442 protein-coding genes, 3 tRNA genes, 1 other RNA gene, 2 pseudogenes, 2 riboswitches and 1 other annotated feature (1 of these 451 only partly in view) are annotated in these 461,373 nt (G+C 26.1%); of the genes and pseudogenes, 333 read left to right on the plus strand and 115 right to left on the minus strand.

All coding sequences use genetic code 4. The features are described 5' to 3' along the window. Positions 1–503: the 3' portion of a Cof-type HAD-IIB family hydrolase gene (locus tag AACL10_RS00815; protein WP_338985347.1), read on the plus strand. It extends 316 nt beyond the left edge of the window; only the last 503 of its 819 coding nucleotides appear in the window; the start codon falls outside the window, past its left edge; the stop codon is at positions 501–503. A 2-nt stretch (positions 504–505) separates the two neighbouring features. Further along, positions 506–2,092, plus strand: a complete 1,587-nt coding sequence (gene gpmI, locus AACL10_RS00820) for a 2,3-bisphosphoglycerate-independent phosphoglycerate mutase (RefSeq protein WP_338985348.1) — start codon at positions 506–508, stop codon at positions 2,090–2,092. Positions 2,093–2,111: 19 nt separating this feature from the next. Here the strand turns inward: gpmI and AACL10_RS00825 are convergent, their stop codons facing one another. Further along, on the minus strand, positions 2,112–3,314 hold the full coding sequence (locus tag AACL10_RS00825; RefSeq protein WP_338985349.1) for a hypothetical protein: 1,203 nt from the start codon (positions 3,312–3,314) through the stop codon (positions 2,112–2,114). Positions 3,315–3,384: 70 nt separating this feature from the next. After that, positions 3,385–4,365 (minus strand): NAD(P)/FAD-dependent oxidoreductase, encoded by a 981-nt coding sequence (locus AACL10_RS00830; RefSeq protein WP_338985350.1) that lies wholly within the window; start codon positions 4,363–4,365, stop codon positions 3,385–3,387. A 66-nt stretch (positions 4,366–4,431) separates the two neighbouring features. Here AACL10_RS00830 and tsaE point away from each other — a divergent pair, with 66 nt between their 5' ends. From tsaE to proS, 8 genes are all read left to right on the plus strand, one after another. Continuing rightward, positions 4,432–4,848, plus strand: coding sequence for a tRNA (adenosine(37)-N6)-threonylcarbamoyltransferase complex ATPase subunit type 1 TsaE (tsaE, locus tag AACL10_RS00835; protein WP_338985351.1), 417 nt, complete (start codon positions 4,432–4,434; stop codon positions 4,846–4,848). A gap of 1 nt (position 4,849) precedes the next feature. Continuing rightward, positions 4,850–5,416, plus strand: a complete 567-nt coding sequence (tsaB, locus tag AACL10_RS00840) for a tRNA (adenosine(37)-N6)-threonylcarbamoyltransferase complex dimerization subunit type 1 TsaB (protein WP_338985352.1) — start codon at positions 4,850–4,852, stop codon at positions 5,414–5,416. Positions 5,417–5,431: 15 nt separating this feature from the next. Beyond that, positions 5,432–5,905 carry a hypothetical protein gene (locus tag AACL10_RS00845; RefSeq protein WP_338985353.1) on the plus strand — a complete coding sequence of 158 codons (474 nt, stop codon included), beginning with the start codon at positions 5,432–5,434 and terminating at the stop codon, positions 5,903–5,905. Positions 5,906–5,991: 86 nt separating this feature from the next. Continuing rightward, positions 5,992–6,225, plus strand: a complete 234-nt coding sequence (locus AACL10_RS00850) for a hypothetical protein (RefSeq protein WP_338985354.1) — start codon at positions 5,992–5,994, stop codon at positions 6,223–6,225. Between the two features lie 112 nt (positions 6,226–6,337). Next, complete coding sequence (locus AACL10_RS00855; protein WP_422398154.1) at positions 6,338–8,389, plus strand: PTS transporter subunit EIIC; 2,052 nt, start codon at positions 6,338–6,340, stop codon at positions 8,387–8,389. A 100-nt stretch (positions 8,390–8,489) separates the two neighbouring features. Further along, positions 8,490–8,580, plus strand: a tRNA-Ser gene (locus AACL10_RS00860). Between the two features lie 103 nt (positions 8,581–8,683). Beyond that, on the plus strand, positions 8,684–9,268 hold the full coding sequence (locus AACL10_RS00865) for a hypothetical protein (protein WP_338985356.1): 585 nt from the start codon (positions 8,684–8,686) through the stop codon (positions 9,266–9,268). A 3-nt stretch (positions 9,269–9,271) separates the two neighbouring features. After that, positions 9,272–10,696 (plus strand): proline--tRNA ligase, encoded by a 1,425-nt coding sequence (gene proS / locus AACL10_RS00870; protein WP_338985357.1) that lies wholly within the window; start codon positions 9,272–9,274, stop codon positions 10,694–10,696. A gap of 25 nt (positions 10,697–10,721) precedes the next feature. On the opposite strand, the gene AACL10_RS00875 is transcribed toward proS, so the two are convergent. Next, on the minus strand, positions 10,722–11,813 hold the full coding sequence (locus AACL10_RS00875) for a Fic family protein (RefSeq protein WP_338985358.1): 1,092 nt from the start codon (positions 11,811–11,813) through the stop codon (positions 10,722–10,724). A gap of 218 nt (positions 11,814–12,031) precedes the next feature. On the opposite strand from AACL10_RS00875, the gene AACL10_RS00880 reads away from it, so the two are divergent. The 36 genes from AACL10_RS00880 to AACL10_RS01055 all read left to right on the plus strand — a co-directional run bounded on the left by AACL10_RS00880 (position 12,032) and on the right by AACL10_RS01055 (position 47,737). Further along, a complete protein-coding gene (locus AACL10_RS00880; RefSeq protein ID WP_338985359.1) occupies positions 12,032–12,565 on the plus strand; it encodes a DUF402 domain-containing protein in 534 nt (177 codons plus the stop codon). 77 nt (positions 12,566–12,642) lie between these two features. Continuing rightward, entirely contained in the window at positions 12,643–14,445 is a 1,803-nt protein-coding gene (lepA, locus tag AACL10_RS00885) for a translation elongation factor 4 (protein ID WP_338985360.1), read from the plus strand. A 1-nt stretch (position 14,446) separates the two neighbouring features. Next, on the plus strand, positions 14,447–14,872 hold the full coding sequence (locus AACL10_RS00890) for a GNAT family N-acetyltransferase (protein WP_338985361.1): 426 nt from the start codon (positions 14,447–14,449) through the stop codon (positions 14,870–14,872). Positions 14,873–14,943: 71 nt separating this feature from the next. Beyond that, on the plus strand, positions 14,944–15,882 hold the full coding sequence (locus tag AACL10_RS00895; protein ID WP_338985362.1) for a hypothetical protein: 939 nt from the start codon (positions 14,944–14,946) through the stop codon (positions 15,880–15,882). A gap of 63 nt (positions 15,883–15,945) precedes the next feature. After that, complete coding sequence (locus AACL10_RS00900; RefSeq protein WP_338985363.1) at positions 15,946–16,821, plus strand: hypothetical protein; 876 nt, start codon at positions 15,946–15,948, stop codon at positions 16,819–16,821. Continuing rightward, entirely contained in the window at positions 16,769–17,473 is a 705-nt protein-coding gene (locus AACL10_RS00905; protein ID WP_338985364.1) for a M48 family metallopeptidase, read from the plus strand. The genes AACL10_RS00900 and AACL10_RS00905 overlap by 53 nt, the downstream gene beginning before the upstream one ends. A gap of 57 nt (positions 17,474–17,530) precedes the next feature. Further along, positions 17,531–18,487, plus strand: a complete 957-nt coding sequence (locus AACL10_RS00910; protein ID WP_338985365.1) for a DnaJ domain-containing protein — start codon at positions 17,531–17,533, stop codon at positions 18,485–18,487. 18 nt (positions 18,488–18,505) lie between these two features. Further along, on the plus strand, positions 18,506–19,201 hold the full coding sequence (locus AACL10_RS00915) for a hypothetical protein (RefSeq protein ID WP_338985366.1): 696 nt from the start codon (positions 18,506–18,508) through the stop codon (positions 19,199–19,201). Further along, positions 19,201–20,013 carry a hypothetical protein gene (locus AACL10_RS00920; RefSeq protein WP_338985367.1) on the plus strand — a complete coding sequence of 271 codons (813 nt, stop codon included), beginning with the start codon at positions 19,201–19,203 and terminating at the stop codon, positions 20,011–20,013. The genes AACL10_RS00915 and AACL10_RS00920 overlap by 1 nt, the downstream gene beginning before the upstream one ends. Before the next feature lie 17 nt (positions 20,014–20,030). After that, positions 20,031–20,477, plus strand: coding sequence for a hypothetical protein (locus tag AACL10_RS00925; protein ID WP_338985368.1), 447 nt, complete (start codon positions 20,031–20,033; stop codon positions 20,475–20,477). 120 nt (positions 20,478–20,597) lie between these two features. After that, positions 20,598–22,424, plus strand: coding sequence for a translational GTPase TypA (typA, locus tag AACL10_RS00930; protein ID WP_422398155.1), 1,827 nt, complete (start codon positions 20,598–20,600; stop codon positions 22,422–22,424). A 114-nt stretch (positions 22,425–22,538) separates the two neighbouring features. Further along, complete coding sequence (eno, locus tag AACL10_RS00935) at positions 22,539–23,891, plus strand: phosphopyruvate hydratase (protein WP_338985370.1); 1,353 nt, start codon at positions 22,539–22,541, stop codon at positions 23,889–23,891. 58 nt (positions 23,892–23,949) lie between these two features. Beyond that, a complete protein-coding gene (locus AACL10_RS00940) occupies positions 23,950–24,834 on the plus strand; it encodes a phosphatase PAP2 family protein (RefSeq protein WP_338985371.1) in 885 nt (294 codons plus the stop codon). Beyond that, complete coding sequence (gene ruvX, locus AACL10_RS00945) at positions 24,827–25,249, plus strand: Holliday junction resolvase RuvX (RefSeq protein ID WP_338985372.1); 423 nt, start codon at positions 24,827–24,829, stop codon at positions 25,247–25,249. The genes AACL10_RS00940 and ruvX overlap by 8 nt, the downstream gene beginning before the upstream one ends. Before the next feature lie 36 nt (positions 25,250–25,285). Beyond that, positions 25,286–25,855, plus strand: a complete 570-nt coding sequence (hpt, locus tag AACL10_RS00950) for a hypoxanthine phosphoribosyltransferase (protein WP_338985373.1) — start codon at positions 25,286–25,288, stop codon at positions 25,853–25,855. Positions 25,856–25,929: 74 nt separating this feature from the next. After that, a complete protein-coding gene (pfkA, locus tag AACL10_RS00955; protein ID WP_338985374.1) occupies positions 25,930–26,898 on the plus strand; it encodes a 6-phosphofructokinase in 969 nt (322 codons plus the stop codon). 21 nt (positions 26,899–26,919) lie between these two features. After that, positions 26,920–28,374: a pyruvate kinase gene (gene pyk / locus AACL10_RS00960; protein WP_338985375.1), complete on the plus strand. Its 1,455-nt coding sequence runs from the start codon at positions 26,920–26,922 to the stop codon at positions 28,372–28,374. Between the two features lie 104 nt (positions 28,375–28,478). Then, positions 28,479–29,915 (plus strand): pyruvate kinase, encoded by a 1,437-nt coding sequence (pyk, locus tag AACL10_RS00965; RefSeq protein ID WP_338985376.1) that lies wholly within the window; start codon positions 28,479–28,481, stop codon positions 29,913–29,915. 112 nt (positions 29,916–30,027) lie between these two features. Then, a complete protein-coding gene (gene thrS / locus AACL10_RS00970) occupies positions 30,028–31,971 on the plus strand; it encodes a threonine--tRNA ligase (protein WP_338985377.1) in 1,944 nt (647 codons plus the stop codon). A gap of 25 nt (positions 31,972–31,996) precedes the next feature. Continuing rightward, the gene (locus AACL10_RS00975; protein WP_338985378.1) at positions 31,997–33,085 is read left to right on the plus strand and encodes a formate/nitrite transporter family protein; all 1,089 of its coding nucleotides are present in this window, start codon (positions 31,997–31,999) and stop codon (positions 33,083–33,085) included. 287 nt (positions 33,086–33,372) lie between these two features. Continuing rightward, a complete protein-coding gene (locus tag AACL10_RS00980) occupies positions 33,373–34,884 on the plus strand; it encodes a hypothetical protein (protein WP_338985379.1) in 1,512 nt (503 codons plus the stop codon). 55 nt (positions 34,885–34,939) lie between these two features. Further along, positions 34,940–36,754 (plus strand): ABC transporter ATP-binding protein, encoded by a 1,815-nt coding sequence (locus AACL10_RS00985; RefSeq protein ID WP_338985380.1) that lies wholly within the window; start codon positions 34,940–34,942, stop codon positions 36,752–36,754. 9 nt (positions 36,755–36,763) lie between these two features. Further along, the gene (locus tag AACL10_RS00990) at positions 36,764–37,081 is read left to right on the plus strand and encodes a PTS lactose/cellobiose transporter subunit IIA (protein WP_338985381.1); all 318 of its coding nucleotides are present in this window, start codon (positions 36,764–36,766) and stop codon (positions 37,079–37,081) included. A 20-nt stretch (positions 37,082–37,101) separates the two neighbouring features. Further along, positions 37,102–38,058, plus strand: coding sequence for an ROK family protein (locus AACL10_RS00995; RefSeq protein ID WP_338985382.1), 957 nt, complete (start codon positions 37,102–37,104; stop codon positions 38,056–38,058). Between the two features lie 93 nt (positions 38,059–38,151). Beyond that, positions 38,152–39,144, plus strand: a complete 993-nt coding sequence (locus tag AACL10_RS01000) for a hypothetical protein (RefSeq protein ID WP_338985383.1) — start codon at positions 38,152–38,154, stop codon at positions 39,142–39,144. 1 nt (position 39,145) lies between these two features. Next, the gene (locus AACL10_RS01005; RefSeq protein ID WP_338985384.1) at positions 39,146–41,353 is read left to right on the plus strand and encodes a PTS transporter subunit EIIC; all 2,208 of its coding nucleotides are present in this window, start codon (positions 39,146–39,148) and stop codon (positions 41,351–41,353) included. 21 nt (positions 41,354–41,374) lie between these two features. Next, positions 41,375–41,671: a PTS sugar transporter subunit IIB gene (locus AACL10_RS01010; RefSeq protein ID WP_338985385.1), complete on the plus strand. Its 297-nt coding sequence runs from the start codon at positions 41,375–41,377 to the stop codon at positions 41,669–41,671. Between the two features lie 58 nt (positions 41,672–41,729). Continuing rightward, positions 41,730–42,833, plus strand: coding sequence for a MupG family TIM beta-alpha barrel fold protein (locus AACL10_RS01015; protein ID WP_338985386.1), 1,104 nt, complete (start codon positions 41,730–41,732; stop codon positions 42,831–42,833). A gap of 2 nt (positions 42,834–42,835) precedes the next feature. After that, on the plus strand, positions 42,836–43,111 hold the full coding sequence (locus AACL10_RS01020; RefSeq protein WP_338985387.1) for a hypothetical protein: 276 nt from the start codon (positions 42,836–42,838) through the stop codon (positions 43,109–43,111). A gap of 128 nt (positions 43,112–43,239) precedes the next feature. Then, complete coding sequence (locus tag AACL10_RS01025) at positions 43,240–45,087, plus strand: PTS transporter subunit EIIC (RefSeq protein ID WP_338985388.1); 1,848 nt, start codon at positions 43,240–43,242, stop codon at positions 45,085–45,087. Positions 45,088–45,135: 48 nt separating this feature from the next. Beyond that, positions 45,136–45,345 carry a hypothetical protein gene (locus AACL10_RS01030; RefSeq protein ID WP_338985389.1) on the plus strand — a complete coding sequence of 70 codons (210 nt, stop codon included), beginning with the start codon at positions 45,136–45,138 and terminating at the stop codon, positions 45,343–45,345. An 8-nt stretch (positions 45,346–45,353) separates the two neighbouring features. After that, positions 45,354–46,031 carry a hypothetical protein gene (locus AACL10_RS01035; RefSeq protein ID WP_338985390.1) on the plus strand — a complete coding sequence of 226 codons (678 nt, stop codon included), beginning with the start codon at positions 45,354–45,356 and terminating at the stop codon, positions 46,029–46,031. A 188-nt stretch (positions 46,032–46,219) separates the two neighbouring features. Then, positions 46,220–46,750, plus strand: coding sequence for a translation initiation factor IF-3 (infC, locus tag AACL10_RS01040; protein WP_338985391.1), 531 nt, complete (start codon positions 46,220–46,222; stop codon positions 46,748–46,750). Between the two features lie 19 nt (positions 46,751–46,769). Beyond that, entirely contained in the window at positions 46,770–46,964 is a 195-nt protein-coding gene (rpmI, locus tag AACL10_RS01045) for a 50S ribosomal protein L35 (RefSeq protein WP_101780500.1), read from the plus strand. Between the two features lie 18 nt (positions 46,965–46,982). Next, positions 46,983–47,348 (plus strand): 50S ribosomal protein L20, encoded by a 366-nt coding sequence (rplT, locus tag AACL10_RS01050; protein ID WP_101780501.1) that lies wholly within the window; start codon positions 46,983–46,985, stop codon positions 47,346–47,348. A 68-nt stretch (positions 47,349–47,416) separates the two neighbouring features. Then, the gene (locus tag AACL10_RS01055; protein ID WP_338985392.1) at positions 47,417–47,737 is read left to right on the plus strand and encodes a hypothetical protein; all 321 of its coding nucleotides are present in this window, start codon (positions 47,417–47,419) and stop codon (positions 47,735–47,737) included. A 26-nt stretch (positions 47,738–47,763) separates the two neighbouring features. Here AACL10_RS01055 and trpS read toward each other — a convergent pair whose 3' ends face one another. Then, complete coding sequence (trpS, locus tag AACL10_RS01060) at positions 47,764–48,777, minus strand: tryptophan--tRNA ligase (RefSeq protein WP_338985393.1); 1,014 nt, start codon at positions 48,775–48,777, stop codon at positions 47,764–47,766. Positions 48,778–48,874: 97 nt separating this feature from the next. Here trpS and AACL10_RS01065 point away from each other — a divergent pair, with 97 nt between their 5' ends. Both AACL10_RS01065 and AACL10_RS01070 read left to right on the plus strand, forming a co-directional pair. Next, entirely contained in the window at positions 48,875–49,675 is an 801-nt protein-coding gene (locus AACL10_RS01065; RefSeq protein ID WP_338985394.1) for a hypothetical protein, read from the plus strand. Then, positions 49,675–50,034 carry a hypothetical protein gene (locus AACL10_RS01070; protein WP_338985395.1) on the plus strand — a complete coding sequence of 120 codons (360 nt, stop codon included), beginning with the start codon at positions 49,675–49,677 and terminating at the stop codon, positions 50,032–50,034. The genes AACL10_RS01065 and AACL10_RS01070 overlap by 1 nt, the downstream gene beginning before the upstream one ends. Positions 50,035–50,041: 7 nt before the next feature. Here the strand turns inward: AACL10_RS01070 and AACL10_RS01075 are convergent, their stop codons facing one another. Next, complete coding sequence (locus AACL10_RS01075; protein ID WP_338985396.1) at positions 50,042–50,344, minus strand: rhodanese-like domain-containing protein; 303 nt, start codon at positions 50,342–50,344, stop codon at positions 50,042–50,044. Between the two features lie 181 nt (positions 50,345–50,525). Here AACL10_RS01075 and AACL10_RS01080 point away from each other — a divergent pair, with 181 nt between their 5' ends. The 20 genes and pseudogenes from AACL10_RS01080 to AACL10_RS01175 all read left to right on the plus strand — a co-directional run bounded on the left by AACL10_RS01080 (position 50,526) and on the right by AACL10_RS01175 (position 71,521). Further along, complete coding sequence (locus tag AACL10_RS01080) at positions 50,526–52,241, plus strand: ribonuclease J (RefSeq protein WP_338985397.1); 1,716 nt, start codon at positions 50,526–50,528, stop codon at positions 52,239–52,241. Between the two features lie 91 nt (positions 52,242–52,332). Then, entirely contained in the window at positions 52,333–55,278 is a 2,946-nt protein-coding gene (locus AACL10_RS01085) for a DNA translocase FtsK (protein ID WP_338985398.1), read from the plus strand. Between the two features lie 58 nt (positions 55,279–55,336). After that, positions 55,337–57,103 carry an excinuclease ABC subunit UvrC gene (gene uvrC / locus AACL10_RS01090; RefSeq protein WP_338985399.1) on the plus strand — a complete coding sequence of 589 codons (1,767 nt, stop codon included), beginning with the start codon at positions 55,337–55,339 and terminating at the stop codon, positions 57,101–57,103. A gap of 63 nt (positions 57,104–57,166) precedes the next feature. Further along, a complete protein-coding gene (gene greA, locus AACL10_RS01095) occupies positions 57,167–57,640 on the plus strand; it encodes a transcription elongation factor GreA (RefSeq protein WP_338985400.1) in 474 nt (157 codons plus the stop codon). A 48-nt stretch (positions 57,641–57,688) separates the two neighbouring features. Then, positions 57,689–58,567 (plus strand): 16S rRNA (cytidine(1402)-2'-O)-methyltransferase, encoded by an 879-nt coding sequence (rsmI, locus tag AACL10_RS01100; protein WP_338985401.1) that lies wholly within the window; start codon positions 57,689–57,691, stop codon positions 58,565–58,567. A gap of 49 nt (positions 58,568–58,616) precedes the next feature. Next, positions 58,617–58,901 (plus strand): hypothetical protein, encoded by a 285-nt coding sequence (locus AACL10_RS01105; protein ID WP_338985402.1) that lies wholly within the window; start codon positions 58,617–58,619, stop codon positions 58,899–58,901. Positions 58,902–58,980: 79 nt separating this feature from the next. Next, positions 58,981–59,059: a sequence feature (ribosomal protein L21 leader region), on the plus strand. 7 nt (positions 59,060–59,066) lie between these two features. Then, positions 59,067–59,360: pseudogene (rplU, locus tag AACL10_RS01110) on the plus strand (50S ribosomal protein L21); the annotation flags it as partial. Between the two features lie 147 nt (positions 59,361–59,507). Then, positions 59,508–59,819: a ribosomal-processing cysteine protease Prp gene (locus AACL10_RS01115; protein WP_338985403.1), complete on the plus strand. Its 312-nt coding sequence runs from the start codon at positions 59,508–59,510 to the stop codon at positions 59,817–59,819. 1 nt (position 59,820) lies between these two features. Beyond that, positions 59,821–60,111: a 50S ribosomal protein L27 gene (gene rpmA, locus AACL10_RS01120; protein WP_101780515.1), complete on the plus strand. Its 291-nt coding sequence runs from the start codon at positions 59,821–59,823 to the stop codon at positions 60,109–60,111. A 50-nt stretch (positions 60,112–60,161) separates the two neighbouring features. Continuing rightward, positions 60,162–61,016: a J domain-containing protein gene (locus tag AACL10_RS01125; RefSeq protein WP_338985405.1), complete on the plus strand. Its 855-nt coding sequence runs from the start codon at positions 60,162–60,164 to the stop codon at positions 61,014–61,016. An 11-nt stretch (positions 61,017–61,027) separates the two neighbouring features. Next, positions 61,028–62,380 (plus strand): Sapep family Mn(2+)-dependent dipeptidase, encoded by a 1,353-nt coding sequence (locus tag AACL10_RS01130; protein ID WP_338985407.1) that lies wholly within the window; start codon positions 61,028–61,030, stop codon positions 62,378–62,380. Positions 62,381–62,575: 195 nt separating this feature from the next. Then, complete coding sequence (gene rpsB / locus AACL10_RS01135; RefSeq protein ID WP_338985408.1) at positions 62,576–63,415, plus strand: 30S ribosomal protein S2; 840 nt, start codon at positions 62,576–62,578, stop codon at positions 63,413–63,415. 11 nt (positions 63,416–63,426) lie between these two features. Continuing rightward, a complete protein-coding gene (tsf, locus tag AACL10_RS01140) occupies positions 63,427–64,302 on the plus strand; it encodes a translation elongation factor Ts (RefSeq protein ID WP_338985409.1) in 876 nt (291 codons plus the stop codon). Position 64,303: 1 nt separating this feature from the next. Further along, positions 64,304–64,999 carry a hypothetical protein gene (locus AACL10_RS01145; protein ID WP_338985410.1) on the plus strand — a complete coding sequence of 232 codons (696 nt, stop codon included), beginning with the start codon at positions 64,304–64,306 and terminating at the stop codon, positions 64,997–64,999. A 53-nt stretch (positions 65,000–65,052) separates the two neighbouring features. Beyond that, positions 65,053–65,147, plus strand: a riboswitch (TPP riboswitch). A gap of 27 nt (positions 65,148–65,174) precedes the next feature. After that, a complete protein-coding gene (locus tag AACL10_RS01150; protein ID WP_338985411.1) occupies positions 65,175–66,128 on the plus strand; it encodes an energy-coupled thiamine transporter ThiT in 954 nt (317 codons plus the stop codon). A gap of 62 nt (positions 66,129–66,190) precedes the next feature. Then, the gene (pyrH, locus tag AACL10_RS01155) at positions 66,191–66,904 is read left to right on the plus strand and encodes a UMP kinase (protein ID WP_338985412.1); all 714 of its coding nucleotides are present in this window, start codon (positions 66,191–66,193) and stop codon (positions 66,902–66,904) included. Between the two features lie 15 nt (positions 66,905–66,919). Then, complete coding sequence (gene frr, locus AACL10_RS01160) at positions 66,920–67,468, plus strand: ribosome recycling factor (RefSeq protein ID WP_338985413.1); 549 nt, start codon at positions 66,920–66,922, stop codon at positions 67,466–67,468. A gap of 101 nt (positions 67,469–67,569) precedes the next feature. Continuing rightward, the gene (locus AACL10_RS01165) at positions 67,570–69,138 is read left to right on the plus strand and encodes a hypothetical protein (protein ID WP_338985414.1); all 1,569 of its coding nucleotides are present in this window, start codon (positions 67,570–67,572) and stop codon (positions 69,136–69,138) included. Between the two features lie 165 nt (positions 69,139–69,303). Further along, the gene (locus AACL10_RS01170) at positions 69,304–70,701 is read left to right on the plus strand and encodes a hypothetical protein (protein WP_338985415.1); all 1,398 of its coding nucleotides are present in this window, start codon (positions 69,304–69,306) and stop codon (positions 70,699–70,701) included. After that, the gene (locus AACL10_RS01175; RefSeq protein WP_338985416.1) at positions 70,694–71,521 is read left to right on the plus strand and encodes a hypothetical protein; all 828 of its coding nucleotides are present in this window, start codon (positions 70,694–70,696) and stop codon (positions 71,519–71,521) included. The genes AACL10_RS01170 and AACL10_RS01175 overlap by 8 nt, the downstream gene beginning before the upstream one ends. Before the next feature lie 9 nt (positions 71,522–71,530). On the opposite strand, the gene ispG is transcribed toward AACL10_RS01175, so the two are convergent. Beyond that, positions 71,531–72,604 (minus strand): flavodoxin-dependent (E)-4-hydroxy-3-methylbut-2-enyl-diphosphate synthase, encoded by a 1,074-nt coding sequence (ispG, locus tag AACL10_RS01180; protein ID WP_338985417.1) that lies wholly within the window; start codon positions 72,602–72,604, stop codon positions 71,531–71,533. Positions 72,605–72,735: 131 nt separating this feature from the next. Between ispG and AACL10_RS01185 the strand changes: the two genes are divergently transcribed. From AACL10_RS01185 to AACL10_RS01210, 6 genes are all read left to right on the plus strand, one after another. Next, positions 72,736–73,581, plus strand: coding sequence for a hypothetical protein (locus AACL10_RS01185; protein ID WP_338985418.1), 846 nt, complete (start codon positions 72,736–72,738; stop codon positions 73,579–73,581). A 17-nt stretch (positions 73,582–73,598) separates the two neighbouring features. Next, entirely contained in the window at positions 73,599–74,339 is a 741-nt protein-coding gene (locus AACL10_RS01190) for a segregation and condensation protein A (RefSeq protein WP_338985419.1), read from the plus strand. Positions 74,340–74,355: 16 nt separating this feature from the next. Continuing rightward, the gene (scpB, locus tag AACL10_RS01195) at positions 74,356–74,916 is read left to right on the plus strand and encodes an SMC-Scp complex subunit ScpB (protein WP_338985420.1); all 561 of its coding nucleotides are present in this window, start codon (positions 74,356–74,358) and stop codon (positions 74,914–74,916) included. After that, on the plus strand, positions 74,916–75,665 hold the full coding sequence (locus AACL10_RS01200; protein ID WP_338985421.1) for a pseudouridine synthase: 750 nt from the start codon (positions 74,916–74,918) through the stop codon (positions 75,663–75,665). The genes scpB and AACL10_RS01200 overlap by 1 nt, the downstream gene beginning before the upstream one ends. Before the next feature lie 4 nt (positions 75,666–75,669). Further along, positions 75,670–76,287 (plus strand): deoxynucleoside kinase, encoded by a 618-nt coding sequence (locus AACL10_RS01205; protein WP_338985422.1) that lies wholly within the window; start codon positions 75,670–75,672, stop codon positions 76,285–76,287. Between the two features lie 85 nt (positions 76,288–76,372). Then, complete coding sequence (locus tag AACL10_RS01210) at positions 76,373–77,089, plus strand: YebC/PmpR family DNA-binding transcriptional regulator (protein ID WP_338985423.1); 717 nt, start codon at positions 76,373–76,375, stop codon at positions 77,087–77,089. A gap of 29 nt (positions 77,090–77,118) precedes the next feature. On the opposite strand, the gene AACL10_RS01215 is transcribed toward AACL10_RS01210, so the two are convergent. Beyond that, positions 77,119–79,020 carry a M13 family metallopeptidase gene (locus tag AACL10_RS01215; RefSeq protein ID WP_338985425.1) on the minus strand — a complete coding sequence of 634 codons (1,902 nt, stop codon included), beginning with the start codon at positions 79,018–79,020 and terminating at the stop codon, positions 77,119–77,121. Between the two features lie 117 nt (positions 79,021–79,137). Here AACL10_RS01215 and AACL10_RS01220 point away from each other — a divergent pair, with 117 nt between their 5' ends. From AACL10_RS01220 to AACL10_RS01230, 3 genes are read left to right on the plus strand one after another with little or no spacing between them, the layout of a single operon-like run. Beyond that, positions 79,138–80,157 (plus strand): fructose-bisphosphatase class II family protein, encoded by a 1,020-nt coding sequence (locus AACL10_RS01220; protein ID WP_338985426.1) that lies wholly within the window; start codon positions 79,138–79,140, stop codon positions 80,155–80,157. 42 nt (positions 80,158–80,199) lie between these two features. Further along, complete coding sequence (locus AACL10_RS01225) at positions 80,200–80,991, plus strand: hypothetical protein (RefSeq protein WP_338985427.1); 792 nt, start codon at positions 80,200–80,202, stop codon at positions 80,989–80,991. A gap of 47 nt (positions 80,992–81,038) precedes the next feature. Then, a complete protein-coding gene (locus tag AACL10_RS01230; protein WP_338985428.1) occupies positions 81,039–81,734 on the plus strand; it encodes an ABC transporter ATP-binding protein in 696 nt (231 codons plus the stop codon). Positions 81,735–82,172: 438 nt separating this feature from the next. Here AACL10_RS01230 and AACL10_RS01235 read toward each other — a convergent pair whose 3' ends face one another. Continuing rightward, complete coding sequence (locus AACL10_RS01235) at positions 82,173–82,358, minus strand: hypothetical protein (protein WP_338985429.1); 186 nt, start codon at positions 82,356–82,358, stop codon at positions 82,173–82,175. A gap of 627 nt (positions 82,359–82,985) precedes the next feature. On the opposite strand from AACL10_RS01235, the gene AACL10_RS01240 reads away from it, so the two are divergent. Genes AACL10_RS01240 through AACL10_RS01250 form a run of 3 tightly spaced genes read left to right on the plus strand, consistent with a single transcriptional unit; the run spans position 82,986 to position 87,193 of the window. Next, a complete protein-coding gene (locus AACL10_RS01240; protein ID WP_338985430.1) occupies positions 82,986–83,498 on the plus strand; it encodes a hypothetical protein in 513 nt (170 codons plus the stop codon). Then, complete coding sequence (locus AACL10_RS01245; protein ID WP_338985431.1) at positions 83,483–84,580, plus strand: hypothetical protein; 1,098 nt, start codon at positions 83,483–83,485, stop codon at positions 84,578–84,580. Before AACL10_RS01240 ends, AACL10_RS01245 begins: the two co-directional genes overlap by 16 nt. After that, positions 84,581–87,193 carry an endo-beta-N-acetylglucosaminidase gene (locus tag AACL10_RS01250; protein ID WP_338985432.1) on the plus strand — a complete coding sequence of 871 codons (2,613 nt, stop codon included), beginning with the start codon at positions 84,581–84,583 and terminating at the stop codon, positions 87,191–87,193. It begins immediately after the preceding gene. A gap of 48 nt (positions 87,194–87,241) precedes the next feature. Here AACL10_RS01250 and AACL10_RS01255 read toward each other — a convergent pair whose 3' ends face one another. Both AACL10_RS01255 and AACL10_RS01260 read right to left on the minus strand, forming a co-directional pair. After that, positions 87,242–87,805, minus strand: coding sequence for an inorganic diphosphatase (locus tag AACL10_RS01255; RefSeq protein ID WP_338985433.1), 564 nt, complete (start codon positions 87,803–87,805; stop codon positions 87,242–87,244). A 61-nt stretch (positions 87,806–87,866) separates the two neighbouring features. Next, positions 87,867–88,580, minus strand: a complete 714-nt coding sequence (locus AACL10_RS01260) for an ECF transporter S component (protein WP_338985434.1) — start codon at positions 88,578–88,580, stop codon at positions 87,867–87,869. 90 nt (positions 88,581–88,670) lie between these two features. Then, a riboswitch (FMN riboswitch) is annotated at positions 88,671–88,790 on the minus strand. A 125-nt stretch (positions 88,791–88,915) separates the two neighbouring features. On the opposite strand from AACL10_RS01260, the gene AACL10_RS01265 reads away from it, so the two are divergent. Both AACL10_RS01265 and AACL10_RS01270 read left to right on the plus strand, forming a co-directional pair. After that, a complete protein-coding gene (locus AACL10_RS01265) occupies positions 88,916–89,755 on the plus strand; it encodes an ECF transporter S component (protein WP_338985435.1) in 840 nt (279 codons plus the stop codon). 82 nt (positions 89,756–89,837) lie between these two features. Further along, positions 89,838–90,860, plus strand: a complete 1,023-nt coding sequence (locus AACL10_RS01270; RefSeq protein ID WP_338985436.1) for a rod shape-determining protein — start codon at positions 89,838–89,840, stop codon at positions 90,858–90,860. A 294-nt stretch (positions 90,861–91,154) separates the two neighbouring features. Here the strand turns inward: AACL10_RS01270 and AACL10_RS01275 are convergent, their stop codons facing one another. Further along, positions 91,155–91,337: a ferredoxin gene (locus tag AACL10_RS01275; protein WP_245858727.1), complete on the minus strand. Its 183-nt coding sequence runs from the start codon at positions 91,335–91,337 to the stop codon at positions 91,155–91,157. A 91-nt stretch (positions 91,338–91,428) separates the two neighbouring features. Between AACL10_RS01275 and AACL10_RS01280 the strand changes: the two genes are divergently transcribed. Genes AACL10_RS01280 through AACL10_RS01305 form a run of 6 tightly spaced genes read left to right on the plus strand, consistent with a single transcriptional unit; the run spans position 91,429 to position 96,042 of the window. Beyond that, on the plus strand, positions 91,429–92,106 hold the full coding sequence (locus AACL10_RS01280; protein WP_338985437.1) for a hypothetical protein: 678 nt from the start codon (positions 91,429–91,431) through the stop codon (positions 92,104–92,106). Positions 92,107–92,121: 15 nt separating this feature from the next. Then, positions 92,122–92,784, plus strand: a complete 663-nt coding sequence (gene cmk, locus AACL10_RS01285; protein ID WP_338985438.1) for a (d)CMP kinase — start codon at positions 92,122–92,124, stop codon at positions 92,782–92,784. Positions 92,785–92,814: 30 nt separating this feature from the next. Then, the gene (gene der / locus AACL10_RS01290) at positions 92,815–94,128 is read left to right on the plus strand and encodes a ribosome biogenesis GTPase Der (RefSeq protein ID WP_338985439.1); all 1,314 of its coding nucleotides are present in this window, start codon (positions 92,815–92,817) and stop codon (positions 94,126–94,128) included. A 4-nt stretch (positions 94,129–94,132) separates the two neighbouring features. Next, a complete protein-coding gene (locus AACL10_RS01295; RefSeq protein WP_338985440.1) occupies positions 94,133–95,137 on the plus strand; it encodes an NAD(P)H-dependent glycerol-3-phosphate dehydrogenase in 1,005 nt (334 codons plus the stop codon). Between the two features lie 20 nt (positions 95,138–95,157). Then, positions 95,158–95,433, plus strand: a complete 276-nt coding sequence (locus AACL10_RS01300; protein ID WP_101780553.1) for an HU family DNA-binding protein — start codon at positions 95,158–95,160, stop codon at positions 95,431–95,433. A gap of 57 nt (positions 95,434–95,490) precedes the next feature. Continuing rightward, on the plus strand, positions 95,491–96,042 hold the full coding sequence (locus AACL10_RS01305) for a DnaD family protein (RefSeq protein WP_338985441.1): 552 nt from the start codon (positions 95,491–95,493) through the stop codon (positions 96,040–96,042). On the opposite strand, the gene AACL10_RS01310 is transcribed toward AACL10_RS01305, so the two are convergent. Then, entirely contained in the window at positions 96,014–96,502 is a 489-nt protein-coding gene (locus AACL10_RS01310) for a Holliday junction resolvase RecU (protein WP_338985442.1), read from the minus strand. The two genes, AACL10_RS01305 and AACL10_RS01310, sit on opposite strands and share 29 nt — an antisense overlap. An 83-nt stretch (positions 96,503–96,585) precedes the next feature. Here AACL10_RS01310 and AACL10_RS01315 point away from each other — a divergent pair, with 83 nt between their 5' ends. From AACL10_RS01315 to ffh, 6 genes are all read left to right on the plus strand, one after another. After that, positions 96,586–96,915, plus strand: coding sequence for a DivIVA domain-containing protein (locus tag AACL10_RS01315; RefSeq protein ID WP_338985443.1), 330 nt, complete (start codon positions 96,586–96,588; stop codon positions 96,913–96,915). A 27-nt stretch (positions 96,916–96,942) separates the two neighbouring features. Beyond that, positions 96,943–97,296, plus strand: an RNA gene (gene rnpB, locus AACL10_RS01320) — RNase P RNA component class B. A gap of 34 nt (positions 97,297–97,330) precedes the next feature. Beyond that, entirely contained in the window at positions 97,331–97,783 is a 453-nt protein-coding gene (locus AACL10_RS01325) for a nicotinamide-nucleotide amidohydrolase family protein (protein ID WP_338985444.1), read from the plus strand. A gap of 46 nt (positions 97,784–97,829) precedes the next feature. Continuing rightward, positions 97,830–98,870 (plus strand): recombinase RecA, encoded by a 1,041-nt coding sequence (recA, locus tag AACL10_RS01330; protein ID WP_338985445.1) that lies wholly within the window; start codon positions 97,830–97,832, stop codon positions 98,868–98,870. A gap of 111 nt (positions 98,871–98,981) precedes the next feature. Then, positions 98,982–100,514, plus strand: coding sequence for a ribonuclease Y (rny, locus tag AACL10_RS01335; RefSeq protein ID WP_338985446.1), 1,533 nt, complete (start codon positions 98,982–98,984; stop codon positions 100,512–100,514). Positions 100,515–100,570: 56 nt separating this feature from the next. Then, positions 100,571–101,914: a signal recognition particle protein gene (gene ffh / locus AACL10_RS01340; RefSeq protein ID WP_338985447.1), complete on the plus strand. Its 1,344-nt coding sequence runs from the start codon at positions 100,571–100,573 to the stop codon at positions 101,912–101,914. Positions 101,915–102,055: 141 nt separating this feature from the next. Here the strand turns inward: ffh and AACL10_RS01345 are convergent, their stop codons facing one another. Next, positions 102,056–102,307, minus strand: a complete 252-nt coding sequence (locus AACL10_RS01345) for a hypothetical protein (RefSeq protein ID WP_338985448.1) — start codon at positions 102,305–102,307, stop codon at positions 102,056–102,058. Between the two features lie 150 nt (positions 102,308–102,457). Continuing rightward, complete coding sequence (locus AACL10_RS01350; RefSeq protein WP_338985449.1) at positions 102,458–103,441, minus strand: hypothetical protein; 984 nt, start codon at positions 103,439–103,441, stop codon at positions 102,458–102,460. Between the two features lie 131 nt (positions 103,442–103,572). On the opposite strand from AACL10_RS01350, the gene AACL10_RS01355 reads away from it, so the two are divergent. Beyond that, a complete protein-coding gene (locus tag AACL10_RS01355) occupies positions 103,573–104,289 on the plus strand; it encodes a hypothetical protein (RefSeq protein WP_338985450.1) in 717 nt (238 codons plus the stop codon). A gap of 23 nt (positions 104,290–104,312) precedes the next feature. On the opposite strand, the gene AACL10_RS01360 is transcribed toward AACL10_RS01355, so the two are convergent. Further along, positions 104,313–105,215, minus strand: coding sequence for a hypothetical protein (locus AACL10_RS01360; RefSeq protein ID WP_338985451.1), 903 nt, complete (start codon positions 105,213–105,215; stop codon positions 104,313–104,315). Positions 105,216–105,308: 93 nt separating this feature from the next. On the opposite strand from AACL10_RS01360, the gene AACL10_RS01365 reads away from it, so the two are divergent. From AACL10_RS01365 to AACL10_RS01660, 60 genes are all read left to right on the plus strand, one after another. Next, positions 105,309–105,773, plus strand: coding sequence for a 23S rRNA (pseudouridine(1915)-N(3))-methyltransferase RlmH (locus tag AACL10_RS01365; RefSeq protein ID WP_338985452.1), 465 nt, complete (start codon positions 105,309–105,311; stop codon positions 105,771–105,773). 80 nt (positions 105,774–105,853) lie between these two features. Then, complete coding sequence (ylqF, locus tag AACL10_RS01370) at positions 105,854–106,813, plus strand: ribosome biogenesis GTPase YlqF (RefSeq protein WP_338985453.1); 960 nt, start codon at positions 105,854–105,856, stop codon at positions 106,811–106,813. Continuing rightward, positions 106,807–107,439 carry a ribonuclease HII gene (locus tag AACL10_RS01375; protein ID WP_338985454.1) on the plus strand — a complete coding sequence of 211 codons (633 nt, stop codon included), beginning with the start codon at positions 106,807–106,809 and terminating at the stop codon, positions 107,437–107,439. Before ylqF ends, AACL10_RS01375 begins: the two co-directional genes overlap by 7 nt. After that, complete coding sequence (locus AACL10_RS01380) at positions 107,429–109,108, plus strand: phospho-sugar mutase (RefSeq protein WP_338985455.1); 1,680 nt, start codon at positions 107,429–107,431, stop codon at positions 109,106–109,108. The genes AACL10_RS01375 and AACL10_RS01380 overlap by 11 nt, the downstream gene beginning before the upstream one ends. Before the next feature lie 115 nt (positions 109,109–109,223). Then, a complete protein-coding gene (locus AACL10_RS01385) occupies positions 109,224–110,555 on the plus strand; it encodes a CoA-disulfide reductase (protein ID WP_338985456.1) in 1,332 nt (443 codons plus the stop codon). A gap of 20 nt (positions 110,556–110,575) precedes the next feature. Then, positions 110,576–112,264 (plus strand): dicarboxylate/amino acid:cation symporter, encoded by a 1,689-nt coding sequence (locus AACL10_RS01390; protein WP_338985457.1) that lies wholly within the window; start codon positions 110,576–110,578, stop codon positions 112,262–112,264. Positions 112,265–112,266: 2 nt separating this feature from the next. Beyond that, positions 112,267–112,884, plus strand: coding sequence for a lipoprotein (locus AACL10_RS01395; protein ID WP_338985458.1), 618 nt, complete (start codon positions 112,267–112,269; stop codon positions 112,882–112,884). A 73-nt stretch (positions 112,885–112,957) separates the two neighbouring features. Beyond that, positions 112,958–113,263 (plus strand): single-stranded DNA-binding protein, encoded by a 306-nt coding sequence (locus AACL10_RS01400; RefSeq protein WP_338985459.1) that lies wholly within the window; start codon positions 112,958–112,960, stop codon positions 113,261–113,263. Beyond that, positions 113,263–114,018: a DNA-processing protein DprA gene (locus AACL10_RS01405; protein ID WP_338985460.1), complete on the plus strand. Its 756-nt coding sequence runs from the start codon at positions 113,263–113,265 to the stop codon at positions 114,016–114,018. The genes AACL10_RS01400 and AACL10_RS01405 overlap by 1 nt, the downstream gene beginning before the upstream one ends. Positions 114,019–114,217: 199 nt before the next feature. Further along, positions 114,218–116,218 carry an ABC transporter ATP-binding protein gene (locus AACL10_RS01410; RefSeq protein WP_338985461.1) on the plus strand — a complete coding sequence of 667 codons (2,001 nt, stop codon included), beginning with the start codon at positions 114,218–114,220 and terminating at the stop codon, positions 116,216–116,218. Between the two features lie 88 nt (positions 116,219–116,306). Continuing rightward, positions 116,307–117,974, plus strand: a complete 1,668-nt coding sequence (locus AACL10_RS01415; protein ID WP_338985462.1) for a hypothetical protein — start codon at positions 116,307–116,309, stop codon at positions 117,972–117,974. Between the two features lie 438 nt (positions 117,975–118,412). Then, positions 118,413–119,807, plus strand: coding sequence for a hypothetical protein (locus AACL10_RS01420; RefSeq protein WP_338985463.1), 1,395 nt, complete (start codon positions 118,413–118,415; stop codon positions 119,805–119,807). A 12-nt stretch (positions 119,808–119,819) separates the two neighbouring features. Further along, entirely contained in the window at positions 119,820–121,535 is a 1,716-nt protein-coding gene (locus tag AACL10_RS01425; protein WP_338985464.1) for a hypothetical protein, read from the plus strand. Positions 121,536–121,546: 11 nt separating this feature from the next. After that, positions 121,547–122,287, plus strand: a complete 741-nt coding sequence (locus AACL10_RS01430) for an ABC transporter ATP-binding protein (protein ID WP_338985465.1) — start codon at positions 121,547–121,549, stop codon at positions 122,285–122,287. Between the two features lie 101 nt (positions 122,288–122,388). After that, entirely contained in the window at positions 122,389–123,978 is a 1,590-nt protein-coding gene (locus tag AACL10_RS01435) for an ABC transporter ATP-binding protein/permease (protein WP_338985466.1), read from the plus strand. 65 nt (positions 123,979–124,043) lie between these two features. Further along, positions 124,044–125,360 (plus strand): methylenetetrahydrofolate--tRNA-(uracil(54)-C(5))-methyltransferase (FADH(2)-oxidizing) TrmFO, encoded by a 1,317-nt coding sequence (gene trmFO / locus AACL10_RS01440; RefSeq protein ID WP_338985467.1) that lies wholly within the window; start codon positions 124,044–124,046, stop codon positions 125,358–125,360. A 19-nt stretch (positions 125,361–125,379) separates the two neighbouring features. Further along, positions 125,380–126,978, plus strand: coding sequence for a hypothetical protein (locus tag AACL10_RS01445; protein WP_338985468.1), 1,599 nt, complete (start codon positions 125,380–125,382; stop codon positions 126,976–126,978). A 51-nt stretch (positions 126,979–127,029) separates the two neighbouring features. After that, positions 127,030–127,106, plus strand: a tRNA-Arg gene (locus tag AACL10_RS01450). An 88-nt stretch (positions 127,107–127,194) separates the two neighbouring features. Continuing rightward, positions 127,195–127,962 (plus strand): GNAT family N-acetyltransferase, encoded by a 768-nt coding sequence (locus AACL10_RS01455; RefSeq protein WP_338985469.1) that lies wholly within the window; start codon positions 127,195–127,197, stop codon positions 127,960–127,962. A gap of 10 nt (positions 127,963–127,972) precedes the next feature. Further along, positions 127,973–129,229, plus strand: a complete 1,257-nt coding sequence (locus AACL10_RS01460) for a hypothetical protein (RefSeq protein WP_338985470.1) — start codon at positions 127,973–127,975, stop codon at positions 129,227–129,229. Between the two features lie 84 nt (positions 129,230–129,313). Then, entirely contained in the window at positions 129,314–129,454 is a 141-nt protein-coding gene (locus tag AACL10_RS01465; RefSeq protein WP_338985471.1) for a hypothetical protein, read from the plus strand. 82 nt (positions 129,455–129,536) lie between these two features. Continuing rightward, positions 129,537–129,887, plus strand: coding sequence for a 30S ribosomal protein S16 (gene rpsP, locus AACL10_RS01470; RefSeq protein WP_338985472.1), 351 nt, complete (start codon positions 129,537–129,539; stop codon positions 129,885–129,887). Positions 129,888–129,919: 32 nt separating this feature from the next. Next, positions 129,920–130,150 carry a hypothetical protein gene (locus tag AACL10_RS01475; RefSeq protein ID WP_338985473.1) on the plus strand — a complete coding sequence of 77 codons (231 nt, stop codon included), beginning with the start codon at positions 129,920–129,922 and terminating at the stop codon, positions 130,148–130,150. Beyond that, complete coding sequence (gene rimM / locus AACL10_RS01480; RefSeq protein ID WP_338985475.1) at positions 130,143–130,637, plus strand: ribosome maturation factor RimM; 495 nt, start codon at positions 130,143–130,145, stop codon at positions 130,635–130,637. The genes AACL10_RS01475 and rimM overlap by 8 nt, the downstream gene beginning before the upstream one ends. Further along, complete coding sequence (gene trmD, locus AACL10_RS01485; protein WP_338985476.1) at positions 130,637–131,368, plus strand: tRNA (guanosine(37)-N1)-methyltransferase TrmD; 732 nt, start codon at positions 130,637–130,639, stop codon at positions 131,366–131,368. Before rimM ends, trmD begins: the two co-directional genes overlap by 1 nt. Beyond that, on the plus strand, positions 131,368–131,772 hold the full coding sequence (rplS, locus tag AACL10_RS01490) for a 50S ribosomal protein L19 (RefSeq protein ID WP_422398156.1): 405 nt from the start codon (positions 131,368–131,370) through the stop codon (positions 131,770–131,772). The genes trmD and rplS overlap by 1 nt, the downstream gene beginning before the upstream one ends. Positions 131,773–131,859: 87 nt before the next feature. Continuing rightward, positions 131,860–132,621: a DUF3196 family protein gene (locus AACL10_RS01495; RefSeq protein WP_338985478.1), complete on the plus strand. Its 762-nt coding sequence runs from the start codon at positions 131,860–131,862 to the stop codon at positions 132,619–132,621. 18 nt (positions 132,622–132,639) lie between these two features. Beyond that, entirely contained in the window at positions 132,640–132,987 is a 348-nt protein-coding gene (locus AACL10_RS01500) for a hypothetical protein (RefSeq protein WP_338985479.1), read from the plus strand. A 23-nt stretch (positions 132,988–133,010) separates the two neighbouring features. Next, positions 133,011–134,303 carry a GTPase ObgE gene (gene obgE / locus AACL10_RS01505; protein WP_338985480.1) on the plus strand — a complete coding sequence of 431 codons (1,293 nt, stop codon included), beginning with the start codon at positions 133,011–133,013 and terminating at the stop codon, positions 134,301–134,303. Next, positions 134,299–135,033: an NAD(+) synthase gene (gene nadE, locus AACL10_RS01510; RefSeq protein WP_422398157.1), complete on the plus strand. Its 735-nt coding sequence runs from the start codon at positions 134,299–134,301 to the stop codon at positions 135,031–135,033. The genes obgE and nadE overlap by 5 nt, the downstream gene beginning before the upstream one ends. 81 nt (positions 135,034–135,114) lie before the next feature. Beyond that, positions 135,115–135,606 carry a hypothetical protein gene (locus AACL10_RS01515; protein ID WP_338985482.1) on the plus strand — a complete coding sequence of 164 codons (492 nt, stop codon included), beginning with the start codon at positions 135,115–135,117 and terminating at the stop codon, positions 135,604–135,606. A 112-nt stretch (positions 135,607–135,718) separates the two neighbouring features. Beyond that, entirely contained in the window at positions 135,719–135,991 is a 273-nt protein-coding gene (locus AACL10_RS01520; protein WP_338985483.1) for a TIGR04561 family membrane protein, read from the plus strand. A gap of 36 nt (positions 135,992–136,027) precedes the next feature. Then, positions 136,028–137,563: an MSC_0882 family membrane protein gene (locus AACL10_RS01525; protein WP_338985484.1), complete on the plus strand. Its 1,536-nt coding sequence runs from the start codon at positions 136,028–136,030 to the stop codon at positions 137,561–137,563. After that, a complete protein-coding gene (hemW, locus tag AACL10_RS01530; RefSeq protein WP_338985485.1) occupies positions 137,563–138,657 on the plus strand; it encodes a radical SAM family heme chaperone HemW in 1,095 nt (364 codons plus the stop codon). The genes AACL10_RS01525 and hemW overlap by 1 nt, the downstream gene beginning before the upstream one ends. A gap of 1 nt (position 138,658) precedes the next feature. After that, positions 138,659–139,147: an isochorismatase family protein gene (locus AACL10_RS01535; RefSeq protein WP_338985486.1), complete on the plus strand. Its 489-nt coding sequence runs from the start codon at positions 138,659–138,661 to the stop codon at positions 139,145–139,147. 125 nt (positions 139,148–139,272) lie between these two features. Then, positions 139,273–140,277 carry a lipoprotein gene (locus tag AACL10_RS01540; protein ID WP_338985487.1) on the plus strand — a complete coding sequence of 335 codons (1,005 nt, stop codon included), beginning with the start codon at positions 139,273–139,275 and terminating at the stop codon, positions 140,275–140,277. Between the two features lie 99 nt (positions 140,278–140,376). Next, positions 140,377–141,129 (plus strand): hypothetical protein, encoded by a 753-nt coding sequence (locus tag AACL10_RS01545; protein WP_338985488.1) that lies wholly within the window; start codon positions 140,377–140,379, stop codon positions 141,127–141,129. Between the two features lie 145 nt (positions 141,130–141,274). Beyond that, positions 141,275–143,422 carry an ATP-dependent Clp protease ATP-binding subunit gene (locus tag AACL10_RS01550; RefSeq protein ID WP_338985489.1) on the plus strand — a complete coding sequence of 716 codons (2,148 nt, stop codon included), beginning with the start codon at positions 141,275–141,277 and terminating at the stop codon, positions 143,420–143,422. A gap of 61 nt (positions 143,423–143,483) precedes the next feature. Continuing rightward, positions 143,484–144,503 carry a heat-inducible transcriptional repressor HrcA gene (gene hrcA / locus AACL10_RS01555; protein ID WP_338985490.1) on the plus strand — a complete coding sequence of 340 codons (1,020 nt, stop codon included), beginning with the start codon at positions 143,484–143,486 and terminating at the stop codon, positions 144,501–144,503. Between the two features lie 2 nt (positions 144,504–144,505). Then, on the plus strand, positions 144,506–145,099 hold the full coding sequence (locus AACL10_RS01560) for a nucleotide exchange factor GrpE (RefSeq protein WP_338985491.1): 594 nt from the start codon (positions 144,506–144,508) through the stop codon (positions 145,097–145,099). Positions 145,100–145,128: 29 nt separating this feature from the next. After that, a complete protein-coding gene (gene dnaK / locus AACL10_RS01565; protein WP_338985492.1) occupies positions 145,129–146,931 on the plus strand; it encodes a molecular chaperone DnaK in 1,803 nt (600 codons plus the stop codon). 56 nt (positions 146,932–146,987) lie between these two features. Next, on the plus strand, positions 146,988–148,112 hold the full coding sequence (gene dnaJ, locus AACL10_RS01570) for a molecular chaperone DnaJ (protein WP_338985493.1): 1,125 nt from the start codon (positions 146,988–146,990) through the stop codon (positions 148,110–148,112). An 80-nt stretch (positions 148,113–148,192) separates the two neighbouring features. Beyond that, complete coding sequence (locus tag AACL10_RS01575; RefSeq protein ID WP_338985494.1) at positions 148,193–149,488, plus strand: hypothetical protein; 1,296 nt, start codon at positions 148,193–148,195, stop codon at positions 149,486–149,488. Between the two features lie 11 nt (positions 149,489–149,499). After that, the gene (gene mnmA, locus AACL10_RS01580) at positions 149,500–150,627 is read left to right on the plus strand and encodes a tRNA 2-thiouridine(34) synthase MnmA (RefSeq protein WP_338985495.1); all 1,128 of its coding nucleotides are present in this window, start codon (positions 149,500–149,502) and stop codon (positions 150,625–150,627) included. A 47-nt stretch (positions 150,628–150,674) separates the two neighbouring features. Then, the gene (locus tag AACL10_RS01585; RefSeq protein ID WP_338985496.1) at positions 150,675–151,304 is read left to right on the plus strand and encodes a hypothetical protein; all 630 of its coding nucleotides are present in this window, start codon (positions 150,675–150,677) and stop codon (positions 151,302–151,304) included. Between the two features lie 44 nt (positions 151,305–151,348). Beyond that, complete coding sequence (locus AACL10_RS01590; RefSeq protein ID WP_338985497.1) at positions 151,349–153,436, plus strand: DUF2779 domain-containing protein; 2,088 nt, start codon at positions 151,349–151,351, stop codon at positions 153,434–153,436. Beyond that, positions 153,429–154,379 (plus strand): methionyl-tRNA formyltransferase, encoded by a 951-nt coding sequence (gene fmt, locus AACL10_RS01595; protein WP_338985498.1) that lies wholly within the window; start codon positions 153,429–153,431, stop codon positions 154,377–154,379. Before AACL10_RS01590 ends, fmt begins: the two co-directional genes overlap by 8 nt. Positions 154,380–154,487: 108 nt before the next feature. Beyond that, positions 154,488–155,045, plus strand: a complete 558-nt coding sequence (efp, locus tag AACL10_RS01600; protein WP_338985499.1) for an elongation factor P — start codon at positions 154,488–154,490, stop codon at positions 155,043–155,045. A gap of 26 nt (positions 155,046–155,071) precedes the next feature. After that, positions 155,072–155,362, plus strand: coding sequence for an MMB_0454 family protein (locus tag AACL10_RS01605; protein ID WP_338985500.1), 291 nt, complete (start codon positions 155,072–155,074; stop codon positions 155,360–155,362). 103 nt (positions 155,363–155,465) lie between these two features. Next, entirely contained in the window at positions 155,466–157,331 is a 1,866-nt protein-coding gene (locus AACL10_RS01610; RefSeq protein WP_338985501.1) for a hypothetical protein, read from the plus strand. Between the two features lie 71 nt (positions 157,332–157,402). After that, the gene (locus AACL10_RS01615; protein ID WP_338985502.1) at positions 157,403–158,434 is read left to right on the plus strand and encodes a hypothetical protein; all 1,032 of its coding nucleotides are present in this window, start codon (positions 157,403–157,405) and stop codon (positions 158,432–158,434) included. Between the two features lie 16 nt (positions 158,435–158,450). Continuing rightward, on the plus strand, positions 158,451–159,695 hold the full coding sequence (locus AACL10_RS01620) for a hypothetical protein (RefSeq protein WP_338985504.1): 1,245 nt from the start codon (positions 158,451–158,453) through the stop codon (positions 159,693–159,695). 25 nt (positions 159,696–159,720) lie between these two features. Beyond that, a complete protein-coding gene (locus AACL10_RS01625) occupies positions 159,721–160,677 on the plus strand; it encodes a hypothetical protein (protein ID WP_338985505.1) in 957 nt (318 codons plus the stop codon). A 107-nt stretch (positions 160,678–160,784) separates the two neighbouring features. Continuing rightward, positions 160,785–162,107, plus strand: coding sequence for a hypothetical protein (locus AACL10_RS01630; RefSeq protein WP_338985507.1), 1,323 nt, complete (start codon positions 160,785–160,787; stop codon positions 162,105–162,107). Positions 162,108–162,144: 37 nt separating this feature from the next. Further along, entirely contained in the window at positions 162,145–162,777 is a 633-nt protein-coding gene (locus tag AACL10_RS01635; RefSeq protein ID WP_338985509.1) for a hypothetical protein, read from the plus strand. A 49-nt stretch (positions 162,778–162,826) separates the two neighbouring features. After that, on the plus strand, positions 162,827–164,116 hold the full coding sequence (tig, locus tag AACL10_RS01640) for a trigger factor (RefSeq protein WP_338985511.1): 1,290 nt from the start codon (positions 162,827–162,829) through the stop codon (positions 164,114–164,116). Between the two features lie 98 nt (positions 164,117–164,214). Then, positions 164,215–166,590, plus strand: a complete 2,376-nt coding sequence (lon, locus tag AACL10_RS01645) for an endopeptidase La (RefSeq protein WP_338985512.1) — start codon at positions 164,215–164,217, stop codon at positions 166,588–166,590. An 87-nt stretch (positions 166,591–166,677) separates the two neighbouring features. Continuing rightward, positions 166,678–168,582, plus strand: coding sequence for an ABC transporter ATP-binding protein (locus tag AACL10_RS01650; protein WP_338985513.1), 1,905 nt, complete (start codon positions 166,678–166,680; stop codon positions 168,580–168,582). A gap of 57 nt (positions 168,583–168,639) precedes the next feature. Beyond that, positions 168,640–169,890 carry a replication-associated recombination protein A gene (locus AACL10_RS01655; RefSeq protein WP_338985514.1) on the plus strand — a complete coding sequence of 417 codons (1,251 nt, stop codon included), beginning with the start codon at positions 168,640–168,642 and terminating at the stop codon, positions 169,888–169,890. Between the two features lie 26 nt (positions 169,891–169,916). Next, positions 169,917–170,696 carry a hypothetical protein gene (locus tag AACL10_RS01660; RefSeq protein WP_338985515.1) on the plus strand — a complete coding sequence of 260 codons (780 nt, stop codon included), beginning with the start codon at positions 169,917–169,919 and terminating at the stop codon, positions 170,694–170,696. Positions 170,697–170,728: 32 nt separating this feature from the next. On the opposite strand, the gene AACL10_RS01665 is transcribed toward AACL10_RS01660, so the two are convergent. Further along, complete coding sequence (locus AACL10_RS01665) at positions 170,729–173,209, minus strand: hypothetical protein (RefSeq protein WP_338985516.1); 2,481 nt, start codon at positions 173,207–173,209, stop codon at positions 170,729–170,731. Between the two features lie 115 nt (positions 173,210–173,324). Next, complete coding sequence (locus AACL10_RS01670) at positions 173,325–175,751, minus strand: lipoprotein (RefSeq protein ID WP_338985517.1); 2,427 nt, start codon at positions 175,749–175,751, stop codon at positions 173,325–173,327. A 158-nt stretch (positions 175,752–175,909) separates the two neighbouring features. On the opposite strand from AACL10_RS01670, the gene AACL10_RS01675 reads away from it, so the two are divergent. Beyond that, positions 175,910–181,108 (plus strand): ABC transporter permease, encoded by a 5,199-nt coding sequence (locus tag AACL10_RS01675; protein ID WP_338985518.1) that lies wholly within the window; start codon positions 175,910–175,912, stop codon positions 181,106–181,108. Between the two features lie 111 nt (positions 181,109–181,219). Continuing rightward, the gene (locus tag AACL10_RS01680; protein WP_338985519.1) at positions 181,220–181,747 is read left to right on the plus strand and encodes a hypothetical protein; all 528 of its coding nucleotides are present in this window, start codon (positions 181,220–181,222) and stop codon (positions 181,745–181,747) included. 26 nt (positions 181,748–181,773) lie between these two features. Here AACL10_RS01680 and AACL10_RS01685 read toward each other — a convergent pair whose 3' ends face one another. Next, positions 181,774–182,196, minus strand: a complete 423-nt coding sequence (locus AACL10_RS01685; RefSeq protein ID WP_338985521.1) for a hypothetical protein — start codon at positions 182,194–182,196, stop codon at positions 181,774–181,776. 68 nt (positions 182,197–182,264) lie between these two features. Here AACL10_RS01685 and AACL10_RS01690 point away from each other — a divergent pair, with 68 nt between their 5' ends. The 6 genes from AACL10_RS01690 (at position 182,265) to rbfA (ending at position 187,133) form a co-directional block, all read left to right on the plus strand. Beyond that, positions 182,265–182,840 (plus strand): DJ-1 family glyoxalase III, encoded by a 576-nt coding sequence (locus tag AACL10_RS01690; RefSeq protein WP_338985523.1) that lies wholly within the window; start codon positions 182,265–182,267, stop codon positions 182,838–182,840. 128 nt (positions 182,841–182,968) lie between these two features. After that, entirely contained in the window at positions 182,969–184,312 is a 1,344-nt protein-coding gene (nusA, locus tag AACL10_RS01695; protein ID WP_338985525.1) for a transcription termination factor NusA, read from the plus strand. 8 nt (positions 184,313–184,320) lie between these two features. After that, a complete protein-coding gene (gene rnpM, locus AACL10_RS01700) occupies positions 184,321–184,590 on the plus strand; it encodes an RNase P modulator RnpM (RefSeq protein ID WP_338985528.1) in 270 nt (89 codons plus the stop codon). Further along, positions 184,581–184,889, plus strand: coding sequence for a 50S ribosomal protein L7 (locus tag AACL10_RS01705; protein WP_338985531.1), 309 nt, complete (start codon positions 184,581–184,583; stop codon positions 184,887–184,889). Before rnpM ends, AACL10_RS01705 begins: the two co-directional genes overlap by 10 nt. Positions 184,890–184,905: 16 nt before the next feature. Continuing rightward, positions 184,906–186,786, plus strand: coding sequence for a translation initiation factor IF-2 (gene infB, locus AACL10_RS01710; protein WP_338985534.1), 1,881 nt, complete (start codon positions 184,906–184,908; stop codon positions 186,784–186,786). Positions 186,787–186,788: 2 nt separating this feature from the next. Next, the gene (gene rbfA / locus AACL10_RS01715) at positions 186,789–187,133 is read left to right on the plus strand and encodes a 30S ribosome-binding factor RbfA (RefSeq protein ID WP_338985536.1); all 345 of its coding nucleotides are present in this window, start codon (positions 186,789–186,791) and stop codon (positions 187,131–187,133) included. Positions 187,134–187,169: 36 nt separating this feature from the next. Here rbfA and AACL10_RS01720 read toward each other — a convergent pair whose 3' ends face one another. Beyond that, positions 187,170–187,850, minus strand: a complete 681-nt coding sequence (locus AACL10_RS01720; RefSeq protein ID WP_338985538.1) for a hypothetical protein — start codon at positions 187,848–187,850, stop codon at positions 187,170–187,172. 98 nt (positions 187,851–187,948) lie between these two features. Here AACL10_RS01720 and AACL10_RS01725 point away from each other — a divergent pair, with 98 nt between their 5' ends. Genes AACL10_RS01725 through AACL10_RS01735 form a run of 3 tightly spaced genes read left to right on the plus strand, consistent with a single transcriptional unit; the run spans position 187,949 to position 191,183 of the window. Further along, positions 187,949–188,662 carry a 16S rRNA (uracil(1498)-N(3))-methyltransferase gene (locus AACL10_RS01725; protein WP_338985540.1) on the plus strand — a complete coding sequence of 238 codons (714 nt, stop codon included), beginning with the start codon at positions 187,949–187,951 and terminating at the stop codon, positions 188,660–188,662. 3 nt (positions 188,663–188,665) lie between these two features. Continuing rightward, positions 188,666–189,847 carry a hypothetical protein gene (locus tag AACL10_RS01730; RefSeq protein WP_338985542.1) on the plus strand — a complete coding sequence of 394 codons (1,182 nt, stop codon included), beginning with the start codon at positions 188,666–188,668 and terminating at the stop codon, positions 189,845–189,847. 1 nt (position 189,848) lies between these two features. Further along, entirely contained in the window at positions 189,849–191,183 is a 1,335-nt protein-coding gene (locus AACL10_RS01735; RefSeq protein WP_338985544.1) for a hypothetical protein, read from the plus strand. Between the two features lie 6 nt (positions 191,184–191,189). On the opposite strand, the gene AACL10_RS01740 is transcribed toward AACL10_RS01735, so the two are convergent. Continuing rightward, complete coding sequence (locus AACL10_RS01740) at positions 191,190–191,720, minus strand: hypothetical protein (RefSeq protein ID WP_338985546.1); 531 nt, start codon at positions 191,718–191,720, stop codon at positions 191,190–191,192. A 120-nt stretch (positions 191,721–191,840) separates the two neighbouring features. Between AACL10_RS01740 and truB the strand changes: the two genes are divergently transcribed. The 8 genes from truB (at position 191,841) to AACL10_RS01780 (ending at position 197,445) form a co-directional block, all read left to right on the plus strand. Beyond that, complete coding sequence (gene truB / locus AACL10_RS01745; RefSeq protein ID WP_338985548.1) at positions 191,841–192,761, plus strand: tRNA pseudouridine(55) synthase TruB; 921 nt, start codon at positions 191,841–191,843, stop codon at positions 192,759–192,761. Next, a complete protein-coding gene (locus tag AACL10_RS01750) occupies positions 192,754–193,482 on the plus strand; it encodes an FAD synthetase family protein (protein WP_338985549.1) in 729 nt (242 codons plus the stop codon). Before truB ends, AACL10_RS01750 begins: the two co-directional genes overlap by 8 nt. A gap of 130 nt (positions 193,483–193,612) precedes the next feature. Further along, a complete protein-coding gene (gene rpsO / locus AACL10_RS01755) occupies positions 193,613–193,879 on the plus strand; it encodes a 30S ribosomal protein S15 (protein ID WP_338985550.1) in 267 nt (88 codons plus the stop codon). 147 nt (positions 193,880–194,026) lie between these two features. Continuing rightward, on the plus strand, positions 194,027–194,596 hold the full coding sequence (locus tag AACL10_RS01760) for a hypothetical protein (protein ID WP_338985552.1): 570 nt from the start codon (positions 194,027–194,029) through the stop codon (positions 194,594–194,596). A gap of 196 nt (positions 194,597–194,792) precedes the next feature. After that, on the plus strand, positions 194,793–195,713 hold the full coding sequence (miaA, locus tag AACL10_RS01765) for a tRNA (adenosine(37)-N6)-dimethylallyltransferase MiaA (protein ID WP_338985554.1): 921 nt from the start codon (positions 194,793–194,795) through the stop codon (positions 195,711–195,713). 36 nt (positions 195,714–195,749) lie between these two features. Further along, positions 195,750–196,502 carry a hypothetical protein gene (locus AACL10_RS01770; protein ID WP_338985556.1) on the plus strand — a complete coding sequence of 251 codons (753 nt, stop codon included), beginning with the start codon at positions 195,750–195,752 and terminating at the stop codon, positions 196,500–196,502. 93 nt (positions 196,503–196,595) lie between these two features. Further along, positions 196,596–196,669, plus strand: a tRNA-Gly gene (locus AACL10_RS01775). Between the two features lie 71 nt (positions 196,670–196,740). Further along, positions 196,741–197,445, plus strand: a complete 705-nt coding sequence (locus tag AACL10_RS01780; RefSeq protein WP_338985557.1) for a DxFTY motif-containing membrane protein — start codon at positions 196,741–196,743, stop codon at positions 197,443–197,445. Here AACL10_RS01780 and AACL10_RS01785 read toward each other — a convergent pair. Then, complete coding sequence (locus AACL10_RS01785) at positions 197,442–198,233, minus strand: phosphotransferase family protein (protein ID WP_338985558.1); 792 nt, start codon at positions 198,231–198,233, stop codon at positions 197,442–197,444. The two genes, AACL10_RS01780 and AACL10_RS01785, sit on opposite strands and share 4 nt — an antisense overlap. Before the next feature lie 62 nt (positions 198,234–198,295). Between AACL10_RS01785 and rdgB the strand changes: the two genes are divergently transcribed. The 38 genes from rdgB to AACL10_RS01975 all read left to right on the plus strand — a co-directional run bounded on the left by rdgB (position 198,296) and on the right by AACL10_RS01975 (position 237,655). Beyond that, positions 198,296–198,901 (plus strand): RdgB/HAM1 family non-canonical purine NTP pyrophosphatase, encoded by a 606-nt coding sequence (gene rdgB, locus AACL10_RS01790; RefSeq protein ID WP_338985559.1) that lies wholly within the window; start codon positions 198,296–198,298, stop codon positions 198,899–198,901. A gap of 12 nt (positions 198,902–198,913) precedes the next feature. After that, entirely contained in the window at positions 198,914–199,432 is a 519-nt protein-coding gene (locus AACL10_RS01795; protein WP_338985560.1) for a tRNA (cytidine(34)-2'-O)-methyltransferase, read from the plus strand. Between the two features lie 40 nt (positions 199,433–199,472). Further along, complete coding sequence (locus AACL10_RS01800) at positions 199,473–200,840, plus strand: DEAD/DEAH box helicase (protein WP_338985561.1); 1,368 nt, start codon at positions 199,473–199,475, stop codon at positions 200,838–200,840. Between the two features lie 64 nt (positions 200,841–200,904). Beyond that, positions 200,905–202,449 (plus strand): AAA family ATPase, encoded by a 1,545-nt coding sequence (locus AACL10_RS01805; protein ID WP_338985562.1) that lies wholly within the window; start codon positions 200,905–200,907, stop codon positions 202,447–202,449. Between the two features lie 20 nt (positions 202,450–202,469). Beyond that, the gene (locus AACL10_RS01810; protein WP_338985564.1) at positions 202,470–204,137 is read left to right on the plus strand and encodes a hypothetical protein; all 1,668 of its coding nucleotides are present in this window, start codon (positions 202,470–202,472) and stop codon (positions 204,135–204,137) included. 12 nt (positions 204,138–204,149) lie between these two features. Continuing rightward, complete coding sequence (locus AACL10_RS01815) at positions 204,150–204,512, plus strand: hypothetical protein (RefSeq protein WP_338985566.1); 363 nt, start codon at positions 204,150–204,152, stop codon at positions 204,510–204,512. 96 nt (positions 204,513–204,608) lie between these two features. Next, positions 204,609–205,508: a hypothetical protein gene (locus tag AACL10_RS01820; protein ID WP_338985568.1), complete on the plus strand. Its 900-nt coding sequence runs from the start codon at positions 204,609–204,611 to the stop codon at positions 205,506–205,508. A gap of 20 nt (positions 205,509–205,528) precedes the next feature. Then, on the plus strand, positions 205,529–206,857 hold the full coding sequence (locus AACL10_RS01825) for an SGNH/GDSL hydrolase family protein (RefSeq protein WP_338985570.1): 1,329 nt from the start codon (positions 205,529–205,531) through the stop codon (positions 206,855–206,857). Position 206,858: 1 nt separating this feature from the next. Further along, complete coding sequence (locus AACL10_RS01830) at positions 206,859–208,811, plus strand: lipoprotein (RefSeq protein ID WP_338985571.1); 1,953 nt, start codon at positions 206,859–206,861, stop codon at positions 208,809–208,811. Positions 208,812–208,966: 155 nt separating this feature from the next. Further along, entirely contained in the window at positions 208,967–210,502 is a 1,536-nt protein-coding gene (fib, locus tag AACL10_RS01835; RefSeq protein WP_338985573.1) for a cytoskeletal motor fibril protein Fib, read from the plus strand. A 78-nt stretch (positions 210,503–210,580) separates the two neighbouring features. Next, on the plus strand, positions 210,581–210,970 hold the full coding sequence (locus tag AACL10_RS01840; RefSeq protein WP_338985575.1) for a hypothetical protein: 390 nt from the start codon (positions 210,581–210,583) through the stop codon (positions 210,968–210,970). 78 nt (positions 210,971–211,048) lie between these two features. Then, positions 211,049–212,749 carry a YitT family ABC transporter gene (locus tag AACL10_RS01845; protein ID WP_338985577.1) on the plus strand — a complete coding sequence of 567 codons (1,701 nt, stop codon included), beginning with the start codon at positions 211,049–211,051 and terminating at the stop codon, positions 212,747–212,749. An 85-nt stretch (positions 212,750–212,834) separates the two neighbouring features. Further along, positions 212,835–213,110, plus strand: a complete 276-nt coding sequence (locus AACL10_RS01850) for a post-transcriptional regulator (protein ID WP_338985579.1) — start codon at positions 212,835–212,837, stop codon at positions 213,108–213,110. Between the two features lie 8 nt (positions 213,111–213,118). After that, positions 213,119–216,850 carry a protein translocase SecDF, variant type gene (locus tag AACL10_RS01855; RefSeq protein ID WP_338985581.1) on the plus strand — a complete coding sequence of 1,244 codons (3,732 nt, stop codon included), beginning with the start codon at positions 213,119–213,121 and terminating at the stop codon, positions 216,848–216,850. A gap of 16 nt (positions 216,851–216,866) precedes the next feature. Continuing rightward, entirely contained in the window at positions 216,867–217,379 is a 513-nt protein-coding gene (locus AACL10_RS01860; RefSeq protein WP_338985583.1) for an adenine phosphoribosyltransferase, read from the plus strand. A 149-nt stretch (positions 217,380–217,528) separates the two neighbouring features. Beyond that, on the plus strand, positions 217,529–218,734 hold the full coding sequence (locus AACL10_RS01865) for a Vmc-like lipoprotein signal peptide domain-containing protein (protein ID WP_338985584.1): 1,206 nt from the start codon (positions 217,529–217,531) through the stop codon (positions 218,732–218,734). A 15-nt stretch (positions 218,735–218,749) separates the two neighbouring features. Then, positions 218,750–219,481, plus strand: coding sequence for an ABC transporter ATP-binding protein (locus tag AACL10_RS01870; RefSeq protein WP_338985586.1), 732 nt, complete (start codon positions 218,750–218,752; stop codon positions 219,479–219,481). 17 nt (positions 219,482–219,498) lie between these two features. After that, positions 219,499–221,484, plus strand: coding sequence for a hypothetical protein (locus AACL10_RS01875; RefSeq protein ID WP_338985588.1), 1,986 nt, complete (start codon positions 219,499–219,501; stop codon positions 221,482–221,484). Between the two features lie 155 nt (positions 221,485–221,639). After that, entirely contained in the window at positions 221,640–221,822 is a 183-nt protein-coding gene (locus tag AACL10_RS01880) for a hypothetical protein (protein ID WP_338985589.1), read from the plus strand. Continuing rightward, entirely contained in the window at positions 221,801–221,938 is a 138-nt protein-coding gene (locus tag AACL10_RS01885) for a hypothetical protein (RefSeq protein ID WP_338985590.1), read from the plus strand. Before AACL10_RS01880 ends, AACL10_RS01885 begins: the two co-directional genes overlap by 22 nt. 22 nt (positions 221,939–221,960) lie before the next feature. Beyond that, the gene (locus AACL10_RS01890) at positions 221,961–222,788 is read left to right on the plus strand and encodes a DNA adenine methylase (RefSeq protein ID WP_338985592.1); all 828 of its coding nucleotides are present in this window, start codon (positions 221,961–221,963) and stop codon (positions 222,786–222,788) included. Positions 222,789–222,910: 122 nt separating this feature from the next. Further along, on the plus strand, positions 222,911–223,135 hold the full coding sequence (locus AACL10_RS01895) for a hypothetical protein (RefSeq protein ID WP_338985594.1): 225 nt from the start codon (positions 222,911–222,913) through the stop codon (positions 223,133–223,135). An 18-nt stretch (positions 223,136–223,153) separates the two neighbouring features. After that, the gene (locus AACL10_RS01900) at positions 223,154–223,954 is read left to right on the plus strand and encodes a hypothetical protein (RefSeq protein WP_338985596.1); all 801 of its coding nucleotides are present in this window, start codon (positions 223,154–223,156) and stop codon (positions 223,952–223,954) included. Positions 223,955–224,226: 272 nt separating this feature from the next. Beyond that, complete coding sequence (locus AACL10_RS01905; protein ID WP_338985598.1) at positions 224,227–224,727, plus strand: hypothetical protein; 501 nt, start codon at positions 224,227–224,229, stop codon at positions 224,725–224,727. After that, entirely contained in the window at positions 224,705–225,028 is a 324-nt protein-coding gene (locus AACL10_RS01910; protein WP_338985600.1) for a hypothetical protein, read from the plus strand. The genes AACL10_RS01905 and AACL10_RS01910 overlap by 23 nt, the downstream gene beginning before the upstream one ends. Positions 225,029–225,076: 48 nt before the next feature. Then, a complete protein-coding gene (locus tag AACL10_RS01915; protein WP_338985602.1) occupies positions 225,077–225,385 on the plus strand; it encodes a hypothetical protein in 309 nt (102 codons plus the stop codon). A 2-nt stretch (positions 225,386–225,387) separates the two neighbouring features. Further along, complete coding sequence (locus tag AACL10_RS01920) at positions 225,388–226,227, plus strand: hypothetical protein (RefSeq protein WP_338985604.1); 840 nt, start codon at positions 225,388–225,390, stop codon at positions 226,225–226,227. Continuing rightward, entirely contained in the window at positions 226,220–227,848 is a 1,629-nt protein-coding gene (locus AACL10_RS01925) for a hypothetical protein (protein ID WP_338985605.1), read from the plus strand. Before AACL10_RS01920 ends, AACL10_RS01925 begins: the two co-directional genes overlap by 8 nt. After that, positions 227,848–229,677, plus strand: coding sequence for a hypothetical protein (locus AACL10_RS01930; RefSeq protein WP_338985606.1), 1,830 nt, complete (start codon positions 227,848–227,850; stop codon positions 229,675–229,677). Before AACL10_RS01925 ends, AACL10_RS01930 begins: the two co-directional genes overlap by 1 nt. Then, a complete protein-coding gene (locus AACL10_RS01935) occupies positions 229,670–230,200 on the plus strand; it encodes a hypothetical protein (RefSeq protein ID WP_338985607.1) in 531 nt (176 codons plus the stop codon). The genes AACL10_RS01930 and AACL10_RS01935 overlap by 8 nt, the downstream gene beginning before the upstream one ends. Positions 230,201–230,227: 27 nt before the next feature. After that, positions 230,228–230,659 (plus strand): hypothetical protein, encoded by a 432-nt coding sequence (locus AACL10_RS01940; RefSeq protein WP_338985609.1) that lies wholly within the window; start codon positions 230,228–230,230, stop codon positions 230,657–230,659. A 115-nt stretch (positions 230,660–230,774) separates the two neighbouring features. Next, entirely contained in the window at positions 230,775–231,683 is a 909-nt protein-coding gene (locus AACL10_RS01945) for a hypothetical protein (RefSeq protein ID WP_338985610.1), read from the plus strand. After that, the gene (locus tag AACL10_RS01950) at positions 231,671–232,117 is read left to right on the plus strand and encodes a hypothetical protein (RefSeq protein ID WP_338985611.1); all 447 of its coding nucleotides are present in this window, start codon (positions 231,671–231,673) and stop codon (positions 232,115–232,117) included. Before AACL10_RS01945 ends, AACL10_RS01950 begins: the two co-directional genes overlap by 13 nt. After that, positions 232,107–234,167: a hypothetical protein gene (locus AACL10_RS01955; RefSeq protein WP_338985613.1), complete on the plus strand. Its 2,061-nt coding sequence runs from the start codon at positions 232,107–232,109 to the stop codon at positions 234,165–234,167. The genes AACL10_RS01950 and AACL10_RS01955 overlap by 11 nt, the downstream gene beginning before the upstream one ends. A 23-nt stretch (positions 234,168–234,190) precedes the next feature. Further along, a complete protein-coding gene (locus AACL10_RS01960; RefSeq protein WP_338985615.1) occupies positions 234,191–234,559 on the plus strand; it encodes a hypothetical protein in 369 nt (122 codons plus the stop codon). A gap of 245 nt (positions 234,560–234,804) precedes the next feature. Next, entirely contained in the window at positions 234,805–235,905 is a 1,101-nt protein-coding gene (locus tag AACL10_RS01965; protein ID WP_338985616.1) for a hypothetical protein, read from the plus strand. A 620-nt stretch (positions 235,906–236,525) separates the two neighbouring features. Beyond that, on the plus strand, positions 236,526–236,894 hold the full coding sequence (locus tag AACL10_RS01970) for a transposase (RefSeq protein WP_338985617.1): 369 nt from the start codon (positions 236,526–236,528) through the stop codon (positions 236,892–236,894). 176 nt (positions 236,895–237,070) lie between these two features. After that, positions 237,071–237,655: a DDE-type integrase/transposase/recombinase gene (locus AACL10_RS01975; protein WP_338985618.1), complete on the plus strand. Its 585-nt coding sequence runs from the start codon at positions 237,071–237,073 to the stop codon at positions 237,653–237,655. A 258-nt stretch (positions 237,656–237,913) separates the two neighbouring features. On the opposite strand, the gene AACL10_RS01980 is transcribed toward AACL10_RS01975, so the two are convergent. Next, positions 237,914–238,957: a hypothetical protein gene (locus tag AACL10_RS01980; RefSeq protein ID WP_338985620.1), complete on the minus strand. Its 1,044-nt coding sequence runs from the start codon at positions 238,955–238,957 to the stop codon at positions 237,914–237,916. Further along, positions 238,929–239,339: a hypothetical protein gene (locus tag AACL10_RS01985; RefSeq protein ID WP_338985622.1), complete on the minus strand. Its 411-nt coding sequence runs from the start codon at positions 239,337–239,339 to the stop codon at positions 238,929–238,931. The genes AACL10_RS01980 and AACL10_RS01985 overlap by 29 nt, the downstream gene beginning before the upstream one ends. A gap of 369 nt (positions 239,340–239,708) precedes the next feature. Between AACL10_RS01985 and AACL10_RS01990 the strand changes: the two genes are divergently transcribed. The 22 genes from AACL10_RS01990 to AACL10_RS02095 all read left to right on the plus strand — a co-directional run bounded on the left by AACL10_RS01990 (position 239,709) and on the right by AACL10_RS02095 (position 269,047). Next, positions 239,709–242,600 (plus strand): hypothetical protein, encoded by a 2,892-nt coding sequence (locus tag AACL10_RS01990; RefSeq protein WP_338985623.1) that lies wholly within the window; start codon positions 239,709–239,711, stop codon positions 242,598–242,600. A 237-nt stretch (positions 242,601–242,837) separates the two neighbouring features. Next, positions 242,838–243,740, plus strand: a complete 903-nt coding sequence (locus tag AACL10_RS01995) for a rolling circle replication-associated protein (RefSeq protein ID WP_338985625.1) — start codon at positions 242,838–242,840, stop codon at positions 243,738–243,740. A 365-nt stretch (positions 243,741–244,105) separates the two neighbouring features. Then, on the plus strand, positions 244,106–244,378 hold the full coding sequence (locus AACL10_RS02000) for a hypothetical protein (RefSeq protein ID WP_338985626.1): 273 nt from the start codon (positions 244,106–244,108) through the stop codon (positions 244,376–244,378). A gap of 283 nt (positions 244,379–244,661) precedes the next feature. Further along, positions 244,662–244,805, plus strand: coding sequence for a hypothetical protein (locus AACL10_RS02005; RefSeq protein ID WP_338985627.1), 144 nt, complete (start codon positions 244,662–244,664; stop codon positions 244,803–244,805). 2 nt (positions 244,806–244,807) lie between these two features. Beyond that, a complete protein-coding gene (locus tag AACL10_RS02010; protein ID WP_338985628.1) occupies positions 244,808–245,089 on the plus strand; it encodes a hypothetical protein in 282 nt (93 codons plus the stop codon). Positions 245,090–245,158: 69 nt separating this feature from the next. After that, a complete protein-coding gene (locus tag AACL10_RS02015) occupies positions 245,159–245,362 on the plus strand; it encodes a hypothetical protein (RefSeq protein ID WP_338984962.1) in 204 nt (67 codons plus the stop codon). A 55-nt stretch (positions 245,363–245,417) separates the two neighbouring features. After that, a complete protein-coding gene (locus AACL10_RS02020; protein ID WP_338984960.1) occupies positions 245,418–245,588 on the plus strand; it encodes a hypothetical protein in 171 nt (56 codons plus the stop codon). Positions 245,589–246,029: 441 nt separating this feature from the next. Then, a complete protein-coding gene (locus AACL10_RS02025) occupies positions 246,030–246,449 on the plus strand; it encodes a hypothetical protein (protein ID WP_338984957.1) in 420 nt (139 codons plus the stop codon). Between the two features lie 2 nt (positions 246,450–246,451). Next, complete coding sequence (locus tag AACL10_RS02030) at positions 246,452–247,432, plus strand: hypothetical protein (RefSeq protein WP_338985630.1); 981 nt, start codon at positions 246,452–246,454, stop codon at positions 247,430–247,432. Positions 247,433–247,445: 13 nt separating this feature from the next. Next, complete coding sequence (locus AACL10_RS02035) at positions 247,446–247,787, plus strand: hypothetical protein (RefSeq protein WP_338985632.1); 342 nt, start codon at positions 247,446–247,448, stop codon at positions 247,785–247,787. Positions 247,788–247,790: 3 nt separating this feature from the next. Further along, the gene (locus AACL10_RS02040; protein WP_338985634.1) at positions 247,791–248,024 is read left to right on the plus strand and encodes a hypothetical protein; all 234 of its coding nucleotides are present in this window, start codon (positions 247,791–247,793) and stop codon (positions 248,022–248,024) included. A gap of 9 nt (positions 248,025–248,033) precedes the next feature. Further along, positions 248,034–249,503, plus strand: coding sequence for a hypothetical protein (locus AACL10_RS02045; protein WP_338985636.1), 1,470 nt, complete (start codon positions 248,034–248,036; stop codon positions 249,501–249,503). A 177-nt stretch (positions 249,504–249,680) separates the two neighbouring features. Beyond that, on the plus strand, positions 249,681–249,989 hold the full coding sequence (locus AACL10_RS02050; protein WP_338985638.1) for a lipoprotein: 309 nt from the start codon (positions 249,681–249,683) through the stop codon (positions 249,987–249,989). Positions 249,990–250,863: 874 nt separating this feature from the next. Further along, a complete protein-coding gene (locus AACL10_RS02055; protein WP_338985640.1) occupies positions 250,864–252,942 on the plus strand; it encodes a hypothetical protein in 2,079 nt (692 codons plus the stop codon). A gap of 1 nt (position 252,943) precedes the next feature. After that, positions 252,944–257,449, plus strand: a complete 4,506-nt coding sequence (locus tag AACL10_RS02060; protein ID WP_338985641.1) for an ABC transporter permease — start codon at positions 252,944–252,946, stop codon at positions 257,447–257,449. A 15-nt stretch (positions 257,450–257,464) separates the two neighbouring features. Further along, on the plus strand, positions 257,465–259,516 hold the full coding sequence (locus AACL10_RS02065; RefSeq protein WP_338985643.1) for a hypothetical protein: 2,052 nt from the start codon (positions 257,465–257,467) through the stop codon (positions 259,514–259,516). A 126-nt stretch (positions 259,517–259,642) separates the two neighbouring features. After that, on the plus strand, positions 259,643–261,592 hold the full coding sequence (locus AACL10_RS02070) for an ABC transporter ATP-binding protein/permease (protein WP_338985645.1): 1,950 nt from the start codon (positions 259,643–259,645) through the stop codon (positions 261,590–261,592). A gap of 129 nt (positions 261,593–261,721) precedes the next feature. Beyond that, a complete protein-coding gene (locus AACL10_RS02075) occupies positions 261,722–264,043 on the plus strand; it encodes a RelA/SpoT family protein (RefSeq protein WP_338985646.1) in 2,322 nt (773 codons plus the stop codon). 158 nt (positions 264,044–264,201) lie between these two features. Then, positions 264,202–265,011: a hypothetical protein gene (locus tag AACL10_RS02080; RefSeq protein WP_338985647.1), complete on the plus strand. Its 810-nt coding sequence runs from the start codon at positions 264,202–264,204 to the stop codon at positions 265,009–265,011. A gap of 92 nt (positions 265,012–265,103) precedes the next feature. Continuing rightward, positions 265,104–265,808 (plus strand): DeoR/GlpR family DNA-binding transcription regulator, encoded by a 705-nt coding sequence (locus tag AACL10_RS02085; RefSeq protein WP_338985648.1) that lies wholly within the window; start codon positions 265,104–265,106, stop codon positions 265,806–265,808. Between the two features lie 5 nt (positions 265,809–265,813). Next, complete coding sequence (pfkB, locus tag AACL10_RS02090) at positions 265,814–266,752, plus strand: 1-phosphofructokinase (protein WP_338985650.1); 939 nt, start codon at positions 265,814–265,816, stop codon at positions 266,750–266,752. Positions 266,753–266,761: 9 nt separating this feature from the next. Further along, positions 266,762–269,047: a fructose-specific PTS transporter subunit EIIC gene (locus AACL10_RS02095; protein ID WP_338985652.1), complete on the plus strand. Its 2,286-nt coding sequence runs from the start codon at positions 266,762–266,764 to the stop codon at positions 269,045–269,047. A 12-nt stretch (positions 269,048–269,059) separates the two neighbouring features. Here AACL10_RS02095 and AACL10_RS02100 read toward each other — a convergent pair whose 3' ends face one another. Continuing rightward, positions 269,060–270,445, minus strand: a complete 1,386-nt coding sequence (locus tag AACL10_RS02100) for a hypothetical protein (RefSeq protein ID WP_338985653.1) — start codon at positions 270,443–270,445, stop codon at positions 269,060–269,062. Beyond that, positions 270,432–271,088, minus strand: coding sequence for an aminoglycoside phosphotransferase family protein (locus AACL10_RS02105; protein ID WP_338985654.1), 657 nt, complete (start codon positions 271,086–271,088; stop codon positions 270,432–270,434). The genes AACL10_RS02100 and AACL10_RS02105 overlap by 14 nt, the downstream gene beginning before the upstream one ends. Positions 271,089–271,204: 116 nt before the next feature. On the opposite strand from AACL10_RS02105, the gene hisS reads away from it, so the two are divergent. The 8 genes from hisS to AACL10_RS02145 all read left to right on the plus strand — a co-directional run bounded on the left by hisS (position 271,205) and on the right by AACL10_RS02145 (position 280,279). Beyond that, positions 271,205–272,440, plus strand: coding sequence for a histidine--tRNA ligase (hisS, locus tag AACL10_RS02110; RefSeq protein WP_338985656.1), 1,236 nt, complete (start codon positions 271,205–271,207; stop codon positions 272,438–272,440). A 3-nt stretch (positions 272,441–272,443) separates the two neighbouring features. Further along, entirely contained in the window at positions 272,444–274,162 is a 1,719-nt protein-coding gene (gene aspS, locus AACL10_RS02115) for an aspartate--tRNA ligase (protein WP_338985657.1), read from the plus strand. A gap of 47 nt (positions 274,163–274,209) precedes the next feature. Continuing rightward, entirely contained in the window at positions 274,210–274,653 is a 444-nt protein-coding gene (locus AACL10_RS02120) for a hypothetical protein (RefSeq protein WP_338985658.1), read from the plus strand. Between the two features lie 88 nt (positions 274,654–274,741). Continuing rightward, positions 274,742–275,506, plus strand: a complete 765-nt coding sequence (locus AACL10_RS02125; RefSeq protein WP_338985659.1) for a Pr6Pr family membrane protein — start codon at positions 274,742–274,744, stop codon at positions 275,504–275,506. Positions 275,507–275,623: 117 nt separating this feature from the next. Then, positions 275,624–275,920 (plus strand): hypothetical protein, encoded by a 297-nt coding sequence (locus AACL10_RS02130; RefSeq protein WP_338985660.1) that lies wholly within the window; start codon positions 275,624–275,626, stop codon positions 275,918–275,920. 135 nt (positions 275,921–276,055) lie between these two features. Continuing rightward, positions 276,056–277,825 carry a glycosyl hydrolase family 18 protein gene (locus tag AACL10_RS02135; RefSeq protein WP_338985661.1) on the plus strand — a complete coding sequence of 590 codons (1,770 nt, stop codon included), beginning with the start codon at positions 276,056–276,058 and terminating at the stop codon, positions 277,823–277,825. Between the two features lie 82 nt (positions 277,826–277,907). After that, positions 277,908–278,435: a hypothetical protein gene (locus AACL10_RS02140; RefSeq protein WP_338985663.1), complete on the plus strand. Its 528-nt coding sequence runs from the start codon at positions 277,908–277,910 to the stop codon at positions 278,433–278,435. Between the two features lie 38 nt (positions 278,436–278,473). Further along, complete coding sequence (locus AACL10_RS02145; protein WP_338985665.1) at positions 278,474–280,279, plus strand: M3 family metallopeptidase; 1,806 nt, start codon at positions 278,474–278,476, stop codon at positions 280,277–280,279. Positions 280,280–280,293: 14 nt separating this feature from the next. On the opposite strand, the gene AACL10_RS02150 is transcribed toward AACL10_RS02145, so the two are convergent. Next, positions 280,294–280,989: a hypothetical protein gene (locus AACL10_RS02150; RefSeq protein WP_338985666.1), complete on the minus strand. Its 696-nt coding sequence runs from the start codon at positions 280,987–280,989 to the stop codon at positions 280,294–280,296. A 71-nt stretch (positions 280,990–281,060) separates the two neighbouring features. Between AACL10_RS02150 and AACL10_RS02155 the strand changes: the two genes are divergently transcribed. From AACL10_RS02155 to AACL10_RS02305, 31 genes are all read left to right on the plus strand, one after another. After that, positions 281,061–281,753, plus strand: coding sequence for a hypothetical protein (locus tag AACL10_RS02155; RefSeq protein ID WP_338985667.1), 693 nt, complete (start codon positions 281,061–281,063; stop codon positions 281,751–281,753). A 101-nt stretch (positions 281,754–281,854) separates the two neighbouring features. Next, positions 281,855–284,677 carry a hypothetical protein gene (locus tag AACL10_RS02160; RefSeq protein ID WP_338985668.1) on the plus strand — a complete coding sequence of 941 codons (2,823 nt, stop codon included), beginning with the start codon at positions 281,855–281,857 and terminating at the stop codon, positions 284,675–284,677. Positions 284,678–285,196: 519 nt separating this feature from the next. Further along, on the plus strand, positions 285,197–285,556 hold the full coding sequence (locus tag AACL10_RS02165; protein ID WP_338985669.1) for a hypothetical protein: 360 nt from the start codon (positions 285,197–285,199) through the stop codon (positions 285,554–285,556). After that, on the plus strand, positions 285,549–286,139 hold the full coding sequence (locus AACL10_RS02170) for an AAA family ATPase (RefSeq protein WP_338985670.1): 591 nt from the start codon (positions 285,549–285,551) through the stop codon (positions 286,137–286,139). The genes AACL10_RS02165 and AACL10_RS02170 overlap by 8 nt, the downstream gene beginning before the upstream one ends. A 17-nt stretch (positions 286,140–286,156) precedes the next feature. Continuing rightward, positions 286,157–286,900: a ThiF family adenylyltransferase gene (locus AACL10_RS02175; RefSeq protein WP_338985671.1), complete on the plus strand. Its 744-nt coding sequence runs from the start codon at positions 286,157–286,159 to the stop codon at positions 286,898–286,900. After that, the gene (locus tag AACL10_RS02180) at positions 286,881–287,399 is read left to right on the plus strand and encodes a hypothetical protein (RefSeq protein ID WP_338985672.1); all 519 of its coding nucleotides are present in this window, start codon (positions 286,881–286,883) and stop codon (positions 287,397–287,399) included. Before AACL10_RS02175 ends, AACL10_RS02180 begins: the two co-directional genes overlap by 20 nt. Then, a complete protein-coding gene (locus tag AACL10_RS02185) occupies positions 287,365–287,793 on the plus strand; it encodes a hypothetical protein (RefSeq protein WP_338985673.1) in 429 nt (142 codons plus the stop codon). Before AACL10_RS02180 ends, AACL10_RS02185 begins: the two co-directional genes overlap by 35 nt. Next, positions 287,777–288,436 carry a hypothetical protein gene (locus tag AACL10_RS02190; RefSeq protein WP_338985675.1) on the plus strand — a complete coding sequence of 220 codons (660 nt, stop codon included), beginning with the start codon at positions 287,777–287,779 and terminating at the stop codon, positions 288,434–288,436. Before AACL10_RS02185 ends, AACL10_RS02190 begins: the two co-directional genes overlap by 17 nt. Positions 288,437–289,056: 620 nt before the next feature. Further along, positions 289,057–289,818, plus strand: coding sequence for a ParB/RepB/Spo0J family partition protein (locus AACL10_RS02195; RefSeq protein WP_338985677.1), 762 nt, complete (start codon positions 289,057–289,059; stop codon positions 289,816–289,818). A 2-nt stretch (positions 289,819–289,820) separates the two neighbouring features. Continuing rightward, positions 289,821–290,069, plus strand: coding sequence for a hypothetical protein (locus AACL10_RS02200; RefSeq protein ID WP_338985678.1), 249 nt, complete (start codon positions 289,821–289,823; stop codon positions 290,067–290,069). Positions 290,070–290,108: 39 nt separating this feature from the next. Beyond that, complete coding sequence (locus AACL10_RS02205) at positions 290,109–290,243, plus strand: hypothetical protein (protein ID WP_338985679.1); 135 nt, start codon at positions 290,109–290,111, stop codon at positions 290,241–290,243. Between the two features lie 27 nt (positions 290,244–290,270). Continuing rightward, on the plus strand, positions 290,271–290,516 hold the full coding sequence (locus AACL10_RS02210; RefSeq protein WP_338985680.1) for a hypothetical protein: 246 nt from the start codon (positions 290,271–290,273) through the stop codon (positions 290,514–290,516). A 171-nt stretch (positions 290,517–290,687) separates the two neighbouring features. After that, entirely contained in the window at positions 290,688–291,200 is a 513-nt protein-coding gene (locus AACL10_RS02215; protein ID WP_338985681.1) for a hypothetical protein, read from the plus strand. Between the two features lie 229 nt (positions 291,201–291,429). Next, the gene (locus tag AACL10_RS02220) at positions 291,430–291,942 is read left to right on the plus strand and encodes a hypothetical protein (RefSeq protein WP_338985682.1); all 513 of its coding nucleotides are present in this window, start codon (positions 291,430–291,432) and stop codon (positions 291,940–291,942) included. Between the two features lie 850 nt (positions 291,943–292,792). Further along, positions 292,793–294,115, plus strand: coding sequence for a type IA DNA topoisomerase (locus AACL10_RS02225; protein WP_338985683.1), 1,323 nt, complete (start codon positions 292,793–292,795; stop codon positions 294,113–294,115). Beyond that, positions 294,097–294,738, plus strand: a complete 642-nt coding sequence (locus AACL10_RS02230) for a DNA topoisomerase (RefSeq protein ID WP_338985684.1) — start codon at positions 294,097–294,099, stop codon at positions 294,736–294,738. Before AACL10_RS02225 ends, AACL10_RS02230 begins: the two co-directional genes overlap by 19 nt. 62 nt (positions 294,739–294,800) lie before the next feature. After that, positions 294,801–294,977, plus strand: a complete 177-nt coding sequence (locus AACL10_RS02235; protein ID WP_338985686.1) for a hypothetical protein — start codon at positions 294,801–294,803, stop codon at positions 294,975–294,977. A 105-nt stretch (positions 294,978–295,082) separates the two neighbouring features. Beyond that, complete coding sequence (locus AACL10_RS02240; protein ID WP_338985688.1) at positions 295,083–295,607, plus strand: ferritin-like domain-containing protein; 525 nt, start codon at positions 295,083–295,085, stop codon at positions 295,605–295,607. A 176-nt stretch (positions 295,608–295,783) separates the two neighbouring features. Beyond that, entirely contained in the window at positions 295,784–296,278 is a 495-nt protein-coding gene (locus AACL10_RS02245; RefSeq protein WP_338985690.1) for a hypothetical protein, read from the plus strand. A 2-nt stretch (positions 296,279–296,280) separates the two neighbouring features. Continuing rightward, positions 296,281–296,595: a hypothetical protein gene (locus tag AACL10_RS02250; RefSeq protein WP_338985691.1), complete on the plus strand. Its 315-nt coding sequence runs from the start codon at positions 296,281–296,283 to the stop codon at positions 296,593–296,595. A 125-nt stretch (positions 296,596–296,720) separates the two neighbouring features. After that, on the plus strand, positions 296,721–296,921 hold the full coding sequence (locus AACL10_RS02255) for a hypothetical protein (RefSeq protein ID WP_338985693.1): 201 nt from the start codon (positions 296,721–296,723) through the stop codon (positions 296,919–296,921). A 154-nt stretch (positions 296,922–297,075) separates the two neighbouring features. Continuing rightward, positions 297,076–297,768: a hypothetical protein gene (locus AACL10_RS02260; protein WP_338985694.1), complete on the plus strand. Its 693-nt coding sequence runs from the start codon at positions 297,076–297,078 to the stop codon at positions 297,766–297,768. 60 nt (positions 297,769–297,828) lie between these two features. Continuing rightward, positions 297,829–298,614 carry a hypothetical protein gene (locus tag AACL10_RS02265; RefSeq protein WP_338985695.1) on the plus strand — a complete coding sequence of 262 codons (786 nt, stop codon included), beginning with the start codon at positions 297,829–297,831 and terminating at the stop codon, positions 298,612–298,614. A 949-nt stretch (positions 298,615–299,563) separates the two neighbouring features. Then, positions 299,564–300,355 (plus strand): hypothetical protein, encoded by a 792-nt coding sequence (locus tag AACL10_RS02270; RefSeq protein WP_338985696.1) that lies wholly within the window; start codon positions 299,564–299,566, stop codon positions 300,353–300,355. Positions 300,356–300,614: 259 nt separating this feature from the next. Beyond that, positions 300,615–302,216: a relaxase MobL gene (locus AACL10_RS02275; RefSeq protein WP_338985697.1), complete on the plus strand. Its 1,602-nt coding sequence runs from the start codon at positions 300,615–300,617 to the stop codon at positions 302,214–302,216. After that, positions 302,200–302,445 (plus strand): hypothetical protein, encoded by a 246-nt coding sequence (locus AACL10_RS02280; protein ID WP_338985698.1) that lies wholly within the window; start codon positions 302,200–302,202, stop codon positions 302,443–302,445. Before AACL10_RS02275 ends, AACL10_RS02280 begins: the two co-directional genes overlap by 17 nt. Beyond that, positions 302,438–303,124, plus strand: coding sequence for a hypothetical protein (locus AACL10_RS02285; protein WP_338985699.1), 687 nt, complete (start codon positions 302,438–302,440; stop codon positions 303,122–303,124). The genes AACL10_RS02280 and AACL10_RS02285 overlap by 8 nt, the downstream gene beginning before the upstream one ends. 23 nt (positions 303,125–303,147) lie before the next feature. Next, complete coding sequence (locus AACL10_RS02290; protein WP_338985702.1) at positions 303,148–304,359, plus strand: DUF4238 domain-containing protein; 1,212 nt, start codon at positions 303,148–303,150, stop codon at positions 304,357–304,359. A 130-nt stretch (positions 304,360–304,489) separates the two neighbouring features. Next, on the plus strand, positions 304,490–305,746 hold the full coding sequence (locus AACL10_RS02295) for a hypothetical protein (protein ID WP_338985703.1): 1,257 nt from the start codon (positions 304,490–304,492) through the stop codon (positions 305,744–305,746). Positions 305,747–305,795: 49 nt separating this feature from the next. Next, complete coding sequence (locus AACL10_RS02300; RefSeq protein ID WP_338985704.1) at positions 305,796–307,106, plus strand: hypothetical protein; 1,311 nt, start codon at positions 305,796–305,798, stop codon at positions 307,104–307,106. Positions 307,107–307,131: 25 nt separating this feature from the next. Then, positions 307,132–308,511 (plus strand): hypothetical protein, encoded by a 1,380-nt coding sequence (locus AACL10_RS02305; RefSeq protein WP_338985706.1) that lies wholly within the window; start codon positions 307,132–307,134, stop codon positions 308,509–308,511. 27 nt (positions 308,512–308,538) lie between these two features. On the opposite strand, the gene AACL10_RS02310 is transcribed toward AACL10_RS02305, so the two are convergent. From AACL10_RS02310 to AACL10_RS02320, 3 genes are all read right to left on the minus strand, one after another. Beyond that, positions 308,539–308,715, minus strand: coding sequence for a hypothetical protein (locus tag AACL10_RS02310; protein WP_338985707.1), 177 nt, complete (start codon positions 308,713–308,715; stop codon positions 308,539–308,541). Positions 308,716–308,870: 155 nt separating this feature from the next. After that, a complete protein-coding gene (locus AACL10_RS02315) occupies positions 308,871–309,833 on the minus strand; it encodes a GMP reductase (RefSeq protein ID WP_338985709.1) in 963 nt (320 codons plus the stop codon). Between the two features lie 90 nt (positions 309,834–309,923). Then, positions 309,924–310,526, minus strand: a complete 603-nt coding sequence (locus tag AACL10_RS02320; RefSeq protein ID WP_338985710.1) for an FMN-dependent NADH-azoreductase — start codon at positions 310,524–310,526, stop codon at positions 309,924–309,926. 105 nt (positions 310,527–310,631) lie between these two features. Here AACL10_RS02320 and udk point away from each other — a divergent pair, with 105 nt between their 5' ends. From udk to AACL10_RS02395, 15 genes are all read left to right on the plus strand, one after another. Further along, positions 310,632–311,258 (plus strand): uridine kinase, encoded by a 627-nt coding sequence (udk, locus tag AACL10_RS02325; protein WP_422398158.1) that lies wholly within the window; start codon positions 310,632–310,634, stop codon positions 311,256–311,258. 193 nt (positions 311,259–311,451) lie between these two features. After that, positions 311,452–313,386, plus strand: coding sequence for a DNA topoisomerase IV subunit B (gene parE / locus AACL10_RS02330; protein WP_338985712.1), 1,935 nt, complete (start codon positions 311,452–311,454; stop codon positions 313,384–313,386). A gap of 37 nt (positions 313,387–313,423) precedes the next feature. Then, positions 313,424–314,404: a hypothetical protein gene (locus AACL10_RS02335; protein ID WP_338985713.1), complete on the plus strand. Its 981-nt coding sequence runs from the start codon at positions 313,424–313,426 to the stop codon at positions 314,402–314,404. A 12-nt stretch (positions 314,405–314,416) separates the two neighbouring features. Continuing rightward, positions 314,417–316,990 (plus strand): DNA topoisomerase IV subunit A, encoded by a 2,574-nt coding sequence (gene parC, locus AACL10_RS02340; protein WP_338985714.1) that lies wholly within the window; start codon positions 314,417–314,419, stop codon positions 316,988–316,990. Between the two features lie 62 nt (positions 316,991–317,052). Then, complete coding sequence (locus AACL10_RS02345) at positions 317,053–317,484, plus strand: hypothetical protein (protein ID WP_338984243.1); 432 nt, start codon at positions 317,053–317,055, stop codon at positions 317,482–317,484. After that, entirely contained in the window at positions 317,456–319,663 is a 2,208-nt protein-coding gene (locus AACL10_RS02350) for an AAA family ATPase (RefSeq protein WP_338984244.1), read from the plus strand. Before AACL10_RS02345 ends, AACL10_RS02350 begins: the two co-directional genes overlap by 29 nt. 6 nt (positions 319,664–319,669) lie before the next feature. After that, a complete protein-coding gene (locus tag AACL10_RS02355; protein WP_338984245.1) occupies positions 319,670–320,389 on the plus strand; it encodes a hypothetical protein in 720 nt (239 codons plus the stop codon). 236 nt (positions 320,390–320,625) lie between these two features. Then, positions 320,626–321,807, plus strand: a complete 1,182-nt coding sequence (scm1, locus tag AACL10_RS02360; protein ID WP_338984246.1) for a motility-associated protein Scm1 — start codon at positions 320,626–320,628, stop codon at positions 321,805–321,807. A 71-nt stretch (positions 321,808–321,878) separates the two neighbouring features. Next, positions 321,879–323,021: an N-acetylglucosamine-6-phosphate deacetylase gene (nagA, locus tag AACL10_RS02365; protein WP_338984247.1), complete on the plus strand. Its 1,143-nt coding sequence runs from the start codon at positions 321,879–321,881 to the stop codon at positions 323,019–323,021. Further along, positions 323,011–323,589, plus strand: coding sequence for a hypothetical protein (locus AACL10_RS02370; protein ID WP_338984248.1), 579 nt, complete (start codon positions 323,011–323,013; stop codon positions 323,587–323,589). Before nagA ends, AACL10_RS02370 begins: the two co-directional genes overlap by 11 nt. Continuing rightward, the gene (locus AACL10_RS02375; RefSeq protein ID WP_338984249.1) at positions 323,582–324,562 is read left to right on the plus strand and encodes a Gfo/Idh/MocA family oxidoreductase; all 981 of its coding nucleotides are present in this window, start codon (positions 323,582–323,584) and stop codon (positions 324,560–324,562) included. The genes AACL10_RS02370 and AACL10_RS02375 overlap by 8 nt, the downstream gene beginning before the upstream one ends. A 1-nt stretch (position 324,563) precedes the next feature. Next, positions 324,564–325,226 (plus strand): deoxyribose-phosphate aldolase, encoded by a 663-nt coding sequence (deoC, locus tag AACL10_RS02380; protein WP_338984250.1) that lies wholly within the window; start codon positions 324,564–324,566, stop codon positions 325,224–325,226. Between the two features lie 82 nt (positions 325,227–325,308). Further along, a complete protein-coding gene (locus AACL10_RS02385) occupies positions 325,309–327,159 on the plus strand; it encodes a hypothetical protein (protein WP_338984251.1) in 1,851 nt (616 codons plus the stop codon). A 64-nt stretch (positions 327,160–327,223) separates the two neighbouring features. Next, complete coding sequence (locus tag AACL10_RS02390) at positions 327,224–327,733, plus strand: GNAT family N-acetyltransferase (protein WP_338984252.1); 510 nt, start codon at positions 327,224–327,226, stop codon at positions 327,731–327,733. Positions 327,734–327,796: 63 nt separating this feature from the next. Next, complete coding sequence (locus AACL10_RS02395) at positions 327,797–329,581, plus strand: PTS transporter subunit EIIC (RefSeq protein WP_338984253.1); 1,785 nt, start codon at positions 327,797–327,799, stop codon at positions 329,579–329,581. Positions 329,582–329,590: 9 nt separating this feature from the next. Here the strand turns inward: AACL10_RS02395 and coaBC are convergent, their stop codons facing one another. Next, the gene (gene coaBC, locus AACL10_RS02400; protein WP_338984254.1) at positions 329,591–330,766 is read right to left on the minus strand and encodes a bifunctional phosphopantothenoylcysteine decarboxylase/phosphopantothenate--cysteine ligase CoaBC; all 1,176 of its coding nucleotides are present in this window, start codon (positions 330,764–330,766) and stop codon (positions 329,591–329,593) included. 133 nt (positions 330,767–330,899) lie between these two features. On the opposite strand from coaBC, the gene rpsU reads away from it, so the two are divergent. The 9 genes from rpsU (at position 330,900) to AACL10_RS02445 (ending at position 337,390) form a co-directional block, all read left to right on the plus strand. Then, positions 330,900–331,064, plus strand: coding sequence for a 30S ribosomal protein S21 (gene rpsU / locus AACL10_RS02405; protein ID WP_101780700.1), 165 nt, complete (start codon positions 330,900–330,902; stop codon positions 331,062–331,064). A 94-nt stretch (positions 331,065–331,158) separates the two neighbouring features. Continuing rightward, positions 331,159–331,818, plus strand: coding sequence for a hypothetical protein (locus AACL10_RS02410; protein WP_338984255.1), 660 nt, complete (start codon positions 331,159–331,161; stop codon positions 331,816–331,818). 68 nt (positions 331,819–331,886) lie between these two features. Beyond that, positions 331,887–332,438, plus strand: coding sequence for a hypothetical protein (locus AACL10_RS02415; protein WP_338984256.1), 552 nt, complete (start codon positions 331,887–331,889; stop codon positions 332,436–332,438). After that, positions 332,428–333,366: a Holliday junction branch migration DNA helicase RuvB gene (gene ruvB, locus AACL10_RS02420; protein WP_338984257.1), complete on the plus strand. Its 939-nt coding sequence runs from the start codon at positions 332,428–332,430 to the stop codon at positions 333,364–333,366. The genes AACL10_RS02415 and ruvB overlap by 11 nt, the downstream gene beginning before the upstream one ends. 37 nt (positions 333,367–333,403) lie before the next feature. Further along, positions 333,404–334,252, plus strand: coding sequence for a hypothetical protein (locus AACL10_RS02425; protein WP_338984258.1), 849 nt, complete (start codon positions 333,404–333,406; stop codon positions 334,250–334,252). Between the two features lie 222 nt (positions 334,253–334,474). Beyond that, positions 334,475–335,056: a hypothetical protein gene (locus AACL10_RS02430; RefSeq protein ID WP_338984259.1), complete on the plus strand. Its 582-nt coding sequence runs from the start codon at positions 334,475–334,477 to the stop codon at positions 335,054–335,056. A gap of 66 nt (positions 335,057–335,122) precedes the next feature. Further along, positions 335,123–335,638, plus strand: a complete 516-nt coding sequence (locus tag AACL10_RS02435) for a hypothetical protein (RefSeq protein ID WP_338984260.1) — start codon at positions 335,123–335,125, stop codon at positions 335,636–335,638. A 103-nt stretch (positions 335,639–335,741) separates the two neighbouring features. Continuing rightward, complete coding sequence (locus tag AACL10_RS02440; RefSeq protein WP_338984261.1) at positions 335,742–336,623, plus strand: hypothetical protein; 882 nt, start codon at positions 335,742–335,744, stop codon at positions 336,621–336,623. Beyond that, on the plus strand, positions 336,623–337,390 hold the full coding sequence (locus AACL10_RS02445; RefSeq protein ID WP_338984262.1) for a hypothetical protein: 768 nt from the start codon (positions 336,623–336,625) through the stop codon (positions 337,388–337,390). The genes AACL10_RS02440 and AACL10_RS02445 overlap by 1 nt, the downstream gene beginning before the upstream one ends. An 11-nt stretch (positions 337,391–337,401) precedes the next feature. Here the strand turns inward: AACL10_RS02445 and AACL10_RS02450 are convergent, their stop codons facing one another. Next, positions 337,402–338,235: a hypothetical protein gene (locus tag AACL10_RS02450; RefSeq protein ID WP_338984263.1), complete on the minus strand. Its 834-nt coding sequence runs from the start codon at positions 338,233–338,235 to the stop codon at positions 337,402–337,404. 91 nt (positions 338,236–338,326) lie between these two features. Between AACL10_RS02450 and AACL10_RS02455 the strand changes: the two genes are divergently transcribed. From AACL10_RS02455 to AACL10_RS02510, 12 genes are all read left to right on the plus strand, one after another. After that, entirely contained in the window at positions 338,327–339,262 is a 936-nt protein-coding gene (locus tag AACL10_RS02455; protein ID WP_338984264.1) for a hypothetical protein, read from the plus strand. A gap of 67 nt (positions 339,263–339,329) precedes the next feature. Then, positions 339,330–339,914: a YqeG family HAD IIIA-type phosphatase gene (locus tag AACL10_RS02460; protein WP_338984265.1), complete on the plus strand. Its 585-nt coding sequence runs from the start codon at positions 339,330–339,332 to the stop codon at positions 339,912–339,914. Next, the gene (gene yqeH / locus AACL10_RS02465; protein WP_338984266.1) at positions 339,901–341,196 is read left to right on the plus strand and encodes a ribosome biogenesis GTPase YqeH; all 1,296 of its coding nucleotides are present in this window, start codon (positions 339,901–339,903) and stop codon (positions 341,194–341,196) included. The genes AACL10_RS02460 and yqeH overlap by 14 nt, the downstream gene beginning before the upstream one ends. Before the next feature lie 70 nt (positions 341,197–341,266). Beyond that, on the plus strand, positions 341,267–343,804 hold the full coding sequence (locus AACL10_RS02470) for an endo-beta-N-acetylglucosaminidase (protein WP_338984267.1): 2,538 nt from the start codon (positions 341,267–341,269) through the stop codon (positions 343,802–343,804). Positions 343,805–343,808: 4 nt separating this feature from the next. Further along, positions 343,809–344,501, plus strand: a complete 693-nt coding sequence (locus AACL10_RS02475) for an ABC transporter ATP-binding protein (protein WP_338984268.1) — start codon at positions 343,809–343,811, stop codon at positions 344,499–344,501. Between the two features lies 1 nt (position 344,502). Further along, positions 344,503–345,363: a hypothetical protein gene (locus tag AACL10_RS02480; protein WP_338984269.1), complete on the plus strand. Its 861-nt coding sequence runs from the start codon at positions 344,503–344,505 to the stop codon at positions 345,361–345,363. A gap of 80 nt (positions 345,364–345,443) precedes the next feature. Then, the gene (locus AACL10_RS02485; protein ID WP_338984270.1) at positions 345,444–346,406 is read left to right on the plus strand and encodes an ROK family protein; all 963 of its coding nucleotides are present in this window, start codon (positions 345,444–345,446) and stop codon (positions 346,404–346,406) included. Positions 346,407–346,439: 33 nt separating this feature from the next. Further along, positions 346,440–346,640 (plus strand): DUF896 domain-containing protein, encoded by a 201-nt coding sequence (locus AACL10_RS02490; protein WP_338984271.1) that lies wholly within the window; start codon positions 346,440–346,442, stop codon positions 346,638–346,640. Positions 346,641–346,713: 73 nt separating this feature from the next. Beyond that, positions 346,714–347,556, plus strand: a complete 843-nt coding sequence (locus AACL10_RS02495) for a lipoprotein (RefSeq protein ID WP_338984272.1) — start codon at positions 346,714–346,716, stop codon at positions 347,554–347,556. A 95-nt stretch (positions 347,557–347,651) separates the two neighbouring features. Next, positions 347,652–349,619: a transketolase gene (tkt, locus tag AACL10_RS02500; protein ID WP_338984273.1), complete on the plus strand. Its 1,968-nt coding sequence runs from the start codon at positions 347,652–347,654 to the stop codon at positions 349,617–349,619. 52 nt (positions 349,620–349,671) lie between these two features. Further along, entirely contained in the window at positions 349,672–349,890 is a 219-nt protein-coding gene (locus AACL10_RS02505) for a YneF family protein (RefSeq protein WP_338984274.1), read from the plus strand. Between the two features lie 142 nt (positions 349,891–350,032). Then, a complete protein-coding gene (locus AACL10_RS02510; RefSeq protein ID WP_338984275.1) occupies positions 350,033–350,713 on the plus strand; it encodes an MBL fold metallo-hydrolase in 681 nt (226 codons plus the stop codon). Positions 350,714–350,787: 74 nt separating this feature from the next. On the opposite strand, the gene plsY is transcribed toward AACL10_RS02510, so the two are convergent. After that, positions 350,788–351,660, minus strand: coding sequence for a glycerol-3-phosphate 1-O-acyltransferase PlsY (gene plsY, locus AACL10_RS02515; RefSeq protein WP_338984276.1), 873 nt, complete (start codon positions 351,658–351,660; stop codon positions 350,788–350,790). A 134-nt stretch (positions 351,661–351,794) separates the two neighbouring features. Here plsY and AACL10_RS02520 point away from each other — a divergent pair, with 134 nt between their 5' ends. The 5 genes from AACL10_RS02520 (at position 351,795) to AACL10_RS02540 (ending at position 355,020) form a co-directional block, all read left to right on the plus strand. Beyond that, on the plus strand, positions 351,795–352,478 hold the full coding sequence (locus AACL10_RS02520) for a hypothetical protein (RefSeq protein ID WP_338984277.1): 684 nt from the start codon (positions 351,795–351,797) through the stop codon (positions 352,476–352,478). A 12-nt stretch (positions 352,479–352,490) separates the two neighbouring features. Continuing rightward, positions 352,491–352,784, plus strand: a complete 294-nt coding sequence (locus tag AACL10_RS02525) for a hypothetical protein (RefSeq protein ID WP_338984278.1) — start codon at positions 352,491–352,493, stop codon at positions 352,782–352,784. A gap of 62 nt (positions 352,785–352,846) precedes the next feature. Next, the gene (locus tag AACL10_RS02530) at positions 352,847–353,161 is read left to right on the plus strand and encodes a hypothetical protein (RefSeq protein WP_338984279.1); all 315 of its coding nucleotides are present in this window, start codon (positions 352,847–352,849) and stop codon (positions 353,159–353,161) included. Further along, positions 353,151–354,038: a riboflavin kinase gene (locus AACL10_RS02535; protein WP_338984280.1), complete on the plus strand. Its 888-nt coding sequence runs from the start codon at positions 353,151–353,153 to the stop codon at positions 354,036–354,038. The genes AACL10_RS02530 and AACL10_RS02535 overlap by 11 nt, the downstream gene beginning before the upstream one ends. A 76-nt stretch (positions 354,039–354,114) precedes the next feature. Then, positions 354,115–355,020, plus strand: coding sequence for a deoxyribonuclease IV (locus AACL10_RS02540; RefSeq protein ID WP_338984282.1), 906 nt, complete (start codon positions 354,115–354,117; stop codon positions 355,018–355,020). Positions 355,021–355,044: 24 nt separating this feature from the next. Here AACL10_RS02540 and AACL10_RS02545 read toward each other — a convergent pair whose 3' ends face one another. Then, positions 355,045–355,473 carry a hypothetical protein gene (locus tag AACL10_RS02545; RefSeq protein WP_338984283.1) on the minus strand — a complete coding sequence of 143 codons (429 nt, stop codon included), beginning with the start codon at positions 355,471–355,473 and terminating at the stop codon, positions 355,045–355,047. 64 nt (positions 355,474–355,537) lie between these two features. Between AACL10_RS02545 and AACL10_RS02550 the strand changes: the two genes are divergently transcribed. From AACL10_RS02550 to xseB, 5 genes are read left to right on the plus strand one after another with little or no spacing between them, the layout of a single operon-like run. Beyond that, positions 355,538–356,503: a lipoprotein gene (locus tag AACL10_RS02550; protein ID WP_338984284.1), complete on the plus strand. Its 966-nt coding sequence runs from the start codon at positions 355,538–355,540 to the stop codon at positions 356,501–356,503. Positions 356,504–356,542: 39 nt separating this feature from the next. Then, positions 356,543–356,944, plus strand: coding sequence for a transcription antitermination factor NusB (nusB, locus tag AACL10_RS02555; protein ID WP_338984285.1), 402 nt, complete (start codon positions 356,543–356,545; stop codon positions 356,942–356,944). 20 nt (positions 356,945–356,964) lie between these two features. Continuing rightward, on the plus strand, positions 356,965–358,449 hold the full coding sequence (locus AACL10_RS02560; protein WP_338984286.1) for a hypothetical protein: 1,485 nt from the start codon (positions 356,965–356,967) through the stop codon (positions 358,447–358,449). Between the two features lie 28 nt (positions 358,450–358,477). Continuing rightward, entirely contained in the window at positions 358,478–359,746 is a 1,269-nt protein-coding gene (xseA, locus tag AACL10_RS02565; protein WP_338984288.1) for an exodeoxyribonuclease VII large subunit, read from the plus strand. A gap of 1 nt (position 359,747) precedes the next feature. After that, on the plus strand, positions 359,748–359,951 hold the full coding sequence (gene xseB / locus AACL10_RS02570; protein ID WP_338984290.1) for an exodeoxyribonuclease VII small subunit: 204 nt from the start codon (positions 359,748–359,750) through the stop codon (positions 359,949–359,951). A gap of 30 nt (positions 359,952–359,981) precedes the next feature. Here xseB and AACL10_RS02575 read toward each other — a convergent pair whose 3' ends face one another. Continuing rightward, positions 359,982–360,701, minus strand: a complete 720-nt coding sequence (locus tag AACL10_RS02575; protein ID WP_338984291.1) for a glucosamine-6-phosphate deaminase — start codon at positions 360,699–360,701, stop codon at positions 359,982–359,984. A gap of 161 nt (positions 360,702–360,862) precedes the next feature. Between AACL10_RS02575 and AACL10_RS02580 the strand changes: the two genes are divergently transcribed. From AACL10_RS02580 to AACL10_RS02605, 6 genes are all read left to right on the plus strand, one after another. Next, positions 360,863–362,521, plus strand: coding sequence for a 1-deoxy-D-xylulose-5-phosphate synthase N-terminal domain-containing protein (locus tag AACL10_RS02580; protein WP_338984292.1), 1,659 nt, complete (start codon positions 360,863–360,865; stop codon positions 362,519–362,521). After that, on the plus strand, positions 362,502–363,422 hold the full coding sequence (locus tag AACL10_RS02585; RefSeq protein WP_338984293.1) for a hypothetical protein: 921 nt from the start codon (positions 362,502–362,504) through the stop codon (positions 363,420–363,422). Before AACL10_RS02580 ends, AACL10_RS02585 begins: the two co-directional genes overlap by 20 nt. Positions 363,423–363,436: 14 nt before the next feature. After that, positions 363,437–364,261, plus strand: coding sequence for a TlyA family RNA methyltransferase (locus tag AACL10_RS02590; RefSeq protein WP_338984294.1), 825 nt, complete (start codon positions 363,437–363,439; stop codon positions 364,259–364,261). Beyond that, positions 364,248–365,558 (plus strand): DNA polymerase IV, encoded by a 1,311-nt coding sequence (locus tag AACL10_RS02595; RefSeq protein ID WP_338984295.1) that lies wholly within the window; start codon positions 364,248–364,250, stop codon positions 365,556–365,558. Before AACL10_RS02590 ends, AACL10_RS02595 begins: the two co-directional genes overlap by 14 nt. Before the next feature lie 15 nt (positions 365,559–365,573). Continuing rightward, the gene (locus AACL10_RS02600) at positions 365,574–366,191 is read left to right on the plus strand and encodes a SprT-like domain-containing protein (RefSeq protein WP_338984296.1); all 618 of its coding nucleotides are present in this window, start codon (positions 365,574–365,576) and stop codon (positions 366,189–366,191) included. A 119-nt stretch (positions 366,192–366,310) separates the two neighbouring features. Then, complete coding sequence (locus AACL10_RS02605; RefSeq protein WP_338984297.1) at positions 366,311–367,168, plus strand: hypothetical protein; 858 nt, start codon at positions 366,311–366,313, stop codon at positions 367,166–367,168. Here the strand turns inward: AACL10_RS02605 and AACL10_RS02610 are convergent, their stop codons facing one another. The 10 genes from AACL10_RS02610 to holA all read right to left on the minus strand — a co-directional run bounded on the left by AACL10_RS02610 (position 367,169) and on the right by holA (position 375,338). Then, positions 367,169–367,489: a hypothetical protein gene (locus AACL10_RS02610; protein WP_338984298.1), complete on the minus strand. Its 321-nt coding sequence runs from the start codon at positions 367,487–367,489 to the stop codon at positions 367,169–367,171. Then, positions 367,489–368,247 (minus strand): polysaccharide deacetylase family protein, encoded by a 759-nt coding sequence (locus AACL10_RS02615; protein ID WP_338984299.1) that lies wholly within the window; start codon positions 368,245–368,247, stop codon positions 367,489–367,491. The genes AACL10_RS02610 and AACL10_RS02615 overlap by 1 nt, the downstream gene beginning before the upstream one ends. A gap of 21 nt (positions 368,248–368,268) precedes the next feature. Further along, complete coding sequence (coaE, locus tag AACL10_RS02620) at positions 368,269–368,838, minus strand: dephospho-CoA kinase (RefSeq protein WP_338984300.1); 570 nt, start codon at positions 368,836–368,838, stop codon at positions 368,269–368,271. Between the two features lie 60 nt (positions 368,839–368,898). After that, positions 368,899–370,410, minus strand: coding sequence for a hypothetical protein (locus AACL10_RS02625; protein ID WP_338984301.1), 1,512 nt, complete (start codon positions 370,408–370,410; stop codon positions 368,899–368,901). 102 nt (positions 370,411–370,512) lie between these two features. Further along, entirely contained in the window at positions 370,513–371,556 is a 1,044-nt protein-coding gene (locus tag AACL10_RS02630) for a hypothetical protein (protein WP_338984302.1), read from the minus strand. Between the two features lie 12 nt (positions 371,557–371,568). After that, a complete protein-coding gene (locus AACL10_RS02635) occupies positions 371,569–371,847 on the minus strand; it encodes a hypothetical protein (protein WP_338984304.1) in 279 nt (92 codons plus the stop codon). Positions 371,848–371,938: 91 nt separating this feature from the next. Continuing rightward, positions 371,939–372,250: a hypothetical protein gene (locus tag AACL10_RS02640; RefSeq protein ID WP_338984306.1), complete on the minus strand. Its 312-nt coding sequence runs from the start codon at positions 372,248–372,250 to the stop codon at positions 371,939–371,941. Positions 372,251–372,322: 72 nt separating this feature from the next. Next, on the minus strand, positions 372,323–372,817 hold the full coding sequence (locus AACL10_RS02645) for a methylated-DNA--[protein]-cysteine S-methyltransferase (protein WP_338984307.1): 495 nt from the start codon (positions 372,815–372,817) through the stop codon (positions 372,323–372,325). Positions 372,818–372,912: 95 nt separating this feature from the next. Next, positions 372,913–374,364: a hypothetical protein gene (locus AACL10_RS02650; protein WP_338984308.1), complete on the minus strand. Its 1,452-nt coding sequence runs from the start codon at positions 374,362–374,364 to the stop codon at positions 372,913–372,915. A 20-nt stretch (positions 374,365–374,384) separates the two neighbouring features. Continuing rightward, positions 374,385–375,338, minus strand: coding sequence for a DNA polymerase III subunit delta (holA, locus tag AACL10_RS02655; RefSeq protein WP_338984309.1), 954 nt, complete (start codon positions 375,336–375,338; stop codon positions 374,385–374,387). 129 nt (positions 375,339–375,467) lie between these two features. Here holA and rpsT point away from each other — a divergent pair, with 129 nt between their 5' ends. After that, complete coding sequence (gene rpsT, locus AACL10_RS02660; RefSeq protein ID WP_338984310.1) at positions 375,468–375,710, plus strand: 30S ribosomal protein S20; 243 nt, start codon at positions 375,468–375,470, stop codon at positions 375,708–375,710. 31 nt (positions 375,711–375,741) lie between these two features. Here the strand turns inward: rpsT and AACL10_RS02665 are convergent, their stop codons facing one another. The 12 genes from AACL10_RS02665 to AACL10_RS02720 form a co-directional block, all read right to left on the minus strand. Then, positions 375,742–377,046 (minus strand): MBL fold metallo-hydrolase, encoded by a 1,305-nt coding sequence (locus AACL10_RS02665; RefSeq protein WP_338984311.1) that lies wholly within the window; start codon positions 377,044–377,046, stop codon positions 375,742–375,744. Between the two features lie 727 nt (positions 377,047–377,773). Further along, on the minus strand, positions 377,774–378,307 hold the full coding sequence (locus tag AACL10_RS02670; protein ID WP_338984312.1) for a hypothetical protein: 534 nt from the start codon (positions 378,305–378,307) through the stop codon (positions 377,774–377,776). A gap of 61 nt (positions 378,308–378,368) precedes the next feature. After that, on the minus strand, positions 378,369–379,358 hold the full coding sequence (locus tag AACL10_RS02675; protein ID WP_338984313.1) for a hypothetical protein: 990 nt from the start codon (positions 379,356–379,358) through the stop codon (positions 378,369–378,371). Positions 379,359–379,452: 94 nt separating this feature from the next. Then, on the minus strand, positions 379,453–382,104 hold the full coding sequence (locus AACL10_RS02680; protein WP_338984314.1) for a valine--tRNA ligase: 2,652 nt from the start codon (positions 382,102–382,104) through the stop codon (positions 379,453–379,455). 399 nt (positions 382,105–382,503) lie between these two features. Further along, a complete protein-coding gene (locus AACL10_RS02685) occupies positions 382,504–383,325 on the minus strand; it encodes a hypothetical protein (RefSeq protein WP_338984315.1) in 822 nt (273 codons plus the stop codon). A 90-nt stretch (positions 383,326–383,415) separates the two neighbouring features. Beyond that, positions 383,416–384,309: a hypothetical protein gene (locus AACL10_RS02690; RefSeq protein WP_338984316.1), complete on the minus strand. Its 894-nt coding sequence runs from the start codon at positions 384,307–384,309 to the stop codon at positions 383,416–383,418. Further along, entirely contained in the window at positions 384,281–385,162 is an 882-nt protein-coding gene (locus AACL10_RS02695; protein ID WP_338984317.1) for a Pr6Pr family membrane protein, read from the minus strand. The genes AACL10_RS02690 and AACL10_RS02695 overlap by 29 nt, the downstream gene beginning before the upstream one ends. A 136-nt stretch (positions 385,163–385,298) precedes the next feature. Continuing rightward, positions 385,299–385,604 carry a lipoprotein gene (locus AACL10_RS02700; protein ID WP_338984318.1) on the minus strand — a complete coding sequence of 102 codons (306 nt, stop codon included), beginning with the start codon at positions 385,602–385,604 and terminating at the stop codon, positions 385,299–385,301. Positions 385,605–385,783: 179 nt separating this feature from the next. Beyond that, positions 385,784–387,253 (minus strand): hypothetical protein, encoded by a 1,470-nt coding sequence (locus AACL10_RS02705; protein WP_338984319.1) that lies wholly within the window; start codon positions 387,251–387,253, stop codon positions 385,784–385,786. An 11-nt stretch (positions 387,254–387,264) separates the two neighbouring features. Further along, positions 387,265–387,483, minus strand: coding sequence for a hypothetical protein (locus AACL10_RS02710; protein ID WP_338984320.1), 219 nt, complete (start codon positions 387,481–387,483; stop codon positions 387,265–387,267). 682 nt (positions 387,484–388,165) lie between these two features. Further along, the gene (locus tag AACL10_RS02715) at positions 388,166–389,065 is read right to left on the minus strand and encodes a rolling circle replication-associated protein (protein ID WP_338984322.1); all 900 of its coding nucleotides are present in this window, start codon (positions 389,063–389,065) and stop codon (positions 388,166–388,168) included. A 241-nt stretch (positions 389,066–389,306) separates the two neighbouring features. Then, entirely contained in the window at positions 389,307–389,666 is a 360-nt protein-coding gene (locus AACL10_RS02720) for a hypothetical protein (protein ID WP_338984324.1), read from the minus strand. Positions 389,667–389,829: 163 nt separating this feature from the next. Here AACL10_RS02720 and AACL10_RS02725 point away from each other — a divergent pair, with 163 nt between their 5' ends. Both AACL10_RS02725 and AACL10_RS02730 read left to right on the plus strand, forming a co-directional pair. Further along, positions 389,830–390,264, plus strand: a complete 435-nt coding sequence (locus AACL10_RS02725) for an SRPBCC domain-containing protein (RefSeq protein ID WP_338984326.1) — start codon at positions 389,830–389,832, stop codon at positions 390,262–390,264. Between the two features lie 18 nt (positions 390,265–390,282). Next, positions 390,283–391,104 (plus strand): DegV family protein, encoded by an 822-nt coding sequence (locus AACL10_RS02730; RefSeq protein WP_338984328.1) that lies wholly within the window; start codon positions 390,283–390,285, stop codon positions 391,102–391,104. Positions 391,105–391,136: 32 nt separating this feature from the next. On the opposite strand, the gene AACL10_RS02735 is transcribed toward AACL10_RS02730, so the two are convergent. The 16 genes and pseudogenes from AACL10_RS02735 to AACL10_RS02810 all read right to left on the minus strand — a co-directional run bounded on the left by AACL10_RS02735 (position 391,137) and on the right by AACL10_RS02810 (position 414,855). Beyond that, the gene (locus AACL10_RS02735; protein ID WP_338984330.1) at positions 391,137–391,988 is read right to left on the minus strand and encodes a DUF1295 domain-containing protein; all 852 of its coding nucleotides are present in this window, start codon (positions 391,986–391,988) and stop codon (positions 391,137–391,139) included. A 164-nt stretch (positions 391,989–392,152) separates the two neighbouring features. Further along, a complete protein-coding gene (locus AACL10_RS02740) occupies positions 392,153–394,228 on the minus strand; it encodes an MOLPALP family lipoprotein (protein ID WP_338984331.1) in 2,076 nt (691 codons plus the stop codon). A 25-nt stretch (positions 394,229–394,253) separates the two neighbouring features. Further along, complete coding sequence (locus tag AACL10_RS02745; RefSeq protein WP_338984332.1) at positions 394,254–395,393, minus strand: SGNH/GDSL hydrolase family protein; 1,140 nt, start codon at positions 395,391–395,393, stop codon at positions 394,254–394,256. Beyond that, positions 395,393–396,328: a hypothetical protein gene (locus tag AACL10_RS02750; protein ID WP_338984334.1), complete on the minus strand. Its 936-nt coding sequence runs from the start codon at positions 396,326–396,328 to the stop codon at positions 395,393–395,395. Before AACL10_RS02750 ends, AACL10_RS02745 begins: the two co-directional genes overlap by 1 nt. Before the next feature lie 457 nt (positions 396,329–396,785). Beyond that, positions 396,786–399,698: a cation-translocating P-type ATPase gene (locus AACL10_RS02755; protein ID WP_338984335.1), complete on the minus strand. Its 2,913-nt coding sequence runs from the start codon at positions 399,696–399,698 to the stop codon at positions 396,786–396,788. A 125-nt stretch (positions 399,699–399,823) separates the two neighbouring features. Then, entirely contained in the window at positions 399,824–400,198 is a 375-nt protein-coding gene (locus tag AACL10_RS02760; RefSeq protein ID WP_338984337.1) for a hypothetical protein, read from the minus strand. A gap of 117 nt (positions 400,199–400,315) precedes the next feature. Next, positions 400,316–401,722, minus strand: coding sequence for a glycoside hydrolase family 1 protein (locus AACL10_RS02765; RefSeq protein ID WP_338984339.1), 1,407 nt, complete (start codon positions 401,720–401,722; stop codon positions 400,316–400,318). 110 nt (positions 401,723–401,832) lie between these two features. After that, positions 401,833–403,284, minus strand: a pseudogene (locus tag AACL10_RS02770) (glycoside hydrolase family 1 protein). 17 nt (positions 403,285–403,301) lie between these two features. Then, positions 403,302–405,845: a glucose PTS transporter subunit IIA gene (locus tag AACL10_RS02775; RefSeq protein WP_338984341.1), complete on the minus strand. Its 2,544-nt coding sequence runs from the start codon at positions 405,843–405,845 to the stop codon at positions 403,302–403,304. A gap of 95 nt (positions 405,846–405,940) precedes the next feature. Further along, entirely contained in the window at positions 405,941–406,666 is a 726-nt protein-coding gene (locus AACL10_RS02780) for a hypothetical protein (protein ID WP_338984343.1), read from the minus strand. 84 nt (positions 406,667–406,750) lie between these two features. After that, entirely contained in the window at positions 406,751–407,248 is a 498-nt protein-coding gene (gene nrdG, locus AACL10_RS02785) for an anaerobic ribonucleoside-triphosphate reductase activating protein (RefSeq protein WP_338984345.1), read from the minus strand. Beyond that, the gene (locus tag AACL10_RS02790; protein WP_338984347.1) at positions 407,248–409,371 is read right to left on the minus strand and encodes an anaerobic ribonucleoside triphosphate reductase; all 2,124 of its coding nucleotides are present in this window, start codon (positions 409,369–409,371) and stop codon (positions 407,248–407,250) included. The genes nrdG and AACL10_RS02790 overlap by 1 nt, the downstream gene beginning before the upstream one ends. Positions 409,372–409,692: 321 nt before the next feature. Beyond that, on the minus strand, positions 409,693–410,613 hold the full coding sequence (locus AACL10_RS02795) for a carbohydrate kinase (RefSeq protein WP_338984350.1): 921 nt from the start codon (positions 410,611–410,613) through the stop codon (positions 409,693–409,695). 4 nt (positions 410,614–410,617) lie between these two features. After that, positions 410,618–412,069 carry a glycoside hydrolase family 32 protein gene (locus AACL10_RS02800; RefSeq protein WP_338984352.1) on the minus strand — a complete coding sequence of 484 codons (1,452 nt, stop codon included), beginning with the start codon at positions 412,067–412,069 and terminating at the stop codon, positions 410,618–410,620. A gap of 158 nt (positions 412,070–412,227) precedes the next feature. Further along, positions 412,228–414,132, minus strand: a complete 1,905-nt coding sequence (locus AACL10_RS02805; RefSeq protein ID WP_338984354.1) for a PTS transporter subunit EIIC — start codon at positions 414,130–414,132, stop codon at positions 412,228–412,230. A 24-nt stretch (positions 414,133–414,156) separates the two neighbouring features. Further along, positions 414,157–414,855, minus strand: a complete 699-nt coding sequence (locus AACL10_RS02810) for a GntR family transcriptional regulator (RefSeq protein ID WP_338984356.1) — start codon at positions 414,853–414,855, stop codon at positions 414,157–414,159. Positions 414,856–415,798: 943 nt separating this feature from the next. Here AACL10_RS02810 and AACL10_RS02815 point away from each other — a divergent pair. After that, positions 415,799–416,635: an SDR family oxidoreductase gene (locus tag AACL10_RS02815; protein WP_338984359.1), complete on the plus strand. Its 837-nt coding sequence runs from the start codon at positions 415,799–415,801 to the stop codon at positions 416,633–416,635. Between the two features lie 43 nt (positions 416,636–416,678). Here the strand turns inward: AACL10_RS02815 and AACL10_RS02820 are convergent, their stop codons facing one another. After that, complete coding sequence (locus AACL10_RS02820) at positions 416,679–417,611, minus strand: ABC transporter permease (protein WP_338984361.1); 933 nt, start codon at positions 417,609–417,611, stop codon at positions 416,679–416,681. Continuing rightward, positions 417,611–418,315, minus strand: coding sequence for an ABC transporter ATP-binding protein (locus tag AACL10_RS02825; RefSeq protein ID WP_338984363.1), 705 nt, complete (start codon positions 418,313–418,315; stop codon positions 417,611–417,613). The genes AACL10_RS02820 and AACL10_RS02825 overlap by 1 nt, the downstream gene beginning before the upstream one ends. Positions 418,316–418,442: 127 nt before the next feature. Here AACL10_RS02825 and AACL10_RS02830 point away from each other — a divergent pair, with 127 nt between their 5' ends. Beyond that, the gene (locus AACL10_RS02830; protein ID WP_338984366.1) at positions 418,443–419,273 is read left to right on the plus strand and encodes an SDR family oxidoreductase; all 831 of its coding nucleotides are present in this window, start codon (positions 418,443–418,445) and stop codon (positions 419,271–419,273) included. A 28-nt stretch (positions 419,274–419,301) separates the two neighbouring features. On the opposite strand, the gene AACL10_RS02835 is transcribed toward AACL10_RS02830, so the two are convergent. The 4 genes from AACL10_RS02835 to AACL10_RS02850 form a co-directional block, all read right to left on the minus strand. Further along, the gene (locus AACL10_RS02835; RefSeq protein ID WP_338984369.1) at positions 419,302–419,646 is read right to left on the minus strand and encodes a hypothetical protein; all 345 of its coding nucleotides are present in this window, start codon (positions 419,644–419,646) and stop codon (positions 419,302–419,304) included. Between the two features lie 15 nt (positions 419,647–419,661). After that, a complete protein-coding gene (locus AACL10_RS02840) occupies positions 419,662–420,339 on the minus strand; it encodes a hypothetical protein (RefSeq protein WP_338984372.1) in 678 nt (225 codons plus the stop codon). Between the two features lie 24 nt (positions 420,340–420,363). Continuing rightward, entirely contained in the window at positions 420,364–421,227 is an 864-nt protein-coding gene (locus AACL10_RS02845; protein ID WP_338984375.1) for a Cof-type HAD-IIB family hydrolase, read from the minus strand. A gap of 104 nt (positions 421,228–421,331) precedes the next feature. Then, a complete protein-coding gene (locus AACL10_RS02850) occupies positions 421,332–421,952 on the minus strand; it encodes a hypothetical protein (RefSeq protein WP_338984377.1) in 621 nt (206 codons plus the stop codon). 388 nt (positions 421,953–422,340) lie between these two features. Here AACL10_RS02850 and AACL10_RS02855 point away from each other — a divergent pair, with 388 nt between their 5' ends. After that, on the plus strand, positions 422,341–422,988 hold the full coding sequence (locus AACL10_RS02855; protein ID WP_338984379.1) for a nitroreductase family protein: 648 nt from the start codon (positions 422,341–422,343) through the stop codon (positions 422,986–422,988). Positions 422,989–423,023: 35 nt separating this feature from the next. Here the strand turns inward: AACL10_RS02855 and yihA are convergent, their stop codons facing one another. From yihA to AACL10_RS02950, 19 genes are all read right to left on the minus strand, one after another. Next, positions 423,024–423,614: a ribosome biogenesis GTP-binding protein YihA/YsxC gene (gene yihA, locus AACL10_RS02860; protein WP_338984380.1), complete on the minus strand. Its 591-nt coding sequence runs from the start codon at positions 423,612–423,614 to the stop codon at positions 423,024–423,026. A 28-nt stretch (positions 423,615–423,642) separates the two neighbouring features. Further along, positions 423,643–423,969, minus strand: coding sequence for a hypothetical protein (locus AACL10_RS02865; protein ID WP_338984383.1), 327 nt, complete (start codon positions 423,967–423,969; stop codon positions 423,643–423,645). A gap of 54 nt (positions 423,970–424,023) precedes the next feature. Further along, the gene (locus tag AACL10_RS02870; protein WP_338984385.1) at positions 424,024–424,230 is read right to left on the minus strand and encodes a hypothetical protein; all 207 of its coding nucleotides are present in this window, start codon (positions 424,228–424,230) and stop codon (positions 424,024–424,026) included. Positions 424,231–424,580: 350 nt separating this feature from the next. Then, complete coding sequence (locus AACL10_RS02875) at positions 424,581–425,117, minus strand: hypothetical protein (RefSeq protein WP_338984388.1); 537 nt, start codon at positions 425,115–425,117, stop codon at positions 424,581–424,583. Between the two features lie 145 nt (positions 425,118–425,262). Then, complete coding sequence (locus tag AACL10_RS02880) at positions 425,263–425,700, minus strand: hypothetical protein (RefSeq protein ID WP_338984390.1); 438 nt, start codon at positions 425,698–425,700, stop codon at positions 425,263–425,265. Between the two features lie 50 nt (positions 425,701–425,750). After that, a complete protein-coding gene (locus tag AACL10_RS02885) occupies positions 425,751–426,710 on the minus strand; it encodes a hypothetical protein (RefSeq protein ID WP_338984392.1) in 960 nt (319 codons plus the stop codon). 19 nt (positions 426,711–426,729) lie between these two features. Then, positions 426,730–427,422 carry an ABC transporter ATP-binding protein gene (locus tag AACL10_RS02890; RefSeq protein WP_338984394.1) on the minus strand — a complete coding sequence of 231 codons (693 nt, stop codon included), beginning with the start codon at positions 427,420–427,422 and terminating at the stop codon, positions 426,730–426,732. Position 427,423: 1 nt separating this feature from the next. Beyond that, positions 427,424–428,113, minus strand: coding sequence for a hypothetical protein (locus tag AACL10_RS02895; RefSeq protein ID WP_338984396.1), 690 nt, complete (start codon positions 428,111–428,113; stop codon positions 427,424–427,426). 155 nt (positions 428,114–428,268) lie between these two features. Continuing rightward, positions 428,269–428,826 (minus strand): hypothetical protein, encoded by a 558-nt coding sequence (locus AACL10_RS02900; RefSeq protein ID WP_338984398.1) that lies wholly within the window; start codon positions 428,824–428,826, stop codon positions 428,269–428,271. Between the two features lie 52 nt (positions 428,827–428,878). Next, positions 428,879–429,826 (minus strand): ABC transporter permease subunit, encoded by a 948-nt coding sequence (locus tag AACL10_RS02905; protein WP_338984400.1) that lies wholly within the window; start codon positions 429,824–429,826, stop codon positions 428,879–428,881. Beyond that, the gene (locus AACL10_RS02910; protein WP_338984401.1) at positions 429,819–430,547 is read right to left on the minus strand and encodes an ATP-binding cassette domain-containing protein; all 729 of its coding nucleotides are present in this window, start codon (positions 430,545–430,547) and stop codon (positions 429,819–429,821) included. The genes AACL10_RS02905 and AACL10_RS02910 overlap by 8 nt, the downstream gene beginning before the upstream one ends. Positions 430,548–430,741: 194 nt before the next feature. Next, complete coding sequence (locus tag AACL10_RS02915) at positions 430,742–431,329, minus strand: NAD(P)H-dependent oxidoreductase (RefSeq protein WP_338984403.1); 588 nt, start codon at positions 431,327–431,329, stop codon at positions 430,742–430,744. Between the two features lie 68 nt (positions 431,330–431,397). Then, complete coding sequence (locus AACL10_RS02920) at positions 431,398–432,903, minus strand: hypothetical protein (protein WP_338984405.1); 1,506 nt, start codon at positions 432,901–432,903, stop codon at positions 431,398–431,400. Beyond that, positions 432,833–434,023 (minus strand): hypothetical protein, encoded by a 1,191-nt coding sequence (locus AACL10_RS02925; protein WP_338984407.1) that lies wholly within the window; start codon positions 434,021–434,023, stop codon positions 432,833–432,835. Before AACL10_RS02925 ends, AACL10_RS02920 begins: the two co-directional genes overlap by 71 nt. A 22-nt stretch (positions 434,024–434,045) precedes the next feature. Next, a complete protein-coding gene (locus tag AACL10_RS02930; protein WP_338984409.1) occupies positions 434,046–436,094 on the minus strand; it encodes a hypothetical protein in 2,049 nt (682 codons plus the stop codon). Next, entirely contained in the window at positions 436,082–436,891 is an 810-nt protein-coding gene (locus AACL10_RS02935; RefSeq protein WP_338984411.1) for a hypothetical protein, read from the minus strand. The genes AACL10_RS02930 and AACL10_RS02935 overlap by 13 nt, the downstream gene beginning before the upstream one ends. Positions 436,892–437,107: 216 nt before the next feature. Further along, complete coding sequence (locus AACL10_RS02940) at positions 437,108–437,614, minus strand: hypothetical protein (RefSeq protein ID WP_338984413.1); 507 nt, start codon at positions 437,612–437,614, stop codon at positions 437,108–437,110. A gap of 1,067 nt (positions 437,615–438,681) precedes the next feature. Next, on the minus strand, positions 438,682–439,134 hold the full coding sequence (locus AACL10_RS02945; protein ID WP_338984415.1) for a dual specificity protein phosphatase: 453 nt from the start codon (positions 439,132–439,134) through the stop codon (positions 438,682–438,684). 20 nt (positions 439,135–439,154) lie between these two features. Beyond that, positions 439,155–439,670, minus strand: a complete 516-nt coding sequence (locus tag AACL10_RS02950) for a hypothetical protein (protein ID WP_338984418.1) — start codon at positions 439,668–439,670, stop codon at positions 439,155–439,157. A 507-nt stretch (positions 439,671–440,177) separates the two neighbouring features. Here AACL10_RS02950 and AACL10_RS02955 point away from each other — a divergent pair. After that, entirely contained in the window at positions 440,178–441,173 is a 996-nt protein-coding gene (locus AACL10_RS02955; RefSeq protein ID WP_338984420.1) for an alpha/beta hydrolase, read from the plus strand. A 34-nt stretch (positions 441,174–441,207) separates the two neighbouring features. On the opposite strand, the gene AACL10_RS02960 is transcribed toward AACL10_RS02955, so the two are convergent. From AACL10_RS02960 to AACL10_RS03015, 12 genes are all read right to left on the minus strand, one after another. Further along, positions 441,208–441,672: a hypothetical protein gene (locus tag AACL10_RS02960; RefSeq protein WP_338984422.1), complete on the minus strand. Its 465-nt coding sequence runs from the start codon at positions 441,670–441,672 to the stop codon at positions 441,208–441,210. 213 nt (positions 441,673–441,885) lie between these two features. Further along, the gene (locus AACL10_RS02965) at positions 441,886–442,122 is read right to left on the minus strand and encodes a S1 RNA-binding domain-containing protein (protein ID WP_053946295.1); all 237 of its coding nucleotides are present in this window, start codon (positions 442,120–442,122) and stop codon (positions 441,886–441,888) included. Between the two features lie 602 nt (positions 442,123–442,724). Then, positions 442,725–443,549 (minus strand): hypothetical protein, encoded by an 825-nt coding sequence (locus AACL10_RS02970; RefSeq protein WP_338984425.1) that lies wholly within the window; start codon positions 443,547–443,549, stop codon positions 442,725–442,727. A gap of 237 nt (positions 443,550–443,786) precedes the next feature. Beyond that, positions 443,787–445,667, minus strand: a complete 1,881-nt coding sequence (locus tag AACL10_RS02975; RefSeq protein ID WP_338984427.1) for a DUF2075 domain-containing protein — start codon at positions 445,665–445,667, stop codon at positions 443,787–443,789. Positions 445,668–445,698: 31 nt separating this feature from the next. Further along, positions 445,699–447,393: an ATP-binding protein gene (locus tag AACL10_RS02980; RefSeq protein ID WP_338984429.1), complete on the minus strand. Its 1,695-nt coding sequence runs from the start codon at positions 447,391–447,393 to the stop codon at positions 445,699–445,701. Beyond that, positions 447,386–448,495 (minus strand): SIR2 family protein, encoded by a 1,110-nt coding sequence (locus AACL10_RS02985; protein WP_338984431.1) that lies wholly within the window; start codon positions 448,493–448,495, stop codon positions 447,386–447,388. The genes AACL10_RS02980 and AACL10_RS02985 overlap by 8 nt, the downstream gene beginning before the upstream one ends. Beyond that, positions 448,496–449,560, minus strand: coding sequence for a DUF2130 domain-containing protein (locus AACL10_RS02990; RefSeq protein ID WP_338984433.1), 1,065 nt, complete (start codon positions 449,558–449,560; stop codon positions 448,496–448,498). Positions 449,561–449,855: 295 nt separating this feature from the next. Next, on the minus strand, positions 449,856–450,176 hold the full coding sequence (locus AACL10_RS02995; RefSeq protein ID WP_338984435.1) for a hypothetical protein: 321 nt from the start codon (positions 450,174–450,176) through the stop codon (positions 449,856–449,858). 72 nt (positions 450,177–450,248) lie between these two features. Beyond that, complete coding sequence (locus AACL10_RS03000; RefSeq protein WP_338984437.1) at positions 450,249–451,850, minus strand: hypothetical protein; 1,602 nt, start codon at positions 451,848–451,850, stop codon at positions 450,249–450,251. After that, entirely contained in the window at positions 451,840–452,601 is a 762-nt protein-coding gene (locus AACL10_RS03005; RefSeq protein WP_338984439.1) for an ABC transporter ATP-binding protein, read from the minus strand. Before AACL10_RS03005 ends, AACL10_RS03000 begins: the two co-directional genes overlap by 11 nt. 5 nt (positions 452,602–452,606) lie before the next feature. Next, positions 452,607–453,242: a hypothetical protein gene (locus AACL10_RS03010; protein WP_338984441.1), complete on the minus strand. Its 636-nt coding sequence runs from the start codon at positions 453,240–453,242 to the stop codon at positions 452,607–452,609. A gap of 91 nt (positions 453,243–453,333) precedes the next feature. Then, positions 453,334–454,617 (minus strand): alanine--tRNA ligase-related protein, encoded by a 1,284-nt coding sequence (locus AACL10_RS03015; protein WP_338984443.1) that lies wholly within the window; start codon positions 454,615–454,617, stop codon positions 453,334–453,336. 159 nt (positions 454,618–454,776) lie between these two features. Between AACL10_RS03015 and AACL10_RS03020 the strand changes: the two genes are divergently transcribed. Then, positions 454,777–456,111, plus strand: a complete 1,335-nt coding sequence (locus AACL10_RS03020) for a MutH/Sau3AI family endonuclease (RefSeq protein WP_338984445.1) — start codon at positions 454,777–454,779, stop codon at positions 456,109–456,111. A gap of 57 nt (positions 456,112–456,168) precedes the next feature. Here the strand turns inward: AACL10_RS03020 and AACL10_RS03025 are convergent, their stop codons facing one another. From AACL10_RS03025 to AACL10_RS03050, 6 genes are all read right to left on the minus strand, one after another. Beyond that, entirely contained in the window at positions 456,169–457,050 is an 882-nt protein-coding gene (locus AACL10_RS03025; RefSeq protein WP_338984447.1) for a lipoprotein, read from the minus strand. Positions 457,051–457,229: 179 nt separating this feature from the next. Continuing rightward, complete coding sequence (locus AACL10_RS03030; protein WP_338984449.1) at positions 457,230–457,643, minus strand: hypothetical protein; 414 nt, start codon at positions 457,641–457,643, stop codon at positions 457,230–457,232. Between the two features lie 146 nt (positions 457,644–457,789). Then, positions 457,790–458,308 carry a PQ-loop repeat-containing protein gene (locus tag AACL10_RS03035; protein WP_338984451.1) on the minus strand — a complete coding sequence of 173 codons (519 nt, stop codon included), beginning with the start codon at positions 458,306–458,308 and terminating at the stop codon, positions 457,790–457,792. Between the two features lie 769 nt (positions 458,309–459,077). After that, complete coding sequence (locus tag AACL10_RS03040) at positions 459,078–459,389, minus strand: lipoprotein (protein ID WP_338984453.1); 312 nt, start codon at positions 459,387–459,389, stop codon at positions 459,078–459,080. Between the two features lie 178 nt (positions 459,390–459,567). Next, a complete protein-coding gene (locus AACL10_RS03045; RefSeq protein WP_338984455.1) occupies positions 459,568–461,037 on the minus strand; it encodes a hypothetical protein in 1,470 nt (489 codons plus the stop codon). 11 nt (positions 461,038–461,048) lie between these two features. Beyond that, positions 461,049–461,267 carry a hypothetical protein gene (locus tag AACL10_RS03050; protein ID WP_338984457.1) on the minus strand — a complete coding sequence of 73 codons (219 nt, stop codon included), beginning with the start codon at positions 461,265–461,267 and terminating at the stop codon, positions 461,049–461,051. Between the last annotated feature and the right edge of the window lie 106 nt (positions 461,268–461,373).

Below are 461,373 nucleotides of genomic sequence, written 5' to 3' on the forward strand. Positions count from 1 at the left end.
TCAAAGATGTTGAACTATGAGCATATACAGTTGATGACACATTAAGTTATATAAATAAACCTGTGTCAGAAGCAAAAGTATTAAAGCACGAAACAAACTTCTTTGATTATGAACCAGTAATTTTTACTCCAGACATGGAAATGTTGGATTGTCACAAAATTCTAACAATGAATACAAATACAAAATTTGTAAATAAACTTAGAGAATTAGGTCTTGAAGTTTCTTGAACAGAAGGATCTTCAACTGGAGAAGTTACTAAAAAGGGTATAAATAAAAAATATGCTCTAGAATTTTTATCAAAGAAATTCTCAATTGATAAAGAAGAAATTTTAGCTATGGGTGATGGTGCAAATGATGTTCCTATGTTTGAATACGCAGGATTATCAATAGCTCCAGCTAATTCTCATGATGAAATTAAAGCAAAAGCAAAAGAAGTTTCTGAATATACAAATTTAGAAGGCGCTGTTGCTAAAGCAATTTATAAATATATATTAGGAGAATAAATATGAAAACTAAAAAACCAGTAGTATTGGCTATATTAGATGGTTGAGGACTAGCAGAACCTGGAAAAGGAAATGCTGTTCTTGAAGCTAATATGGAATTTGTTGAAAGTCTTAAAAAAGAATATCCATGAGCTCCTTCACACGCAAGTGGTGAATGAGTGGGATTGCCAGAAGGACAAATGGGAAACTCAGAAGTTGGGCATATCCATTTAGGAGCTGGAAGAATTAAATATGAATCATTATCATTAATAAACAAAGCTATTTCTGATAACAAATTTGATTCAAATGAAGAAATTCAAAAAGCAATTAAAAATTCTTTAGATAAAAATAGTGCTTTCCACATAATGGGATTATTCTCAGATGGTGGTGTTCACTCACATATGAAACATATGTTTGCAACATTTGAAGCAGCAGCAAAAGCTGGAGTTAAAGAAATTTACTTACATTTATTTACTGATGGAAGAGATACAAAACCAACTGTTGCATTAAATTATTTAAAAGAATTAAATGAATTATTTGCAAAATATGGAGTTGGTCAAGTAGGATCAATTTCAGGAAGATTCTTCTCAATGGATAGAGATAAAAGAATGGAAAGAGTTGCTGAAGGTTACAAATCAATGGTTAACAGAAACTGTGAAAACTCATTTACAGATCCAGCAGCTTACATTCAATCACAATATGATTTAGGAAAAGATGACGAAGGAATTCTACCTGCTTATAACTCAAGTTGTGAAAATGGTTATATTAAAGAAAATGATACAGTAGTATTTGCAAACTTTAGACCAGATAGAGCTATTCAAATGGCAAGTACATTTACAAATAATGACTATGCAGCATGAAGCGATGAATCATTTAATGGTTTAACATTCCTAGGAGATAAAATTTATTTCCTATGTATGATGGAATATTCAGATTCTGTTAAATCAAACCACATTGCATTTAAAGCAATCGAAGTTGTAAATGGTTTAGGAGAATGATTAAGTAAAAAAGGTTACAAACAATTAAGAATTGCTGAAACTGAAAAAATTGCTCATGTTACTTTCTTCTTTGATGGTGGAAAAGATTACTTTAAAAATGGTCTTGCAACTCCAGAAGAAATTAAACTTGATGGTGCAGCAATTGATCTAATATCTTCACCCAAAGTTGCTACATATGACTTAAAACCAGAAATGTCAGCTGTTGAAATTACAGATAAATTAGTTGAAAGAATTGCTTCAGAAGAGTTTGATTTAATTGTTTTAAACTATGCAAACTGTGACATGGTTGGGCATACAGGAGTTTTAGAGGCTGCAATTAAAGGTGTAAAAACTTTAGATGAACAATTAAAAAGGGTTTATGAAGCTTGTGAAGCTCACGGAGCTACAATGATTATTACAGCAGACCACGGTAATGCTGAAGTTATGATTGATCAAGAAGGTGGACCAAACAAGAAACATACAAGTCAACCAGTACCAATCATTATTACTGACAAATCAATTAAAATGAGATCAAAAGATGCTGCTATCGCAGATGTAGCACCTACAATTTGTGAAATCTTAGGAGTAGAAATTCCTGAAGAAATGACACAACCATCATTAATTGAAAAATAAGATAAAAAAATACCTTCTATTAAATAGAAGGTATTTTTTTATCTTTATAAATTCTTTCAAGTGTTACTGGTATGAGGATTAAAGATGGCAAAGCATAAAAGTGTAATAAGAAAAATCCTGAAAATAAAGATGTTAGAAATTCCATTGAAGGATTTTTATACCTTCCAGTCAATCTTAGCGAAGTATAAACTATTGACATTATATTTGTTGTAAAAGCAAATATGTATAAAGCGGGATAAACAAAATAATATAATGCAGGTATTTTGTTTGCGAAATTATAATTTTCAAACGAAGTCATTTTATAAAGAATTAAACCTATAAAAACTAAATTTATTGACATTTTAACTATGCTTACTATTTTTTGCTCTAAAACTAAGCTTGGTATTTCTTCTTTTTCTTTTTGATTAACTATCTTTTCTTTTGTAAGTCAGTTATTTAACAAAATCATTAGATACTGACAACAAGTTATCAGCAGCAAACAACCAATCGTTCCAAATATCATTAACTCTAAACCGTTTATTTCTACTAATGGATTAAAGAAAAAATAAGGCGTAGCCAAAACTCCAATACCTAATTCTTTGACTCACTCATAGTTATTTTCAATAAGTCATTGGTTTTCTTTATCGCTTATATTTTGCATATAGTGTTCTGATCCAATTTTGAACATTATTAACATTCTGATTGTTACAAAGCATAAATAAAATATAGGATAAATTCACCCAATTAGTAAGTCCTTTTTATATCAACTTCTAATATCTATTTTTTCTTTTCTCACCGCAACTATGTAATAAGTTATTGCGATAATGTATGTAAATAAATGTGTTGTAACTGTTATAAATCACTTTATAAATGTGTTGTAAACATTTGCATAAGAAACTAATGGGTTTGTATCAATATTTTGATTTGATAAAGTTGCTGAAAGACCTGATCAAAACAAAGCCATAGTTAAAGTAAAATAAGCTAGAAAATTAATTCAAGCTACTTTTCCTGGTTTTCATAAACCTCATTTACCATCTAACGCAACAAATATGAAAAATATAAAGAACATTCAATTGGTTTGAGTTGTTCAAAAAGCCATATCAGCAAAAACCTTATTAGTTGCTCCAAATACATGGTATCTTGGTGCTGGATCCAATTGAGCCATAACAGCACTCAATATTAAAAATCCAAAAAAATAAATAAAAAAAACATATCAAATTGTTATTTTAATCTTTTTATTCATAATATTCCCTTCAATTCAATCAATAAGATTATTATTTATTTAAACAAAAAAAGCAATCAATAAGAGTTTTTTATCAACCGTTATTAACTACTTTTCTATCTTTTATTATTTTCTCTATGTTAACAATTGCTTGCATTGATTCATAAACACTTGAAACTAAATTTCTAATTTTTGTTTCATAGAAACAACAATCTCCTGAAGCATAAATACCTTTAACTGAAGTTTCCATAGTGTGATCTACTTCGAATCTATTAAGTTTATTAATTTTTAAATCTAAATTTTCAAATTTTTCTTTTTCTATTGTTGAACCAAATTGAACTATTACAGAATCAAAATCTAATTCCATTTCCTCGTTTGTTTCAATTCCAACGATTTTTAATTTTTTAGCAACATCGCCATCTTCTTGAGAAATTTCTACAAAGTTATAAGGAGTTAAAAATCTAACATTGTTGTTTTTAGCTTGTTCAATTGAAGCTGGTTTTGCTCTAAATTCTTCTCTTCTGTGAATTATAGAAACTGATTTTGCAATTCCATTTAATTCATTTGCTCAATCTAATGAAGAGTCTCCTCCTCCAAAAATTAAAACGTCTTGATCTTTAAAACTTTTCATATTTGTAACTGAGTAAAAAATATTATCATATAATTTATCAACTAATTGTATTGGTTTGAATAAGCCAATACCATCTGAGAATAATATTCTTCTATATTTAACAACTTCTTTATTTGAAAATTTAACTTCAAATCAGTTTATGTGTTTTTCATCTTCGGGTTCAATTCTTTTTATTTCTAAAACATATGTATTATAAATTAATGAAATGTTTTCATCATCTTTTTTTATTAAATCAAACATCTTATCCATTGCTTCTTGACCTTGTATTTTTGGAATAGCAGGAAAATTATAAATAAATTTTTCTGGGTAGTATGTACTAACTTGTCCACCATAAGTTTCTCTAGCTTCAACTACATCTCCAGTTAATTTTAAATCCGCTGCCATTTTTCAAGCATACATACCAGCTGCTCCGCAGCCTATTATTAAAATATCTTTAACCATAATTGCCTCCAAAATAATGCAAAATCATTATATCATATATACATAAGTGAAAAGGGGTAATGCCAAATGAGATTTGAAATTAAAAATTTACAAGAACTTAGTCAAGTTAGTGAATATTTAAAAAGTAAAGTTAGCAAAAATGTCTGTTTTATACTTGATGGACAAATGGGTGCTGGCAAAACAACTTTTTCAAAAAATCTATTGAATAAAATAGGGTTAGAAGATAATGTAACTTCACCAACATTTACAATAATGAATCAATATAAGTTAAAAGATTTAAATATAAATCATATAGATGCTTACAGATTAACACTAGAAGAAGATGAACAAATGTACTTAGAACAAATGATAGATGCATTTAATATAGTTGAATGAAGTCAAAATCTATCAATAAACTATTTAAATTATTTTAAAGTAATTAAAGTTAACATTGAAATTATTGATGAAAATACAAGAGTATTTAATATTTTGGAGGATAACTAAAATGAATTTATTTTTAGACACAAGTAACAATAAGTTGATCTTTATTCTAGAAAAAGATAATAAAATAGTTGATTCTCTTTTTATAGATAATCAAATAAGAATAAGTGATATTGCACTAGAAGAATTAACAAAATTTTTAAATAAAAATAATTTAACTATACACGAAATAAAATGTCTTTATGCAACTAAAGGTCCGGGTAGCTATACTGGTGTAAGGGTCGCAATAACAATAATCAAAACTTTGAAAACAATAAATAATAGTTTTGAAGTATTTTTAATTTCTTCTTTAGCTTTTCAAGCATCTAATAAAAAATGCATAAGTTTAATAGATGCAAAGGGAAATAAATTTTATATGGGTGTATATGATCAAGGCACAAATATAATAGAAGACCAACTAATACCAGCTGAATATCTTGATGAATTTAAAAATCAATTTAAAGATTTTGAAGAAATTAAAGACTATAATAATGTTGAATTTGAAAAATCATTTCTCAATTTGAAAGAGCACTTTAACGGTGTAGAAAAAATAACTGATATCAATCCTTTATATATAAAACATTTCATTTAGAAAAGAGGTCTTAAAGTGAATGGATCAGACAAAACATTTCTATTACCAACATGGGGCTTAATAATTTTAATATTTATTTTAATAATAGGACTAGCGCTTGCTTTTTGAGGTGCTTTTTCAGCATTTAATTTTCAAAGACCAATTAAAAATAAATTAATAGATATTTTTAAAGATAAAAAAATAATTAATAAAAAAGATTTAAATACTAATTTAAAAGGTATTTTTGCACTTACATTTAAAAATGTTGATATTAATGACTTTTTTGTTCCTATATTTATATTCAAAACAAAAGATTTAAATATAAAAATTAAGGAATTATTAGATGAGATAGAATCCAATAGTCAAAACAATATCGCAAAATACATTAAAGAAAAACAATCTAATATAAATAATATAATTTTTGTGCAACTTGAATCAGAAGATTCAGATGAGAACCTAGAAAAATGAATAGAAATAGCAGATTCAAAAGATAAAGGGTTTAACAAATAAAAAATCTTTTTTTAAAAAATGGAATTTTCTCCAATAATTTGAAAAAAAAAAAAAAATCTTTATAATAATAGGTGTGGAGGATATGTATGGAACAGAATCAAATCATTGGTTTGTCATTGATTATATTAGGGTTGATAATAATGGCAATTTTTAGTTGACTTATTTTTCATTTTAAAAATGGTAAAAAAGCCAGCGCAAACTTCAATTCAAAAAATAGTGAAAGTCAGACAGTTTGAGAATTTACTAAAAAAAATTTTCCAGTTTTTATTGCTTTATTTGGTTTGATAATGTCAATCACTGGTTTCATGATGATGTTCTAGTATTCAAAACTAGAAAGAGAGAAATGAGTTTATGAAAAATATTTCTTCAAAATCTGGAGAAAAAAAAGATAATCGATTCGTAGGCTATTGAAAAAGAGTTGGTCATGGAATAATGCCAACACTTTCAAAGTTAAGTAAGGCATTCTTGCTTCCTATAGCCTTGCTTCCTATAGCTGGTGTTTTTCTTGGTGTTGGATCTGCAATAGCAACCAACTCAGCTGACGCTAGTTTTGGTTATTATTTTGGTAGTGTTTTGAATAAAATGGGTGATGTGTGTTTTGGTAATTTACCTGTATTGTTCTGTATTTCGGTTGCCTTAGCATATACAAAAGATTCAGGAATTGCTGCTTTAACAGCTGTTGTTGGGTTTTTGGTTATGAATGGTATGCAAGCTGCTTTATTACATACACAATCAGTTGGTAATGATAGTGTTTACGCATATGTTGAAAATGCAGCAAATGTAAGAGATGGTTGATATAAGTTATATACACTAGTTGGGAATGATTCAAATGGAAATCCTATTTATGAAATTAAATGGGATGAATTAAATTTTGGATTACAAAATATAACTAAATATGCAAGTGCTTCTTCAATAGAATCAATTGCTAATGGAGAATTCAAATTGATTAACTCAAATTTAGAGTTAATAGATGCAGCAGGGAGTGTTAAATATTCATTACTATGAATTAATAACATACCTAACGGATTAATTACATCAAATATTGGTGTAACATCACTAAATACAGGAGTTTTTGCTGGTATATTTGTTGGTGCTATTGCTGCAAAATGTTACAACAAATTCCACGATACTCAATTGCCTTCAGCAATTAGTTTCTTTTCAGGAACTAAACTAGTTCCTATCGTTACTTTCGTAGCAGTTATTCCTTTATCATTAATATTTATGTTCTTATGACCATATATTGGTATTGGACTTGCAGCATTTGGTAGAATCTCTGGAGAACTACCAAGTGGATTGGATTCATTTATTTATGAAGTTATAGAACGTTCATTAGTTCCTTTTGGACTACACCACGTTTTCTATGCTCCATTATGATGAACAAATGCAGGAGGTTCAATTGCAGAAGCTTTCCAAGCAGCTATTGATAATCCTGAATTACAAAATAAATTTTATGAAGTTTGATCTTCAAATCATAATGCTAAAGAATTACTAGCTGATGCAGGTTTTACAACGGACTTTGATGGTGTTATGAGATTAATTAGTACAAGATATCAAGATTTATGACAATCAATGGGAGACCAAACAATGGCTTATAAAGTTATTGCTAACTCAAAAGTTCTTAACTTTACAGATTTAGAGGTTCTTGGTTTAAATATTGGTAGATTCCAATCAGGTAAATTTGGATTTATGTTATTAGGTTTACCAGCAGCAGGAGTTGCTATGTGACTTAATGTACCTAAAGAAAATAGAAAATCAGTAATGGGTATTTACTTCTCAGCTGCATTCACTTGTTTCCTAACAGGTATTACTGAACCTTTAGAATATACTTTCCTATTCTTAGCTCCTTGATTATTCTATGGAGTGCATATGCCTCTAGCATCTATATCATTCTTATTAGCGGGTCTATTCCAAACTCACGTTTCAATGACTGTTTCTGGAGGATTTATAGATTACATAGTGTTTGGGGTAGTTCCTTTCTTTGGTAATCAAGCAATGAGTGCTAAATCATGTTTTGCAGTTTTAGGAGTGGCATTAGTTATGGCACCAGCATACTTCTTTGCATTCTACTTTGCAGTAAAATACGGAAAAGTAATGGTACCTGGTCGAGATGGTTCTTCAGAAGTTCAATTATCAACAAAAGCTGATTACAAAGCTTCAAAAGGACAAAATTTAGATGGTTCAAAAATTGAAAAATCTAAAGATTCAAATGAAGAAGCTAGAATGGAAAAAGCTAGAAAAATAATTGAATTCTTAGGTGGAGAATCAAATATTGAAGACGTTGATGCTTGCGCCAGTCGTTTAAGATTAACAGTTAAAGACTCTTCTTTAGTTGATAAAGATGGAATCTTATCATTAGGTGGAGCAAACGGAGCTCTTATAAGAGGAAATAACGTACAAGTAGTTTACGGTGGAGAACAAGAAGCCATTAAACCACGTATGATTAAAATCTTAGCAGAACAACGTAAAGACAAACCAAATAAATAATTAAATAATAAAAAAAGTTCTTAAGAACTTTTTTTATTATTTTTTAAGTAAATGTATTGCTATATAGAGCATTTTTTTTGCTATAATGAATTATGTGTATGGATTGATACTCAAGTTGGTGAAGAGGGCACCCTGCTAAGGTGTTAGGCCGGGCAACTGGCGCGAGAGTTCGAGTCTCTCTCAATCCGCCATTCAAGAAATAAAACCAAGATTTTAAAATCTTGGTTTTTTATTTGAATATACGAATAATACCTATAAAATAATTAGTGTAAGACTAACTAAGAGGTGATATTAATGAAAAAAAATGAAATGATAAATGACTTAAGTGAAAATCAACCAAAGAAAGGTTTTTTAAAGAAACTGTTCAGTGGAAAAGAAGGTCAAAAGAAAGTTTTAAGTATAGTTAAATCAAAAAAAATTAATAATTTATACTTTTATACAGATGTAAATAATATCTTATTAATTTTAGAACACGGTATAAGACTTATTAAAGATCAAAAACTTAGAAAAGATGAAGAATATGTTGTTTGAACTTACTTAGAAAATGAAAACTCAGTTGGTTTAGAATTTGATAGTTCTACAAGAGCTCATTTTTGAAAATGAGCTAGCGAATCAAAAGTTGATATTGAAAAAATAACAGTAATAGGAATTGACCCCAATGTTCTTGCTAAACATTCAAAAAATGATTGAGCAATGGATGAAGTTAAAAATATAGTTTATGTTTATGAAACTATACCTTTAGAAGCAATTGACTTTATAATGATTAAAGACAAAGCCAACTTAAAAAGAATCCAAACTTATGTTGAAGCAAATGACATCGATATCGATGTATTTTATGGTGAAACAGGAAATGTTGATACAAAAAAGGAGAGAAAATAGATAATGGCTAATAAAATGGAAAAAATAACATCTAGAGATGTTGATTTTAGTCAATGATATACAGATGTAGTTAAAAATGCAGGATTAATGGATTATGGTCCGGTTAAAGGTACAATGATTTTTAAACCTCACGGTTTTGCAATCTGAGAACAAATCCAAAAATTCTTAGATCAAGAATTTAAAAAATTAGATGTACAAAATGTTTATTTTCCTCTTTTAATTCCTGAAAAATTATTCTTAGCAGAAAAAGAGCACGTAGAAGGTTTTGCACCTGAATTAGCAACTGTTACAAAAGTAGGTAATAAAGAATTAGGTGAAAACTTATTTATTAGACCAACAAGTGAAGTTATAATAGCTGACTTCTTATCTAGAGAAATTAAATCATACAGAGATTTACCTATAAGATATAATCAATGAGCTAATGTTATGAGATGAGAAAAAACAACAAGACCATTTTTAAGAAGTAGTGAATTCTTATGACAAGAAGGTCATACTTTCCATGCTTCAAAACAAGAAGCTAAAGATATGACTTTACAAATATTAGAAGTTTATAGCCGTATTGCAAATGAAGTTTTACTTTTACCAGTTGTTACTGGAAGAAAAACTGAAAAAGAAAAATTTGCAGGAGCTCAAGAAACTTATACTATTGAATCATTAATGTATGATGGTCAATCATTACAGTCTGGTACAAGCCATTATTTTGGTGATAACTTCTCAAAAGCATTCAACATTAAATTTCAAAACAAAGAACAAAAAGAAGAAAATGCATACTCATCAAGTTGAGGTGCGTCAACTAGATTAATAGGGGCAATAATAATGACCCATTCAGATGATTTTGGATTAGTGTTGCCAAGTAAGGTTGCTCCAATTCAAGTATCTATAATTGCAATTAACGATTCTGAAGAAGTTATGAATGTGTCAAACGATCTGAAATCTAAATTATCTTCAGATTACAGAGTTGAATTAGATAAAACTGATAAATCATTTGGATTTAAAATATCTGAAGCCGAAATCAAAGGGGTTCCAATTAGAATTGAAGTTGGACCAAGAGATTTAAAAGATGGTGTTGTAACAATCTCTAGAAGAGACTTAAGAAATAAAGTTCAAGTTAAACTAGAAGAGGTTGAAAGCTACATTCAAAAAGAGATTATCGAACATGATAAAAACTTATACAATAAAGCACTTGAAAACAGAAACAGCAAAACTTTTAAAGCAGATACTTTAGAAGAATATAAAGCAATCATTGAAACAACTCCAGGATTTGTGTTAGTTCCATTTTGTGGAGAAATATCATGTGAAAATGATGTTAAACAAAAAACAGCTACAAACTCAAGATGTATCCCTGAAGGAATTGAACAAGTTAAATCAAAATGTTTTAACTGTAATAAAGATTCTAATATGATGGTTTACTTCGCAAGAGCATATTAAAAAAACACATTTTAAATGTGTTTTTTTATCAATCTTTTCCAACTATTAAATCAACAACTCTACTAAATTCATAGTTTTTTGATTCTGGAATTTTTCTCATATTGTATGTATGAATAAGTTCATCAAATAAAGAAACAAAAGTTGGATCATCTATATGCTCAAAAGCTGGTTTTATTTTGAAATAAACTCTTGAAAAAGTAAATATTGGATAACGAACCATATAGTCCATCATTGCTCTTTTAACTTCTCTGTGTGAACTTTCTTCTTCTTGAAGCATTTCTCTTTTTATTTCAACAAACAAATCATTTGCTGCTTGGAAAGTTTTTATATTTGCATCTAATTGGTAAATTAAAAGATCTAAGAAGAATTTGATTCATTTTTGATAATCATTACTATCATCAAGTTTTGCTAGTTCCTGATAATACAAGAACTGCTCGTGCAATATTGCTTTTGAAATATAAAAATAAGGTTTTGTAGTAAGGTTGTATCTATTTAAAACTATGTTAAATAGGATTCTTCCTGTTCTACCATTTCCATCTGTAAATGGGTGAATCTTTTCAAAATAAGCATGTGTAATTGCTGCTTTTACAATTGATTCCAATAAGTTCGAACAACCTTCAAATTGTGATGAATCATTAATCCAACCAATAAACTCTGTCATATATTCATCCACTCTCATTGGAGGGGGAGGCATATGATTTGCTATTTGAACTTGTTTAACTCTTCAAACTCCTGGATTTGCATTTATAGCATCTATTGACATCATATTTACAAATAGGTTTTTATGAATATTTAAAACCATGTCTTTTGTAAATGTTTTAGAATTTAAAAGTTCTTCATTTGCTATTTTTAAAGCGTTTACATAATTAGATATTTTTTTACTTATTGGTGTATTTGCTGCCAATAGTTCTATATCGTTTGTATCTATACCCTCAATCATATTAGAGTGTCTTGCCTCATATTTTAATAATTGCATACTTAAAAATTGTGTATCAAAAGGAGAATCATTTAAATACTGATTATAAAGTTTAAATTTTTCAAGAATAATTATGGCTTGCTCTTTAAATTCATGAGGATTAAATTTTATATCATAGATTTTGTAAAGTTCTTTTGCCATTTTTAATACCCCCATAAAAGACCATATTTACTATATATTATAGCATATTTTTAGTCCTTTTTTACTCTCAACCATCATGGTGTGCCAGATTAAATTAAATTAACTTAATGTTTTTTTTAGAGATATAATAATAAAGTATACGGATTCACAAATTTAAATGTGATATTGACGTGGTATTTATCAATTACTAAAATGGACAGCTGAAGGGAGGTTTTTGAATGAAATCAAAAACTGGAGATTTAGTTCTTGTTCATGCATATAAACATAGCGGAAAGCTGTATAGATCATGAGAAAAAGTAAGCATTTTTGAAGAAACAGATGATTACTTAATTTTAATTAACGAAGAAGTATTAATTACAGAAGTTAATGGAAGAAAATGAAAAACAAATGAACCAGCCATATGATTCTTTTTTAAAGAAGGCTGATACAACATAATATGTATGTTTAAAGAGCGAGGGATTAATTATTATTGTAATTTAGCTTCACCGTATATTTTTGAAGAGGGTACAGTAAAATACATAGACTATGATTTGGACTTTAAAGTTTTCAATGATTACAGTTATAAAATACTAGATTTAAAAGAATTTAATAGAAATAGAATGTCTTGAAACTATTCTGTTGAAATCGTAGATAAAGTATGAGAAAGTGTTGATGAAATAAAAAAAATGATTAAAAGTAAAACAAAACCTTTTGATCATGAGTTTGTTTCAAATATTTGAGAAGAATATGTAAAATTAAAAAATAAAAACTAGCAATTGCTAGTTTTTATTTACTAATAACAAAGGAATATTGGTTATAATATTTAAAGGAAATGTGGAGACGATTGTTTATGGATAAATCAAAAATAAGAAATTTTAGTATAATCGCCCACATTGATCATGGTAAATCTACTTTGGCAGATAGAATCCTAGAATTAACTGGAAGTGTTGAAAAAAGAGATATGCAAGCTCAACTTCTTGATTCAATGGATATCGAAAGAGAACGTGGAATTACAATAAAATTAAACTCAGTACAATTAAAATACAAAGCAAAAGATGGAGAAGAATATATATTCCACTTAATAGATACTCCAGGTCACGTTGACTTTACTTATGAAGTTTCAAGAAGTTTAGCTGCTTGTGAAGGAGCTCTTTTGGTTGTTGATGCAAGTCAAGGGATTGAAGCACAAACTTTGGCAAACGTATATTTAGCTTTAGATAATGATTTAGAAATAGTGCCAGTAATCAACAAAGTTGATCTACCAGCAGCAGAACCAGATAGAGTTAAAGAAGAAATTGAAAAAGTAATTGGAATTGATTGTTCAAATGCGCCAATGATTAGTGCAAAAACTGGTTTAAATGTTGAAGATGTATTAGAAGCTATTGTAAACTTCATTCCTTCTCCATTAGAAGCAGATGATTCAAAACCATTTAAGGCTTTAATATTTGATTCATATTATGACAAATATAGAGGTGTTATGGTTTCTGTAAGGGTTATGGATGGAACTTTAAAGGTTGGTCAAACAATTAAAATGATGCAATCAGGAGCAACTTACGAAGTAACAGAACTTGGAGTTAAAACACCGTTTGAAGTTAAGAAAAATAGCTTAGAAGCTGGTGAAGTGGGTTGAATTGCAGCTTCTATTAAAACTGTAAGAGACGTACAAGTTGGAGATACAATAACAACAAAAGAAAATAGTGCAAAAGAAGCGTTGCCTGGTTATAAAAAACTTAATCCAATGGTATACTGTGGAATTTATCCAGTAGATACTGCAAGGTATAAAGATTTAAAAGAAGCTTTGGAAAAAATATCTCTAAGTGATGCTAGTTTAGTTTATGAACCAGAAAGTTCACAATCACTTGGGTTTGGTTTCAGATGTGGATTTTTAGGATTATTGCATATGGACGTTATTCAAGAAAGACTTGAAAGAGAATATGACTTAACTTTAATTGCAACAGCACCTTCTGTAGTTTATAAAGTTACTCAAACAAACGATGAAATAATAGAAATTGATAACCCAGCATTTTTACCAGATCCTCAAAAAATTAAATCAATTGAAGAACCATTTGTAAAAGTGACAATCATGACACCCGATCAATATTTGGGTGATTTAATGAGTTTATGTCAAGATAAAAGAGGAAATTACATTGATATTGAATATATTGATGACACAAGAAGAACTCTTGTATATGAAATGCCTTTAAATGAGATTGTTTTTGATTTCTTTAATAAATTAAAATCAATGTCAAAAGGTTATGCTTCATTCGACTATGAATTAATAGGTTACAAAGTTTCTAAACTTGTAAAAATGGATATTTTATTAAATGGAGATATTGTTGATGCTCTATCAACAATAGTCCATAAAGATTTTGCTCAAGGTAGAGGGAAAGTTTTAACTGAAAAATTAAAAGAAATAATACCAAGACAAAACTTTGAAGTTCCTATTCAAGCTGCAATTGGTGGTAAAATCATTGCTCGTGAAACAATCAAAGCTATGAGAAAAAATGTTCTTGCAAAATGTTATGGTGGAGATATTTCTCGTAAGAAAAAACTTTTAGAAAAACAAAAAGAAGGAAAGAAAAGAATGAAAGCCATTGGTTCTGTTGAAGTGCCACAAGAAGCATTCATTGCTGTTCTTAAGTTGGATGATTAATATGCAATTTTTAGTAGATTTTTCGACTGGTAACCCAGTTTTTGAACAAGCCAGTATAATTAGGGTTAAAGTTTTTTGTGAAGAACAAAAATACCCTTTATCAGAAGAAGTGGATGAACTAGATAAATCAAGTTTTCACGTTTTAGGTTTTTATGAAAATGAACCAGTAGCTTGTGCGAGAATACTTAAAAAAGATCAAGAATGATATCTTGGTAGAATAGCTGTTTTAAAAGAATTCAGAGGTAAAGGTTTAGGTTCTGAGCTAGTTAATTATTTGGTTGAATATTCAACAACTAAGTTAAATGCTGAAAAAATATACCTAAGTGCTCAAGAAACAGCAGTTAAATTATATGAAAAAGCAGGTTTTAAAATTATATCTGAACCCTTTTATGATGGTGCTATTAAACACTTCAAAATGGTTAGATAAAAATATTTAAACCTTTTTTTGTTTTAATTTGGTTAATAAAATTATATAATCTATATAAAGGTGGGTTTAAAATGAGACGAGTTAGGGTTTGAAGATTCATAATAATGTCTATAATATCAATATGTCTTATTTTTGTTATACCCTGATTAAACGTTGCACAAACAGTTGATCAAAAATATTTAATATCTTTCTCTTCAGAAGGTTTTGATATAGTAACTTTATTAATTTTAATAAGTGGTATTGCTTATTTAGGTGCTGGTTTTATGGCAAATGGTTTAAAAAATAGACCAGGTAAGGTATTTGGAGTTGTTAATGCCGTTATTGGTTTTGGGGTAATAATTTTATTATCATTCCATACATTTATGAAAGCAGAATATATTGGAATTAAAATGATATATTTCATGCCTTTATTTTCTTTATTAACAGTTGATTTGGTTTTAGCAATAATACATATTTCAATTAAACCAGGTGTTCAACAAGTCCAACAAGTTCAACAAGCACAAGCTGTTGAAGGTCACCAATTTTCAAATAATCAAAATGATTCTTCAAGTGTAAATATTAATACACCACAAACTCAAGATGTTTCTGAATTGAAAAATAAAATTTTAAATATGAAAAGTGGATTGAGTAAATCATATGAAGAAGCTATCGATGAAATCGAAAGAACAGGAGCTTTAAGTGGGCTAGATATGTCTGATTTATTAAAAGATGATAGTGAAAAATCTGAAAATAGAATAATACCTTACTCAGTTGAAGAACAACAATATTATCAACAACCACAACAAAGACAACCAGAACCTCAATATTATCAACCAAATCAACCACAACAAAGACAACCAGAACCATATGAACCAACTCACTTCACTCCAAGAAGAGAACAAAATTCAAATGTTCAAGATCCACTAGCAAATTCTTCTAGTGATTATGAGAGTATCCATTCTTCAAGTCTTTCAAGAAAAGATTATAAATATACTTCAAGAAGAAATGATATTGATGAAAATAAACATTAGAGAATTTAAACATAATATTGTTTAAATTCTTTTTTATATAAAATTAGATTGTTAGGTGAGAATATGAAAAAAGTAAAAGAAAAAAAAGATAAGAAAAAATTAAAAAAACTGAACTTCAGAAACTTTAAAACTGGGTCAGTTATTTTTATGGTTTTATTGTCAATTTTTAGAATAGCTATGATAGTTTTTTGATTAGTTTCACCAGTAATATTAGCAATAGCAATCGGATTTGATGCAGGAATAGAAAATCTAATTAAATATATATGAGCACTTATATTGAATGATGGTAACGTAACAAATGCAACCACAATAACAATAAATGTAGCTGCTCCCTTAATTTGATTTTTAGCTCTTTTAATAACTTTGGGTGGAATTGTTAAACCTTTTTATAATAAAAGACTTTGAAGAGAAAGAGGTTACATGGCTTTTAACTTTATATTTTGATCTGTTCTATTGATTGCAATAATATATGGTATTAAATTCACAATACCTTTTTACCAAAAAGGTGAAGGTACAAGTATTACTCAAGGTGATGCTATATATTTAGCTTGAAGGTCTCTTAATGAAAACTTCAACCCTTTTAGTGGTTGGATGATAGCTTTACAATGTATGCATCTTATACTAATTATTTTTGGTATATTCTCTATATTTGAAGCTCACATGGTTAGAAAAATGAAATTAGATTATAGTGACTTTTTAGTTAGAGAAACTAACCAAAGAAGTTTGGTAAATCAAGTTATTGAAGGAAAAATAGAGTTTGGAGAATTTAATCCAGATGAAGTTGATAAAGAAATAAAAAGAATAAAAAAAGAAACTATAGCAGAAGAAAAAAGAATAAAATTTGAAGCTATGCAAAAAGCAGAAGAAGAAAGAATAAATAGAAAAAATGCTAAAAAAGAACGAAAATCAAAAGGTAAAAAAGGAAGTAAAAATCAATAAAACCTTAAGTTACAAAGGTCAAAAAATTGATTATTTTTTAACTTTAAGAGACCAAAAATACATAAGACTAAAATTAGAAGAAACCGAAATATATGTATCTGCTCCATATCAAGTATATGATTGAGAAATTGAACAATTAATTTACAAAAATATGAATAAAATACAAAGAATAATAGAGTATAAGGAAAAAAATAAAGTTTATTCAATTGAAGAAGGTTTTATAAAAATTAATAATGAAAAAATTAAAGTAAATTTTAAAGAAGAAATTGATCTAAAAGATAAATTAAGTTTTAAAAAATATGAAGAAGATCAAGAAACTGTGCAAAAAATGTACAAAAAAATAGCTTTAAACTACTCTGAATACTTCACTGAAGTTATAGAAAAATACAAAAAAATAATGGAGTTAGATTTTAAAAATTTAACAATTAGAGTTATGAAGGGAAAATGAGGGGTTTGTTACCCTGAAAAATCCAAAATAGTTCTAAATACACGTTTGATCCACTTTCCAAAACAAGCATTAGAATATGTTGTTGTTCATGAATTGAGCCATTTAATCCATAAAAATCATTCAAAAGATTTTTGAAGACATGTTGAAAGATATATGCCAAATTACAAAAACATAAGTGAAATTTTAAAAGTAAATGTTTTATAAAGTATAATAATCATATGGAGAAATAAAAACATGGGATGAAGACGAGAGTTTAAAAAAATGAAAAAAGAGAGTGAAAAGAAATCTAATATTTTTGATTACTCAGATGGAATATCAAGCAATATTATTTGAAACAGATCAATGAACTCAGCCAATCATTGAGTTATTGACACACTCTTATCAGAAATCTCACGTTTCAACAAGGAAATAAAAGAAATACTAAGTATTCAAGAACTTCCTGATCAATTAGGTAATTATTCTTGAAAAATAGAGTCAATTTCTACTAATGAAGATTTTTATTCTTATCCTATGGCAAGTTATTTTAAAGAAACATATAATAGCATTTCAAATAAACTAGGGAGCTATGAAGCTGCCTTAATAGTTGCTAGTTTAAGTAAATTTGCATACTATACAACTGAAAAATTCTGAAAAGTATTCAACTATACTTTTGCAAATAAAAGTATAAATGAAAAACCATTATTAAGAGTTTTTGAAGTTATGCAAAGAACGGCAATAGATTCTATAAATGGAATTATTGATAAATCTTTCTTGCTTATTGATAAAAAACAAATTGATCCATATAAACATCATTTATTAATTGAAGAAATAATTGATTTAGGAGACGATTTCACTTATCACTGATCAAGAATGTTAGATCAAGTTGTTGATTTAACGGTTGAAACATTTGTTTTCCAAAATGAGTATGGTCAAACAAATTCATCAAGTTACTCATCAACATATTCTGATTTCTTTGCAAATGATGATGAAGATGATTTTGATGGTTTCTTTGAAAAAACTAAAACAATGGTATTCAATGATGAAGTTAATGATGCATTCAATTACTTTGGAATATCAAAAATGGCAAAACCAGATGAATTCAAAAAGATTTATAGAAAAATGGCAAAACAATTCCATCCGGATTTAAATCCAGATCCTTCAGCAGCTATTGAAATGAAAAAAATCAATATGTTTAAAGAAATTGTTGAGCAATATTATGATAAATACGACATAGTTTAGAAAAAGAGGTTTATATTTATGCAAAAAAAAGTTTGAGATAATTTATTCGAGTCATCACAAAATCTAATAGCAAATTTTTCAGAGAATCAAGAAAAGCTTCTTTTATCTGTGAAAAGTTTTAGTGATAATCTAGTGGCCTTTTCTGAAGTTTATTTTTCAGACAGAGAAGAGTTTTTTAAATTTCTAAGAACTAAATATAATAATTTTTATTTACAAGCAACTTCAATAGTTTCTAGTGCAGACTCAGTTTCTGTAATAATGCAACTTAATGAAGGTGTAAATGATTATTTAATATTAATAAACTTGTTCAGACAATTATTAGTTACTTTAGATGCTCTTACAAGTGATTACTGATTAAGAGTTGGAGAAAAAGTAAAAGACGCCAAATTTATAAAAATGGTTATTGGTCTTTCAAACGAAGCTAGGTTTGAAAATGACTCTGAGGTGTCAGGGTTTGTTTTAAAAACTTTAGAAAAAAACAGAATTAAAGAAAATGATTTCTTTAAAAACTGTATGAATAAAGAGTTGTGAAGTGAAATAAAGTTATTAGAAGAAAAAATACTTAATAAACCAGATGGAGATTTTGAATACTTTAAAGAATTACTTTCAAAATCAGAGCACCTAGCAGATGATATGGTTATAAATTTATGAGCTGTTTTAGCAATAAATATAAGTTATTTAGAATTTTTAAATGACATAGTGGGTGAAAATTAATGATTATAAAAGAGTATGAAGACTATAGTTTTATACAAAATGATTTAATTAGCAAAGAAATGTTTATATTGTATTCAATATTTGGAGAAGAAAGCAAATTTTTAAAAGCTATTCAACAAGAATGGTTTGAATCAAAAGATATTGAAAAATTTAGAGAATTTATAGAGTATAAATTTGAAGAAATAGAGATTAAACAAAAACCTCAAGTGGATAGAGATAGTTTGAGTTGCTTGTTAAGAATGATGTCTATTTGTGACAGTTTCTATGAGTATGAATTTATTTATGAATCAACAAGAGTTCTTTTCTTGGATAGTAAAAAAGAGACTATAAATAATTTAAAACCATATGAATATGCTTTTAAAGAGTTTATTGATTTAAATTACAACAGTTTTATAGAAGAGCTTGAAACACTAACTATTTCAAATAAATACTTGGCTATTGTAAATGATATTAAAAAAACAATTAACAGAATATTTGAAATAAATGATTTTGGGTTAGTTGTGAAAGAAACTTACAAGGTTAACGATTTAATGAGTGATCTTTTAGATATATTAGAAGATGACGAAGATAATACTTTTGAGTTTGGAACAGATGCAGAAGTTATTTTATATAATTTTGCAATTTATCATTCTACTAAGATATATTTTTCTTTACTATTAAGAGAATACATAATATTAGAAGAAGAAAGAATACAAGGAACAGTGATTGAAGAATTTAAACCTTTAATTGAAGAAGAAGAATTAAGAATGTCTGAAACAAAAATAATATCAGACCAAAGTAAAGAAATTTTTTACAAGACTTTAAAAAATTAAGAATAGGAGTTGAGTTTATGGAACAACATTTAAAATATCCTTTTTGTTGTGCAGAAGACTCAACTTTATTTTCAACTTTATTAGAAAATTACATCAAATTAAGAAAAAAAGAAGAAGGAATAGTAATAATAAACAAAGACTTTAAATTATATAAAGAACTTACAAAAACTAATCTAAAAGTTATTTTGGAAAGTGAAAAAAATAGTATAAGTAAGTGAAACGATAACTTAATTGTTGATCTTGAAAAAAAGCTTTGAAGTATAGCAAGTTTAATGTTTATTTATTATGTATTTTATGTTTTTGAAATAAAAATAGATAAAGAAACTGAGGACAACTTTGAATATCTAAAAGATCAAAGTATTAATCTTCACAATTCTGTTGGTACAGAAAAGATTAAAACGGCATTTAAATTAATTTTTCAAATTATTGAAGATATTTCAAAAATGAAAAGTGTAAATATTTAAAAAGAGCCACTTTGTTTTATATATTGTGGTTCTTTTAATAAATAAATTAACTTATTTGTTGGTATAACATTTAAATATTTGGTATTATCAATAGGTTATTAAATTATTAAGTAGGAGAAAATCATGGATAAAAAAATAATAAATATAGCAGTTATTGCTCACGTTGATGCCGGAAAATCTACATTAGTTGATGCTTTTTTAAGTCAATCAAACGTTTTTAGAGCAAACGAAGAAGTTAAAGAACAAGTTATGGATAGTAATGATCAAGAAAGAGAACGTGGAATTACAATCTACTCAAAAAACTGTGCGATTGAATATAACGGATACAAAATCAACATAGTTGATACTCCTGGCCATGCTGACTTTTCAAGTGAAGTTGAACGTATTATGAAAACTGTTGATACAGTTATCTTATTAGTTGACTCTGCAGAAGGACCAATGCCTCAAACAAGATTCGTTTTATCAAAAGCTTTAGAATTAGGTTTAAGACCAATTTTATTAGTTAACAAAATTGATAAAAAAGACCAAAGAGCATTAGAAGTTGTTGATGAAGTTCTTGAATTATTTATGGAACTTGATGCAAATGATGAACAAATTGAATTCCCTTCATTATTTGGAACAGCTCGTGATGGTATTGTTCAATACTCAATGGAAGAAACAAGTGACAACTTAGTTCCTTTATTTGAAACAATTATTAAACAAGTAGGAAATTACCCAATTGAATTAGCTCAAGAACCAGTTCAATTACAAATTTCATCACTTGCATATGATTCATTTATTGGAAGATTAGGAATCGGAAGACTATTTAAAGGTGTTCTAAAAGAAGGGCAACAAGTTGCTATTTCTAAAAATGATGGAACAGTTACAAAAGGAAAAATTACTGGATTATTTATATATGAAGGACTAAAAAGAGTTGCTGTAAAAGAAGCTCAAGCTGGAGAAATCGTAGTTATTTCAGGAATTAGTGACTTAACAATTGGAGATACTGTTTGTGAACCAGATAAAATTGATGCATTGCCACCAATTGTTATTGAAGAGCCGACAATGAGTATGAACTTCTTAGTTAATACTTCACCATTCGCTGGTAGAGTTGGTAAATATGTTACTACAAGAAATATCAAAGAAAGATTAGACAAAGAGTTAGAAGTTAACGTTGGATTAAGAGTAGAACCTTTATCAGATTCATCTGCTGATGGATTTAAAGTTTTAGGTAGAGGTGAACTTCACTTATCTGTTCTAATTGAAACAATGAGAAGAGAAGGATTTGAATTAGGAATCTCAAGACCTGAAGTTGTTGTTAGAGTTGATGAAAAAGGTAACAAATTAGAACCTATGGAAAAAGTTATTATTGACGTTCCAACAGAATTTTCTGGAACAGTTATTAATAAATTAAACCTAAGAAAAGGTATGATGGCTGACATGGATTCAGATGGTGTAAGAGATAAAGTTACTTACCACATACCAACAAGAGGATTAATCGGATTTAAATCAGAATTTACTAACGATACTCGTGGTGAAGGGGTTATGGTTAAATCAAGTATTGGTTATGAAGAATACAAAGGTAAAATTGAAGGAAGACAAAATGGTACTTTAGTTTCAATGGCTAATGGAGTTACACTTCCTTACGCTTTAAATAACCTTGAAGAAAGAGGAATCTTATTCGTAGGTCCTCAAACAGAAGTTTATGACGGAATGATCGTTGGATTACACTCAAGAGATAACGACTTAAATGTTAACCCAACAACTGGTAAAAAATTAACTAATACTAGATCATCAGGAAATGATGACTCAGTTAAGTTAACACCACCAAGAAAATTCACTCTTGAAGAAGCTTTAGAATTTATCGAATGAGATGAACTAGTAGAGGTTACTCCTGAAGATATCAGATTGAGAAAAAAATGACTTTCAGAAAATGAAAGAAAACAACATAGAAATGACCCACACTAGTAAAAAAATTCCAATATGGAATTTTTTTTTGAAAAAAGTTCCAACTTAATATGAAAAAAATTCTTAATAATATAGAAAAATAAGTTTATTATAGAAGTATAAGGAGAATTTAATATGTCAAAAATAACTAACATTGTTGCACGTGAAGTATTAGACTCACGTGGATTCCCAACAGTTCAAGTTGATGTTACAACTGAATTTGGTGGATTTGGAACTGCTAAAGTTCCTTCAGGAGCTTCAACTGGTTCAAGAGAAGCATTAGAATTAAGAGATGGAGATAAAAGACGTTTCAACGGAAAAGGTGTTTTAAAAGCCGTTTCAAACGTAAACGATAAAATCGCTAACGAAATTATTGGTATGGAAGTAACTGATCAAGTTGCAATTGATACTATGATGTGTAAATTAGATGGTGATGATTTCAAAAAAAACTTAGGAGCAAACGCAATCTTAGGTGTTTCATTAGCTGTTGCTAAAGCTGCTGCAAGTGAATTAGAAATCCCATTATACAGATACATCGGAGGAACAAACGCAAGAAGATTACCTGTTCCTATGTTAAATGTTATTAATGGTGGAGAACATGCTGATTCAGCAATCGACTTCCAAGAATTTATGATTATGCCAGTTGGTGCACCAACTTTCAGCGAATCATTAAGATGAGCTTCAGAAACTTTCCAAGCTTTAAAATCTTTATTACACGATAAAAAAGATATTACAGCTGTTGGTGATGAAGGTGGATTTGCTCCAAACTTTGCATGAGCATACCCAGAAGAAACTATTGAAGCATTTAAAGCAAAAACTCCAGTAGAAGTTGCTTTAGATTTATTAGTAGAAGCTATCGAAAAAGCTGGTTACAAAACTGGTAAAGATGGAATCATGATCGCAATGGATTGTGCTAACTCAGAATTATACATCGATGGAAAATACCACTTCAAAAAAATTGAAAAATTAACAGGAAAAGAATGAGCATTAACAACAGATGAAATGGTTTCATTCTTAGATAAATTAGTTGATACATACCCAATTATCTCAATTGAAGATGGATTAGCTGAATCTGACTGAGATGGATTCCAAAAACAAGTTCAAACAATGGGACACAAAATCCAAATCGTTGGAGATGACTTATTTGTAACAAATCCAAAAATTACTGCAGAAGGAATTGAGAAAAAAGCTGCAAACTCAGTATTAATTAAATTAAACCAAATCGGAACATTAACAGAAACAATTGAAACAATTCAAATGGCTCAAAAAGCTGGATGAACTGCTGTTACTTCACACCGTTCAGGTGAAACTGAAGATGCAACAATCGCTGACTTAGCAGTTGCTTTAAACACAGGACAAATTAAAACTGGATCAATGTCAAGATCTGATAGAATTGCAAAATACAACAGATTATTAGAAATTGAAGCTGAATTAGGTGAAGCTGCAATTTACGATGGTCTAAAATCATTCTACAACTTAACAAAATAATTTTTACTCGAACCACTTTGTGGTTCGTTTTTTATTTATAATTAAATAAGGTGATTACATGTTTGTAAATAAAAAGAAAACTATTTTTAGCATCTTTACTCTAACACTATTTTCTATAGTTTTTTTAATATCTAGTTTCTATGATTTAAAAATAGCTAAATCTATTGATACTAGCTTAAAAGATAATTTATTTTTTAATTTTTTAGATGGTTTTGCTGTATTTTTATTTTTAATACCTCTATTTTGAGTTGGTTTAATATATTTGTCAAAATGACTTATTATAAAAAACACCTTAATCAAATCAATAACGTTTATTGGTTTTTATGTAATTTTTATAGTTTTCTCATTTTTATTGTTATATTTTATTTCTAAAAATAAAGAGGGTGTATCTTTTTTGGGTTACCAATTCGCAACCTTCATATTTTTGACTTTAATTTTATTGGTTATAACAATTATTTGTACTAAAAATATTTTGTTACAAAGAAGTGAGGAGATAGATAATCTTGTAAAGATGGCAAATACAACTTTAATTTTTATGATTATGATTTGATTGATATGTACTGGAATGAAATACATTTTTGGTAGAAATAGACCAGAAAATGTTTTAGGTTTAAATGCTAATTTTCAATTTCCTTTTCAAATAAATTTCAAAAGAACATCAAATAGTACAAGTTTCCCATCTGGTCATACAACTTCTGCTTGTCAATTATTATTTTTAGGATATTTTTGTAATATTAAAAAAACAAATAAAGGTTTGATTTTAAAAAGTACAATATTAACATTAGTAGGTATTCTTGTTATAACTATGGGGATATCTAGATTGGCACTGCAAAGACACTTTTTAACAGATATTCTATTATCTATGTTTATATCTGGATTAAGTTATTATTTTGCACCAATAATATTAGAAAAATTAAGTAGGAGAATTAAGAAAAATGGCTAAATATATAGGTTTAGATTTGGGAAGTAAAACAGTAGGTATAGCAACAAGTGAAGGTTATTTTTCAAACCCAAAAGAAACTATAAGGTTTCAAGAAAATAACTTTGAAGATGGTGTTATTAAATTAAATTCATTTTTAAAAAAAGAAGGATTTGAAAAAATAATTATTGGTTATCCAAAAAATATGGACGGATCAACAGGGCATAGAGTCGAAATGGTTGAAGACTTTATAACAGTTATGATTGATCAAAAAGTAGTAAATGAAGATCAAATAGAGAGAGTTGATGAACGTTTAACTACAAGAATGGCAAAACAAGTTATGATTTCAGCAGATTTAAGTAGAAAAAAACAAAAAGAAAACAAAGATCAAGTGGCTGCCAAATTAATTTTAGAAACATATCTTAACTCAATTAAGTAAGTATATAATTAATTTGTATACAAAGTGGAGGTATCAATGGAAAAACATCCTTTAGTAAAAGAAATTTTATTTTCTAAGGAAGAAATAGACACCAGAACTGCACAATTAGCAGCTGAAATTGATAAGTACTACGAAGGTCAAGATGTTAAGGAAAACACTGTAATCCTTATAGGTCTTTTAAAAGGTTGTGTACCTTTTATGGCAAATTTTATTAAGTATTTTAAACATGAGTGTCAAACAGAATATATGTTTGTTTCATCTTATTTAGGTGGTACAAAAACAACTGGTGAGCCAAAAATTAATTTGGACTTAAACATATCAATTAAAGATAAACACATATTAATAATAGAAGATATTATTGATTCAGGAATAACTTTAGATTATGTTAAAAACTACCTTTCTTTTAAAGGTGCTAAAGAAGTTAAAATAGCAACTCTTTTAGATAAACCTGAAGGAAGAACTGTAAAAATGGATGCAGACTGAAGCGGATTTACAATTAAAAATGAATTCGTAATTGGTTATGGACTGGACTATGATGAAAGATTGAGAAATCTTCCTTATGTTGCAGTTTGTGATGTTGAAAAACTTGATGATTGAAAATGATAATTAATCATCATTTTTTTATTAATTAATTAGATTTTTAAAAAAGTTATATAATCAATACATATGGAGGAAGTTTTATGATTAAAAAAATTGGTGTTTTAACATCAGGTGGTGATGCTCCTGGTATGAACGCAGCTGTTGCTTCAGTTATCAAAACTGCTATTTCAAAAGGCATAGAACCTTATGTAGTTAAAGATGGATACAAAGGTTTAATTAATAATTGAATTGAAAAAGTAGATATTAACTTTGCATCAGATATCATTTCGAAAGGTGGAACAGTAATTGGTTCTGCTAGATTACCTGAATTCAAAGAAGAATCAGTTAGACAAAAAGCTGTAGATAATTTAAAAAATTTAGAAATCGAAGCTTTAGTTGTAATTGGTGGAGATGGAAGTTATCAGGGAGCTGAGAAACTTACAAAAATGGGGATAAACTGTATAGGTCTTCCTGGAACAATTGATAATGATATTGTTTCATCTGACTATACTATTGGTTTTGATACAGCTTTAAACACTGTTATTCAATCTCTAGATCAAATAAGAGACACTATACAATCTCATAATAGATGTATGGTTGTTGAAATAATGGGAAATGGTTGTGGAGATTTAACTTTATATGGTGCTACAGGTAGTGGTGCAGAAGTTTTCTCAACAAAAGAAAGTTTCTTAACAGAAGATCAAATAGTTGAGCAAGTTAAAGAATTACGTAACAAAAACAAAAGAAGTGTTATCGTTGCTGTTGCTGAAAAAAATTATGATGTGAATGAATTGGCCAAAAGAATTGAAAAAGAAACTGGTTATGAAACTAGAGCAACAATTTTAGGCCACATACAAAGAGGTGGTAAACCAACAGGTATGGATAGATATTTAGCAGTTAAAGCTGGTATGTTTGCAGTTGAGCAATTAATTGCAGGAAAAGGTGGATTATATATTGGAATGAGCAACAATGAATTAGTTGCAAGAGATATAGATTCAACTTTAAATATGCCAAAAGTTGATAAAACTGATGAATATGAAAAATTAAGAAATATCAACAAAGCAGTTTAGTAACAATAAGGAGAAAAAATTATGAACAAAGAAATAGAATTTTATGAACCAAGTAAAATAGCAAAAAAAATAAAAAGAACTAAAATAGTAACAACAATCGGACCAAGTACTCATTCAAAAGATGATATAAGAAAATTGTTTGAATCAGGAATGAACGTAGTTAGATTAAACTTCTCACACGGTAAACAAGATGAACAAGCAGAAAAAATTAAATCAGTTATTGAATTAAGAGATGAGTTAGAAAAACCAATCTCAATCATGCTTGATACAAAAGGACCAGAAATTAGAATTGGTAAAGTTTTAGACGGAGCTCAAGAAATTAAAGCTGGTACTGATGTTAGAGTTTATACAAGTCAAGATGAATACTTAAACAGAGAATGTAAAGCAACTGAAATGACAGTTTCATACGATATGAGTATTGATTTAAAACCTGGAGACACTGTTTTAGTGGATGATGGAAAATTAACTTTAAACGTAATAAATGTTGAACCAGGATTAGTAAACTGTAAAGCATTCAATACACATACAGTTAAAACAAACAAAAGAGTTAATTTACCTGGAGTAGATTTCTCATTACCATTCTTAGCGGAAAAAGATATTGAAGATATCAAATTCGGAGCAAAAATGAAAGTTGATTACATTGCAGCATCATTTGTTAACTCAGCAGATAATGTAAATGAAATTAGAGCAATCTTAAAAGAATGTAATGCAGAACATGTTCAAATTATTTCAAAAATTGAATCAAAAATTGGTATTTTCAATATAGATTCAATTATCGAAGCATCAGATGGAATAATGGTAGCTCGTGGAGATCTAGGATTAGAAATCCCTTACTATGAAGTTCCATATTGAGAAAAACAAATGATTAGAAAATGTAGAAAAGCTGGAAAAGTTGTTGTTGTTGCAACACAAATGTTAGAATCAATGACAGACAACCCACAACCTACAAGAGCTGAAGTAACTGACGTTTACTACGCAACTGAATTAGGAGCTGACGCAACTATGTTGAGTGGTGAATCAGCAGCTGGAATTTATCCATTTATTACTACAGAAACAATGGCAACAATAAATAAACGTGCCGAATTAGGATTCTACGGAAAAATATACTATGATAGAGCGTTAGAGGTTGCAAGAAGTTCTTCAACTGGTAAAAGAGCTGAAATTGCTGATGAATTAGCAAACATAACAAGAAATGGTAAATATGAATTTGCATTAGTTCTTTCAAGAACGGGTGAATTACTAAGAACTATTTCAAAATTTAGACCAAACGTTACAATTTTAGGTGTTTGTGAAAAAGAAGAATTATGAACTGGTTTTGGAGCAATGCACTCAATCTTTATGAACAAAGTTGACAGCATAGATAAAGCTTCAGAAGACAACGGAGTTCTTTCTGAAATCGCAAGATCTTGAGGTGCTAAAAAAGGTGAAGAAATTTTAATAGTAAGAAATGAAGATATTAAAGTTTTCACAGTTTAATAAATAACCACAATAAGTGGTTATTTTTTTTTTCTGTAATTATATTTAAGGCAAATTAAATATAAAAATGATATAATTCTCTTGTTATTAACAAGGAGAATTATATGAACAAATTTAACCCAAATGAAAAAATGAAAAGAACCAAAGTTATTACAACTATTGGTCCAAGTGTTCATTCAAAAGAAGCTATCAAAGAATTATTTGATAAAGGAATGACTACAATTCGTTTAAACTTTTCACACGCTGATTTCCAAGAACATGGAGAAAGATTTGAATGAGTTAAAACATTAAGAAAAGAAATTAATAAACCAATTTCAATTTTACTAGACACAAAAGGTCCAGAAATTAGAATTGGTAAAATGAAAGATGGAAAACAAGAAGTAAAAGCTGGTACAGAAGTTACTGTTTATACTAATCCAGAAGATTTCACATCAAGAGAATGTACAGCAACAGAAATGCAAATGTCATATGACATGTCACAAGACGTTAAAGCTGGAGATGTAGTTTTAGTTGATGATGGAAAATTAACAATGCACGTAACAAGTGTTGAAAAATACAAAGTTATGTGTAAAGCATTCAACACTCACTTAGTAAAAACTAACAAAAGAGTTAACTTACCAGGTGTTGAATTTACATTACCATTCTTAGCAGAAAAAGATTACAATGATATTCACTTTGGAATTGAAAACGATATCGATTACATTGCAGCATCATTTGTTAACTCAGCAGATAATGTAAATGAAATTAGAGCAATCTTAAAAGAAAAAAATGCAGAACACATCCAAATTATTTCAAAAATTGAATCACAAGTAGGATGTGACAACATAGATTCAATTATCGCAGCATCAGATGGAATAATGGTAGCTCGTGGAGATCTAGGATTAGAAATCCCTTACTATGATGTACCATACTGAGAAAAACAAATCATTAGAAAATGTAGAGAACAAGGTAAATTAGTTATTGTTGCAACACAAATGTTAGAATCAATGACAGACAACCCACAACCTACAAGAGCTGAAGTAACTGACGTTTACTACGCAACTGAATTAGGAGCTGACGCAACTATGTTAAGTGGTGAATCAGCAAACGGAGATTTCCCATTCATTACTGTTGAAACTATGTCAACAATTAACAAACGTGCAGAAGTTGAATTCTATGAAAAAAACTACTACACAAAACAATTAGAAAAAGCTAAAAACTCAAGTTCAGGAAAAAGAGCTGAAATAGCAAACCAATTAGCTAATACTACATTAGCAGGAAACTACGAATATGCAGTGGTTGTTTCAAGAACTGGTGAATTACTAAGAACTATTTCAAAATTTAGACCAAACGTTACAATCTTAGGTGTTTGTGACAATGAAAAATTATGAACTGGATTTGGAGCAATGCACTCAATCTTTATGAACAAAGTAGATAACTTAGATGCATTCATGGAAGATGAAAAAGCAATCTCAGAAGTTGCTAAATCATGAGGAGCAAAATCAGGTGAAAGAATTTTATTCGTAAGAAACGAAAACATTAAAGAAATCACTGTTGCTTAATAATAAAAAAAACTAAACATTTTATGTTTAGTTTTTTTGTTGCCAATTAACAAAATTAGGTATAATATAAATTGGTATATTTATTATTTTTAATAAAAAGGCGGATACATATATGAAAATAACATTATTGGATGGAAATACACTTAATTTCCAAGATAAAAAGACAGTTCTAGAAATTGCACAAGAAATATCAATTTCATTAGGTAAAAAATGTGTTGGAGCAGTAATAAATGGAAAAGAAGTTGTTCCAAGTAGAGCTACAATAGATAGAGATTGTAAATTAGAAATAATTACAGAAAGACACGATGACTACAACTCTGTAGTTAATTACACTGCTAAAGTTTTAACAAGTTTAGCTATTAAAGAATTGTTCCCAGAAGGTTGTGTATACCCAGAAACTGAAGGTTTTGATAAAACAGAATTCTTTGTTTATTATGATTTTGATGAAAAATTAACATTAGAAGATATTAAAAAAGTTGAAGCTAGAGCAAACCAATATATAACTGAAAAAACAGAATTTCTTTTCCAAGGCCAATCATTCACAGATGAAACTTATGCTGAATTGATGAAAAAAGCTAATGTTAGACCAGAATACATTGACTATATGATAAACGCCAATAAACAAAGATACATAAAATTCCCTGTAGCATCAATGGGTGGGGTTAAGTATTATTCAAGATATGCAACTCTAAATAATACAGGAGATTTATTTAAAATAGAATTAAATGAAATAACTGCTTTCCAAACAGAGGGTGATAAATTCGTTTATAAAATACATGGTTTAACAGCCGTGTCAGAAAAAGCTCTTGAAGAGAAAAAAAGAAAAATTGAAGAAATAAAAGAAAGTGATCACAAGTATATTGCTAAAAACTTAGAAATATATCATTTAGATCCACTTATCGGTCAAGGGTTACCTATTTGATTGCCAAATGGTACAATCTTGAAACAAGAAATTAAAAAATACTTAATGCAAAAAGAGTTTGAATATGACTTTATTCAAATTGAAACTCCAGTAATCGGAACAAGTGAACTTTATAAAACTTCAGGACACTGAGATCATTATCGTGATGATATGTTTGCACCAATGATTCTTCCAAAAGAAGAAATGGTTTTAAAACCAATGAGTTGTCCTCACCATATTTCTGTTTATAAATATAAACAAAGAAGTTATAGAGATTTACCATTAAGATTTGCAGAACACGCTTTACAACATAGATATGAATCTTCAGGAAGTTTAACAGGTCTTGAAAGAGTTAGAGCTATGGAACTAACTGATTCACATATTTTTGTAAGACCAGATCAAGTTAAAGAAGAATTTATAAGATGTTTTAATTTAATAACAGAAGTTTTATCAACTTTTGATATTAAAATTGACTACTTATCTTTATCTCTAAGAGATCCAGAAGATAAAGAAAAATACTTCAATGATGATAAAATGTGAAATCACGCAGAAGCAGAACTTGAAAGTGTATTAAAAGAATTAAATATTGATTATGAAAAAATGATTGGTGAAGCAGCATTTTATGGTCCTAAATTAGATATCCAAGCAAAAACTGCTTTAGGACATGAAATTACAGTTTCAACAATTCAATTAGATTTCTTATTACCTCAAAAATTCGATATAAGCTATATTGGAGAAAATGGAACAACTGAAAGACCTATTATGATTCATAGAGGTTTGGTTGGAACTTATGAAAGATTTATTTCTGTTCTTTTAGAACAAACAAAAGGAGTACTTCCTTTATGATGTACACCTCAACAAGTTGAAATTATACCTGTAAGCATAGAGAAAAAAGAATATGCGCAAAAAGTTAGAGATGAATTAAAATCAAATCTTATTAGATCAAAAGTGGATTTAAGAGATGAAAGATTAAGTTATAAAATCCGTGACGCTCAAGTAAGAAAAATTCCATTTCAATTAGTTCTTGGTGAAAAAGAATCAGAAAATGGAACTGTTACTTATAGAAAATATGGTTCTGAAGAACAAATAACTGTAACTCTTCAAGAGTTTGTCGATATGATAAATAATAAAGTAAAAGAAAAAACATATAATTAAATTTAATTAGGAGATTAAAAAAATTATGAATAAAAACAATAACATCGAAGATGAAATTAAGGCTCTTAAAGAGCAAGACTATGGAGTTTTAGACGCTCAACACTCATTTATGGTTGATGGTGTGTTGGGTGGTTTTAAAGCTGCAATACATAAATTACACTATACATTTATAAAACAAATCTTACTTGGAATAATGAGTGGGGTTATTATTGGTTTTGGATACGTTGCATGTATTATTGCAATGGTATCTTTAAAAGGAACTGGTTTTGAAGCTTTTGGAACAATTCTTTTAGGATTTATTTTCCCTGGATGTATCATAATGATTACATTCCTTGGGGGTGGACTATTTACAAGTCACGTATTTAGTACAATTCCTGTATTTAAAGGTTGTGGAAGTAGAAGGTTATATTTAAAAGGTATCTTTGGGGTTCTTTTAGGTAACTTTGCAGGTACATTTATATTTGTTGCACTATTCTCTGCAGCTGGTGGTTTATGAAGAAATGAAGATTTCTTAACAAAAGTTTATGATATGAGTATTCATAAATTGTATTTAGTTGGTCATGAAATGACTAATGGAGAAAAAATAACAGGTTTTGCAATACTGGCAACAGTTGGTATTGGTATAGCTTCTGGAATTTTATGTAATATGATGGTTTGTTCAACTTTACCATTAGCAAGTACTACTAAAAACTCAGCTGCGGTTATATTGTTAATGATTTTCCCAATTGCTTATTTTGCTATTGGAGGATTCCAACATGGACCTGCAAACACTTTCTTTATGTGAATGTTATTATTCATATTTATTTTTAACCCAGAAATTCACGCTGGATCAGCTAATGCTGAAATTTGACATGTGTTCTTATTTATAGCGATAAGTACTTTGCCAACTTTGATCGGTAACTGATTAGGTGGAGCAATAATACTTCCAGGAACCTTATATTTAATAAATAAAGAATATGCTTCTGTTTTATTTAAAAAAATCAAATTAGAATACTTGGAAGAAAAATCAGGAAGCTTTAAAGAGAGAGCTGAAAAACAAGTTAAAAAATTGAAAAAGAAAATAAAACAAAAACAAGCCGATATTGAAGCGAGAGATGCTGAAAAAAATTCATAATTTATAAATAATAAAAATAACATTTAAATGTGGTTTTTATTATTTTTTTTATATATAATAGGAAAAGATAAATGCACAGGAGTATTTTATGAGATTAATAATCAAGCAAATCAGTAAGGGCAAACGCAAGTAGTTTTCAACTATTGATTTTTTGATTATCAAATACATTAATACTTATCTTTAAAATAAAATAATATATAAATACAAATAATAAAAATATAAACAAACAAAACAAAAGTAATAAAAAATTAAATTATAAAATTAACTAGAATGAGAGAATATTAAAAATGAAAAATGACAATTTAAAAACGAAAAGGAAATTTAAATTTAAAATTCCAACTTCTTTTACAATACTTTTTGCTGTATTGGCAATGATAATGGTGGTTTCTTGAATAATGCATTATGCTGGAGTAGAGACTTCTGGTGGAGAAGCAATAAAGGCTATAGGAATAATTGATTTATTTGTATCTATATTTAAAGGATTTGAAGATAAAGTTGAAATAATTGTATTTGTGCTATCGATTGGTGCATTTATTTATATAGTTATGAAGTCAAAATCACTTGATGCTTTGACTCAAAAAATAGCTTGAAAATTTAAAGACAAAACAATTTGAGCTATTCCAATTATAGTGGTATTTTTAAGTTTTTGTGGATCTGCATATGGAATGGCAGAAGAAGCGTTGGGATTCCATATGATAGTTATCCCATTAATGTTAGTTGCTGGATTTGATGTGTTCACAGCATTAATTACAGTGTTGTTGGGTGGTGGAATTGGTCCGATGTTGGCTACTTTCGATCCCTTCCTAATTTTTACTGCAGCTACTGCAGCAAACGCTGATGATCCAGCGCCAATGGATGGTTTGGCATTCAGGTTATTTGCTTGAGTTCTTGTAACTGCATTTACTTCTGGGTGAATTATGTTTTATGCAAAAGGGGTGAAAAAAAATCTTCAACTATCATATACATTTTCAACTTTAGAAGAAGATAAACAATTCTTTTTAAAAGAACAAGTTAATGAAGTTCCTTTAACCAAAAAAAGAACAGCTATAAGTATTATATTTTTATTTATGTTTTTAATAATGATAGCTTATTTATTCCCTTGAGATGAATTGTTTGACATGAGTGCAATGGAAACTGCAGGTAACTGAGTTAATCAAAATATTTCATTTTTAACTGGGTTAGTTCCTGGTATGGGACATGGTGATATGTATCCTGTAGCTGGATTCTTTTTGATAGGATCTTTAATAGTTACTATTTTAAATTGAGAAAGCGAAGAATCATTTATTGAAGATTTAATGACAGGTTCAAAAGATATGTTAGGTGTTGCATTTATTATTTCGATAGCTGGAGCAATAACATACCTTTTAAAAGAAACTGGTATGCAATCACTTATGCTTGACGGTATTCAAAATTCTAATATAGGTAATATGAACCCATTCTTATTCATAATTATGACTTTCTTATTATTTATTCCTATGTCATTTGCTTTACCATCAACTTCAGGTTTCTCAAGTGCAGTATTCCCGGTTTGAGGACCTTTAGCTAGTTCAATAACTATAGGTTCAACTTCTACAAATATGGTTTCTGGAAGTATTACAGCATTTGCTTATGCTAATGGTATGGCAAATATGGTTTCTCCAGCTTCTGGAATTGTTGTTGGAGCTGCACAAATTGGTAGAACAAGTTATGGTACAATAATGAAAGGTACATGAAAATTCCATTTAAGCTTATTTGCTATAAATATTTCATTACTTTTAATAGGTACTGGTTTAAACTATACTGGTGCTCATATTTTCTAAAAATAAAATTAGAAACAAAACCCTATAAAGGGTTTTGTTTTTTAAGGAGTTAATTATGAAACAGAAGAAATTCAATAGTGACAAAGCCTTTTCTGCTAAAAAGTTTATAGACTCATTTAAAATGATGGGTGAGGGAATCAAAAAGAATCCTTGAACTTTTGCTGGTTATTTATTTTACACAATAATAGATTCTATTTTATATTCTTCAATGACAATAGTTGTTTCTCAAATGACAAAAAATTTAACTAGCCAAGAAGAGTTGGCTAATCAATTTTTATGATTTTCATCTATGAATTGAGTTAGTTGAATGTATGTAGGTTTAGTGTTACTTTTTGCAATTATAGTTTTTGACTACTTAACCAACATTTATGCTGCTTTTTTTGCAAAAAGGGTAGAAATTTATTTAAGAATAAAAGCCTTGAGCAAATTAGTTGAAGTAGATATTAGTTATTACTCAAAAAACCAATTAGGTTTAATAATGTCTAGAGTTATAAATGACAGCCAGGGAGCTGGAGATTCTTTCAATGACTTCTTGCTGAATTTACTTTTCTCTTTTGTTAGTTTAGTCACAATGATAGTGTTTATGTTTACAGTGGATAAAACTCTAACTTTCATTGTTCTTGGTATTTTCCTTTTATTAGTAATTATAATTTGAGTTATATTTGTTTATTATAGAAGAGCAATCATAATATCTGTCGATGTTAAACAATCAATTGATGCAGATATAACAGATCGTTTAATTAACATTAGAGCTATTAAAGCAAATGCTGCAGAAGATAGAGAAACTATAAGAAATAAGAAATTGCATGAGGAATATGATAAAAAACTAAGTAAAGTAATATGATTACAATCACTTTTATCATTCTTTGCTTATACTTTTGCTTGATCATTGCCAATAATAACAATAATAGCAGCTATTGCAATTCATGGTGGAAATACACAAGATACTTCTGAACTCACAAACATATTAGTTGCATTTACTTCTGCTACTAACAATGTTTTATATGCTCTTCTTACACTTCCTATTTGAATGAGGGGTTTAACAAAGCTTTCAAACTGTATCATGAGGTTAAATTATATATATGATTCAAAATCACTTCTAAAATTCATAGATAATCCAGATAAAGTCGGAGATATTGAGAAAATAACTTTTGATAAAGTTACTTTCAATTATCCTGAGTCACCAACTAAGCAAATACTTGCTGAAGTTTCTTTCACATTTGAAAAAAACAAAAGCTACGCTTTTGTTGGAGAAACTGGTGTTGGAAAATCAACTATAGCCAAACTTCTATTAAGATTTTATGATGTAACAACAGGTGAGTTGCTAATAAATAGTAAAAACATTCAAAAAATAGATCATAATGACTATTTAGATAAAGTGGGATATGTTGAACAAGAACCACAAATACTTTATGGAACTGTTATGGATAACTTAAAGTATCCTTGTTTTGATAAAACAGATGAAGAGGCCATAGAAGCTGCTAAAAAAGCAAAAATTCATAATTACATTGAAAAATTACCAAAAGGCTATGATACAATTTTAGGAGAACGAGGTTTTATGTTTAGTGGAGGGCAAAAACAACGTTTAGTAATAGCGCGTCTTTTCTTAAAAGATCCACAATTACTAATTCTCGACGAGGCAACAAGTGCTTTAGACAATGTTGTAGAGAAAGAAATCCAATCTGAATTAGACAAATTAATGATTGGTAGAACCACTGTTATAATCGCTCATAGATTGAGTACGATTAAAAATGTTGACGAAATAATCGTATTAGATAAAAACGGTGTTTCTCAAAAAGGGAGTTTCGAAGATCTTAAAAACAAAGAAGGTCGTTTTAAGAAACTATATACACTAGGTTTAATGAAATAGAGGTAAATTATGAACGAAATTAATTGAGATGAAATATCAATGGAAATGATTTCATGTATAGGTACTTCAAAATCAAATGCTATATTAGCAATAAGAGCTGCTAGAGAAAAAGACTTTGAAAAAGCAAACGAATTACTTCAAGAAGCAGAAGTTGAAATGGCAAAAGCTCATAATCTTCATTTTGATATAGTAGCAAAAGAAGCCAATGGTGAAAAATTAGATTTAAAGTTAATCTTTTTACACGCAGAAGATCAAATGCTTACAACACAAGCAATAATAACTTTGGGTAAAGAGATGATAGAAATGTATAAAATTATTAATAAATAAAATTTGGGAGGATATTATTTATGGCAAAAGCATTCGCAATAGATTTAGGTGCTACTTCAGCGAAGTGTGCATTCTTCGATAACGAAAAGGTTATCAAAACATTCGTATTTGACACAACAAACAAAGAAAGATTATTAGAAAAAATATCAGAACAAACTTTTAAAGTTGCAGCAGAAAACAATATCAATATGGAAGAATTAGACTTTGTTGGTATAGCTGTTTGTGGTATTGTTGATAACACAACAGGAACAGTTGTTTATTCAACAAACTTGGGATGAAAAAATTATCCAACAAGAAACGAATTAGAAACTTTATTTAAAAACAAAAATATAGTTGTTTTAAATGATGCAAAAGCTGCTACATATGGTGAATGAAGTGGTTCTTTAAACAGAGAACCAGAATCAATGGCTTTATTTACTATTGGAACAGGTGTTGGTGGAGGAGCTATTTTCAACAGAAAATTAGTTTTTGGAGACAACACAGGATTACCAAGTGAACCAGGACATGGTGGAGGATTCCAAAGTCAATTCCAATGTGATTGTGGATTAATAGGATGTTTAGATCCTGTTTCATCAGCTACTGGAATTGAGAGAAGATTAAGACAAGTGGGAGCTACTTCTACAGGTCCTTTAGGTAAAGTTTATGCTGAATTAAAAGACAATTTACACATAATTGATATTGCAGATCTTTTCAAAGCAGGAGATCCTGAAATAGTTGAAATATTTAGAGAAAACCTGGAACCTTTAGCAAAATGTATCTCTGTATTAATACACTTCTTTGATTTATCAATGATAGTTATCGGTGGTGGTCCTTCAAATCTAGGAGAACCTTTCTTAGAATTAATTAGAAAAGACTTAGAAAAATATGTTTTACCTGATTTCTACTCAAAAATTAAAATATCAAGTTCTAAACTAGGAGATCTAGTTGGAGCTTGAGGAGTTTACAAATATGGTGTAGACAACATTGTTAATAAATAAAATATAAAGAAAAAAATAAATTATATGATAATTTATTTTTTTTTATTTTTGTAGATTAATTATTATAAAATATATATGAAGGAGATTGTGTGTATGAAGAGATTATTATCATTTATAAGTTCTATATCTTTATTTGGAACTACAGCTTTAACTGCGAGTCAAGTTGTCTCTTGTAATGCAACATGAACCAAAGAGTTTAAAACTATATTAAACAATGATGTTTCAAAATTCACAGGCAAAGACTACTATAATATAAAAAAAGATGTTTGTATAAATGAAACGCAAACAGATTGTGCTGAAGAAGATAAAGTAAATAAATTAATAATTTCAGAGATAAATACAGAAATAACAAATGATAAAGAAGTTTTGAAAGAAATAACAGATGAATCATTAAAAATTTTTGAACAAGCAAGCGAATACTTCGATGCAATTGTTCCTAAATACGATCCAGAAGACGAAGATGGAAATGATTGATATCATTTGGTTACAGATGACGTAGTTGCTTGAGGTAAAAGCTCAACACAATTAGTATATGAACAAGAAAAAGATTTCCTTGATTATTTAGGAGATAACGTAATAAAACCTGAATTTGAGGAAAATGTTGCAAGATTTGCTGTTTTAAGAAATAACTTAAAATACACTGAAGCTTATTATGAATATTTAGCAGAACCAAATGCTATAAATAAAGATGAAGAGTATAAAAATCAAGTTAAAAAAATGAATAACTATTTATCAAATGGTTGATTTGTACCTTTATTTAAAATAGAACATATGGGAAGGGTTGTGAGTCATGGTACTTCTCTTACAAAAATCAAATTTGATCAAAATATTTTAAATTATTTAAGAGTTGCTGAATTAAATGGTGATGATGTATTGGAAAAATATGGAAATTACTGATATTCATCAAAAAATAATGAAGGAATTGAACAAGGTGGTTTTATTGTTTCAGATGATGAACATAATAAAACTAATCAAAATGAAAGAAAAACCATTGCCGCTTCTAAGGTTGCTGAAGAAATTATATTAGAGAAAACAGCAAGAATCTTTGAATATAGATTTGTTATTAATCAAGGGGGTAAAAAGTAGTATGTTAAAATATGAAAAATATCCCGATATTTTTGAATCATATAATTCGATCAAAAATAATAAATCTAAGATTAAAAAAATAAAAGAAGATTTAATAGAAGCTAAAAATGACTTACATAATAGAAAATCTAAATATAAACTTATTAGTGCGACTTTCAATAAAATTAGAAAAGAAAAAGAAAAAGAAGCAACAGCAAATTTTGATTTGGCTTTAGCTGAAGCTAAATATAAAGAAGCTGATATAAATAATCTTTATAAAAATTATCATGAAGAAATTGCTACTTTAAAAAGTGATTATGATAATAAGAAAAATACAAGAATTGAAAAAACCAAATTAGATATTCAAGAAGCCGAACAAAAAGTTAGTGATTTAAAAAATCAACTTAAAGAAACTAAGTCAAAAAGAATAACTGGCAGAGTTGAATTAAAAAAAGCTTGAGCTAAAAAACAATCAGTTATTGAAGCTGAAACTTCTAAACTTAAAGAAGAACTAAATGAACTTACTTTAGAGGTTAAAGAAAATATAGCAAAACATAAAAAAGAATATAAAGAACAAACTAATGAATTAATTGAAAGATGAAAATCTGAACACTTAAGTTTAACTGACATTAGATATATTCTTAGAAAATTAAGAAGAAAAAGAAGAATTAAGCCATTTAAAAATGAAATGGATAAAACAATTTATGAATTATCTTTAAAAATAAATGAATTAAAAATTAACTTTAAAAGAAAAGTTACAATTGAACAAGAAAAAATTAAAGCTAAAAAACTTTTAATTAGATACAACGAAGGTAAGGCTGACCCTATCACTTTAAGAACTTCAGTTGATAAAATTACTTGAGCATCAGGTAAATTATCAAATTGAAAATTTATGGTAGCAATTAAAAATGGTTTCTTCTCATTAATGCCTTTAGTTATTGTTGGAGCTATGTTTATCTTGCTAAACAATATTGTTTTAAGTGCTGCAAATGGTGGTCTTTTCAATATTTTCTACATGTCAGCAGATGGTTTGGCAATATTAGAAAGATTTAAAGCAATTGGAACATTCATTTGAAATGGAACTTATGGTTTCTTTGGATTCCTTTTAGCTGGAGCGATTGCATATCACTTAGCTCCATATTATAAAGTTAACCAATGAGCTGCAGCTATTGTAGGATTTGTATCATTTTTAATTATGAATCCATCATATTATTTAAATCTAAATGTATTTGGTAACTCTGGTATGTTTACTGCTATGGTAATAGGAATTTTATCAACAGTTATTTTTGGTAGGCTTTCAAAAAATGAAAAACTAAAAATTAAAATGCCTGAGTCAGTTCCTGATGGGGTTGCTAAATCATTTAATGTTCTTATTCCTTATGCGATAGTTTGTGTTATTTTTGGTGTAACTGCATTTGCAATTTCTTGAATTGGATCAACAGTTGGAGAAATAACAATTGGAGAGAATAGAGTTACTTTTATTGATATAAACGGATTAATAACTGTAGCTATTCAAAAACCATTAGTTAATGCTGTATCGGGTTTAGGTGGAATGATATCAATTGTTTTCTTATGACAATTATTATGATTCATGGGTATTCATGCAAGTGGTATATTATCACCTATTGTAGAACCTATACAGTTAGATGGTTTAATACAAAACCAGCAAGCTTTAGCTGAGGGTGTACAACCTCAATATGTATTTACAAACCCATTTATGAATAACTTCTTATTTATGGGTGGTACTGGAGGTACTATTGGACTTATTATAGCTATTCTGTTGTTCTCTAAACGTGGAGATTATAGAACAATGGCAAAAGTTACATTAATACCAGCACTATTCTGTATTAATGAACCATTACTATTTGGTTTACCAATAGTTCTAAATCCAATATTATTTATACCATTTGTATTTGGACCTTTATTGGCTGGTATATTTGCTTACTTAGCAACTACAACAGGTATTATGCCTCACTCAAGTGTTGTTGTTCCATGAACAACTCCGCCAATATTGGGTGGAATTCTAACAACCAAGAGTCTAATGGGTGGTGTTGTTGCTGCTGTTAACTTTATAATGTTAATTGGTATTTATTCACCATTTGTAATGCTTGCAAATAAAATCGAACAACGTGAACTTTTAAACAAGTTTGCACAAAATAACAATCAAAATCAACAAAATGTAGTAGAATTAAAAAGTGATTTAATAAATTTAAATACAAAAACTGTTTAATTTACTGGGAGGGAAATAAACATGAAAAAAATACTTTTAGCCTGCAATGCAGGAATGAGTACATCAATTTTAGTTAAAAATATGCAAAACTATGCATTTGAAGAGGATATTGATGTTGAAATTAAAGCAGTTTCAGTTAATGAAGCAAAGCTTAATGGTAAAAACTGAGATATCGTATTATTAGGCCCACAAGTGGCTTATGAAATTGATGAACTTAAAACATATATTGAAGTACCAACTTTTGTGATAGATAAAGATGACTACGCAAAAGCTAGTGGAGAAAAAGTATTACAATTTGCATTAGCAAACTGTAAATAAAAAAATCACTTTAAAAAGTGATTTTTTTATTGTTAAAATTATATTAGTGAGGTAATTTATGAAAAGACAACTAGGAATATCAATATATCCTGAACAATCAAATTTTGAAAAGGATAAAGAATATTTAGACTTAGCAAAATCATTAGGTTATGAGGTGGTTTTCACAAGTGCGTTGCATTTTGTGGGATCAGAAAATGAAAAAGAAAAAGCAGCAATGGTTTTAAAATCAATTAAATATGCAAAAGAAATTGGTTTTTATACAATTCTTGATGTTGAATATAAATCAATGGAACTAATAGGCATTAGTGTAAATGACGTATCTAAATGTAATGAATATGGTATAGATTGTTTGAGACTAGATTCTCCAAGTTTGCCATTCGAAATAGCAAACATAACACACAATAAATTTGGAGTAGATATTCAATTAAATATGTCTAATAATGACAGTTTAATTGATAATGTTATGGATTTCAAACCAATAAAAGAGAGATTAAGTGGTTGCCATAACTTCTATCCTTTAGAATACACTGCGTTACCATTTGATTACTTTAAAGAAGCTAATAAAAGGTATTTAAAACATAATTTACCAACAGCTGCATTTGTTGGAAGTCACTTTGGTGAAATGACAACAGCTGTGGGTTGAAAAGAATTACCGACTTTAGAAGAGCAAAGAAATCTTTCTGTGTCTGAACAAGCCAAATTACTTTTCTATACAAATGAAATTGGTTTAGTTATAATTGGTAATGCCTATGCAACAAAAGATGAATTAATAGAGCTTTCTGAAATAGATAGATATGAAATAACTTTAAATATAAAACCACTTTATGAATTAAGTGAAGATGAAAAAGGAATTTTGGAATTTGAACATTTCAGAAGAGGAGATATTACAGAGTACTTTGTAAGATCTACTTTTTCTAGAGTTGAATTTAAGAATTCATCTATTGAACCAAAAAATACAAAAAAAACTTACAATAAGGGTGATGTTGTAATAATAAATAATAATGACATTAAATATAAGGGTGAATGTCATATTATTGCAAAAGATAACTTTGAAGATAAACAACAGAAATATAATTGAATCGGTACTATAAAAGAAAGCGAAAGAAGACTAATAGAATTTATTGGTCCATGAAATCACTTTAGATTTGGAATCGAGGAATAAATATGTTATTAGTGCAATTAAATAGTGGGATGAGTGAAGCAACTTTTTGAACTTTACTAGCATTTGGCTTGGTGGGTTTACTTTTAGGTATTTTTTCAACAATTTTCTTTATTAATTTTAAAAAAAATAAAAAAGTAGAAAAAGACTCTTTTAAAACAATAACAACGAAATTTAAAATATTTAGATTTTGACAATATTATGGAATATTTACTTTAGCAGCCGTTGGTTACCTAATGGCATTGATTTTCCTGGCAATATGCTTAGGAGAGATAATCTAGTAAAATCGTTTTATAAAAAAAAAAAAAAAAATAATTTTTTCCAATTGATAAAAATATTTATGGAAAAAATTATTTTTTTTATTTAAATAGTATAAAATTATTTTGTAAAAAGAAAGGAAAAAAAATAAATGAATGAAAAAACTGTCCATTTAACTAATGAAAAAAAGTTAAAGACAAAAAGAGTCAAAAAAAATGACGATTCAGGTAGTGGTTCTTGAAGCAAATTTTTAACAATGTTACAAGAACTTGGAAAAACATTGCAATTCCCAATTGCGGTTCTTCCGTTTGCGGCTATTTTGAATAGGTTTGGTGCATTAGGTATTCAATTTTCAACTAATCCAGATACTGGTGAGATAGTTAACCAATTTGGATATTGAATTTCATTGATTATTCAAAAACCTGGTTCAATACCTTTTGATAATCTACCACTGTTATTTGCAATAGGTTGTGCTTTTGGTTTAGCTAAAGATCATAGGGGAGAAGTTGCTCTTGTGGCTGTAATTTTCTATTTATCAATAGCTGCTCTTACTGGAGAGGGAGCATTACCACAAATGATATATGGTAATGTTTTAACATCAAAACAACAAGCAACAAATTGAGTTGATCCTAACGGTTTAAGCCATTGAAAAGAAGGTGGACCAGGTGTTTGATCACAGTTGTTATATGTTATAACAAAAACACAATATAAAGGTGAAAATATTGAAGGTTTAATAAATGGAGAATCATACAATACTGGAGCAACTTATGTTTTAAATATAGGTGTTCTAGGAGGTATTGTTGCAGGTTGTATGTCTGCTTATTTCTACAATAGATTAAAAGATATTAAATTACCTGCTGCTTTATCATTCTTTGGTGGGCGTAGATTTGTACCTATGGTTGCATTAGCGGCTGCAATACCTACAGCTTTTGCTTTTGCAATTTTATGACCTTGAATCCAATTTGGATTAATAAAATTTGGTACTGCGGTTGCTGATCCAACTAATCCAGCCGTTGCCATTCCGGGAACAACTATATATGCAATATTGAATAGATTATTGCTACCATTTGGTTTACACCAAATTATGAATACATTCTTCTGATTCCAAATGCCTGTAGAAGGAATTAGAATTGCTTCAATAACAGGATCACCTTTAGGTGAAGGTGTAAAAGAAATTGTAAATGGAGATATTAATGCTTTTGCTAAAGGTATAAACACATCAGGTTTATTCCAATCTGGTTTCTTCCCAATCATGATGGGTGGTTTACCTATGGCTGCTGTGGCTATGATTATGACTTCAGACAAATCAAATAGAAAAGAAATAGCAGGATTCCTAGGTGGTGTTGCTGGTGTTTCATTCTTATCAGGTATAACTGAACCATTGGAATTCTCATTTGTGTTTATTGCTCCAGTTTTATTGGGAGTTCATGCAGGACTAACAGGTTTATTTATGGCTGTTACAACAGCTATGAGAATACAAATAGGATTTGGATTTAGTGCTGGGTTTATTGATTATGCAATATCATTTGCACAATCATGAGGTATGGCAAATCAATCTGCTAATAGCGGATTTGAATCAGTTATAGCAAACCCTCTATGAATATTAGCCTTAACTGCAGCGGCAGGGGCTACTTACTACTTTGTATTCTACTTTACAATAAAAGGTATGAATTTATCAACTCCAGGTAGAAATGTTGAAGGTGTTGCTAATACAGTTAAAACTACAACAACAAAAGACAAATCTTCAAAAGGAGATAAATATGATGTTATGGCTTCTAAAATAGTTGAAGCTATCGGAAAAGACAATTTTGTAAGTATTGATAATTGTGCAACAAGATTAAGACTTGTTTTAAAAGACAATTCAAAAATTGATGATGCATTAATTAAATCAGCTGGAACATATGGTATAAAACGATTGGGAACTGAAAGTTTACAAATTGTTATTGGACCAGATGTTGAACATGCTGCTAATGCTTTGAAAAAAATTGTTCAAATTTAGTTTAAAATAAAAAAAGAAATGTAAACATTTCTTTTTTTTGGAGGTAATATGGCTTTTAATTTTGATAAAGATACGGATTGAATATTTACTTTTTGCAAAAATTGTTGAGAATTCAAAAAATTTGTATTTTCTAAACCAGTTAACTTTGAAACAAAAGATTCTTATAAAGGTATTTGTGTTAATTGCAAAAAAGAGCAAAGAATTGATTTGAAGGAGGCAAGAGATTATTATGATCATTTAAATGATCATAATAATTAATTTAAGTTATGGATAAATTCCCTTGATGAGTTATATTAATAATTATTTTGGTACTTTTAGTTCTATATTTTGTTATACCTTGAAACAAAATTAATTCTAAACGAAAAGAAAAATCTGATTTGGTAAATGAACCAAAAGAATATATTGACTCTGAAGTTGATAAAAAAGTTAAAGAAGCCAAAGAAAACCCCAATAATAAGCCTTTGTTTGGTATTTATAATTGATTTGGTAAAAAAGAGGCATTGAGATTAAAAACTATTGTATATGTACAACCCGAAGAAGATAGTTGTGAGTTATGTATACCATTTGAAAATAAAATACTTTCTCTTGAGCAATATGATAATCAATATTTAACGATGGGTGAAGCCATTTCAAAAGGTTATCATCACATTGGTTGTAAGCATATAGATATAGATTATTTCCCGGGAACAACAATTATTCCTGACAAAAAAATTAGTGAAGAAGAACAAATCAAAAAACACAATATAGTTTTGGGTTTATACAGACTTGAAAATGATATTAGAAATTTAAAATATGAATATGATAATGTTAAATCAACTGAAGAATTAAACTTAAAAATAAATAAAAAATCTGAAGAAATAGATCTATATTGCAAAAATAATAATATTAAACGCAATATAGAAAGAGAAAATCCAAATATTTCAGATCTTGAGAAATTTAGATAATTATTCAAAAAAAGTTAACATTTTTAAAAAACTATAATATAATAATTAAGGTTTAAAGAAAGAAGCGCACAGCTCACCGTAATTTGTAAAGAAACGGTAAAAACTTATTTATTATTCATATATAAAATAAATAAATTTTAAGTGTGCTCCTAATCTTTTAACGGCACACTTTTTATTTTGGAGGAAAAATGGCAGACAATAGAAATATAAAAACAGATTTTGTAAACAGAGAAATTAGAGCTAAACAAGTTTTAATTATCAATGATGATGGTACAAAAAATGGACCACTTAACAAATTTGAAGCTTTAAAATTAGCAGAAGAAGCAGGTTTAGATCTACTTCAAGTGGGTATGCAAGATAATGCTACAGCTATTGCTAAAATACTTGATTATGGTAAGTTTAAATACGAACAAAAACGTAAACAAAAAGAAAACAAAAAGAATCAAGTTAAAGTTGAAAACAAAGAAATTCGTTTAACGGTAGGAATAGGTGACCATGATATGGACACTAAAGCTAGAAAAGCAAGAGAATTCTTGCTTGCTGGAGACAGAGTTAAGATTTCATTAAAATTCAAAGGAAGAGAAATCACTTTCCAAGAATTTGGTAAAGAAACATTAGATAAATTCTTCACAAGAATTGAAGATGTTGCAAAAATCGAAAAAGAAGCCAAACTAAATACAAGATTCTTAGATATGTATGTAATGCCAAAAAAAGGTTAATTATAGGAGGAGAGAATTTATGCCAAAAATGAAGACAAAAAGCTCTTTAGCAAAAAGAGTTAAGAAAAATGGTGCAGGTAAATTAAAAAGAGGTAAAGCTTATAGATCTCACTTAGCACAAAATAAATCAACAAAACAAAAAAGACATCTGAAAAAAGCAACTTTCGTCTCAGCTGGAGATATGAAACGTCTAAAAGGATTATTACAAAACTAAAATAGGAGGTAGAACAATATGGCAAGAGTAAAATTTGGTAAAGTAACTAGAGCAAGAAGAAAACGTTGAATTAAAAGAGCAAAAGGTTACTACGGAACAAAAAAAGCAAACTATAAAAAGGCTCATGAACAAGTTGTACGTTCTATGGCTTATGCTTTTGTTGGACGTAAACTTAAAAAACGTGATTTCAGAAAATTATGAATTATTCGTATAAATGCAGCTGTTAGACCATTAGGATTAAGTTATTCTAAATTCATGAATGGTTTAAAAATTGCAGGAATCGACATTAACAGAAAAATGTTATCTGAATTAGCAATTCACGAACCTAAACAATTTGAAGCAATCGTTGCTTCATCTAAAAAAGCTTTAGATTCTAAAAAATAATACAAAATGAGCAATAAGCTCATTTTTTTATTTATGTTAAAATCTTTTTGTACTCAAAGGAGAATGAAATGGCTAAAGTATTAGAAAATAATGAGATTGAATTTTCAAAAGAAGATATAAGTTATGCTTGAGAAAACTCACCAACACTTATAAATAAAGAACCTGAAGGTTTTAGAATGTGTTTTATTTGTAAATTCTTTATGATAAAAGAAAACTTTCAAGAAGGTGAATTGGCTTGAGTTTGCGAATTCATTGACTTAAAGAAATTTAGTTTAGAGAAAGAAAACATAATAGCTGTTCATCCTGGATGCAGAGAATTTAGGCATAAAGATGATTGCACAAAAATAATTAAAAAAATAAAAGCAACACAATGAAGTGCTGCTGAATAAAAAAAGATGTTTTAATAACATCTTTTTTATTTTCTCTTATAATTTAGTCCAGTTAGATTTTGAACTTTAGTTAATTTTTTTCTAGCAATTTTACGAGCTTTTTCTGCTCCTTCTTCTAATCATTTTTCAACTAAATCAGATTCGCTTAATTCTTTGAATCTTGCTTGAATCTTTTCTAGTAAATCAACAACAACTTCAGAAACTTCTTCTTTTAAAACGCCATAATCTTTTCCTTCAAAGTGTTCTTCTGTTTCTTCTATTGATATGTTTTTTAATGCTGAATAAATTGTCAGTAAATTACTTACTCCTGGTTTGTTTTCAGGATCAAACTTAATTAAGTTTTCAGAATCAGTTACAGCTGATTTGATTTTCTTTTTAACTTCGTTTATATCGTCTAAAAGTGCTATAAAACTTTTTGGATTAGCAGCTGATTTAGACATTTTCTTAGTTGGATCTTGTAAGTCCATTATTTTAGAACCGATTTTTGGAGTATATTCACCAGGTATTGTAAACATTTCTCCAAATTTATTATTCATTCTTTCTGCAATATTTCTTGTTAACTCTATGTGTTGTTTTTGATCTTTACCTACAGGTACAAATTCTGGATCATATAATAAAATATCTGCAGCCATTAAAACTGGATAAGTTAATAACCCTGTTGGTATAAATTCAGTTCCATTTTCTGATTTAACTTTTGTTGATTTATCTTTGAATTGAGTCATTCTTTGTAATTCCCCAATTGTAGTATTACAAGTAAGAATTCAAGCTAGTTGAGTATGTTCTAAAACTTCACTTTGCACAAAAACTGTTGATTTTTCTGGGTCCATTCCACAAGCAAAATACAAAGTTACCATGTTTTTAATGTTTTTTCTTAACACTTCTTTTTCAATTGGTGTTGTTATTCCGTGTAGATTAGCTACGAAAACAAACATTTCAAATTCATCTTGTAGTGCAACAAAGTTTCTCATTGCTCCTATGTAATTTCCCAATGTCATTTGACCTGTTGTTGTTATCCCAGATAACATTCTTTTTTTATCCATAATTCTTACTCCTTGATTTACATTTAATATTATACAATCTTTATATATTTTTCTTTTAAAAATAAGTAAAATTAATTATAGTTTAGAGGTGAAATTGATGTTTTCATTTAGCATAATTAAAAATGACTATAAAACAACAGAAGAAGTTGTTTCAAGTCTTAAAGAAAAACTTGAATTAAGAGGATGAATTTATAATGAGTTAGATCCAAATTATGTTTTCATATTTGGAGGGGATGGAACCTTTTTAAAGGCGGTTTCAACTTATAAAGATAAAATAAATAATATTGAATTTGTTCCGTTTAAATCAGGAGGAATTGGTTTTTACACTAATAAAAATAGGGTAGAAAAATTAGAAGATACAATCGATTCTATTGAAAAGAAAACATATCAATTAAATGACTTTGAATTATTAGAAGTTAAGACTCAAAAAGAAAACTTAATTGTTGCAAATGAGGTAAAAATTCTAAATGAAAAAAACCCTTTATATGTAGAAGTATATGTAAACGATGAATTTTTGGAAAAATTCCATGGAACTGGTATAGTTGTTTCCACTTCAAATGGAAGTAGTGGATATATGAAGTCTGCTGGTGGAGCTGTTATCTTAGCAAAGGACAGTCAAATTTATCAAATGCAAGAACTTGTTCCGGTCAGTACAAATAAGTTTAGAACATTAAATGCACCATTAATTTTAAATGATCAACACACTTTAAAATTCAGGTTTGAAAAAAGTTCAAAAGAAATAATGATAATAGATACTGTAGAATACCAACTTGATGATTTAGAAATTGAAATAAAACCATCTAAAACTAAAATTAAAGTTGTCAGTGATTCTCAAGCAACAAGTAAAATAGAAATACTAAGAGATATCTTTATAAAGGATAAGGAAGTTATAGAATAATGAATACTATAATATATATAATTTTAGGGATTGCATTCACAATATGTTTTATTTCATTATTTGCTTATTTTTCAATAACTAGAATTGTTAAAAATAAAAAAGATAAATATGGAATAGATAGTGTTGAAAGAACAGAAACTATTTACAATAAGATATTATTGGAACTTGGAACAATAGAAAATATTGATAGTGTTAATGGTGAAAAAATAAAAGTATTATCGATGCAACTTGTTAATATAGATAATTTAAAAAAACTAAAAATAAAAGCTGAATTTATAGAAAAAGAACTAACTCTTATTTCTAAGGAATTTTCAATAAAACTATTCATTAAAAGACTTAAAGATGAATTAAAAAAATAAGATATTACTATCTTATTTTTTTATTGTAGTTATAAATTCCACCCTTTAAAGTTCTTGCATCATAACCCAATTGATTTAAAAAATTAGCAACTTGACCACTTCTATTACCTGCATTACAAACAGTAACGATAGGTTTTTTATCTGGATTAAACTCATCTAAATATTTTTTAAAGTCATCTAAAAATTGATCAATATGAATATTAACTGCTCATTCAAAATGAGGTAGCATTTTAAATTCAGATCTTGTTCTTACATCAAGTGTAAAAAATTTATCCTTATTTTGAGCATACTCTTCCACTGAAATTAACACTAATCCACACCCTCTTTCAAAGATATTTTATTCCTTTATATTGAAAATAAAACAACATTTTTTAATCAAAAACTTTACTTTAACTTTAAATAACTTATAATTAGAGAGTATTTAAATCTGGTTGACGTTTAAGAAAACAAACTAAACAAATAATAAAAACTAAAGAAAAGGAGAAATAAATATGGCAGATATTAAATTTATGGCCCTTGGTGGTCAAGACGAAAGAGGAAAAAATATTTTTGTTATCAGTGTTAATGATAACCTATATATATTTGATGCAGGGATTAAATTCCCTGAAAGAAGTGTTTTAGGAATAGATGTAATAATACCTAACTTCGAATACTTAAAAGCTAATGCTAAAAAAATTAAAGGAATATTCCTTTCAAATCCAAGTTCAAACAACTCTGGCGCAATAAGTTATATTTTAAGAGAGATAGATGTACCGGTTTATTGTAATGAACTTACAACTACAATATTAAAATACAGAAACATGAAATATAGAATCAAAAACAGAGAAAACAACTTCAAAATAATAAATCATAAAGATGTTGTTTCGTTTGGTGATGTTAAAATTGAAGCCTTTAGAACTACAGCTGCTTTCCCAGAATCATTTGGATTTGCAATGCATACTGAAGATGGTGTTATTGTTTATGCTGGAGATTACATAATTGATGGAAATGAGCAATCATATTTTTCAACAGATATGAATCACTTAAACCAAATAGCACAAAAAGGTGTTCTTGCTTTAATTAGTGATGCTGAGTATGCTTCAAGAATCGGTTATACAGTACCAAATCACAGAATTGATAAATTCATAGCAGCTCCTATGAAAGACAAAAAAAGACGTTTAATCTTAGGAATGTTTGAAGAGGACGTATTTAAATTATTTGAAATAATTAAACAAGCTAAAGCAAATGATAGAAAAATAGCTGTATATGGAAAAACAATTACAAAAGTAGTTGAATCAAAAGTAATACAACACAGTTTACAAATATCTGAAAAAGATATTATAAGTATTGAAGAATTTATGAAATCAGAAGACGGAATATTAATGTTAACTGGTGCAGGAGATCTTCTTTACACAAGGCTTGCTAAAATAGCTGCAGGAAATGATGATAAAGTGGAATTTACAGAAAATGATACAATTATATTAGCAACACCTCCAGCAGCTGGAGTTGAAAAAAGACATGCAGAAATCTTAGATGAACTTGCAAGAACTAATGCTAAATTAATTTCATTAAGTGATAAAAATATTTGATCAATGAGAGCTAGTTATGAAGATATTAAATTAATGACTAGAATAATGAAACCCAAATCATTTATACCAATAAAAGGTTTATACAAAGACTTCTTAAGTGCAGAAAGAGCTGCAATTGAAGCTGGGGTTGAAAAGAAAAATATTCAATTAATTAATAATGGGCAAATTTTAAAAATATCTGAAGAAGGTAAATTAATTATCGCATCTGACTCAATTAAAACAGCTGATGTTTATGTTGATGGTATAGGTGTTGGAGATATTGGTGCTGTTGTTTTAAATGAAAGAAAACAATTAGCAACTGATGGAGCTGTAATAATTGGAGCAAATGTTAACAGCAAAACTAAAGACTTAATTTCCTTAATTGATATACAAATGCGTGGAGTTATTTACATTACTGAAGAAAATCCAATTTTCAAATTAATGCAAAAACAAATCATAGATATTTTAGATAAATATAAAAATGAATCTAAAACAAATCCAAATGCATATGATTTAAATGCAATTAAAAAAGAAATAGTTTCAAGAATTAGAACAACTCTAAAACAAGAAACTGGTAAACAACCAATAGTGTTAGTTATTATTAATGAATTAGATGGTTCATTCTTTGAACCAAGACAAAACAAACCAAGAAACTCATAGTAAATATGAGTTTTTTTTATTAATTGGTTAGAAAAAAACCACAAAATATATTAAAATCATATGGTAAGGGCAAAAAAACAAAGGTGAAATCATGAATAATTTCAATGGGCAAAATAATCAAAATGATAATGACCGCACAAGAGCTTTTACTATTCATAAAAAACAAAGAAAAGCTGATTCTGTTTCTTGAATAGTGTGTGCTTTATTATTATTTTTCATAAACTTAATGTCAATAGGGAGAATTACCATAGTTGGTCAATTCATAGATGACATAATTTTTAATTTACCTTTTGGATGATTTAAGTATTTCCTATACTTACTATTCTTCATCATAGACTTTGCCATCTATTTCGGTATTAAATTTAAACCTAAAAAAAGATTTATAGCAATGGTTGTATTAACTTGAATAGTTCTTTGCTGAATAATATCTTCTATATTGTTTATAGTTGCTCACCATGTAAGTCCAGAAACTTTCAAAATAGAAAAAGTTTGATCACCTTCAATATTAAAAGACTCTGTAGCTTCTTATTTAAGTAATTGAAAAGCTAACTCATTATTTACAGAAGGTAATGGAGATATTTGAATTGCAGATCCAAGTACTTACTTTACTTTTTGAGCTGGTGGAGGATTAATTGGAACAGTTCTTTCTGGTATTGCAGCATATACTTCAATTTACTTTGGATTAGTAATAGCAATTTTATTTTTCTCATTAGATATGATTTGAATATTTACTGGAGATGCATTTTATTTCTTAAAACCAAAAGGAAAAAGAACAGGAAGCAGACTTAGAATCCTATCTTTAAAAAATGATAGAATGAATAAAAATGCATTTTCAAAACCTAAAAAGAAAAAAAGAAATGGTACTATTTTTAGCATAATAAATTTAGAAGATGATGAGACATTCGATGAAAGACAAATATTAGCTTCTGTTAAAGAATCTGATATAACAATTGAACTTCCAAGTTTTAATAGACACAATGAAAGAAACATTTATGAAGAAGTTAATACAGACTTCTATAATGATGACTTTGCAAATTTAGAATTGGAAAGTTATAACTATGAACAAAATTATAAGGATGACTATATTCAACAACCAAACCAAGGTATGAATAGAGTTGTGGATTTTAACTTGGATAAAGTTAGAGAAGAAGCTAAATTTAGAGCTGAATCAATAATAAAAGAAGAACCAATTTATACTCCTTTAAGAGATAGAGTGAATGATTACGAATTTGATATTCCTTTACCTAAGGAATCAAAATATGGTCAAATTTCTACTGAACAAGCTAGAGAACAATTAGCAAAAGAAACTAATATAACTCCTTTTGGTGCAAATGGTAAAACTCAAGAATTAGTTAAATCAAAAACTAAAAAAGACAAACATGATGATAGTTTGAATGGTCAAATTACTTTAGATCATTTTATAAGTGAGTCTAAAAAAGAAAAAGAAGAAGAGAAAAAAAGAATTGAAGATTATGGAGATTACACTTCTCCTATGCAAGAAAATCTTGCAAGAAGTATAGTTTATTCTTCAAATGTATATCCTTCAAGAAACAGTTATAATAATTCTCAGACAATTGAAGTTAACACTAATAAAGCTGTTGAAAGAGAACAATTTGTAAATGATGCTTATCAATTACCTTCAATTGATATTCTTAAAGAAAGTTCTATCAATTTAAGAGCTCAAGAAGAAATTAAAATGGCAGCTAAGGAAAAAGCTGAAAGAATTAATGAAACATTTAGACAATTTGGTGTTAAAGCTTCTGTTAAAGATATGAGTATTGGACCAAGTGTTATTAAATTTGAAGTTCACCCTGAACCAGGAACCAAAGTTAACAGTATTACTTCATTAGAAAATGATTTAAAACTAGCATTAGCAAGTCAAAATGTTAGAATTGAAGCTCCAATTCAAGGTAAAGCTGCAGTTGGAATTGAAGTTCCAAATGATAATCCTGAAGTTGTTCCAATGAGAGGTGTTATTGAAAGTACACCAATTGTAAAAATGGGAAACAAACTATTGTTTGCAATTGGTAAAACAGTAACAGGAGATCTTCTATTTGGTGAATTAGATAAAATGCCACACTTACTTGTTGCTGGATCAACAGGTAGTGGAAAATCAGTTATGATAAATGGTATTATTTCATCAATTCTTATGAGAGCAAAACCTCATGAAGTAAAATTCTTGATGATTGACCCTAAAAAAGTTGAATTATCAGTATACTCTTCAATTCCACATTTACTAGCACCTGTTATAAGTGATATGAATATTGCTAACAGTGCTCTTAAAAAAGTTATAAATGAAATGGAAAGAAGATATGCACTATTTACAACTCATGGAGTTAAAAATATAGCAGGATTTAATGCAAAACAAACTTCATCTGCAAGCAAAATTCCTTACTTTGTAATAATTATCGATGAGCTAGCAGACTTAATGATGACTTCAAACAAAAAAGATGTTGAAGAATCAATAATGAGACTTACTCAACTTTCTAGAGCTGCAGGTATTCACTTGATAGTTGCAACTCAAAGACCTTCAACAGATGTTATTACAGGAGTAATTAAATCTAATATACCTGTAAGAATAGCTTTTTCAGTTACATCTGCAATTGATTCAAGAACAATTCTTGATTCAGGAGGAGCTGACAAACTTATCGGTAGAGGGGACTTGTTATATACAATCCCTGGAGGAAATTCACTTGTAAGAGCACAAGGAGCATTTATAAGTGATGAAGAAATTGAAAACTTAGTTAGACATTGTTCTAGTCAACAACAACAAGTATTTGAAGCTGAATTCTTAAAAGAGGATGAAGAAGATTACACTGTGTCTGTGGGTGGTTCAAGAGACTCTATGTTTGATGAAATAAAAAATTATGTAATAAGAAGTCAAAAAGCTTCTACAAGTTTAATTCAAAGAAAGTTCAATATCGGTTACAATAGAGCAGCTAGAATAATTGATGAACTTGAAATGAGTGGTATTATTGGACCACAAAATGGTTCAAAACCAAGAGAAGTTTACATTAAAACTGAAGATATATATTAAAATCAGCAAAATAAAAAGCTGATTTTTTTATGTATATAATAAAGTAGAGGTGAGATTTATGGACAATATAGTTAAAAATTTACCAGAAAAACCTGGATGTTATTTATATAAAAATAAAGACAATAAAATAATCTATGTTGGTAAAGCTAAAAACTTAAAAAAGAGAGTTTCTAGTTATTTTAATAAAGCTCACAACTTTAAAACTACTCAATTAGTAAGAGATATAGTTGATATAGAAACAATAGTTACTGATAATGAAAAAGAATCTTTGATCCTTGAACAAAATTTAATAAAAAAATATAGACCAAGATACAATATCGTTTTAAATGATGATAAAAAATACCCATATATTGCAATAACTAAAGAAAAAGATCCTGTTTATGTATATACAAGAAACTATGATAACAAAAATCAAATATCTTTTGGACCTTTACCAGATGGAACAAGTGCTAGAAATATATTAAAGACATTAGAGAGAATTTATCCTTTAAGAAGATGTAAAGGTAATTTAGGAAAGCCTTGTATTCATTTTCATATTGACCAATGTTCTGGAGCTTGTTTTAAAGATGTTGAAAATAGTTATTATGAAAATCAAATAAACAATGTTAAAAACTTCTTTAATAGAACTAATGATGATTTTAAAAATAAATTAGAAGAAAAAATGTTCATTGCTTCAGACAATCTTCAGTTTGAAGAAGCTCAAAGAATAAAAGATATCATAAGTCACTTAAATTTTTCTGTAACAGAGCAATTTGTTGATTTTAATGACAATTTAAACAGAGATGTTTTTAATTACTATGAAACAGAAGAATATATATCATTTGTAGTTTTATTCTACAGAAGCGGAAAATTAATATTAAAAGATCAAGTTATCATCAAAAATAAATCACAAGACATAGAATCTCTATTTGAGAACTTTATTATGCAAATATATGCAAAGAATATGTTGCCTGACTATATAGTTATTCCTCAAACTCTTGAAAACACAAGTTTACAATTATTATTTAAAGATAAAATAACTTATGGAAATGATGAATCAAGTCTAAAGATTTTAGAGCTTGCTAAAAATAATGCTCAAGAATATATAAGACAAGAAGAATTATATAAAAGTCAAAGATCAATAAGTAAAGAAGAACTATTAGATAAATTACAAAAAACTTTAAAATTACCAAAATACCCTTATCATATAGAAATGTTTGACGTTGCAAATATTTTAGATGAATTTGTAACTGGGGCAATGGTTGTTTTTAAAGGTGGCCAACCAAGTTTTAATGACTTTAGAAAATATAATATCATCATTGAAGAAAAAGGTGATTTTCAAAGAATGCAAAACATGATATACAGAAGATATCAAAAAGATTTGGGACAAGAAATCAATTTACCAGATCTTATAATTATGGATGGCGGTAAAATCCAAGTTCATGCTGCTAAATCACAATTAGAATTATTAGATTTAGACATACCCGTGATTGGATTAGTTAAAAACGATAAACATAAAACAGAATATATTTTAGACACTAATGAACAAGAAATCATATTAGATAAATCTTCTGAAGAATTTAAGTTTTTAGAATTAATTCAAAATAGAGTTCACAACTATGCAATAGCAAGTTTCAGAAAGAAACAAGCTAAATCATTTTCTAAAGATGATCTTTCTTCAATAAAAGGTATTGGAGAAAAGATGATAAAGAAAATTAATGAATTATATCCTTCAAGAATGGATTTTTATAATGCTTCTCAAGAAGAAATTAAAAAAATAGTAAAAAAAGATGAAATAGTTATTGCTGTTAAAGAATTAAAAAATAAAATAGAAAACAAAAAATAGAATAATATACCCATTTTATTAGAAAAAATGTATAATATTCTAGTTAAATAAAAGGGGATTAATATGACAGATAAAGATATTATTTTAACAGCTGAAGGGCTACAAGAATTAAAAGACGAATTAGCACATTTAATTAACAATGTTCGTCCACAAGTTATTGAAGAACTTGTTGAAGCTCGTGCACAAGGGGATCTATCAGAAAATGCTGATTATGATGCTGCAAGAAATAGACAGGCAGAAGTTGAAGCTAGAATTAAAGAAGTTGAAGCTATGCTTTCTAAAGCAAAAATCATTGAGGACACTAACTCAAAAAATAAAGAAGTAAAAATCGGAAGCCAAGTTACATTTACAAGTCAAAAAACTAAAAAAGATATGACTGTAAAAATTGTTGGTGCCATTGAAGCTGACCCATTTGAAAACAAAATCTCAAACGAATCACCATTAGCAAAAGCTATGATGGGAAAAGTTGTAGGAGATTCAGTTGAAGTTAGAGAACTTAAAGAACCTTACAAAATAACAATTAAAGAAATTAAATAATTCGACCTAATAACTTTATTAGGTTTTTTTATACAAGGAGGAACAACTATGTTAAAAATTCAAAGTACTTTCAAAAATGATTTACCAACAATTTATTTAGTTGGAACTCCAATAGGAAATCTAGATGATATCTCAAAAAGAGTAATAGAAACATTTGAAAAAGCAGATGTAATTTATTGTGAAGACACTAGAGTTAGTTTTAAACTATTTGAAAAACTGAAATTAAATAAAAAACTAAAAGCACTACATAAGTTTAACGAATACTCAATAAGTGAAAGTTTTATTGAAGATATAAATAAATATAAAAATATAGCTGTAATAAGTGATGCTGGGGTTCCTTGTATTAGTGATCCGGGAGCAATTGTTATAAAACAGGTTTTAGAATCAAATGTTGAAGTTAACATAACTTCAGTTAACTGCGGACCTGCATATGTTCATGCAATAGCGTCTTCTGGTTTTGTTGCTAGAAGAAATCTATTTTTAGGATTCTTAGATAAGAAAAATATTGAAAAAGATATCAAAAAGATAATGGGTGAACAAAAAAATGAAGAAGTTATAATAACTTTTTATGAATCTGTTCATAGAATTCAAGCAACTTTAAATCAGTTATCACTAATAATTGATAAAGATACTAAAGTTGTTTTAGCAAGAGAGCTTACAAAGTTAAACGAAGAATATCTAAGGGGAAGCATCTCTGAAATATGTGATTATATAAATGAAGACAAATTAACTTTAAAAGGTGAGTTTTGTGTTGTTATTGATTCTGAATTCAAAACAGAAAAAGGATCACAAATTGATATGTTAAAAATAATATCAGAAGTTGAAGAATTAATTAAAGAAAATATAAGTAAAAAAGACGCTATTAAAACTATCTCTAAAAAATATAATGTTAATAAAAATGAATTAACAAAACATTTTTATAAATAACTATATTTTTGCATATTTATAACGATATAAATATCGGGAGGTTTTAAATATGCAAAAACTAGATTTAAATAAAAAAAGAGAAATTGTAGGAGGTAAAGGGATAACTGGAGCCTTATTGAGTGGGGTTGGCAATGTTGCAAAAGGTGCTTCTGATTTATTCACAAACACTTTAGGAGCAATTTCAACAACTGTATTTACAGCAATTTCTCTTGGTAAAAATGATAAATTAGAAACTAAAATTGGTAACTCAACATTTAAAACAGACAACACAAGTTCTAATAAATTAAATATTGAAGCTGATTCAAAAGTTCCTGATGTAGTTAGTTTATTCTAGGTCTTTAAAGACCTTTTTTTATTAAAAAAATAGAAAAAATCTTATTTTTTATATTAATTTAGTATAAAATTATTTAGGTTGCTAGTTTCAACCGCACTTTGTATGTCAGCAAGTAGTTTGAAAAATAACTCACATGCAAGGCGAGTCTAGACTGGAGGAATAAAGATGTTCGCAATTATAAAAACAGGTGGAAAACAAATTAAAGTTTCAAAAGATGACGAAATCTACGTAGAAAAATTAGAAGTTGAAGAAGGTAAAAAAGTTACTTTTGATGAAGTTCTAATGATCGATGGAACAGTAGGATCACCTTTAATCAAGGGGGCAACAGTTACAGGAACTGTTGTTAAACAAGGTAAAGGTAAAAAACTTAGAGTTGTTAGATACCACCCTAAGAAAAACGTTAACAAAGTATATGGTCACAGACAACCTTATACAAAAGTTAAAATTGACGCTATTTCATTAGGTGGATCAAAATCAACAACAGATTCAGCTGAAACAAAAACTACAACAACAGCTCCAAAAGCTGCTGCTGCACCAAAAACTACAACAGCTACAAAAGCTGCTGCACCAAAAGCTACTACAGAACCAAAAACTGAGGAATAGTAAATGGTAAAAGCTAAGATTGTTGAAAAAAACAATAAAATAAATTCATTTGTAATAAATGGACATGCAAATACTGGTGAATATGGCCAAGATCTTGTATGTGCTGCAATTACTGGAATAGTTACTGGAGCATTAAATGCATTAGATATTAAGTTTAATAAAAATGTAAAAATAAATGTTGCAGAAAACGAAATAAAAATAGAGGTCACTAAAGAAGATGATTTACTAAATCATTTGTTAGACTTTATGATTATTCAGTTAGAAACTATTAGGATACAATATCCAAAGAATTTTAAAATAGAAAGGATGATTTAATATGCGTTTCTTATTAGGATTACAATATTTTGCTTCTAAAAAAGGGGTTGGGTCAACTAAAAACGGACGTGACTCAGAATCTAAACGTTTAGGAGCTAAAAAAGCAGATGGGCAATTCGCTAATGCTGGTTCAATTATTTTCAGACAAAGAGGAACAAAAATCCATCCAGGTGCAAATGTTGGACGTGGTGGAGATGATACATTATTCGCTTTAGTATCAGGTATCGTTAAATACCAAAGATTTGGTAAAAACAGAACTAGAGCTGTAGTTATTCCACAAGAATCTAAATAATAACACAAAGCTCCATTAGGAGCTTTTTTTAATAAAATGGGGGTAAAAGGATGTTACTAATATTAATGGGAAGTTTATCTTTTATAACTATTATTTTTTTAACTTTTTCTATATTAAAAAAACTTAAAAATAGTGATAAACAAAATGATAACAAACATATTAAAAAAGATTTAGAAAAATTTAAGATTATATTTCAAAATCAATCAAATAAAAAGGTTTATATAAATGAACTAAAAATACTTGAAAATTTTAATAAATTCCCTTTTATGAGTGAATTTAGAGAAATATATAAACAATATCCAAGTGATAGTTTAATATCTTCTTTAAAACATACACAAGAAAGTTTTTATCAATATTGAGCAAATAAGGAATTTGATTTCTTTATAATTTTCGAGAAGTTATCTAAGCAAAATTTGGTTATTTTTTCATCAGAAAGTTTAATAAAGGTATATAACCAATTTTCTTTTGAAATATTTAATATATATACAAGTACTTTTATTCAAGAGGTTATACCCTCTATAATAGCTAAATACGAAAATAAAAGTTATAAATTATTAGATTCAAATAGAATAAATGATTTTATAGATGAAGAATTTATGAAATTCTGTTCTGAAATAGATAAAATTATTGTAGCTATAGAAACTCAACTTTTATTTGGATCAGAAGGCTCAAATAATTCTTCGAATGGCGAATTCATTGACAGATCAAATGATGAAAAATTAACAAATGCTTATAAAGTGCTTGAAGTTTCTCCTTTTGATTCGGATGAAAAAATAAGAAAATCATACTTAAAGTTAGCTAAAACTTATCATCCAGATAAAAATAAAAAAGAGTTTGCAAAACAAAAAATGGCAGAAATAAATGATGCCTATGATGTTGTTTTGAAGGAAAGAAAGAAAGATTAAGGTAAATTAAAATGAATGTAGAAAAAGAAATATTACTTGGTCAATATTTTGATCAAGCTTTAGAAGAAATAAAAAAAATTGTTGCAATGCCATCATATAGAAGAGATTTAACTTATGGAGCTCCAGTTAATGAAGACACAAAAAATGTTTTAAATCATTGTATAGACTTATTCAAAGGTTTTGGTTTTGAAACATTTATCGCTCCAGATTATAGATATGGATATGCTGATTATGGTACAGGTGAAAAATTATTCGGAATTATTTGTCATTTAGATGTTGTTCCTGCTGGAAACATAGATGAATGAGAAACTAATCCTTTTGAACCTGTTATAAAAGATGGAAAATTAATTGGTAGAGGAACTTTTGATGATAAAGGACCTACTATGATGAATATTTTCGCATTTAAATATTTAATAGATCATGGATTTAAACCAGATTACAAAATTAGATTTATATTTGGTACAAGTGAAGAAACAAATTGAGAATGTATGGAAGCATATGTTAAAAATGAACAATTATGTGATTTAGGATATGTTCCAGATGGACATTTCCCTGTTGTATATGCAGAAAAATGAATTGCAGATGTTGATTTAATTGGTAACTTTGAATCAGAATTTGAACTAAGTGGTGGAGAAGTTTACAACGCTGTAAATGACTTAGTTAAATATAAAGGTCCTAAACAACAAGAAATAGCTTCATGATTAAAAGACAATGGAATTGACTCATATGAAAGTGAAGGATACTTATTTGTTAAAGGTATTTCAGCTCATGGTAGTTTACCATTTAAAGGAGTATCTGCTTCTACTTGATTATTAAAAGCAATAGATGCAAATGGTTTAAAACACCCATTAGCTCAATTTGTAGCTCAATATGGTCACTTAAACTTTGATATGAAAGAAATCTTTGGAGATATTTCAGATGAAACTGGAGATTTAACAGCATGTAATGGTATTGTTAATGTTTCTAAAAATGACTTTAGATTCACAATAAACTTTAGAATTCCTTGCACAAGAGATCCTAAAAAAGATGTTGTTGAAGTTTTAGAAAACTTTGTTAAAGACAAAGGTTTGGAAATGAAACTTGGTTCTATTGAAGATAGAGTTTACTTCCCTAAAGACAGTGATGTAGTTAAAAACATTATGGAAGTATATAAAGAAGTTACTGGGGATTTAAATGCTGAACCAATTGCTATTGGTGGAGGAACATTTGCTAAATCAATGCCAAACATGATTGCGTTTGGGGCTGAATTTGACTTAAATGATTCAACAATGCATGCTTACAATGAATATGTAAAAATAGATGACTTGAAAAAAATGATGGAAATCTATGCAAAATCACTTGTTAAATTAACAAAATTAAAATAATGCTTAAAAGCATTTTTTTTGTTTAAAAGCATAATTAAAAAATGATATACTATACTTGTTTGTATATTTATTTTGGGTATGCAATCACATTTGGGAATTTTAACTCCCAGTGCCTATTAACTTTAATTAAAATAGGTGGAGTTATTTAGAACCATAATGGAAGACTAACGAATTAAAATGAAGGGAGCCTTAAACATGGCAAAAGACTTAACAAGAGAACAGTTATGAGACGCTGGAGCTCAATTTGGACACCAAACTAAACGTTGAAATCCAAAAATGAAACCATATATTTATGGAGCAAAAAACAAAAATCACATTATTGATTTACAACAAACAATTTGAAGATTAGAAGATGTTAAAAAATACGTTACTTCAATTGGACAAAAAAAAGAAAAAATTATTTTTGTAGGAACAAAAAGAAGTGCTAAAAACGCAGTTAAAGAAGCTGCGTTAAGAAGTGGAAACTTCTTTGTTAACTCAAGATGATTAGGTGGAACTTTAACTAACATGAAAACTATTTCATTAAGAATTAAAGCTCTATGAGATATTGAAAACGAAGAAAAAACAGGAAAAATTAACTTAAGACCTAAAAAAGAACAAATTCTAATTAAAAAAGAAAAAGCTAAATTAGAAAAAACTTTAGGTGGAATTAAACAAATGCATAAATTACCTGCAGCAATGTTCGTAGTCGATCCAAAAACTGACGAAATTGCAGTTAAAGAAGCAAGAAAATTAAGAATTCCAGTTATCGCAATCTGTGATACAAACGTTGACCCAGATATGGTAGACTTTGTAATTCCTGCAAATGATGATATTCAAGAATCAGTAAACATTATTACTAACTTCATAGTAGATGTATATGCTGATGCAGCTGGAATCAAAATGCAACCAAGTAATTTAAAAGTTGTTGCACAGAAAAAAGAAGACAGAGAATACAATGGTGAAAGAAGAAACTACACACCAAGAAATAATGATGCAAATGGTGAAAGACCAGCATACAAAAAACCTGCAGTAAAAAAAGAAGAAACTAAATAGGAGAGATCAAAATGGCAGTTACACCACAATTAATTAAAGAATTAAGAGAAATGACTTCTGCTGGAATGATGGACTGTAAAAAAGCTTTAGAAGCTACAGACGGAAACATCGAAGAAGCAGTAGTTTGATTAAGAGAAAACGGATTAGCAAAAGCAGCTAAAAAAGCTGACAGAGTTGCTGCTGAAGGGGTTTCATTTGCTAAAACAAATGGGAAAAGAGCAGTTGTATTTGAAGTAAACTCAGAAACTGATTTCGTTTCAAAAAATGATAAATTTATGGCATTAATCGAAAACATCGGAAATGCTTTATTAGACTCAAGCGCTTCTACTTTAGAAGAAGCTTTAGAAGTTAAATTATCTTCAGGACAAACTATTCAAGAAGCTTGTGTTGAAGCAACAGCAACAATTGGAGAAAAAATTGAATTAAGAAGAATTGCTGCAGTTGAAGGTGGAAAATTATCAATTTATAACCATGCAAACAGCAGAATATCTGTATTATTAGGATTTGAAGGAGATATCAATGACGAAGATGCATACAATGTATGTATGCACGTTGCTGCTATGGCACCTAAATATCTTGCTGAATCAGATGTTCCTCAAGAATTTAAAGATCAAGAAATGCACATTATCAAGGAAACAACTGACTTAACAGGAAAACCTGAAAATGTAGCAGAAGGAATCTTAAAAGGTAAACTAAACAAAAAACTTGCAGAAGTTACTTTACTTGCTCAAGGATTTGTTATGGATGAAAAACAAACAGTTGGAAACTTTATTAAATCAAAAGGTGCAACTTTAAATCAAATGTTTAGATTTGAAGTTGGAGAAGGAATTGAAAAAGTTACAACAGATTTCGCAGCAGAAGTTGCTGCTCAGTTAGCAGGTAACTAATATGAATTCATTATTGGTTTCAGTTAGCAATAATAATTTATTGATATTATCAATAGTATTATTATTGATAATACCTCTTGCTTCAATTTCATCATGATACCTAACTATTAAATTTAAAAAATCTAAATCAGAAGTTAAATTTGCTAATATTGGCTTATTATCTGGTATGTTTGTTTTACAAGGATTATCAATAACAACAGCTGTTTTATCATTACTTTCTTGCTTAGGAATTTTAATTCCAAATGAATCAGATCTTAATGAAACATTGCTAATTGTTTTTATTGTTGTATCAATAGTTTTATCAGCAGCTTGATTCTTAATGGTTATTTTCTTTTCAAATCAAATATGATTCTATATTGATAATGAAGAAGGGAAATTAGTAACTTTAGGAGAAACAATTAAGTTATCAAAAATTACAAAAATAATTGAAGATGACGAAAAAAGTTCAGTTTATGTAAACTATTTAGAGGGTAGAAGAACACTTAAAAAAATTAAATTTAGTAAAAAAACAACTATTGGAATGTATTTTTTAGAAAATGCATCTAAAACTGGTTTTAAATCAGAAAAGGGTACAGAAATGAACTACTTCAAAGAAGAAGTAGCTAAAATTAGAGCAACAGCTTTAGAGACTTCTAAAAAAGAATTATCTAAAGAAGCTAAACCAAAAGAAACAGAAAATAAAAAAGAAGAAAATTAATTTCTAAACACATTTTAAATGTGTTTTTCTTTTATTTAAATATACAATTATTATGAAAAAGGCAGAGGTAACTTAGCAATAAGTTTGAGAAATACTCTTAGAACCTGATCTAGTTAATACTAGCGTAGGAAGTCCTTTAAAAAGACAAGTTCTGCTTTTTTCATGGAGGAAATTCATGAATAAGAAAATATTTATATCAACTATAATAGCAACTTCTTTTAGGAACTTAATATTTTTAGCTTTAATAATTTGAGGTACTTTAAGAATAATAAACTCAGGTGTTCCTGGTGAAAGTGGAACCTTAGAAACACCTTTAGGAAAAATAATAACTATAAGTTTTTGTTTTTCTTTTATATTCATAATTTATCTACTTATAAATATATCTTTATTAATAAATTATTATTATTTTGGTTTTCAACAAAGCAAAATAATAATTTCTCTGTCTATAATCACTTTAAATATAGAACTATTATGTTGTTATTTTATTCAAAATAATAAAAATAAAGAAAGAACTAAATTTAAATTTACTAAAATAAACATTTATGAAATAACAGTTATAGCTGTCTTACTTGCTTTTTACTTTGTAATTGGTTTTGTGACTAGTTTGATACCACCAATGCCATTCTACATAACTTTAAGTTTTAAATACATTCCCTTATTTTTTGGAGCATTTATATTATCTATAGCAGGTTCAGCAATACTTTGTTTCCTGGCTGCAACACTAACTGTGTTTATACCAGGAGCAAGCATCCAATTCTGACAATTTATTTTTGATTATTGATTATCGACATTTATGATTTTTATAGCTGGTTTCTTTTCACCCACAGTAAAATCTAATAATGTTTTTACAAAAATAGCTATATGATTTTCTTTTATAACTTTCCCGATTATAATACTTTATTTTTCAAGAGTAACTTCAGGAGTTGTGTATTGACTTAATCCAAATGTTAACAATGAAATAGGTTTACCTGAATTTGAGTGATCAAATTCAATAGGCTATTCATTTATATATAACTCAATTAACACAATATTTGACTACGTGTTGTTGATAATCTGTGTTCCAACAATGTGTGAAACTTTATGGAGTGTAAAAGATAGATTATCTGTAAATAAACAATTAAATGACTAAAAAAACCCATATTTTTTCCAAAAAATATGGGTTTTTGTTATAATTTATCTAGCGAGGTAAGTATGGCATTAAAATATAAAAGAGTCTTGTTAAAAATATCTGGAGAAGCTTTAAAGGGTAGCGGAGATATTTATGATAAAGATAAATTAGATGAAGTTGCAAAACAAGTTATTGAATTAACGAAACAAGGATTGCAAATCGGTATTGTAATTGGTGGAGGAAATATTTGAAGAGGTAAATTAGCAGATACTCTTGAATTATTTAGAATAGAAGCGGATTACATGGGAATGCTTGCAACAATTATGAATGCTTTAGCATTTGAAGCAACATTAAGAAAATTAGGATTTGATAAAGTTAAGGTTTACTCATCTTTAGAAATCAAAACAGTTACAAGTTCATATAACTATAGAAATGCAAGAGAAAAACTTGATGAAGGTTATGTAACAATATTTGCTGGAGGAACTGGTTATAGTTACTTTACAACAGATACAGGAGCAAGCATTAGAGCTATTGAAATTAAAGCAGATGCTTTATTGATGGCTAAAAACGGAACAAAAGGAGTTTATGATTCAGATCCAAATACAAACTCTGATGCAAAATTCTTAGAAAGTTTAACTCACAACGATTTAGTTGCAGGTAATTTACAAGTTATGGACTCAACTGCAGCTGCTCTTTCAAGAGATGGTAAGTTAAAAATTGTAGTATTTGACATGAATGGTCAAGAAAACATAATCAAAATTGCACACGGTGAATTAGAATGTACTGTGATTGATTAAGAAAGGAAAAATAAAATGGCACACGAAATTATTGAAATGACAGAATTAAGTATGGAAGAAGCTATTGATAGTTTTAAAGATTACTTAACAAAAGTTAGAACTGGTAGAGCAAATGCAAATATGCTAAATAGTGTAATGGTTGATTTCTACGGAACACCAACACCAATTAACCAAACTTCACAAATATCTTCACCAGAACCACAACAATTGGTTATTAAACCATATGACAGAAGTCAAGTTGGAGCAATTATTGCTGGTATCAACAAAGCTGATTTAGGTTTAAATCCAATTGGAGAAGCTGATTTAGTTAGAATTAACATTCCTGCTTTAACTGAAGAAATCAGAAAAGATTTAGTTAAAAAAATGCTAAAAGAACTTGAAGGTTTTAAAGTTAGAGTTAGAAATGCAAGAAGAGATGCAAATGATAAAATTAAAAAAGATGCAACTTCACCTGAAGATGTTAAAAAAGACTTAGAAAATCAAGTTCAAAAATTAACAGATAAATATGTTGAAATGTTAGATCAATTATCAAAAGAAAAAGAAAATGATTTAATGAAAATATAATAAAAACTAGCTTAGCTAGTTTTTTTGTCTTTAAATTAAAAATCTTTAAGTTGTAAAAGATTTATTTATATATATACTAAATATTAGAGAGGTGTAACTTTATGGGCTTTAATATGGGTATGGTGGTTTCTTATAACCAACAAAATTATGTAATAATAGAGATTATTGAAAAAGAAGTAACTGGATGGACTATTAAATTTTTGAAAATCAAAAATTTAATTAACCAAGAAATATTAACAGTGGATTCAAGAAAAGTATCTCAAATCGAAATAAAAGGTAGTGCTGAAAAAAGAAGTAATGATGTTGAAAATCAAGTAACAGATACTAGTTATATTGAATCATTATTCTCAGAAATAGGGGCAACAGAAACTGATGATTTAAGTCTTTTTGACTTGTCTGGAGAAAACACCTTCACTTTAGATGATATTGTTTTTGATGATTACCAAAATGAAGATTTAGAATTACAAGCAGATCTTGAACCATTTGAAAAAATTCAAAATGATGCTACTGTTAATTTAATTCAAAACTTCCAAATACCTGAAACAAAAGTTCATTTAACACCTAGAAGAAGTCCATCTTTTGAAAGTGTTCCACCAATTAGCGAAACATTTAGTGACTTAAACTTAGTTGGAGAAATTCCAACACAAACTTCAGAAATAATACCTACTAGAGTTTTGAATGAAGAGAGAAAACAAGCAGATATTCAAAAACAAGAAGAAATGAAAATAGTTGTTGAACCAACTATCGAAACTAAAGAAGTTAAATTAGAAGAAAAAGATAAAACTATAACTTTTAATGATGAAAATAACGAAATGATTAGAATTGAAAGAACTACTGCATCAGATTTATTTAATCAAATAAATGTTAATTTAAGTGAAAAAAGAATGGCAGAAGAAAGTAATGTTCTTTCAAATCAAACAATCGAAGAAGATTTCACTGAAACTTTAGATAAAGAAATTGTTGAAAAAGAAGTGTCACTTCAAAAACCTCAACAAGATATTACAAGAACTTTAGATGAAAAACACTTTGATACACTTGAAACAGGACCTTTAAACACTAGAAAATTATTTGAAAACTTTAATAGACAACAAAAAATTCAAGATAGTCTTAATGAACAATATAACAATAACAACACAGAAAACACAAATACATTATTTGGTGTAAGTGGTGGATTTGATCAAGACGCCTTGAAAAACTCAAATATTTATAGAAAATTTAAAGTTATGAGTGGATGACTTGTTACATTGTTATTGTTTATGTTCTTAACTCCTATATTTGGATTATTTGCAAAAGCAGCTATTCAATGAGTTGAAAGTCAAACAATAGATTTTGCACTATTATTCACATTTAGTTTAAGCAACGTTGTAGATATAGTTATAATAACAACTTCTATTTTTATGGTTGGAGTATTTATTGTTTACTTAGTTTGTTATTTAATTGCAATAAGTGATAAACAATACAAAAAAATAGCATTCTATAACTTCCAATTACAAAATAAAGTTGAAATAATAGATTCTATTCAAGAATACAATAATGAATCAAGTATTTATTTAATCAAAGTTCATAATGAAATTAAAAAAATGAAAAAAGATATTAAAAAAATAAATCAACAACAAATATCACCTGCTATTTCAAGTTCAAATGAAAAAGCTCGTAAGATTTCACACTAAAAGGTCATTTAAATGACCTTTTATTTTTTATTTGTAATAAAATATATGTTGAGGTGCAAAATGCAATATTGAGATCTAAAAATTCTATTTCCAATACTATTCGTATCATGTATTATTTCCATGGTATTTTTGTGTAGAAAAGAAAAATTACAGAAAATCTCATATATGTGATTGGCACAAATAATTTTATTTTGGGTTGTAGCGGGGTTTATTGGAAATGAACTTAAAAATCATATAAATAATTTAAGTTCAACCACTTTTATACTGGCAAGTATATTTTCAACTTCTTTATTTTTAATAATTTTAAAACCACTAGCTACATTTACTACAAGTTTAATAAAAAATAGAAAAATATGAATACAAGCCAGTTCTGGTTTAATGTTAATTTTAGCAATAATGGTTTTAACTTTAAAATTGCCTTTATGAGCATTAATTATTGTTTCTTTAATTTTCTCTTTATGTTTAGCAAGTTCAACACTATTCTACTTATTCTTAAATGAACAAAGTTTTTACAGAATATATGTTATGCCTTCAGTTTGAATAACTTTCGTATTTATAACATTTTCAACAACATTTGGTATTTATTTAAGTAATTTAAATATTGTTGTTTGAGAAAATGCTACTTCTTCAAAAATGAGTTTGATGGTAATAATGATATTGTTAGCTCTTGGATCAATTGCTTTAAGTATTTTTATAAAAGAAAATAAAAATATGGTTCAAGTTTTTGATCAAGAGATTCTCGAAGCACTACCCAAAAAGAATAATGCTGTATTTTGTTTGATATACTTACTAGGGTTTTTACTTACTGTAACAAGCGCTATTAGTAACTCATTGTTTATGAAAATGTACTTAACACTTAACCTAAGCGATTTAAATTTTGAAAACGATGTAATCAAAACTTGATTAAGAATTAATGACTTTGCATATTTAATACCAAGTATATTTGCATCAGTTATCAGTTATAAATTATTAAGAAAAATATTTGAACAAAAGTATTTAATTTTTATTAATATGTTCGTTTTATTTGCTGCATATACAGCTATGGCTTTTGTACAAAACCCATTTGTATTCATTATTTTAAATCTAATTGCAGGTATTTGTTTTAATCAAATAATATATTCTTTATTTTCAGTATGTTTATTTTGAAATTATAGAGCTAAAAAAAATCCAGTAACAGGTTATTATGGAAGTGCTATGTTCTTAGCTTACTTTTCTGTTGAAGCGATTCAAAATACACTTTCAAGTTTAAAAATTGGAATTTTCAAGGAATTCTCAAATATTGATGAACTATTAGCATTCAAAAATAATTCTTCTGATATATCTGGTATAGTTGAGTCGTTTGATAACATAACTACTTTAATTATGTCTATAAGCTGTGTTGTTGTTCTTGCTTCTATATTAATATTTTATTTCATGAGTCATAAAATATTTGCAGATTACACAAACTATAAATTTGCAACGCAAAATCTTAAAGTACTAATCAAGAAAAGGGTAATATCAAAAACAAAAACTAAATTTAATGTAGAGTCTATTGAAGAAAAAGGAAATGATCTCGATGAATAAGATTTTTAATAAAGATATTGAAGTAAGTTTTGAAATTAATCCTTTTGAAATAAAAAGCATCAAGAAATCAAATGTTGAAATTATTTATCAGCAAGATTCTAATTGAGCCAAATCATGACCGATTTTATTTCCTGTTTGTGGGGTTGTTAATGGTAACTTGGAACACAATGGAAAAGAATTGGGTATCGGAAGACATGGTTTTTTTAAAGATATAAAAAATTGAAATGTAGTTGATAAAACTCAAAATAAAATTAAATTAAATTATATTTCTGAAGAGGGTTTTTATAAAATATATCCTTTTCGTTTCGAATTAAATATAACTTTATTGATTGAAAATGATGATTTCACTATTGATATTGAAGTTATAAATCTTGAAAATGAATCTATGTACTTTTCTTTAGGACATCACCCTGGATTTATTTTTAATGAAAAATCTAAAATAACATTAAGAGAAAAACAATTATTTACTGATAGTTTCTCAGCTGGTTTAGTTGAAAGTCTAGATAAAAATATTGAAATAGAAAGTTTTGGTTTTGATGATTTAGATTTTAGTGAGTCAAAATCTTATTTATCAGATAATTTTTTAGGTGAAAGTATTATTTTAAATAATGGAAATATAGAATTTAGAGTTTCTACAAATAATTTTAAGAATTTAGTTTTTTGAAGAGAAAGTAACGAATGTAGTTTTATTTGTATTGAAAATTGAAATGGTATTCCAGATATGTTGGATAGAAAATCAAAAGAAATAAAAGATAAACCAGAAATCATTTCCTTAAACGCAAAAGAAAAAAGAAGTTACAAATTAAAAATTGAGTTTTAAAAAAAGATGCTATTGCATCTTTTTTCATTCTTCATAATATTCCATTATAAGTTCTTTTAATTCAGGAACCAATTTATCTTGTTCGACAGTTTTAAATATTTTTCCTTTTTTAAATATTATTCCGCCTTTGTTCCCTCCAGCTATACCAATGTCTGCTTGACTAGCTTCTCCTGGACCGTTTACAACACAACCAAGTATTGCAACTTTTAAAGGAAATTGTAACTCTTCAACAAAGTCTTCAACTTCTTTAACAACTTCTCTTAAAGAAAACTCTAATCTTCCACAAGTAGGGCAAGCAATTACTTCAACCATATTATGGAATAAGCCAAGTGAGTTTAATAATCTTTTTGCAACCTTAATCTCTTCAACAGGATCTTCACTTAAACTGATACGTATTGTACTACCAATTCCTTTTTGTAAAAGGTAACCAAGACCAAAGCTAGATTTAATAGCTCCATTAAGTAAACTTCCAGCTTCTGTTATTCCTAAGTGTGCAGGATAATCTCAATTTTCACTTGCTAACTCATATGCTTCAATTGCCATAAGCGGATCTGTTGCTTTTAAAGAATAAATAATGTTTTTGAAATCATATTTTTCTAAAATTTCTATATGCTCTCTAAGTGACTCAACCATTGCTTTTGCAGTTCAACCATATTTTGCAACCATGTTTCTTGGTAAACTACCTGAATTAACACCGATTCTAATTGGTATATTTTTTTCTTTACATTTTTCTACTACAGCTATTGTGTTTTCTTCAATTCCAATATTACCTGGATTTATTCTTATTTTTGCACATCCAGCATCTGCTGCAATTAAAGCAAATTTATAATTAAAATGAATATCTGCAACAATTGGCACTGGTGAATTATCTACTATTTCTTTTAATGCGTTTGCATCATCAATACCAAGTACTGCAACTCTAACTATTTGACAACCTTCTTTATAAAGTGAGTTTATTTGTTTTAAAGTTTTTTTTACATCATGAGTTTTTGAAGTTGTCATTGATTGTATAACAACGTTGTTATTACCACCAATTTCAATATCTTTTACCATAACTTTTCTAGTGTTAATTCTATTTACCATAATTTCACCTTTATCAAATTGTCTTTCATAAAATATTATACCCTTATTTTTATATAACTTTTTTTTACAACTCAAAATAAGGGTATAAAAAGATTTTTATGTATAATCAATATAGTAAGGGGATATTTTATATGTCAGAAAAAACTACTTTAAAAGATATAGTACAAATAAATAAAATACTTGCCTCTAAAGACTATGGGACTATAAAGGAATTTCAAGCATATGTTGATGTAATTCAAGAATATGTTGATGATACTTTCTTTAAAAACGAAGCTATAATTGAAAAATTGGTTGAATATTGTCAAAATAGTGGAAGATATCTTGATATACATTTTAAAATACCAAGTGGAATAGATCTTAAAGTTGAAAATATTCATGATTACATGTCAAATACAAAAAGAGCTATAGAAAAGGCTATGTTCATTGAGGATGACACATTAAATCAATCAATTTTTGTTGAAGTTAAAAGTATATTTAGATACTTTTTAGAAAAAACATACGAACTAGAATCACTAACTGATTATGAAACATTATATGGTATTAATACTGTAGAATTTCATCAACAAAATGAAAGTTTTAAATACTTATATACAATTTTTGATAAACTTACATATATTGCAAGACACTTAAATGATAAGTATTGTAAAAAAGAAGTTACTCCATATAATGGAGAACCTTTAAAGTTTGCAAATGACTTTTTAAAAGATATATCATTTTTAGCAAGCAGTGCATTAGAGTATCAAAAATTAAGTGATGTTGTAGAACAAATCACTTATTCTAAAGCTTGACACTACATAAGAAGATTGAGAAATTCAATAGAACACGATTTTGTAGATCCGGCATTTAAATACAATATTTGCTTTTCTTTAGAGTTATTATTCATAATTATTGGTAGAATAATGCTAGCACTAAATAAATACTTACAATCAGAAATGGAAATAAGAAAAACATTAGATAATTTAAAAAACTCAAATTAACAAAAGAAAGGGTAACTATGAATAAATGAAATGAAATACAATTAAATAACTTCAATGGACCCTTAGATCTTTTACTTCATTTAATTAAAGAAAAAGAAATGAATATTATGGATATTAATCTTTTGGAACTATCTTCTCAATATATTTCTTATATTAAAGAATATGAATCATTAGATATTGAAATAGCAAGTGAATATCTTGTTATGGCAGCTTACTTAATAGAGTTAAAATCAAAACTTCTAATTCCAAAAGAAGAAGTTGAAGTAGATTCTAATTACGAAGAACAAGAAAGAGATGAATTAATCAGAAGATTAATGGAATATCACAAAATAAAAGAAGTTACTAATTTCTTTAAAACTAAACAAGAAGATTTCTTGAAAACTTTCAGTAAAACTAAAAGTATTATAAAAATAGCTAAAATAGATGATGATAAATTACCATTAGCTGAAAATAATATTGATATTGAAAAGTTCTCAAATATATTCTTAAGAGCAATTGAGAAAAATAAATTCAAGCAAATGGAAGTAAATACAATCACTGCTGCTGAGGTTTCTCCCGAAGAAGTTGCAGAAGAAATTAAAGAGTTTTTAAGAAAAAACAACATTCAAGAAATTGAACTTGGAAAACTTATTGAAATAAAAGAATTTTCAGTAAGAATGATGGTTGCTACATTTTTAGCGGTTTTAGACCTAGCTGCTAAAAAATTTATTACACTTTCTCAAAACAATGAAGAAGTTATTGTAAAATATTTAGGTTAGTACATGGAGGCAAATTATGGATAACAATAAAAAAATGGCTATAGCAGAAGGGTTGCTTTTTGTTAATGGTGATGAAGGTACAACTATTGAAGATCTTCAATTTATATTAGGAGATGTTAGTCAAGATGAAATTGAAGTTTTGATTGATGATTTAATTCAAAAATATAATAATGACATGTCTTCTGGTTTAAGTATTCAAAAATTTGCTAAAAATAAATATAGAATGATAACTAAAAAAGAAAATGCTGACTTTTACACAAAACTTGCAAATGTCAAAACAGAATCTAAGTTATCAACTGCAAGTATTGAAACTTTATCAATAATTGCTTATAAAGGACCTATATCAAGAGCTAATGTTGAAGACATTAGAGGTGTTAATTGTGAAACTATTTTTTATAAACTTAAATTAAGAAACTTAATTGAAGAAGCTGGTAAATCCGATGAAGTTGGAAAACCAATGTTGTATAGAGTTACAGAAGATTTCTTAAAATACTTTAATTTAAATAGTTTAGACGAATTGCCGAAATTAAAAGAGGCAATAGAAGAAGAAAAAGATATCTTCAATAGAGGTTCATAATGGAAGAAAGACTACAAAAGATTATAGCCTCAAGAGGGTATTGTTCAAGAAGAAGAGCTGAAGAATTAATTGTTCAAGGAAGAGTTAAAGTTAATGGACAAGTTATAAGAGAACTTGGATCTAAATTTGATTCTAATGTAAAAATAGATATTAATAATAAGAGTTTAGAAGAAGTTAAAGAAAAGGTTTACTACTTATTTAATAAACCAAGACTTGTATTAACTACAATGCATGATCCAAAGGATAGAAAAACAGTAGCGGAGTTCTTTAAGAATTCTAAATTAAGAGTTTATCCTGTTGGAAGATTAGATTATGATGTTTCTGGTGCTCTTATAATGACGAATGATGGAGAATTTGCAAACTTTGTAATGCATCCAAAATATGAATTTAGAAAAACATACCAAGCACTATGTAACGGAAAAGTTCATAAATATCAAATCAAACAACTTGTTGATGGTGTTACTATCGATGATGACTACAAAACAAAAGCAATCCAAGCAAGAATATTAAAATATGATGAAGAATATGATGAATCTGTAATTGAATTAACAATTGCAGAAGGAAGAAAACATCACGTTAAGAAAATGCTTATTGCAGCTGACATATATCTTAAAAAACTTAAAAGAACTCAAATTGAGTTCTTAACACTTGATGAACTACCAATAGGTAAATATAGAGAGCTTAAAGCTCATGAAATTAAACAATTTTATGGAATATATAACTCATTAAAAGTTAAGAAGGGAAAATAATAATATGAGAATAGCTATTTTTGGAACAGTAGGAGCAGGTAAATCTACTGTAAGTGAAGAGATATCAAAAAATTTGGGATATGAAATATTTCCAGAACCTATAGATAATAATCCTTATTTCGATGACTACTATAAAGACATGGAAGCAAATGTATTTAAAATGCAAATATATATGTTAACTGCAAGAAGTCAACAACTAATTGAAGCTAGAACTTTAGAAAACGTTATTTTTGACAGAACAATTTTAGAAGATCCAATCTTTGTTGCTGTTAACCATGATTTAAAAACAATGAATGATACAGATTACAAAACTTATACAGATTTTTATGAGCACGTTGTTATACCAAACCTTGCGCATAGAGCTAAATTTGATTTAGTAATTTATTTAAAAGTTTCAACAGATAAAGCAATTGAAAGAATTAAAGAAAGAGGAAGAAGTCAAGAACTAGATACTCCAAGAGAGTATTGAGAAACTCTTAATAACAAATATGATGATTTCTTCGAAAGGAGAAAACACATGTTTGATTTCTTAGTTGTTGATGCTGAAACTGATAATTTAGAAGAAAAAATGGAAGTTATCATGAATAAAATTTATGATAAAGATCCTAGTTTAAAAAAATAAGCAATTGCTTATTTTTTTATTTTGTCATATTTAAAAATGGTGTAAAATCTTAAAGTAAAGTTTTAACAACAAGGAGACCTAAAAAATGGGAAGAGCACACGAAGTTAGAAAAGCAAGTATGGAAAAAACTGCTGCAATGAAATCAGCGATTTATGGAAGAGCTTCAAAAGAAATTTATATGGCTGCAAAAGCTGGAAGTAAAGATCCTGAAGCAAATTTAGCACTAAGAAGTGCTATTGATAAAGCAAAATCAAAACAAGTTCCTGCTGATGTTATCCAAAGAGCTATTAAAAAAGCTGAAGGTGGAGATGCAGATAACTATACTTCAAATAGATACGAAGGATATGGTCCTGGAAATTCTATGATAATAGTTGATTCACTTACAAATAATGTAAACAGAGCTATTGCAGAAATTAGAGATGCATTTAATAAAAATGGTGGAAAAATCGCAAACAGTGGAGCTGTTTCTCATTCTTTCCAAGCATCAAGTGTATTTGTATTTGAAGGAAAAACTGTTGAAGAAGTATTGGAATTATTAATGGAAACAGATTGTGAAGTAAACGATGTTGTTGAAGAAGATGAATTTACAGTAGTTTATGCTCCATTCCAAGCGTTTAACTCAGTTAAAACAGCTTTAGATAATGCTGGAATAAAAGAATATAAAATGGCAGAAACAACTATGTTAGCTGATGAAATGATGACAATTTCGGATTCAGAAGAAAAAGCTAAGTTTGATAAATTAATGGATAGACTAAATGAATTAGAAGATGTTCAAGATATTTATCACAATGTTGAAGATTAAAAAAAGTACTAAATAAAGTACTTTTTTTATTATCAAATTTTAATTCTATTTTCTTTTTCTAAAAACATTCCATCTCCAGGTTTTGTTTCGTAAACTTCGTGGAATTCATCAATATTAATTAATACTCCATTACATCTAAATTCTTCTGGTGAATGAGGATCTATTAAAAGTCTTGTGTTTTTTAGTTCATCAGTAGATTTTCTCATCCAAACTGTTGCATAGTTTTCAAAGAATAATTTAATATCTTCTGGACATTGTTCTTTACAAATATCTAATGCAGCAGCCACACCACTTAAATCTCCAATATTTTCTCCTAATGTCAATTTACCATTAACATTAGTTCCATTTATTTCGTATTTATTGTATTGTTCAACTAACTTTTCAGTTCTTAAACTATATTTTTTATAGTCTTCTTCTGTTCATCAGTTTTCGAAGTTTCCATTTTTATCAAACTTACTTCCTTCGTCGTCAAAACCATGACTTACTTCGTGACCAATTACAGCTCCAATACCTCCAAGGTTTTTTGCTCTTGGTTCATTGATGTCATAAAATGGTTTTTGCAATATTCCTGCAGGAAAACAAATTTCGTTTGAAGTTGGATTATAATAAGCATTAACTGTTTGAGGATCCATGTATCATTTTGTTTTATCAACAGGTAAGTTTATTTCTTTTAATTCTTTTTCTATAAAATGTTTTGAAAGGTTTTTCATATTTTCATATAAACTTCCACCTTGTTCATAACTTCTTATTTCAATTTTTGAATAATCATCAAACTTATCTGGATAACCAATTTTAACTGTAAATGAGTTTAACTTATCGATTGCTTTTTCTTTTGTTGTTTCACTCATTCAGTCTAATGATTTAATTCTATTTGAATAAATTCTAATTAAATCCTTTACCATTCCTAAAACATCTTCTTTTGCTTCTTGAGAAAAGTGTTTTTTAATATATTCTTGACCTAGTAAGTCTCCCAATCTTGAATTAGTGAATTCCACAGCTCTGTCCATTTCTGGTTTCATTTCCTTTACACCACTAAAAACACTTGAGTAATTAAAGTTTATTTGATATAAATCTAAACTTAAAATTGAAGAATAGGCTACTAGAGTTTTAATTTTTAAAATATCTTTTAAATCTTCTAGTTTCATATTTTTTAACATTTCATTTAGTTTATTTAAGAACTTTGGTTCAGATAAAATTAATATTTCAGCTTTTGAATATCCTGTTTTAGTTAAATATTCTTCTCAATCAATAAAATCACAATGTTTTTTCAAATCACTTATTGTAATAACATTGTAAATATTTTCTGGACTTCTTAATTCTTCTTGTTTTAACATGCTTTGAGAAATTTCTTTTTCAAAGTTATATACAAGCTCAAATAACGAATTTGTTTCGAAGTTTAATTTTGAAGTTTTTGAAATATCTTCTAAATAAACTTTGTAAGCAGCTTTAATTTCGTTGTGACGAGGGTGAGATTCTTCATAGAAATCCCTATCTGACATTCCAAGTCCCATTGAACCAATCATTAAGGCTCTAACGTTACTATTTTTAAAATCAGAATCAATTCCTTTAGAATGAAAATAAGATACATTGTATTGTTCAAAACACTCTATTAGAAAACTTGTAAAGTCTGATTTATCTTTTAAATTATCTATTTTAGAAATTAAATCCTTAATAGGTTCAATTCCTTGTTTATTTCTTTCTTCTTTATTTAAATAGTTCTTAAATAGGTTAACTATTTTTTCTTGATCTGAATTTAAAGTTTCATCACTTGATTTAAATTCTAATATCATTTCTTTAATATCATCAATAGATTTCTTGTGTAACATTTCAAAACTACCTCATGACGGATATCCGCTAGGCAATTCTGTGTTATCTATTCAATCTTTATTCATGTAATCAAAGAAATTATCTTGCGCTCTTATTTTTGACATAAATATATCTCCTTTATACTAAGTAGATTATAAAACTTATAGATAAATAAACAATAGCAAACACTAAAAGAACAAAGTATTTATTTTGTTATAATTAACTTTGTAAGAGGTATTAAAATGAACAGAGATATCGTTTTGTTAAGAACAGTGGAAGTTGCTGCTATAGCTTCATATAAATATATTGGTAAAAAAGACAAAGATTTAGTTGATAAAGCAGCTGTAGAAGCTTTTGAAGTTATGTTGAAAAACGAAAAAGGATTTAAGCTAAAAGTAGTTAATGGTGAAGGTGAACTTGATCAGGCACCAATGCTTTTTGTTGGACAAATACTTGGAGATTTAGAAGACCCAAGTGTGATGACTTATGATGTAAGTGTTGATCCTGTTGAAGGAACTCACCCAGCTGCATATAACTTTGCTGGAAGTATTGCCACAATTGCTTTTTCTAAAGAAAATACAATGTTACAGTTACCTGAAATGTATATGGAGAAATTATTTGTAAGCACTGAGTTTATTAATGATATAGATTTAAGTAAAGGTATAATTGAATCAGTAAAAATGATGCAAAATAAAGCAAACAGAAAAGACTTAAAATGTATAGTTTTAGATAAACCACGTCATCAAGATATAATAAAACAAATGAATGATATGGGAATAATAGTAAGATTGATACAAGACGGAGATGTATTGGCGGCAATAGATGTTGTTAATGGAGATGCTGATTTTGTTTATGGTATTGGTGGGGCTCCTGAAGGCTCATTAATGGCAGCACTTGCTATTTCTTCTGGATGTAAAATGCAATCAAGATTAGTAAAATATGAAGAAATTTGACCAAGCGAAATCGAAACTCAATCAAGAGTTGATAAGGAAAGAGCTTGATTGGAGAAATATAATTTAGATTTCGATTCAATATTAGAAGATCTTGATTTGGTAGCTGATGATAGAGCTAGATTTTTTGCAGCTGGATTGACAGCTGGTGGAAGTTTAAAGCCAGTTGATTATAAGGATGGTAAATTTTATGTAAATGCCTTTATGTCATCTCACGGAATTGTAAGAAACTTCAACTCTGTTTATGATGTTGAGAAAGTTAATGGTCTAAAACCAGAAATTAAATTTTTGTTTGATAAATATAAAAGATAGGTTTTTTAAAGTTATATAATATTCTAAAGAGAAGGTGTTAATGTGGATGATATTACAAAGAAAGTACTTTTAATCTTTTTAGTTTTTTCATTAATTTCATTCATTACAATAAGAATTTATAATTCATATGTTATGAATAAGGTTGTTGTTCACGAAATAAATTCAGCTGATAGTAATATATCTAGCAGCAAAATAGACTCTATAATATCTAAGTTTAAGATATATCTAAGAGCTGAAGATTTACAAATAACTTATGGAGAAACTGAAAATTATTGTAGAGTTAATCAAATGCTTAGTAAGAGAAAAAAACAAATAAATATCCCTAAGTGAATTATGCCAAGTGTTGGTTATGAATTGGATTATATATTAGCAAGTATTTGATTTAATACAAAGCTTTATCAAAAAGATAGTGAAATAAGAAAACTAAATATGATAATCAAGTGAATTCCTATGTTTCTATATATAATTTACTTTTCAACAATGATTATTTCTTTTGTGATCTATTTTTTAAACACAGATGCAATAATAGCTGAAAACCCATCTAATTTTTTAATGTTCATTTTTAGTAAGCCAATATTTGAATTTATATGTATAACAGCATATATAACAATAATGACATTAGTATTTTTTTCTAATCAATTAAAATCAAAATTAGAAGAAAAATATGAAAGAGAAATTTTTCAATTTGTTAAAAATGAATGTGAAAGTTATAAAACAGATATATCTGCTGCAAGGGTATACGCAAGAGAATTTAATAAACTCGATTTTAAAATATTTAAATTTAATGCAAAGACGCAAAATTTAAAATTTTTCGGTCCTTTTACTTTCTTTTAGATTTTTTTCTAGTAAAATTTTTATGTAGTGTGTTAGAGGGAAAAAATATGATTGTATTAGAAAACGTTACAAAAAATTTTAATGGCAATTTAGCTATTAATGAAGTTAGTTTGAGTATTGAAAAGGGAGAGAATTTAGCTATAATTGGAGCCAATGGTAGTGGTAAAACTACTTTGGTAGAGATGATTTGTGGAATTCAAAATCCAACAAGCGGAAAAATAAGTTTTAAAAATGGAATAAATGATATTGTAGGAATTCAATTCCAGGAAGGAAGTTGACCTCCAAAAACTAGACCGATTGATTTATTGGAATTTTTCAAAGGTAAAAAATGAAAAGATGAAGAATATGTAAATAAAATATTCAAAATTTTTGAAATTGAAAGTATTTTAAAAAAAGATATTAATAAACTTTCTGGTGGGCAAAAACAAAGACTTAATTGTTTTTTGGCCATAATTAATAACCCAACCTTAATAGTTATTGATGAATTGATAACTGGTTTAGATCTTAAAATGCAAATTAGATTACTTAAGTATTTTCAAACTTTAAAAGAAAAAAAAGAAGTAACCATGATAATTGTTTCACATATTTCAGATGAAATAGAATCACTTTGTGATAGGGTTGTTGTTTTAAAAGAAGGAAAAATATTTGAAGACAACAGTTTAAAGGAAATAGTAAAAAACTATAAAAACATAAGAAATTATTTAGAAAAATATTTTGATGAGAGCAATGATGAGAATAAATAAAGATGCTTTTATAAATTTTTACAGACTTAATATACTTTTCTTTAAAAATATATTTAAGGACTATAAAATTTATCTAGTTTCTATTTTAATTCCTTTAGTGTTATCTTTTTTACTGTATTGAATGTGAGGAACTGCTAATTCTAGCGCTATATTTGCTCCACAAATGTTTGGTTTCATATCTATAGGTTCTATAATAATACCTTTTTATATTTCTATCTTAACTAATGAGTGAAAATCTACAAATTTTTTAAAGCAAATTAAGTCTTCAAAAATATCTATAATAAGTCTGAATCTATCATTATGTTTAATAAATTCATTCTTTTGTTTATTATCTTCGGTTTTGTGTTTAATTTTAGCGATGATATCACTTAATTTTATTTATGCTTTTCCAATTAAAATAAGTGTTTTTTCAGACATCGATTGATATATATGATTAGATTATTTTTTAATTATATTATTTGGTTCTTTTTTAATACTATTATCTTTTTTTGTTGTATCAAATTTATTTAAAAATAAGTATTTATCTTTATTTGCAAATATTATTTTGATGATAGTATTCTTAGTTGGTGGGGACTGTGTTGTTATACCCAACATAACATCTAAAAATCTTTTTGTAATAATCATTCAATATTTAATACCTATCAAATATTATTTTTGAACCATTTTTATGTTTACATCTTATCAATTCATTGATTCTTATGGTATGGGTAAAATTTTATCAACAAATGATCTAAGCAATCAAAATATTTCTTTTAATAACATAATAGTGCCAATTATAATGATGTTAATTATGGTTGTTTTGTTTTTGTTAATTTTGAAAAAGATATATGTATGGGGGTATAAAAAATAATGGATAATTTGAGTTTTAAAAATAGTTTTATAAGAACTATTGGTTTCACTTTTAAAACAACACTAAAATCAATAAAACTATATATTTTTATGTTACTTATACCAGTATCTTTTTATGTTTTTAGTTATTTATTTATAAGCAATTTTGATTCAAAAATTATAAACCCAGCTATTATGTTATCTAAACTTTTACTACCATCTATTTTTTCTATTATGGTGATAACAACTTTGATGAATGATTGGAATAAATCGATTTTTATTAAGTATGTTAATATTTTTAAATTGAAAAAATTTCATTTAATGCTGGCTGTATTTATTGTTTTCTTCTTTCTTAATTTAGCTTTTTTATTATTATTTATTTCAATAACATCTTTTATAGATATTTTTTTAGTTAATAAGTCTATGATAAATGCATTAAACTTAAAAACCTATTACATTCTTATTGATCAAAAAAATGTAAACTTTTTAATCAATTTTAGAAGAATAGTTGGAGTGATTTTTGTTTTTATATTTTCAAGTTTGATAAACTTTCTTATTGGTTATATGATGAGTCATATTTCAAAAAACTTAATATTAGTTCAAATATTAAATATTTTTCTAATAAGTTTTATATTAATTTTCTCAGATATGTTCATAGATCCAAATGATAGCTTATTTAATAATAATGTAATTTACATATGTTATTTGGTTCCTCAAAAATATTTAACGTGATTGGTCTATTTATTTTATGCTGATATTGGTACTGACAAGTCTTTTATAAATCTTATAATTTTAAATTTAAGAACCAAGTTGTTTGTAGATAATTATGTTTTACCGATTTTGGTGTTATTTGCATATACAATGTTACTTCTGTTTTTAATACCAGGAAATAGAAAATTCCTAATTGAAAGGGTGAAAAAATGAAAAATTTCTTAAAAATAATAGCATCTTTTAATTTGTTTGTTCTTCCTCTTTTTTCTGTTGTTTCTTGTACAACACGAAATAATTTAGAATCTAAAATAAATAAAATAATAAAACACAGAGAAATACCCACAGATTATAGATATTTAAATAATTGAAACGAATTGCTAATTTCTAACTCGCTTTATTTGAATAATTATAATATGGAATATAATTGGGCTGTAAAACTTGAAGCCGAAAAATGATTTATGGAAGAAAATGAGAATTTAAAAAATTATTTAACCCCAAAAGAAACTAAAATTATTGAAGGTGATGATTATAACGATAAAATACTTATTGATTTAGAATTTCCATATTCGAATGATCCAAAGGTTCCTTTCTCTGGTTCAACAGTTATAGCATCAACTTTAATGGAAGAAGAGTTTTTACAGATATATAATTACAAAAATTTAGTAAATTTAGGTTATGAGATAAAAGTTGAATCTTCAAATAAAGATGTAATAAATGTTATTTCTCAACCTGATGAAAATGGTGTTTTTTTCTTCAAGGGTACAAAAGAACAAGGTGATGCAATATTAAAAATTGAAGCAAATCCAAAGAGTCTTAACCAGAATCTACCTACATTAAATAATGAAATAAAAGTATATAACAGAAGTAATAAGGATAATGGTTTCTTGCAATGAAGAACATATCAATATGTAAAATATGTATATTCAAAAACGGATAGTTTTACATTGTTGGTGGCATGTTACCTTGTTCAAATATATTCTCAAATGATGTACAATGCATCTTACAATACAAATCCAAATATAAGTGGAAAAATGCCTCTGTTAGATGAAAAAATGATTGATATGTTATATTGTGCTTCTGAATATAATATGTTTATTAATTATTTAGAATTCTGACCTGCTGCAGATAGTCCAATAGGTGGATATGGTTTTTATTTCTCATTTAATTTCTATGTTCATCCAAGTTATAAAAGTGGAACCGGAAAAGCATTGCAAAGTTCACCATTGGCTGAAATAAACCCTTTATTAAAAGATTTTTCAAAAGAAACTTTTAATTTATACAACGATTTGAAAGGAGAGGAAAAATAAATGAAAAAATTATTAACTTTATTCATGGTAACTGCAGTTACAACCTCTTCTGTAATCACGGTGTCTTCTTGCAGTATTGGAGAAACCTCTACCAGACCATACATATCAAAATTACCAGATTTTGATTGATCGAACGGTTCAACAGGATATGATTTAGATTTTGATCCTCTCAATAAAGAGTTTGTAATCGAAGAAGATAATTTTTTAGACACTAATTCAATTATTCAACCAAATTTCGTTGGTAAATATTTTGATTATGATACTTTGACAACAAATTTTAAAGAAACACCATCATTAAAAAAACAAGCCACTACAGGTGTTCCGATAAATAAAATATATTCATCCGGAAATGATTGAGCTGATTTTGGTGTTACTTCAAAGGCTAGAAAAGGATTGAAAGCAAACACAATTTTAAATTGAAATGATGGTAAAGATATTGATTTAAAGTATGGTTTTGCAAATAAAGAATTAAATCACAGAACTAAAACTGCTCTAAAAGCAGTTTCAACACAAGATGAAAGAATTTCTTTTGCTGATATTAGGGACCACTCTAGAGTAAATGGTTCTTATCAAAATACAAATATCGGAACTAAAAACCCATTTGAAAAATCAGTTTCAAATTTTCAGTATAGAGATTATATTTTTGATTGAGGTCAACACGGAAATATAGCTCCTCCTGCAGCGGATATGATAGATGCTGCGCATACAAACGGTACTCCTATTTATGGGTTGATATTCTTATCTGGTTATGGAGGTCTTCAAAGAGAAGATGTAAAAGATTTCACTCGCAAAAATGCAGATGGAACATATCAGCTTGTAGATATACTAATTGAAATGGCAATAACCTATGGTTTTGATGGATGATTTTTTAATGATGAAGCAAATGGTGGTTGACCCAACGGAACAATAACACCTGCAAATTTTTCTTATGATATAATAAAACAATTTAATGCTAAGAAAAATAAAAGTAATGATCCAAAAGTCAAAAAATTAAACATCGCTTATTATAGAGATAGTGGAACTTTGAAAACACTTAATAACACACCAACTTTTGGTGATTTTGCAAGAATGAGTGAATACAGTGATATTTTACAAACAGATTTCAGAGTTAAACCAAATGAAAACAAAGATTATATAAAAACAAACAATGTTGATAGTAAAAAAGTTCACAGTTTAGTGGAATTGGCAGGAATGTATTCTTTTGTTGGGAATTTCGATTGAAGACAATATATTTATGGTTTAGATGAAAATAATAACGATCCAACCAATCCTATTTATAATAAAGAAATTTACCAATCTGTAACTTCGTTTTCTGGAGCTGGCGGAGGTCAATTTGGAAGTGAGGCTCTTGAAATACTTAACTCAAATAACTCTTTAAAATCAAAAAATTATAAAAGTAAGGTTGAGTCATTTATTTATGCTCAACAAGTAAGTAATTTATATGATAATTATATATTTTCTGGATTGAATGGAGGTCTGTCTGAAAAGGATTCTGGATCAATTTCTCCTTTAGTACAAAATCCAAGAAATATGATCCAAGCAGATCCTAGGATAGATGTTGGTAATCAAAAATTAGAAGATGAAAATGATATTTTCAAAAACTTATATGATTTTAAAAATAATGGAGGTTATGTTTCTACTAGTTTTGGAATCGGAGATGTAGTTCAAGAGTATACAATTATAAATGATGAAAACTTCCAAGATAAAAATAGTATCAAAACTAATTTCTCTCTTGGGAATGGTTCATATTTTTATGAAAGAAATGCAAACGGTAAAATAACAAGTAAGTTAGAAGGTTATCCTTGAACTAACAGAAGATTTACTGATTTAGCACAAACATATAACTTTGATATAAAGAAGGACAAAAAAAACTTACCTATTGACCAAGGCATTAATGGTTTTTATGATTACTATGAACCTTATGTAAAAGGTAATTCTTTATCTATTGGTTCTATTCTTAATATGGATGGTTCTATTTCTGAAGCTAATTGAAAAAGTGGAAGTTATGATTGAAATATTATGGGTTCAAATTTAGAAAAAGGAAATTATTCTTTATCTTTTAATGTTAAAACTTCAAATGAGAATCTAAATATTGAAAATGATTTAAAAATACTTACCACATATACTAAAGATGGTGTTAATGAACAAACAGAATATTACACACCTAAAGTTAAAGAACTTAGTGATGGTTGATATAATATCTCAACAGAAATATCTGCAACTGAAAATAAAAAAATTGCTAAGATGGGAATACAAATAAATCCAAAAATTGATGCAAAATTCAAATTTAATGTTGGTGAGTTTAATATTGAAAAAGAAAAACTCGAAAAAGAAAACACTGTAGTTTCAGATATAAATTCAGAAGCTGTAATTAAAAGAGATGATCAAACTATAAATGTGAGAATGAATTGACGATCAAATCAAAATAAATCAGATTATTATGAAATATACTATAAATATGATGATAAATGATTTAGAGTTGGTGAATCAAGTATAGAATCTTTTTATGTTGCTAACTTAAAATATGAAAGCGATATAGTACAGTTTGGTATTAAACCTGTAAATTCTGGTAATGATAATCAAAAAATACAGACATTTAAATTGAAAATTTAGTATAAAAAAAATCATTCCTTATTGAATGATTTTTTTTATACTACAATATTATCCTTGACCTAAGCCTTTTTCTTTTCACTCAGCCATGATTTCCTCTTTACCACCAGGTTTTGAGTATCTTTCTTTGTATTCAGCATATCTTTCTGTACATTCTTTTAGTTCATGCATAGCTTCTTCTGCTGTTCCTCAACCATTTATTTTAACTTCTTTTTTTTGTAAAGCTTTATATTGTAAGAAGAAGTTTTCGATTTCATCTTTTAAATGTTGTGGTACATCACTTAATGTTTTGTAAGCATCAAATCTTCTATCATCTGCAAAAACACCAAATAATTTAGTGTCAATTTCTCCAGCATCAATCATTTTGATTGAACCTAAAATTCTAACATTAACTCCAACTCCTGGAAGAGTAGGGTAAGTTACAAGACTTATTACATCTAATGGATCTCCATCTCAATCAAGAGTATTAGGTACAAAACCATATTCTCCTGGGTAAAAGTTTGCTCCGTATAATACTCTATCTAAACTAATTTCGTTAGTGTTTATATCGTATTCATATTTATTTGAACTACCCTTTGGTATTTCAACTATCATTTTAATTGTATTGTTTTCCATTAATAAAAATCTCCTCTACAAAGATATTTTATATTAAAAAAAGAAACTACATAAGTAGTTTCTAAAATAAATGTTTATTAATTAAGTAAACTAGTGTTTTAATACTTAAACAAATAATGATAAGATTTGCAGCAAACTTTAATAAAGATACACCAAATGCAATAAAAAGTAAAGAAATTCATGTTGCACTACCTTTATCGCCAATAATTTTACCTGTATCAGGTCAAACGTTCTTATATCATTCGAAAATAAATAAATCATTTAACACTAATGATGTAAAAGCTGACATAAAAGAAGCTACAAAACCACAAACTGCAATAATGGCAATATAGTATTTGATTTGATTATCACTTTCTACTTTAAATAATCAATATTTCTTCAATAAAAAGAAAAATATGGCAAAAAAAGCTAAAAAAGAAACATCAGATAAAGTCATTGCCAACACTCCTATAGGATCACTTCCAAAAGGCAATACAATTCTTAAAGAATTTGCTGCTGCACAAAATATAGATGCATAAATAAAGTTAGAACTTATATAAATAAACATTATTCCCACAAACGATATTTCCATTGTGAAAAAATTAGCGATTGGTATAGCTCCAAATGCATATTTACTAAATATTGTTAAGAATATCTCGACCGCAAACAACATAGAAAGCAGCGATATCTTTTTTATATCTAAGTAGAAAATGTCTTTCATAACCAATCTTCAGTTATATCTATTGATCTCTGCAAAGTCATATTTATGACTTCAAAAACCATAATAATTTTCCATTTAAAAAATCCTTTCAAATAAAAAGGCCCCACTAAATAAGGGGCTTTTATAAAACAAAAAATATAAACTTGAAAAGTTTAATTTATTGCTAGGTATTTTCTCACATCCGGACTGTACCGTCGGTTTCAGAATTCCACTGAATCATGCTCTTTTATAAGCTCATAGACTTTCACTATCGGTAAGGAATTTAACCTTGCCCCGAAAATACTCACATTATTATTATAAACTACTATACATAAAAAACATTTAATTCTAATTTATAAAAATTATAATTTGTATTTATAATTTTTATAAATTGATATATAATATTTTTGACATATAAAGGAGAAAAAAATATGGAAAACAAAAATCACGAAATTCCACATCACGATGATGAAAAAGAGGGTAAAAAAGATCATTATCATGATGAACATCACTTTGATTTTCTAGGTAACCACGATGATATTAACGATGAAGATTTTCATTGAAAAAATAGTTTATTTACAAGCAGACGTAATTTAACATTTAAAATAACTCTATCAGGAGTTTTTCTGGCATTGGCAATTGCAATGTCGGCATTTGAAATGGGTATTGAATTTATTTTAGAAAAAGTTCAATATCAAGGTGTTCCAATTCCATTTAGAATATTTGATTTAATAGTAATAACATTATCTTTATCGGCTTTAGGACCTATTTTCTCAAGTTTAATTGGTTTTATTGCGCCATTTATACATTTAGCAGATGGAATGCATAGCCCTGTAGCGGTTGTTGTTGATTGTACGGGTTATTTCATAGCTGTTTGAGTATTATGATTTTTCTACTACTTTGTGTTTAGAAACTCAAGTATTCATAAACATCCAATTAATAGTGTAGACAAGTTTAAAAGGTGAACACCAATTGTAGCTTTTGTACCTATTATGACAATAATTTACACAGTTATAGTTTTTGGAATGATGTATTTAAATATAACTTTTGAAGAAGCTCATCATTCACATGAAACATTTGCTAATATATCATTATTCCATGGAGATCACGCACATGACCACGACCATGGTGAGTGAGAAGATATAGTTAATAACTTTGGTGTATTTATAGGTATAATTTCTGCAATTGAATTAGCAAGATTTTCAATTTGCTACTCAATATTTGCATCAATTGAACCTCAAGTTAAAAAAATTAACCACTACTATAAGTAAAAATAATTATTCTAATTTTTTCTTGCAATATTTGATAAAATCAATGTATAAGTTTTAAATAGATTGGCGAGGAAAATCGAAAATGGCAGGAAAAAAACCAGTATATGTTTCTATGGATTTAGGAACAGCTTACACTTTAGTATATATTGAAGGTCAAGGAATCGTTTATAACGAACCTTCAATCGTTGCTTACAGAATTAAAGAAAATAAAATCGTAGCAGTAGGAGCAGAAGCTTACAAAATGATCGGTAAAGGTAACAAAAACCTAAGAATCGTTAGACCAATGGTTGATGGAGTTATTACTGATATCAAAGCTACTCAAGCTCAATTAAACTATATCTTTGCAAAATTAAGATTAGAAAAAACTCTAAGAGGATGTGTTATGTTATTAGCTTGTCCTTCAGTTATTACTGAATTAGAAAAATCAGCATTACAAAAAATTGCATTAAACTTAGGTGCAGGACATGTATTTATTGAAGAAGAAGTTAAAATGGCAGCTATTGGAGCTGGAGTAAATATTTATGCTCCAACTGGAAACTTAGTTGTTGATATGGGTGGGGGAACAACAGATGTTGCTGTTATCTCATCAGGAGACATAGTTCTTTCAAAATCAGTTAAAATAGCTGGTAACTACTTAAACGAAGAAATTTTAAAATTTGTTAGAGCACAATACGGAATGGAAATTGGGATCAAAACAGCTGAAACAATTAAAATCAGTATTGGTTCATTAGCAAAACATTCTGATGAAAAATCAATGAAAGTTTACGGACGTGACGTTGTTTCTGGATTACCAAGAGAAATCGAAATTACTCCAGAAGAAATGAGAGAAGTATTAAAAGTTCCTTTATCAAGAATTATTGAATTAGTAGTTCAAGTTCTTGAAGCAACACCAGCTGAATTAGCTGGAGATATCTTCAGAAACGGAGTTATCTTATGTGGTGGAACAGCATTAATTAAAGGTATTGCAAAATACTTTGGTGATACTTTACAATTACCAACAAAAGTTGGAGAAACACCATTGTTAGCAGTTATTAACGGTACAAAAAAATATGAATCAGAAGTTTTTGAACAATTAAGAGCAGCAAAACATGAATTAGATTACTAGAAAAATGCCAAAAGGCATTTTTTTTATTTGGAAATTATTGGAGAAAAATTCTAAAAAAAAATAAAAAAAATGTAACTTTTTTTATGAGTATGCTATAATGAAATTGAAATTACAAGGAATTGTAATTTTACATGTATCAACAATGGGATGTTAACATGTTCAAAAGAAAAGCTGATTATCTTATTTCATTAATTATTAAAATAAAGTTGTTTTTGGGAATTGAATGAGTGGTGCAACATAAAAAATAATTCAGATAAGATAAATAAAAAAATTCTCGCAAGAGAATTTTTTTATTTATTCATCACCAATTTTAACAGCACCAGTTGGACAAACCATTTGGCATTCCACTAATTCAAGATCATTTTCGTTTGCTTCAGCAAAACCGTCATCATCCATGAAGAGAGTACCAGTTTCATCAATTTGTACACAAGCCATGCAACCAATACACATTGATTTATCTATTCAAGTTTTTTTCATAAAAACCATCTCCGTTTCATTAATATAATAACAATAATTTTAAATATTTACATATTTAATTTATAATATATAGGTTAATGGGGTGAAAAAAATGAACCTAACAAGAATGGAAAGAAACAAGCAAATTCATGAAAAAGTGAGAAAAGAAATTGCTTATAAAAAGAATATTCAAGATGAAAAATCTATAATTCATTCTACTTTTGAAAAACTTAAGAAAATAGATCTAGATTTTTTCAAAGAAAAGTTAGCTTTATTTGATGCTAAACACGAATTTGAAAAACCTTATTTAGATAGAGATAAATCTTCAAGTCTTTTCCCAGAAGAAATTAAGTACGAGATGAAATTAGAAATCTCAGAACTTAAAAAACTTGGAAATGCGCCAGTTGTTAAAAAACCAGAACCTGAAATGGAAGAAGAATCTTTAAATTTAAGAAGTGAAAAGTACATTAATTTATATAAAAGTCTTCAAGCAAACGAAAAAAACTTTCAAAGAAACATTGATAAGTTAAAAGAGAAACAAGCAGGACTTAAAAATACACCCCAAGATATATCTATGACAACAGTACAACAAGTTAGAAGTAAAGATAATAGAAGTACTCAACAAATGATATTAGAAGTTAGTGAAAAAAACGAAAAAGGTCAAAATAGAGTACTTAAATCTTGAAAATTATATGAAAAAAAATATGGTTTTAAATGAGCTTTACCAATTTTAATAATATTGGCTCTAGTTATGGTTTTAGCTATAATAATTCCAATTTTCATTGTGTAGAAGGGTATTTATAATATGAAAAACATAAATATTGCAGTAGATGGAACTGCAGGGTCAGGAAAAAGTTCTGTAATGACAAAAATTGCAGATAAACTTCAAATGAATTTTATAGATACAGGTGTGATGTATAGAGCATTTACAAAATTATGTATCGATAATGGAGTTGATTTCTTGTCTGACTCAGATATTGAAAAGCAAATAGAAAAATTTGATTTTCAATATATTAATGAGAACTCAATACTTGTTAATGGTATCGATTATGGAAAAAACATTTTTGATTATGAAGTTGCAGAAAACATTAAATATGTGGCTAAAAATAATAAAGTAAGAGCATTTATGGTTAAAGCACAAAGAAAAATGTCAGAGAGCAAAAATAATATTGTTATTGGAAGAGATATTACAACAGTTGTTTTACCAGAAGCAGAATTAAAAATATATTTTGATTGTTCTGTTGAATCAAGAGCAAAAAGAAGATTTGAACAAAATAATAGAAAAAACGTAACTCCAAATGTTTATGAAGATATTTTAAGACAAATACAACAAAGAGATGATTACGACAAAAAAAGAGATGTAGGGGCTTTAAAGATAGCTCCCGATGCTTGATACTTAGATACAAGTGAATTAAATATGGATCAAGTTATTGAAGTGATTTTGAAAAAAATAGAAGAAATAAGATAATTTTATAAAAAATATAGGAGGTGTAGAATTATGGCAAGAAAAGGAATAGTTGCAGTTGTTGGTAGACCTAATGTTGGTAAATCTACACTTTTTAATAGAATAATTAGAGAAAAAAAAGCTATAGTAGAAGATAAACCTGGTGTTACAAGAGATAGAATGTATGGAAGAGCAGAATGACTTACATTACCTTTTATAGTTGTAGATACTGGAGGAATTACTTTACAAGATAGTCCTTTTTCAAAAGAAATAAGAATGCAAGCTGAAATAGCAATTAAAGAAGCTGATGTTATTGTTTTTGTAATAAACTATAAAGACGGCATTACTCAAGAGGATGAAGCTGTTGCAAAAATACTTTATAAAACTCAAAAACCAGTTATTTTAGCTGTAAATAAATATGACAAAAAAGAACAATTTGATGAATCATTTACATTCATGACATTAGGTTTTGGTGAACCTTGTTTAATTTCTTCGACACACGGTATTGGTGTTGGTGACTTATTAGATAAAGTTATTGAAAGTATGCCTAAATTTGATGACAACAAAGATGATGAAGAACTAAAATTAGCAATAGTTGGTAGACCTAACGTTGGAAAATCAAGTTTAGTAAATGCACTTGTTGGTGAAGAGAGAATGATTGTTTCAGATATTGCAGGAACAACTGTTGATGCAGTTGACAGTAAAATAAAATACAATGGTAACGAATATACAATTATTGATACTGCTGGTATGAGAAAAAAAGGTAAGATTTATGAAAATCTTGAAAAGTACAGTTACCTAAGATCAATTACAAGTATAAATAAAGCTGACATAGTTTTACTTGTTTTAGACTCAAGTGAAAAAGTAGCAGACCATGATACAAATATTGGTGGGGTTGCATTTGAGGAAAATAAACCTATAATAATAATTGGTAATAAATGAGATTTAGTTTCAAATAAAGAAACTAATACTATGAAGAGAAAAGAAGAGGAAATCAAAGCCTACTTCAAGTACTTAAATTACGCAAAGGTATTATTTTTATCAGCAAAAGAAAACAAAAGAGTTAATAAAATATTTGATGTAGTTGATCTTGTTCAAAAAAATATTAAAAAAAGAATTAGAACAAGTTTATTAAATGAAATATTCAATAAAGCTCAATTAATAAATCCAGCACCAAATCATAATGGTGGTAGATTAAAAATATTTTATGCATCACAAGTTGAAGCGTATTTACCAACATTTGTTTTATTTGTAAATAATCCAGAATTTGTACACTTCTCATATAAAAGATTCTTAGAAAACCAAATAAGAGCGCAATTTGATTTTAGTGGAGTGCCAATAACAATAATCTTTAGGGAAAGGAAATAAGAAAATGGCAAAGGAAAAAATAGCAATAATAGGTACAGGAGCATACGGGACTGTTTTAGCTAATGTTTTAGCAGATAATGGTCACGATGTTTTAATGTATGGTATAGAAGAAGGTCAAGTTAATGATATTAACGAAAATCACTTAAATTCTAAGTTTTTTCAAGATTTATTAATTAACTCAAACATAAGAGCTACAACTGATTTTGCTGTAGCAATGGAAAAAGCTAACATTGTAATCTTAAGTGTTCCTACTTTCGCTCTTAACAATGCAATTGAAAATGTAATTAAATACGGAAAACGTGAAATGCACATCATAAACGTAGCTAAAGGTTTAGATGAAGAAAATTTAGATGTTTTAAGTAAAAAAATTAAAAAACAATTCGAAGGAACAGGTGTTATGAAGTCTTATGGGGCTATTTATGGACCATCTGTTGCAGTTGAAGTGATAATGAGAAAACCAACTTGTGTAATGAGTTGTAATGAAGATGAAGAGATAGCTACTTATATGGCAAAAATATTCTCAAATGAATACTTTGTAGTTAAAGTATCAACAGATGTTGTTGGTTGTGAAATTGCAGCTGCTTTAAAAAACACAGTTGCAATAGCAGCGGGTATGTTACATGGATTTTCAGCAGCAGATAACGCAAAAGCATCTTTAATTACTATTGGAAATGCAGAAATCTACAATGTAGCTAAGCATTTTGGAGCAAGAATTGAAACTTTTATGAACTTTGCTACATTAGGAGATCTTATTTTAACTGCTTCATCACTTAAATCAAGAAACTTCTTTTTAGGAGTTCAAATAGCACAAAAAGACGATGCTAAAAAGGTTTTAACTTCACACAAAAACACTGTTGAGGGAGTATTATCTTGTAAATTAGTGTATGAAATGTGTAAAAAATATAAAATAAATGCACCAATGTTTGAAATAATGTATAAAATACTATACAATAATCATAAGCCTAGTGGGTTAGTTAATGACTTTTTCCAACACGCTAAGGTAGTATAGATATAAGGGGTGGATAAACCATGACAAAAAAAGAATTATCTGAAAAATTATCAGCTGAATTTGGTAGCACTAAAGCAGAAGCTGAAAGAATGGTTAACTACGTATTTGACGAAATCTCAAATGCTTTAGTTAAAAAAGAAGAAGTAGCAATCGCAGGATTCGGTAAATTCGTTACTGCTGACAGAGCTGCTCGTGAAGGTGTAAACCCAGCAACTGGAGCAAAAATTAAAATTGCTGCAACTACTGTAGCTAAATTTAAAGTAGCTAAACAATTAAAAGAAGCAGTTGCTAAATAATAACCTATACAGTAAAAAAACTTGCTTTTAGCAAGTTTTCATTTTGCTAAAATATAGATGTTTGAATTATTTAAATCAGGATTAATTAGTAAAAAAGCACTTTTAATTCTTAACTACTCTAAAATTAATATTAATGAGAACCAGTTAGCTATATTATTGATAATTATGGAATTATCAAATGAAGATCAAAAAAACTTTACACCATCTGAAATTGCTCAACACATGATGATTTCTAAAGAAGAAATAGAGAAAGAAATCTCAGAACTTTTAAAAAACAGAATCATTAAATTGGAGCAAAAAGGTAAAAAAACCATTCTAGACCTTACCCCTTTATTCAATAGACTACTTGTTGACTTGGAAGAGTCACATTCAAAACTTAAAAATGATAATAATTATAAGTTTATTGAGAAAATATTTAACTATAAACTTAACGAACAAGAAATTGAACAAATCGATAACTTTATTGAATTAGGTATTTCAAAACCTAAAATAATGTCTATTATTGATCAATATAAATTAAACAATATAAATGATTTATTTAAGAAATTAGAAGAACAATCTAAGAAAACATCAGTAAAAATTACAATGTATAACTGATTAAATGATTAAATATTATATTGAAATCAAAATTAATACCTGAAAAATCTACTTTAAAAAAATTATCTTTAAAGTAATCATAGGGTATTTTTTTATTATTTAATTTATCCAAATCTTTAATGTGTAGGAAATATATCTCATCATATAAATGAAAATAAACTAATAAAAAAGCACAACCTCCATTTTTATTAACTAATTCTAACTTTTCTAATTGATGTTTTTTAATATTGCTTAGATTAAAAAACTCTTTTTCTGTTTCTTTGGCTTCAAATTCCAAATACAATCCATTTCATAAGCCTATATAGTCACAAAAACTGTTTTTATTTAATCTTGCTGTAACAATGTTGTCTTCAATTGAAATAATATTATTGTTAACTGGCATTTTATATATAAAGCCTTTTTGATCATTTAATAAATTAATACTATTGTTTATTATGGTTTCTAAATACATACCTTTATTTTTAATAATCATAATATCACCCAATATATTAATCGTTATATATTTACAAAAATTTATAAAATAAGATACAATAAGACTAAACGGGGGCTAAAAAAATGGCAGATTACATAAAATTATCAAAACAAGATATATTAGATAAAGACTTTGAAGTTGAATATAAAGGTTACAAAGTTGAAGAAGTTGATTCTTTTTTAGATATGATAGCAGAAGACTATAAAATATTTACTGATAGAGAAATCAAAAAAGATGAAAAAATAGCTCTTTTAGAAGAAGAAGTTAAAAGAGTGACTAACGATTTAAACCAAACATTAGCAAACTTAAAACTTACAGAAACACAAATTGAAGAATTAGCTAGAAAAGGACTTAACAGTTCTGATTTAATTAAGCGTATTTCTAATTTAGAAAAAGACACATATAATAAATAATTTGGTATAAAATAATGATTGAGATTGAATCTGAATCAACTGCTATATTTGAAAAATAATATAGAGGAAACTCCACGCTTGCACATTCTGAGATGAATGTAGTGATTGTGCTAGAGGAAAAAATAACTCTAGGTACCAATTTATATTGGTAACGACTTAAGGGTAATCTAAGGGTACTTGTACCTATGATGAGCTTTTTAAAGTGCCACAGAGACGAATAGCTAGAAATAGTGAGATGGAACGCGGTAAACTCCACAAGCAAGAAACTCAAATTTTGGTAGAGGAACTTGAGGGCGAGGAAATGAACAAGTCTTCAGGATCGCTTTTGGCGATAGATAGATAGTTGATGCACGTAAGTGTTACAAAACGTGGGTTATGATGATTTAATTTCACTATATTTTTTAAGGATTTGTATATGGAAAAATTATTTGAATATTTAAAATTAAATAATTTAACAATATCTAGTTGTGAATCATTTACAGGTGGATATTTCTCAAATCAAATTACAAATATTTCTAATGCAAGTAATTACTTTAAAGGTGCATTTGTTTGTTATACAGATGAATTTAAAAGTAATATTTTAGGAATAGATATAGAAATAATTAAAAAATATGGTGCAGTTTCAATAGAAACTCTTGAATTAATGTTAGACAAAACTCAAGAAAAATTAAAAACAGAAGTTGTTTTTGCTTTTACTGGTTTTGCAACTCCGCTTAACGAAAACCCATTAACTGGTTTAAGTTATGTTGGTTTTAAAATAAAAGAAAAAATATATACTTATGAATTTAAAATAAAAGAAGACATAACAAGAGAAGAGTACAAACAAAAATCTTGTGAATTTCTTATAAATAAGTTTTTAAATTTATAATTTTTTTCTCTATTTAGTCGATAAGACTTATAGGAGGAAAAAAATTATGATAGAAAAAACATTACAAAAAAATAAAGAAGAGGTGCTTTTAAATATGAGTAACAACAACATTTATGATGATCCAGCTTTTAAAAGTGTCTTAAAAGATATTGAAAAAACTTTTGGAAAAGGGTCAATCATGCAATTAGGAGACTCAATAAATTCTTCTATTGAAGTTATACCAACTGGTAGTTTCTTATTAGATAGAGCAATTGGTGCTGGAGGATATCCTAAAGGTAGAATAATTGAAATTTATGGTCCTGAATCAAGTGGTAAAACAACACTTTCTTTACATGCTATTTGTGAAGCTCAAAAAAATAATGGAAGAGCTGCTTTTATTGACGCAGAACATGCATTAGATCCTAGATACGCACAAAATATAGGTGTAGATATCAAAAATCTAGTTGTAGCCCAACCAGACTCTGGAGAACAAGCTTTAGATATTTTAGAAATGCTTGTTAAATCAAATACTATAGATATAGTTGTGGTTGACTCGGTTGCAGCACTAGTTCCAAAAGCTGAATTAGAAGGTGAGATGTCAGATCAACAAATTGGTTTACAAGCTAGACTTATGTCAAAAGCTTTAAGAAAATTAAATGGTATTGTATCTAAAACAAATACAACAGTTATTTTTATAAACCAATTAAGAGAAAAGGTTGGAGTTATCTTCGGAAATCCAGAAACTACACCTGGTGGAAGGGCTTTAAGGTTCTACTCTTCGTTAAGATTAGAAGTTAGAAAAGGTGAAACTATTTCTACAAATGGTGAAGCTACTGCCAATAAGGTAAAGATTAAAGTTGTAAAAAATAAAGTAGCACCACCATTTAAAACATGTCAAATAACAATTGCTTACAATAAGGGTGTTGAAAAAGACTTGGAAGTAGTTGAAATGGCAACAATCTACAATGTTTTAACAAAAGCTGGTGTTTGATATTCATATGGTGAAGAAAAAATTGGACAAGGTAAAGAAGCTGTGAGAGAATGATTTACAAAAAATCCAGATAAGTACCAAGAAATACAAGACAAATTAAAAGAATGTATAGAATAAAAAAATCGATTTAATCGATTTTTTTATTTGCCCCTTTATAAGTTCGCTCAAATATTGTAAAATCATAAAGTCGCAAAAGCGACACCACACTTTTCTAGGATTGGAGAATCAATGCTAGTTACAAAATTAGAAGAAAATATATATATTGCGCTTTTAGCTATATTATCATCAATAATTATTGCATCCATTGCAGTCATTATTTATTTAGTTAAATCTCGTCAACGCAAATATATACTAAAAAAAGCAAATGACGAAGCAAAAGAAATAAAAATGAATATAATTGCAGAAGCAAAATCTCAAGAAGCATCTATTAGATTAAACGCAGAAAATGAAGCTAAATATATTCGTGAAGAGATTTCTTTGGAAGAAAAAAATTTAAAAATTAAAAAAGAAAAATTCTATCAGGAATTAGAACTTCTAAGCAAAAAAGAAGAATCAATAATTGAAGATAGAATGAATATAAATAAAACAAAAAAAGAACTTGAAATTGAACGTAAAAAAATTCAAATGTTACTTGAAAATACTGCTTCTTTAAGTGAAGAAGAAGTTAAGGAAGAACTTTTTAATATTGTTGAAAATAAGTATTTATTTGATCTTTCAAATAAAATAAAAACATTTGAAGAAAATCTTAACAAAAACGCTCAGCAAAAAGCTTCAAGAATATTGATTGATGCAATGCAAAGTTGTCATGTAGAAGTTACTACAGAAAAAAATACAACTTTCTTTGAATTGGAAGATGAATCTTGAAAAGGAAAAATAATTGGAAAAGAAGGTAGAAATGCTAAAACTTTTCAATCATATGGTGGGGTTGACATAATAATTGACGACACACCAAACAGAATCACTATCTCATCTTTTAATCCAATTAGAAGAGAAATAGCTTATTTGACTTTACAAGAGCTCTTAAAAACAGCAAGAATTCATCCTTCTACAATAGAAGAACAATTAATAATCCAAGAAGAAAAATTAGAAAAAAGATGTTATGAAATAGGTCTAAATGCTCTTAATTCATTAAATATCGATGATTTACCAGATGAAATAGTAACTATGATTGGTAAGTTGAAATTTAGACATAGTTACGGTCAAAATGCATTACAACACTCTGTTGAAGTTGCTTCCATTTCAAAAAGAATAGCTCAAGAACTTGGGCTAGATGAAAAAATAGCTCTTAAATCTGGTCTTTTACATGACATAGGAAAAGCTGTGGATTTCGAACAAGAAGGAAGTCATGTAACTTTAGGTGTAAGGGTACTTAAAAAATATGGAATAGAAGAAAAAATAATTAATGCAGTTGAATCTCATCATAATGATGTTGAAAAAGAAACTTATTATGCAGAAATTGTAGCCATAGCAGATGCTATGAGTGCTGCAAGACCTGGAGCTAGAAATAATGATTCTGAAGATTACTTCGCAAGAATGAAAGAATTAGAAGATATTTGTTTATCACAAGAAGGGGTTTTAAAAGCATATGTATTAAAATCTGGTAGAGAAATTAGAGTAATGGTAAATCCAAGCATAATTGATGATTATAATATGAAAAAAATATCATATAAATTAAAAGAAGAAATTCAAAAGATCAATAAAACTCCTGGAGATATCTTCATTACTGTAATTCGTGAAAAACGTGAAACTATAAGATTATAAAAACACCAAGCAAATGGTGTTTTTTGTTATAATTATTTGTGATTGGAGTGAAACTTATGGGATTTGGAGATTTTTTAACAGGTAGAATGAAAAAGTCTATCGAAAAGAACTTAAAGAAAAGTACTTTAAATAGTGAAAATGTAAAAGAAGTTTTAAGAGAAATTAGATTAGCTCTTTTAGAAGCTGACGTTAACGTTGATGTTGTAAAGAAGTTTATAACTAATGTTGAGAAAAAAGCAGAAGGAGCATTTATTGAACAAGGTGTTAGAGCTGACCAACAAATGATCAAGATTGTTCATGAACAATTAGTTGAAATTTTAGGTAAAATTAACAAACCTTTAGAAATAGATAAAAAACCATCAATTATAATGATGGTTGGACTACAAGGGGCAGGTAAAACTACTACTGTAGGAAAACTTTCTAACTTAATAGGTAAGAAAAACAAGAAAAAAACATTAATGGTAGGTCTAGATATTTACAGACCAGGAGCCATTGATCAATTAGTTGAATTAGGTCAAAAAAACAACTTAGATGTTTTTGAAAAAGGAAAACAAGATCCAGTTAAAACAGCAAAACAAGCAATCGATTTTGCTCAAGAAAATGGATATGAAGTAATAATACTTGATACTGCTGGTCGTTTACAAATTGATAAAGAATTAATGAAAGAGTTAAATGAAATAAGAAAAGCTGTTTCGCCTCAAGAAATTATTCTTACAGTTGATGGTATGACTGGACAAGATATCATAAACGTTTCACAAGAGTTTAACAGTTTATTAAAATTAACTGGTGTAATTGTTACAAAACTTGATGGTGATGCTCGTGGGGGAGCAACTTTATCAATTACTGATATTACAAAATTACCAATTAAATTCATTGGGGAAGGTGAGGGAATTGGTGCTCTTGCAGAATTCCATCCAAAAAGAATGGCTGACAGAATCCTTGGTATGGGTGATGTTGAAACATTATTTGAAAAAGCAGCAGATGTTATTGATCAAAGAACTATGGAAAAAACCATGAAAAGAATGTTTGCTGGTCAATTCGATTTAGAAGATTTAAAAAACCAAATGGAACAAGTAGCTAAAATGGGAAATTTAGGAGGTATTATGAAAATGGTGCCTGGAATGAATGGAAAAATTAGTGAAACTCAAATCAATCAAGCTCAAGAAAAACTTTGAGTTGCAAATATATTAATGGACTCTATGACTTTAAAAGAAAGAAGAGAGCCAAGATTATTAAAAGCAATTACTAGAAAACAAAGAATTTTAAAAGGTTCTGGTAGAAGTGAAAAAGAATATAATGAACTTTTAAATCAATTTGATAAAGGTAAAAAACAAGTTCTTGAAATGTCAAAAGCATTAAAATCAGGAAGAATGCCTAATATGGGTGGAATGAAGTTTTAATCAAATAAAAAAACCAGTTTAATTAAACTGGTTTTTTTGCTCATTATTAAAATTTATTATTACATCCCTTTTGGTAATTGCGTTTTCAAATTCGGCTTCAATCACTAATGTGAACACACCTTTTTGACTTAAAACATTATTTTAGTCTCTAATTGTAACGGTAAAAAAATCATTCTCTCCGCAATATAACCAATTATGAGAAACCTTTGCGCTTCCTGATAAAAAATTGTAGTTTTTTTCTTGAGTAATTTTAAATTCCTCCTTAGATTTTGAATATGGTAGTAGCTCATTTATTAGGATTGAATCTTGTCTAACAGGGTTTTCAAATTCAAAATCATATGGGCCTGGTTTAGGAGATTCTATAACTGGAACTTTGATTTGTGTCTTTGACATAGTAACATTACCAATTACATCTAATTTCACATAAGACTTTGTAATTTCTTTTGTTAATGATAAAACAATTTATTCCCCACATTAACCACTCTTATGCTTATTATATAATTCAATAAAAAAAGTCTTTTGATAAAGACTTATTATTTTATGTTATTTTTTAATTTCTATATAATTTATTTTTGTTGTTATTTTTGAGTGTACATTAGCTTGATTTGCTCCACTTCTGTATTTTCCAGCAATATTAGTTGATCTTACTTGTATTGAATTTTGTTGCTGGTTATATATTGTATCAATTGCATAAAATGCCCATATTTTGTTTTGTGTATAATTTATTTGATATTTTTTTATTACGCCATTTTCAAACAATGATTCATCAGTGTTATTATATATGTCTTGAGCTTTAGAATCTGATATTGTGTCTGGATATGTAAGTTCATTATGGTTGACTAATTTACCAAGATCAACTGTCTTAGTTTCGTTTAAGGTATTTTGAATCTCTCCATGACCATGTTTTGCATCATCTTCATGTTTAAAATTATAATTTATATTCAAATATGAATAATTTTCAATCAATTCTTGATCGTTTTTCACACCATAATTATCAAGTTTTATATTTATAATTTCCCCATTTTTCGCCATTCATCTACTTCTTTTATCAACTATTGTATCAACAATAACATCATTTGATTCGCCATTTACTTTAATTGTTTCTGGTCTTTGTATATCTGGCTCATTTATAAGTGTAATATCAAACTTAAAAACCCCTGAATACATTATGTTTGATGGAATCGCAACTGCCCTAGATTTATAAGTTAGTCTCTCTCCTTCATTTGGTTTTACATAATTCATACTTTGGAACTTTCAATTATCTTCTTCAAATCACATTGAAAAGATAATATCTTCAACATACTCATTGTCTTCGTTAGCTATTAATAATTCTGTGAAAACAAGATCTCTTATTACTTCAAAATTTTCTTCTTCCTTTGATAAGTTAACCACGGCAGGATTAACTTTTATCGAGTTTACATTAATTTTATGCATTTCAATATTTTTTAAGTTAGTAACATTTGTTATAACTTGTACTTGACCTGAAGCTGTAATAATACTTAATGCACCAATAAGTGTTTTTAACATAATTTCCTTCTTTCTTTTAGAATTATTTCTATTTTTTATATATTTTAATAGAAATAATTCCTACTTTTATTTTATAATAATATTAATAATAAAAATAATATTTTATTATCTATTTTAAGGAAAAAAACAAAATGAAAAAAACAATATGAATGATTTTTATAGTTATTTTAACTATAACTTTATCTTTTGTTTATGGGTGTGGAAGCAGGAATTTGGAATTTGTAAAACTTTCTTCTGGATCTGTGACTTTAGATTTAAAAAATGAAGAAACATCTTCGTCTGTAATAAAAATAATGAATATTAATTCCGTATTGTCAGTAAAAATAATATACAAAGATGATGCTGATGAATACATTGATGTAAATATCAGTAATGAAGAGATTAGAATAAAGGCAATAAAGGAAACTAAACATGCAGAATTTGAGGTTGTAGGAGAAAGGTCTTTGGGCAGTGCAAAGGTTAATGTTAGTGTAGTTCATTCCCCGCCGGATGGACCATATGATTTTCATTTAGAAAATTATACTTTTACAAATCCTGAAAGTGAGGCCTATATAAGATATTCATTAAAAACGGGCGTAATACAAAATAATGGTTGAAATAGTCTATTAGGAAAAATGAGTTTTAGATATGAATGAATATGATGTAATTCGGGTAGTTACTCAATAAACTATTGTCAACAAAATATACCGATCTCTGCTCATGAGAATTCTAATAATACAAACATTGATATTAAAATATTGGATAAAAACAAAATACTTCTAATGGAGGGTCAATCTGCGTTTGAATTCTTTGTGAGTTTCGAAAATGGAAAAGAAGAAAGAGAAGGTATAGTCCAATTTATAAATTAAAAAAACTAGTTATATAACTAGTTTTATTTTTTTGCTTCAATTTTCTTGATGTCTTTTTCTTGTTGAGAAATGGCTTGTAATCTTCTGTTTGCTTCTTCGATAGTTTTTTGAGTAACTTCCATTTCAATTCTGCGTTTTTCAGCTTCCTTGATTTTTTTTCATACTCCAGCTTTCATTGAATCTGACATTAATAATACAGATACAACAGCTACGTTAAACAGATCACCAATAACTTTTTCTACATGTTTTTTTTCTTTTGCAGATAAGTTTTCTGATTTGTATTTCTCTAGAACTTCAACTTCTTTAAAGTAATTAGTTGCAAAGTCTGTTCCAAATTTTTGGAATACTAAAGCATTACCTTCGTGAACGAATAATAGAATGTTTTTAAATAAGTTAAGTTTTAATTCTATTTCATCGTTTCCAGCAGCTCTAAATTGTCCGATAACATTGTTTAATCTGTCATCGTGGTATTGATCAACTAATTCTTCAACAACTATTCTTGTTGGTTGACCAACTAATTTTAAGATTGGTTTTTTAGTTGCAGTTTCTGAATCTACAAATTTGTAGTTCATTGCATTAATGTATTTTTTAATACGTAAAGGTAAGATGTACATATCGTATGCGATATATTCACTGTATCTTCATTTTCTAGCAACTATTTGTGAAATTATATTGTAAACCATTTCTAAAATAGTTAAGTTTAATGTTCTTTCATTTAATTTAAATTCTAATTTGTTCAATCTTAATAATTGGTAATATTCAAAACCATAGTATTCAAGAGCAATCATATTAAAGTAAGTTTGAACAGTTGAGTTGTTCATAATTGCAGAATATGAAAATTGAATATCTGGAACTAATGCATCAATTATATTTTCAAATTGAGGTCTAAAGTCCAAAATAGATTGAAATTGTTTTTTTTCAGCCATAATATCTCCTCCAAAATCATATAGATATTTTATCATATATTTTTTTGAATAAATATGATAAGTGTATAATATTAGTGGTTTTTAGGAGAAAATATGAAAATAAAATTAATATGCTTTAATAAAGTGAATAAAGAGTTTAAAGAAGTTTATCAATCATATATTGATAAACTTAAAAACCACTGTGATTTAGAAATTATAGAAATAAATGAGTTTGATCACGGCGATATGAAGTCTAATATGGTTAAAAATGAACAAAATATTGAAATGAAACTAAAAGAAATAAAAGACTTTGAAGTATTTTTGTTAGATATAAACTCAAAACAATATACATCTGAACAAATAGCACAAACTCTTGTAGAAAATCAAAACTATAAAGGAGGTAAAGCTTGCTTTATAATTGGGCCCAGTGATGGTTTTAGTCAAGAATTTAGAAAATTACATCAAAATAAAATTAGTTTTGGTTTAATCACATTGCCTTATAACCTAGTAAGAATAGTGCTATTAGAACAAATTTATAGAGGTTTCAAGATTTCTAAAAACCAAAAGTACCATAAATAAAGGTTAATATCAAATTTTAAAAAAATAGACTTTTTTAAAATTAATCTATAAAATGATACTATCGCTAAGGAGGTAATCCTATGTTTGACGAAAAATCAACTTTTAATTGATTTCCAGGTCATATGAACAAAAGTATTAAAGAAATTGAAGAAAAAGTTTCAATAGTTGATTTAGTTATTGAAATTGTAGATGCAAGAGCACCTTTTTCAACTCAAAATCCGTTACTTAGAAAAATACTTAACAAAAGACCAAGACTTATTATCATGACTAAGTTTGACTTATCTGATAAGGAAATCACAAACCAATGAACTGAATATTTTAAAAACTCTGGACATAGAACTTTTATTGTTAAAGATAAACAAACAGATATTTACAATGATGTTTTAAAACTTATCAATGAAATGACAAGAGAAAGCCAATTAAAACAAAAAAGTAGAGGTATAGAAAACCCACAACTAAATGTTTTAGTTGTAGGTATACCAAACGTTGGTAAATCAACTGTCATATCTAAACTTTCAAAAGGTAAAAGTTTGAAAATTGGAAATAAACCCGGAGTAACAAGAGGAATGCAAAGAATAGTTATGACAAATAACATAACTTTAATTGACACACCTGGAATTTTACCTGCAAAATTCGAAAATGAAACAGTTGCATGTAATTGTGCAGCTACAAATTCAATTAGATTAGATGTTGTTCCAAAAGAAAGAATGGCAACAAAATTAATGAGATATATTTATAACTCATATCCTTCATTGATTGAAAACACTTACAAAATTAATAAAAACGTATTGAGACCTATAAATTATGACGATACATTTACTATTTTTGAAGAAATAGCTAAAAGAAATAAATTTACAATATTAGATGAAATAGCTGATGTTGAAAGAGCAATTGAATTATTTATTCACGATATTATAAATAATAATCTTGGAAAAATATCATTCGAAAAACCAATTGAAATTAAAGAAATTTCAAAACAGGCAATTGAAGAAGATGACTTGGACTCAACTGTAGTAAGTGATTTAACAGTAGAATGATAGAAAATTTAAGATACTTATTTGATCAAAATATTAGAAAAGAACACAATGTTGTTTTAATTGCTGGAAGTGATGAGGTTGGAAGAGGTGCTATGGCAGGACCGATAGTTGTAGCTTCAGTTATACTTAAACCTGATTACAACAATCCTAAAATAAAGGATTCTAAATTATTAAATGAAAAACAAAGAGAAGAGTTATTTGAAGAAATAAAACAAAACTGTATAGATTACAGTATTTGTGAATATGACTCAAAGTTTGTAGATGAAAACAATCCTAAAAAAACAAGTCAAATAGGAATGATTGATTCTATAAAGGATTTGAAAGTTAAACCAGATATTTGCTTAATTGATGGAGAAAATATAGAATTAAGTGGGTACAAATGTTTACAAGTAATAAAGGGTGATAACCTAAGTATCACTATAGGTACTGCAAGTATACTTGCAAAAGTTTATAGAGATAGAATTATGAACAATTACCATCTGGAATATCCGCAATATAACTTTATTAAACATAAAGGTTATTGCACAAAAGGTCACCAAGAAAGAGTTAAAGAATTTGGTGTTTTGGATATTCATAGGTTTTCTTATAAACCTATTAAATTTCTAAAGGAGAAACAAAATGAACTTTAATAAAAGTAATGAAGTGTATCAAGAGTGAGTTAATTCAACTCATTTAGACGAAAGTTTAAAACAAGAATTATTAAATGCAAGTGATGAAGAATTAAATGCTGCATTTAATATTCAATTAGAATTTGGAACAGCAGGAATAAGAGGAATCTTAGGGGCTGGTCCAGGAAGATTTAACTTATATACAATTAAAAAAGTAACTATAAGTTATGCGAAACTTTTAATGTCAAAATATGGAGATGAATTGAATAGAGGAGTTGTTATTGGACATGACAACAGAAAATATTCAAAAGAATTTTCTCAATTGGCAGCAGAGATACTAACAAGCTTTGGTATTAAAGCTTATTTATTCAAAGATAACATTATGAAACCAACACCAGTTGTTTCATATGCTACAAAAGATTTAAATGCAATAGGTGGAATAGTTATAACAGCAAGTCATAACCCGGCTATATATAATGGATACAAAATCTATGATGAATTTGGTTGTCAATTAATTGATGAAGATACAAAAGTCATAGCTGAATATATGGAAGAAATTCAAGATATATTGAGTTGAAATTATAAAACTGATGAATCAATTTTAGAAGTAGTTCCTCAAAGTGTTTTAGATAACTACAAAGAAATGATCTCAAACTTACAATTCTATAAAAATGAATCAAGAGATGGATTTAAAATGATTTATTCAGCTGTTAATGGAACAGGAACTGAATTTACACCACCTTTATTGAGAAGTTTTGGCTATGATGTAATTGAAGTTGAAGAACATGCTTTTGAAGATTCAACATTTAAAAATGTTGGAAACCCAAACCCTGAGTTTGAACCGGCTTGAAAAATTCCTTTTGAATACGGACAAAAAAATCAAGATGCATCAATAATGATAATTCAAGATCCAGATGCTGACAGAATTGGTTGTGCAATTAATCATAATGGTGAATGAATAAGAATTGATGGAAACCAAACGGGACCTTTATTAATTGAATGAAAATTAAGTCAAATGAAAGAACATAATTTAACTCCAGAAAATCCAGCTATGTATTCAAGCTTTGTTACAAGTGATTTAGGAGATAGAATAGCCAATGAAACTTATGGAGTTAAAGTAATTAAAACTCTAACTGGATTCAAATGAATGGGATCAGAAATCCTAAAAGAACCAGAAAGAAACTTAAACTTTGTATTTGCTTACGAAGAAAGTTATGGTTATGTTCTTGACTCATCAACTAGAGACAAAGATGGTATACAAGCAACAACTATGTTAGTTGAAGCTGCATGATACTATAAAAAACAAGGTAAAACATTAATAGATGTTTTAAATGAGTTATATGAAAAATATGGTTATTACTATACATATACAGAAAATTTAAACTTCAAACCAGAAGAAATTAAATCTAAAGTTGAACCAATTATGAAGAAGCTTAGAGAAGAAGAATTTAACACTTTAGGTGGATTAGAATTGAGTTATGCTGAAGACTATATTGATGGACTATTCAATATGCCAGGTCAAAACCTAATGAAGTTTTACTTTAATGATGGTAGTTGATTTGCAGTAAGACCATCAGGTACTGAACCAAAAGTAAAAATCTACTTTATTTGTGTTGATAAAAACGAACAAGATGCAAAAAATAAATGTGATTTAATCTTTAAAGATTTAAAAGAATTCTTAGAAATTTAATTTAAAAAAATAACACGATGTGTTATTTTTTTATTTTTAAGTTATAAAAAATACTTTTACTACAATATAATTATATTGGCAGTATATTTTTTGCAAATCGAATTGAGGAAAAGAAATGAAAACTTTAATTATAGGTGGTAGTGCAACCGGAATGGGTGTTGCTGCTAAATTAAAAAGAAATGATCCTAATATGGAAATCACAGTAATACAAGATAAGGAATATGTTTCTTTAGGTGCCTGTGGACTTCCTTACTTTGTAGTAAATAACTTTGAAGATAAAAACACTTTAATCGCAAGAAAAAAAGAAGAGTTTGAAAAAACTGGTATCAAAATCATAGCTAATACAAAAGTTTCATCAATTGACTTTGAAAATAAAAAAGCATTTTATGGTGATAAATTTGAAGACTATGAAAACTTAGTGATAGCAGTAGGAGCAAAACCTATAGTGCCAAATATTAAGGGTGTTGAAGGAGAAAATGTCTTTACTCTTACAACATTAGAAGATGGAGTATTGTTAAAAGAAAAAATGAACAATGATAAGACTATAAAAAAAGTTGCTATCATTGGGGCTGGGTTTATTGGTTTAGAAATGACTGAAACTTTAGCTGAATTAAATAAAGAAGTTTATTTAATGGAAATGGAATCAAAAGTTATGAAAAGAACTTTTGATGAAGAGATATCTAATTTAATTGAAGAAAAATTAAGTGAAAAAAATATCAATAAATTATTTGGAGAACAAGTTATTGAAATAAAACTTAAGGACAACAAAGTCGGCTCTATATTGCTAAAGAGTGGAAAAGAAATAGAAGTTGATGCAGTATTGTTATCTGTTGGATTCCAACCAAATACACAATTTTTAAAAGAAAGTATTTTGGAAATGAATGAAAGAGGAACAATTATTGTAAACACAAAAGGTGAAACAAACATTAAAGGTGTTTATTCAGCAGGTGATTGTGCAACTTCTAAAAACTATATCAATCAAGAAGATATTTATTCTCCATTAGCAACAGTTGCAAGTAAATTTTCTAAAGTTATAGCTGATAACATAGCTGGAAAACAAAATGAATTTGTAGGTTCTATACAAAGTGCAATTTTAAGGTTGTTTGACCTAGAAATAGCAAGAACTGGTTTAACAGAACAAATGGCTAAAATGAATAACATAAATGTTAAATCTGTTTTCATAAAAGATAAAGATCATACAAACTACACTCCAAATCAAAAGGACATATATCTGAAATTGATAATCAATGATGATACAAAAGAAATCATCGGAGCGCAAATGGCAGGAAGTAATAATTCTATTTTAAGAATTTATGGATTAGCTGCTTTAATTTGACAAAAGGCAAAAGTAGATAACGCTTTAGAACAAATCGACTTACCATATGCACCACCGTTTTCAAGAAGTGTGGATATTATTCACATAGCTTTATCAAAATTAAATAAATAATAAAAGGGGGAACTAAAAAAATGTTCTTATCAGAAGATCAAGGTCATAATTTGCTTAGAGACTTTCTAGCAATTAGTACATGACAGTCACTTGTGGCAATAACAATATTTATATCATTACAAGTTGGTTTATGATTCTTTTTAAAGAAATATAAATTTGCTTTTATGTACAGAGTTATTTTAGGTATGGGAATTGGTTTGGTATTTGGATTAATATTACAATCAATAATAGGATTTCCTGGTTCTGATGGTTTTGAAGAAATTTCAAAACCATGAAATGAACTTTACTGAATTTATGAATTAAATATATGAGCTTCATTCTTTAAAAATATTTTCATTAACGGAATTTATTTATTAACTGTACCTATTGTATTTATAGCAATATTTAAAATTACTTCTAAACCAGGAGAAACTGGTTTGGGAAGAATTACAGCAAAAGGAATTGCATTATTGTTATTTAACGTAGCTGTAATGTTTACAGTAACATTCTTTATCGGTCTGTTACTAAAAGTTGGTGAAGGTTTTGATTTAACTTCAGATAGTGCTGTTACAAACAAAGATAACGTACCATTACCTCAAATTATTTGAGAATATATTCCAAATAATATTGTTGGAACTTTAGCTAAAAACTCAATAATACCTGTAATGGTAGTTGGGGCTTTAGCTGGAGGGAGTGTAAAAATACTTTCAAAAAGAAAACATGTTGAAATGGAAGCCATTAGAAAAGCTATGAATACAGGATGAGATGTAATGATGTCAATTTTAATGACATTCATGAAAATAATGCCTTTAGCTGTTATGTCTATGATTACTGTTTCAATTACTTCAAGACCAATTGGTGCTTTAGTAATTCTTGGTAAAGTAATTGGTGTTGGATATTTAGGAGTATTTATTGCTCTAGGATTATTAACACTAGAAATTTTCTTGAGTGGAGTAAAAGTTGGTGCTTGATGAAAAAAAGCTTGAAGACCTTTAGTTCAAGGTTTTTCAACCCAATCTTCTAACGCTTCCTTGCCTGTTGCTATGGAAACATTAACAGAAGATATGAAAGTTAATGGAAAATCATCAAATACAATTCAACCAATCTCTACAACAATGGGATTAATTGCTTGTGCTGGAGTTCAATCTGGATTAGCAACAAGTATTTTATGAACTGGAACTTCATCAGGAAGTGCAGTTCATGATATGGGATTATTCACATTTTTCATAATGGCTTTATTTGTAACTGTTGTTGCATCACTTGGTATTGCTGGAGTTCCTGGAACTGCAACAGTTGTTACTGTTGGTGTTCTTGGAGGAATCGGATTTGGTGGATATGCAGGAAGTGTATTGCAAGTAATCGCACCTCTAGATGGACTATTCGATATGGGTAGAACAGGAGCCAATGTAGTTGGTGGTGTAGCTGTTGCAACAATTGTAGGTAAATCAGAAGGATTGATTGAAGAAGACTCGGATCTTTTAAGTGAAAAAGGTAAATTGGTTCAAAAAAATATACTTGAAAATCACAAAATAAAAGATGATCATGTAAATAACTTAAATTCTATTAAGTCTAGTGCTTCAAAAGAATTAAGAAATAAAGAATTAAGTGTTGAGAAAAAATCTGAAATTAATAAAAAATTAAAAGAAGACATTAAAACAGAAAATCAAAATTTTAAAGCTAAAATGATTAGTTTAAAAGAAAGCAAATCAAAAACAAAGGGGGCTAATTAGTTATGAAAAAGATTTTATCTATTTTAGCAACTATAACTTTAACAAGTACAACTTCTAGTTTAGTTGTAGCTTGTACAGATACTGTTAGTTCTCTAAAAACAATTGATTTAGATGATACTAAAAGAGAATTCAATATAGATCAATTTGGAAGAAAAGAAATTAAAATTACAAATAGAAGTAAATTAACAGGACTTAAAATAACAACTTCAGGAAATATTACTGCAACATTGGGTGGAAAAAATAATGATGTTATTACTGTTGAGGCAGGAAAATTTGAAGATTCTACTAAAGATAAAACAACTTTAAAAATCGAAGCTAAAAATGCTTATACAGAAGTTATTTCATTTAGTATTAATCAAAACTCAGGTTGAAAAGAAATTGAAACAGATCCTAAAGAAGAATTAGAATTAAAACAAAATGAAGAACAAGTTATAACAATAAAAAATTATTCTGAATTAAAAAATGTTTTAGTTTCAATTGATAGTACTGAACATGTTACTTATAAACATGAAGGTAACAAAATAAGAGTTTATCGTAAGTCTGAAGGAGAAGCTAAATTAACTATTAAAGCTGATAATGTTGATAACTCAAAAGAATCAAAAACAATAAATATAAAATAATTACTGAAAAGTAATTATTTTTTTATTTTTTTCAAATATTTATCGACATTAATATTTGGGAGGAATATTAAATATGAATAATGTAACAATAATTGGACAAATAGAGGGAAACCCTCAAGTAGTTTTTAATTCTAAAGATGGAGAAAAAAAACTATATAAATTAACATTAAGAGTTCCAAGAAACTATAAAACAAAATCAGGAGAAATCATTGATGATTTTATAAATGTAAAAGTATGATCAAATGTATTAGGTGATGAGTATGAATACTTTGATCAGTCTTATATCGGTGTTGAAGGAAGATTAGTTTCATTTGGTAATTCTGAAAATAACAATTACGGCAATGAATTAGTTGCCAATAAAGTAATGCAAATAAACTAATGGAAAACGTATTATTATATTTTTCTATAAAGTACAAAGGTGATTGAGACAAAATTTATCATGCTTTAGATACTAAAGAGAAAATAACTCATAAAGACTTAGATGAAATATCTTCTAAAATAGATTGTAACTTCATAACTATTTTGAGTCCGTTATATCCTAGTTATTTAAAAAATACTCACAAACCACCATTTGTAATATTTTATAAAGGGGACATTACCTTACTTTCTAAATATCACAAAACAATAGCTTTGGTTGGTGGAAATGAAGTCAATGACTATGGTATTCAAAATATTGATTCTTTAATGCAAGAATTAGACTCTGAAAATGTAATTTTTTCAACTATTGAAAATGAAGGTGTAAATAATGAAGTTTTAGATAACTCTATTAAAAATGAATATAGTTTAATAAAGGTTATCCAAGATAGTATGAAAGATTACTTGAAAAAATCAATTGATCTTCCTGAAAGAAAAAAACTCTTGGCTATAACTGAGGTTTATGAAAGCGATATTAGTTTAAATGATCAAATTAATGACTATTCAAATAGGGCTCTTTGTGGTATTTCTAAGGGAATTGTTTTTGTACAATTTAAAAACAATGATCCTATAAATAAGTTATTTTCTTTTGCAATTAACGAAGGCAAAGAAGTTTTTGCAATACCTGATAGTACTTTCTCTAAAAACGGCACTAATAAACTAATTAAAAATGGTGCTAAGTTAGTTGAAAATGCAAAAGATATATTAAATGAAATTTAATAGTGATATAATGAATTTGTGATAAAGATATCACGCTTGTAAGGCTTAGGCCTAAAAAACTAAGTATAAATTAAACTAATCATTTTATTCCCGACACACAAATGATAAGAGTAATTTTAATTTGAGAGAGATTTTATCTCTCTTTTTTTGTTTTGGGTGTTATAATTTTATGGATATTTAAAAGAAAAATGGTGAAAAAATGGCTGATAAAATTACATTGGAAAATACTCAAGAAGTAAATATCCAAAATCAAAACAAAGATATCAAACCAGAATTCAAAACTAAAAGAAGTGGGAAATCATTCTTTGCAATAATATTCCATTACTTGAAAAGACATCCAATGATAGGTATTTTTTTGGTAGTACTTACATTGGCTTCTTCCGTTACTAGTGTTTTGAGTCCAAAAATTATAGAAAATATTATGAGTATATTAACTGCTCCAACAAGAATTAGTTCAGCAATTGCTGGAGAAACAAAACCTCCTGTAAATTCAGTTGAGGATATTAATAATATTCTTTGAGCAATAACTAGTGGTCCTAAAATAACTGCCCATGGAGATGGTACAGATTGAAAAAATTTTTACTACACAACTAGTTTATTTGGATTTGATCTTCAATGACAAGATTGAATCTATGTTCAATTAGGATTATTTGGTTCATTGGCAATATTTACGTTTGCATCAAACTTTATTGCTGGAATTATGGGTAAAAACATCGAAATTGAATTAAGAAATAAAACTCTTGAAAGACTTGTTAAACAAGACATGAGTTATTATTCAGATAAAAAAATTGGTGAAATTTTAACAAAAATAGTTTCAGACACTCAAATAATCGGTGATCAAGCACAACAAGTACCAGTTACAATGTTGGGTGCTGCTTTTACATTCTTTGGGGCATTAATAATGATGTTTACAATAAATATATATCTAACTGTTGTTGTAATTATAACAATGGCAATTATTGTGACTTCAATATTCTCTACATTTGGAATAGTTAAAAAAGCTGCTTTCAAAACAAGAGACTCAATTACAAATATAAATGGAGATGTTACTGATAGAATTGCTACAGTAAGATTGATTAAAGCTTCTGGAACAGAAAATTATGAAACAGAAAGATTTAAAGAAATACACAAAGATTACTTTAAAAAATCAAGTAGTTTAATTAAGTTACAATCAACAGTTATTACAGTTTTGGTAGCTGGTGTAAGTTCAATACAAATGATTATTGTTATTGCTGCTGCTATCAAATGACACGATAACCCAGGAACATTATCTATTGTATTAACTTCATTTATATCTTCTGTTGGAACAATGGTTGGACCAATTATGCAAGTTGCAAGATTACAAGCTGGATTAATCCAAGCCTCAACTTCTGCAGTAAGAATTAATGAAATACTTGGAGCAAAATCAAAAATTGATCCACATTATAATCCTGAAGAAGGAATACATATTGAAAATATTGACAAAGACATCGTATTTAAAGATGTTGAGTTTAGATATCCAGAAAAACCAGAAAAAGTTATTATTCCTCAATTCTCATTTACATTCGAACATGGAAAATCATATGCGTTTGTTGGTGAAACAGGAGCTGGTAAATCTACAATAGCTAAATTATTATTAAGATTCTATGATCCTTATAAAGGACAAGTTTTAATAAATGAAAAATATGACTTAAAAGATGTAAACTTATCAAGTTACTTAGATAAAGTAGGTTATGTTGAACAAGAACCTCAAATCTTATTTGGAGATGTTTTAGATAACATTAAATATGGTAGATTTGATGCAACTGATGAAGAAGCTATTGAAGCTGCTAAATTAGCTGAACTACATGATTTAGTTATGACTTGACCAGAAGGATATAAAACAATTCTTGGTGAACGTGGATTTATGTTATCTGGTGGTCAAAAACAAAGACTTGTTATTGCAAGAATGTTCTTAAAAGACCCACAATTATTAATCTTAGACGAAGCAACAAGTGCTTTAGATAATATTGTTGAAAAAGAAATTCAAGCAAAATTGGATAGCTTAATGAAAGGTAGAACAACAGTTACTATCGCTCACAGATTAAGTACTATCAAAAATGTTGATCAAATTATAGTACTTGCACCAGAAAAAGGAATAGCTCAAACTGGAACTTTCAATGAATTGAAAAACAAAGAGGGACATTTCAAAAATCTTTATGATGCAGGTCTAATGGGATAAAAAAAGAACTTTATAAGTTCTTTTTTTTTTAAACACTTTTATGCTGAGATAATATATAATTATTATGAAAGAAAAAAAGGGTAAAAAAATGAAGTTTTTAATTAAAGTTATGTCCATAGCTATGCCAATCTCTGTGGTTGGTTCAAATCCAATAATCAACGAAATGGTAGAAATCAATACAAGAATCGTTAAAGATGATTTAAGTAATTTTGATAACAATTCTTATTCTATACATGGTATAGAATATCATAAGGGTTGAGAAGAAGATATTTTCTTACAAATATCTGATTCATTTTCACAAAAAAATCAACATAATGAGGAACAATTATTTATTAATTTACACAATTATGGTAAAGAGTGATTTATTATAAGAGGTAATAATTTTTCTGTTCCAAAAGTTGGTAAATATAATAGATACAAAATAAATATTCAAGCAAATGAAAAAAATCCTTTTTATAAAGGTGCAACAACTTTTGAATTAAAGATATGAAATGATGGTGAAAAATTAGATATATTTGAAGAATATGATGACTTTATAAATAACCAGTATTTTAAAGAAAATTTTTCTTTAAGTAATTCACCTGAAAAAGAAATTAACAACATATTTATTGAAGAATTGGTTAAGTTCATTAATAGAAGTTCTTTTGTAGGTAATGGATATGATGCTGAATTATTAAAAGATGCATGAGAAAATGGAGAATTAATAATAAAAAACAGCTTAGTAACTGATAATGATTTTTATTCAATTTATGAATTTGAACTTTATTCTATAGAAAGTAAGTGATCAAAATTATTGGTTTCTGGTAAAAAACTTGAGTTTGAAAATGTAAAATTAGTAAAAAGACAAAAAACATCATTTTCACATTTACAAGATGTTTTAAATGATAAAAAAATGGAAAACTTTGAAATAAATAATGATAACTATAATGATGATTACATAATCGATAAAAATATAGATATTATTGATGATTATTTCAATAAAAATCCAAATAATACAATTTATAAGGATGTTGGTAATTTTTTATCTACATATAGAAGTCAATATGATATTTCTGTAAGTGAAGAAAAAGAAATTAAAGATAAAAACTACACAAGTACAAAAAATTATTATTTTGTCAAAAGAACATATGAGTTTATACCAAATAAAAATAATAATATTTTTATAAATAATTCCGTTTTATCTATAGATTTCGTTTATAAAATAGATTATAAAGATGAAGTTTATAATTTTAATTCTCTTGAACAAAAACACACCATGACTGCAAAATCAAGTAAAATTGTTAAATATAAAATGACTAGTAAAGTTATGAATATAGATTTTAAAAACATAAAGGAAGTTGATAACTTTGAACAACTAATTTATAGATATTCAGAAGTAAAGTTTGACTTTAAAAGTTCTTATAAAGTTCAAAACAAAAAGATTACTGAGTGTAATTTTATTTATGATGGATTTAAAAATACTTCAACTAAAGGTCACAAAGCAAAATGCAAAGAAGCAAAACAAAATGAATCTTTAAAATTAACTGATTTAAAAGATTCAACCGAAAAAAAACCATACAATTTAAATTTACTACATAAAAACGAAGCTTGATATATTGCAGACTGAAACACTAATTCCTCAACTAAAGCTAAAATTTGATATGAAGGTACTAAAATTTTCTACATAATTGAATCAAACATTTATTTATATAAAAGTGGTAGTGAAATGCAAACTGATTTTGATTTTAAATTAAAATCTTTAACATTAAAAAAATAAATGATACTATACAAATTAACATTTAAAGAATACTTTACAAATATAAAAAATAATATTATGAACCTAATCTTTTTGCTATTAATGGTTTTTTTGAGTATTATTTTATCTATTTTGGAAAATAACAATAATTATGGAGAAAATCTGTTTGCTATTTATCAAATAATTACATTTTCAATGGTTTTATTATTTAATATTATAATTCTGATTAACTATTTATACACAGAGCTTATTTATAAAACAAAAAACAATATTATAAATCAAGAAGTGAGACACAAAATAAAAGTAGTAAAAATTTATACAAGAAAATTGAGTTTAGCTTTTGTGATACTTTTAATAGTTAACTTAAATTACTTGCTTGCAGAAATAATCATTTGATCTTTGACTGCGCCTTTTTATAGTTTTTATGCTCAAATTATAATCTTCAAGTATATATCTATTATGTTTTTGGACATATTAATAATAAGCTTTTTGTCTTCTTTATTTATTCTTGGTCAAGAAATAGTAGCTATTATATTTTGTCTTTTAATTTTTATGAGTTTTTCTTTCAAAAGTATTGCGTCGAATCCGTCGTTCAATTCTGAAATAAAAAATGTTAATTTTCAAAAACAATATGAAAATAAAAAAATAAAAAATTATGATATAGCTTATTCAAATTATAATGTAAGTAAACTTTTAGAATGATCAATAAAAATATATGAATTGAAAGAAAATAATCGTATATTTTCTTCAATGATTGAAAAACCAAAAGAATTTATCGAACTCTTTGATGAAGATTTTGTTTTAGTTTCTTCAAATGGGGATAGATTAGATAAATATAGTGATAACTATGTTAATATCTTTTGATACTTTTTATTAGATTCTAATATATCAACAAATGTGGTAGATTCTTGAAAATGAAATACGTTTGATGAATTTAAAATTCAATTAAGAGATATGAATGATATAGATTTAAATAATCCATATAAATGAATGCTGGATTTACAATTTTTAATAAATAACTTATCTTCATATGAACCGATAGAAGATGATTCATACATTGAAGATCTTGGTTTAAAAACAGGCCCTAAAGGTTACGATGTAAGAAAAATTTATAAATTAATGATAAAAAATTTAAATATTTTATCTAATCAAAAATATGGATCTTCTTCTTTAGAAGATATAGCAGAGATTAGACAAATAATAATGCTTTCTTATGAATTATTTTTAGATGAATTTACTAATAATAAAAATATTCATGGAATAAATTGGGGTTATAGAACATTTTCAGGGCTAGATGAACCAAATAATGCTATAAACGGTTATAAGTGAGGTGCTGAAAGAGAAATATATTCAAACAAAACCTCTATATCATATGGTAATAACGAAATATATTCTGGAATTATGCAAATGATAGCGCTATCAAAAAATATTCCAAATATGAATGAATTTTATGAATGATCAGAATACAATATTTTTTCAAATGAAATTTCAAATAGATATATTAAATCAACTAGGTTAAATTATTACTTTAATCCATACGCATCTATAAACTACATATCCAACTTTGGATTTTATACAAACCCAACTAGTGAAAATATAAACAATAGAAGTAAAGGCGATAAAATAATGGGAAAAGGTTTTCTGGCCAATAATTATATTTATTTCGACTATAAAAATAAAAACAACGCTAGTGTTTTTGATTTGGAAAGAAATGATTGAGAAGATGGAACTTTAAAGGTTGTAAAAAAAGTACAAATAATTAGTCCTTGATTAATTTATTTTGAATGAATTTTAATTGATACAATTGCTTTATTTTTATCTTATCGATTTTTCAAAAAGAAAACAATTATATAAGGAGGACAAAAAATGAGAATATATTTATACAGTTTAAAAGATATTTTTTTAAAAAAAAGCTCTATTTTATGCTCGCTTATTTTTCTATTTATATCAATATTTTTTTCAATCATTGATATTTATTTAGATATAGATAGGTATTCGACCACTCAAATAATAGTTATGATGACCGGTTCTGGTGCTGGATTTTTAAGTGTTTGAGTTTTTCTTGTACTACACTTTTATGAAGAATTCTACAAAAAAAGTGAAAATGGAACTTTAAATTTAGAAATTAGACTTAAAATTAATGCATTTAACATTTTTGCAAGAAGAATCATAACTTCTATGATTTGAATGATTTCTTTATATTTAATAACTATGACTTTTGAAGTTATTATAAGATCTTCACTCACTTTTAACTTTTGGTATTATTATTCGACTATAATTTCAAAGTACTTGACGGGATTGATGATTAATTTTGTCATTATATGCTTATTAACTGTATGTTTTTCTTGGAGAAAAATAGTTTTAGCGATTATTTCTTCTTTTATTTTGTCTGTTTTATATTTGGCAGGAGATTTCGTTGCAAACCCCCTTACTTTGAAAAAAATAGATAATAATGACGATGACTGAACTGATTTTGGAAATTTTGCCTATAACGAACTTAAACTTAACTATAGAATCACCATTTCAGAAATGGCATTGAAATTAAAAGAAACTAACAATACTTTTAGAGATATGTGTGATAATCCAGAAAAATTAATTGAACTATACAACTCCATTAACATTAATTATGGAGGAGTAGAAACAATAGTTGATTGAAAGAAAGATGAAAATGAAAACACAAATATGAGTAAGTTATTCTTCTATATTTGAAAATCAGGTTACAGTATTAATTTAGAAGATATAGATAAGATTTATTATATTAAAGCATCTATTGTTAAAGATAAAAAAATCACAAAAAACCCATTCAATTGAATGGAAGACTCAAAAAAACACTTATATAGTAAATACAATAGATTTGATAATATTATAGAAGCTTATAATTTTATGTTTAAAGAAATTGATGGAATGAAAAAAAGTGATGGAAGTCAATATACCAAAAAAGAAATAAAAGAAATAAAAGAAATTATTAATTTAGCAACTTATTCATTTAATTTTGGTTCGATACTTAAAAACAACTTTATCTACTCTCAATATGAGAATTTAATTACTATCTCAGAATCTGATAGATTATATGCTTATAAAGATGGTGAACAATTAAGTATGGATTATTTTTTAGGTGAATTATTTAATCAAGTCATGGACTGTGTTATGTCTACAAGAATTTTCTCGTTTTCAGAATTAGTACCTAATGCTGAATTTACAATTTATTCTGACAAAATTAGATCTGAATACTCTAGATTAATGAAAATAAATTATTATTTAAATCCTCTTGCAGGTATTTTATATTTGAAAAATTACGGGGTTTCAAGTAAAGATGGATACTCATTTTCTGATAATTTTTCTGGTATGGGGAGCACTTCCTTATCTTATGGTGGAAGAACTAAAGTAGTGCGAATTAAAAATAAAAATATATTAACTGACTCTGATTTTGATATAAATCAAAATGACTTTTATGATAATGTATCTTTTGAAATAGAAGATGTTTTAATTAACAAATGAATAATTTTTATAGAACAGTTGTTGTGAACGGCGTTAATATTTTATATAACATCAATAACTTGAAAAAGAAAATTAATAGTATAGGAGAAAGAAATATGAATTTTAATGTATCTAATGTAACTAAAAAATTTAAAGAGAACGGAATTGAAAATATAAATGTAAATTTCGAATCTAGTGACATTGTTGGTTTTGTTGGCCCTAACGGAGCTGGTAAAACAACTACAATGAAGTCTATATTTGGTGAATATAAATTAGATTCTGGTCAAATAACTTATGGGGGTAAGAAATTTTCTGATTGTGATCCTTCAAAAGTAATATTCTTAACAGATCAAACACAGCTACCACAATTTTATAAAGTTAAAGATTACATATTGTGAACAGGAGCTTTATACAAACTCTCAAAGGAACAAATTCTAGAAAGAAGCGACTTTCTATTAAACTCTTTTAATTTAAGTGAAATAAAAAATAAGAAAATTAAAGAATTATCTTTAGGTATGCAAAAAAAATTAAGCATAGTTTTAGCTTTAATGGCTAAACCTGAAATAATATTTATGGATGAACCTACAGCAAATCTTGATGTTGATGCAAGACAAGAAATTTTAGAGATAATAAGAAATCTAAATGAAAAAGGGGTTGGATTTTTTATTACTACTCACATAATTGATGAACTAGAAGAAATTATAAATAAACTAGTCATTATTCAAGACGGAAGAATTTTATATAACGACTCTTATGATAAAAAAAATAATAAAATATTAGAAATTTATAAGAAAACTACAGTAAAAGAGATAAAACCTATAAATACAAATCTTGAAGATTTGTTCAAAATGAAGTAAAACCTAAAATATTTTTAGGTTTTTTTTTTTTTTTTTATTTAATTTTGTATCATATAATATCAATCATGGTACTTCTTTGTATCTAGAAAGAGAAAAAAATAATGACAAATAACAGTAAAGAAAATCTGATTAATGAAAAGCAGCCATTAATTCAATTACAAAATATAACAAAAACTTATAAAAATAAAAAAGCTTTAGATGACGTTAGCTTGATTATTAATCAAGGGGACAGAATTGGTGTAATTGGTCCAAATGGTGGAGGTAAGTCGACTTTAATTGAAATACTTGGTGGAATAAGAAAGCCAACTAGTGGAAAAGTAATTAGACAAGAAAATATGACTATTGGATTACAATTTCAAGAATCAAAATATCCAATTGGTATAACTGTTTTAGATATGATCAAATACTACTTGGAGACATTTAATATTCCTATGACAGAAAAAGAACTAACTGATATTTTAAGAAAATTTCAAATTGATAATTTTAAAAATAAATTCTTAGAAGGTTTAAGTGGAGGACAACAACAAAGAGTGAATATTCTTTTAAGTTTAATTCATAATCCTGACTTAGTTATCTTTGATGAAATTTCAACAGGACTTGATATTGAAGTTAGAAGTGAAATATTTGATGCGATAAAAGAAAATGTAGTAAATAAAAATAAATCTATGATTTTAGTAACTCACATGATGAGCGAAATAGAAGAATTATGTGATAAATATATTTATATCCATAATGGAAAAATAAAAGAGCAAGGATTGGTTAAGGAACTTGTCACAGAATATGGATCAGTTCATAACTTTACTTGAAAGAAATTTAAAGAAGAAAAGGCTGTTGATTTGCAAAAAGAATTCAAACAAACTGATAGTGAAAATAAAAATAAACTAGATAAAATAATCAATAATGAAAAAAATAAAGGTAAAAACATTCCTTTAATAAAACTTTTACTTAAATATTATTACAAAGGTTTTGCAGTTCCGTTTTTCTTGTTTTTCTTTCCTTTAATACTTTTATTTTTAGAAGGTTTTGTATTTAAAACTATGCCTGATGAAAATGGAGTAGTTGGGGGATTACTACATAATTTAATTGGTTCTTTAGCTATGATGCAAATTATTTCTGTAGGTATTTTTATAATTCCTCAAACAATATTAGAATTTAAAAATAGTGTTCTTATGAAACGAATTGGAGCTACAAATATTAGACCGATTTTCTTTATATTGACAGTAGTTGCTATGGGAATATTTTTCATGATAATTGGCTTTCTTTGAACGCTTCTTTGAGCTGGAATTATGTTTGGTGGTAGTTTGGGTTGAGCCAATGTTTCTCTGCCTGTTCAGATTGGTGAATCTTTACCATTTTTACTATTAACATTAGTTCAATCAATATCTTTAGGTATGCTTTTAGCAGCACTCTTTAAATCAACTACAGCTTATATAGCTGTTTCAAATGTTTTATATATGCCAATAGCGTTTTTGGGAGGTTCATTCTTACCAATTGATTTAATTATGAACAGTTCAGTACTTAAATATGCTACCTATATAAATATATTTAAATATTGTATGGATCCATTTATAAATGCATGAGCAGGAAGATTTGTATTTGACTTAACAACCGGAATATACTTAGGTGTATCAATTGTTATGGTAAGTGCATTTACAACTACAGCTGCATTTAAATTAAAATGAGAATCTTAATAGTTTAAAAATTGCTCAATTGTATTGTGCAATTTTTCTTTTCTTTTTTTTGTTATAATTAAGCAATGGAAAAACTAGTTAATATAATTGGTGCAGGATTAGCAGGTTGCGAAGCTGCTTACCAATTATCAAAAAGAAATATAAAAGTAAAATTGTATGAAAAGAAAACAATCGAAAGGAACCCTGTTCAAAAATTAGATTATTTTGCAGAATTGGTATGTTCAAATACTTTAAGATCTACTGATTTAAAAAATGCAGTAGGTACTTTAAAAGAAGAAATGAGGATGTTTGATTCTTTAATAATTAAAGCAGCTGAATATGCTCAAATTCCAGCTGGAGGAAGTTTAGCGGTCGATAGGGATGAATTTTCAAAATACATCACAGATACAATGAAAAATGATCCTAACATCGAAGTTATTGAACAAGAGTTTGAAAAAATCGATGAAAATCAAATTACTCTAATAGCTTCAGGGCCCTTAACTACTGAAAAACTACAACAAGAAATTGCTTCTCTAATTGGAGAAGATTACTTTTACTTTTTTGATGCAGTAGCACCAATAATAACAAAAGATTCAATTAATATGGATATTGCTTTTAGAAAAAATAGATATGAAAAAGGTGAAACACAAGACTATATAAACTGTCCAATGAACAGAGAACAATATGAGTTATTTTATAATGAACTAGTAAATGCTCAATTAGCTCCAATGCATTTAGAATCTGAAAAAAACTTAAAATACTTTGAAGGTTGTATGCCTGTTGAAGTTATGGCAAAAAGAGGTTTTGATACACTAACATTTGGACCATTAAAACCAGCTGGTTTAAGAAATTTAGATGGAACTAATAATTTTGCTGTTGTTCAATTAAGACAAGATAATGCAGCAGATGATTTATATAATTTTGTTGGTTTTCAAACAAACTTAACTTGACCTGAACAAAAACGTGTATTCAGATTAATACCAGGTCTTGAAAAGGCTAATTTTGTAAGATATGGAGTTATGCATCAAAATAACTTTATTAATTCACCAACTGTTTTAAATGAATTCAACCAATTAAAATCAAATAATAATATATTCTTTGCAGGACAAATAACAGGAGTAGAAGGTTATGTTGAATCAACTTCTTCAGGTATTATTGCTGCAATCAACATTGCAAGAATGATAAATGGAAGTGAATTAAAAAAATTCCCAAAAGACACAGTTATGGGTGGACTTCAAAACTATATTATTTCAACTAATCCTAAAAACTTTCAACCAATGAAAGCTAATTGAAGTATTGTTGAAAATTTAGAAATTAAGTCTAAAATAAAAAAGGAAGAAAAAAAAGAACTTTATTCAAACAGATCTTTAAATTCTATGAAAGATTTTATTAAAACTTTGTAATAATAAATGAAAGGCAAACATGAGAGAAATTGATAAACAGAGTATTTTTTGATTTGGATTACATAATTTAGCTCAAGAAAATGCTCAATTAAAATACTATATAACTACTCAAAAAGAACTTATTTACAACTTATATCCAGTAGTTTATTTAGGGGTAATACAATATTCTCTTTACAGAGGTATAGTGTTGGATGAAATACCTCTAGAAGAAAGCAATTCATATACAGACTATATTTTAGAAAGATATGAAGAAATATATAAGATAAGATATAGATTTGTAAAAGAAAAACCTAAAAAAGCAAATCTAAAAGACGAAGAAACTTATGAGTTATGCGAAGAGATAATATCAAACTTACTTATTACTTACATAAACGAATATTGTTTTAGAACTTATGATATGTGAAAAAACTTAGCACAAGCTTATATAAGAGAATGCGTTATAAATTACGAATATGATATAAATCATGAATCAGATGATGGAAAAATAAAAACTTCAATGTTATATCCTTTCTTTTTTACACTAAGTTTAATAGTTGTACAAGAAAAACAAGGTTTATATCAAAGAATTGAGAAATGTTATCAAAAAGATGTTTTATTAAGAAAATTTAATTCTGGAAGAGAATGAAGAGAAAAAGAATTAGATTATTTAAATGAAACATATGAACTTATAAAAAATGATGAAGAGTGATTGCTTTTCTTAAGTAACTTTTCATCTTCTAAATGAGATAACTTTGATCTAAAAGAAAGATTTAAGGCTTTATTCCAATTAACTAAGTTAACTACTATTCTTATGAAAGATGAAATTAGTGCTGTGACAATGTTAGATGATGGTGAAGAACTTTTTGATCAAGTTAAAAATTACTTACTATTATTTATTAGTGAAGACAAAATTCTAAATGATAAAAATGAACTTAAAAAAGACTATAAAAAATCTAATATAAAAATTCTTTCACCATTTGCAAACCAAAATATTAATATAGAGGTTTTAGCACCTTACATTGAATCAAAAGGAGAAAGATTTACAGAATTTAATAAAGATACTTTAATAAGAACTTCAGAAGTTATTTATACGGTTTTAGCAAAATTGAGATTAATTCTTTTAATTCATGAATATTTACCAAACTTGATTGATTCAAGAATAAATCCAAAGAAAAAATTGTTTGTTGATGTTCTTAATTTATTTGAAGAAGTTAAAGAAGGTAAGTTCAAAAGAAAACTTGACGTTGAAAACCTATTAGAAGCTGACTTTTTAATATCTGAAGAAGATATTAATGAAATATTGGAAATAGATTATACAAATATTGAAGATTTTTATAATAAAAATTGTTTCTACAAAATGGGTAGAATTATGAGTTTGATGCTAGGTATTGAAAATACAACTGCTTCAAAAATGAACTATGATCTTTTTGAATTATTTAGAAATATTATCATCTTAATGGGACCTCACCCATTAGATCACACAGTTCAAACCAATGAAAATATAGAAAAGCTTTATGAAAGCTTTAAACTAATGTGTTTTGATTATGAAAAAATGTTAAAAAATAACTTTGAAAAGTCTTTAGAGTATATTTCTAATTTAGAATTACCTTTAAAGTTATTAAGATGAAAAAAAGACTAAATTTAATAGTAATCTATAAAAAAATTTGCTATTATTATTTTGTCTTATTTTGCCCACGTAGCTCAGTAGGATAGAGCATGCGCCTTCTAAGCGTAGGGTCAGAAGTTCGAATCTTCTCGTGGGCGCCATTAAGAAATTAGGTACTAGTTAAAGCTAGTATTTTTTTTATTATTTTTTAGTACAATACAGTTGTACAATCAAGTTGAGGTAAAGAAAATGACATTAAAATATGATTCAAAAATTTCAGAAAATGAGAAATATGATTTAATTGCAAAAGCTTATTTAAGTTATTTTGCAGATCCTGTTTATGATGAAGTGAAGCAAATCAAATTTGAAAACTATGAAGTTCTAGAATGTAAAAATCATTCTAATGCAATTGTCACAAGCAATTGAAATTATGAGATTAAAAACTTTGAAGACGTTAAAAAATACAATGCAAAATTCTTAGTTAACTTTACAGAAAGAAAATATAATAATCAAAAACTAGATAACTTTCGTTTTAAAGGAAGTTACAAATTCATGTCTTTAAACTTAGAGGGTTATGAAAAATTAGATATTCAAGAAATTGAAAATGCACAGTTTGAAAAATTAACTGATAGAAAAGATTTGGATGATTTTGTCAAAATAGTTGGAGATGTCTTCAGTGAAGAGGGCAGTGACAATAAAAAATTCTATGGAATATTTGATGAATATAATGAATTAAGTGAACTTTTCATAATCAAATATAACCAAAAAATAGTTGGAACTGGTCATCTTATAAATTTTGAAAATAAATTAACAATAGTGGATGATATAACAATGTCTGAAGAGGTTAGGGGAAAAGGTCTTGCAACCTTTCTTATGAAATCTCTTATCAATAGATGTATTGAAATGGGACAAAAGGAAATTTGCTTAATAGCAAGCGAAGATGCTTTTAATATATATAAGAAACTTGGGTTTGAAGAAGAAGGCTTCTGACTTGAACAGTTTAAGTTAAATAGTTAGGAAAATTGATATGAAAAAATTTAGTATACAGTTAGTATTTATAAGTGTTTTATTTTTCTTATACTACTTTTATAGCGCTTGAGTTAATAGTTTTAAAGATGGAAATTCAGATTTAATGTTTGAATTATTTGATCCTTTTAAATTAATTTTATTGGGTATGATATTCACCATAATCTATTCAGCAATAAAAAATTTACTTTTTTCTAGATTTGTTAATCTTAAAGAATATAGAAAAAACTTAAGAAACTATATATTATTTGAATTTGAAAACACAATAAGTTATGTAAATAATTTAAAAGTTATAATAGAAAAAAATGATTCTTTAGGAGCTAAAAACTCCATTAAAAATTTCAAATCTATTGTATATAGTCCAAATTACTTATCTGATTTTATGGAAGTTTTGGCAAATGATATTTTAATGGAAAAAGACATATCTATTTATAAAGATAGTATTGAAATTATTAAACAAAATATTGAAAATAACTTTCATTCAGAAAGAGAAAGAGTACTTAAAAATCAAAAAGGTATAATTGAACTAAAAATGTCTGAATCTTATTTTACAAATACAAGTTGAGATTCAATAAAATATAATTTGGCTTTAAATCATCTTGAAAGCAGTACAGCAAGTAGATGAAAAATATCTAGTTTATACATATCTAAATTTAAAAACTCTTTATTTATTTCGTTTTTAATTACATCATTAATATTTTTATTTGTTGGGATTGGAATGTATTTAAATAAGACTGCATTTAATAATTATGTTTTAGTTGGTTTTATTGGATCAATATTATTAATTTCTATGATTCACTATAATATCTCTATTTTAATATCATCTAAAAAAATGAATATTAAAATTTATTGAAGCCACTTAACTGTTTATTACTTAGTTATAAGTGTTATATTTGCAAATATAATTTTAAACGTGATATTTTTCCCAAATGTTTCTTCTAATAATGTAGAAGGTAGTTCGGCTTGATATAACTCTGAGTTATTAAACTTCTTAAAAAACATTCTTTATATAGTGTTTTCAACAATGTTATTAACATATGTTTTTGGAGGTCTTCTAGAACTTCTTGAAAACAATAAATTTAACTTGAAAAATTCAATTGAGGCATTTTTAATACCTTTATTTGTATTTGTAACTACATTGATCATAAATGTAATTTCAATTCATCAATCTGAAGACTCTCTATACTTTATAAATTTTGCTATTATGACTGTATTTTGAATATTTGTAGGTATTTGAAATAAGTTCTTTGCTAAGTAGTAAAAAATTTTACTAATAGTAAAATTTAATAATTAATAAAATCATTTAAAATAAAGTGTTCATAAACCTTATTATTAAAGGGTTATGAAAAGAAGTATACACACAAAAATTTGTTTTAAATGTAAGTTAAAAATTGAAGAAAGCGACAGATATAAACATTTTGAAGAGCAAGATATATTCTCTAATAAAGTAATATTCTACGCTCATCAAGATTGTTTAAAATAAGTTTGTTAAGTAATTTAACTTGACAAACTTATTTTTTAGTTTAATATTAATAATGTTCTTAAATAGAAAAATAGGAGGAAACATGGTTAAATTAAGATTAAAAAGAGCTGGTAAAAAAAGAGCTGCATTCTACAGAATTGTTGCTTCAGATGCTCGTGTTAAACGTGATGGAGAATACATCGAATTAATCGGGACATACAACCCAATTAATGGTGAAGTGAGCGTTAAAAAAGAAATCGCATTAAAATGATTACAACAAGGTGCTCAACCAACTGATACAGTTAGAAATATTCTTTCAAAAGAAGGTGTTATGACTGATTTACACAATGCTAAATTAGAAAACAAAAAAAACCAACCCAAGAAAGAAAAAGCAGCTAAAAAACCTGCTGCTAAAAAACCTGCTGAAGCTAAAGAAGAAGCAGCTGCAGAATAATTATGCAAGATGTTTTTAAAGCATGAGAGGAAATGTTAGGTGAAATTATTCCTAAAGAGATAAAATATGCTTTTAAGGAAAAAATAGAAACCGATCAAACTTACGAATTCATTTTAGTAATTGAAGAAAAAGACTCAGAGATTTTTAGAAGTAAAAAATCTGAAAACTTAATAGATTCAATAACAAACATTTGCAATTCTGAGATTTCAAATTTTTCTAAAAAAATAGTAATAGATTTAGAGGTATTAGAAATATATGCTTAATAATCTAAAAAAAATAGGAAAAATAGTTGCTACTCACGGTTTAAAAGGTGAAGTCAAATTCAAATTGGAAAGTAATCTTATTCTTTCAAAAGAAATTTTAGGAGAACAAGTATTTCTTGAAGATAATTCTAAAAATCTAGATGTATTTGATGTTAAAAAGTCTTACTTTTTAAATAAAAAACACATACTTGGGTTAGAAGAAGTTACTGATATTAACAAAGCTCAAAAGTTAGTTAATAACTTAGTTTATGTTAAAAAAGATTCTGATTTTATAGAAGAAGAATTTAGTTATGTTGGATTTGAATGTTTTTACAAAAACGATACTTATGGGAGAGTTATCGAAGAAATGTTCAATGGAGCTCACGATTTAATCAAAATAAAAGTTAATGAAAAGGATTTATGAATCCCTTGTGTAGACTTTTATATTGAAGAAGTTGACGAACAAGAAAAGATAATTAAATTAAAAGAGATAGAGGTACTAATGTAATGAAATTTTCAATTATTACGTTATTCCCTAATCTAATTAATTCTTATATATCTGAATCAATTATTAAAAGAGCTATTGATAAAAACAGTATTGAAGTTGAAGTTATTGACTTAAGAGATCACACAAATTTAAAACACAATCAAGTTGATGATTATCAATTTGGTGGTGGAAAAGGTATGGTTTTAATGGTAGAACCAGTAGTAAATGCAATTGAAAGTTGTAAAAAAGAAAATAGTTTGATTGTTTTAACAAGTCCTCAAGGTAAAACTTGAAATCAAAGCTTGGCTAGAAATTATGCTTCTAGCTATGAACACATAATATTAATATGTGGTCATTATGAAGGTTTTGATGAAAGAATCTTGGATTATGTTGACTTAGAAATATCAATTGGAGATTATGTATTAACAGGTGGAGAAATTGCAAGTATAACAATTTTAGATTCAATAACTAGATTATTGGATGGTGTTATTGCAAAAGATTCACATTTAAATGATAGTTTCGAAAATGATTTACTAGATCACCCTGTTTACACTAAACCTTTAGAGTTTAGAGGTAAAACAGTTCCAGAGGTTCTTACAAGTGGACACCATGCAAATGTTGAAAAATATCGCCAAGAAGGCAGATTAAGAAACACTTTCAATAAGAGACCTGATCTTTTAGAAAAAAGTGAATTATCAAAAACAGATAAAGAGTTTATTGAAAACTTAAAAAAAATGAAAGGAGATAATTAATTATGAATATGTTAACAAAAAACACAAAATCTTTAATAGATGAACAATTAAATAACAATCTTCCAAATTTTACATCAGGAGATACTATCAAAGTTAATGTAAAAATTAAAGAGGGAGAAAAATACCGTATCCAAGCATTCGAAGGTGTGGTTATTAAAACTCAAGGAAGTGGAATTTCATACTCAGTTTGTGTAAGAAAAAACTCAAACGGTGTTTTTGTTGAAAGAACTTTCCCGGTTCATTCACCAATTATTGAATCAATTGAAATCATTAAACGTGGACGTGTAAGAAGAGCAAGAATTTACTACATAAGAAAATTATCAGGTAAAGCTGCACGTATTAAAGAAGTTATCAACAATAAATCAAAAGATGCTTCATCAGTTAAAAAAGCAGTTAAAAAATAATTTAAAAAAAATAATGATCTCTCAACATGTTGAGAGATTTTTTATTTTAAACTAATAAATTAATACTTAAAAAAGGTAAAATATACTTTGTTAAGAGGTGAAAATATGAAAAATTATTATGAAGAGCTAATGGAAAAAATAAATGAAGCAGTAAATAATAATAATTTTGAAGAAGCATTTAGAATAGTCAATGAAGAGTTAAATGCTCCATATGTACCTCATGACTTTGAAGAGCAACTTGAAAAAATGCACACTCAATTAATGGAAAAACTTAATTTAAAAGATAATAATTATAGCAATTGAAACACTGATAAAGTATTAGAAATAATGTCTAAAAAAATGGATCAAGATGTTCATTTAATGGCGTTTGATGCTCTAAGGGGTTTAAATGCGAGATTAATAATTGATGAAATTAAAGATTATCTTTTAGATAAAGAAATAAAACCAGAATACAAAACTTTTTTAGTTATGGTTTTAATTGAACAATCTATTGATCAAGAAATAGTTATTGAAAAGAATAATCAAAGTATTTCTATAAATCCATCAAAATTTAAATTAAATGATGCACAAGATATATTGAGAGATATAGAGTTAAAAATAGAACAAGTTGTATATGATGTTAATCCAAGTTTATTTGCAATTTGCCAACATATTGCAAATACATATTTTTACAATAAGTTTCCAATGTTAACTTTTGAAAACTTTACTTTAAATGATTTGGCTATGGCAATCATCACAAAAGCTTCTAATTCGCTTGGTTTAGAATTGGATGAACAGTTAGAATTAAAATTAGATTTTAATAAAGATAATACAATGTTATTATTAAATGAGTTGAATAACATTATTTAGAAGAAGAGGTATTTAATTATGATAAAAACAACTTTTACAGAAGAAGACTTTGTAAAATATAACGACCCAAAAAGCGTTATGATGCAATTGTTTGGTGTTACATGTTCAGTTTGTGGAATTGATGAAATTGATTTTGTTGATGAAAAAGCACCAAAAACATTAGGACAAGTTGCTGAAGAAATTTTAGCAGAGAACCCAGAAATAGATGATGAAGAATTAAATGAAATGATAGAACCACAAATTGATGCGTGACAAGAGTTAGATGATTACAACGCTTCAATAGGTATGCCTACATTTTTATGTTATAACTGTCATGATCAATTAATTGAGGGAGAAATTTCAATCTCAATGAATGGTGAAGAATAATTTTTAAAGGAGTAAAATAGTTCATGAAATTCGTAGATTTAGCACATTTTAATATTAAATCAGGAAAAGGTGGCGATGGAGCTGTCTCTTTTCGTCATGAACTTTATGTAGCTAATGGTGGACCAAATGGTGGAGATGGTGGAAAAGGTGGCGATGTAATTTTCGTTGCTGATGAAGGAAAATCTTCACTATTAGACTTAAAATTACAAAAATTTTATACTGCAGAAGATGGTTACAAAGGTGACATCAAAAATATGCACGGTAAAAACGGTAAAGATACTTATATAAAAGTTCCTGTAGGAACTGTTATATATAATGCAGATACAAACGAACTATTATATGACTTTGTAAATGATGGTCAAGAAGAAATAGTTGCTTTAGGTGGAAAAGGTGGAAGAGGAAATGCAAGATTTGCTAACTCAAGAAACAAAGCACCGACAATCTTTGAAGCTGGAGACCCAGGAAAAGATATAAATATTAAAGCAGAACTTAAAGTTTTAGCTGATGTGGGATTTGTTGGATTACCTAATGCTGGTAAATCAACTCTTTTAAGAACTATATCAAATTCAAAACCACAAGTTGCAGACTATCCATTTACAACTTTAAATCCTCAACTTGGTGTTTCAAGAGATAAGCAAGGAAGAACATTTACTGTTGCTGACTTACCTGGTCTTATTGAAGGAGCTAGTTTAGGTAAGGGTTTAGGACATGAATTTTTAAGACATATTGAGAGATGTAAAATCATTTGTCATGTTATAGATATGTCTGGTAACTACGCAACTGAAGATGTAATTAAAAATTATGAATTAATTAGAAAAGAATTAGTTGAATATAATTATCACTTAGAAAAAAGAGTAGAAATAATTGTTGCAAACAAAATGGATATTGATGAAGCTCAAATAAATGTTTTATATTTTAAAGAAAAGTACAAAGACAAAAAAATAATAGAAGTTTCTGGTTTAAGTAGAATGAATATAGATCAACTTTTATTAGAAATTGGTTCAACTTTAGAGGAAGTAAAAGACATTCCTCTTTGAGAAATAAAAGATGAAAATCCTCAAGATTATAAATTATATACATTTGAAAGTGACTTGAAAGATATTCAAGTTAAAAACCTAGGTAATGGTAGATGAAGAATCGAAGGAGAAGATGTTTATAAGGTTTATCAAAAAACACCTATCTCAACTTACGATAACTTATTACTATTTAACGAAAAACTTAAACAATTGGGTGTTTATGAAGTTCTTAGAGAAAAAGGCGCACAACAAGGAGATATTGTTAAAGTCTTTGATATAGAGTTGGAGTGAATGGATTAATATGGAATTAAAAGAATATTTAGATTATTTAGTTGATTGATTAAGACAAGAAGTTAAAAAAGCAAGTCAAAAGGGTCTTGTTGTTGGTATAAGTGGTGGAATTGATTCAGCTGTTGTTGCAGCTTTAGCAAAAAAAGCTTTCCCAAAAGATTACATAACTGTTTGAATGCCATGTAAATCAAGTGAATTAGATGAAAAATGCAAAATGGAATTAATCAACGATTTAGACCTAAAAAATGTAACTGTTGATTTATCTCAAACATTTGAAGTTATTTCAAAATCACTGAATGATTCAGGAATAGAACAGTCTAAATTAGCTTTAGCAAATACTAAAGCTAGATTAAGAATGTCAACACTATATTCTATGGCGCAAACTCATAACTATTTAGTTTTGGGAACAGATAATGCTGATGAATGACATATTGGATATTTCACTAAATTTGGAGATGGTGGAGTTGACTTACTTCCGATAGTTCACTTATTAAAAAGAGAAGTAAGGCAAGCTGCTAAAATACTTGGAGTACCAGAATCTATTATAAATAGAGCTCCAACTGCAAGTTTATGAGAAGATCAAACTGATGAATCAGAAATTGGATTCAGCTATGATTTAATCGATGATTATATAAGTGGTAAAGAAGTTCCTGATGAAGTAAAACAAAGAGTTGATCACTTACATAAAATATCAGAACATAAAAGAAATGGCGCACCAATGCCTAAAAATATAAGATAAAAGTTTAAATAATTTATTTAAACTTTTTTTTATTAATACACTTTTTTGTTAGATAATTAGAGAAACAAGGAGAAATACAAAATGACAGAAGTACAAGCAAATACAATAAGTGAATTTATAGATAATTTACCTGACCAAACAGCTGATAAAATGTTTGAAGAATTAATAGCTGGGATGAGTTTATACTTTGCAGTAGTTTTATTTGGTGAAGAAATTGAAAAAACTTATGAACCATTAAAATTAGATGGAAAGTCTCTTGAAGAAATAGCAAGAGTAGTTAAAGAAACTGAAATAGGAGAAGAAGAGGTTTATGCTGCATTGATGGGATCATTGCAAGAAGAATCAGATGCTGAATTATTTGCTGAAGATTGTGTACAATCAATTGCTTTTAGTCCAGAATTCCCTGAAGAAGTTTTAGCAAAATTAAATGAATTAGATATAGAAATTAATGACTTTGCAATGAATTTAATTGTTACATTGAAAGATGAATTTATCGATTTCTTTGTAAATGACTTAGATGTTGTTGAATGAAAAAACGATATCATTGATGCATTAGTTGCAAGTTGAGATTAATAAAAAAATTAAACTAGATTAAAAAAAATCTAGTTTTTTTTATAATTATGTTATTATAAATATGATTGTAGATAGGGTAATTTACAGTTGGGCTAAGAATAAAGGTGATTTTATGAACGCATTATTATTCAGTAAAACAGTTTTTGAAGTTATGGGACTAAGAATTCCATTAACTGTTATATTGGTGGTTTTTGCTATCATTGCGTTAGCATCTTTGACAATATATTTCTTAATTCTTTTTAGAAAAAATAGAAAATTCTATTTTGAAAAAGAAGAAGTGTCTGCAAACGAGTTTAAAAGACTTGAAAAATTTGAAGACCAAAGAAACGATTTTGAGCTTGAAATAGCTAAAATCAAAAAAATTCAAAGAGAACGTAAAAAATAATACCTTTTTATGCTCGTAAAAAAGGGGGCTTTTTTTATGAGTGGATTTTTAAATCCTTTTAAAAAAGAAAATTCAACAGAGAACCAAAACCAACAAAATGTTGGAAATTTTGCGTTTAATCAAAACCCTCAACAAAACATGAATTACCATAACGAAACTGCTATGTACCAAAAAAACTTGATCGAAAACAAGAATGAAGGTTACATAAGACCAAGAAATAGAACTTTTGATAATAGTTACTTTGAACAAGCTCAACAAACACCTCAATTCGGTAAAAACGAAATTACTGGAGAAATATTTATGAAAGGTTATGTTTCAAATAATACACCAAACAATAATTCAATGTATTATCAACCACAAATTAATCAACAACCAGTTCAAAGACCTCAAGTTCAACAAATGAATCAACCACAAATGAGACAAAATTCTTATAATAATTATCCAATTCAAAATGAAAACTTAAAACAAGAATATTTAGATTTTGATAATAATGCAAGAATTGATTATGGAAATTACAGAGACGAAAACCAATATAATAGAATGGTTTATCCTCCAAATAATCAAATGAATAACATTCAAGTTAATGAAAACTATAATAATAAACCATTATACGAAAACTACAGTGCACCAAACAACAACATGCAATATGGCTACAATGATTTTTCAAATAATAATCAATTTTACAACCAAAACTCTCCATATGGATATAATCCAGAAATAGATTATGCACCAGTAAGTTCTAATAACTATAACCCTTATGAAAATAAAAGTTATAAAGATAGATACAAAAATGCCAACATGATGCCAAAAGAAATTGGTAAGGAAGTTAGAAGTGAAAAATTAAGAATATTCTTAATGTTCTTAATTGGGGCTACTGGAATAATAACTTCATCTTTAATGTTAGCTATTTACTATAAAGCTGGTGAAAAAGGTACATACATGGGAATTGGAAGACAAGAAGTTATGTATCCTTTCTTTTCAATTTTATTGTTAATAGTTTCAGCTGGTTTCTTTTTCGTAAGTATATCTGATTTTGGATTCTTATATTCAAATGTTAAAAAATATGAAAGAGATTTATATTTTGGAAGAGAATCAGTTCCGTATTTCATAACAAGAAATTATAGAAATTTAATCTCAAGATCTGTTTATTTAAATTGAATATCTTTCAATATATATGTTTTTGGAGCAATAGTTTTAGGAATAATGTATGGTCTTCAAAGTCAATATTTAACAAATAATACAAATATTTATTTCCTATTTTGAAAAATAGGAGAATTAAAATCATTAGAGTCAGAAATTAAAATAAATATAATTATTTTATTTACAACTTTAATCATTCACGTTTTAAATTTAGTTACTACAAGAACTAGAAAAAATAACATCATTGGATATTATGGATATGAAATAATTCCTCAACAAGAAATTAAAGAAATAAGAAAAAAAGCAAATAAAGTTTGTATGATTATTTTCTTTACTGTATTGGCAATTATATTATTCTTAATAGTTATACCTTGATTAATTGTTAGAAAAAAAAGAGGTCTACCACTTAAACCATGAGGATCAACAGTTTAATGGACAGAAAAATTAATAGCTTATATGTTCACATTCCTTTTTGTGAACATATTTGCTTTTATTGTGACTTTGTTAAAGTTAAAAAACCTCAAGATCCAAAAGTAATTGAAAAGTATCTTGATAGGTTAAAAGATGAATTAGATTCATATGGAAATAATTTAGATAACATACAAAGCATTTATATCGGTGGAGGAACTCCAAGTTGTTTGAATGAAGAACAAACAATAGTTATGTGTGAAATGCTTTTAAAATATACTCAAAAAGAAAATTTTGAATATTCAATTGAGTTAAATCCAGAATCAGTTACAAAAGAAAAACTAGAAATTTATAAAAAATATAATATCAACAGAATAAGTATGGGTGTTCAAACTTTTGATAATGATTTATTAAAGAAAATAGGAAGAATCCATAATAATTCAATTGCTATAAATGCTTATAAGTTAATAAGAGAAGTTGGATTTAAAAATGTAAGCATAGATTTGATGTATAACTTATATGATCAAACTAAAGAAAACATCGCTGTAGATTTAAATTACATTAAAGAACTTAAACCAGATCATATTTCATGATATTCACTTATCATGAAAAAAAAATCTGTTTGAGGAAGAAAAAATATGAAGGTTCCAGAAAATGATGAACTATTTGATGAAATAGTAAATCAAGGTTTAAAAGACTTGGGATATATTAGATATGAGATTTCAAATTACGCTTTAGGAGAAAAAAATAAATCTTATCACAATATGACTTATTGAAATAATTCTATATTTGCAGGTGTTGGAATTGGAGCAACAGGTTTTGAACAAATAGAAGGTAAATACTTTTTAACTAAAAATGAAGGTAATATTTTAAATTACACAAAAGAATTTGAAGAATTAACTCAAGAAGATTATTATTTTCAAATAATAATGATGGGATTAAGGCTTGTAGAAGGTATAGATACATCTTTAGAAATAAATAAAGAAATTTATACTTTCTATAAAGAAAAAATTAATCAAAAAATTGATGAAAATTTACTTGAAATAGTAAATAATAAACTTAGATGTACAGAAAGGGGATTTAATATCTTAAACGAGATATTAATAGATTTTTTATAATATGAAAAAAGCTTTAATAGTTGTTGATTATCAATTTGATTTTGCAGATCCAAAAGGAAAGTTATATGTTCCTCAAGGAGAAGTGATTAAAAATGGAATTGAAGATAAAATAAACGAATATAAGAATAATGGTGACTATGTGGTTTTCTCTGGAGACTTTCATCCAATGGAACATGTTTCATTCTCTCAATGAGGAGAACATTGTGTTGTTAACTCAGCAGGATCTGAATTCTATGTAGATAGTTCAAAAGTAGATTTAATTATAAGAAAAGGAACAGAACTTGATTATGATAGTTATTCTGCTTTTTATGTTGCTCAAGATTTAAAAGTTGACTCAGGACTTAATGACTGATTAAAAGAGAGAGAAGTAAATCAATTAGAAATTTGCGGATTAGCTTTAGATGTTTGTGTTAAAGCAACTTATGAAGATGCTGTTGAAAAAGGTTATGAAAGTGTAATAAATTACGAACTTTCAAGAGCAATAAATTAAATACAACCATTTAGGTTGTATTTTTATTATGTTAATGTTTTTGGCGCTTTGCTTTTTTTTTTTTTTTTTGACTATAATGAAAATGTTCAGATACTTATTATTTTTTTTATGGAGAGGAACAAAATATGAAAAAAATATTAAGTTTTTTAGGGACAATAACTTTAGTTTCAATGACTGGTGCTAGTGTTGTCGCGTGTAATAAAACACCAGTTGATGAAGTTATAGATGAGGCTCAAGACCCTATTATAGAGAGCATTGAAAATAAGACAATCAAAGTGGGGAAACAAATTGAATTTAAAATTACTATTAAAAATAGAATTGAAAATGAAAAAATATCTTTTAAGATAGATGATAGTTCACTTTTAAGTTTTGATTATAATGAGGAAACAGAGATAGCAACCTTAAAAGCTATAAAAGCAGGAAGAACAAAAATAATATTAGAATATAAAAATGCAAAGAGTATTTCTTTTGATGTTAATATTTCCGAAGAGGAACAAAAACCTTTACAAAAAATCCAACTTGATGATTTACAAGGTTATTTAGGATACTTGAAAAACTTTAGCGAAAAAACAACAATAAATGATTTAACTGAAATAGATAAAAAAGAACTTTTAAAAAATTTATTGATTTCAAATAACATAAATGATAATTTAGATATTTATATTGCTGATATTGAAATGATTACTTTTAAAACTAAAAATAACATAAATAGATATTTCGGTATAAAGTCTAAGCAAAACTCTGAAATAATAGCGGGTAATAAAGATGACATTTTCTTTAGAACAGAAACATTGAATTTCAATAAATATAATTTATCTACAAAAGGAACAAATATTGAAGACGACCTTCTTTCAGAAAATGAAAAAGAAAATGAAATCGCAGTAAAAAATGCCATATTAAACTTATTCATAAGAGTGAATAAAGAAGAACATCCAATATCAATAAAAGATATTGATATTGAAGCTGGAAGTGCCAAAAATGGATATGAAGTGACAAGTAATTATGAAGTAGTTATTTTTTCAAAAGAAGGACAAGAAAATAACTCTGGAAAATTGACTTTTCAATTTCAAACTTTCTATCTTGGTGGAAAAATTATTGAAGTGGACATAAAAAAACTTTTTAACAAATAAATTATTTAAATAATTAATGACAAACTTTTATTAGTTTGTTTTTTTTTTTTTTTGAATTTTTTTGGTTACTCTTCGATTAATAACTTGGGAGGAAAAAGTATGATAAAACAAATAATAAACAAAGAAGAAAACAATCTTATTTTTTCACAAATTACAAATAATAATGATATTGTGGATTTTAAAGATGTAATATACAATTTTTTAAATCAACCACAAATAAAGATCGAAGCAAAGTATGATGATTTATTCAGTAAAGCAATCAAAAAAAATTGTTTTAAAGAAATAGTTAAAGAACTTGAAAAAGACTTCAAAACAAATTTTACATTATGAAAAATAACAGAGAAAATATGTTATTTAACTAACAAGTTTTTTTCAAGTAAATTTAAAAAAAGCGAGGGTCTTCAATTACTTCAAAAAATTTTTATATTAAAACAAGTTTTTTTAGCACAATTAAGACACAACTCAAATATATGACTCAAACTGGATTCTAATCAAAGTCAAAAAATAAATCATAAGAAAAATGAAAACCCAATAAACTACAAACTTGCTTTAATGTTGTTTGATTTTAATGAAAAAGATGATTTCTTTATAAATCTAAGTGATGATCAAAAACAAATATTAAATCTTGTTTTAAAATCAAATTCTATAGAGGATTTTGTAAATTTAAACTCAGATTTGAAAATAGATATTTTCAAGTATTTACCAATAAATATGATGCTGTTACAAGCTCAAATGATAAAAGGTAATTCTAAACTTAATTTAAAGGAAAAAGCAAAGTTGTCTTATTCGACTTTTATGCAACTATTTTGTTTATTCGTGGAAGAAAATATTTCAAAGAAAAAATTAAATTAGTATTAAACACCATATAAATGGTGTTTTTTTTATATAAAAATTTATAAATTTAGCACTTTACCATTGACATTGCTAAAACAAGATGTATTATATTATTGATTAGCAAATAAGGTTATAGAGTGCTAATACAAAAGGAGGAAATTTTATGGATTTTACACAAAAACCAGATCCTTTAAATGATCCTGAAATCTTAAGTAAATACACAAGAGATTTAACTAAGGACGCTAAAGAAGGAAAAATAGATCCCATCATCGGTAGAGATGATGAAATTATGCGAGTAATTAGAATATTGAGTAGAAAAACTAAAAACAACCCCGTTCTGATAGGTGAACCTGGAGTTGGTAAAACAGCTATAGCTGAAGGTTTAGCTCAGAGAATAAATAAAGGTGATGTACCAAGTGTTTTAAAAGATAAAAGAATTTTAGAACTAGATATGGGTAGTGTTATGGCTGGAGCTAGTTTCTTAGGAGACTATGAAGCCAGAATAAAAGGAATTGTGAATGCAATTCAAAAAGAAGAAGGACAAGTAATATTGTTCATTGACGAGTTACACTTAATTGTTGGTGCTGGAAAAACAGGTAATGGAGGAGGAATGGATGTTTCCAACCTTCTTAAACCAGCTTTAGCAAGAGGTGGAATTAAAGTTATTGGAGCAACAACTTTAAAAGAATATAGAGAGTATATTGAAAAAGATGCTGCTCTTGAGAGAAGATTTCAAAAAGTTGTTGTAAGTGAACCTACTATTGAAGAAACAATATCAATACTTAGAGGTTTAAAAGAGCGTTTTGAAACTTATCATGGAGTTAGAATTCATGATAATGCGCTAGTTGCAGCTGCACAGTTAAGTGACAGATATATATCTGATAGATTTTTACCAGATAAAGCTATTGATCTAGTTGACGAAGCAAGTGCGACAATTAAAACAGAACTTGCTTCTGTTCCAACTGAGTTATATCAAATAGATAGAAAAGTAATGCAATTAGAAATAGAAAAGGCAGCTCTTTCAAAAGAAAAAGACGAAAAATCTCAAGAAAGATTAAAACAAGCCGAAAAAGAGTTGGCATCTTTAAAACAAAAACAAACTGAATTTAATGAAAAATGAAATTCAGAAAAAAAATCATTAGAGAAAATAAATCAGTTTAGATCAACTATTGATTCTTTAAAAATAGAGTTAGAACAAGCACAAGCACAAGCTAACTATCAAAGAGCAGGAGAGATTCAATACTCATTGTTACCCGCTCTAGAAAAACAGTTAGAAACAGCTCTTGATACTAATAAAGAAAAATTAATTTCTGAAGAAGTTACTGAAAGTGAAATTGCTTCAATAGTTTCTAGATGAACTGGAATTGAAATGGAAAATCTAATCGAAAGTGAAAAACAAAAACTTTTAGGATTAAATACACAACTTAAAAAAATGGTTAAAGGTCAAAATCAAGCAATTGAGCTTGTATCTGATGCAATCATTAGAAGCAGAAGTGGAATTAAAGATCCAAACAAACCAATAGGAAGTTTCTTATTCTTAGGACCAACTGGTGTTGGTAAAACAGAGGTTGCAAAATCACTTGCAAGAAACTTATTTGGAAGTGAAAAGAAAATGTTGCGTTTTGATATGTCTGAATACATGGAAAAACATTCAGTTTCCAAACTATTAGGTTCTCCTCCAGGTTATGTAGGTTATGAAGAAGGGGGAAAACTAACTGAAGCAGTTAGAAGAGCTCCTTATTCAATACTTTTATTTGATGAAGTTGAAAAAGCTCACCCAGATGTGTTTAATATTTTCTTACAAATATTAGATGATGGTAGAGTAACTGATTCTCTTGGAAAAACAATAGACTTTAAAAACACAATTATAATTATGACTTCAAATATAGCCTCGGATTACTTGATTTCAACACCATCTGAATTGGTGGATCAAGACGTATTAATGGAAAACTTAAGAAAATTCTTTAGACCAGAATTCTTAAATAGAATTGACAATATAGTTAATTTCAATGCTTTATCAAAAGAAGTTATTAAAGAAGTTATCATTAAAACACTAGATGAATTAAAAGAGAGAGTTCTATTAAATAACGAATACATCTTAAACTTTACAGATTCTTCTATACAAAAGATTTTAGATGAAGGTTATGACCAACTATATGGTGCAAGACCAATAAAAAGATATATTGAAAGAAATATAGAAACATTAATAGCTAGAGCTATTGTTGGTGGAGAAATTGAACCAAAAAGAAACTATGTTATTGATGTAAGTGATGATAAGTTTACAATAACAACTTCAAATAAATTAAATTAGCACTTGATTATTAAGAGTGCTATTGATAAACTAGATATGTATTGTGATGGAGGTGTTTTCATTGTTAAAAGATCGTCAGAGTTTGATTTTAAAATCAATTATTGAAGAATATATCAAAACTGCTTCACCAGTTGGTTCAAAAAGAATTCAAGAAGTTTTAGCAATTGAAGTGTCTTCTGCAACAATTAGAAATGAGTCAGCTCTACTAGAAGAATTAGGTTTTTTAGAAAAAGCTCATACTTCTTCTGGAAGAGTTCCTTCAACAAAAGGTTATAGATACTATGTTGATAATTTAATGGAATCTAATAATATAGATGATATTAAACATCAAATAGATGAAATCTTTAAAAAAAGAGGAGCAACTATTGATGAAATTTTAGATCAAACTTCATCAATATTAAGTGAAATGACTAAATTAGCAACTGTGGTTGCAACATCTGATACAAATGATGAACTTCTATTATCTAAGATTGAATTAGTACCCATATCATCTAAATCTGCAATAGTTATATTTGTTCTTTCAAATGGAACTATTCAAAATAAAACTGTAAATCTTGATTCTGTATCACTAGAAGAATTAAGGTTATCGATAGATTTATTTAATGAGAGGTTAATTAATTCAAAAATATCAGAAATAGAAACTAAATCACAAGCTATGATACCGGTTTTAAAACAACAAGTTAAAAAATATGAGTTTGTTTTACAAACACTGGTTGGAGCTTTAATTCATACAGATTCAAACAAATCAAAAACAAGTGGTGTTAAATATTTATTGGAAAACCCAGAGTTTAATGATCCAAATAAAATAAAAGACATCATTCAGTTTATTGAAAACGCTTCTCCTTTTGCTTGATTTAATTATCAAAGCAAAACAAATAAAACAACTGTGGCTATTGGGTTAGAAACAGGAAATGAAAATGATGATATTGCTGTTATTGGGACTAAATTCCCCACAAAAGGTGGGGGAAAAGGTGCTTTAGCACTGGTTGGTCCAAAAAGAATTGAATACGATAAAGTTTCAAAGCTTTTGGAATGAATTAGCAAAAAAATCGAAGAGAAGTTTTTATTAGAAGGAGAATAATAATGGAAAAAGAAAAAATGAAATCTATTTTGGATTTATTCGATACTCTTAAAAAAGAGTTAAACATTGAACCAAAAAAAGAGAAAGAAAACAAAGAAACTCAGGAAGCTGAAGTTCAAGAATTATCTAATATTGAAAAATTGGAACTTGAATTTGTAGCTTTAACTGAAGAAAATGCAAAATTAGAAGAGGCAAGATTAATAGCTGTTGCTGATAATCAAAACACTGTTAGAAGATTCCAAAATGAAAGTATTTTGGTTAGAAAATATGGTGGAGAAAAACTAGCATCAGAATTGATACCAGCTATCGACATGTTTAGAGGGGTTTTAAAATCAACTCCAGATAATCCAGAAATTAAAAATTATTTAATGGGATTTGAAATGATTATTAATCAAATAGATCAAGCATTAACAAATGCTGGTGTAACAATGGTTAGTGTAAAACCAGGAGATGATTTCAATCCTGAATTACATTCAGCAATTGAACAAATCAAAACAGAAGAATTTGAATCAGGGAAAATTGCTATTGTTGTATCAAATGGTTACAAATTACATGATAGAGTTATAAAACACGCTGCTGTTAAAGTAGCAGAATAATATAGAAAGTATTTAGAGGAGAAAATATTATGGCAAAAGAAAGAATTATAGGAATAGACTTAGGAACTACAAACTCATGTGTTGCTATTATGGAAGGTGGACAACCAATGGTTCTTGAAAACCCAGAGGGTCAAAGAACTACACCATCAGTTGTTGCTTTTAAAAATAGCGATATTATTGTTGGGGGAGCTGCAAAAAGACAATCAGTTACAAACCCTAACACTGCAATCTCAATCAAACGTGATATGGGAACAAACAAAAAAAGAAATTTAGAAGGTAAAGATTACACACCAGAACAAATTTCTGCAGAAATTTTAAGATACTTAAAAAAATATGCTGAAGATAAAATTGGATCAAAAATTACAAAAGCTGTAGTTACAGTTCCAGCTTACTTCAATGACGCACAAAGAAAAGCAACTAAAGATGCAGGAAAAATTGCTGGATTAGAAGTTGAAAGAATTATAAACGAACCAACTGCAGCTGCATTGGCTTACGGAATTGACAAACAAGATAAAGAAATGAAAGTTTTAGTTTATGACTTGGGTGGAGGAACATTTGACGTTTCATTATTAGAATTAGCTGATGGAACATATGATGTTTTAGCAACTTCAGGAGATAACGAATTGGGTGGAGATGACTTCGACCAAAAAATTATGGATTGAATTGGACAAGAAATTAAAAAAGAACACAACATTGACTTATCAAAAGATAAAATGGCTTTACAAAGATTTAAAGATGAAGCTGAAAAAGCAAAAATCAACTTATCAAGTCAAGTTGAAACAGAAATTAACTTACCATTCATCACAATGAATGAAAATGGACCAGTTAACTTCTCAACTAAATTATCAAGAGCAGAATTTGAAAAAATGTCTAAAGATTTAGTTGAAAGAACAAGAAAACCAGTTGAAGATGCTTTAAAAGAAGCAAAATTAAAAGCAACTGAAATTGATCAAGTTCTTTTAGTTGGGGGATCAACAAGAATTCCAGCTGTTCAAGAACTAGTTAAATCATTATTAGGTAAAGAACCAAACAGAACAATCAACCCAGATGAAGTTGTTGCTATGGGAGCAGCTATCCAAGGTGGAGTTTTAGCTGGAGATGTAACTGATGTTTTATTATTAGACGTTACACCATTAACATTAGGTATTGAAACAATGGGTGGGGTTATGACACCATTAATCCAAAGAAATACAACAATTCCTACAGAAAAATCACAAGTATTCTCAACAGCAGTTGATAACCAACCAGCAGTTGATATTAATGTTTTACAAGGTGAAAGACCAATGGCTGGAGATAACAAATCATTAGGACAATTCCAATTATCAGGAATTAAACCAGCTCCAAAAGGAACACCTCAAATTGAAGTTACATTTAAAATTGACGTAAACGGAATCGTATCTGTTACTGCAAAAGATAAAGATACAAACGAAGAAAAAACTATTACAATTTCAAACTCAGGTAGTTTATCAGATGCTGAAATTGAAAAAATGGTAAAAGAAGCTGAGGAAAACCAAGAAGCTGATAACAAAAAACGTAAAAACATTGAATTAAAAAACAAAGCTGAAAGTTATTTAAACATTATTGAATCTTCAATGACAGAAGCTGGTGATTCAATGAATGAAGAACAAAAAAAACAATCAGAAGAAATGGCAAAAGAAATTCGTGAATTAATTGCTAAAGAAGACTATGAAGCTTTAGACAAAAAAATGAATGAATTAGAACAAGCTATGAAAATGGCTTCAGAAATGGCTGCACAACAAGCACAAGCTGGTGCAACTGAAGAAGCTAAAGAAGAACCAAAAGACGAAAACAAAGATGAAGAATCTAAATAGTTTTAAAAAACAACTAGTAATTAGTTGTTTTTTAAAGATAAGAAAAGAGGTGTATTATGGCTAAAAGAGATTTTTATGAAATTCTAGGTGTTGCAAAATCAGCATCAGAAGATGAAATTAAAAAAGCATATCGTAAATTAGCTAAAAAATACCACCCAGATATTTGTAAAGAACCTGATGCTGAAGAGAAGTTCAAAGAAGCAACTGAAGCTGCAGAAGTTCTTTTAGATGCAAATAAACGTCAAACTTATGATCAATTTGGTCATGAAGGGCTAAATGGAATGGGTTCTGGTTTTGGCGGTTTTGGTGGAGGATTTGGAGACTTCTTCTCTAACATGGGAGGAGCAGGAGACTTCTTCTCTGATATATTCTCAAACTTCTTTGGGGGTAGAGGAGGCGGTTCTTCAAGACAAAGATCTTCAAGAGGAAAAGATATTGTTATATCTGTTAGTTTAACTCTTAGAGAATTGCTTTTCGGTGTAGATAAAGAAGTAAGTCTTGATTTAGTTTCTAAATGTGATGATTGTGATGGTATAGGAGCTAAATCTAAATCTGATATTGTTGAGTGTGAAGTTTGTAATGGTCACGGTGTAGTTACCGTTTTACAAGATATGGGTATTGCAAAATTCCAAACACAACAACCTTGTCCAAAATGTAAAGGTCAAGGAAAAGAAAATAAAAATCCATGTAAATCATGTAGAGGTGATGGAGCTGTTATGAAAAAAGAAACAGTGACAATGCCAATACCAAAAGGTTTGGTGCCTGACCAACAAATAGTTTTAAGAAATGCAGGTAACTATTCAATTGATGGTGGAGAACGTGGACATTTATATGCTGATATTCATTTAAAAGCATCTAAAAATGTAAAAATAGTAAATGAATTCGATATCAAATTTAAATTTGATGTAAGTTATCTTGATGCTCTTCTTGCAAATGAAATTTCTGTTAAAACTTTAGATGGAGATATACAAGTTAAAATACCAAGAGGTATTAAAAATGGAGAAATAATTACAGTTAAAAACCACGGTTTATACAAAGGTGTTAAGTCATCTCACAGAGGTAATTTATTACTTGAAGTAAATATTGTAATACCTTCAGAACTTACAAATGAAGAAAAAGAAAAAATTGAAAGCATAAACAAAGATACAGAATTTAAAGTCACAAATAATTTAGAAGAATAACCATTTGGTTATTTTTTTTGCCAAAAGTATTTATTTTGATTTAATCTTATTATTGTATAATCAATAGGTGGAGGTTTAATATGTCTGAAAAAATTAAAGTTTTAAAAATTAATAAAAGCACATTAGATAAACTTGATGAAACTACTGAAGATTTTGGTTCTAATGGTTTTTGATTTGAAGAAGATTTAGATCATTCAGTTTCAATGGATTTTGATAAAACAATTGCTCTAAAAGACAAGAAAACCTCTAAGATTGATTTAGTACAAAATGCTAATTCACATTTTTTTGACCCTAAAGGACCTAAAGATTTAAGTTTTCAAAAATCAGATATAGGAAACAAGACTTTTGAATCAATAAATTTAGTAGATAAAATGATTAAACCAACTGATTCTCTTATAAGAAAAGAAATTATAGATATGAGAAGAATGAGTTATGAAAATGAACAAAGAGATAAAGAGTTCTTATTAAATAAACTTAATGTCGATTTAAAACCAAATAATAATTTTAAAAACTACAATTTAGCTAAAAATGAAGAAATTATTACTGAATCAGAAAAAGTTGAACCGATTAAACAACAAATGGACTTTATTGAATCACAACTTGTTAATCTTGAAAAAAAACTTGATAAAGTTGCTAATTTAAAAACATTTGAAAAACCAGAAACAAATTTTGAACCTATAATTGAAAATGTAAAAGAACAAGTAAAATCAGAAAATAAATTAAATGAAGAAAAAAACGAAGCTAAAACTATTGATGATGAAATAACTCAAGAACCAATAGAAGAAGAAAAAGTTGAACATAAAATTAACTTTTTATTAAAAGATGAAGAAGTTTTAAAAGAAGAATATAAACAAGAACAACAAAAACAACAAAAACAAGAAATTACAAACCAATTAGTTTTAAAAGAAGAAGAGAAAAATGTAATGGTTAAATTTGATAATGAAGATCACAAACAAAATAAAGATAGTGCTGTAATACAAATAAAAAATAATAAAAGAAGTTTATTCCAAGACATGGATACAAAAGAATTAAACTCTTTCTTTGAAGAAGAAAGTAAAAACTATTCTTTACCAGTAATAAACAACAATGACTACACAATTGCCAATACAGTTGATGATTTAGAAAAGGCAATTAATAATTTAGAGTTCGGAAGTAAGAAAATTAGAGAAAAAGAAAAGTTTTTTGACCAAGATGGTGGAACAACGCAATTGGTTGAAAGTTTACAAATTACATCTAGAGGTGGTAAAAAAGCTTCTCTAAATCCAGTTAATTTTGATGCTTTTGAAGATTGATTTAATCAATCTAAAGATGTGAAAAAACTAGCAAAATTAGCTAAAAAAGAAAATAAAAAAATGAATAAAAGTATTAAAAAATAAGGCGATTAAATATGAAAAAAAAGAAAGTTATTGTAGGTCTTAGTGGTGGAGTTGATTCATCAGTTACAGCTGCAATATTATTAGAACAAGGTTACGAAGTTGAAGGACTTTTTATGAGAAATTGAGACAGTAACTTAAATAATGATATTTTAGGTAATAACTTAGAAGGAGATACTTGTCCTCAAGAATTAGACTACTTGGATGCTAAAAAAGTTGCTGAAAAATTGAATATTAAAATACATAGAATAGATTTTATAAAAGAATACTGAGATCACGTTTTTGAATATTTTGTTAATGAATACAAAAAAGGAAGAACACCAAACCCAGATATTTTATGTAACAAATATATCAAATTTGATAAATTTTTAGACTACGCAATAAATGAATTGAATGCAGATTATATAGCGATGGGTCATTATGCTGGTGTTAAATTTAATGATAACTCAGGTGAATTTGAATTAATTAGAGGTTTTGATGAGAATAAAGATCAAAGTTACTTTTTATGTCAATTAAATCAAAAACAACTTTCTAAAACTATGTTTCCTTTACAAAAATATGAAAAAAGCGAAATTAGAGAAATTGCTAAAAAATATGATTTAATTACTGCTGAAAAGAAAGACTCTACTGGTATTTGTTTTATTGGTGAAAGAAATTTCACTAAGTTTTTACAAAACTACATTCCAAATCAACCAGGAGATATAGTTGATATAAAAACAAATAAAAAAATAGCAGAACACATTGGTGTAATGTATTACACAATTGGTCAAAGAAAAGGTTTAAATCTTGGTGGACAAAAAGAACCATATTATGTTGCAAAAAAAGATGTAGATAACAAAATTTTATATGTATCACCATTAAGCGATGAAAGTTATCTAGAATCAACAAAATGCGTGGTTGAAGAATTCAATTTTATTTCTAATTATAAAAACTACTTTAGCTCAAACAAATTTGAATGTGTAGCTAAGTTTAGGTATAGACAAAAAGATGTAAAAGTTGAAGTTGAAGTCATTACAGACAATCAAATAATAATAACTTATAAAGAACCTGTAAGAGCAGTTACAGAAGGGCAAGAAGCGGTTCTTTATCTTCAAGAAGTTTGCCTTGGTGGTGGAGTTATTGACAAAGTTTTAAATAATTAATAAAAATAAGTTAAAATAAATATGATTTAAAGAAAGAGGAATGTTGTATGTTTTTAGGCGCAAGTACAAGCACAATTGTTATTGGAGTAGTTGTTTTAGTTGTTTTAGTATTCGTTATTGTTTCATCAATAACAAGTAAAAAAGCACAAAAAATTGAACAAAAAAAGAGAAAAAAAGTAGTTAAAGAAGAAATTAAAAACTACCTTGCAAAAACACAAAATATCAAAAATATCAAAATTGAATATGAAAAAGTTTATGCAAGAAAAGGACCTGAATACAAATACAGAGACGTATTTGATGTTGTGGTTCAAATTTTTGAACCAAAAACAAATAAATTAGTTTCTACAAATGCTTATGAAGTAGAGGGAATTACAACAAAATCTGGTAAAAATAACTATGTTACTGCATGACAAGTAAATGGTGAAATTGATCTTGAAAATACTCAAAGAAGAATTGCTATAGCTGAGAAAAAAGTTAAACTTACAAAACAAGAAAAAGTTGTTTTAAAACAAGAAGAAAAAACTAAAGCTGTAGAACATAAAATTCAAGTTAAAGAAGAGTTAAAAACTATAAAAGAAGAGAAAAAGCATCAAAAAGAAAACAAAGATGCTAATCTTCAATTAGATAGAGCAATTAAAGCAACAACAATCAAATTTATACCAAGAAGAAATAAATAACATATTTTATATATGTTTTTTTTGTTTAAGAAAGGAAGAATAATATGGCAAATAACATAAGGGTAACAAAAGAGGATTTTAAAAGATACATGTCTGAGTGTCCTAAAATAGCTTGAATATTTCATAGCATTGAAAACTTCAAAAAAACCATAGAGTTAAAGAAAAACGAAATGATTGAAACTCATTACAAAGCATCAATTGAAACTGATGAAGATTGAAACACTTCAGCTGGTTTTAATGCTATTGACCTTTACTCTGATTTGTTAGAAAAAGACGAAACTGAATTAACTCAACCAGAAATAGCTCAAAAAGAAATGTTAATAAAACAAATGGAAGATTTAAACGGATTTGAAATATCAGGTCTTCTAGCAGAAACAATAGTAGATGGTAATGCTGTTGGATATGCTGCTAGAGAATATTTTATTGAAAAACTTTATGAAGAAAATCTTAAAAACAAAACAGATTTTGAATATATAGATTTTCAAGAAAAGGGTTATGTAGAAACAATTGAAGAAACAAAAAAAGCATTAGAAGGAAATAAAGTTAAGTATTTATTCGAGTCTTCATTTGAATATATGGACTCAATGTTAAGAGTTAGATGTGACGTTTTAATTAATCATGGTAACAGACATGTTACTATAGTAGAATTTAAAGCATCAACAAAATCTAAAGCAGTTCACTTTTTTGATGTGCTTTATCAAAAAAAAGTACTTGAAAAAAGTGGTTACTTTGTAGATGATGTAAAAGTTGGACTAATAAACAAGTGTTATGTTAGAGGTGAAGGTATTGATCCTAATAGACCAGATTTCTTTATTGAATATTCAGAAATGGATTTTGAAAAAGAAGTGAAACCTCATTTGGAAAATATTGAATTACCCAAATCAGATGAATCTGATTTAAACTACTCACAATTAATTAGAATAACAGATAAGTTAGAATCAACAAAAAAAGATGTTGGTTTAAATGAAATGATTTTAGGTATGGAAGATTATGGATTTGACTTTGATGAAAAAATATTGGAAATATCAAAATACCTTCAAAATGATTCAGTAATTTTTAATACTGAATGTGAAAAATATCAGTTTGATTACAAAAACAAACATCATAAATTAGAAAAAGCAATTTGTCATCATGTTGTTGATTATTATGATAAAACTAGATTTAATTTATATGAATTGACTAGATTTAAAGCTAAAGCTGCAATAATAAGTTCAAGAGATGAAAATGCAATTTATATTGACAATATTGATGATGTTAATCATTCTAAATTTCAAGGTAAAGGAAAATCTCTTTTTGGAAAAGATGAATTAAGAGTTATAAAAACAGTTAGAAGTTATTTAAAAAATGGATCACTATCTCCTTTAGATATAATTAGAGAAGATGGTGTTAGAAATTTAATGAGTCTTTTAAAAGATTATTATAGATATCCAGTCTATATGTATGATTTTGAAACAGTAAAGTGAGCTGTTCCAAAATATGATAATTCTTGATCATATGAACAAATACCATTTCAGTATTCAATACATGTAATAGACAATCCCAACTATGATTTTAACGATCCTATAAATACAATGAAACACTTAAACTTCATTGCTCAAAAACAAGAAGATCCAAGACCTGAATTTTTAGTTAACTTTATTAGAGATTGTTTTGCATATGGGCCTGGTGTATATGTTGCTTATAATAAATCATTTGAAAGAAGTGTAATTAAAAACTTAATTTATTCATATCCTCAATTAAGAAAACCATTAGAGTATATTTATAACAATACAATTGACTTAATGGAGTTCTTTAAGAAAAAAGAAGACAATTGATTGATTTATCATCCAGACTTTAGAGGATCATATTCAATTAAAAAAACTCAACCAGCTTTAGATAGTACTTTAAGCTATAAAGACTTAAAAATAAATAAAGGTGATAAAGCTAGTCAAACTTTTAGACAATTTTTAGATGATGTTATAAGTCAACAAGAATATGAAGTGATCTTAAAAGAAGATATGCTTAAGTATTGTGATAGAGATACTCTCGCTATGATAGTTGTCTTACAAAGAGTTGTAGATATTGTAAGAGAATATAATCCTAATTTTGAAATGTACATTAGACAAATGTTGGAGGAAGAAGAAAATGCATAAGGTAATATTTTGTGGAACACCTCAAATTTCTGTAGAAATTTTAAAAGGTTTAGAAAATATTGGTGTTGAAATAGTTGGTGTAATAACTCAACCAGATAAACAAGTTGGTAGAAAAAAGGAAATTAAATTTTCTCCTGTGAAAGAATATGCTTTAGCAAAAGGTTATACATTATTTCAACCTTTTAAAATAGGTGAAATCTATGAAGAATTAAAAGAACTTAAAGCTGACTTTATGTTAACTTGTGCCTATGGACAATTCATAACCCAACCAATTTTTGATTTATTTAAAAACTGTGTAAATACTCATGCAAGTATATTGCCAAAGTATCGTGGAGGAAGTCCTATTCAGTTTGCAATTATGAATGGAGAAAAAACTACAGGTATTTCATTAATGAAAATGGTAAAGAAAATGGATGCTGGTGAAGTATATTATCAAGAAGAAATTGAAATCGAAGATAAAGACGATTCAGCGTCATTATTTGAAAAAATGGCTATTTTAGGTAAAAAAATGATTGAAGAAAAACTTTTAGATATATTTGAAGGAAAAATCAAAGGTATTGAACAAGATGAAAGCAAAGTTACTTTTGCATATAATTTAAAAAATGAACAAGAAGTTATTGATTGAAATAAGTCAGCTTATGAAATAAATAATTTTATAAGAGCTTTAAGTCCTCAACCCATTGCTTTTACTTTTATTGGAGAAGAAAGAATCAAAATAAAATTATCTAGAGTTATTAGAGATGATGAAAATATAGTTACAGTAGATAAAATATTTGCAAATGGAGAAGTAATATCTACTGATAAAGAAGGTATTATTGTAAATACTGCTAATGGGTATTTGAAAATACTTGAATTACAAAGAGAGGGTAAGAAAATGGTGAGTGCATCAACATTTAACGATCCTAACTCTTCAATTAAAATGGGAATTAAATTTGGAAAATAAGTCAATCTTTAGGCTTATTTTTATTTTCTAATTATTTGCTCTAAAATCTACTAAAAAGGTATTTTTTTATATATAATTTATTTAGAAATATTAAAGGGAGATTAATTTATGTCAGTAAACGATTTAAGACCTGGAAGTACATTCTTATATGATGGAAACATCTTTGTAGTTTTAGAAAACTCATTTTCTAAAACAGGAAGACAACAAGGAAAGGTTACAGTTAAAGTTAAAAACTTAAGAACTGGAGCTAGAGTTGAAATAACATTTACAGGTGGAGAAAAAGTAGATAAAGCTTTAATTGAAAAGAAAGATATGCAATACCTATATAATGATGGAACAAATTGTGTATTAATGAACACAGAAACTTATGAACAAGTTGAAATCGCTTCATCAAAATTAGAGTGAGAATTAAAATTCATTACAGATGGAATAATGGTTAAAATGACTGAATATGATGGAGAAATCCTTGGTATCACAATTCCAGAAAAAATAGAGTTAACAATAGTTGAAGCAGAACCTGCTGTAAAAGGTGACACAACAAGTGGAACTCAAAAGAAAGCAAAAGTTGAAACTGGGTTAGAAATAACTGTTCCCTTATTTATTAAAGAGGGAGAAAAAGTTTTAATTAACACAACTGATGGTAAATACGCTGGAAGAGCTAACTAAAATAATAGATTAAGAGGTATTTGTTTATGTACATTTCAATTGAAAGAAACTCTAGAGGAACTTTAGAGATCGATGAAAAAATTTTAAGTAAAATAATTGAGTTTGATGTAACATCAAACGCTACAGGTTATAGAGATATAAAAGCATCTGTTAGTATTCACCAAGAAACAAACTTATTCATAGTTGTAAGAGTTTATACTATTGAAAAAGGGATGTTTGCTATGGATGGTATAAAAGTGGCTTCAATTATTAATGATTCAATTTATAAAACATTGAGAATTAAACCAAAAAATATAGCATTTTCATTTATAAAATAGGTACAAAAGACCTATTTTTTTGTATAACCAAGTGCTATAATATGCTTTAAAAATGTGTTGAAATAGTGTATAATCATTTTGTATTTAAATGGAGGAACTAGGTATGGCAGCTGCAAAAACAACAGGAAAAAAAACAACTACAACAGGAAAAAAACCAACTAATGGAAAACCTGGAGTAACTGAATATGTAAATCAAAAATTCGGTCCTAAAGCATTAGCTTTAATTAATAAATATAATCTTCAAACAGATGAAAGTTACAAAAAATTAATCTCATCATTTGAAAGAATTGATTCATTACCAAAAAATGACCCAAGAAAACCTAATTTAGTTGATTTATGAGAAGGAGAATTCAATAGAATTTTCAAACATTTCTGAGAAAACTATGCAAGTGGTCAAAAGAGAAAAGATAATGGAGTTTCAGGTTGAAAAGAAAGACTTGATGTTAAACCTGTTGCTATGTCTCCTGATCAAAAAAGAAAAGACTTAATGACTAAACTATCACCAGGTTCTATTTCTTCAAATAGAAATACTAAAGAAGATATTCTTTCAAGAGCTGGTTATGTTAGTCAAGTTAAAACAGAACAATTTAACTTTACTGCAGTTCCAAGAACTGGACAAAATATTTATGAAATTGAAAATTTATTAAGCGCAGCTGAAGAAAAAGGAATGGGAGAACCAGAAAGCATTTTACAAAATGGTTTTGGAGTCGCTCAAAAAGTAGAAGTTGAAGAAGCTCCAAGAGCATCTAAAGAAACAAAAGTTTCAATGGATGAAGAAACAGAGTTGATGACTTCAAAAGCTATACCAGATCCAAATTTATTAGAATTTATAAATGAAGGAAAAGTTTCAAATGAAACTTCAAATGAAGTTGAAGTTAAAACTGAAAAACAAAATATGAATAATAACAAAGAAGAAACTTTAGGATATGTTGCAAGAGAAAACATGTCAAGAGAAGAATTCAACAGAGCAAATAATATTTACTTTGATGAAAGTCAATTAAACAGTGAAGATGATAATTTAGCAGCCCTAGAATTAGGAACTGAATTCTTCCAACAACATTTAACAGAAGATGTTTTAGGTTCTTCTCATGTAGAAGTTAATGAAGGTCTTGCAAAAAGAGAATATAACGCTAAAGATGAAGCAGTTGCTCCAGAAAAAAGAAATATTCTTTCAAAAGAGGGATTCGAAATCACTTTAAATCCTGAAAAAACTGATTTATCAGGAAAAATTTTATATGATGCAAAAGCTTCATCATCTAAATCAAAACCATATCACGAAGAAAATCCAGTTGGTTACTACCCAATGAATTATGATGCTGCAAAAAGACCAGCAATGCATGATTTAATGGCTGCTCACCAAAGAGAAGGAAAAGCTCTTGATGAAATGACACAAAAAATCGAATTCTTAAGAGAATTAAGAAACGATCGTCGTCACAGAATCAATATGATGAAGATTGAACGTGCTAACAGTTACATTGTTGCTCGTGCAAGAAGATTAGCTGAAGCTCGTGAATTAAAAAGACTTAAAAAACGTGAAGAATTTAATCTAAAAGCAATTGAAAAAGCAGAAAGATTAAGAAGATTACAAGAACGTCAAAAATTAATTGAATTAATGAAAGAACGTCAATTAAAGAGAAACGAAGAAAAACGTGTTGCTACAGTATTGAGATTAGAACGTGAAAGACGTCTTGAAAGAGATGCTAAATACAGAACAGAAATCGCAAGTATTGATGCACAAATTAGACACGAACAAGAAATGATTAAACGTACAGAGCTTAAAATGAAAGCTTACTTTACAAAGGTTCATGATGACCAATTATTTGACAAATCATTAAAAATTGCAAAAGCAACTACTCCAAATTACAAATCAATTGAACAAAAAGCAGAAATGATTCAACAATTAGAAGAACAAAAACGTAAAGATAGAGTAGAAAAAATAAGTAGAAAATTTATAAAAAATATTAAATAGTCAAATCATGGGCAAGAATTTATTTTAAACTTGCCTATTTTTTGTATAATTTTGAAAACGAGGTGTATTTTATGGCAAAGAGTAAAAAAATAATAGACAGAACACCTAGTATGAAGGTTTTAGAAGAAGCTAAACTAGGGATAAATACAATTAACTCTCTTTCTGGGAAAATTGGAACTGCTGCATTAAAAAGTACTAGTGAAAAACCAGAATTACACAAATCAGTTCAAAAAATGCAAGATAGACAGTTGAATCCATTGGATGAAAAAAGAACTGACTCTAGAACAAGACATATTGAAAAAGTTAGAAACAAAACAGAAGTTATTAATGAAAAACTTACTCTTTTAGAAGAAAGAAAAATGGGTTTTGTAAGTAATAAAAAATTGGATTATGAATTGGAATTGGAAAGAAAAAGAGAAGAATCAAAGAAAAAGGTTAAAAAATCTTTATTTCAAAACCAAGATTATGAAAAATTGAACAAACAAGCAGCAAATTTATTTGCTCAAGATGTTGTTGTTAAATCTAAAATAAAGGATTCTAAAGAAAATCTTAAAGGTAGAAATCAAAAAGTAGCTGATCTTAAATCAATGTTTGATACTTCTTCTTCTAGCAAAATATCTTTTAAAACAAACAACACAGTTGTTAACACAAAAAGAATTACTAAAATATTAGGTGATATTTCATTTGGAAGCGAATCAAGTGAATATTTTGCAAAAGCTCAAGAAAAAGAAAATCAAAGAATTTTTTCATCACCTTTAGCTGATTATAAAGTTGAAGATTCTGCAAAAGATTTAGAAATAACTGAAAATAAAGATGATATTCAAGATCAAACAATTGATATTAATGAAACACAAGAATCAATTGACTTAAAAACAATAAATCAAAAAGCTAAAAAATATGAACAAGAAGCTGAAAAGATTAGAAAAGAACTAGATAAATTAAATGATAAAAAAATAGAATCATATAATATATCAAATATTTACAACAAAATTTTAGAAAGCAGCCAAGCTGTTAAAATAAGCAGAACAAAGAAACCTAAAAAAGAAGTTTCAAGTAATGTAGATATTAGTAAAATGCCATCAATAGCATTTGAGAAGAAATAGAAGGGAGAAAATCCTTATGGCTAAAAAAAACAAAGTTAAATCAGAAAAGGATTTTCCTTTACTATCTCCTAAAGTAAAAATTAGAGTAAAAAACCTTATTGAAAAAAGACTTACAAGTCAAACAATAATGTTATTTGCGCAAGAATATGAAACTTACGATTTTGATTTTCGTGAGCAATTAATAGATTATATTAATTATTTAATGGAAATTGAAAGAGAAAAATGAATGAATGATTCAGGTCATTTATACGAAAAACAAAGTGTTCAGTCTTTTTCAAACCTAAAACAAGTAGATTTCTATCAAAGACAAGAGGAAATTAAAAAATTCCAAGAATACTTAACTAAAGATAGAGATTTAGCTACTCAAAAAGCAATTGAAAATTCAAGAAGAGAAACACTTATTAAAAAGCCAGAAGTTAGTGAAACTACAAAAGTAACTAAATCTACAGAAGGTAAGTCAATTGAAAAAAATTCAATTAACAGAATGCTTCTAGAGGCTAAAATGAGAGAAGAAAAAGAAGCTAGAGAAGCAAAATTAAGAGAAGCTAAAAGATTAGAAGAAGAAAGACTTAAAGAATTAGAAAAACAAAAAGCGCTTGAGAAAAAGAAAAAAGAACTTGAAAAACAAAATAAATCAAAAAAAGTTAAAAAAGAAGCTAAAAAGAACTCTAAACCAGTAAAGGCTAAAGTTAAAACTCAAACAGATAGAGATTATGAAAAAGAACAGGCTGAAAAAGAAAAACTTTGAAGAGAATTGTATGGTAAATCAAGACAAGAAACTCTTGATGAAAGAAAAACAGAAAGCCAAACAATAGATGATTTTGTTGAATACGATAAAAAACCTAATTTTGATTCAACTATTGAATTACAACATTCATTTACTATATTGGGTCATGTTTTTTCTATGGAAGAAACAACAGATCCGAAAAATAAATACTTTAGTTTTTGATATGGAATTAAAAAAAGAGCTAAAACTTCAAATGTTTCAATTTGATTAAGTATTTACCCTAACAAACAAAAATCTGTTCTTAGAAAGAGATTAAGATTAGAAGCTAATATGGGTATGTGAGATAAAATTAAATCAATATTTGGAGCAAATCCATCAAAAGAAGTTGCAAAAAAACAAAAACCTAAAAAAGAAGTTAAAAAAGTTAAGGTAAAAGAAGAAAAACCTAAAAAAGAAGTTAAAAAAGTTGAACCAAAAAAACAAAAACCAAAAAAACAAAAACCTAAAAAAGAAGAAACTAAAAAAGATAAATAAAATTAAGGAAAGTGTGAATTAAATTATGTATTATGCAATTGGTGTGGCAGTTTTCATTGTGCTTTTAGCAATAACTTTAACTGTTACTATTTGTATCGTTTTAAAAATCAAAAAACCTAAAAAAATATTAAAACAAGTAACAAATCAGCCATTTTTTATAAATCAAGAGCACAATAAAGAAAAATGATTTGTCTCTAAAGATGGTACTTTTGAGAAAAAGTGAATGGAAGTTCAAGATTATGATTTCAAGATAAGATATTTTGATTATGAAGAAAACTTCTCAAAAGGGTTTTTAAATTCAAAATTCATTAGAACTAAAATTTTCTTGTATGAAATAATGGATATAAAATCAGTAAATAAAACTATTGAAAGAATTCAATTATATACAACTTGTCTTGAAAATATTTGATGAAATAAATATAAGATATTGTTAACAACATCTTTTAATGAAATGCCTCAAATAACTCAAGCACCAGAATACTTTTTCTATAAATACTACTTCAAATTTATTTCTAAACTAAGAAAAATAATGATTAGTTATTTATGTGATTATATTATTCCGAATGTAATAATTACTGAGTTAAATCAAGAAAAATATAAAAAATACAAAATAAACATATCAAACGATCCTAAAAAGAATATATTATTTGCCTTTGAACAAGTTGCTCAAGAAGCAGATGATTTGTCTAACCAAATTCATGAAGAATTTAATATAGAACTTAGTCAAAAAGGATCTGAATGAAAAATTGATTACTCAACTAAAAAAGATCCTTTAAGTTTATTCTTGCCTGAAGAAATTGTTAAAAAGAATATGCTTAGAAAGAAAATAGTTACTTTATCTAAAAAGTATAAAATACCTTTTAATGGTAACATTGAAGAAACAGTTCAAAATCTACAAATATATTTAAATAGTGTAGAACAAGATAAAATTAATTCAATAAAACAACTAGTTACTAACTTTAATGATGAATTAAATGTTTAAAAACCACTTATAAAAAGTGGTTTTTTGTTATTTTATTCAAATAATATCAATAAAGATTCAATTTAGTCCAATAAGATTATATAATAATAGTTATATGGGGGTACTATATGTTATATACAGCAAGTGATGCTATAAACTTAGTTTATAAAATAATAGGTAAAACACTTTCTTTATTAAGTGATGATTTTTCAAAAGATAAAGAAAAACAAAAACAAGTTGCTTTAAATTTAAAGGAATTTTATAGATATTCAATGAAAAAAAGAGTTCACACAGAAAGTGAAATCATAGCTTGTGGAGAAACTTTTAATTGAAACTTTATAACTCCTTCAGAACTTAGTGAGTTAAAACAATTATTTTTAGATAATTGTTTAATATCAACAACAGAAAATCATTACTTAGATCATGAATATGTTGTCCAAGAATTAAACAAAACTTATGATAAAGCGCTAGAAAATACTTTTATAGTTGAAAGAGAACTTATTGATTGAGATAAAACTATTAAAATGGTTGAATCAAGATTTTTAGCATGAATACATGCTAAAAACTTAAAACAAGATAAGGATTTAAAAGAAAAACTGTTATCTATAATGGCTAACTTAAATGAAAAAGAAGAAGTATCTTATTATTCAAAATATAATATATTGATTGAAACTTTAAGAAACTTTAAACAATTCATTGAAGATTACGACAATGGCAAAGTAGCTCCAACACCTGAAAATCATAAATACTATGAAAAATGTATAATTAGTATTGATGGATTAAAATTCATAGACGAAAAGGACTTTATCATTTACTTGGATTATGATCGAATATTAGATCAAATACAAAAATTACCTGATAATGCTGAATTATGAGACTTTAACTTTACTATGGAATTAAATATTAGAATCTTCTTTTCTAATATATTAAGTAACATAATAACTTCTCAAACCATAAGTGTTTGAGGTGCTAAAGCAGAAATGATTAGAAGTAATGGTGGTTGATTAATCTCAAGAGAAAAAGAAGCATTTAAGAATCTATACATTGCCCTTACTCAATCAAGTGAAAAAGTACAAGAATTAATTTCTTTATCAACAAAAAGACTTAACAGAAATTTAATTCAATTAGTTAAGGATTTATTAATAAAATACAAAAATAAAATAGGTGATGACCTATACAATCCTATTATTCTTAATTCATATTTTGAACAAATAGATAAATTAATCAAATACCATGAAGCTGGTATTTCTGATTCTTTCCTATCGCATCCTAATGAAGTTTTAGATGGATTTAATATTAAATCTGCTGATGCTTTATTGGATTTTGAAAATATGTCAAGAATATCAGATGCATTAATTGAATTGGATTCTAATTTAGCTAGTCAATCAAAAGGTGACATGCTTAAAACAGTTGAATTCATTAAAAAAATTAGTGATATTGAAGAATTTTAAATCGTTATAATGACGATTTTTTAATTGGAGGTAAATTATGCAGTGTTGTAAATGTGAAACTCTCTCAAAGAGCTGTATATGTGTAATAATAGAGTGTAATTGTAAAAAAGACTCAGAATGTTGATGTTGCTTATCTCAAAAGTGAGATGAAATAGACAAAACCTTATCTATAACAGCTAATTTTTTAAGTTATTCTGCTCAAATAAGTAAAATGAAAGATGTTCCAAAATTATTTAAAAAAGGTATAAAAAATCTTTTAAATGACATTAAAGGGGCAAATGACAGTTTAGATAACTTTAATAAAACTGATTATATGAAACTTATTGATTCAAATTATGATCCTCTAAAAGTAGCTAATATAATTGAAGAAGATAGCATATCTAAATTAATTTATTTTATAAATAAGTTAGAATTTTATATAGAAATGTCGATTGTATTAATAGAGATGAATAAGACTTTAAATTATGAGATCTCATATTTAGAATTGTTCTCAATTATGGATAATTTAGAAGAGTTAGTACCTTCTTTGGTTAAGGTTTTTGCTTCAATTGAGAAAAGTTTAGATAACTCTGTTGAATATGAAACTTTGAAAGAAAAAATGTACACTTTTGATGTAGATTTAACAAATTTAAGAAGTATGTTAGACATTAAAATACTTAACAATAGGTAATTATTTGTTATAATTAAAAATGTTATGTATAAAAAAGGAGAAAATTTTTATGAAATTTAGTGCAAAAAAACTTGCTGAAAAAGGTCAAGGAACTTGAATAGTTACAATAGATGGTAAAGAATGAGAAGAAGCTGTTAAAAAAGGTAAAAACAAAGCTGCTGCAAGCATTGAAATACCTGGATTTAGAAAAGGTAAAGCACCTAAAGAAAAAATCGAACAATACTTAACTCCAGTTAATTATTTAAATGCAGCTGTTCAATCAGTTATGGAAAAAGCATGAGAATTTGCTAGAGATCAAAAATCTGATATAGAACCATTTACTTCACCTGTTCCTACACCAGTTAAAATAAGTGAAAAAGAATGTGAATTACACTTTATCTTTGATTTAAAACCTGAAATTAAAATTGGAAAATACAAAGGATTAACTGATAAAGACTTAGTAAAAGAAGAAGTTAAAGCTACAAAAGAAGAATTAGAAAAAGCAATCGATCAATATAGAGAAAGATTTGTTATGGAAAAAATCAAAGAAGATGGAGCTAAAATCGCAAAAGGTGATGCAGTTACATTCGACTTTGAAGGATTCATTGATGGTGAAGCATTTAAAGGTGGAAAAGGTTTAGACTTTAAATTAACAATTGGAAGTGGACAAATGATACCTGGATTTGAAGATCAAATGATCGGAAAAACTTTAGGAGAATCATCAATTAATGTTACTTTCCCAGAAGATTACACACCTGAATTAAAAGGTAAATCAGCTGAATTTAAATTAAATGTTAAAGAAATTAAAGAAAGAATTTTACCTTCAAAAGATGATGAATTAGTAAAAGACTTAAACTTACCAGGAATTAAAACTTTCAAAGAATTAGAAGATAGCTTGAAAAAACAAATAGTTGATCAAAAATCAACTCAATCAAAAAATATCTTTGTAAACAAAGTTATTGATTTAATTAGAGCTCAATCAAAAATTGAAATTCCTAAATCAGCAATTAATAAAGAAATTGACACTCTATATAGAGAATTTGAAGCAAAAGTTCAAAGTCAAAAATTAACAATGAAAGATTACAAAAAACAAACAGGATTAAGTGATGAAGATATCAGAAATGAACTGTTTGATGATGCTAAAAAACGTATTGAAAGCTACTTGATTACAGATCAAGTAAGAAACACTGAAAAATTTGAAGTTTCAAAAGAAGAAATTGAAGCAAAATATGAAGCACTAGCAAAAACTTTCGGTGTTGAAACTGATTTCATTAAAAACTCTCTATTACCAGAACCACAAATTAAAGAAGAAATAATAAGAGAAAAAATTGTTGATTTCCTATATTCAAACAATGGTTAAAAAATACAATTTAATTGTATTTTTTTATTTTTTAGCACTTAACACTTGCAAGTGCTAAATATTGTGATATCATAATTTTGTACCTAAGGAGGAATATTATGAATAAAAAATTACCTATGTTAATAACTCGTGGTAGTTACATTTACCCAACTTTTGACCAAGTATTGGAAATTGGAAGGGATAAAACTACTCTTGCTGTTAAAGAATCTGTAGAAAAATATGAAGGGAAAATCTTAATGGTTTCACAAAAAAAACCATTAGAAGATGATCCAAAAATTGAAGATTTATTCACATTCGGTGTATTGGCCGAAGTAAAAATTAAAAAAGAATGAAAAGATGGTACATTAACTGTAAATATAAAATCAATTTCACGTATAGAGGCAAGTGATATTGAATTAAATGAATTTTATATTGCAAACTATGAAGTAAAAGATAGCCTAAAAAGCTCAGATAAAGAAGCATTAGATAAAATTACAAAACATATCAAAGCAATGATAAGTTCACAAGATGAATTCCCAGCAGAAGTTGAAGAAATAATAAACTCAGCTTCAAATGACATTGATCCAAACTTTATTGTTGATAGTGCGGCAAACTTAATGCCATTTATGCCTATTGATAAAAAACAAGCTATGCTTGAAGAGTTAGATCCAGTAAAAAGAATTGAAATAATCAATGACTTTTTAGATGAAAAACGTCAATCAGCTGATATTGAATCATCAATCAGTAAAAAAATTAAATCTAGAGTTGATGAGCAACAAAGAGAATTCTATTTAAGAGAAAAATTAAAAGCTATTAAAGAAGAATTAGGAGATTTAGACGGAGAAGGAGATGACTTGGCAAAATATAGAAAACGCCTTGAAACAGAACCTTTCCCAGAAAATATTAAAAAAAGAATACTTTCAGAATTAGATAAATGTGAAGGTATGCCTGCAGCTTCATCAGAGGCTAACATCACAAGAACATACATTGATTGAATGATGCAAACTCCATGATGACAAAAAACTGAGGAAAAAACAGATCTAAAATTTGCAAAAGATGTTTTAGATAAACACCACTATGGTTTAGATAAAGTTAAAGAAAGAATTATTGAGTACTTAGCTGTTAAACAAAATACTAACAAAGTAAAAGGACAAATCATTACATTGGTAGGTCCTCCAGGAGTTGGTAAAACAAGTTTAGCAAAATCAATTGCTGAATCAATGGGTAGAGAATTTGTAAAAATGGCTTTAGGTGGAGTAAAAGATGAGTCTGAAATTAGAGGACACAGAAAAACTTACATCGGAGCAATGCCTGGTAGAGTAATACAAGGAATGAAAAAAGCAGGAGTTAAAAACCCAGTTTTCTTACTTGATGAAATAGATAAAATGGCAAGTGATTATAGAGGAGATCCAGCTTCAGCGATGTTGGAGGTATTGGACCCTGAACAAAACTCAAAATTCTCAGATCACTACTTAGAAGAAGAATATGATTTAAGTGACGTTGTATTTATTGCAACAGCAAACTATCCTGAAAATATACCAGAAGCTCTATATGACAGAATGGAAATCATTGAACTTTCAAGTTATACTGAAATTGAAAAAATGAAAATTGCAGAAGAATATTTAATACCAAAAGTATTAGATGATCATGCAGTTACAAAAGAGCAAGTAATTTTCACAAAAGAATCAATCAACGAAATTATCAAACACTATACTAGAGAAGCTGGTGTAAGACAATTAGAAAGATGAATTGTTTCAATTGTTAGAAAATATGTTGTTAAAATGTTAAATAAAGAAATCGAAACATTAACAGTTACTCCAGAAGTGGTTAACGAAATGTTAAAAAAACGTATCTTTGAACATACTGAAAAAGAAAATGAAGCTCAAGTTGGTGTTGTTACAGGACTTGCATATACTCAATTTGGTGGAGATATCTTACCTATAGAGGTAAATCACTTCCCAGGTAAAGGTGGACTAGTGTTAACTGGTAAACTTGGAGATGTAATGAAAGAATCTGCAACAATAGCTTACGACTTTGTTAAATCAAATTACAAAGCGTTTGGAATTCCAAAAGAAGTATTTAATGAAAATGATATTCATATTCACGTTCCAGAAGGTGCTGTTTCAAAAGATGGACCAAGTGCTGGGGTAACAATTACTACTGCTATTGTTTCTGCTTTAACAAATAAACCTGTTCCAAGAGAAATTGGTATGACAGGAGAAATCACACTAAGAGGTTTAGTATTCCCAATTGGTGGATTAAGAGAAAAATCAATTTCTGCTCACAGAAGTGGATTGAAAAAAATCTTAATACCATTTAAAAATACAAAAGACATTGAAGATATTCCTGAAGAGGTAAGAAAAGAATTAGAAGTAGTTCCTGTTCAACAATACTCAGAAGTATATGAAAATGTATTTGGTATTAAATTAGATAACTTAGTGAGAGAACTTCCTATATCAACTTCATCAAATGAAGAGACTAAAAAAGCTCATTAATAATTAAAAACAACTCATTTATATGGGTTGTTTTTAATATTTTTGTGATAATATATCAACAATGAAATTAAAAAAAGGAAAATAATAATGGATCAATCATTTAGTGCGACAAATATGCCAATTGGTGATGTTAATGTTGCAACCCCAAAAGAAGAACCTAAAAAATATGTTCCTGATGACAAGGTTTATAAACTTGTTAAAGAAAAACAAAAATTAAAGTTCTCTTGAATTGTATTAATTTATGGGTGAAAATATAAAGCTCTATTCTTAAGTGTTGTTATTGTAGTTACGTTTAGTGCCTTTTTAGTAAGTTTAAATACATTATTTTTAAGAAATGTACTTTCTGCAGCTCAAAATACACCAGAAGCAGCAGAAAAAAATCACAACTTGACAGGTGATCAAACTTTCTGAAATCTTAAATGATATTGATGAATGGCTATAACTGCATCAGATTTAGTTCTACTTTATTTTTGTACTTACATAAGAAACTCGTGTTCAATTATGTTGGCTGTAAATATTGAAGTGGAGTTAAGAAATTTAACTATTAAAAGATTATTGGAACAAGATATTAGCTACTATTCAGATAAAAAAATAGGTAAACTAATGACTAAATTAGTTGGAGATACAAACGTAATTGGAAATGAAATTTCAGGTATGATTGCTTGAGTTATTCAAGCACCATTAGTAATAATAATGGGTACAGCAATGATGTTTGTAATTCACGCTCCATTGGCATTAGTTGCAAGTATTTCTGTTTATCTATTAACTATACTAGTAATTTTATTATCATTACAATACCAAAAAAAGGTTAAAAAAGTTAGAGAAGTAATATCAGATATTAATGGAGATGCTGTTGACAGAATTGGTGCTATTAAATTAGTAAAAGCAACAGGTACTAGAAAATATGAAGAATCAAGATTAGAAACTCTTCATGAACCTTATATTAAAGCTTTTAAACCAATATCTAAAATCGACGGAACTCTTTTAGCAATTTTAATTGCATCAGATGTTGTAATAAACTTAATAATGGTAACTGTGGCAATTGTTTTCTATGGAGATGTAGATAATATGATGACTGAAACTTTACCTGCATTTATTTCTGCAATGGTTGGTTTAACAAGGCCGTTATGACAAATTGCAGCAATTATACCTGGACTTTCAAGAGCTTCAGCATCTTCTGCACAAATTTATGAAACTATCGAAAAAGATCCTATAATGGATGATAATGAAAAAAATGGAATGTTATTTGATGAAAATATTTCAAAAATTGAGTTTAGACAAGTTAAATTTAACTATCCTGAAAAACCAGAAGTTAATATTGTTCCGAATCTAGATTTAGTTTTAGAAAAAGGAAAATCATATGCCTTTGTTGGTGAAACTGGAAGTGGAAAATCAACTATTTCAAAACTACTGTTAAGATTCTATGATCCAACTGAAGGATGTGTTCTTGTCAATGATAAAAACGTTAAGGACTTTAACCTAAAAAGTTATTTAAGTCATGTTGGTTATGTTGAACAAGAACCTTCAATAATATTTGGAGATGTTTATGATAATGTAAGGTATGGTTATTTTCAAGCAACAGAAGAAGAAGTACATGAAGCTTGTAGAAAAGCTCAAATTGATAAAATTATTAATAGTTGACCTTATGGTTATCAAACAGTTCTTGGAGAACGTGGATTATTATTAAGTGGTGGACAAAAACAAAGACTTGTAATTGCAAGAATACTTTTAAGAAATCCAGAATTATTAATTTTAGATGAAGCTACAAGTGCTTTAGATAATATTGTTGAAAAAGAAATTCAAGCTCAATTAAATGAACTTATGAAAGATAAAACATCAGTTATTATTGCTCACAGATTAAGTACAATAAAAGATGTTGATCAAATATTTGTTTTAGCTCCAGGTAAAGGAATTGTTCAACAAGGAACTTATCAAGAGTTAATTAAAGTTCCAGGTAAATTTAAAGATTTACATGATGCTGGAAATGCATAATAAACTAACCTAAAAGGTTAGTTTTTTTATGCTATTATTCAATTAGGAGTTGAAATTATGAATAAACCTTTAAGTTTCCTATTAAGACCAACATCTTTAAAAAACATAATAGGACAATCGCACTTAATTAATAATAAATATGGATTAATAACAAAAATGGTTGAAAACAACTTCCTTGCTAATCTAATTTTTTATGGTCCTCCAGGAGTTGGTAAAACATCAATGGCAGTTTCTATTGCAAATGATTTAAATACCAAATATGAATTTTTTAATGCTTCTAATGATAAAAAAGATAAATTACAAAAACTAATTGAATCTTCAAATCATGAAGAACAACTTGTTTTAATAATTGATGAAATTCATAGAATGAACAGAAACATCCAAGATTATTTACTTGAATATATAGAATCTAAAAAAGTTATAGTTTTTTTAACTACAACTGAAAACCCTTATTTTGTAATAAATCCAGCTATAAGAAGTAGATGCACAATTCTAAAATTAGAGGAAATAAATACTGAAGAAATGAAAGAAGGACTTAAAAGAGTTCTTAAAAACAATGATATTCAACTAGATATAGAAGACAGCGCTTTTGATAATTTATGTGAACTTTCAAATGGAGATTTAAGAGTTGCTTTAAACTCAATTGAGATGTTAATTAACTTATACTCTGATGAAAAAGTTAATAATGAAATTATAAAATCCATTTTTGATCAAGCAGTGACAAAAGGAACTGGAGAAGGTGATGAATATCACGACCTTAAATCAGCTCTTCAAAAATCAATAAGGGGAAGTGATGTTGACGCTTCACTTCATTATTGAGCTAGATTAATGGCTATTGGAGATTATGAAGTTTTAATGAGAAGAATGATCATAATGGCATATGAAGATATTGGTCTTGCGAATCCAGCAATTTCAGTAAGAGTTTATCAAGCTTGTCAAATTTTTAGACAAATAGGAATGCCAGAGGGAAGAATTATACTTGGATTGGCAATTATAGAAATGGCTTTAAGTGAAAAATCTAATTCCTCATATTTAGCTTTAGAAAAAGCGCTTGAAGATGTTCAACAAGGGTTGGCTCCACCCATACCTCCTTACTTAAGAGATAATCATTATAAAAATGCTCATAAACTAGGACATGGAATTGGCTATAAATATGCTCATGACTATGAAAATGATTGAGTTGATCAACAATATTTACCAGATGAAATTAAAGATATCACTTATTTCAAATTTAAACCTCATAGTGCATATGAGAAAAAGTTAATGGAAATCTATATAAAATTTACAAATAAAAATAAGATAAAATAATATAAGTGAAAGAGAGGTATTTTAATATGAAAACAAGTATGCAAATTAAAGAAGAACTTGCAAGTCAAGGTTATATTTGAATGCCTAACTATAAAGATATCTTACAAAAAGTTTGATATAACACTGAAACTTATTTTGATGATGATGAATTAGTTTTATCAGCTCTTTGAGCTAGTTTTAAAAGATATGAAGATGAAATGGTAGGGATAGTTTTTATTACTACCAAAAGAACATTTACTTTAGAAATTCTTGATAATGATTCAAGTACTCAAATTAGATACTTACCATTCGATTCATATTCTTTACAAAAAATTCAATTACAATTTGCTAAAAATAGTGGGGGATTACACTATGTATCGCTTCAAAACGATAGTTTTGGAAATGGGGTAACTTTTGCAACTCCAAACAGAGATGTGGCCCAACACTTTGTAGATACTTTAGCTGGAAGAACTAATGGAGAAATTGAAAGACTTCCAGATTCAGACAATCCATTATTGGCTGAAAATGAAAGAGAACAATTAATTGATGAAGATTTAAATAAAGCTGAAGAAGTTGTTCCTCATAAATTTGAAAAAAAACATGAAGAAATCAAACCCATGAAGGAATTTGATGGGTGAAGAAAAGCGCCTCCTGAGGCAAAAGAAAAAGTAGTTGAAATTAAAGTTGTTCCACCTAAAAAAGTTAAAGTTAAAAAAGAAAAGAAAAATGGATATGGATCAAAATGACAATCAAAAGCTTGATTATGTTGATTCTTGCTTCCAATAGGTATTTTGGGAACTATTCTTGCTGTTATATTTATAATTTAAAAATAAAAAATCGCTTTATTTAGCGATTTTTCTTATTTTCTTTTAATTGATTTTATTTGTCAATCTAAAGCTCCTGCTTCTAATAACAATTTAATTTCATAGTTAAATGTTTTTTTAGTGTTTGGATCTTTATAAGTTGTAGTGTAAGTTATACCAGCTTCATCCATACCTTGATCAATTCCATAATGACTTTCAACTTTTGTTTTAAAATTATTATCTTGAATTAATGGTTTGTATACTGTGTTTGACAAGTTATTTTTTACAGAGTTTACTTCAGCAAAACCTTTAACAATTTGATCTAATAGACTGTCAACTGATTTATCATCAACTATTTTTTCTAAACCTGACAATAAGGAATCTTGTCTAAATTCTCCTAATTGTTTTCCGTTTGCATCAAAGTTTGTTCCTAATGCATACATAGCAGCTTTTGCTCCTGTAATAGAGGTATTTTTTACTCCATCTACTGAAATATATAGACCGTTTAGACCAGAAGTGATCATTAACACTTGAAGTGCAGTGTATTTATTTTCTGCATTTGAACCAGTCCCATTATAAGCGTTTCCATTTTTTGTGAAAATAGAATATTTTGTATCACTTAAAGCTTTCGAAATGTCTTGTAATCCATTTGCCATTCCCTTGGTTTCTTGTTCAAGTTCTTTTAATTTTTGATTATTTGGTGTTGAAGAATTAATTGCATTGTATATAAAGTCTAGTATTTCACTAATAGTTTTTCCTTCATAAACAGGACCTGCAAGTATTGTTTCAAGAGAAATGTTATTTTCCCCTCCGATAACTGTTTTTAAGAAAGTTGATTCTTTACTTCACAAAGCTTTTCAAGATTCCTTTAAAAGTTTATCATTCTTAAATCTGAAAGGCACATTAACTCCGAATGTTTTAATAAAATCGAATAGTGAATCAAGACCGCTTATTGATCTGTTTTCAACAAAGTTGTCAATAGCACCTTTTAAAATGTTACCCACTTGAACAGGCCCCACACCTATACCCAGAACGGTATAATTAATATTTTGTCACTTACCTATACCATAACCAAGTGCAAAAATTAAAGATGAGAGTCCCTCTGAACCTTCATAATATCCACCAAGTCCAAGTAAAAAACCAGTTATTTTTATAGTTCAACCACCAAAACCAGGTTTATCTAAATTAACTATTTTTTCACTACCTGATTCAAATAATAAAGAAAATAACTTAGCTGTATTTAAACCTTCTGAATCTGAATTTAAAGCAATTGATAAATTCTTAAATAATAATTTTGTTTCAAATCTTTTAAAATTATTAGAACCTAATAGTTTTAAATAGTCTATATTTTTATCGCTTTCACTGAAAAGATTTTGGTTATTAGAAGGTTTAAAACCTCCAAAATCAACACTAGTTATCCTTTGTAATAAACCTGTTACTACAAATAAAAGATCTGTTATGACTAAAGTTATGTTTGAAGTGTTAATGTTGTTCAGATTTTCAAAGAAAACACCCATTAATTCTCCAAAATCTTTTTCAAATGTATAATCAACATCTGAATATAAAACATTTACATCTTTTACGATTTTATCTGTTTGTCCAGATAAAGCTGCAAAAACATTATAAAGTCTTCTGTTTGTTGCGTTCATAACTTGTTTGTTAGTCATGTTTTCAACTTTATCCATTGTTAAAACTGAATTTACTAACATATCAAAAGTTGGAATTAATATATCAAAGTGATTCATTAATTCTAATAAACCAATTATTAAGGGAACAAAATTAACACTTGATAATGCTGACATTAAACCGTTTGTAATGTTTGTTTTACCTTCTTTTGAATCATTTAAGAAATTAGCATTTAATAAATTTGAAATTAGACTATAAGCCAAATTTGAACCTGATAAAGCTTTAATTAATATTGCTAATGGAACTGCTGCAGAATCTAATAATTTTGAAATATCTTCCATTGGTCCAACACCACTTGCTGCTGAAGGAGAAAGACCTAATTCTGGTAATAATCCTTGAATTAAACCAGAAAGACTTGGGTGAACACCACCATTTGATTTAATGGCACTAATTATTAAAGTTAGCATACTTCCTAATGAATCTGCTGATCCAACTGGAGATTTAACTTGATCTGTTAAAAATGCACTATCACTATAGCTTGGATTTTCACTTTTGCTTAAATTATTAATTTCATTTCTGTTAATGTTTTGTCCATTAAAGTAATTTTTCATTAATGAACCAACAGTTGTTTCTGAATCAGTTTTAAAACCTGGCATTAAAGTTTTTGCTTTACCAGAATTTATTAATCCTGTTAAGTAATCTGCATCATATGCAAGTTCATTTGCTGCAAGTGTGTCTTGACTAGCATTTTGAATCATAGCACCTCTTAAGGCTGTTGATGATACTTGTGTTAAGTTTTGAATTTTATTTTTTATTGAAGTTTTTATATTGTTAACTGTACTACATGCAGCAACACTTCCTGTTGATGCTGTAATAGATATAATTCCTAAAAAGGAAATTAACTTTTTCATTTTCCCGACTACCCCTTATTCATTCTTAGAAAAATTATATAATAAAACTAAAATGTTTTTAATATATAAAAGAATTTTTTTATATATTAAAGATAAAAAAAGAGCTTAATAGCTCTTAGATTTTTTTTATAGAGTTAACTTTTCAAGAAGATTCATTAACTTCCAATACAATGTTTATTTCATAAGTAAATTTTTCATTTGAGAAGGGGTTTGTATAAACTGTTTTATAAGTTATTGATTGTCTGTCGTTTGGCTTATCAATATTATCTTGTGTTATTAATTTAGTTTTAAAGTTTTTATCTTGGATCAATGGTTTATAAACCTTATTAATAACTTCATCATTAATTTTTTTAATATCGTTAAAACCTCTTGAAATATCATCAAAAGAGTTTCAAATGATTGAATCATCAATAATTTCTTCAAAACCAGCTAAAAATGAAACTTCTCTAAACTTATTCATGTTTTGATTACCATTTGAATCATAATCAGTTCCTAATGCATACATAGCAGCTTTAGTTCCTTTAATATTTAAATTTTCAGGTTTATTTTGATCTTTTGATATTATTAAACCTCTACGTTTAGAAGAAACAATAAAAGCTTGTAATGCATTGTAAGTACCTTTTTCATTGGTGCTTCCTTCTTTAAATTGTACTAATTTACCTTTACTTTGATATCACAAAGTATAGTTAATATTGTCTATTTCACTTGAAATAATTGAAATACCATTTTTTAACTTATCTCCTTTTTGACAAACAGCACCAGATATAGAATTATAGATTAAGTCTAGAATATCTGATATTTTCGTTTTTTCACCTATTTCGGTGTTAAATAAAGAATATAAACTCGTTTGTAGTCCAAATAAATCTTTAAATAAAGTGGAATCTTTATCTCATATTGCATTAAATAATTTTTTTAATTGAAAAGTTGTGTTATCACTCACTTTTAAATCTATTTCAATAAACCCTGATAAAATCTCTAAAACTTTATTTAAACCACTAAAATCAGAGTTATTACCCAATCCATCTGTTATAACTCATCTAAATAAGTTACCAACTTGATCCGGTCCTATAACTTTGGCAACAGATCATTTTTGCCAAATAGCTACTCCTTTACCAATACCATACACCAGAGATGAGTAATTGTTTTTTTCGTTTCCAATAACTGAAGAAGACAATTTAGTAAATAAAGAAAAGGCATTTATTTTTTCGTCTATATTTGTGGGTTTTTTACCTGAGTTGAATAATAGATAAAACAGCTTTTGAGCTTGTTTACCATTATAGTTAGTTGTTGTATTTGTTATTGCTATTAAGTTTTTTAATAATATTTTTGTACTAAATGGGTTTTCTTGCATACTTTTTTTATTTAGTTCTTCTATGAAAGCATTATTATCTTTTTGATCACTAAATAAATTATCATCGTTTTTTGGAGAAAAATCTGTGAAATCAACACTTGACATGTATTTCAATAAAGAACTTATAACAAATAAAATATCCACTATATTTTCTGGTTCGCTTATAATTGAAGTTAATATGGCTGTAAAATTAAGATCATTAAAGTTTGTTCCAAACTTTTGTAAGAAAACTCCTATAATATCTCCTAAATCTTTATCAAAATTTCTTGATAAACCTGTATATAAGGAGTTATTATCTATTATTTTATCGTTCTGCCCAGAAGATCTTGCAAATATATTATTAACTCTTTTTAAAGATGCATTTAATATAGATTGTCCTGTTAACTCTTGTGCTGGCTTATCTAATGTTAAAACAGAGTTTATTAATAAATCAAAAACTTGTTCCATACCATTTGCTTTAAATTCTTTTAAAAAGTTACCTATTCATTTTGTAATTTCTGAAGTATTTTTTTCTTTTATGGCATTTTCAAATTCTGAATTAAACAAGTTTTTCAATAGTGAATAAAAAGAGTTTGATTCTTGTAAGAAAACTAGTGTTTTTGATAAAGGATCACTTATTTTATCAATTAACTTTATAAAAGGTGCTATTTTTTTGCTATCTAGAGACTGAGTTAAATCATCTGAAAGATTTAAACTTGGCAATAATCCCTCTATCAAACCAGAAATGCTGGGGTGTAGACCTCCATTAGTTTTTAAAGCACTTACCAATAATACAAAAGTGCTAGAAAAACTATCAATTGAACTCACTGGAGCTTTAACTTCATTGGTCAAAAAGTTATTATTCATTTGGTTTATTGATTCTCTGTTTAAGTTTTGGTCTTCAAAATAAGTTTCTTTAAGTTGGTTTAAAGTAGAGTGTTTATCTGTTTTAAATTTAGGTATGATATCAGATGCTTTGGAGTTACCTATTAGGTTATTTAAAAAATTAGAATCATATGCAAGTGTCTTATCTTTTCCTTGACTTGCATTTTGAATCATGGTCCCTCTTAATAGTGCAGAAGAAATATCAATTAAATTTTTTACCTTATTTTTTATTGATTGAGACTTATAGTTTACCATACTGCAAGAGGCAACACTAAAAGTGGATGCTGTTAAAGAAACGGCCCCCAAAAAAGTTAATAATTTTTTCATTTTTATCCCCCGATATGTTTTATTATATTTTTTATTTGTGATAAAATTCTTTTGGAATATTAAAGGTTTTTTTCTTTTTCAAATAAAAATGAAAGAGATTGAAAAAAAAAAAAAAAAACTATAATATATGTTTATTTCTAGTCGGGGAATTAAAAGAAATGAAAAAGTCAATATTTTTATATTTAAAACAAGGGATAAAAGGGGTCCTGCGATTTAAAATACAATTTATAGTAATTGTTATTTTAAGTTTTTTAGCAACATTCATTTTGAGTGTTTCTTTGTCGTCAACAAATAGATTAAGTAATGATTATGATCAAACAATGTCAAAAATGGATAAGTTTGATTTTATAAACGAAAAAACAGTAGGTTTAAATTCTTCTGATGAAGTTTCTACATACATTTATTCAAGCATGGATGTAATCAATAACCAGTTTAATTATGTTCACAATAGTGAAGATCCTTCAAATGAAATAACTAATAAAGCAATTGAAGCAAATCACAACTTAGTTCTTTTAGAAGATAACAAAGATTATCCTGATACATTTATATCAAAAACTTTTAGAGATTCTGAAGTTCAACTTAAGTTTTTAAATATGATAAGTGATTTTAACTTTTTTTACAGCATTTTTAGATATGAATATAATGAGTTAACTGAACAAACAAATTGAGATCCTTATTGAGATAATTTAGGAGACCCTGAATGAACTTCTTGAAATTATGTCCAAAACGGTAAATGAGGAGCAAATTCAAATCATGGTTATGACGAAGCTGAAGATGGTTTTGGTACAATAGGTAGATTTTATATTCCTACTTTAGAAAAACTTAAACAAAATTACTTAAATGATTTATTTAATGAGCAAGATACTCCTGCTTATGTAAAAAATACTCTTTTTTGAAAACTAAAAGAAGAAGGTTCGATAGATAAAGAACAATTGGAAAAAACTAAACTTACAGACAATGATGACAGAAATATCTATAGCAGATATTTATATTTCTCATTGGAAGGAATTCTTAGACAATTAATAAGACAATCTATTGAGTATCCTGCTTTCTGAATAAACCAAGCTATTAAGTCTTCAGAATCAAAAGATTTGGACTCTGTTGTTTCGGAATTTAATAAAATAAGTGTAGAAGAAAATATTGGATTTAAATGAGTTTTTAAAGATGATACTGAAAATATAAAAAAATATGCAACTACAATTTTTGCTTGAATTTTTGGTATAGATATAAATAGTGATGTTAATGGATATACAATAGATGAGGAAATCAAAAACAAATTCCTAATTAATGAAGAGAACAAAGCTTGAAAAAATTCTTTAGATTTAAGTGTCTCATATTCAAAAGGAGACTTTCTTAAAAACAAAAGTGAAGTTTTTGCTAAGGGTATGCGTGGAAGTCTTTCTCAAATAACAGCAAATATTAACGAAAAAGGTCTTGTTAAAAATTATGGTAAAACTTTTGGAGCTGATTTTTTAAGACATTATAATGGTAAATCATTAGAAAGAAGTTTAGATTATGCTACTAAGTTTTCATATTTAAACAACTACGATAAAGAATTTAATTACTCTAGCATAAAAACTCTACACGCTTTCTTCTTAAGATATAAAATATTGGCTGATGCTTTTGGTTTTGATTATGATGTTAGGGGTGAAGCCTACTACACAGATAATGTGGAAGAAGTTACTTATAGAATTATTGATATTGATCAAAATACAGATGCTTTAAAAAATTTAACCCTTTATTCAGGTAATATGCCTAGAACAAGAAATGAAATTCTTATCGGTCAACAATTTGCAACATCAAACAAATATAAAATAGGTGAAAATATAAAAATTGGGGGAGGTAACTTTGTAATTTCTGGATTTGCATCAGAACCGCTTTCTTATTACCCAATGGTTGATACAAATAACCCATTACCAAATAGTAAAAAATCAGCAATAGTTTATGCAAATAATTATGTAATGAGTCAAATAGAAAGTCGTGCTTATCAAAAAAATATAACTAAAATATTTTATAATTTTCTAACTACAAAAGAAGGTGAAGAAAAAATAGGTATTCAAAAAACCAAAGAGTACAACTCATATTTATTTTCTAATGTGGAAGACTTTTACAATCACTATAATTTTATAAATAATGGTAGAAACTTTAAAAAGTCTTCAGTGGATGATTATAAGGACTTTGAATCAAGTGTGTTTAAATTAAATTGACAAATAGCTCCATTAATAATTGGTGTTTTTAAAATATTGTCATATATATTTTGTTTAATAATTTTTGCAATAACAATAATTGCAACGGTTGTTGCTGTTAAAAAAACAGTAGAACTTAACTCTGGTGAAATAGGTATATTAAAAGCTATGGGTGCGAGAAACTCTGAGATCTCTTTATCATACATTTCTTATGGTATAGTTGTAATGCTTTTTACAGCCCCGTTGGCATGAATAACGGGGTCTGTAATTCAAGAGTTTATAACAAAGGTATTTTTCCAATTTAGTTCAGGTAAATCAAGTATTTTATATTTTGATGCCTTATCATTGGTCATATCAATATCTGTCTTTGGTTTATTATTATGCTTTATTTCTTTCTTTACTGCTTATAGAGTGGTTAAGAGACCAACAATTGAAATAATGAATAAAAAAGAAAATGTAAAAAGAATTGAATGATTAGATAAAATGAAAAATTATATAATTCGAAATAAGAAATTCTCTAGTCGATTTAGTTTTGAACTTGCTGTTTCTGGTTTTTCAAAAACCATGCTTACTTCTTCTACTGTTTTCTTTGCAGCATTCTTTGTTTCATTTGGTCTTACAATTCCTGGGATTGTCCAAAATGTTGTGGGTAGTTATTATAAAAATGTAAACTATTCTAATTCTTATGAAAATATAGATTTAATAGGTAATGCTCCATTAGCAAAAACAACAATCGCTCCAACAAAATACATTGATAAATATGAAGAAAATCTAATCGATAGTAAAGATATATTTGGAAACGGTATTTCTCAAATATCTAAAAATATTTCTGATTTTGCAGCAAATCCAGATAATTCTGCAATACCACAGTTACTTTTAACAGAGAAAAATGGTTTAATAAGTCCTGAATGAACATATGAAACTATGCTTGGTTATAACTCTATGAATAATTCTTTATTAGCCTCTATATCAAGTATTTTGGGTAATAATATTGCTCAATTATTAGGTAAAGGTATATCTGTTTCGGATATTCAAAAAATGTTAGAATGAAAAATTCACTTTAATGACTATTCTGATTTTGCTTCAAGAAAAAAAGATATAGATGATGTCTCTCAATTATTAACTGATGGTTTACCAGCTATACTTACAAGTTTTATAGAAGGTTCAAGTGTTAGTGAAGGTAATTGAAAAGAACAAATTGTAGATATAATTATTTCACAAACACCACCATACATAAAACAATATGTTACTAGAACAGAAAATAGATTGAATAACTTTCAATTTGGTTGAGAAATAAGTAAATATATACCTGGTGTAGACAACTTCTATACTAAACTTGATATAGAAAATAATGATAAAAGAAAATTTACTATAACAGGTTTAGATCAAACTCAAAACGCTTATAAAATAGATGACTATTTAAGACATACGGTTTTCACAAACGACTATCAAGCTAATATTTTGAAAAAAATATTAAAAGGTGACAACAATATATCCCAAGAGGAACTTGATGATGTCAATAATTTTTATGATAAAAATACAAAAACATTAAACATTCCTGTAATAGCAAATCAACAAACTGACTTTGATTTGGATTCAAAATGAGATATTTTAAATAACCCTTCAATAAATAAAAGTAGACTTGTTATAAGGGACGGTTCTGTTGATATACCAAATGAAGCATGAATGTATAATGATGAAGATTGAATGAAATATAATAAGAACTATAAAAATAATACAAGTGATTATTTTATGGAAATGAGTAACCTTTCAGCTTCAAAATTCACTTATGCACCAATTTTTGATAAAAATAATAATTTGATGGATAACTCTTATGGTTTCTATAACATTGATAGAAAAATCACAAAACAGGGAGAAGAATTAGATTTAACTATTAGACCTTATTATTCATTTGATAATATAAATCTTTTAATACCAAGTGCTTATAAAGGTTCTTTCCAAGAATTAATTTCTAAGGGAAATAAAAATAAAGAAAACCTGTGATATCAAGCAGAAGTTTCAAGTACTGAAGTTCCAGAAGTTACAAAAAAAGCATGATCTAAAATTGATAATAGTTTTGCTGATTCAAGTTATTTCTCTATTAAACCGTATTCAATGTATTTTGATCCTAGAAATAATTACGAAAAAGAAGATCAAAACCTATCTGGAAAGGCCGTTGAAAATATAACTGCAGCAAATGAAACTTTTTTTGGTAGAAATTTAAGGGATTCTAATGGACCAATAGCTTTTGGTACAAAAGAACTAAATTGAATTAATAAAAACCCAAATTTAGATAAGATTCAATTTAAAAAAGTAGGTCAAATAGATGTTTATGGAAGTTCTTTAATAATTGGTGATCAAAGTATTATGAACATTTTGAATGGTTATGATATTTCTAAATACACACCATTTAACTTTATATATGAAGATAAAAGTGTTCCTTCAAAAAGTTATTCAAAAGATGGAGTAACAATTCAAACTTTTGATTATATTGATCCATTAAAATATTTAGAAGAAGATGGAGAAAGTTTTAATAAAGACTTAATATTTGGTGAAACAGATTTTGAAAAAAGCATCAGACCAAGTCAGTGGTACAACGGTGTTCTTTCTAATTCTTCTGAACCGCTTTTTATAACAACTCAAGCTTCTTTCTCAAGAATTATGAAGTCTGGTTTTGAAGCTGTTAATACACCAATGTATGGAGATTCTGGACTAGAGATAAGTTCAACAAAATTATTGGGACAACAAAAAGCAATGATAAATCAAATGTCTGCAATAGTACTTTCTATAGCAACTATTGCAATATCTTTATTGGTCATAATAATAATATTAACAATAACACTTATAAATGATTTATATGTAAATCAGTATAGGAAGTTTATGGTTGTTATGAAATCGTTAGGATATTCTAATAGAAACATTATTCTATATACATTTGGTGTAGTAACTCTTCTTTCAACAATATCTTATATTGTTGGAGTGGTTCTAAATTTCACTGTAATATATATTTTATTCTCTATTATAAGTAAAAATTATGGTTCTATGCCTTTTGGATTCACTTGATGAACTCCTATTATAGCTATAATATTGGTATTTGGTTCTTTCTTTGCATCAATTGCAATTACAACAAGAAAAATAAGAAAAGAATCACCTTCAATTCTTATGAGATAATAAAAATAACTACTATAGTAGTTATTTTTTTATGCCCTCTATATGAATAAACCTTTAAAATTCTTTTAAAAATGTGATATAATTTTATCAAACAATGAAGGAGCTTTAATAATGAGTGAAAAAGTATACCAATTAAATTCTGATCAAATCGGAGTAGTAAATTTCCCAGAACCTTGATTCCTAGCACACTTTGAAGTAGAAGGGGAATTAGAACCAGTTCAAATTTTCTTTCCATCATTAGCTGAAGGAGTGCAAAAATTTGCAACTTTCTTTGAAGAAAAAGTTATAAACCACTGATTATCACAAGGTGCAGAAGGTGAAAGAAAAATTAGAGAGTTAAGAGATTACTTATTAACTACTTGACTAAATCCTGGAGTTGAAACTATGAGAGAAGCTATGTTTCAAACTTATGGTTACCCAGAATTTAGAGAAAAAACTGGAAAAGAATTAATTGAAAATGGTTATGACTTCTTAGGAGTAACTATTGGACACATTTGTTTAAGATTTAATAAAAATCATTTCTACTTCAAGGGACTACACGTTTCAGGAAGAACAGTTGATAAAATGTTAGCAGTTAACTTTTGATCAAAAGTTAAACAAGAAGCTATGAACGATATTGGAACTACAATATTTAAATAATCAAAAAACTCACGTAAGTGAGTTTTTTATTTTAATATTTTAATTAAGTCATTTTGTTTTATATTAAGGAATTTATTCATGTTATTTGCCAATACATAAATTGCAGCGGCTTTTTCGTAATGTTTTGTCATTTTGTTTGGTTTAAAGTTTGAATATGTTTCAATTACTTGATTTTTTATATCACAAAAAACTATATCTACATTTTCTTTAAAACCAAATGAATTAAAGCCTCTAGAGTAAACTAATCTAAATCCGTTTTCTGAAGAGAATTTTTCCTTGAATATAAGAGAACTGAATTTATTAAAAGGACTTCTAACTGTTCTTATATTAATGTCTAAAACATCTTGATTATGAATAAGTTTTGCAGAATAGTCCTCTTTAAAAAGATCTTTACTTTTATTTTTTTTGAATATTTTTGCAAAATTAATTATTTTTCTTATTGAAAGCATTCAAATCACCTAGAAATATTATATCTAAAAAATAGTAGTATAATATTAAAAAGAAAAGAGGAATAAATATGGCAAAAGTCGCTATTTTTGTTGCTAACGGTTTTGAAGATACTGAAGTTGTAGCAACTGTTGATGTTCTAAGAAGAGCAGAGAAGTTATTTGCTGGAAGTTTTCCAGTTGTTGATATCGTTTCAATAAATGATTCTAAACAAGTTAAAGGTGCTTGAAATATACAATTAACAGCAGATAAGTTAATTAATGAAATTAACTTTGCTGATTATGATTGTTTAGTATTACCGGGTGGAAGAGTTGGAGTAGATCATTTAAAAGAAAATGAAACTCTAATGAATGCTGTTGAAAAACACGCAAAAGAAAACAAAGTGGTTGCAGCTATTTGTGCAGCTCCTGAAATACTAGGTAAATTAGGATTAGTTGATGGAATAGAAGTTACTCACTATCCAGGATGTACAGCAGACTTAGATAAGGCTATTAAAAAACCTCAAATGTCAGCTATAGCAGATAAAAATATTATTACAGGTAGTTCAATTGGAGGGGCACTACAATTTGCTTTACAAATAGTAGATCACTTTACTTCAACAGAACAAATGTTAGAATTACACGAAACATTAGTATTTAATTATTAAAAAATTGTATTTTTATTTTTATTAGTTATAATAAAAGAGTCATATTTGTAAAAGAAGGCGCAAGTCTTCTTTTCTATTTGTTAAAACGAAATAGGCAATTATTAAATTAAACAGGAGGAATAGAAGCCATGATAGATGGTGCACAATTATTAGATGCGATTTATGAAATCGTACAAGATAAAAAAATTGATAAAGAAATTATTTTAGAAGGAATTAGAGAAGGTTTTCAAAAAGCTTATGAAAAATTCTTTGATCCAGAAGCTATTGTTAGAGTTGATATTGACCAAAACACAGGTCAAATCAAAGTATTTAAAGAATTAACAGTTGTTCAAAAAATTGAAGATGAATGATTGGAAATTGGTTTAAATCAAGCTAAAGAACAATACGGAGAAAATGTTTCAATCGGAGACAACGTTTATGAACCAGTTGAATTTACAATGGAATTCTCAAAACTAGCAGTAATGCAAGTTGGGCAAATCATTAAACAAAAAATTCGTGAAGGTGAAAAAAATAAAATATACCAAGAATTCTTAACAAAAAACCATGAAATTGTTGGAGGGTTTGTAAAAGATGTAACTGAAACTAGTTATTTAGTTGATGTTGAAGGTTCAATTATTCCAATTTGAAATAAAAAAATGATTCCAGGAGAAGATTTTGATATTGATCAAAGAATTACTTTCTATATTGAAGAAGTTTCAAAAGACAATAAACACTCACAAATTCAAGCTTCAAGAATTCACCCTGAATTCTTAACAAGATTAATGGAAACAGAAGTTCCTGAAATATCAGAAGGAATTGTTGAAGTTAAATCTGTTGCTAGAGAACCAGGACACAGAGCTAAAATTGCTGTTTACTCACACGAAGAGGGAGTAGATCCAATTGGAAGTTGTGTTGGAGCATCAGGAAGCAGAATTAAAAATGTTACTAAAGAGTTAAATGGTGAAAAAATTGATGTAGTTTTATGAAATGAAGATCCAAAAACATTTGTAATGAACTCATTGGCACCAGTTAAAGTTATTAGTATTGATATCGATGAAGAAAACAATGAATGTTTCATCGTTGTACCAAACGAACAATTATCATTAGCTATTGGTAAAAAAGGTATGGCAGCAAGATTAGTTGCAAACTTAGTTAATATGAAAATTAACATTTTCTCATTAGATAGTGCAAAAGAAAAAGAAATTGAAATCAAATGAAATGGAAACATTGATGAAGCTGAGTTAAACAACCCAGAATTCTTAAACAAAGTTAACAAAAGAAGAGAAAAAACAGCAGGAAACTATGTAAAAGAAAACAATCCAGTTAAAAAAGAGGTTGAAGAAGAAATAGTATTTGTTGAAGAAACTTCTTCAATTGATGAAATTCAAGCATCAATTGCAGCATTTGAAAGCTTAAGTGAAGATGACAGTACTTTTGAATTTGAAGAAAGTATCGGTAGTGATGAAGATTACGATTCATACTACCAAGACTAATTTCTAAAATGAACAAAGACGTAAATCTTAGAAAAGATGCTGCATCTGGTAAGATGTATCCAAAAATAGAATTAATCAGAATTGTTAGAAATAAAGATGGTGAAGTTTTTATTGATAATACAAAAAAAGCTAATGGTAGAGGAGCTTATATAAGACCCACACTTGAAGCTGTTCAAAAAGTTAAAAAAACTAGAGTTTTAGAAAGACATTTAAAAACTAGTTTAGACAGCGATTTTTACGAAAAACTTCTAGAAGAGGTAAAATCAAATTGGGACTAGATTTAGATAAATTATTAGGCTCATTAGGAATGATTTCATCTGCTGGAAAACTTATTTATGGTGAAAAACTTTTTGATCAAATAAAACAAAGCAAAATAAAAATAGTATTAACTAGCTCAGATATGGGCCCATCTCAATTGAAAAAAATAAATGATAAAGCTAATTTTTATAATGTAAGAATTATTAATGGTTTATTTGATTCTCAAAGATTAAATAAAGCCATTGGAAGAACCAACGTTAAAAGCGTAGGGGTTAGTGATGAAAATTTTGTAAAGTTACTTTTAAAAAACGTCGAATAAGAGAGGAGATGTAGTTATGGCAAAAAACACAAAAACAGATAACAAAAACAATAACAACAACAATAAAATACAAGCCAAAAACAAATCCAAAGCACATAGTGCTAATTTAAAAAATCAATTAAAACAAACTACTGAAACAGGTTTAATTGATGGTATTTTTGTTTATACAGAACCATTATCAATTGCAGATTTTGCAAAAAAATTAAATAAGGGTCCTGCTGAAATCGTTAAGTGATTCTTCACAAACGGTTCAATGGTAACTCAAAATCAAATTCTTTCAGAGGAACAAATGGGAGAATTATGTATTGAGTTTGGTTATGACTTTAAAAAAGAAACTACAGTTACAAAAGAAAACATTTTTGAAACATTTAATGAAAAAGATGATCCAAAAGATTTAAAAGCAAAACCTCCTATTGTTACAATCATGGGTCACGTTGACCACGGTAAAACTACTTTATTAGACTCTATAAGAAACGCAAACGTTACTGAAGGAGAATTTGGTGGTATTACTCAACATATTGGTGCTTACCAAGCAACAATTAAAGACAACAAAATAACATTTATCGATACTCCAGGTCACGAAGCATTTACAGAAATGAGAGCTAGAGGTAGTGAAGTTACAGATATAGTTATTTTAGTTGTTGCAGCAGATGATGGGGTTATGCCTCAAACAGAAGAAGCTATTGACCATGCTAAAGCTGCAAATGTACCAATTATTGTATTTGTTAATAAAATTGATAAACCAGGAGCAGATCCAAGTAAAGTTAAAATGGAATTAATGAACTATGGAATTGTTGCAGAAGAATATGGTGGAGATATTCCATTTATTGAAGGTTCTGCAAAAGCAAAAACTGGTTTAGATACTTTATTAGAAACTATCTTATTAATATCAGAACTTAGAGATTTAAAAGCAAACCCTAACAAGTTTGCTAGAGGAACAGTTATTGAAGCTAAATTAGACAAAAATAGAGGTCCAATTGCAACAATACTTGTTCAACAAGGTACTTTAAGAATGAGAGATATTGTTATTGCTGGAGGAACATTTGGTACTATCAAAGATTTAGAAAATGAAAATAAAGCTAAATTAAAAGAAGTACTTCCAGGACAACCTGCAGTTGTTATTGGTTTAAATGAAGTTCCAAAAGCTGGAGATAAATTCATTGTTGTTACAGAAGAGAAAATGGCAAGAGATATTGCTAAAGCTCAATTTGAAAAACAACAAAATGAAGCAAGACAAAAAAATCAAACATTTACTTTAGATTCAATTAAAAATAAAATAGAATCTGGTGAATTAAAATCAATTAACATTATTTTAAAAGCAGATACACAAGGTACTGTTGAAGCTGTTAGAAACTCAATGTTAAAAATTAACATTGAAGGTGTAAAAATTAATGTTATTAGAGCTACAGTAGGAGCAATTTCAGTAAGTGATGTTACTCTTGCATTAGCATCAGATGCCTTGATATATGGATTCAATGTTAGACCAACTGCTCAAGTAAGACAAAAAGCAGAAGAAGATGGTGTTGAAATCAGACTTCACAATATTATTTATAAATTAATTGAAGAAATTGCAGAAGCTGCAACTGGTATGTTAGATCCTGTTTTTGAAGAAAAATCACTTGGAGAAGCTGAGGTAAGACAGTTATTTAAGCACTCACAAGTAGGAACTATCGCTGGATGTAGAGTTATGAGTGGAACTATTCCACGTGGTTCAAAAGTACATATCTTGCGTGATGGAATTGTTGTTTATACTGGTGAATTATCATCATTAAAAAACAAAAAAGATGACGTTAAAGAAGCAAAAGAAGGTGCTGAATGTGGACTTACAATTAAAAACTTTAATGATTTAAAAGAAAATGATATTATAGAAGCATACAAGGTAGAAGAGGTGAAATAGTTATGGCAAACGATATTAAAATTGAAAGAAATCAATCAACTATTTTAAGAGAATTAAACTTAATCTTACAAAGAGAATTCCCTGATTGTGAATATTTAAACTCACTTACAATTCACGAAGTAAGACTATCAAACGACATGAGTCATGCTAAAGTATTTTATTCATTTATGGATACAACAGCTGATCAAAAAGATGTTCAAGCTGAAATAAATGAAAACTTAAAAGAAATTAGAATGATCTTAGCAAGTAAAGTTGAAATGAGAAGTGTTCCTGAATTGGCTTTCGAATTCGATAAAGCTTTAGAAAATGCTAACAAAATAGAAGAAATTCTTAAAGAAATTAAATAACAAAAAAACCTGCTATAAGCAGGTTTTTTCTATATTTTATTTATCGAGCAATTTTTCTGTTATTAATTGAATTCTATTTGTAGTGAGTGTGAATAAAACAATTGCTAACATAGAAAAGGGAACAAAAGCTATTAATGTTTTTCACAGTATAAATAAACTGTAAACAGTTCCAAACTCAATTAGAGAGTTTAAACTTGACATAACAGATAGACTTAATGGTCCTAAAATAAATATTATTATTCCAGAAGTTGTTAATAAAAATCCTCTTTTTAAGAAAGAAAAATCTTTACTATAAACTCTAAAAATTTTATCGTATATTAATCAAAATAGTATTACTCAAATTGCCAATCCAATTCCTGATGTAAGCCTAAAAATAGGGCTACCACCTCAGATTAGAAATTGAAGTAAACCGTCTAACAAACCTATTATCATACCCCAGTATACACCGACCACTTGAAAGCTTATAGCAATAAAGAAATATTTTAAGACAAATCCTAAGTTAACACCACTTACAAAAAGTGGTATAACTACGTTTATCATACTTACAGCTGTGGACATACTTAGTAACAAACTGACAAGGGTTATTTTAAGTGTCTCACTTTTAAACCTTGAACGTCTGTTTGTTTTATTTAGTTTGCTGATTTCATAATCGATATCAATTTGATCGAAACCTGTGATCAAATTAAATTCCTGATTATTCTCATCAGTATTTTTCATCGGTTAATTATCCTCCTAAACAAACATATGGTTAGAATTCAATATATATTCACCTCATAGATTATTATATTATAATATATAAAGAATTGGGGTAAATTATGCACAGCTTCTTTTTAAATAAATTAAATGAAAATGCCTTTGAAATTGAAAATGATGATTTTCACCATATTAAAAACGTTATTAAACTAAAAGAAAAAGAACACATTATTTGCGTTTTTGACAATACAAAGTATTTGTGTGAAATTACAAATATTGGTGAAAAATCTTGTTTTGCTCAAATAGTATCCAAAATAGGGGCTTCTCAAAAGAATTATCAAGTAAATTTGATACTTGGTATTATTAGAGAACAAAAGTGAGATTATGTCCTTCAAAAGGCCACAGAGCTTGGTGTTGATGCAATAATACCTGTTGAATTTAAAAGAAATGTTGTAAAAATTGAGATTAAAAAAGAAGAAAACAAGATTAGTAGGTGACTTTCTATTTGTGAAAGTGCATCAAAACAATCAAAAAGATCTTCAATACCTGAAGTTAAAAATGTTATTAGAAATTTAAGTGAACTTGAAAAATATAAAGCTGATTTAAATTTAATATGTTGAGAAGAGGAAAAAAATAACTCAATAAAAAAAGAGTTTAAAAAAGACTTTAAATCTATAAATATAGTTATTGGACCAGAAGGTGGTATTTCAAGTGAAGAAGTATCTAAACTAAATGGTATGTGATATATTAATGTTAGTTTAGGTGATAATATAATGAGAGCAGAAACAGTTCCTTTATTTTTATTGAGCTGTTTAAATTATGAAAAAGAGGGTTAATTTATGGAAAAGAGCTTTAGTAAGTTAATAACAGCTGATTTAGAACAAATAAATAACCAATTAAAAGGTGTTTCTATAGATAAAAACCTTAAAAGTTTTATTGATAAAAATATAGCTTTCATAAAAAGAAAACTGAAAAACATAGTACAAATTAAAACTCATGGTTCTTATGCAACAGGAGAAGTTTATAATTTTGATAAGTTCTTAAATGTTGATCTTTTAGCTCTTAAACATGTTAATAAAAATATGTATAAAACTTATGAAGAAGAAATAGAAACAAATGACCACTTCGGTGATTGTTGAATATGTGAGTTAAATGATGACATATTTAATGTGTTAACTAATGCTTACAAAATTGATGAAGACATTAAAGTTGTTTGAAATCAAAAAAAATATTCTTTACCAGATCAAGAAGAACCAATTGTATTTAATGATTCTTTAAGAATTGATTTTTATAAAGACAATCAATTAGGATTTTCAATAGTTATTAGAACTGCAATTTGTCATAATGAATACCCACCAATTTTATGTAATAAGTCTATGTATAAAAGAACTTTCTCTTTAGAATATTTAAAAAAATTTAGAACTTTAAATAAACTTTTATTAAAAAAATTACAAATACTTTTTTATTACATAAGAATTAAATTTAGAAATGATTTAACAAAAGAAGAGAGAATGATACTTAAGTTAAGTATCATGTCAGATATACAATATGAACTTACAAAGAATAATTTTTTACAACAATGATTAGATTTTTCTTTTGATTATAATTTTTCAAATAAAAAAGTTGTAGATAATATTTTAGAGTCTAAAAATATTTATTATAAAAGGCCAAAGAAAATTACAAAACTTTACAATTCATTCAAATTAAAAAATTTAAATTGAGTATTTTCAAAAACTTATCCAAGTACAAAAGAGTTTTTAGATAAATACTTTGAATACTCACAAAAGTTTATTGAAAATAAAGAAGAATACATTAATGGTAATTTTTATTTCTGATATGACTCAGTTTCTTATTTAAAAAATACAATAAGCTCAACTAGCATTTCAATAAAAAAAGAAAATAAAAAATATGATAACTTAGGAATTCAAATTCATTCAAGAACAATTTATCCAACTGATAAAGAAAACGGATTGTTCTTAATATTTTTACAATACTATACTTTTGAAGTAGAAAGAGATTAAGATGAAATTAAATAGAGATATATGAAAATTTAATAACGTTGTAAAAACTTTAACTATCCAAGATAAAGAAACTACAACAAAAATTAATTATCACTTTAATGAACTTAAAGAACTTTTTTTGAGTGAAGGTTTACATTTAAAAAAAGTTGGGGACTTTTCTTATAACTCTTATAGACAAACAAATAAGGTTTTCAATTTAGATCTTTGTGTTGTTAAATATGTTACTAAGTCAACAATAAAATTTGCAGAGTTTCAAAATTTAATTTTAGAAATATCAAAAAAATATAAAGGTGTTCCAGAAATACATACAGATAAAAATTATTTAAACTTAGTTTTTAATTTCAAAAATACAAAAATAAATTTTAGAATAGTACCAGTAATTGCAAAAAATGTAAATGATGAAGTTTTGTGTAGAATAAACAGGAATGGAATTATTCAAGAAGATTTAGTTTTAAACTTAACAAATGATTTTAAAAAAGCAAACAAGTTAAGCTCGGGTTTATTAATTTCTATAAAAAGAATTTTAAATTACATTATGGATGGAGAATTTAATTATTCATATGACATTGATTATTTAATATTGAGATGATTTTATGAATACACTTCTAAAACATTAGATGAATTTATTTTAGAAAGATATATTAAAAAAGAATTAGATTTAGATGTAAAACAATTTATGGAAGATGAAAATTTAAGAAAATGAATAAAGAAAAATGTAAGTTTTTTCGATCTTATAAGTTTTATATTTTTAAAATTAGAATCAACAAATACATATTATTTCAATCAATTCAATTTTGAATTTGAAGAAATGTTTGATGGAATATCACGTTACTCTTTAAACACAAATTCAAACTTTAAATTACCAGTAGATTATTTATCTGAAATAAAATTGTTCGATACAAATTTAATGGAGCATAAAGTTTATATTCAAAGTAATTTATCAAATGAGAATGGAGTATCTGGTATATCTTGAGAAAAATTTAAAAATGATGAAAACAGATATTTAGTTTCTCCTGTAATTAAAACAGGGGTAGCTAACTTTGCAATGTTTCAAAAATGATTAACTGTAAAATCAAATGAACTTTATATGAACTTAAGTGACTCACTTAAAACTGAAATAAAATCTACAAAGCAAAGAGAAGCTATGAATGAATTAAATGAAATTGCAAATCAATGATTAACAAAATATAATTCAAAATTAAAATACTTGCAACCTTACTTTGATAGAAAGTATTTGTTTTGTTCAACTTATGAAGTAGAGCAATTAGCATCTCTCATAATTCAAACAGTTGATAAAATAGATCCAAAACAATGAATAATAAAAAATGATAATTAGTAATAATTATCATTTTTCTTCTTCTACAGTTTGGTTTTTTAAAATCTCAGTACGTTTTTTAACATAGTCTTTTTCAACTTTACCAATGTGGTGGTATAAGTCACGACTGGCTTTAATTCTCAATTTTTTAAGTTCTTCATCACAGAAAACTCATGTTAATCAAACTATGTGAAAGTGTCTTAAATATTTAATCTCTCTTTCATCATACATTTCATGACTTAAAGCTTGAGCTTCTCTTTGAGCAAAGTCTACTCATTTTTGAGGATTGATATTTTCATTATATGCTTCTTTAGCTAATGCTTGATAAGCTAAAGCTTTTTTTACAATTATATCTTCAAGTGATTGTAATGTATTTGCAATTTCAGCAACAATCGCTTGGTCAAATTCATCATAAGAATTGAATTGGTGTTTTGATAAGTAGAACATTTTAGTACTTAAGTTACTTACTGGATTTCCACCACTACCTAAGTGTTCTTTTTCAGATATGATTTTAAATTCTGTTTCAATCTCTTTGTAAAACTCTGATTTAATACGCATAATGTCACCTAAATTCCTTTAATTGCTTATATTATACCACATTTTTTTTAAAAATTAATAGTGTAGAGCCAAAGGGATATGTGTAATAATAAATATATAGAGTTTTCTGGAGGCGTTTAAATGAATAATAAGTCAGGAATATTTCTGGTAAATAAACCAGAAGGTATAACTTCAAATGATTTGATACAAAAAATCAAGAAAAAGTTTAATGTTAAAAAAATAGGTCATGCAGGAACATTAGATCCTCTTGCAACAGGGTTGATGGTAGTTTTAATAAACCAAGCAACTAAAATCTCAAATTACTTATTGAGTAGTGATAAAAGTTATGTAGTTACAATGAAATTATTTGTTCAAACTGACTCACAAGATATTACAGGAAACATAGTTGAAGAAGAACCTTATAAAAAAATATCAAAAACACTAGTTAAAGAAATAGTTGATAAATATAATGGTTATATTTATGATCAATACCCACCAATATATTCAGCTGTTAAAGTTAATGGTAAAAAATTATATGAATATGCAAGAAAAGAACAAGAAGTTGTTATAGAACCTAGAAAAGTTACAATCAAAGAATGTGAACTTTTAGATTTTAATCAAAAACTAGGAACAATAAAATTAAGAGTTAGATCAAGTAAGGGAACTTATATTAGAAGTTTAGTTTCTGATATAGCTAAAGAACTTGAAACTATAGCAACTGTATCACAACTTGAAAGAACTAGTTCTGGTGGATTTATGTTAGATAAATCAAAAACAATTGAAGATATTCAAGAAGCTGACTTGGTAAGTATGTATGATTCTTTGATGTTAAATGAACATCCACTAGTTGAATATCACAGAGTGAGAGATATAAAACAAGGTAAGGCAATTTCATTAACTGGAATAAACTATCCAATAGTATTTATAATTGATGACAACAAAGAGGTTATAGCAATTTACAAAAGAATTGCTCAAGACTTATATAAATGTCAAAGAGGATTATGAGAAGAAGTTCCTTTAGAGCAATTAACAGAAGCTGAGAGGAATGGATACTATGATTAAAATCGAAACCCTTTTAAAAGAGGAAGAAGATTTTAATTTTAATTTTGAGGGTAATGTAGTTTGTATTGGTTTTTTTGATGGTGTGCATTTGATGCATAAAAAAATAATTGAAGAAACTAAAAAAATTTCTCAACAAGAAAATTTAAATTGATCCATAATAACTTTTAGTGAAAAAGTTTTAGATTTTATTAATGGAACAAAAAATAATTTTCAATTAAAAGAAAAAAAATATTCTTTCTTTGAAGAAAAATTTAATCCTGATTATTTATTTGAAATAAAAGTCAATGAAGATACAATTAAAAAAACTCCTGAACAATTTTGTGAATTTTTAAAAAATAATTTAAAAGTTAAAAAAATAATAGTTGGAAGTGACTTTAGATTTGGTTACAAAGGTGAAGGGGATATTGAGTTTCTAAAAAAATATTTTGGAAAAGAAAACTCAATAATTTTTGAAAGAGATCAAAACGTATCAACAACACTTATAAGGAAAAGTATAACAGAGGGAAATGTTGAAAAAATAAAAAAAATATTAGACTCTGATTTTAAAGTTAACTTAAAAAAAATTGATTTGAATAAATATATAATTAATGACTTTAATACATTATTTGCAAAAAAAATGTATGATGTAAAAATAGAAAATTCTACAAAAACTATTGAAATAGATAACAATATAATCTTTTTTGAAAGTGAAAAAGATGAATTAGAAATGGAATTTTTATAAAAAATAACAAAAAAAGCTTTTTTTTGTTATAATTTTTGAGTATTGATGTTTTTACGTTGATTTGATTTTACCCTGAATCACTTCTTTGTTAAAACAAACTCAATCAAGAATTAAAAGGGGGATTTTAGATATGGTTTCTAAATCACAAATTGAAAGTATCGTAAAAGAATATGGAGATAACGGTAAAGACACTGGTAAAGCAGAAGTAAAAATCGCAATCTTAACTCAAGATATTCAAAACTTAACAGAGCACTTAAACTTACACAAAAAAGATATTACTTCAAGAAGAAGTTTATTAAAAAAAGTTGCTCAAAGAAGACACTTATTAAATTTCTTATTTAAAAAAGATGTTGAAAGATACAAAACAATCATTGAAAAATTAAAAATTAGAAAATAAAAAGTCTTTAGACTTTTTATTTTTTTAACTTAGAGCAATTCCACTAGATAACTTTTAAAAAATAATGTATAATAAAAACATATTTTGGTACAAATAATAAGTTTTTATCAAAATTTAGTATTGTTTATTAGAAAGACGGTGTACTACATGGCAACTGCAACAAAAAAAACTACAGCAAAAAAACCAGATAAAACTGCTGTGAAAAAAGCTGCTGCAAACAAAAAAAGAGCAGAACACATTCAAACTAGAAAAAAAGCTAGTGATCCAAAACCAGAAAAAATTGTTAACAAAACTATCAAATTAAGTGATGGTCAAGAAAAATTCGTTTGAGAAAAAGCTGATCCAGTATCAGCAACAAACGCTTCAATCTATAGACAAGATATAGCTGGAGCTATCATGAAAATTTCTGAATATGGACAAGCTTCAGAATTTGGGTGAGTTTACAGCTTAATTGATCCAGAGGGAGAAACAGATGACGTAAATAACGTTGTTGCTCTACACTGAATGAATGCAAAAGTTAAACGTAAACCAGATGAAAACTGAACAGCTGTTGTAACTGGTGGAAGAGATATCACAGGATTATTCAATCAAAAGAAAGATACAAAAATCGTGGGAAATCAACTATCAAAAACAAGAAAAACAGTTTTATTCCAACCTTCAAAAGTTGAACCTAAAAAAGTTAACGTTCAAATTAGAACTGCAACTGGAAAAAAATAATAAAAAAACTCTACTAGAAGTAGGGTTTTTTTATTATATAATATAAGAGTCCTTCGGGACGCCAAGAATATTTGTTATTCTTTATGTTTGCGTGAGATATTAAAGACCGCTCAATAAATAAGTATTTCCTTTCTCATGCATTTGATAGCGGGTGGGAATATTTTTTTTTGTCTTTTTTTAGGGGGTTGGATTAATTATGAACAAAATAATAGTAATAGTTGGTCCAACTGCAAGCGGTAAGACTGATTTATCGGTAAAAATAGCAAAAGAATTTAATGGAGAGTGTATTAACTCAGATTCTACTCAAATTTTTAAAGGAACAGATATAGCAACTAATAAAATAACTTTAGAAGAAATGCAAGGTGTAAAACATCACTTAATTTCTATAAAAGAAGTAAATGAAACATATTCTGTAGCGGATTTTCAAAAAGAAGCTAGAGAAAAGGTTGCTAAGATATTGGAGCAAGGAAAAATTCCAATTATCGTTGGTGGTACCGGACTTTATACTAATGCCGTATTAATGGATTATAACTTTTCAAGTGATGATCACATTAAAGATTATGAAAAACAATATGAAAATCTCTCAAATGAACAAGTTTGAGATATTTTAAATTCTAAGGATGAGTTAGAAGCTCAAAAAATACATCCTAATAACAGATATAGATTAATTAGAGCTTTAGAAATAATTGAATTAAATGGAGTTCAAAAAAGCGAAATTATTAAAGATAATAAAAAGTATATTTATGACAATTTGCTAATAATTGGATTATTTCCACAAAGAGAACATTTATATAGTAAAATAAATAATAGGGTACTTACTTTGACAGATAGAGGCTTATTTAAAGAAATCGAAGATGCTTGAAAAGCTAACGATTACAATAAAAAAGCTCAATCTTTAAAATGTATAGGAGGTCCAGAAATTATAAAATATCTTGAAAAAGAGATATCTTATGATGAATGTATCGAACTTATGCAGAAAAATAATAGGCACTATGCAAGAAGGCAATTAACTTGATTCAGAAATCAACTAGATAATGTAACTTGATTTGAACATGATTATTCAAATTATGATCAAGTAACAGATGAAATAGTTGAATTCATTAAAAATAATATTTAGTTTTTTAAAATTGAATACAAGTTAGGAGACTTACTTATGTTATCTGTATACGAACGTGTAGAGAACTTAATTAAGGACAATAAGAATACTACTTTTAAATTAATTGGAAAGCAAATCTTAACTGATTGATCAGTTGGGGTTTTTAAAAGTCAAAATGAGATTAGTGAATCTTGTTTTGTATCTTTGGCAACAGTTACACAATTTGCAAAAGCTTGTTTGTGTGAAGGTTACAAAGAGCTTTCTATTAGATTAAGAGTTGAGTATGAAAATGTTATGCAAAATCAATCAAAAACTGTCATCGGAAGTGAAACAGATGAGGCAGGTATGAGATCTGTTATTTGTCATTGAGTAAATGAAAATGACAACTTTTTGTTAGATTTGGCTAATAAAATTAATGAGAAAAGAAAAGTTTGAATTTGTCCATCATATCAGTCAATGTATGCTGCTAAATTTTTAGAAGATGTGCTGACAAATGTTGGAATTCAAGCAAAAATAATTGATATGTCTATTAACCTAGAGGTCGGGAAACATTTAGAGTTTAATGATGAATTAATAGTTATTTTGTTAACGGGCAGAGACACTGAAACAACAGTTATTGCACTAGAATATCTTCTTAAAGCTAAAAATGAGATATTCGTTATTACTACACCAAGCAATATATCAGAACTGCCAGCTATAAAAGAACTTAAACATATGCTTGTGAATTTTCAAGATAATAATTTCTTTTATAAGTATAGATGTTACGCATTAATTACATTGTTCTTTTCATTAAGTGAAAAAATAAAATAAGAATTTATATTAAATCTGAAAAAAAATAAAAAATATTTTAAAAGTATTGACATCCGCAAAGCAATTATATATATTTATTAATGTAATTAATTCGCGGGTGTAGTTTAATGGTAGAACTTCAGCCTTCCAAGCTGACTGTGAGGGTTCGATTCCCTTCACCCGCTCCATTACGAAATTCAAATCCCATAAGGGATTTTTTTTATTTATAATTAGAAATAGATTAAGTAGGGTGAAAAAAATGAAAAACAATTTTTTAACTGATTTTAATAAGTCAAGAACTCCTTTCTTTAAAAGTTTGGGATTTTTAATGATAGAAGCTATTATTCCTGGTTTATTAATTTGATTTACAGTTGGATTTGATTTTAATTGATCTTTAAATAATAGACTAACAAAACCTGCTGTGGGATATGTAAGTCTTATTTGTACTTTCTATTTTATTTATTCACTTTTAATTACATATCTTTTTTATAAACTAAAGTGACACCAGGCAGATCACTTTACATTTTCGATGATGATAACTTTAGTTTTTGTATCAATAATTATGTTTGGTAGTTTCATTCAAAATAAAGGTTTTTGAGTACTTGTTAAGTTTATAAGTATCTTATTGATAGTGGTTTTTTTAACTCCTTTATTTGTACTTTTAACTACATTTATAAGAAATAATGAGTTAAGAAATATTGAAGATCTTGAAAAAACTATTGAAGCACATAAAAAAGGAGAAGTAATACCTACAAAAGCGCTTTTAAAAGCTCAAAGATATCAAAAGTTTCTTATTAAAAAAGAAGCTAGGGAACAAGAATTAATTAAATTTAAATTAGAACTAGATGAAAAAATTAGAAAAGAATTAGAAATTCAAAAATCTAAAGAAGAGTTAAAAAAAGATAAGATAAATCAAAAGTTAGATGCAAAAGAAGATAAGAAAAGAAAAAAACAGAAGGATTAATATATCTTTCTGTTTTTTAGTCTATTAATTTTTTCTTCATATATATTTAAAAAAACCTTTTCTTTTTTATTTTCATACATAAAAATAGCTCATAAACTTCAAAGTAAATCTTGATATTTAATCATTTTGTTCAAAGTATTTAACTCATTTTCTTTTAGTAATTCTGATTCAATGCTTTTGGAAATGAAATAATCAATTAAATCTTCTTTATTATTTAAAGTTTCTGTTATAAAACTTGCTAAATCAAAAAACTTATTGTTTAAAGTTACATAATCATAATCAATTAGTATTACCTTATTATCTTTAAATAATATGTTTCCTGGAACTAAATCATTGTGACTTAAAGTAAGATCTAAAGTTTCAAAGTATAATGCATATTGTTTTATTTCTTCTATGTATTCTTCATAAATTGATATATCTTGTTTAATGTTTTCTTTGAATATATTTAAAAAATTAATATATTCAAAAGTCTTAACTTTTGAATTGCTAATATCAATTTCTTTAATTTGTTTTAAATTAATTACTAAGTTATCTATTATTTCTTTATTTAATTCTAATTCTTCTAATGTTTTAAAATCTTTTAAATATTTATACTCTGATATCAAATTATTATTATCTCAATAAAACTTTTCTGGTTTTAATAAGCAATCTGTTTTTATATCAACTAATTCTTCAAGAAATAGGTACTCATTTTTTTTATCTAAATAGATATCATGAAAACTTATAGATTCTTTTACTAAAATATCTTTTTTTAAAGTAATTTTATTTGTATATCCTTTAAATTTCATTTAATCTACCTCTTAACTTAATATTATTATAATATTAATTAGAACTTAAAGGAGTTAATTAAATGAGTGTATTATGATTTGCATCACAAAATGAAAATAAAATTAAGGAAATAAGAGAAATGATTCCTGAAATGGAGATTAAATCTTTAAATGACTTTGATAGAAATTTAGATATACCAGAAGATGAACCAACTTTTGAAGATAACGCCTTATTTAAAGCAAAAACATTTTCTAATTATGTAGATGGAATAGTTGTTGCAGATGATTCTGGTTTAAGTGTTGTTGAATTAAACAATTTTCCAGGTATTTATTCAGCAAGATGAGCAAAACCAGAAACTAACTGAGATGTAATCAATGATATGTTGTTAGATAAATTAATGGATAATAACTTATTTAATGATGAACAAAGAAAAGCATTCTTTACTTCATCACTTGCATTTGTGGACAAAGAAAAAAATGTAGAAGAAATTTTTACTGGAGTAGTAGACGGAGTAATCATGTACAGTCAAATGGGAAATAACGGTTTTGCATATGATCGTATTTTTAAACCAGATGGTTACAATAAAACATTTGCAGAAATGACAAAAGAAGAGAAAAACAATATTTCTCACAGAAGACTTTCAATTACAAAGTTAAGAGAATATTTAAAACAGAATAATTATTTTTAAGAGGTATTTAATATGAGAAAAATCAATATAGTTTTATATGAACCAGAAATAGCTGATAATGTTGGAGCTATTATGAGAACTTGTGCACTTACAAACGCTAAACTTCACTTAATTGAACCATTTGGATTTGTTTTTGACAAAAGAAACTTTGCAAGAAGTAGTGCAAATAACTTTGAAGGTTGTGAATATGTAAGATATGATGATTGAAATCACTTCATAGAAGAAAACAAAAATCTTAAATTATTTTGCATGACAAGATATGGTAAAAAACCAATTAGTGACTTTAACTTTACACAAATAAATGACGAAGTATTTATTATGTTTGGAAAAGAATCGACAGGAATTCCTAAAGACATATTAAAAAATAATATTGAAAATTGTTTTAGAATACCAATGGTTGCCACTGGAAGAAGCTTAAATATAGCAAATTCAATGGGTATAGCAACATATGAAGTTTTAAGACAATGAAATTACTTAGACTTATTTAAAGTTGAAGTTGAGAAGGGCGAAGACTACCTGGATAGAGATTAATAAGATATAATATTATTTGTATGCAAATAGGAGGTAAAATATGAAATTTTCAGATTTTGGATTTAAAAAATTTATAAATGATGCATTGGAAGAAATAGGTTTTGTTTATCCAACAAAAATACAAGAAAAAGTAATTCCTCTTATCAAAAAACACAAATCAGTTATTGCTCAATCACACACAGGTACTGGAAAGACTCACTCTTTCTTGTTGCCAATTTTAAATAATATTAATTATGATGAAACAAACAAAATACAGTGTTTAATTGTTACTCCAACAAGAGAGTTAGCAAGACAAATTTATGAAAATACAAAAGAACTTTTAAAATTTAACGAAAAAGGTACAGTTGGTTTGTTTGTTGGTGGAGATGACATTGAAAAATCAATTCAAAACGTTAAAACAAAACAACCAACAATAGTTATTGGAACACCAACAAGGCTTAAAAAAATGTATGAAGAAGGAAACTTATTCATTACTACATCAAAATATGTTGTTATCGATGAATGCGACATGATATTCGATTTAGGATTTATTGAAGAAGTCGATTTGATGCTTGCAAAAATGAGCAAAGATGTAAATGTCTCATTGTTTTCAGCAACAATTAACAATGGTTTAAAACCATTTTTACAAAAGTACTTATCTAACTCAATTTTTATTGAAAATATGGATGCCAATCCAACAAATAAAAACATTGAACATGTTTTAATTTGAACTAAAAACAAGGAAAACAAGGACTTATTAAAAATAATAACAAGCTCTTTAAACCCATATGTATGTATGATCTTTTTAAATAAAAAAGATCAAATAAAAGAAATAATAAGTTTATTAAATGAATTTGGAATCAAGAATGTAGGAGAGTTACATGGAGATTTAGATTCAAGACAAAGAACAAATATGCAAAAAAGAATTCAAAATGGTGAATTCAAATGAATAGTTGCATCAGATGTTGCAGCTAGAGGTATAGATATTGATGGAGTAAGTCATATTATTTCAGTAGACTTACCAAAAGACCTTGATTACTATATCCACAGAAGTGGTAGAACAGGTAGAAATAACTATTCTGGTCAAAGTTATGTGTTATTTAACTCAAATAACCAACATCAAATTGATGAACTTAAATCAAAAGGTATTACATTTACAAACTTCAAACTTGTAAATAATCAATTACAAGAAGTAAATACAGTTAAAAAGAAAAAGGAATTTAACGCTGATTTACCTGTTAATGTTGAAACTAAAAAAATCATCGATAAATATAAGGGTAAAAAAGTTAAGCCTGGATACAAAAAACGTAGAAAAGCTGAAATTGATAAAGTTAAAAAAGACATTAGAAGAAAACATATTAAAGAATCTATTGCCAAAATCAAAAAAGATAAATATAAAAAACGTAGAGAAGAATTATTTGAGAATTAACAATAACAACTATTTTAAAAAGATTGTTATTGTTTTATAATTATATGTAAATGAGGGAATTACTATGGATATCACAGAAAGAATTAAAAAATTAATATCAGAAATCTCATATCAAGTTTATGAAAAAGAAACAATCTTTAGACTTGCAATGCTAGCTCTATTAGGGGAAGAATCAATCTTCTTACTAGGTAAACCAGGGATTGCCAAATCATTGATTTCACGTAGGTTAAAATTTGCCATTAAAGGTGGATCTAATTTTGAGTACTTAATGAGTAAGTTCTCAACTCCTGAAGAAATTTATGGACCAATTGACTTAAGATTACTTAAAGAAGGTAAATATGTTAGGGTTGTAGATGGTTATTTACCAGCTTCAAACGTTGGTTTCTTGGATGAGATTTGAAAAGCTGGACCAAGTATCCAAAATACATTACTTACAATTATTAACGAAAAAATCTTTAGAAATGGTGGAACAGACATTAAAGTTCCATTAAAACTTTTAATATCAGCTTCAAACGAACTTCCTGCTGAAGGGGAAGGATTAGAAGCCTTATTTGACCGTTTTATTATTAGATATATTGCTGAAGGATTAAAAAGCGAAGAAAACTTTGAGCAATTACTTGATGGAGAATCATCACTTGATGTTGATGTTGATCCAAGACTTCAAATTTCAATTGAAGAACTAGAAATTTGAAAGAAACAATCAAAACAAGTTAGAATTAGTAGAAAATCATTAGACTTTATACACTACTTTAGAAAAAAAATAGTTAAAGATACTAATGGAGAAGCTTATATTTCAGATAGACGTTGAAAAAAAATCTCTGGTTTAATGAAAACTAGTGCATTTTACAATGGAAGAGCAGAAACTGATATTGTTGACTTATTTGTAATACCTTACTGTATTTGAGATAACGAAGAACAAGAAGAACAATACTTCAAAATCTTCTTTGATGCCTTCTTAGAACAATTTGGATTAGAATGAAGAAATGAAAAGAAAAACTTGATGAACCAAATTGATTCAATCAACTCACAAATTGGACAAATTGAAGCACAATATCTAAGACTTACTCCTTATACAGATCCATTTAAAGGTGCTCTTGGAGGAACTTATTACTTCATTAACTTTACAGATGGTGGAGAAGATTACAAAGTTTGTTTCATATCTGCAGGAGACTGAAATAAAATTAGAAACCTTACAAATGAAGAGTTTGAAATTGACCTACACTTTGGTCCAAACCTAAACAAATATGTAGGAAGTCAAAAAACTTTAGTTAAAGCTTACAAATCAGATCAAATCTTATTTGTAAATGAAAACAAAAAATACTTATTACAAAACGATAATCCAAATGAATTTAATGATCAAATGGCTAGTTTAGCAGATACAATTATTGATTTAGAAAAACAATATAAAGAAGTTTCTGCAAAAATGTTTAAAGAATACAAAAAATACATGAACATGGACTGTATTTTCTTTGAAGACATTTACAATGAGAAAATAGCTGAAGCTTTTGATACTAAAACTAAAAAACAAATCGAAAGAGAAAAAGAATTAGCAAATGTTGATGTATCAAATAGTCCAATTGATAACTTAGAATTCGAAGTTGAAATGTAATTAAAAGAAGGTGAACTATTATGGAATTCGATCTAGAAAAACCAATAAGTGAAATCAAACAAGAAATTGAGAAACTTAGAAGAAAAGATCTTCATAATAGTGAATTTCTAGCCTTCAAAAAAGATCACGAATATGCAGCAGAACAATTAGATGATAAAATCAATAATTTTTATTCTGCTTCAAACCTATCTACTATAAAACAAATAAAACTTCCTGAACCAATAAGAAAAGAAATAGTTTATTACAACTATGTTTCTGATAAATTTGATGAAGTTAGTTTTGCTCAAAATCTAAATTTAATTCAAAACAAACTTGATGAATTCGATTCTCCTTTTTCAACATATATTGATACAATGAGATGAAAAATAGATAATGGTTATTTAGAGTTAAAAGACAGAGACTGACTAACAGAGTTTTTTAGAACATGAACTTTTATGTTAACAAAAAGAATCATTGACTATAGAATGAAAGCTGTTGAAGATTTAAGATATAACTATTTAGTTGAAGTTTATTCAATCATTAAAAACTATGGTAAATATGCAAAAATATATAACACCATGTATGATGTTTTTGGAAAAGTTGCAAATATTGAAGATGAATTAAAAAACCAAAATATAGAATCAATTGCTAGATTTGCTGAATTCTTATATAAAGATCCTTCTATTTTAATGATTGCTGAAATGCTTGGTAGATTAAATGGTGAAGATGACTTAATGGAAATTAACATTACAGAACAAGTTGTAACTTATCCAACACAAGTTAAATTACCTTATAACCCAGAAGAAATAGTTGGATTAACTGTTTCAAAAGATTTAGAAAGATTGCTTCCAATGGAATTTGCCAATCTTTTTGATGAAGATTTGGAAATTATATTTTATAAAAAATTCGTTGAAGGTCAATTACAAACTTTCTTATTTGAATCAAACGAAAATATAATAGAACATGAAATTGAAGAAGTTGAATATGAAGCTCCAATCCCGTTAGAACAAGGTAAATTTATTATTTGTATAGATACATCAAGTTCGATGGAAGGTTCGGGAGAATATATTGCAAAAGCTCTATCTATTGCTGTTGCAAAAGTTGCTCTAAAAGAATACAGAGATTTAGTATTTGTTAACTTTGCAAATCAACATGTAGATGAATTTACAATTCATGGAAGAAATGTGAATATTGAAAAAATGTTAGAATTTTTAGCTAAGTCATTTTATGGTAAAACAAATGCAAAACCAGCATTTGAAAAAGTAATTGAAAAAATGCACTCAGAAGACTTCAAAAGAGCAGACTTATTATTTATATCTGACTTTATGATGGATTCGCTTCCAAACTCTACAAGAGTTAAAATAGCTGATTTAAAAGATAACTACAATAGATTTCATTCTCTTGTTGTGGGTACAATGCCAAACGTTGATACTCAAGAAATATTTGACAATGTTATGTATTACGATCCAAATGATCCTTTTGCAACAAATCAAATAGTTAAATCACTAAATGAAACTTTAAGAGACTTAAGAGAACTTAAAGAAGAAGAAGTGGCTTATCGTGATGAACAAATTAATAAGCTAAACTCAATTAGAGATAAAAAACGTTTTAGAGAAAAACATTTAGATGATCCTAAATCTAAAAAATTAGCAAAACAAAAAGAAAAATTAAAAGAGCTTGAACAAAAGAAACAAGAAGCTCAAGGATAAGGAGAAATAATTATGATAGTTAGAGAAAAATCAAATCTACTTGTTGTTTATTTAGAACAAGGTGATGTTATTGATCAAGAGCTTCAAAACATTGTTAGAGAATATAAACTAATTGATGCAAAAATAACTGGTTATGGTTATTTGGGAAGAATGGAATATGGGGTTCTTTCACAATCAGATCCTTTCTTCTTATCAAAAATATTAAAAGAAGGTTTATTAACAGTTACAAATATTAATGGAATGATTGATAATCGTGAACAAACTATAATGGTTAATTCAGTTGATGACAAATTCGAACGTCACCAAGGAAGGCTAATTAGTGGAGTTGTTATTAATTCGTTTAATATAGTTTTAGAAATATACAAAACAGAGTAAAACTCTGTTTTTCTTTTTTTAAAAAAATAAAAATATTTTATTAAAACTATTTTGAAAGTAGTAAAATATTTTTAACCAAAAGAAAAAGGGGAGAAAATGAAACAACTAAAGAATAAAACCCAAAAGGTAGTATTGATATTAATACTATCTCTTGTAGGATTTTTTTCTTTCTTATCAACAATAATGATAATTCCTGGTATGGGAATTGAATCATTAACTTTCATTAACAGTGTTGAAAAACAACTGAAAAGAATTATGCCTGAGGGGAAATATGTATTTGACCCTGCTCATCCACTATATGAAGAGATGATAAATAACGTAATAAAAAACTCATATAAAGCTGATGCTTTATCTACAATTAATTTTTATGACTCAAATGATTACAATGAACACTATGAAGCTTATATAAAATTTTCAGAAGAGTGATTTGATAAATACTGAGGTCAAAAAGTTGAAAACAAAGAAGAAATAGATCTATATGATGTTGGAATTAATGTAATAGAATTCGATAAAGCTATTGCACAAGAATTCCATTCATTTGGTTTTGTAAACACAGGACTTCAATGAATTTTTAAACCAGGTGGTTTAAGTGAAATCTATTCAAAAGACGTTTATGATTTATCGTTAGAACAACAAACAATTTGAGATCAAGAAGATTATGACTCTCAAATAGAATATAGCGGACCAGGATTAAATGGTATAACTGTAAAAAACTCAATAGGCACAAACATTCTTAACAATAAAGTATGATTTTTGAATACTCAAATTGATTCAATTAAATTCGCAATGAAATTAACTAATCCATTTTTAAACAAAAATCTTGATAAAAAAGAAGAAATCGAATATGTAACAGTCAAAGATTTAAAAGCACCTAACTTTACATCAACTCTGGTATTTTTAAGAGTAGCAACTGTTTTGTGATTTTTAAATATATTAATTATTCCAGCAGGAATAACTTCATTCTTCATCTTGAAAAAAAGATGAACTAATAAATAGTAATAAGAAGGACGGAAAACATGAAAAAATTACTTTCACTAATGGCGGTGGGGGCATTTTCAATATCTACAGTTAGTGCAACTGTATCTTGTATGCCACAAAAACCAGCGTCAAGTAAAAGAAATCCATTGAAAATTGGATTAGATATCGATAAAACAAAAGCTATCGATACAAGTGTCGATCCCACAACTCATAAAGGCTTTACCAATTATTTTATAATTGGTGATTCACTAAGTGATGTTGATGGACTTACAACTTATGTAAAAGATAAGTTTGTAGTATCAACTGGTCTAGATAAAATGCTAGACTTTAATATTGAATTATCTGGAGGGTATGGATTTGATGATGAAAATGGTGTTCACCATAATGCATTTTCAAATGGTCCAACAACAGCTTACAATATTGGAAATAAATTAAACTTTAAAAATTTAAAATCAAGTAACAAATTTTCAAAATTGAATGGTGAAAACGATGTATATGGTAAAAACTATTCAATTGGTGGAGCAACAGCTGCAAAGATAGATCCTTTAGCGGGTGGAGTTTTATTAAATGATGTAAGTATTGAAGAACAATCAAGAGTAATGATTTCTCAACAAAAAATATCTTCAAATGACTTAGTGTTTTTTGAAATTGGAGGAAATGATTTATTCTCAATGATTGGAAGTCAACAAGCAGGAGATGATAAAGCTGTAATTGATTATATGAATGACTCTATCGAAAAACTTAGAAACTCATTATTTACATTATTAAATAATGGTGTTGAAAATGTGTTTTTCATGGGTCCTCCAATTATGGATAACATTCCAAGATATGCTCAATCTAGTCAAGAAGAAAAACAAAAAATAATTGATTTGGGAAAAGAATATGAACTAAAAATAGAAAAAGTAGTTAAAGAAGTGAAAACTTACTATGGAGATAAATTAATTTATTCTCCATTATATGAAGGTGATTATTCATTTCCTGTTTTACAAAAAGGTTATGGAGAACATCTTTTAGAAACTGAAACCATTTCAAACGAAGACGAATATGTAAGCAATGTTGCTTTTAGTGGAAATCCTGAAATTTCAATCGAAATGGACAAAAATAAAATAGAAATGCCATTAAATGAAATTGAAGAAAAACTAGAATTAAAAGAAGTAAAAGAATATTTAAAAGAAAACAATCCTAAAAAAGTACAAGTAAATATCAAAATGCCTAATGCTTTAGAAACTAATGGTTATGAAAATAATGAACAAAGAGATAAATTGATGGAAAAATATTTCTTTACAGACTTTGTTCACCCAACAAAAAAAGTTCACGAGTATGTTTCTACAATAATGTTAGAAGAAATGTTAAAGGGTTTTAAATAATATGAAAAAAATATTAAGCCTACTTGGAGCAACTTTAATAACAGTTTCTCCTGCAACTTTATTAGTTTCTTGTGCAACAAAAGATATGAAACTAAATGAAAATTCAGTAAAAACTCTAGTTGAACAAATTGCTAAGGCAGCTTATTTAAATGAAAATAAAGGTTATGACTATCAATATGAAATGGATGAAATACTTAAAGTTAAAAGAATAAAAGATATTTCAACAGTTTTTGAAAATAACATTGATGAAGATATTACTGCATATTCAAGATTTGGTGAGCTTTACGACAAATATATGGATAAAAATCCATTTGTGAATGGCTATGAACTTGAAGAAGGTTTAAAACCAAAAAGCGCGACATCATTAGAAACTTTATTTGTAACATTACCAAATTTAATTGATATGTTAGCAAGTGGAAAACTTATTAAGTTTCTATTCAACTCTGTTTTGGTATTGCCTCAAATAACTGGTGTTTTAAAAAATCATTATTTAACTGGATATCTAGACAATATACTTTCTAAAGAAAATGCCGATTTATTATCAAAAGCATTTTCAAATGATATTTATGAAGGATTTACAAATCAAGAAACAATCAACTCTGCTTTAATGGGTTTATCAAATTCAATTGATTTCATGTTAAGAAATACAAAAACAATTGAAATACCAAATAAAGAAAACTCAACTGGAGATGCTTTTTTAGCAAGTGTTGAAAAACTTACTAAAAACTTAACAGCTATCAACAAAAAAGAAAAAACTATTAACTTAGATTTAATTGTAGATCTACCAGCTATTGCTGAAATTATAAGATTTGCAAGAACTATGATAGTTTACACAGCTCAAGGAGTATCTAGTTTATCAACTTCAACAGGAAACTATTTCAAAGATATTACTACATTTAGAAAAAATAACTTTGATGTAAAAAATAACAAATTGGACATAATTGCTGCTTTAGATTTAATTGTAGATACTTACAATGATGGAAGTGGTTTAAGAAAAATGCTGTCAGTATTATTTCAAAGTTATGAAAATCCAAAGATTAAAACTATAGGTATAGGGAATTTTGCGACACCAATTTTAGGAGTCCTTTCTGATGAAATAATCTATGAAGAGGGCCTATCTCCATTAATTCAAGCTCTATTTAACAGCATTATTCCTTCCATAAAACTTTCTGATGAAATGAATAAAAAATTAATAACTACTGGTATAAAAGATAACATAAATATCGGAAGTGGTATTTTAGAACTTGTAAATACAATTATTTCAAACAACTCAATAAATGGTTTGTTCAAATGTTTAAATAGTGTTTTTGTTAGATCTCAACTACCAGAAGTTGCTCAAAAAATAGTTAAAGAGTTAATAAATACAAGTGTAGCAAAAGACTCAATTTGAGAAGGACTTTATGGTGGAGAATTCGTTAAGTTAATTCTTAATTCAATGGGAAAAAATGTTGAACAAAACATAAATATAAAGACAATTCTAGAAGGTTCTCGAGTAAATATTTTAGAAACAGAATTATCAATAACTGAAATATTTTCAAAAATTAAAAATACATCAGCTAAAGGTAATTTCTTATTAGATTTTGATAAGTTATCAAATTTAATAAGTGGTTTAAGATCTATTTTAGATTTAAACAATGGAATTAAAGATGAATCATTTAAATACAGTGAATTTGTAGATAATTTATCAGGGATAGTTACAGATTTAGCTGGAATGAATAAATTAACTGATTGATTAACACAACCAAATGGACAAAATGGTTCAATCATTGAAAATTACAATCAAAATCAAGCTAAATTAAAGTTAGATATTTACAATGATGTATATAACTTACAAGCACAAAGTGTAAATAAGTTATCAAATTATGCTTATAAAGCTGTAATTCAAGGAAAAGAAATAACAATTAACTTTTCATTGTCAAAAAAAAGCAAGCTACAAATCAAATCAATAGCTTAAATATATGAAAAAGTGAAGTTTTTAAGTAAATTTCACTTTTATTGAAAAAAAGTAGTGTTTTTTGCAACTTTTTAGTATAATGAAAGTAATCTTTATATTTGCAGGATATTGCAGAGGATAGAGGTAATAGAGAAAAAAACAAGAGGTGACTAGAAATGATCGGTATTATTTCAACAGCTTACTTTACAGTTAAAGACCGTCCAGGAATTAAAACTGTAAGAAAATATTGATGAAGAAATATGGTTATTCAACACGTTAAATACAGAGGGAAATTTTTCGTAATCGCTACAATCGGTTATGGAAAAGCAAATGCTGCTATGGCAATTACTTATTTAATGGAAGAATACCCAGCTTTAGAAACAGTTCTAAACGTAGACTTAGCTTTATCAACAAATGATAAATTTGACACAACTGATACAGTTATGGCTACAAAATTCATCTATAGAGATGCAGACTTAACAGTATTCAAAGATATTAAATATGGACAAATCGTTCATGAACCAGAAGCATACGCTTTCAATACAGAATTTGTAAACCAAGTTAAAAACTTTAAACTAGGTGTTTCAGATGGTATTGTTGGTACTGCTGATATGTTAATTTATAACTCAAAACAATTCAAAGAAATGGTTGACAAATATGGTCAAACAATCGACGTAATTGATACAGAAGCTGGAGCATTAGCTCAAATAGCTAAAAAATCAAGCGTTAACTTTGTTGCGATGAAAGTTATGTATAATAATGCATTATCTCCATGAGATAATGATCCATTACACAAATTTAAAATCTATGAAACAGCTAATACTTTAAAATACTTATTAGCAAGATTATTTAACTTATTATCATCAAGATATGTATTAGACTTTACAAAATCTACAAACGATGAATTAGAAGTTATTAACGAATTATTCGAAATTTTTCATGATGCATGAGCAAAACGTTTCAAAAGAAACGCAACATCATTGATTTCTGGTTTAGGACCATCTTTAATGTTAGTTGACAAAAAAGGAGTTTCTCCTGAAGCAGTTGACATCGTTGAAGTTATGAAAACTAAATTAGACGATGAAGGACCAAGTAAAGTAATCTTAGGGGAAGACGAATGAAAAAATGCTCCTAAAAAATGATTACGTAAATTAATGTTCTTATCAAACATTCATGTAAACGACGATGAATTATTATGAAATAAATCAGCTAAATATGATATTAAAACATCAAAAATTCATTCAATGGAAGATGTATGTAAAGCAGTTTCAAAAGCAATTGCTGACCGTTCACAAGATAAATCATCATATACTTATGATGGAACAACAGTTCTTAAAAAACATTTACTTGTAACAGTTGATGCAGCAATTTCATTCTACATTACAAACAACTTAACACATGAATTCGTTGAAGATCCAAAACATGGTTCAAAATTAGTAGCAAACGAATTTGTAAAACACTTAAACGAACAATTAGCAGAAGTTGAAACTCCTTACGAAAAAGTAGTAGTATTCTTCAAAATTCCAGCAATGGGAGCTGCAAAATTACCAGTTTTCGTGCAAACTAAATCAAGAGCTAACCAACCAGTAGTATTTGGTGGTTACTCAGCAAAAGATCAAAGAACTTACACAGTTGTTGATATTACAAGAAACGATTATGACCCACTAAAAGTTGGATCATTCAAAGTTACAATTCGTTTAAAAAACTTATAGAAAATAAATGAAATCACTCTAGTAGTGATTTTTTTTATTTTTTAGTATATAGTAATCTTGTAAAAGGGGGTTGTTTGTATGTCAAATAAAAAAACAAAATCAAAAGTTGAACTAGATGATAGTATAAGTCTTTTGATAGAAGATTTATTAGAGTTATCTAGCATTGAATTTGATGATGAAAAACAAACCCAAGACGTTGAACAACTTGAAGGAGTTATTGAAGAAACTTTTGACCCAACTAATTTAGCTTCAATTATAAAACATGCAAAAAGAGCTGGAGCAGAAGCTAATGGGGAAAAATGAATTGACCCAGACAAAAAAAGAGAAGATGACATAATTTCAAAAGCAAAAAGCCAAGGTAAATCAGCATATGATTCTGATGTTTTAAGAGAATTAATTTTACAAAGACAAAAGAAAAAAAGAGAAACTGGTGGATTATCAAGTATAATTAGCAAAGTTAAAAAATAATTAAAAAAAGATATTAGTATATGTCTTTTTTTAATTAAACTATTATTAATTGATTCATAAACACGAAGGGATAAAAAAATGGCAACAAATGAATTAGATATGACTGAATTAAGTAATGAAATTTCTGAATCAGTTGATGAAATGATGGATGATGAAACAATTGAATTCCAATCTCTAGAAGAAAAAAAATCAATTAATAAATTAGCAAAAGAAATGAATAAGGGAATCAATATTGATGGAGATCTTTTATTAAACTTTGAAACAAAAGTAATGTCTCAAAGAGAACAAAAACTTTTAGTTAAACAATACTTTAGAACAAAGTTTATTAAAGATTTATTAAAAATAGTTTTAGCTGCCTTTTTAATAGCTTTAACATTTGACTACTTTATTTCTGTTACTGGTAGAGCAGGACTTTTCCCAGCTGGGGTTGGAGCGATAGCTCGTTTCTTTGCAACACTAACATTTCCTGGTAAAGAACAAGTTGATTTACAATCATCTTTCTACTTCGTTTACTATTTAATAATTAATATTCCATTGTTTGTGTTTGGTTATTTAAAATTAGGTAAAAAGTTCACTTTTACCACTTTCTTATTTGTATTATTACAAATTGGATTTGACCAAATTTTCCAAGCATTACCTTATATAAACCCTAAAGAATTTCACTTAATTGTTAACTTTCAATTAATTTCAGGAATGCCAGGAGCATGAAATACTGGGATTTGATTATTTATTTTTGGTGCATTAGGAGGAATCATTTTAGGATTTTCATATTCAATAGTTTATAAAATTGGTTCTTCAACTGGTGGATTAGACTTTCTAACAGTTTATTTATCAAATAAAACAAATAAACCTGTTGGTTCATTGAATAGAAAAGTTAATTTAATTATTTTGGCTTGTGTTATTGTTTTAAATACATTAATTATTCCTTTAGAGTTAATTAACTCTGATATAAAAATTGATGTATTGCAAAATGGAAACTATATGGGAAATAGAGATTTGTTAGAATCTATGTGAAACCATGCAATGAATAATGGAGCTATCATAAATAAAAATGGCAGTCTGCAGTGAGATCCTGTTTTTGCAGCTTGATTTGGTTTAACAGGAACTCCTGATATGTATATAAATATCATGCCAACGGATTTTAACAAAGACCAATACAATTTTTTGGTTGAATTTGTATGTAAAAACGGTTATGGAAATGATTTAAAAAATATTGCTGGTGGTACAGGTCTTATTGCTAAAATCAAAATCCTTTTCGTATTTGGTCCATCATTGTTTGCATCATTTACACTTGTAATGTGTGCTGGGATGTCAACAAATCACTTCTATCCTAAATACACAGTTAGAACTTATATGATTACAACAAATGTACCAAAAGAAATTAACAAAATGTTACTTGATAATGGTTTCCAAAACGATATTTTAACTTGAGATAGCATTAACAGAATTAATGGTAACTACTTACACAGAAGCGTAATTATGGTTGCTATGTCTGTGATGGATTGGGATAAAATTGAAAGAGATGTCTTTATGACAGATCCACAAGCTAAAGTTAATGCAATTAATACCAAATCTGTTAAAGGTTTATTTAATTATGAGATTAAAAAGAATGATGACAGATCAATTATTAGAACAAAAATTGAAACAGATGAGTTAGAAAAAGAAAAAATTAGGCAAATTGCTATAGTTAGAGCTCAAAAAGAAAATGAGAAACTAACTAAAAAACAAAGAAAAAAGAAAGCAAAACCTAAAAAAGAAGAACTTGAGAAAAACTTGTAAAATTTAATATTTTTTCAATAAAACTAGTAAATTTATGTAATTTATTAGTTTTTTTAATTTATAATTATGTAAGTAGTGGTGATTTATGAACGAAAATAACATGAAGGAAATTATTTATGAAATGCTAGATTTGAAGTTAGCAGAAATAAGAAAAGAGTACAGTAAAATAACTTTTAATGACTTGATATCTTATTTAAAAAACGTCATATTTAAAAATAATAAAATAGTAGATTTAAATGATTTATCCTTCTTTATTATGAATATAAAAATTAATAAAGTATTTGAGTATCTAAATTTAAGCGCAATTTTAGATAAAAGTAGTTCAATAGAAAATGATTTAAAAAGCATTTTAGAAAGATAGTGGTTAAGTTGAGTATCAACGAAAAAAATATTAGCAACAAAAAAAAGAAACCAGTTTTCAAAAGTTTTGCTATATTATTGATAATCTGTTCATTAATATTAGGGATAGTTTTCTCTAGTTGAAAATTCTCAGAAAACATTAGGTTGGGTTCAGACTTTAAAGGTTATTACTCAGCTCTTGTTTCAGTTGATAATCTTAATGAAGAAGAAAATGCTAATGGTCAGCCAAACGGAAATGCTAAAGAGGGTGCAAAAGCCTTAGATCAACGTTTAAACCCAATGGGTAATAATCAAATAATAATAGAACAAGCTGGTCAAAACTTTTTAAAAGTTTTATCACCAATAGATGCTTATCAAAATGAAACAATATTTAAAAACCAAATTCAAAGAAATGGTGGAATTGTTTTACTTAATTCAACAGATTTAAATGATGTTCAATTTTCTGGAGATGAAAGAAAAGGTATTAATGAATACTTTACAGGAGCAAAATCTGATTTTGTTCAACAAGGTAATGTTAAAAGTGCTGCAATTAGTTACAAACTAAACGGTGAAAACTTTAAAGGTTTACTATCTGGTGGTGAAGAAGGTACAACACAAGGGCAAGAAACAACTGCCTCACTTCCTTTATTTATTCTTTTAGATGCAGATGGTTTTTACAATGATATTAGAAACTATCACAACTTAATTAAAGGTGAAAAAGAAGATAGAATCGAAAATTTCTTTAAAGCTATTTTAGAACCTTTAAGAGGAATTTATAATAAATCAGATACATCTCAAGAAACTAAAGATATTCTTTACGATATGTTTTATGGTCAATGAGATGTTGTTGGAACAAACCAAATAGTTACAAAGAAAACTGGATCATTAATAGCACCAGATGATAAAAATATAGCAACTGCAAGTGAATTTATTAAAATATCAGATTCATTTACTTATTTATCAGAAACATCAAAATATGTTTATGATTCAAATGCTGTTACAAAAGATTTTAAAGATGATGGAAGATATTCTTCAAATATAAACCTATATGACAGTAGTAAAACTTTAAAAGATAGTAAAATGAAAGTTAATAAGGTTTTCGAAACTATTAACAAAACATTAATTAAATTTGTAAAGGATCAAAAGGCTTCACTTGATGAAACTTACTTTGAAAACCTTCAAACAAACTACTTTTTATTTGATGGTACAGTAGTTGATTCAAAAAGTTCAGATCCTTCAGCAGCAGGTTATATTGATGGAACTAACTTAATTACAAAAGTTGCATCAGAAAGTAAGGCTAGAATTGGAGCTTCTTTATTTAACTCTGCAGGTAAAGGTTTTGTATTTACAGTTAACTCTATAGCAACTTTAAGTGGAACTGTTTCAATGATAATGCTTTGAACAGGAATTATTTTCTTAATGATAATAGCTTTAGCATTAATGCTTTACATGACATTTTTCTATAGATTATTAGGTTTATTTTCAATGATAATTACATTATCAATTATAGGTCTATCATTATTATCTCTAAGTTGATTTGGTTTAACAGTTGGACCTGAAACTATAATATGTACATTCATATTAATTGCTTTAAATATGGAAATATTCTCAACGTTGTTTGAGAATATGAAAGAAAGTTATTTCTTAAAACAAAGAGGTCTAAAAACAAGTTTCAATATTTCTATTAAAGAAAATGTTGGTATTGCTGCAGATTTAGTTGTAGCTTTATTGGTTCCTTCAATGTGTATGTTCTGATTAACATCAAATGCAATTAGATCTATGGCTATCATGTTGGCTATGGGTGCTTTCTTTACTTTAATATTCACTATATTAATTGGATTTATATTATTTAAATTAATAATGAATTCACAATGAATTGCAAATAAATCATATCTATTTGCTTTAAATACTGACTTTGCAAGTCAAGGTAAGTTTGTTATTAACTATAAAATATCAAGAGTAGAAAATAAAATTAAAAAAGTTGAATCAAAACCAGGTTTTGATAAGAATCTAGTTTCAAGTTTAGAAGATAAATTAAAATCTTTAAAAGATAAATTAGCTCTAATCAAAGAAAAAGAAGTTTCAAAAGCTGATAAAAAGCAATTAAAAGCTAAAGAAAAATTAAACTTTAAAATTGAAAAACTTAAAAAGAAAGTTGAATCTTTAGATAAAGACAAAAAAGCAAGTTTAATTCAAAAATTAAACTTTAAAATTAATGATTTAATCTTTATAAGAGATGATAATACTCAAACAATAATCGAAGAAGAGGGGCAAGTAATTGCAACTGCAAATGAAAAACTAAAAATAAAAGCTGTCGAGAAAAATATTAAAAACGGTACTAAAATGGTTTCTCTATTTGGGGCAATAACTCTAGCTTTATCAATTGCTTTTGGTTTCTTGTTTGGATTGCGATTTGACCACACATTTGGTGGAAGAACAGACTATACTTTATGAGGAGACAACATTACTACTCTTTATTCTTCAATTGAAGAAGAACCTTTTGAAAATGAAGATCCTAAATTAAATCCATTAAAGGAAAAAAGAGACAGTATAGTAAAAGAGTTTGATGACTTTAGAGAAACAAATAATGATGAAGATTCAAAAGAAGCAGTTGAATTAAAAAGAGCTGAAGTTTCTTCTAAATACTTAGAATTTGTATTTTCAGATGCTTATTATGTAAATTACTTATCAGATAGTTTAAATTTAAATAAAAAATATAAAAATCAAAACTATTCAGTTTCATTTGGAGATAAATTTGTATTCAATGGAAACTCATCACAACAAAATTGAATAACTTTAACTGTTTATACAAGAGATTTAAAACAATCAACAGTAGTTAAAAAGTTATTTACTGAATTAAAAGTTTATAAAAACTCTGATATTACTGAAGTTAGTGGGTTTATTACAAAAGCAATTAGACCAGCTACAATGTTATGAACATTAACACAAATAATCATTACTATAGCTGCTATCATTCTTGCTCTATTAATTTATATAGTTATTAGATTTAAATGAACTTACTATATTGCAATGGTAATTGCAATAATACTTGCACCAGTTTTCACTGTAGCTGCAATCACTGCATTACAAATTCCTTTAGGAAATGCATCAATCATAGCAATTGTAGGTAGTTTATTATTTGCAATTACTTCATTATTTATGATTTTTGGAAAAGCAAGATCATTAATATCTGCTAAAAACGAAAAATCAATGATTGAATTCTTTAAACAAGAAATTGAAATTGTTTATGATACAAAAACATTCAAAAAACAAATGAATGATGAATTGTTCAAATTAAGAAATGAAATGAACTTAAATATCAGAACAAATAAGCTTTCAAAAGAAGAGAAGAAAAAACTTAAATTAGAATTTAAAGAAATTAAACATAATAAGAAAATTGAATTCAAAAAAATCAAAAAAGAGAATAAAATAAAAATAAATAGAGTTGGTAAGAAAAATGATTACTTATCTGAAGTTTTAGTAAAATCATTCAGATTTGGAATTATTAGATGTGCCTTATTAGTTGCTCTTTACACATTGGTGGGAGCTGTAATAATAGTTACTATGCCAACAATATTATCATTTGGTCTTTCAATCATTATTGGAACAATAATTACTAGTTTTGTTGTTTTATTTGTATCATTGCCGCTATGAGTTGTATTTGAACAAATAAGAATTAGAAACAAACTTGCAAGAAAACGTTTCATTAATGGATTATATGTTTCAAATGAAGAACAAATCATAGAAGGAATTAACGATTAATAAGAGGATACTAAATATGGACTTAAAAAAATATATTTGAGATGTTGAAAACTTCCCAATAGAAGGAGTTACATTTAAAGATGTAACACCTTTATTAAATGACAAAGATGCTTTTAAATACACTATCGATCAAATGGTTGAATATGTAAAAGAGAAAAAAGCAGATGTTATTGTAGCTCCAGAAGCTAGAGGTTTCTTATTTGCATCAGCTGTAGCTTATGCTGCAAATTGTAGATTTGTATTGGTTAGAAAACCTGGAAAACTTCCAAGAGAAGTTAAAGATGTTGAATATGAACTTGAATACGGAAAAGGTCATATTCAAATCCATGTTGGTGACTTAAAAGAAAACGATAACGTAGTTATCGTAGATGATGTTTTAGCAACTGGTGGAACAATGAAAGCTATTGTTGATCTTGTTCATCAAGAAAAAGCAAAAGTTAATGGTATTGTTTTTCTAGCTGATTTATCATTCTTACATGAACCTGAATTATTCCAAGAATTTGATACAAAGAGTTTAATTACTTATTAAAAAAAGAGGTGAAAACCTCTTTTTTTATCTTTTAAATTTAATTTTAAAAAGATTTGAAAAAACCTAAAATATTTTTATATTTTAGTTATAATGTTATAGGTACGTCTAATTGAGACAAAATTTTTAATGTATTTAAGGGGAAATTTAAGATGAAAAAACTAATTAAATTGCTAAGTGTAGCTTTAATTACAGGTTCAACTGCAGGAAGCGTGGTTGCTTGTAGTGATGTTGTAATAAGAAAAGAACAACTAAAAACAGTAGATACTTATAAATTAAGATATGCAGCTATAACTTTCTATGTAGATAAAGTAAATAGTGTAAATAGTATCGAAGAAATGATCTCTTTTTATAATGGAGATGAATTTAATCAAAGAATAGTTGACTATGGTGTAGAAGGTGTTGTTGATGTAAATGCCTATTTAAAAGAAGGAACTGATAACATCATAGTTATTGCTCCTGATGTTTACTCTAACTACAAAGAAGTAGAAAAAGAAGATAACGTTGAAGTTAAATACGATAAAGGTAACACTGTTGTAACTTTAAATGTTACAAATCAAATTAAAGAGGTTGTTGAAGGTAAAATTAAATCAGAATCTACTTATGCATACTTAGATGATGCTTATACAAGTATTGAAAAAGCGATACTATCAACATCTGATATTTATTTCAATAAAGAAAAATTAGATGACATACTAAGTAAAGAAGTTACAAGTAATGATTATCCTATAAAAATAGATATTGAAAATAATTCTTGAACAATAGACTTAAATATTCTAGGAAAAGCTCTAACTGACAACTTTATTTTTGATAGAGGAACTATTTCTGGAGATATAAATTGTTTTATTAGTGATTCAGGTGTTGGTTCGTTCTTAAATACTCCTTTAAAAGAAGTTTTTCTTACAAAAGGGTGATTGACAACAATAGTTATATCTTCTGGCGGTTATGGAGATGTTTTAAATTCAGCAAATAAAGAACAAGAAAACTCTATAGAAGAAATCACTAACATGATTTATAAAATGGTAGATCAAACACCAGAAAATTATAAAGCTGTTTTTGAATGGGCTAATAATTTTGTTTCTATAGCAATTGACAACAATCAAACAATGGAGAATGCAAATGAATTAGCCTCAAAAATTTCAATCCTTAATGTGGGAGAAAAAAAATTCGAGATGGCTCAATTAGCTCTTACTTGAAGATCAAGTATTGAAAAACCATTAGGAGTATTTGAGAAATATAAATATGTGGGTATGGATATTGAATATTATGGAAATAATAAAGATTGATTCCCTGTATTTACTTTCAACAATGGTTTTGAAAATGTTAAATACTCAAGCTTTAGACATAATAAAAAATAGATAGGAAATTTTAAAATGATAGAACTAAAAAATGTAACTAGAATCTTTAATGAAGATAAAGGTATCAGGGATATTAACTTTGAAATTCCTGAAAAATCAATAGTTGTCTTTGTTGGAAACAACGGAGCTGGTAAAACAACTACTATTAGAGCAATTTCTGGAGAATTAAAACTTCATACAGGAGAAATCTTGATTGATGGTCAAGATTTATTCAAAAATAAGAATTTAAATAAAATAGCTTTTTTCCCAGATACTGATTACATACCAAGAAACATGACTGTTTATGAATATGTTAGATATACATGTGCAACTCACGGTATGAGAGAAGCTGCTATGTTAGAAAAAACTGTACCAATTTATGAATTGCTTGGAATAACACAATTCATTAACACAAAAATTAAACACTTATCATCTGGTACAAAGAAAAAAGTTGCCATGGTTTCAGCACTTGTTCTTTCACCTAAATATATTATTTTTGATGAACCAACTGCTAACTTAGATATAGAATCAAAAATTGAATTCTTAGAAATTATTAAGATCCTAAATTCTTTAAATGTTTCAATCTTAATTACAAGTCACCTTATTGAGGAATTAGAAGAAATAGCAACTCATGTTGTTATCATAAATGATGGAAAAATAGTATATAAAGAAAAATTTGATAATTCAAAAGAAAAAATATTAGACATCTATAAAAAATTTATTGAAAAACCAGTCTTTAATAAAGAAATTATTAAAGACTTGTACTAGAAAAGAGGGCAATTTAAATGAGTGAAAATAAAATTTTAGAAAATAACCCTCAAGTTGAATCAACTGTAGATGTTATAAAAAAATTCAAAAAACAAAAAGCACAATCAAAAGTTCAAGATTATGAAAAAGTTAACTGAATGAACTTTTGAATTATATTAAAAATTAATTTAAAAAATACTTTTAAAAGTACAGCTTTACTTACAGCGGGAATATTGTTTGTTGCTGTAAATGTCATATTAACATTGACAATGTATTTTGTAAATGGAGAAAATGGAAAAATAAATTATTCAGTATTTTCTATATTAATATCTATTCAATACATTAGTGGTATATTATTACTATCTATTTTTATATCAATGCTTTGTATTTATTTAATGAGATTACATAAAACAACTGGTATTCAAAATATTGAACTTAGATCAGGTATTAGTCCTTCTATAAGTTTTTTAGTTAGAATATTGGTTATTCTTATAGCTGTATTGAGTTATGTTTCAATAAATTTTATTCTAAATACTTTAATATCATTAGGAATAAAATTTGAAAAAAATAACGGTATGTCAATACTTTTATCAAGTCTTGGATTTTGATATCTATATGGATTATTATTTGCTTCAATTGCAATGTTAATTTCACAAGTTATTTCTTTCTTTGCAGCTACAGCTACTATGATTGTTTTATCACTAACATTCTCAACAGCTCCTGTACTTACTAATTTAGCAAATGGTATTGGATCTGTTGATAAGACTGTAAAACAAAAAGAAAAAATTTACAAAATGTATCCAAACTTAAATGCTGGACAATATTTTTATAATATTCTTTCAGAATCAGAACCTTCAAATATATTATCTGGATTGCTAAGTGATAGAAACTTCTTTGCAACTATTGAAAAAAATATCGGATCAGTATTTTTTGGAGATACTGATAAAGTTATAAGTTTTGAAGATTTTTCAACAGACTCAGTTCCAACTTATATTTATGATGCAAATGCTCTTTTAGAGTTTTTAATACAAACAGGTAACTATAATGTTAAATTAACTTCTGAAATGAATAATAAAGTTTTATCAATGGAACAATATTTATTACAAGGAACTTCTATTTTTAGATTACTTGAAGATATGAGATTAAGGTTAGAAAACTCTAACTTTGAAGATACTCAAGAAAATGCTTTCATAATAAAAAATGGAAATAAAACAAAATTTGTAAAAACAGATATTGATCCTGCAATCGAAGTGTTGAAAGAATCATATGGTGAAAACAACGCAGCAATGCAAAAATTCTTAAATTTAGTTGCTGCTCAAAAAAAACAATTAGATATATATGATTCAGTATTAAATACTGGAGAAAAAATTATCTATGATGGATTTGAACCTCAATTTTATAGAGTTGGTGGATCAGTTATGCCTATGTTTAAATATGAAACTGAAAATAATGGATTAAAATTTGAATATAGTAATGGAAAACCTCTAGATGCTTCAATGCAAATGATATCTTACATTACATTACAACTTTATAAAGATTTATTTATGCCTGCAAATAAAGTAGATAGTACATTTGATATTCACTCATTTATAAACCAAAAAAATGAAGAATGAACTTTAAACAGTTCAAGCACAGGATATAATGTTTATAACATGTTAAACATTTTCAATCATCCAGTTTTAGTTTTCCTAAGTGGAGAATCATCACCGATGACTTGAAACTACCTTTATGAAGAATTCTCTTTAATTAATAGATTTTCTCTTGTTGATTTTAAAGTTAACATAAGATATAGTGCATGAGAAAACTTATACATTAAAGAAAATGCAAATCCTAATTTAAACAAACCAAACAAAACAACAAGTGAATCTATCTTATTTGCACCTCAAAAAGGTAACGAAAAAGAAGATCAAGTTAAATTACAATATAACATAAAAGTATTTGGAATTGTAATTTGATATATGGTGGTTGCTTGTGGATTATTTGGAGCTAGCTACTGACAATATCTAAAAAGAGCTAGATACTAAAAAAAACTTTAGACTGAGTTTAAAAAAGTAATCATAAAAAAAAAAAAAAAATAGACCATTTGTTGGTCTATTTTTTTGCATTTATATCTAGTTACTAGAGTTTATTGAACCATTTTCTAGTAACTAGATATAAATGCAAATCTAAAGGAGAGAACATGGATATTTTTGAAATAATTGACAATTGTATAAAAAAAATAGAGAAAGAAATTGAAAATATTGATATTAGATATGGATTTTATTCAAGGGGATTAAAAGATGGATATAATTTTGCATTACGAGAACTGTACCATATTAAATCATCAATTAAATGAAAAACATGGAAAAGAATGAAAAAATAGTGTTAACAATATTAATCGACTTAAAAGAAGTAAATGAATTCGTTATTACAAAGTTAAAAAAAGATGTAACTATATATCCTTTAAAAGAGATATTAGAAGAACTTGAAAAAACCTAAGTTTAAAATAAAAGGAGAAAGTATGCCCAATAAATTTATATCACCATTAACATGACCTGGTGGAAAAGCTAAACAATGAAATTTAATTAAGAGATATTTTCCTAAAAACACTAAAGAAATGATTTATGTTGAACCATTTTTTGGTGGAGGCAGTGTTGGTTTAAATTCTTTAAGAGAAAATTTATTTAATTATTATTTTTTTAATGATATAGATAGTTCTTTAATACAATTTTGAAGATGGTTTAGTTTACATAAAATTTTATTTGAAAAAGAAGACTTTTATCCATATGCAAGTCTTAATTACTTAAGTGATTGATCTGACAAAAATTTAGGTACACATAAATTATATTTAATGAACAATAATTTAACATTTAATGGTCAACAATGAGGAACATGAACACAACAAAGACTAGAGCAAAATTGAAATCAAAATAAATTTATTAGAATTTTGGAATGTCAAAAATTATTACAAAATAATAAAAATAAAATAAGTTTTTTGAGTAATTCCTATTCAACTTGTATAAATTTTTTTATAAACAAATATTGCTTTTATTACTTAGATCCACCTTATTTTTCTAATAAAGGTAAACCATATAGATATAGATTTAAAACTAAAGATTGAAATGAATTTCAAATTTGATTGGAAAAAATAACAAAATCAGAATCATTATTTTGTTTAAGCATTGATGATTCTTTAGAAACGAGAGAAATGTTCAAAGATTATTTTATTTATGAACAAGAATGAAAATACACTTCTTCAAATACTAAGGGTAACAAGAAATGTAAAATAGGAAAAGAATTAATTATTACAAATTATGAGGTGAAAAATAATGACTTGAACATGTCCTAATTGTTGCGAGCCTATAAAGGTTATAAAAAAACTTTATATCGAAAAAGAACCTAATAAATTTTCAAATAACATTATTGAATTAGAATGCTCTAATGACTTGTGTAAAATTTCAAAGATAACAATTGAAAGATAAAAACATGAAAAAGAAAAAATTTTATTATGCCAACTATGATAAAAATGGTGATTTAATAGGGGTGTATGATTCTACAAGAGAAGCTGTTAAAAAAGTTTGAGGAATTTCAACAACCGAAAAAAAGTATAAGCGTTGTATTGAATCGATCCATAATTCAATATGCACAGGTAGAAGTATAAAAGGTAGATGATATAAGTTTACTAAAGAAGATTAATTAGAAAGGTCTAAAACAATGTTAAATAATAGAACTACAGAAAAACAATTTAGTTACATTAAACGTTTATATGAACAATTAAATTCAAAAAATATTGTTTTGGATTCTAAACCAGATTTAAGAGCTGCTCAAAATTTAAGCGAAGAAAATGCAAGTAGATTAATAAAAGACTTAAGAAAAAAATTAAATATTCCAAACGTTAAAGTAATTAATCAATTTAATCCTCTAAAAACAATTAGTAATATAATGATTAAAAAAGAATGAATTGAAGAATGAAAATACAAAGAAAATTCCATTTTAGCTTGAATACCTGATTATCAAAATAATCGTTATTTAGAAATTTCTTTCCCAAAAGGTGGAAGAATAGTTGAAAATGAGAATAAAAATGGGGAATGAATTACTAAAGAAATAGGTTCTTTAATATATGAACAAAAACCTGTAAATTTTTATCATGCAAAAATAGATTTATCTAATTGAATTAGTTGTGGAGTTAGACTTGATTGATCTAAAAAAATTAGATGAATTTCAATGGACACTAAAGAACCAGTTCATGAAAAAGAAAACTTAAAATATGAAAATTTTGTTGATTTATTTGAATCAATAATTTTAGAATTTAAGAATAGCAAATTACAACAAGAAGAAAAAATATTAAAAAGTAAGCTAGAAGCTAAAAAAAGAAAAGAAAAATTAGATCAAGATAATGCGTTAAACTCTCAAATTTTTAATAATTTTAAAAAAGAAAATAATAAAACAATAGAACACAATAAAATAGATGAAATAATTAATATTAATATTTGAGATCCACCTGATGAAATTTAATATGACTTTAATTTATGTTATAAATACAAAGTTTTAGAGTAGGATCCTAAATTTGTAAAATTATTTTTAATAAACCAGGCTTTTATTTAAAAGTCATTTTTTACGTAAACTTCACTTTTTTAGAAAATTTAAATAGATTATTATTTTTGTTAACAATAGTTTACAAAAACCTACATAGTAGACAATGAAAACAAAATTAAATATCTTAACTATTTGCTTAAAAAACTTAACTTTTTAAAAATCATAGGTTTTAATAAATTAGAGGTGTTTTTATGAAAGAACGTTTTTTATCAATTGGAATAGATCCAGCTGGAATTGGAAAAACCGGAATTATTATGAAAAGTTTTAAATCAATTTATCCTAAATCTTGACATGTACAAATTGAAGCAAATAATCCAATTGAAGCTTTTGAAAAAATAATTTCCTGAATCCAAGAAACTAAAAAAAATACTTCAGTTGAAGATTTTGAAATAAAACATGTTGCTGTTGAATTGCTACATAATGGTGAAGAAAAGTTTAGAGAGGTTAAAGCTACACGTGAGTTAATTGCTCTTTTAAGATATTATTTTAAACGAAAATTTTGTGGCCATTATCCAAAAGATAAAAATTTAACAAAGAAAAAAGAGTTACTAAAAAAGTATGGTAATAAATCTAATCACTGAATAGATGCATGTTGTATTTTGCAAGCACATTTAAATGAAGAGAACTTAAATTTAAGAACACAAAATTATATATGAGAGGAAATAAAACATGGCACTAAAAAAAGTAAATAAACATGAACTTAAAGCAATTATTGAAGTTACAGGAAAAATATCGTATATTGATTTTAAAACCGAATTGCGTGATGGAATGGAAGAAGAAATTCTTGAATTAAGAATAAAATGAAGTAATTGTACACTTTTTGTTTATGAAAGAAATCTCTCTATGATTAAACAATTACAAAAATATAAAGAAGATGATGTTGTTCAATTAAAAGGTTATTTTTTTGCTCGTTGATTTCCAGGAGCAAAAAGTTCTCTTCCAGTTATTGAAAAAGTTATTGAACATAATCGTCTTGGAGTATTGACAAATTAAAAAATATTGCTATCTATAAGAATATAAATTTAGAAAAAGGAGAAATATATGAAAAGAAAATTTATTAAACTTGATGAAAACGGAAATGAAATCAAGAATGAAGATGGTACTTTTGAATTTGAAGAACTAGAATTTCCTGATGGAAATGTAGAAACTGAAAAAAATGCATCTATAGTTCCAGAACCAGAGAAAATTAACTCTGAAGAAATAGTAAAGCAAGCTACTGAACAAGTTCTAAAAACATTGAACATTTCAGAACCAATTCCAAATATTGAAACAAAACCAAAAGAATATGAGGATAGTATTGTTTCGAATACAGGATTTAATCCAGCTCAAATGAAAAAGGTAGGTAATTAATTATGGCATATACAATTGATCAATTAAAAGAATTTTGAAGTGAAAATTGAAGATTTGATAATTGTTTAGGTTTATCAAAATTGGCAGTTTTATTTCCAAATGAGTTAAGACAAGAAGGAGCTCAAATGAACTCTATTGTCAAAATACCAGTTATGACTGAAGCTGTAACACAAAAAGATTGAAGTCAAGAAACTGGATTTATTGAAAATAACTCACATGAAAAAATTGTTGAAATGAAATTGAGTGAAAACTTTACATTGTATACAAAAATCGATGCAGTAAATATTCCAGGTCCTAATTGAGCGGCAAATAAAATGATGACAATTGAAAGACAAGAAGCAAAAGCTTATGATGATCATGCATTAAAAACAATCTGTAATGGAGTAAAAAATACAATTCCTTTTCAAGAAGTTACTAAAGATAATTTTATTGAAGTATTTAAAAAAATTGAAAAACAAGCTAAAAAAGATAAATGATTAATTAGTGATGGGTTACTATTAATTTCACCAAAAATAGCTACTTTGGTAGCTCAATCAAAATTAAATCAATTAACTCAAAGCTTAGAAAATACATCAATAATTATTAATACAATATTGAATAAATATAATTGTGTTGAATGTGATGTTGATGAATACGGATATGATATTGTTGCTTTGTTACCTAGTGCATATGTTTGAGCATCTTATGTTCAAACACCACTTCAATCTGGAACATATACACAAGGACCATTTCTTGGGCAAGTATTTACTGTAATTAATAAATGATACAATGGTGAGATTATTCAAGAAGATAAAATTTTAGGTTTTAAAAACACTAAAGAAACAACTCAAAATAATGCCTAGAAAAATTCAGCCAAACCAAGTTGTTACATATAAAAAGAAAATAACTTATAAAGAACCTAATAATACTAGTTTTTGATTAGAATTATTAAAAGTATTTGGAGTTCAAGTTTTAGCTGTTCTTGCAGGATCATTAACAGCTGGAATTGGTACTGCAATAGTTGAAGGTTTGGGTTTTACATCAGTTGGTATAGCATTAACAAGTTCACTAATTCAAACTTCTGTAAATTTTGCAATTACTGAAACTTTTGATTCTATTAATGGAAATTTATCTACTAAAAATTCATTAATGAATTTGCTTTTTGGAATTACAGGTTTTGGACAATTGGGAAGAGCATTTAAATATGATAAATTACTTAAAATTTTAAATGAAAATAATCTTTTAAAATCAGTTAAAATTCAAAGTCAGGTTAAAAACTTTTATCAAATAAAAACTGCCTTAGAATTTAAAAAAATAATTTTAGATGATAAAACAGTTCTTACTTTTGGAAAAACTGTAACAGATATAGAGATATTACACTCTATTGCAGCAGTTTCTACATCTGAAATGAAAAGATCTATAAAAGCTTTTAGTTCAGAAGAAATTAAAAAATTTATAGAAATTCAAAGGACTTTATATAATATAAGTCCTGAACTAGTTAAAAGTGTTAAAAATATAAACATATCTAAATATAACGATTATTTTAAACAAAAATCTGGTTATTCTATAAATGATTTTTTTAAATCAGATGATTTAAAAGCTAGCGAAATAATAGAAGCTTTATCTAAGACAAATTTAGGTTCTACAACATTAATTGAATTTAGTATGTTAAGACTTAGATCTAAATTTCAAAGAACTTTAATTGAACAATTTAAGCAATTTAAAAAAAATGCTAAAAAATTAGTTGATAAATGAAATCCATTTAAGATTATTCAAAAAACTATTAATGAAATTTTAGATCCTATTAAAAAAAGCATTAGTAAAATTACAAATAAAGTAAATGTTTATATTGCAAAACTAAATAAAGTAAGTTCCAATCTACTTAAAAAGTATAATTTGATACCATGTCAACCTGAATCGTTTTTATTGGGTTTTAGATTTACACCTAGTGGAATATCAGGACAAGGCTATTGTGAAATTTACAAAAAACCTTATGTTTGAAAAAAAACACCAGGAAGAATTAGTAACTATTCAAAAGTAACTGTTTTTACTGATATATCTACAATTGAAAAATTTGCTTTAGCAAAAGATCAGAATCAATTTTATAAAGAAAATTGAGAACTTGGTAGGGGATATAAGCAAGCTGATATGAAAGTTTTAATGTTAATATCTCCAACATTAGGAAAAATTTATAAAAACTTTAATAAAACATTGAAAAAAATTGAAGTAATTAAAAATTTAATTAAAACAAATTTTATTTCTAATTTGAAAAGTTATTCTAAGTCTAAATTAAAAAATTTATATAGTTCGAATAAAAGAAAAATAGCACAATTTCCTTTTAGTAAAATAACTGGTTTAAATATATTTTCATCAAATTTAGCAGATTTAATAATAAACCATCAAACAAGTCAAAAGGCATTATTTAATAATTCTGTTAGAAAAAACGTTATAAAAAAAGTTAGAAGAGTGAGGGTGATTGCTTAATGTTTAAATTATGAGATTGTACATCATTTGAAGACTATTTAAATAATTGACCTTCAATAGCTAATAAATTTGATAAATTAACTAATTATCAAAAAAAGCTTGGTTATAAAGATCCAAAAGATTATTTTGAAAAAAATGCTTTTGCTGCACAAGAACTTGCAAATAATAGAGTTGGAAATATTTTAGAAAAATTATTTTCTACATTGGATTTACCTCTTTATTCACAAGAAGAATTAAAAAAATTTACGTATAAAGCTATAGATTATTTAAGATTAAATGATTTAGTTGTATATCAAAATACACGTACATCGCAAACTTCTTACAATAATGGTAGAAGTGATAGTTTACAAGCACCAACCTATAATTCAATGGAATCACTAGTTGGTAGTTCAGCATGAAGAAGTTGAACCTTAGCAAATATTGAAAAGCTATATTTAATGTATTGTGATGAAAATGAAATTCCTTTTTTATTAGACCCAGATGTTTTTTATAATAAAAAAGAAATAGACAAATTCTTATCTGAATTAGATAAATCAATTCAAAATGAACATGAATATACTAATATATCAATTAAAAAACTAAAGGAAAATCAAAAATTATTTCAACAAGAAACTGATCAAGAAGGTAATGTAACAGGTGAAGTCAAAAATTTAGGATACTTTGAAAATATATTAATCAGGTCTAAACATCCTGATAGTTTCATAGAAGATGAAAATGGTGAAAAAACAGCTGTTATAAATTTAAATGAACAAATTGGAGAAATTATTGAAGCATCTGTTTATCAAACTAGTGATAAAGAAGATAAAACAAATGCAATTGGAAGAATTTGGGGTTCACAAATTGAAAAAAGAATTGATAATATTTATTTTCCAGGTGAGATAAAGTTAATTTCAAAAAAAATAAATTTTTATACACTAGATTCTGAACACAAAAGAATAATCAAAGTAGATAATTCAGGTAAAGAAACCATTGTACATAATTTATCTTTTAAACCATCAGGATTATATAAAGAAGATAATAACTTTTATTTAACTGATTTTGATAATAAAAAAATAATCAAAGTAGATAATTCAGGACAAGAAACTATTATACAAGAATTAACTTTTAGCCCAATCGGTATTTATAAGGAAGATGAATATTTTTATACATGTAATTATAATGATAACAAAATAATCAAAGTAGATAATTCAGGACAAGAAACTATTATACATAATTTATCTTTTAAACCATATTCTTTTTGCAAAGAAAATAATAACTTTTATTTAACTGATTTTGATACTAACAAAATAACCAAAGTTGATAATTCAGGACAAGAAACAAAAATTTATGAATTTAAGTTTAAACCAGCTGGTATTTATAAGGAAGATGAATATTTTTATATAAGCGACGTTTTTGAAGTAAATAAAAGAATAATAAAATATAATTCTAATTCTTTATCTACAGAAGAAATATTTAAAAATTTAAATAATATAGAGTTATCTTTAGTTTATGAAAATTTAAATAATTTTAAGAATTGAGTTTTTATTGGAACAACTATTTTAGGAGGTGTTGAATATGAAATTTATCAATACCAACCTGAAGGTTATAAACCTTCAACTAATTTTACAGTTCCTTATTGAGAACAAATATATCAAGAAGATAAAGAAAATAAAAGAAAACAAAAAGAATTAAATGAATTAGTCAAAAAATCAGACATTAAACCTATTGAACAAAATTTAAGTCAAATTAAACCTGTTGTTGAAAATTTAAAAGCTAAAGATGATTATCGAATGAAAAAGTTAGGAATAGATCCAACTGAAAGATATTGAGAAGGTGATGAAGATGAATAAAATTGAAAAACCTGAATTTAAATGATATTTTGGATTACCTTTTAGTAAAGTTTGAAATAAAGGTGCTAAAGATTATTATAAAGATAGAGAATTATATGATTTATCCTTAATGTCTGAAAGTAAAAAAGTACGTTATTTTCAAGCAAAAGTAATTTATGATACTGATACATTTTTTTATCTTTTAGTTACTACTATTTGGTCTTTGCTACCACCTTTAATTGATTTACCAGATTGATTAAACTGAATGTCTTTAGGTATGAAAAATTTTGGTTTTGAAAATTGAGGAAATCAAATTGCTTTAACTTTAATTCCAGCTGGAGTAGGAACGATAATACATAAATTACCAAATTTTATTCCTTCAAAAAAAGGAAGGATAATAGTAGAAATAATATTAAAACTACTTCCTGTTTTGTTATTAATTTTATCCTCGTATTTAATTAAAACTGAGAAACAATATCGAAGTTTCAAAAAAATTGAAAAAGAAAATTTATATAAAGAAGTAATAGGGCAAAATACTACATAGTGTTTTGACCCAGAAAGGAAAACTAATATGTTTAAATGATTAATTAAAAATCCAAAAAGGGTTGTAAGAAATTTCACAATTATATTTTTAGGATATATTTTAGCTTTAGCTATACTTGGTTCACTAGCTTATTTTATAAAAGATAAATTAGAAAACGTCCCATTGTATATAACAGTTATAGTTACTGGAGTTGGTTCTTTAGGGATAACAATTACAGTAGTTGCTTTTATTGGTCAATTTGCAAATAAGCGTGATTCTGAATTGAGAAGACGTTTTAAATCAGAAGTTAATAATTTAGATAACTCAACACTTGCTTTAGCAAATGGAGTAACAAAACAAGAAATTATTAATACAACACGTAATGCTAAGGAAATAAAAAAAGAATTAGTTGATTTACAAATTGAACTTTATCATGCACAAGAACGTGATAAAAACTTAAAATTATCTAAAAAATTTTAAAAAATAACCCACGATAGTGGGTCTTTTTTTAATACAAAGTCATTTCAATGTCTATGTCATGTCTATGTCATGTCTAGTAAATGTCTCCAAAAGTCTAAGAAAGTCGAGGTAAAGTATGCCAAAGTCCAATAATCAAACAATTTTAGAAAGATTTAGTTTTGCTGAATTTGATGCTGATTTAAAAGCAAGTTTAGCAGATAAAAAAGAGAAAAAATACAGTAATGGTATTTATAAAATTTTGTATGATACTAATAATGCTGTTAGTGACATTGAAAAAGAAGTATTATTTAATGAATTTTTTGCTGATTTATTTGATTTAAGTAACATTAAATGATCAATAAAAAATTATCAAAATCAAGAAAATGAAAAAATTGTTAAATTACTAGAAAAATATTTATTAAAATCTGATTTTTTATTAAAAGCATGAATAACCAAATTTAGAAGTGGAATGCAGGGAAAATATGGAATTTTGATTACTAAATTTGTAACAGATGAAATTGACCAAAATGGTAAAAATTATTCAAGACCTGAATTAACTCCTGTTAGAGTTGTTTATAAAAATACTATTAATAACAAAATTTTTGAAATTTCTGTTTCTTTTGACGATAATAGTTTTGGTTCAAAGTCAGTTTATGTATTACAAAAAACTTATAGCATTATAAAAAATGTTGTACAAGTAGATAGTTCACTCATTGATGTAAAAAATAATAAAAAAGCTAAAATAAACGAATTAGGAAAAGATTTATCACAGTATATTAAATTAGAAAATAAGAGTTTTACTTGAGATTTTATTCCAGTTTCTATTTTGAAAAATGATTTATCTGAAAACTCTAGATGTAAAAAAGTTAAATCAAAATTAGAGACTCTTAATAAATATGATGAAATTATATCAATTTTACCTCATTGAGAAAAAGGCGCTATTTTATTTAATGGAAGTCCTGTTTCACCTGGTAATAACTCGAAACAAAGTTTAGATTTCATGAAAGCTATATTGTTAGATGGTTTTTTCAAATGAAACCATTAACTTTAGATGATAATGTACAAAATTTAAGTGAAAATGTGGTTAATTGAAATCCTTCTTCAGTCATGCAAACAATGAGAAATACTAGAAATGATATTTATAACGAAATTAAAACAGATATAGGAATCCCTAATATGGATGAGGTTAAATCAGCTCAACAATCTACAGCTGAAATTTTTGTAAAGCAATTTTTAACTTCTCCAATTATCGAAAGAGAAACACAATTAATGAAATCTTTTTTGATCGATTTAGCTAAAAAGTTTTTAATTGTATTAAAAGAATCAAATATTAAAGAAGATTGACCTACTGTTGATTTATCAACTATAACAATAGATTTAGATCTAAATTTAAATACACAAAAAAATGTAAGTAACATAATTGCAAATTTAAACAAAAATACTATTTCAAATGAAGGAGGTATCAATGATGAAAAATAATCAATTTGACTATTTTAATAATGAACTTGAAGATCTTGATGATTTAGATGATTATGAAGAAAGTTTTACTTCGAAACAGAAATTTAGAAAAAATGAAAATATTGAAGATTTAATGTATTCAGAAGAAGAAGTAAGAAAGTTTTACATTTATCCTTTGTACACACTAAGAGGTAAAAAAGTTACTGATGGTTTAAGAATTGCTAAAGATAAAATTACTATAATGGCAACAATGCCTAAAAATGTAATAAAAATTAATGGTTACTTATCTTCAAACGAAGATGATTATGACTTAACTGAAACTTATGATCCAGTTAATCCAACTGAACAATTAATGAGAGTTAGTGACATAATTTCATTTAGAACAAGTGAAATTAGTGAAGTGGATACTAGTTTTTTATATTTATTAACTAAAGAAGCAATTAATGAAAATAACTTTAAAAGTATTAAACAGTATATTGGAAAGGTTATAACACCTGATATCGATGATTCAGGAATAGAAATGAGCTTTTCATCCTTAGAAGAATTTTCTTCAAGTTTTAGAACAGCACCCATTAAAATTGTTCTCTCAGAGCCTGTAACAAACAAAATTAGTGAATTACATGTTACTAGTCCAAAGGGTACTTTAATTGGAAATATAAAGGTTGTTGATGAAGATGGTAGATTTCCAAATTTAATAGCTAATGAAGAAACTGAAATTTATCCTAAATTATGTTTTCCTTTTCAAACTGAACCAGTTTTATCTATAGTTGATTATTGATCAAGTGACCAAATTGTTCAATTAAGAGATATTTTTGCTTTTTTAGATAGTAAGGGTATTAAATATAATGAAGAGTTTAGTTTAAGTGAGTTTTTAAAACTTGGTGGAGAAACAAATTATCCTACATTAAATGTTAATCATGCTATCAAATTATCATTTGATATAATTGGTTCTGCAGAAACAGGAAAATGATTCTTTAATCAAGCAACTAATCAATATTTTTGAAGTCCAGAAAAAAATATTGAAAAAACTTTAAAATTTGACTATGAAAAAGATAAAGATTTTATTTATGAAACTTCAGTATCACCAAGAGGTAATACTCATGACTTAAAAATGAATATAAAACAAATTGAGCAAGTAAATGTTGTTCCTATTGGTGTAACTAAAAATTCATCCGCTTTTGAAACGTTATTAAAAATGTTAACTGAAAGCTTTTGAAAAGATTATGAGTTTAAAGGAGCAACTATATCAAATTTAATAGATGGCAAATTCGTCGAAGAAATTAGAGATTGAGGTATTTATGAACTGATGCAAAAATATTCAGGTCAAGATAGATATTCAGTAACAACAAATTTATGATTAAGTTGAAAAAAAATTAACCAGGATAAAGTTAATGCAAATTTAGCAATGGTTAAAAGAATAGAAAACTGCATGGCAATGCTATCAGGTTACATAAAAAGTAATTTTTCTATTAATAAAGGAGATAATGATGATTATAAAATATTACTTCCTTATTATTTTGAGTTACAGAATCCGATTGATAATCCAACAGAGTATGTTGAATATTTAGATATTAAAGTAAAACTTAAATCTAACTACTTTAAATTTAATGAAGCTGATTTTGAACCAATAAATAAAAGCATTTCTAAAAATACAATTTATAAACTTGAATATAATCATTATGCCTTTCCCGAAATGAGAAATACTATAGAAACTGCTTCAATACCAAGTAGTATGCCTCTTGATCAACAAACTGCAAATGGTGAATACTCTAAATACCAGGTAAAAACTTTTTCTTGCATTGAAAAAGACATTGAAATTTTAAAAAATGAATATGGTAATGGAATAATAGATTTTAATCCATTAGCAAACTCTAAAGTAGTAAATAATGGTAAATTTATATTTGAAAATGATTTAAAAATAAACATTAGTGAAATTAAATTATCAAGTTTTTTTGGAGCTGGATTGTGAAGAATAACATTAGTTGATCAAAATAAAAATAATATAAATTTAGACTTAGAATTATTTGATAAAACAGACTCTACAATTTCTTTTATAAATTTGATATTATAAAAGAAATAAAGAAAGGTGTTTTTATGAAAAAGATATTAAGTTTATTAACAATATTTTCTAGTTTAGTGCCAGGAGTTATAGTAACTAAAAATACAATAGGTTGTGGGGTGAACAATAACATGGTAAAAATTTATCAATTATTTGAAAAAGATTTAAACAAGTGAGAACCCGGAATACATGACAACTTTTTAATTATTGAATTAGATAAAACCACAGTAGAAAAATATACTTTGCGTAAATCTTTAGATGGTTCGTTAACTCAAATTAAATTTTATTTTAAAGATGAAACAACTAATGAAACTTCTAAGAAATATTGAAATGGACCTGTAGATGAATATGCTAAATATATTAAATCATTAATAGGACTTGATCCAACCGAAGAGAGTGAATAGCTATTGAATAGCTATTTTTTTATGTAAAATTTATAGGGGCGGGCTCAGGTTTTGCACGAAAAAAAGATTTGGTTGACTCCTATTTAAAAGCGTTATAGAATGTAAGTATCATAGGTACGGGTGTAGCATACAGCTGTACCGGTGTACTGGAATTATAGAATCTATAAAAGCTTTAGAATGCGGCCGCAACAAATTTTTTTCCGAGCACAAACCTTCGCCCAAAAAAATGGAGAGAATGAATTAAAATGAATTATAAAGATTTAATGCCCACAAAAAATAATTACAATTTTTCAATAGACGTTTTATATAAAGTATTTTTAGATAAGCTTAAAAAACCATTTACAACAAAGTCATTATTTATGGTGTTGTGTGGAGCAAAAGGTTTTGGAAAATCTTATTTAATTTGTTTACTAGCTTTATTTTATGTTTGTAATTTTGAAGACTATAATGTAATACTTTCAAAATATACATATAAAGCTGCAAGAACAAGTTACACAAAAACTATATCTAAAGTAATTAATGATCTATGCAAATATGGTGTAACAATAAAACAAGCAATAGAAAATAAAGAAATTAAAAAACATGATTCAGATAATAGATGTGATTTTATTTGACCCAATAAAAGGATAATAAATATAGTAGGTTTTGATAATACTTCAAATTGAGAAGGGGTTCCAGCTGAAGTAGGGGAGTGAGGAATGTTTGCAATCGATGAGGTAATTCCAATTAAAGAAACAATTTTGGATGAGGAAGCTTACACATATCAATTAATAAATATGCTAACTCAAATAGTACGTGGTCAAAATTTAACTACAAGCTTAGAAATTTGTAATGAACTTAAATTTAAAGAATGATGAATTTATAAGAAACACTTAGTAATTTTTGGTTTTAACAATCACGATGTTAATCATATAATTTATCAGTTATTTGTAACTGCTATTGTACCTTTGAATCAAGAAAGAAAACTATTATTGGAAAAAAATGCAATGATATATGATGAAGATCCAAAATACATGAATGTTGGAGCTACAGTTGTTAGAGGTACAACGGCAATTAATGAACATAATTTAAATCCAAAATTATTAGATTTTGCTGAAGGAATTAAAGAAAAGTTTCCTGAACACTATGAATCTTTATTTATGGGAGGAGAACATGAAGGAAGTTTAGAAACTTATTCATATAGAAAAGATTTAATTAGAAATGCCCAATTTTTTGAAAAAAAAAGATTTTTTTTGAAAAAAAGAAAATCGATTTTGATTTGATGAAATTACAATTGGTTGTGACTACGCAGATGGATCAACACATGGTGATGATGCAGTAACAATTTTTTTAGGTTTTGAATTTAAAGATGATTTTATTGATTCGGTTTATGTTTTAGATGAATATTCTATATCTACTAAAAAATTTAAAGATATGACATTAAAAGTTAAATCTATTAGTAAAAATATTGCTGAAACTTCTAAGAATTATATGTGTACAATGAATAAATTGCCTTTTGAAGAAATTACCAAATTTAAGATTGGTCAAGATTCAAGAACAGTAAAAGATTTCATAAAATTAATTTTAGAAACTGATTTTGGATATATTAAGGAAAATTTAGAAGGTTTTGGTATTTTTAAATCTACTGGAAAATATGGATGAAGTATTGCTGATAGACACTATATGTGAAAAAGATTGCTTTCAGAAAAAAAATTATTTTTTTCTACAGATTTAGATGTTTTTCAAAATATTAATGGTGAAAATATTTTAATTAAACCTCATGGTTATTTATATGACCAATTATTTAGATGTAAAAATCATCTTGAAAAAAATTTAAGAGATGAAAGACCTAAAAAAAATAAATTAGATGCTATTAATGCAGCTGAACATGCTTTAAGTTTTTTTAGACATAGATTGTTTGAATTTTAAAATAGTATAATAAACATAGGTCCTTATTTAAATAAGGACTTTTTTATGAGGTGATAATATGGCAAAGAAAGGACAAAAATTTAAAAAATACAATAAAGAATTTAGGATATTTATTGTAAATGAATGTTTAAAAGAAAATGCAAAAGTTGCTGCAATAGCTATTAAATTTAAAATAAATAGAAATACTATAGAATCATGAATAAGAAGCTATAGGTTTGGAAAATTAAATACTAAAGTTGGAAGACCACCAGGAGATGAAACCGAATTACTTGAATTTTGAAAGAATAAATGTGAACTTATGGAAAAGTCTCTTGCTTCTGTAATGAATCAACAAGAAAAAAAATTGAAATTATCAAAAAGTGAAGAAAGGAATATAAAGTTAAATTATTACTTGAAGTATTTAAAGTTAAAAGGTCAACCTGATTAAAATATAAGAATTTTAAATTTACAGAAGCAACACAATTTAAAAAAGATGTTAAATTTATTGAACAAGTTCAAAAAGTTTTTTTATGATCAAGAAGACAATTTGGTTATAGACGAATAACAAAATATTTATTTATATTATATGGGATAAAAGTTTCAGAAACTAAAGTAAAAAGAGCTATGAAAATATCTAAATTAAAATCTAATTATTCTAAAAGAATGCAAAGAAGAATGAAGAGAAGGGCGTCAATTAGAAATAATCCAAGATTTGCATCTATTGATCATGTAAATAGAAAATATAATCAATTTACAAAACCTAACCAATGTTGATATACAGATGTTAGTGTACATGTTTATAAAGGTAACCATTTCTATCAATCTACAATTATTGATGCTTATACACTTAACATTATTGATTATAAATTAAGTACAAAAAACGACACAAATTTAGTATTAGCAAATTTAGAAGATGCTCTTAGAAAATCAAAAAATCCGAGTGATGTCATCATTCACTCGGACCACGGAGCTCAATACTTTTCAGAAAGGTTTTTAGAGAAGTGTAGAAGCTCTAAATTAATTATATCAAAAGGAAACGCATATACATGTGCAGATAATGTAATTATTGAAATTTTTCACAGTCACTTAAAAAAGGTCACTATACATAATAACTTTTATAAATCTGTAGAAGAATATTGAAAAGATGTTGAGGATTGAAATCAATGGTATATAAATTATAAAAACATAGAAAATAGATATAGTATTTAATAATAAAAGTGTTCAAAAAAAGTACAAAAGTGTTCAAAAACATTGCACTTTTGTTCAAAAACATTGCACTTTTGTTCAAAAACATTGCAAATAAAATAAACCCTGGTTTATAATTTTTTACGTTACTTTGATATTTTTGTGCTATTATAAATCTAACGAATGGTTCATTTTTTAATTTAATGATTACCAATTTAAAACTCTGTCAACTTACATAAGTAAGTTTTTTTTTTTTTTTTATTAATATCAAAATAATATTTTCTATTGATCTGGTTCTTGTAAGTGATCTCAGGGGGTTATTGATGAATATCATCCACTAATTGAATTTGTTGAAACAAACATTCAAACTCCATAAACAGTATTTCCGTTTGCTGGATGATAGTTATCTACAAGACCGTGTAAACCAGCGTCATGAAACTGCCTTTTAATAGCTTCTTGAATTCCGTTTATCAATATCTCTTTTTGTTCATTGCTCAATATATTAAATTCGTTAAATAATGAACTAAATACACTGAATAGAATTTCTCTTTCGCTAAAACCCATATTTAAGCCAAAATGAGCTCAAAGTGTGTTTAAAAATTCATGATTTAAATTTAATATTAATCATCAATCATTTACAGTAGAAAATGTAAAATCCATCATTGAAAGAACTCTATTTTCTAATCTTGGGGGCAATAGTTTTGTTCTATTTTCAAAGTCTCTCATAACTTCTATATCTGATTTAGAATTAAATAGGGTGAAATAATCACCATAGTTAATTTGAACACCATAATCAGGATTTTTGGCGGCAAATCCTTTTGCCTTAATCTTTGTAGCTATTTTTATAGTATCTTCTCCAACAGCTATACTATAATCTGTTGAAATATCTACTTGGTTATAACGTCCTTTTCTAACATTTAAATGTTCGTTTTTAAATCAGACTTCTTTGTTTAAATCAAAATCTCATGTACTGAAAATATCTTCTTTTCAATATAAAAATAAAGAATCATGATAATCTGCTTGATGGAAATAGTAATATATATGTGCAACTGGTAAGCTAAAGAATTCAAAACCATATTTTATATCATTAAAATTTCCATATCTATCATAATAAGGAAAAGCATAAGATATTCTGTTAACTGTTTCGTTAACTTGTCTGTCATCTCATGAAACATATTCAACTCATGGTTCACAATTTGTTTCAATAGGAGCATTTCTTCATGTATCAAATATCCCATAGTATATTTTATAGCCAAAATGAGTATTTTCTATTTGTACATAAAATCCACTAATGCTTTTATTTACATATTTTAAAGATTCGGTCATTAGTGTTTTTTGTTATTAACTCTTTTACGTATTGATCGCTTTCATGTGCAAATCCAGGTACTGTTAATTCCAAAAAATACATTACTCTATTGTAATTATAAATTCCTGAATCTTCTCTTGTTGCTCAATCATAGTGAGCATTAACTAGTCATTGATCTAAATATAGTGTACTTACATGTCTTCCTAAAGAATTTGTTTCACTTTTGTATTCTATTACTAAGTCATCGCCACACTTACTTTTTCTTTTTGAAAGTTCATTATTTAAATCAAATGTACTTTGTGTTGTATTATTAATTTTGTTACTTGAAATATTCTGGACAATTGAAACTGGCACAGTTGTACCAAGAGTCATTAACCCAAAAATTGGAAGTATTTTTTTCATTTTTACCTTTCTTTCATCATTCCCGCCCAGCCAACCATATTTCTACAATTGCTATTACATTATTATCATAAATATTTGTTTTATAGTTTGGGGTTTTTAAGTTGACTATTATAATTGTTTTGCAACTTGAAATTATTTTATATTTCTCAAAATAGCTTTTGCTATTTTTTGTTTTGTAACCCGAGCTAATCAGCTCCTTGCAAAAAAAAAAAAAAAAGATAGAATTAGTATTAGTAGAGTATTTTTTTATTAGTAAATTGAGGTTTTTAAAACCTTTTGTAGATATTAATGTTAAAAAAATAAAAAACTAAAGGGTAATTTTTAAATTTTTGTACAACATAATTGTTCTTCTTTTGGGAGGTTTTAATTATGTACTACATCTTAGTGAATGAAGACCTTTTTTACGTTGTTCAAAATAATAATCATAATGTTTTAGCAAGATTTAAATCTATTAATGATGCTTTTAATTTAGTTAGAAATTTGTGTAATTTAAATATATATTGGCCATCTATACAAGTCCCAATATATGAACACATATTTACTGGTGTGTGTTATCATTGTTTTTTGTGTGAAATGATAATCTACAACAACAGACATTTATGACTTAAAAGAACAAATATAGAAGATAACTTAAAATCTAAAAAAGGTTTTGTACAAAACGAACCAATAATTAATACTGAAATTAAAAAACCAATTTTAAAACAAACAAATAAAAATAAAGTTGTTACAAAAAAAGTAAATGAACTTGAAAAAGTATCTCTAATTAAAGATTTTGACAAAGAAAATTTAATAATAAAACCAATCGAGAAACCAATCGAGAAACCAATCGAGAAACCAATCGAGAAACCAATCGAGAAACCAATCGAGAAACCAATCGAGAAACCAATCGAGAAACCAATCGAGAAACCAATCGAGAAACCAATCGAGAAACCAATCGAGAAACCAAAACCAAAAACCAAAAAAAGATCTAAGAAATCTGCGTGAATTTCACTTTCAATCTTATTCTCACTTTTATTGGCAATAGTTCTTTCTGTTACGCTTTGATTCGTTTTCACTAAGGTTAGTGTTAATGAACATAATTTACTTTCTTCAAGCGCAATAACTTTTATTAATGAAAAATCAAATGAACAAAAAATAAAAATCAATGAAAATGTTGATGACTTAGAAAAACAAAACGGAAAAGTTCCTGATAGTATAGATATAAATATAGATATAGAAAATAGAGAAATCATTTTTAAAAATTCAAATAAAAAAATTGAGATCGGTGAATATTTTCAAAATTTTTATTCTAAAAAATTTGACATTTATAAAAGAGTTGAAATAAAGATAGTTAATTTAGAAAGTATAAATCTATCTGAAACAAATATAGAATTAAAAATGGAAGAAGAAACAAACAACGAAAAAACAATAACTTATAACAAAAACATAAAAGACTTATTTGTTTCTAAAAAAGATGGTGAAGTGGAAGTTTCAATAAATGAACAAAATCATGAAATAACTTTAAAACCTAAAGAGGTTGGTGTAGCTAAAATATATTTCAATTCACCAAATGCTTTAGAAGAATCTATTTTAACTGTGAAAACAGTTGCTGTTAATTATGAAATCGATCTTCCTTCAGAAATTACTTTAAAAATTTTACATGGTAAACCTGAAGTAAAAGAAATAAATTACAACACTAAAATTAAAAATTTACAGTTAGAGTCTTTAGAAAGCGATGTTGTTAAAGTAGAAATCAACAAAGAGAAAAACTTAGTCACTTTTACTTCGCTTAAAAAAGGTGAGGCAGATATTGTATTTAAATCAGATAATTCTTTAAATACAAAAACAGTAAAGGTAATTGTATTAGATGAGGGATATAAAATAGATATCTCTAAACAAGAAGTTAATTTAGAGATAAAAAATAACACAACAGCTAAGGAAGTTTTAAATTATAATTCTAAAATTCAAAACCTAATAATGGTTACACAAACTGACGATTCTTTAGATGTTAAAATAAGCGAAGAAGATAAAACTATAACTGTAGTTGCTCTTAAAAAAGGAACATTTAATTTAGAGTTCCAAGCAGACAACTCGATTGAAAATGAATTTTTAAAAGTAACTATTAGCGATAATAGAGTAGATATAAATTTCTCTAAAAATGATATTGAACTAGATGTTATAAATGGAGAAGTTGTTGAAGAAACTGTAAGTTATAATGAAAATATAATTAATTTAAGTTTGGTTGAAAAACCAACAGACTTTATTGAAGTAACTATCTTAAGTCAGGAACACAAAATAAAAATAAAAGCTATAAAAAAAGGAGAAACTAAATTGACTTTCGTTGCTGATAACTCTGCGAAATCATCTGAGATTAAAGTAAAGGTAAATGAAGTTACAATTTTAGATCCTGTAATAGAAAAAATTGAAGATGTAACTTTATTTGAAACATCAGATGAAATGGAATTTTTAATTAAAGTTGAAAATAAAGTTAATGGTGAAAAATTAAAAATTAATATAGATAAAAATGAGATAGTTCAAGCAACTTTAAATGATGAAACAAACTATTTAAAGTTAAAACCATTAAAAGAAGGACAAACTAAGATAACTGTATCGTATAAAGGTGCACAAGATGTTAGTTTCAATGTAATTGTAAAAAGTATTTTAGACATAAGTAAATTTGAAGACAATTTAGGATATATTGAGGGTCTAGCAGATAAAAATTCTGATTCAGATTTACAACAAGAAGATAAAGAAAAAATATTGTCAGAATTATTTAAAGTAAATAAATTTAAAGAGGGAGAATATGAAATTTATCTAAAAGAACTTGAAATATCTAATTTTCATAAAATACAAGGACAAAAAATAAATAGAGAGTTTAAAATATCTGCAAAAAGTAGTTCTAAAATCATAAGGGGAACCCTATCTGATGCCTTTTTAAGGGTGAGTCCTTTAGATTTAGGTGATCCTGAAAATCAAATAAAATCTTCGGGTCAAATGATCCTCTCTTTTACAAACAAAGAAGACTTGAAAGATGCCGATAAAGTAGAAAAAGCAATATTAAATCAATTTATATCAATGAATATTGATCTTAATAGAATGAACATTGAAAATATTGAAATTAAAAGGGGTTCTGTTAAAGATTTTAGCGGAGGTGTTTACAAATTATTCATAAAGGCAACAGATGGACAAAATAATACAAAAGGAGAGGTTGAATATCAATTTCAAGGATTTTATGTAAACGGAGTTACAGAATATCCTGAAATTTCAAAACTTTTTAACTAATATATATTAAAGGCATATTTAAAAATATGCCTTTAATATTTTATTTGATTAAGTACTTCTTAAAATGTCTTTTATGTATTAAAAAACCTTTTTAGAATAATGGTGTTATATTTTTATTAATAAAATAACACAACACGACAAAGAAAAAATTTATTATATTAAAAATTAAGTTTCCTACCATTTTAAAACTTATTTTTGTTTTTTATTGTATGGAAACTCTTTAAAAGGAGTTTATTTATGGAATATTATTGTTCAAAGACTTACTATGGAGATATGGTAAGGACTAGTATTTTGCCTTTAAGTAGTTATGAAAGTAATTTACGTAATAAAGATGGAGTTAAAAATATTGGGGAAAATAAAGAAAAATTAAATAATAGTAAAATTCGCAGTAAAGGTAAATTTATTAGAAAATCATTTCATAACTTTTATAACCAAAAAACATTATCATTTCTTACTCTCACATATGCAAAAAATATGCAAGATATCAAACAAGCTAAATATGATTTACAATTATTCTTTAAAAAACTAAAATATTGATTTTATAGTGAAAAACGTTCTAAATTTCGTAAAAACCAAGAATTAAAATATGTATCTATATATGAATATCAAAAACGTGGAGCAGTTCACTTCCATATAATATTAAATGTATATATTCCTAATTCTATAATTCTTACTTATTGACCTCATGGTATTAATTGAAATGTTAAAGTAAAAGGTGGAGTTTCGGGGAGAAAAAGAGTAATTAAATATTTATCTAAATATATGAGTAAAGTAAATAAATTGGACTCAAAAGATTTAAATAAATATGATTTAAATATCAAGTCTTATCATTTTAGTAGTAATTGTTCTAATCCTAAAACTAAAATTGGAGTATTAAATATTAATCCTAATGATTTAACTCAATTTATGATTAAAACAGAAAATTTTTATACATTTAAATTAAGTAGTAAATGTGATTTTTTATTTGGTTTAGTTTGTGATAGATTAAAAATTTTTGATTTTGAAGTTGATTTAGATCCATATATTCATATAGCTATAAAAATGAGACAAGCTATTATTGATGGTTATGCTACTTATTTACCTGATAAGTATTCATATTGAATGAAAAAAGGTAGGGAAAAAATTAAAGAACATGAATAAGATATTATTTTAAACAAAAAAGGTTTAGTTATAAATTAGTTATCCAGCGCCTTAGCGCCATTTGCCGTTATTAATAAACAATTATTAATATAGAATTGGAGGTAGTGTTATGAAAAATAAAAAAAGCACCTATAAAGGTACTTTAGTATGAAATATTTACCTACCATAATAAATATTCCACCTATAAATTATTGCAAAAAAAAAAAAAAAAACAATATAATAAATATAGTTTTAAGGTATTTTAAGTGCTTTAAAATTAAATCAAAATATTTTGATTTCCTACCATAATTTTAAAATAGTTAAAAAATTTTAAATAGGGAAATCTTTGGTTATCAGTCTATAAGACTTTAAACAAGGAGAATTATATGTATCGTTCACAAATATTAGAAATTAAAGAAGCAAGCTTCGAAACAGATAAAAAAGAAGTTATGAAAGGTTATTCAGGTAAAATTATTCGTTTAGAAAAAGGAAATATTACACCTGATATTAGATCTTTTTGAGTTGGTGAATCAAGTCAACCAGATGATTATCAAACTTTATCAAAAGCAAAAAATATGGATATTATAGATCATATTATTTCTTATGATGGAAAAAAAGTAAGAGATATCACACTTATTCCAAATAATAAACTTAATTAAAATCTATGAAAAATAGTAATTTAATATTATTTAATAAATATTACAAAAAACTAAAAAAGGAAGCTATTTTTAAGCAGTGAATTAAAACAATATTAAAATTTATGGTATTTACTCAACCTAGTTTAATAAATATACCTAATATAGTTTTAAGACCACAGGCAAAGGAATTAGCTAAAAACCATTTATTAAAAATTGATTATAGTTCTATTAGTAACTTTAAAGATATTATTAAACATGTTAATCAATTTATTAATGAATTAAATAAAAAAATGGAGGTATAGCTATGGGTTGTACTTGTGATAAAGAATATGCAATTTATGAATTAAAATGTGATTTTTGTAAGTTATTATATCGCCTATTAAAATTAACAGAAGCTTTAGATTTACAAAATAAAATAGAATTAAATAAAATGAAAGGAATTGATTAACTATGACTATAGCAATTGGTTTAATTATTTTTATTACATTTGCTTTAATAATAGCAAGAGAAATTTATACATTAATTTACCAAATAAAAGGTACTATTATTATTAATTTTAAAAGTAAAAAATTCTTATCTAATAAGAATAAAGTTAAATTAAGAGACGCTATTAATTCTTTTATTGAGTTAGGAATAATTGAAATTGTTGACAATAAATTAATTTGAAAACAAGAAACATTATCACCTGAACAAGTTAAAGAATTCAATAATAGTATGAATAAAAAAGATTAATTATGGGGTAATAACCCTATATGACTAGTTAATTAAATATGTCGTGAGATATAGATTAGGAGTGGTTATATGTTTTTAGCAATGGACCAAGGAACAAGTTCAATTATTAAATCAATTGAAGAATGAGCCGGAGTTTTAGCAACTTGAGCTAAATCTTTTACAGGTTGATTTTTAGATTATTTAGGTGCTTATGCAATTCTATTAATACCTATCGTGTTAATGTTTATTGTTCTTGGAATTGAAACTTTGAGAAAACTAATACACGGGGTTTAGAAACCAATTAACTAGTCATATAGGGTTATTACTTTTTTTGTAAAGGAGTGATTACATGAATCAACCAGATAAAAGTGTTTGAGATATTTACATTGATTTTATGCAAATAATTTTTGGAAAAGAGTTTCCACCTTTTATATCAGCTATAGTATTATTTGTTTTTATAATAGCTATATTCTTTTGTCTAATTAAAATCATTAAGTTATTATTTGGGGGACTTTGATAATGGGTTTTAATGAAATTTGAAATAATACATTAATATTTTTATATCAATTATTTACCCTGGGTTTAGATAAAATTTCATTTGGTAATTTATTAGGTATTTCTTTTCAAAGTGATACTACTTATTATGTTTTACTTATAGGTATTTGAATTGTTATATTTGCTTTTGTTTGATTTATGTTATGACTTGTATTTAGGGTTATAAAGGTGGTGTGTTAATTTGTATCAAAATAAAATTTCTTATATTCTAAGTCAAATAATTTATTATTTAAGTATTTATTTGGGTATATTTTATTTTATTAATTGTTGAATAAATTTAATATTAGTAGATTATATTTATTTATTAGTTATTTTTAATTTAATTTTATTGTGTGAGTTTATTTATGTTTGTAGATTATATTTATTAAAAAAACAAGATGATTTTTATTAAAGGTGGGGTGTAAATATGAAAACTAAAGAAATAAAAGAAGAATTTTCGGATTATATTAAATATGGTTATAAAAACTTTGAAATTAGAAAAGATGGAGACCTTGAAGGAGAAGTTGAATTGATTGTTGTAGAACATAATTCAATTTGTAAAGAAAAATATTTAATACACGAAGATAATTATAATTTTGAAGAATGCATCAAAGATAGATTAAAAGTTAGATTGAAAAAAACTAATTATTCAGCTTATGAAATTGGTTGTAGAATAGCACAAGAAATTATTTTAGAAAATGATACTGCTACTGTGAAATGAAAAATGTATCAAAAAGTCAATAAATTTTTATTAGATTGATTTAAACAGGGCGACAAACTTTATTGATATTATATAACTCACATTTATTTAGATGATAAATGAGTTGAATATAGAAATAGAGGTTAAATATGAAATATTTTAAATATTGAAAATGGTATTTTAATTGATTAGAAATACACAGTAAATGAATAACTATTGCTTATAGTATATGTTGAATTTTTATTTCTAGATCGAATGGACTTTTTAAAACATTAGCAATAATAGCTTTTTTTGTAATATTTGGTATATATTTAATTAATTGAATTTTAAGTTTTTTAAATTTTGCTCGATTAAATAATGTATTAAAAAATTGTCCTATTACCCTTATTAATGGTTCATTGGGTAGTGGTAAAACTTTATTAATGACTTATTTATTACAATATGCTAAAAATAGAAATATTTACTCAAATTGGTTTGTTGATAATAAAAAGGCAAAAGTTGTTGGTTTAAATAATTTAGATTTTAAAAATAAAGATTATTCGTTACCAGAAAAGAATAGTTTAGTATGTTTGGACGAAATTTATTTATACATGAACGCAACTGATAATAAAAGTACCAAAGCAAAATATTCTGGTACTATTCCTAGTTATTTATTAGCAAGACAATTTGATTTAAATTTAATATTTGCAGGTCAAAGAATTAATCAGCACTTTATAGACTATAGAGAACCTGCTAATTTAGTTTTAATACCACGTATTATAAAAAGACCTTGATTTATGAATAGAAGCTTTAAAATGGTTCTGTGGGGCTTTACAAATTTAGATAATTATTTAACTTATGAAAGTCAGTCAATTAAATTAATAGCTCAGGGTGAAAGTCCAAAATTAAAAAATAACCCTAAATTTGGAATATATGTCTTTAATTTAAGAATTCCATTAAGTGTTGCCAAAACCTATGATAGTAAATATTTATCTTTTGTGAGAGATTTTAAATCAGATAAAAAAGACGAATTCTATTATTGAAAAGAATTTATAAATAATGATAAAATTTCAGATTCAGTTAAAGCACAAATAGGTATAAATGAATTAAAAAAATTAGGTATGAATAATTTATTAGAAAATATAGATTAAAAGGAGTGGTTATATGTTTTTAGCTTATGAAGATACTTGAAATGATGCAATAAATGTTATTGTTGATATATTTATGAAGTGTGCAGATTGAATGTGATCTTTAACTTTACCTGCAACAGATATACCACTTTATACAATATGAATTACTGCAGCAATTATTAAGGTTATGTTAATGATTTTGGGTAGTGATACAAGATTTAGTAGTTTAAGTGGTAATGTTAAAAACGCGCACAGTAAAGCAGTAAGAAAATCAGGTCAGAAATTTAAGGTAAGAGATAATGGTAAAGCAAGTGATAAACCTAATGAGTCTAGTGGTTCAAACTCTCCAAAAGCAATTGAACATAAAGGAAAATAGATAATGGTTAAATTATTTGTTTATCTTGCTTTCTTTTTAATTGTTGGTTTTACTGTTATTACTAATATTGGTAGTGCTGCTGCAATTTCATTAGAATATATTAAATATTGATTTGGTAGTGAAAATGATTTTTATAAATTGGTAAGTCAGTTATTTATAATTACAACTCACCCTATATGATTATTATTTTTAAGTTTCGGTACTTTAATTATGGTTTTAAGATTATTTTTTGGTTAGGAGGATTATATGTTTTTTTCAATTTTTTTTAGTTTTATAGTTTCTTTATTTTCTTCACTACCTTTAACTTTAAATGTTGGTACAAGAATAGGACTACAAAATAGAATAATTAATGAGATAACTAATTATGCTGCTATTTCTCCTGAAAATTTAGAATATGAAAAAGTAGGCAATTATGATATTCAATCTCAATTAATGTTAAGGTCTGATTTTTTTAATCAAGGTATAAACCCTAAAAACTATGCTTTTTCTATTGGTTTAACTCCATTAAAAGATTTTAACGATACTAGTACTTGATTTGATTCTAGTTCTATCGATTCTAATAATAGTAAATATTGAGTTAAATTGTGAGTTCTTTATTTTTATACCCAATTAAGTAGTTATAGTTTTTATGATTTGGATTTAGTAATTAAAGATAAAGAGTATTTTTCATTTCAAATTTATAAAGATAAATTCAGTTTATTAGATGTTGTTAATAACAAAGAATTTGAATTTAAAGTTACTGGTGGTTCTGGGAAAGAAAATATTTATTATGACTTTTTCAATGTTTTATTTACTCCTTTAATTGAAAATCAAAGTCCTTATAGCTTTAATAGTTCTAGATTAGTTTTTAATTTTGATTTCGAAAATGCTTTAAATAAGTTTTTTGATAAGTATAAATTAAACCAGGAATATAATATTAATGAAATTATTAATCTTTTTAATAGTTTTTATAGAAATTTGGTTCAATTTATTTTTGATTTAGATCCAGATACAAATGTTATTATGAATATGCCTTATAGTACTGTTTTAAAAAAGCACTTTATTAACTATAATATTTTTATAAAAAATGGTTTTAACCTTTATCCAAAGGGTTTATTATTAAATATGGATAAAAGAATGGTAGCAGGAAATGAAGTTTTACCTTTTAGTTTTCAAGCTAGATATGATAATATTTCTAATATTATTTATGATTCTAATCAAAATTATTATCAATATTTAAATAGTAAAAGTTCTATTTTTGATTATTCCACTAGTTCTTCGAAGAATGCTCCTCCTGATATTGAATTAGTAAATTATGCTATTGAAAATCAAATAAAAGGTTTTAATTCCTTTTCGACAATTTTAGGATTCAATAGTAGTTCAACAGATAGAATTAAAAATATAATTTTAAGAGATTTAAATTTTACTATTTATAATTCTAATGATTGAAATAATGTAGTTCAAAATCCTAGTGGAAATTTTAATATTCCATATATGACATGTTCTATAAGTAATCTTTTTGGGTGTGTTACTAACGCTGGAATATATTTAATTAATACTGTTTTAGATTTTACAGGTTTTAATAAGATTACAGGACCTTTAATTCAGTCTTTAGTTGGTACAACAGAGTTATTAAAATCTATTCAAAATTTATTTGCTTTTAACGTTACTTTTTCATTAATGGTTTATTCTATTCTTACTTTAGCAATAGCTATTGCACTAGGTAAAATATTTTAGAAAATATTCCAATGTATTTTTTAAAATTTACCATAAACATTGACTTATTTTAATTTTTTTCGATTTGTCATGATAAAATAGCTAATAAAATTTAAAGAATTTTTTCCAAAAATACTAATATTAATACCTTTTAATTAAGGTATTTTTTTGTTATTCTTTTAAAAAGGAGAAAAAATTATGAAAAAATTATTATCTTTATTTGGAGCAGTAAGTTTAATTTCTATTTCTGGTGCTGTTGTAGTGTCTTGTAGCGATAAAAATACTAATATGGTAGAAATTAGAGATATGAGAAATAATTATGTTGATACTGTTGATAAAACACAAGTTAAAAAATTTGAGATAACAGGTGGAATACAAGGTGGAACATTAGTTTATTTAGAAATTTGATTTAAAAATGAAACTAAAAAAAATTATTCTAATTTAAATGGAACTAAAGATTGATTTAATAAATATTTAAATAAATTATTTTTTAATATAGAAATTTAAAAAAACGCAAAGAGTTTATCTCTTGCGTTTTTTTTGTTATATTATATATAGTGTTGTGTAGCACGCGTAGCGTGCCTCTAGGAAACGAGCGAAGCGAGTTTCCTTTACTTGATAGCAATTTAAAGATGGTGGACAAATGATTTCAAAAATAAAATTGGTAAATAACAAAAAGCCTTTAATGGCATCATATATTATTTTCTTTGTTTATGTTTTATTTATCATGGTATATAACAGTAATACTTTTTTATATAATAATAAAATACTGATTAATAATATTTTTTTGATATTCTTATTAACTTATTTGTTCTTCAATTTCTTATATATTATTATTTCTATAAAAAATAAGCGCTTTAGTTTGAATGGTTTTTTAAAGCTTTATAAAAAAAGAATTCAATCAATTTATATGTTGAAATTGATTATCTTTTATTTTCCTTTTGTTGCTTTTTTTACTTTCTTTTTTAGAGAAAATCATAAAATAACTGATTCAAATTTTAATTATGCTGCACCTATAATAACAATTTTCTCTATTAATCTTATTATTGTTTTATTTCTTCTTGTTATGCTTGTTTGTTATAAAACTTTTAAAAGAAAAAATTCTTTAATTGATTTTGAACCAATTAGTTTCTTGTTTTTTGATATTTTATTAAACTTATCAAAATTAATAAAACCTGTTTTTTTAAAAATTAGAAAAATAAAAAATTATATAAAGAAAAGTTTTGAATCTTTTTATTTAAAACATTTTTGCTTTGTTGTTGTAAATGTAAAAAAAATTAAGATCTTTTTGTCTACTAAAAAAGGAAATGAAATTCCACTTTTTTAATCTTTTAAACTGAATTGTACTACTTAAGTTTTAAAAAGATAAAGAGGAAGAAAAATGAAAAAATTACTTATTTTGGGTGGTATTTTTGTAGTTGGATTTACTTCAATTGCAGCACCAAGTATACTTGTTGTAAATGGTTTCATGGATAGCTTAAAACAATACCAACCCCAAACAGATAAAAACCAAGACGAAAGTGCTGAAAAAGAAGTTGGCGATAGCAATCAAGGTTTTAAAGATATTACAAAACTAAACTTGAAATCAGATTTAGGAGAAGTTAACGATATAAGTGAAACTTTTATGATAAACAAAATAAAAGAAGTTAATAAAGTTTTGGAAGATGAAGCTATTTACATTAAATCTATGACTTTAAAGAAAATAAAAATAACAGTAAAGGATTACATTGGAACCTTTAATTTAGATTTTAAAGTTACAAACTTAAAAGAACTTATCAAAAACAAAGATCTTGGAAAAATTAAAAATATTAAATCTACAACAATCATTGATAAAATTAAAGAATTAAATCCCAACATTCAAGGTATGGATTTCATTAATGATATTGATCTAAAAGTTGTTTCTTTAAGTGAAATCAAATTAGGTTGAAAAGATAACCCTCAATCTAATGAAGAAATATCTCTTAGTTATGAAGTTTTATCTTTAGATGGTATTTTGCTACACAAAGATTTAGGTGTTACCAATGACATCACAGAGAAATGAATTTCAAATAGAATTTTAGAAATAAATCCTGATGTTGCTTTTTTAAAGCAATCAGAATATCAAGTTATTATATCTGACTCATATAAACAAACACCAGAAAACTCTGCAATTCAAATTAAAAAGAATAATGAAATTATAAGTTTTCAAAATGGTAATTCATTATTAGTTACATATAATGTTAACGATATTACGGCTCTTATTAAAAATACCGATTTAGGATTAGTGGACAAGTTAGATTACCAAACTATTCTAAATAAAGTTAAAGAGTTAAATCCTATTTTTGCTCAATATAATAAAATAAATAAAACTAAAATTGAGTTCGATCTTAATTCTGCAACTCTTTCTAATACATCTCTTGCCAATGTTGTTAATTTAAAATATAAAGTTGAAAACCTAAGTGCACTTATTACACAAAAAAATATAGGAGACATTTCAAACTATAGTAATGAAGAATCTGGGAAACTAATTTATGAAGCTATTTTAAAATCAAATACAGTATTAAAAAAAATAAGCATTAATGATTTTAATATTAAAGAAATAAAAATAGGAGATTTTGGAGAAAATGATGCAGTCATAAAAGGGGTAAACTTTTCTTTAGAGATTACAGGATATAAAGGAATTGTTGGAATGAGTTTCAACATTAAAAGAACAAAAATATCTACTTTCTTTAAAGTTAAAAATTTAGGAAAAGTTTCTTGAATCAAACCAGCAGATATTACTCAAAAGATTAAAGATGTAAATGGTGCTAATTTTAATGAATCAGAATTAATATTTTCTACACCAACTTACACTAAAATTACACTGAAATCAAAAGAAAATTCTTTAACTTATTATGGTTCAGTTGAATTCAGTTATGAAACTATATTTAAAAAAGATAACAACTTTGATTTAAGAAAAGCCACTAAGGGATCTATTACTGGAGAAACTTTTGATTCACAACAAGATGTACCTACTTATAATCAAACTCCAGATAACTCTTCATTTGAGTTGAGATATGCGATTCCAAATGGCTATGATAATTTAATTGAATATGGAAAAACTAATATTAAATTTAATATATCAACAAAGGCTACAAAAATGGCTGCTAAATCACCATTATCAGCTGCAGAACTTAGAAAATATGATAAGGAAAATATAATCCTTTCATATGATTTGGCTAATGGAAGTTCATCTGGAACAAAAGAACTTAGAAGTGGAACTTCAATTCCAGTACCTTTCAAAAGTGGTTTTCTATGTGGTTCTTCAACTAATATAAACTTTAGTAGTAATTTTAGTTACTCAATTAATAAAGAAACAGAAAATTCAGTTGACTACATAGTGATTGTGATTTGAATATCTTCAAAACTAGCATATTGATCTGCATGTTCAAGTCTTTCAACATCTTGATCAATAATAATTAATAGTATAGAGGTTTTATAAAATGAAGAAGGTATCAAAAAAAAATAAGCATTTTTTAATACTAAAATCTGGTTTTAAAACAAGTTTTAAAAATATTGGAAATTTAATTGTGCTTGGTTTTTTAGCAACTATTGCTATTTTCTTTGGTATGTCAATATTTGTTGTACAAAACAGAGTTGACAAAGCTTATAATGATCTAATTAATCAATCGGTTCAACATGATTTTGTTGTTAATCAAGCAAACCAAGCTAAAATATCTATTGATGAAAATAAATGAATTGGTGGAGAAGATATAGATAAGTATTCTAACCAAGACCTATACTCTCAATATTTAATAAACTCTATTTCTAGAAAAGGAATAAAAAATAATAATGGTGTAATAACTGGAGATAATTATTTTAATTGATCTAGAACAGAGGGTAGAAGTTTTGTAACAACTAAACTTAATAAGAATAATCTTAATATAAAAGTACTTACAAAAACTTCAATTGTTGATGAGAGAAATGAAGAACAAAAAGAAGAGAATATAACCGTTGATAAAATAGTTCTAGATGACCCAACCAAAGATAAATATTTTTCAAATGATATTAAATTATCTTTAAGAGAAACAATTATACAAAGTAACTTTGCTAAAAAAAATAATATCAAAAGAGGAGATATTATTAGATTTACAAGTGATATATATGGGGACGAATTATTAGTTAAAAATAATGTTAAAGATTTATCTTTTGGTGGTGAAGTAAGTATTAATGATAAAGATTTGGGTATTGATTCATCAAAATATAAAGATCAAGTTTGATTTCAAGTTATTGGCTTTGGATCATCGGCTGATTTTATATATCCAATAACTGAAACAAACTCATCAATCACATCAACTGACAAGAATCTAATAGCATATGTTGCTCCAAAAGTTTTTGGTTTGAATAAAGTTCCTGTAAAAAGTGAAGAAAATAGTAAAATGGAATTATACATATATAATTCTTCTGATAGTAAATTAAATCCCGAATCAGAAAACGATAGAGAAGTTTATTTTTCTGGTAAATTTAGAGATCAAAAACACAATTCAGAATCATATTTAAAAGTTTTTAATAAAGATTGAATTGAATCTGGAAACTTAAATGTTAAAAATGTTAAACTATTTTTTCATATAAAAGATACAGAATATAAATTCTATTTTAGAACTGCAACTTATAGACAAGTTATTTGAGTTTATTGAATGTTTTCAGCATTTTTATTAATATTATTATCTTTAATTGCATTTTTTATAATTGTTTTAATAATGAAAAAACAAATTGAAGAAACAAGAACTAAGATTGGTACATTAAAATCGCTTGGATATTCAAATTTATCATTATTAATGTTCTTTATATCTCCTTCAATAATAATTAGTTTGTTTGGAACAATAACTTCTTACATTTTAGAACTTTCTTTACAAAATAAATTAGTCAATATATTTTTAAGTTATTTCAATATTAATTTCATTGGCTTTAAACCTATTGTAGGAGAAACTATTTTATTATTTATTTTTGTATTTTCTATTTTAACAGCACTAACTTTATTAATTGCTTATTTAGTGGTTAGAGAAAGTGCTTTAATATTACTAATTGGTAACTTTAAAAAAGAAACAACAAAAATAGCAAGAGGATTTAAATATCTATTTAGAAAATCTAATCCTACTATTAAATTGCATTCAGCTTTATTAATGTCATCTACTGGAAAGATTTTTGCAACATCTGCTACTTTGTTTGTCTCAATTACTTTGATATCATCTTCAGTAATTATTCCTATGGTCGTTAAAGAAAATAATGCATCTAACTTTGTAGGATTAAACTATAATAATGTGATTGAGTTTAATGAACCAATTTCAAATAATCCAACAACATTTTTAAAAACTTATAATCCAAATAAAAAAGAAAATTGAAGTTACAATCAAACCAATAAGGTTACAGATATTTCTGAATCAACAAATAGTAAACAAGAATATATAACAGCTTATCCTTTAAAAGCAAAAGAGGGTTCAAGTGAATTTGTCTATGATACAAATAAAATTATCAAAGATTTAATGAACAATGATATTAGTAGAAACTTTTATTCATACAATATACCTATCATAGATAAGAATCCTAGTTTATATAATGAAATTGCTAAAAACAATTATAGTGCATGAAAAAATATGTCACTTGAATATTTAAATAAGTTAGATGAAATAAAAATACCTTCAAGAAATGATAAAAATATTCCATATGATGCAATAGCTTCAATTATTAATCAATGAACAGATTATTCTTCTTTAGTTGATCAAATAGAAGTTGTAGCTATTAAATCTATAAAACAAAATATTGAAAATAACATAGAGAATGTTTCTAATATATCAAAAGAATTACAAAATTTTTATAAAAAATATGTTGAAGCATTACCTATAAAAGTTAATGATAAATATTTAAATGAAAAAAAAGATGAGTTAAATTTAGATGCAATTAAACAAATAGATTTTGATGATCAGTTATTTAAAACTTCTACAAATAATATTTATGAAGAACAAAATGTAAAAACTCCAATGAAGTTAGCAACAAAGGGAACTAACAGATTATTTTATGATGTTAGCCAAGATTCAAATCAAAAAATTGTTGATGACTTTTCTAAAAACTTTGACCTACAATCTAAAAAATTATTTATTAATCAACAAGATGTAAGTAGTATTGATTTAAATTCTGAACAGTGAGATATTGAACAATATAGAATTTTTAATACTAACATTATTTTATGATACTGATTAAATTATGAATCTAAAATAGGAACTACATTGATTCAATCGGTATATCAAAAAGCAAACAATGCCTCACAACAAAGTATTAAAAAAGCTTTGATAGAAGGTAAGAACTATAACATTACAACAAACATTGTTCCTTTTGATAAAGAAAAAGAAGAGATAGGAACATTAGTAAATGGAACTTACTTTTCAAATAATAAATTACAAAATATTAAAATCTATGGGATCAACAATAATAGTAAAATGCTTAATTTGGTTGATAAAAAAGGAAATGATTTAATTTCTAATTTATTTAAAAATACTAATGCAAACTATAAAGAATATACACCAATAGTTATTAACTCTACCATTTCAGAAAAACTAAAACTAAAAACTAAGGACGTTATTGATATAAGTGTACTTAAAAATGAACTTTTAGATAAAAACAATAAAGGTGTACCATTAGAAGAAGTAGAAATGGGAATCAAATCAAAATATAACTATTCAACACAAACTACAAATGATTATATTTCTGAACACAAGAAAAATTATTTCTCATATAGTGATGCAAATAGAGGTTGAAATGCTGAATCTTCAATATCTGTAGCAAAAATAAAAGGGTATGAGATAGCTTCTAACTCTTTAGATGGAATTTCTAAAAAAACAGAAATACAAAATGCTGTAGATAAATTTGAAATAAAAAAATCTCAAGTAGGAGAGAACAAAAAGTTTGTAATTGTTGGAATTACAAAAAATTATGGTAATTCTAAGGCTTGAGTTTCTAATGAAAATGCAAATAAGTTATTAGGATACGATAAAGTTAAAAAATACTTTTTTAATAATTATTTTTTAAATGAATGAAATGACTCTAATGCTTTAAAAAACTTTTATGATAAAGATTCAATGCCAGAAATCAATGAATCTCAATGAAAGAAATTCATTGATTACTATAATAATTATTTATTGGTTAAATGAAATAGCTCATTGAATAATGATGAAAAATTTATTACTGATGCTGATAATCCTTATAACGAATATATAAATATGTTCTTAAAATTATCAGATGATTATGAAAATCCAAATGGTTTTAAATATTCATCTAAATATTTATGAAAAATATTTGAAAACGAGTATCCTATATTTAATTATAAATACTCAATAAATTTAGATTATCAAGATCCATTAATCAATAATTCAAAAACTCAACCATTTGGTGATTTTGGAACTATTGGAATGGTTGGTAATTCAACTTTAGAAACAGATGAAACTGGAACTTCGAAAATAAATTACACACAAGGTTATGGAGAAAATGGTTTAAAAATAGTTGATTCATTAAATGAAAAAAAACAATTATTAAATCAAATAGCTGCAATACTTGATATTGTTACATGGTTGCTAACTGCAATTGCTTTAATAATATCTTTAACAATAATTGTTATAACTACTGTCTTGATAATGACAGAAAATACACAGTTTATTGCAACAATGAAAATTTTAGGATATTCAGATAAATATATAATGATGCAAATCATAAGTATATATATACTTCCTATTGCAATTATGTTTATAATTGGGTTCTCTACATCTTGAGTTCTCATACAGAGGGTTGTTGTTTATATATCATCCAACTACTCATTTGCAATACCATATAAATTTCACGGTTGAGAACCAATTGCTGTATTTATGATATTGATATCAATTTATTTGATGACAATATTAATTTCTTACAAACAATTTTCAAAAATAAGAGCAGTAGATTCTCTTGCAATTAATAATTAGAAAGGAATTTTAAATATGAAAAAATTATTAACATTGTTATCGTGTGCTTCATTAACTGCAGTATCATGTCTTTCTGTAACTAGTTGTTCAAATAATACTGAATATGAAGATATTTTTGAACCTGATGAATCTAAGAATGATGGAGAGTTTATAAAACCAGGTACTGAAGAAGTAATTGAAAGTGTTCAAAAAGCAATTTCTGATACAGTAATTGCAGATGTTTCGGTTAAAAAAACAGGAGGAGAATTATTAATTTCAGATTCTCTTTCATCTGAACAAATAATTAATCAATTGATTGAAAGTATTTATAAAAAAGTATCTATAACTGAAGAGGCTTTTAAAATTTCAATTGATTCAAATAACTCTTTTTCATTACCAGAATTAAAAGGTGTTAGCAGTGATGGTATAAGTTTTTCTGAAGATGCAAATGTAACAGAAGGACAAGCTTTTCTTAGATTAACTTATTTTGATAAAGAGATTTTTTCAAAATCTTTTTCTTGAACTGTACCAGAATACAACATTATTGAGAATGTAATAAATATGCTTCACTCAAATAGTTACTCTATTGTAGGGGATTATAAAAGTAAAAAAGTTGATTTACCTCTTGTTGATTTAAATGACATGGGTTTCCCTATGAAAATAACAATGGGATCAATATATATATTTATTAGTTTTTTAAATATAACAGCAGATAATAATACTTTTTCTAGTAATTATGATGTAGCTGATTCTATAAATAAAATAAAAGGTGTTTTAAAAAAACTAGTTAGCTTAGATGTAAAAAAATTAGCTTCTGCAAATCCAGACGAAATAGATGGTAAAGCTATTTATAGTGAATTTGATAAAAATTATAGACAAATTTTTAGAGAGTTATTTGAAGTTGTTTCTGAAGTTATGGTTGATTTTGGAATAAGTGATACAATTATATTTCCAGCTACAGAAAAAAGACCTGAAATAGAAGTTAAAATTAAAGATATATTGGATGTTAATATCTTAGATATCTTTGAAATAGATCCTTCATCCCTAAATATGGAAGATAGTGTTGGTATGGGTATCAAAATGAAAATGAATGTTCAACTAGGTTCAAAAGGTAAAGAAAATAATATTGCACTTATTGATATGTTAGCAAACATAGCACCTAATGTTGTTCATTTATTCTCTAAATTTTTAAATCCAGACACCTATACAGAAAGTCATAATCTTCTTTTTATGATTTTAAAAGAATTATTAACAGATATGGATCCGGACTTACTTTCTATAAATGAAAAAAATAATAAAGATCATTTTAGTGCAAGTAATGCAAAAAATGGAATGGACTCATTATTATTTAATCTGATGCTAGACTATAATAAAAACAATAGAAAAACTGAAAATCTAAATTTATGAATACATTTAAAATTAGATTTACTAGATATTCCTATTGAAGGAAATAAAAAAGTATTTGATGATAACTTGTATGAAGTAATGGAAGATATCAGAATTGTTCCTGGTGAAATGGCTTTAAAATTAATAAATAGATTATTTAACTTTGAAGGTAAACAGTATTTAGATTTAGATCAAAATATATTGGCACCTAACTTAAATATTAAGTTCCTTAATGAAACAGATATTAATTTAGAAGCTATAGTTGAAAGAATGGACTTATCTACTGTTGGTAAAGAAGCTGTTAAGGCTGCAATTCCTTTAATTAAAGGAAATATAACAGATAAATTAAATAGCACTTTAAATTCAATGTTGCCTGAACTTTCTCTTCAAAAAATCATGAACAACTATGCTACAAAATTATTAACAGAAATAGGAGTTGATAAGAAATATTTAGAGGAATCAAATATTTCAATTAAAAAAGCTCAATTTGTTTTTCAGTTTTATCACAAAGAACAAAAGGAATGACACTCTGTTAACAAAGGTTTAAGTTCTAGAACTTTTGAAATTTATTCAAGCATTAAACTTAAAATAGTTAATGCTCAATTTTCAGTAGATGTTAATACCGAACATAATAATTTTCATTATTTAACTAAACAGGACTTAACATTTGATATTATTTTCTCTGACAATGACACAAAGTAATATTAATAATTAATAACAAAAGAAGTATCGTAATAGAATTAAAATTACGATACTTCTTTGTGCATAAATATTTAATTTATTTTTTATTGTAATTTAATCTAGATTAATCAAGGAAGTGGAAACTAAATGAAGATTTTTAAAAGTAATTTGCTAATTCATATTTTAAAATCATTTAAAAATAAATTATTGTTAACAATTATAATGTTCATTCTAATAACTTTCATGTGTTTAACATTAGTGTTAAATATTAAAATAATAGAATTTATTATGGCTTTATTGATTTCAAAAAGTTTGATAGATTCTACAAATGATTATCAACAATTAATAAATTTTTTAAGTCATCAATTAAAAGATGATCCCGAACTACTTCGAGACATTATTTTTAAATTAGCAACATTGACTGAAAAAGAAATCGAAATAATGATTCAAGACATAATTAAAACTTTCTTTTTTAATTATGTAAATTATTCTAATAAATCTTTGTATGTTATATTTTGGAATTTAAATTTAAATTTATACAAATTAACTTATACTATGATTGCAGATATTTTGATATTTATTTTATTATTTTACATTGTAAATATTATTTCTGGTTTTATTGCAAAATCATATGAAACTAAAATACAAAAGCAATTAATTAATAAGTTAATTGACCAAGACATAGATTTTTTTATAAAAAATAAAATGAGTAAGTTGTCTAATGTTTTGATAAATGACAATATAACACTTTCGAAGTTTATTAAGGATGGGCCTTTTATTTATAGTTTTTCTTTTATACTAATTATTTCCTCTTCAAGTGTAATGTTTCATATAAATTGAAAATTGACTACATGTGTTTTTGGGTTGCTTGCTATTATGATATGTTTAATTGCAATTTTTTATTGATTAACAAACATAAGCACTAAAAAAAATTATAAAAAAAATATAGAACTTTACAATGATATAAATGAAAAAATCTATAGTACTAAATTAATTAAAACAACAGGTACTTTCGAAAAAGAAAAAGATGAATTTGAAAAAAAAATAAACTTTATAAACAAAAAAAATAAGAGAAATTATTTTGTATCTGAAATTACAGGAGCTCTTATTATTGGTGGTATTGGAAGTTTTGCTATGGCTTCAGTTATTTTTGGTGTTATTTTGTTTTATAATCAAGCTCAGTCTTTGGTAACTATAATAACGGCATTTACTGCTGGAGTTATTATTATGACTTTACCTATACTTCAATTAAGGACTGTAATATATGAAACACCAATATCAAAAACTGCGGCTAATAACTTAACTGAAATATTAGATTCAAAAATTTATATAAATAAACACGAGAATTTAATTTTCAATGAAGAATTCAAAACCCTAGAATTTAAAAATTTAACGTTTAGTTATCCAGAAAATCCAAAGACTATTTTCTCTAATATGAATTTTAAATTAGAGAAAAATAATAAATATGCTTTTGTTGGTACATCTGGAAGTGGAAAATCAACAATAATTAAATTAATATTAAGACTTTATGATGCAAGTAGCGGAGATGTGATAATTAATAACAAATTTAATTTAAAAGAATTGAATTTAAAATCTTGGGTAGAAAAAATAGGGTATGTCGATCAAGAACCTCAAATTCTTACTGATACAATTTATAACAATATTACCTATGGTTTAGAAAATGTAACACCAGAAAAAGTTCATCAAGCTTGTAAAAAAGCTAAATTACACGATTTAATCCTATCTTGACAAGATGGCTATGACACAATTTTATTTGAAAAAGGTTCTAAACTTAGTGGTGGGCAAAAACAAAGACTAGTTATTGCTCGTTTGTTCTTAAAAGATCCAGAGATAATAATTTTAGATGAAGCTACAAGTGCTTTAGACAATTTGATTCAATCAGAGATTCAACAAGAATTAGAAAAACTTATGATAGGTAGAACAACAATTTCAATAGCTCACAGATTAAGTACCATTAAATCCTTTGATAAAATCTTTGTTTTAAATGAAAACTCAGATATTATTCAAATAGGAGATTTTGAAGAATTAATCAAAAAACCAGGACTATTTAAAGATCTTTATAAAATAAATGAGTAAAGGTTAATTTTAAACATTCATCAAATCTTTTTTGTACATCCTTTTATCATTAAAGTTAGTAATATAGTATTTATTTATATATAATATATTTATTATTGGCAATTTTTCATAATAAGGGGGGTAATTAATATGCAAACACTAACAGCAACACAAGATCAAGAATTTAATTATGTTGAATGTAGAGATGTTGAAGTACTTGTTGCAGAAATGCGTAAATACATTAAAAATAACAAACTAATTGAAGAAGTTAAAAAAGCATATTATTATGCTGAAGAAAAGCATAAAGACCAAAAGAGAAAGAGTGGAGATCCCTTTATAATTCACCCACTTTCAACAGGTTATTACTTAGCTCAATGAAGAATGGGTCCAAAAACAATTATTGCCGGACTTTTACATGACGTTATTGAAGATACTCCAGTTACTTTCTCAGAAATTGAAGACTTATATGGAGTTGAGGTTGCAGATATAGTTGAAGCTGTAACAAAAGTTAGTTACTTTACAAAAGAAAACCGTGAACAAATGAAAGCTAACTATTTAAGAAAACTTTTCTTATCTATGATTAGAGATATCAGGGTTATTATTGTTAAAATAGCTGACCGTATGCACAACTTATTAACTTTAGAGCATATGAAACCTGAAAAGCAAAAGATTATTGCTAAAGAAACTTTAGAAATATATTCAACAATTGCTCACAGAATCGGGATGAAAACTGCCAAAAACATCTTAGAAGACTACTCTTTTGAATACTTAAATCCAAAAGAATATAAAAGAGTTAGAAACCTTTTAGAAGAGGATAAAAAATCTAGAAAAGACATAATAAAAGAAATAATTGAAGAAATTAACAAGAAACTAAAAGATGAAGGTATTAAAAATACTCAAGTCTTTGGTAGATCAAAAACTATTTACTCAATTTATAGAAAATTAACACAATTTGGTAAATCATTTAGTGATATAAATGATATTTTAGCTGTGAGAATTATTACTGAAAAACAAGATGATTGTTATAAAATACTTGGTTGATTACACCAATTATTTACACCATTATCAGGTAGATTTAAAGATTACATCGCAACACCAAAAAACAACTTGTATCAATCACTTCACTCAACTTTATCAAGTAGAGATGGTATCATTTTTGAAGCTCAAATAAGAACTAATGAAATGGATGAAATTGCAGAAAACGGAGCTGCTGCCCACTGAAAATATAAAGAGGGTGAAAAGAACGTTGATATTGCAGAAAAACAAAAAGAGATTGACCAAAAAGTTGATATGTTTACAAGATTGATGAATCTTGAGAAACTTGCAACTGAAAGTATTGAAATAGATTACAAAGAACAGTCAGAAAAAATTGACTTAAGTGGTGAAGTTGTTGAAGAAACATTCAAATCAGACTACTTGGCGCCAATGATCTATATTCTTACACCTGATGGTAGTGTTGTAAACTTACCATTTGGATCAACTGTTTTAGACTTTGCATACAAAATCCATACAGAAGTTGGTAACAAAACTGTTGGAGCTAAAATAAACGGGGTTTTCTCACCTTATAACACAACATTAAACTCAGGAGAAATGGTTGAAATTCAAACTTCAAAAGATACAAATCCTCATGAAAAATGATTGCGTTTCGTTCGTACTACAACTGCAAGAAGAGCAATTGAAGATTACTTAAACGAACAAAAATTAAAAGAAGCTGAAAAAGAGAAAATAACAAATCAAAAAGTTATTAGAAATACTAAACGTGAAATTGACCGTTATATTATTGCAAATAACTTGAAATGAAATGTTAACTCTCTTGAAGAAATTCAAAAAAAACTTAGTGTTTTAGATTACAAAAATATTGATGAATTCCTATTATCTGTAGGTAATGGTGACTTTTCTATTCCAGAAGCTGTTGATATAGTTTATGTATCAAAAGAAGAATTAAGAGATATTGAAGTAATTAATGACATGAAAACAAGAAAATACAAATCATCAAAAGGTAGAGATGACTTGAGAATTAATGGAATAGAAAAAGTTAACTGTTCACTTGCTCAATGTTGTTATCCAATACCAATTGAACCTGTAACAAGTTTCATGTCAAAAACAAAAGGTATTCAAGTTCACAGAAGTGAATGTTTAAATATTACAAACATTAAAAAAGTTAAAAACTTACTTGAAACTGAATGAATTGAAAAGAAAACTGTAAATAAAAAATACAGTTCAAAAATCAGAATTAATGCTTATGATAGACCTGGTATCTTATTAGATATAATATCTGTGTTTGCAACTCAAAGAGCTAACTTAACAGAAGTTAAAATTATATCTCAAGAAGATGATTATACAGGTAAAGGAAGTATGATTATTTCTGTAAGTGACTTAGAACAATTAAACGTTATTCTAAAAACACTTTCAGAAGTTCCTGGTATTATTGGAGTTGTAAGAGCAACTTCTTCAGAAAATATTGTAAATTAAGGGTGTATTTATACACTTTTTTTTATTTAAATTATGTTATATTCTTTTTAAATAGAATTAACTTTATATTTAAAAAACAAGAGCAATAATAGTGTTGTTAGTGATTAGTAAATATGATATACTATAACTAAATATTTATATTTTATATGGAGGTACCTATGAAAAAAGAAATGATCTATTTGCCAATTCAAGAATTTGTTCAAGCTAACTTAGATTTTAATATAGCTTCAAATAGAAAAGAATCTGAATATGATTTTAACTTCACAAGATGAAAAACAATGATTTTCTCAAGTCAAAAATTAAAATTCGTTCTTAAATATGCACAATCAGTTTTACAATGATTAAGTAAAGTTGTTAATGTTCAAAACTTTAGTGTATCAATCGATACAACTACAGTTGATAGATTTAACTTATCAATTTATGAGTTCGATACTCACGTATTCAACTGTTCATTATTCACAAACTTCTACTTAATACCAGAAGGTGACTGATCAAGTAAAATATTTGAAATGCATTTCTCAAAATTTGATTTAAGAAATGGTGAATTACAAAAGAAAGAAAACACTAGTTTTTGAAAAGGTGAAGAAGGATTTGAAAAATTCGTAAACATGCTTTACGCAATTATCAAAGAACCTTATAAATTTGAAAAGGTAGCTCCAGTTCAATGACAAATTGACTTTAAAGATAAAAAATTATCAAGTTCACAAATTAGAATGCAAATTGCATCACTTGTACAAACAGGTGTTAGACCAGAAGATCCATACTTAACAATAGAACAAGCTATGAAAATCGAAAATGGTGCAAATCCTGATGTAGTTGCTCAAGAAGCAAAAAGCGAAAGTGAAATGAAAGAAGTTATTAACCCAATATGAGATGAAGCAATCGAACAAGAATCTAAATATAAAGATTTAAACTTCGCAATGGCTAAATCAAGAGGGTTAGACCCAACTAAGAAAAAGAAAAGATAATACTTACAGTATTATTTTTTTTTATTGAAAATTTTGGTTGTTTTTGGTTGTTTTTTATCTTTTTTGGAATAATATATTTATGAGGTGAAAGAATGATTAGAGAAGAAAGATTAAGGTTAATCCTTGATTATGTCAACGAACAAGATTATTGCTCTAATGAACAAATTTCAAAACATTTAAACATTCCCTTCACCACTCTAAGAAGAGATCTTACTGATCTGCACAATGAATCTAAATTAAAAAGAGTTCATGGAGGAGCGAAGACCATTAGAGAAAAATCAATATTAGAGGCGGTTTTAGATGAAAAACTACTTACCAATATTGATGCCAAAAAAAATATTGCAAAAAAAGCATTAGCTTGTATTAAACCGTTTGAAACCATCTTTTTAGATGCGGGTTCAACAACATTTTTCTTAGCAGAGTTAATAAAACCTGAATTTAATAACAAGATTTATACAAATTCTATTATTAACGCTCAAATATTAGCGAAAAATGGTATTAAAGATATTAACTTATTACCAGGAAAATTAAAAATTTCTACAGTAGCAATTTGTGGAGTTGAAACAATTGCTGCTTTATCAAAATATAATTTTGATTTAGCATTTCTAGGTATAAATGCAGTAGATAATGAATATAATTTCTTCACAACAGATGAAGATGAAGCAGAAGTTAAAAGAATAGCTATTAGAAATTCACAATTTGCATTTGGTTTAGCAGATACATCAAAAAATAACTCTAAATCACTTGTTAAATTTAGTGATAAGTCTCAAATAGCACTTATCAATGAAGAGGTATAAAAAAAATGATATATACATTAACATTAAACCCAGCAATAGACCATATTGTTTTAGCTAACAAAAAAGTAGAACTTGGTGTTACTAACTATTACAACGATGAATACAAAGTTGTTGGTGGTAAAGGAATCAATGCAGGAATAATTTTAAAAAATTTAACTGCTGAAGTTCAAGCAATTGGTATTATGGGTGAAGAAAATAAAGAAATATTTTTAAATAAATTTAATGAAATTAATTTAAATAATAAATTTTTCTTAAATCAAGGATCAACAAGAGTTAATTACAAAATTAAACATTTAGAATCAAAACAAGAAACTGAGTTAAATGGTATGGGATTTAATACTCAAAAAGAAGTTTTAGATGAATTAGTTCAATACCTAAAAGATAACCTTAAAAAAGAAGATATCGTAATGTTAACAGGTAGTGTTGCTATGGGTATTGAAAAAGATATCTATGAACAAATTGGAAAACTAGCAAATGAAAAAGAAGCAATCTTAATTTGTGACGCTACAAATGACTTATTAAAAAATGTTTTAAATGAAAAACCTTTCTTAATAAAACCAAATTTAGAAGAAATTTGTTCAACATTAGGATTAGAATTCAATGAAGATATTAGTTTTGAAGAAACAAAAGAGTTAATTCAAAAATTAAAAGACTTAGGAGCACAAAATGTACTTTTAAGTATGGGTTCAAAAGGTAGTTTATATTTTGATTCAAACAATGATATTTATAAAGTTGGAATAGCTCAAGGTAAACTTGTTAACTCAGTGGGAGCTGGAGATAGTATGTTAGCTGGATTTGTTTTTGGTAAATATAAAAACTTATCAATTGAAAATACACTTCAATACGCAGCTGCCAGCGGTGCTGCAACAGCATTTAACGAATGACTTGCTTCAAAAGAAGAAATTGAAACATTAGTTTCACAAATTAAAGTTGAAAAATTATAGGAGGTTCACATGGAATTAAAAGATTTATTTGGTAAACAAATAAGTTTCTTTGATGTTGATTTAAATTCAAAAGACGAAGTTATTGAATTTTTATCTAACAAACTTCAAGAAGAAAAATACATAAAATCTGTTGAAGATTTCAAAGCAGCTGTTTACAAAAGAGAATCTGAAGGATCAACAGGTGTTGGAGATGGTATTGCTATTCCTCACGTTTTAAATCCTACAGTTCAAAAATCAGCAATCGCATTTGCTAAATTAAAAAATAAAGTTGATTGACAATCATTAGATGATCAACCAGCTGACTTAGTATTTATGATTATGACAAACGGAAAAGATGGAAACGAACACTTAACAGCTTTAGCTGACTTATCAGGTTTCTTAATGAAATCAGATGTTCAAGCAAAACTGAGAAGTGCTAAATCTATTAAAGATGTACAATCTGCATTAACAAAAGAAGAGAAAAAAGTTGAAAAAGTAGAAAAACCAGGAAGTTATGATGTAATTGGTATTACAGCATGTCCTACTGGAATTGCTCATACATATATGGCTCAAGAAAAACTTGAAGAATATGCTAGAGCAAAAGGTTTAACAGTTAAAATTGAAACTCAAGGACGTAGAGGAATTGAGAACAAATTAACTCAAGAAGATATAAATAATGCAAAAGTTATTATTTTGGCTCATGACAAGGCTCTTGAAGGACTTTCAAGATTGAATGGAAAGAAAGTAATTGATACACACACTAAAGAAGCTATCTTTAAAGGTGATCAATTAATTGAAAAATATCAAAAAGGGGAAGGATTAACTGAAGTTAAAGCTGCAGGAGATTCTTCAGATGCAAGTGAATTTACAATGAGAAAATTCCTTGATGTTAAAGGTAATTTACTTGGAGGAATTTCAAGAATGTTGCCATTCGTTGTTGCTGGAGGAATTATTTTAGGAATAGCATTCTTAATTGACTTTGCTGCAGGTAACGGAAATGCTGGAGGAGAATTTGGAACTGTTAATCCAGTAGCTGGTTGATTTGCTTCAATTGGTAAGACATCAATGGCTATGATGATTCCTATTTTAGGAGCATTTATTGCATTTTCAATAGTGGGTACCCAAGGTCTTATGCCTGGTATGGTTGCTGGGTTATTCTCAACAAATATATTAGGTTTTGGATATGCTTACAATGAAGATGGTAATTCTATTACAGAAGGGTGAAGTGGACTTTGATCAAGATTACTACCTAAAAATTTACAAGGTGTCGAGTCTGGATTTATAGGAGCTATTGTTGGTGGTTATTTAGCAGCCTTATTGGTTGTTGGTTGATCAAAAGCGATGGCTAAATTCCCTAAAGGGTTACAGGGTGCTAGAGACATAGTATTTATACCGGTTATTTCACTTTTATCAATTTCATTATGTATGTTTGCTCTTAACATACCTTTAGGTTTTGTTATGGGTGGAATAAGTTTGGGAATACAAAAATTAGCAGAATTGAATTTATTATGATTTGTTTCAATTTTAATAGGATTTATGATGTGTGTCGATATGGGTGGACCAATTAATAAAATTGCTTATTCATTAGGTAATCTAGCAGTTGGTCAAAAACTTGTAACAGAAGCTGGAACACAAGGATACAATGATCAAACAATTATTATGGCATCTGCTATGTTAGCTGGTATGTTATCTCCATTAATGGTAGCTTTATCAACAGTTATATTCCCAAAAGCTTGAACAGCGAAAGATAGAGATGCTGCAAAAGCAAACTGATTGATGGGTGCATGTTTTGTTTCAGAAGGTGCAATTCCGTTTATGGTTAAAGACCCAAAAAGAGTTGCGGTTTCTGCTATGGTTGGTGGAGCTGTTGTAGGTGGATTGGTTGGAGTGCTGAAAATTAAATTAATGGCTTCTCATGGTGGAATATTTGTATTCCCGCTATTAGGATCAAGTCTAATAAGTGAAGGACCTTCAACTGGATCTATGTTATTTGCAATAGGAATGTCAGTTGTTATCCTTTTAGGAGCAAGTTTCTTATCAGCAATGATATTAGGAATTTGAAGAACAGCAGATATTAAAACTGGTAAATTAATTCTTGACTCAACAAATGGGGTAAAAGAATCAATTTTAGCTAAAATCGAAGCTGTAAAATCAAATGAAAAAATCAAAAATAAAGAAGAAAAATTAACTTTATTAAATACAAAGTTAACTAAATATGGTGAATTTGAATCAGAATTAGTTACAAAACAAAAAGCTTATCAAGTTCAATTAGCTGAAAAAGCTAAATTAAGAGAATCTAAAAAAGCTAGTAAATAAATAAAAAAACGCTTAAATGCGTTTTTTTATTTTTGTCTCTTCATTTCTCTTATTGACCATAAACATAACAATAAAAACTAATCCAATAACTCATGATACTAACAAACTGAATCCAAACATAAAAGTAAGTATCTCAACGCTATATTCTATGGCTCCAATAGAATGTAAAATTATAAAAGGTATAAAAGTTAGTAAATTACAAATTATTGCCTGAGCTGCCATTAATCAATTTTTTCCTTCTCCGTTGAAATGTGCTGCAATAGTAGAAGATGAAGCATAGAATAAAAAGAATCATATTAACTTTGAGAAAATATCTCAACTTCTTAGTGTAAGTTCGTTATTATTTCCTGATATGAATAAAGCAAATTTACAATATGTAGGAATAAAAATAGCAAATGACAACAGGATAGCTACAAGAGATAATATTTGGAATTCAACCAACAATATTAATCTTTTTTTAACATTTAAATTAATTTCTGTAGAAACAATAGATTTATTGAGTGAAAATATTACATTTGGCATCATTAATACTCAAGACCAAATAACTGTATTTGATAATCAATACGCATCGCTCCCGCTTGCAATGTTCATGTTTCTACCCATCATAAATAAGTAGAATGTATTATTTATTATTGAAAATAAGAAAGAAGCTGATGCGTTAGATCAAAACATTTTTGTAAATGTTAATTCTTTAATTCTAAAATTAAATGTTTTAAAATTAAAGAATTTTTTAAATCCAAATATTTTGGCAATCATCATCAGTGAAACAAAAAATAAACAAATTTCAGCTAGCAGGGAACTTAAACCTAAACCTATATAATTGTTATCAAAAACATAATTATTAGCTAAAGTAAAGTCAAACAGTATTGAAATTAACAATTTAGAAATTAGTAACACTAAAAAACCTTTATAATTTTTTAAATTTAATAAAACAACTATAGAGACTCCTGACAGTATTGCTGGAATTTTACTTCATAGTTGTAGAGAGAAAAAAATTCTCTGTTCATATCCTTTGTCTGACCCCATTACATTAACTAAATCTCCTACAAAAATAGTCAGTATTGAAATTATCACCATATAAATTGCAAAAGTTATTAAATAAACTTCTCTAACTTTATTTAAATCTTCTTTTTTGTTTACTATTAATCGGCCAAATCATCAAAACAATGGCAAAATTATAGTTTCTTGAATTACCTCCAACATTATGTTTAAATAGTCTCACTGAACATAAGTATCAACATTAGCTGACATATATCTTGTTATAACCAATGCCCTTACCAAAACCCAACAAGCTGGTATTAGTGAATAAAGAAACATTCAAATAAATAAGTTTCAATGACCTTTCTGTTCTTTTAATGTGATTTTTATATCTCTTTTAAAATTATTAATTAAATTCATCCTCTATTACTCCTCAATTATTTACTATTCATAATTTTATGTATTCATATCATTCAAAAACTTCATTGTTTCTACTGTTTTTCTGATCTTTTTCAATTCTATTTAAAATTGTTTCTTTAATTTTCTTCACTTCTCCAACTTTATAATTTAAATGTTTAAATACTTTAACTAAATTTTCTATGTACTTGTCATGCTCTTTTTTTTCATCGCCAAAGTTAACTCATAACCAACAAACATAAGCGATATCCTCGTATTCATCCCCAAAGTATGATCCATCTCAGTCAATTATTTTCATTATTTTATGATCTTTTTCAAATACAACATTTACGGGACTTAGATCTCCATGCACTATTACTTGATTTTCTGAGTTTCTATATAAATTGTGCATATTTTTTATAATATCTATTATATGAATAATTGAGTGCAAAGGCATGCAAATTACTTTTTCTAAAGTTTCGCCATCAACAAACTCATAACTATATTTGTTTTTATCAATATCTTTGAATTTTGCAATATATTTAAAATTTGCTTTATTTAATATTTCAAAAATCTTTAAAGTGTTCTTTGAATTATTATTTTTTTCTTTCGTTATTCATTCACCGGACTTGACTAATTTCTTTCCTGATAATCCATTTTCTTTCATTTTTTTATTCCTTTTTAAGATAATATAATAAAATTAAAACTTTTTTTGGTGTTTAAATTTTTTTGTTTTTCTCTATTTAAAAAAAGTGTAAAATATTATGGTTAGAGGTGAAAAACATGATTCAAAAACCAAGAGGAACAGAAGATTTAATAGACTTAAAGGTAAGAGAATTCTTTGCTTTAGAAGTAATTATTAGACAAATAGTTGATACATTTAACTATAATGAAATAAAAACTCCATTATTTGAAAGTTTAGAACTTTTCAAAAGAGGAGTGGGAGAAGAAACTGATATAGTTTCTAAAGAAATGTATACATTTAAAGATAGAAAAGATAGAGAATTAACTTTAAGACCAGAAGGAACCGCTCCAACTGTTAGAGCTATTTTAGAAAACAAAATGTATATAAATGAAAACTTACCTTTAAAATTATTCTATTTTGGATCAATGTTTAGATATGAAAGACCTCAAGCTGGAAGAAACAGACAATTTAATCAATTTGGAGTTGAGGTTTTTGGACCAAAATCACCTGAAATTGACAGTGAAATTATTTGTTTATCTTCAACTATTCTAAACTCAATAGGTTTAGATAACCACACAGTTCACTTAAATTACTTAGTGAATGGTGAACAAAGAAAACAATACATAAATGATTTAAAAAAATATTTAGAACCAAAACAATTATGTGATGATTGCAAAAAAAGAATTGAATCAAATCCTTTAAGGGTATTGGACTGTAAAGTTGATTCAAAACAATTTGGTGATGTAATTGATATGAAAGATTATTTATCACAAGAAGATAAAATACATTTTGAAACATTGGTTTCAAACTTAAAAAATATTGGTATTAAACCAGTAATTGACAAAATGTTAGTTAGAGGATTAGATTACTACACTGGTTTTGTTTATGAAGTAAAAGACAAAAAAGGATCTACTTTACTTGGTGGAGGGAGATATGATGAACTTGTAAATCAGCTTGGAAATGTTGATTTACCAGCAGCTGGATTTGGACTTGGAATGGAAAGAATCTTAATAGCTCTTCAAGAAGAAGAAATTTATATTTCTGAACCTGTAAGTTTAGATGCTTACATCATTGGGTTAAGCGAAAAAGCAAAACAATTTTCTAATATATTACTTTTAATGTTAAGAAAATCAGGATTAAAAGTTGATTTTGATTTCATGAACAGAAGTATGAAATCTGCTTTCAAACAATCAGAAAAATTAAACTCAAAAAACATTATCATTATTGGTGATAATGAATTAAAAGATAATGTTGTTGTAATTAAAAATCAAATAACAAAAGAAGAGAAAAAAGTGGCATTTGAAAAAATAGTAGATGTAATAATGGGAGAATAAAAAATGAAACGTACACATACATGTGGTGAACTTACTTTAAAAAATGTAAACGAAAACGTTATCTTACAAGGGTGAGTAACTAAGGTTAGAAAGATGGGGGCAATGAACTTTATCGATCTAAGAGATAGATATGGTATTACTCAACTTGTAATTGATGAATCAATCAGTTTAGAAAATGTTAAATCAGAATATGTTTTAGAAGTTGAAGGAAAAGTTATTGAAAGAAAATCAAAAAACTTAGACTTAAAAACTGGTGAAATCGAAATTAAAGTTGAAAAGGTTACTTTAATTAATAAATCTGAATTAACTCCATTTGAAATTAAAGATGGAATTGAATCTCAAGAAGATACAAGATTGACTTACAGATACTTGGACTTAAGAAGACCAGAAATGCAAAACAACTTACTTGTAAGAAGTAAAATGAATCATGTTGTTAGAAACTTTTTTGTTGATCAAGAATTTATTGAAATTGAAACTCCTATATTTGGTAAATCAACTCCAGAAGGAGCAAGAGACTTTCTAGTTCCTTCAAGATTAAATGCAGGTAAATTTTATGCATTGCCTCAATCTCCTCAATTATATAAACAATTATTTATGATATCTGGTTTAGATAGATACTTTCAAATTGTTAAATGTTTTAGGGATGAAGATTTAAGAATCGACAGACAACCAGAATTTACTCAATTAGATATGGAAATGTCATTTGCTGATGCTGATGATGTTATGAATACAATTGAAGCTCTAGTAAAAAAAGTAATTTTTGAAATTAAAGGAATTGATATTAAAGAATCAATTCAAAGAATTTCATGACATGAATCAATGGATAAATATGGAAATGATAAACCCGATTTAAGATTTGGTTTTGAAATACATTCATTAAATGAAGTTTTCAAAAATACTGAAATTCCATTATTTTCAAATTTAGAAGACAAATCAATTAGAGCAATTTGTGTTGATTCTCTTTTAAACAAAAAAGAATTAGAAGACTTAACTGAAGTTGCAAAACAAAATAGTGTAAATATTTTAGCTTTTGCAAAATATGATTCAAATGAATGAACTGGATCAATAGGTTCAAAACTTTCAGAAGATGAAAAAACAAAATTAATTGCAGAGTTTGATATTAAAACTTCTTCAACTATTTTATTTGTTGTTGAAGAATATTACAAAGCAAGTCAAGCAATGGGTTCTATTAGAAATAGAGTTGCAAAACTTTTAAACTTAATAGATTCAGAAGTTATGAAATTAGCTTTAATAGTTGATTTCCCATTATTTGAATTCTCAGAAGAAGAAAACAGATTTGTTGCAGCTCATCATCCATTTACAATGCCAGCAGATTCATCGCTTGATAATTTTGAATCAAACAAAAAAGATGCATTAGCAAAAGCTTATGACATTGTTTTAAATGGTTTTGAAATTGGTGGGGGAAGTCAAAGAATTACTGACGCTTCAATTCAAAAAAGAATGTTTGATGCAATTGGCTTAACAGAAGAGCAAATTGAATCTAACTTTGGGTGATTTGTAAATGCATACAAATATGGAGCTCCATATCATGCCGGTTGTGCTCTTGGGTTAGATAGAATTTGTATGTTATTAACTGGTTCTGAAAACATAAGAGAAGTTATAGCATTTCCTAAAAACTCATCAGGAGTTGATCCAATGACAAATGCACCAGATGTAGTTACAAATCAACAACTAGATGAATTAAACATTAAATTAAAATAATCCTTTTGGATTATTTTTTTTTGTTAAAATCCTATTAGGTGAAATGAATGAAAAAACTATTAACTTTAATATCAGGATTAACTCTAACAACTACAAGTTCAAGTACTTTAATTAATGTAACTTCTTGTTCTATGTTTTGACCTGAATATCCAACTTCTAAAGAAGATGCTCAAAAACTTTATGACGAACACAATGATAAAACAATAAAACTTTATAACTCTCTTCCTGAAGATTATGATTGAAATAAATCTACATTTTCAAGAAAAGCACAAGATATTATTTTAGAAAGAACTTGGACATTGAGTTATAAGTTGATATTAGACAAATTTGATAATAAAGAATGAAATGATAAAAATGATTTAGATGATTTTTTAACTTTAACTTATAATGAATCAACTCAAGAATCAGTTAAATATTCAACAAAAACAACAAGAGAAAAACAATTAGATATTTATGTTTGAACCAAAAATGCTGTCAATTCAATAAAATAAATTAAAAATGTTTTAGTAAGTTAAAACTATTTTTGTAGATAAAACCCTTTTATATCTTTAATATAGAGAAATAAGGGGGTGAAACAAAATGAAATCACTTAACTTTCAAGTTACTTACAAATATTTCTTTGGACTATTGTCATTTTTTACAATATTTTCATACTATATTTGAAACATAGTAACAGCAAGAGAAGTAAATGGCGATTATCAAGGTAATTATGAAATTTATACAATTGATTACTTTACTACATTTACTTTACTTTCAAACTTATTAGTACAAATATGATTCATATATGCTGCTATAAACCATAAAAAAGAAGGTAGAACAAAATTCTTGAGCAATACAACAGCTAATGCATTGGCAACAATTATTACAGTTACTTTAATTGTTTATAATGGAATACTTATTCCTGTAGAAGGTTTCCCAAGCCATCCATTCTCAATTTTTGTAACACTAGTAGATCACGCTGTAGTTCCAGTTGCTTTTATACTTTATATTAACTTGTTTATGACAAATAAAGAACAAGTGGGGTTAAAAGAATTCTTTATTAAAAAATTCTGAATACAATTTGCAATGGTTTTAAGTTACTGTTTATATGCAATGGTTCGTGGAGAATTCAGATATAATTCTTCAGGAGATTATTATTACAATGCAAAAGAGGGTATTAATTTACTTTACCCATATTTCTTCTTAGATGTTCATCATGTTGGACCTGGAGGAATTCCTGGATATGGTTGATTCTTTATAGCTTTCTTTGCGATATTAGGAATGCTAGTAGGATTTAGTTTCTTATATAATTTTATTAATAACAAAGTTATTAATAAGGGTTTTTATCAAAAATTAAATAAATAGTATTCTAAAATTAAACAATATTTACTATATAATATAAAAGGTGTTGATAGACACATCTTTTGATAGCGTATTATTTTATTGCCTTTAAAAGACTTAAATAGAAAGGCAGTAAAACTTATGGGATTTGACAACAAAGATAACTTTAGACGTTCAAGAAGTGAAGGATCAAGAGATGGTGGAGATCGTGAACGCGGTGGAGACCGTGGTGGAAGATCTGGTGGATTCAGTGGTCGCGGTGGAGACCGTGGCGGAAGATCTGGTGGATTCGGTGGTCGCGGTGGAGACCGTGGCGGAAGATCTGGTGGATTTGGTGGACAAGGTGGTAATTCAGGAAGAATTGACAACTTTGAAAAACCACTATTAGAACTTTTAAAAGAAATTAATGAAAAATTAGACCTTTTATTAAAAAAATAGGTAAATTTTTATAAAACTTTCAGATTTATTATCTGAAAGTTTTTTTATTATCCTTTATTTATCTACTTTTATGAGCTTGTCAAGTTTTTATTTATTCTAAAAATATGATATTTTAAGATAAATGAGGTAAAAAATATGAAAAAATTACTTTCTCTAATATCAGCTTTATCTTTAACAACTTCGACTTCAACTGCAGTTGTTTCTTGTGGAATTTTTGGTGGTAACAATAATAACCCTGGAGAAAAAACAGAAATATCTAAAGTTCTAACAAAATCTTACATTGGAAAAATACCAAATAATACATCAACTAGAATAATGCAAACAGTTGCTGAATTAAATCCAAGTTTAAATTTAAAATTTGTTGATATAAAAGATATAACAGAAACTCAGGCAACTATTTTTGCAAGAGAAAGTGGTAATTATACTGGTAGTATTGTTGTTACATTCGAAATAGGTGAAGATGAAAAACCAAATCCTGAAAATGATCTTGCTAATTTAATAAAAGTAACTGATTTAGGGACTTTAAATGATTCTCAACAATGAACTATTAAAACTAGAATTGTTGAACTAAATTCAAAAATAGATATTAATAATATTTTGATTACTAACATAGAAAAAAATAGTGCTATTGTAAAAGATGCTGGTGGTAATCTATATTCAGGAAAAGTTACTGTAACTTTCAAAACAAAAGATGAAGAAATCAAACCAGAAATAGATTTATCTACTATTATTAAAAATACACAATTAGGAGAAATAAGAAATAATAATCAAAGTACTATCTTAACTGCTGCTAAATCTAAAAATACAGAATTGAAGAAAGACTCTGTAATTGCCACTGAAATAACACAAACAAGTGCTGTTATAACTGGTAGTGGAAATGGATACTATACTGGAAGTGTTAAAGTTACATTTACAGTTAAAGATGAAGGAACAGAACAAATAGACAAAGTATTAGTTGGATATTATTATGATTGAGGTGGAGAAGCCCAAGTAAAACCAACTTTTGAAGAAATAGCTAAAACAAACTATAACGTTATTGATGTGTCTTTCTTGTATTCAAGAGAATCTTATGTAATGCCTGTTTATGAACCGATAAATGCCTATGAAGTAAAAGAAGGTATTAAACTATTACACTCACAAGGAAAAAAAGTGATTATTTCTATGGGTGGAGCTACAGGAGATGAAATGAGATTTAGATATGATCAAAAAGATCAATTAAAACAAACCATTTTAAATGTAGTTGATGAATATGGTTTTGATGGACTTGATATTGACTGAGAAGGTTCATGTTTAACAGATAGAGAAAGTCAAAGAACAACAATTGATGCTTTAAAAGAAATAAAAGATGAAAGATCTGACTTTTTGATAACAATGGCTCCTGAAATGCCTTACTTAAAAAATGATACCGAAGCTTCGAGAGGAAGTTACATACCATTCTTAAAAGGTTTAGATGATTATTATGATTGAATAAATCCTCAATTATATAATGGTTGAGCTTTTGGACCATATGTAGATTATGAAGATCAACAAAGACTTAACTTAAATTTAAGTTATATTTCAAATGATGATGTGGAACATAGAGCAGAATTTTACTATTTAATGACAAAATACCTAACTACTACTTACAGTTCGCAAAATGGTTTTTATCTGATTGATCCAGATAGATTTGTAATGGGTGCATCTACAAACGAACCAGCTGGTAGAGGTGCTGCAACAGAAGAAGCAATTAAAAAATCATATCAATGATTAAGTGAAGATGGTATTTATACAAAAGGTCTTATGACTTGGGCTTTAAATTATGATGCTTATGAAGGGCCAATTACTTCTAATGGACAAGTAATTAACTGAAAAAAATGATCATTTGAATCATGATTTAATGAAACACATGGTAAAGAAAATAAATAAGTACTTTAAAGGGTAATGTATTGTAAAAGCACACTTAATTGATATATAATTTATTTAATATATAAAGATTGGAAGAGATAACATGGCATTAGACAACAGTGTAAAAAATTTAATTGGAAATCTATTCAGAATAGATGATAACTTAACTTTATTTGCTCCAGGTTATTTGGCATCAAAAAAAGTTACAGAAGACAACCTACCTTGATTAGGGCTTAAAAATTTAAATAGAGTTGTTTATTTTGCAACAACATTTAATTACTTCTTTTTTGAAACAATGATAGCAGACATAACAATTGCTATGGATACTAAGAAAAAAGAACCAATCATAATTGAAGTTAGAGATAACTTTACAAACTTAATTGAATTAGAAAAACTTGGATTCTTACAATCAAAAGTTGAAAATATACCAGCATCACAAATGTTGTTATTAAAAGATATTTATAAATTTATGGCAACTAAATATGATAAATTTAATACTTTATTTGAAAATGATCCAAATATTAAAATGCTAGCAAAACACAGTGGTAATTTATCAGCTCCTGTTTTCTTAGAAGAAAGAGAAGTTTATGAATATTATGAAAAAGCTGCAAAGCAAATATTTAGTAAATAGAAAATTCCTTTAAAGGAATTTTTTTTAGGTGAGAAAAAATGAAAAGAAATGAAGCGCACAATAAATATAAATGAAACTTATTAGAACTTTATAAAACAGATGAAGAATTTTTAAAAGATTTAGATTTGTATATTGAAAAAAATAAAGAACTTTTAAATTTTAAAGATACATTAAATAGTAAAGAAAATTTTATAAATTTTTTACATCAATCAATTAATGTTGATAAGTATTCTTCAAAGTTAGGACATTTTTTAAAACATTTATATGTTGATCAAAAAAATGAGAGACTAACAAATTTAGAATCAATTTACAGTAAAAAGATGCAACAATTTGATGGTAAGTTTTCTTGAATAAGTGAAGAAATAAAAAATGCAGGTCAAGAAAATATTTTAGAATGACTTTCGAGTGACGAAACTTTAAAACACTATTCAAAAAGTTACAAAGATTTTTTTAAACATATAAAATATCTACTTCCTCAAAAAGATAGAGAATTAATTTCAAAAGTTTCAAACTCAAGTTCTATGATTTATGAAATGTATGAAACAATGAGATTTAAAGATAATGAAGAAAAAATATTAAACTATAAAGAAAAAGAATACATAGTTAATCAAAAATTTATTTCTGACATCTACACTTATTCTGATCCGATAAAAGATCAAGAGTTAAGAGCATTAGCAAGTTTAAAATATAAAGAAGATATAAATAATAAAAAACATACGTTTGCAAAAATATATGAGTCAATAGTAAAAGAAGAAATTGAATCATGCAAAATTTTGGGAATGAAAGGTTTTAAAGAAAACTTTTTTGATGATGATGATTTTTCTATAAAAGATTTTTTAAGTTTACTTGAGTTTACTTCAAAAAATTCAAAAGTATATTATAAGTATTATGGAGTTATAAAAAATTATTTAAAGCTAGATAAATTTTATGGAACCGATTCAAGTTTAGAATTATTTAAATTGGAAAAATTAAATTACAGTGTAGAGGATGCGAAAGAAATTATCACAAAATCTTTAAAACCATTAGGGGATGAGTATCTTAAAAATTTAGAATATTGTTGAAGTGAAAATAAAATTGATTATTTTGAAGATGAAAACAAATCAACAGGAGCATTCACTGTTGGAAGTCACACTTATGATTCATTAATTTCTATGAACTTTACAGATGATGTAGATTCAATTTCTACTTTAGCACATGAAGTAGGACACGCTGTTCACAACTTGTTTGCAAAACAAAATCAACCCAAACCATTGAATGGTTTTTCAAACATGATTGCAGAAGTGGCATCAACTTTTAATGAGCATTTATTATTTGATTACTTAATAAAAAATGAAAAAGATGAAAACAGAAAACTAACTTTAATTCAAAATAGAATTGAATTTATTTTTAACAATTTCTTTTCAGCTGTTGCAGATGCACAATTTGAATTTAACTGTTATGAAGAAAGTGAGAAAGGCAAAATTCTTACTTTAGAAAAAATATCAGAGCTATTAAAAATATCTAATAGAAAAATACTTGGGAAATCTATTTTTGATAGATTTGATTCTGAAAGCTACAAATATAGTTGAATTTCTATATCTCATTTATTTGAACAACCATTTTATATTTATAAATATGCAGTATCAATTGCTGTTTCATTTAAATTATATTCACAATTTAAATCTACAAGTGATTCAACACAAATAATAAATTTATTAAAAGACGGGGGAAGTTTAGAAGTTACAGAATTATTTAGCAAGTATGGTTTTGATTGCAAAAATGAAAATTCATATAGTGAAATAATACAAGAAGTAGAAAACTTAGTAGATCAATTTGAATCTTTATTGAATAAAAAAACAACTTAATAAAAGTTGTTTTTTTAATATACATTTGCCAAAAATCTTGAGTAATATTGAATTATTGAATTTGTAAACACTATTACTTCAATAGATATTATATTAATATCAATCAAGTTCTGTTCTGATATCTTAGTTTTCTTTTTTAATACTCTTGCATACTTCATCACTTCTCTAACAACATAATCTATACTAGTTATTTGTTCTTTGCTTGAGAAAACTTTTTCTGAAAGTAGATCAATATATTCATCTTGTTTTAATATTTTTAAAACTTCTCTTTTATACATTTCAAAATAATTTATTATACATTTATTAACTTCTTCTAATGCAAATTCTTGTTTTTTACCAATATCTTTTTTTTCTATAGTTTCATAAAATGAACATATTAACTCAATTGATTTTGTTCAACCCAATATAGCTACATAATCTACTATTAATTTATGAAATTTTGAAAGCAATCTTGAGTTTGAATTTATTAGTTTAAATTTTTGATTATAAAAATTTGTATAATTGTCTATTTGCTGAAATAATTCTTTGTAATTGTCATAACTATATGTGTATTCAATTTTAAAATCATCGATGTTTTTGTTAAATTTTACCAATCACATTCTTAGTTTTTTAATATTTTTCACAACATTTTTTTCTCAATAAGGATTAACATTTTTCGAATTATTAATATCATTTTCACTTATCTTAAAAGGTTTAAAATTACTAATCATTTTTATCAAACTTTCTATAAATCGTTATTTTTATTATATATTAATAATATACAAAGAAGAGGAATACTTTTATGCTTGGAAAATATGAATTTAAAGAAGAACATATTGAAGATGTAATGAAATTTTTTGAGCCTGCAATACATACAATCGGTGTATTGTTGGAGGAACAAAAAATAGAATTAAAAAGAAATAATTTATTAGATGATTCTTTCATAAAAGTATTTGATTTTTTTAAAAACATGCAATACCTAGATGATTTTAATGAAGGTAAAGATATCATAGCTTTTTATTATGATGAATTTTGAAAAACTTTAATTAACCTAAACAAAGATCAAGTTGTAGATAGACATAAGTTTTGACCAAATATAATTTCTATTTTTCAAATTTCAGAAGTTTTAGATAGATGAATTAAAGCAAGTTACGACAACATAAGAAGAGGTGGGTTAGCCTTAACTGTTGAAGAGTGTGTAGAAGACTTAAAAAATATAATTACAAATCACTGTAAAAATTTAAAGAAAGTAGAAAAAAATCTTTTTTTCGACAATCAAATAAATGAATTGTTAGATATGTTTTTAAATTCTAGAAAATTTAAAACAATGGAAAATTCTTCAGAAATAATTTTAGGTATATTAGAAGATAAAAATACAAATGATGAAAAAGTTCATAATATTTTTGAAACTAATTCTGAAGAATACTGAAATACTTTTAATATTCTTACTAGAATATCTATTTTATCTGGTTTTGCTTTGCTTCTTGAGGAGTAGTCCTGTTGAGAATGTAACTTATTTAGTGTATAATAAGACTAATAAAAAAATTAGGGTATAAATTTTAAAGAGTATTGATTCTTTCTGGGAGACAATTAAATATGTATTACATTCTTGTTAATAACAATACTTTTTATGTATCCCAATCAAATGATCATGTCATAATAGCTCAATTTGCTTATATAGATGATGCATTTAGATTTATCAATTATCTTTACAGTTTAAATTGTTGTTGTGGTTATTGTAATGAATGTGGACAACAAAATACAATACCTGTTTATGATCATGTATTTTTTGGTGACTGCTATCATTGTTATTGTTGTGAAAGAGCTGTATATCAAAATTGTGCACCACAAACTCAAATAACAGACTTTGTTGATGTAATGAATTTTGATAATATTATGCCAGAACCAATAGCGGAGTTTAGTGAAGAAATAATAGAAGAACCAAAAATTGAAGAGGTTATTGTAAAAGAAGTTATACCAGCACCTGTTGTTGTTAAACCAAAAATTGAAAAACCTAAAAAACCTAAAAAAGTAAAAGTAAAAAGAGAACCAATCAAATTAAAAAAAGCACATTGAATATCTATTGCTATACTTGCTTCTTTATTAATTGTTGGAATTATTTCAACAGTACTTTATTTTGTTCTTACTAAAGTAACTGAAAATAATTTAATAAGAGATAATGAAATATATTTAATAAACAGAAAAACTTACAGCAAAAAAATAAAATTTAATAAAAAGGTTGAAGACTTAGAAATACAAAAAAAAGATACACCAAGTAATTTAAATATTGATATTGATTCTCAAAATAAAGAAATAACTTTTACAATTGAAGCTTTAATTTTAGCTGGAAATTATTATGTTAACTTCAACTCAAGCAAATTTGAAGTTGAGAAAAAAGTTTCTGTAAAGGTTATAGATGAAGAATCAATTAAATTATCTCCTTCAAAAGCTGAATTAACTCTTGGACCAACTGCAATAAATAATAAAAAAATAAAATATAACGAAAAAATAATTGGTCTTAAAATCGTAGAACAAGAAGGCACTAAAGTAAATGTATCTATAGATGAAAAAAATCATGAAGTTATTTTAAATCCTCAAGAGTTAGGTGAATCAAAAATAAAATTTGAAGCTGAAAACTCAAAAACATTTGAAGTACTAACGATAAATACTACCGAACAATTATTTGAAATTGGTTTAGAAGAAGTTGTTGATTTAGAAATCAAAAAAGGTATTCAAGGAGAAAAAACAATATCTTATAATAAATATATTAGAGATTTAGAAATATCTTCTTCAGAAAACGAAGTTGTTAAAATAGAAATTGATTCTAAAAATAATAAAGTTAAATTTACAGCATTAAAAAACGGAAGTGTTGATGTTACTTTTAAATCACAAAATGCAATAAAAGATCAAACTGTAAAAGTAAATGTTAATGAAATAAAAGAAGACTTTAATATTTCTGAAGATAAAATTGAATTAGAAATAATAAAAGGTAAAATGGAATCAAAAGTTATTAGCTATAACAAAGAAGTTGTTGACTTAAAAATAACTGAAAAAGTTGGTGGTATAGTTAAATTTGATATCAATTCAAAAGATGGTCAAGTTAATCTAACTTCAATAAAAGAAGGCCAAGAGACTTTAACTTTAGAATCAATAAATGCAAAAACCAAAGAAACTATTTTAGTAACTGTTACAGAACAAAAAGAAGAAATTAAACTTTCAAAAAAATCATCTACTTTAAATATAACCAACGGTAAACCAAGCAGTGACGTTGTAGAATATAGCAAAGAAATAGATAATTTAAGTTTAAGAGAAAATGAACAAGATATTGTTAATGTTAATATAGATGAAAAAAATAACACAATAAATTTAGTTGCTAAAAATATAGGTCAAACAACATTAACTTTCTTCTCGTCATATTCAAGTAAAGACGAAACTGTAGAAGTTATTGTTGAAGAAATTATCATTAAAGATCCAGTTATACAACAAATAAATGACCAAAAATTATTCATTGAAAATAAACCAACTGAAGTTGAATTAAAAATAATTGGAGAAATTGATGGTGAAAAACCTGTAGTATCAAATTTAAATGATGAAGCTGTTGAAATGGTTTTTGATACAAAAACAAATATTATAAAACTTGATCCTAAAAAAGAGGGTGAAAGTGAAATAAAAGTTTCATATACAAAAGCAATCGATATGACTTTTAAAGTTATTGTTAATAATAAAGTTAATATAAAAGACTTTCAATCAAACTTGGGCTATATTGATGGGTTTGCAAATAAAACATCTCAGTCAGATTTAACCCAAGAAGATAAAGATATAATTTTAACAAGACTTTTTGAAGTTAATGGTTATGATGAAAGTTCATCAAAACCATTAATAGATCAACTTGATATTAAAAATTATTTAAAAGATCAAAAACAAACCATAAATAGAACCTTTACTGTAGCTTTAAAATCAAATGCTGTTTCTGTTGAGGGAGAAATTAAGGGAGCTATTTTTAAAGCTAATCCATTAGATTTAAGTGACCCAGGACAAAGTCAAATAAGAGATGACATTGGTTGAATATATATTGATGGTGATGTTTCGCCAGAACAATTAAACGAAGCTGAGTTTATAGAAAAAGAAATAGTAGAACAATTCATAATAGCAAATGAAGAATTAAATCCTATGTTGCCACAGAACTTACAAGTAAAGAAAAATTCCGCTATAAATTCTGCAAGTATCTATAAAATAACAATTCAAGCGACTCCTAATCAATTAAACACCCAAGGAGAAGTTGAAATTAAAATGCAGGGATTCTTATTAAATGGTGTTGCAAACAACACCATAGATATAGAAGAATTATTTGGAGCTAAAGAATCTATTGAGATTCCAGAAGATAAAGAATACACAATATATAATAGAAAATTCTATTAAAAAGCACATTATTTGTGCTTTTTAATTGCTCAAAATCAAATTGGGCGAGGGAAAAAGTAAGGGGGTAGACAATACCTCAAGTAAATATTAAAAAACTGCTATAAAAGCAGTTTTTATTTTGATTAAGAAAGCAAAGGTGATTTAAACTATCTGCAAATACGCAGTTAAACATTTTGCACATATATGTGCTCTATACCTAAAAAAAAAAAAAAAACGTCATGACTATAAAATAAAATTTAAAAAGTTGCTAAAGCTATTAAATGCTTAACAAAATATATGCAATTTTTTTTTTATAGTACCTAAATGACAAAAAGCAGCATAAATAAGTAGATTATAATCTTTTGATTGTATTCTAGAATTATTTATAAAAAACTATTTAAAAATAAGTTTAATTACTTTAAACTTAGAAATTAATTTTAAATTACTAATAATCTTTGATTATAATCACTTGATTATAAAAAACTTGAAAACTAAATAAACAAAATAAATTTTCCCCAAGGAAAAATAGAAGGGACATCTATGGGGAGTGAAAATAAAAAAGTGTGGTTATTAAACCATTGATTTAAGGGTTGAAATAATAAGAAGACAGCTTTTGCAATTCAAAGTCCTTGAAATAAGGATGGGTTAATATGAATTTATAAAAATTATTATTTATCAAGCAAATATAAAAATCGTTTTGGTATTGAAGTAAACATTGTTAATTTTAAAACTAAAAAAACACATTATTATCAAGAAATAATTTATTCATTAAGAAAAAAGCAAGTAAATATGATTTCAGGTGAAATTTTAGCTAGTTTCTTTGAAGAATTAAATAATAAAAATTCTCAAGAATATAAAGAATTTGTAACAAAATTTATAGGAGAAAAAATTTATGATTAAAACTAAATTTAATGTTGATCAAGATTTAGATTATACAAAATTTAATCCTTTATTTAACAAAGTTAAACAAAAAGAAGGATTTAAAAATAATGGAATCTATATTCATGGCAAACCAGGAGTTGGAAAAACTACTTTTATAAAAAAATTTGTTGAACATTCCAAAATTAATTTTGAAGTTGTTAATGTTTCTCAATGAATAAAATCTCATCAACAAGCATGAGAAAACGGATATGAGGGAATTTATGCTCCTAGCGCTAATCGTTTAGCTCAAAAACAAATTTTAATTCTTGATGATTTAGGAAGTGAATTTATTCATAAATCTACACTTCCTTATATCTACAATTTATTAAACGAAAGATTTGAAAACAGCAAACAAGATAGCACATTAATTACAATAGTTACTTCAAATTATGATTTAGAAAATTTAGAAAAAAATTATAATACTAAATCAGATAATGTAACTTCATCAAGAATTATTTCTAGATTAAAGGGGTTAATTGATCTAAATATAGAATTTGAAGGCATTGATAAAAGATACTCCAATGAAATTGAAAATAAAAATTTTGAATATATTGATTTTTAATTTTCCCCAGGGAAAAAATGAATAAAATAATATTTTTAGTTGGAGTAGGGGGCACAGGTGGTCTTCTTGCTGGGAAACTAGCAAAATTTTTAACAAATGAAGATAGTTTAGTATTAATCGATGGTGACAAAGTTGAATATAAAAATGTTATAAGACAACCCTTTCAAAATCATGATGTCTATAGTTATAAAGCTGAAAGTTTAACTAGAAAAATAAACAGTATAAGTAGATTTAAAAATTGTTATTCTATTAATAAATTTTTAAATAAAGAAAATTCATTATTTAAAATAATTAAGTCTTTTAACGCCGTTTTTAATAAGGTAATAATAATAAGTTGTGTTGATAATCACAAAACCAGAATACTTATTGAAAAATCAACAAATATGTTTAAAAATTTATTGCTAGAAAAAGATTTTAGTTGAATTGGATATTCTAAAGCTTCAGATGTAATTTATATTGATTCAGCAAATGAAGATATATATGGCGATATTTTAATTAATGAATTTAGAAGTAATATTTATAATTTAAAAATTGAAAAAGAAACAGAACTTAAAATATCAGAAGAAAGTTGTGAAGAGTTGATAAATGACGGAATTATTCAACAATTTTCAACAAACGATCAAGCAAGTAACTTAATTTTAAAAGTTTTATCAAATATTGATATGTATATAAAAAATAAATATCATATTAAGTTTTGAGAATTTAATTCTAAAATTGAAAAAATAAAGCAAAACAACAAAAATGGAAAAACATCAAATTAGTGTTTTTATTAATAATTTAAAAGTTATTGATAAATGCAATATTGAAAGAATATCTTTTTTGAGAAAACACATTATTTCTAAAATTTATTTGTTAGCATGACAAAGAGATAATTTGGTTGAAAATGTAGTGATCAGAGATGAAGTTATTTCAAATGATATAAATAGATTTCATTTATACGAAACAATATTACTTAATATAAATCAAAATTTATCTGAACCAAATTTTATTTTTGAATCAATAAACAAAAAAGAATTTGTAACTACAAAATATATTAATAAACTTCCAAAATATCAAAAAGAATATTTATTACAAAAATTTAAAAATTCAGAAAGTATAAAAATCATTAATTTAAATAATGAATTATATTTTGAAATAATACCAATAACTAATAAAAACCAAAATCAAGATATTTTGTTTTTAAAAGAATTAGAAGAGAAACGTAAGTTAATAAAGGATCTTATAGATGAAGCTAAACTTAAAAGAAATAAAAGAAATTAAATTTTTAGAAATAAATCCTTTAAAAGTAAAAAATAAAAATACTTCTAATAAAAATAAATACAATAAATTTATTAAAAAAAATGAAAACAATTTTAATGATTTAAAAATCGTTAACTCTATTAGAAAAATATCTAAAACATGATACATATATGAAAAACTCAGAGCACAAATTTGTGGTTGAGGCGAATTAGATTTAAATTGAGTTATTGAAATTAAAAAAATTATTAATCAAAATTCTAAATTATTAAAAATTAATGTAAATGATTTTTTTAATTTTATTCAATCAAAAAAAGAAATTGAAAAAGAAACAAAATTTACAGCCATACCTGAAAAGGAAATAGTTTGTACAGAAATTACTTTTGAAAGGAATGATGATTATGAAATCCTTTTCTAAACTAAAATTAGAATTTGATAAAAACGATAAAGGATATTGCAAAGTACAATTGGAAAATAAAAGTGGAGTTAATAAATCTGGATGAATCAAATTTAATGATTTTTTAAATTGATTATTTATTAATGCAAAAAATAATATTGATAAAATTGGAAATATAAGTTTTTCAGAAAAACTTATTGCTATAAAATCAAGTGATCATTCTGATTTTTATTTCTTTTATTATGAACCTTCTATAAGAGATATTTTTGCTTATAAAAAAGGTAAATATGTTCACAAAACTATATTTTTACCCCAACTAATTGCAGAGGTTAAATTAGATAAAATTAATATTTCAAATAATTGAAATATTAGATTATTTGCCTTTAGTGGGGAATTAAGTGAAAAAACTAAATTTTTTTCAATGAAATTACCTCATTTTTATGAAACGGGAGATTTATGTTTAGGAAATTTAAATTCACTTAAAAAAATAAAAGAACTAAATGAACTTGATAATCTAATAAATTATATATTTTCTACAAAATTTAATCATGAATGAACTGAAATAAATGAAGAATTTACAAAACCAGCTCATTTCCTAAAAGGTTTAGAAGGTTTAAAACAGTACAAAAAAATTAATGAAAAAATACTTTTTAACAAAAGATAGAAAGATTTTCCCCAGGGAAAAATAAAGGTAAAAAAATATGTCAATATTTAATGAAAATCAACAAAAAAAGTAACATGACCTACTTTTAAATTTAAAACTGGTAAAAAAATTAAAAAAATTAAAGATGAAGAGAATTCTAATGAAAATGATAAAAAATGAGTTTGTCCTAATCTTATAAATGACAAAGATAAAAACAATTTAATTCATGGAACTCAATGTTTAAACTGTATTAGTGAATGTGGTGGCACATTATGTGTTGATTGTTGTTCAAATGAATATGAAGGTGAAGATTTTGGTGAAGAAAAAAATTTAAAGTCAAATAAAGAAGTAACCAAACAAAATAAATCAAAAAAAGAAAAATCAAAAAAAATTGAAACTGAAGTAGATGAAATTATAAATGTTCCCAAAGGTTCTATTTTAAGAATAGATGGTGAAGAATTTCAAATACATATATCTATTAAAGAAAATGAAATTATTGATCAAAATTATATTCATAAAAAAGTTATTGATCCAAATGGTGTCATTAATAAGTGAGAATATAAAAATGCTGAACTTAAATATGATAAAGAAGATAATATATTTTATTATGTAATAGAATCTCCTAAGAAGGGATAAAAAATATGTATAAAATTGAATTAATAGAAATTAATAGAATACTAAATAATCCTTTCCAACCAAGAAAACACTTTGATAGTAATTCAATAGTAGAGCTTGCAAATTCAATATCTAAAATTGGTTTATTACAACCAATTATTGTAAATATTAATAATAAAAATGAAATTAAACTAATTGCTGGACAAAGAAGATTAGAAACTTATAAAAAATTAAATAAAAGATTTATTGAATGCTTAATAATTCCTGGTAATGCAAGTGAAAAAGACTTTACACAAGCAAGTATTATTGAAAATATTCAAAGAGAAGAAATGTCTTCTTATGATACTGCATTATCTTTAAAGGAACTTAAAGATAATGGAATGACATTACAAGAGATATCAGAACAAATTGGTAAATCATTAAGTTGAATTTCTAAATCAATTAATGCATTATCGCTTGGTAAATTAAATTTAGAAATACAAGAAAAAATTGAAAAAGGAAATTTAGAAATTTCTAAAGCAGCATTAATAGCAAGTGAAAAAAAATTAACAAGTAATGAAAAATGCGAGTTAGTCAAAGAAGTAATTGAAGGTAATTTAACCAAAAAAGAACTTGAAAATAAATTAAATAAAAAAGAATTTATAAAAAATGCAGATTGGTTGAATTTAGAATCAAACATTCAAAGAAAATTAGGAACAAAAATCACAATTCAAAAAAATAAGTTAACAATAATGTTTTTAGATAAAGATGATCTTAATAGAATTTTAGAAGAAATGAGTTTAATTTAAAAATGGCTTATAAACTTTTAAAAAAAGAACATTACTTATGACTTTTAAATATTTCAAAATATCATGATTATAATGAAATTCATCAAGCTTTAAAAATAATTAGAGAAAAAAAGAACATTATTGATAGCAAAGAAAAATGAGTTAATAACACAACTTTAAATAGAAATAGATATTGAATACTTTCTACATTAGTTGAAAAATACAATTATAACGATGTTTTAAATGCTTTAAATCAAATATTTTCAAAATAAATAATTGTTATTTAAAAAAAACAGAAAGTAAATAAAATTATGAAAAAACTAATAAAAAATTGTTATAAATGCAAAAAGAAAATAAAAGATAGTGAAAATTATAATTCTTTTAAAACTATAGATGTGTTTGGAAATGATATTTATGAAATATCATGTATTAATTGTTTTGCTTAAAATTCAAAAATTAAAGGAGATGAAAAAATGATTTTTTTAAAATGAATATCTATTTTATTACCTATATTAGCCTTAATATATTTGATTATAGTTATATATAATTGTTTTTCTTGAGAAAAATGTTTTAAATGTGCTTATCCAATTAAAACAACAAAAGCAAAAGCATTATGTAAAACTTGTAAAAAAGAAGGTTTTAGATTAAAAACAAAAAAGCAAATGCTTTATGAAGCATGAGAAAAAAAGATAGATGTTGAAGAAATATATAAAAAATAGAAATAAAGGTGAACTCTATGATTGGAATGTGTCAAAAAAGTGGTTGTAAAAAAATATCTTTTAAAAAAAGATATGTTAGAAATTCATTAATAAATTTATGTAAAAAACATTATAAAAATATTAATTTTTAATTAAATAATTTTCCCCAGGGAAAATAGAAATGAGAAACATATGAATATTATAAATAAGTCAAAATTAATTAAAATGATAGATGCTAAAATATCAAATTTAGATCAAAAAAGTATGAGTTGAATGCTTAAATCAAAAGAGTTAATAATTGCTAACTATGAAAATAATATTAGTATCAAAAAACTTAAAAAGAAAATAGATAATCTTAATATAAATACTTTTAAAACTAAATATATTAAAATAGAAAAATATGAATTTAGTAATATCAAAATAACTGCTCTTTTTATATTAAAAAATTTGCATGTTTATAATAAATTATGCCAAAATTGCAATACAAACATCTGAAATAGAAAAAAAATATATTTTGAGTTTAAAGATACAAAAAATATCAACACAATTTTTTTAAAATTAAAATTATGTGATTTTTGTAAAGAGATATGAGTTAATTTTTTAGCAAAAGGTGATTTTAAAATATTAACTAATTTTTTTAATTGAAATAAAAATAATTTACCTAAAGATTATACCGGATTATTTTGACCTCCAGATTTAAACTAAAACAGGCAAATAATATTCTATAAAGTTCTTAAAACAAATATAAGTAATGTATATGATTATAAAGCTTATTGTTTATTTTGTACAAAACAAAAAGAAGCTAATATTGCTATTGAATCATTAAATTTTTCAATCACCATTTTGAACAATATTAAACAAAATTATGTATCAAAAAAATAATTAATTCTTAATTAAATAATTTTCCCCAGGGAAAATAGAAAGAAAAAAATATATGAAACTAAATTTAGAATCTTTAATTAAAAAAATAGATTTAGAAAATAAAGTAAATAAAACAGATAAATTTTGAATAGAATCAGCTAAAAAAATGATAATTAATAATTTTGAAGAAAATATAAGTATTGATCAATTAAAATTAAAAATTAGCAATCTAAAAGTAAATAATGAAAATGAAATTTCTATTAAATCAAATACAATAGCTATTTTAAATAATTTAAATAAAAAATTACTTGAAAAAAATGACTTTAAAACTTTAAACAACAAATTTATTGGTAAAACAAATAGTGGAGAAAATCAAAAGTTTAATTTTGTTGATATTAAAAAAGAAAATTATATTTTAGATACTTTTTCAACAGAAAATGAAAAAACAGAATGTAATGTTGCATTTTGTAGAAATATTTCGTCATATGTTAGAACAGACTTTACAAATAAACCCATTTTAAAAAATAGTTTAGAATTATATGTTGCTTTAGTTTTATGCAATGAACATTATAATTATTTAAAATAATTCTATTATAATAATTTAATTATTTTATTTTTTATTAATACAAGTATAACAACTTATGCTATTTGAAATTATAAAATAAAAAACCCCAATTATGTAAAACAGTTATTTATTTTTATGACGATTATATTTAATATATTGAAATTTATTTTTTCAATGTTAATGTTCTTATTTAAAAGTTTTTATATATATTTTTAGTAAATAGCATAATAAACTATATAAAAATATGTTAATAAAACTATGCTAATTTTTGTTAATTAAAATTTTTATGAAAGGTGTGTGGTCTATATTATGAGTTTTAATATATTTGTATTAATTATTTACGTGATAGTGGTAAGTATTCTGCTAATTTATGGCATTCATTATTTGATAAAATCAAAGCATTGATTTTGAAAAACAAAAATTTTTAAAATTAGTTTATATGTCTTGATTATTATCTTGATTATTATGAGTGGTATTTTTGTTATTTGTCCTTTTAAATATTTTAATTATTAGTCAAACTATTTTAAAAACTGTAATTGTGGATAAATGAAAAATAATAAAATAATATTTTAAATAAAAAAGATTAAAAAATGCATTAAATAAATAATTGCTTGATAGATAAAAAAATAGAAGATCAAAATAAAATAAGTATAGTAAATATAATAGATTCCCATAAAGTTTCATTATTAAAAATTCAATATAAAAATTTTATCTTAAAATACTTATTTAAAAATAATGAAGCTTTTATTCCAATAAAAATTAATATTGTAGGTAAAGTACTTACTCCAAAAATATATAAAAGTTTTATTATGCTGCTTCATTCCATATTTCAATTATATATCAAAATAAAAAATAGAAAGAAGTTGATCCAATGACTAAACTAGTTATATTAGAATCACCAGGTAAAATTAAAAAAGTAAGTCAATTTTTAAAAGAAATTGACAAAAATAACAATTATATTGTTAAAGCTTCAATTGGACATGTTAGAGAACTTTCAAATGAAAATGACTTTAATATGGGAATCAATCTAAAGCAAATGATGCCAATTTATAAAATTTCAAATGATAAAAAACAAGTTGTAAATGAATTAATTGAACAAGCAAAAAATGTAAAAGAAATAATTATTGCAACAGATCCAGATAGAGAAGGAGAAGCGATTGCTTTTCATTTATTTGAAATTTTAAAAGAATATAATAATAATTTTAAAAGAATGAGATTAAATGCCATTACAAAAGAATGTATTCAAAAAGAGTTAAATAACTTAAATGGAATAAATCAAAGTTATGTAAACAGTGCTCTTACAAGACAAATTTTAGATAGAATGGTTGGATTTAGAATTTCTCCAATTTTGCAAAAAACTACTGGAGCTGCAAGTGCAGGAAGAGTTCAAAGTGCAGTGTTAAAAATATTGTGCAATAGACAAAAAGAAATCGAAGTTTTTGATAAAAAACAATATTTTTATATACAAGATGAAACCATTAGAGACATTGTTTTTAAAAATTACGTTTATAATGAAAATAACAAATTAGTAATTAATAAAATTTTTGATAAGCAAAAAGCAATAGAGTTAAAGAATACTTTAACTGATAATTTTGTTGTAAAAGAGATAAAAGAAACTAAATTTGAAGAAAATAACTTTAAACCATTTTCAACAGCGGACTTATTAAAAGCAGCTAAATCTAAATTAAAGTTAAAAACTAAAGAAACTACTCAATTGGCTCAAAGTTTGTATGAAAAAGGATTAATAACTTATATTAGAACTGACTCTAATAATTTAGATCATGAAACTGAACAAAATTTAGTTAAATTTATTATTAATCATTTTGGACAAGATAAATTGGACAAACTTATTAAAACTCAAACTAAAGAAACAGATCAAGAAGGACATCCTGCAATCACACCAACCCATTTTGAATGACTTGTTGAAAATATAGATAGTCATTGTAATGATCAATTAAACGATAAAGAAAAAAATTTATACTGATTAATATGGCAAAATACTATAAATTCAATTTATCAAAAGCCTAGTGGTATTAAAAAAGAAGTTTTCTTAGAAAACAATAAAAGTATTTTTTATGCAAATTTAAAACAATATACTAGTAAAGGTTACTATGAAATTGATAAAAGTTTAGAATTAGCTAAAAAATTGAATTTAATTACTTTAAAGATGATAAATTGAATGCAAATTGTTTAGAAATTATTCAAGATTATGATAAAACTCCAAGTAAGTTAAATGAAGTTAGTTTAATTGAACAACTACAAAAATTAGAAATTGGTAGACCCAGTACCTATAAAACAGCAATAGAAGTAAACGTTTTAAGAGGTTATGTTGAGTTGGAAAAAACTAAAGCTGAATCAATGACAGTTAATGAATTAGGTTTAAAAGTTAATAGTTTTTTAGAAAAAAACTTTAAAAGTATTATAAATCTAGATTTTACTAAAGATATGGAAAAAGATTTAGACTTAATAGCTAATAATAAAATAGTTGATCATAAACAATACTTGAAAGACTTTTATTTAAAATTAGATAATTTATCTACTAACTATAATTTTGATGGTCTAAGGTGCTCAAAATGTCAAATAGGCTATATTTTAGATAGAGTTAGCAAAAAAGAAACAAAGTTTAAAGGTTGTTCAAATTACCCAAATTGTGATTTTATTAAGTTTAATCAACCAGATTATTCAAATAATAAGTCATGTGAAATTTGTAAAAACGGTTACATGATCGAAAGAAGTTATACTGATAAAAAAACCAAAAAAATTAAGAAATTTATGGGTTGTTCAAACTATCCAAGTTGTAAAAATACAATATTTTAAAAATAATTTATTTTTATTATAATTCAAAATTTAATATAAAATAATGAAAAAATGTGTATTTAATGGCAAATTGATGTGAAATTTATACACCAGTTAAGGTTGTTAAAAATATACTTAACTTAGTTAATTATAAAGATTCTAATTACAGTTTACTTCAAACATCAAAAATTGCCAACAATTTTAAAGCTTATAATATAAAAAAAATAATACATATATTTAATTTAATTATCATCACTTAAAACTTTGTCAATAATCAAACTACTTTAAGTTAAAAAATAATAAATTTTAAAAAGTATATTTTATTTATAATGCTATAATTAAAATATTATAAGGAGAACAAAAAGATGGATAAATTAGTTTTAAGTAATTTACAAGATTACATTAACAAACACATTGAGATGCAATTAAACTGTTTTAATTTAAGTAAAAAATGTGATGAATTTGGTTATCCAGGGTTTACACATTTTTTTCAAGTACAAGCTCAAGATGAATTTTTACACCAAAGAAGAATTATGAATTATATTTTAAATAATCAACAAGATTATAAAATAGGTTCAATAGAAATAAAAACATTTGAATTAAAGAATATTGAAGGAATATTGAAGGAATATATTAGTTTAAGAAAAAATTTTATAATTATGACAAACGAGTTTACAAATAATGCAAAAAATAAAAATGATTTTGCAACAGTAAAATTTTATGAGTGGTTTGCAATTGATTTTTATGAAGAAATATCAGAAATAAACGATTTGCTAGATTGAATTAAGATGTCTAATGGAAATCATTATGAAATAGATAAAAAAGTATTAAAAAGAGAAAACCCAGTTACATTAGAAATAATTTCACCTTTTTCACCTCATTTAGATTAATTTAAAATAAAATGAATTAAGAAATTCTAAAATAATAAATAATACTTATGTTATACTTAAATCAAGGTAAATAGAGCACTAGCAACGCTAGGACTCTATTTTTTTGTTTAAATCAATATTTTATGTAACTAGCTATTGCTAGTTTTTATTTTTTAAAATTAGAAAGGAACTAAAATATGAATATTTATAACATGAAATCAATATTTCCAGGAGATTTTCATTTATTTGATGATCAAAAAGGCAATTACAAAAAGGGTGATTTAAAAATAAGAAAAGTAATAAAAATTAAAAATGTTGATAATAACTGAATTATTATTGGTATTTTAAGCAATAAATATAAAAAAGAAAAAACTATAAAAATTAAAACTACTAATAAAATTTATAAAAATAGTGTTTTAGTTGATACTCATAATTTACAAATTGATGACATTTACATTGTTCATAAAAAAAGACTAAGAGAAAAAGTAGGAAATATTGATCAAAAAAACTTAGAAGAAATTAAAAAAATATCAAATAAATACTTATTTGAATGTAAAGAAAAATCTTTATTTTTAAAAATGGTTGAAAATAAAGAAATATATAAATTAAATTTTGATGAGCAAAAATGGTGAGAAGTTGATAAACAGTTAAGTAAAAAAATAAAGAAAAATATTTTAATATTGATCAAGTAATATTGAGAAATAATTTAATTGATAATAGACAAAAAGAATTAAATAAAGATATATTATCAGTTACAAATCAATTAATTATTTTTACTAAAAAAGCTAAAAAAACAATTGAAAAGATTAATTTGTTAAATAGTAAAAGTTTTTTAGAAAATAAAGATAAAAATTTACAAAAACTTTATTTTGAATTAGCAGACAAAAAAGAAAAATTAAAAATAGAAGTTAGTGTTTATAAAAAACAATTAAATTTATACAAATTAGAAAAAGAAGAAAAAAATGAGTATATTAAAAAACTTAAAAACAAGATAAAAGAATTAAAATAAATGAATGCTATTTATAAGATTCAAAACAATAAAAACATTAAAGAAAATGAATATGATTAATTTATAAAATGTTATGATTTAATTATGTTTATTGATATTAAAATTCTAATATAAAAGGAAATAAGATGGAAAAATTTGAAAAATTAGATGGTTTAAAAGTTTGTATTTATATAGAAACTGATGAAGGTAGATTAAATTTAGCAAATAAAGATGATTTAGAAAAGTTTAAAAAATATAGTGAAAATTGAACAGATCAAGAAATAAATGATTTTATGAATAATATAAATGAGACTTTAGATAAATTAGAAAAAGAGTTTGATAAATAGTTATTTAAATAACTATTTTTTAATAAAAGTAAATAAATAATGTTATTGTTTTTATTCTTTAAAACATTATCTTAAAAATATTAATTTAAAGAATAAATAAAAAAATAAGTATAATATAGATATTGTAAATAAAATTAAAAAGGTTGTGAAAAAAATGAAATTATTATTTGCATTTTGAATATTCTTAAATACTTTTTCTTTTTCTTTTTCAAATTATAAAATTCTTAATGAAAATCAATTAGATATTATTAACCTTAATTACCAAAATAGTCAATATAATGAAAATATTAGTTATAAAAGTTTGATTATTCCAAATAAGCAATATATGTATTATGGAAGATTGCTCAAATATTATTATTCTAATAATATTTTTGTATCAGATAACGAAATAAATCAAATATCTAAAAATATAATAATTAGTGGAGAAAATTCAAATATTTATAATTCTTTATTTATACAAAATTTAGTAGCAACTACAATAATGCCGAGCATATATGGATCAAGTAGTGATGCTGAATTTTTTGCAGAAAGTTTTAGTAAGTGATTGAATACCGATAATGAATTAAGAAATAAAAGTTGGGAAGTTACAAATAATTTTTATTTAAAAATTTTGCCTGAAATTATAAAAATTGGTGGTTTAGTTGAGGGCGAATATGAAAATAATCAAACAATTTCACATAAAGCCATTGAATTAATTAGTGAAAATTCAAATTTAGTAAAATATAATACTAAACTTTCACAAAAACCAAGCGATTCCCTAGAATTAAAATATAATAATTCATCTATAATTTGAACTCAAGAATATTCAAATAATGCTCTAAATTATATTAAAAATCAAGTTGAATAAGAAGCAAAAAGATCCATAATAATTAATGACATTTCAATAATCAATATAACTTCAAAATGGATGAATGATTCTTATACAAAAGCATCAAAAAATTCAATTGATGAATTTAACGTTTTTAATGAAAATCATTTTTTTAATTTTGATAATCTCGATAGGAAGATTGCAAATAATTCAAAAGATATAAATAGTTATAGTTCGGTTTGATTTTCACATGTATTTAGCAGCATAGAAGAAGCATATTTAAAAAGTACTCCTAATTTAAATTCTGATGGAGAAAAATGAACAAAAGAACACACCAAACAATTAAAAGAATTAACATTGAAACTTTATAATGTTCTTTTCAATCTAATAAAAAATGAAACATGAGTTCAAAATATATTATCAGCCCTTATAATTAGTCCAGATTTTCCTTTAGTTAGTGATGATAGTTCTCTAATGGAAAACGTTATGGGTTATACAAATACATCTTATTATGTTGATAGTTCTAATAATTTTTATAGCACCGCTTATTCTTATATAGTAATTGCTGGCCCAAGTCTAACTTTTCAAAAATTTAATTCTCAATATAAAAATGCTTTTTGAAGTAGTCCAAATAAATTTAGTGTCTGAATTCATGAAATGGGTCATGTTGTAGATGCTTTTGGAAGTAAAACTATAAATTATAGATCTATTAATTATTCAAAAAAACTTGATTATAAAAACTTGTATAAAGGACAATTTTTTGGTGATTATATAGTTTCATCAAGTGGACCAATTTTAATTTGAATTTTTGCAACTTTTTCAGGAGTTACTATAATTATAATTGTTGTTTTTTATCTTGTTAAAAAATGCAAAAAAAAGCTGTAAACTTTAAAAATTTTTTTATTTAAATATGTATTATATTTTATTTAGTTCATTCATACAAAAATCTAGAAAATTATTTAATTTATATTTATTTACTTTTAATCATTATTATGTATTATGTTATACTTAAATCAAGGTAAATAGAGCACTAGCAACGCTAGGACTCTATTTTTTTGTTTAAATCAATATTTTATGTAACTAGCAGCTGCTAGTCTTTTTTATTTATCATTATTAAATTTTCCCCAGGGAAAATAGAAAGGAAATTTTAAAAATGACATTAAAAAAATGCTTAATTATTTAGAAAATGAATTATCAGCTAATTTTTTAGCGGACCATTATCAAGATAATGTAATAAAAAAGAAATAGTTTGTAAAAATGTATATTTTATAAATAAAAATAAATTAATATTAAAAGCAGAACCATTATATATACATGAACCTTTTACAATGTTAAATGATTGAATTCCTTTAGATGATAAGACTAGAGAATATAAATATGATAAAAAATTTTTATGTGATTTTAAAATTTTAAAATTAAAACCTAATAAAAAAATACATATTAAAGAATCAGTTATGAATATATACTTATTTACAAAATAAATCCAATTTCTAATAAATAACTTTTTAGATTATCAATATTTCCAAGTATAATTCTTTGATTTCTATAAAAAAGTGCTTAATTTCTTGTTTTTAGATTATTTTTTACATTATTTTGAGTGTAAATAAATCCAAAAATATTATTTTTTGATGTTTTTTAACTATTTCAACTAATTTAGTATATGTGTTTTGAACATAAGTGCAGGATTTTTTTCTTGTGTGATATTTTTTTTAAAGAATGATTAGTTTTTTATTTCTTGCAAATTCGTATGAAAATTTTATTTTTGAAAAAATAGTAATATAATAAAAAAATAAGGTTAGTAGGGTGGGCAAGTTGAAAGAAAGGAAATTTAAATATGGTCAAATTATTAAGTTTAATAGGCTCAATTAGTTTAAGCACTAGTGGTGTAACACCATTAGTTGAAATTTCAAAAAATTTAGTTACAATAGAAAAAAGTAAATCAATTAATTTAAATATTGTTGATGGTAATTATTATATTTTTAATACATTTCCATATTATTTTGTAGATTATAATACATGAGCAGTTGCACCTGCTTTTATAACAGGACAAGCAGCAAATGCAATCATTAAAGCTGGGGTGAGTGGAGTAAATCCATATGATTTTGAACTAGTAAGTTCTTATAATATTACTGCAGATAGAGAATTAAATGAAGATGATTTGTTGGGAAGAACAGGATCTGGTTCAATTCTTGTTGAATCAATTTTAAAACCAACCGATGCCGGAGAAGAAAAAGGATTGTATGGAGAAATGAAAATCTATACTGAACTTAATTATGATTCATTAGATTTGTCAATATTAAATGGCCAAATAACACCAGGTTATGTTTCGGGTGTCAATGAAATTGAAAAAATTTCTATTTATGTTCACTCAGACATTTTTGAATTTTTTCTTAATTTTTATGAATATCCAACTTTCCAACACGTAAATTCTGTTGAAACTTCAAAATTCTTATTTAAAAGTGGAACTACTGACTTATTTGGTCAAGAAGATTTAAATGCAATGAAAAATGGAGAAGAAGTTTTGTTGGATTTTTGACTAACACCAACTGTTGAGGGTAAAGAGAGAGGAATTTATAATAAAGCAAAAATGACTCTTAAATATGTTAAAAATGATTTAAATAATTAATTAAAATTTATATTTTTTAAAATAGATACTCTATATTATTTTCAATGCTATAAATATTTTAAAAATAATATAGACAAAAAAATAAAGACTATGATATAGAAATGTAATTTTAATGTTATACTTAAATTAAGGTAAATAGAGCACTAGCAACGCTAGGGCTCTATTTTTTTGTTTAAATCAATATTTTTTGTAACTAGCAATAGCTAGTTTTTTATTTATTCTTATTTAATTTTCCCTGGGGAAAATAGAAAGGAAATATATGAAAAAAGCACCTGGTGTTATTTTTAAGACTTTAAATTTTAATCAACCAATTGATCCAGTAACAAAAGAAGTAAGAAATAAGAGTAAGAAATCTAGAGATAATTACTATAAATCTGGTGACTATTTAAACTATATTTCTAGACCTGATGCTGTTTTTAATCTAGATATAGATGATGAACAAGTAAAACTATTAAATACTTTAAGAACTGGATCAAAAGAAGAAAAAGTTAAATATAATAAAATGCTTGAAGAAATAAACAAAAACTTTAAAAGTACAGGAATTTATTCAAAAAATGGATTAATGAGTATAGAAGAAGTAAAAGAATTAAAAAAAGATATGAAAAACTTAGATGATAAACAAGTTTTTTGAGATACTATTATCTCTTTTTCAGATGATTTTATTAAAGAAAATAATCTTTATACACCTGAAAAAGTTCAAAAAGCACTAAATGTTGAACTTAAAAGTTTTTTTAGTGATAATGGTATGGACTTTGAAAAAGTAAACTGATTTTTTGCAATGCATACAAATACCGACAATAATCATATTCATTTGGGTTTTTTTGAAAAAGAATCTACTAGCTATGAATATGTTTTAGACAGTAATAAAGATAAGGTTTTAAATAAGTATGGAAAACCTAAAAGAAGAAGGGTTTGAAAACAAAATGGTATGCTTTATTCTAAAACTGAATTTAGAGCTGGACTAGATATAAATATCAGAAATCAACAAAAAGACAATTTTAAATTTTTAGAAAGTCAGCGTAATTTAAGAGATAGATTTGAAATATCATGAAATCAATTTTCTAACACTATAAATACTTCATGAAAAGATGCAAAACAAATTTATGTTGATATTAATAAAAGCAAGGTTAATTTAATTGATAAAATTGAATTATTTTCTAATCAATTAAAACAAAAATTAAAGCTAAATTTTGGAAGTTTTAAAGATATTCCTTTAAAGAAAATTACTTATGGATCTAAATTTATAAGTGATCTAGATAGAAAAAAATTAGATGAAATTACTTTAGATTTTATTAACAGTGATATTAACTTAAAAAAAGAATATGACATTTTTATTGAAGAAAATAACAAAAAAGCAGAAGAGTTTTGTCAAATTTATTCAAACTATGAATTAGAAAATGTTGATCTAGAAATTGAAGAAAAAAACTTTATTTTAACTACACAAGATTTATTAAAAGATGAAAAAGATTGAAATTTAAAAGATCCAATTGAAAAAATTAAATATAGAAAACTTAAATATAGAAATGAACATATAAAATCATTAAATGCTCAAGGTTATTTTCAAGGTATTTTACCTGCTTTTGGAAATAAAATATTAAAAAAAATTATTTGAAATTGAAAAAAAGAAAAATATAAGTCTAAAAGAAGTTATGTTGGAAGTAATTTATTTAATCCAAATGGGATAAGTAACAACAAAAAATACTTTTCTTCTCTTTTATATATGCCCAAAAACTTATTTCAAATGATTCAAAAAGAGAAAAAAAAGGCAAGACAATCTGCTATGAGTATTATAAAAGATGAAACAAAACAGAGAAATAGATTAATTAAGGAAAGAAGGTTTTATAATGGAATTGATTATTAAAATAATGTCATGTATGTATGCACTATTTTTTGTATTTTTTATTTATTACTTTTATAACTATATTCGCTTAATACTAAAATTAAAAAAGATTAATAAAGAACAAAAAGTAGATGATGCATTTAAAATGAAACAAAAGAAATTAAAAATGAAATCATTAGTATTATGAATAAGTTTTTTATCTTTATTTTTAACTTTTGCAGTAATTACTTATATATTAGTTTATGCATAAAAGTAATTTAAAATGAATAAATGGTTATAGAAAATTTATTTTAACTATATTATCAATTATTTCAGTATTTACTATTTCTCTTTTAACAATTATTTTATTATTTATTACAATTTTGATTAAAACAAAATTTAATTTTATTATAACAATAGAAAAATTTAGATATTTTAATTTCAATGATGAAACAACTTCGATTATCTATATTATATTTATCATCTTATGTGCTCATTTTAAAGGTAAAAGTAAACCTAAAAATTTAGTAAATGAAGCAAAAGAAAAGGCATTTGGTAGAGCTAGTTGAGATATAAATGAATATGAAAACCCAATTAGCATTAATGTAAAAAACAGAAATCTGCAATTAACTAAATTTGAAAAAATATACAATAAAAACTTTACTGAATCTAGTTATATTACAAGAAGTGAAATTGATTTTAAAAATAAAACTCTTAATGTTTGGGGTATACCTGTCAAAAAAGCAGTTCACACTATTACTATTGGTTCAACTGGTAGTGGAAAAACTGAAAGAATTATTTATGTTTCAGCTTTTGCAAATTGTCAGTTAGAGTTTGAAAAAAAACCATGTATGGTGTTTTCAGATCCAAAGAGAGAATTACATGCAAATTTAGCTTCAATTTTAGAAGAACAAGGTTATGAACAGAAAATTAAAAAATCAAAATATTAAAGAAATAGATAGGTAATTTAATAATGCATCAAAATAATCATTATATACAGAAAGCTTTTATTAAGGAATATTTTAATTCAACTAATTTATTTGAATATAATCATAATAAGATAGTAAGTAAAAATGTTAAAAATATTTTTACAGAAAATAAATTATATTTAAAAACTAATGGAGATAATTCATTGGAAATAATGTTTGATAAGTATATTGAAAATGAGGGTATAAAATTAATTAGAAAAATTGGAAATAAAGAGTGAAATGGAGAAATTACTAGGTTAGAAAGTTATAAAATTAGAAAATATTTTTTAATTCATTTTTTAAGACATCCAATTTGACTTGAAAAAGAAAGAATTGACAAAGATTCATGGATTGAAATGATAAAAAAAGTCATTGAAATAGATGTCGCTTCTCTTATAAAAAAGGTTGATATTGATTTATTTCATTTAGAAGAAGAAGATTATTATATATTTTGGTTTATAAAAGGAAGTATAATGCAATTTTGTGATTTGGAAAAAGAAAATGATTTTTTATTACCAGCCAATTTATGTAATCAAAATTGTATAGATTGAACGAAAAAAAACAATAGTTTAGCATCTGAAGTTTTAAAAGTAAATCCACAAGATTATATATCAATTTATGGAATGGTTAGTAATAAAAGACTGATTGTATTATCTAGTACAATATTAGTTACATTAATTAATAAATTATTATTAGATAATATAAATGGTATTGATAAAAATAATTCATTGAGTATAAATATCCCAGGAATTGATCAAATGATAGGCTTTGAAACACCTGAAATTAAGCACAAAAATAATAATTTTAAAAAATCTAGTAATTATTCAATTATAGGTAGTAATGATAATAATTTCAGAAGAAATTTTACAGAATATGATGAAGAGGACATTTTTAAATATAGAATAATTAAATTGAATAGAAAAAATAATTGAATATATAAAATAAATATGTACAAAACTTTTAGTTATGAACCCTTTATTTTTAAAGATTTAATTAGCCAATTAAGTGATCTTGAATATATTGAAAAGAGTTTTAATGAGATTAAAAGTCTAAAAGAATATTTTGGTAATTCAGAAAATGATTTTATAAAAAAAGTTAAAGATGAAAAGTTTGAACACAAATTTTTCATCTGAAAAAATATACCAGATGATTCTTTTAGAGAATTAATGTTTTTTAAAGAAAAAATAATTGAAATGATTAATAATAAATCTAAATAAGTTCATTATTATAAAGTTTTTAATTACTAAAGCCTATTTTTTATATACAACCTCAAAATCATAGATACTTTATATTTGGGTTTAAATTTGTTATAATACTAATAATTGACTAACAAAGGGAGAAAAATATATGCAAGTAAAGAAAATTATAGTTAAAAACTTCTTGAATCCAGGAGAACAAAAGTTTGTTTTTAATGAAGATCAAGTTTTAACAAGAGGTATTTTCCATAATCCAAGCGAAATTCCAATGATTAATGATTTAATCAATGGTTCATGAATTGAATCAACATTAAGTTTTGAGAAATATTACCCAAAATTTGCTAAAAGACTTAAAGTTAAAGATATGGACTTTCAAATAGATGCATTATTTTACTTAGAAAAAGAAGAATTAGATGAACTTAATAAGATATTAAAAGGTCTTGGTGTAAGTAAACCTTATAAATCAAGAGCTTATTACTACTCAATTAAATGTGTATATCCATTTATTTTTCCAATAGTTAGTTTAAATCCAGCTGAATTCACTAATGAAACTCCAATTGGTATTGGAAATCATTATGAAAAATTCTTTAAATCAAGTCTAAACAAAAAAGATATCTTAACAATAATGGGAGTTTCTGCTGTTGGTAGAATCAGAGATAGATACTTTGATTATAAAAATATGAACGTTAGAGAAGATCAAAAAGTAATTTACAGAAGATATTTAGATGTAATTAAATCAACATATAGATATGATGAAGAATTTATTAAAAAATTAGGTCAAGCAATTTACAACATTGATGATGGAGATATCATTAATTATGCTGATGAAGTTGAATTCTTCTTAAGAAATGATCACTTTAATAATTTCTTAGACACAATTCCTTTATTAAGAGAAGATGAAATGCTAAGAAATGACTTTGCAAAATTAATATTTGATGTATATTTAGTAGACTTAAAATGAATTTATTCAATTAGAACATCAAATGACGTTGTTGAAATTAGAAAAAACATATTTGAAAATCATTGTGAAAAAGCTCTATATTCAAAAGAGTTATTTAATTTCTTTAAAACAAAATTAACACTAGACAAAAAACTATTTGACTATAGTGTTTCAATTAACCACTTCCATAATGACTTAGATGAAACTGTTGTTTATAAAGGTGAAGCTCAATTTGAGAAAATCTTTGAAAAGGGAGCGGTTGAACCTAAATTTGTTGAAATCAAAGATCCTAAAAAAATCAAAGATAAAAAAATAAAAACAATGAAAGAAAAATTGAAAAAAACTAAAAAAGAAGAAAAAACTACTGAAAAAGTTAGAAAAGAAAAAGTCAAAAAAGTAATGAAAGATACTAAAGTGACTAAGAAAAAAATAGAAAAAGAAAGTAAAATAAAAAAAATAGATAAATAATAAAAATTATTGTTTATAGTTTATCTATTTTTTTATGGGGAGATTTATTATGGCAGAAATCAAAGAAACAGATATTTTATCTAACATTGTTGATAAACAAAAGTTATATAAAGCTGCAAAAAATACTAAAATTTCAAATGAAGATACTCAAAGATTCATTGATTCAATTTTTGGTAACTACTATTTAGATAATGACAATGTAAACTTCCTTGTAAAGAATGGTTACAACTTTTTCTTATTTGAAGACGAAGAATTATGTTTTTGTTTAAGTGGAGAACAATTTAAAGATTGTTGTAAAGCTAACATGGTAGAAGAAAAAGATGATAAATACATTCCTTTCTTAAAGGCAATTATTAATTTTGAAAACTACAATGAATACTTGGACTTTTCTTCAAAATTATATGAAGAAACTTATGCAAGATTAGGTGCAAACGAAAAATGTAATTTGCCTTATTGTGAAAATAAAGCAGTAGAAAATAAGCTTTATAATGTAGATTTTGAAGAAAATGATTTTGTTTCTTCAAACAAAAGAAACGTATTTGATAATAATTACCAAATGGGATTCTCATTCTTTAATAAAGTTAAAAATGATCAATTTAAATACTTTGGTTTCTGTTATCAACACTTTATTAAAATACAAAATATTGAAATGACAAAAAAAAGTAGTGATGAAGATGTTTTAACTTTAAACTTCACAACAGTTGTTTACAAACTTTTTATTGCCAGAGTACAATTAGAAGCTTTAAAAATTGAATTTAGAAAATTCTTTAACTCAATTAGTCAAGAAACAATTAAGCCTTTAAATATTTATAATCTAAAAAAAGTATCTAATCATGTTTCTTCTTTAATTGATACTTATAATTTCTTTTTAGATTCATTAAAAGGTGATTCTAAAAATTACGAAATAGTTAAATTTAACTTGCCAAAAACAAAGAACTTTAGAATCAAAGATGTTTTCCAACCACAAATAACACCAGAAAACTTTAAAGTTGTTAACTCAATAAATAATTTCTTTATGTCTGAAAGTTTTGCAACAATAGTTATGAACGGAGATAAAACAAATTCATTTATTACAATGGTTTATGATAAAACAAACCAAAATATGAAAGACTTTTTTGATCAATATTTAAAAGTTGTTCAATCAAAAACAAAAAGTGAAGCTGCATTCATTTCAAACTGTGCATTGATTTTAGCTGATAATATTATCTTTGATAAAGAATGATTCGATTCTCTTCAAGATCAAGAAAAAAGTTTATACTCAGCATTAAATAAATTTAGATTCCAACATCCAAATATGGGTCAAGAATATTTAAAAATGAAATTTTTTGCTGGATTTAGTAAAGGAAATAATTTTTTTTAAGAAAAAAGTAGGGGTACTTTAAATAATGACAGGAATAATTAGTTCTGAAGAAATTTTGGACAAATTAACCAATTTAATGTTGGTTTTAAAAAATCAACATGTTTTGATTAATGGTCCAGAAAGATCTGGTAAAACAACTTTAGCAACTACGTTTGCAGATACATTAAAAAAAGATGGATGAAGTACAATCGTACTAACTCCAGATCAATTTGATTTTTCAAAAGACTTATATGAACAATTCATTTCAATTTTATTGATGGGGATTAGAAAAAAAGTTGGAGAGAAAGAATTTTTATCATTTTTAAAAAGTAGAAATTTAAAAAACATTGTAAGAAAAAAAATTAAAACAAATAATAGAGCTGTTGCTTTTAGATATTTTTTTAATCAAAAATATATTAACTATGATATTGATAAAAATGAATTATTGAATACTCAAACACTTATAGAAATAAATGAAGTAATAAGTAAGTTACATATCAATTTATTATTAATATTTAATGACTTTGAAAGTTGTGATTTAGTTTCTGACTTGAGTGAGTATAGAGTTATTAGAAAAATAAAAAAATATTTAACTAATGCAAAAATGATTACTACTTTTAGTTTTACAGATTTAGATTCAATTTCAGAAGATATTAAAGTTAAATTAAGTAGAAATTTTGATAGCATAATTGATCTTAATAAAGAGAGATTAATGTTTAAACACCCTAATCTTCAAGTAAACCATTTCATTAAGAAAATGAAAATTCATGATTTATTTTTAATAAATTCAATCAACGAAAGTTTAACACTTCCAGAAAAATGATTGAAAAGAAACTTTAGATTTCATGAAAAATACGAAAGTAAGATTCTTTACTTTGATGAATTATACTTTGTTCTTTGATATTTACATTATTTAAGAGTTGAAAAACCAAAACAATTCAATATCATTATTGAAAATATTAAATTGTTTGATTTTTTAAGAAGAGATATTCTTTCATCTGAAGAAATAGATAAAAAACATAATTTAGGAAATTTAAAATACATTAAACTACTTCTAAAAACAAGAGGTTATGAGTTTGAAACTGACAGTAAGTATTTTGAAATTTTAAAAATGATTGATATGCCTTTTAAATCAGATAATCCAATTTTAATAACTATTGAGCCAAAAAAAGATATATTAAATATAGTTAATGAATATGCATTTATGTTTATCTTTGATTGTGTTTTTAGTAATGTAGAAAACGTTATTGAAAATGATAAAGCAGAAACTCTGTTGGTTCACTTTGAAGATGATCAAAGAGAACTGGAATTATTTGCTCGTTGTTTAAATCCGAGAAGTTTAAAACAAATAACAACTTCTAAAGATAAAGAAATATATGACTCAAATGTATTTAAAATAATAAGTGATTTAATAAATAAGATATAAAAAAACACCTTAATTGGTGTTTTTTTATTAGATTGAGTGTTCTCAATCTATATTGTTTTCCTCTGCTTTATTTTTTGCATAACATTCATCACACACAAATATAGCGATTTCATCTTCGATGTTTTCATCATAAACATAAATTCTTTTTTTGTCCATGAAGTTTAAGTCGTTGTTACAATCAAGATTTTGACATTGTTCTTTCATAGTTTCATCTCCTTAACTACATTTTACTAGATATTAATAAAAATTAAAGTAATCGCTAAAAGGGTGGGTGTAAAAAATACCTTAAACACTACTCTGTAAAGCATATTTTAATTTTAGGAAAAAATAAAAATGCAATTAACAATTGCATTTTTATACTAGAAATTACTTGTTTTTAATATAACATAATCAACTTTTTTGATATCGTTTAAAGTTTTTCCACCTGAGTAAGAAATAGATGACTGAAGATCTTCTTGCATTTCTCTGTAAGTGTCCATTAATTTTCCTCTTACTTTAATTATCTCTTTTTTACCTTCAACATATCTTTTTTCACCTTTGTTGTATTCACTTGCACTACCATAATATTCTTTAAATAATTCACCATCAACAGTTACGTTAGCTCCTGGTGATTCTTCATGGGCTGCAAATAAACTACCAACCATACACATTGTTGCTCCAAATCTTATTGATTTAGCAATATCTCCATTTACTCTTAAACCACCATCTGCAATAATCGGTTTATGAGCAGCTTTGCTACATCATTTGATAGCTCCAAGTTGTCATCCACCAGTTCCAAAACCAGTTTTTAACTTTGTTATACATACTTTTCCAGGACCAACTCCAACTTTAGTTGCATCAGCTCCTCAAAATTCAAGATCTCTTACTGCGTGAGGTGTTCCAACATTACCTGCAATAATAAAAGTTCTATCTTGTAAGTGTTTTCTTATGTGTTCGATCATATTTTTAACGCTTAATGAGTGCCCGTGAGCAATATCAATTGTTATATAATCTGGTATTACATTATCTTTTGCTAATTTTTCAATCAATTCGTAGTCTTCTTTTTTAACTCCAACACTAATTGATGAAACTAATTTTGCATCGTTCATTCTTTTTGTGAAAGCGTATGAATCCACATTGAAACGGTGCATTACGTAAAAATGTCCTTCTTTTGCAAGCATTTCACATAATTCTTCATTTATAACTGAAGCCATGTTTGCTGGCATTACTGGCATTTTAAAAGTGTTTTTTCCAAGTTTTACTTCTGTGTTACATTCACTTCTTGAGTTAACTACACACATACTTGGTATAAGTTGTATATCTTCATAATCGAAAGCGTACATTTATATTTCTCCTTGTTTCCTATGAGATTATAGCAATAAATTTAAAAAATTTAAAAAATTTAAAAAAAAAATTAACCAAATGGTTAATTTCTAAAACATTTTAGCAGCTGAAACGATTTTATCTGCTATTTGGTTGATTGCTTCATCTGGATTCATTGTTGAAACTGGAGCTATTTTTGTTCCTGCAAATAAAATAGGTTCATTTACTTTTGCACCAACAAATTCTCATGTTCCTTTTAAGAATTCAGTGTGATTTCCTCATGGATATCATCCAAAAGGTGCACCTTGAGTTGTTAATATTTGAACAGTTAAGTGTTCTAATAATCCTTTAGCATCTCCTTGTTTTACATATTTATATGAAAATGTTTGATCTGCTAATAATACGTGATCTAAATAGTTTTTAATTAGTCCTGAAACGTTAAAGTTATTCATTGGACTTGAAATGATTACTTTATCAACTTCTTTTAATTGGTTAATGTATTTTAATGCATCTTGTTCATTAAAATATGTACCAAAATTATCTCTTGATAGAGTTTTGTGAGCCATTTCTTCTTTGTTTAAGTCTAAATTAATGATTTCATCATTTGGATTTAAAGCTTTATATTCTTCAACAAATCTATTTGTTAAAGATAATGAAAATGATTTTTCGGCAGGACTAACTGTTCCTGTTATTACTAAAACTTTTTTTGACATTTTTTATTTCTCCTTATATCTCTTTAATTTTATATTTAAATTTGTGAAAATAATTTCATAATTTTAATAAATTAAATATAAAATATTAATTGAATATAGAGGTACATTATGGAAAAAGTTACAATAATTATCATTGCTGGGGGTAGTGCAAGTGGTAAAACAACTGTTGCTCACACAATTGCTAATGAAATTTTTATAAATAAGCCAGTAACTCACTTATCAATGGATAGTTATTATAAAGATTTTAGTGATCTTACTTTTGAAGAAAAACAATCATTAAATTTTGACCACCCAAGTTCGTTAGATATTAAGCTTCTTTGTAAACACTTAGATGATTTAAAAGAATTTAAATCAATTGAGGTTCCTATTTATGATTTTAAAACTCACTCACAAATAGGTGAATTCACTACAGTAGAACCATCAAATGTAGTTATTTTAGATGGAATTCTTTCACTACATGTTGAAGAAATCAGAAAAAGAGGAGATATTAAACTGTTTATTAGAACAGATGATGATATCAGATTCATTAGAAGACTTATGAGAGACGTTAATGAAAGAGGAAGAAAACTTGATGATGTTGTAAATCAGTATTTAAACACTGTAAAACCAATGTATAAATTCTTTGTGGAACCTTCAATTGACTATGCTGATTTAATAATTCCATACTATGAAGGAAATAGTATTGCAATTGATATGGTAGCTGCCAAAATAAGCAGTTTACTTAAAAAATAAACATTTAATATGAAAAGAAAATGAGTTGATAAACTCATTTTTTTGTTTAAATTTTTCTCATATTAAATGTTTTTTTCAATAAAAATAAGAAAAAAATTACCAAAACCCTTTATTTAAGGGGTTTGTTTATAAAATTGACATTGATTATTTAAATGTGATATATTATGTTTAAATGGAATAATGAGGTATTAATATGGCTGAAAATAATAAGAATTTATCTTATACAGAAGATAGTATTCAGATTTTAGAAGGTTTAGAAGCAGTTAGAAAAAGACCTGGTATGTACATTGGATCAACAGATTCAAGAGGACTACACCACTTAGTATGAGAAATTGTTGATAACTCAATTGATGAGGCATTGGCAGGAATTTGTACTGAAATTAACGTTTCTATTGAAAAAGATGGATCAATTACTGTTAAAGATAATGGTCGTGGAGTTCCAATTGGTAAGTATAAAGGTACAAATCAATCAACTCCAGAAATCATATTCTCAGTTTTACATGCTGGGGGTAAATTTGGTGGAGATGGTTATAAAACTTCTGGAGGACTTCACGGGGTTGGATCATCTGTTGTTAACGCGCTTTCAAGTAAATTTAAAGTAACTATTAACAGAGATGGACTTGTTTCTAAGATAAAATTTGCAAATGGTGGAAAACTTGTTGAACCATTAAAACAAATTGGAACAAGCAAACAAACAGGAACTTGTGTAAATTTCTTACCTGATGAAACAATGTTCTCAACTACAAAATTCTCATTTTCTACAATTAGCGAGAGATTAAAAGAATCAGCACTTTTAAATTCTGGACTTAAATTAACACTTAAAGATAATAGAAGTGACAAATATGTTGAATACATTTATGAAAATGGTTTAACAGAATTTGTAAATGAATTAAAAGGTGATCAAAAAGCTCTTTGTTCTCCAATACTTTTAAAAGGTAGCGAACAACAAATTGATGTTGAAATTGCTTTAACATATACTACAGACTTTTCTGAAACTGTTTTAGGTTTTGCAAACAACGTTAAAACTAGTGATGGTGGAACACACATGACTGGTTTCAGATCTGGATTAGTAAAAGCGCTTAATGAATATGGAAGAGCTCAAAGCATCTTAAAAGAAAAAGACAAAAGATTAGATTCTTCAGATATTAAAGAAGGTCTTATTGCTATTGTTACAGTTAAAATACCTGAAAACTTGATTCAATATGAAGGACAAACTAAAGGTAAATTAGGAACTAGTGAAGCAAGAGTGACTTGTGAAAAAGTTACAGAACAAAACATTAGTTTTTGATTGCAAGAAAACAAAACTATAGCTATTTCTATTATAGAAAAAGCTCTTTTAGCAAGAAAAGCTAAAGAAGAAGCTAGAAAAGCAAGACAAGCAGTTAGAGATCAAAAAACTAAATCAAAATCTAGAACAATGCTTGGAAAACTTACTCCTGCCCAAGGAAGGAACAAAGAAGACAATGAATTATTCTTAGTCGAAGGGGATTCAGCGGGAGGAAGTGCAAAATCTGGAAGAGATAGAAAATTCCAAGCAATACTTCCTTTAAGAGGGAAAGTTATTAATGCTGAAAAAACTAAATTAATTGACTTATTAAAAAACGAAGAAATAACAACAATAATAAATGCTATTGGTGCTGGAATTGGGAGTGACTTTGATTTAAGTGATTCAAATTACGGAAAAATCATATTAATGACCGACGCCGATACTGATGGAGCACACATCCAAACATTATTACTTACATTCTTCTATCGTTATATGAAAGAGTTAATAGTAAATAAAAATATTTATATTGCTATGCCTCCTTTATTTAAAGTAACTACAGGTTCAAATAAAAAGGACTTTATTTATCTATGAACGGAAGAAGAATTAGCTAGTTATATGAAAAAAGCTAAATCAAAAGTTGAAATACAAAGATACAAAGGGTTAGGGGAAATGAATGCTGACCAACTTTGAGAAACAACAATGGATCCAGAACATAGAAAACTAATTCAAGTTACAATTGACGATGCACTTGCTGCAGAAAATTCATTTAGAACTTTAATGGGTGATAACTCTGAAAAAAGAAAAGAATGAATTGAAGAAAACGTTAAGTTTACACTTGAAGAAAACGTTGAATTTATCTAATTTTAATTAAAAATAGCTAGACAGGTGGTGATGATATATGGAAAACAAATTAACCTTTAATGAAAAGGTCGATATCATTGTGGAAAAATTCGAAGATTACAATAAAATAAACAAAGATATTAAAAGATATGGAGATATTTTTAACACCTTTGCTTTTTCTTATGAAATAAAGAAACCTGATCTATTTTTCGAATTAAAAAGTACAGATTATGATGAAAATAACTTTTCTGTAACATCACTTGCAGCTGAACAGTGAATTGAAATTAACGTTGAAAACGATAATGAAGTTAACTGATTATTAAAAACTATTACTAAATTCATTTCTAAATCAAAAGAAACAATGAAAAAAGCCAGAGAGTTTTCAAAACCTCATGTTGGTATTCTTGTTTATGATGAATTTACAGATTCTTACTACTTGAACCCAACAACTGGACCAATTCTTTTAAAATCAAAAGAAATTGCAAAAGAAATATCTTCAACAAGAATAGATATTTTCAATATTTTCATTAACTTGCGTTCGGCTGTTATTGAAGAAGATAGAAGAGTTGAAATATTTGGTTCTTCAATTGAAGAAGTTATTGATAAAATTAAAGCTTCTTTAAAATCTATTAAATCATCAGCTACAAAAATTATGAAAATAGAAGGTATTCCTAGATATGTTTCTTCAATTGAACAAGAAGGAGAAAGAATATTTTACAATACCTATGCAACTGTAGACTTTGGTCTTGAAGCTGCAAACAAAAACAAAGTTAACGAAATCGACATTGAAGCCGATCTTGATAACTTTGAAGATTTAGAAAAAATTTATGTACAGATAAGAAAAGACGAAGAAGTAAGTAAAAACATGGTTGATTTAGCAAGAAGTTTAGTTTCAAGAAATGATCCTAAATTATATGCGCAAAACTCAACAACAGGACTTTGAACCTTAACAAAAGAAGGTAAAGAAACAATGAAAAACTTAAACATTATTGATTTCATTAATACAGATATTAGTGGAATTGAGTTTGAAATTGATTAGGAGGAAAATATAATGGCAACAAAAGATGAAAAAGGAATTATTAATTTCGCGCTTGAAGACTTAATGGGTGACCGATTTGGAAGATATGCCAAGTATATTATCCAAGAAAGAGCTTTACCTGATGTTAGAGATGGATTAAAACCAGTTCAAAGACGTATTTTATTTACTATGAATGAAATCAATTTAACTCATGACAGAGCATATAAAAAATCTGCTCGTGTTGTTGGGGATGTAATTGGTAAATATCACCCACACGGTGATACTTCAGTTTACGACGCTTTAGTTCGTATGAGTCAACATTGAAAACTAAATATTCCTTTAGTTGATATGCACGGTAACAACGGTTCTATCGATGGAGATAGTGCAGCTGCCATGCGTTATACTGAAACAAGACTTGCTAAAATTTCAAGTATTATTTTAGCTGACTTACAAAAAAACACTGTTTTATTTGCGCCTAACTATGATGATTCTGAAAAAGAACCAACTGTTTTACCTGGTTATTTTCCAAATATCTTAGTAAATGGTGCTACAGGTATTGCTGCAGGTTATGCAACAAATATGCCACCACACAACATTAATGAAGTAATTGATGCAGTTATTGCAACAATTAAAAATCCTAAAATTAAATTATCAGATATTTCTAAAATAGTTAAAGGTCCAGATTTCCCAACTGGTGGAATTGTAATGGGTCAAGAAGGAATTGATTCTGCATTTGAAACTGGTAAAGGAAGAGTTATTCTTCAATCAAAAATGCACAGAGAAGAAAATAACATAGTTATTGATGAAATTCCTTATGAAGTTGTGAAACAAGATCTTGTAAGAAAAATTGGAGATGTTGTTGATGCAAATCCTCAAATAGAGGTTAAAGAAGTTAGAGATGAAACTGATAGAAGTGGTTTAAGAATAGTAATTGAATTATCTGCAAAAGCTGATTATGAAGTTACAAGAAAATTCTTATTAAAAAATACACCATTACAAGTTTCATACAACTACAACAATGTTGTTATTGTTGATAAACAACCAAAACAATTGGGAATCATTCCAATTATCACTGCTTACATTAAACATTACAAAGAAGTTTTCACAAGAAAAACTCAATTTGATTTAGATAAAGCAGCAAAAAGATTAGAAATAATCGATGGATTAATTAAAGCTATTTCAATTCTTGATGATGTAATTAAAATTATTAGAGATTCTTCAAATAGAAGTGATGCTATTGCTAACTTAATGTCAAAACACACATTTAGTGAAACACAAGCAATTGCCATTGTTGATTTAAGACTTTATAGATTAACTTCAACTGACGTTGTTAAGTTAGAAGAAGAAAAAAAAGAACTTGCTTCATTAATTGATGGTTACAAATCAATTTTAAGTGATGCAAAAATATTGGATTCTAAAATAATTGAACAACTTACAGCAACTAAAAAAGAATTTGGTGTTGAAAGAAGAAGTGAAGTTGTTGGAGAAATCGAAAATATTGAAGTTGAAATCAAAAAAACAATTGTTCAAAAAGATTACACAATTTGAATTTCTCAAGATGGTTACTTAAAAGCAATTGAAGACTCACAACTTGGTAAAAATTCAATGGCTGACTTTAAACGTAAACCAAATGATATTTGAATATCACAAGTACCAGCTTCAAGTTTAGACTTTATCTTACTTGTATCAAGTGCAGGAACTTACTATTCAATTCCAGTTTACAAAATTATTCCAAGTAAATGAAAAGAAACAGGAATGCATATTAATAAAGTTGCAACCATTGCAGGTAACGAAAGAATTCTTGCAGCATTTGTTGTAAAAGAATTTAAAGATGCAAAACAAGAAATCTTGTTAGCAACTAAAAAAGGTATGATCAAACGTACTCCAATTGAAGATTTAGAAACAAAAATGTTCTCTAAACCATTTAGAATTATTAAATTACAAAATGAAGATGAACTTGTATCAGCTTCATTAGTAACTTCACAAACAAAAACAGCAACTATGCTTACAAGAAGTGGATTTGCAGTTAGATATGATATTGCAGAAATTCCTTCAGCTGGTCCAAATGCAAAAGGGGTTAAATCAACTGTTGTTAAAGACGAAGATATTGTTGCAGGTAAAGCATTTGCAAGTGGAGACATATTAATAATTACTAACAAAGGTAATGTTAAGAAAATTAAACAAGATCTTGTTCCAATCATGGCAAGACCAAAACGTGGAGTTAGATTATATCCATGAAATAAAAAACGTGATGAGTTTGCAACATTCTTATACAATGTTCAAACAAAAGATATCTTAAACATCTTGGATGAAGAAGATAACTTAACACAATTAAATGTTAAAAACTTTAAGTTTGCTGAATTAGAAGATGTACCTGAAGATTTAGATATGGTAGAAATCATAACTACAACTTTAGAAAAATCATTCATTATCAAAAATGGTGATGTACCTCCAGCTCCAAAAAGTGCTGAAGATGATGATTCAACAAAAGTAGTTGAAGTTAAAAAAGCAGAACCTAAAAAAACTGTTGCTGCTAAAAAACCAGAAGTAAACATCAACGAAGAAGAAACAAGCGAACTTAAAATCGATGTTGAAGATTTAATTTAAAAACACCTTTGGTGTTTTTTTATTTTATTTATGGTTAAATTAGTAAGAAATGAGTGATATTTTTGATTATTCAAGTTATTGGTTTAGATGAAAAAGGAATTAAAAACTTTTCAAACTATTTATCTAAAAAATATACGCTACCTTTAGTTGATATAAGTTATTTTTTAAGTGATAACAAACAAGCAATTATAGATAAATACAGTGATTTTATATTTAATAACAGTGATTTCATAATAGTTGGATCTATGTCAAATATAATTTATTCATCTTTTTATAAAAGAGATTATTTGGTATGAATATATAAACAAGATGAAACAAAAATTGATAACAATGATAAAAGAAATAAATTTAACTCAGTATTTAAAGAATATGAAATTGCAAATGGCAATAAAATAATTATTAATTCAGATTTAAGATTAATTGATCAAGAAAAAATGTTTTTGAATATATTGGAGAAAAAAGATTATGAATACATACAAGGGAAAAATAAGTAGGTTTATTTATAAGGGTGACAATGGTTATGCTATTGCAGTTTTTATTTTATTTAATAACGAAAAAAAATCAGTAACTATTACTGGTTCAATAGGCTTAATGAAAATGGGTATAGTTTATGAAATAACTGGAGAAGAAGTTGAAGATATAAAAAGAAATCAAAAAAACTTTGTTGTTAAAAGTTTTAGTCAAGTAAAACATTTTGACAGAGATGGACTTATAAAATATCTAAGTTCTCCAACTTTTCCAACTGTAGGAAAAAAACTTGCTGAAAATATTGTTGATCATTTTAAAGATGATGTATTTAAAAAAATACTTGAAAATAAAACTGAGCTTTTTAAAATCCAAGATATGACAGAAGCAAAAGCAGAAATTATTTTTGATGTTGTCAGTTCTAAATTTGCAGACAATAAAATTTTAGATATTTTTGTTGAGAATAATTTAAAGATGGAATTCTTAAATTATTTACAAAGAGAATTTGAAGATATAAATTTAATTGAACAAGTTTTAAATGAAGATTTTTATAATTATGCAAACGAAAATAAACTTCAACCATTTAACGAAGTTGATAAAGTTTGTTTAACTTTTGGAATGCAAGAAGAAGATGAAAGAAGAGTTTCTTGATTTGCAAGTGAGTTTGTTAAAGAAATTTTATTTAAAGAAGGAAACACATATACTTCTTTAGAAGAACTTATTAAAAAATTAAGACATCAGTTTAATTTGAGTGATGGTGATCTTTATAAAAAACTTGTTTATGCTAAAAATGAAAAGATACTTTATTTTAAAAATGAAAAAATTTATACAAAAGAAAGTTATGAAGATGAACAATATATTGCAAAAGAACTTTATGATTTATCAATTAAATCCAATTTCATTAAAAGAGAAATTGATTTTGACAAAAATATTTTAGAAGTAGAAAAATTTATAGCATCAAGACATGATGTAGAAACTTTTAAATATAATCCAGAGCAAGTTGAAGCTATAAGAAACTTTATTGATAATGATATTTCAATAATAACTGGTAGACCAGGAACCGGAAAGACAACTGTTATAACTGGAATAATAAAAATGTATGAACTTGTATATAATGATACTAACTTTGCAATTACTGCACCAACTGGAAGAGCGGCTGGAAAAATCAAAGATGATTCAGGATATAAAACTTCAACAATTCACAGACTATTACAATATTCTGGAAATGATGTTTTTGAAGCAAATGAATCAAAACCAATTTATAAAAATTTAGTTGTAATAGATGAATGTTCAATGATTGATAATCATTTATTTGCATCATTGTTAAAAGGTGTAAAAGGAATCAAAAAAATATTATTGGTAGGGGATGTTGAACAATTACCAAGTGTTAGTTATGGAAATTTATATGAAGATTTAATTAATTGTGATCAATTTAAAGTAACAAGACTTGTAACTAACAATAGGCAAAAAACAAATGAAGGTGAAGTCAATTCAATTATTGATCTTTCAAATGCAATTAAAAATGAACAAGTTAAAGAATTTGATTTTGACTCAACAACAAATGTTGATTTTATATTTTCAAATGAATATCAAGATGTAATTAAAACTTTGAAAGATACTTATTCAAATTTAAACCCTTCAGGAATTGAAGAGCAATTAAATGATATTCAAATTATTGCTCCAATGTACAAAGAAAAATTGGGAATAGATAATATAAATGCAACAATTCAAAATCTAGTAAATCCAACAACTTCAAGAGTTTATAAAAGATATGATGCTGAATTTAGAGTAAATGATAAAGTCATGTATATTGAAAATGATCCGATATTAGAACTTTCAAACGGAGATGTAGGATACATTAAAGAACTTAACTTTGTTGGAGAAAAATTAAAAACAGCTAAAGTAGTATTTAATGGAAGAGAAATTGAGATGGGAAATAACTCATTTCAAAAGATAAAACTAAACTATGCTTGTTCAATCCATAAAACTCAAGGAAGTGAATATAAGAATACAATCCTTGTTTTAGACGGAAATAATAGAGTTTCTAACTTTGTTTTAAACAAAAAAATGCTATATACTGCAATAACTAGAGCAAAACAAAAGTTAATCATCATTTCTGATAGCAATTTGTTTATTAAATCATGTTATAAAAATGCAAAACAAAGATTAACGACATTAAAAGAAACAATAAATTTATTGAAAGGGTAATAATAAATGGAGCACAACGAAATTAATTCACAAAATCATATAGAAAGAACAAAAAAGATTAAGCAAAAATTAAGTAAATTTAATCAAGTTTTTAGTGAATTTTTAAAAAATAATGCAAACAAATTTTCTGATTTACAAAAAAACGCATTAAATCCAGGTGAATTTAATTTTTTAGCTGAAAGAATTGATTCCGCAGAAAATCAACTTTTATCTCATTTCAGTGTATTGCAAAACTTATTTAACAATATTGAAGTTAATAATATTGAAAATTTTGAATCTTTTATACTATACACTGTGATAATGAGTTTATCTATAGTTCTTGAATTATCAATTTTTCTGAAAGAAACATTAACAAATGATGTTAATTCATTAATTAGTGAGATAAATAACAAAAAATTCAACAAAAATCAAAGTTACTTTCTAAAAAAACATATTGAAAGCGAAAAAAATAAAGATTTTAATTATCATATTGAATCTCTTAGAAAAATTAGAAACGCAATAGAACACCCACTAAGCTATTATCATAAAAGTAAAACTTATTCCATACAAATAGTTGATCATAATAATTCTAATAATATTTTTTCCAAAGAAGAAATGGCAATAATAAGACATCCTGTTTTAGAGGATGGAAATAATTACGGCAAAATTGAAATCTTTGAAGTTTTTAATTTCATATTGATAGTTGAAAATGTTGTAGATTTTATTTTAAACGAGTTATTAAATTAATATTAAAAAAAAAAAAAAAACTATCTTTTTGAACAATTAAGGCATAATTTTATTATTTCAAAGTAATTTTCTTTTTTTATATTTTCTTTTTTTCCGCATTTATCACATGTATCAATAGCCATATAATCACCCCTTTAAATAATTTTAACAAAGATTAACGACATTAAAAGAAACAATAAATTTATTGAATAATCAATAAATACTATATATAATATGAAATAGTGGGGTAAAAATAAATGAGACATAAAAATACGTATACATTTGCGATAATAATCACTTCTCTTCTTGTAATAGCATTCATAGTTGTAGGAACTGTTGGTAGTACAATTGATTATTCATCTATACTTGAATCAAAAATTCAAAGTTCAAACTGAAGTTCAATTGAAAATGTTGAAAATTTAAAACAAAATATAACAACACCTCTATCTTTAGCGTTCTTTCTATTTGGAATTGGTGGGGTAGGAGAAATAATGGGAGCACAAAACTGATTTGGTTTAATTGTATTTACAATTACATCAATTATAGTTATTCCTGTGTTATTAATATTATTTGTTACTTATGCATCAGTAATAACTGTATTAATTTCTGTTGAATTCTTAAGAAGAGATTCAGAAATTAACAAAGTAAAAATGATTGGGAAATGAGGTATGTATGCTTCATTTATAGCAGCTTTAATATTTGCATTAATTGGAATTACTTTATTCAGTTCAACTGAAGCTGCTTTACAAAGAAATTTAGGTAGTCCTTTTGATGGATATGATACTTTTGCTATAACAACTTTCTTAACACACTTAACAAATGGAACAGTTTTTGGTGGAATTAGTGGTGGGATAATAACAGATCCAACAGTTATTTCTAATTTACAAGCTGGAATGGCATTTATGGTAATTTTATTACCAATATCAGCTATTTGTTTAATTGCATTTGCATCAATGTATATTGGAGTTTTCGTTTCAAAAAGAGAAAGTAAATCATCAAGATTCTTTAACTGATTAAAAAACATTAGAATTGACTCTTTAAGAGAATATATTGATTTAAACTTAAAAAACCCTTGAATTTGAATAATTTCATTAACATTTATGACTACAATTATAATTCCTGGATTTGCACATCCATATGAAAATTCAACTCAAATATTAATTTCTGCTGTAAACTTCCTAATCATTCCTGTGGCATTTGCTCCAATGATTGTAGGATTCTTTATGGCAAAAGCTATTAAAAGATTTAACTATAACTTATTAATGTTTGTTCAAATCTTAGTTTTAATGGTATTTACTTGAGGAATACAATTAAATTTATGAATTTTCTTTAAAGATTCAATGTACCAAATATCATGATTAAGTGCATTCTTACCATTTATGGCATGTACTACATCATTATTTGCAGCATTTGGATTTATTAAATTCTCAGATAAATAATACGAAAGTATTATTTTTTTTGTTTAAATCACCTCGAATTGACTTAAAATATACTTGTTAGGAGTTAAATTATGATTTTAAAAAATGCAAAAATAGTGATTGAAGATAAAATCGTTGAAAAAGGTTGATTAGAAGTTGAAGGAAAAACTATCAAATCAATTAATGAAGGTGATACTAACTTAGAAGGTATTGATTTGAATGGAAATTGATTAATGCCTGGATTTATAGACTGTCATGTGCATGGTGGATATGGAGTGGATTTTGAAAGTGGAAAAATTGAAGCTTTTGAAAAGTTTTCAGAAAATGTAGCAAAAGAGGGAATTACTAGTTATGTTCAGGGAAGTGTAACTAATTCTAAAGAAAATAACCAAAAATACTTAACTGAATTTGCTAAATTTATGTCAAATGAAATGAAAGGTTCTAAATGTTTAGGACTTCACTTAGAAGGTCCCTTCATTTCAAAAGATAAAAAAGGAGCACATGAACTTTCTCTTTTAGAAGATCCAAATATTGATTCTTTAAAGGAATTAATTAAAGCTTCAAATGATAACATAAGAATTGTTACTTATGCAGCTGATTTACAAGATGGAAGCTTTACAAAATTCATGTTAGAAAACAACATTTTACCAAGTGTTGGACACACTAATATGAGTTTTGATCAATGTCAAAAAGATTATGAAATAGGATTTAGACATGTAACTCATTTATTTAATGGAATGAGTGGTGTTAGTCAATATGAACCCGGACTTGCAGCGTTTAGTTTATACAAAGATGATATCTTGTGTGAAGTAATTACTGATGGAATTCATATTGAAAAAGATACTTTAAAATTAATTTACAAAATTAAGGGACCAGAAAATATTTGTATAATAACTGATGCAATGAACGCAAAAGGTTTAGCTGATGGTGAATATAAATTAGGTAACTTAGAAGTTGTTAAAAAAGGAATGAAAGTTTCTTTAAAAGAAAGTGGAGTTTTAGCTGGAGCTGGAGCAACTTATGATCACAACATAAGAACAATGTTAGAAGCAAACCCAGAAATTAAAATGACTGACTTAATTAAAATGACTTCAATTAACATTGCAAAGCAATTAAATATTTTTGATAAAACAGGAAGCATAGAAAATAATAAAATTGCAGATCTTGTTGTTTTAAATAAAAATTTAGAAGTGGAAAAAACAATAGTAGAAGGGAAAGTTGTATATGAAAAATAAAATTAATCCTGCAAGTTTCACAATGATAAAATTCTTGTTAACTTTAGGTTTAATTTTTAACTATACAATTTCTTTATTAGCTTTTTTTAATGTTTACAAAAATGAAGAAGGAAAATTATTATTAGCAACCAAAACTTATTTAGCAATTCAAATATTATTGTTTGTATCTTCATTAGTTTGTTTTTTAATATTTTATTTTGTTAGAATAGATGTAAATAAAAAAACAGAATATAAATATAACAAAAAAGAAAAAAAATTAATTTATATTACTTTATCTACTATAATTTTAATTTTATTAATTTCTTTAATAAATATCCTTTCTATTTCTTTTATATTTGAAAAAATATTTATTATGATAATAGTTTTTATGGTTATTCAACTTTTTACAGGTGTTTCAACTTCAATTTTAGAAAGTTATTCAAGATTAACTGAACAGTCAATTGTAAATCAACATTGATTTAAAAAAGAAGAAGAAACAAAAAAAGAACAAAAAGTAAAAACAGAAACAAAAGTTTTAAAAGAAAAAGAAAACTTTAACCCATTTATGCAGGAGGAAGATAATGATTAAATTCGGAACTATAGGTACTTCACAAATCACAGAACAATTTATTTCTGCTGCTATAAAAAATCCAAACTGTAAAGTTACATCTTGTTACTCAAGAGATAGATCTAAAGCTCAAGATATAATTAGAAATCACAAACTTTATGCAAAAGCAGCTGATAGTTTTGATCAAATGTTAGACGAAATTGATGCAGTTTACATTGCTTCACCTAATGGTTTACACTATGATCAAGCAAAATATTTTTTAACACAACAAAAACATGTGTTGCTTGAAAAACCTTTAACACTTTCTTTTAATCAAGCAATTGAATTATATGAAATTGCAAAAAGAAATAATGTTTTTCTAATGGAAGCATATAAAACTTTTCATTGTCCTCAATTTAAATATTTATTTAACTTTGTTCAAGACTTTCAACCATTCATTGCAAACTTAAATTTAAATAAATATTCATCAAGAATGGACAAAGTTAAATTAGGACAATTTGATTCTGTATTTGATGAAACTTTAGGGAAAGGTTCAACTTATGATATGTTAATTTATCCAGTTGAACTAAGTATAGGTCTATTTGGTCCTGTTATTGAAGTTAAATCAATGGGACAAAAATTACCAAATGGAAGTGGTTTAAGTGATTGTGTTATTTTAAGACATGAAAGCGATGTAATCACCAACATAGTGTGTAGTAAAGCAAGTGCTGGAAGAATTAAAAGTGAATTGCTTTCAGATAAAGCAACACTAACTTTTAAAAATGTTATACAATTAGAAGAGATAAGTTTGTTTCAAACAAAATCAGAAGAAGCTCAATTAATTCACGAAACAAAAGATGACAGAGATCTATTTGAATATGAAATCTCAGTATTCTTAAAAATGATATATGAAAATGATTTCTACTTAAGAGATTATTTACTAGATATATCTTGTGAAACAGTAAGAGTTTTAAATCTTGTTGAAAGCAATCAAACAAAATTAGGAGAAAATTAAAATGAATTTAAACAAATACATTGATCACACTTTATTAAAAGCTGACGCTAAAAAAAGTGAAATTGAAAAAATCTGTAGTGAAGCAAAAGAATTTGATTTCGCAACAGTTTGTATAAACCCGACTCACATTAGTTATGCAAAAGGTTTATTAGAAGGAACTGATGTAGGAATTACTACAGTTGTTGGTTTCCCATTAGGAGCAACAACAAGTGAAGTTAAAGCTTTTGAAACTAAACAAGCAATTAAAAATGGAGCAACTGAAATTGATATGGTTATCAATATTGGCGCTGTAAAAGATGCTAACTGAGATTTAGTATTAAATGACATGAAAGCAGTTAAAGCAGCTGCTCCAAATAACTGTGTAAAAGTTATTTTAGAAAATTGTTTATTAACAAAAGAAGAAATTACAAAATGTTGTGAATTAGCTTTAGAAGCTAAATTAGAATTTGTAAAAACTTCAACTGGATTCTCAACTGGAGGAGCTACTTTTGAAGATGTTGCTTTAATGAAGTCAATTGTTAAAGATAATGCAAAAGTTAAAGCTGCAGGTGGAGTTAGAACTTATGATGATGCAATGAAAATGATTGAAAACGGTGCAGATCGTTTAGGAACAAGCGGTGGAGTTGCTATTGTTAAAGGTGAAGAACACAAAAACGGATATTAATAACTACAAAAGGTTGCTTAAAAAAAGCACCTTTTTTTTGATATAATATATATAATGATTTTACTTTTTAGGAGGCGTTATAATGAAAAAGCATGGTTTTGAAATTGAAGATTATAATTTACCAGCTTCAGTTAGAAAAAGAATCGACGATTTAGTTGATTTAAACATTAACCCTTCAACAATTAACTTAATAACTGCTGAATTTTCTAAATCAAGTGAAGAAACAAAAGAAAACATAGGTAGATATATAGCTAGACTTTTAGAAATTGAAGATTTTATTTTACAAGAAGAATACAGAAAAAGCAGAGAAATTAATGCTGGTATAAACTTAAAACAAGAAATGAATATCAAAAATAGACAAACAAATCTATTAAGAATTCAACAAATCTTTTTAAAGAAAGATCAAGAAAACGATAAACAAAATAGAGTTAACCAAAGAGCTCAAGAAGTTAGCAGTTCTCCTGACGCTTTAATTAATTTCAAAGAAGCTATGGTAATTAAAAATCAAGTACAAGTAAGCGAAACTGAAAAGTTACAAGAACTTGCAAATAAAAGAAGAAAATTAGAATTAGCTATTTTAGAAGAACAACAAAAAATCAAAACAGCTCAAAAACAATACCATAGAGCAAAACTTGAAGATGATAATATAACTCAAGAGCTTAAATTAAACATAGTTAAATTTGCAAACCAAAGATTACAAGAAATCTCTGACGCAATTGCAACATATAAAACTGTAGATAAAATTCCTGATGAAATTATTGATAATAAATCTAAAGGTAAAGATTTTTTAAATAGTAAAGACAAAACTAACTTTGAAAAATTACAAGAAGATATTAAAAATCTAAATGAGAAAAAAACTAAAGGTAACGTTTCTCAAACTTTAGAAATAGATCTTGAAACTTTCTTTGATGTGCCTGGTTTTGATGATTATGAAGAATATGAAGCTGTAGCAGCTGAATTATTCCAAAGACCAAAACAAGAAAATAATAAGAAAAAACAAAAAAATAAACAAATACAAAAGAAGCAAGAAGTTAAAAAAGTTGAACAAAAAAAGGTAGAAGTTAAGAAAACAGAACCTAAAAAAGTTGAACAACCAAAACAAAAAGACACAAAAAAAAATTCTCAAACAATAGAAAAAAAAGTCGAAGTTAAAAAGCCGATTGCTAAAAGTGATGAGTCAGAAAAAATAATTAAAAAAATTAAAAAAAAGGCAAGAGCTAAAGATAGACAAATAGACAAAATCACAAAAGAAAAAGAAGAAATAAAAAAAGAGTTAATTAAATTAAAAGAAGAGAAAAAAATTAACGAACTAAGAGAACTTGAAAATAAAAAGAAAAAACTGAATGAAAATTTTGAAGAAACAGTTAAAAAAGAGAAAAGAAAGATAGAAACTACTTATCAAATTCTTGAAAAGAAATGAAAAGCAGAAACTATTAACCAATCTTTAAACTCAAAACAAAAAGCTTTCAATGCAGTTAAAACTATTAAAGAAAAATCAAAAACAGTTGAACAAGAACCCAAAAAAGTTGAACAACCAAAAGTAATCGAAAAACCAAAACCAGCTGAGCAACCAAAAGTTGTAGAACAAGCTAAGGTGATCGAAAAACCAAAACCAGTTGAACAACCAAAAGTTGTAGAACAACCAAAAGTTGTAGAACAAGCTAAGGTAATCGAACAATCAAAACCAACTCAAGAAATAAAACAAGAAAAAATTTCATTCTCAAACAAGAAAAACATTTCTGCAGAGGTTCAGAACCAAAACAAATTTGAAGAAGATGAAAAAAGAATTGCATATCTTGAAAGAAAAAAAGCTTTAAACATGATTACTAAAGAAGAACTTGGTGAACTTGAATTTAAAAAGAAAAAAAATAATCACACTTCTAATAAAGTTGATTTAAGAAAATTCAAATTGGTTAATAAATATAGTCAATAAAAAGCAAATAAATTATTTGCTTTTTATTTTATTAAGAAGATAATATTTGCAATTGGAGAATGTCATGGAATTAAAACTAATTAAACCAACAATTGAATATAAAGAAGAACTAATAGAAATGGTTGTAGAATTTTGTCAGAACGATAAACCCAAAGATGCAATACCTGGAAGTTCAAACATAAATGGTTATGAATCAATTGAACAATGATTAGAATTTATAAACAAAAAAGATATTGATACAGTATTAGTTCCTTTTTATCAGTATTTAGTTGTTGATGGAAATAATAAAGCGATTGGATTTTTAAATATAAGACTTTCTTTAAATGATCACTTATTAAATTATGGAGGTCATATTGGATATAGCGTGTTGCCAAAAGAAAGACAAAAGGGATATGCTCAAACAATACTTAAAGAGGCTTTAAAAATTTGTAAAGATAATTCTATTAATGAGGTATTAATAACTTGTAAAGAAGATAACATATATTCTGAAAAAGTTATTCTTAAAAATGGTGGTGTTTTAGAAGATATCAGAAATGATGGTAGTTTTAATTTTAAAAGATACTGAATAAAATAATTAAATTGCTTTAAAATTAAGGCAATTTTTTTATGCTAAAATAACGATATATAAGGTGGAAGAATGATGCAAACAAGTCAAAAACTTTTTAATGGATTTGATATATCTTGATACACAAAAAATAAGACTAAAAGTTTTCTAAGAAAAGTTGGATCAAGTTTTGGTTTTGTTATCATTTTAATGCCTATCTTTGGAATTATTTTATCTATTGGTAATGCAACTGATGTTAAGGTCTTAAAAGATATTGGAAGCATTTTATTTGCAAATATTGGTATTTGATTTGCTCTTGCAATAATAATGGGATTTACTTCAAATAAAGGAGCAGCTGTTTATGCTGGTGTTATTTCATATTTGGTTTTTAATGGTTTTATATCTGCTTTTATAAATGATGCTGACAATAAACCGACTTTTGATATTTGATTTTGAAATGATTTATCAAAAAGTGCTTTCACATCTAAATTGTTCTTTGGAGGACTTCTAACATTTAATTCAGGAGTAATTGGAGGTATTTTAATTGGAAGTTATGTAACTTTTATTTATAACAAGTTAAAAGATATTAACTTGCCTAAAGGTTTGGAAATATTTGCCAAAGAAAGATTTGCAATAATAGTTTCATTCTTTTCTACTTTTATTTTTGCTTCATTGTTCATAATTATATGACCATTAATAGGTTTTGCTTTATCAAGTATTGGTAGTGGGGTTGCAAAATCTCCAATTGGCTTAGACTCGTTTATATTTAGAACTATTCAAAGAATGCTAATTCCATTTGGATCAAGTTTATTGTGACAATCACCAATGTGATATACACAAGTGGGTGGAAGTTTAAATGATTTCCAACAAGACTTGTTGATTCAATATCTTTACAGAACAGTTGATTCAGTTGATATTCATTTAATTGATCAATTATCTTTAATAACAGAAAAAGCATTCGGCAAAGATGGTATAACTACTTTATTTAACAATGAACTTGGAGCTAATGGTTATAATAAAATAGAAGATCTAGTAAATATTTGATTTGAACAAACACAATCTATATTTGACAATAATTATAGTGGAGATCAATTTATTTGAAACGCCATATCTACAAATAAATATATAACAGTTGACGATTGTTGAAATGCTGGTTTAAGAGTAAGTAGATTTATTTCTGGAGGTTTTGTTAATTCAATATTTGTACTTCCAGTTTTAAGTGGAACATTATTATTCATGACTCCAAAAGGGGAGAGAAGAAACAAAGTAGGGATGTATGTAACTGCTGGATTAACTGCAATGCTTGTTGGAGTTACCGAACCTGTAGAATATTTATTTTGCTACACAATGCCTTTATTCTATTTTGTAATTTATTGTCCTTTCAATGGTTTAGTATCTGCAATAACTTCACTGTTACATGTAAAAGTTGGAACTTCATTTTCTACTGGAATATTTGATTTTGCATTAAGTGGAATCGTTCCAACAGTAAATGGAGTTGATACTAAAATATGAATAATACCAATTATTGGTATTATTGCTGGAACTTTAATGTTTGTAATTGCTTATTTTTGAATTAAATATTTTAAAGATAAAGATAGAAATATTAAAGTTGAAGCCATTAAAGCAAGAGATTCATTACAATCACTATTGTCTGACTTTGGTGGTTTTAGAAATATTTTAAATTATAAATTAGATAACGATAAGTTAGTTTTAGAGTTTAAACATGCACCACAAATAGATAAAATTTTTAGTTGATTTAATGGGGTTGAAAGAAAAGGTAATGAAATAGAGATTAAATATGATCAAGACAATAAACAAATTCTTGAAATTATGGATTTATTGATAAAAGACAGAGAAATAAAACAAAAAAGGATGTAAATCCTTTTTTTAAATATTGTCATTAATTGCTTTTATTATATTGAAAGCAACTTGATTTTTCTTAACTTCATCAAATTCTATTAGCTCATTTGTTTTTGAAACCAATATTTTTATTTCATTAAAATCCGATTCCATGGCTTTAGCTAAGTTAATAATCAACATATCTAAGTTTTTTTCTTTAACTTTTAATCAAGCTTTATCTAAATTAAAGTCATTTGCCAATGAAAAACCTATTAAAAATTGATTTGTTTTTATTTTTCCCAACTCTTTTAAAACATCAATTGCAGGAACTAAATCAATGTGCATTTGATCTTCTTTCATTGATCTTTTCTCTATTTTCTTATCAATGTAATTCTCAACTTCAAAGTCATATAAAGCAGCTGAACAAATAACTACATCACAGTTATCAAATTCTTTTAGCATTTCATCTAGCATTTCAGGGTTTGTTTTGACATATTTATTGTTCTCATCTTGTAAAATGGGTTCTAAAGTGTCTCCAAATACTGTTTTAAGGGCTTTTGAGCTATTTTTTAATATATTCTTTAATTCCATACCCATTTTACCGCCGCTAGCGTTTGTAATGTATCTTACTTTGTCTATATAACTTCTGGTTTTTCCAAAGTTTAAAAGAACTCTCTTATCTTTAAGATTTTCAAAGGTTTTAAAGTGATTTTCAACTACTTGAATAACTTCAATTGGTTCTAATGCTCTTCCAATTCCTTCATGTCTGCTTGCTAACTTACCAACTTTAGGTTCAATTCATTCAACATTTCCAGTTGCTAAAAGAGTTGCTTTGTTTTTTTGTAAAATAGGGTTCAAATACATATTTGAATTCATGCTTGGAAACAATATTGTATTAAAATTTGAAACAGCAAATATTAAACTTACTATATCATCTGCCAAACCATTGGCTATTTTTCCTATATAGTTATAACTTGCAGGATAAACTATGTTTAAAGTGCTTTCAAAAGCCAATTTTATATGTTCTCCATAATGGTGAGAATCATAAAAATCTTGATCGAAAATATCTTCTAAGTAATCAACACCTTCAAAATCAACAAATTTTTTAGCATTTTTAGTAAGAATCAACTTAACTTCGTATTCTTTTGTTAATAGATTATAAAGTTCTTTAGATTTGCTAGCTGCAATTCCACCTGTAACTATTAAATTAACTTGTTTTTTCATAATTTGTTCCTTGCTTTTCACTATTATTATAATTTAAAACCTTTATTATTAACTTTTTTTCATTTTTTTATCAAAAAATATAGACATAGAGCAATTATCAATCTATAATAATTTTTGACTAGGAGTTGAAAAAATGGCAAGTGTTGTTGTACGCGAAGGTGAACCAATCGAAAAAGCACTAAAACGTTTTCAAAAAGTAGCTGCTTCAAACAAATCAGAAGCAAGAAGACGCGAATATCATTTAAGTAAAAAAGAAAAACGTATTTACAAACAAAAACAAAACAGAAAATTTGGATAATTCCAATTTTTTTTAACTTTTTTGCTATTTTTTTGTTTATTATTGACAATTAATATATAATATATTTGTTTAGATAGTAATTAAGGGGGCAATTATGGCATTAAAAGGTACACCAAAAAATTCAAAAACTAACGCAATTCAAAGTTTAAGTTCAACAGGTTCAAGTAAAAAATTAGCAAGTGGTAAAACATTTGAAAGACCAAAGATTTTATACAATGAAGGTGTTTCAAAAATCGAATTACTAAGACAATCTAACTATTTATCTTCAACTAAAAAAGCAAAAGGTGGAAGAGATTTAAGTGCATTACCAGATGGTGTTAGAAAATCAATCGAAGAAAAAGAAAGAATTGCTGCTGCGTTAAAATTTGGTACAAGTAATGACGTTGAAGATATCAGAAAAAGATTCTTAATCGAAAAAAAACCGTTAACTAAAGCAAGAGCTAACGAAATTAGAGATGAAAGAATGGCTTTCTTTAGATCAAACATTGAAAAATCAAGATCAGGAAAAACTAAACTTAACTCATTAAACTATGGTTCAGATAAAGATCCAATTAGACAAATGAGAGAAGAAGAAATGGCTAGAAATAGTAAAAAAGTTAAGGATTCTGTAGCTGCAACTAAAGTTAAAGCAACTAGAAAATCAAAAGATGCCTCAACTACTACAAAAACTACTACTGCTAAAAAAACTACAACAGTTAAAAAAGCAACTACAACTAAAAAACCAGCTGCTAAAAAAACTACAGCTCAGAAATAATTATTGAATGAAACTTAAAAAGTTTCATTTTTTTTATATTTTTATCGACTTTATTAATGAGGTGGAATATGTATTATTTAAGATGTAAATTAAAAGAAATAGAAGATGATTTTATAATTGTTGAATCAAATCAAATTGGTTATAAGGGATATAAATTATTTAAAAGCACTACTAAATTAGAAGAAGAAATGAACTTATTTTTAATTAATTATAAAAATGATTACATAAATGAAATTCTTTTCTTTGACAACAAAGAAACCAGAGATATTTGTGAAATACTTTTAAATATTAAAAATATTGGAATAACAACAATTAAAAAAATATTTGTTAACTTATCACATGAAGAATTTAAAGTTATTTGTAAAGAACAAAAAGTTGAAGAGTTAATAATATCAACCAAGTTATCTGAAACAATTTGTAAAAAAGTTATTCAAGAAGTTAGATCTAAATTATTTAAAGAGAAATATAATTTAAAACAAATGAATGTAATAAATTCTTTAAATAAACTTGGTTATAAAATATCAGATATTTATAAATCAATTCAATCAATAGACTTTAACCTAAACGAGGAGTTAATTTTAGAAAGAGCTATTTTAAATTTAAATACTTATGAAAACTAATATTTTTAGACCATCATGTCTTGATGAATTTATAGGCCAAAAGAATGTAATTGATAATCTAAATGTTTTTGTTCAATCTGCTAATAAGAGAAATAAAAGTTTAGATCACATTCTAATTTATGGATCATCAGGATTAGGAAAAACTAGTTTAGGTTATTTAGTTTCTAAAATAATGAAAAAGAAAATTTATGTTCTTAATGGACCTAGTTTGCAAAAACCAAGTGACATAATTTCTCCTTTAACTTCTTTAAAGGAAAACGAAATACTTTTTATTGATGAAATTCATTCCGTTTCAAAAGAGGTGTTTGAAGTTTTATACCCTGTATTGGAAGATAACAAGTTAAATATAATAATTGGAAAAGAATATAATTCAAAAGTAGTAAATATAAAAATACCCAACTTTACTTTAATAGGAGCAACAACTGAAATAAATAAGTTAAATACTCCATTTATAAATAGATTCCCTATATCTTTTCATTTTAAACACTACAGTGAAAACGAAATATCTGAGATTCTAAAAATTAATTGCAAAAAACTCTCAATAGAATTAGAAGATCAAGTAATTTCTTTTATAGCTAGATTTTGTCAAAATACACCTAGAGTAGCAATTAATCTTTTGAAAAGAATTTATGATTACATAATCATTGTTGATGCAAACAAAGTGGACATAGATTTAATAAAAGATATTTTTAAAAAGTTAGAAATATATGACTTTGGACTAAATTCTCAAGAAGTAAATTACTTAAAACTTTTAAATGAACATAATTTTTTAGGGATAGAAACCATTCAACAAGTATTAGGTTTGCAACAACAAATAATTATTAAAAATATAGAACCTATTTTAATAAGGAATTTTTTAATTGAAAAAACTATAAAAGGTAGAAGAATAACAAGGAAGGGAAAAGAGTGATTAGAGAGTAATTTATAAATGAAAATGGTAAAATTATAAAAATGAGGAAAAAATAATGAAGATAGCAGCTTTTAATGTAATAGATTCTATAGATAAAACAGATTTACAAGAGTTTGAAAATTCAGTTGAGTTTTTTAAAACAAAAGGTTTTAATGTTATAACACCAGAAAATAACCTGGAAGGAAACAAAGAATTAGCTCTTAAAAATGATTTTGAACGAATAATGACAAGAAAACCTTTTCTGGTTTTACCAACTTTTTCAAAAAGAGATGAAATAAACTTCATTAAAAAACCAAACTGAAAAAAAATAACTAAATCTCAATCAATTTTTTGTGGAAATTCATTTGTAACTCCATTCTTAAATGCAATAACTAAATTTACACCAAATGAAGTTTTATACGGACCCAACTTCATAAAGAACTTCAATCTAAACTCGAGAGATTCTATGTATATAAATCTTATTCAAAAAGCTTCTATGAAAAATAATAAAGAAGCTTTAGAACTAACTGATGCTAAATTCTTTGGAAAGAAAAATATAGTTGGTAACTTAATAGGGGGAGAGATCACTTCTTTTAATGAAATGTACTCAACAGGTTACTTACCTAAAGTTAATAAAAACAGTATACTGTTGATAGATGGTATTTTTGAATCAAAAGAAGAATTGGAATATATTGTTGACGACTTGAAAAAACTTAAAATATTAAATAAAGCAAAAGCTATATTAATTTGTGAATCAATTTTAGATAATCAAGAAATTCTTGAAGTTGTATTATCTGGTTTTAAAAAAATTAAGAAAGCAAATATTGTTGTTGGTTTAAAAGGTATGTTATCTGAAGAGATGAATATACTTAGATTAAATAAAGAAATCAAAATTGATTTTAAAGATAACAAAGTAATTCAATAATATTTTTAAGAAAGAAGTAAAGTTATGAATAAAAAGATATGATATAAAAATTGATTGTGATGAACACATTTAAGTTTATTTATTATTTTCTTAACATTCCTTTTGGTTGGTTTGTATATTTGTGTATTTAAGGAATTTTGATATATCCATTATCTTCCGGGAGTTAATCATTACCCTCCATTTCGAGTTGGTAATTTCGATGCATTAATGAGCTTCTTTTCTGTGCAAGTAAACATAATGACAATAGTGTGATTATTGTTTTACTTAATAAACTTTAATAAAAACAAAATGGGTATTTGTTCTACTAGATTTAGAACTGTAATTATGAATCTTAATATAATTGTTTTTACAATATTTTGAATTGGAATAATATATTATGTTTCTGTTGATCCAAATGAACTTTCTAAATATAGTACATGACAAAAAACATGTACAGTTATAACTCACTTTATATCTCCTTTATCTTTATTTGTTATATCTTTCTTTGTGATGGGTGAAGAAAGATATAATTACTTAGATTTTTACAAAAGAAGTGAAGTTTATATAGTTTGTATATATTCATTTTTATATATGATTTATGTCTATGTCAGAGGAAAAATGTATGTAAATGATGGAATGGTTTTATGGGCTTGACCTTATCCTTTCTTAGATTTTCAAAATTTATTTGTCGGTAAGTCAGTTATTGGTTACATGATGCTTTTATCTTTGGTTTTTGTTTTATGAATAATAGCCAATCAAATGTTATTGATTTTATTTAATAACTTAGTTCATAAGTTTAAAACAAATAAAAACACTATCAATTAATTAACCTTCAAAAACATAAAAAAATAGTGTATAATATTGATAAATACATTTTGGAGGGGTTTAAAAATGGATAAAAAAGTATATAACTTAAAAAAATCGAGTTTAGGTAAAGTAACTTTCTTGGATGGAACATCATTCTGTATGGTTCAAGGAAAAGGGGATAATGGTCAATCATTTAGAGATGTTTTAATCGTTAGATCTGCTGAAGAAGCTATTAGAAAGTTCCCACAATGATCATCAGAAGTTGTTTACTCAAACATCGCTGATAAATTAGGAACACACAATAAAATAATTGATTGATTAATTGAAAACTGAATGGAAAATGGTATTGTTTCATTTAAAAATGAAATGTATGAAAACTTCGGATTTGAAGAATTCAAAAACATGGACCCAATTACTTTCATTAAATCAGAACCTGAAATGGTTGCTTTAACATTAGTTCACATTGCAGCTAGATTCACAAACAGTTACTTAAAAATGCCTATTAATGATATTGAAATATCATTAAGATTCATTAAAAACGTTTTAACAATTAACTTCTGAGAAGATGGAAATCCAAAAACAGAAAAACCTCAAATGTAAGAGATTAATATCTCTTTTTTCTTTTTTTTTCTTTTTTATGTCTTGTTAACTTGTTAAAAAATTATCAATACTTTATTTGTTATAATTTAATTGGTGATAAACATTGAAAGCAATACTTAAATACTTAACTTCAATTACTATGGTTACTTCTTCAACTTTAGCAGTAACTGCTTGTGGTGGCACAAATACTACACACAGTTTTTATGAAACTGACTATAATAATGCATTTTCTGCAGTTTTTTCTAGTAAAGAAAAAAAGAATTTTTCAATGTTACCTAACTTAAAACCAAAAGAATTAGAAGTTGAAAAAGCTAATTCTACAAATTTAGATATTTTAAATTTCAAAAATAAAGAATTTAAAATAGATTGTACAAATTACGAATGTAATTCTGTTAATGAATTCAAAGGTAAAAAAATCTCAAAAGAAGAATATAATGGCTTTGAAAATGATCAAAAAATAGCAATTCAATATGCTTTGGATGATTTAGCTTCTTGATTTGTAATTGAACCCAATGAATTTGAAGATTCTTTTTATGATTACAGCAACTTAGAACTTCACTCAAATAATTGAGATAGCACATACTATTTTGATAAATATAAGTTAGAAGATGAATTGGTTTTATGATCAAAACAAAGTACTTTATATATTAAAAACAACGATAAAAGAGTGGATAGCAATTTCCTTTTCTTCGATAAGACAATTAAATTATCAAGTGATTTTATTCAAAAAACACTAAAAGCAAAAGAAGTAACTGTTTCAAATGATGGTTTAAAAATTATTTTTAACGTTAAAAATAATGATGAATTTGATGAAAAACTAAACACTGTAAAAGATATTTTTTGAAATTATCAATCAAATATTAATTTTGAAAAAGATGAAACAGAAAATAGTTGAACTACAAACAATTTAAATAAATTTAAATTAGATTCTTATAGTGTTGAAAAAATCAAAGTCGATTTTATATTATCAGGAGGGCAAGAATAATGAAAAAATTACTTTCAGTTCTTTCAACAATTATGATTTCCTCAACTTCAACACTAACTGTTGCGTGTGACCCCATAGTTTCAATAGCTTCAAAGAGCTATACTGGTGAAACAAAAGATATAAACATATTTTTTGAAGATAATGACACAATTAAACCATATGATTTAAGATATCTTAGATTTATTAATGATTCTTGAGAACATTATGGTTTTGAATCTAGTTTGTCATCAAATAAAGTGGATAAACACAAAACAAATATAGATGAAAACAATAAATTTCTAGAAATTTTAATAGATATATATAAGCCAACAAGAGATGGTAACAATTTAGATTTCACAGGAATGACAATTGTTATTGAAAATATATTCTTAAACTCAATAGTTGTTGTTAGAGATAAAGATGGTAATTATAGTACTCAAATTGAATCTGAATTAGCAATAACAATTAAGAAGGGTTGAAAGGAAACTGGTAAGGTTCTGGCAACAGTTAAAAACATTAATCCTTTAGACAAAAATAGAACTTTTGATTTTATAAATAGAATCATGATGGGAATTGAACCTAGCATAATTGTGAGTGAAGAAAGAAATAAATATGGTGATTTTGAAATACAAGGAAACATTTCTAAAGATATGCAAGATAGATTCTCAAATAAGTTAATTACATCAGCTAATTCAAAATTATCATTAGATTTAACTGGTTTGGTTAGTTTTAATGAAGAAGAAAATTCTATGACAATTGATGGACAAAAATACATATTTAAAGATTAAAAAAAGTAATGCTAGGCATTACTTTTTTTAAATATTTCACTATTTTTGTAAATTTGGTTTATTAACTCAATTTTACCTCTTAACTCTTCACTGATCATTATTCCCTTATTGAAAACTATTATTTTAGATTTTTCATTAATATCTTCAACATTTAAGCCTTCAATTTCGTTTTCATCAATTTCTTGACCAATTATGTTTGCAAAATAGTGTTCAATTATCTCGCTTGCTTCTCTTTTTTTATCAAAGTCAGGGTCGCTTTCAACTATTTGCATTTCTTCTTTATAAAAATCACTTTGTTTTGGATTTTCTACATTTCATTTCTTTAATTTTTCTAAAGTCTTTTCTAAATTTGATTCTAAAATGTATTGTAAATCTTCATATTCAATTTCTTCAATCAAAGTATCTTCACCAAGTTTACTTAATAGTGAATCCATTACATTTAAAGCCTTATCAAGATTTTTTGTAATGTTGTTTATTTGCATTTTCATTATTAATTCAGTTATTTTTTCTTGAATATTGTTTGGATTTTTTTGAATAGTTTCAAGCAATTCTAATTGAGCTGCATCTCCAATGTTTTTTAAATCATCATTTCCCTTAATGTTTAAACTATACTTAGAAATAAAAGCTTTTATTTCGCTGTATTGAGATATTTCGTCAATGTCTAATTTAACTTTGTTTAAAATGTAGTTTGTTACATTTACATCAGGAGTAAAGTCTCCAAACCCTTGATCATTATCTTCTAAAAAACCCGATTTAAAATTATCTATTTTTTCATTAAGAAATTGTTTAAATCATTTAATAGAAATATTATCAATATATTCTTTGAAGTTGTTTGTGTTTTGCATATATTTTCACCTTTAGAAATATAATATCTTATATTAGGTCTTTTTTAAACCCAAAAATATGATATTATCTAAGTAAAGTAGGTATATCAATATGAAAAGAAATTCAATAAAAATTATTGATGATGGGTTCTTTTTATTAAATGAAAATCAGAATTTTAGATTTGACAAAGATGCCTCTAAAAAAATATTAGAAAACATTCAGTTTCCTATAATAGTTTTAGATACAGAATTTTTTAATCATTCACACGATAGTGGTAACAATGATAATAAATTGTACAGTGACTCAAACAAGGATTTGGTTTATGTCATTCAGTATTCGTTTGCAAAATCTTTAAAGGAGATTTCCAATAGAGATAATAAAAAGGCTATTAAATCAATTACAATAAAGAGAAATTTTAATGATAAAACATATGACTTTTTTGATCAATATTCAAAAATGATTATTTCGTTTTTAAATATGTGTAGAAATAAAGAAATTAGAACAATAGTTTGTGCTGGAGCAAGCAATGATATTAAGATAATTAATCAATGAATTAATGAAAATAAGAAATTATTTGCAAGAAAAACATTGAAAATGGCGTTTTATAATAAAGAATCAAAAGAATTAAATGCTAATTACTTTGATATATATGATATTTTAGAAAAAACATTCTCTTTTTCAAATACAACCAGAACTGGAGAAGAGTTTTGAAAAAGAGAAAACTTACCTAAAGGTAAACAAAGTGATGAAATGATTGCTTTGACTGGATCTAAAAAGTTCTTTGACTGATTTGAAGATATAAGTCACAACTTACTAAAAGATGAAAAAGAGGATATCTATACAATGTGTTGTAATGCTTATTCTTTCTTTTCAAAATCAGTAAATGCAAAAATTGATTTTGAAGAATATAAATCAATGAACAAAAACATCAAAAGAGTTATAGATCACTGTTATAACGATGTACTTAAAGTATTAGAATTCTTATCTTTTGTATATGAGTTTACTCATGTACCATATTCAAAAAACTCTTATATAAAAAAATATTAGTTTTGTAAGAAAATATAATATAAGAAAATTGGTATAATTATATTGTTAATTTGAGGTGGAAAAAATAATGGCAAATAAAAAAGGTAATAATTTCTTATTGTTAAACTATTTTAAACCATCTATCTATCTTGAAAGTTATGAAAAAGTTAACTTAGCTTCACTTAAAAATAGTGGTATTAAACTTGTTATGTGTGATATGGATAACACTTTAATAGGTTGAAACGAAAGAATACCATCTCCTGATGTAATTGAATTTGTGAAGAACGTTTATTCACAAAATATGGAGTTTGTATTGTTTTCAAACAATATCAGAAGTAGGGTTGAAAACTTTGCTAAAAAAGCAGGTATTAAAAATTACTTTTGAGATTGCAAAAAACCATTACTTGGTAAAATGAAAATAGTTAAGAAACTTTTCAAATACAAAGAAGAAGAAATGATCTTAATCGGTGATCAATTAGTAACTGATGTACTTGTGGCAAATAGGGCTCACATCAAAAGTATTTTAGTTTCACCATTAAGTAGAAATAAAGAAGAGAGCAAAACAGTTCAATTCTTAGAAAAACATATTTTAAAGAAACTTTCACAAAAGAATATTCTTCATGAAGGTTTTTATAACGAAGGGGAAATAGGGGGTAATTATGAAATTCTCTAATGATAAAATTACTGAAATTGAAAAACAAATAGAAGAACTTGAAGATCAAGCTCTTCAAATGAACGCTGTCGCAGAACCAACAATTAAAGTTAAGCAAAAAAACAAAGTTACTTTAACTGAAGCAAAACCAGGAGTTGGAAATACAACAAACTATAATTCAACAGGTCCTAAAAAATGTATTGGTTGTGGAAGAGAATTACAAACAACTGATGACAGACTTCCAGGATTTAGTTTAAACATTGAAAAACAAGATTTATGTTTAAGATGTTTCAAAATTAAATACTATAACAAATTAGTTGAACAAGAAATCAATGATCAAGATTTTGTCGATATTATTGATGAGATAAACTCAACAAAAAATAAGATTAGATATTATTATGTTGTTGATATCTTCGACCTACCAGGAAGTAGATTAACTTGATTAGAACAATTAATTTCTAAAAAAGAAGTTGTTATTTTAGTTAATAAAATAGATTTATTCCCAAAATCAGTTAAAAAAGCAAAAATATTTAATTATGTTAAAAAATTCTTTGAAAACTCACCAATTAAGAATTCAAAAATTTTATTAACAAGTTCAATTAAATCAGACTATGTTTATGCACTTGTGAATGAATTAAAATCTGTTGAATATGATCAATATATTGTAGGTATTTCAAATGCAGGTAAATCAAGTTTAATGAACGCATGTTTAAAACTTAACCAACAAATACCTTCAATTGTAACTTCTAAATATGTAAATACTACTTTAGATAAAATCAAAATTAACTTTACAGAGAAAAACTTTGTCTATGATACACCAGGACTTGTAAAACATAACCACATAGCTATTGCAACTGCACCAAGTTATTGAGATTTCTTTTTCTTTCAAAAAGAAATTAAACAAGTTACTTATCAATTGAACCAAGGACAATCAATTTTCTATGGAGGTCTTGCTTGATTCACTTTTGAAGAAGGGCAAGCTTATAATGAAAAAAATGGAAAAGAAGCAAAAACTGGTTTCCATTTATATGTAAATAAACAATTGCCTCTACATAGAACAAAAGCAGAAAATGCTCAAAGTTACTTTAGAAAAAATCGTCATACTTTAGCTCCAAGATTGCTGGACAAAGATATTGATTTTGAAACACATACATTTACCTATGATTCAGAAAGAAAAGTTGATTTACACATTTCTGGTTTAGGATGAATTAATTTCAAATCATATAAAGGTATGAAATTATCTATTACAGTTCCAAAAACAGAATATGGTGTTAAAGTTACAGAACTTGAAGCATTAATCTAGTAAAAATATTTTATAAAAAAAAAATATTTTTTTTTTTTTTTTAATTATAATTATTGTTAAGGGGGATAAAATGAGGAAATTAATATTCTGTTTGTTAGCTTTAACAAACACAATGCCTTTTTTGTTATACACAGTTTCTTGTGGATCTAACATTAAAGATTATGGTACAGATTTGTCAAAAATTGGGGACTATAATTGAAAAAATGAGGAACCATATTATAAAGGTCATAGCGAAAACAATGCATTAGAGATTCCAAAAGTGTCATTGGAATCTAACTTAAAAATGAATAACGAAAGAAACTTTTTAGACTATAAAGAATTCAATACTGGTTATAAGACTTCTAGTGAAGTACATAAGCAATCACCAACAGGTGTACCTTTGAATTCAAAATTCATGCCTAATGGAAATAGAAAAAAAGATATTATGTCAATCAAAAGAAATGAAATTTTCGATAGAACAAATAGTTTTCTTGATTGAAATTTTAGCAGTGACTTAGATGCTAAATACAACAAATCAAGAATAGAATTACAAAAAACAACAAAAGTTGCTTCTAAATGGGTTGAATCACAAGATCCAAAAATAAAAGAAATGAACATGTCTGTTCTGGCAAATCACACTTCAAATGAAAATACAATTGTAGGGAACCACAGAACATATTATAGAAGTTTCAATAACTATCAATATAATGATATTTTAGTTTCTTGAGCAGGAGCTGCTGATGAAGGGATAATAGTTCCACCAGCTAAAAATGAAGTTGAAAAAGCACATATAAATGGAACTAAGATATTAGGAAACATTTTCCTAGATGGTTACCACGGTTTAACAAGACAAATGTTAACTGATTTTTTAAAAAAGGATTCAGCTGGTCAATATTTAATTGTAGATATTTTAATTAATTTAGCTCTTGAATTAGGGTTCGATGGTTGATTCTGAAATAATGAACCTAATGGTTATTTTTATAATGGATATATTTTAAAATATGAAATTGTAGAAGAAACAATGAAACAATGAAACAATAAAGTTAAAAATTCAAGTGACGAGAGAGTTAAAGATTTAATTTTATTCTCTTATAAAAATGATGGAACTTTGGAACTCGATTCTGATGGCAAACCCATAAGTAAAGAATCAATTGCTTTAAAAGAAAATAGTGATTATTTTCAAAGTGATTTTGGTGTTACACCAAATAAATCAATTAAATACTTAGAAAACCAACAAAAACCTATTGATTCTCATGAAATATATAACATGTATAATTTAGGTGGTTGAATAAATGGTGATATTTTTTACAATGAAAATTTAATTGGTAAAAGAGATCTTAGAGATTTAGTTTATATACATTTAGATCCAGAAGGAAAAGAATATATAGATTTTGAAACTGAAAAAAGAGATAAAAACAGTAACAAATGAACTTATAAAGAAGATGAGTCTATAAATTCTCTTTCAATTTTTGCTGGTCACACAGCAAGTGATTTAGCAGAAAGAGAAGCTAAGAAATTAGGAAATACACAAGCTTCTGATATTTATGCAATGGCTAAAACCAATTATTATGATGATATGGTATATACAGGTCACAATAGACAATTATCAGAAAGTGATTATGGTTCTATTTCATATGATACAAGTACTTTTGAAGAAGGTATGAGTTATGGTGTTGGTAATTTAGTACAAGAAAAAACTTTATTAAATGATGAAAATGAATCATTCTTTACTAATTTTTCAACAGGTAATGGTGCTAAGTTTGCAACATTAACTGGATACACTGAAAATGGAGTAGTTTTAAGAAACGTTGAAGAAAATTATCCTTGAACAAATACAAATATAGCTGATGCTCAACCCACTTATAAATGAATGGTTAGCGAAGTTGAAGGGGATAAAGAAAATAAAGTTAATAGTTCAGAAATAAGTGGTTATTATGATTATTACGAGCCTTTCTTAAAAGGAAATTCTATTGCTCTTGGTGGTGGAATTGATGAAACTAATGGGCAAATAAAAGATGCTAAATTCACAAGCGGTAAAACTTATAATTGAATGATAATGGGAAGTAACTATAAAAACAAGTATTTAAATGTTTCTTTTGTTTATAAATCAAATGATGAAGAATTAAAACCTAAAATATTATTTGAAGAAGTTAGTTCTGGAGAACAAAAACTACAAGCGATGGATGGAGACATCAAAGACATTGGTGGTGGATGAAGAGAAATAAGTTCAAATATTAAATCATCTAATACAATTGGTAAGATAGGACTTCAATTCCAACCAAATAAAGATGCAAAAATAAACGTTGGACAATTGTCAGTTAATCAAAATAAAATAAATACAAATTACAATCAAAACGAAATTAATTTTAATTCTGAATTAGTTATCGACAGAAATAATGGTTACAAAAATTATAGAATCAACTTTGATAATTTAATTGATTCAAAAGATATATATTCTTACTATGAACTTTATTATGAAAATGAAGGTAAAATTTATAGAGTTGGTGAAACTAATTCAGAAAACTTATACTTAAAAGACATACCAGATTCATCTAAAAATATATACATAAAAGTACAAAATAATGCTTCTAAAAAAATAGAATGAATAAAATTGAAAGTCGGGGAATAGAAAAATGTTAGAAATAAAAAACTTATCCAAAAATATAGGTAAGAATAAAATATTAAATAACATAAATCTTAAAATACAAACAGGAGAGTGTGTTGGTATTTTAGGATCTAACGGAGCTGGTAAAACAACTCTAATGGAATGTATTGTAGGACAAATAAAACCTACATCAGGAGAAATTCTTGTTGATGGTGAAAAAGAGTCATTTAAAAAATTTGGGATTCAATTTCAAGAAGGTATTTGACCAATGGGTGTTAACTCTAAAATATTAATAAAGTTTTTTAAAAAAAATTGATTTAAAGAATTAGATCCACACACAAAAGAATTGATAAAAATATTTGAAATTGAAAGCTTCTTAAATAAAGATTTAAATAATTTAAGTGGTGGTCAAAAGCAAAGAATAAATACTTTTTTAGCTGTTGTTAATAATCCCAAATATATATTTCTTGATGAAATGATAACTGGTTTGGATTTAAAAATGCAGTTAAAGTTAATAGAATTTTTCAAAACATATAAATTTCAAGGAAAAACTATTGTAGTAATTTCTCATATACCCGAAGAGGTTGAGGAATTATGTGATAGATTAGTAATATTAAAAAAAGGTGAAATATTTTTAGATGAAAAAATAAGTGAAATTATAAAAAAATATGGAAGTGTTAGAAAATTATTAATAAACTATTATGAAAGTGAAAATAAATAATATGGAAAAAAATCAAAATAGCTTTATCAAGTTTAACAAAAATTTTCTTAATAATTTCTTATTAATTTCAGGTTCGGTTTTAAAAAATTTTAGAACATACGTTTACTTATTTTTCATTCCAATATTTTTCCTTGCTGTTTATTCATGATTTACTGGTGGTAACCAAGCGAATTTTAGAGTTCCAAAATTATTTTTATTTATGTTGATCCCAACATACTCAATAATTTTTTTAGTAAACATTTCAATCTCTGAATGAAAAAATTCAGTATTCCTAAAAAGAATACACAGTGCAGGTGTTTCTAAACTTGAATTTTTAATAGCTATATGAGCATTTAACTTAATAGCTGGATTAATATCTTTTGGTATTGGTATTTTATCAATATATTTACTTGGTATTTTATATTTTAAACCTGGTGAAGAAAGCATTTCATCGCTGTTTAATCTAATCACATTTGGTGAATGAATGGGGATACTTTATGCTGTTTTCCTAAATATCTTTATTTCGATAGCTATAGGAACAATAATAAGTGGACTTATTAAAAGTGTTGCACTTTCTCAAAGTATTTCAATTATAGTTGTGGGTGTATGTATTGTGTTTTCAGACAATTTATTACCCATAGAATTAATGTCTTTAAATAAAGGTCTTTTAATATTTAGTTATTTTATACCTCAAAAACATAGTGTTTGAGTTGGATTAATAGTATCTTCAGCACATAAATTGGATTGAATTGTAGAGAATCCAGATAGAAGATACATAAGTTTCAACTATAATCTAACATTAGTTAGTTTCACATCATTGATATATACATCATTATTAATGGTGGGTGCATACTTTTCATTTGGGTGAAATAACAAAAAATAGTTTAAAAATTAAAAAATTTTATACTATTAATTTAAGAAAAGTGTTATATTTATATTAACAATGTTTATGGAGGGTATCAAATGAAATTAATTTTAGCTATTGAAGTAGGTGTATCATCATCAAAGGTTGGTTTAGTAAACCAATATGGGGATTTACAAGCTAAGTTTTCAGTTGATCACGACCTAAACAACCTTATTCCTAATTTACATGACAAAATAATGGATGGTTTAGAAGCTATTGGAATTAACTACGAAGAAGAAATTGAAAAAATTGGATTAGCAATGGGTGGATATATCGACCATATGTTAGGTATAGTTAGATATTCTGCTAACTTAGATTTAAAAAACTACAACATTAAAGAAGTTGCAGAAGAATTATTCAAAAAACCTATTTTTGTAATAAACGATGCTAACGCAAGTGCTTTAGGAGAATTTTGAACTGGTGTTGCAAAACAATATGATTCAATTATCTTTTACTACATTGATCAAGGAATTGGTGGGGCAGTAATTACTGAAGGTAAATTAGCTCCAGGTTCAAGAGGTTTTGCAGGAGAATTTGGTCATGGAGGAGGAATCTTCCAAACTAAATATGAATGTTCTTGTGGATTAGTTGGATGTATTGAACCAATGTCATCAACTAATGGTATTGAAAACCACTTTAAAGAAACATTCAAAAACAAAAAAAATCATCCAGCATTAGACTTTTTTAATAACCCAGAAACAATTACTTTTAAAGAAATTGTTGAAGTTTATGAAGAAAAAGGATATCCATATGAAATTGGTGATTTATTAGAAGAAGCTTTAGAACCAATTGTTATGCATATGGCATCAATGATTAACGCTTTAGATCCAGAAGCTATAATTTTAGCTGGTGGATTAACACATCTTGGAGATAAATTAATTGAAATTATTCATACAAACATTAAAAAATACATTATTGATATGTTTGCAGAAGAATTAACTATTGAAATTGCTGAATTAGGAAATGATTCAACAATGATCGGTAGTGCATATTACGCATTAAATGATTGAAAAATATTCTAATTTTCAATCATTTTTTTATGAAAGGATTTTAATATGGAAGAATTACTTAAAAGAATTAACGAACTTGCAGCAATTGCAAAGCAAAGAGAATTAACTGCAGAAGAACTTGAAGAAAGAGCTAAATTAAGAGAAGAATACATTAAATTATTTAGAGCAGGATTTGAGCAACAATTAGAAAACACTATTTTTGTTGATGAAAATGGAAATGAAATAAACAGAAACACTAAAAAGTAGCACCTATCAATTTGTGCTACTTTTTTATATAATTACTCTAAGCCTTAAAATAATAAGGCGAAGGGGGTAATTTATGAAAAAATTACTAGGAATGTTAGGTGCAGTTGCTTTAGTTGCAACAACAAGCTCTGCAGTTACATCTTGTGGAATAGGAAATTATGGTATAGAAAAAAATGTTTCTATTGATGAATATAACTTAAAACAAGATGTTACATTTATTATTAATTCAGAATTGGTTGACGGTGATTCAATAAAAGTTACTGTTGATAAGGATTCTGATCTTAACCCAAAAATAGACACTAAAGTTGATGGTAAAAATCTAATTGTAACTATTGGATTTGAAAAATCTAATTTACCTTTAGTTAAAAAAAGCACAAAAATATATGTAAGTGTTTTAAGAGGTGAAACTAATTTTGAAGAGACTGTAGGTACAATAAAACTTACAGTTTCTCCAATATTAAAACAACTCTCAAGTGTCTTAAAAACATCTGACTTAAAATATATTGATGATAATTCAGAATCAACAATTATAAAATTAATAGATGAACAAAATCCTTTAGCAAAAGGTAATTATAAGTTAAGTGAAATAACACAAGTTTCAGCAAAAGCTACTGGAATAGGAGATTTCAAAGGAACAGTTAATATAAGCTTTGAAATAATATGTGACATTGAATTAGATAAATATTCAATCAAATTAGACAGAGCAACTAATCCATCTGAAGAAGTAACTATTTTAAATTATGATGAATTAAAAAATGTTTCTGTAAGTAATGTAGGTAGTGTTGCTGTGACATTTGAGAAAAAAGATAACAAAATAATAATCAGAGCAAATTCTAATGGAACTTCAGTGATCGAAGTTAGAGCAGATAATGCCAAGGAAATAAAGAAAATAAATATTTCTGTAAAATATAACTAAAATAACTTATAAATATGCAAAAAAACCTTAACCAATAAGGTTTTTTTGCATTTTAGAGATATAATTATTTTGAATATAGAAGAGGTTTTGAATACATGAACAGAAACAATAAAAATTTAAATGCTTTAAGAATTTTAGGTATTGAAGCAATTAATAAGGCTAATTCAGGTCACCCTGGAATAGTTTTAGGAGCAAGTCCAATAGTTTATACTCTTTTTACTAAATTAATGAACTTAAACCCAAAAAATCCAACTTGATTCAATAGAGATAGATTTGTATTAAGTGCAGGTCACGGAAGTGCGTTATTATATAGTGCATTACACTTATCTGGTTTTGATCTACCAATGGAAGAAATGAAAAAATTTAGACAATTAAACTCATTAACTCCAGGACACCCAGAATTTGGACACACACAAGGAGTTGAAGCAACAACAGGACCTTTAGGTCAAGGTTTTGCTATGGGTGTTGGTATGGCTCTTGCTGAAAGTCATTTAGCAGGTCAATATAACACTGAAAACTACGAAGTTGTAAACCACTTTACATACGTTTTGTGTGGAGATGGTGATTTACAAGAAGGTGTATGTCAAGAATCAATAAGTTTTGCTGGAAGATATAAACTAAATAAATTGATTGTTTTACATGATTCAAATGACATTCAACTTGATGCACCTGTAGAGGTTGCTCAAGCAGAAGATATTCAAGCAAAATTCAAAGCAGCTGGTTGAAATACTTTAAAAGTTGAAAATGGTGAAGATTTAAATGAAATTGAAAAAGCTATTTTATTTGCTCAAAATAGTGATAAACCAACTTATATTGAAGTAAAAACAGTTATTGGAATTGGTGCAACAAACCAAGGAACTACAAAAGTTCATGGAGCACCTTTAGGTGGAGATATTTCAACAGTTAAAGAATATTTTAATTGAAATGAAGAAGAATTCACAATACCAAGTGATGTATATAATTTTTGAAACGTTAATGTTGCAAATAGAGGATTTGCAACAAATGATCAATGAGATAGAATGTTTGAACTTTACAAAAAAGAAAATCCTCAATTAGCTGAACAATTGTTAAAATCAATTAATAAAGAATGAAATATTGATTTAAAAGACTTAGAAACACTTAATAAAGGAACAGAACAAGCCACTAGAGTAAGTAGTGGAGAGGTTTTCAACTTATTAAGCAAAAACATACCAGCTATAATTGGTGGAAGTGCTGACTTATGTGAGTCTACAAAAATCAAAGGTGCAGATGGAAATTATGATTTTGATAACACTAGCGGAAGAAATATTATGTATGGTGTTAGAGAATTTGCAATGAGTGCAATAAACAATGGTATTGCACTACACGGTGGATTATTACCAGTTGGATCAGGATTCTTTGTGTTTGCTGATTACTTAAAACCAGCTTTAAGAATGAGTTCAATTATGAATATTCAAACACTAAGTGTATTTACTCACGATTCAGTTGCAGTTGGTGAAGATGGACCAACTCACCAACCAATAGAACAACTTGCAATGTTAAGAAGTATACCGAACATGAGTGTTTTTAGACCTTGTGATATGGCAGAAACAATAGCAAGTTACTACAACGCTTTAAATGATAAAAATAATCCAAGCGTTATTATAGCAACACGTCAAAATTTAAAAGAATTAAATCATTCAAAAGATATTGTTGAAGAAGTTAAAAAGGGAGCTTATATATTAAGTGAGACAAAAGATGCAAACATTACTTTAATAGCAACAGGTAGCGAAGTTTCTCTTGCACTTGATGTTAAAGAAGAACTTGAAAATAAAGGACAAAAAGTTAATGTTGTTTCAATGCCTAATATGAATAAATTCTTAAAACAATCAAAAGAATATCAAGATTCAATAATCAATAGAAAAACTTTAAGATTTTCAATTGAATTAGGTTCAACTTATGGATGACATAGATTCTTAGGTGATGATGGTAAAGCATATGGACTAGATACTTTTGGTTATTCAGCACCAGCAGATCATGTTATAAAAGAAATTAAATTCACAAGTGATGAAATTTCAAAAGACATATTATCTACATTAAAATAATTTTAAAAATATGATAATATTAAAAAAGTAATCGTTAAAAGGAGAAAAAAATATGATAGCTTGATGAGGAGCATTATTAATAGCAATAGGGGCAGCGATTGTTGGAGGGATAATTGGTTTTATAATAACAAGAAAAGTTATTCAAAAACAATTAAGAGATAACCCACCAATTAACGAAAACCAAATTAGAGCTATGTATAGAAGTATGGGTAGAAAACCTACTGAAGCAGATATCAAAAAAACAATGAATGCTGTTAAAAGAGGAAAATAATACCGATGGATAAAAAAATATTTTAATTCAATAAAAATATTTTTTTTTTTTTTTTTGGAAAAATTAATATATAATCATTTAGGAATTTAACAAAGCCAAAGAAATACAGAAAAAAAAAAAAAAAACAGGACGGTGGACAAAAATGATACAGGTTTTCACTTGTAATGACTTTAAAAGAGTTAATGCATTCTTAATGCATAATGAAGATAAAAAAGCTATATTATTCGATACAGGATATTTAGCATATAAAGATATAATTGATTTTGTTGAAAAAAATAATATTCAAATTACAGATATCTTTATAACACATGGACATTTCCCTCATTTTTATGGAATAAATGAGATATGTAAAAATCAAAATAATCCTAACGTTTTTATTGGAAAAGAAGACTTATTAAATTTATTTGATTCTTCAAAAAACCTTAGTGAATTATTCGAAGGAGTAGGTAGCTATATAGCAGAACCTATAAAAAATTTAAAAGTAATTTCAGAAGAAACTACTTTAGATTTAAATGGATACAAAGTAAATATTTACAGAAAGAATTCTCATACAGAAGGATCTTTAATATTCGAAATACCTGAAAAGAAATTTATCTTTACAGGTGACTTTATTCTTAAAGATGAAAGTTATCTAGTTGACGGAATTATGCAATTAGATGATGAAAACGAAAAAAATGCAAAAGAAATATTCAATTGAATTATTTCTGCATTTGATAAAAACTATAGTGTATTCACAGGACATTATGATTACGGATTCGAAATCAGAAATATTCTTGAAGACAAAGAGGCAAAATTACTAAGAAAGTATATTGAAAAAGATTAGATATGTTTATGTCCTTTATTAAGGACATTTTATTTTTAATATATTAAAAGCACCAATTAATTGGTGCTTTTTTATTATTTAGTTTCTTCAACTTTTTTAGTTGTTTTTTTAGCAGCTGGTTTTTTAGCTGTAGTTGCTTTTGCAACTTTTTGTGTTTTTGCAATATTAGCTTTAGCTTCTTTTTTAATTCTTGATTTTCTTTCACTTAAGAAAGCAGGTTCGCTTCCACTTAATAAACGTTGAATGTTTTGTCAGTGTCTTGCTAATAATATAATCATTGAAATTGTTGTAACAATGTTAATGATTAAGAAGCTGTCAAATACTGGAGCACTGTTATTTCATAAATGCATTTCATTATATCAAACAGCTGTAAATTTACCACTATCATATAAAGGACCAAATGCACTACCATCTATATCAAAAGTACTTAAACCAGATATTTGAGGTACTCACATTAATACTGCAGTTAGTATTGCTGCAAATATTGAACCAATACTTACTTTTCTTGAGATAAGAACAAGAGATAATCAAGTTCCAAACATTACAATTCCCATTAATCAGTTAATTGTAAACATTAATCCCATAAAACAACTAACTGCTTTACCACCTTTAAATTTATAATAAACTGGTCAACAGTGACCAATTAAAGCAAATAAACCAGGAATAATTAATATAGTGTTTCTAAATATAACATGAGGAATTTGGCTAATAGCTACTGCTATTAAAATAGCCATTATTATTTTAAGAGCATCCAGTATCATAATACCTACTCCTCATTTTTTACCAATAATCCTACTTGCGTTTGTTGCTCCTGCATTTTTGCTTCCTTGATCTCTAACATCTTTGTTGGTTTTCAATTTAACTATTGTTATCGAGAAAGAAAAACTTCCTACTAAATAAGCAATAACAGAAGCAATGGCCGTTCCGGCCGCTATTTGTCATCCCATAATATAAATACTCCTTTTTAGGTTTAAAACACATAAATAATCATACTATAAACTTATGGCAATATGCAAGAAAATAGGTTAAAATAAATAAATAGCAACACCAAAAAGAGTAGGTAAAATGGGGGTTTTTGTAAATGAAGTTGGTTGAAAAAATAAATTTAAAAAAAATAATATTTAATTTATATAAAAAGGACTTGAGTGGTTTAATAGCGAATAATGATTTTAAACTAAACGATGATCAGAAAAATGAATTAATTGCATTGGGTCAAACAGATGATTGTAAGACTTTGTTTGAAGGAATTAATAATTTTTTTGAAAAGAATATTGAAAGCGATCCTTTAGAATTAAGTTTAATGCTTACATTAATATTACAAAGATATAATTATTTCTACAAAACAGAATTGCAATGAAGAGATTATTGTAAGAAGTTTGAAAATATAGTTGAAAAAAACCCAGGAGATTTCTTTTTAAGTTATATAAGTGATTTTTTTGATCAACAAATAGATTTATATAATAATAGTTACTCAGATATTGTTGAAGATTTTAATATTTATAAATGAAATGAAAAATTTTCAAATGACATTAACTTGTTAATAAAAAACATTAGAATATTTAATAACTTTCAAGAAAAATTATTAAATTGTGAAAAGATGGTTTTCTTTTTACAAGATACAAAAAATATTTATTCTAGTTTGGAATCAGTTGGATTAGAAAATGAAAAACAACAATTTTTAGCTCATACAAATGAATTAAAAATAATATTTCAATCATTAGATCACTTAGTAAATGAAATATTAAAACAAATAATTGCTGTTTAAGAGGTAAAAGATATGTTTGAAAAATATTTGAATATGAATAAAGAAGAATTACAAAATTCTTTAGACAAAATTGAAAAAAACTACAAAGAACTATTAAATGAAGAGAAGAAAATTGATAAAAAAGTTAGAAAAAACCTTTGACTATGATATTTCTTTCCTTTCTTTGGTCTTTTTATTTATCAAATCCATTTGAAAAAGAGAAAACAAAATGATGAAAATTATTTTGTTATAAAAGACAAAAAACAAGATCTAATATACATAGAATTAGAAATGCAATTTTTAAAATCTAAAATAGAAAAAATGTAAGATTGCAAAAGCAATCTTTTTTTATTCTCAAACACAAGAGCTCTTAAAAAAGACTATAAAATATGATAAAATACTTAAAAGGACTTGAAAATATGAAAAAAAATATATTTGATTTAAACGAAAACTTAGAATACTCAATGGATTATGTTTACTACAACCAAGGATTAACATCATGTAATCACTTAACAATAGCACAAGACTCTAGAGATGATAGATTTAAATGTACTAAATGTTTTATTGTGTTTTCATTCCAAAATAATAAACAAGTATTAAATTTTAAAAGTAGAATAGTTCAACACTTTAACTTCGAAAAAGCAGAAATTGCTTTAAGAAGAGAAATTAGAAGACAAAAACTTGGAGAAGAAGATGAAGAATAATACATTAGCTTTTTTTTATAATAATTTAACTATGATAATGATGAATCTTGAAGATTCAGTAGGGTTAATTGCTGATTTTGAAAATTGAAGCAAAAAAGAAGATAAGCAAATAGAAGAATTAAAAAAAATATCTAAAGAAAATAACTTAAAATCAACTTTATTTGTAGTTACTTCAAGAGAAATGAATTATGGACTTTGAAACACAGATAATATAACTAAAAAAGCTCAAGAAAATGAAATAGACTATGTAATTTTTTACAGCACAAATTCAATGATGGATCATATGCAAGATTCTGACCTATACAGCAACATTGCAAACTTTTTAAGTATTAAAAAAATGATAGTTTCAAATAATTATATTGATAATAACTATTCAAGATTAAAAACTGACTTTATTAAAGAAAATTGATTACATAACGCAATTATTTTAGAAACTAACGAAACAAAAGACTTAAATGATAACTTGAATTTACTTATAGAAAGTAAATTCAAAGAATTTAAAGAATTAAATAACCTAAATTATATTTTTGATGCAAGAGTAAGTGAAGGTAAAAAACTTGGAAGAACAATAGGTTTTCCAACAATAAACTTAATAACAGAAGAGAGATTACCTTTAACTGATGGTGTATATGCTTGTGAAGTTTATATCGATCATTTAAAAGAAAGCTTTTTAGGAGCTGGATGTTATTGAAAGAACGAACTTAATCAGGATGTGTTTGAAATATTCTTAATAGATTTTGATCAAGAAATCTATGGTTGAAAAGTAAGTGTTACTTTAATAGAAAAATTAAGAGAAAACGTTAAAGTTGATGGTTTAGATAAATTAAAAGAACTATTGGCAAATGATGTTGAAAATACAAAGAAACATAAAAAATAATTTTAAACAGAGTTAATGAAAATTAACTCTGTTTTTTTATGCTAAAATACAAATGAAATGAAAAGAGCAAGATAATATGGAAAAACCAAAATTTTACTTAGGAAGTCATGTTGGAATGAATTCTGCAAATAATTATTTAATAGGAAGTGCACAAGAAGCAATTAATAACGGAGCAAATACATTAATGTTCTTTACTGGAGCTCCCCAAAATACAAGAAGAACAGAAACAAGTAAGTTAAACATAAATGAGTTTAAAACTTTACTTATTGATAATAATATTGATATTAATAAAGTAATTTGTCACGGCCCTTATACAATAAACTTAGCAAATACAGTTAAACCAGAAACTTATGAGCTTGGAGTAAGACTTTTAAAAGAAGAATTATTAAGACTAGAAGAAATAGGGGTTCACACAGTTGTTTTACATCCAGGAGCAGCTGTTGGAGCACCTAGAGAATTAGCTTTACAAAGTATTGCAAAAGGTTTAAATGAGGTTTATAAAGAATTGCCAAATACACCAGTTAGAGTTGCTTTAGAAACAATGTCAGGAAAAGGAACTGAAGTTTGTATAACTTTTGAAGAAATTAAAACAGTATTAGATTTAGTTGAAGCAAAAGATAAAGTAGGGGTTTGTTTTGATACTTGTCATATGCATGATGCTGGATATGATGTTAAAAACAACTTTGATAAAGTGGTTGAAGAATTTGATAGAGTAGTTGGTTTAGATAAATTAATGGCAATTCATTTAAATGATAGTAAAAACCCAATTTCAAACCATAAAGATCGTCACGAAAACATCGGTTATGGTTATATTGGATTTGAAGCTCTTGCAAACGTTGTTCACAACCCATTATTTAAAGATTTACCAATAGTCTTAGAAACTCCGTGAATCGATGGAAAAGTAAGTCCTTATAAAGTAGAGATCGAAATGATTAAAAATAATAAGTTTACCAATTCTTTTAAAGAAAAAGAAATAATATAAAAAAACTGCTAATTAGCAGTTTTTTTAGTTTCTATTATATAAATCCAATCTCAATCTAAGAACTTTATCTAAAACTCTAGTACTTTTATCTATTTCTTTAATTTCATCTTTATATGTTGCTTGTAAATAGTTATCATTTGTAGCTATTAACATTGCACACAAAGTTAAAAACTCAACTCATATAACTTGATTTTCACTGTATTGTTCCATTTCATTAAGATCAATATCTGAATCACTTAAAATTGTTTCTAGTTTAAACTTATATTTTTTAATACAAATAGAATCAAACAATTCAATTATCTTTTGATCTGAATAAATCGAATTAAAATTGACCAAAACCTTTAAACATAGATCATTTATTTCCTTATTTGTAAGTTCTGGTCTTTGGTTATCACCTAATAAGTGAAATAAGGTCTTCATATTTACATTATCATCAAAAAAATCATCTTTCATAGGTAAATTTCTCCTCACTTTAATAATATATTAATGTAAAATAATAAAGAATTAAGGTGAAAAGATGAAAAAATTACTTACAATTTTAACTGGACTTTCAGTTACTATTACTCCAGCAACTCAAATAGTGAGTTGTAAAATATCAATAGATAATACTTATAGACAACCAAGTGATATAGAAAAGTTTTGAAATCATAAAGGAAATAAAACTTTAAGTGTTGATTTTAGCTCTGATACAGAAAAACCAAGTGAACCTGAGTTTAAATACGAATTAAGTAAATTAATAGCAAATAACTTTAGTAATCAAAATGAAATTGACAATAACAGTATAAACAACATCCTTGGTTTAAAACCATGAGAAAAAGAAAAACAAGCAGTCAATATAGATTTTAAGTATTTCAAAACTAAAAATTCCGCTTCAGAATTAAAAACTTTTGATAATTTAATGGATTATATTAAAGGAATATCTAAAGATAGTGTTGAGATTTTCTTTCAATATAAATTAAAAAATGAAGAAAATTATAATAATGAATTTTTAAGTCTAAAAATAACTAAAGTACCAACTATTGGCGAAAATGTTTATAACAATAAAGTATTTGAAAACAAAATATCTGAGAACGAACAATTTATAATACAAAATTATTATCTTATACCTTTTGGGAAAGAATTCAATGAACAAACAATGAAAGACAAACCAACAGAGACAATATCTTTAATAGATGCTTTACTTGAATCAATAGAAGACGTTACAAAAATACACTTAACAAATAGCTTAAAGTGAGTTGAAAATGAAAATCCTAACACAAAGGATGAAAGACCTTATAGTTGAGAAACTTTAACACCAGCTAAATCATTATATTTATACATGATGAAAAGCGAAAAAGATGTTAAATCAGCTTTTGAACAGTTTGTAAATGCACTAATGATACAAAGTCACTACCCATCAAATCCCGGTAAAGAATTCGATGAAACAGTTGAATTTCTAAGTTGATTAGGTTTGGCTGGTCGTTCATTCTTAGTTAACAAATAGATCTTATAAAATTAAATAATTAGAAAAGGCGAAAAAGAAATGGAACAAAATATTAGCAAATTAAAAAATAGAAGAAGAAAAACGATTCAAATCTTATATCGTCTTTTTTTATTGGAAGAAAACATTAACAAAGTTAAACAAGAAGTTTTAGACGGTTTTCAATTAGAAACTTTTGAAGAGGAATTAAATAATTATATTTTTGATGTTTTAGATAATTCATCAGAATATAAAGAAGCAATTTCTGAATTATTACCAGAAACATGAAATTGATCAAGATTACCTAGAGTAATTCAAGCAATTTTAATTAATGCAGTTTATGAAATCAATAAAGAAATAACACCAAAAGCTGTTGTTATAAATGAAAGTATAGAACTTACAAGAGAATACTTACCAAGTTTTGAAACAGCTTTTGTAAATGGAATATTAGATAACATTAAATAAAAAGAAAAGGAATTAAAAATATGAGCATAGCAAATTTTACAAATTTTAAAAGTGAATTAAAAGAACATTTACAGTCATTAAAAAGCGAAATCAAGGTTTTAATTTATAAAGAATTTAGAAACTATATTTTTAAAAACAAATTAAATTCACACCAAGATTTTCCAAAAAGTTTTTTAACAAAAGCTTTTTGTGAACTTGCAACATATTGCTATTTGCAAAATTTTAATGCCAAACTTTTTAATTCAAAAAACTACAGTTTAATAAAAGATTATCTAAAAAATTCAGAAGAACAATTTATAAATACAGATTTTAAAAATGTTGTTTTAGTTAGTGCAACAAAACTTTCAAAAGATGATCAAGAATTAAATAAATTCATTAAAAATTTAAGTGATAATTTAAAAGTAAATGTTTTTATCAGAAATTTAGATTGATATAACAATGAACATTTTTTAAGAGAAGTTAAATTAGATAAAAAAGTAAGTGAGTATCAAGAAGAATTAATTAAAATGATAAAAACTTATGACAAAGAATTATTTGATTTAATTTCTGAAAATAAATTTAAATCTACAAGATTAAGTTTCAAAGAAGATTGAAGTTCGTTTTTAGAAAAAAAAGTTTCATATAGTTTAGAAAAATTTATTTTTACACCGATTAATTATGATGAGGATAACTATGATAAAAAAATGAAAAAGTTATCTGATTTAGTTACTAGCAGCACAATTTTTGTTTTTATAAACAATGTTGATGTTGAAGCTAAATATAAGACAACACTATTGAATGATTTAAATTTCTTTTCAGAAATAATTAAATATGACAGTCCAATTTTTACAATTGACAATAATGATTTCTTTAGTTTATTAAATCCATTAGCCTTAAATAATTTTAAAAACTTTAGTGACTTAACAAACTTTTTAACTAACAAACCAGTTGGAAGTGATTCAAAATCACTAACTGTAGATGATTCAAAATCTTCTGATACATTAAACTGATATTGAAATAAAATATTAGATGAAAATGAAAATAAAGAAGAAATTGAAAACATACTTGGTAATGAAAAGAAAGAAGAGGATCTTGAAAAAACAGTTACTTTCAATGATCACTCAAACTTAGATGAAATTTTAAAAGAACATGATTCACATGAACTTACATCTGACTTTACAGATATTCTTTCAGAAATAACTAGAGAACACAATCTTTTAAGTCCTGAAAAAACAAAAAAGGCAAGCAAGGAATTTTTAAGGTTTATTAATTTATTTGATAAAGAGATTAATAACGTTGAGTTATCAACAAATGATTATGATAAAAATAAATATTTATACTTTAGAGATGCGATTAATCAAAAAAATGTTGAAGAAGTTATGGATTTTTTATCTAACAAGATTGACGACTTAACAGAAATTTTACAAAATAAAAAAATGTCAAAGCAAGATGCTATGAATTATTATACTTTGTACATAAAAATAAAAAGTTGTCTTAACGAAATTGAATTCTTAAGAATTAAATAATTTAAATTAAAAATATGAGGTGATAAATATGACAGAAATGATTTTTAAAATTACTGACTTTGCAGATATATTAAAAGAATATGTTGAAGACTCAAATGCTTTTAAAAATGTTAATGTAAAAGGAGAAGTTGCAAACTTAACTCACAACAAAAGTGGTCATATTTATTTTTCACTTAAAGATAATCAAGCTAAAATAGATTGTGCTATTTGAAAAACTAATGCACATAAATTTACTGATCTAAACATAAAAGAGGGGACCGAAATAATTGGGAAGGGTTCCCTTTCTTACTATAAGCCAACAGGTAAATTAACTTTTACAATTTATGATGTAAGAGTTGATGGAGTAGGAGAACTTGCATCACTTTATGACAAACGTTTTAAAGAACTACAGGAAAAAGGTTGGTTCTTGGATGAATTTAAAAAATCTATTCCAAAGTTCCCCAAGAATATTGGAATAGTAACTGCAGCAACAGGTGATGCCGTAAGAGATTTAATCACAACAATTAAAAGAAGATATCCACCCGTAAATATATTTTTGTTTCCTTCATTAGTTCAAGGTGATGGTGCTGCAAAAGATATTGCAAAAAAAATTAAACAAGCTAATAACTTCGAAACCAAAATAGACACTTTAATAGTTGGAAGAGGTGGAGGAAGTTATGAAGACCTTTGATCATTTAATGAGTTAGAAGTTCTTGAAGCAATAAGAGAAAGTAATATACCAATCATAAGTGGTGTTGGTCATGAACCAGATATTACTTTAGCAGATTATGTTTCTGACTTTAGAGCTTCAACACCAACTGCAGCTGGGGAAAAATCAACTCCCGATTACGAAAGTGTTCTTCAAGCGCTTTCGTCTAAGAATCAAGAATTTGCAAAAGTTTTAAATAACAAAATTGAAAAGATACATTTAGAATTTGATAATATTTCTACAAGATTAAACTCAAGTGTTACAAATAAATTGCAAAATTTAAAAAACAGTTTTGAAAACATTTCAAATAACTTTACTTCAATCATTACAAATAAAATAAATTTCATTAACAGTAATTTTGAAAACAAATTACAAACTTGAAAAAGAATTTTGTTAAATAAATTAGATAAAAATGTTAATGAATTAAAAGTGTTTGAAGAAAAAATAGAATTACAAAGTCCATTCTTACCTTTAGAAAAAGGTTATTCAATTTTAAAACAAGATGATCAGATTATAAGATCTAAAAATGACATAAGTGAAAATAAATTAGTTACTGCTATTTTAAAAGATGGTGAAGTAAACATGAAATTAGAAAAAGGAAGTGAATAATATGAGCGCAAAAAAATTTAATGAACTGTTAGACGAAATAAAAAACATTTCAAATAAATTAAATGATTCATCAACTTCAATGGAAGATTCAATTGAATTATTTAAAAAAGGAACAGAAATGATTAAAGAAGCAAAAGAACAATTAACTAATCTTGAAGGAGAAGTTAAAAAAGTTCTTGACAATAACGAAACAACAAACTTTTAATAAAAAAATGGAATTTAATATTCCATTTTTTTATGCTTTTGCAATTTTATTTGCATCTTCATCTATTATTAAATTAAAGTAGGGATGTAAAGTTAATAAGCTAGAGGGCACAATTTCTGTTACAGGTCCATTTAAAATTTGATCTATAACTTCAGCTTTGCTTTCTCCATTAGCTATCATAATTATATTTCTTGTTGCCATTATTTCTCTAGGACCCATTGTTACAAATTCATCATTGAATTTAGTTTCATCTAATTTAGGAACACTTATATTTCCTTCTAAATCTTTAATTTTGATAACCCTTGTTGAGTCTCCAAATTTTGTAACTCCAGACATGTTTCCACAGAAATGTCCATCAATACCAATTCCTAAAAGAACTAAATCTAATCCTCCGTCTTTTTCTAATTGTAAAATATGTTCTTTTCAATTCAAAAAATTCATTCTATGAATGTTTTCTTCTTTTATGTTTCCAGGTATATAGAATATTTTTTCTAAATCTTCTATTGTTATTCCTTTTTCTAAATTATTTCTATAAGGCACTTCATCAAAGTTATAAAAATGAACTTTAGAAATTGATTTGATATCTTTTAATTTTTCAACTAACAGTTTGTAAAACAATAAGGGGCTTTTACCTCCAGTTATAGCTACATTAATTCTTTCTTTATCACTATTACTTTCAATTATTTCTATGAATAGTGAAAGTGCTTTTTCTGTCATTTCTTCATAGTTTTTTGTTTTTATTAATCTCATATAAACATTTCCTTTCTGTTCATAATGATTTTATTACTCCAAATAGCTCATTTACTTTCCATTTTGGAAAGTTCATTTTTACTTATAAATAAAATAATTGTAAAACCCAAATAATTGGGTTTTTTTATTCTCAATATTGTAAAATATGAGTGGTGAGATAAATGAAATTAGCGCAAATAAATGATTTTAATGATCTTTATAATCAAAGAGGTAATGAAGAACTAACAGAACTAGCTCAAGATATAAGAGATTTCTTAAATGACTTTGTTAATAAAAACAAAGGTCATATAGGAAGTAATTTAGGGGTAGTTGAGTTAACATTATCTATTTTGTCATATTTTGATCTAAATAAGTCTATAGTTTTATTTGATACAGGTCACCAATCACACGTCTATAAACTATTAATACACGGTATTGATAAGTTTAATACAATAAAACAATTTAAAGGTTTAAGTAACTTTCAAGAAATCAAAGAATCAGAACATGATTGAATAAGCACTGGTCACAGTTCAACTTCAATTGCTTATCAATTTGGTTATGCAATAGCAAGTGATAAGGAAAACATAATCTCTGTAATTGGAGATGCTGCTTTCTTTGGATCATATACATTACCTGGTTTAATAAACTTACAAAATACAGATAAAAAAACAATAACAATCCTTAATGATAACAATGAAGCAATTGGTGAAAACTCACTTGCAATAAAAGATATTAAAATGTATGTTGAATCTTTAGGTTTAAAATATATTAAATGTGAAGATGGACATGACTTCAAAAAGTTATTTGAAGCTTTTGATCTGGCAAAAGATTCAAAAGAACATGTTTTCATACATTGTATAACTAAAAAAGCACATGGTTATGTTGGTTCAAATACTTTATTTCAAAACCACTCAATTGAAAATGAAGTTGGAAACAGTTACTCTAAATTAATAGCTAAAGAAGTTGAAAAACATTTTACAAAAGAAGACTATTTAGTTTGTCCTGCAATGATCAACTCATCAAATTTTACAGATTTAAAAAATAATTTTGATAAGAACGTTATTGATGTTGGAATAAATGAAGAGTTTAGTATTTTAGTTGCAAGCGCGATATCTAATTCAAACAAAAAAACATTAATTTCTATTTATTCAACTTTTTTCCAAAGAGTTTTTGATCAATTAGCTCATGATGTATTTAGAAATAATTTACCTATGACGTTTTTAATCGATAGGGGAGGTTTGAATTTTAGCGGGGGAGTTAGTCATCACGGAATTTATGATGTATCATTAATAAATAACTTTTCTAATGCAATAATTTGTCAGCCTTATAGTTTAAATGATGTAAAAGTTTTAATTGAACAATCATTTTTAAATAAAGATAAACAATTTTTTATAAGATACGAAAACTTATCTGCAATAGAAGATAATTTAAATGAAAATTTTAAAATAGGACAATGACAAGAGTTAATTTATAATCAAAATAACAAAATAACTTTAATAAGTTATGGAAATGTTTTAAATGAATTCAAACAATATATTGAAGATAATAATTTAGAAATAAATTTAGTTAATGCAAGATATATAAACCCAATTGATAAAGAGTTACTAACAAAACATAAAAGAAACAGTATTTTTGTTTATGAACAAGTTCTAAATAAAAATAACTTATATACAAACATTAAAAAAGAATTTGATGATCTAGATGTTACAAGTTTTGCTTTTGAAACAAACATTATAGAACACGGTAAAAAAGATTTATTATTAAAAGAAATAAAAATGGATATAGAATCTGTTATAAAGAAAATATTTGAGGTAAAAAAAGATGCAAAGGATAGTAGATAGAAATTATTTTTTAGACAAGCTTTCTAAAGATAGAGAAATTAATCAATTAATTTCAAAACAATCAGAAAAAGAAAATCTAAACTTTTTTGAGAACCTTAAAGAGTTAAGAAGAATACTTCACTTAAAAACTCAAACAGATAAAAAAATATTAAATGAATATAATAAATTAATCGTTATACCAACAGGAACAGAAGAAACTTTAATTAGAGAATTAAATCAATTCAACAAAGAGATGTACAATGATTTACCAGAACATTATACAGTTGATTTTGGTGTTGAACTAAGTAAAGACAATAAACCAAAAATTAAAAAAACTAATAATTTAAAAACAGCTTATAAGAAAAATATTTTAAATTTATCTAACCCATACATTCAAGACTCTTCAATTGTTTTAGATGAGACTACAGATGTTTGAGAGAAAACTGCAATAGATCCATTACTTGAAAAAACTATTCAAGACTTTGAAACATTATTAATGAATGAGCCAGTTAATAATGATGACAAGGAAAATTATGTTGAAAAACTTTTAAGAGAAGATGATTATTCTTCTGAAGTTTTAAAAGATGGTGAAGAAATTTATGTTGACTCTGTTGAAGAAAAAGAAAAAATGATTTCAGATATTAGAGATTCACTTTCAAATGGTAACTATGGTAAATTAAATTTAAATAAACCAATTTCATTATCAACAACAAAATATATGAAGAAACTTGAAACACTTAAAAAAGGATTTGTAAAAACTTATGGTAGTGAATTGTTCAAGAAAATTAGTGAATGAGTTCACCAAGAAGATGCTCTTTATGAAAATGTTGATAGAAATAAAAAGGTAAATAGTTTAAGAAAACAAAAATTAAGTTTTAAAAAGAAAAGAAAATTTAAAACAAAAGCAAAAAGAAAATTTTAAGGAGATAATTTTATATGAAACAAAGACTTGATCAAATTTTATTAGAGTTAGAATTAACAGAAAACAGAAATAAAGCTAGAGGTCTAATAATAGATGGAAAAGTTTTAGTTAATGAAGAAAAAATAACTAAACCAGGAACATTATTTGATCAAGAAAAAATAAAAATAAAATTATTAAAGCAAGAAAATGAATTTGTAAGTAGGGCAGGTAAAAAACTTTTCAAAGCTTTAAAACATTGAAACATTAATTTACAAGATAAAGTTTGTTTAGATATCGGCTCTTCAACTGGTGGTTTTACAGATTGTTGTTTACAACATGGAGCAAGTTTTGTTTATGCAGTTGATGTAGGTACAAATCAATTAGATTGAAAATTAAGAAGTAACGAAAAAGTTAAATCAATGGAAAAAACAAACTTTAGAAATGTAACTAAAGATTTTTTTGATAAAGAAATTAATTTCTTTTGTTGTGATGTAAGTTTTATATCTGTTGAAAAAATATTATTACCTCTTAAAGATATAGTTGAAGAAAAAGTGTGCGGAGTAATTTTAATAAAACCACAATTTGAATCCGATAAAGAAGATGTTAAGAATGGAAAAATAAATTCTAAAGAAGGTCATATTAAATCAATTAACAGAGTTATTGAATATTGTAATAAAAACAACTTTTCAGTTAATGATGTTAATTGATCTCCAATACTTGGTAACAAAAAGAAAAATGTTGAATATCTTTGTTTTATAGAAAAAGAAAATGTTGTTAAAAATAAATTTGATATAAATAGTATTTCAAAACTTGTTGATGATTGTTGAAAGTATTTTGAGAATTATAATGAAGAAGAATAAAGTAATATTTCTTTTAGACATGGATGCTTTTTTTGCAAGCTGTCATATGGCAGATGATCTAAGTTTAAGAAATAAAAATTTAGTTGTTGCTTCTCCAAATAGGAGAGCAATTGTTACAACGGCAAGTTATAACGCAAGAAGTTTTGGAATAAGAGCAGGTACCCCAGTGTTTCAAGCTAAAGAATTATGTCCTGACCTTTATGTTGCAAACTCTGATTTTAGTTTATACATAAAATATTCAGAGCAAGTTTTTGATATCATTTATAAAAACTTTACAAAGGATTTTGAAGTAGCTTCTATTGATGAGTGTTACATAGACATGACAAAAGTTTGAAAGAAATTCGGTTCTGTTAAAAGAGCTGCGCAAACTTTAATTGATATGGTTTATGAACAAACAGGTTTAACTTGTTCAATTGGAATTAGTACAAATAAATTTTTAGCAAAGAGTTGTGTTGATTTCAACAAACCAAAAGGTATTTCTTTTTTATTAGAAGATGACATTGAAGAAAAACTTTGACCTTTACCAATAAAAGAAATGTATATGATAGGTAGTGCAACTGAAAAAATATTAAATGAAAATAATATTTTTACAATAAGAGATTTAGCTTTGTCTGATCTAAATAAAATTATTGATTTGCTTGGTAAAAGGGGACTTACACTTTGATATTGAGCAAACGGTAAAGGTGATGATCAAGTTTCGCGTGATGCAAGTGAATTTAAATCTATAGGAAATGAATTAACTTTAAACTTTACAACAACCAATTACGAAGAAATAGAAGAAATAATTTATGAAGTTAGTTTAAAAATATCTGATAGAGCAAAAAAAAGATATTTACAAGGAACTACAGTTACAATAGTTGTTAAATTTTTAGACGATACTAAACCTGAAATTTATAATAACAAAGATAGAAAAAAACATTTAACAAAACAAGAATCATTTCAAACTCCAACAAACGATCCAGAAATCATTTACTCTATAGCTAAACAATGTTTTTATGAACTGTGAGAAGGGCAACCAATTTTATTGTTGGGAGTAAGGTTAAGTAATTTAACAAATCAAATAGAACAAACAAAACAACTTTCTATTGATGAAATAGATTTAAACGAAGGAATAGATTATAATGAAATTGAACAAATTATTTATAATTTAAACTTAAAATTTGGAAAAGATAAAATCTTTACTGGTGAAAAACTTATTAAGTATATGGAAAAGAACATGGTTCAATCTAAATACTTAAAAAATGATGATGTACACTTATCAAACGAACAGATAGTTGATAAATGAAAGAAAAAATAGGGGAAGTGTATTGAAATGGAATATAGAATAGATGATTTAATTTTAGAATTACATTCAATTCATAAACAATTAAATGATTTTTTATTTTCAAGTACCCTATCAGATATTAAAATAGCAATTGAAACAAGTAAAAGAAGAAACAGTTTAACTTTAGGACATTTTGATCCATCACAAGATTGATCTGATAACAAAAACCAAATAACTATATGAACTTTAACTTTAAATGGAGATTATATAAGGTTAATTGGTGTACTAGTACACGAAATGGTTCACCAATTTAACCACGAGAGAGGCATTAAGGACGTTGAAAACAACCAAAGGCACAACAAAAAGTTCAAAGAGGCTGCTATAGCTGCCAAACTAAATGTTTCTGAAGTATCTAGTAAGGCTAAAGGCTTCAATAACACATCTGTTTCACAAGAATTAAGACACTATATTGAAAATAAATTAGATTTTAATAAAGACTTATTTAAAAAAATGATTCACAAAGATGCCTTATCACATGAACCAAAGGGTTATAATAAGTCAAACAAATACATATGTGGGTGTGGAACTGTTATAAATAACTCAAGAATAGATCCTTTAAAGATAAAATGCCTAGAATGTAATAAAGTGTTTGAAAAAATCAATTAGTGCATATTGCAATATGCACTTTTTAAAAAATATTGTATATATTTATATAACTTAGTTGATTGCAATGTTAAAATTATTTTAGCAAATAACATAATTAACTATAGATTTAGGAGGTTCTCATGTCAGGATTCGCACCAAAGTTTTGTCCTACTCACCTACAAATTCACGTATGTGACTTACAAAACGTATTTAACAAAAACAAAACAATTGAAGAAGATCTTGGAGCTAAAGTAAGAAGACTGCATGGAACACAAACAGAAGAAGAGATAGCCGAACAAGAATCAAAAAGAAAGCACCAACCAGGTACTTTAGGAGATATCTTAGCTAAAGCTAGACAAAAAATTGATGCTGAAAAAGAAACAATTTCTCAAAATGATCCAGACAATAAAGTAGCTAGTGGAGAAGAAATAAACGATAGAATGGCTGCTCTTAGAGCTAAAATGATGGGTGGAAGTGCCCCACCCCCTTCTAATTCACAAGAAACTAGTTCACCTGAGCCTACAGGACTGCAAAAAGTCATCCAAAATGCTCAAAATCACCAAAAAGAAAATCCTGAAGAGGAATTTAAAGCCCCTCAGAGAGCAACAACTGGTGAAAATAAATATAAAGACTTACCAAAAGGTAATAAACCCTCTGCAGTGCTTAAAGACTTGGATTTAGATACAATTACAGCTGAAGATGTTGTTGGTGAACCAATTTCTAAGAAAGAAAAAACTTTAAAACCAACAAAATCTAAAGAAGAAAGAAAAGAAAATGCAGAAAAATTGTTTAGTCAAGAAGAAACTCAAGAGTTAATTCAATTAGCAGTAAAAGAAGCATTAAAACAAGTTGGTATAATTGGAGATGAAAAACCTAAAAAAGCAGCTCCCAAAAAGAAAACAACAACCACTTCTACAACAAAAAGAGCAAAAACAGAAGATAAAGATAATCAAAAAATAAGCGAAGACAAAAAACCTAAATTAAAAAAAGAAGATTAATTAATCTTCTTTTTTATTTATAGTAACTTTAAATCTAAATCTTTTATCTAAGAAACACGCCAATATAAGCACAATTACATCAGTTATTATAAAACCTAAATTAATTCCCTGATTCACTCCTCAAGAGGTCTTTCAAAGAATAAAAGTTAGTATATAAATTAAAATGAATCATAATAAATTAAATATAAATAATGATAAATATGAGTTTTTTCTTTTTTTATTAGATTCTTTATCTAAAAAATTAATTATTGAAAAATACATAAAGAAAATCGATAAAAGGTTTATTGTTACAAATTGAATTATTTCTATACTTGATCACATTAGAATACTAAACCTCCATATTTTTTATAACTATATTCTGAATCTTCAAAATTAGCTGTTTTGTACCCTTTTTCTTCTAAATATGTAAGTAAATCATCCAATCACTGAGTTGCATAATCTCTTGTATGAGCTACTAGAATTTTTCCTGCACTTAAATGAGTTTTGTATTGATTTAGTATTTTTTCTTTACCACAAACAGATTCATTATAATCACAACCCAAATAACCCCTTACAAAATAATTGATATTTAATTTATCTTGTAAATAACCCATACCTCTATGATATTGCAAATAAGGCATCCTTACTGGTATGTTTGATATAATTTTTTTTATATCATTGCCCTTTTGATCATAAATTTTTACTATTAGTTCACTTGTTTTGTAAAACTCTTTAAAAGCTTCTTTTGTATTTAGAAGATAATTGTTGTGATAATAAGAATGATTTCCTAAAGTGTGCCCCTCCGCTATCATTCTATCTACAATAGATTTTGTTTTTCCTCCATCTGTAAAATATTTTTCATAATTTATACCAGTACCGAAAAATGTGGCTTTTGCTCGATGTTTTTTTAATATATCCATAATAGCTTCATCTGCTTGTCCTGGACCATCATCAAATGTTAACATGACTACTTTTTCAGAAGTTTTTATTCTATTAACTTCATAATTATTTTTTACAGTAGCAAAATTAAATATGACACAAACAGATAAAAGCAAAACAATCAGTAAATTTAAAATATTTAGTTTAATTTTATTATTCATTATTAAACCTTTCTACAATATTTACCTAATTTTTTCTACCAATTCATCTATGGTTTTAAAGAATTCTTCTTTATTTGAATTATTTTCTAAAATAAAATCAAACTTATATTTTTTAAGTTTCTTTTGTTGAAACTTAGTTATTGAATCAATTTCTTTAACTTCCCTGTTGTCTCTTTTTTTTACCCTTCAAATTCTTTTGACATGTTCTTTTACCAATAAGATAGTTTTATCAAATTTTACTTTTATCCCACTTATTACAGCAGCTTCAACAAATATTAATTCAGCTTTTGTTTCTTTTTGAATTTGATCATTTATTGCATCTGAAATTAACGGTCAAGCAACCTTTGTAAAATCTTCATTTAATTTATGATTATTAAATAAGGCCGTTCTTAAGATTTTCCTATCTATTTTACTCTCATTAAGTGCTTGAGGAATATAATTTGATATAAATTCCATTATAGGTTCTTGATAAAGAACCTCTTTAGAAACTTTGTCAGCTTCAATAACTCTTATATTGGGATTTTCACTTAAATGTTCTAACATTGTTGATTTACCACTCCCAATAAATCCACTTACCCCTATAACTTTCATTTCAACACCCTCTTTTATGTATAAAAAAATCATTTTCTTATAAATAATTTCTTATTTTATTTAATTATAGATTATTTTATCCACATAACTAGTAATAATTGGTTTAATTGGTGACATTTCTTTAATAACTTCTGCACAAATTTCTCTATAAGCTTTGTAGTCTTTGTCATTTTTTGCCACTTCTAAACGATTTATTACATTTCTTCTTGCATCAATATTTTTTCAACTTGAAGAAACTCTGTTTTTTAAACAGTAACCAACTTTTGGCAGTAACTCTTCACTTCTAAATGTTATTGCAAAGATTTGTTCTAACTTAATTTCAGCTGCAAATAAATCTCATGTTTTAAGAGAAAATCTGTAACCTTCAATTAATTCTTCTAGGTCATTTTTGTATCTTCCAAATAAGTTTAATCTTGGATTTAACATTAATTGTTCTATTAATTCAACAAATTGTCTATCTGTTGATGTTAACAAATTCATTTGAGCTTCTATTTCCATACCTATTTTATTTCAATCGATTTCACTTGCTTTTGTTAACTCTTCTACTCTAGAAATTGTATCTCTATATAGTTTTGAATCTGTGTTTTTTGAATCTTCTAACATTTTTGTAAGATTCTTATAGAATAAACTACATTTTCTTGCAAGTTTTTGATCATATTCAAAAACTTGTTTTTCAGCTTTTGGTTGTTTAACTTCGTCATTAACTGATTTAATAACAACTTCTTTTACTTTTTTATTTTTTTTCTCTTTAATTTTAGGTTTTTCAACTTTAGCGTAAGTGTCTACTAAGTGTGCTCCAGTTTGTAAGTCAATATCTCTTAAAACTATTAAGTTTATATTTCATCAACTACATTCTCCACAAACAACTCCAACAAATGCTGTTATTAAAGCTGAAAATGGAATAATTATTGGCAATATAAATCAACCAATTAATGAAGCAATATCTTTTGCGTTTTGTGCAGCTGCAGCTCCTCCTGGAGTTTTTGCAAATAATCCAAATGACAATCAATATATTTGTCCAAATTGTGTTGCAAATTTATTAGCAATAGTTGCAGTAATTGTTTGATCTAAAGAAATGAAGTTTGTTGCACTAAATTTTAATGAAATACCCATTAAAAATGGTAATGCAGATAAGAAAGATAAAATTGAAACTAAAGTTAAAACAACAAATAATATTCAAGCAAATATCATTGTAAATTGATAACTTCTAATAGGTCTAACTATTCTAGCTATTCCCTTTTTAGTTTTAGATCTATAACCAACCAAGTGTATAGTCATTCTAGTTAACATTAAGATAAAAGTTGTTCCAGCAACAACCAATGGGATTCAATAAATTATTAATCCAGCTGAGCCAACCATTATATTTGATCCGTTTTTTAAGAAAAACTTCATAAATGGAGTATATCCAGTTTTAACAGCGGTTCCATTTACAAAGTCCATATTAGTTTGATTTACAATTGGAGAAAACATCATCAATAATGAATAAGCAATTATGATAAACGAAAAAACCATTAATGAAATAATCATGAATAGTGATTTTTTATTATTTTTTAGTAACTTAATTTTGCCCATAAATCATATTTCCCCATAAAAACTAAATATATTATATAATACTTTTAGTTTTTTTAAATAGTAAATATCTTTAAAAAAATGATTCACATGGTGTGAATCATTTTAATATTTTATAAATTGATTGAAATCAGATTTTAAATCTCTGTATGTTAGACAATCATTTATAAGTCTTACTTGATTTTCAATTAATTCAAAAGTTGAGAATTTAAATCTTTGATCTCCTGATAAATAAATACCATCTTCTTCTATTTTGTGTTCTGGTTTTAAACAATATGGAAGTATTTCTCTATTAATTACACTTTCATTAAAGTATTTGAATAAAGGTCTATACTCTCCTCTTCCTGGTCCTAGGTTAACTAAACCAAGTGCTACTCTTGGATCTACTATAAATAAACTTAATATATTCATTTTAGTTCTATCATCAATAAAGTTAGCTATTGTTTTATTTGTTAATAAGAATGTTTCTCTGTCTAAATCAGATATTCTAAAGAACTTAAAGAAAGTATTATTTACAATATTGTGAAAGTAAACATCTAAAAACTTATAGTTTTGAGTTATTAAAATATCATTTGGAACAATAATTCTTTTTTGATATTCTTGTAAATCAAAGTTAATTGGTGAGTTTTCAACATATTCATAAAGACTTTCAAAAGTTCTTTTACTAAAGATGTAATCATACATTTCAAATAAAACGTAACTTACAACATTTAAAATAATCATTCTATAATCTTCGTCAATTTCAAAGTTTAATACGTCAAATACTCTAAATTTTTTGTTTGAATCTGAAAATGCATATTTGTATTCACCATTTATTATTGTTACTAAGAAATAAAAGTATTTTAAGAATAATACTTCTTTTCCTGTCATTTCTACAAATTCTTCATTCTTTTTAATTCTTTTATCAACAATAGCTTTAGCTACTTTTGATATTTGATCAAATTGTTTTGATATTTTTTGAACATCAAATGCTTCATAGTCTTTGAATAATACTTCTAAAAAAGGTACATTTTCTACTTCAATTTCCTCAACTTGGTCACTTACAAAGTCAATGTATTTAAAACAAAAAGAACCATCTTCATTTTGAGTTTTTCAACTATCTAAGAATTCGCTTGGCAATATTAGATTTCTTTTCATTTTCTTTTTCATAAATCCACCTTTTTATTCATTTTCTATTAATCACAATTGTTTCGTTGGAGAAATTGGAGTTGCTGTTATTATTGTTTTTTCTATTTTATCAATTACAAAATAAATATCAGCTTTCGCTGTCTTTATATAAGTGTGTTTTGAAGTATCAAAGCTATAAGTTGATTTTTCAATCATTTTCAAGATTTTTTCTTTTAACTTAAATTCTTCTTCATCTGCTAGATTAAGACGTTGTCTTATCCTTTGAATTGAATGAGTTGAAAACCCATATTCGTGTTTATAGTAGTAACTCATTCAAATCACCTCACTTAATAATTATAAAGAATTTTGACTATACATTAAAGTCAAAAGTGAATAAAAAAAACTCCTTAAGGAGTTTTTTTTATTATTTGTTTACAACAATAAAGTTTCCTGATCATCTCTCAGCAAAAGTACCTTTTTTAAGACATATCATCACTATGTCAAAAATTCATGTAACTATTAATAAGTATAATAATCCTTGTAATAATCCAAATAAGAATAATTTAAGTTGTTTTTTTGTTGAGTATTCTAAATCCATAGCTTTCATACCGATTGATGGTTTAGCTTTACAATAATTAATAATAATAAATATAATGTATATACCAAAAGTAATACCCACTAAAGCATTATTAATAAAATTTGAAACAAATCTTCTTCAAAATCCTGCATTTTTCATTATTTTTTCCCCTTTTTCCTTATTACTAATATATCATTTTTTAACCACTTTAACCACTTTAAAGTAATTAAATTAGTATTCTTCATTTATTAAAAATTGCTTAATTTCTCTTCCACTCCTATATTTAACATCTTGGTTTTTTGAAATTAACCTATGACAAGGAATTAATAATAGTATTGGGTTTTTAGCCATACAACTTGCTATGAAACGTGTGTGATCTGGCATGTTTATCTTTTTTGCAAAATCAGAATAACTAACGTATTCTCCATAGTCTAAATTACAAACTTCTCTTAAGACATGAATTTGTTTGTCTGTTAGATTAGGCAAAAATAGACTATTAAAATCTAATTTAAAATCCTGTTTATTTTCAAATCTTCTAATTAAATCTATGTATTTTTTAAATTCATCACTTTTTAATATATTTCTAACTTTATATCCTTTATAAAACTCATGTATATTGTCTTTTTCAAAACCAATATAACTTAACTTATCTTCTATCAAACCAATTTTTAATACTTTATTTTTAAAAATGGTTATTTTAAAAACTTTAATTATCTTTTCTTCCATTCATATCACCCATCTAAATTATAAAAAAACACAACTAGAAGTTGTGTTTTTAGACCAATATCAAAATAATTTTTGTTGTAATCAAATTATTTTTATTAATGTTGATCTTTATCTTTGTTTTTATTATTTTTCTTTTCTTGACGATCTTTAATTTCTTTTAAGAAAGCATCGATATCTTCTTGAGATTCATAAAGACTTGGATCAATTTCATATTTTCTTCCTTGCATTGCTTCAGAAATCATTGTTTGGTATTCTTCATTTGCTCTAGATATTTTAGCTCTATCAATTCTAGGGTTTAGTCCTAGAATTACAAATACTGTAATTGCAGATAATATAAGTGAAGCAAACATAAATCCTAATAAAACCTTTATTAAAGTTGTATTAAAGTTTTGTGCCATATCATTTAACATTTTACTTAAAGCTTCATTATTTAAAGTGAAAGTTTCAGTAATTGCAGGCTTAATTTCTATCTTATCTATATTTGTAAACAATGCAGTAAAATATTTCCCAGGAATGTCTTGTCCGAACATATACATCATAGGAGTTCAAAATTGAATCAGCATCATGACTATGAACATACCAGGAATAAATAAAGTTGTTCCTGGAATTACAAATTTTAATCTATAACTTTTTGGTGGTTGAATGATTGAAAACACTAAATATGCCATAATAACACAAATTATTACTTCAAAAATGATTGAAGTTGCCCCAGAGTTACCACCAACATAAACACCTAAATTAATGGTTCATGAGTTACCTAATTTATTAATTTTTAAAAATTCATTTCATTTACTTATGAATGTATCATCAAATTCAAAACCTTTAAGTTTGTCAGCATTTAAAACATAACTTTGTATAGATAAAAAGATTGTAAGTAGTAGCGAAAATAAAGCAATTAACCCTAAACTTACACCAATAGCCAATTTCAATCATTTAGTGTAAGTTGGTTTTGCATTATATGGATAAAATCTTGGATCTTGCATTGGATGTGGAGGAATTGATCCCATAAATGGGTTTCCTTGTGCACTTTGTGCTCCTGCAAATTGTTCAAAACCACTTGATTGTGATGTGTTTGGTTTTTCTTTTGTTTTATCAACAACTTCTGGTTCAACATTTGATTTATCTGATGCTTTTAAGTATTTTTCTTTCATTTCATCAGTTATTTTTGAGTTTTCTTTAACGAATTCTTCTGTTAATTCAAAAGTTTGATCAGTTAATGATTCTCTTGATATTTGTAAATTATTGAAACAAAATGTTTGTAAGTAAGTAATATCACTTAAAACATCATCTGCTTTTTTATTATCTGGTTTTACAAATTTAATTTTTTCTTTAGTGATGTTTACTAAAGCTTTTCCAAATATTGCACCTCATTTTTGATCTTTAAAAGTACAATTTTCATCTATTTCTAAAATTAATAAGTCATTAACTAATTCAACTGCTTGTTTTTTAAACTCAACATCACTTAGTAACTCTACTCTTAATTTCTCATTTTTAATTAAATTTGCTAATAAAAATATCGAATCTTGATATATCTTGTTAGCTTCCATCTTTTTAACCTCTATTCTTATTAAAAATTAAACATTTTTAATAGTTCAATTTCTGGAATTATTTTATTATCATAAATTCCGCCTTTTATATTCTTTTCAAGGGAATATAACACCTTGATTTTATCATTTATTTGACTAATATCTAGTTTATTTTGTTCTAATAATTTAGAAACTCTATAAGGATTTGCTCCTAAAATAGAAGCTATTTCTGAATTATTCATTCTTTTTTGTTTAAATAACAAAACATTTCTTAAAGTAATTAAGTTACTTGCAAGTAAAGCAAGGAAAGAAAAAATATCATTGTTTATTTCCATATAGCTTTCCCATTGTTTTAAAAAGGTCTTTACATCATTTGATATGAAGCAATTAGCTAACTGAAAAGTATCAAATTTATGATATTTTGTTGTAATTTCTTCAACCAATGAAACACTTAATTTTTTATTTAAAGAAATAATCTTATTTATTTCATTTGTAAAAACTTGCATGTCACTTGGTAACTTATCAATAAATAAATTCAAAGCTTCATTATCATACTCTATTTGAGCATTTTCTAGTTTTTTAATCATTATTTGTTTCTTTTGATCAGTGGTTGGTTCATCTAATTTAAGCATTTTACAAACTTGTTCTGTTAACTTAGCTATTTTTAGTTTTTTTGAAAACTTCTCTGAATTTAAAGTCATTATTATTTCAACTTCTTCATTTGTAGAATTAAGTATTTGTTCTACAAACTTAACATCATATGTTTTATGAAGTTTAACTTTGCTTTCATTCACAAATCAACAATCATTTATAACTATTATTTTCTTTGAAGAAAATATTGAATAAGTATTTACTTCTTCTAAAATAGAAGAAATAGGATCATCAATTAAAGAATATTCAAAAATTTCATAATCACCATTAACATTGGCTTTCTGAATAAGTTTTTCAACTTGTCTTTTTATTAAAAAGTTATCATTAGAATGAACAAAGAACATTTTTACCACCTATTACTTATAATTTACCATTAAAAATTGAGAAAAAAATTAATTTATTTTGAATTAACTAGGTTTTTACTATATACTCTATTTGTATATAAAATATCTTGTTTAAAGGGGTGAATCGAAATGGCAAATATTAAATCACAAGAAAAACGTATTTTAACTAATGAAAAATCACGTTTAGCAAACAAAGCTTTCAGAAGTTCAGTTAAAACAGCAGTTAAAAAAGCTTTAGCTGCAAAAGCAGAAGGTTCAAAGGAAAAAGATGCTTTAATCAATGAAGCAGTTAGTTTATTAGATAAATCAGTAACTAAAGGAATTTTCAAAGCTAACAAAGCTGCAAGAGAAAAATCAAGATTAATGAAATAATTAATTAGAACAATAATAGAAAAAACTCTTTTTAAAAAGAGTTTTTTTGTATTTTAATTGTCTTTCCCCTATTAACTTTATATTTAAAACTAGAGTCACCATTAGTGACATAAGTTTTACATTGGTGCTTATTTAAAGTTTCAATTGTTTCTTTATTTGGAAAGTCCAAGGTTTTAGATTTATGACCAGATATAAAACAAGTTTTAGGTTTTATTACATTCATGAATGCATCAGATGTACTTGTTTTACTTCCATGATGTCCAACTTGTAGAAAATCTACTCCGCCTTTCACTTTCTCTAAAAATAATTCATCTTTAATTAATTTATACTCTCTTACTTTAGTTGCGTCTCCTGTAAATAAAAGTTTTTTATTTTTTATTTCCACAACAGAAACTTGAGAGTTATCATTTTCATCTGAATTATTTAGTTCTATAAAGTTTGTGATTTTTAAATCTTTATAATTAAAATAAGTTTTTAGATCATGATTATAAAAAACATTTTTTAATCTATAAGTTTCTTTAACGTTATCAAGTTGGTCATAGTGATCTTGATGATTATGACTTATAAAAACAGCTTCTATATTTCTTACACCACTATAAACAAGATATTGTTCTAAACTGTTTTTGCTAAACCCCGTTCCTCTTCCAGCATCAAACAAAATAGTTTTTCCTTTATAATGGCAAACAAAACTATTTCCATTACCAACATTCAACATGGTTATAGTTGGATTTATTTTAGAAAATTGATTTGCTTGAATTATCCAAAAACAATTTAAACTAAATAAAGCTATAAGAATTTTTTTAATTTTTGTTTTACTAAATTTGAAGGTAGTAATAAATTTAAATAAAACAAAATAAGTAACTAAGTAAATTACATTAAAACTTCCACAAATTGTGGTCAAGTTTAAATAAGTAAAACCTTTAGAGTAATAATAAAATATTTCATAAATTAGGTTTAAAACATAACCAAAAAAAGGAATAAAAAATAACATTGATATTAAAAAACAAAACACAACAAAAGGTATCAATAATATTTCAAAAATAAAGCTGAATCAATATATTTTATAACCATAAAATATTTGAACAGGAATAAAAACACTACTTACAATTAAAAAATTATAAATTATATTTGTAACTAGTTTCTTATCATTATATTTTTTTAAAAAACTAAAACTAATAACTGAAAATATAAATCCAACATTAAAAACAAATAATGGTTTTATAAACAAACAAACTATTCACAGTAAACTTAGCTTAGTAAATTTAGATAATTTAAAGTTTCAATTTTTTTTCATTCAATCAATTATTAAAAGAACACTTGCTTTTAATAAAAACATCTTAAAATTCAAAAGATAAGAATAATAAAAAAGTAGAGATATCGGTATTATTCGATACTTTTTATAAGATTTAGATTTATAAAAAACTTTCCTATTTAAAAATTTACTTAAAATATAAATATTCATTCCACTTAAGTTAATTAAATAACCAAGCGAATAAGAATTTAAGTTTTTATAAACTAGATCACCACTTTTTTCTTGAAAAAGCATTAACCTAGTCAAATTATTTGTAGAATCTTTTAACTTATACAAAAAATATTGTATCGAATATAAATTTATTGTCTTAACAGATGCGTTAAATACCTTATACTTAACATTTCTATTAAGTAGGTAGGCATTAAAATCAAATTCTCAAAAGTTACCATTAACACTGACTTTTTCAAACTCCCCTACCAAAGACACAAACCCCCCTACCGATAATTTAACCTCCCCTACCGGTATATAATAGAGAGTGTTTAACTGTTTTATAAGTGCATAGGTTTCTTTTACCTCTACTACCCTATAAAAATTTCAGTTGAGATGTTTATTTATATCAAATTTATAAAATAATAAGAACAAGAATAAAAATAACATGGTAACTATCAAAAAAGGATAAGACTTTTTGATATCAATTGATAAACTTGTAATAATTAATATATAAATAAAACTACATACATATATATTGTCTATATCCCTACTCACAGCTATGCACACAAGCGCTATGAAGGTTAAAAAGAAATAGTTTCTTCTAATATATAAGTTTTGGAATTGCTTTGTTATAGAACTCCACATTGAAAGTTCCCTTGTAAGTTACTTTAAGTTCTTCCATACATTCGTCATAAGTTTTATTCGGATCTAAAAATATATCCACACTCTTTTTAGATACAGTTTCACTTACACCACGAGTAGTAAAGAAGTCTTGATCAACTTCAAACCTAGAAGTTCTTACAACCTCTATATCTTCTTTTGGATAAAACAATACAGTGTTGTTCTTCTTTAAGTTATTATTTGGTTCAATATCAAATAAACTTTCTAAATACTCTAAGTTATTATTTTCTAGTAACTCTTTGTAATCATTTGCTTCTTTATCGTTTTTAATTTTACTTGGAAGCAGATCAGGATTCTCAAGAGTTATGTCGTACTTAACTTTAAAGTAAATATAGTTTTCATTTACATTTTCGATAACAGATTGTTCTCTAACATTAATATTGGCTATAAATAATATGCTAGCTCCAACTAAAAATGAAAATATTAATATTGTAATAAACTTAAATTTCTTCATAAACACCTCAAATAATATATCGACAAAAAAATAAAAGTTTTCACTTTTATTTTTTTATTTATTAATTTTTTTCAACTAATACATTTAAAGTTATTTTAAAGTTATTAGATTTAAATTCATATTGATTATAGTTTATGTGTGATCCATTAAGTTTTACATGTGATTGTTCATCTTGCAACTGAGAATCAATTTCAAAATCAATATTAATATTTGGGTTCAAACTATCTTCAACACCTTCAGTTAATTTAACTTCTAAATCAGTTTTCTTATTATCATATGTAAATATATCTAACTCCAATAAATCATTTGCCATAACAAGAGAATCTCTGCCACCTTGTAAGTCATTTAATGAAAAGAATATAGTTTCTATAGATCTGTATTGTTGAGGATTTTGTCTAAAGTAATCAATATAAGATTGCATTAAGTCATCTAAGTTAATGATTTGATTATTTTCTAAACTAACATCAACTTTAGATTCAGTTACAAATTGTTTCATTTCAAATTGTTTATAAAAACTTGTAATAAAAAAGTCACTCATTATTTGACTTGATGTAAAGTATTGGTTTTCATCATAACCAACTAAAGAAACATCTTTTCAAATTGCTCCATCAATAATAAAATCTCCTACAAATGAAATTTTATATTGTGAGTTTTGTCTATCATAAACTTTAAATTCTAAACTTTGAACAGTTACATCATTTGACTCTAGTATAAGATAATAAATATTCTTACTTACCAAATGTCCAGATGAATCTAGAGCTCCAAATTTTGTTTCTATATGTTCTAACTCAAATAGTTCAATATTATTTTCTTTTTTATATTCTACTCATTGGTTTAATTCATTTTGAAATTCATCTTTCATATCATAAACTTTGTTATCTAAAAGTTCATTGTTCTGATCAACTTCAAAATTAGAAGTTGTTAATTTCATTGCATAATCAAAATATTTATCTGTTGACTTATTTACTATTAAATTATTATCATTAACCAACGGAGCAACTGTTGGACTTGCCATAGAAACTCCTAACAATACTTTTAATAAATTTATCATTTGAATACCCTTCTTTCAACTTCCCACCCAACCGCCTTGTTCAATTATTATCTCACCATTCTAAAAAAAAAAAAAAAATCAAAATTAATTGATTTTATTTTTTTAGTTCATTAAGTTTTTCAATTAGAAGATCATGTTGTTTTTTATAATCTTCGTATTTTCTTTTCTCTTCTTCAACTTTATCAACAGCAGCTCTCTTAACAAAGTTTTCATTTGATAACATCTTTTCACTTCTTTCAATTTCTTTTGAAAGTTCATTTATTTTTTCTTGAGTTTCAATTAAAACTTTTTCTTTGTCAAAGAAATCTTTGTTAGGAATATCTAAGAAGTAATCATTAACTGGAAGTGAAGTGAAATCTTTTTCTTCAATTTCATTTATATTTAAATTACAGTTAACCATTTTTTCAATAAATAATTTTATGTAATCGATTTCATTTTCTAAATCAGATTTAAAAGTTGATTTAGAAATATTTAAGTGAGCATTTAAACTTATTGAGTTTTTAATATTTTGATTTGCTCTAAACTCTCTAAGAGTTGTTACAACATCAAAAATATGTTTAATTGATTTAACTTCAGCTTTGTATTCTTTTTCTAATCATTTTTCTTTTAAAATAGATGATTCTAAATCAAATGATTGATAAATTTCTTCTGTTACAAAAGGCATAAATGGATGTAACATAATTAAAATATTTTTTAATACAAACCCTAATGTTAACTTACTAAATTCTTTTTGTTCGTTTGTTAATAAATCATTTTCTCCAACTTGAGCTTTTGCCAATTCAATATATCAAGAACAATAGTCATCTCAAATAAAGTTATACAATACTTTTCCTGCAATAGTAAATTCATATTTATCAATTGCTTCTTTAACTTGTTTTTGAGTTTCACTTAATTTGTTTAAGATTCATAAGTCAATTTGATTTTTAGATGAATCAACATTTTCAAATGCTTTATCAAATTCAGTGTTTGTTGGAATGCTTTCGATATTCATCATAACAAATCTTGAAGCATTTCAAATTTTATTAATAAAGTTTCAAGTACTTGTTAACTTCTCTTCACTATATCTTAAGTCTTGTCCTGGAGATGAGTTTGTCAATAAGAAGTAACGCAATGAGTCAGCTCCATAATTTTCAATTACATCCATAGGATCAACACCATTACCAAGTGATTTTGACATTTTTCTTCCTTGTTCATCACGAATAAGTCCATGAATTAAAACATCTTTAAATGGTTTTGAATTTGTAAACTCTAAACTTTGGAAAACCATTCTTGCTACTCAAAAGAAAATAATGTCATATCCAGTAACCATTGTAGATACAGGGAAATATCTTTTCATCATTTCTGATTCACTTTCAGCAGTTCAATCCATTGTTGCAAATGGTCAAAAGGCACTTGAGAATCAAGTATCAAGCACATCTGGGTCACGTGTTCAGTTATTTTCATCTTTTGGAGGATTAATACCTACATAAACCTCTTTTGTATCATTGTGATATCAAGCAGGTATTTGGTGTCCTCATCATAATTGTCTTGAAATAGTTCAATCATGAGAGTTTTCCATTCATTTATTTAATGTATCATTAAATCTATTTGGAAAGAAGTTGATTGCATTATCACTTTCTTGTAAATCAAGTACTTGTTTTGCAAGCGGATCCATTTTAACAAATCACTGATCTGATATAAACGGCTCAACTATTGCATTACTTCTTTCTGAATAACCAACTTGGTGAGTTATTTCTTCTTTTTTGATGAAAGTCCCCTCTTTTGTTAGTTTTTCAATTAATTGTTTTCTAGCTTCAAATCTATCTAAACCTTTAAATTCTAATGCTTTTTCGTTCATTGTTGCATCATCGTTCATTACAACAATTTGTTCTAGATTATGTTTTAAACCTAATTCAAAGTCATTAATATCATGAGCTGGAGTACATTTCATAACTCCAGTTCCAAAGTCTATTTCAACATATTCATCTGCTATAACAGGTATTTCTTGCTGATTTGAGGGGTTTATAACCATTTTTCCAATATAGTTGCTGTATCTTTCATCTTTTGGGTTAACAACCAAACAAACGTCTCCAAACATAGTCTCAGGGCGTGTTGTGGCCACTTCTAAGAACTGTGAAGGGTTATCAACTAAACTATATTTAAAATGATACATTCCACCTTGAGTTTCTTTGTAGATAACTTCTATGTTAGAAAGAGCTGTTTTTTGCTTTGGATCTCAGTTAATTATTCTTTTTCCTTTATAAATTAAACCTTTTTCATACATGTTTACAAAAACATAATTAACTATTTTGTTTAACTGTTCTGAATAAGTAAATTTTTCTTTTGAATAATCTAAACTTAATCCCAATTTAGCTCATTGACTTCTAATTGTTGAAGCATATTCTTCTTTTCACTCTCAAACTTTTTCAATGAACTTTTCTCTTCCCAAGTCATATCTAGATATTCCTTGTTCTCTTAAACGTTCTTCTACTTTAGCTTGTGTTGCAATACCAGCATGGTCCATTCCAGGTATTCAAACAGTATCAAAACCATTTAGTTTTTTGAACCTTATAAGTAAGTCTTGTAAAGAACCATCTCAAGCATGACCTAAATGTAATTTACCAGTAACGTTTGGTGGTGGAATTACTATTGAGTATGCAGGTTTTTTATCATCCATTTCTGCTTTAAATAAATCTTGTTCTAATCACATTTCATACTTATTTTTTTCAACATCTAAATGACTATATTTTTTTTCAAGTTCTTTCATATTAATCTTTCCTTTTGATAAAAAAAATTCCTATTTTTTAATAATTAAATTAAAAAATAGGAACGAATTGTTTTCAATACGCGGTACCATCCTAATTGGCCAATAAAATAAAAGCCCACTCATTTTCTTTAGTTTTTTTAACTTATACAACCTTCAATAGTGGCAAATTCTAGTTCACACCAAACACTAGATCTCTGAAAATCACCAGTTATTTACTCCTTATAAGTTTTAATACTTATTTATTATATCAAAACGAAATAAAAAAAATAGCACAAAAAGTGCTATTTAGTCTTAAAGGTTCCGACTCCCATAAAACTATATTATTAATTTATTAATTATACGTTTTGGTATTTAAGTATCTACACCTGTATTTAACTAAGTATTTATTTAACTAAGTATTTATTTAACTAAGTTAAAGTTTGGAGGAGTAGTTGATTTCTTAACTTCTTTTCAAAAGTCGGCTTCTTTTTGATCTAAAATTGCATAGAGTTTATCATATCTATCACTTTGATAAGATAATTCTTTTTTCTCATTTTCATAAACTATTTCTTCAAAGTTTTTTTGTTCATATGATATTTTATTATCTTTAATATTTCTTGAAATGTTGTTAAATTGTTTTTTAATTTCTTTAAAGTATTTATTCATAGATATTTTGTAAATAACATATATAAATAACAATAATGCTGAAGAAAGAATTGCTCCAAATAAAAACACTGATATTGCAAATGATATTTCTTTGTTATTATTTAGCACTTTTTCAAAAAATATAAATATTCAACTTCTAGAAAATTCAAATTCTAAATCATCTATTACAGGTAATCTAGCTATATCTGTTTGAATAAAGTTAGTTCCTGTAATTACATTATTTAAATGTGATCCTTGCATTATTGAAAACAATAAGAATGGAGTTAATGATAATACTGTTTTAAAGAAAGCAGATAAGTTGTTTTTTCTTAAAGTTCATTTTAAAGTAGTTACATTCTTTTCGTTTATATCTAAATTTGTTAAGTAATTTGTATAACCTGTTATATATTTGTAAAGTATAACAATGATTCCAGTTATACCAATAGCAGCTTTTAATAAAATAATATAATTAGACTTGATTATAGTTTCTCTTAAAACATCAACAGCTGGAAGGATGAAAAAAATAGCAAATAATAATGATAAAATGCTGTAAATTATTAAATTTGGTAAATCTACTCTTTTAAATTTTAATTTCATCTTTACACCCTCTATGCAATTATTATAGAACTTTAAAATTATATTGCAAATAATTGAATAAAATAAAAACCACTTATATAGTGGTTTTATTTAAATATTAAAGAAATCTAAGAATATATGATCATATATTCTCTCAAGTCAAAATAAGTCTTTTGCTTTTCTTTTAGAAAACTCTAAAGTAGAGCTTGTTTCAAGCAATTCATAATAGTTTGCTCAAATTTTTTTGTAATCTTCTAGTATTTTGTCATTTACTTTTTGTAATTCTAAAATCTCTTTATCTTTTAAGTCTTTTTTATTTGTAAAGATAAATAATCCATTTTTAGAAGTAATATTATTTTTATCAAAACTTACATTTAAACAGTGTTGTGCAAATTTAGCATCATCAAATAGTGATTCATTTGAAAAATATTGATCTTTAATTACATTGTTGTAATTAGATTCGACATCTTTGTTTGAAGCTGCTAATTTTTGAAATGAGTTTAAAAATGATGGTAATAAAAGTACATTTAGCATTGATTCTAAAACTGCATTTAAAACAGGAGTTTCACTCAATACATTATTCAATTCATAATTTACAAAAACCACTGTAATAAAGTTAGCAGTTATTATATAAATTCAAAATCAAATTGGTGTAAATTCAATTGATCTTTGAGCTTTAAATTTGTGATTATCTAATTTAACTGTGTATTCAAATACATCAATAGATTGAAAGAATTTGTTTTTTGCAAATCAGTTAGTATATGTAAACTTTAAAAGTAAATATATACTTCCCCCAACAATAGAAAAACCAATTTCTGGTTGTTCAATGTTTTTGCTTTTTAAAACTAGGTTCAAAACGAATAGAATTAGAGTTATTGCATAAATTATTTGGTCTATTAAAAATATAGAAAATCCAAAATAATTAGTTTTAAAAAACTTATTTATTATTTTGTGATGTTTTTTAAGTAACTCTAAACTATTTTGCTTGTTTTTGTTTCTTTTCATCTTTTATTCACCCATTTCTGATATTGCTTGTTTTTGAACCTATAAATAAATAAAGTGATCCTAAACCAATAACGATACCAACAATAATGATAACTGTCATAAACATTCAGAATAACCCATTATTAATTAATGTTTCACCCATATTGGGATTTAAAGCATATTTGTTGTGTATTTCTAAGAAAAAATAAGGATAAGCACTGTGATGATGCGCTAAAGGTGCATTTGATCCATAACTTCTATAGATTAATTCCCCACGAATTAAAGCATATGCAAGATATGCTACTGGATAAATTGCCATTTTATAAAAGTCATGTTTTATGAACTTTTTAAAATCAAAAACTAAATCTTGTTTCATGAAGAACAAGAAGTATAATACAGCTGCTAATGGCCCAACTGTGTGTAGAACCATTTGTTCAACTCATCATAGAGCATCTAAGCTTTCTCTACCTTGTTTTGAACTTAGCAATTGTGGTAATAATAAACCATTAAAGATAAGCGCTGTAACTGTTATGTATGTTACAACACTCAATGATAAAGCTCTTTGTAATGGTTTTATTTGACCTTCTTTGTTGTGATTGAAAAAACCAATCATAAGTCAAACAACAATTAAAATATTTGATTGAATAGTAAAGTAACTAAAGTAATTAATAACATAACCAAAATAATCATGACCAATGAAGTCACCTTTTTCATTAAAAATAGCTCAAATACTGTATTCTTCATTGTTTTTAGGAACACCAATATTAATCATTCCTTTAATTAACATTTCCAATAAAAAGACTGTGATTAATACTGCAACAACTAATTTATATCAAAGTCTAAAATCTTTTAAATTTTGTTTTGTAATAAACATGTTTTTTACCTCTAATCTTTATACAAGTAAGGCAACTTGCTTCGCAAGTTGCCTAAGAAGCACGCTACGCGTGCTACACAACGTTAACTAAATATTAACAAAAAAAACACAAAACATAAAGTTTTTGTGTTTTTTTCTATTCTATATTAAAAATTAATTTATTTAAATACTTATTAAATCATTCTTTAGTGCCAATTAAATTAACATAACTTTTTTGAGTACCATCTTTAAAAAATAATTGTAAATCTATATCTGTACTTCCTTGAATACCACCAAATAATTTAAAATCTTTAACAGTTGTTTTATCAACAGTATCAACATAATTATTTCTCATATCCCTAATTTCCACCATATTAGTATTTTTATCAGTACAAGAAATAACAACAGCACTAGAGACAGAAATCAAACTTACAGCTCCAAATAAAGATAATAATTTTTTCATAATTTTTTCTCCTTTTTAAAAGAATAACAAAAAAATACCTTAATTAAAAGGTATTAATATTAGTATTTTTGGAAAAAAAATTCTTTAAATTTCATTAGCTATTTTTTAACATGTTCCAGGAAGTATTTAAAATAAATCAATATTTATGGTAAATTTTAAAAAATACATTGGAATATTTTCTAAAATATTTTACCTAGTGCAATAGCTATTGCTAAAGTAAGAATAGAATAAACCATTAATGAAAAAGTAACATTAAAAGCAAATAAATTTTGAATAGATTTTAATAACTCTGTTGTACCAACTAAAGACTGAATTAAAGGTCCTGTAATCTTATTAAAACCTGTAAAATCTAAAACAGTATTAATTAAATATATTCCAGCGTTAGTAACACACCCAAAAAGATTAGTTAAAGAACATGTCATATATGGAATATTAAAATTTCCACTAGGATTTTGAACTACATTATTTCAATCATTAGAATTGTAAATAGTAAAATTTAAATCTCTTAAAATTATATTTTTAATTCTATCTGTTGAAATACTATTAAATCCTAAAATTGTAGAAAATGAATTAAAACCTTTTATTTGCTCTTTAATTTCATAATTTACTAATTCAATATCAGGTGTATTAGTATTCGAAGAACCAGTGGAATAATCAAAAATAGAACTTTTACTATTTAAATATTGATAATAATTTTGATTAGAATCATAAATAATGTTTGAAATATTATCATATTTAGCTTGAAAACTAAAAGGTAAAACTTCATTGCTTTCTACCATTCTTTTATCCATATTTACTAATAGCCCTTTTGGATAAAGGTTAAAACCATTTTTTATAAAAATATTATAGTTAATAAAGTGCTTTTTTAAAACAGTACTATAAGGCATATTCATAATAACATTTGTATCTGGATCTAAATCAAAAATAAATTGAACCAAATTTCTATAAAAACTATTAAAAAGATTAATAATTTCATTAATATTATATTCCTGGTTTAATTTATACTTATCAAAAAACTTATTTAAAGCATTTTCGAAATCAAAATTAAAAACTAATCTAGAACTATTAAAGCTATAAGGACTTTGATTTTCAATTAAAGGAGTAAATAAAACATTGAAAAAGTCATAATAAATATTTTCTTTCCCAGAACCACCAGTAACTTTAAATTCAAATTCTTTGTTATTAACAACATCTAATAAACTGAATTTATCTTTATAAATTTGAAATGAAAAATACTCTTTATCTTTAATTACTAAATCCAAATCATAAAAACTATCACTACTTAATTGGGTATAAAAATAAAGAACTCACAATTTAACTCAATATTTACTACTATTAGAATCGATAGAACTAGAATCAAATCAAGTACTAATATCGTTAAAATCTTTTAATGGAGTTAAACCAATAGAAAAAGCATAGTTTTTAGGGTTTATACCTTGATTAAAAAAATCAGACCTTAACATTAATTGAGATTGAATATCATATCTTTGAATAATACTATAAAGAGTATTTTGAGGATCAACATTAACATAATTAGTAACTTCATTAATTAATCTATTTCTAACTCCTATTTTAGTACCAAAATCTAAAGTTAATGGCAATGACGAAAATAAAGATATTAGAAAACTAAAGAAAATTGAAAAAAACATGTAATCACTCCTTATCCACAATAAACCTTCATTTTACAACAAGTACATATATCTTTATATGGTGCTGCTAAATGTTCACAATCACAATTATTACATAAACATAAATTTTTATATCTTTGATATTTTGAAATACTTTCATTTGAACGACAACTATATTTTAATGTATATGATTGTTGTTGCGCTTTATTATAACAATCATTACAAAATTGATTAATTTTTATTCATGGCATAGCTTCAACTTCTTTCTTTCTTGTTTTTTTTTTTTTTTTTGATAAATTTAAATAGGTATTATTTTTTGTCGAAGGGAAATAGTACTAAAAGCACTATTTATAGTGTTTTTTTGTTTTAGTGGGTAAATCTTGTAATTTTTTTATTTTTATTCATGGTAGGTTTTTAGGCGGTAATTTCTAGGTGCTTTTTTCATTTAAACTGCTTATTTTTTAAAATGAGAGATAAGCAATTTAACTATATATTTAATCTAAATATATTTATATCGTAGGAAAAATATCTATTGCCACAAATTTAACTTTTTTATAATTAAAAATTATAAATTGCAAGGAAAGTTAAATATAAATATTTTTTAGTTACTATAGTAAAACTATAGATACAATTTTAAAATTTTTTAAATATCTTAAAATTGTCGAAGGAAATTTAATAATTTAATTTTTAAGGCATTTAAAAAACCTTAAACTTTTAATAACATTTTTTTATCATTAATCACAACCCTTCTTGCTTATATACTTTTATGGACCTATAAAGATACATAAAATAACACACAAACAAATTTTAACTTTATAAGCCCGTAAAAATATATAAGCTCTTAAATAACATTTTTTTAATAACGGCAAATGGCGCTAAGGCGCTGGGTAACTAATTTATAACTAAACCTTTTTTGTTTAAAATAATATCTTGTTAATGTTCTTTTATTTTTTCCCTACCTTTTTTCATTCAATATGAATATTTATCAGGTAAATAAGTAGCATAACCATCAATAATAGCTTGTCTCATTTTTATAGCTATATGAATATATGGATCTAAATCAACTTCAAAATCAAAAATTTTTAATCTATCACAAACTAAACCAAATAAAAAATCACATTTACTGCTTAATTTAAACAAATATAAATTTTCTGTTTTAACCATAAATTGAGTTAAATCATTAGGATTAATATTTAATACTCCAATTTTAGTTTTAGGATTAGAACAATTACTACTAAAATGATAAGACTTGATATTTAAATCATATTTATTTAAATCTTTTGAGTCCAATTTATTTACTTTACTCATATATTTAGATAAATATTTAACTACTTTTTTTCTTCCTGTTGTTCCACCTTTTACTTTAACATTTCAATTAATACCATGAGGTCAATAAGTAAAAATTATAGAGTTAGGAATATATACATTTAATATTATGTGGAAATGAACTGCTCCACGTTTTTGATATTCATATATAGATACATATTTTAATTCTTGGTTTTTACGAAATTTAGATCGCTTTTCGCTATAAAATCAATATTTTAATTTTTGAAAAAATAACTTTAAATCATATTTAGCTTGTTTAATATCTTGCATATTTTTTGCATAAGTGAGAGTAAGAAATGATAATGTTTTTTGGTTATAAAAGTTATGAAATGATTTTCTAATAAATCTACCTTTACTGCGAATTTTACTATTATTTAATTTTTCTTTATTTTCACCAGTATTTTTAACACCACCCTTATTACGCAAATTACTCTCATAACTACTTAAAGGCAATATACTAGTCCTTACCATATCTCCATAATAAGTCTTTGAACAATAATATTCCATAAATAAAAAAACTCCTTTTTAAAGAGTTTCAATCAACATTATAAAATAATAAAGCAGTATTAATACTATTAATTAATAATAATTAAAAATAACTACTATTTAAGTTTTTTGTGTCGAAGGAAACTTAATTTTAAATTCTATTTAATTAAAGAATAACATAATAATCACTTATTAAACTATTCTTTTCTTCCGTTGTGTTATTTTATTAAAAAAATTATAGACCATTTAAGTCTATAATTCATTAGTTTTTGATTTCTTTTGACTCCTGATCTGAAAACTTATCTATTTTTGATGCATAAACAAAATAGAATAAACCTCAATCTAGAGCTGATTTTTTTTGAACTTTTTGTATTTCTTTTCAATCCTTATTAGCTTTTAAAAATACTAGTCCACCTGTCATTGAAAATAAAGTAAAAATAGAGATTAAACCAGTTAAAACAGCTAAACCAAGTCACATTCAAGTTTGTTTTTCTTTTATGCTTTCTAATAAAAGAACAGTTATAAAAACACCCGTAAGCACTAGCGAAACTAGAAATATTATTATAGATGTAAGAGCTACTTTATAAACTCCCAATTTAATCTTTTCAATCTTATTATCCATCTCTTGATACCCCTATTTCCTATTAAATATATTATAGATTATTTTAAAATAATTACAAAAAAAGTATTTTAGTGAGGTTGAAATATTTTTAGCTTTTTTTAAAAAAGCTAACATATAAAAAAGTGTTATTATCTAGATAGGTACAATTTTAGGGGTAATTATTATGAATTATGAAATTAAATTAGATATAAACATTAAAGCACCAATTGAAGTGGTTTGAAAAGAACTTGTAAACTTTGAAGTTTACAATAGTTGAAACCCAGTATTTGCTTCAATAATAGGTGATTTTAAAGTTAATAGCAAATTAAAAATCAAATTAAAAAACGACATGAAATTAAAGGCTTTATTATTAGAAATAAATGAAGAAAAAAGCTTTAAATGACTTATGACAATTGGTCCTAAATTTCTTTTTAACTCAATTCATAGTTTTGAATTGGAAAAAATAGACGAAAATACAACAAAATTTATACAAACAGAAACATTTGCAGGAATGGGAGTTAAAAAGTTTTGAAAGAAAATGAAACTAGCTACCGAGCAAGGTTATGATTATATGAATATGGCTTTAAAATATAGATGTGAAAATTTAATGAAAAAATAGAAAAGAAGAAGAAAACAAATGAAAATTGCTATTTTAACAGATTCATCTTATGGTTTAACTTCAAACATTAAAGATGTTTTTATAACTCCATTATCAATTAACATATCTGGTGAAAAATCAATTAAAGATGATTTAAACTTATCAAATGAAGATTTTTTAAAAATAATAAATAACAATTTAAAAACTAGTCAAACAGCGTTTGGTGAACTAGAAGAAACTATCGAAAACATTCTAAAGAATTATGATCAAGTTATAATTTGTGGTGTTGCAAAAGCACTTTCAGGACAATACAACAGTTACTTAAACTTTGCAAGTCAAGAAAAATTTAAAAACAAAGTATTTGTAATTGACAGTGATGGAGTAAGTATAATACTTGAAAAACAAATAAAAGATATTAGTGATTTAATAAATAAAGGAATGTCTTCAAAAGAAATAAAAGACTTCATTGAAAAAGATAAAAAAAATTATGAATGTTTTATAATTCCAAAAAAATGAAATACCATGGTTGCAAGTGGAAGAATAAGTAAATTAAAGGGACTTATTGCTACAACTTTAAAAGTAGCAGTTGTTTTAAAAGTAGCTGATGAAAAAATAGTGTTAGATAGCAAACAAAGAAGTTTCTTTATTGGTGTTAAATATATTTTGAATGAACTTAAAACTAAAATAAAAGATTTAAAAAAAATAGATGTTGCTTGTGGTATTTTTGATAACTCAGTTATCGAAAAAGTAAAATCAATTATTAAAGATTGTGGTTTAGAAATTAATTTATGATCACCTCTTACAAAAACTATAATGATAAATACAGGAGAACAAACTTTTGCCTTTTGTGGTTGAAGATAAAAAAAACTTTGAAGATAAACTTCAAAGTTTTTTTATTTATTTTCTTTTTGCATTTTTTTAACTTTACTTGTATAACCTTTTCTTCCAATAAACGGAAACACAATACTAGTTTTTGAAATGTAGTTTTGATAATCTTTATTATCTTTAAGTTTTTTAAATGCATTTCTTTCAAGGATAGGAACTCCAGAAACAAATAATAATAAACAAATAATATAAATTGGTGATAGTAATCAAAATAAATAATAATAAATTTCATTATTAGAATTATTTTTCATAATGATATTTGTTAAAAAAGCTATTGTTAAAAATAATCAAAAAACCATTTCACCAAAATAGTTTGGATGACGTGATATTTTTCAAAGACCTGTGTCAATAAAGTCTTTCTTCTTATTTTTATAAAATTTAGATTTTTGTTCATCCCCTATTGTTTCAAAAATTAATCCAAGTAATGCAATTAAAATAAATGCATAGCTAATATAATTTTTATTATCAAAGTATTGTTCTGGAATTGTTAAAGCAAAACATGCTGGTAGAACAATCAAGAAAACAGAAACTCCTTGTAGAACTCAAAATCCTAAAAATTTAAAAAATGAATTTCTAATGTTGTCAAATCTTTTATCATGTTTAATTTTTATTATTCTTTTGAATAAATAAGAACCCAAACGAATTGATCATAAAACAACAAGTGAATAAATTAATATTTGTATGATTGAAAAATTTTGTTTTCAAGCAAAAATAATTGTAGTTGATATAAGGAATGTTAAAGCATAAGTTATATCTGTAAATACATCTGATTTAAAAATGAATGCTATAACAAAGAAAAATAAATTTAAAACAATACATAATGCAAATAAGTACGCTATAAAAATATAATTAATATCCATAATAATCTCCTTTTATAGAATTTATTATATATATAAATTTAACTTTTATATTTTATAAAAAATAAAAACCTCTTTTACTTTTAAAAGTAATAGAGGTTTTTTGTGGTCTTTTATATATTCTTTTATTTAATTAATTCTTATTTTTTTGAATCTTAAGATTCTTTTTATTTAACTAAATTAATTTCTGAAATAACTAATTTAGTTTTTGATGCGTTTTGTTTTAATTTGACGTTAAATACGTACTCTGTACTTCCATCAGTTACAGTATACTCAAAGTCATTAGTTGCTCTTCTTTTAGTTGTAACAGTTAATTTTTTAAATAATTGAGTTGCTTCTTTAACAAGATTCTCTATTTTAGTGTTGCTCTCTTCAACTCATTTTTTAAGTATTGAGTTTGATTGAGCTACTAATTCTTTTGAATCTTCTAATATTTTAAAGAATTGTTCAAATACTGAACCCTCTTTTAATGTTCCATCACTGTTATAACCTAATATTTCAAACATGTTTTTAATATCATTTAAAGCTTTTTGTAAAGTATCATCTTTTATTAATCTACCAATTAATTCAGAATAATCATCAAATTTAATTGTTGATTTTGTAGTTTTAGAAAATGCAGTATCAAATTCTTCAACTATTTCTTTTATAGACTTATCAGTTAAGAATTCAGTACCAATAGATCTAGCTTCGTTGAATCTACTTTTTCCATCACTTGAGTTAATTGCAAATGTTTCTGTACTTCCCATTAAACCTTTTAAATCAATTTTATTTAAAGGTGTTTGCATTAATTTCATTAATGAGAAACCTAATTTTTCATTTGTGTTATGTCATAAATAACCTAATCAGTTTTCTTGGAATTCTTCTTTATCTCCATTTTTATCAATTTTATCTAAAATGTTTCCTAAAAATTCTGGTAACATTCCTTTAACTGAGAAAATTAAACCTTTAATTGTGTTGTATTCAGCTCCACCATATTCTGGTTTTAAACCAGCATTAATAAATGATCTAACTATTGAGTTAATATATATTTTCATAATTGTAGCATCTACATATTCTGCACCGTTTGCTTTTATAGCAACTTTAGAAAGTAAATCCATTAATCCACTATTAACTTTTTCTTTAAAATCACTACCTGCTTTAAAGTTTGTAGAGTTTGTAGCTAATAAAATTCCAATATAGTTTTTAAAAGTTACTCCTTCTTCGTCATTTACCATATATTTCAATTTCTTGAATACTTGTTTAAGGTCAATTGAGTTTGTACTAAATTTAGCAGTTCTTTTTGCTTCAATTTGTTCTAATGTAAGTATATTTGAAGTCATTTCATCATAACTAAATTGTTCAATATATACTAATAAAGTTCTTACAAATCTTATAATTTCAGCAATTGAGTCAACATTTTCTATTAAATCGAATTTAAATTCAACTTCTTTGTCCATTAATTTTTTAATGTTGTCAGCTAAACTAGTTGTACTTTGATCATAGTTTGAATCAACATCTTTTTGAGTTGCATAACTTAATATTACTGCATCTTTACCTTTAATAAATTTGTCTAGTGCATTTGAAAGTCCAATTACACTTGAATTTAGTGCTGTTTGATTATTCATATCTTTATAAATATCTGCACTAAATGCATTTTGAAGTATTTGTAATTTCTCATTAGACAATACTTTACCTAATGTTTTTAATATTTCTGGAGAAAGAATGCTTTCAATCATTTCTGGATTTTCAGCAACTAATCCCAATAATCCTTGTAACTGACTTGGATCAGATAAGAACTCTAATAATTGAGGTAATGTATTTTTAATTGTATCTAAAATACCTTCGTCTTTAACACTTGGATCAAAAGCATAGTCTTGATAAATGTTGTCTGAAATTTTTAAATCAGATGCTAATAAAGAATTTGGATCAAAGTATTTATTGGCAATTGTACTAAATTTAGAGTTATTTTGTACATTCTCTGATTCATCAAAATCAGTTAATCCTAAATCTTTTAAATAAGCATTTTTAACATCATTTTCCATTGTGTATTTTGAACTATAATGTGATTCACCATCAGATAATGGTTTTTGGTTTAAGTATAAAGATTTTGCATACTGAGTCATTAACTTAGAAATAGTATCTTGTTGCGCTTCAGTATCAAAGTTATTTCCTAAAACTGGTGTGTTATCACCACAAGCAATAACACTCCCTACAGTAGAGAAAGTCATTGTTGCAGCTCCTAATAAACTTAATAATTTTTTCATGTGTATCTTCCTTTAGTAATTTTGATTACTTATTCATTCATTTATCTTCAATGTCTTTAAAAATAAATTTTTCTGCGAACTTGTGTCCTTCTTTTGTTGGATGAACAAAATCTATAAAGAAGAAGTTGTCTTCTTTTCCAACATTGCCACTTTTTAAAGTAGCTTTAATTTCCAAATTTTTTGGATCAATACCTGATGAAAAATCAGGCATTGAAGAATCACAAAGTTCATCTTTTATATTGTTACTTGGATTTAATTCCTTAAATCCACTTATTATTTCTCCAAATCTTCCATAAAGGTCAAAGTGGAGAATACTGTTATCATAATTTTTATTTGCTTTATTTATGATTTGAGTTATTTCATAATCAAAATCATCACCGATCATTTTGATTATGTCCTTGTCTGATTGTGACTTATCTTTGTATTTTGGAATCAAAGTCATATCAGGCGGAGTTACGAAAACTATTTTTTTGGCTCCATTATTTAATAATGTATATAAAGAATTCTTAATATTTTCTAATGCGTTTTGCATTATTTCTTCTCTTTTATTTGGATTTTTTACATTATCTAAAATAGCAAACATATCATTTCCACCTATTTCAACAAAAAATAAATCATCTTCGTGAATTACTTGTTGTTGCACAAGGGCTTGAGCCTGTTTATAGATACCTGTGTTACCCATCAACATTGCTGCAAGCCCGCCTTGGGCTTCATAGGCAGTTGCTCCACCAACAGAATAGTTTTTTCCTCAAACTTTTTCTCCACCTCTATCAACATCTGCAGAGTGAATTAAGTTTGAAGATTTAAATTCTTCTTCTTCGAAATTTAGTTCTTTATTAAGTAAAGAAGCAGTTACAGGACCGTTGCTGAATCCTTTGTCATACATTCCAGTTAACTTAACATCAACTTTCAATTCATCTTTTGCAATAGCAACTATACCACCTTGATCACTTAGAGAATCTCCAAGTGTAAAGAAGTTTGAAAACCCCTTGTGTTTGGTTTTATCATCACTTGTATCTTTTGCATTTCTTTTATCAAATTGTGTACCAATGTTTTTATCAAAGTCAAAATTAATTTTTGCACTTGATGGAACACAAGATACTACTATAGATGATGTTGTAGTTAGAAAACTAAGAGAAGAAAGTATTGCTAAAATCTTTTTCATTATTTTCTTTCTCCTTTTTTATAATTAATTATTCATATAGTTAAGAAAGTTATAAACACGGGAAGTATTAAAGCTAGAAAAAGTATAAACATTATTGAACCGGCTCTAAAAACTTCTAATGTATCTGTCAAGAAAGGATAACTAAGTTCGTCATAAGTAACTTTTGTTTTGTTCATGTTACTTTCATTTAAATTTTTATTTTTAAATATACTGTGACCTAAAATATTAAAACCAAATTTAATATTTTCTATTTGTCTATTTAAAAATCAAACTTTATTGTTAATAATCATTGTTCCTAATGACTTTTCAACTTTCAATCCAGAAAGCCCTGGACCTTCATATTTCATATATGAATCATAAACATCTTGATCAATTATTGTTTGATCCCTTTTTATTTGTTGATAGAAATCACTTGAAAAAGCTTCTGATAAACCATTACTTTTAAACATTCATTCTATTCCTGAGTGAACATATGAGAAACTTAAGAATTTAGTTGCAACAGCTTTATCAAACTTTATTAAGTCAATTCCTAAATCATAAAGATCTACATCTTTTTTATTTTTAATATCTTCACCTCACCTATTTTCAAATCATTGTTCTGAAAATTTAGTGTACTCTTCTTTTTTGATAACTATATCTTTATCTTCATATGAATTTAAAGTTGAAAGTGCATCACTTACATAAGCACTTTTAACAGAAGTATTCATAGCAGTTTCATAAACAACATCATCTTGTCCATCAATAACATACATACCTTTAGGCATTATAGTTTTTATTTGTTTTTCGATACTGTTTATGAACTTTTGTGATTCAAGACCTAAGCCAGGAATCACCATTAAAAAACTTAGCAAAAATAAAAATGTTGCTATACTTGAAGAAATAATTATTTTTAATTTTAATTTCTCTTCAAAAAAGTTTTTGAATTTTTCTTTCATATTTTTTTGCGTCCTTTGTTAAAAAATTTATTACAATTTTATTTGGATTCATGTTTTAAAATGAATCGATTAAGTTTAATTACATCTGTAATTTTTTTCACTCAAAGTTTTTTAAGTAAAACATTGGGCTTACAAAGAATATAGTCTTTTAAATTTTCTATTTCAATAAAAATCACACTCACCAAAAACTTGACTTTTATTTTTTTGATTAGTTTAAATTCAAAAATATTTTTAACTTTTTTAAAAAACCCCATTTCTACTAACGTTTTAGGATTGGTATTCTGTTAAATATTTCTCAAAAAAAAAAAAAAAAAGCAAAATGGTGTTTTTGCTAAATTTACATGTTCAAAAAATCTTTTATTTATGGTAATTATTTAAGATGAAAACTTGTCAAAATAAAAAAATTTTTAAATTAAAAAATATCTTTTAAGTTAATTCAAAAATAAAAAAAGTAAATCTATTGATTTACTTTTTTCTTTGATTTTCTTTTTTGTTTTTCTTTTTGAATATCTATTTCAACTAACTCTTGAGCAAGAATTCTATTTCTTCTTCAAGGATCTGGTCTATAGTGGTAAGTTATATAAACTAATCCATCTAACATTAACATAAACATTGATGGAAGAATTGCAATACCAATAGCTCCTGGAATTAAATATCAATTTGCTGAACTGTATTTATTAACTTCAGCTAGGTTTAAAATTTTATCATTAAATCCTGGTATGAAAATTACAACTAAGTTTAAACTCACTGCAAGTAAACTTGCTAATCACAATGGTTTGTTAGTAACTATTGTTAATTTCTTATCAGCTTTTCAGTTTGATAATTTAATAAAGTTTGCATACAGACATGGAGCACAAGTAATAGCAACAAACATTGCTGTTCTACCATAATCTCCAATTTCAATTTTTGTTTCAACACTAATTTCTTTACTTCTTAAAGCTGCAAATCAATTTGTGAATGTTAGAGAATCATTTAAACTATTTTCATGTGTCTTTATAATGTTATTTAATTCTTCATTACTTAAGAACATCATTCCAAAGTAGTATGCCCCAATTGAAGCAATTGATGTAAATAATATTATTTTAAATAATGTAAATCCTAAACCTTTAAACAATGAGTTTTTACCTTTAACAGGTTTGATCTTCATAAGTGTAGAGTCATTTGCTCCCATTCCCATTGCAAGAGCAATAATTGATTCAACAATTAAGTTCATTCATAAAATATTTGTAGCTTCTAAAGGAGAAACTGAGTTTATTACAGAAAGAACAAAGATTGCCAATACGTTTGCCAAGTTTACACCAATAACAAATGCAATTGCTCTCTTAATTTTTTGATAAACGTTTCTTCCCTCATTAACTCCTTTGATAATTGTTTCAAAGTTGTCATCAGTTAAGATAATATCACTGGCTTGTTTTGCAACATCAGTTCCAGTAATACCCATAGCAACTCCAATGTCAGCTTTACTTAAACTTGGAGCATCATTAACTCCATCACCTGTCATTGATGTTATGTTTCCTTTTTGTTTTAAAGCATCAACAATTCTAACTTTATGCTCTGGATTAACTCTGGCAAATACTTTAATTTGTTCAATAACTCTTAATAATTGTTTGTCATCTAATTGATTTAAAGTATCACTGTTCATTACTTCATATTCAGAATGAGCTAAGTCTAAGTCTTTTGCAATAGCAAGAGCAGTTACAGCATGATCTCCTGTAATCATAACAACTTCAATTCCAGCTTCGTGAGCTAAACGAACAGCGTTAACTGCAGTTTCTCTAACTGGGTCAATCATACCAACAGCTCCTAAGAATACTAAGTCTTGTTCTAAGTCATCTTTATCTTCTAATTTGTCATAGTTTATATGATATGCAAATGCAAGAACTCTTAAAGCATCTTTTGAAAGTTCATTTGCCATTTCAAGTAATTCTTTTTTGTCTTCATCAGTAATGTCTCTTAAGACATTGTCTATCATTATTTTGCTACATCTTTGTAGTAATTGATCAATAGCTCCTTTTGTGAAAGCTGTATTAACTCCATTAATGTTATTAACAGTTGTCATCATTTTTCTTTCACTGTCAAAAGGCATTTCATCAATTCTTTGTCAAATATCTCTTGAATCTTGTTCGTCATAGCCTATTATTTCTGCATAATCAACAAGTGCAAGTTCAGTTGGATCTCCAATTCTTTCATTTCCTTCTGTAACTGAATCGTTACATAAAACTAATGCTTTTAAGAATAAGTCCATGTGATTATCATTTTTTTCTTTTTCATATTCTTTTGATGCAAGAATTTTATTGTCCATTATCATTTTTTTAACAGTCATTTTATTTTGAGTTAAAGTTCCTGTTTTATCAGTACAAATAAAGTTAACATTACCTAAAGTTTCAACTGCTTGAAGTTTTTTAATAATAACGTTTTGTTTAACCATTTTTTTAGTACTTATACTTAAAGTAATAGACACAACCGCTGCTAAACATTCTGGAATAACACCAATTGCTAAAGTAATAGCAACCATTAAGTAGTTAGCTCATGCATTACTATCTCCACTAAAGAATAAAGTAGTAAAGATTAAAATAGCTAAAATGAAACTTAAACCACTTATTCAGTAAGTAAATGAGTTTAATTTCTTTTCTAATGGTGTTGATTCTTCTTCATTTTCATTAATTGATTTTGCTATTTTTCCAATTTCAGTTTGTTCACCAGTTTTAATAACTACCCCAATTGCTCTTCCTGATGTAATGAAAGTTGACATAAATGCGATGTTTTTCATTTCAGCTAGAATTGTAGTTGATTCTTTTAAGGGTAAGTGTGTTTTTTCAACAGGCAATGATTCACCGGTTAAGTTAGCTTCATCAATTGTTAGATCACTTGATTCAACAATTCTTAATTCAGCTGGAATATATTTTCCTGCTTCTAAAACAACGATATCTCCAGGAACAAGTTCTGAAGCATCAATTTCTTGTTGCATATCATTTCTTATAACAACAGCTCTTGGTTTTGAAAGAGATTTTAAAGCATCCATTGATTTTCTTGCTTTAATTGTTTGAACTGTTTCTAAAACAGCATCAATTAAAACAATTGAGAAAATAACAGCTGCATCAATAAATTCTGATGCTTCAATGTGTCCACCACTTGAAATAATTGGAGCAACTATAGATACAATTGCAGCTCCCATCAATACCAATAAGATTGGTTCTATTAAAGTTTTTAGAAAGATTAAATATCAAGGAGTTACTTTTCCTTGAGGTAGTTCATTTAATCCGTATTTAGCCTTTTTAGATTCAACTTCTTCAGTAGTTAAACCTTTTTTAATATTAGTTTCTAATTGTTTTTCGAGTTCTGGTTCAGAACTTAACAGATTTTCTTCCATATATTTTTTCACTTCTTTTATAATAATAAAATTATAACAAAAATTACAATTATTATAATAATCTTTGAATATTTAGGTTAATTAATTTATCACCATTATCAAATCCTGAATTTAATCAAAATTTTTTAAAGAATCTTTTTCATTTTTTTGTAATTATATTTTAAGGTTAGTTCTCCATACCAACTTTTTAAACCAAATTCTGATAAAACAAACTCAGCTGTAGAAGTAGATATATTTTTATCTACAAGAATACTTTCTAAGATAGTCATTGAAAAATCACATTCTGGATTTTTTTCAATAATTTTGCTAAAGATTTCTTTTATAGTTGGTAAGTCTTCTTCTCCATCAATTTCACCCAAATCTTTGTTAGTAACAAATTTGGAAATATCTCTTATAAAATCTGGTTGAGTATTATTTATTTTGCAAGATGTTGCCATTACAGACCCTAATCCAGTCGCTAAAAAACCAACAATACCTAAAAAACTTAATATTTTTTTCATATAAATAAAACCTCTCTTTTTAAAATTATAGATTTAAAGTGTATAAAACATTTTTATATTAATTGTAATATTTTATAAACTATATTAAAAAATAAAAAAAACACCTAATGGTGTTTTTTATTTTAAGTTTTCTCCATTATTTTTGATTAATTCTTTATATCAAAAGAAACTATCTTTTCTAATTCTTTTCATATCTTTTTCATCAAATTCATCTCTGTTAACATAAACGAATCCATAACGTTTTGAAATACCTTCGTGAGTAGAAACTAAGTCGATTGCACTTCAAGGCATATAACCTATCATTTCAACACCATCAGCTATAGCTTCGGCCATATATTTAATATGTTTTTCATAGTATTCAATTCTGTAATCATCGTGTATTTTTTCATCATCTGTTAAAACATCTCTTGCACCAAGACCATTTTCTGTAATCATAATTGGTAATTGATATCTATCTCAAACATCTTTTAAAGTGTTTTTAAATCCAATTGGATCTATTTCTCATCCGAATTGAGTTTTATCTAAGTTTGGATTTTTAACAGTTTTTCCAACACCTGGGAAAACCATTCCAGAATGTTGATCGTCTTTATTTTTTAAAGATTGTTCATAATCTTCTTGAGTTGCGTTAGCAACAGTCATAGTTGTATAGTAATTGAAAGCAATAAAATCAGGTTTTGAATCTTTAAGTATTTCTTTCTCTTCTTGTGTCATTTCTATTTCTTCATTAATTGATTTTAAGTAGTTTGCAAATCAATTACTGTATTCACCTCTACAAACTATATCTAAGAAAGTTCAGTTTCTTATTTGATCAAAATTTAATTTAGCTTGGTAATCTTCAGGTTTGCTTGAGGCTGGATAAACTGATGATATGTTTGGAGCAGGACCTATTTTTGCATTAGGTAACATTTTTCTAAACAATCTAATAGCTCTTGCTTGAGCAACATTTAAGTTATGCATTATTTGTCATTTAGAAGCTTTTGATTTTTCTGAAATAACACCAATGATTTGACCAACAAGAGCAAACATATTAAGCTCGTTTATTGTAAGTCAGTATTTAACTTTTGAACCAAAGTTTTCAAATAATACTTTTGAATAGGTTTCAAATAATTTTGAAAAGTCGTGACTATCTAGACCACCAATTTCATCAATAAAGTTTGGTGTGTCAAAGTGAAACATTGTAACAACAGGTTCTATATTATTTTTTAATAATTCATCAATTAAATCATTATAAAACTTTATACCTTCAGGATTTATTTCTCCCTTAACATTTTTAATTATTCTTGGTCATGAGATTGAAAATCTATAAGATTTAAAGCCCATTTCAGCCATCATTGCAACATCTTCTCTTCAATGATTGTAATGATCTGAAGCTACTTTAAAACCAGTAATACCTTTTGGATAAGTTTCTCTTTCATCAAATCTATCCATTATAGAAGGAACTTTACCACCTTGGTCAATTGCACCTTCTACTTGATAAGCACTTGTAGATGCTCCTCATAAAAATTCTTTTGGAAATTTACTCATAATTTCTCTCCTTTTAAATTAGATAACATAATTTTTATTACGTTATCTAAACATATTTTCCCACCATTTACAAAATAAAAACTTTCCATAATGGAAAGTGTTTATATTTTTTATAATTCTCCAGTTTCTCTGAATTTTTTGAATCAATCAAATGATTTTTTCTTGAATCTGTCTCCAGTACCTTTGTGGTAATCATCGTAATCTACGAAAATTAATCCATAACGTTTTGACATTTCATTAGTTGATAAACTAACTACGTCAATTGGAGTTCACATTGTATAACCAAATACATTTACACCATCAAGGATAGCTTCGTTAATTTGTTCAAAGTGTGAACCTAAGTATTCAATTCTGTAATCATCTTCTACTGTGTTGTTATCATTTAATGTTTCAACAACACCAATACCATTTTCAGAAATAAATAATGGTATTTCATATCTATCTCATAATTCATTTAAAGTAACTCTCAACCCGATTGGATCAATTTGTCATCCTCATTCAGTAGCTTTTAAGAATGGGTTTTTACCTCCCATTAATAAGTTTCCTCCAGCTTTTTCAACAATTTCTTTTGAGATTGTTGAAGTCATGTAGTAACTGAAAGTAATGTAGTGAATTGGATTATTTTTAATTACTTCTAACTCTTCAGGAGTTGTTTCAAATTTAATGTTGTGTTCTTCAAAATATCTTTTTGAATAAGTTGGATATTCTCCTTTGATCATTACATCATAGTAGAAGTATCTTTCCATTTGTTGGAATTTTAAGTTTTCCATTACGTTAACTGGGTTACAGTCAGAATAATAAGTTGTCATATTAGCAACCATACATCCCATTTCAAGGTTACTTGAAATTGATTTAGCAATTTCGATAACTTTAGCTTGTGCATAGAATTGGTTGTGTAAACCTTGTCATGAAGCGTTTACATAATCTTGTTCTGTTGCAAAGTCTTCTCTAAATATTCCTAAACCAGTAATTGGTGATAATGGTGCAATGTTGATTTCATTAAATGGTAATCAGTATTTAACTAAATCTTTATATTCATTCATAATAACTGTTGAGAATTTAATAAATAAATCAATAACAGCTTTGTTTGATCATCCACCATATTTTTTAGTAATTGGATATGGTACATCATAGTGTTGAATAGTTAACATTACTTCCATACCTGATTTTTTACATTATTCAAAAACACTTCTGTAAAATTCAATAGCATTTTTGTTTGGTTCTGCTTCATCTCCGTTAGGAAAAATTCTACTTCATGCTATAGACATTCTGTAGATATTAATTCCCGCTTCTTTAAATAAAGCAATATCTTCTTTATATCTATGATATTGATCTACACCAAATCTTTTTGGATAGTGTAAACCATCTTTGTTCTCGATTGATTTTTCATAATCTTCTCTAGTATAAGCATTTAATTCGCTTACACTTTTACGATCTAAATTAGGGTTAAAAGGTCTCATTTCAGCGATAGTAAGTGATTTACCATCAACATCGTATGCACCTTCTACTTGTGAAGCTGAAGTTGCTCCTCCTCACAAGAAATCTTTTTTAACAAATTTCATAATTTGCCTCCTTGTTATTAAATTGCTAATAGGTTTTGCTTTTGTTGTTTTGTAAAGTAAATTTTTTTCTCATCCACTATTCCATAACCAACTTCAACAGCATTAGCTGCATTTCAATATAAATCTTTAAATTGTAATAATTCAACTTTGTGAGTTTGTTTTGAAATGTCATCTACAAATTTATTTGCAGCATTTTCTAATTCAGTAATTGTTTTTCTATAATTTTCAACAACATCTTTTCCTTGTTTGATTAAATCTTCTTTTTCAATCACTAAAGGATTAATTTTTTCAATTAAATTGTATGAGTTGTATTTTTCAACTATCATATCAATTTTATCTTGATCAAGTTTTTCATTACCTTGGGCTTTAGTTGCTTTTTTATATAGTTTAGTTTTATTTTTTTCTTCCACACCATTTAAATGAGCAATTTTAGCTTCTAATTTAAGTAATTTTTGAATATATTTTTCATAGTTTTTTATAACATCTTTTTTATCTTTGATTTCTGAAGATAATTTTTTTGAATTTTCTTCAAATGATTCCATATTATCAAATTTTATTTTGTTTAATATTTTTTTAATTTTTTGAGAAATTTTAATTGAATATTGGTATTCATTTTTTCTTTCTTTGTAAAATGCAAAAGTTAATAATATTGAAGTTCCAATAGATATTGCAAATGAAACAAGTAATAAAACTTTGTCTATGTTGTCATTATAATTCATTACAGCAAGTATTCCTTGTGGTCCCACTGTATTTTGGACCACCCCTAAAGCTCCTGCGAATAAAGAACCAGTAAATGCTCCTACACAACCAATCATAAATGGCTTAATTTTTGGTAAGTTAACTCCATAAATAATTGGTTCTGTTATACCAAATACCCCTGCAGGTATTGAACTTAGAGCTAGGTTTTTTAAATTACCATTTTTTGTAAATATTGAAACACCAATACATACACCTAATTGACCCATAACAGCTATAGTAACGGCAGGTAACATAGGTGATGAAACACTTGGATCTCCAGCCATTAAAGGTAACATCATAGTCATAGCAACAGCTACGTGAACACCAGTAAGAACAAGTGGTTGTCATATTAATGCAAATATAGCAACTCCAAACCCAAATGGAATTTGACCTATTAATCCTACTAATAATGTCATTAAATATTCAATGAATCCTAATACAGGACCAGCAACAAACAGTATTGGCACTACAGTCATTAAAACTATTAATGCAGCTCTGAAAACCACATCAATTGAAGAAGGCATTCATGTTTTAATTCATTTATCAGAGTAAAAACATAAGAATCCAGCCATTATAAATGGCAACACACTTCCTTCGTAAGCTTTAACAACAATTGGATAATTACCAATTTTAAATAAGAATCATCCTGAAATTTGATAATCAGCATTGAATATTCAATGACCTAATTTTAACTCATCATCAGGAGTGCTTTCTATTCCTGTTGGTACAAATAAAATTCTTGAAACTAGTATAAGACCTATTAATATAGCTATTACTTCGGTTCCTCCTAAATACTTAACAGTATTATAAATGAAGAAAACCCCAACTAAATTTAGTCCAACTTTTTGTAATACATATAATACTACAGAAAATACATCAGCATCTTTAATTCCAACTTTATCAATATCAACGATTATGTGAGTTTGAAGAGCAATTGCATATAAAGCTCCAAATATACCAGCCGCCATTATAACAGGGATAATTGGAACCATAATTCCAGCAATACCTTCCATAACTATAGAACCAAATGATTTTTTAACTTTTTGTTTTGAATCTTCAGTTGATCCAGAATAGCTATCTTGTTTCTCTATTTCTTCTCTAACTTTGTAACATTCACCACCAATAATGATCTGTAATTCATCACCAGCTCAGTTTGTTCCTTTGACTAATTCATTTTGTTTAATCTTAGCTTCATCAACTTTTGATTTATCATTGATGTTAAATCTAAGTCTTGTCATACAGTTATAAACTCTTGAGTAATTTTTTTTACCCCCAACTGCATTTACAAGATATTCTCCTGCTAATTGATATTTAGATTTAAACTCTTTTAAACCTGTTTCACTTTTAGCTGGAGCAACTGATTTATAACTAACTTTACAAATCAATTCACCCTTTTTATATTTTCCCTCTTTTAATCCAACTATCTGAATATCTTCAGCACTTGATGGATCAAATACTATAGGAGTTTCACTTGTAACATTGTTATCTTTTAAAACTTGTAGATCAACATCAAATATTGCATCATTAAGCTTTAAGTTTTGTTCAAGTTTAACTTTTTGGGTAAATGGTTTCCCATTTAATTTAACAGTATCAATACCACAGTGAATAAGTACATCTAATTCGTTGTTTATTTTAAAACCATAAGCATGTTTTGTGTCAAAAGTCATTTTACACTTAGCTTTATCAAATGGAAGTGAAAATTTTCCATTTTCAGGTATTACAACTATTCCATCTCCAAGCATTTTCTCCGAAAAAACAGCATCGCTACATTTAGAGATGTGTTTTACTTCACAGTCAACTGGAGCATATAGATTAATTTCCATATAAATTCCTCCCTTAAAATAATATTTTCCATTATTGCAGAAAAAAAAGAATAGATTTCTCCATTCAGTCAAGTACTTTACAAATTGTAAAGTTTTTAAAGTTTATTAAATATAGTAAAAAACAACATATTTAAAGCTAAAACCCTTGTTTCAGCTCTTGAATTATCTAATGAAAAATTCACAATCATCTTAGAAGTGAAATTCATATTTAGTTTTTCCGACTGTTTATCAGTCACTATAATAAAGTTTTTACTCTCTTCATTATAAGATTTTGTAAAGTTATCCATTAATTTATCATTATCTCTTCCAGTTAAAACTACTAAATTGATGCCATTTTTTGGTGTTTCTCTTGGTTTAAATCTAAACTCGTTGTTAAGTAAAAATGCATCTTTCCCAGACTCTATTAATAGTCCTGCCAAATATTTTGAGCAATCATATGCTTGATAGGAAGAATATATATTTATAACTTGAGCATTTTCAATCGCACGAGATATATCATTTATAAATTGCTCGTTTTCAGAGATTCAATTCTGAATTGAGTTAAATATTTCTCATGTGTCTATTTTCACACTTTTTTCTCAATTATATTTAGATCATTCATTTTTAATAGTAAATATAAATTCTCTATAGCCAGCAAAACCAAGTCTTTTTGAAAACTTTGTTAAAGTAGAAATTGACACAAATGTTTGATTAGCTAATTCTTCTTGGTTATAAAATTTACCACTCTTTATATTTTCTAATAGTTTTTTTGCAATCAATTTAAAAGTGGTGTCCTCAAAATCCTTGCTCATAATTTCTAATTTTTCAAATACAGATGTCATTTTAAGTACCTCTTACTACTTTGATTATAATTATTTTTGACTAAATTAAAAAAAAAAAAAAAAATTTATGTCACTAAAATGTTTTTATAAATCCAAATATTCTTTAACATCTATTAATCTTTGATTACTACTACCCCTATAAAGAATATTGGGATCATAAAGTTCTTTTACAAATCTACCATCAACCAAAGTATCTACTAATAATAACAACTCATACATAGATGATTGTTTTTCGTCTTTATCATCTTTTTTAGCTATTAATTCTTCTATTGTAAAGCCAGTATAAAGTCAAATATTTAAACCAGTTTCTTTTTTGATTCTTTTAACAAAAGGAATCATTTCAATAGCACTAAACATAGGATCTCCACCACTAAAGGTAATCCCGTTTATTAAAGAATTAGATTTTATTTCATCAATTATTTCTTGTTCATATTCTTTGTCAAAGTCTCTTCCTATTTTAAAACTTCAACTAATCATATTATGACAACCCATACAGGCATGTAAACAACCAGCAACATATATTGAATATCTAATTCCTGGTCCATCACTTATAGTTTCTTTAAAGATCTTTAAAATCTTCATTAGATATTAGTGTTGTGTTTTACTCTTTCTGATTCTTCTGATTGTTTACCTTTATTTCAACCATCTAAATCACCAACTAAGTACCCAGTAATTCTTCTAGTTCTTGAAATGTCATCACTTCCACACATTTGGCATTTGAAAGGTATTAAAGAAGTATAATTACATTCTTTACATCTATCAACTGGGTGATTTAAACTACCATAGTTTATTCCTTCAACTCTCATTGCATTAATTATAGAAAGAACTGCATGAAGATTTTTCTTAGCTTCTCCATCTAATTCAACATAACTTATACTTCCAGCTAAAGTTAAAGAATGATATGCTGCTTCTTTTTTTATTTTATTGATTGCACTTATTTTGTAATACACAGGAACGTGGTTAGAATTTGTAAAGTAATCTCTGTTAGTTACTTCATTAATAACTCCAAATTCTTTTTGTGTAACTTTTGCCATTCTTCCTGCAACTGATTCAGCTGGAGTTGCAATAACTCCAAAGTTTAAGTGAGTTTTTTGTTTTCACTGTAAAGCAACTTCATTAATTTTTTTAATAACTTCTAAACCAAACTCTTGAGCTTCATTGCTTTCCCCGTGATGAGAATTTAATAAAGCTTTAAGAGCTTCTGCTAAACCAACAAAACCAACTGTTAATGTTCCTTGATTAAAAACTTCTTCAACATATTCTTCTGCTTGAAGTTTTCCCCCTCCAGATAGAATATTATTTTTCATTAAGAAAGGAAATTCTTTTGCTAAAGCGCTTTTTTGATATTCATATCTTATCTTTAATTGTTCACACACTTCTTGTGAATATTTTTCTACTCTATTTAAAAATTCTTTTTTAATGTTTTCAATATTAATTTCTTCAAATAATATTTCATTATCTTTAATTTTATTTTCTTCTCTTAAAAGTTCTAAAGCTATGTAAGGTAGATTTAGAGATGTAAAACTTAAATTACCTCTTCCAACAGATGTTTTATCTCCATTTATATTTTCAAAAACTCTTGTTCGACAACCCATTGTTGCAGGTTCGTAGTATCAAGATTTTTTATCATTTTCTTTTCACATTTCGTGTTGGTTAAAAGGTTGATCTAAAAACATAAAGTTTGGAAACAATCTTAAACTTGTTGTTTTAATTGCTAATAAAAATAAATCAAAGTTTTTTGTTTCTCATTTATTTTTTTCATCAAATCATTTTTCTTGACTTAGACTCATAGCTCTTTGATAATCTTTTTCACTAAAGTTAACTTTATCTTTTACTTTAAAAATTACAATTGGAAAAATTGAAGTTTCACCATTTCCCAAACCATTTTCTAACGCTTTGCACAAAGATCTAGTAACTTGTCTTCCCTCTTTAGATGTATCTGTTCCTAAATTAATAGATGAAAAAACTACTTGATTACCACCACGTGAGTGTTGAGTATTTAAGTTATAAACAAAACCTTCCATAGCTTGATCTGTTTCTTTTTCAACTTCATGGACTGATAAATTATATATTTTTTCAAATTCTTCATCACTGAATTTGTAGTTAAAAGAATAACTTTCTATAATACTTTTTGTTACATTTTTATAAGTTATTCTTTCATCTTTTTTTATTTCATCTATTTTATTTTCACTAAATTTTATATTAGTAAATATAAAAAAGTGTTTTAAATTTTTTATTAAAGACTTTCTAAAACTTTTATTAACTCCTGGTGCCATAAAATAATCAAAAGCAGGAATTGATTGACCCCCATGCATTTCATTTTGTGCAGTTTGAAAAACTATTGCAGCTAACTCTGCATATATTCCAATTGATTGAGGTTCTTTAATTAAACCATTTTTTGTTTTAAAACCATTTTCAAATATTTCTTCTATATTATATTGAACACAAGTAGCTGATTTAGTTGCATAGTAATCTAAATCATGAATATGCATCAAAGCCTTTCTGTGTAATTGTGCGTGGTTTTCTTTTACAAGATTTTCTAAAGCAAAATCTTTTGCAGTTATTGATGCAAACTTCATCATTTTACCACTTGGAGTGTTACCACTCATGTTTGCATTTTCATTTTTAATATCATTACTAGTTGTTGAAATAACTTGTTTAAACTCATCAAGTATATTAACATAATTTATTTTTTGATCACTCATAATGTTATTTTCCTCCCCATCTTTTTTAAACTCAAAATAAAACTTAATAAATAAGTGTTAAGAAATCAAAATACTTTCTGGAATTATAAATTTAATATTCTCTAATTTCTTTTTGAGTTGTGTTGTTATATTATAAAAATATTTTAAAAAATCAATAAAATATTTTTGGAATTTCAAATATAAAATGTTAATAATTTTTATAAACTATTATTATATTTAATTATTTTTAAAAAAGTTATTAACATTTTATCCACTTTGCAAAATAAAAAATACCTACATAGTAGGTATTTATAAAATGATTTTATTATTACTAAAATATTTTTAGTTTAAATTATCTAGGAAAGTTAATGCACCAAGATATCTAACTGCTTGGTTAGCAAATTTATTTGAAGACGAAACTATTTCAATCACTTCTTCTTTTGTTGAGTTTTCATTAATATCTTTTGTTACAAATTCATTAATTAAACTTGAAATGAAAGCATCTCCAGCTCCAGTTGTATCTGCAAGTTCTTCACAAAGAATTGTTGGCACGTAAATGATTTCACCATTTCACCCACACATTGTATCTTTGCTTCCTCTTGTTACACAAATTAAAGCTTTAGGATTATTTTTCATTAATGATTTTAAAGCATTTTCTTCTTTAATCATTCCAGTAACTAATAATAATTCTTCATCACTTAATTTGATTAAACTAGCTTCATTTAAAAATGAAGCACACAATCTTATGAATAATTTAATTTCGGCTTCAGTAGTTCAAAGTTTATCTCTAAAGTTTGGATCAAAACAAAATTTAGTTTTATTTTGTTTTGCAAAGTTAAATAAATCTCAGTAAGATTCATTTAAATCTCCATCAAGTAAAGCTGTTGCACTTCCAAAGTGAATGAAATCAATTTCTTTTAATTTATCTTCACTAAAGTTTGATAAGTGAAAATCAGCATCACTGTTTCTAATGAATTCAAAGAATCTTTCTTTATTTTCATCTAAAGTAACCTTAGCAATAGTTGTCGGTAATTCTGATTGCTCAATGAAATCTGTTTTAATATTAAATTTTTCTATGAATGAGTTGATTTCATTTTTGTATTCGTCATTTCCTAAACTTCCCATAAAATAACTTTCGTTATTTTTTAACGCCGCAATTGAACAAGCAACATTAAAACTTGCTCCTCCAACTTCAGCTTGTTTAGTTCCATTTGCTGAATACACATCCATCAACACTTCACCTATTGAAACTATTTTTTTCATATTTTTATTTTTCCTTTAATTCATTTTTAAACATAATATTGTTTCAAACATATTTGTTTGAATCTAATTGAATAACTTTTATGTCATTTAAATTTGTAATAATCTTGTTGTGATCTTTAATAAAGAATCTCAATGATATTGCATGTTGACCTTCGTTGATAAATATTTCTAAACAACTTCTGTCTACTAATATTCTAACATCATTAACGTTTAAGTTATCAAAGTTAATTATTGAAGGTAAGTTTTCTTCATCATTGTAGTCCATTTGTGTTCTGTTGATTGAAAATTTATTATTTTCATTTTTTAAAATGATAAATTTGTTTTCACTTGCTAATTTAATTTCAAAGTCTTTGTTTTCAATGTTGTTTGATAAAATTTCAACTAAACCATTTTCATAATTGAAAACATTATCTTGAGATTTAATTTCATCTAATCTCAAGTTTTCTAATTCTTTAATTGGTAATTGATATAGGTAATCATTTTTAACAAACAATTCTCTTGGAACTGTTAAGTGATTACTTCAAGTTGTTAGTTCGGGTGGAAAAGGATTTGATTTTGAGTTTCCTAATCAACCCAACATAATAATTCTATCTTCTGTATTGTTGAAAACTTGTGGAGCATAAAAATCAAAACCTAAATCAATTTTTCTTAATTCAGTTTTAAATTTAAAGTTAGCTTCACCATCAACTTCAACTTCTCTGTACTTTACAAAGTGACTTCCTTCACTTAAAGGAAAGTCTTGTTCAAGACAAGCAAAAACATATTGCTTACCATCTAATTCAAAGTAGTTTGGACATTCAACCATATAAGAGTTTTGTTCATCACCTTGATCAACTAAAACATCTTTTTTGAATTCTCATGTTTCACCATTGAATTCATAAACATTAAGCACTCCTTTTTTGTCTAAAGTTTGTGCTCCATTTAACATAAATAATTTGTTTTCTTTTTCAAATACAATAGGATCTCTAAAGTGTCCTGTGTATTTTGTTAAGTCACATTCGAATAATAATTCTTTTGTTACAACTTTTTCTTTTAAATCAATTAAAGCTTTTAGTGTATAACTTGTTCTATCAACATCATTAAATTTAACATTTCCTGTGTAATAGATTTCCATTTCACCATTTGAATTAACTCTTGCACTTCCAGAAAATACACCATTTTTATCATAGTCATTTGATGGAATTAAAGTTAAACCTTCATAAGTATAATTAATAAAATCTTTTGTTGTATAAAGTCCTCATGATTTATTTCAGTGTTCTATACTAAAAGGACAACTTTGCATAAATACAAAATATTGTCCTTTGAAGTATACTAAACCATTTGGATCATTTGTAGAACCTGCATAACCAGATAAGTGAAATTGATTGTTGTATCAATCACTTTCTTTTTTATCATGGTATTCTTTGATCAGCTCTAAGTGACTTTCGTTTATTAAACTATATTTTTCTCACTTCATTGTTTGATCTCCATTTTGGTTTTTTTATTTAATTAAGCTCTTGCTCTTTGTTCAGCTTTTTCAGCTTTCTTAGCGGCTTTTGCTTTTTGTTTTTCAGCTTTAACTTTTTCTAAATGAGCTTCTCATTTTTTTGGATCCTCTTTTAGTTTTGCTAATGCTTATTTTTCTTTTAGTTTAGCTTCTTTAGCTTTAGCTTTTTCAGCTTGTAATTTTTCTTTTTCGTCTTTTTCTTTTGCTCTTAAAACTTTAACTTCTTCAACGTAAGCTTCATATTTAACTTTATCTTCTTTAAGTTTTTCTTCGTTAGCTTTCATTTTTTCTAATTTAGTTTCAAATGCTTTTACTTTTTCTTCATGATTTTTAACATCAGTTTGTTTTTTAAATTTTTTAAAGTCAATTTGTGCATTAACAACTTTAGTTGCATAAGCATCAATTTGTTTTTGAGTAACTTTTCTTCCAGCTTCTCAGTAGAAGAAGAATGTTAATGCAAATGCTGATCCAAATGAAATAGCATTTACTAAGATGATTAATAATAAGTTTCTTACACTATCTGTGTATAGTAGTAGACCAGGAATTACAGTAACACCCATTCCTTGACATCTAACATTTAAAATACCAGCAAATAATCCACCAGCAAATCCTCCGATCGAAGCATAAATGAATGGTTTAATTTTTGGTAGGTTAACTCCAAAAATTGCTGGTTCTGTAATACCAAACATAGTTGATACAGCAGAAGACATTCCTAAGTTTTTTTCTTGTTTTGATTTTGTTTTTAAAGCAACAGCCATTGCAGCTCCACCTTGAGAAATAATTGATGCAGTTCAAATTGCATTAAATATTGATCCATCACCTTTTATTTGACCATCAATTACTAATTGCATTTCTAAACCTTGTAACACTTGATGACAACCAGTAATAACAATAGCTTGTAATAACCCCGCTATTAATCCGGTTCCTAAACCAAATGGTATTTTCAACACCGCTTGTGTTCCTATTAAAACTCCCTGTTCAACCATTAATAAAATTGGTCCTAAAGCAAATAAAGCTATCAATAGAGAAATTAATATTGTTAAGAATGGAGTAAATATAATATTTACAGATTTTGGCATTCATGTTTTAATTCATTTTTCTAAATAAGCCACACCAATACCTATTATTAAAGCTGGTAAAACAGAACCTTGGTAACCTGTTATTGGGATAAACAATAAGTATAATGGTTTTGTTTCACCAATTGGATTTTTATCTGTATTTTTTATTCATTCTTGAATTCATGCATTATTATCCGGATTTAAAAGATCCCCAGGTGTTGATCATTGAATTCCACCAACCATACCTCCATCAGGAACATTATTCTTAATGAATTCTAATTGAGCATTTCATGTTGTAATATCACCTTTATTTGGTAATAACGGTGAAACTAACATTAAACCTATAATAATACCTAAGACTGGATTTCCTCCAAATCTCTTAACAGTAGATCAACACACCAATACAGCTAGTGAATCGAATGCTGTTTTAGTTACAATATTTACAATTCTTCAAAGTAAAAGGTTTTCATCAACACTTCCACCAGTTTGTGTAATAATTGTTTTTAATAATGCAGCAAACCCCATTGCAAGACCAGCTGCAACAATAGCAGGAATAATTGGTAAGAAAATATCTCCCAATGTTTTCATACTTAATTGTACTCAAGCAAATTTTCCACCTTTATTTCTAAATGCTTCTTTACTTGCTTTTGCTTTCATTGCAAATTCTTCAAATGATTCACCTTTTGATGAATCTGAAGAATTTGCAACTGAAGTTGTTTTAACTTCTAATATTTTTTGAACTTCTGCATAAACAGCTTCAACTACACCTGTACCTAAGATAATTTGTAGTTGAGTTGAACTTCAGTTAGTTCCTTTAGCAATTGGAGACTCTTTAATTGCATCAATATTTACTTTGTCTTTATCAATTACATTAAAACGTAATCTAGTAACACAGTGTAAGTATGAATCAATATTGTCTTTACCAACTGCTTCGACAAATCTTTGTGCTTCTTGAGCATAATTTACTTTTGCCATGGTCAAATACCTTTCTTGAATTTACTATTTTCTTCATTCAATAAAGTCTCAAGAGAAAAATCTTGGTTGGTAATAGCTTTTTCTATATTCTAATACTTCTCCGAATATATCATAAACTCTACCTTCATCTAGAATTAATCCATCCATATCTTCTAACTCTAAGTTAAAATCTTTTAAATAAGATTTAGCATCAGTAATAAATGATATTTTCTTTGATGAGTGACTAACTATTGAATTGGTGTTATTTTCGATAAAATGTAGTAGTCCAAATTGGTTAAGAATATCAGTTGATAAGTTTTTAAACTTATCTTTAGGCACTAAACTTTCTTGGAACAAGATAAGTTCACCCTCTTGTGTTCTTCTAATACATCTAAATTTAAATAGTTTACTACCTGTTAAATATCCACTTTTTTTCATCAATTCTTTATCGCAAGTAATTTCAGTTATTTCACTATAAATACTTGATGATCCAGGGAATAGTTCTCTAAAACTAAATAATAAGTTATTTGAGGCTTTGTCTTGAACAACAAAACCTTTACCATTTACAGATTTAACAATCTGTAATTCAATTAGTTTATTGAAAGCTATTCTTATGGGTTGTTCTGAATATTTAAATTTGGTTTTCAACATATTTTGACTAGGAAGCACTTCTCCTGGAAGTACTTTATTTTCCCTTATTAAATACATCAAATAATCAAAAACTATCTCTCATTTTTTATTCATAAATTAAGCCCTTTGTATATAACAATTATACAAAGTAATGATAGGTTTTGCTATCTAAATTTAATACTTATCAAAAATGTCACTATTATTATCACTTTATAAGTAAAGGCATAATAGACCTATGATTATAAGTTTCTTCTATTATTTGGTCTTTAAAATAAAAAAATTCTCTAAAAAATAGAGAATTAAATTCTATAAAGAATATTTTAAGCAATAAAACTGACCTCAAAACTCAACTAAGAAGTCAGTTTTAAAAACTATAAGAATAGTTTTTGGAAATTTTAAAATAACCAATACATTTTTTTACTCAACAACTTTAAACATAATAACTGCATTATTGATATTTAAAAATAAATAACAATCACACATTAACAGTATAGCCATTTTAAAGTTTTTTTAATAAACTTTATTAAAAGTCAATTAAAACTACATCATTTTTAATTATGAATACCACTTTGAAAGGGTTTTTTTAAGCAGTATCAATGTAAATTAAATTAATAATATATTGTTAGAGATTAAAACATCATTTGGATCTTTTATTATAGCGAACTCTCGTTTAGTATATTAGTTATTTCATTTCCTTTGCGAGCCAAACAAATGCTTGGCTCAATTTAATTTTATTAAAAAACCCAATAAAACCTAGGGTTTATTTAAAGTTAAAAATTTTTTACAAAAAAAAAAAAAAAAGCATTTGAGTCAATGAAAATGGTACTTTATGTTTTTTGGTTTTTGAAATTATAAAATATTTTTAACTTTGAACTTATGCTTTGCTTTTTTTTTTTTTTTTATGATTAGAGAGTGTTGGATGTTTTCCTATTACGTTCAACACACTGATATATTAGCTATTTTTTTTAAGAAAACATAATATATTCACTTTTTAAATATTACTTGCACTATACTTGCTATATTGTTTTAAAATATAAACATAGAGGTGAAATATTTTATGAAAAACAAAGTGTGATTTATAACTGGAGCCAGTCAAGGTTTTGGTTTAATTTTTGTTAAAAAACTACTAGAACAAGGACATTGTGTTGTTGCTACAAGTAGAAGTCCTGAAAAAATAGTTGAACAAGTCGGGGAAAATGATTGCTTAATGGCAATCAAAGTTGATTTATCTAATCAAAAAGAATTAGATGAAGCAATGAAGCTTTGTGTTGATAAGTTCGGATCAATTGATATCTTATTAAACAATGCAGGATATGGACAACTTTGAACTTTTGAAGAAACAACTGAAGAAGAAATAAGAAAATGTTTTGAAGTTAACTTCTTTGGTACATTAAACGCTACTCGCGCTGCATTACCATATATGAGAAAACAACAATATGGACATATCTTTACTACTTCATCAGTTTGAGGATATGTTGGAGACCCTTACATTTCAACTTATGCAGCTGTAAAATTTGCAACTGATGGTTGAACTGAAGCTTTAAGTCATGAACTTTTAGGTTTAAACATTGGAGTTAGTTGTATAAAACCTGGTGGTTTTAGAACAAACTTCTTAGAATCTACTTCAATGGTAACTGGAGAAGATAAAATTTCAGATTACAAAGAAGCAAGAGACAAATACTTTGATGGATTGGCTAAATTCAACAAACAACAAGACGGAGATCCAGAAAAATATTGTGACTTTATTATTAACTTAACTAATAAAGATAGCAAACCTCCATTACACATCTTTACAGGTAGAGATGCTTACAAAAAAGCAGAAGATAAAATCGCTTCTGTAAGAAAAGATATGGAAGAACTTCAACAAGAAGCTACAAATTTACACGTACAATAAGCACAAAAAAACCACTTGAATAAGTGGTTTTTAATTTGCTTAATTATTTTTTAGCACTTCATTTAAATGTAAATGTTGTTATTGTAAAGATTGCTGCAAGTATTAAGATTGCTCCTAAAATTGGTTGTCATGTTGTTGTAAAGTCTTGACCAATTAATTTGTCTGGAGATAAAATTCCATTTTCTTCCATTTTTTGTGTGTAGTGTTTATTGAATGGAGCATCTCATCCCCCTTTACCTCAGCCTCTTGTTGCATATAAAAATAGGAATACTCCATATTTATGAGGAATAAAGTAGGTCATGATAATCATTCCCTTGCTTGTTTCAAATATTTCTGGAGGTAACATAATACCTGACAAGAATATACTAAAGAAGTAAACCATCATTATAACACCTTGACTTGATCCCGATGAACTAAACAGCCCACCAAACATTGTTGCAAGTGCAATTGAAGTTAAAGTAATTAAAATCATCGCCAATAAGAAATAACCTCAATTAATTTTTCCCATCAATTGAATTAGAGTAGGGTCATTGCCTCCACTTGATGCATTCAGAATTTCTGAAAAAATAATATTAAATATCATTAGTATAAAGAATGAAACTATTCCTGCAGTTAGATAAACTAATCATAAAGCTGCAATAAACACACTCTTTCTGATACCAGTTATATCAATTCTCTTTAAAAATACTGAGTTTTTTCACTCAACAACAGCTGGTGTTAAAAGTGTTAAACATGTCATTGATGGCAATAAAGTATATGAAAAAAGAATTGCATATTTTTCAGTATCCCCAACTTGATTATATTTACTTCCCATAATAAAGAAGAACATTATGTTAAAAAATATTGGAACAATTAACATAAACACTATTGATTTAGGTTCTTTTATAAATGATTTAAATAACAATAAAGATAAGTTATTGAAAATACTGATTTGTTTTTTTGCTTCAAATTTAGTTTGTTTTTCAACTTTATTCATTATTTGTCTTCTCCTTTAAAAAATTTATTCATAAGTTCTCTTACAGACTTATGTTTTTTAATTGTATTTTCAACTGAGTCATCGTATCAAACTTTGCTATCTTTGATAATAACAAGTCTGTCACACATTTCTTCCACTTCTTCTGGGTGGTGAGAAACTAATAATAATGTTTGTTTAAATTCTTTTGTATTTTTTTTGAAAAAATCAATGATCTTGAACTGTAATTCCATATCAAGTCCTGTTGTAAGCTCATCTAAAATAATGATTTTTGGATTATTCATGATTGAAATCATAGCGTTAAATCTTTGTCTTTGACCACCACTTAATTTTTTAAGTGGTCTGTTGATGAATTCATCTATTTCAAAGACTTTTTTTAACTTCTCTTCTCATTCTTTTGTAAATTTCGGATAAACTGATTTGTAGAAATCCAACATATTTTGTGCAGTTATCCCTGTAGGTCAACTACCTTCTTGTAGTTGAATCCCTATTTCTTGTTTAATATTGTTATTTAAGTTAATTACAATTTCACCTGAATCAGGTTTATTGAATTGAGCTATCATTTCAACTAATGTTGTTTTACCACATCCATTAGCTCCCATTAAAGCTATTCGTTGACCTTCGTTTATTGATAAACTAAAGTCTTTAAAGATAATTTTTTTGCCAAACGATTTTGAAATATTTTTTACGTCAATGATTGTTTGCATTTCTATTTTCTCCTTATAGAAAAAAGTATATATCAAAAAAATATAAAATATTTTAATTTATAAAATAAAAAGTGCCTATTTTATTGAATATAAACTATAATAATCTTATTAAAGGGGTAAATAAATAATGAAAAACAACGTTTGATTTATAACTGGAGCAAGCCAAGGACTTGGTTTTGAATTAGTAAAAAAACTAGTTGAGCAAGGTTTTAAAGTTGCAGCAACTAGTAGAACACCAGAAAAGATTTTAAAAACAATCAAAAGCGATAACTTATTAGCTTTAAAAGCAGATGTAACTGTACAAAGCGAAATGGACAAAGCAGTTAAAGAAACTGTTGATAAATTTGGTCAATTAGATGTTTTAGTTACAAATGCAGCTTACACAAGACTTTGAACATTTGAAGAATCAAGTGAAGAAGATATAAGAAAAAGTATGGATGTTAACTTTTATGGAGCAATCAACACAGTGAGAGCTGCTCTTCCCTACTTTAGAGAACAAAAAAGTGGTCATATCTTTATAACTTCAGCTAACTGAGGTTATGCAGGTTTCCCTTATTCAACAGTATTTGGAGCACCAAAATTTGCTCTTGATGGTTGAGCAGAAAGTGTTAGTCATGAATTAAAACCTTTAGGAATAACAATTTCTAGTTTAAAAAATGGAGGATTTAGAAGTGACTTCTTTAGAAAAGAAATCATGTCAGGAAAAGGTCAATTTAAAGAATATAAATTTGGAAGAGATCAATGATTTGATACTTTAAAAGGCTTTGATAAAAAACAAGATGGAGATCCAGTTAGATATGCTGATTTCTTAATTGAATTATCTAAAAAAGATAATTTACCTTTACATATATTCCCAGGAAGAGATTCAAATCACTTTGCAGAAGTAAAAATTGGTAGATTAACAGCTGATATGGAAGCAATTAAAGAGGAAGCTACAAATTTACACGTAGAAGATTAATAAACAAAACCCAACATAAGTTGGGTTTTTATTTTATAAAGTCTGAGTGTTTATATCAAGGGTTATTATTTCAGTGATATTTATCATCAATATGATCAACTTGTAATAAGTTTGTCATTACAAAACTAGCATTTGCAATTAAACATCTTCCAATTACAACTCCATCAACACCTTTTTCAAGAGCTTCATTTACATCGTTTTTGCAATCATAATTACCACAAGTAATTACTGGCAATTTTGTATATTGTTTTAATTGAACTGAATAATCAAGTCTATGTAATTTAACTTTATTTTCTGCTCCAATTGTAGATTTTCTTTTTGAAAGAATATCTCCACCACTTACATGTAAGAAAGATAAGTATGGTTCAAGCAATGAAACTATTTCTTTCTAATCTTCTACTTTAATTCCATCAGGATTATCATCATTTACAGATAATCTTATTCCTGTTGGAATACCAATATTTTCTTTAATGTTTTTTAATATGTAAATGATTGGTTCTATTCTTTTTGCCATATCATCTTCTTTTATTAAAGTATTTAATTCTTTAATAAGTAAGTTAGATAGTAAAGTTCCATCTCCGATATGAACTTCTATAAAGTCAAAACCAGCTTCTTGAGCTCTTTTTGCAGCTCTAATGAATTCATCTGCAATTTCATATAATTCTTTTAAGTCAATTATTTTTAAATTACTTTGATCTAAGAAGTCAAAGTAAGTATTAATACTTCTTATTCCCTCTTCTAATTGAGATTTTGAACCACCGTGGAATAATTGAATTCCAACAACACTTCCTCCACAATGAGAAATGTTTACTATTCTTTTTAAACCTTCAATGTGCTCATCTTTTCAAATACCTAAACTTTTTTCTCTGTATCTTCCATCACTTGTAATTGCAGTTCCTTCAACAATAATAGTACCTACCCCACCATAAGCTCTTGCTCCATAATGTTGTATGTGCATATCATTTACAAATCCGTCAGTTGCAGCTTGAATATCCATTGGTGCTAAAACAATTCTGTTTCTTGATTCTTTATTTGGAATCAAATTAAATGTATCGTTTAATTTCATATTTAATTACCCTTAAAATTTTTTCTATTTAAATTCTTCTATCATTTCGTTAAGTTTTTTACCAACACCAGCATTTTGTACTGTGTCAATAACTTCTTTTGCCAATTCTTTTATACCTTCAATTGCATTTCCCATTGCATAACAATGTGGAAAGTCTTTAAACATTGGATAGTCATTGTGTTCATCACCAAACACATGAATATCTTCTTTTGATAAGTTTACATGATCTAACAAAGCATTTAATCCTCAAGATTTAGTTACATCTTTTTTAAACATTTCGATTCTATATCATTCATCTTTAGGAAATTCTAAAGCTAATAAATCAAATTCTTTTATAACTTTACATACTAACTCATATTCTTCTTTATTAGTTGTGTTCGCAACCAACACAGGAAAACTTTCATCAAGATCAAGTCCCTCTTCTATCATATGTTCTAAGTTATCATATTTATAAAGTATTTGAGGATCAGGAAGATTTGAAAAATCTATTTGTGCTTTGCTATCTCTTAGCATTTCTTGTCAATCATCTTCTTTAATGTAGTGTGTTCTAAAGTCATTTGATATACAAATATCAACAGTTGACCCTAAAAATCTTTGCATAATTTCTTTTATCTCTTCTTTTGAGAAGTGATTTTTAGCAACATATTCATAAGTGTGTGGATCAATAACTGATGCACCATTAGAACAAATAACTGGCAACTTAACTTCTAATGCTTTTGCAGCAAAATCTGCCATAAAATAGTTTCTTCCAGTTACAATAGTTAAACTATTGTTTGATTCTTCTTGGAACTTTAATAACTGTTCTTTGTTTTTTTCACTAACATTATCTCATTCATAGATAATTGTGCCATCCATATCTGTGGCTGCTATCTTTTTAATTTCTTTCATTTTAACGCTCCTTGTTATAAGAATATTTTAACTTGAAAACTTAAAAATGATTATATTTTAGAAATATAAGAGTGTATTGTTTATAGGATTCATTTTATTGCCCTTTAATAATCCATAATTTTAGATAAATTATATAACTTAACTATTGTAAGTATTATGTCTGGTTCATTTTTAGACAGAAATGTAAATATATCTTCTATTTTATCTAAGTTTTTATCACTATTTTTTTTGCTAAAAAAAGAAGTTAATAAGTTATTGTATATATTGTTAAATTCTAAAAAAACATTATTCATATTCTTATTTAAAAAATTAGCATAAAACTCTTTTTCAATTTCTGGTATTTTGTTTATTTTTTTACCTTTAAAAATTATTGAATCACTTTGTAAATTCTTAAGGTGCATTTTAATATTTGTTTTATATCTTTTAAATACTTTATTTATATTTTGCTTATTTTCACTTAAAAAAGAGATGAAATATAAAACTTTATTTAAGTGATTTTCAATCAAATCTATACTTTCATTATTTATTTTTTCCATTGCAATAAATGAATTTATATCTTTTATTAAAACCTTATTAAAAGTAAAGAAATACTTTTCTTTAAATTCTTTGTAAAAGTCTTTATAGTCTTCTTTTCTATAAATTCATATTGATATAAAAGTTGCTAAAATTAGACTTACTATACCAGATATTAAAGATATTAAATCTACCAAACTAAAGTCATACACAATAAAAACTCCCTTTTATAAAAAATTTCATTTTAAATTATTAAATAAATTAATATTCTTTAGATTTAAATATTTTCTTTTATAAATTATAAATTTATATGTTGGAAAAGAGTTTTTTATATAGTAAAGATTTTTACTTTTTTGATTTGATCAATATGAAATTAAAACATTTTTGTTTATTTAAAACTATTTTAGTTATAATAATTAAGTACTATGGAAAACAAATGTTTTACATATTACTTAATTATAAAAAATGTTTAAAAGACAAATGGTTTAATTACTGAAGAAAAGTTAATAAATTGTATAGATTAATTTAGTTTTTGAGAAAACTAAATATTTTTACTATCTTTAATTAGTTGTCTTTTTTCAATAGAAGGAAAAAAAGAAAATGACAAAAAGCTTACAAATGTTAGAAGAACGTATTTCAGCAAAAAGATACGTTGAAGATTTTAAATTAAGTGACGAACAAAAAACAGAATTATTAGAATCAATTAGATTCGCACCAAGTTCATTTGGTATGGAACCTTTTAGAGTTTTAATGATCGAGAATAAAGAAATTAGAGAAGAATTATTACCAGTTTGATGAAATCAAGTTGGTGTAACTCAATCATCTGCAATGTTAATTTGAGTTGGATTTAGAGAAGATTACTTAAAAGCTACTCACTTTAAAGAACAAGTTGAAAGAGCAATTCCAGCTGATTTTGAAAACATTAGAGAAATGATGTATGGAGGAGTTGATGCAATCTTGCCTACTCTTGAAATGACAAGAGATGAATGAGTTGCAAGACAAGCATACATTTCATTAGGAACTGTTTTAAACACAGCACAAGAATTAGGATTAGATGTTTGTGCAAGTGAAGGATTTGACCAAAAAGGAATTGCAGCAATTCTTGAAAAACACGGTTTAATTAATTCTAAAGATGAAAAAGTTTTAGTTGGTATGTTTGTTGGTAAAGTTGATACAAATCAAGAATTCCACCACGCATTTACAAAAACTAGAAGACCTGCTGAAAAAGCTTACAAAATAGTTAAATAAAAAAGTAAAAATATCACTTAATGTGATATTTTTTTTTAATTCATTTCAAACATTTCCATAAAAATGTCATAAACTTTATCTAAGTTACTCTTTTCTGTTGAAGATATTGATAAGAATCTATCATTTGGATCAAAATCTAAAGTTTTTTTAATTATCTTTTCATTTTTTTGAATGTCATTTTTCTTACACTTATCTCTTTTTGTTGCAACAATAAAGACTTTAATTTCATGATGTTTAAAGAAGTTATACATCTCTACATCATCTTTTGTTGGAGGATGACGCATATCTACTAACTGACAAATGAATTTTAGTTCATCTCTGTTTGTTAAATATTCATCCATCATTTTAGCAAATGCTAATTTTTGATCATGATTAACTCTCGCATAACCATATCCAGGAGCATCAACTATTCTAAATTGACTATTATTAATGTCAAAGAAGTTTAAAAGTCTTGTTTTACCTGGAGTTGATGATGTTTTTGCAAGTTTGTTTTGGTTTGTCAAAGCGTTAATAAAAGTGGATTTTCCTACATTACTTCTACCTATAAAACAAACTTCAGGAATGTTATCCTTTAATCAACCACTTTTGTTAGCAGCTGAAGTAATAAATTTAGCTTGTTTTATCATAATGTATTAATCTCCACTTTTTTATAAATTATTTTTGAATTTTAATATATTCTTTTAACATATTTTCAAATTCTTCAGTGATGTAATCAGTTTCATCTTTGATTACTTCTCTTCTTTTTAATAGAACTTCGTTATAGTACTTATTTAAAGTATCAACAAAATGTTGTTGACCAGCTATTCTTTGCTCTAAAACTTTATTATTATATTTTTTTTCAATGTCATATTGTTGTTTCATTGATTCTAAGATAGTTTCTTCCATGTCTAAGTAACTTCTAAAATCTTGTCTTTTAATTTTTTTTAATGTTTTAATAGAAAATAACTTTTTTTCGTTTTTATTTAAAAATTTATCTAACATTGTAATAAGCACCCCATTCAAACTATACTATGATTATAAAACATTTTTACTAATTTAGTTGTTTATTTTTAAGTTTAGAGACTTTAAATAGTCCATTAACTGTCAGTTATAGGGTATTTTAATTAAATCTTCTAGGTTATTTTGATCTTTAAATGATATAAAAATAACAGTTCTCTTAAGGTTGTGACTTACAGACAAGATATCATCAATTTTAATAACTTCATCGAATAAAATTAACTGTTTCTCATATTCAAAGGCCACTATTGAATATTGTTTTTTGGATTGGAAAATAATAAATATTAATAATTGGATGGTGTAAAGGAGATAACACACCGCAAATACATAAGCAATTATAGAACTTTTAATTGCTAAACTTATGGAAAAAATAATAGTTATTATCAAAAACATTGGTATAAAACCTATGAAAAAATAATAAACAAATAATAAATGGATTTTTTTATTGAAATAACTATTTTCAGGTCTGATCATATTAATCTTTTTTATTCTTTTCAAATAAAGGCTAAAAATAAAGAATAAAACAGCTGTTGTTAATATCATTAATATAAAACCTATAATATTACTACTAATTAAAGTGTTTTGGTTTAACATTTTTAACCCTCCTTTTTAGTTATTTCTTTTAACGTAAGCAGTAAAGAAAACTCTAAACTCCCTACAATATATATATCGTCATTAATTTCAATTTGTATTAAAAAAATTCAATTTTTTTTAAAATATTTTAAAATATAGTGACAATATACAGTATTTGTTAAATCATATTGTAAATACTGGTCATTTAACTTAACCATCATTCTTTTATTAGTTACATAAATAGAACAATTTACATTTGATTCTTTTAAGTCTTTTTTATAGTTTGATTTAACTTTTTTATTTTTAAGTTTCACATTCTTTAAATCGACATTATCTTGAAAAAAATAACATTTTTCATCTTTTGGTAAATCAAATTCTATTTTTTGTTCCTTTAATTCAAATCTATTTTCTTCTTGAACAAACTGATTTTTAATCAATTCGCTTTGTGTTTTATAGTTTTTGTATTTTTCTTTAAAAATTAAAGCTAATAGGCCCGTAATTAGAGTTGCTATTATTCAAATAGAAACTATAACAATGATCATAATGTCTTTTGTTGTCATATTACAAAACCCCTTTAACTTGTTTTATTATAACAATTAATAATTGTATATAGTGTTGTGTTTAAAAACTAGTTTTAATTTAAAATAACACATAAATGCAATAAAAAAGCAAAAGATAATTATCTATTGCTTTTTTATTTATAAATTATAATACATTTCAATATTCTTTAATTCTTTGATTGATTGTTTCAATTACACTTTGATCCTTTATTCCAAATTCTTTAAGAGTTTCTATAGCTTTATCCATTTTAACATTTTGAATAACTTCTTCTCTTCTTATACCCTTAACGTCTTCAACTAAATTTTCCCCTTTATCAAATTTATAAATTTCTATCAATACTTCATTCCTTTTAGTTCATCAATCATATCCAGCAGCTTCTGGTTCCCCATCTTTTATTGTATTAATTAAATGTTCTACTGATTTTTGTATACTAAACAAATAATTAATTTTTTCAATTCTTTTTTCTTTGCTCATTTTTTCAGCATCTTCTCCAGGAGTGGAAATTACCCTGCAACTTGTAGATGCAACACTTACATTTGTTATTAATCCAAAAACACTTAATAAACTAATTATTTTTTTCATTTTTTTCTCCTTCTTAACGTTTAAATCTTTGTAAATATTTTTGCAAAGATTTAAACAAATAAATCAATTTTCTTAATATAAATTGAAGTTAAATAAATAACTGCAGTTGAGGATCCTAGATAAATTATAGGAATAAAGATATTTAGATAGATGTTATCTTTAATAAAATATTCATATATAGTTCAGAAATATTTATATTCATCTTTTCATTTATTTTCACTAAATTCATTTCCAAAATTTAAAGGATTCATAATTAATTTATCTAATGTTAAAAATTCAACAGCTGCAAATCCTTTAAAAGGATTGTTGGGTGTATTTCCCCCGCCGCTTTTATAAAAGTAATACAATAATCACATTGTAAAAATATATATAATGATTGCTGTAAAAATTAATATACTTATAAATGAAGGTTTTTTTACCAAAGTCAAACCAATCATTATAAATATTGTTGTTAAAAATATATTAAAAATTATAAATTGTAAACAATATCAGAATAATCTTAAAAAATATTTGTTTGCATCTTGAGCAGTAGAACAAAATATCAAAGTAACCATAGATACTGAAGATGTTAAAATTATGTTTATTATAATTATTGATACAGCTTTCATTAAAAATATTTTTTGTTTAGAAATGGGCAAAGTTAATCATGTAACAATTTTCCCCTCTTTTATTTCTGAAGTGAAAAATTTATTAATAAAGTAAGCTGTTGCAATACTTAAAAATACTGTTGTGGGTCCAATAAATAATATTTCTGAAATTCACTTTGAATAATAATTTTCTATATGTTCTCTGTATTGAAAAGGTAGTTCACTAGAACTACTATATCACATTTCAATTTTTCCAATATATGGTCCACCAAAATGTAAAGAAAATGAATTACCCTCAATATTTGAAAACATTCCAACAGATAACAATGAAATTGTATATAGTGTTAATATCGTTAAAAAATAAGTTAATGGTTTTCAATACATCCTTAAATGAGACAAGATAATTTTGTTGTCGTTTTTCATTTTTATTAAAAAATTCATATTATTTATAGAGACTTAAAAAGTCTTTCTCCATATCTTCTACATTATATTCACTGATTTTTATTTCTTTAATTATTTCACCATTTTTTAAAAAACCAATTTCATCACATAATTTTTTAATTTCTTCAAATATATGTGAACACATTAAAACTGTTGTTCCTAAATTTATTAAATATTTAATTTCTTCATTAAAAATATTTTGCATTAAAGGATCTAAACCACTAGTTGGTTCATCTAAAATTAAAATTTTTGGTTTATTTATTAACGCAGAAACTATAGCAACTTTTTGCTTTGTTCCTTTTGACATATTTTTTATTTTAGTTTTTAAATCATTTTCTAAATTAAATTTAATTAATAATTCTTCAAAATATTTGTTTTGATCGATGTTTTTAAAACTTTTAATAAAGTCTAAATATTCTTTTCCTGTTAGCTCATCAAATAAAATGACTTCACCTGCAACATAACCCACATCTTGCATTAGTACTTGAGAGTTATTTCAAGGGTTAATTCCATTTAATGTTATTTCTCCAAAAGATGGTTTTATAAATCCCATAATTTGCCTAATTAATGTTGTTTTACCTGCACCATTTGGTCCAAGTATTCCATAAATACCTTTTTCTTTTATATCTATTGTAATATTTCTATTAATTTCATTATTTCCAATTTTTTTACTAACTTTATTTACTTTTATCATTTTAGTAATTAGGTATGAAATCAATAGATTTTACTTTTCGATAGGTATTTATATATTTTTTTGATCCACTTGCATTTTTAAAGCTATATTTTCCATTATGTCTTACAATTAAGTTTCCTGAATCAGATCAAAAAGCTCCAACATTTATAAATGCCCATTTCGCATAATTACCTGTTGAATGTTCGAAAACAAATGTTCCAGTTTGCTTTCCAATAAAGCCATAACCAGATCAATGATTACCAGTTATGTTTATACTATTTTGTTGTTTTTCTTCATTATCTGGTAATATATTGCTTTCAGGACCTTTTACATCTTTTAAAAAGGTAGTAAACTTTAAAGTTCTATCAAAAAAATTATATTCTCCACCACTTGAAGCATAAATACCAATCTTTATATCAAATGTTATTTCAACTGATTTATAGTTTTTATAAATATATTCTAAGTCACCTATCTGATTAGAATATGTGTAAACATTTGTAGCTGTTAAAATTTTTTCACTTTTTGAACTTCACCTAGAATAGTCACCTTCTTTATTTTCAATGTTTGTTTCTTCTCAAATATTTGTGCTTTTAAATAATTTTGATGAAACTTGTTCATCACTATTTAAAGAATTTATATTTTGACTAGAGTGTGAAAATATAAATGTTGACATAAATAAACTTACATTACATATATTTAATAATTTTGTCATAATAGTCTCCTTCTAATTAGCATAAAATTTTTAATAATTTATCTATTTAAAAGTACCTATGCTTGTGATTATAGCATAATTTTTTTTAACAATTATTTTTACCCAAGTTCTTAAAAAATCATATATAAATATGATTTTTTAAAATTTATTTAGTTCTAACCTTTGAAATCAATCTTATTAATTTCAGAAGAGGTTCTACATTGATGTGTTGATCCAGCTGTTCTTGCATAAATGTATGAAACCAAAGTAATTCCTACAATTGCATTTACTGTATCGTATTTTGCTGTAACTTTTAAAGTTATAGAAGATGTTTGATGTCCTCAACCTTTTCATGCATCATGTTGTTTATGAAATTTTCAAACTCTAATAGTAGAATCTGATAAGTCCTCATTTTTTTGTAATTGTATTCTATTCATATTTAGTGGATCTTTATAAGTTCCAAAATCAAAATTACCTATAGCTGTTATTTCATTTCTTTTTGATAAAATAGTTTCTCACTCTAAGGAACTAGCTGATCAAGTTTCTGTTTCTGTATCTTCAACATCATGAGTTCCTGCTGGAGGAGTATTAATATTATGTTTTAAAAACACTTTTTCTCATACACCATCAACCAAATAAGGTTGAATTGTATTTTCATTTATAGAACTAGAGGTTGTTCCTAAAAACGCAGAACCAAATAAAGATAATAAATTTAATTTTAAAAAATTTTTCATAAATTTTCCTTTCTTTTAATTCGTTTAAAAAAATTAATCAAAAATTTAGATTCTATATTTTTATATCTTTATTTTTGAAAATACGAATTGAGAAATAATTTATCACTACAATCGATATCATTAATAAAATTAAAACTGTACTTTTAATTGCTCAAAGCACTTCTTTTAAAGTGGCTTGTTTAATAGTTACTTTATATTTACCATACTCATATTCTTCAATAAGATTGACATTTTCTGAACCAAAATTCATAACAGGTAACAATAATGATTGAGGAGATATAAATTTAACATATTTCAACATTTTTATAGTTCCATCTGAAAGATCATAAACCAGATTTAAAATTCAAGTAGATAAAATTCAGAAAATAAATAATCCAAACACAACATTTAATAAAACACTCTTTTGATTAAACAAAATCGAGAAAATTATTAAAATAGAAACTAATAAAATTATAAATGTAATAAATTGTAAAGAATACATAAACACAAATCCAATATATTGTTTTGAATCTTGTGCGAATGATGAAAATATAATTATTAAAATAAATGAAAAAGAGAAAATTATTAGATTTATTATAAAAATTGTTAAAATTTTAGAAAAAATAACTTTAAATCTCGAAAAACTAAAACTCATTCAAATAGAGATTTGACCTTCATTTAACTCTTTAATAATTATTTTATTAATAAGGTAAATATTTGCAATTAGAAAAATTGTAATTCCTGGAACACTATATATAGCTGTAGATAGAGAACTATATATACTCCATGATATTATCCCATATGATCCATGACTACCATGTCCATTGTCAATTTCAGCATGTATTGAAGTTGGAGCAATATAAGGGAATTTTACAAAATCATAATATTTAATTAATCCCATGCTAAGTAAGGCAAGCGTTACTAAAAAATAAAACACTGTAAAAAATATAATCATCGCTTTATTAATTGATAAGTGATTTCATATAAGTTTATTTTTAACATTAAAATTAATTTTATTCATAATTAAACACCATTTCCTCTATTTGATTATTTGAAACCTTAAATGTTTCATTGAATTTTTTTTCTAAATCAATTTTGGGGCCTTCAACTAAATTAATAACTTCAACCATTTTTCCTTCTTTTAAAAGAACTACTCTATCACAAAGCTTTTCTATTTCTTGAAATATATGAGAACACAAGATTATTGTTGTTCCCTGTTTTTTTAGTTCAAGCATTAAAATGTTAAATTTGTTTTGCATAATTGGATCTAAACCACTAGTTGGTTCATCTAAAATTAAAATTTTTGGTTTTGACATAAGCGAACAAATAATAGAAACCTTTTGTTTATTACCTTTAGATAAAAGTTTAATCTTTTTATTTAAATCTAGTTCAAAAAGCTTTATTAAGTTACTTAAAAAAGAATCATCTACATTTTCATTAAGATTTTTATAAATTTTAATGAAATCTTTAACTTTCATATTTTCATATAATTTTATTTCACCAGCGATAAATCCAACACTATTCATAACTTTTTCTGCTTCTAATCACGGATTAAAACCATTAATGATAATGTCTCCTTTTGTTGATTTAATAAAACCCATTATTTGACTTATTAATGTTGTTTTACCAGCACCATTTGGTCCAAGAACACCAAATATTTCGCCTTTTTCAATTGTTAATGTTATATCTTCATTAGCAAGATAACTTCCATATATTTTTGAAATATTATTTATTTTAATCATTTATATACTTCCTTAATATTTAATTTTTTTAAAACAAACAATATATTTATTAAAAAATTATTACAATAATTTAAATAAATATTATTTATGTTAACATAGTTAGTTAGCAGTCATAATTTTTATAAAACACCTTTTACATAAAAAAATATTTTTATGTAAAATAGAAAATTAAAAAAAGACCAAAAGGTCTTTTATTAAATATTAAATGTTGAGAATTGTTTTGTCATTCTTTTTAAGAATGCTTGACGCTCTTCTAGAGTTGATTTACCAAGACTTTTGTAAGTTTCGATAATTGGGTTATATAGACCTAATTTTCTCATTACTTGAGCTGTTAAAGCTTCATTATTTCTCTTTGTTTGGTTTGTTGCAATTTCTCACATATCTCCAAGCGCTGTTTCTATAATGAAAGTTTTTTCAACATTGATTGAAGGTTTTCAATCAACTGGGTTTTCACCATCTTTTATTAAAGTTCCGATAAATACTCTATCAAAGAATCCTTTTAAAATTGCTGGCATTTCAAAAAATACTATTGGATAAATAAATATTATTTGTTCACAATCATTTTTCAATACATCAATGAAATGTTCCAAGTTTGGATCATATTCAGCATAACCAAATGCTTCAAATTCTTCTTTACTAATAACTGGATTGAAATGCATTTTGTTTAAATCTCAAATTTCATATTCCTTATTTGCTATTTTTAGCCCTTCTACAACAGAATCAGCTATTGCATGGTTGAAACTAGTTGGTTTGGGATTTGCTATTACTACAATTGTTTTCATAAAAAATTATATCCCCCTTACTTCTATATATAATACACTTTTTAGTGAAATAAAAAAAGTAGGTTAACCTACTTTTTCACAGATTTTTTAACGTTTTGAAGTCTTGATTCTAACTGTGGATCTTTTTTATTACTTGGTTTTTTTGAACCTAGTTTTTTATCATCTCAGTTATTTAAAACTGGATCCATGTCTTCTACTCTTCCTTCGTTAATTCAAACGTATTTTGATTCATAATCAGGATCATTTAGTTTATCTAAGTTGTATTCTAATTCTCTTTCGAATAGTCCACTTCTTACAATACCTTTATCTTTTTTAAGTTTTGCTGTTTCAGTTTTTTTAGCTTTTGAAACTGCATGTTTATCAGCTGCAATAGCTGCATATCTTGGTTGACGTTTTTGGAATTCACTTCTGAAGAATTTTCATCAAATGAAGTATCCACCAACTGATAATAACAATACCAATAACACTACTAATAAAATAATAATTCATAGTGGCATTTGTTTTGGAATTGAAACTTGTAATGCAACTTTGTCAGAAGTTAAACTTGTTCCTCTAACTGTTTGACCAGAAAGTTGAACATTAACCACTTCTCCTGCTCCATTACCAGTAATTGTTAATTTACCAGTTTCTTTGTCATAAGATTGTGAGTATGATGAAATTTGAGCTGTTTCACCATCTTTAAAAGTAGCTGATTGAATTTGAACTGTATTAAATAATTTATAGTTATCAACTTGGAAAGTTTTTGACTTTTCATTTCTAATATTTAAAGATCCATTAAATCCTTTTGCAGATATTTTGTTTTCTAAAACATTAACTGTTAACTTAGTTTTTAAGTCAAAGTTAGCATCTTTTATAGAAATTGTTTGTCTACCAGCTTTTTTAAATGTAACTGATAATTGTTTACCAGTAATAGTTCCTTCATAGTTAGCGTTTTCAATTGTTCCTTTTGGAGTCTCAACACCTTCTAAATCATAAACTACTGTTTCACCAACAAATGCTCCATCATTAAATGATGTATCTTTTAATGATGCTGTAACTTCTGGTAATTTTAAGTTTGTAAATGTAACATTAATTGATTTTTGAATTTGAGTTGGAATATTTAAACCATCTTTTGACTTAATGCTAAATGTAGCACTAGTTGAATTAGTTAAATCAATTGAAACTGGAGGATTTACAACTTCTAAGTTTGGTCCAATTTTTTTGTTAACATCATTTACTATTTCATTAATTTTGTTTGTATCAGTAATGTTTGTTTGAGAAACTTGAGTTGCAACTGAAACTGATAAGTTTTCAGGTACTTGTGAGTTATATCTTGAAATATTAACTTTTAAATCTTGTTTAAATGGTCCTGAAACAGTAATTGTTTTTTCTTTGTATCAATCACTTGTTGAGTTTCCATATTGTAAACTTTTAAAGTCATTTTCTGAAAACTTAACATATGTGTAAGCTTCATTTAAAGTTAAACCACTTGCGTTTTTAACAACAGCTTCAATGATTTGTTTTTTAGCATCCCCATAACTGTTTACATTTTGATCAAAAGCAATTTTTCATTTCTTGACTTGAAAGAGTTGCATAGTCTCTTACAAGAGAAACTTTTTGGTGATCATCACTTATGTAGTAAGTTTTGTTTCCTGCTTGAATAGCAGTTGTGTTTGCTAAGTTTAAATTAGATATTTGTTTTTCTGGATCAACCATGTTAATTACATCACCATTAAATAATGGTTTTGTGTAATCAGCAACACCAGCATCTGATGTTAATTTTAAATTTGTTCCATCAAAATCTATATCTGATATATTTTTAACTCCACTAACTTCTGAATAAGGTTTTCCATCCAATGTTAAAGATGTGGTCATGTCGTCAGGAGATACTTTATATATTCTATTTCCATCAGCCATCAATATGTCTCCATCTTGTGCCAAAGCTACAGAGTTAACATTTGGTAAACTAACAGTTTCAACCAAAGCGTTGGTAGCATTTCCTTTAACAAAAACTAAATTATCTTTTTGTTGAGGTTTTTGAATTAAAATATTTTCCCCATCATATTGAATAATTGATTTTGCAGTTTTACCGTTGAAAATTTTATCAGCATTTGAAAGTTTTTTAATTTCCTTAGTTATACTTCCAACGTTATAAATATTTGCACTTGTAGATGTACCAATTATATAATTTCCTGTTTTATAATCAAACAATGAATTAGTTGCTGTTCCATCAAACCCAACTTCTACAACTTGATTCATTTCGCTATCAAATTTTATTTCAGAAATATTAGATGAGTTTAACTTATCGCTTAAATCAGATTTAAATAATGTTGATATTTTAGCTGTATATGCTTCGGTAAAATATAAATTATTTTCTTTTACAAAAATTTGATTATATTTTTGATTATTATCCATATTTGTAATGAATGGCTTTCAAACTAAATCACCATTTTCGTTTGGTGCTTGTACCAAAATTTGTCCATTTTTAATATCTGTTTTAATTAGATAGTCAAAGTCACTTCCATCCATTTTCCCTGCATAAACAGCAAATGCATCACCTTCAGCAATTTGTCCATCTAAATAGTTAGATGTACCTCATTTTTCAGATTCAGCAGTTGGAAGAACTGAGTTTTCTTGAACACTAAATGCAGAAACACTTAAAGTAACAGGTACAGATATACTTAATGTTCCTAAAATTGTTAATAATTTTTTCATATAAAATTATCCTCCCTTATACTTATTTTTTAGTTTTTTCTTCTCTACGTTTAGCTTGTGCAATTTTTGCAGCTTCTTTACCAACAGCTGATTTATAGAATCGTTTACGTGAAATGAATCAAGCTGACATGATTAGAAGTATGAAGATTGATAATCCTCCAAATGCAAGAATTGGTGTCACTCATCTTGGTAATGAAGATGGTTTTTTAAGACCATAAATTGTAATTTCAATTGTTGTATAGTTATAACCTTGTTTGTTACTGCTTTCAACAGCAGTAGATGCACCATCCACAGCAAAAGCTCTATCAAATAATCTAACAGTTATTTTAGATGATATTTGTTCAAATGAATAATAGTTATTACTATTTATGTTTATCAATTGTAATCCTAAAGCAGGATCTAAAGAAAGATGTTTATTTAATCTGTTTTGGATTTTAATTCTGTTTTCTAAAGTGTTTTCAGTTGTTAAACCAATACCATTAAATTGTAATTTTGAAACACCTTTTGCTTTTTCATTTAAATCCAATTTATTTTTTTCATTTAAAATTGATCCAGCTGCTGTAGATTCCCCATCAATTGTTGTTTTACTTAAATCAACATTTATTACAAGTTTAGGTAATTCTACATAAGTTTGTTTATTTTCTTCAGAACCATTTTCTACATAGAAATAGTCACTGTCAGGACCTTTTTTAGGTTGAATTTTAATTCCATTTAAAACAACTTGTGTTTTTCCAGTTTCTTCATTAAATGTTGAAATAGAGTTTGCACCAAATAACCCTCAACCACTGTTGAAGTTATCTGCTTTTGCACCATTTTGTCAGTTATTAATTTCTCACTCTGTGCTTTCAAGTTCTTTTCACATTACTTCATTTTGGAAACCATTTATTTTTTCTAAACTGTTTTGTACTTGGTTATAAACTCAACCTATAACACTATTAAAGTCATCATATTTGTTTAGTTCATATCCATCTTCTCAAACTTTAAATTGAGAATTTTGGTTTGCTAATTCACTTAAATTAAATCTGTTTTTGTAATCAGCAATAACAGTTTGTCTTTTAGCACCTCTAAATCTTGAAGTTGGTGTATCACCAGCTTCAATAACAAATTCTCCAGAAGCTTGAATTTTACCAAATTTATTCTCAGGAATTAATTTGTTTCTTTCAGATTCTTCTAAATAGATTTTGTAATCTCCATCTTCTGATTCTTCAAACATTTTTGTTACTTTTTGATCTTTTGATAATTGTCCAGTTTTTAATCCTGATTCAAGTTTTTCAATCATATCTTTTTCATATTGTTCAGATCCATTTAAAGGATAATCTGGTTTATATGTTAAGTCATTTGTATTTATAGTTGATAAATTTAATTTTTCAAAAATAGAACCTATATAAGAATTAACATTTTTTTCACTATCAGTAAATATATATTTCAATTGATCATCGGAATAAATTATACTATTTCTTGCTATTGTATAAATCGGATCTTCTCTTTGCCCTATAACAGAAGTGTCAACAAACAATATTTTTCTAGCTTGTCCACCTAAAGAAATATCTTTAGCTATTGTATAAGAATATTGATAAACGGAGTTAGATGTTGTAACAACCAAGTTGTAGTTTTGATTTATATTGTCAGAGTAAGAATAAAACCCATTTACTGTGTTATCTTCTTTTTTATTATTTTTACTTTCAGAAAATGTTTGAGGATTTAAACTAAATAAAGGAATTAATGTCTTTTTGTCCGCTCCACCAACATAATAAACTGATGAATTTTGCGCATTACTAATTTCATGAGCGGCCACAATTGTATATTGGTAATCACTATCTTGGTGATCAGTGTTTGTAATATAATCAATAACAAGATTTTCAGCACCACTTAAATGATTAACTGATGGTTCAATTTTTTGACCTTCAACTCCAGGTTTGAAACCTTCGTTACTTAATCCATATGAATTAAAACCACTTCCATCATTAAAATTTACAGTAGGAATATTATCGTTACCTAAAGTAAATTCAACACTATTAAGATTACCTTCTGATTTAATTGAATAAATATAAGAAGGCTCTATTTTTCTCAAGATGTTAAGTTATTAAATTTACCATCATTCCCTACTTTATCCGATAAGTCATATTGAGCAACAGAAAGAGATGAACCTGATGAGTCATTTTGATATAACATGTATAATTGATTGTCATTTTTATTACCTAGAATTCTTGTTGAAGAATAAATTTTAGAAACTTTATAAAAATCGTTAGGAACTTTTATAGAAGCACCATTAACAGTTTCCCCGGTTGAAAAGTCCATAAAATTTATTTTCACTTCAGCATGAGCATTCTCAGAACCATCTATACCACTCATATATGCCATATAATTATTTTTTGATGTAAGACCAATAGAACTTTGGTATGTGCTTAAAAAAGATGTTGTATAAGAGTTGTAGTTTGCGTCACCACTATATAGGTCACCTGCAAGTACTTTTTCACCTATGTTATTTTCATTTTTTATAACAGCATTAACACCACTCCCATTAGAAGAAATGTTATAAATAATATCTTTTGCAGAATCAGTTCCATCATTGTATTTATAAGTAGCTACAATGCTTGTTGCAACTTTATTATTAGCCTGACCACCATCGATGTTGAATGTTTTTGCTTTACCTATTCCGTAATTTTTATTACTCATAGCAGATAGTTTGTTTTTACCTTCTTCTTGACTTTCTCCTTTATCAAATAAGTCAAAAATTCTATCTTCATCAACACCTTCTAAAGAAGCTGCTCTTGATCCTAAATCAAAAACACCAGTTTGTTCTGCCATTAAAGCAACTGGTTGTGCACCTACTGTAATTCCTCCTAATAAAGCCAATAATGTTTTCATGTTTATTTACCCCTTTTCTTAGTTAAGTTTTGTTTGTTTTAAATTTATCTATTTATTTGTATGCCAATTTGCATACAATATAAACTTATTATAGAGAATATTGGGTAAAAAACATAGTGAAAAAGTAAATATTTTTACTTTTTATAAAAAAACATTATTTTTAAATAAAAAATACCTTTTAAAAAATAAAAGGTATTTCATAAATTTTTAAGTTAATTACTTTTCATAATTATCAACATTTGTTTTTGCAAAAAATAAACCAAACAAGCTTCCCACAGATAGAAGTGTTCCATTTAAACCTACAAAAACAATTAATAAACCTAACAATAAATTAGATAATGCATCTCCATCATTTTTAGCATTTGTAATAATGATTGGCAATAAAAAGATAACAAATAAAATAACTCCAATAGATAACCCTAAAATATATCCTATTTTTTGTTTATAAGCTTTTCTTGAGTTTATTAAAACTAAATCAAAGATTAATAAACCATAAGATATTAAACAAATAATAAGAACTGCTCATCCAATTGCAGATATACTTGTAAGACTTGAATCTGTTACATCTTTAAGCCATTCTCCTCATCTTGCAATCATTTCATATCCCTTATTTACCAAACCTTTTAAATTAATCATTAAAATCGAAATTATCATGATCGGCATTAGAGTTGTTAATAATAAATAACAACCTACTTGTGAAATTGTTTTTGAAAACCTTATCATAAAAGTATTTTCCTCCTATTAATTTCTTAATGTGTACCTAGAGCAACTAAAATGATTATATTCTTTTGGTAAAAAAAGACAAAAAAAAAGCCCAGAGCGAACTCTGGACTAAAACTATTTAAGGGTAAAATAATTTTAAATTTAACAACTTGAATTGTTCTAGGTACTTATTTGCTTTTTTCAAAGCACTTTACAAGTAGCATTAACTTGTAGTTTCCTGATCCCACCCTTACACCCTTTAATTTCAAATAACTTTGAAAGTAACTGGAAACTTGGAGATTTTATAACAATTTATACATTGATAAAAACCAATACCTTTAATAGACTAATTATTTTTTTATTCCCTGTTTTTTATAACTTTGAAATACGATTGATTTCGTAAGTTGATTTATAACCGCTTACATTTGTTATTATGAATTCTTTAAAAAAATATTCAATTGAAATAACTCAATGTAAAATGGTTTTTATGATTTAATAATTATTTTAGGTTAAAAATTATTTGTATTTTTTTCATTTTTTTGATATATTTAACTTATCTCTTACTTCTTTAAAAGAGAAGTTTGAGATGTTGTTGTAAGCCCTCCCAAGTTTATAATGACTCAGGGATTTACAACGATTATTCAATTCATTTAAAACTATTCATCTGAACGTATTTAATACATCTATTTATGAATAGCGAAAACGATAATCAAGTAAATCCCTTTTTTTGTATAATTTCTAAATAAAGCTTTAGCTTTAAAAGGCTACTTATCTATATAGACTTCTGAAAAGAAGTCTTTTTTTTACTTGAGTTATAGTTTTCATTTATTTCAAAGATCGTGTAGCATCAAATAAACTTCTTTATAAAGATGCTCTTAAAGTAATATATAACTGTTTTTTTATTCCCGAACGACATCAAATGATTACATGTTTAACTTAAATATGTAACGCCTTTGATATTTTTATTGTAATACTTTAAATTTAAATTGCAAAAAAGTTACATTTTTTTTATTATTAAAACCTAGTATTTATCTAGGTTTTAAAGAAATTAAAAAAATTTTTAAAAAAATAGTAAGTTTAAAAACTTACTATTTATCGAATTTATAAGGGAAGTTTAATTCCAAAAACTTCTTTCAACCTGGGTTTGGAGAGTGATTTGGATAGATCTTTCAATACTCTTTTTGAGCTTCTTGATAAGAATCAGCTTTTATTATGTTGTTTCTAACTAAATACATAAACACTATGCTAGCACTTCTGTTGATTCCTCAAATACAGTGTACATAGATTTTTTTATCTTTTATGTTGTTTTCTATTTGTTGAATTGCATCAAGTATTAAAGATTTGTCCATATCTTCTAAATATGGATAATCTTCAAAGTTATACAAGATTCGATTATTTTCTTCTTGTACAAGCTTATTTAATCCTTTTGGTGGGTTTTGATCTTCAAATATTTCTTGAGCACAGCTCAAGATTAATTCAGAATCACTTGGAGCTGAATGCATATCTCCTAAAAATAAGTTATCAACTATTTTTTTGCTCATAATAATTTAATCCCCTTTTTTTATACTCAAAGTGGTAAAAATTCATTAAATAATTGTTCTTGAGTATCTATATATAAACAATCAAAGTTTGTAGTACTTTGAGATGTTAAGTTTTTGTGTTCTAAGATATGAACAAATATATGTATTTGATCATCACTTACTTGTTCTAAAAACACTATTGGTCAAAATTGTAAACCTACTGGTAATTGGTTTAAACCCATGTTACTTGGTTTATCCAAGTAAAGTTCTATTAAAGAATCTTTTTCTTTTTGTTCTTTTCCAGTTAAATCTAAACTATGAGAAGTGTTGTTTTGGTTACTTGCTTTGATAAGTCTATCTTTTTGATCAAATGTAATATATAAATTTACAAATTTATAGTTTCCATTTAAGTAATGAACTTTATATATGTTTTCTAAGTTAAAGCTCTGATTATTATCAATTACATTTACTGTTTGTGGTGCATAAAACTCTATTTGACTACAACTTTTTTCTTTTAAAGTTGTATTTAAACGTTTTATGAAGTTATTAATATCCATATTTATTTTCCTCATAAATAATTATAATAAAAAACTAGCTGAAGCTAGTTTAAATATTATATTATTTTATTTTCATTTTAAAAGACTTGGCTAAAGGTTATTTAAAATTGTTAAGTTAAATGTAATCTGTTTTATTAATAAACTATTTTTAGTTTAATTGTATAAGGTTAAAAATTAACTATCTATTTCGATGAATTAAACAAAGAAACATCATCAAAAAAATTAATCTTTAATACTTTAAAATATATTGGCTATTTTTTTCAAATCCTAAGTAACCAAAACATTTTTCGTTGATAAATAAATGTAAAACTTTTTATTCCCTACCTTCAATCTAAAGGCTCTTTGATTTTATCAATTAGTTGTGAAAAAAAGCCAAATTATACTAAACTACAAAACATTTTAAAAATAAAAAATCTATTTTAATCTTAATAAAGAGATTTTTAAAACTCTAAAAATTGTATATTACAAAATAATTGTTTAAAATATTACTTAAAGGGAATGATGAGTATGAATTATAAAAAAAGCTTAAGGAAGTTGAAGCGATACCATTACAACTGATTCAATATAACACTAATGATAATATTATTTCCAATAGTGTTTCTGTTATCAATGTTTTGTGCAATAGTATTCGTTCCATACTTATTTAAGTATCCAAGAAAAGGAAAATACAAAGGTGTTGAATTTAACACCTATGAGCACTTATTATACGATTTAGATCGTAAGAAAATGACTAACTTTAATATTAAAAAAGAACAAATAAGAGAATTTAATATTGGTCCATTAAGTGAACAAATAAGTGCTTTAATGGTTAGAAACAAAAACAGTAAAAAGTGAATAATAGGACTTCACGGTTTTAAAAGAAACAAATATATGGGTTTAAGAGGAATTTATCACTTCTATAATCAAGGATATAACTTGATATCATTTGATGGATTTGCTCATGGATCAACTTATGGAACTTATTCAGACTTTGGTCTTACAAATTCAAAAGTTTTAAATGAAGTTATTAAGTTTGTAAAAGAATCATTTGATGTTGAAGAAATTGGAGTTTTAGGAACAAGTATGGGAGCTACAAGTGCTTTATACTTTGCAAAAAACTACTATAAAGAAAACAAAATCGATTGATTAATAGCAGATTGTCCATTTGCTCAAGCAGTACCTCAAATAAGGTTCTTCTTACAAAAATACATGGTTCTTCCATGATGATTTATGTCATTGGGGATTAACTATAACTTTAGAAGATATGCTAAAGCAAGTATTAAAGAAGTTAACTTATTAAAAGGACAAGAAAGCATTGATGATCTAAAAGTATTGTTTATTCACGGTAAAAAAGATGACTTTATAATGTATCACAACTCAGTTGTGATGTATCATTTAAAGCATCTAGCAGAGAATTCTAAACAAAGTGAATTAAAACTCTATGAAAATGCAAAACACTCAAGTAGTATGCACAAAAACATGGAAGACTATATGAAAACCACTATTGGTTTTGCTAAAAAATAAAAAAAACTGCTTAATAAGCAGTTTTTTTATTGTTCTAAAAACCTGTATTCTCAAAAGAATATCCATTATCTTTAAGTAATTTTTCAGCCTTTTTATAGAAAATTAATGTTGTAAAATACCCAATCAAAGGTATGTAAGCTAATCATAAGAATATAATAGTCTTTTTCTTATATGTTTGATCCATATGAATCAAAATTTTTCTAACAGAATAAGCAAATCATATACTTTTAATAATTAAAAATACTGCAAATATAATCATTGGTGTTGATATACCAATTGCTATTTGTTCAAAATTATATGGGTATTGAAAATAATACATCAAAGCCATAAAAATAGCTCAAATTAATATATAGATAATTTGAAATATACCAAATATAAGGTATATAACAACCCTGCTTTTATCAATTACTTTATTTTGATATTCCTCTCTTCTAAAGTTATATCTAAAACAAGATATTGTTCAGATGAATCATTCTTCAAAAAAGTCAAAAAACCCCATAAAATTACCTCTTTTTAGAATTTTAAACCTTAAAGTTAAAAAAAGACTTTTTGATAACAAAAGACTTTTTAAACAAAATAAAAACTTCTCTTTCGAGAAGTTAGATAAATTATTAATAAATCAATTCTTTAATAAAACTTGGAAATTTAACGTAAAGACAGTTGTAATACTAATACTATAACTAAAACTTATTATTAAATGACAGATAGGTTATTATTTTGAAACTCTTTTTAATGATAATTTAGCTTGATCTTTGCTTTCATCTACTGAAATAACATAACCATCCATTTGTTGTCCTACAGTTACGTAGTCAGCAACGTTAGTTACGTATGCGTCAGCAATTTCTGAGATGTGGATTAATCCTTTATAGATTTTTCCATCAATTTCAGCATCACAGAATGCACCAAAATCAACGATTTTAGTAATAGTAATATTTACAATTGTTCCCATATAAATTTCTCCTTACTTTTCTAACTATAAACTATTTTTATACAATAATGTAGAATTTATTATAAAAAATAAAACATTTTATTATTTATAACAAAAATGTTTTATTTAACGTCTTTTATTGAATTATTTTACATTATGGACTTTTTTGATATAAGGGTTTAAATTAGCTAATAGCTAATATATTGTTTTTTTCTTGATTAAATAAATATTATAAAAAAGGCTAGATAAAACTTTTCATTTTATGAGATCTTTTCTTCATGAGTTTATAATGCTTCTTGCACATATAACCAGTCATGTAAGACTTATAACCTTTTCTAATACACCCATTCACTGGGCAAGCGTTTATTTTCATATAAATAATCCTAACTATTAAATACTCTTTATAGAGTATTTAAAACGATGCTGATTCATATGTTATAAATAAGTTTACCTAGGTGTTGTTCTCTTTTTTAGATTAATATTACAGATTATTCATTAATTTCATATTTACATGTAATTTTAACCACGGTTAATTAAAACCTTATAAATATTTTATAAGAATATAGTGTTTTTAATATGTTTTTAAAGTAAGTGTAAAATTTTTTAGTGCACAAAAAAATATTTTAAAACTGATGGTCTAAAAGTAATGTATTGTTCTTTTTATATAGTTCATCTTCTTGTAAGTAATACATATCAATTCAATGTTGTGTTTTGTTCTCATCAATAATTCTAAATGAGCTTTCAAAAGCATTTAAAAGAGGATCCATATTACTTGCCAATACCATTGCAGTAACTGAAGTTTGATCTATTATTTCATACATATCTGCAAATTTTGGATGGAATAAGTATGAGTTTTTATCATAATGTACAAATGGTAAAAATAAGATATTGCTTATTTTTATGCTTTCTACTTCATGGTTTTCATCAATATATTTTGTAAGTCTTTCTCCTAATGGTTTAAAGTAATCTAAAATATGTTGATTTCCCTTTTTGGGCATTACCTCTTCTCAAAAAGGGTCATTGTCTTCTTGATCAACTATTGAAACAGATATTAAGTTAATATCATTTTCTTTTCCATAAGCTAAGAAAATAAAATCAAAAGATAAGTTTAAGTACTCTTGCATTGGATAAAGCATTACTAAAGTTTCTCTATTTAATCCTCTAGTTGACTTGATAACTTCTCTTATTAACTTTACTCTTAAAATCATTTCTTCTATTTTCTCTTCTGTTGTCTCATAGCCAAGTAATATAAAGTAACGAGTTTTAAAAATTTGAGTTAAGTCTTTATCATTAATATCCATAAAATAATCAAGTTTAAAAATACAAATAGAATGAATTAAAGCTTCATCACTAAATCAAACTTTTTTTGATTTGAAATTACTTAATGTTTCTTTTTGTTTATTTGCAATTTTTAAGAATTTTTTTGAACTTGTATTTTTTCTATTCATATTAAATCCTAACTTTCATTATATCTATTATAACATTTTAAAGTGTTTATTTAAAGAGTCAGACATAATAAGAGTATTAAAAATAAATCTCATAAAGAGATTTATTTTTGGTTATTTAATCTTAAAAAGGCAACATATTACCAAGACTTAATTCTATTTGAGTGCTTGAAAATTCATTATAATACTTTAAGGCTTCTTTACTTGAAAAAGGTGCTATTATCAACATATTTTTTCTCCCTAACTACTAATTTTACTTTTTATATAATTTCTTAAATTTTCATCTTCGCAATAAATATAACAACCTTTAACAGATCTTGTTAATAAAACTTTGTAAGTATTTTTTATTATTGCATTAGATATTTCATTTGCTAGATCTTCTGAGAATTTACCAATTCCTTTTAAGCTCATATCTGTTTTAGCTCTCTTTTTATAATTAGTTTTTACTATTCCATTTTCAAGATATAAATCTTTTCCAATTATAACAGCACAATAATCTATTTCTAAACCTTGAGAAGTGTGTATACACCCAACTTGATTTATTGATTCTTCATTCAACATAAAGTACTTATCATTTATAAGATTTCACTTCATTGAAAAATCTCCAATAACAATATCATCAATGGATGAATCATTTTTAGAAACTCAATTTCAACAATAACCAGCTAATACTCTTGCGTTATTGTTAGTATTTTTATTCAATAATTTGTTGTACATTTCTTTAGGTGATTCAAAAATTTTTAAATCAAAGTTTTTTAAAAAATCCAAATTATCCATTTCATCTCCATATAAAATATGATCAATAAATTTAATATATTCATCCGCTCCACTTGATCTAAATTGTGTTTTTAATTCAGATAAGTTTTTAATATTCTTTTCTTCAATACCTTCTTTTATAGATCTTTGTTTTATTTCTTTAATTGTTCCAATATCTTTCATAGTTACAATTTGTCTTTCATCAATGAAAAATATAGATACTTTAGATTCACAAATTATTTCTTGAATTTGATTATCATAGCCTTTCCCTTTTGGTGTATATTGGTGACGATCAATTAACCTGTGAGCTTCATCAACTATTGAAACATCAAATTCATTTTTTCTTAAATTAGAAAACTTTGCACTACCAAAAAATAAATTATCCATTCTAGCTTTATTATATTTTTTATCTTGATTATTATCTGTAATTATTTTTTTATAAGCATTTCTTAAACTTTCATTTTTAGAAACATAAATAGAATTAAGATCGTATTGTAAACACTTAGAAAGAATTCTTAAAGCAATTACAGTTTTTCCTGTTCCCGGCCCTCCAGGAATTATTATTACTCTTTTCTTGTTATCTTCTTTTGATTTTCTAATTAAACTAAGACACTTTTCAAAAACTTCTTTTTGATCATCTATAAGAGTAAAAACTTCCTCTCCATCAATAACATTTTTAACAAATTCTTGAATTGATTTTCCAGGTCGTATTTGTCCTTCATCTATTTCCTGTAAAAGAAGACCATTATCTCCCTTATTTATTTTTTCACTTATAAAGTTTCTTAAAGTAATTCTATCTTTTTTATAGAACAATGGACTTTTATTTAAATATTCTTGATATTGTTTATCTTCTATATCAGGAAATTTTTCTAAATCATAATTGTGTAAGTAACCACAAGTTATTACTTCTACATTTTCATTTGAATAAACAACTTCTGAAAAGTCATTTAGAAAAACTCCATATGAATATGATTGGTAAGAAGGATGAACAGTTTCTCTATAACCTTTACCTAGAAAGGTTTTAACAATCATGTCTCTGTCTAAGACAACTTCACATTGTTCTCACTGTTTTAATTCAATGATTATAATTTTTCTTTTTTCGTCTTTAGATCCAGTTATTATAAAATCAATTCTTTTTGAGCTTCTGGGTAAGTTATATTCTATAGCTATTCCTAAATCATCCGGTAAATCAGAAGAAGCTAAAACAACATGCATTTGAGTTAAAGAGTTTTCTCAACTTCTAAATTCATTTTTGCTAACAGATTTATTTGCCATGAACTTAAGTTCTTCTTGAATTTTCTCAGCAATCATTCCTGATTCAACATCTTCTATAAAACCTTTTTTATTTGTTTTGTATATTATCATAACTTTTTAGTCCTTTCCTATATTTGATTAATTAAAAAATTTCATCATCGTCTTTTAAAGGTTTTATAACAGGATCATCCATTAATACAATTTGGTAATCCAAAATAACGTCACCGATCACCAATGCTTCTCCAACTCCAAGAGAAAACAAAAATAATTCATTTATATTAAATTGTTTTATAAAAGGTTCAATACTCTTATAATCTTTATAGTTTTTTATTCTGTGAATGAATAGGTTTGAAGTTTGAGCAATCATTGATTCACTTATTAAATTTGGCATTTGCGTTGAGTAAGTTATGAATAATTTAAATTTTCTTCCCTCCCTTACTATTTCATCTAAAATACTAAGTTCTTGGTCATCAGTTTTATTATCCATTACGTGAACTTCATCAAGGTATAAAATAGTCCTTATATTCTTATTTTCAATTAAGAAGTTTTTTCTTTTTTCATTATATATTTTTTGACTCATAAATTTCATAACATTTCTTTTTATACCAATTGTTAGTTTGCTCAAGTTAAATACAAACATTGACAATTTTCTCTCATCTTTACTTCTATTAATAAATACTTCATCAAATGTTTTGCTATTATCATTAATTGAAAATAGTTTTTCTCAAATTTGAAAATTATTAATTATTCTATTAATTAAAGGTTCTATATGATTTCTTTGAAAATCAGAGTCAATCAAATTAAAAATTAGTAATATTATGAAGTATTCAAATCTGTTTAATTTATAGGATGATAAATCTATTTTGATGGACTCTATATCGTTTTCTTTAGCATTATTATAAAAATGATTACTAGTGATTTTTTCTTCAATAACAGTGATTATTTCGTTACATACTTTATAGAAATCCTCATCCTCATCTAAAATAGTTGTTAACGTCCTCAATCTAAATTCGGCATTTTTATATCTAGAAAAACCGCCTTCATGCCCAATTGAATTAATACGTTTCAATTCTTTTACCAATATATTCGTATCTTCATATTTTAAACTATTTATAATAATCTTGTTCAAAAAAGGCTTTTGAGTTTTTTCTGATGCTCCAAAAATTAAATATAAAAAATCTAAATTATTCTCATCAAAATTTATAAATAAATCTTTTGTAAATGTTCAAATATTAGAATTGTATTTATCAGTAAATTTTTTATTGGAATACTCGCCATTTGTATCTAAAACTACAAATTCAATAGGATTTTTCAATTTATTGTCGATTAAAAAATCAGCACTCTTTGTGATTATATTTGATAAAGTGTAAGATTTTCCTTGACCTGTAGCTCCAAATATTCCGTTGTGAGAATTTAGTAATTTATTTAAATCTATCAGAGTAGGATTATTAAGAGAATTAGTTCCCAATCTTATTTTTGCCTTTTTTCGAGAAATAAAACTTATAATTTCTAAATCAGCTTCTTCTATGAAATAAGCAGAATCATTAATAGAAGGCACAAAAGAGACTCCAAACTTGTATTTTCCCTGCTCTATAAAACCATTTACATAGCCTTCAATAAAAATTGAGTCATCTCTAAAATATTGCTTAGTAACTTTTAAAATAACCATTATATTTGAAGAAGATATTTTCAACATTGAATTTATACCATTAATTTCAATAATATCACCTTTACTTGTTAAACTATATTTTGCCATTTCCTCTTTTTTTAATGTTTTTAATATTTTTATATTAACAATGTTGTTATGAACAAAACTCACTTCTCCTATTTTAATCATTATTTTCAATTTCTCCAGCTCTATTTGAATTGTAGAAAAAAATATCCATCATTTTTTTCATAGCATCTATTGGTGTTGACTCACAAATATAAATATTTTTATATCCTTTCCATTCATAAAATTCACTTTCAGAATATGAAAAAATAATTATTATTAAATCATTGTTTCTTTGTGATGAAGTGATTATTATATCTTTTATATGTTCGTCACTCAAACTAGTGCCTATAACAAAAAGTATATTTTTATTATTATATATTGATGATTTAAAAAATTGTTGCATTGAAAAAATGTGATTCTGAAATACATCTAGGTATTTATCACTTGTGGGCATTACCATCGCTCTATCTAAATTATCTTCTTTATCAAAAAAACCCTTCCTTACAATTTTTCTTTTCTCTTGATCATTAACCCAATCTATAGAACCATGAATTTTTACAAGATTTATTAAATTTTCCTTTTTACCATCTTTTTCAAATGTGTTATTAAATTCATTTGCATTAAAGACCCTATTAATTTTGCCTTCAAATCCGTCATTATATTGCAGACCCAACTCATCAAACTTAAATTCACAGAATAAGTCATAATTTAAATTAAAAATATTAATTTTTTTATTTATATTTTTATGACTATTAAAATCAAAGTTTTCTTGAAATGACTTAATTAGATAGGATAAATTACTATAAAAGTCCATTACTTTTTTTTGATTATCAGATTCATATCACTTAAGTGGTTTATTTATTATTTCAATTATGCTTTTTTTTAAATTATTTATAAATTCAAAATTTAATTCTTCTTTCTTTTTCAAATGATCTATAAAATTTTCTATTTGAGTTATGTTCAGAAAACCATTTTCAAATTTAAAGCTAGAGTTTTTATCTAATTCATTTATAAAATCTAAATTAGGATAATATTTTTTTAATAATTTGTTAATTTCCAAAGAAAAATCAGACATTATTGGAAAACCCAAATAATTTTCATTTTCCTTATAGTAGGAACAACCAGAACCTAATAAAAAATTAATATTATAGTTAGATATTATTTTTGCAACTTTATTAAGATAATCATCCTTTAAGTTTTTTTCATAGTTTTTATTTTCTTCCATTTAAAAACTTACCCCCTCCAAGAAATCCAACATCAATATTTGTCAATTTCTTCATAATCTCTCTCTATGTTTTTTAATATCTTCTACTTTATTTAAGATAGTTCTTTCATCAGATTCTATTCCTTCAATTGACTTTTGCACAATTCCTTTAAAAGTCTCTAATGAGTTTAGTTTTCAAGTGTTAAATTGTTCAAAAGACTCATTGTTATCTGTTTTATCTCTTAAATTAGACTCTATTAATATTAATTTTCTAACCATAGAACAAACAAATACAAAACTATCAGGATCTGCTATTAAAATATTTTTGTTTCTTTGAGAAACTAAAAATGGTACTTTAAATTTCTCGCTTGTGCTTGTTGCCACAAGTATTGCATAATTAGCACCTTCTTTTGCCATATCTTCTGTTAATTTAGGCTCTCAAGTGTCTTTTCACTCACCATTTTTACATTCAAAAACAATTTTTCCTAAGTCCTTATCTTTATCTTTTACTATTTGTAAAAAGTCAGCTTTAGTTCCTGTTCTTGTTATTTTATTAACTTCATCACCAGTAGAAGAAGCTATTTTTCTTAATTCTAATTCAACTTCATTTTCTCAGTTTTCACCTTTTGTTTTATTGTTTAGAATTCTATTTGTAGCGTTGGCTACTTTTAAATCAGTTATTTCAGCTTCTTTTGTTGAAATAACTGATTCATATTTTGTTTTAAGTTCTAACTCTAATTGATTTAAAAGTAATTTATTATTACTTTCTAATTGAATTTTAAGTGTTTCTAACTTTTGTGAATTAATTAAATCACTGTTTGAAATATCACTTTTTAATTTAGCAATTGTCTTTTCTAACTCTGAAATTTCACTTTGTTTATTTAATTCAACTTGTTTTTTTTCAGAATCCATTTTTAACTCAAATTCTTTCTTTAAAATTTGAGTTAGTTTTTGCTCAATATCTCTTTCAATCTCTTTTTGTAAGTGTTCTTTATATTTAATAACACTTTCAGTATCTCTGTTTCCTAATGTTAAAAGATCTATTTCTTCTTTACATTTAGGACAATTAATTATTAGTTTTTCCATATAATTCCTCTTTTCTTTTTATTTAAGGAATTAGAACTTAATTTTTTTAAAGTTAAGCGATTGCGTATCAAGAACAATTTATCTATCAACTTCAATATAACCTTTGGAATATAAATTATATACACCAATATTTATACTAACCATAAAAAAGAAAAAGAAAAGCAATTTTTATATTTTTAATAAAATATAACCATTGCTCTTAATTTTTTATTAATTTAACTATGCATATGCATTAGAAAGTTTTGAAAACTAATTCTTTCTTTTTCAGACTTTGTAAACTGTTTATAATACTTTGTTACAAAATCAGTTCTTCTCATCGCTTCATATAAAGCAATTGAACAATTCAAAACTCCTTTAATATTAATTTTCTAAAAACTCTATGACATTTGTCAATTAACCTATCTGCTGTTGAATTAGATCTTGTAATTTGTTTTTTAAGTCTAGGATCAATAAACTCTACAGTATCAAAGTATTTACCTCTGGAGTCATGTCTAAATGCACTTTCACCAAGTTTTTGTTGAAGAAAAGCAAAAAACAAAGGTGTGTATCTAAATTTTTTAAAAGTCGCACCTTTATAAAATAAAAGATAAAACACAATAAAAGTTGGTCCATCCATTTTTTACCCCAAAAAATAATTTCAATATAAAAAATATAACAAAAAAAGAACTCCTCAAATAAGGAATTTTTATTATACATAATTGCGTTTGTAATAAATAAAAGTTGATCCAACCAAAATTAAAACATTTAAAACGCTATATCCAATATACAAAGCATTTACATTCACTATTTCAGTTATTTCATCTTCATTTATATATACATTTAATGTTTGAGAAAAAATTTCATTTCTGTCATATAATGCTTGAATTTCTGACATATTTGAATATGTCTTACCATAAAACAAAAGGTTTACGTGAACTAAAGGGTTAAATCGAACATATGTTTTTAATCTATTCAAAAAATGATAATAGTTGTTTTTTTCTTGCTCATCTTTAAAAACACTAAAAGCATTTGTATCAATATAGTTATTAATTACTAAATTAGATGAAAAGTATCTATAAAAATAATATTGTTCTCAATTATCTTGATATCTTTCCAACACTTCTTTTTGAAATTCCACATTATGAGCTGTTTTGCCATAATCAATTCCATATTTATTATTAATTAAGTTTATAAATGGTAAGGTAGAATTCAAAGCATCATATACAAAATTATCCACACTTGATTTAACTGCTTTTTTTAATTCTTTAAAATTTAAGTTAGCTTTGTTTAAATTTTTAGAAATTATTTCAAAGTATTCTTTTTGATCAAATCCATGATCTTGTTGTAAAATACTTTTAAACTCACTCTCTTCAATCTTTGTTGTATTTGTTTTGTAAAAATAATTTATTTCTTTTATAAGATTTGCAAATTGTGGAAATTCATTTTTAAACTCACTATTTTCAGCAATATTAAATCCTTCATTTCAAAATAAAGGTCCTTGAATAAATAATTCTATTGGAGATAGGTTATAAGTTTTCATAATTTTTTCATCAAAAATGTTTAAATAGTTATCCCCACTTTTAATTTCATTTATTAATGAATTAGCTTCATATAATAATTTCTTTGATAAATTATCTTTTTCAACTTTATTTTTAAAATTTTGATTATTTTCAAACTCAACATTTTTTTTTAAGAATAAATTCTTATTTTCATAAAATCTGTCATCACTTATATTTGAAATCATTAGAAATCCTGATATTAGATTTAAAACAAAAAATATAAATATTATTAAGTTAGAAATGGATATTGATATACCAAAATTAAAAATAGATATCAAGAATAAAGATATAGAAAAAGTTAATAAAGAACTAAATAAATAGTATTGTAGGCTTGTTCAAAAATATCTTTGCATTAATATATTTTTATTTGAAATTAAATAAAAAATTGAATTAAATAAAATTATAAACAAAAATATAGATACTATCATTATAGTAATAATAAATAATCTACTTAATATTATTTCCTTATATTTATAACCATTTCTTCTTTCTAAACTGATCAAATTATTATTTTTCTGTTTATTAAATAATTTTGAAGTAAGAAAAATAACGTAACTAGAAAACAATATAGTGTTTAAAGAAATAAATAAATTGTGTCCTGTTCTACTACCACCAGATGAAATATCATTTAAAAGTAAAGCCACGATAGAAAAAATAAAATATAAAGATATTATAGAGACAATAAAAATTATATTTTTAATATCTTTTAATGTTATTAGAAATAAATTTTTAAATAATAAATTAATTTTCATTTTTAAAAATTCCTTTCATTTTTAATTCAATATCTTTATCCATACTTTTTTTATTTTCATCCTCTTCATCAAAAATATATTTGTGATATATTTTTTTTATGTCATCTTCTTTTTTCAATTCATGATTATAAACTATCTGTCCTTCTTTAAAAATTACAACATGATCTATAAAAGTTTTTATTTCATCTATTAAATGAGAAATAATAATTAAAGTTTTGTTTTTTTCTTTTAATAAAGAAAATATTTTAAATAATATAACTTTATTTTTTTCATCTAAATTTGCAGTTGGCTCATCAAAAAATATTATTTCAGGATCTAATATTAACATTATAAAAAGTGTTAGCTTCTTTTTTTCTCCAGCTGATAATTTTTTAATTAATGTATTTTTGTATTTTTTATAATCAAATAATCATTCCAACTTTAAAATGTAATCATTTATGTTTTTTCTAAAACCAGATATACCTAAATAATATTTTAAATATTCACTAACCTTTAAATCAATTGGCAGCTCGTTATTTTCTGTAAAAAAATACATATTTTTATATTCTTCTTTTGATATTTCCTTACCATTTAAAGTTATTTTTCCAGAGTTTATTTTGTATTCATTAAATAAAGTTTTTATAAAAGTAGTTTTGCCAGCTCCGTTTTGACCAAGAATAGCATATGTAACTTTATTCTTAAAAGATAAATTTATGTTATTTAGTATTGTTTTATTCTTTATTGATTTGTTTAAATTTCTTACTTCTATCATATTTTTTAAAGAACTCTTTCTGAGAAAATAATATTTTCATGTCAAGTCGAAACTATAGCTGCATGCTTATAAACAGATCCACCTTTTCACCAAACAATACCAGTATATTTAACTCCAATAATAATTTTTTCATCATTTATTTTAAAGTTTATGTCAACTTTAACTTTAGCTTTATGTGTATTTGAATATTCTTCAAATAAATTTATATAATTACCATCATAAATAATATTTGAATTTTTTGAATATGAATTAAATTCAGATAACTTATCTCCTTCTTTACTTCATCCATTTTTGCTATCAAATAAGTTATATCTTGTTTCAAAATTTAAGACAAAACTTCTATATTTATTTTGAAAGTCAGATGAGTTTCTTGTGTATTTAGTTGTATCAATAGTTAGTAAGGTTGTTGAATAATTATAATCTTCTCATTTATTTGCTTTAGAATAATTAGTGCCATAATCTTTTTGAAAATCTTCACCAATAGCTTTCTCATTTCTGGAATCTACATATATTCATTTTTTATTTTCATAATTATCAGATTTTAAACTTATTTCATCATAATTAATATAATTATCAGTTATCAAAAGTGGACCACTTGAGGATAACGATAATATTGACAATAATTTTATTGAATTTATCATAATTTTCTCCTTTTTTAAATATTACTCTCTATACTAATTTCACTAAAAATAAAAATAAATAAAAAAAAATATTTTACTAATGTAAAATATTTTAATTCTTAACTTCTGATCTTGGAGAAATGTTTCCTTGAGCTGTTTTTTCATTCCCACCACCCTTGATTATGTAATCAGGGTGATCTTTCATTCTTTCAATTGCACTTATTGAGCAATTAGATTTACAAAAGAAGTAATTTGAATCTTCTACAACAATTTCAACATATGAGTTTGGATTGTTTTTTAAGACTAAATCAGCTACAAAGTTGCAGTGCTTGTTGTCAATTTCTTTTTCTTTTATATAAAAGGTATTATTTTCTCCAGTTACACTCGGTTTCATTTCACTGTAAGTTTTAAATAATCTATCTTTTATTTTAGAATCAATTATTTGATTATATTTATTAAGTGCTTCTCTTAATTTGGTGATGTGCATTTTTACCTTAATAAAATTAGTTCAAAGATTTTTATCTAATTTTGGTAATTTACTTGGAATTTGTTTTAAGTAGAATGCTAATTCTTCATGAAATCCAAACTCATCAATACAATCAAGTAATTTTTTATGCATTGTTCCCATTTCTTCAAACTCTAAATGTATAGCTTGTCTGTGTTCTTTTGCAATTAGATTATGATCTGTTTTTGCATAGAATCTATATATATTGCTTCCTTTAGTTTCAAAGTTATATATTAAAAATTCTTGTATTAGAGGTAATGCAAGAACATGTGTTCCGCTACACAATTGTCTTGATACACCTTCAAATTCAACTATTCTCAAATCACCTTCAAGTTCTTTTTCATTAAACTCAATTGAAAGGTTATATACTTCTTTTGCAGTTTTAGCATCAACTATCATTTCTTTTTTTAATGCTGGAGTTGCTATTTTTTCAGCAACTATTCTGTTTAATTCATAGATTTTTTCTCAATCCATTTTTTCATCAATTTGCATATCTATTCTTAAACCCTTGTCATCATTAAAGTAACCTTTTCCAACACTTGTTGGATAAAGTTCTCTAATAGTGTCAAATAATAAGTGTGCAGCACTGTGGTTAGCACTTATTAAATCTCTTCTGCTTCTATCAATTTTAGCTTTTACTTGTGAACCAACTTGAATATCTTTTATTAATTCAACTTTGTGAACAACTTGATCATCACTTATATTTAAACCAAGTACTTGATATTCATTTCCCTCAAAGATAATTACTCCTTTATCTTCTACTTGTCCAGCAGACTCTGGAAAAAATACAGTTTCTTCAAGGTACATTAAAGTAAATGTATCTTTATTTACAAATTCTTTTACTTTTGTTTCTACTTCAAACAATTCATAGCCTTTAAAATTTTTTAACATTTCTTTCACCTCTTAAAAAATACATTTAAATTATATAAAATTTTGAAGATATTTTAAATAATTTAAATGTTCTATTTAAGTTAATAAAAAATTAATATAGTCCTTAAATAGAACTTATTTTCCTCTATAATCAATAAGTAAAGAGGAAACTTAAATATCATGGATGACAAACAATATGAACAAGATTTATTAAAAGTCTTTGAAACAGCACAAAAAGCAAAAGGAAAAACTTTAAGAGAATTGGCAGGTTCTGATTTAGATAGAATCAGATACTTTCATAATAAAGATAAAATTAAACATGTGCTTCAGCAAGCAGTATTTAACATACCCTTAATGAGTAAAGTAGATTATACTTTTGAAGATCTTCAATTAGAACTAAAACCTGTTGCTTTAAAAAGAAACAAATATGACGAACTAATCGTAAAAGAACGTTTAGTATTGAACGATATTTACTATGATGAAATAGTAAATGAAACATTTAAAGATTCAAAGTTTATGTATAAAAATCAATTACTTTTAATCATGACATATGTACATGATTATGAAAAAGACTTTTTAGACTTTGAAATACGCGATGCTTTTATAATAGATATTTCAAGACAAAAGGAATTTTACTTAATAGTAAATGATTGAAACGCTATTCAAGAAAGAGTAAAACGTGGTAAAGCTGAAGAATTGAATGAAGGATTTACTAAAATCCTATCTGCTTCAACTAGAAGTCAAAGTAGAATTGATTTAAAAAAACAACCCTACTCAAATGTACTTGCTAGATTTAGAAGTTATTCATTTAACACTAACTTCTTAAAAGAAATCATTTCAAGACATAAAAATAAAGTTGAATATATCAAAGAAATATTTAATGAAGTTGAAGTAAAAGATGTAGTTGATTTTAAAAATGAACAAATTGAAGAATATATGAAAAGTATTGTCGGAACCGACATTACAAACTATACTGAATCTAAGGCCAATCAGAAACATCAAATGGCTTTTGAAAACTTCTTAAAAGAAAACAATTCAGACTTATATGATTTTCTAAAAGTTACAAACTTTAAGTTAATGCATAAATTAACTGATAACTCTAACTTACAAGAACAAATAGCAACTAACTATGAGTTAGATCCATTTGAAATAATGAATGATGAGTTTGAAGAAAGTACATTCTATCAAGATATAATTTTGAAAAACTACTTGGTAATTATGATTGAAAAAGATACAAACAAAGTTTTAAACTATAAGTTATTTAGTTTAAATGATAAAGATATAAAAAATGCTCAATTAGTTTTCTATAATACCAAAAAAGAAATTGAAAGATTTATAAGTGAAGAAAAAACAGATAATTCAGAGCCAAAATTTACTAAAACTAAAGATAATTTATCAATCAGCTTAAGAAAAAGCAAGAAAAATGAATCAGCAGTTTATAAAGTAAGTGGTAGAAAATTTAAATTGCCAGCTTATGAATTTGTAATTAACAAAAATGTTATATTCGATAAATAAAAAATAGCACTAGGTGCTATTTTTTTGTATTTGTAAAACTAAATATATTAATTTATATTATTCTGATAATTTTTCAATATTTAATGTTAAAGTACCTTCAACTAAAGTTGAGCTTCCTTTTGCTGTAATTGTAATGTTTCCAGCTGTTTGGTTAGTTGCTTCAGTTTTTTTGATTTCAACATCATTAGCTTCAGAAATTGTTGATAATCCATCAACTTCTTTTAAAGCATCAATTACATTTTGGTTTGTTGTATCATTTGTTGCAGTAAATCCTGTTAATTTAACTTCTGATAGTTTAATTTTAGTTACTTCTAATTTAGCAATTTCTAATTTTAGACTATTTTTTACTAATTTTGAAGAATCTTTTGCTGTAATTGTAATGTTTCCAGCTGTTTGGTTAGTTGCTTCAGTTTTTTTGATTTCAACATCATTAGCTTCAGAAATTGTTGATAATCCATCAACTTCTTTTAAAGCATCAATTACATTTTGGTTTGTTGTATCATTTGTTGCAGTAAATCCTGTTAATTTAACTTGTGCTAGATCTTTCAATTCTTGAACTTTTTCTTTAGCCTTAACAGTTACACTAACTGAATCTATTTCAGTTGTTGATGTGGCCCCTTTAGATTTAAATAAAACTTTAACTGATTCTTTAATATCTTTTTCAGTTAATTTATCTTCAGTAGTTGAAATTGTTAATGTTGTTGTTCCTGCTTTAATTTCTTTAACAGCAACTGTTAAAACAGTGCCTTCAACTAATTTAGTTGTTACTGTTCCACCATCTGTGATTTTGTCTGATTTAACAGTAATATCTTTTGATAATTCACCAACTTTTAAAGTAACACTTAAATCTGATGTTTTTTCTCCACCACAAGCAACAACTGTTGCACTTGTTGTAGCAAATAAACCAGCTGCTCCTAATAATCCTAATAATTTTTTCATATATCCTCCATACTTTTTTGAAGTACCTGACACACATTTATTCAAGTATGTATAGATTATAAATCCAAATAATAATTTTAATTTGTTTATATGAAACTAAAAAAAAATTTAAGCAAGTAAAACAATATTTTTAATTAAAAAAAAAAAAAAAATACATCTTCATGTGCTAAGATGTATTTTTAAAAATTAATTTTTTGTCTATTTAATATTTTACTTTTAACTGTCATGTTTTCTCCACAACCATTTATAAATAACCTAACAAAGTTTAAAGTTATTTTTCTTTGTCTTGGTTTTGCATTAACAACAAAACAAACTATATTATTTGATCCAATTATTACATCTTTAGTTTCTTCAAAAAATACTTTTATTCTATCAAAATCTTGAATACCTAAGCTGTTTGTAACCAATCAAGATGGATCACCTTTTATCACTTCTTGATTATTACTTCTTTTTAAGACTTTACCTTTTGAAATAAAACCTTCTTTTATTAAAGAAAGAAAGTCTTCTGCTTTTTTTCACTTTACAAAAGTTAGTTTTCTTCTTTTTAATTTAAATTCATTTAAATCAAGAAAAACTTCACTTGCAGCAGTCAAAATGAACCCCTCCTTTTCATTAAACTGTTATAAGTCATTTAAAAATAACTTATAATGATTATAAATTTATGAAAAAAATTTAAATCAAAATAATTGAAAATTAAAAAGGGTTTTAAAATATAAAATTCGTTTAAAAAATAGAGGAATTATTCCTCTATTTTTTCTTCTAATATTTCAACTTGTTCTTCAAGTTCTTCAACTTGTTCTTCAAGTTCTTCTACATTCTCTTCTAGTTTTTCAATTTCTTTTTGCATGCTTATGATTTCTTCACTTAAAAGTTCATTTTCATTTTGTATTTCAACTACAGACATTTCTTCTAAATTTTCATTTATTTTTTTGTCTTTTTTAAGTCTATTTAAAGTTACTTTATCTTTTATTTTATTTGAAATAATAAAGATTAAGATAAATAATGAAGCTGCCATTGCAGCTAAATTAGCACAACCAACTTGTAAGTCTGGTGTTTCTTTTGTAAAGAACGCATAACAAGTTCATATACATGCATTTAAAAATGTTAAGAAAAACATTATAGGAGAAAGAGATTTAGTGTTTTTAGTTACACAAACTTTTACCACTTGTGGCAACAACATTGAGAAACTTGTTGCAAAACCAATTCAACCAAGAATTGTTCCAGCAAGAATTCTTGCTTCATCAGTTAAAAGTAGCATATATAAAACCCCCTAACTTTTTTATCTTAACAAATAAGTTTTGGGTGGTCAAATTTTAACAATTGTAATTTGTAATTGACTCGTTCGTTTTATAATCTAAATTATTTACTTTATTATTTTCAAAAAAAGCTGTTTTTGTTGGAACATAAGCTAAATTTAAACATAACACTAAACTTAATATTAATTTTTTCCTAAATAATTCCTTTCTATTTTTTTATATTATTTCCATGTCATTTTCTAATTCTAATTCATAGATAACCTTAACTGGTTTTATTGGAGTTGAAGGATTTGTAGTTTCTATTTTTTGATAAATATCAATCAAACTTTCTTCTATTTCATAATAAAGATCATTATAATCACTATTGTTTTTAGTAATTTTTTCTTGTTTTAAAATATCATTAATTGTTTGAACTCAAATTGGATCATCATATCTAGAACTAATTCCTGTTTCATGTGATTTTTGAATCAGTATATTAATATTATCTATAGTATTTTTTGTTACTAAAAATTGTAATTTTTTTATATATACCTTCTTTCTATTTTACCTGGGGAAAATTTAATAATGATAAATAAAAAAAACTAGCAGCTACTAGTAAACAAAAATATTAATTTAAACAAAAAAATAGAGTCCTATCGCTGCTAGTGCTCTATTTACCTCAAGTAAGGCGACTTGCTTCGCAAGTGCGCCCGTAAGCACGCTACGCGTGCTACACAACGTTAAATAAATATTAACAAAAAAAACACAAAACATAAAGTTTTTGTGTTTTTTCTATTCTATATTAAAAATTAATTTATTTAAATACTTATTAAATCATTCTTTAGTACCAATTAAATTAGGATAATATTTTTGAGGACTATTTTTAAAAAATAAATATAAACTAATATCTGTACCACCTTGAATACCACCATATAACTTAAAATCTTTAACAGTTGTTTTATCAACAGTATCAACATAATTATTTCTCATGTCTCTTATTTCAACCATATTAGTACTAATATTTTTATCATTACAAGACACAACAACAGCACTAGAGACAGGAACTAAACTTATAGCCCCAAATAAAGATAATAATTTTTTCATAATTTTTTCTCCTTTTTAAAAGAATAACAAAAAAATACCTTAATTAAAAGGTATTAATATTAGTATTTTTGAAAAAAAATTCTTTAAATTTCATTAGCTATTTTTTAACATGTTCCAGGAAGCATTTAAAATAAATCAATGTTTATGGTAAATTTTAAAAAATACATTGGAATATTTTCTAAAATATTTTACCCAATGCAATAGCTATTGCCAATGTAATAATAGAATAAACCATTAAGGAAAAAGTAACGTTAAAAGCAAATAAATTTTGAATAGATTTTAATAACTCTGTTGTACCAACTAAAGACTGAATTAAAGGTCCTGTAATCTTATTAAAACCTGTAAAATCTAAAACAGTGTTTATTAAATATATTCCAGCATTAGTAACACAACCAAAAAGATTAGTTAAAGAACATGTCATATATGGAATATTAAAATTTCCACTGGGATTTTGAACTACATTATTTCAGTCATTAGAATTGTAAATAGTAAAATTTAAATCTCTTAAAATTATATTTTTAATTCTATCTGTTGAATTACTATTAAATCCTAAAATTGTAGAAAATGAATTAAAACCTTTTATTTGCTCTTTAATTTTATAATTTACTAATTCAATATCAGGTATATTAGTATTAGAAGAACCAGTGGAATAGTCAAAAATAGAACTTTTACTATTTAAAAATTGATAATAATTTTGATTAGAATCATAAATAATGTTTGAAATATTATCATATTTAGCTTGAAAACTAAAAGGTAAAACTTCATTTCCTTCTACCATTCTTTTATCCATATTTACTAACAATCCTTTTGGATAAAGGTTAAAACCATTTTTTATAAAAATATTGTAATTAATAAAATGCTTTTTTAAAACAGTACTATAAGGCATATTCATAATAACATTTGTATCTGGATCTAAATCAAAAATAAACTGAACTAAATTTCTATAAAAACTATTAAAAAGATTAATAATTTCATTAATATTATATTCCTGGTTTAATTTATACTTATCAAAAAACTTATTTAAAGCATTTTCAAAATCAAAATTAAAAACTAATCTAGAACTATTGAAACTATATGGACTTTGATTTTCAATTAAGGGAGTAAATAAAACATTAAAAAAATCATAATAAATATTTTCTTTCCCAGAACCACCAATAACTTTAAATTCAAATTTTTTATTATTAACAACATCTAATAAACTAAATTTATCTTTATAAATTTGAAATGAAAAATACTCTTTATCTTTAATTAATAAATCCAAATCATAAAAACTATCACTACTTAATTGGATATAAAAATAAAGAACTCATTTTTTAACTCAATAATTAGTATTATCACTATTAATAGAACTAGAATTAAATCAAGTACTAATATCGTTAAAATCTTTTAATGGAGTTAAACCAATAGAAAAAGCATAATTTTTAGGGTTTATACCTTGATTAAAAAAATCAGACCTTAACATTAATTGAGATTGAACATCATATTTACCAACTTCTTCATAAGAAATATTTTCAGGATGAACAGAAGCAAAAGTATTAATTTCATTAATTACTCTATTTCTAACTCCTATTTTAGTACCAACATCTAAAGTTAATGGCAATGCTGAAAATAAAGATACTATAAAACTAAAGAAAATTGAAAAAAACATATAATCACTCCTTATCCACAATAAACCTTCATTTTACAACAAGTACATATATCTTTATATGGTGCTGCTAAATGTTGACAATCGCAATTATTACATAAACATAAATTTTTATATCTTTGATATTTTGAAATACTTTCATTTGAACGACAACTATATTTTAATGTATATGATTGTTGTTGAGCTTTATTATAACAATCATTACAAAATTGATTAATTTTTATTCATGGCATATATTCAACTTCTTTCTTAACTTGTTTTTTTTTTTTTTTTTGATAAATTTAAATTGGTATTATTTTTTGTGAAGAGGAAATAGTACTAAAAGCACTATTTATAGTG

This window comes from Spiroplasma endosymbiont of Diplazon laetatorius (assembly GCF_964019625.1).
GTDB lineage: Bacteria > Bacillota_I > Bacilli_A > Mycoplasmatales > Mycoplasmataceae > Spiroplasma_A.